This window comes from Pseudonocardia sp. TMWB2A (assembly GCF_017312135.1).
Map to the genome: position 1 here is coordinate 176,386 of NZ_QKQY01000002.1, position 455,086 is coordinate 631,471.

The 455,086-nt window shown below is 75.3% G+C and carries 426 protein-coding genes, 2 tRNA genes, 1 other RNA gene and 2 pseudogenes (2 of these 431 running past the window's edge); 179 read left to right on the forward strand and 252 right to left on the reverse strand.

The genetic code is table 11. The features are described 5' to 3' along the window. Positions 1-441, reverse strand: the 5' portion of a protein-coding gene (locus DMP17_RS15125) for an HhH-GPD-type base excision DNA repair protein (protein ID WP_226356383.1). The gene continues 150 nt to the left of window position 1, outside the view; the window shows 441 of its 591 coding nt (coding positions 1-441); it begins with the start codon at positions 439-441; the stop codon falls past the left edge of the window. A 10-nt stretch (positions 442-451) separates the two neighbouring features. Between DMP17_RS15125 and DMP17_RS15130 the strand changes: the two genes are divergently transcribed. The 3 genes from DMP17_RS15130 to DMP17_RS15140 all read left to right on the forward strand — a co-directional run bounded on the left by DMP17_RS15130 (position 452) and on the right by DMP17_RS15140 (position 2,844). Further along, on the forward strand, positions 452-2,032 hold the full coding sequence (locus tag DMP17_RS15130; RefSeq protein WP_337829867.1) for a DUF7782 domain-containing protein: 1,581 nt from the start codon (positions 452-454) through the stop codon (positions 2,030-2,032). Further along, complete coding sequence (dtd, locus tag DMP17_RS15135) at positions 2,029-2,490, forward strand: D-aminoacyl-tRNA deacylase (protein WP_226356381.1); 462 nt, start codon at positions 2,029-2,031, stop codon at positions 2,488-2,490. The genes DMP17_RS15130 and dtd overlap by 4 nt, the downstream gene beginning before the upstream one ends. A 69-nt stretch (positions 2,491-2,559) precedes the next feature. Further along, positions 2,560-2,844, forward strand: a complete 285-nt coding sequence (locus tag DMP17_RS15140; protein WP_062402520.1) for a YggT family protein — start codon at positions 2,560-2,562, stop codon at positions 2,842-2,844. A 37-nt stretch (positions 2,845-2,881) separates the two neighbouring features. Here the strand turns inward: DMP17_RS15140 and DMP17_RS15145 are convergent, their stop codons facing one another. From DMP17_RS15145 to DMP17_RS15160, 4 genes are all read right to left on the reverse strand, one after another. Beyond that, positions 2,882-4,192 carry a patatin-like phospholipase family protein gene (locus DMP17_RS15145; RefSeq protein ID WP_337829868.1) on the reverse strand — a complete coding sequence of 437 codons (1,311 nt, stop codon included), beginning with the start codon at positions 4,190-4,192 and terminating at the stop codon, positions 2,882-2,884. A gap of 100 nt (positions 4,193-4,292) precedes the next feature. Then, a complete protein-coding gene (locus tag DMP17_RS15150) occupies positions 4,293-4,655 on the reverse strand; it encodes a hypothetical protein (protein ID WP_062402515.1) in 363 nt (120 codons plus the stop codon). A 109-nt stretch (positions 4,656-4,764) separates the two neighbouring features. Further along, positions 4,765-5,262, reverse strand: coding sequence for a helix-turn-helix domain-containing protein (locus tag DMP17_RS15155; protein ID WP_337829869.1), 498 nt, complete (start codon positions 5,260-5,262; stop codon positions 4,765-4,767). 219 nt (positions 5,263-5,481) lie between these two features. After that, positions 5,482-7,272, reverse strand: coding sequence for a PHA/PHB synthase family protein (locus tag DMP17_RS15160; protein ID WP_337829870.1), 1,791 nt, complete (start codon positions 7,270-7,272; stop codon positions 5,482-5,484). A 263-nt stretch (positions 7,273-7,535) separates the two neighbouring features. On the opposite strand from DMP17_RS15160, the gene DMP17_RS15165 reads away from it, so the two are divergent. The 4 genes from DMP17_RS15165 to DMP17_RS15180 all read left to right on the forward strand — a co-directional run bounded on the left by DMP17_RS15165 (position 7,536) and on the right by DMP17_RS15180 (position 11,562). Continuing rightward, complete coding sequence (locus DMP17_RS15165; protein WP_226356377.1) at positions 7,536-8,894, forward strand: alpha/beta fold hydrolase; 1,359 nt, start codon at positions 7,536-7,538, stop codon at positions 8,892-8,894. A gap of 203 nt (positions 8,895-9,097) precedes the next feature. Further along, positions 9,098-10,246, forward strand: coding sequence for a sigma-70 family RNA polymerase sigma factor (locus DMP17_RS15170; protein WP_226356376.1), 1,149 nt, complete (start codon positions 9,098-9,100; stop codon positions 10,244-10,246). Positions 10,247-10,504: 258 nt separating this feature from the next. Next, complete coding sequence (locus DMP17_RS15175; RefSeq protein WP_226356375.1) at positions 10,505-11,020, forward strand: flavin reductase family protein; 516 nt, start codon at positions 10,505-10,507, stop codon at positions 11,018-11,020. Further along, positions 11,017-11,562 carry an NAD(P)H-dependent oxidoreductase gene (locus DMP17_RS15180; protein ID WP_226356374.1) on the forward strand — a complete coding sequence of 182 codons (546 nt, stop codon included), beginning with the start codon at positions 11,017-11,019 and terminating at the stop codon, positions 11,560-11,562. The genes DMP17_RS15175 and DMP17_RS15180 overlap by 4 nt, the downstream gene beginning before the upstream one ends. A 15-nt stretch (positions 11,563-11,577) precedes the next feature. On the opposite strand, the gene DMP17_RS15185 is transcribed toward DMP17_RS15180, so the two are convergent. From DMP17_RS15185 to DMP17_RS15210, 6 genes are all read right to left on the reverse strand, one after another. Then, positions 11,578-12,477 carry a pseudouridine-5'-phosphate glycosidase gene (locus tag DMP17_RS15185; protein WP_337829871.1) on the reverse strand — a complete coding sequence of 300 codons (900 nt, stop codon included), beginning with the start codon at positions 12,475-12,477 and terminating at the stop codon, positions 11,578-11,580. Further along, positions 12,474-12,830: a hypothetical protein gene (locus DMP17_RS15190; RefSeq protein ID WP_226365565.1), complete on the reverse strand. Its 357-nt coding sequence runs from the start codon at positions 12,828-12,830 to the stop codon at positions 12,474-12,476. Before DMP17_RS15190 ends, DMP17_RS15185 begins: the two co-directional genes overlap by 4 nt. A gap of 33 nt (positions 12,831-12,863) precedes the next feature. Continuing rightward, positions 12,864-14,222, reverse strand: coding sequence for an MFS transporter (locus DMP17_RS15195; protein ID WP_226356371.1), 1,359 nt, complete (start codon positions 14,220-14,222; stop codon positions 12,864-12,866). Between the two features lie 63 nt (positions 14,223-14,285). After that, on the reverse strand, positions 14,286-14,960 hold the full coding sequence (locus DMP17_RS15200; RefSeq protein WP_226356370.1) for an HAD family hydrolase: 675 nt from the start codon (positions 14,958-14,960) through the stop codon (positions 14,286-14,288). 95 nt (positions 14,961-15,055) lie between these two features. After that, on the reverse strand, positions 15,056-15,604 hold the full coding sequence (locus DMP17_RS15205; protein ID WP_224402818.1) for a GNAT family N-acetyltransferase: 549 nt from the start codon (positions 15,602-15,604) through the stop codon (positions 15,056-15,058). A 35-nt stretch (positions 15,605-15,639) separates the two neighbouring features. Then, positions 15,640-17,337 carry an L-lactate permease gene (locus DMP17_RS15210; protein WP_226356369.1) on the reverse strand — a complete coding sequence of 566 codons (1,698 nt, stop codon included), beginning with the start codon at positions 17,335-17,337 and terminating at the stop codon, positions 15,640-15,642. A gap of 183 nt (positions 17,338-17,520) precedes the next feature. Here DMP17_RS15210 and DMP17_RS15215 point away from each other — a divergent pair, with 183 nt between their 5' ends. Together DMP17_RS15215 and DMP17_RS15220 are read left to right on the forward strand one after the other, a co-directional pair. Further along, positions 17,521-18,735 (forward strand): cytochrome P450, encoded by a 1,215-nt coding sequence (locus DMP17_RS15215; protein ID WP_337829872.1) that lies wholly within the window; start codon positions 17,521-17,523, stop codon positions 18,733-18,735. A 22-nt stretch (positions 18,736-18,757) separates the two neighbouring features. Beyond that, complete coding sequence (locus DMP17_RS15220) at positions 18,758-19,378, forward strand: TetR/AcrR family transcriptional regulator (RefSeq protein WP_226356367.1); 621 nt, start codon at positions 18,758-18,760, stop codon at positions 19,376-19,378. 120 nt (positions 19,379-19,498) lie between these two features. Here the strand turns inward: DMP17_RS15220 and DMP17_RS15225 are convergent, their stop codons facing one another. Together DMP17_RS15225 and htpG are read right to left on the reverse strand one after the other, a co-directional pair. Continuing rightward, positions 19,499-20,545, reverse strand: coding sequence for an ABC transporter substrate-binding protein (locus tag DMP17_RS15225; RefSeq protein ID WP_337829873.1), 1,047 nt, complete (start codon positions 20,543-20,545; stop codon positions 19,499-19,501). A gap of 81 nt (positions 20,546-20,626) precedes the next feature. Beyond that, positions 20,627-22,567 (reverse strand): molecular chaperone HtpG, encoded by a 1,941-nt coding sequence (gene htpG, locus DMP17_RS15230; RefSeq protein WP_226356365.1) that lies wholly within the window; start codon positions 22,565-22,567, stop codon positions 20,627-20,629. A gap of 158 nt (positions 22,568-22,725) precedes the next feature. Here htpG and DMP17_RS15235 point away from each other — a divergent pair, with 158 nt between their 5' ends. Next, positions 22,726-23,094, forward strand: a complete 369-nt coding sequence (locus DMP17_RS15235) for a hypothetical protein (RefSeq protein ID WP_226356364.1) — start codon at positions 22,726-22,728, stop codon at positions 23,092-23,094. Between the two features lie 95 nt (positions 23,095-23,189). Next, positions 23,190-25,496 carry a protein translocase subunit SecD gene (secD, locus tag DMP17_RS15240; RefSeq protein ID WP_226365572.1) on the forward strand — a complete coding sequence of 769 codons (2,307 nt, stop codon included), beginning with the start codon at positions 23,190-23,192 and terminating at the stop codon, positions 25,494-25,496. Between the two features lie 11 nt (positions 25,497-25,507). Here the strand turns inward: secD and DMP17_RS15245 are convergent, their stop codons facing one another. The 3 genes from DMP17_RS15245 to DMP17_RS15255 form a co-directional block, all read right to left on the reverse strand. Beyond that, positions 25,508-25,984, reverse strand: coding sequence for a hypothetical protein (locus DMP17_RS15245; protein WP_374228623.1), 477 nt, complete (start codon positions 25,982-25,984; stop codon positions 25,508-25,510). A gap of 65 nt (positions 25,985-26,049) precedes the next feature. After that, complete coding sequence (locus DMP17_RS15250) at positions 26,050-26,559, reverse strand: hypothetical protein (protein WP_226356362.1); 510 nt, start codon at positions 26,557-26,559, stop codon at positions 26,050-26,052. Positions 26,560-26,610: 51 nt separating this feature from the next. Beyond that, on the reverse strand, positions 26,611-27,528 hold the full coding sequence (locus DMP17_RS15255) for a LysR family transcriptional regulator (RefSeq protein ID WP_337829874.1): 918 nt from the start codon (positions 27,526-27,528) through the stop codon (positions 26,611-26,613). An 87-nt stretch (positions 27,529-27,615) separates the two neighbouring features. Between DMP17_RS15255 and DMP17_RS15260 the strand changes: the two genes are divergently transcribed. Further along, a complete protein-coding gene (locus DMP17_RS15260) occupies positions 27,616-28,029 on the forward strand; it encodes a VOC family protein (protein WP_226356360.1) in 414 nt (137 codons plus the stop codon). 15 nt (positions 28,030-28,044) lie between these two features. Here the strand turns inward: DMP17_RS15260 and DMP17_RS15265 are convergent, their stop codons facing one another. The 3 genes from DMP17_RS15265 to DMP17_RS15275 form a co-directional block, all read right to left on the reverse strand. Next, the gene (locus tag DMP17_RS15265) at positions 28,045-28,749 is read right to left on the reverse strand and encodes a hypothetical protein (protein ID WP_226356359.1); all 705 of its coding nucleotides are present in this window, start codon (positions 28,747-28,749) and stop codon (positions 28,045-28,047) included. A 63-nt stretch (positions 28,750-28,812) separates the two neighbouring features. After that, on the reverse strand, positions 28,813-29,406 hold the full coding sequence (locus DMP17_RS15270) for a DinB family protein (protein ID WP_226356358.1): 594 nt from the start codon (positions 29,404-29,406) through the stop codon (positions 28,813-28,815). Positions 29,407-29,504: 98 nt separating this feature from the next. After that, on the reverse strand, positions 29,505-30,116 hold the full coding sequence (locus tag DMP17_RS15275) for a GDSL-type esterase/lipase family protein (protein WP_226356357.1): 612 nt from the start codon (positions 30,114-30,116) through the stop codon (positions 29,505-29,507). Between the two features lie 112 nt (positions 30,117-30,228). Here DMP17_RS15275 and DMP17_RS15280 point away from each other — a divergent pair, with 112 nt between their 5' ends. After that, positions 30,229-30,870: a LysE family translocator gene (locus DMP17_RS15280; RefSeq protein ID WP_226356356.1), complete on the forward strand. Its 642-nt coding sequence runs from the start codon at positions 30,229-30,231 to the stop codon at positions 30,868-30,870. 24 nt (positions 30,871-30,894) lie between these two features. On the opposite strand, the gene DMP17_RS15285 is transcribed toward DMP17_RS15280, so the two are convergent. Continuing rightward, on the reverse strand, positions 30,895-31,602 hold the full coding sequence (locus DMP17_RS15285; RefSeq protein WP_226356355.1) for a siderophore-interacting protein: 708 nt from the start codon (positions 31,600-31,602) through the stop codon (positions 30,895-30,897). Between the two features lie 192 nt (positions 31,603-31,794). On the opposite strand from DMP17_RS15285, the gene DMP17_RS15290 reads away from it, so the two are divergent. Continuing rightward, entirely contained in the window at positions 31,795-32,412 is a 618-nt protein-coding gene (locus DMP17_RS15290; RefSeq protein ID WP_226356354.1) for a TetR/AcrR family transcriptional regulator, read from the forward strand. Positions 32,413-32,486: 74 nt separating this feature from the next. Here the strand turns inward: DMP17_RS15290 and rnpB are convergent. The 3 genes from rnpB to DMP17_RS15305 form a co-directional block, all read right to left on the reverse strand. Continuing rightward, positions 32,487-32,889: RNase P RNA component class A (gene rnpB, locus DMP17_RS15295), an RNA gene on the reverse strand. A gap of 19 nt (positions 32,890-32,908) precedes the next feature. After that, the gene (locus DMP17_RS15300) at positions 32,909-34,198 is read right to left on the reverse strand and encodes an NAD(P)/FAD-dependent oxidoreductase (RefSeq protein WP_226365576.1); all 1,290 of its coding nucleotides are present in this window, start codon (positions 34,196-34,198) and stop codon (positions 32,909-32,911) included. Positions 34,199-34,274: 76 nt separating this feature from the next. After that, positions 34,275-35,702 (reverse strand): protein adenylyltransferase SelO, encoded by a 1,428-nt coding sequence (locus tag DMP17_RS15305; protein WP_337829875.1) that lies wholly within the window; start codon positions 35,700-35,702, stop codon positions 34,275-34,277. Positions 35,703-35,776: 74 nt separating this feature from the next. Here DMP17_RS15305 and DMP17_RS15310 point away from each other — a divergent pair, with 74 nt between their 5' ends. Both DMP17_RS15310 and DMP17_RS15315 read left to right on the forward strand, forming a co-directional pair. Then, entirely contained in the window at positions 35,777-36,541 is a 765-nt protein-coding gene (locus DMP17_RS15310) for a sulfite exporter TauE/SafE family protein (protein ID WP_226356351.1), read from the forward strand. Beyond that, positions 36,538-37,794 (forward strand): SLC13 family permease, encoded by a 1,257-nt coding sequence (locus tag DMP17_RS15315; protein WP_226356350.1) that lies wholly within the window; start codon positions 36,538-36,540, stop codon positions 37,792-37,794. Before DMP17_RS15310 ends, DMP17_RS15315 begins: the two co-directional genes overlap by 4 nt. A gap of 70 nt (positions 37,795-37,864) precedes the next feature. Here the strand turns inward: DMP17_RS15315 and DMP17_RS15320 are convergent, their stop codons facing one another. From DMP17_RS15320 to cobC, 5 genes are all read right to left on the reverse strand, one after another. Continuing rightward, positions 37,865-38,032: a hypothetical protein gene (locus tag DMP17_RS15320; RefSeq protein WP_020622575.1), complete on the reverse strand. Its 168-nt coding sequence runs from the start codon at positions 38,030-38,032 to the stop codon at positions 37,865-37,867. Between the two features lie 187 nt (positions 38,033-38,219). Further along, positions 38,220-39,398, reverse strand: a complete 1,179-nt coding sequence (locus tag DMP17_RS15325; protein ID WP_337829876.1) for a bifunctional RNase H/acid phosphatase — start codon at positions 39,396-39,398, stop codon at positions 38,220-38,222. After that, the gene (locus DMP17_RS15330; protein WP_178375155.1) at positions 39,368-40,093 is read right to left on the reverse strand and encodes a zinc ribbon domain-containing protein; all 726 of its coding nucleotides are present in this window, start codon (positions 40,091-40,093) and stop codon (positions 39,368-39,370) included. Before DMP17_RS15330 ends, DMP17_RS15325 begins: the two co-directional genes overlap by 31 nt. Continuing rightward, positions 40,090-41,277 carry a Nif3-like dinuclear metal center hexameric protein gene (locus DMP17_RS15335; protein ID WP_337829877.1) on the reverse strand — a complete coding sequence of 396 codons (1,188 nt, stop codon included), beginning with the start codon at positions 41,275-41,277 and terminating at the stop codon, positions 40,090-40,092. Before DMP17_RS15335 ends, DMP17_RS15330 begins: the two co-directional genes overlap by 4 nt. After that, on the reverse strand, positions 41,274-42,365 hold the full coding sequence (cobC, locus tag DMP17_RS15340; RefSeq protein ID WP_337829878.1) for an Rv2231c family pyridoxal phosphate-dependent protein CobC: 1,092 nt from the start codon (positions 42,363-42,365) through the stop codon (positions 41,274-41,276). The genes DMP17_RS15335 and cobC overlap by 4 nt, the downstream gene beginning before the upstream one ends. Positions 42,366-42,473: 108 nt before the next feature. Here cobC and DMP17_RS15345 point away from each other — a divergent pair, with 108 nt between their 5' ends. Together DMP17_RS15345 and DMP17_RS15350 are read left to right on the forward strand one after the other, a co-directional pair. After that, positions 42,474-42,932, forward strand: a complete 459-nt coding sequence (locus DMP17_RS15345; protein ID WP_337829879.1) for a low molecular weight protein-tyrosine-phosphatase — start codon at positions 42,474-42,476, stop codon at positions 42,930-42,932. Further along, positions 42,929-43,786 (forward strand): fructosamine kinase family protein, encoded by an 858-nt coding sequence (locus DMP17_RS15350; RefSeq protein WP_337829880.1) that lies wholly within the window; start codon positions 42,929-42,931, stop codon positions 43,784-43,786. Before DMP17_RS15345 ends, DMP17_RS15350 begins: the two co-directional genes overlap by 4 nt. 10 nt (positions 43,787-43,796) lie before the next feature. On the opposite strand, the gene DMP17_RS15355 is transcribed toward DMP17_RS15350, so the two are convergent. Continuing rightward, a complete protein-coding gene (locus DMP17_RS15355; RefSeq protein WP_226356345.1) occupies positions 43,797-45,074 on the reverse strand; it encodes an SAM-dependent methyltransferase in 1,278 nt (425 codons plus the stop codon). Between the two features lie 36 nt (positions 45,075-45,110). Then, positions 45,111-46,475 (reverse strand): FAD-binding oxidoreductase, encoded by a 1,365-nt coding sequence (locus tag DMP17_RS15360; RefSeq protein WP_226365582.1) that lies wholly within the window; start codon positions 46,473-46,475, stop codon positions 45,111-45,113. Positions 46,476-46,595: 120 nt separating this feature from the next. Between DMP17_RS15360 and DMP17_RS15365 the strand changes: the two genes are divergently transcribed. Next, positions 46,596-47,300, forward strand: a complete 705-nt coding sequence (locus tag DMP17_RS15365) for a dienelactone hydrolase family protein (RefSeq protein ID WP_337829881.1) — start codon at positions 46,596-46,598, stop codon at positions 47,298-47,300. 4 nt (positions 47,301-47,304) lie between these two features. Here the strand turns inward: DMP17_RS15365 and DMP17_RS15370 are convergent, their stop codons facing one another. From DMP17_RS15370 to DMP17_RS15395, 6 genes are all read right to left on the reverse strand, one after another. Then, entirely contained in the window at positions 47,305-48,291 is a 987-nt protein-coding gene (locus DMP17_RS15370; protein ID WP_337829882.1) for an aldo/keto reductase, read from the reverse strand. 49 nt (positions 48,292-48,340) lie between these two features. Continuing rightward, a complete protein-coding gene (locus DMP17_RS15375) occupies positions 48,341-49,822 on the reverse strand; it encodes an AbgT family transporter (RefSeq protein WP_226356714.1) in 1,482 nt (493 codons plus the stop codon). A gap of 50 nt (positions 49,823-49,872) precedes the next feature. Next, entirely contained in the window at positions 49,873-50,889 is a 1,017-nt protein-coding gene (locus DMP17_RS15380; protein WP_226365585.1) for an alpha/beta hydrolase family esterase, read from the reverse strand. Positions 50,890-51,119: 230 nt separating this feature from the next. Next, a complete protein-coding gene (locus DMP17_RS15385) occupies positions 51,120-51,884 on the reverse strand; it encodes a creatininase family protein (RefSeq protein WP_226356340.1) in 765 nt (254 codons plus the stop codon). Continuing rightward, complete coding sequence (locus DMP17_RS15390) at positions 51,881-52,543, reverse strand: FadR/GntR family transcriptional regulator (RefSeq protein WP_226356339.1); 663 nt, start codon at positions 52,541-52,543, stop codon at positions 51,881-51,883. Before DMP17_RS15390 ends, DMP17_RS15385 begins: the two co-directional genes overlap by 4 nt. 221 nt (positions 52,544-52,764) lie before the next feature. Beyond that, complete coding sequence (locus tag DMP17_RS15395) at positions 52,765-53,871, reverse strand: alpha/beta hydrolase (protein WP_337829883.1); 1,107 nt, start codon at positions 53,869-53,871, stop codon at positions 52,765-52,767. 84 nt (positions 53,872-53,955) lie between these two features. On the opposite strand from DMP17_RS15395, the gene DMP17_RS15400 reads away from it, so the two are divergent. Next, complete coding sequence (locus DMP17_RS15400; protein ID WP_337832690.1) at positions 53,956-55,104, forward strand: acyl-CoA dehydrogenase family protein; 1,149 nt, start codon at positions 53,956-53,958, stop codon at positions 55,102-55,104. Here the strand turns inward: DMP17_RS15400 and DMP17_RS15405 are convergent. The 4 genes from DMP17_RS15405 to DMP17_RS15420 are packed head-to-tail and all read right to left on the reverse strand — an operon-like array spanning position 55,094 to position 59,365. Next, positions 55,094-56,317 (reverse strand): trans-sulfuration enzyme family protein, encoded by a 1,224-nt coding sequence (locus tag DMP17_RS15405; protein WP_226365586.1) that lies wholly within the window; start codon positions 56,315-56,317, stop codon positions 55,094-55,096. The genes DMP17_RS15400 and DMP17_RS15405 overlap by 11 nt on opposite strands. A gap of 8 nt (positions 56,318-56,325) precedes the next feature. Further along, positions 56,326-57,222 (reverse strand): ABC transporter ATP-binding protein, encoded by an 897-nt coding sequence (locus DMP17_RS15410; RefSeq protein WP_226356336.1) that lies wholly within the window; start codon positions 57,220-57,222, stop codon positions 56,326-56,328. Further along, positions 57,219-58,322, reverse strand: coding sequence for a FecCD family ABC transporter permease (locus DMP17_RS15415; RefSeq protein ID WP_226356335.1), 1,104 nt, complete (start codon positions 58,320-58,322; stop codon positions 57,219-57,221). Before DMP17_RS15415 ends, DMP17_RS15410 begins: the two co-directional genes overlap by 4 nt. Beyond that, the gene (locus DMP17_RS15420; RefSeq protein WP_226356712.1) at positions 58,319-59,365 is read right to left on the reverse strand and encodes a FecCD family ABC transporter permease; all 1,047 of its coding nucleotides are present in this window, start codon (positions 59,363-59,365) and stop codon (positions 58,319-58,321) included. The genes DMP17_RS15415 and DMP17_RS15420 overlap by 4 nt, the downstream gene beginning before the upstream one ends. A 139-nt stretch (positions 59,366-59,504) precedes the next feature. Between DMP17_RS15420 and DMP17_RS15425 the strand changes: the two genes are divergently transcribed. The 16 genes from DMP17_RS15425 to ligD (DMP17_RS15500) all read left to right on the forward strand — a co-directional run bounded on the left by DMP17_RS15425 (position 59,505) and on the right by ligD (DMP17_RS15500) (position 71,974). Continuing rightward, positions 59,505-60,227, forward strand: coding sequence for a dihydrofolate reductase family protein (locus DMP17_RS15425; protein ID WP_337829884.1), 723 nt, complete (start codon positions 59,505-59,507; stop codon positions 60,225-60,227). Between the two features lie 98 nt (positions 60,228-60,325). Continuing rightward, entirely contained in the window at positions 60,326-60,820 is a 495-nt protein-coding gene (locus DMP17_RS15430) for an Asp23/Gls24 family envelope stress response protein (RefSeq protein ID WP_226356333.1), read from the forward strand. A 2-nt stretch (positions 60,821-60,822) separates the two neighbouring features. After that, positions 60,823-61,203 carry a hypothetical protein gene (locus DMP17_RS15435; RefSeq protein ID WP_226356332.1) on the forward strand — a complete coding sequence of 127 codons (381 nt, stop codon included), beginning with the start codon at positions 60,823-60,825 and terminating at the stop codon, positions 61,201-61,203. Between the two features lie 18 nt (positions 61,204-61,221). After that, a complete protein-coding gene (locus tag DMP17_RS15440) occupies positions 61,222-61,569 on the forward strand; it encodes a hypothetical protein (RefSeq protein ID WP_226356331.1) in 348 nt (115 codons plus the stop codon). After that, entirely contained in the window at positions 61,566-61,742 is a 177-nt protein-coding gene (locus DMP17_RS15445) for a hypothetical protein (protein WP_168172228.1), read from the forward strand. The genes DMP17_RS15440 and DMP17_RS15445 overlap by 4 nt, the downstream gene beginning before the upstream one ends. After that, the gene (locus DMP17_RS15450) at positions 61,739-62,167 is read left to right on the forward strand and encodes a hypothetical protein (RefSeq protein ID WP_337829885.1); all 429 of its coding nucleotides are present in this window, start codon (positions 61,739-61,741) and stop codon (positions 62,165-62,167) included. Before DMP17_RS15445 ends, DMP17_RS15450 begins: the two co-directional genes overlap by 4 nt. Positions 62,168-62,211: 44 nt before the next feature. Further along, the gene (locus DMP17_RS15455; protein WP_337829886.1) at positions 62,212-62,760 is read left to right on the forward strand and encodes a DUF6286 domain-containing protein; all 549 of its coding nucleotides are present in this window, start codon (positions 62,212-62,214) and stop codon (positions 62,758-62,760) included. Further along, positions 62,760-63,428, forward strand: coding sequence for an alkaline shock response membrane anchor protein AmaP (locus tag DMP17_RS15460; RefSeq protein WP_226365592.1), 669 nt, complete (start codon positions 62,760-62,762; stop codon positions 63,426-63,428). Before DMP17_RS15455 ends, DMP17_RS15460 begins: the two co-directional genes overlap by 1 nt. 67 nt (positions 63,429-63,495) lie before the next feature. Next, complete coding sequence (locus tag DMP17_RS15465) at positions 63,496-64,248, forward strand: 3-hydroxybutyrate dehydrogenase (protein ID WP_226356328.1); 753 nt, start codon at positions 63,496-63,498, stop codon at positions 64,246-64,248. A gap of 53 nt (positions 64,249-64,301) precedes the next feature. Continuing rightward, on the forward strand, positions 64,302-65,882 hold the full coding sequence (locus DMP17_RS15470; RefSeq protein ID WP_337829887.1) for an alpha/beta hydrolase: 1,581 nt from the start codon (positions 64,302-64,304) through the stop codon (positions 65,880-65,882). Between the two features lie 410 nt (positions 65,883-66,292). Beyond that, positions 66,293-66,976 carry an ABC transporter permease gene (locus DMP17_RS15475; RefSeq protein WP_226356326.1) on the forward strand — a complete coding sequence of 228 codons (684 nt, stop codon included), beginning with the start codon at positions 66,293-66,295 and terminating at the stop codon, positions 66,974-66,976. Further along, entirely contained in the window at positions 66,969-68,042 is a 1,074-nt protein-coding gene (locus DMP17_RS15480) for an ABC transporter ATP-binding protein (RefSeq protein ID WP_374228627.1), read from the forward strand. The genes DMP17_RS15475 and DMP17_RS15480 overlap by 8 nt, the downstream gene beginning before the upstream one ends. After that, complete coding sequence (locus tag DMP17_RS15485) at positions 68,039-68,845, forward strand: ABC transporter permease (protein ID WP_337829888.1); 807 nt, start codon at positions 68,039-68,041, stop codon at positions 68,843-68,845. The genes DMP17_RS15480 and DMP17_RS15485 overlap by 4 nt, the downstream gene beginning before the upstream one ends. 54 nt (positions 68,846-68,899) lie before the next feature. Then, positions 68,900-69,871 (forward strand): glycine betaine ABC transporter substrate-binding protein, encoded by a 972-nt coding sequence (locus tag DMP17_RS15490; RefSeq protein ID WP_337829889.1) that lies wholly within the window; start codon positions 68,900-68,902, stop codon positions 69,869-69,871. A 162-nt stretch (positions 69,872-70,033) separates the two neighbouring features. After that, the gene (locus tag DMP17_RS15495) at positions 70,034-71,008 is read left to right on the forward strand and encodes a glycine betaine ABC transporter substrate-binding protein (RefSeq protein ID WP_337829890.1); all 975 of its coding nucleotides are present in this window, start codon (positions 70,034-70,036) and stop codon (positions 71,006-71,008) included. A 3-nt stretch (positions 71,009-71,011) separates the two neighbouring features. Next, entirely contained in the window at positions 71,012-71,974 is a 963-nt protein-coding gene (ligD, locus tag DMP17_RS15500) for a non-homologous end-joining DNA ligase LigD (protein WP_337829891.1), read from the forward strand. Between the two features lie 57 nt (positions 71,975-72,031). On the opposite strand, the gene DMP17_RS15505 is transcribed toward ligD (DMP17_RS15500), so the two are convergent. Together DMP17_RS15505 and DMP17_RS15510 are read right to left on the reverse strand one after the other, a co-directional pair. Then, complete coding sequence (locus DMP17_RS15505) at positions 72,032-72,226, reverse strand: hypothetical protein (RefSeq protein WP_226356320.1); 195 nt, start codon at positions 72,224-72,226, stop codon at positions 72,032-72,034. A gap of 71 nt (positions 72,227-72,297) precedes the next feature. Further along, on the reverse strand, positions 72,298-73,089 hold the full coding sequence (locus DMP17_RS15510; protein WP_337829892.1) for a hypothetical protein: 792 nt from the start codon (positions 73,087-73,089) through the stop codon (positions 72,298-72,300). A gap of 186 nt (positions 73,090-73,275) precedes the next feature. On the opposite strand from DMP17_RS15510, the gene DMP17_RS15515 reads away from it, so the two are divergent. Genes DMP17_RS15515 through DMP17_RS15525 form a run of 3 tightly spaced genes read left to right on the forward strand, consistent with a single transcriptional unit; the run spans position 73,276 to position 75,705 of the window. Continuing rightward, positions 73,276-73,845 carry a hypothetical protein gene (locus DMP17_RS15515; RefSeq protein WP_226356318.1) on the forward strand — a complete coding sequence of 190 codons (570 nt, stop codon included), beginning with the start codon at positions 73,276-73,278 and terminating at the stop codon, positions 73,843-73,845. Positions 73,846-73,852: 7 nt separating this feature from the next. Beyond that, positions 73,853-75,034, forward strand: a complete 1,182-nt coding sequence (locus DMP17_RS15520) for a sensor histidine kinase (RefSeq protein ID WP_337829893.1) — start codon at positions 73,853-73,855, stop codon at positions 75,032-75,034. Beyond that, complete coding sequence (locus DMP17_RS15525; protein ID WP_337829894.1) at positions 75,031-75,705, forward strand: response regulator transcription factor; 675 nt, start codon at positions 75,031-75,033, stop codon at positions 75,703-75,705. The genes DMP17_RS15520 and DMP17_RS15525 overlap by 4 nt, the downstream gene beginning before the upstream one ends. A gap of 6 nt (positions 75,706-75,711) precedes the next feature. Here the strand turns inward: DMP17_RS15525 and ligD (DMP17_RS15530) are convergent, their stop codons facing one another. Further along, positions 75,712-76,719, reverse strand: coding sequence for a non-homologous end-joining DNA ligase (gene ligD / locus DMP17_RS15530; protein ID WP_226356711.1), 1,008 nt, complete (start codon positions 76,717-76,719; stop codon positions 75,712-75,714). A gap of 56 nt (positions 76,720-76,775) precedes the next feature. Here ligD (DMP17_RS15530) and DMP17_RS15535 point away from each other — a divergent pair, with 56 nt between their 5' ends. Then, positions 76,776-77,057, forward strand: coding sequence for a hypothetical protein (locus DMP17_RS15535; protein WP_073577094.1), 282 nt, complete (start codon positions 76,776-76,778; stop codon positions 77,055-77,057). A 42-nt stretch (positions 77,058-77,099) separates the two neighbouring features. Beyond that, a complete protein-coding gene (msrB, locus tag DMP17_RS15540) occupies positions 77,100-77,552 on the forward strand; it encodes a peptide-methionine (R)-S-oxide reductase MsrB (protein WP_083658895.1) in 453 nt (150 codons plus the stop codon). 30 nt (positions 77,553-77,582) lie between these two features. On the opposite strand, the gene hemQ is transcribed toward msrB, so the two are convergent. Genes hemQ through hemE form a run of 3 tightly spaced genes read right to left on the reverse strand, consistent with a single transcriptional unit; the run spans position 77,583 to position 80,917 of the window. Beyond that, positions 77,583-78,278: a hydrogen peroxide-dependent heme synthase gene (gene hemQ, locus DMP17_RS15545; RefSeq protein ID WP_337829895.1), complete on the reverse strand. Its 696-nt coding sequence runs from the start codon at positions 78,276-78,278 to the stop codon at positions 77,583-77,585. 33 nt (positions 78,279-78,311) lie between these two features. After that, positions 78,312-79,826 carry a protoporphyrinogen oxidase gene (gene hemG / locus DMP17_RS15550; RefSeq protein WP_337829896.1) on the reverse strand — a complete coding sequence of 505 codons (1,515 nt, stop codon included), beginning with the start codon at positions 79,824-79,826 and terminating at the stop codon, positions 78,312-78,314. Then, positions 79,823-80,917, reverse strand: a complete 1,095-nt coding sequence (gene hemE, locus DMP17_RS15555; protein WP_337829897.1) for a uroporphyrinogen decarboxylase — start codon at positions 80,915-80,917, stop codon at positions 79,823-79,825. Before hemE ends, hemG begins: the two co-directional genes overlap by 4 nt. Before the next feature lie 95 nt (positions 80,918-81,012). Here hemE and DMP17_RS15560 point away from each other — a divergent pair, with 95 nt between their 5' ends. From DMP17_RS15560 to DMP17_RS15570, 3 genes are all read left to right on the forward strand, one after another. Beyond that, entirely contained in the window at positions 81,013-81,633 is a 621-nt protein-coding gene (locus DMP17_RS15560) for a DUF3000 domain-containing protein (RefSeq protein WP_337829898.1), read from the forward strand. A 310-nt stretch (positions 81,634-81,943) separates the two neighbouring features. Beyond that, positions 81,944-82,612, forward strand: coding sequence for a LuxR C-terminal-related transcriptional regulator (locus tag DMP17_RS15565; RefSeq protein WP_010233729.1), 669 nt, complete (start codon positions 81,944-81,946; stop codon positions 82,610-82,612). A gap of 86 nt (positions 82,613-82,698) precedes the next feature. Further along, positions 82,699-83,880, forward strand: a complete 1,182-nt coding sequence (locus tag DMP17_RS15570) for a ribonuclease D (protein ID WP_337832691.1) — start codon at positions 82,699-82,701, stop codon at positions 83,878-83,880. An 89-nt stretch (positions 83,881-83,969) separates the two neighbouring features. Here DMP17_RS15570 and DMP17_RS15575 read toward each other — a convergent pair whose 3' ends face one another. The 4 genes from DMP17_RS15575 to DMP17_RS15590 form a co-directional block, all read right to left on the reverse strand. Next, positions 83,970-85,136 (reverse strand): sensor histidine kinase, encoded by a 1,167-nt coding sequence (locus tag DMP17_RS15575; protein WP_337829899.1) that lies wholly within the window; start codon positions 85,134-85,136, stop codon positions 83,970-83,972. Positions 85,137-85,140: 4 nt separating this feature from the next. Beyond that, the gene (locus DMP17_RS15580; RefSeq protein WP_062404606.1) at positions 85,141-85,818 is read right to left on the reverse strand and encodes a response regulator transcription factor; all 678 of its coding nucleotides are present in this window, start codon (positions 85,816-85,818) and stop codon (positions 85,141-85,143) included. Beyond that, complete coding sequence (gene dxs, locus DMP17_RS15585; RefSeq protein ID WP_337829900.1) at positions 85,818-87,758, reverse strand: 1-deoxy-D-xylulose-5-phosphate synthase; 1,941 nt, start codon at positions 87,756-87,758, stop codon at positions 85,818-85,820. The genes DMP17_RS15580 and dxs overlap by 1 nt, the downstream gene beginning before the upstream one ends. 354 nt (positions 87,759-88,112) lie before the next feature. Next, positions 88,113-88,277, reverse strand: a complete 165-nt coding sequence (locus DMP17_RS15590) for a hypothetical protein (RefSeq protein WP_226356309.1) — start codon at positions 88,275-88,277, stop codon at positions 88,113-88,115. Positions 88,278-88,427: 150 nt separating this feature from the next. On the opposite strand from DMP17_RS15590, the gene DMP17_RS15595 reads away from it, so the two are divergent. Beyond that, the gene (locus DMP17_RS15595) at positions 88,428-89,807 is read left to right on the forward strand and encodes a GGDEF domain-containing protein (RefSeq protein ID WP_337829901.1); all 1,380 of its coding nucleotides are present in this window, start codon (positions 88,428-88,430) and stop codon (positions 89,805-89,807) included. A 162-nt stretch (positions 89,808-89,969) separates the two neighbouring features. Here DMP17_RS15595 and DMP17_RS15600 read toward each other — a convergent pair whose 3' ends face one another. The 4 genes from DMP17_RS15600 to DMP17_RS15615 form a co-directional block, all read right to left on the reverse strand. After that, on the reverse strand, positions 89,970-91,289 hold the full coding sequence (locus tag DMP17_RS15600) for a GGDEF domain-containing protein (RefSeq protein WP_337829902.1): 1,320 nt from the start codon (positions 91,287-91,289) through the stop codon (positions 89,970-89,972). 199 nt (positions 91,290-91,488) lie between these two features. Further along, positions 91,489-92,814, reverse strand: a complete 1,326-nt coding sequence (locus DMP17_RS15605; RefSeq protein WP_226365604.1) for an MFS transporter — start codon at positions 92,812-92,814, stop codon at positions 91,489-91,491. A 293-nt stretch (positions 92,815-93,107) separates the two neighbouring features. Next, on the reverse strand, positions 93,108-93,704 hold the full coding sequence (locus tag DMP17_RS15610; RefSeq protein ID WP_226356305.1) for a histidine phosphatase family protein: 597 nt from the start codon (positions 93,702-93,704) through the stop codon (positions 93,108-93,110). Between the two features lie 4 nt (positions 93,705-93,708). Beyond that, positions 93,709-94,134, reverse strand: a complete 426-nt coding sequence (locus DMP17_RS15615) for an HIT family protein (RefSeq protein ID WP_062402348.1) — start codon at positions 94,132-94,134, stop codon at positions 93,709-93,711. Between the two features lie 79 nt (positions 94,135-94,213). Between DMP17_RS15615 and DMP17_RS15620 the strand changes: the two genes are divergently transcribed. The 3 genes from DMP17_RS15620 to treY all read left to right on the forward strand — a co-directional run bounded on the left by DMP17_RS15620 (position 94,214) and on the right by treY (position 99,389). Then, positions 94,214-94,681, forward strand: coding sequence for a PPOX class F420-dependent oxidoreductase (locus tag DMP17_RS15620; protein ID WP_226356304.1), 468 nt, complete (start codon positions 94,214-94,216; stop codon positions 94,679-94,681). A 169-nt stretch (positions 94,682-94,850) separates the two neighbouring features. Beyond that, positions 94,851-97,019: a glycogen debranching protein GlgX gene (glgX, locus tag DMP17_RS15625; RefSeq protein ID WP_337829903.1), complete on the forward strand. Its 2,169-nt coding sequence runs from the start codon at positions 94,851-94,853 to the stop codon at positions 97,017-97,019. A gap of 3 nt (positions 97,020-97,022) precedes the next feature. Further along, complete coding sequence (gene treY, locus DMP17_RS15630; RefSeq protein ID WP_226356302.1) at positions 97,023-99,389, forward strand: malto-oligosyltrehalose synthase; 2,367 nt, start codon at positions 97,023-97,025, stop codon at positions 99,387-99,389. A 58-nt stretch (positions 99,390-99,447) separates the two neighbouring features. Here the strand turns inward: treY and DMP17_RS15635 are convergent, their stop codons facing one another. Then, positions 99,448-99,900 (reverse strand): DUF5709 domain-containing protein, encoded by a 453-nt coding sequence (locus DMP17_RS15635; RefSeq protein WP_226356301.1) that lies wholly within the window; start codon positions 99,898-99,900, stop codon positions 99,448-99,450. A gap of 83 nt (positions 99,901-99,983) precedes the next feature. Between DMP17_RS15635 and treZ the strand changes: the two genes are divergently transcribed. From treZ to DMP17_RS15660, 5 genes are all read left to right on the forward strand, one after another. Next, positions 99,984-101,729 carry a malto-oligosyltrehalose trehalohydrolase gene (gene treZ, locus DMP17_RS15640; protein ID WP_226356300.1) on the forward strand — a complete coding sequence of 582 codons (1,746 nt, stop codon included), beginning with the start codon at positions 99,984-99,986 and terminating at the stop codon, positions 101,727-101,729. Positions 101,730-101,876: 147 nt separating this feature from the next. Next, on the forward strand, positions 101,877-102,839 hold the full coding sequence (locus DMP17_RS15645; RefSeq protein WP_337829904.1) for a carbohydrate ABC transporter permease: 963 nt from the start codon (positions 101,877-101,879) through the stop codon (positions 102,837-102,839). Then, on the forward strand, positions 102,836-103,711 hold the full coding sequence (locus DMP17_RS15650) for a carbohydrate ABC transporter permease (protein WP_226356298.1): 876 nt from the start codon (positions 102,836-102,838) through the stop codon (positions 103,709-103,711). The genes DMP17_RS15645 and DMP17_RS15650 overlap by 4 nt, the downstream gene beginning before the upstream one ends. Positions 103,712-103,760: 49 nt before the next feature. After that, on the forward strand, positions 103,761-105,092 hold the full coding sequence (locus tag DMP17_RS15655; protein ID WP_337829905.1) for an ABC transporter substrate-binding protein: 1,332 nt from the start codon (positions 103,761-103,763) through the stop codon (positions 105,090-105,092). Between the two features lie 15 nt (positions 105,093-105,107). Continuing rightward, entirely contained in the window at positions 105,108-106,187 is a 1,080-nt protein-coding gene (locus DMP17_RS15660) for an ABC transporter ATP-binding protein (protein WP_337829906.1), read from the forward strand. A gap of 206 nt (positions 106,188-106,393) precedes the next feature. Here the strand turns inward: DMP17_RS15660 and DMP17_RS15665 are convergent, their stop codons facing one another. Then, positions 106,394-107,380, reverse strand: a complete 987-nt coding sequence (locus DMP17_RS15665) for a malate dehydrogenase (protein WP_226356295.1) — start codon at positions 107,378-107,380, stop codon at positions 106,394-106,396. 99 nt (positions 107,381-107,479) lie between these two features. Here DMP17_RS15665 and DMP17_RS15670 point away from each other — a divergent pair, with 99 nt between their 5' ends. The 3 genes from DMP17_RS15670 (at position 107,480) to DMP17_RS15680 (ending at position 109,758) form a co-directional block, all read left to right on the forward strand. Next, positions 107,480-108,721, forward strand: coding sequence for a DUF418 domain-containing protein (locus DMP17_RS15670; protein WP_337829907.1), 1,242 nt, complete (start codon positions 107,480-107,482; stop codon positions 108,719-108,721). Between the two features lie 112 nt (positions 108,722-108,833). Further along, complete coding sequence (locus tag DMP17_RS15675) at positions 108,834-109,313, forward strand: hypothetical protein (protein ID WP_337829908.1); 480 nt, start codon at positions 108,834-108,836, stop codon at positions 109,311-109,313. Between the two features lie 220 nt (positions 109,314-109,533). Continuing rightward, positions 109,534-109,758 carry a hypothetical protein gene (locus tag DMP17_RS15680; protein ID WP_226356292.1) on the forward strand — a complete coding sequence of 75 codons (225 nt, stop codon included), beginning with the start codon at positions 109,534-109,536 and terminating at the stop codon, positions 109,756-109,758. A gap of 92 nt (positions 109,759-109,850) precedes the next feature. Here DMP17_RS15680 and DMP17_RS15685 read toward each other — a convergent pair whose 3' ends face one another. Genes DMP17_RS15685 through pyk form a run of 5 tightly spaced genes read right to left on the reverse strand, consistent with a single transcriptional unit; the run spans position 109,851 to position 114,734 of the window. After that, positions 109,851-110,330: a CoA-binding protein gene (locus tag DMP17_RS15685; RefSeq protein WP_226356291.1), complete on the reverse strand. Its 480-nt coding sequence runs from the start codon at positions 110,328-110,330 to the stop codon at positions 109,851-109,853. After that, positions 110,327-111,640 (reverse strand): O-acetylhomoserine aminocarboxypropyltransferase/cysteine synthase family protein, encoded by a 1,314-nt coding sequence (locus DMP17_RS15690; protein WP_443217889.1) that lies wholly within the window; start codon positions 111,638-111,640, stop codon positions 110,327-110,329. Before DMP17_RS15690 ends, DMP17_RS15685 begins: the two co-directional genes overlap by 4 nt. A gap of 19 nt (positions 111,641-111,659) precedes the next feature. Next, positions 111,660-112,370: a dienelactone hydrolase family protein gene (locus DMP17_RS15695; protein ID WP_226356289.1), complete on the reverse strand. Its 711-nt coding sequence runs from the start codon at positions 112,368-112,370 to the stop codon at positions 111,660-111,662. Then, positions 112,367-113,284 carry an acyl-CoA thioesterase gene (locus DMP17_RS15700; protein WP_226356288.1) on the reverse strand — a complete coding sequence of 306 codons (918 nt, stop codon included), beginning with the start codon at positions 113,282-113,284 and terminating at the stop codon, positions 112,367-112,369. The genes DMP17_RS15695 and DMP17_RS15700 overlap by 4 nt, the downstream gene beginning before the upstream one ends. 25 nt (positions 113,285-113,309) lie before the next feature. Then, entirely contained in the window at positions 113,310-114,734 is a 1,425-nt protein-coding gene (pyk, locus tag DMP17_RS15705) for a pyruvate kinase (protein ID WP_226356287.1), read from the reverse strand. A gap of 111 nt (positions 114,735-114,845) precedes the next feature. On the opposite strand from pyk, the gene DMP17_RS15710 reads away from it, so the two are divergent. Next, positions 114,846-115,196, forward strand: coding sequence for a VanZ family protein (locus DMP17_RS15710; protein ID WP_226356286.1), 351 nt, complete (start codon positions 114,846-114,848; stop codon positions 115,194-115,196). 34 nt (positions 115,197-115,230) lie between these two features. Here DMP17_RS15710 and DMP17_RS15715 read toward each other — a convergent pair whose 3' ends face one another. The 6 genes from DMP17_RS15715 to DMP17_RS15740 all read right to left on the reverse strand — a co-directional run bounded on the left by DMP17_RS15715 (position 115,231) and on the right by DMP17_RS15740 (position 121,243). Continuing rightward, a complete protein-coding gene (locus DMP17_RS15715; RefSeq protein WP_226356285.1) occupies positions 115,231-116,262 on the reverse strand; it encodes a M28 family peptidase in 1,032 nt (343 codons plus the stop codon). Positions 116,263-116,486: 224 nt separating this feature from the next. Next, complete coding sequence (locus tag DMP17_RS15720) at positions 116,487-117,125, reverse strand: DUF2461 domain-containing protein (RefSeq protein WP_337829910.1); 639 nt, start codon at positions 117,123-117,125, stop codon at positions 116,487-116,489. Then, a complete protein-coding gene (lgt, locus tag DMP17_RS15725) occupies positions 117,122-118,054 on the reverse strand; it encodes a prolipoprotein diacylglyceryl transferase (RefSeq protein WP_226365615.1) in 933 nt (310 codons plus the stop codon). The genes DMP17_RS15720 and lgt overlap by 4 nt, the downstream gene beginning before the upstream one ends. 3 nt (positions 118,055-118,057) lie before the next feature. Continuing rightward, the gene (trpC, locus tag DMP17_RS15730) at positions 118,058-118,927 is read right to left on the reverse strand and encodes an indole-3-glycerol phosphate synthase TrpC (RefSeq protein ID WP_308016717.1); all 870 of its coding nucleotides are present in this window, start codon (positions 118,925-118,927) and stop codon (positions 118,058-118,060) included. A gap of 49 nt (positions 118,928-118,976) precedes the next feature. Continuing rightward, a complete protein-coding gene (locus tag DMP17_RS15735) occupies positions 118,977-119,627 on the reverse strand; it encodes a Trp biosynthesis-associated membrane protein (RefSeq protein WP_226356282.1) in 651 nt (216 codons plus the stop codon). Next, positions 119,624-121,243 (reverse strand): anthranilate synthase component I, encoded by a 1,620-nt coding sequence (locus DMP17_RS15740; protein ID WP_226356281.1) that lies wholly within the window; start codon positions 121,241-121,243, stop codon positions 119,624-119,626. Before DMP17_RS15740 ends, DMP17_RS15735 begins: the two co-directional genes overlap by 4 nt. 57 nt (positions 121,244-121,300) lie before the next feature. Between DMP17_RS15740 and DMP17_RS15745 the strand changes: the two genes are divergently transcribed. Further along, positions 121,301-121,948, forward strand: coding sequence for a TetR/AcrR family transcriptional regulator (locus DMP17_RS15745; protein WP_337829911.1), 648 nt, complete (start codon positions 121,301-121,303; stop codon positions 121,946-121,948). Here the strand turns inward: DMP17_RS15745 and DMP17_RS15750 are convergent. Beyond that, the gene (locus tag DMP17_RS15750; RefSeq protein ID WP_337829912.1) at positions 121,906-122,574 is read right to left on the reverse strand and encodes a response regulator transcription factor; all 669 of its coding nucleotides are present in this window, start codon (positions 122,572-122,574) and stop codon (positions 121,906-121,908) included. The two genes, DMP17_RS15745 and DMP17_RS15750, sit on opposite strands and share 43 nt — an antisense overlap. A 195-nt stretch (positions 122,575-122,769) precedes the next feature. Between DMP17_RS15750 and DMP17_RS15755 the strand changes: the two genes are divergently transcribed. Beyond that, the gene (locus DMP17_RS15755; protein ID WP_226356278.1) at positions 122,770-123,687 is read left to right on the forward strand and encodes an oxygenase MpaB family protein; all 918 of its coding nucleotides are present in this window, start codon (positions 122,770-122,772) and stop codon (positions 123,685-123,687) included. 90 nt (positions 123,688-123,777) lie between these two features. Beyond that, positions 123,778-124,167 carry a hypothetical protein gene (locus DMP17_RS15760; protein WP_226365618.1) on the forward strand — a complete coding sequence of 130 codons (390 nt, stop codon included), beginning with the start codon at positions 123,778-123,780 and terminating at the stop codon, positions 124,165-124,167. Positions 124,168-124,238: 71 nt separating this feature from the next. On the opposite strand, the gene hisI is transcribed toward DMP17_RS15760, so the two are convergent. The 3 genes from hisI to priA are packed head-to-tail and all read right to left on the reverse strand — an operon-like array spanning position 124,239 to position 126,141. Beyond that, positions 124,239-124,622 carry a phosphoribosyl-AMP cyclohydrolase gene (hisI, locus tag DMP17_RS15765; RefSeq protein WP_226356276.1) on the reverse strand — a complete coding sequence of 128 codons (384 nt, stop codon included), beginning with the start codon at positions 124,620-124,622 and terminating at the stop codon, positions 124,239-124,241. Further along, positions 124,619-125,392: an imidazole glycerol phosphate synthase subunit HisF gene (gene hisF / locus DMP17_RS15770; protein WP_226356275.1), complete on the reverse strand. Its 774-nt coding sequence runs from the start codon at positions 125,390-125,392 to the stop codon at positions 124,619-124,621. The genes hisI and hisF overlap by 4 nt, the downstream gene beginning before the upstream one ends. Further along, the gene (gene priA / locus DMP17_RS15775; RefSeq protein ID WP_226356274.1) at positions 125,392-126,141 is read right to left on the reverse strand and encodes a bifunctional 1-(5-phosphoribosyl)-5-((5-phosphoribosylamino)methylideneamino)imidazole-4-carboxamide isomerase/phosphoribosylanthranilate isomerase PriA; all 750 of its coding nucleotides are present in this window, start codon (positions 126,139-126,141) and stop codon (positions 125,392-125,394) included. The genes hisF and priA overlap by 1 nt, the downstream gene beginning before the upstream one ends. Before the next feature lie 37 nt (positions 126,142-126,178). Between priA and DMP17_RS15780 the strand changes: the two genes are divergently transcribed. Genes DMP17_RS15780 through DMP17_RS15790 form a run of 3 tightly spaced genes read left to right on the forward strand, consistent with a single transcriptional unit; the run spans position 126,179 to position 128,445 of the window. Then, entirely contained in the window at positions 126,179-126,961 is a 783-nt protein-coding gene (locus DMP17_RS15780; RefSeq protein WP_226356273.1) for a DNA-formamidopyrimidine glycosylase family protein, read from the forward strand. A 37-nt stretch (positions 126,962-126,998) separates the two neighbouring features. Continuing rightward, on the forward strand, positions 126,999-127,685 hold the full coding sequence (locus tag DMP17_RS15785; protein ID WP_226356272.1) for an SDR family NAD(P)-dependent oxidoreductase: 687 nt from the start codon (positions 126,999-127,001) through the stop codon (positions 127,683-127,685). A gap of 55 nt (positions 127,686-127,740) precedes the next feature. After that, the gene (locus DMP17_RS15790) at positions 127,741-128,445 is read left to right on the forward strand and encodes a hypothetical protein (RefSeq protein WP_337829913.1); all 705 of its coding nucleotides are present in this window, start codon (positions 127,741-127,743) and stop codon (positions 128,443-128,445) included. Here the strand turns inward: DMP17_RS15790 and hisH are convergent. From hisH to hisD, 7 genes are all read right to left on the reverse strand, one after another. Continuing rightward, complete coding sequence (gene hisH, locus DMP17_RS15795; RefSeq protein ID WP_226356270.1) at positions 128,435-129,070, reverse strand: imidazole glycerol phosphate synthase subunit HisH; 636 nt, start codon at positions 129,068-129,070, stop codon at positions 128,435-128,437. The genes DMP17_RS15790 and hisH overlap by 11 nt on opposite strands. A gap of 134 nt (positions 129,071-129,204) precedes the next feature. Next, positions 129,205-129,984 carry an SDR family NAD(P)-dependent oxidoreductase gene (locus tag DMP17_RS15800; RefSeq protein ID WP_337829914.1) on the reverse strand — a complete coding sequence of 260 codons (780 nt, stop codon included), beginning with the start codon at positions 129,982-129,984 and terminating at the stop codon, positions 129,205-129,207. Between the two features lie 188 nt (positions 129,985-130,172). After that, positions 130,173-130,979 carry a helix-turn-helix domain-containing protein gene (locus DMP17_RS15805; protein WP_226356262.1) on the reverse strand — a complete coding sequence of 269 codons (807 nt, stop codon included), beginning with the start codon at positions 130,977-130,979 and terminating at the stop codon, positions 130,173-130,175. Positions 130,980-131,032: 53 nt separating this feature from the next. Beyond that, on the reverse strand, positions 131,033-132,085 hold the full coding sequence (locus tag DMP17_RS15810) for an LLM class flavin-dependent oxidoreductase (protein ID WP_337829915.1): 1,053 nt from the start codon (positions 132,083-132,085) through the stop codon (positions 131,033-131,035). Positions 132,086-132,121: 36 nt separating this feature from the next. Further along, entirely contained in the window at positions 132,122-132,721 is a 600-nt protein-coding gene (gene hisB / locus DMP17_RS15815) for an imidazoleglycerol-phosphate dehydratase HisB (RefSeq protein ID WP_062404576.1), read from the reverse strand. An 11-nt stretch (positions 132,722-132,732) separates the two neighbouring features. Continuing rightward, complete coding sequence (locus DMP17_RS15820) at positions 132,733-133,854, reverse strand: histidinol-phosphate transaminase (RefSeq protein WP_337829916.1); 1,122 nt, start codon at positions 133,852-133,854, stop codon at positions 132,733-132,735. After that, positions 133,851-135,179, reverse strand: coding sequence for a histidinol dehydrogenase (hisD, locus tag DMP17_RS15825; RefSeq protein ID WP_337829917.1), 1,329 nt, complete (start codon positions 135,177-135,179; stop codon positions 133,851-133,853). Before hisD ends, DMP17_RS15820 begins: the two co-directional genes overlap by 4 nt. Before the next feature lie 93 nt (positions 135,180-135,272). On the opposite strand from hisD, the gene DMP17_RS15830 reads away from it, so the two are divergent. Next, complete coding sequence (locus DMP17_RS15830) at positions 135,273-136,463, forward strand: DNA glycosylase AlkZ-like family protein (protein WP_337829918.1); 1,191 nt, start codon at positions 135,273-135,275, stop codon at positions 136,461-136,463. A gap of 32 nt (positions 136,464-136,495) precedes the next feature. Here the strand turns inward: DMP17_RS15830 and nadC are convergent, their stop codons facing one another. The 3 genes from nadC to nadA are packed head-to-tail and all read right to left on the reverse strand — an operon-like array spanning position 136,496 to position 139,976. Next, positions 136,496-137,383 carry a carboxylating nicotinate-nucleotide diphosphorylase gene (gene nadC, locus DMP17_RS15835; RefSeq protein ID WP_226356256.1) on the reverse strand — a complete coding sequence of 296 codons (888 nt, stop codon included), beginning with the start codon at positions 137,381-137,383 and terminating at the stop codon, positions 136,496-136,498. After that, complete coding sequence (locus tag DMP17_RS15840; RefSeq protein WP_226356255.1) at positions 137,380-138,966, reverse strand: L-aspartate oxidase; 1,587 nt, start codon at positions 138,964-138,966, stop codon at positions 137,380-137,382. The genes nadC and DMP17_RS15840 overlap by 4 nt, the downstream gene beginning before the upstream one ends. 11 nt (positions 138,967-138,977) lie before the next feature. After that, a complete protein-coding gene (gene nadA, locus DMP17_RS15845; protein ID WP_226356254.1) occupies positions 138,978-139,976 on the reverse strand; it encodes a quinolinate synthase NadA in 999 nt (332 codons plus the stop codon). A 166-nt stretch (positions 139,977-140,142) separates the two neighbouring features. Here nadA and DMP17_RS15850 point away from each other — a divergent pair, with 166 nt between their 5' ends. Both DMP17_RS15850 and DMP17_RS15855 read left to right on the forward strand, forming a co-directional pair. Further along, positions 140,143-140,853, forward strand: a complete 711-nt coding sequence (locus DMP17_RS15850) for an NUDIX hydrolase (RefSeq protein ID WP_374203846.1) — start codon at positions 140,143-140,145, stop codon at positions 140,851-140,853. A gap of 13 nt (positions 140,854-140,866) precedes the next feature. After that, positions 140,867-141,538, forward strand: coding sequence for an LON peptidase substrate-binding domain-containing protein (locus DMP17_RS15855; RefSeq protein ID WP_226356707.1), 672 nt, complete (start codon positions 140,867-140,869; stop codon positions 141,536-141,538). Positions 141,539-141,540: 2 nt separating this feature from the next. Here the strand turns inward: DMP17_RS15855 and DMP17_RS15860 are convergent, their stop codons facing one another. Further along, complete coding sequence (locus tag DMP17_RS15860; RefSeq protein WP_337829919.1) at positions 141,541-143,169, reverse strand: ABC-F family ATP-binding cassette domain-containing protein; 1,629 nt, start codon at positions 143,167-143,169, stop codon at positions 141,541-141,543. Between the two features lie 128 nt (positions 143,170-143,297). Further along, complete coding sequence (locus DMP17_RS15865; RefSeq protein WP_226356252.1) at positions 143,298-143,858, reverse strand: type II toxin-antitoxin system PemK/MazF family toxin; 561 nt, start codon at positions 143,856-143,858, stop codon at positions 143,298-143,300. Positions 143,859-143,939: 81 nt separating this feature from the next. Between DMP17_RS15865 and DMP17_RS15870 the strand changes: the two genes are divergently transcribed. After that, the gene (locus tag DMP17_RS15870; protein ID WP_226365633.1) at positions 143,940-144,977 is read left to right on the forward strand and encodes a zinc-dependent alcohol dehydrogenase family protein; all 1,038 of its coding nucleotides are present in this window, start codon (positions 143,940-143,942) and stop codon (positions 144,975-144,977) included. Between the two features lie 9 nt (positions 144,978-144,986). Here DMP17_RS15870 and bsaP read toward each other — a convergent pair whose 3' ends face one another. From bsaP to DMP17_RS15905, 7 genes and pseudogenes are all read right to left on the reverse strand, one after another. Beyond that, entirely contained in the window at positions 144,987-145,208 is a 222-nt protein-coding gene (gene bsaP / locus DMP17_RS15875) for a biotin synthase auxiliary protein BsaP (RefSeq protein ID WP_226365634.1), read from the reverse strand. Then, positions 145,205-146,212 (reverse strand): biotin synthase BioB, encoded by a 1,008-nt coding sequence (gene bioB, locus DMP17_RS15880; protein WP_226365635.1) that lies wholly within the window; start codon positions 146,210-146,212, stop codon positions 145,205-145,207. The genes bsaP and bioB overlap by 4 nt, the downstream gene beginning before the upstream one ends. Further along, complete coding sequence (gene bioD, locus DMP17_RS15885) at positions 146,209-146,913, reverse strand: dethiobiotin synthase (RefSeq protein ID WP_226365636.1); 705 nt, start codon at positions 146,911-146,913, stop codon at positions 146,209-146,211. The genes bioB and bioD overlap by 4 nt, the downstream gene beginning before the upstream one ends. Continuing rightward, positions 146,910-148,091, reverse strand: a complete 1,182-nt coding sequence (locus tag DMP17_RS15890) for an 8-amino-7-oxononanoate synthase (RefSeq protein ID WP_226356247.1) — start codon at positions 148,089-148,091, stop codon at positions 146,910-146,912. The genes bioD and DMP17_RS15890 overlap by 4 nt, the downstream gene beginning before the upstream one ends. Positions 148,092-148,166: 75 nt before the next feature. Then, positions 148,167-148,556 carry a thioredoxin family protein gene (locus DMP17_RS15895; protein ID WP_020623876.1) on the reverse strand — a complete coding sequence of 130 codons (390 nt, stop codon included), beginning with the start codon at positions 148,554-148,556 and terminating at the stop codon, positions 148,167-148,169. Positions 148,557-148,605: 49 nt separating this feature from the next. Then, positions 148,606-150,438, reverse strand: coding sequence for a SulP family inorganic anion transporter (locus DMP17_RS15900; protein ID WP_337829920.1), 1,833 nt, complete (start codon positions 150,436-150,438; stop codon positions 148,606-148,608). 100 nt (positions 150,439-150,538) lie between these two features. Then, a pseudogene (locus DMP17_RS15905) lies at positions 150,539-150,739 on the reverse strand (SulP family inorganic anion transporter); the annotation flags it as partial. Here DMP17_RS15905 and DMP17_RS15910 point away from each other — a divergent pair. Beyond that, positions 150,705-150,902, forward strand: a complete 198-nt coding sequence (locus DMP17_RS15910) for a hypothetical protein (protein WP_337832818.1) — start codon at positions 150,705-150,707, stop codon at positions 150,900-150,902. The pseudogene DMP17_RS15905 and the gene DMP17_RS15910 overlap by 35 nt on opposite strands. Positions 150,903-151,195: 293 nt before the next feature. On the opposite strand, the gene DMP17_RS15915 is transcribed toward DMP17_RS15910, so the two are convergent. After that, entirely contained in the window at positions 151,196-152,545 is a 1,350-nt protein-coding gene (locus tag DMP17_RS15915) for an adenosylmethionine--8-amino-7-oxononanoate transaminase (RefSeq protein ID WP_226356245.1), read from the reverse strand. A 41-nt stretch (positions 152,546-152,586) separates the two neighbouring features. Here DMP17_RS15915 and DMP17_RS15920 point away from each other — a divergent pair, with 41 nt between their 5' ends. Next, positions 152,587-153,489, forward strand: a complete 903-nt coding sequence (locus DMP17_RS15920; RefSeq protein ID WP_337829921.1) for a PaaX family transcriptional regulator — start codon at positions 152,587-152,589, stop codon at positions 153,487-153,489. A gap of 97 nt (positions 153,490-153,586) precedes the next feature. Here the strand turns inward: DMP17_RS15920 and dnaE are convergent, their stop codons facing one another. Continuing rightward, positions 153,587-157,135 carry a DNA polymerase III subunit alpha gene (gene dnaE / locus DMP17_RS15925; RefSeq protein ID WP_337829922.1) on the reverse strand — a complete coding sequence of 1,183 codons (3,549 nt, stop codon included), beginning with the start codon at positions 157,133-157,135 and terminating at the stop codon, positions 153,587-153,589. A gap of 345 nt (positions 157,136-157,480) precedes the next feature. Here dnaE and DMP17_RS15930 point away from each other — a divergent pair, with 345 nt between their 5' ends. Beyond that, entirely contained in the window at positions 157,481-158,107 is a 627-nt protein-coding gene (locus DMP17_RS15930) for an HAD-IA family hydrolase (protein WP_226356242.1), read from the forward strand. Between the two features lie 696 nt (positions 158,108-158,803). On the opposite strand, the gene DMP17_RS15935 is transcribed toward DMP17_RS15930, so the two are convergent. The 5 genes from DMP17_RS15935 to DMP17_RS15955 are packed head-to-tail and all read right to left on the reverse strand — an operon-like array spanning position 158,804 to position 163,360. Then, positions 158,804-159,526 (reverse strand): hypothetical protein, encoded by a 723-nt coding sequence (locus DMP17_RS15935; RefSeq protein ID WP_337829923.1) that lies wholly within the window; start codon positions 159,524-159,526, stop codon positions 158,804-158,806. A 3-nt stretch (positions 159,527-159,529) separates the two neighbouring features. Further along, positions 159,530-160,441 carry an RluA family pseudouridine synthase gene (locus DMP17_RS15940; protein ID WP_062404557.1) on the reverse strand — a complete coding sequence of 304 codons (912 nt, stop codon included), beginning with the start codon at positions 160,439-160,441 and terminating at the stop codon, positions 159,530-159,532. Positions 160,442-160,451: 10 nt separating this feature from the next. After that, on the reverse strand, positions 160,452-161,000 hold the full coding sequence (gene lspA / locus DMP17_RS15945) for a signal peptidase II (RefSeq protein ID WP_226356239.1): 549 nt from the start codon (positions 160,998-161,000) through the stop codon (positions 160,452-160,454). 43 nt (positions 161,001-161,043) lie between these two features. Further along, complete coding sequence (locus DMP17_RS15950; protein ID WP_226356238.1) at positions 161,044-162,537, reverse strand: potassium/proton antiporter; 1,494 nt, start codon at positions 162,535-162,537, stop codon at positions 161,044-161,046. Positions 162,538-162,550: 13 nt separating this feature from the next. Next, the gene (locus DMP17_RS15955) at positions 162,551-163,360 is read right to left on the reverse strand and encodes a class I SAM-dependent methyltransferase (RefSeq protein WP_226365642.1); all 810 of its coding nucleotides are present in this window, start codon (positions 163,358-163,360) and stop codon (positions 162,551-162,553) included. Between the two features lie 66 nt (positions 163,361-163,426). Here DMP17_RS15955 and DMP17_RS15960 point away from each other — a divergent pair, with 66 nt between their 5' ends. Continuing rightward, on the forward strand, positions 163,427-164,041 hold the full coding sequence (locus DMP17_RS15960) for a hypothetical protein (protein WP_337829924.1): 615 nt from the start codon (positions 163,427-163,429) through the stop codon (positions 164,039-164,041). Positions 164,042-164,064: 23 nt separating this feature from the next. On the opposite strand, the gene ileS is transcribed toward DMP17_RS15960, so the two are convergent. The 20 genes from ileS to mraZ form a co-directional block, all read right to left on the reverse strand. Continuing rightward, a complete protein-coding gene (ileS, locus tag DMP17_RS15965; RefSeq protein WP_337829925.1) occupies positions 164,065-167,250 on the reverse strand; it encodes an isoleucine--tRNA ligase in 3,186 nt (1,061 codons plus the stop codon). A gap of 266 nt (positions 167,251-167,516) precedes the next feature. Then, positions 167,517-169,100 carry a hypothetical protein gene (locus tag DMP17_RS15970; protein ID WP_337829926.1) on the reverse strand — a complete coding sequence of 528 codons (1,584 nt, stop codon included), beginning with the start codon at positions 169,098-169,100 and terminating at the stop codon, positions 167,517-167,519. Positions 169,101-169,188: 88 nt separating this feature from the next. Then, positions 169,189-170,043 (reverse strand): DivIVA-like cell division protein Wag31, encoded by an 855-nt coding sequence (gene wag31 / locus DMP17_RS15975; protein ID WP_073573917.1) that lies wholly within the window; start codon positions 170,041-170,043, stop codon positions 169,189-169,191. Positions 170,044-170,090: 47 nt separating this feature from the next. Then, a complete protein-coding gene (locus DMP17_RS15980; RefSeq protein WP_374203845.1) occupies positions 170,091-170,387 on the reverse strand; it encodes a YggT family protein in 297 nt (98 codons plus the stop codon). Positions 170,388-170,390: 3 nt separating this feature from the next. Beyond that, positions 170,391-171,140: a cell division protein SepF gene (locus DMP17_RS15985; RefSeq protein WP_226356233.1), complete on the reverse strand. Its 750-nt coding sequence runs from the start codon at positions 171,138-171,140 to the stop codon at positions 170,391-170,393. 128 nt (positions 171,141-171,268) lie between these two features. After that, positions 171,269-172,027 carry a YggS family pyridoxal phosphate-dependent enzyme gene (locus DMP17_RS15990; protein WP_443217890.1) on the reverse strand — a complete coding sequence of 253 codons (759 nt, stop codon included), beginning with the start codon at positions 172,025-172,027 and terminating at the stop codon, positions 171,269-171,271. A 64-nt stretch (positions 172,028-172,091) separates the two neighbouring features. Further along, positions 172,092-172,874, reverse strand: a complete 783-nt coding sequence (pgeF, locus tag DMP17_RS15995; protein WP_337829928.1) for a peptidoglycan editing factor PgeF — start codon at positions 172,872-172,874, stop codon at positions 172,092-172,094. A 5-nt stretch (positions 172,875-172,879) separates the two neighbouring features. Then, positions 172,880-174,274 carry a cell division protein FtsZ gene (gene ftsZ, locus DMP17_RS16000; protein WP_226356230.1) on the reverse strand — a complete coding sequence of 465 codons (1,395 nt, stop codon included), beginning with the start codon at positions 174,272-174,274 and terminating at the stop codon, positions 172,880-172,882. 224 nt (positions 174,275-174,498) lie between these two features. After that, on the reverse strand, positions 174,499-175,521 hold the full coding sequence (locus DMP17_RS16005; protein WP_337829929.1) for a cell division protein FtsQ/DivIB: 1,023 nt from the start codon (positions 175,519-175,521) through the stop codon (positions 174,499-174,501). A gap of 34 nt (positions 175,522-175,555) precedes the next feature. Next, the gene (gene murC, locus DMP17_RS16010) at positions 175,556-176,920 is read right to left on the reverse strand and encodes a UDP-N-acetylmuramate--L-alanine ligase (RefSeq protein ID WP_443217963.1); all 1,365 of its coding nucleotides are present in this window, start codon (positions 176,918-176,920) and stop codon (positions 175,556-175,558) included. A gap of 47 nt (positions 176,921-176,967) precedes the next feature. After that, on the reverse strand, positions 176,968-178,044 hold the full coding sequence (locus tag DMP17_RS16015; protein ID WP_226356706.1) for a UDP-N-acetylglucosamine--N-acetylmuramyl-(pentapeptide) pyrophosphoryl-undecaprenol N-acetylglucosamine transferase: 1,077 nt from the start codon (positions 178,042-178,044) through the stop codon (positions 176,968-176,970). Positions 178,045-180,407: 2,363 nt separating this feature from the next. Further along, positions 180,408-181,688 (reverse strand): putative lipid II flippase FtsW, encoded by a 1,281-nt coding sequence (gene ftsW, locus DMP17_RS16020; RefSeq protein ID WP_226356227.1) that lies wholly within the window; start codon positions 181,686-181,688, stop codon positions 180,408-180,410. Continuing rightward, a complete protein-coding gene (murD, locus tag DMP17_RS16025) occupies positions 181,685-183,127 on the reverse strand; it encodes a UDP-N-acetylmuramoyl-L-alanine--D-glutamate ligase (protein ID WP_337829931.1) in 1,443 nt (480 codons plus the stop codon). Before murD ends, ftsW begins: the two co-directional genes overlap by 4 nt. Beyond that, positions 183,100-184,170 carry a phospho-N-acetylmuramoyl-pentapeptide-transferase gene (mraY, locus tag DMP17_RS16030; protein WP_062404548.1) on the reverse strand — a complete coding sequence of 357 codons (1,071 nt, stop codon included), beginning with the start codon at positions 184,168-184,170 and terminating at the stop codon, positions 183,100-183,102. The genes murD and mraY overlap by 28 nt, the downstream gene beginning before the upstream one ends. Further along, positions 184,167-185,612 carry a UDP-N-acetylmuramoyl-tripeptide--D-alanyl-D-alanine ligase gene (locus DMP17_RS16035; RefSeq protein ID WP_337829932.1) on the reverse strand — a complete coding sequence of 482 codons (1,446 nt, stop codon included), beginning with the start codon at positions 185,610-185,612 and terminating at the stop codon, positions 184,167-184,169. The genes mraY and DMP17_RS16035 overlap by 4 nt, the downstream gene beginning before the upstream one ends. A 94-nt stretch (positions 185,613-185,706) precedes the next feature. Further along, positions 185,707-187,317 (reverse strand): UDP-N-acetylmuramoyl-L-alanyl-D-glutamate--2,6-diaminopimelate ligase, encoded by a 1,611-nt coding sequence (locus tag DMP17_RS16040; RefSeq protein WP_443217964.1) that lies wholly within the window; start codon positions 187,315-187,317, stop codon positions 185,707-185,709. Between the two features lie 368 nt (positions 187,318-187,685). Next, the gene (locus tag DMP17_RS16045; RefSeq protein ID WP_337829933.1) at positions 187,686-189,512 is read right to left on the reverse strand and encodes a peptidoglycan D,D-transpeptidase FtsI family protein; all 1,827 of its coding nucleotides are present in this window, start codon (positions 189,510-189,512) and stop codon (positions 187,686-187,688) included. Continuing rightward, positions 189,512-190,198: a septum formation initiator gene (locus DMP17_RS16050; protein WP_226365654.1), complete on the reverse strand. Its 687-nt coding sequence runs from the start codon at positions 190,196-190,198 to the stop codon at positions 189,512-189,514. The genes DMP17_RS16045 and DMP17_RS16050 overlap by 1 nt, the downstream gene beginning before the upstream one ends. Positions 190,199-190,262: 64 nt before the next feature. Then, positions 190,263-191,261: a 16S rRNA (cytosine(1402)-N(4))-methyltransferase RsmH gene (gene rsmH / locus DMP17_RS16055; RefSeq protein ID WP_337829934.1), complete on the reverse strand. Its 999-nt coding sequence runs from the start codon at positions 191,259-191,261 to the stop codon at positions 190,263-190,265. Positions 191,262-191,653: 392 nt separating this feature from the next. After that, the gene (gene mraZ / locus DMP17_RS16060) at positions 191,654-192,085 is read right to left on the reverse strand and encodes a division/cell wall cluster transcriptional repressor MraZ (RefSeq protein WP_337829935.1); all 432 of its coding nucleotides are present in this window, start codon (positions 192,083-192,085) and stop codon (positions 191,654-191,656) included. 674 nt (positions 192,086-192,759) lie between these two features. On the opposite strand from mraZ, the gene DMP17_RS16065 reads away from it, so the two are divergent. From DMP17_RS16065 to DMP17_RS16075, 3 genes are read left to right on the forward strand one after another with little or no spacing between them, the layout of a single operon-like run. Continuing rightward, the gene (locus DMP17_RS16065) at positions 192,760-193,713 is read left to right on the forward strand and encodes an AAA family ATPase (protein WP_062402153.1); all 954 of its coding nucleotides are present in this window, start codon (positions 192,760-192,762) and stop codon (positions 193,711-193,713) included. A gap of 1 nt (position 193,714) precedes the next feature. Beyond that, positions 193,715-195,067, forward strand: coding sequence for a DUF58 domain-containing protein (locus tag DMP17_RS16070; protein ID WP_226356222.1), 1,353 nt, complete (start codon positions 193,715-193,717; stop codon positions 195,065-195,067). Beyond that, entirely contained in the window at positions 195,064-197,415 is a 2,352-nt protein-coding gene (locus DMP17_RS16075) for a transglutaminase TgpA family protein (RefSeq protein ID WP_337829936.1), read from the forward strand. Before DMP17_RS16070 ends, DMP17_RS16075 begins: the two co-directional genes overlap by 4 nt. Positions 197,416-197,800: 385 nt before the next feature. Here DMP17_RS16075 and DMP17_RS16080 read toward each other — a convergent pair whose 3' ends face one another. Then, on the reverse strand, positions 197,801-198,211 hold the full coding sequence (locus DMP17_RS16080; RefSeq protein ID WP_226365657.1) for a DUF3040 domain-containing protein: 411 nt from the start codon (positions 198,209-198,211) through the stop codon (positions 197,801-197,803). Between the two features lie 314 nt (positions 198,212-198,525). Beyond that, on the reverse strand, positions 198,526-199,284 hold the full coding sequence (locus tag DMP17_RS16085; RefSeq protein ID WP_224402908.1) for a class I SAM-dependent methyltransferase: 759 nt from the start codon (positions 199,282-199,284) through the stop codon (positions 198,526-198,528). Between the two features lie 128 nt (positions 199,285-199,412). On the opposite strand from DMP17_RS16085, the gene DMP17_RS16090 reads away from it, so the two are divergent. Beyond that, on the forward strand, positions 199,413-200,243 hold the full coding sequence (locus DMP17_RS16090) for a ParA family protein (protein WP_073573930.1): 831 nt from the start codon (positions 199,413-199,415) through the stop codon (positions 200,241-200,243). 95 nt (positions 200,244-200,338) lie between these two features. Here the strand turns inward: DMP17_RS16090 and DMP17_RS16095 are convergent, their stop codons facing one another. Both DMP17_RS16095 and DMP17_RS16100 read right to left on the reverse strand, forming a co-directional pair. Beyond that, positions 200,339-201,187 (reverse strand): SAV_6107 family HEPN domain-containing protein, encoded by an 849-nt coding sequence (locus tag DMP17_RS16095; protein ID WP_337829937.1) that lies wholly within the window; start codon positions 201,185-201,187, stop codon positions 200,339-200,341. A gap of 27 nt (positions 201,188-201,214) precedes the next feature. After that, positions 201,215-201,535, reverse strand: a complete 321-nt coding sequence (locus tag DMP17_RS16100) for a hypothetical protein (RefSeq protein ID WP_051050348.1) — start codon at positions 201,533-201,535, stop codon at positions 201,215-201,217. Positions 201,536-201,861: 326 nt separating this feature from the next. Here DMP17_RS16100 and DMP17_RS16105 point away from each other — a divergent pair, with 326 nt between their 5' ends. After that, a complete protein-coding gene (locus tag DMP17_RS16105; protein WP_073574082.1) occupies positions 201,862-202,473 on the forward strand; it encodes a GNAT family N-acetyltransferase in 612 nt (203 codons plus the stop codon). 37 nt (positions 202,474-202,510) lie between these two features. Continuing rightward, the gene (locus DMP17_RS16110) at positions 202,511-203,191 is read left to right on the forward strand and encodes an LppM family (lipo)protein (protein ID WP_226356217.1); all 681 of its coding nucleotides are present in this window, start codon (positions 202,511-202,513) and stop codon (positions 203,189-203,191) included. Between the two features lie 39 nt (positions 203,192-203,230). On the opposite strand, the gene DMP17_RS16115 is transcribed toward DMP17_RS16110, so the two are convergent. The 4 genes from DMP17_RS16115 to DMP17_RS16130 form a co-directional block, all read right to left on the reverse strand. Next, a complete protein-coding gene (locus tag DMP17_RS16115; protein WP_226365659.1) occupies positions 203,231-204,229 on the reverse strand; it encodes an NADPH:quinone reductase in 999 nt (332 codons plus the stop codon). Between the two features lie 47 nt (positions 204,230-204,276). Next, positions 204,277-204,897 carry a DedA family protein gene (locus DMP17_RS16120; RefSeq protein WP_226356215.1) on the reverse strand — a complete coding sequence of 207 codons (621 nt, stop codon included), beginning with the start codon at positions 204,895-204,897 and terminating at the stop codon, positions 204,277-204,279. Positions 204,898-204,975: 78 nt separating this feature from the next. Next, positions 204,976-206,505, reverse strand: coding sequence for an LCP family protein (locus DMP17_RS16125; RefSeq protein WP_337829938.1), 1,530 nt, complete (start codon positions 206,503-206,505; stop codon positions 204,976-204,978). Beyond that, positions 206,502-206,876: an ArsR/SmtB family transcription factor gene (locus tag DMP17_RS16130; RefSeq protein ID WP_337829939.1), complete on the reverse strand. Its 375-nt coding sequence runs from the start codon at positions 206,874-206,876 to the stop codon at positions 206,502-206,504. Before DMP17_RS16130 ends, DMP17_RS16125 begins: the two co-directional genes overlap by 4 nt. 62 nt (positions 206,877-206,938) lie before the next feature. On the opposite strand from DMP17_RS16130, the gene mgtA reads away from it, so the two are divergent. Both mgtA and tatA read left to right on the forward strand, forming a co-directional pair. Next, positions 206,939-209,674 carry a magnesium-translocating P-type ATPase gene (gene mgtA, locus DMP17_RS16135; protein WP_337829940.1) on the forward strand — a complete coding sequence of 912 codons (2,736 nt, stop codon included), beginning with the start codon at positions 206,939-206,941 and terminating at the stop codon, positions 209,672-209,674. Next, positions 209,671-209,919 (forward strand): Sec-independent protein translocase subunit TatA, encoded by a 249-nt coding sequence (gene tatA / locus DMP17_RS16140; RefSeq protein ID WP_226356211.1) that lies wholly within the window; start codon positions 209,671-209,673, stop codon positions 209,917-209,919. Before mgtA ends, tatA begins: the two co-directional genes overlap by 4 nt. 45 nt (positions 209,920-209,964) lie before the next feature. Here the strand turns inward: tatA and DMP17_RS16145 are convergent, their stop codons facing one another. From DMP17_RS16145 to DMP17_RS16155, 3 genes are all read right to left on the reverse strand, one after another. After that, positions 209,965-210,609 carry a vitamin K epoxide reductase family protein gene (locus DMP17_RS16145; protein ID WP_374203843.1) on the reverse strand — a complete coding sequence of 215 codons (645 nt, stop codon included), beginning with the start codon at positions 210,607-210,609 and terminating at the stop codon, positions 209,965-209,967. Next, positions 210,606-211,253: a DsbA family protein gene (locus DMP17_RS16150; protein ID WP_337829941.1), complete on the reverse strand. Its 648-nt coding sequence runs from the start codon at positions 211,251-211,253 to the stop codon at positions 210,606-210,608. Before DMP17_RS16150 ends, DMP17_RS16145 begins: the two co-directional genes overlap by 4 nt. Before the next feature lie 82 nt (positions 211,254-211,335). Further along, positions 211,336-211,674, reverse strand: coding sequence for a hypothetical protein (locus tag DMP17_RS16155; protein WP_337829942.1), 339 nt, complete (start codon positions 211,672-211,674; stop codon positions 211,336-211,338). Positions 211,675-211,831: 157 nt separating this feature from the next. On the opposite strand from DMP17_RS16155, the gene DMP17_RS16160 reads away from it, so the two are divergent. Then, positions 211,832-212,317, forward strand: a complete 486-nt coding sequence (locus tag DMP17_RS16160) for a cupin domain-containing protein (RefSeq protein ID WP_178375298.1) — start codon at positions 211,832-211,834, stop codon at positions 212,315-212,317. On the opposite strand, the gene DMP17_RS16165 is transcribed toward DMP17_RS16160, so the two are convergent. Beyond that, positions 212,289-212,942, reverse strand: a complete 654-nt coding sequence (locus tag DMP17_RS16165; protein ID WP_337829943.1) for a TetR/AcrR family transcriptional regulator C-terminal domain-containing protein — start codon at positions 212,940-212,942, stop codon at positions 212,289-212,291. The two genes, DMP17_RS16160 and DMP17_RS16165, sit on opposite strands and share 29 nt — an antisense overlap. 74 nt (positions 212,943-213,016) lie before the next feature. Between DMP17_RS16165 and DMP17_RS16170 the strand changes: the two genes are divergently transcribed. After that, entirely contained in the window at positions 213,017-214,054 is a 1,038-nt protein-coding gene (locus tag DMP17_RS16170; RefSeq protein ID WP_226356208.1) for an NAD(P)-dependent alcohol dehydrogenase, read from the forward strand. Here DMP17_RS16170 and DMP17_RS16175 read toward each other — a convergent pair. The 4 genes from DMP17_RS16175 to DMP17_RS16190 form a co-directional block, all read right to left on the reverse strand. After that, positions 214,047-214,724, reverse strand: coding sequence for a response regulator transcription factor (locus DMP17_RS16175; protein ID WP_337829944.1), 678 nt, complete (start codon positions 214,722-214,724; stop codon positions 214,047-214,049). The genes DMP17_RS16170 and DMP17_RS16175 overlap by 8 nt on opposite strands. Next, positions 214,721-216,025 (reverse strand): sensor histidine kinase, encoded by a 1,305-nt coding sequence (locus DMP17_RS16180; protein ID WP_337829945.1) that lies wholly within the window; start codon positions 216,023-216,025, stop codon positions 214,721-214,723. The genes DMP17_RS16175 and DMP17_RS16180 overlap by 4 nt, the downstream gene beginning before the upstream one ends. After that, on the reverse strand, positions 216,022-217,434 hold the full coding sequence (locus tag DMP17_RS16185; RefSeq protein ID WP_337829946.1) for a heparan-alpha-glucosaminide N-acetyltransferase domain-containing protein: 1,413 nt from the start codon (positions 217,432-217,434) through the stop codon (positions 216,022-216,024). The genes DMP17_RS16180 and DMP17_RS16185 overlap by 4 nt, the downstream gene beginning before the upstream one ends. A gap of 226 nt (positions 217,435-217,660) precedes the next feature. Then, complete coding sequence (locus DMP17_RS16190) at positions 217,661-219,709, reverse strand: hypothetical protein (protein ID WP_337829947.1); 2,049 nt, start codon at positions 219,707-219,709, stop codon at positions 217,661-217,663. 498 nt (positions 219,710-220,207) lie between these two features. Between DMP17_RS16190 and DMP17_RS16195 the strand changes: the two genes are divergently transcribed. The 12 genes from DMP17_RS16195 (at position 220,208) to DMP17_RS16250 (ending at position 233,108) form a co-directional block, all read left to right on the forward strand. Beyond that, positions 220,208-221,158: a tetratricopeptide repeat protein gene (locus DMP17_RS16195; RefSeq protein WP_337829948.1), complete on the forward strand. Its 951-nt coding sequence runs from the start codon at positions 220,208-220,210 to the stop codon at positions 221,156-221,158. Between the two features lie 118 nt (positions 221,159-221,276). Next, a complete protein-coding gene (locus DMP17_RS16200) occupies positions 221,277-222,014 on the forward strand; it encodes an SDR family NAD(P)-dependent oxidoreductase (RefSeq protein ID WP_337832693.1) in 738 nt (245 codons plus the stop codon). 23 nt (positions 222,015-222,037) lie between these two features. After that, entirely contained in the window at positions 222,038-222,844 is an 807-nt protein-coding gene (locus DMP17_RS16205) for an enoyl-CoA hydratase/isomerase family protein (RefSeq protein ID WP_226356203.1), read from the forward strand. 53 nt (positions 222,845-222,897) lie between these two features. Further along, positions 222,898-225,765 carry an FAD-binding and (Fe-S)-binding domain-containing protein gene (locus tag DMP17_RS16210; RefSeq protein WP_337829949.1) on the forward strand — a complete coding sequence of 956 codons (2,868 nt, stop codon included), beginning with the start codon at positions 222,898-222,900 and terminating at the stop codon, positions 225,763-225,765. Positions 225,766-226,027: 262 nt separating this feature from the next. Beyond that, a complete protein-coding gene (locus tag DMP17_RS16215) occupies positions 226,028-226,432 on the forward strand; it encodes a hypothetical protein (protein WP_337829950.1) in 405 nt (134 codons plus the stop codon). A gap of 180 nt (positions 226,433-226,612) precedes the next feature. Beyond that, positions 226,613-228,115, forward strand: a complete 1,503-nt coding sequence (locus DMP17_RS16220) for an APC family permease (protein ID WP_226356200.1) — start codon at positions 226,613-226,615, stop codon at positions 228,113-228,115. Between the two features lie 47 nt (positions 228,116-228,162). Continuing rightward, on the forward strand, positions 228,163-228,861 hold the full coding sequence (locus DMP17_RS16225; RefSeq protein ID WP_374203842.1) for a response regulator transcription factor: 699 nt from the start codon (positions 228,163-228,165) through the stop codon (positions 228,859-228,861). Further along, entirely contained in the window at positions 228,858-230,153 is a 1,296-nt protein-coding gene (locus tag DMP17_RS16230) for a sensor histidine kinase (protein WP_337829951.1), read from the forward strand. The genes DMP17_RS16225 and DMP17_RS16230 overlap by 4 nt, the downstream gene beginning before the upstream one ends. Positions 230,154-230,237: 84 nt before the next feature. Beyond that, positions 230,238-230,606 (forward strand): hypothetical protein, encoded by a 369-nt coding sequence (locus tag DMP17_RS16235; protein ID WP_337829952.1) that lies wholly within the window; start codon positions 230,238-230,240, stop codon positions 230,604-230,606. Between the two features lie 112 nt (positions 230,607-230,718). Continuing rightward, the gene (locus DMP17_RS16240) at positions 230,719-231,441 is read left to right on the forward strand and encodes a hypothetical protein (RefSeq protein WP_226356196.1); all 723 of its coding nucleotides are present in this window, start codon (positions 230,719-230,721) and stop codon (positions 231,439-231,441) included. A 66-nt stretch (positions 231,442-231,507) separates the two neighbouring features. Further along, complete coding sequence (locus DMP17_RS16245) at positions 231,508-232,383, forward strand: NAD-dependent epimerase/dehydratase family protein (protein WP_178375307.1); 876 nt, start codon at positions 231,508-231,510, stop codon at positions 232,381-232,383. Positions 232,384-232,529: 146 nt separating this feature from the next. After that, positions 232,530-233,108, forward strand: a complete 579-nt coding sequence (locus DMP17_RS16250; RefSeq protein WP_337829953.1) for a C40 family peptidase — start codon at positions 232,530-232,532, stop codon at positions 233,106-233,108. Positions 233,109-233,127: 19 nt separating this feature from the next. On the opposite strand, the gene DMP17_RS16255 is transcribed toward DMP17_RS16250, so the two are convergent. Continuing rightward, on the reverse strand, positions 233,128-233,532 hold the full coding sequence (locus tag DMP17_RS16255) for an STAS domain-containing protein (protein WP_226356195.1): 405 nt from the start codon (positions 233,530-233,532) through the stop codon (positions 233,128-233,130). A 318-nt stretch (positions 233,533-233,850) separates the two neighbouring features. On the opposite strand from DMP17_RS16255, the gene DMP17_RS16260 reads away from it, so the two are divergent. Continuing rightward, positions 233,851-234,540 (forward strand): TVP38/TMEM64 family protein, encoded by a 690-nt coding sequence (locus DMP17_RS16260; protein WP_337829954.1) that lies wholly within the window; start codon positions 233,851-233,853, stop codon positions 234,538-234,540. Between the two features lie 4 nt (positions 234,541-234,544). Here the strand turns inward: DMP17_RS16260 and DMP17_RS16265 are convergent, their stop codons facing one another. Genes DMP17_RS16265 through DMP17_RS16275 form a run of 3 tightly spaced genes read right to left on the reverse strand, consistent with a single transcriptional unit; the run spans position 234,545 to position 237,704 of the window. Further along, positions 234,545-235,336, reverse strand: a complete 792-nt coding sequence (locus DMP17_RS16265) for an endonuclease/exonuclease/phosphatase family protein (protein WP_337829955.1) — start codon at positions 235,334-235,336, stop codon at positions 234,545-234,547. 8 nt (positions 235,337-235,344) lie between these two features. After that, entirely contained in the window at positions 235,345-236,910 is a 1,566-nt protein-coding gene (locus DMP17_RS16270) for an FAD-dependent oxidoreductase (RefSeq protein ID WP_337829956.1), read from the reverse strand. Then, positions 236,907-237,704 carry a carotenoid biosynthesis protein gene (locus DMP17_RS16275; protein ID WP_337829957.1) on the reverse strand — a complete coding sequence of 266 codons (798 nt, stop codon included), beginning with the start codon at positions 237,702-237,704 and terminating at the stop codon, positions 236,907-236,909. The genes DMP17_RS16270 and DMP17_RS16275 overlap by 4 nt, the downstream gene beginning before the upstream one ends. Before the next feature lie 127 nt (positions 237,705-237,831). Here DMP17_RS16275 and DMP17_RS16280 point away from each other — a divergent pair, with 127 nt between their 5' ends. Both DMP17_RS16280 and DMP17_RS16285 read left to right on the forward strand, forming a co-directional pair. After that, on the forward strand, positions 237,832-238,971 hold the full coding sequence (locus tag DMP17_RS16280; protein ID WP_337829958.1) for a glycosyltransferase: 1,140 nt from the start codon (positions 237,832-237,834) through the stop codon (positions 238,969-238,971). Further along, entirely contained in the window at positions 238,968-240,521 is a 1,554-nt protein-coding gene (locus DMP17_RS16285) for a phytoene desaturase family protein (protein WP_337829959.1), read from the forward strand. Before DMP17_RS16280 ends, DMP17_RS16285 begins: the two co-directional genes overlap by 4 nt. Here DMP17_RS16285 and DMP17_RS16290 read toward each other — a convergent pair. Further along, complete coding sequence (locus DMP17_RS16290; RefSeq protein WP_226365680.1) at positions 240,421-241,101, reverse strand: CDP-alcohol phosphatidyltransferase family protein; 681 nt, start codon at positions 241,099-241,101, stop codon at positions 240,421-240,423. The genes DMP17_RS16285 and DMP17_RS16290 overlap by 101 nt on opposite strands. 36 nt (positions 241,102-241,137) lie before the next feature. Between DMP17_RS16290 and DMP17_RS16295 the strand changes: the two genes are divergently transcribed. Further along, positions 241,138-241,950, forward strand: coding sequence for a YhjD/YihY/BrkB family envelope integrity protein (locus tag DMP17_RS16295; protein ID WP_226356188.1), 813 nt, complete (start codon positions 241,138-241,140; stop codon positions 241,948-241,950). A 25-nt stretch (positions 241,951-241,975) separates the two neighbouring features. Here DMP17_RS16295 and DMP17_RS16300 read toward each other — a convergent pair whose 3' ends face one another. Next, positions 241,976-242,770: an SDR family NAD(P)-dependent oxidoreductase gene (locus tag DMP17_RS16300; RefSeq protein ID WP_062402044.1), complete on the reverse strand. Its 795-nt coding sequence runs from the start codon at positions 242,768-242,770 to the stop codon at positions 241,976-241,978. A gap of 154 nt (positions 242,771-242,924) precedes the next feature. Between DMP17_RS16300 and DMP17_RS16305 the strand changes: the two genes are divergently transcribed. Continuing rightward, complete coding sequence (locus tag DMP17_RS16305) at positions 242,925-243,557, forward strand: TetR/AcrR family transcriptional regulator (RefSeq protein WP_226356187.1); 633 nt, start codon at positions 242,925-242,927, stop codon at positions 243,555-243,557. Positions 243,558-243,566: 9 nt separating this feature from the next. Here DMP17_RS16305 and DMP17_RS16310 read toward each other — a convergent pair whose 3' ends face one another. The 5 genes from DMP17_RS16310 to DMP17_RS16330 form a co-directional block, all read right to left on the reverse strand. Then, positions 243,567-244,355: an IclR family transcriptional regulator gene (locus DMP17_RS16310; RefSeq protein ID WP_337829960.1), complete on the reverse strand. Its 789-nt coding sequence runs from the start codon at positions 244,353-244,355 to the stop codon at positions 243,567-243,569. Continuing rightward, the gene (locus DMP17_RS16315; protein ID WP_337829961.1) at positions 244,356-245,561 is read right to left on the reverse strand and encodes a cytochrome P450; all 1,206 of its coding nucleotides are present in this window, start codon (positions 245,559-245,561) and stop codon (positions 244,356-244,358) included. 26 nt (positions 245,562-245,587) lie between these two features. After that, positions 245,588-246,535: a PDR/VanB family oxidoreductase gene (locus tag DMP17_RS16320; RefSeq protein ID WP_337829962.1), complete on the reverse strand. Its 948-nt coding sequence runs from the start codon at positions 246,533-246,535 to the stop codon at positions 245,588-245,590. Between the two features lie 87 nt (positions 246,536-246,622). Next, positions 246,623-248,293 (reverse strand): FAD-binding dehydrogenase, encoded by a 1,671-nt coding sequence (locus DMP17_RS16325; protein WP_337829963.1) that lies wholly within the window; start codon positions 248,291-248,293, stop codon positions 246,623-246,625. 142 nt (positions 248,294-248,435) lie between these two features. Next, positions 248,436-249,884: a hypothetical protein gene (locus tag DMP17_RS16330; RefSeq protein WP_337829964.1), complete on the reverse strand. Its 1,449-nt coding sequence runs from the start codon at positions 249,882-249,884 to the stop codon at positions 248,436-248,438. 363 nt (positions 249,885-250,247) lie between these two features. Here DMP17_RS16330 and DMP17_RS16335 point away from each other — a divergent pair, with 363 nt between their 5' ends. Together DMP17_RS16335 and DMP17_RS16340 are read left to right on the forward strand one after the other, a co-directional pair. Further along, positions 250,248-251,213 (forward strand): trypsin-like serine peptidase, encoded by a 966-nt coding sequence (locus DMP17_RS16335; RefSeq protein WP_337829965.1) that lies wholly within the window; start codon positions 250,248-250,250, stop codon positions 251,211-251,213. Between the two features lie 68 nt (positions 251,214-251,281). Further along, positions 251,282-252,178, forward strand: coding sequence for an arsenic resistance protein (locus DMP17_RS16340; RefSeq protein WP_308016746.1), 897 nt, complete (start codon positions 251,282-251,284; stop codon positions 252,176-252,178). A gap of 13 nt (positions 252,179-252,191) precedes the next feature. Here the strand turns inward: DMP17_RS16340 and DMP17_RS16345 are convergent, their stop codons facing one another. The 4 genes from DMP17_RS16345 to DMP17_RS16360 form a co-directional block, all read right to left on the reverse strand. Next, positions 252,192-253,391, reverse strand: a complete 1,200-nt coding sequence (locus DMP17_RS16345) for a homogentisate 1,2-dioxygenase (RefSeq protein WP_337829966.1) — start codon at positions 253,389-253,391, stop codon at positions 252,192-252,194. Beyond that, entirely contained in the window at positions 253,366-255,090 is a 1,725-nt protein-coding gene (locus DMP17_RS16350; protein ID WP_337829967.1) for an FAD-dependent monooxygenase, read from the reverse strand. The genes DMP17_RS16345 and DMP17_RS16350 overlap by 26 nt, the downstream gene beginning before the upstream one ends. Positions 255,091-255,115: 25 nt before the next feature. Further along, entirely contained in the window at positions 255,116-256,075 is a 960-nt protein-coding gene (locus DMP17_RS16355) for an MBL fold metallo-hydrolase (RefSeq protein ID WP_226356175.1), read from the reverse strand. 171 nt (positions 256,076-256,246) lie between these two features. Beyond that, a complete protein-coding gene (locus DMP17_RS16360) occupies positions 256,247-257,623 on the reverse strand; it encodes a TetR family transcriptional regulator (protein ID WP_337829968.1) in 1,377 nt (458 codons plus the stop codon). Between the two features lie 214 nt (positions 257,624-257,837). Here DMP17_RS16360 and DMP17_RS16365 point away from each other — a divergent pair, with 214 nt between their 5' ends. Beyond that, a complete protein-coding gene (locus DMP17_RS16365; RefSeq protein ID WP_337829969.1) occupies positions 257,838-260,354 on the forward strand; it encodes a hypothetical protein in 2,517 nt (838 codons plus the stop codon). An 86-nt stretch (positions 260,355-260,440) separates the two neighbouring features. Here DMP17_RS16365 and DMP17_RS16370 read toward each other — a convergent pair whose 3' ends face one another. After that, entirely contained in the window at positions 260,441-261,157 is a 717-nt protein-coding gene (locus DMP17_RS16370; RefSeq protein ID WP_226356172.1) for an alpha/beta fold hydrolase, read from the reverse strand. Between the two features lie 166 nt (positions 261,158-261,323). On the opposite strand from DMP17_RS16370, the gene DMP17_RS16375 reads away from it, so the two are divergent. The 6 genes from DMP17_RS16375 (at position 261,324) to DMP17_RS16400 (ending at position 266,549) form a co-directional block, all read left to right on the forward strand. Further along, complete coding sequence (locus DMP17_RS16375) at positions 261,324-262,514, forward strand: FAD-dependent monooxygenase (protein ID WP_337829970.1); 1,191 nt, start codon at positions 261,324-261,326, stop codon at positions 262,512-262,514. A gap of 111 nt (positions 262,515-262,625) precedes the next feature. After that, entirely contained in the window at positions 262,626-263,546 is a 921-nt protein-coding gene (locus DMP17_RS16380) for a LysR family transcriptional regulator (RefSeq protein ID WP_226365692.1), read from the forward strand. Continuing rightward, on the forward strand, positions 263,543-264,646 hold the full coding sequence (locus DMP17_RS16385) for a mandelate racemase/muconate lactonizing enzyme family protein (RefSeq protein WP_226356169.1): 1,104 nt from the start codon (positions 263,543-263,545) through the stop codon (positions 264,644-264,646). The genes DMP17_RS16380 and DMP17_RS16385 overlap by 4 nt, the downstream gene beginning before the upstream one ends. Positions 264,647-264,673: 27 nt before the next feature. After that, entirely contained in the window at positions 264,674-265,513 is an 840-nt protein-coding gene (catA, locus tag DMP17_RS16390) for a catechol 1,2-dioxygenase (protein ID WP_337829971.1), read from the forward strand. After that, positions 265,513-265,797 (forward strand): muconolactone Delta-isomerase family protein, encoded by a 285-nt coding sequence (locus DMP17_RS16395; protein ID WP_337829972.1) that lies wholly within the window; start codon positions 265,513-265,515, stop codon positions 265,795-265,797. Before catA ends, DMP17_RS16395 begins: the two co-directional genes overlap by 1 nt. Positions 265,798-266,114: 317 nt before the next feature. Continuing rightward, positions 266,115-266,549: a hypothetical protein gene (locus tag DMP17_RS16400; protein ID WP_337829973.1), complete on the forward strand. Its 435-nt coding sequence runs from the start codon at positions 266,115-266,117 to the stop codon at positions 266,547-266,549. A 97-nt stretch (positions 266,550-266,646) separates the two neighbouring features. On the opposite strand, the gene DMP17_RS16405 is transcribed toward DMP17_RS16400, so the two are convergent. Then, positions 266,647-267,420: an IclR family transcriptional regulator gene (locus tag DMP17_RS16405; RefSeq protein ID WP_337829974.1), complete on the reverse strand. Its 774-nt coding sequence runs from the start codon at positions 267,418-267,420 to the stop codon at positions 266,647-266,649. Positions 267,421-267,561: 141 nt separating this feature from the next. Between DMP17_RS16405 and DMP17_RS16410 the strand changes: the two genes are divergently transcribed. From DMP17_RS16410 to DMP17_RS16425, 4 genes are read left to right on the forward strand one after another with little or no spacing between them, the layout of a single operon-like run. Continuing rightward, positions 267,562-268,911 (forward strand): DUF1932 domain-containing protein, encoded by a 1,350-nt coding sequence (locus tag DMP17_RS16410; protein ID WP_337829975.1) that lies wholly within the window; start codon positions 267,562-267,564, stop codon positions 268,909-268,911. Further along, positions 268,908-270,329 (forward strand): TRAP transporter large permease subunit, encoded by a 1,422-nt coding sequence (locus DMP17_RS16415; protein WP_337829976.1) that lies wholly within the window; start codon positions 268,908-268,910, stop codon positions 270,327-270,329. The genes DMP17_RS16410 and DMP17_RS16415 overlap by 4 nt, the downstream gene beginning before the upstream one ends. Before the next feature lie 22 nt (positions 270,330-270,351). Continuing rightward, positions 270,352-270,636, forward strand: a complete 285-nt coding sequence (locus tag DMP17_RS16420) for a hypothetical protein (protein ID WP_337829977.1) — start codon at positions 270,352-270,354, stop codon at positions 270,634-270,636. Further along, positions 270,629-271,612, forward strand: a complete 984-nt coding sequence (locus DMP17_RS16425; protein ID WP_337829978.1) for a cyclase family protein — start codon at positions 270,629-270,631, stop codon at positions 271,610-271,612. The genes DMP17_RS16420 and DMP17_RS16425 overlap by 8 nt, the downstream gene beginning before the upstream one ends. A 6-nt stretch (positions 271,613-271,618) precedes the next feature. Here the strand turns inward: DMP17_RS16425 and DMP17_RS16430 are convergent, their stop codons facing one another. From DMP17_RS16430 to DMP17_RS16450, 5 genes are all read right to left on the reverse strand, one after another. Continuing rightward, complete coding sequence (locus tag DMP17_RS16430; RefSeq protein WP_337829979.1) at positions 271,619-272,620, reverse strand: LacI family DNA-binding transcriptional regulator; 1,002 nt, start codon at positions 272,618-272,620, stop codon at positions 271,619-271,621. Positions 272,621-272,653: 33 nt separating this feature from the next. Further along, positions 272,654-274,207: an SLC13 family permease gene (locus DMP17_RS16435; RefSeq protein ID WP_337829980.1), complete on the reverse strand. Its 1,554-nt coding sequence runs from the start codon at positions 274,205-274,207 to the stop codon at positions 272,654-272,656. Further along, entirely contained in the window at positions 274,204-275,607 is a 1,404-nt protein-coding gene (locus DMP17_RS16440; protein ID WP_337829981.1) for a class-II fumarase/aspartase family protein, read from the reverse strand. Before DMP17_RS16440 ends, DMP17_RS16435 begins: the two co-directional genes overlap by 4 nt. A gap of 116 nt (positions 275,608-275,723) precedes the next feature. Next, the gene (locus DMP17_RS16445) at positions 275,724-275,927 is read right to left on the reverse strand and encodes a hypothetical protein (protein WP_062401978.1); all 204 of its coding nucleotides are present in this window, start codon (positions 275,925-275,927) and stop codon (positions 275,724-275,726) included. A 128-nt stretch (positions 275,928-276,055) separates the two neighbouring features. After that, complete coding sequence (locus DMP17_RS16450; protein WP_337829982.1) at positions 276,056-277,489, reverse strand: amidase; 1,434 nt, start codon at positions 277,487-277,489, stop codon at positions 276,056-276,058. Between the two features lie 98 nt (positions 277,490-277,587). On the opposite strand from DMP17_RS16450, the gene DMP17_RS16455 reads away from it, so the two are divergent. Then, positions 277,588-278,535, forward strand: a complete 948-nt coding sequence (locus DMP17_RS16455; RefSeq protein WP_337829983.1) for a helix-turn-helix transcriptional regulator — start codon at positions 277,588-277,590, stop codon at positions 278,533-278,535. Positions 278,536-278,566: 31 nt separating this feature from the next. Here the strand turns inward: DMP17_RS16455 and DMP17_RS16460 are convergent, their stop codons facing one another. The 4 genes from DMP17_RS16460 to DMP17_RS16475 all read right to left on the reverse strand — a co-directional run bounded on the left by DMP17_RS16460 (position 278,567) and on the right by DMP17_RS16475 (position 283,365). Further along, positions 278,567-280,222 carry a DUF6924 domain-containing protein gene (locus tag DMP17_RS16460; protein ID WP_337829984.1) on the reverse strand — a complete coding sequence of 552 codons (1,656 nt, stop codon included), beginning with the start codon at positions 280,220-280,222 and terminating at the stop codon, positions 278,567-278,569. Between the two features lie 38 nt (positions 280,223-280,260). Beyond that, positions 280,261-281,292, reverse strand: a complete 1,032-nt coding sequence (locus tag DMP17_RS16465; protein WP_337829985.1) for a phenylacetaldoxime dehydratase family protein — start codon at positions 281,290-281,292, stop codon at positions 280,261-280,263. Position 281,293: 1 nt separating this feature from the next. After that, on the reverse strand, positions 281,294-282,301 hold the full coding sequence (locus DMP17_RS16470) for a carbon-nitrogen hydrolase family protein (RefSeq protein WP_264198742.1): 1,008 nt from the start codon (positions 282,299-282,301) through the stop codon (positions 281,294-281,296). A 122-nt stretch (positions 282,302-282,423) separates the two neighbouring features. After that, entirely contained in the window at positions 282,424-283,365 is a 942-nt protein-coding gene (locus DMP17_RS16475) for a helix-turn-helix domain-containing protein (protein WP_337829986.1), read from the reverse strand. Positions 283,366-283,490: 125 nt separating this feature from the next. Here DMP17_RS16475 and DMP17_RS16480 point away from each other — a divergent pair, with 125 nt between their 5' ends. Then, entirely contained in the window at positions 283,491-288,512 is a 5,022-nt protein-coding gene (locus DMP17_RS16480; protein ID WP_337829987.1) for a SpoIIE family protein phosphatase, read from the forward strand. On the opposite strand, the gene DMP17_RS16485 is transcribed toward DMP17_RS16480, so the two are convergent. The 7 genes from DMP17_RS16485 to DMP17_RS16515 all read right to left on the reverse strand — a co-directional run bounded on the left by DMP17_RS16485 (position 288,496) and on the right by DMP17_RS16515 (position 294,710). Next, on the reverse strand, positions 288,496-289,152 hold the full coding sequence (locus DMP17_RS16485; protein WP_337829988.1) for a (2Fe-2S) ferredoxin domain-containing protein: 657 nt from the start codon (positions 289,150-289,152) through the stop codon (positions 288,496-288,498). The genes DMP17_RS16480 and DMP17_RS16485 overlap by 17 nt on opposite strands. Further along, a complete protein-coding gene (locus tag DMP17_RS16490) occupies positions 289,149-290,660 on the reverse strand; it encodes an ABC transporter ATP-binding protein (RefSeq protein WP_337829989.1) in 1,512 nt (503 codons plus the stop codon). Before DMP17_RS16490 ends, DMP17_RS16485 begins: the two co-directional genes overlap by 4 nt. Beyond that, on the reverse strand, positions 290,657-290,800 hold the full coding sequence (locus tag DMP17_RS16495; RefSeq protein ID WP_337829990.1) for a hypothetical protein: 144 nt from the start codon (positions 290,798-290,800) through the stop codon (positions 290,657-290,659). Before DMP17_RS16495 ends, DMP17_RS16490 begins: the two co-directional genes overlap by 4 nt. Continuing rightward, a complete protein-coding gene (locus DMP17_RS16500; protein ID WP_337829991.1) occupies positions 290,752-291,537 on the reverse strand; it encodes an ABC transporter permease in 786 nt (261 codons plus the stop codon). Before DMP17_RS16500 ends, DMP17_RS16495 begins: the two co-directional genes overlap by 49 nt. After that, the gene (locus DMP17_RS16505) at positions 291,534-292,466 is read right to left on the reverse strand and encodes an ABC transporter permease (protein ID WP_226356151.1); all 933 of its coding nucleotides are present in this window, start codon (positions 292,464-292,466) and stop codon (positions 291,534-291,536) included. The genes DMP17_RS16500 and DMP17_RS16505 overlap by 4 nt, the downstream gene beginning before the upstream one ends. 4 nt (positions 292,467-292,470) lie before the next feature. Next, positions 292,471-294,021: an ABC transporter substrate-binding protein gene (locus DMP17_RS16510; RefSeq protein WP_337829992.1), complete on the reverse strand. Its 1,551-nt coding sequence runs from the start codon at positions 294,019-294,021 to the stop codon at positions 292,471-292,473. 146 nt (positions 294,022-294,167) lie between these two features. Continuing rightward, positions 294,168-294,710 (reverse strand): histidine phosphatase family protein, encoded by a 543-nt coding sequence (locus DMP17_RS16515; protein WP_337829993.1) that lies wholly within the window; start codon positions 294,708-294,710, stop codon positions 294,168-294,170. A gap of 108 nt (positions 294,711-294,818) precedes the next feature. Here DMP17_RS16515 and DMP17_RS16520 point away from each other — a divergent pair, with 108 nt between their 5' ends. Both DMP17_RS16520 and DMP17_RS16525 read left to right on the forward strand, forming a co-directional pair. After that, the gene (locus DMP17_RS16520; protein ID WP_337829994.1) at positions 294,819-295,034 is read left to right on the forward strand and encodes a CbtB domain-containing protein; all 216 of its coding nucleotides are present in this window, start codon (positions 294,819-294,821) and stop codon (positions 295,032-295,034) included. 13 nt (positions 295,035-295,047) lie between these two features. Next, positions 295,048-295,788: a CbtA family protein gene (locus tag DMP17_RS16525; protein ID WP_337829995.1), complete on the forward strand. Its 741-nt coding sequence runs from the start codon at positions 295,048-295,050 to the stop codon at positions 295,786-295,788. A 15-nt stretch (positions 295,789-295,803) separates the two neighbouring features. Here the strand turns inward: DMP17_RS16525 and DMP17_RS16530 are convergent, their stop codons facing one another. Beyond that, positions 295,804-297,294, reverse strand: a complete 1,491-nt coding sequence (locus tag DMP17_RS16530) for an alpha/beta hydrolase (protein ID WP_226365710.1) — start codon at positions 297,292-297,294, stop codon at positions 295,804-295,806. Positions 297,295-297,488: 194 nt separating this feature from the next. Here DMP17_RS16530 and DMP17_RS16535 point away from each other — a divergent pair, with 194 nt between their 5' ends. The 3 genes from DMP17_RS16535 (at position 297,489) to DMP17_RS16545 (ending at position 299,659) form a co-directional block, all read left to right on the forward strand. Continuing rightward, a complete protein-coding gene (locus DMP17_RS16535; protein ID WP_226356145.1) occupies positions 297,489-297,899 on the forward strand; it encodes a hypothetical protein in 411 nt (136 codons plus the stop codon). Next, positions 297,896-298,882, forward strand: coding sequence for an Acg family FMN-binding oxidoreductase (locus tag DMP17_RS16540; protein ID WP_226356144.1), 987 nt, complete (start codon positions 297,896-297,898; stop codon positions 298,880-298,882). Before DMP17_RS16535 ends, DMP17_RS16540 begins: the two co-directional genes overlap by 4 nt. Before the next feature lie 132 nt (positions 298,883-299,014). Further along, positions 299,015-299,659: a response regulator transcription factor gene (locus tag DMP17_RS16545; RefSeq protein ID WP_337829996.1), complete on the forward strand. Its 645-nt coding sequence runs from the start codon at positions 299,015-299,017 to the stop codon at positions 299,657-299,659. Positions 299,660-299,664: 5 nt separating this feature from the next. On the opposite strand, the gene DMP17_RS16550 is transcribed toward DMP17_RS16545, so the two are convergent. After that, complete coding sequence (locus tag DMP17_RS16550) at positions 299,665-301,380, reverse strand: sensor histidine kinase (RefSeq protein WP_337829997.1); 1,716 nt, start codon at positions 301,378-301,380, stop codon at positions 299,665-299,667. 128 nt (positions 301,381-301,508) lie between these two features. Between DMP17_RS16550 and DMP17_RS16555 the strand changes: the two genes are divergently transcribed. The 3 genes from DMP17_RS16555 to cydB all read left to right on the forward strand — a co-directional run bounded on the left by DMP17_RS16555 (position 301,509) and on the right by cydB (position 305,073). Next, on the forward strand, positions 301,509-302,513 hold the full coding sequence (locus tag DMP17_RS16555) for an Acg family FMN-binding oxidoreductase (RefSeq protein WP_337829998.1): 1,005 nt from the start codon (positions 301,509-301,511) through the stop codon (positions 302,511-302,513). Positions 302,514-302,660: 147 nt separating this feature from the next. Continuing rightward, positions 302,661-304,061, forward strand: coding sequence for a cytochrome ubiquinol oxidase subunit I (locus DMP17_RS16560; RefSeq protein WP_443217891.1), 1,401 nt, complete (start codon positions 302,661-302,663; stop codon positions 304,059-304,061). Between the two features lie 13 nt (positions 304,062-304,074). After that, complete coding sequence (gene cydB / locus DMP17_RS16565; RefSeq protein WP_337830000.1) at positions 304,075-305,073, forward strand: cytochrome d ubiquinol oxidase subunit II; 999 nt, start codon at positions 304,075-304,077, stop codon at positions 305,071-305,073. A gap of 21 nt (positions 305,074-305,094) precedes the next feature. On the opposite strand, the gene DMP17_RS16570 is transcribed toward cydB, so the two are convergent. Further along, positions 305,095-305,910 carry a helix-turn-helix domain-containing protein gene (locus tag DMP17_RS16570; RefSeq protein ID WP_337830001.1) on the reverse strand — a complete coding sequence of 272 codons (816 nt, stop codon included), beginning with the start codon at positions 305,908-305,910 and terminating at the stop codon, positions 305,095-305,097. A 102-nt stretch (positions 305,911-306,012) separates the two neighbouring features. On the opposite strand from DMP17_RS16570, the gene DMP17_RS16575 reads away from it, so the two are divergent. After that, positions 306,013-306,738 (forward strand): SDR family oxidoreductase, encoded by a 726-nt coding sequence (locus DMP17_RS16575; RefSeq protein WP_337830002.1) that lies wholly within the window; start codon positions 306,013-306,015, stop codon positions 306,736-306,738. A 12-nt stretch (positions 306,739-306,750) separates the two neighbouring features. On the opposite strand, the gene DMP17_RS16580 is transcribed toward DMP17_RS16575, so the two are convergent. Further along, positions 306,751-307,791, reverse strand: a complete 1,041-nt coding sequence (locus DMP17_RS16580; RefSeq protein WP_337830003.1) for an NAD(P)-dependent alcohol dehydrogenase — start codon at positions 307,789-307,791, stop codon at positions 306,751-306,753. Between the two features lie 92 nt (positions 307,792-307,883). Here DMP17_RS16580 and DMP17_RS16585 point away from each other — a divergent pair, with 92 nt between their 5' ends. From DMP17_RS16585 to DMP17_RS16595, 3 genes are all read left to right on the forward strand, one after another. Beyond that, the gene (locus DMP17_RS16585) at positions 307,884-308,462 is read left to right on the forward strand and encodes a TetR family transcriptional regulator (protein ID WP_062401936.1); all 579 of its coding nucleotides are present in this window, start codon (positions 307,884-307,886) and stop codon (positions 308,460-308,462) included. 222 nt (positions 308,463-308,684) lie between these two features. Further along, a complete protein-coding gene (locus tag DMP17_RS16590; protein WP_337830004.1) occupies positions 308,685-309,743 on the forward strand; it encodes a fatty acid desaturase family protein in 1,059 nt (352 codons plus the stop codon). A 48-nt stretch (positions 309,744-309,791) separates the two neighbouring features. Then, positions 309,792-309,956 carry an RGCVC family protein gene (locus DMP17_RS16595; RefSeq protein ID WP_337830005.1) on the forward strand — a complete coding sequence of 55 codons (165 nt, stop codon included), beginning with the start codon at positions 309,792-309,794 and terminating at the stop codon, positions 309,954-309,956. A gap of 218 nt (positions 309,957-310,174) precedes the next feature. On the opposite strand, the gene DMP17_RS16600 is transcribed toward DMP17_RS16595, so the two are convergent. The 7 genes from DMP17_RS16600 to DMP17_RS16630 all read right to left on the reverse strand — a co-directional run bounded on the left by DMP17_RS16600 (position 310,175) and on the right by DMP17_RS16630 (position 328,398). Next, a complete protein-coding gene (locus DMP17_RS16600; protein WP_337830006.1) occupies positions 310,175-311,041 on the reverse strand; it encodes a sugar phosphate isomerase/epimerase family protein in 867 nt (288 codons plus the stop codon). A 148-nt stretch (positions 311,042-311,189) separates the two neighbouring features. Continuing rightward, entirely contained in the window at positions 311,190-313,436 is a 2,247-nt protein-coding gene (locus tag DMP17_RS16605; protein ID WP_337830007.1) for a class I SAM-dependent methyltransferase, read from the reverse strand. After that, entirely contained in the window at positions 313,367-315,580 is a 2,214-nt protein-coding gene (locus tag DMP17_RS16610; protein WP_226365724.1) for an ATP-binding cassette domain-containing protein, read from the reverse strand. The genes DMP17_RS16605 and DMP17_RS16610 overlap by 70 nt, the downstream gene beginning before the upstream one ends. A gap of 8 nt (positions 315,581-315,588) precedes the next feature. Continuing rightward, entirely contained in the window at positions 315,589-316,533 is a 945-nt protein-coding gene (locus DMP17_RS16615; protein ID WP_226356131.1) for an ABC transporter permease subunit, read from the reverse strand. Further along, a complete protein-coding gene (locus DMP17_RS16620; RefSeq protein WP_337830008.1) occupies positions 316,530-318,032 on the reverse strand; it encodes an ABC transporter substrate-binding protein in 1,503 nt (500 codons plus the stop codon). Before DMP17_RS16620 ends, DMP17_RS16615 begins: the two co-directional genes overlap by 4 nt. Then, positions 318,029-324,379 (reverse strand): SDR family NAD(P)-dependent oxidoreductase, encoded by a 6,351-nt coding sequence (locus DMP17_RS16625; RefSeq protein WP_337830009.1) that lies wholly within the window; start codon positions 324,377-324,379, stop codon positions 318,029-318,031. Before DMP17_RS16625 ends, DMP17_RS16620 begins: the two co-directional genes overlap by 4 nt. After that, a complete protein-coding gene (locus DMP17_RS16630; RefSeq protein ID WP_337830010.1) occupies positions 324,376-328,398 on the reverse strand; it encodes an amino acid adenylation domain-containing protein in 4,023 nt (1,340 codons plus the stop codon). The genes DMP17_RS16625 and DMP17_RS16630 overlap by 4 nt, the downstream gene beginning before the upstream one ends. A gap of 131 nt (positions 328,399-328,529) precedes the next feature. Here DMP17_RS16630 and DMP17_RS16635 point away from each other — a divergent pair, with 131 nt between their 5' ends. Both DMP17_RS16635 and DMP17_RS16640 read left to right on the forward strand, forming a co-directional pair. After that, positions 328,530-330,482, forward strand: a complete 1,953-nt coding sequence (locus tag DMP17_RS16635) for a phosphopantetheine-binding protein (RefSeq protein WP_226356128.1) — start codon at positions 328,530-328,532, stop codon at positions 330,480-330,482. Next, positions 330,482-331,510 (forward strand): saccharopine dehydrogenase NADP-binding domain-containing protein, encoded by a 1,029-nt coding sequence (locus DMP17_RS16640; RefSeq protein WP_337830011.1) that lies wholly within the window; start codon positions 330,482-330,484, stop codon positions 331,508-331,510. Before DMP17_RS16635 ends, DMP17_RS16640 begins: the two co-directional genes overlap by 1 nt. 41 nt (positions 331,511-331,551) lie before the next feature. Here the strand turns inward: DMP17_RS16640 and DMP17_RS16645 are convergent, their stop codons facing one another. Genes DMP17_RS16645 through DMP17_RS16655 form a run of 3 tightly spaced genes read right to left on the reverse strand, consistent with a single transcriptional unit; the run spans position 331,552 to position 334,410 of the window. Beyond that, positions 331,552-332,490, reverse strand: a complete 939-nt coding sequence (locus tag DMP17_RS16645; RefSeq protein WP_226356126.1) for an NAD(P)/FAD-dependent oxidoreductase — start codon at positions 332,488-332,490, stop codon at positions 331,552-331,554. Next, positions 332,487-333,503, reverse strand: coding sequence for an LLM class flavin-dependent oxidoreductase (locus DMP17_RS16650; RefSeq protein ID WP_226356125.1), 1,017 nt, complete (start codon positions 333,501-333,503; stop codon positions 332,487-332,489). Before DMP17_RS16650 ends, DMP17_RS16645 begins: the two co-directional genes overlap by 4 nt. A 22-nt stretch (positions 333,504-333,525) precedes the next feature. Beyond that, the gene (locus tag DMP17_RS16655; RefSeq protein WP_337830012.1) at positions 333,526-334,410 is read right to left on the reverse strand and encodes a universal stress protein; all 885 of its coding nucleotides are present in this window, start codon (positions 334,408-334,410) and stop codon (positions 333,526-333,528) included. Positions 334,411-334,606: 196 nt separating this feature from the next. On the opposite strand from DMP17_RS16655, the gene DMP17_RS16660 reads away from it, so the two are divergent. The 3 genes from DMP17_RS16660 to DMP17_RS16670 all read left to right on the forward strand — a co-directional run bounded on the left by DMP17_RS16660 (position 334,607) and on the right by DMP17_RS16670 (position 335,554). Next, a complete protein-coding gene (locus DMP17_RS16660) occupies positions 334,607-334,849 on the forward strand; it encodes a CBS domain-containing protein (protein ID WP_226364487.1) in 243 nt (80 codons plus the stop codon). A 39-nt stretch (positions 334,850-334,888) separates the two neighbouring features. Continuing rightward, the gene (locus DMP17_RS16665; RefSeq protein ID WP_337830013.1) at positions 334,889-335,080 is read left to right on the forward strand and encodes a CBS domain-containing protein; all 192 of its coding nucleotides are present in this window, start codon (positions 334,889-334,891) and stop codon (positions 335,078-335,080) included. Between the two features lie 162 nt (positions 335,081-335,242). After that, the gene (locus DMP17_RS16670) at positions 335,243-335,554 is read left to right on the forward strand and encodes a BMC domain-containing protein (RefSeq protein WP_226356122.1); all 312 of its coding nucleotides are present in this window, start codon (positions 335,243-335,245) and stop codon (positions 335,552-335,554) included. 24 nt (positions 335,555-335,578) lie between these two features. Here the strand turns inward: DMP17_RS16670 and DMP17_RS16675 are convergent, their stop codons facing one another. The 8 genes from DMP17_RS16675 to DMP17_RS16710 all read right to left on the reverse strand — a co-directional run bounded on the left by DMP17_RS16675 (position 335,579) and on the right by DMP17_RS16710 (position 343,925). After that, positions 335,579-337,747, reverse strand: coding sequence for a helix-turn-helix domain-containing protein (locus DMP17_RS16675; RefSeq protein WP_337830014.1), 2,169 nt, complete (start codon positions 337,745-337,747; stop codon positions 335,579-335,581). A gap of 14 nt (positions 337,748-337,761) precedes the next feature. Next, positions 337,762-338,793 (reverse strand): alcohol dehydrogenase catalytic domain-containing protein, encoded by a 1,032-nt coding sequence (locus DMP17_RS16680; RefSeq protein ID WP_337830015.1) that lies wholly within the window; start codon positions 338,791-338,793, stop codon positions 337,762-337,764. 4 nt (positions 338,794-338,797) lie between these two features. Continuing rightward, complete coding sequence (locus DMP17_RS16685; protein ID WP_337830016.1) at positions 338,798-340,186, reverse strand: malate dehydrogenase; 1,389 nt, start codon at positions 340,184-340,186, stop codon at positions 338,798-338,800. Continuing rightward, positions 340,183-340,818 carry a BMC domain-containing protein gene (locus DMP17_RS16690; protein WP_226356118.1) on the reverse strand — a complete coding sequence of 212 codons (636 nt, stop codon included), beginning with the start codon at positions 340,816-340,818 and terminating at the stop codon, positions 340,183-340,185. The genes DMP17_RS16685 and DMP17_RS16690 overlap by 4 nt, the downstream gene beginning before the upstream one ends. Further along, positions 340,815-341,744: an ethanolamine utilization protein EutJ gene (eutJ, locus tag DMP17_RS16695; protein ID WP_337830017.1), complete on the reverse strand. Its 930-nt coding sequence runs from the start codon at positions 341,742-341,744 to the stop codon at positions 340,815-340,817. The genes DMP17_RS16690 and eutJ overlap by 4 nt, the downstream gene beginning before the upstream one ends. Positions 341,745-341,746: 2 nt before the next feature. Next, the gene (locus DMP17_RS16700; RefSeq protein WP_226356116.1) at positions 341,747-343,156 is read right to left on the reverse strand and encodes an aldehyde dehydrogenase family protein; all 1,410 of its coding nucleotides are present in this window, start codon (positions 343,154-343,156) and stop codon (positions 341,747-341,749) included. A 98-nt stretch (positions 343,157-343,254) separates the two neighbouring features. Continuing rightward, positions 343,255-343,578 carry a BMC domain-containing protein gene (locus DMP17_RS16705; RefSeq protein ID WP_208825827.1) on the reverse strand — a complete coding sequence of 108 codons (324 nt, stop codon included), beginning with the start codon at positions 343,576-343,578 and terminating at the stop codon, positions 343,255-343,257. 53 nt (positions 343,579-343,631) lie between these two features. Beyond that, positions 343,632-343,925 carry a EutN/CcmL family microcompartment protein gene (locus DMP17_RS16710; protein ID WP_226356115.1) on the reverse strand — a complete coding sequence of 98 codons (294 nt, stop codon included), beginning with the start codon at positions 343,923-343,925 and terminating at the stop codon, positions 343,632-343,634. A gap of 229 nt (positions 343,926-344,154) precedes the next feature. On the opposite strand from DMP17_RS16710, the gene DMP17_RS16715 reads away from it, so the two are divergent. From DMP17_RS16715 to DMP17_RS16725, 3 genes are read left to right on the forward strand one after another with little or no spacing between them, the layout of a single operon-like run. Continuing rightward, a complete protein-coding gene (locus DMP17_RS16715; protein WP_226364483.1) occupies positions 344,155-345,153 on the forward strand; it encodes a DUF7064 domain-containing protein in 999 nt (332 codons plus the stop codon). 10 nt (positions 345,154-345,163) lie between these two features. Then, positions 345,164-346,246, forward strand: coding sequence for an HAD family hydrolase (locus DMP17_RS16720; RefSeq protein WP_337830018.1), 1,083 nt, complete (start codon positions 345,164-345,166; stop codon positions 346,244-346,246). Continuing rightward, positions 346,243-346,980: a tyrosine-protein phosphatase gene (locus DMP17_RS16725; protein WP_337830019.1), complete on the forward strand. Its 738-nt coding sequence runs from the start codon at positions 346,243-346,245 to the stop codon at positions 346,978-346,980. Before DMP17_RS16720 ends, DMP17_RS16725 begins: the two co-directional genes overlap by 4 nt. An 85-nt stretch (positions 346,981-347,065) precedes the next feature. Here the strand turns inward: DMP17_RS16725 and DMP17_RS16730 are convergent, their stop codons facing one another. The 4 genes from DMP17_RS16730 to DMP17_RS16745 form a co-directional block, all read right to left on the reverse strand. After that, positions 347,066-349,585 (reverse strand): pyruvate, phosphate dikinase, encoded by a 2,520-nt coding sequence (locus DMP17_RS16730; RefSeq protein WP_337830020.1) that lies wholly within the window; start codon positions 349,583-349,585, stop codon positions 347,066-347,068. A gap of 2 nt (positions 349,586-349,587) precedes the next feature. Further along, positions 349,588-350,208: a hypothetical protein gene (locus DMP17_RS16735; protein ID WP_337830021.1), complete on the reverse strand. Its 621-nt coding sequence runs from the start codon at positions 350,206-350,208 to the stop codon at positions 349,588-349,590. Positions 350,209-350,312: 104 nt separating this feature from the next. Continuing rightward, positions 350,313-351,743, reverse strand: a complete 1,431-nt coding sequence (locus DMP17_RS16740) for a hypothetical protein (protein WP_226356109.1) — start codon at positions 351,741-351,743, stop codon at positions 350,313-350,315. A gap of 60 nt (positions 351,744-351,803) precedes the next feature. Next, entirely contained in the window at positions 351,804-352,223 is a 420-nt protein-coding gene (locus tag DMP17_RS16745; RefSeq protein WP_178375381.1) for a PEP-utilizing enzyme, read from the reverse strand. 316 nt (positions 352,224-352,539) lie between these two features. On the opposite strand from DMP17_RS16745, the gene DMP17_RS16750 reads away from it, so the two are divergent. From DMP17_RS16750 to DMP17_RS16765, 4 genes are all read left to right on the forward strand, one after another. Next, on the forward strand, positions 352,540-353,160 hold the full coding sequence (locus DMP17_RS16750; protein WP_337830022.1) for a hypothetical protein: 621 nt from the start codon (positions 352,540-352,542) through the stop codon (positions 353,158-353,160). 232 nt (positions 353,161-353,392) lie between these two features. Further along, positions 353,393-353,947, forward strand: a complete 555-nt coding sequence (locus tag DMP17_RS16755) for an RNA polymerase sigma factor (protein WP_337830023.1) — start codon at positions 353,393-353,395, stop codon at positions 353,945-353,947. Continuing rightward, a complete protein-coding gene (locus DMP17_RS16760; protein WP_226356106.1) occupies positions 353,944-354,537 on the forward strand; it encodes an Asp23/Gls24 family envelope stress response protein in 594 nt (197 codons plus the stop codon). The genes DMP17_RS16755 and DMP17_RS16760 overlap by 4 nt, the downstream gene beginning before the upstream one ends. An 8-nt stretch (positions 354,538-354,545) precedes the next feature. Further along, on the forward strand, positions 354,546-355,016 hold the full coding sequence (locus DMP17_RS16765) for an STAS domain-containing protein (protein WP_337830024.1): 471 nt from the start codon (positions 354,546-354,548) through the stop codon (positions 355,014-355,016). Between the two features lie 98 nt (positions 355,017-355,114). Here DMP17_RS16765 and DMP17_RS16770 read toward each other — a convergent pair whose 3' ends face one another. Further along, entirely contained in the window at positions 355,115-355,483 is a 369-nt protein-coding gene (locus tag DMP17_RS16770) for a hypothetical protein (RefSeq protein ID WP_337830025.1), read from the reverse strand. A gap of 420 nt (positions 355,484-355,903) precedes the next feature. Between DMP17_RS16770 and DMP17_RS16775 the strand changes: the two genes are divergently transcribed. From DMP17_RS16775 to DMP17_RS16800, 6 genes are all read left to right on the forward strand, one after another. Further along, positions 355,904-357,475 (forward strand): amidase, encoded by a 1,572-nt coding sequence (locus tag DMP17_RS16775; protein ID WP_337830026.1) that lies wholly within the window; start codon positions 355,904-355,906, stop codon positions 357,473-357,475. A gap of 85 nt (positions 357,476-357,560) precedes the next feature. Beyond that, positions 357,561-358,199: a nitrile hydratase subunit alpha gene (gene nthA, locus DMP17_RS16780; protein ID WP_337830027.1), complete on the forward strand. Its 639-nt coding sequence runs from the start codon at positions 357,561-357,563 to the stop codon at positions 358,197-358,199. A gap of 19 nt (positions 358,200-358,218) precedes the next feature. Further along, entirely contained in the window at positions 358,219-358,692 is a 474-nt protein-coding gene (locus tag DMP17_RS16785) for a hypothetical protein (RefSeq protein ID WP_337830028.1), read from the forward strand. Continuing rightward, a complete protein-coding gene (locus DMP17_RS16790; RefSeq protein ID WP_337830029.1) occupies positions 358,671-358,853 on the forward strand; it encodes an SH3-like domain-containing protein in 183 nt (60 codons plus the stop codon). The genes DMP17_RS16785 and DMP17_RS16790 overlap by 22 nt, the downstream gene beginning before the upstream one ends. A gap of 95 nt (positions 358,854-358,948) precedes the next feature. Then, a complete protein-coding gene (locus DMP17_RS16795; protein WP_337830030.1) occupies positions 358,949-360,178 on the forward strand; it encodes a GTP-binding protein in 1,230 nt (409 codons plus the stop codon). Positions 360,179-360,193: 15 nt separating this feature from the next. Continuing rightward, positions 360,194-360,526, forward strand: coding sequence for an ArsR/SmtB family transcription factor (locus tag DMP17_RS16800; protein ID WP_226356099.1), 333 nt, complete (start codon positions 360,194-360,196; stop codon positions 360,524-360,526). Positions 360,527-360,580: 54 nt separating this feature from the next. Here the strand turns inward: DMP17_RS16800 and DMP17_RS16805 are convergent, their stop codons facing one another. Next, complete coding sequence (locus DMP17_RS16805) at positions 360,581-361,168, reverse strand: TetR/AcrR family transcriptional regulator (RefSeq protein ID WP_337830031.1); 588 nt, start codon at positions 361,166-361,168, stop codon at positions 360,581-360,583. A gap of 105 nt (positions 361,169-361,273) precedes the next feature. Between DMP17_RS16805 and DMP17_RS16810 the strand changes: the two genes are divergently transcribed. The 3 genes from DMP17_RS16810 (at position 361,274) to DMP17_RS16820 (ending at position 364,830) form a co-directional block, all read left to right on the forward strand. Then, positions 361,274-362,284 carry an NADP-dependent oxidoreductase gene (locus DMP17_RS16810; RefSeq protein ID WP_337830032.1) on the forward strand — a complete coding sequence of 337 codons (1,011 nt, stop codon included), beginning with the start codon at positions 361,274-361,276 and terminating at the stop codon, positions 362,282-362,284. Positions 362,285-362,417: 133 nt separating this feature from the next. Further along, complete coding sequence (locus tag DMP17_RS16815) at positions 362,418-363,656, forward strand: acyl-CoA dehydrogenase family protein (RefSeq protein WP_337830033.1); 1,239 nt, start codon at positions 362,418-362,420, stop codon at positions 363,654-363,656. A gap of 94 nt (positions 363,657-363,750) precedes the next feature. Beyond that, positions 363,751-364,830 carry a cupin domain-containing protein gene (locus DMP17_RS16820; RefSeq protein WP_337830034.1) on the forward strand — a complete coding sequence of 360 codons (1,080 nt, stop codon included), beginning with the start codon at positions 363,751-363,753 and terminating at the stop codon, positions 364,828-364,830. On the opposite strand, the gene DMP17_RS16825 is transcribed toward DMP17_RS16820, so the two are convergent. From DMP17_RS16825 to DMP17_RS16850, 6 genes are all read right to left on the reverse strand, one after another. Further along, positions 364,742-365,566, reverse strand: a complete 825-nt coding sequence (locus tag DMP17_RS16825) for a phosphatase PAP2 family protein (RefSeq protein WP_337830035.1) — start codon at positions 365,564-365,566, stop codon at positions 364,742-364,744. The genes DMP17_RS16820 and DMP17_RS16825 overlap by 89 nt on opposite strands. A 137-nt stretch (positions 365,567-365,703) precedes the next feature. Continuing rightward, on the reverse strand, positions 365,704-367,467 hold the full coding sequence (locus DMP17_RS16830) for an FAD-dependent oxidoreductase (RefSeq protein WP_337830036.1): 1,764 nt from the start codon (positions 367,465-367,467) through the stop codon (positions 365,704-365,706). A gap of 26 nt (positions 367,468-367,493) precedes the next feature. Continuing rightward, entirely contained in the window at positions 367,494-368,246 is a 753-nt protein-coding gene (locus DMP17_RS16835; protein ID WP_337830037.1) for an SDR family NAD(P)-dependent oxidoreductase, read from the reverse strand. Beyond that, positions 368,239-368,559, reverse strand: a complete 321-nt coding sequence (locus DMP17_RS16840; RefSeq protein ID WP_337830038.1) for a Dabb family protein — start codon at positions 368,557-368,559, stop codon at positions 368,239-368,241. The genes DMP17_RS16835 and DMP17_RS16840 overlap by 8 nt, the downstream gene beginning before the upstream one ends. Further along, the gene (locus DMP17_RS16845) at positions 368,556-369,767 is read right to left on the reverse strand and encodes a 4-hydroxybenzoate 3-monooxygenase (RefSeq protein WP_337830039.1); all 1,212 of its coding nucleotides are present in this window, start codon (positions 369,765-369,767) and stop codon (positions 368,556-368,558) included. Before DMP17_RS16845 ends, DMP17_RS16840 begins: the two co-directional genes overlap by 4 nt. A gap of 140 nt (positions 369,768-369,907) precedes the next feature. Beyond that, the gene (locus DMP17_RS16850) at positions 369,908-370,690 is read right to left on the reverse strand and encodes an IclR family transcriptional regulator (protein WP_337830040.1); all 783 of its coding nucleotides are present in this window, start codon (positions 370,688-370,690) and stop codon (positions 369,908-369,910) included. A 148-nt stretch (positions 370,691-370,838) separates the two neighbouring features. On the opposite strand from DMP17_RS16850, the gene DMP17_RS16855 reads away from it, so the two are divergent. Then, positions 370,839-372,248 carry an MFS transporter gene (locus DMP17_RS16855; protein ID WP_337830041.1) on the forward strand — a complete coding sequence of 470 codons (1,410 nt, stop codon included), beginning with the start codon at positions 370,839-370,841 and terminating at the stop codon, positions 372,246-372,248. Between the two features lie 114 nt (positions 372,249-372,362). On the opposite strand, the gene DMP17_RS16860 is transcribed toward DMP17_RS16855, so the two are convergent. Continuing rightward, on the reverse strand, positions 372,363-373,529 hold the full coding sequence (locus DMP17_RS16860; RefSeq protein ID WP_337830042.1) for a hypothetical protein: 1,167 nt from the start codon (positions 373,527-373,529) through the stop codon (positions 372,363-372,365). Between the two features lie 207 nt (positions 373,530-373,736). Here DMP17_RS16860 and DMP17_RS16865 point away from each other — a divergent pair, with 207 nt between their 5' ends. Both DMP17_RS16865 and DMP17_RS16870 read left to right on the forward strand, forming a co-directional pair. Continuing rightward, on the forward strand, positions 373,737-374,162 hold the full coding sequence (locus DMP17_RS16865; protein ID WP_337830043.1) for a hypothetical protein: 426 nt from the start codon (positions 373,737-373,739) through the stop codon (positions 374,160-374,162). A 118-nt stretch (positions 374,163-374,280) separates the two neighbouring features. Further along, positions 374,281-374,571, forward strand: a complete 291-nt coding sequence (locus DMP17_RS16870) for a hypothetical protein (protein WP_337830044.1) — start codon at positions 374,281-374,283, stop codon at positions 374,569-374,571. Positions 374,572-374,646: 75 nt separating this feature from the next. Here the strand turns inward: DMP17_RS16870 and DMP17_RS46415 are convergent. After that, positions 374,647-374,841, reverse strand: a pseudogene (locus DMP17_RS46415) (HNH endonuclease); the annotation flags it as partial. A 290-nt stretch (positions 374,842-375,131) separates the two neighbouring features. After that, positions 375,132-375,206: transfer RNA gene (locus DMP17_RS16875), tRNA-Ile, on the reverse strand. Positions 375,207-375,302: 96 nt separating this feature from the next. On the opposite strand from DMP17_RS16875, the gene DMP17_RS16880 reads away from it, so the two are divergent. From DMP17_RS16880 to DMP17_RS16890, 3 genes are all read left to right on the forward strand, one after another. Further along, positions 375,303-376,175, forward strand: coding sequence for an LLM class flavin-dependent oxidoreductase (locus tag DMP17_RS16880; RefSeq protein ID WP_226356093.1), 873 nt, complete (start codon positions 375,303-375,305; stop codon positions 376,173-376,175). A gap of 117 nt (positions 376,176-376,292) precedes the next feature. Continuing rightward, positions 376,293-378,191, forward strand: a complete 1,899-nt coding sequence (locus DMP17_RS16885; RefSeq protein ID WP_337830045.1) for a DUF2075 domain-containing protein — start codon at positions 376,293-376,295, stop codon at positions 378,189-378,191. Positions 378,192-378,261: 70 nt separating this feature from the next. Next, on the forward strand, positions 378,262-379,788 hold the full coding sequence (locus DMP17_RS16890) for an SIR2 family NAD-dependent protein deacylase (protein ID WP_226356091.1): 1,527 nt from the start codon (positions 378,262-378,264) through the stop codon (positions 379,786-379,788). A 36-nt stretch (positions 379,789-379,824) separates the two neighbouring features. Here DMP17_RS16890 and DMP17_RS16895 read toward each other — a convergent pair whose 3' ends face one another. Both DMP17_RS16895 and DMP17_RS16900 read right to left on the reverse strand, forming a co-directional pair. Further along, positions 379,825-380,745 (reverse strand): ADP-ribosylglycohydrolase family protein, encoded by a 921-nt coding sequence (locus DMP17_RS16895; protein ID WP_337830046.1) that lies wholly within the window; start codon positions 380,743-380,745, stop codon positions 379,825-379,827. Further along, the gene (locus DMP17_RS16900; RefSeq protein WP_337830047.1) at positions 380,742-380,927 is read right to left on the reverse strand and encodes a hypothetical protein; all 186 of its coding nucleotides are present in this window, start codon (positions 380,925-380,927) and stop codon (positions 380,742-380,744) included. Before DMP17_RS16900 ends, DMP17_RS16895 begins: the two co-directional genes overlap by 4 nt. A gap of 152 nt (positions 380,928-381,079) precedes the next feature. Between DMP17_RS16900 and DMP17_RS16905 the strand changes: the two genes are divergently transcribed. Beyond that, positions 381,080-381,736, forward strand: coding sequence for an NUDIX hydrolase (locus DMP17_RS16905; protein WP_337830048.1), 657 nt, complete (start codon positions 381,080-381,082; stop codon positions 381,734-381,736). 3 nt (positions 381,737-381,739) lie between these two features. Here the strand turns inward: DMP17_RS16905 and DMP17_RS16910 are convergent, their stop codons facing one another. The 3 genes from DMP17_RS16910 to DMP17_RS16920 form a co-directional block, all read right to left on the reverse strand. Then, positions 381,740-382,441: a TetR/AcrR family transcriptional regulator gene (locus DMP17_RS16910; RefSeq protein ID WP_226365742.1), complete on the reverse strand. Its 702-nt coding sequence runs from the start codon at positions 382,439-382,441 to the stop codon at positions 381,740-381,742. 85 nt (positions 382,442-382,526) lie between these two features. Then, positions 382,527-383,282 (reverse strand): SDR family oxidoreductase, encoded by a 756-nt coding sequence (locus tag DMP17_RS16915; RefSeq protein ID WP_226356086.1) that lies wholly within the window; start codon positions 383,280-383,282, stop codon positions 382,527-382,529. A 68-nt stretch (positions 383,283-383,350) separates the two neighbouring features. Beyond that, positions 383,351-383,890 carry a metal-dependent hydrolase gene (locus tag DMP17_RS16920; RefSeq protein WP_224403033.1) on the reverse strand — a complete coding sequence of 180 codons (540 nt, stop codon included), beginning with the start codon at positions 383,888-383,890 and terminating at the stop codon, positions 383,351-383,353. Positions 383,891-384,007: 117 nt separating this feature from the next. Here DMP17_RS16920 and DMP17_RS16925 point away from each other — a divergent pair, with 117 nt between their 5' ends. After that, positions 384,008-385,318: a D-arabinono-1,4-lactone oxidase gene (locus tag DMP17_RS16925; protein WP_337830049.1), complete on the forward strand. Its 1,311-nt coding sequence runs from the start codon at positions 384,008-384,010 to the stop codon at positions 385,316-385,318. Continuing rightward, entirely contained in the window at positions 385,300-386,310 is a 1,011-nt protein-coding gene (locus DMP17_RS16930) for an alanine racemase (RefSeq protein ID WP_226356083.1), read from the forward strand. Before DMP17_RS16925 ends, DMP17_RS16930 begins: the two co-directional genes overlap by 19 nt. A 2-nt stretch (positions 386,311-386,312) precedes the next feature. Here the strand turns inward: DMP17_RS16930 and DMP17_RS16935 are convergent, their stop codons facing one another. Both DMP17_RS16935 and DMP17_RS16940 read right to left on the reverse strand, forming a co-directional pair. Beyond that, the gene (locus tag DMP17_RS16935; RefSeq protein WP_337830050.1) at positions 386,313-388,031 is read right to left on the reverse strand and encodes an AMP-dependent synthetase/ligase; all 1,719 of its coding nucleotides are present in this window, start codon (positions 388,029-388,031) and stop codon (positions 386,313-386,315) included. Then, positions 388,028-389,437 carry an NAD(P)/FAD-dependent oxidoreductase gene (locus tag DMP17_RS16940; protein WP_337830051.1) on the reverse strand — a complete coding sequence of 470 codons (1,410 nt, stop codon included), beginning with the start codon at positions 389,435-389,437 and terminating at the stop codon, positions 388,028-388,030. Before DMP17_RS16940 ends, DMP17_RS16935 begins: the two co-directional genes overlap by 4 nt. An 89-nt stretch (positions 389,438-389,526) precedes the next feature. Here DMP17_RS16940 and DMP17_RS16945 point away from each other — a divergent pair, with 89 nt between their 5' ends. Beyond that, positions 389,527-390,228 (forward strand): TetR/AcrR family transcriptional regulator, encoded by a 702-nt coding sequence (locus DMP17_RS16945; protein WP_337830052.1) that lies wholly within the window; start codon positions 389,527-389,529, stop codon positions 390,226-390,228. A 21-nt stretch (positions 390,229-390,249) separates the two neighbouring features. Here the strand turns inward: DMP17_RS16945 and DMP17_RS16950 are convergent, their stop codons facing one another. Genes DMP17_RS16950 through DMP17_RS16965 form a run of 4 tightly spaced genes read right to left on the reverse strand, consistent with a single transcriptional unit; the run spans position 390,250 to position 393,485 of the window. Continuing rightward, positions 390,250-390,687: an SRPBCC family protein gene (locus DMP17_RS16950; RefSeq protein ID WP_226356079.1), complete on the reverse strand. Its 438-nt coding sequence runs from the start codon at positions 390,685-390,687 to the stop codon at positions 390,250-390,252. 22 nt (positions 390,688-390,709) lie between these two features. Next, the gene (locus DMP17_RS16955; RefSeq protein ID WP_226356078.1) at positions 390,710-391,465 is read right to left on the reverse strand and encodes a hypothetical protein; all 756 of its coding nucleotides are present in this window, start codon (positions 391,463-391,465) and stop codon (positions 390,710-390,712) included. After that, positions 391,465-392,298 (reverse strand): phosphoenolpyruvate hydrolase family protein, encoded by an 834-nt coding sequence (locus tag DMP17_RS16960; RefSeq protein ID WP_337830053.1) that lies wholly within the window; start codon positions 392,296-392,298, stop codon positions 391,465-391,467. The genes DMP17_RS16955 and DMP17_RS16960 overlap by 1 nt, the downstream gene beginning before the upstream one ends. Beyond that, complete coding sequence (locus tag DMP17_RS16965) at positions 392,295-393,485, reverse strand: Tm-1-like ATP-binding domain-containing protein (protein ID WP_337830054.1); 1,191 nt, start codon at positions 393,483-393,485, stop codon at positions 392,295-392,297. The genes DMP17_RS16960 and DMP17_RS16965 overlap by 4 nt, the downstream gene beginning before the upstream one ends. A 127-nt stretch (positions 393,486-393,612) precedes the next feature. Here DMP17_RS16965 and DMP17_RS16970 point away from each other — a divergent pair, with 127 nt between their 5' ends. After that, positions 393,613-394,809: a hypothetical protein gene (locus tag DMP17_RS16970; protein ID WP_337830055.1), complete on the forward strand. Its 1,197-nt coding sequence runs from the start codon at positions 393,613-393,615 to the stop codon at positions 394,807-394,809. A 73-nt stretch (positions 394,810-394,882) separates the two neighbouring features. On the opposite strand, the gene DMP17_RS16975 is transcribed toward DMP17_RS16970, so the two are convergent. After that, the gene (locus DMP17_RS16975) at positions 394,883-396,004 is read right to left on the reverse strand and encodes a DoxX family protein (protein WP_337830056.1); all 1,122 of its coding nucleotides are present in this window, start codon (positions 396,002-396,004) and stop codon (positions 394,883-394,885) included. A gap of 90 nt (positions 396,005-396,094) precedes the next feature. On the opposite strand from DMP17_RS16975, the gene DMP17_RS16980 reads away from it, so the two are divergent. Together DMP17_RS16980 and DMP17_RS16985 are read left to right on the forward strand one after the other, a co-directional pair. Beyond that, positions 396,095-397,057, forward strand: a complete 963-nt coding sequence (locus DMP17_RS16980; RefSeq protein WP_178375448.1) for an ROK family protein — start codon at positions 396,095-396,097, stop codon at positions 397,055-397,057. A 43-nt stretch (positions 397,058-397,100) separates the two neighbouring features. Then, positions 397,101-398,822 carry an alkaline phosphatase D family protein gene (locus tag DMP17_RS16985; protein ID WP_337830057.1) on the forward strand — a complete coding sequence of 574 codons (1,722 nt, stop codon included), beginning with the start codon at positions 397,101-397,103 and terminating at the stop codon, positions 398,820-398,822. A 23-nt stretch (positions 398,823-398,845) separates the two neighbouring features. Here the strand turns inward: DMP17_RS16985 and DMP17_RS16990 are convergent, their stop codons facing one another. Then, positions 398,846-399,715: a maleylpyruvate isomerase family mycothiol-dependent enzyme gene (locus tag DMP17_RS16990; RefSeq protein WP_226365751.1), complete on the reverse strand. Its 870-nt coding sequence runs from the start codon at positions 399,713-399,715 to the stop codon at positions 398,846-398,848. Here DMP17_RS16990 and DMP17_RS16995 point away from each other — a divergent pair. Together DMP17_RS16995 and icmF are read left to right on the forward strand one after the other, a co-directional pair. Then, the gene (locus DMP17_RS16995; protein WP_226365752.1) at positions 399,714-400,097 is read left to right on the forward strand and encodes a hypothetical protein; all 384 of its coding nucleotides are present in this window, start codon (positions 399,714-399,716) and stop codon (positions 400,095-400,097) included. The genes DMP17_RS16990 and DMP17_RS16995 overlap by 2 nt on opposite strands. Positions 400,098-400,211: 114 nt before the next feature. Continuing rightward, on the forward strand, positions 400,212-403,451 hold the full coding sequence (gene icmF / locus DMP17_RS17000) for a fused isobutyryl-CoA mutase/GTPase IcmF (RefSeq protein WP_226365753.1): 3,240 nt from the start codon (positions 400,212-400,214) through the stop codon (positions 403,449-403,451). 36 nt (positions 403,452-403,487) lie between these two features. Here the strand turns inward: icmF and DMP17_RS17005 are convergent, their stop codons facing one another. Next, on the reverse strand, positions 403,488-404,903 hold the full coding sequence (locus tag DMP17_RS17005; protein WP_337830058.1) for an MFS transporter: 1,416 nt from the start codon (positions 404,901-404,903) through the stop codon (positions 403,488-403,490). A gap of 518 nt (positions 404,904-405,421) precedes the next feature. Between DMP17_RS17005 and DMP17_RS17010 the strand changes: the two genes are divergently transcribed. Together DMP17_RS17010 and DMP17_RS17015 are read left to right on the forward strand one after the other, a co-directional pair. Beyond that, positions 405,422-406,000, forward strand: coding sequence for a hypothetical protein (locus tag DMP17_RS17010; RefSeq protein ID WP_337830059.1), 579 nt, complete (start codon positions 405,422-405,424; stop codon positions 405,998-406,000). Further along, a complete protein-coding gene (locus DMP17_RS17015; protein ID WP_337830060.1) occupies positions 405,997-407,115 on the forward strand; it encodes a serine/threonine-protein kinase in 1,119 nt (372 codons plus the stop codon). Before DMP17_RS17010 ends, DMP17_RS17015 begins: the two co-directional genes overlap by 4 nt. Before the next feature lie 7 nt (positions 407,116-407,122). On the opposite strand, the gene DMP17_RS17020 is transcribed toward DMP17_RS17015, so the two are convergent. Further along, positions 407,123-408,367: an MFS transporter gene (locus DMP17_RS17020; RefSeq protein ID WP_226356067.1), complete on the reverse strand. Its 1,245-nt coding sequence runs from the start codon at positions 408,365-408,367 to the stop codon at positions 407,123-407,125. A 67-nt stretch (positions 408,368-408,434) separates the two neighbouring features. On the opposite strand from DMP17_RS17020, the gene DMP17_RS17025 reads away from it, so the two are divergent. Continuing rightward, a complete protein-coding gene (locus tag DMP17_RS17025; protein ID WP_226356066.1) occupies positions 408,435-409,334 on the forward strand; it encodes a LysR substrate-binding domain-containing protein in 900 nt (299 codons plus the stop codon). A 58-nt stretch (positions 409,335-409,392) separates the two neighbouring features. Here the strand turns inward: DMP17_RS17025 and DMP17_RS17030 are convergent, their stop codons facing one another. Together DMP17_RS17030 and DMP17_RS17035 are read right to left on the reverse strand one after the other, a co-directional pair. Next, positions 409,393-410,523 carry a zinc-binding dehydrogenase gene (locus tag DMP17_RS17030; RefSeq protein WP_226356065.1) on the reverse strand — a complete coding sequence of 377 codons (1,131 nt, stop codon included), beginning with the start codon at positions 410,521-410,523 and terminating at the stop codon, positions 409,393-409,395. Continuing rightward, a complete protein-coding gene (locus tag DMP17_RS17035; protein WP_226356064.1) occupies positions 410,523-411,077 on the reverse strand; it encodes a 2,4'-dihydroxyacetophenone dioxygenase family protein in 555 nt (184 codons plus the stop codon). The genes DMP17_RS17030 and DMP17_RS17035 overlap by 1 nt, the downstream gene beginning before the upstream one ends. Positions 411,078-411,179: 102 nt before the next feature. On the opposite strand from DMP17_RS17035, the gene DMP17_RS17040 reads away from it, so the two are divergent. Next, a complete protein-coding gene (locus tag DMP17_RS17040) occupies positions 411,180-412,244 on the forward strand; it encodes an AraC family transcriptional regulator (RefSeq protein WP_337830061.1) in 1,065 nt (354 codons plus the stop codon). 47 nt (positions 412,245-412,291) lie between these two features. Here the strand turns inward: DMP17_RS17040 and DMP17_RS17045 are convergent, their stop codons facing one another. From DMP17_RS17045 to DMP17_RS17100, 12 genes are all read right to left on the reverse strand, one after another. Then, positions 412,292-413,368 carry a phosphotransferase family protein gene (locus tag DMP17_RS17045; RefSeq protein WP_226365761.1) on the reverse strand — a complete coding sequence of 359 codons (1,077 nt, stop codon included), beginning with the start codon at positions 413,366-413,368 and terminating at the stop codon, positions 412,292-412,294. Then, the gene (locus DMP17_RS17050) at positions 413,365-414,558 is read right to left on the reverse strand and encodes an acyl-CoA dehydrogenase family protein (RefSeq protein WP_337830062.1); all 1,194 of its coding nucleotides are present in this window, start codon (positions 414,556-414,558) and stop codon (positions 413,365-413,367) included. The genes DMP17_RS17045 and DMP17_RS17050 overlap by 4 nt, the downstream gene beginning before the upstream one ends. A 53-nt stretch (positions 414,559-414,611) precedes the next feature. After that, entirely contained in the window at positions 414,612-415,433 is an 822-nt protein-coding gene (locus tag DMP17_RS17055) for an enoyl-CoA hydratase/isomerase family protein (protein ID WP_337830063.1), read from the reverse strand. Between the two features lie 8 nt (positions 415,434-415,441). Next, positions 415,442-416,365: an enoyl-CoA hydratase-related protein gene (locus tag DMP17_RS17060; RefSeq protein ID WP_226356059.1), complete on the reverse strand. Its 924-nt coding sequence runs from the start codon at positions 416,363-416,365 to the stop codon at positions 415,442-415,444. Between the two features lie 11 nt (positions 416,366-416,376). Beyond that, entirely contained in the window at positions 416,377-417,192 is an 816-nt protein-coding gene (locus tag DMP17_RS17065; RefSeq protein WP_226365764.1) for an SDR family oxidoreductase, read from the reverse strand. 85 nt (positions 417,193-417,277) lie between these two features. After that, the gene (locus DMP17_RS17070; protein WP_226365765.1) at positions 417,278-418,525 is read right to left on the reverse strand and encodes an ABC transporter substrate-binding protein; all 1,248 of its coding nucleotides are present in this window, start codon (positions 418,523-418,525) and stop codon (positions 417,278-417,280) included. A gap of 106 nt (positions 418,526-418,631) precedes the next feature. After that, positions 418,632-420,572: an ABC transporter permease gene (locus tag DMP17_RS17075; protein WP_337830064.1), complete on the reverse strand. Its 1,941-nt coding sequence runs from the start codon at positions 420,570-420,572 to the stop codon at positions 418,632-418,634. Then, the gene (locus tag DMP17_RS17080; RefSeq protein WP_337830065.1) at positions 420,569-421,297 is read right to left on the reverse strand and encodes an ABC transporter ATP-binding protein; all 729 of its coding nucleotides are present in this window, start codon (positions 421,295-421,297) and stop codon (positions 420,569-420,571) included. The genes DMP17_RS17075 and DMP17_RS17080 overlap by 4 nt, the downstream gene beginning before the upstream one ends. After that, positions 421,294-422,058, reverse strand: coding sequence for an ABC transporter ATP-binding protein (locus DMP17_RS17085; RefSeq protein ID WP_226356054.1), 765 nt, complete (start codon positions 422,056-422,058; stop codon positions 421,294-421,296). Before DMP17_RS17085 ends, DMP17_RS17080 begins: the two co-directional genes overlap by 4 nt. Before the next feature lie 111 nt (positions 422,059-422,169). Then, on the reverse strand, positions 422,170-422,889 hold the full coding sequence (locus DMP17_RS17090) for an SDR family NAD(P)-dependent oxidoreductase (protein WP_226365767.1): 720 nt from the start codon (positions 422,887-422,889) through the stop codon (positions 422,170-422,172). After that, positions 422,886-423,422, reverse strand: coding sequence for a 2,4'-dihydroxyacetophenone dioxygenase family protein (locus DMP17_RS17095; RefSeq protein WP_226356052.1), 537 nt, complete (start codon positions 423,420-423,422; stop codon positions 422,886-422,888). Before DMP17_RS17095 ends, DMP17_RS17090 begins: the two co-directional genes overlap by 4 nt. 45 nt (positions 423,423-423,467) lie before the next feature. Further along, positions 423,468-424,514, reverse strand: a complete 1,047-nt coding sequence (locus tag DMP17_RS17100) for an alcohol dehydrogenase catalytic domain-containing protein (protein WP_226356051.1) — start codon at positions 424,512-424,514, stop codon at positions 423,468-423,470. A gap of 397 nt (positions 424,515-424,911) precedes the next feature. Between DMP17_RS17100 and DMP17_RS17105 the strand changes: the two genes are divergently transcribed. The 3 genes from DMP17_RS17105 to DMP17_RS17115 are packed head-to-tail and all read left to right on the forward strand — an operon-like array spanning position 424,912 to position 429,062. Next, positions 424,912-425,793, forward strand: a complete 882-nt coding sequence (locus DMP17_RS17105) for a TetR family transcriptional regulator (protein WP_337830066.1) — start codon at positions 424,912-424,914, stop codon at positions 425,791-425,793. 29 nt (positions 425,794-425,822) lie between these two features. After that, positions 425,823-426,593: a helical backbone metal receptor gene (locus DMP17_RS17110; RefSeq protein WP_226365769.1), complete on the forward strand. Its 771-nt coding sequence runs from the start codon at positions 425,823-425,825 to the stop codon at positions 426,591-426,593. Positions 426,594-426,620: 27 nt separating this feature from the next. Then, positions 426,621-429,062: a glycoside hydrolase family 3 C-terminal domain-containing protein gene (locus tag DMP17_RS17115; RefSeq protein WP_337830067.1), complete on the forward strand. Its 2,442-nt coding sequence runs from the start codon at positions 426,621-426,623 to the stop codon at positions 429,060-429,062. Positions 429,063-429,071: 9 nt separating this feature from the next. Here DMP17_RS17115 and DMP17_RS17120 read toward each other — a convergent pair whose 3' ends face one another. Genes DMP17_RS17120 through DMP17_RS17130 form a run of 3 tightly spaced genes read right to left on the reverse strand, consistent with a single transcriptional unit; the run spans position 429,072 to position 433,693 of the window. Continuing rightward, on the reverse strand, positions 429,072-430,628 hold the full coding sequence (locus tag DMP17_RS17120) for a GMC family oxidoreductase (protein WP_337830068.1): 1,557 nt from the start codon (positions 430,626-430,628) through the stop codon (positions 429,072-429,074). Then, positions 430,625-432,181: an APC family permease gene (locus tag DMP17_RS17125; RefSeq protein ID WP_226350874.1), complete on the reverse strand. Its 1,557-nt coding sequence runs from the start codon at positions 432,179-432,181 to the stop codon at positions 430,625-430,627. Before DMP17_RS17125 ends, DMP17_RS17120 begins: the two co-directional genes overlap by 4 nt. A 42-nt stretch (positions 432,182-432,223) precedes the next feature. Next, positions 432,224-433,693, reverse strand: a complete 1,470-nt coding sequence (locus DMP17_RS17130; protein WP_337830069.1) for an aldehyde dehydrogenase family protein — start codon at positions 433,691-433,693, stop codon at positions 432,224-432,226. 127 nt (positions 433,694-433,820) lie between these two features. Here DMP17_RS17130 and DMP17_RS17135 point away from each other — a divergent pair, with 127 nt between their 5' ends. Continuing rightward, complete coding sequence (locus DMP17_RS17135) at positions 433,821-434,582, forward strand: IclR family transcriptional regulator (RefSeq protein ID WP_226356045.1); 762 nt, start codon at positions 433,821-433,823, stop codon at positions 434,580-434,582. A 9-nt stretch (positions 434,583-434,591) separates the two neighbouring features. Here DMP17_RS17135 and DMP17_RS17140 read toward each other — a convergent pair whose 3' ends face one another. Then, positions 434,592-435,056: an SRPBCC family protein gene (locus DMP17_RS17140; RefSeq protein WP_226356044.1), complete on the reverse strand. Its 465-nt coding sequence runs from the start codon at positions 435,054-435,056 to the stop codon at positions 434,592-434,594. An 83-nt stretch (positions 435,057-435,139) separates the two neighbouring features. On the opposite strand from DMP17_RS17140, the gene DMP17_RS17145 reads away from it, so the two are divergent. The 3 genes from DMP17_RS17145 to DMP17_RS17155 all read left to right on the forward strand — a co-directional run bounded on the left by DMP17_RS17145 (position 435,140) and on the right by DMP17_RS17155 (position 438,040). After that, positions 435,140-435,619 (forward strand): hypothetical protein, encoded by a 480-nt coding sequence (locus DMP17_RS17145; protein WP_337830070.1) that lies wholly within the window; start codon positions 435,140-435,142, stop codon positions 435,617-435,619. Continuing rightward, the gene (locus DMP17_RS17150) at positions 435,616-437,232 is read left to right on the forward strand and encodes an alpha/beta hydrolase (protein WP_337830071.1); all 1,617 of its coding nucleotides are present in this window, start codon (positions 435,616-435,618) and stop codon (positions 437,230-437,232) included. The genes DMP17_RS17145 and DMP17_RS17150 overlap by 4 nt, the downstream gene beginning before the upstream one ends. A gap of 160 nt (positions 437,233-437,392) precedes the next feature. Beyond that, positions 437,393-438,040 carry a TetR/AcrR family transcriptional regulator gene (locus tag DMP17_RS17155; RefSeq protein ID WP_226356041.1) on the forward strand — a complete coding sequence of 216 codons (648 nt, stop codon included), beginning with the start codon at positions 437,393-437,395 and terminating at the stop codon, positions 438,038-438,040. Positions 438,041-438,107: 67 nt separating this feature from the next. Here DMP17_RS17155 and DMP17_RS17160 read toward each other — a convergent pair whose 3' ends face one another. The 5 genes from DMP17_RS17160 to DMP17_RS17180 form a co-directional block, all read right to left on the reverse strand. Then, entirely contained in the window at positions 438,108-438,311 is a 204-nt protein-coding gene (locus tag DMP17_RS17160) for a cold-shock protein (protein ID WP_020624259.1), read from the reverse strand. 147 nt (positions 438,312-438,458) lie between these two features. Then, positions 438,459-438,830, reverse strand: coding sequence for a hypothetical protein (locus DMP17_RS17165; protein WP_226356040.1), 372 nt, complete (start codon positions 438,828-438,830; stop codon positions 438,459-438,461). Positions 438,831-438,872: 42 nt separating this feature from the next. Continuing rightward, positions 438,873-439,280: a DoxX family protein gene (locus DMP17_RS17170; RefSeq protein WP_226356039.1), complete on the reverse strand. Its 408-nt coding sequence runs from the start codon at positions 439,278-439,280 to the stop codon at positions 438,873-438,875. A 61-nt stretch (positions 439,281-439,341) separates the two neighbouring features. Continuing rightward, a complete protein-coding gene (locus tag DMP17_RS17175; protein ID WP_337830072.1) occupies positions 439,342-440,598 on the reverse strand; it encodes an alpha-hydroxy-acid oxidizing protein in 1,257 nt (418 codons plus the stop codon). Positions 440,599-440,670: 72 nt separating this feature from the next. Further along, positions 440,671-441,429: an SDR family oxidoreductase gene (locus tag DMP17_RS17180; protein WP_226356037.1), complete on the reverse strand. Its 759-nt coding sequence runs from the start codon at positions 441,427-441,429 to the stop codon at positions 440,671-440,673. A gap of 101 nt (positions 441,430-441,530) precedes the next feature. Between DMP17_RS17180 and DMP17_RS17185 the strand changes: the two genes are divergently transcribed. After that, positions 441,531-442,373 carry a helix-turn-helix transcriptional regulator gene (locus DMP17_RS17185; RefSeq protein ID WP_226356036.1) on the forward strand — a complete coding sequence of 281 codons (843 nt, stop codon included), beginning with the start codon at positions 441,531-441,533 and terminating at the stop codon, positions 442,371-442,373. Between the two features lie 12 nt (positions 442,374-442,385). On the opposite strand, the gene DMP17_RS17190 is transcribed toward DMP17_RS17185, so the two are convergent. Further along, positions 442,386-443,597 (reverse strand): cytochrome P450 family protein, encoded by a 1,212-nt coding sequence (locus tag DMP17_RS17190; protein WP_337830073.1) that lies wholly within the window; start codon positions 443,595-443,597, stop codon positions 442,386-442,388. Positions 443,598-443,668: 71 nt separating this feature from the next. Here DMP17_RS17190 and DMP17_RS17195 point away from each other — a divergent pair, with 71 nt between their 5' ends. Together DMP17_RS17195 and DMP17_RS17200 are read left to right on the forward strand one after the other, a co-directional pair. Beyond that, positions 443,669-444,274, forward strand: coding sequence for a TetR/AcrR family transcriptional regulator (locus DMP17_RS17195; protein ID WP_337832694.1), 606 nt, complete (start codon positions 443,669-443,671; stop codon positions 444,272-444,274). 34 nt (positions 444,275-444,308) lie between these two features. Further along, positions 444,309-444,734 carry a PPOX class F420-dependent oxidoreductase gene (locus DMP17_RS17200; protein WP_226365779.1) on the forward strand — a complete coding sequence of 142 codons (426 nt, stop codon included), beginning with the start codon at positions 444,309-444,311 and terminating at the stop codon, positions 444,732-444,734. Positions 444,735-444,739: 5 nt separating this feature from the next. On the opposite strand, the gene DMP17_RS17205 is transcribed toward DMP17_RS17200, so the two are convergent. The 3 genes from DMP17_RS17205 to DMP17_RS17215 all read right to left on the reverse strand — a co-directional run bounded on the left by DMP17_RS17205 (position 444,740) and on the right by DMP17_RS17215 (position 445,964). Further along, a complete protein-coding gene (locus tag DMP17_RS17205) occupies positions 444,740-445,117 on the reverse strand; it encodes a hypothetical protein (RefSeq protein ID WP_226356032.1) in 378 nt (125 codons plus the stop codon). A 108-nt stretch (positions 445,118-445,225) separates the two neighbouring features. Next, complete coding sequence (locus DMP17_RS17210; protein WP_226365780.1) at positions 445,226-445,717, reverse strand: SRPBCC family protein; 492 nt, start codon at positions 445,715-445,717, stop codon at positions 445,226-445,228. A 175-nt stretch (positions 445,718-445,892) separates the two neighbouring features. Continuing rightward, positions 445,893-445,964 (reverse strand) — tRNA-Asn (locus DMP17_RS17215). A 174-nt stretch (positions 445,965-446,138) separates the two neighbouring features. Between DMP17_RS17215 and DMP17_RS17220 the strand changes: the two genes are divergently transcribed. After that, positions 446,139-446,336 (forward strand): hypothetical protein, encoded by a 198-nt coding sequence (locus tag DMP17_RS17220; protein WP_226365781.1) that lies wholly within the window; start codon positions 446,139-446,141, stop codon positions 446,334-446,336. A gap of 48 nt (positions 446,337-446,384) precedes the next feature. Here DMP17_RS17220 and DMP17_RS17225 read toward each other — a convergent pair whose 3' ends face one another. The 5 genes from DMP17_RS17225 to DMP17_RS17245 all read right to left on the reverse strand — a co-directional run bounded on the left by DMP17_RS17225 (position 446,385) and on the right by DMP17_RS17245 (position 450,979). Further along, complete coding sequence (locus DMP17_RS17225; protein ID WP_337830074.1) at positions 446,385-447,158, reverse strand: trans-aconitate 2-methyltransferase; 774 nt, start codon at positions 447,156-447,158, stop codon at positions 446,385-446,387. After that, entirely contained in the window at positions 447,155-447,667 is a 513-nt protein-coding gene (locus tag DMP17_RS17230) for a hypothetical protein (RefSeq protein WP_337830075.1), read from the reverse strand. Before DMP17_RS17230 ends, DMP17_RS17225 begins: the two co-directional genes overlap by 4 nt. Beyond that, positions 447,664-449,532 carry a DNA primase gene (dnaG, locus tag DMP17_RS17235; RefSeq protein WP_337830076.1) on the reverse strand — a complete coding sequence of 623 codons (1,869 nt, stop codon included), beginning with the start codon at positions 449,530-449,532 and terminating at the stop codon, positions 447,664-447,666. The genes DMP17_RS17230 and dnaG overlap by 4 nt, the downstream gene beginning before the upstream one ends. Positions 449,533-449,542: 10 nt before the next feature. Beyond that, a complete protein-coding gene (locus DMP17_RS17240; RefSeq protein ID WP_337830077.1) occupies positions 449,543-450,526 on the reverse strand; it encodes a DMT family transporter in 984 nt (327 codons plus the stop codon). 69 nt (positions 450,527-450,595) lie between these two features. Beyond that, positions 450,596-450,979, reverse strand: a complete 384-nt coding sequence (locus tag DMP17_RS17245; protein WP_062401545.1) for a hypothetical protein — start codon at positions 450,977-450,979, stop codon at positions 450,596-450,598. A gap of 144 nt (positions 450,980-451,123) precedes the next feature. Here DMP17_RS17245 and DMP17_RS17250 point away from each other — a divergent pair, with 144 nt between their 5' ends. The 3 genes from DMP17_RS17250 (at position 451,124) to DMP17_RS17260 (ending at position 453,114) form a co-directional block, all read left to right on the forward strand. Further along, positions 451,124-451,489 (forward strand): helix-turn-helix domain-containing protein, encoded by a 366-nt coding sequence (locus DMP17_RS17250; protein WP_062401542.1) that lies wholly within the window; start codon positions 451,124-451,126, stop codon positions 451,487-451,489. Positions 451,490-451,617: 128 nt separating this feature from the next. Then, on the forward strand, positions 451,618-452,064 hold the full coding sequence (locus DMP17_RS17255) for an Hsp20/alpha crystallin family protein (protein ID WP_337830078.1): 447 nt from the start codon (positions 451,618-451,620) through the stop codon (positions 452,062-452,064). Positions 452,065-452,331: 267 nt separating this feature from the next. Continuing rightward, entirely contained in the window at positions 452,332-453,114 is a 783-nt protein-coding gene (locus DMP17_RS17260) for an HNH endonuclease family protein (protein ID WP_226365787.1), read from the forward strand. 85 nt (positions 453,115-453,199) lie between these two features. On the opposite strand, the gene DMP17_RS17265 is transcribed toward DMP17_RS17260, so the two are convergent. Next, on the reverse strand, positions 453,200-454,498 hold the full coding sequence (locus tag DMP17_RS17265; protein ID WP_226365788.1) for a deoxyguanosinetriphosphate triphosphohydrolase: 1,299 nt from the start codon (positions 454,496-454,498) through the stop codon (positions 453,200-453,202). Continuing rightward, on the reverse strand, positions 454,495-455,086 hold the 3' portion of the coding sequence (locus DMP17_RS17270; protein WP_062404469.1) for a YdcF family protein. 26 nt of this gene lie beyond the right edge of the window; only the last 592 of its 618 coding nucleotides appear in the window; its start codon lies off the right edge, out of view; it ends in the stop codon at positions 454,495-454,497. Before DMP17_RS17270 ends, DMP17_RS17265 begins: the two co-directional genes overlap by 4 nt.

Below are 455,086 nucleotides of genomic sequence, written 5' to 3' on the forward strand. Positions count from 1 at the left end.
GCCGTCCGGGGTGACCCCGTACTGCTTGCCGAGGATCGCGACGAAGATCTTCGCCTTCTGCTCGCCGTAGCCGGGCAGCGCCTTGAGCCTACGCAGCACCTCGCGCCCGTCGGGGTCGTCGCGGGTCCAGATCGCAGCCGGGTCCCCGTCCCAGTCCTCGACGATCGCGCGGCACATCTCCTGCACCCGCCGGGCCATCGAGCCGCCGTAGCGGTGGATGGCGGGCGGGGTGGTGGCCAGCGTCGCGAACTCCTCGGGGTCGTGGTCGGCGATGACGCGCACGTCGAGCCCGCCGAGGCGCTCGTGCAGCTTCAGCGGGCCGCGGAACGCGACCTCCATCTGGATCTGCTGGTCGAGCAGCATGCCGATCAGCAACGCGAGGGGCTCGCGTTCCAGCAGCGCGTCGGCCTCCGGTTCCTGGGCGATGCAGATCCCGCTCATGCCGCACAGGATGGCACGCGACAATGGCGGGGTGCTCCCCCATCTCGACGCCGGTGACACCGAACGCGTCCGCGGCTGTCTGCTCGACGCCGGCTACACCCCGGACGGCGTGCGCGCCCTGCTGGGCCGCTCCGCGCACGACGCGCTGACCCGCGGCGAGCCGGAGCCCGCCGCCCGTGCCAGCCGCGACGGCGGAGAGCTCGGCACCCTGGTGCGGCTGTTCCTGCTGGAGGACACCGAGCCCGAGCCGGCGGTGACCGCGGCGCTCGGCGACCTGGACCCGCTGCTGGAGGGCCGGATCCTGCGCCGCACCCCGGAGGGCATCCGGGCCGCGCTGGACGTGCGCCCCTACGGCGAGGGCCCCGGCGCGGAGGGCGAGCCGGGCACCGACTGGTGGGTGGTGTCCGACATCGACACCCCGGCCGCGCGGCAGGACCGCGAGCACGTCACCGGCGTCGGCGGGGCGTCGCTGACGCTGGCCGCGGCGACCGTCCGCCGTCCGGTCGGCACCCTGCTCGACCTGGGCACCGGCTGCGGGGTGCAGGCGCTGCACGGCTCCCGGCACGCGCTGCGGGTCACCGCGACCGACGTGCTGCCGCGCGCGCTGGCCCTGGCCCGGCTGTCGCTGGGGCTGTCCGGGGTGGAGGTCGACCTGCGGGAGGGCCCGTGGTTCGCCCCGGTGGCCGGGGAGCGCTTCGACCAGGTGGTGTCCAACCCGCCGTTCGTGCCGGGCCCGCCGCGGGTGGACTACGTCTACCGCGACTCCGGTGCGGCCGGGGACTCCGCGCTGGCCGGGCTGCTGGGTGAGCTGCCGGGCCTGCTCAACCCGGGCGGGGTCGCGCAGCTGCTGGGGTCGTGGCTGCACGTGCGCGGCGAGGACTGGCCGGACCGGGTGCGGTCCTGGCTGCCCGACGGCGTCGACGCCTGGGTCCTGCAGCGCGAGGTCGTCGACCCGGGCCTGCACGTCGGCACCTGGCAGCGCGACGCCGGGCTGGTCCCGACCTCCCGGGCGGCCCGCGAGCAGGCCGGTGCCTGGCTGGACTGGATGGCCGCCGAGCGGGTGGAGGGGGTCGGGTTCGGCTTCCTGATGCTGCGCCGCACCGACAGCGAGCCGACCGTCGTGGTCGAGGACCTGCCCGGCGAGCTGGGCGAGGGCCTGGGCCGGGAGATGACCGGCTGGCTGGACCGGGTGGACTGGCTGCGCGCCCACACCCGCGACGAGGACCTGCTCGGCGCACGGCTGCTGCTCGCCGCGGAGACGGTGCTGGAGTCGGCCTCGTCGGTCGACCCGGACGGCGGCTGGGCCGAGCTGTCGACGACCGTGCGCCGCTGGGGCGGCCCCGGCTGGGAGCACCCCGTCGACGCCCCGGCCGCGGCGCTGCTGGCCGGCTGCCGCGGTGACCTGCCGCTGTCCGAGCTGCTCGCGCTGCTGTCCTACGCCCACGACCTGCCGGTCGACGCGCTGGTCGCGGCGACGCTGCCCGCGGTGCGGGAGTTCGTCCGGCACGGCCTGCTCCAGCCGGTCGACGGCTGGCCGCACCCGGTGCCCGCGCGGACCGCGGCCGCGTCGCCGTCGGGGCCGGTCGGGTGAGGGCCGTCGTCGCCCGCGTACGACGGGCGTCGGTGACGGTCGAGGCACCCGACGGCACACCGCTGCGGGTGTCCGGGGAGATCGGGCCCGGGCTGCTGGTGCTGCTCGGCGTGCACGCCGACGACGTCGGCACCGACCCCGCCGCGACCGCGCGGAAGGTCGACACGATGGCCCGCAAGCTGCACGAGCTGCGCATCCTGCGCGACGAGCTCTCGTGCGCGGACGCCGGCGCCCCGCTGCTCGTGGTCAGCCAGTTCACCCTGTACGGCGAGACCCGCAAGGGCCGGCGGCCGTCCTGGTCGGCGGCGGCCCGCCCGCAGGACGCCGAGCCGGTCGTCGACGCGGTGGTGGCCGCGCTGCGCGGGCGCGGCGCCACCGTCGGGACCGGGGAGTTCGGCGCGCAGATGGCCGTGGAGTCGGTCAACGACGGCCCGTTCACGGTCCTGGTCGAGGTCTGAGCCCGGTACCGGGCCCAGGTCTCAGCCGTCTCTCACCGGACTCTCAGCCGGAAAGGGGACGATGGAGACATGGTCGCCTACCTGCTGTCCTGGCTGTTGGGGCTGTTCCAGCTCGTGCTGGTCGCCCGGGTCGTCGTGGACTGGATCGACGTGCTCGGCTCCGGACGCGGCGGCGCCGTGCTCGACACCGCCCGCCGCATCACCCACGGGCTGACCGAGCCGGTCGTCGCCCCGATCCGCCGTCGCGTCCAGCCGGTCCGGATGGGCGCGGTCGGGCTCGACCTGTCGGTGCTGATCGTGTTCGTGGCTGTGCTGCTGGCCCGGCTGGTCGTGGTGCCGCTGATCCCGTTCTGATCCTCGTCACCCCGGGCCCCGGGCCCCGGGCCCGGGGTCAGGGGCGTGGCCCGAGCCGCAGCGCGGTGACCCGGCCGTCGTCGTCGAGGTCGGCCTCGGCCGACCCGTCGGTGACACCGCCGTCGCGGTGCACCCGCACGGCCCACTCCGCGGTGTCGCGGGCGACCTGCTTGCGGGTCGGGTCGACGGTGAACTCCCCGTCGAGCAGCTCGCCGAGGTGGGCGAGCAGCGGCACCGGGGACGGCCGCTCCCGGAACGGGGCGGTCGAGGTCAGGGTCGCGTCCGGGGTGACGGCGGCCGCGAGCGCGACCGGGTCGCCGTCGCGCACCGCCCGCTCGAAGGCCAGCGCACCGAGGAACCGGTCGGCCGCGGCGGCGCCCCGGCGCTGCAGGTGGTCGAGGAACGCGACGTCGCGGTCGATCTTGGAGGCGGCACCGAGCAGCCGGGACCGCACCGTGCTGGCCGGCATCTCCAGCACCCGGACGGTCACCTGCCGGTAGCCCGAGTCCGGGCCGAGGCTCCCGTCGGCGAGCAGCCGGTCGATCGTCTCGATGAACCCGAGCTCCTGGTTGAGCGACAGGTTGCCGGCCAGTGCGTTGCGCCGGTCGGCGATCTCGATCGGGCTGCGCGGCTCGCCGTCGATCTCCGACGGGTTGATCTGCACGACCCACAGCTCGTCGGGGTCGGTGTCGAGCAGGTCGCGGGTGGGCGGGTTCTGCGAGAACAGCCCGTCCCAGTAGACGCCGCCCGCGGTGTGCACCGCGCGGAACAGGGTGGGGATCGCGGCCGAGGCGAGCACGGTCTCGGCGGTCAGGGTGTCGGTGCGGCTGGAGAACGCCCGGAACTCCCCCGTCAGCACGTCGACGGCGCCGAGCAGCAGCAGCGGCGCGGTGCCCGCAGGGTCCGGACCGATGGCGGCGAAGTCCACGTGCCGCGAGACCAGGTCGAGGAACTGGCGGGTGCCGTCGAACGGGCGCGGCACCAGGTACGGGGTGCCCGCCGGGACGAGCCCGAGCCCCTGCAGCGCGCCCGCCGTCACCACGCCCAGGTTGGTGAGGCGCTCCAGCGGGGTGCGTGCGGCGTTGTCGGCCCAGAACTCCTCCAGCGCCGTCGCCGCGGCCTCGCGCCGGTCGGGGGTCTGGCCCTCGCGCAGCCGGTCCCAGGCGACGAGTGCGCAGATCGCACCGCCGGAGGTGCCCGAGATCGCGACGACCTCGGCCGGGTCCGCGGCGGAGCCGAGCGCGTCCGAGCGCAGCAGCCGGGCCAGGACGCCCGCGGTGAACGCGGTGTGGCTGCCCCCGCCCTGGCAGGCGATCGCGATGCGGCGGGGCCGGGTGCGGGGGCTCATGGGGCCACCCTCGCGCGGACCGGCGGGTAGGGACAGCGCGACCCGGTCACACGACGACGGCCCCCACCCGGAGCCGGGTGGGGGCCGTCGTCGGGCGGGGTCACTTGCCGGCGGCGCTCCGGGTGGCGCGCGCGGTCTTCTCCGCGGCGGCCTCGGTGCTGCGCCCGGCGTGCTCGGTCACGGCCTCGGCGGCCTTGGTCGCCTGCTCGGTGACCTGGTCGAACACCGAGGTCCCCGCGCCGACGACGGTCCGGGCGAACTCGCGCTGGTGGCCGAGCACCTGCTCGTAGAAGTCGAAGACGCGCTCGACGGCGGCGCCCGCGTCGGGCAGCTGCGGGCGGTCACCGGCGCCGAACTGGCGGGCCAGGCCGCTCGCGGCCTCGGTCCACCCGCGGACGGACTCGGTGACCAGGTCCTGGCCGCGCTTGGCGATGTCGACGAACTGCTCGGTGGAGGCGGTCATCGGTGCTTCCCTCCCGGGAGACGTTTCTCGGCGTGGACGGGGCGCTGACGAGCACCCCGGCATGCCAAGAAAACTACGCACGCCCGTTAACTATGTCAAGCATGCCTGCTCAGTCCCGCTGCACGAAGCTCCGGTACACCCCCAGCAGCGCCGCCTTCTGTTCGTCGGACAGCCGCGCGTCGGCCTCGATCGCGGCCTCGACGCCCGGCGGCGGCGCGGCCGCGGGGGCGGCCTCCTCGGCCGGGGCGGCGTCGCCCGCGGTGTCCGGGTCGCCGACCGACCAGCCGGCCCGGCTGAGCATCTGGTCGGTGTTGAGGTGCAGCGCGTCGGCGATCGAGCGCAGCACCTTCAGCGACGGCTGGTGCAGCCCCCGCTCGACCTGGCTGAGGTAGGCGTTGGACACCTTGGTCATCGCCGCCATCTCCCGCAGCGAGAGCTTGGCCATCTGGCGCTGCGCCCGGATGAACCCGCCCAGGGCGTTCACCTGCGCACTCCAGGCGTCCTCGGCGGCCCGGCGGCCGTTCTCGCGCAGCTCGTCGGCGGCGGTCTCCCCGGCGCTCCGCGGCCGGCGCCCGCCGTGCGTGCGGGTCTCCCCCGCGCGGCTCACGGCGTCCCCGCCCGGAGGGGCCCGCGCGGCGGTCGCCGGCGCGCGGGCACAGAACGTACGCGGTCCATGGCGACGCATTCTCCCCGCCGGACGGCGGTTGCGCACGCATCCGATGCAGTGTCGACAGTGGACAGTACGGATCACCGTCCATCGTGGACACGACGCCGCCCCGGTGACCAGCGGTGATCACCGGGGCGGCGGCGGGGTCCGGCCGGCGGCTCAGCCGCGCAGCACGTAACGGCCGGGAGCGGGCTCCAGCGGCGGGTGCGCGTCCGACCCGATCTTCTTCGGCGCCGCGACCTCCTTGCCCGCGCGCTCGGCGATCCACGGCGTCCAGTCCTCCCACCAGGAGGCCTTGCGCTCGGTGGCGTCGTCGCGCCAGTCCTCGGCGCGGGCCGGGAGGTCGTCGCTCTCGCCGAACCAGTGCCGCGACTTCGGCGACGGCGGGTTGACCACGCCGGCGATGTGCCCGGAGTTCGACAACACGAACCGCACCGTGCCGCCCAGCTTCGACGCCCCGGTGTAGACCGACTTCCAGGGCGCGATGTGGTCCGACTCGGCGGTGACGATGTAGCTGTCGGACCGGATGTCGGCCACGTCGAGCCGCTCCCCCGCCAGCTCCAGCTTGCCCTCGGCGAAGCGGTTCTCCATGTACAGCGTGCGCAGGTACTCGGTCTGCATCGCGGCCGGCATGCGGGTGGAGTCGGAGTTCCAGGTCAGCATGTCGAACGGCTTCGGGTCCTCGCCGAGCATCCAGTCGTTGACGACGTAGTTCCAGACCAGGTCGGTGGACCGCAGCAGGTCGAAGGTCGTCTTCATGCTGGTGGCGGGCAGGTACCCGTCCTTGCGCATGCTCCGCTCGAGCCGGTTCACCGTCTTCTCGTCGGTGAACACGCCCAGCTGGCCCGGGCCGGAGTAGTCGAGCAGCGTGTTCATCAGGGTCAGCGAGTTGACGCGCTGGTCGCCCTTGGCCTCCAGCCACGCCGTCATCGCGGCGGACAGCGCGCCGCCCAGGCAGAGCCCGGCGACGTTCACCTTGTCCCGGCCGGTGATCTCGCGGACGACCTCCAGGGCCGTGACCGGGCCCTCCTGCAGGTAGTCGCTCATCGTCACGTCGGCCAGCGACGAGTCCGGGTTGCGGTAGCTGATCATGAAGACGGTGTGGCCGTGCTGCACCGCCCACTCCACCAGCGACTTCTGCGGCGCGAGGTCCATGATGTAGTACTTGTTGATCCACGGCGGGCTCATGAGCAGCGGGACCTCGTGGACCTTGTCGGTCTGCGGCTCGTACTGGATGAGCTCGATCAGCCGGTTGCGGAAGACCACGTGGCCCGGGGTGACCGCGAGGTCCTTGCCCACCTGGAAGGCGCCGGGGGTGACCTGGCGCGGCATCCCCTGGTTCTGCACGGCGTCGCGCAGCATGTTGCGCGCGCCCCGCACGATGTTCAGCCCGCCGGTCTCGACGATCTTCTTCGGCCAGGCCGGGTTCGTGACGACCGTGTTCGGCGGGGCCAGCGCCTCGACGATCTGGCCGACCAGCCAGTCCAGCTTGCGGCGCGCGGTCGGCGAGACGCGGGCGGCCTGCGACAGCTCGGTCAGCCGGTCGGCGAGCAGGGTGTGCTCCTGGCGGGCCAGGTAGTACCAGGCGTTGCCCTCCCAGGCCGGGTCGGCGTAGCGCTTGTCCTTCTCGGGCAGCGACGCCGGACCGGTGGTCGTCCCGCCGACGGCGCGCGCGGCCGCGGCGGACACGGCCTTGGCCGAGTCGACGCCGAAGCCCAGACCGGTGCGCAGCACCGCGCCGGGCCGGGTGACCAGCGAGCGGGCGGCCTCGCCGAGCGCCCCGCCGAAGCCGACCGGGTCGACCTTCGCGGCGAGCCCCTCGGGGCTGGCGAGCTCGCGCAGGTCCCGCACGAGACCCGCCGCCTGCCGTCGCAGCACCTCCGCGGCCTGGTTCGACGCGGCGGCGCTGCCGTTCTCGGACTCGGGCTGGGGTACGGACTGCGTGGTCACTGTTCGTCACTCCTGACGGCCGGTTCGGTCTCCGTGCCTGGGTTCCCGCGCTCCCTCAGGGAACGGGAGGCGCAACGGGATGGACTCATGGTGACCGCGTACTCACCGGTAGGCAGCCCCGGATTGCTGTAAGGCCTCTCACCTGCGCTAAGCGAAGCAAGCACTACTCCGGAGTAGGCCAGCGCTTGCTTGACATACCGATCGCGTTTTACCGTTCGGTAACCCGGATAGCCCCCGGTCATCAGAGTTGATGGGAGAGGCCCATGAGCACGGCGATCACCCGACGGTCCGCACCCTCCAGGGAGCACGGACCGCGTGCCCTTCCCGACACCCCCGTGGCCGCGGCCACCGGGAGCGACGACCGGCCGGACCCCCTCCGGTACCTCGTGTCGTACAACACCCGGAACCTGACCAAGGTGGTGGCCGAGGTCGGCCGGGCCACCGGTGCCTACTGGATCGACGCGGTCCAGCGGATCGCCCGGCCCGGCGACGCCGCCCGCCGCGGGCTGCTGTGGATCTCGGCGATGGCCGACCGGCGCGAGCCGACCTGGCACCTGGCCAACGAGGTCGTGCTGTCGACGCCGTTCGCGTCGCTGCGCGACTTCACCGCCGCCGAGCACCGCGACGACGACGTGGTCCCCACCCTGGTGCTGCCGCCCCAGGCCGGGCACTCCTCGACCGTCGTGGACTACTCGCCGCAGCAGAGCCAGATCGCCATGATCCGCGCCTCGGGCCTGACGAGGGTCTACGCGCTGGACTGGCGGCCCGCCACGACCGCGACGAAGAACGTCACGATCACCGACTACCTCGAGGTGATCGACCGGTCCATCCGGCGGATGGGCGGGAAGGCGAACCTGGTGGGCGACTGCCAGGGCGGCTGGCTGGCGACGATCTACGCCGCGCTGCACCCGGACCGGGTGAACACCCTGACCCTGGCCGGGGCGCCGATCGACTTCCACGCCGGCGAGTCGGTGATCGCCGCCTCGACCCGGCTGATGGCGGGGACGATGGGGATGGCGCCGTACAAGGCGCTGGTCGCCGCGGGCGGCGGCAACATGCCGGGCTCGGCGGTGCTGTCGAACTTCATCTCGATCCAGCCGCAGTCGGAGATCTCGCGGCAGCTGCAGCTGCTGGAGAACATCGACGACCCCACCCACGTCGAGCGCTACCGGGTGTTCGAGGACTGGTTCAAGTACACCCAGGACATCCCCGGCGCGTTCTACCTGTGGCTGGTGGAGAACCTGTTCTGGAAGAACCGGCTGATCAAGGGCACGCTCACCGTCGACGGCCGGACCGTCGACATGGGGGCGATCGACTGCCCGCTGCTGCTGCTGGCGGGCTCCGCGGACCACATCACCCCGGCCCCGCAGCTGTTCGCCGCGGCGGAGAAGGTCGGGACCCCGGCCGCGGACGTCACCTACCGGACGGCGACCGCCGGCCACCTGGGGCTGTTCATGGGCCGCGACGCGCTGCGCCACGACTGGCCGGTGCTGATGGAGACCGTCTACGGCCACTCGGTGCCGTCGAAGAAGGACACCGGGGCCGGCAAGGCGTCGCGGCGGCGCAGCAGCGTCCGCGCCGTGGCCGACCCGCGGGACACCCCGCGGGTGCCCGCACCCTGACCGGCACGCCCGGCCGGGTCGCTCTCTAAGAGGACCCTGAGAGAACCGCAACTGCATGTGACCGACGACACGGCCCCGCAGGCACATTTCCCGGCCTGCGGGGCCGCGTCGTGGGAACGATCCCCGGAACGGATGCGTTGACCCCGTACAGGGCAAGCGGTGAGGCCCATCAATCGCCCGCCGCAGCCCGCGCAGGGGAGGAAATGCACATGACGGTGACCACGACCGCTCCGGCCGTACCCGGCCCGCGCCTCACGACCGAGGCCCCCGCTCGCGCCACCGTGTCGTCGTCCGGCGCGAAGCGGACCGCCCCCAAGGTCGCTCGCAGCTCCCGCCGTCGCACCGACGGCGACGGAGGCACCGCACTGGAAGCCACCGTACCCGGTGCCGCGGCCGCGGTGGCGGAGGATCTCGACGCCCAGAGCCCCGCCGCGGACCTGGTGCGCGTCTACCTCAACGGGATCGGCAAGACCGCACTGCTGACCGCGGCGCAGGAGGTCGAGCTGGCCCGGCGCATCGAGGCCGGCGTGTTCGCCCAGCACCGGCTGGACACCGCCGCCGCCGACGGCACGCTGGACGGGCTGGACCTGCAGTACCGCCGCGACCTGCGCGCGGTCGTCCGCGACGGGCTGCTGGCCAAGAACCACCTGCTGGAGGCGAACCTCCGGCTGGTGGTCTCGCTGGCCAAGCGCTACACCGGGCGCGGGATGCCGCTGCTGGACCTGATCCAGGAGGGCAACCTCGGCCTGATCCGCGCGGTGGAGAAGTTCGACTACACCAAGGGCTTCAAGTTCTCGACCTACGCGACCTGGTGGATCCGGCAGGCCATCACGCGGGGCATGGCCGACCAGGCCCGCACCATCCGGCTGCCCGTGCACCTGGTGGAGCAGGTCAACAAGCTGGCCCGGATCAAGCGGGACATGCACCAGCGTCAGGGCCGCGAGCCCAGCGACGCCGAGCTGTCGGCCGAGTCGGGCATCCCGGAGCACAAGATCCAGGACCTGCTCGACCACGCCCGCGACCCGGTGAGCCTGGACATGCCGGTCGGGTCCGAGGAGGAGGCGCCGCTCGGTGACTTCATCGAGGACGCCGAGGCGACCGACGCCGAGAACACCGTGATCTCGAGCCTGCTGCACGACGACCTCCGCCGGGTGCTGTCGACCCTGGAGGACCGCGAGCAGAAGGTCATCCGGATGCGCTTCGGCCTCGACGACGGCCAGCCGCACACGCTCGACCAGATCGGGCGCGCCTTCAAGCTCTCCCGCGAGCGGGTGCGCCAGATCGAGCGCGAGGTCATGTCGAAGCTGCGGGTCGGCGAGCGCGCCGACAAGCTGCGCGCCTACGCGAGCTGACCCGGGTCCGGCCGGGCGTCCCCCCACCCGGCCCCCGGTGAAGGACGGCCGGCGGAGCGATCGCTCCGCCGGCCGTTGCCGTCTCGGGCACCCCGGGGCTCCCCACGAGTTCGGGGTGCACGGCACGGGGAGTTCTACCGGATCGATTCCGCGACGGATACGGCGACACGGTGGAGGCGGCACCCCGGCCCGGGGTGTTCCCCACCACCCGGGACCGGATCATTGGCCGAGCGCACCTTCCCCGCCTAGGGTCGGGTCATGTCGCGTTCCCTCCCCGGCCCGGTCACCCCCACTGTGACCCCGGAGTCCATGCGCGACGCACTGGGCGCGTTCGCGTCCGGCGTCGTCGTCGTCACCGCGATCGGCCCGGACGGGCCCATCGGGTTCACCTGTCAGTCCTTCGCGTCGCTGTCGCTGGACCCGCCGCTGGTGAGCTTCGCGCCCTCCCGCGGGTCCTCGACCTGGCCGCGCATCCGCGAGGTGGGCCGGTTCTGCGTGAACGTGCTGGCCGCGGACCACGAGCACCACAGCGCCGGGTTCGCCCGCTCCGGGGTCGACAAGTTCGCCGGGGTGACCTGGGCGGCGGCGCCGTCCGGCTCGCCGGTCCTCGAGGGCGTCGGCGCCTGGGTCGACTGCACCCTGTGGAACGAGTACGACGGCGGCGACCACACGATCGTCGTCGCCCGGGTCGACGCGCTCGGCGCGGACCCGGAGCGGCTGCCGCTGCTGTTCCACCGCGGCACCTACGCCCTCACCCCGCGGGCCGGCTCGTGAGCGGCACCGCGGGCCGGATCATCGGGGTCGTCGCGGGCCCGGAGCCGGGCGGGCGCACGGCCGCCGCCGTCGCCGGGATCCTCGCCGGCACCGGGGCCGACACCGCCCTGATCGAGCTGTCGCAGACCCCCGTCGCCGAGGTCACCGCGGCCTTCGCCGACGCCGACGCCGTCGTGTTCGGCAGCCCGGTCTACCGGGCCGGGCACACGGCGTCGCTGCGGGCGCTGCTGGAGGCCACCGAACGCGGGAAGTGGGGCGAGAAGACCGCCCCGCTCCAGGGCAAGGCGGCCGCGGTCGTGCTGACCGGCGCGAGCGGGCACCACTTCCTCGCCGTCGACGGGCTCCGGTCGGTGCTGGCCGGGTTCTTCGCCGTCCAGGTCCTCTCCCCCGGGCTCTACCTCGACCACTCCGGCTACGTGGACCGCAACACCCTCACCGAGCAGTCCGCGGAGCTCGCGGCGGCCCACGGGCGGGCGCTGGCCGACCTGACCACGGCGGTGCGCGGCTCCGAGGCGCTGCGGTCCATCACGCCCGTCGTCTGAGGCGGCACCGGCGCGTCACCGCCCGGCCAGGGCGGTGGCGATCCGGGCGCCCAGCGCCACGTTGTGCCGGTACACCGCGACGTTGACCTCCAGGCTGGCGTCGCCGGTCGCGGCGCGGACCCGCGCCAGCAGGAACGGGGTCGCGTCCTGCCCGCCGATCCCGGCGTCGTCGAGGGCGGCGAGGGCGTCGGCCAGTGCGGCGTCGTGGAGCGCGGGCGGGAGCTGCTCGGCGGCCGGGACCGGGTTCGCCACCAGCAGGGCCCCGGGCAGGCCGAGGTCGCGGGCGGCCCGCCAGGCCGTGGCGACCTGCTCCGGGGAGTCCAGCCGCTGCCCGACCCGGTGCCCGGAGTCGGCCACGTAGAAGCCGGGGAAGGCGTGCGTGCGGTACCCGGCGACGGTCACGCCGAGGGTCTCCAGCCGCTCCAGGGTGGCCGGGACGTCGAGCACCGACTTCACCCCGGCGCTGACCACGACCAGCGGCAGCGCGGCGAGCGCGGGCAGGTCGGCCGACTCGTCGAAGGTGCGCGCGGCACCGCGGTGCACCCCGCCGAGCCCGCCGGTGGCGAACACCCGGATGCCGGCCCGGTGTGCGAGGTGCGCGGTCGCGGCGACCGTCGTGCCCCCGCTCGCGCCGGTGGCGACGGCGACCGGGAGGTCCCGGGCGGACAGCTTCACCACGTCCGGGGCGGTCGCCAGCCAGGCCAGCTCGTCGTCGGTCAGCCCGACGACGACCTCGCCGTCGAGCACCCCGATGGTCGCCGGGACGACCCCGAGCGAGACCACGAGCTCCTCGGCCTCCCGGGCGACGGCGAGGTTGCGCGGCGCGGGCAGGCCGTGGGTGACGATCGTCGACTCGCACGCCAGCACCGGGCGGCCGCCGGCCAGGGCGTCGGCGACCCGCTCCCCCACCCTCACGCGGCGGCCAGCGCGCGCAGGGCGGCCTCGGCGCCGTCGACGGGTGAGGTGCCGAACGCGATCACCGAGCCGGGCGCGTGCCGGTGCACCAGGTTCACCACCCGCTCGAACAGCTCCAGGCACTCCGGGGGCGTGCGGAGCCCACCGCCGACGAGCACGCAGTCGTAGCGGCGGGCGGTCAGCGCCGCGGTGATCCGCGGCAGCTCGCCGTCCGGGCCGACGAGGACCTCGGTCGCCTCGATCCCGGCCGCGCGGTAGCCGTCGCGGCCCCGTTCCAGGGCGGCGAGCACGGGCGCCGGATCGTACCCGGGGATCCGCGCCGGGTCGAAGCCGATCACCAGCAGGGTCGTCACGTCCCCGCACGCTGCTCGCCGCGGCACCGGCCGTCAACCCTGCGGCGCCGGCACCGGGGTGCGGGCGGCCGAGCGGGCACAGGCCAGCGCGACGAGGGCGCCGAGCAGGGTGAACCCGGTCGCGACCAGCACGGCGACGTGCCAGCCCGCCAGCAGCACCGGCACCGGCTCGTCGCCCGCCGGTGAGGTCAGCACCGAGGTCAGCGTGACGCCGACGGCGGCGCCCAGGTAGCGGGTGGTGTTGTTGATGCCGCTGCCGGTGCCCGCCCGGTCCGGTGGCACCGAGGCGACCGCCTCGCGGCCGAGCGTCGCGTTCACGACCCCGGTGCCGACGCCGACGACGACGAGCGCGGCCAGGACCGCCCCGGGGCCGGAGCCGGTCGCGAGCAGCCCGAGCTGGCCGGCCGTCATGACGAGCAGGCCGACGCCGAGGCGGACCCCGCCGGTGACCCGTTCGCTGATCCGGCGGGTGAGCAGCGCGGTCACGATGCTGGTGCCCGACCAGCCGAGCAGCAGCAGCGCCGCCGTCGCGGGGGCGGTGCCGTGCACCGGGGCGAGCAGCGCGGGCAGGTAGGAGCTCAGCGAGATGATGCCGAGCCCGGTGGCCAGGCTCGCGACCGTCGCCGCGACCAGCCCGGGGTGGCGGAACAGCTCCGGCCCCGCCATCGGGTGCGCGACGACGAACTGGACGACGACGAACCCCGCCAGCAGCACCGCCCCGGCGACCAGCAGCACGACGGTCGTGGTGGTGACCGGCAGCCGCCGGGCCTCGGTGAGGCCGGCGAGCAGCACCGCCAGCCCGGCGGCGAGCAGCACCATCCCGGCGACGTCGACCGGGCGCGGGCGCCCGGCGGTGGACTCGGTGAGCAGCGTGCGCCCGGCGACGGCGAGCGCCAGCCCGGCGACCGCGACGGCGAGGTAGAGCACCCGCCACGGCAGCAGGCCCGCGAGCAGCGGGCCCGCCGCGATCCCGGCGGCCAGCGCCGCGCCCCACAGCCCGGTCGCGGCCGAGCGGCGCGGGCCCGGCGGCAGCGCGTGCCCGATCAGCGCGAGGCTGCAGGCGACGACCGCGGCCGCCCCGACGCCCTGCCCGATCCGGCCGGCGACGAACCCGGCGGTGCCGGTGGCCAACGCCCCGCCCGCCGAGGCCAGGGCCAGCACGACCGCGCCGGTCGTGAACACCGCGCGCCGCCCCAGCCGGTCGGCCAGGGTCCCCGCGGTCAGCAGCACCGCGGTGAGCCCCAGGCTCATCGAGCTGAGGATCCAGGAGCGCCCCGACGGCGAGGAGCCCAGGTCGGCCGCGATCGGGGCCAGGGTGGCCAGCGGCGCGGTGTAGCTGACCAGGGCCAGCGTCGTGCCGAGCGACGCCACCGCCACCGTGCGTCGGGCCACGCCGCCACCCCCGTCGTCACCGCGGACCGGTCAAGATCGGGACGGACGCTACGCCGTGCGGGCTCAGCTGGGGAGGCCGAGCAGCGCGGGCAGGTCCGCGACCGAGTCGATGACGGCGTCGGCGCCCGCCGCGCGCAGCCGCGGCTCGCCGTGCGCCCCGCCCCGCACCCCAACGGCGAGCCCCGCCCCCGCCCGGACGGCGGCGTCGATGTCGGCGGTCGCGTCACCGGCCACCGCGACCTGGGAGGGCTCGGTCCCGGCCCGCCGGGCCGCGGCGTGGAGCAGGTCGGGCTCGGGCAGGCCGCGGCCGTCGACGTCGGCGGGCGACAGGACCATGTCCGCCCGCTCGGTGAATCCCAGCGCCGAGACCAGCCGGTCCCGCAGCTCGGGATCGAACCCGCAGGTCAGAGCCACGCTCAGGCCGGCGTCGCGGAGCGCGTCGAGGGTCTGCGCGGCGCCGGGGACCGGGCGTACGCGGCCCGCGTCCAGCGCGGCGTGCAGGTGGTCGGCGAACGCGGAGTGTGCGCGGCGGGCCCGGTACATGTCGCCGTCGAGGAGCTCACCGAGCACCGTCATGACCGGGCGGTCCATCGTCGCGCGGGCCTGCCGGTCCAGCGCCGGGTAGCAGGGTCCGTCGACGCGGACCCCGGCGGCGCGCAGGCCGGCCCGCAGCCCGGCGAGCACGAGCCCGTCGTCGGCCATCGTCGTACCCGCCAGGTCGAGCACCGCCAGTTGCACGGGTGAACTCCACCGGCGCCGGATGACGATCACCCGACTCCTGGTCGACATCCGGGTGAACCGGCCGCGTCACTCCGGGGCGGGCGTCCCGGGCGTCACCACAGCTCGCCGTCGCGCCAGTCGCAGACCAGCGCGCGGGCCGGGTCGAGCGGCGCGTCGACGGGCAGGACGTGCACGGCGCCGCGCTCGTCGGGGGTGTCGACGACGCCGTCCGGGGTGAGCGCGGCGAGCGGGCCGCACCACGGTTCCCAGCCGTGCCTGCGGTAGAGCCGCGCGGCGCGGGCGGCCGCGCCGAGCGCGCCGAGCCGGTACCCGCCGCGCACGATCCGGTCCACCTCGGCCATGAGCAGCCCGCCGAGCCCGCCGCCCTGGCTCCCGGGCCGCACGGCCACGGCCTCGACGTAGCCGGTGCGCAGCGCGACGCCGTCGTGCAGCAGCCGGCGGCCCACGACGGCCGCGTGCCCGACCGGGTCGTGCAGCGGACCGGCGAGCACGTGCACCCCGCCGAGCGCGTGGTCGAACGAGGCGTCGTCGAACCCGCCGGACCCGTCGGCGTCGGCGGGGAACGCGGCGTCGAGCAGGGCGCGCAGGGCCCGGAGCCCGTCGCGCCCGAGATCGGCGGTGGGCAGGACGGTCAGGCGCACCCGGGCGATCCTTCCGCAGCGCCCGGCGGTGTGCGTCAGAAGGTCGGGAGCATCCATCCGAGCACCGGGGTCGACTGCAGGAACACCAGCACGCACAACACCGCGAGCAGCCCGACGCTCCACAGGATCGTCCGCCGGAACAGCTCGGACTCCCGGCCCGCGATGCCCACGGCCGTCGCCGCGATGGTGAGGTTCTGCGGACTGATCATCTTCCCGACGACGCCGCCGGAGGTGTTCGCCGCGACCATCAGGTGCGGGTCCAGGCCCGCCTGCTCGGCCGCGGTCTGCTGCAGCGTCGCGAACAGGGCGTTGGCCGAGGTGTCCGAGCCGGTGACCGCGGTGCCGAGCCAGCCGAGGATCGGCGAGAGGAACGCGAACGCCGCGCCGGTCCCGGCGATCCAGGTGCCGATGGAGATCGTCTGCCCGGACAGGTTCATCACGTAGGCCAGCGCGAGGACGGTGGCCACGGTGAGGAAGGCGAACCGCAGCTTGTACGCGGTGGCGGCGAACTCCCGGACCGCCGTCGCGGGCGTGAGCCGGTACATCACCGCGACGCCGATGCCGCAGATCAGCAGCAGCGAGCCGGGCGAGGACAGCCACTGGAAGCTGTAGGTCGTGGTCGACACCGGGTCCCCGGACGCGCCGAGGACCTGTCCGTCGAGCCCCGGCCAGCCGATCTTGAGGTCGGTGCCGGTCAGGAAGGTCGACACCGGGCCGACCAGCTTCGCCACCGAGAACACCACGATGATCAGCAGGTACGGCGCGAAGGCCATGAACAGCCTGCCGACCGACAGCGCCTGCGAGCGCTCGGCGAGGGTGCGCTGCTCGGTCGCGACGGACCCGCCGCCGTCGCCGCCCGGGTCCTCGACGGGTGCGTCGGCGGTGCGCTCGATGCGCAGCGTCTCCATCGCCTCGGCGCCCCCGCGCGGCTGCCAGAAGCGCAGCAGGACCACGCCGGCCGCCAGCCCGGCCAGCGAGGCGACGATGTCGGTGAGCTCGACCGAGAGGTAGGTCGCGGCCAGCCACTGGGCGACGGCGAACGCGAGACCGATGACGAGCGCGACCGGCCAGACCTGGCGCACCCCGCGCTTCCCGTCGACGAGCAGCACCAGCAGCGTCGGGACGATGAACGCGAGCACCGGGGTCTGGTGTCCGACGACGGCGCCGATCTCGTTGTACGGGATCCCGGTGAGGGTGCCCGCGGTGATGATCGGGGTGCCGACCGCGCCGAACGCGACGGGGGCGGTGTTGGCCAGCAGCACGACGACCGCCGCCCGGACCGGGGAGAACCCGAGCGCCATCAGCATGACGCCGGTGATCGCCACCGGGGCTCCGAACCCGGCCAGCGCCTCGAGCAGCCCGCCGAAGCAGAACGCGATGATGATCGCCTGCACCCGGGGGTCGTCGGAGATCAGCCCGAAGGCGGCGCGCAGGTCCTCGAACCGGCCCGCGGCGACGGTGAGCTGGTAGAGCCAGATCGCGGTGAAGACGATCCACATGATCGGGAAGAGGCCGAACACCGCCCCCTCGGTGGCCGAGAGCAGGGCCAGGTGCACCGGCATCCCGAAGGCCGCCACCGCGACCACGACCGCGACGACGAGCGCGGCCAGCCCGGCCCAGTGCGCCTTCCAGCGCAGGGCACCCAGCGTCACGAAGATCGCCACCAGCGGGAGGAGCGCGACGAGTGCGGACAGCCAGAGACTGCCGAGCGGTTCGGGATCTTGCTGGAACACAGGGCGCCCCCGGGCTGTCGTCGTCGTCGATGACGGTCGCAGCCTGTCACGGTTCGCCCGGTTTCACCGGTTCGGCGGTCATCCGGGGCGTACCGGACAGGCGACGCGAAACGAGAGCACACTGTCGTTTGAGCGGTTACCGTGGACTGCGACGCGCCCGCCGACCCTCCGGAGGCCAGCACCATGACCGACACCGCCACGGACTTCACGCTCCCGCTGCACATGCGCCGCGACCGGTTCCTGCCCGACGCCGAGCTGGAGCGCATCCGCGACTCCGGCGACATCCCACGGGTACGGACCGCCTTCGGCGCCGAGGCCTACCTCGTCACCCGCTACGACGACGTGCGGCACGTGCTCGGCGACGCCGCGACCTACTCCAACGCCGGGAGCGCCGAGCTGACCCGCCCGGACGCACCGCCGCTGTCGGAGCGCGAGCAGGAGCAGATGCGGGCCGGCCAGCTGCTGCTGCAGGACCCGCCGGAGCACACCCGGCTGCGCCGCTTCCTCACCCGCGAGTTCACCCAGCGCCGGATGGCCCGCCTGGAGCCGCGGATCACCGAGATCGTCGACGAGCACCTCGACGCGCTGGAGGCCGCCGGGCCGGGTGCCGACCTGGTCTCCCTGTTCGCCCTGCCGGTGCCGTCGATGGTCATCTGCGAGCTGCTCGGGGTGCCCTACACCGACCGAGACGAGTTCACCGCCCGCTCGACGCGCCTGCTCGACGTCTCCCTGCCCGCCGAGGAGCGGCTGGCCGTGGGCCGGGAGAACCGCGCCTACATGACCCGGCTCGTCGACGCGGCGCTGGCCGACCCGGGCGAGGACATCCTCGGCATGCTGATCCGCGAGCACGGCGAGGAGATCAGCCACGACGAGCTGGTCGGGATCGCGTCGCTGCTGCTGATCGCCGGGCACGAGACGACGTCGAACATGCTGTCGCTGGGCACCCTGGCGCTGCTGGAGGACCCGGAGCAGGCCGCGCTGCTGCGCAGCGACCCCGAGCTGGCCCGGCCCGCCGTGGAGGAGCTGCTCCGGTGGCTGTCGATCGTGCACACCGGGGTGGTCCGGGTGACGACGACCGACACCGTCCTGCGCGACACCCCGATCCCGGCGCGGTCGCTGGTGATGTGCTCCCTGCCCACCGCCAACCGCGACACCGGGTCCGGGTTCGACGACCCCGCCCGGCTCGACCTCACCCGCGGCGCGGCCGGGCACGTCGCGTTCGGGCACGGCGTGCACCACTGCCTGGGCGCCCCGCTGGCCCGGATGGAGATGGCGACGGCGTTCCCCGCCCTGCTCCGCCGCTTCCCCACGCTCGCCCCGGCCGGACCGGTCCCGCCCGAGGCCTTCCGGGCCTACCACTTCGTCTACGGCATGCACACGCTGCCGGTGACCTGGTGAGGCCGGGCGATACCGTGCAGTGATGACCGCTTCGTCGCTCGACGGCTCCCCGGCGGGCCGTCCGCTGCGCGCCGACGCCGCCCGCAACCACCGCCGGATCGTCGACACGGCGGCCGCGGCGTTCGAGTCCGACGGAGCGGACGTCCCGCTGGAGGAGATCGCGCGCCGGGCCGGGGTCGGCGTCGCGACGCTGTACCGCCGGTTCCGGACCCGCGACGTGCTGGTGCGGGCGGTGCTGGACCAGGTGTTCGTCGCGGAGATCGAGCCGACCGCGGCCGCCGGGGACGGCGACCCCTGGGCCGACCTGGCCGGGTCCCTGGGCCGGGCGGTGGAGGCGATCGCCGGACGGCGGACGATCCTGCAGCTGGCCCGCGAGACCGGCGCATTCGACGTCGAGTCCGCCGAGCGCTACGGCCGGACGCTGACCCGGCTGCTGGACCGGGCACGCGACGCGGGCGCGGTGCGCCCGGAGCTCACCCCGCGGGACCTGTCGGCGGTGCTGGTCATGGCGCTGGCCGTCGCCGAGGGGTCGGACGCGGCGGAGACGGCGTCGGGCGAGGACCGCGCCCGCTACCTGGCGCTGCTCCTCGACGGGCTGCGCCCGGGCAACCCGCCGCTGCCCCCGGGCTCGGAGGAGCCCTAACAACGATCGGGGCACGGTCGCTGTCGCGGGCGGCGCGGACCCGCTACGGTTCCGGTCGTCCGCTCGGCAACGGCGCCGGGCGGATCCGCACTCCTCCCCCGACCCGCCCGCCGCCGGGACTCAGCCGCCGAACCGGTCGGGGTGCAGCCGCCGGGCGAGCGTCGCGACCGCGTCGGCGTTGCGGATGCCGGGGCTGATCTCGGCGAAGGTCGTGGTGAACACCTTGCCGTCGCGGACCGCGGGGACCGTCGCGAGCGCCGGGTCGTTACGCAGCCGCTCGGCCAGCGGCTCCGCACCCTCCGGGCCGACGTCGCGCCCGCAGCAGGCCGGGATCACGATCACGTCCGGGCTCGCCGCGACGACGCCCTCCAAGGACACGGTGCGCTGCCGGCCGGCGAGGGTGTCGAACGCCTGCCGCCCGCCCGCGGCCTCGATGATCGTCGTCGCGACGTCGCCGGTGCCGAAGACCCGCAGCTCACCGGTGCTGCCCGGGGAGTTCAGCATCGCCACCCGCGGACGGTCGGTGACGCCGTCGAGCCGGCCGGCGACGTCGGCGAGGGTGCTGCGCATGCCGGCGACGACCTGCGCGGCCCGGTCCTCGGCGCCCAGCAGCCGCCCGAGGTCGGTGAGGTCGTGCTCGACCCCGGTGAAGGACACGTCGTTGTCGCCGATGCTCTGCTGGTTGCCGCCGTCGGCGGTCGGGCAGTAGGCGCTGAACAGGAAGGTCTCCGTGCCGGTGGCGCCGAGCTCGGCGCGGGTGCCGAGGCCCTCCCGGGTGAAGGCGCCGGTGAAGCCGGAGACGACGAGGTCCGGGGCGACCCGCAGCACCTCCTCGCGCGACGGGTACTCCTCGGGCCAGTAGTCCTGCGGCCGGAAGTCCGGGTCGAGCTGCGCCGGCAGCGGGTTGTCCAGGTAGGCCGCGCCGACCAGGCGGTCCCCCGCCCCGAGCGCGAGGACGGCCTCGATGCCGTTCTGGAACATCGCGACGACCCGCTCCGGGCGCTGCACGGGCACGTCGAGGCCGCAGTTGACGACCGCGTCCGCCGCGGGATCCGTGCCGTGGTCGCCGTGCCCGGCCGGTGCCGTGACCGGGTCACCCGCGCCGCACCCCGCGAGGAGCACCAGTCCGGCGAGCAGCGGCGCCCAGCGGCGCGGGTTCCCGATCACCGCGACAGCATAGCCACGACATCTGAGTGGTTCTTCAGATGTGCGGCTCTCGTCACGGCACGGTCCCCGCGCCGCCCCGCGTCAGAGCGCGTGCTGCAGGCGCTCCGCGAGCAGCCCCACGAACCGGGACGGGTCGGCGAGCTCGCCGCCCTCGGCCAGCAGCGCCATGCCGTGCAGCAGCTCGACGGTCCCGCTCTCGTCCTTCCCCGCGGCGCGGGCGTCGCGCAGCCCGGTGACCAGCGGGTGCGACGGGTTGAGCTCGAGGATCCGCTTGACCTTCGGCGGCTCCTGCCCCATCGCCCGGTACATCTTCTCCAGGGTCGGGGTCATGTCGAACTCGTCGCCGACGAGGACGGCCGGGGAGGTGGTGAGCCGGGTGGAGAGCCGCACCTCCTTGACGTCGGAGGTCAGGACCTCGGCCATCCAGGTGCAGAGGTCGGCGAACTCGGTCTGCTTCGCCGCAGCCTCCTCCTTCTCCTCGTCGGTCTGCAGGTCCACCTGGCCCTTGGCGATGGAGCGCAGCGGGGTGCCGTCGAACCCGTCGACGGCGTCGACCCACACCTCGTCGACCGGGTCGGTCAGCAGCAGGACCTCGTAGCCCTTGTCCCGGAACGCCTCCATGTGCGGGGAGGCCTCGATCGCGGTCCGCGAGTCCCCGGTCATGTAGTAGATCGCGTCCTGGCCCTCGCGCATCCGCTCCGTGTAGGCGGCGAGCGAGGTCGGCGCGTCCGCGTCGTGGGTGGTCGCGAACGCCGAGACCCCGAGGATGGTGTCGCGGTTGTCGGCGTCGGACAGCAGGCCCTCCTTGAGCGCCCGGCCGCACTGCTCCCAGAAGGTCGCGTACTTCTCCGGCTCGTTGTCGCGCAGCGAGCCGAGCACCGACAGCACCTTCTTCACCAGGCGCCTGCGGATCGCCGAGATCTGGCGGTCCTGCTGCAGGATCTCCCGCGACACGTTCAGCGAGAGGTCCGCGGCGTCGACGACGCCCTTGACGAACCGCAGGTACTCGGGGACGAGCGCCTCGCAGTCGTCCATGATGAACACGCGCCGGACGTAGAGCTGCACGCCGCGGCGGGCGTCGCGCATGTAGAGGTCCATCGGCGCGACCTTGGGCAGGAACAGCAGCGCCTGGTACTCGAAGGTGCCCTCGGCGGCGAGCCGGATCGTCTCCAGCGGTTCCTGCCAGTCGTGGCTGACGTGCCGGTAGAACTCGGCGTACTCCTCCTCCGTCACGTCCTTCTGCGGGCGGGCCCACAGCGCCTTCATCGAGTTCAGCGTCTCGGGGCCGGTCCCGGATTCCGGCTCCGACCCGGACTCCGGTTCCGCCGCCTCGGCCGCCATGCGGACCGGCCAGGTGATGAAGTCGGAGTAGGTCTTCACGATGCGGCGCAGCACCGCGGGGTCGGCGTAGTCGTGCAGCTGGTCCTCGGCGTCGGACGCCTTGAGGTGCAGGGTGACCGCGGTGCCCTGCGGGGCGTCGGCGACCGGCTCGATCGTGTAGGTGCCCTCGCCGTCGGAGGTCCAGCGCACGCCCTCGCCCGCGCCGGCCTTGCGGGTCACGAGCTCGACGCGGTCGGCGACCATGAACGAGGAGTAGAAGCCGACGCCGAACTGGCCGATCAGCTCCTGGCGGGCGTCGTCGCCGGCCTCCCGGAGCGTCGCGAGGAGCTCCGCGGTGCCCGACCGCGCGATGGTGCCGATCAGGTCGACGACCTCGTCGCGGGTCATGCCGATGCCGTTGTCGCGGACGGTGAGGGTGCGCGCCCCGGCGTCCGGCACGAGCTCGACGTGCAGGTCCTCGGTGTCGGCGCCCAGGTCCTTGTCCTGGTAGGCGGCAAGGCGGAGCTTGTCCAGCGCGTCGGAGGCGTTGGAGATCAGCTCGCGCAGGAAGACGTCCTTGTTCGAGTAGATCGAGTGGATCATCAACCGCAGCAGCTGCCGGGCCTCGGCCTGGAACTCGATCGTCTCCCCGCCCGTCGTCTCGGAGTCGATCTTCTCGCTGGTCGACGGATCCGTGCTCACGTCAGTCGTCCTCTCGGGGTCGTCACGCTGGTGCGGTCGCGATTGTGCCGAACGGCGAACGGCCGCGCGCCCGGTGCCCGACCCCTGCGGCGGCCCGGTGGTCGAGGTGACCGGTACCGTCGCCGCAGGAAACCCCCCGAACCGGACGGATCACCCTCGTGCGCACGACCCGCAGCCCGGCCCGCCGCCTCGTCGCGGTGCTGCTGCTGTCGCTGGTCGCGGCGCTCGCCCCGATCGCCGGGTCGCTGACCGCCGAGGCCGTCCCGGCCACGGCCGCGGCCTCGGTCGGGCAGGACGTCGCGCCCGCCGAGGCACCCCGGCCCGCGCTGCTGGGGCGCTCCGCGCACGACGGTCCGGTCGCCCCGGACGCGACCGGCCACCCCGGGCCCGCCCTGGACGTGCTGGTCCTCGACGCCGCCGGGCTCGGGCACGACGCGCCCGCGCCCGTCGACGACCGGACGACGGCCGCCGCCCCGGAGCCCGGGACCGGCGCGGACATCGGGTCGCGGGGACCGCCGCGGGCCTGACCGGACGACCCCGCCGGTCGCCACCGCCCGCCACTCCCCCGCACCACCCCGCCGTGCCCCGGTCCCGACCGGGGCGCCCGCCGCCGAGGATCCCTGTGAAGCCACGCCCCGTGCTCTGGCGGGCGCTCATCGCGCTCGCCGTGCTCGCCCTGTCCTCCGTCGTCGCGCTCACCACCGCCCCCACGCTGGGGCTGGACCTGCGCGGCGGCACCCAGATCGTCCTGGAGACCCGCGACACCCCCGAGGTCGCCGCCGACGGCGAGGCCACCGACCGCGTGCTGGAGGTGCTGCGCGGGCGCATCGACGGGCTCGGTGTCGCCGAGCCCAGCCTGGCCCGGTCCGGGGAGAACCGGATCATCGTCGAGCTCCCCGGGCTGACCGACCCCGCCGAGGCCGCCGAGACCCTCGGCCGCACCGCGCAGCTCACGATGCACCCGGTGCTCGGGATCGGTGACCCCGCCGCCGGGGGCGCCCCCGGCACCGACGAGCAGGGCCAGCCGCTGCAGCTCGGCCCACCGGCGCTGACCGGCGACATGGTGGGCTCGGCGATGTCCTCGCCCAACCCGCAGGGCGTCGGGCACATCGTGAACATCAGCTTCGACGGCGACGGCCCCGCCCGCTGGCAGGCCCTCACCGGCCAGGCCGCGTGCGCGCCGCCCGGCGACCCGCAGCGCCGGGTCGCGATCGTGCTCGACCAGCAGGTCATCTCCTCCCCGCAGGTCGTCGAGAACATCCCGTGCAACGTCGGCATGCTCGGCGGGCAGACCCAGATCACCGGCAACTTCTCCCCCGAGCAGGCCTCCGAGCTGGCCGTGCTGATCGAGGGCGGCGCCCTCCCGCTGCCGGTCGAGATCATCGAGCAGCGGACCGTCGGCCCGACCCTGGGTGCGGACGCGATCTCCGCGAGCGCCTGGGCCGCGATCATCGGCTCCGCGCTGGCCGGGGCGTTCCTCATCGTGGTGTACCGGCTCGTCGGGCTCGTGGCCGTCGTCGCGCTCGGCGGGTACGCGCTCGTCGCCTACTCGGTGCAGACCGGGCTCGGGGCCACGCTGACGCTGCCCGGCCTGGCCGCGTTCGTCCTGGCGGTCGGCATGGCCGTCGACGCGAACGTGCTGATCGCCGAACGCTCGCGTGAGGAGTACGCGGCGAAGCCACGCCTGGAACGCGCCTCGGAGATGGGCTACGCGAACTCGCTGTCCGCGGTCGGCGACGTCGCCGTGACCTCGCTGCTCGCCGCCGTGCTGCTGTTCGGGCTCGCCTCGGGCCCGGTCCGCGGGTTCGGCGTCACGCTGGTCATCGGTGTGGTCGTGTCGCTGTTCTCCGCGCTGGTGCTGTCCCGGCTGCTCACCCTCGCCGTCCTGAAGATCCCCGCGGTGAAGCGCAGGCCGAGGATCACCGGTATCACCGAGATCGGCCCGGTCCGGCGCAGGCTCGAGGCGAGCGACCCCGGGTTCCTGCGGCGCCCGGCGCGCTACCTCGCCGTCGCCGGGGTCGTCGTGGTCGTGATGGTGTCCGGGCTGTTCGTGCGCGGCCTGGAGCTCGGTGTCGAGTTCACCGGCGGCCGGCTGGTCGAGTTCACGACGTCGAACCCGGTGAGCGTGGAGCAGGTCCGCGACGCTGTCGGCGCCACCGGCATCGGCGGACTCACCGTCACCGAGACCGGCGACGGCGCGGTCGCGCTGCGCTCCGGCGAGCTCACCGACGCCCAGGTCGGACAGCTGCGCGAGGTCGTCGGCGCGGCGGGCGGCGGCGCGGAGGTGCTGCGCGACGAGCTCATCGGCCCCAGCCTCGGTGCCGAGCTGGCCCGCGGCGGCATCATCGCGCTGGGTGTCGCGCTCGCCGCGCAGTTCCTCTACCTGGCGTTCCGGTTCCGCTGGACGCTCGGCGCCGGTGCGGTCGCGGCGCTGCTGACCAACGTGCTCGTGGTGGTCGGGGTGTTCGCCTGGACCGGGCGCACCGCCGACGGCGTGTTCCTCGCGGCGCTGCTCACCGTCATCGGCTACTCGGTCAACGACACCGTGGTCGTGTTCGACCGCGTGCGCGAGCACTGGGCACGCAACGCGAAGGTGCCGTTCCACAAGGTCGTGGGGTCGGCGGTGCTCTCGACGCTGCCGCGGACGGTGAACACCGGCATCTCGACGCTGACGATCCTGGTCATGCTGCTGTTCCTCGGCGGGGCGACCCTCGGGGACTTCGCGCTGGCGCTGATCGTGGGCATCGTGGTCGGGACGGTGTCGACGATCGTCGTCGCCGGGCCGGTGGCGATCCTGCTGCAGCAGCGCTGGACCGGGCCCGCGCCGCGGACGTCCGGAGCGAAGCAGCCGGTCGGCAAGGCAGGACGACGGCACCCGTCGAAGGCCGACCGGGCACGGCGCCGCGCCGGCGACGGCGCGGTCGTCTGAGTGCGGCTCCCTCACGTGCGGTCCCCGAGGTCGAGGCGTTCGCCGCAGCGGTCGATCCCGGCGCGGATCATCGCGCCGTAGCCGTCGTCGGGCAGCGCCCCCACCCGGTCCCGGGCCCGGGTCAGGTGGTGGCGCGCCCGGTCGTCGTCGCCGAGGCGGCGGTGCACGTCGGCGAGGTTCAGGTGCAGCGACGGCAGGAACCCCCCGACGCTCAGCGACGCGTGGTGGCGCTGCGCCCGCTCGTCGGTCAGCTCGTCGGCGGCGGCCAGGGCGCGCTCGTCCCACAGCAGCTCGGCGTGCGGGTCGTCCTGGACGTCGGCGGCGTAGTGGGCCAGCGTGCACCGGTGGAAGGGGTCGCCGTCGGCGGTCACCTGCTCCCACAGGGCGTCGAACCGGGCGCGGGCCCCGGCCCGGTCACCGGCACGGCCCGCCCCGACGGCGGCGCCGACGGCGTCCATGACGGGGTCGGCGGTGACGGGCTGGTCCACGGGGGCCTCCGGGTGCTCGGGGGTGGGTCGGGACGCATGCTGCACCGGACCCCCGACAGTTCCGCTCAGCCGCGGGGCAGCTCCCGCCAGCGCGCCTCGACCGCGCGCCACTCGCGGTCCAGCCGTCCCGCCGCCCGTGCGCGGCCGGCGACGCCGGCGGCCGTGTACACCGCGACCAGGCCGGACCCGCCGACGCCCAGCACCGTCGCCGAGCGCAGGATCCCGGCCGTCCGGACCTCGGTCGGGTGCTCCGGGGCGGCCGGGACACCGTCGGGGCCGATCCACAGCCCGAGCGACCGGCCGGGCGCGACCCGCCCGCCGACGGTCACCGTGGCGGTCCGCACGACGCCGCGGCCGTCGGTCCAGCCGACGTCGACGGGCCCCGGTCCCGCGGTCGTCCCGAGCACGGTCGCGCTCACCCGGGTGGTCCCGGCCGCCTCGGCGGCGGCGGTCTCGGCGGCGTCGCCGACCGCGATCGCCAGCAGCAGGAGCAGCCCGGCCGCGACGGGCACGACGACCCGCCGCAGCCCGGTCAGGGCCCGTTCGACACCGTCGGGCTCGTCGGAGGGGTTCATGGGTCGAGGGTCGGCCCGTCCGGCTCACCGGACAATGCGGAAGTTCCGCTCTCAGCCTTCGGCTGTGACAGAGACAGCGTGGATGTGGTCCGCGAGTGCCAGCACCGCGGGCCATCCCGGCGAGCTCGGCTCCAGGGCCGCGCCCCAGCACAGCGACAGCCCGCGCCGGGCCCACTGCTCCCCCAGCGCGACCACCTGCAGACGCCCGGCACGGGCCGGGACGGCGGCCGCGCGACGGGGCACGACGGCGATCCCGGCCCCCGCCTCGGCCAGCGCGACCACCGTGCCCAGGTCCGCGGCGCGGGTGCGGTACCGCGGCGCGAGCCCGGCGTCGGCCGCCTGCGCGTCGAGCGAGAGCTGCAGCGGCGACGACGCGGCCAGCCCCACCATCGGGTGCTCGGCCGCCTCGGCGAACGCGATCACGTCGCGACCGTCGAGCACACCGTGCCCGGCGCCGACGACGACCAGCGAGTCGTCGCACAGCGGCTCCGCCCGCAGCCCCTGCCCGGCGGCCACGTGGTCGAGCACGATCCCCAGGTCCGCACCGCCGTCGACCAGGGTCCGGGCGGTCTCGACGCTGCGCCGCAGCGTCACGTCGACGTCGGAGTGCGGCCGGGCCAGCAGGAACGCCGTCACCGCCCGCGGCACGAGGTCGTGCATCGCCGAGCTCCCGGCCAGCAGCGACAGCGGCGCGCTCGCCGGCCGGGAGTAGGAGGCGATCGCGCCGTCGAGGCGCGCCGCCCGGTCGAGGACCTCGCGGGCGTGCCGGGCCAGTGCCCGCCCGGCCGGGGTGGTGCGGACCCCGCGCCGCTCCCGGACCAGCAGCTCGACCCCCGCGTGGCGTTCCAGGGCCCGGACCCGTGCGCTCGCCGACGGCAGGCTCAGGTTGGCCCGCGCGGCACCGCCGGTGATGGACCCCTCGGCGACGACGTGCAGGAACAGCCGCAGGTCGGTGAAGTCGTACTGCACCCGCAGAGCCTATGGCAGCTCCGTACCCTGGGTCGACACGTCCGATGCGGACGGGCGCTGTCCGCGTCGGGGGCCAGGATCGTCGCCGTGACCCCGACCCTGCAGATCGCGTTCGACGCCGCCGACCCGCACGCCCTCGCGCGATTCTGGGCGGCCGCCCTCGGCTACGAGGTGGAGGACCACACCGCGGTCGTCGACGGCCTGCTGGCCGCCGGCCACCTCGGCGAGGCCGACGTGCTCGTCGACGGCGACCGCCGCGGGTTCCGCGACGTCGCCACCGCCCGCGGGCCGGGTCCGCGGCTGTTCGTGCAGCGGGTGCCGGAGCCGAAGTCGGCCAAGAACCGGGTGCACCTGGACCTGCAGGTCGGCCCGCAGGAGGCTCCCGCGGAGGTGGAGCGCCTGGTCGCGCTCGGCGCCCGGGTGCTGTGGACGACGGCCGACCGCGGGCCGCTCACCACCACCCTGTGCGACCCCGAGGGCAACGAGTTCTGCGTGACCTGAGTCGCCGCGACCGGCTCAGCCGGGCTCGAAGTCGTAGGTCCGCCCGCCGACCCGGAGCAGGTCGACGGCCGAGACCAGCCCGGCGTCGCCGCCGCCCTGGTTGAACCCGGCGGCGTAGGCGGTCATGTCCGGGTACGCGGCCATGATGTCGGACAGCGTGCGCTGCTCGCCGCCGTCGCGGCACTGCCGGTAGGCGTCGACCCGGCCGATCTGCTGTGTCGTGCAGTAGGTGCCGGACCCGACGTCGTAGCGGGTCCAGGTGCCGGCCGGGGCCCGGTCGGGCAGGTAGGTGAGGACGTACAGGTCGCCCGGCTCCAGGGTGCCGCCGTTCACGTCGACGGCGATCGCGAACGACGGCATCGCCCCGCTCGACGACGCCGGGTCGCGGTACGCCCAGTAGCTCGCGTCGGTGAACCGGGACAACGGGCCGGCGACCTCGTCGGTGACGTACTGGCGCTTGTCCCCGTCGCCCGGGGTGCGCAGCTCGAGGGCGCCGCTGCCGCCGTCGGGCGGGGCGCCGTGGCGGGCGGTGAACTCGCGGCTGCCGGAACCCTCGTCGAGGGTCCCGGCGAACTGGTTCGACGCCGCCGGGGTGACGGTCACCCGCCCCGAGGGGCCGAACGGGCCGATCGCGACGGCGGGCTGCAGCGACGCGAGCCCCACCAGCGCGACGACGGCCGCGGCCGTGGCGATCAGTCCGTTCCGTCGTCCTCGACGCATCCGTCCTCCCCCGAGCCGGTCGTGGAGATCAACGACCGGGGACGCCCGGGGATACCGCCGGGCTCAGGCCAGCAGGGTGCCCGGCGCCGCCTCGTAGGGCTGGAAGAAGTCGTTGGCGGGCGCCCCGGCGAGGGTGAGCACCAGCGCGGGCACCGCGACGCCGTCGATCTGCTCGCGGAGGATGTCGGCGTGCCCCGCGTGCCGGGCGAACTCCTCGACCAGGTGCACCAGGTAGAAGCGGGCGTGGATCGGCCGCGCGTCGTAGATCCCGTCCCAGGGGGTGGGCGGGGCGGTCGAGTCGCCTGCCGGGTCGGTCTTCGCGACGGTGGCGAGCAGCTCGGCCCGGACCCGGTCGAACTCCTCGACGGTCGCGGCGACGGTCTCGTCGTCGCCGACGGTGAAGCTGCCGGTGAACCGGGCGAACGCGGCCGCGTCCAGCGGCTGCTCGGTGACGTCGCCGGTCAGCCGCTCCAGCGCGCCGCGCATGCAGTAGGCGGCGTGCTTGACCAGGCCACCGACGGACAGCGCGCTGCGGCACGGGGTCGCGCGCGCCTGGTCCTCGGTGAGGCCGAGGAGCGCGGAGCGGATCGCCGTGAGCTGCTGGTCGATGTAGTTGAGGAGACCGGTGATCTCGTCGTGGCGGGCGGGTGCGTACATGGGGTCCTCCGGGGTGCTCGGGAGCGGTTCGAGGACGACTGTGCCGCCCCATGCGGTCAGGTCCGGTCCTCGACGGCGGAGGAGCGCCGACGGATCCGTTACCGGGACGGGCCGATCCACGCCAACCACGCCGGCATCGCGAGCCGGGCGAGGCGGTCGTAGCCGTCGGCACCGGGGTGGGCGCCGTCGCCGTCGCGGACCCCGGTCGTCCACACCTCGTCGGCCGACAGCGCGTCGACCACGTCGACGAAGGGCACCCCGGCGGTGTCGCACACCCCGTGGAACCGCGCGGTCAGGTCCCGCACCCGCCGGTTCACCGCGGCGTCGGCGACCGGCGGGGGTCCGACGACGAAGGCCGGCAGGCCCGCAACATCGGCCCCGGCGAGCAACCGGGTCAGGTTCGCGACGGTGACGTCCGGCTCCACCCGGCACCGGCCGTCCTCCTCGACGCCGTCGTTCACGCCGAAGGACAGGACCAGGCGTTCGTCGCACCCGGGGGCACGGCGTGCGCCCGTCTCGCGCTCCCAGCGGGCGAGGACGTCGCTGCTGGTGTCGCGGCGGATCCCCAGGTTGTAGGCGGTCGTCGGGACGCCCTGGCGGCCGACCGCCGCCACGAGGCGGCCGAACCACCCCCGGCAGTCGGGGTCGCCGACACCGGCGACGAAGGAGTCCCCCAGCGCGACGACGCGGAGGTCGCGGGTGCTGCTCACCGGCAGATCGTCACACGAACCCGGAGCGACGCAGCACACGTGGGAATCCACTGGTCCGCGGGCCGTCGCCGTGTTTCGCTCTCGATCACGAGCCATTCGGTGAGGAGCCGCCGTGATCGAACCGTCCGCAGCCCTGGGTGTCGTCGTGATCGCCCTCGGCATGGTCCTCACCCCGGGGCCGAACATGGTGTACCTGACCTCCCGGGCGATCTCGCAGGGCCGGCGCGCCGGACTCGTGTCGCTCGCCGGTACCGCGGTCGGCTTCCTCTGCTACCTCCTCGCCGCGACGGCCGGGCTCTCGGCGCTGTTCGTCGCCGTCCCCGCCGCCTACACCGCGGTCAAGATCGCGGGGGCGCTCTACCTCGCCTGGCTCGCCTGGGGCATGCTGCGCCCCGGCGGACGGTCGCCGTTCGAGGCCCGCGACCTCGCGCCTGAGCGCGACCGGCGCCTGTTCGGCATGGGGCTACTCACGAACCTGCTGAACCCGAAGATCGCGCTGATGTACGCCGCGCTGCTGCCCCAGTTCGTCGACCCCGCCGACGGCGCCACCGGGAGCCAGCTCCTGCAGCTCGGGTCGGTCCAGATCGTCGTCGCGGTGACCGTGAACGCGCTGATCGTCCTCACCGCCGCGTCCGTCTCCGGGTTCCTGGCCGCACGGCCGCGGGCGATGACGGTCCAGCGGTGGGTGGCCGGCACCGTGCTCGGCGGGTTCGCCGTCAGGACCGCGATGAGCCCCGGCCCGGCGACGAGCTGACCCGACCCACGCGGACCACGGGAGTCAGTCCATCCCGGTCCTCCCCGGCGCCCAGAACGGCTTGGTGACGACGTCGCGCCGGTGCCAGCCCCGGTCGCGGACCAGGTGCTCGCGCACCATCTGCACGGTCCCCGCCTCACCCGCCAGGTAGGCCGTCCCCGGTGTCTCCGGCAGGTCGAGGTTCGCCACCGCCGCGACGAGATCGGCGGACTTGACGGCCGATCGGCCGTGGCGGTGGATCCAGGTGACCTCGCCGGGGATCGGCAGCCGGTCCTCCTCGGTGTCGACCTCGATCGCCGCGTGCACCGGGGCGCCGTCGTCCAGCCCGCGGATCATCGCCCCGAACGCGACCGCGGCGGTCTCGTCCCCGGCGAAGAGGTGGTAGTCACTGGGCCGGCTGACGAACGAGCCCTCCGGCCCGAACACGCTGACCTCCTCGCCCGGACGGACCCGCCGGGCCCACTGCGCGCCCGGCCCCTCGCCGTGGTCGAGGATCCGCAGCTCCATGCGGGTCCCGTCGTACTCCCAGATCGAGTAGGTCCGCAGCGCGCCGACGAGCAGGTCGACGACCGGGTTGACCGCCCCGACCTGCACGCGGATCTGCTGACCGGGCTTCACCTCGAGGTCGCAGATCCCGGCGCCGGTCAGGGTGACCGCGCGGAAGCGGCCCGCGAGGGGCTCGACGCGCTCGACCGTCGCCGTCCGGAGCAGGGTGTCGAGGAGCCGTCTCATGCGGGCACCCCGACGTGCGCACGGGCCCGCCCGGCCTGGTGCGGCACCTGTTCGACGACGGCGGCGGGCACACTGGAAACTTCGAGCATGGTGAGCCTTCCCTGTTCTGTATCATCGCAGGTGAAAGCCCTATTCTAAGTAAATGCTCACTTTATGAGCTACTCGCTTTCGACGCGCGCACCCGGGAGGGACATGACCCCGCAGCAGCGCCGGATCGCCCCACGTCGGCGGCCGCGTCAGGTCCGGGCGGAACTCACCCGCGAGCGGATCCTCACCGCGGCTGCTCACGTTTTCGCCACGTACGGCTACGCCGCGGGCACCACGAACCGGATCGCCGACGAGGCCCGGTGCTCGATCGGCTCGCTGTACCAGTACTTCCCGAACAAGGACGCGATCCTGGCCGAGCTCCTGACCCGGCACCTGGACCAGGGCGCCGCGACTCTGCCGCCCGGCGAGGAGGCCGGTGATCAGCCACTGGAGGAGCTCGTGCGGGCGATGGTGCGCACCGCGATCACGAACCACCGCGACGACCCGCGGCTGCTGCGGCTGTTCATGGAGGAGGCGCCCCGCGAGGGCGCCGTCATGACGAAGATCGAGGTGTACCAGCGCGACCGGCTGCGCAGGTTCCGGGACTTCCTGGTCCGGCATCCCGACGCGGGCGTCGAGGACACGGAGGCCGCCGCGCAGATCGTCACGATCACCCTGGAGCTCGTGGTCCACGCGCTGTCGGCGGCGCCGGACCGGGTCCCCGCGCGACGGCTGGAGAACGAGCTGACCGCGATGATCAGCACCTATCTCAAGGGGCGGTAGTCGGCTCGTCGACGGGGGGTGCGGGAGCCCCGGCCGTCCGGCCGGGGCTCGACCGTCAGGTCGGGGAAGAGGTGCGGACGAGTCGGTCTGTAAGCCGGATCCTGTTCCCGGGCACCTCACGGTGCTCCGTTCGGCGACCATCCATCTCGGCCTGCCGTCGCCGGCAGGCTCCAGCGGTCCACCCGCAGGCTCGGGCGGGCAGCCCTCGAACGCCTGCGCAGCCGTACACGTACGGCCTCTCGACCTTGCTCCGGGTGGGGTTTACCGAGCCACCCCGGTCACCCGGGGTGCTGGTGGTCTCTTACACCACCGTTTCACCCTTACCCCGCGGCTCCGGGGAGCCGCGTGGCGGTCTGTTCTCTGTGGCACTGTCCCGCGGGTCGCCCCGGGTTGCCGTTGACAACCACCCTGCCCTGTGGAGTCCGGACTTTCCTCGGCGGAACCCGGAGGTCCCGCCGCGGCCGCCCGACCGACTCGTCCGCACTCACGAGGGTAGTCAGGACGCGGCGGTGCGCTGCAGCAGGGTGGCCAACTCCTCGCGGGTCGGCCCGGCGGCGGGGGCGGGGCGCCAGCCACCGGCGTAGACGGCGTGGGCGAGCGGCTCGACCTCGTCGAGGCTCGCCGGGCCCGCCAGCATCGCGAGGTAGGGCCCGAGCGCGGCCCCGATCCGGCCGTCGACCTCGGCGGCCGCCATGATCAGGGTCGACGGCAACGGGCCGGTGAGGTCCACGTCGCCACCCGCCCAGGCCCGGCGGGCGTGGTCGTCGGACCGCACGTGGTCCTCCACCCAGGGCCGCATCTCGGCGTCGCACCAGGCCCCGAAACCGCCGACCTCGCCGGTGTCGATGCGTCCCAGCAGGTCGCGGCACTGCATCATCGTGGTGGCGAGGCCGCGGCCGAACATCGGCGTCGTGGTGCAGACGGCGTCGCCGACGAGCACCAGCCCGTCGACGTCGGGCTGGGAGCGGTAGTGGTTGTACAGCCGCCCGCCGGGCAGCACCGGGGTGATCGGGGCGGCCCGCCCGGAGTCGGTCCACTCGTGCAGCCCGGGGATCGCCCGGCAGGCCGCGTCGAACACGGCCTCGTGCCGCAGCTCCCGCAGGGTGCCGGCCGGCCGGACCAGCAGCACCGAGAACACACCGGCCTCGTGCCGGAAGACGATGACCTGGTAGCCGTCGAGGTCGGCCTGCCAGGCCAGCGGGCTGGTCATCGGGCCGGGGTCGGCCGGGTCGCGCAGCCGGTACTGGCGGCTGACGTAGGCCGCACCGGTATCGCCCTCCACGGCCGGGCCGCCGGTGAGGTCGCGGGTGGACCGTCCGGACCGTCCGGAGGCGTCGACCACCAGGTCCGCCGGCTCGCCCACCCCGTCGACGACGAGTCCGCGGGCCCGGCCGCCGGAGACGACCACGCCGTCGACGTGTCCGCGGCGGATCTCCAGGCCCGGCTCGCGGGTCGCGACCTCGCGCAGTGCCCGTTCGAACGTCGCGCGGCGCGACCGCATCCCGCCCGCCATCCGCCGGCCGTCCGGGAGGACGAACACGATCGGTTCCGCGCCGGCGGCGACCCATGCCGCGTGGGCCTCGGGCAACTCGGCGAGCAGCCCCTCCCCCACCTGGGGACGGACCCCGTGCGGGTGGTGGAACTGCATCACCCCGCGGCGTGCCCACGTCCCGTCGGGGTCCGGGCCGGTGTCCCGGTCCACGGCGAGGACCGCGTGCCCGCGACGCGCGAGCGTCGCGCCGAGGAACAGCCCGGCCGGGCCCGCGCCGATGATGCCGATCCGCATGGTGGCCTCCGCACGCCGACAGCGCCGCCCAGGGTGCACCCGGAGCCGGGCGGAGTCCATCGCCCGGATGCCGGGGTCACGTCCCGCAGAACGTCGTGAACGGCGGCGATTCCGGCCCCGCGGGCTGGGCGTAGCGCTCGTAGCCCTCGCGCTCGGTGAACGGGTCCGCGAGGACCTGCAGCAGCCACTGCACCGGCTCCAGGTCCCCCTCGACGGCGGCGCCCAGCGCCTCCTCGACCAGGTGATTGCGCGGCACGTAGACCGGGTTGACCCGGTCCATCGCGTCGGCGTCCGGACCGGCGGCCCGCCAGGACTCCAGCCACGGGTCCAGCGCGGCCGGGTCGGAGAGCAGGGCGCGGACCGGCCCGGCGTCGCCCCGGGCGGCCTCGGACAGCCGTCGGAAGAACAGGGTGTGGTCGGGCTTCTGGTCCTCGATCACCGCGAACAGGTCGGCGAGCAGCTCCGGGGTCCCGACGCCGATCTTGGCGAGGTAGCCGCGGTCACGGGCGGCGAGGTAGGCGTCGGCGAAGCCCGCCAGCTCCTCGGTCGCGAGGCGCACCGCCTCCTCCTGGGAGTCGGCGAACAGCCCCAGCAGCGACTCGCCGAGCCTGGCGAGGTTCCACTGGGCGATGCCGGGCTGGTTGCCGTAGGCGTAGCGGCCACCGGAGTCGATCGAGGAGTACCAGGTCGCCGGGTCGTGGGCGTCGAGGAAGGCGCACGGGCCGTAGTCGATGGTCTCGCCGGAGATCGTCATGTTGTCGGTGTTCATGACGCCGTGCACGAACCCGATCTGCATCCAGCGCGCGACGAGCTCGGCCTGGACGGCGATCACCGCGCGGTAGAGCTCCAGCGGCGAGGACGCCTGCGGGTGGTGCCGGGCGATCGCGTACTCCGCGAGCCGGCGCAGCACGTCGGCCTCCCCCGTGGCGGCCGCGAACTGGAAGGTCCCCACCCGCAGGTGGCTGGCCGCGGTGCGGGCGAGCACGGCGCCCGGCTCCGGGCCGCGGTCGCGCAGCACGGGCTCACCGGTGGCGACGACGGCCAGCGACCGCGTGGTGGGCACCCCGAGCGCGTGCATCGCCTCGGAGATCACGTACTCGCGCAGCATCGGGCCGAGCGGCGCCTTCCCGTCGCCGCCGCGGGCGAACGGGGTGCGTCCGGACCCCTTGAGGTGCAGGTCGCGGCGGGCGCCGTCGGGGGTGACGAGCTCACCGACGAGCAGCGCCCGGCCGTCGCCGAGCCGCGGCGAGTAGTTGCCGAACTGGTGCCCGGCATAGGCCTGCGCGACGGTCGTCGCCGAGTCGGGCACGGTCGTGCCGGTGAGCAGCGCGACGCCCTCGGGGGTGCGCAGCTGCGCCGGGTCGAGGCCCAGCTCACCGGCCAGGGACTCGTTGAGCAGCACCAGCCGCGCGTCCGGCGCCGGGGCGGCCTGCCAGGGCAGGTAGAGCCCGTCCAGGTCGCGGACGAAGGTGTTCTCGAACGCGATCTCGGTGGCAGCGGTCATGGGTTCCAGGCTACGGACCCGCACGGTCGACTGCCGGGGAGGACCGCGGCGTTGCACCGGGATACCGTCCGGTGGTGATCGACCTCTCCCAGCCGTGGGCGCTGGTGTTCCTGCTGGTGGCCGGGCTGCTCGCGGGTGCGGTGAACGCCGTCGCGGGCGGCGGGTCGCTGCTGGTGTTCCCGGCGCTGCTCGGGGTGGGGTTCCCGCCGCTGGCGGCGAACGTCACCAACTCGGTCGCCCAGTGGCCGGGCTACGCCGGGCTGGTGCTCGGGGCCCGCCGCGAGCTGCCCGGGCAGGGCAGGCGGATCGCGGTCACCGCGGTCGCCGCGGCGCTGGGCAGCGGGGTCGGCTGCACCCTGCTGCTGGTGCTGCCCAGCAGCGTGTTCGACGCCGTCGTGCCCGTCCTGGTGATCCTGGCCAGCCTGACGATGGCGGTCGGGCCGTGGCTCAAGCGCCGGATCGGCGACCCGGCCGCCCGGGGGCGGGACCGCACCCCGGCGCTGCTGGTCGCGGTGTTCCTCGCCGCGGTCTACGGCGGCTACTTCGGCGGCGCCCTGGGCGTGGTGCTGATCTCGACGCTGTCACTGTTCGCCCACGACGAGCTGCGCAGGCTCAACGCGCTCAAGGGCGTGCTGTCGCTGGTCGTCGCGACGGTGACGGTCGTCGTGTTCGCCCTCGGCGCCCCGGTCGACTGGCTCGCCGTCGCGCTGCTCGCCCCGACCACGCTGGTCGGCGGCTACGTCGGCGCCCTGGTCGCGCGGCGGATGCCGGAGACCCTGCTGCGCTGGGCGGTGGTCCTGCTGGGCCTGGCCGTCGGCGTCGCGCTGCTGTTCACGTGAGCCTCCTGCTGGCGGTCGCACTGCTGGCCGCGGTCCTGGCCGCCGCGACGCTGCGCCCGTTCGGGCTGCCCGAGGCCGTGGTCGCGGTCCCGGCGGCGCTGGTCGCCGTCGTCGCCGGGCTGGTGACCCCGGCGGGGGCGTGGACCGAGATCGGCGAGCTCGCCCCGACCGTCGGGTTCCTCGCCGCGATCCTGCTGCTCGGGCACCTCGCCGACGCCGAGGGCGTGTTCCGCTGGCTGGGCGCGCGGCTGGCGACGGCGTCGGCCGGGTCCCCGCGACGGCTGCTGGTCGCCGTCTTCGCCGCGGCGGCCGGGACGACCGCGGTGCTGAGCCTGGACGCGACGGTGGTCCTGCTGACCCCGGTGGTGCTGGCGACGGCGGCCCGGCTGGGGGTGGCGTCGCGGCCGCACTCGTTCGCCTGCGCGCACCTGTCGAACTCGGCGTCGGGGCTGCTGCCGGTGTCGAACCTGACGAACCTGCTGGCGTTCTCGGCGTCGGGGGTGGGGTTCCTGACCTTCGCCGGGCTGATGGTCGGACCGTGGGTGGCGGTGATCGTCGTCGAGTACCTGGTGCTGCGGTGGGTGTTCCGGCGCGACCTCGCCGCGGCGCCGGAGCCGGCCCCGGCCGATCCCGCGGTGCCCGCTCCGGCGGCGCCGGTCGTCGCGCTGGCGGTGCTCGGGCTGACCCTGGCCGGGTTCGCGGTGGCCTCGCCGCTGGGCGTCGAACCGGGCTGGGTCGCCGCGGCCGGGGCCGCGGTGCTGGCGGTGCGGGCGCTGGTGCGGCGCGAGACCGGGCCGCTGCGCCTGGTCGCCGCGGCCTCCCCCGGGTTCTGCCTGTTCGTGCTGGCCCTGGGCGTGGTCGTCGCCGGGCTCAGTGCGCAGGGGCTGTCCGGCTGGATCGGTGCGCTGCTGCCCGCCACCCCGGACCTGACCGGGCTGCTGGTCACCGCGGCCGTCGCGGCGGTGCTCGCGAACCTGGTGAACAACCTGCCCGCGACGCTGGTGCTGCTCACCGCGCTCGGCCCGGCCGCGCACCCCGGGCTGGTGCTGGCGATGCTGCTGGGCGTCAACATCGGGCCGAACCTGACCTACGCCGGGTCGCTGGCGACGCTGCTGTGGCGGCGCATCGCCACCGGCTACGGCGACCCGCCGCAGCTCGGCACGTTCCTGCGGCTGGGGGCGCTCACCGTCCCGCTGGGCCTGCTCGCCGCGACGACCGCGCTCTGGGCCGCGCTCGCGGTGCTGCCGCAGTAGCGGCACGGCCCGGACAGCACGACGGCCCCGCCCGGAAGGGGCGGGGCCGGTCGCGGACGGTGGGCAGGGATCAGAACTCGTGGGCCATGTCGTGGCCGAGGTCGGTGTCCGGGTCCATCTCGCGGGCCGGGACACCCATCGGGCGTGAGCTGCCGCGCCGCTGCTGCGGCAGCCGCGCGATCACCTTCATCTCGTGTGCCAGGTCGTAGCCGTAGTCGTGCTCGTGGATCTGCGACATCGCTGTCCTCACCGTCTCCCTGTTCCCCGCCGACACCGAGACTGTCGTTCACGCTCCGTAGGTTGACCACCCCGTACGGTGCACGCGAAGCATCGCTCAGGTGAGGAATGGGGACAACTGTCCGGAGTCGACACCGCCCGAACGGGTCAGGACGGTATCGATCCAGCAGGCGGTGACGGCCCGGTGACTACCGGAGGTCGTCCAGGTAGGACGTCTCGTTGACCAGACGCACCGAGGCGCCCCCGTCGGGGTAGAAGTCGGCGATGTTGAGGCAGGCCAGGTCCAGGTGCATGCGGTAGAGCACCTCGTCGCCGGCGCCGAGCGCGGTGCGCAGCAGCATCTTGATCGGCGTGACGTGGCTGACCAGGACCACCGTCCGGCCGGCGAACTCCTCGACGATCCGGGCCCGCTCGGCCTCGACCCGCTCCCCCACCGCGCGGAAGCTCTCCCCGCCCGGCGGTTCGACGTCGGCGGAGCCGATCCAGCGGCCGTGCAGCTCGGGGTCGCGCTCGCGGGCCTCGGTGAAGGTGAGGCCCTCCCAGCCGCCGAAGTCGGTCTCGATCAGGCCGTCGCGGACCTCCAGGTCCGCCCCGGTCGTCTCGGCGACGGCGGCCGCGGTCTGGCGGGCCCGGCGCAGCGGCGAGGACAGCACCACGGCCGGCTCGACGCCCTGGCCCGACAGCCGCGTCGCCAGCGCGCGGGCCGCGGCGGCGGCCTGCTTCTGGCCCAGCTCGGTCAGCTCCGGGTCGCCGTGTCCGGAGTAGCGGCGCTCGACCGACAGCTCGGTCTGGCCGTGGCGCAGCAGGATCAGCCGCGTCGGGGAGCCCGTCTGCCCGGTCCACGCGGCCGCGGCGGCCGCGGAGTCCGTCGACGCGGTCGCGCCCGCGGGCGGCTTCGGCGCCGGTCCCGCCGCCCCGGACGGGTCCAGGGTGGGGTTCGACTCCCCGTCCATCGCGCGGTTGGCGAGCGCGTCGGCGCGGGCGTTGTCCTTGCGCGGGATCCACACGAAGGTGACCGCGTCGAAGTCCGCGGCCAGCTCGCGGGCGGTGTCGGCGAGCTCCTGCAGCGGCGGGTGCTTGATCTTCCAGCGCCCGCTCATCTGCTCGACGACGAGCTTGGAGTCCATCCGCGCCTCGACCTCGGTGGCCCCCAGGTCGCGGGCGGCGGTCAACCCGGCGATCAGGCCGCGGTACTCGGCGACGTTGTTGGTGGTGGTACCGAGGCCGTCGTAGACCTCACCGAGCACCTGGCGGGCGCCGGCGTCGAGTACCACCGCGCCGTAGCCGGCGGGCCCGGGGTTGCCGCGGGAGCCGCCGTCCGCCTCGACGACCAGCTTCACCTGCCACGCACCAGGATCGCGCCGCACTCCTCGCAGTGGACGACCTCGTCGGCGGCCGCCGTGCGGACCTGCCCGAGGAAGGTCCGGTCGAGCTCGAGCCGGCACGCGCCGCAACGGGACTCGCGCAGCTGTCCGGCCGCGACCCGGCCGCCGGCGCGGATGCGCTCGTAGTCGGCGAGCAGGTCCGCGGGCAGCGCGGCGACGACCTCGGTGCGGGCGCGGTCGCGCCCGGCGCGGGTGGCGTCGATGTCGCCCTCGGCGGACTCGCGCTTCGCGGTCACCTCGCCGACCGCGGTCTCGGCCTCGGACAGCTCGCCCCGGGCGTGGTCGAGCTCGATGCCGACGGCCTCGCGCTCCTCCATGATCCCCAGCTGCTCGTCCTCCAGGACGCCCTGGCGGCGGGCGAGGGTGTCGAGCTCGTGCTGCAGCTCGGTGGCCTGCTTCGCGGAGATGCCCGAGCCGGCGAGCAGGGTGTGGTCGCGCTCGGTGCGGGCCCGGACACCGTCGATGTCGCGTTCGAGCCGGGCGATGTCGCGGTCGAGGTCACCGGCGCGGGTCTCGGCGCGGACCAGGGCGTCGCGCGCGGCACGGACCCGCTGCTCGGCCTCGTCCAGCTGCGCGAGCTCGGGCAGCGTCGAGCGCCGGTGGGTGAGCCGGCCGATCTCGGCGTCCACCTCGGCCAGCGTCACCAGCTTCGCCTGCGCGGTGGGATCGGCCTTCATGCACTCGCCTCCGGTTGTCCTGCTGTCGTGTCGGATCCGCTGCTCGGGGCGGCGGTGGTCCAGGGGTCGGTACGGGCCCGTGAGACCGCGACCGAGACGCTACCTGCGAGGGCCTCGGCCACGACCCCGGCCGCCTGCCCACACCACGGCCACTCCGAGGCCCAGTGGGCGACGTCGACCAGCGCGGGGGTCGGGCCGCCGGGGCCGGTCCCGGCGAGCGCGTGCTCGGACGCGGGATGGTGGCGCAGGTCGGCGGTGACGAACGCGTCGACGCCGGCCCGGGCCGCCCAGTCCAGGGCCGAGTCCCCGGCGCCGCCGCAGACCGCGACCCGGCGGATCGGGCGGTCCGGGTCCCCGGCACCGCGCACCCCCCATGCGGTCGCGGGCAGCGCCGCGGCGACCCGGCGGGTGAACGCCGCGAACGGCTCGGCGGCGGTGAGCTCGCCGACCCGGCCCAGCCCCAGCGACGACGGCAGCGGCGCCATCTCCAGCAGGTCGAAGGCCGGTTCCTCGTAGGGGTGCGCGGTCCGCAGCGCGGCGACGACGTCGCGGCGCCGCGACCGGGGCAGCACCATCTCCAGCCGGGTCTCCGCGACGCGCTCCAGGCGCCCGACCGACCCGACGACCGGGGCGGCGCCGTCGAGGGGAAGGAACTGGCCGGTCCCGGCGGTGGCGAACGAACAGTGCGAGTAGTTGCCGATCGCGCCCGCACCGGCGTCGGACAGGGCGGTGTGCACGGCGGCGATCGACGGGCCGACCGGGACGAAGGTGACGATCTTGTCCAGGGCCGGGCCGGGCTCCGGTTCCAGCGGGCCGGACACGGTCAGCCCGAGGGCGGCGGCGAGCGCGTCGGAGACGCCCGGGTCGGCGACGTCGGCGTTGGTGTGCGCGGTGAACAGCGCGACCCCGGCCCGGATCAGCCGGTGCAGCAGGGCGCCCTTGGGGGTGTCGGCGCCGACGCCGTGCACCCCGCGGAGCAGCAGTGGGTGGTGGGTGACCAGCAGCTGGGCGCCAGAGGAGATCGCCTCGTCGACGGTCTCCGGGGTGGGGTCGACGGCGACCAGCACCCGGGAGACGGTGTCGTCGGGGTCGCCGCAGACCAGGCCGACCGCGTCCCAGTCCATGGCGAGCCGGGGCGGGTAGGCCGCGTCGAGGGCGGCGATCACGTCGCGCAGCGTGCTCATGCCGACACCGCCAGCCGGCGGAGTGCGGCGTCGAGGGAGTCGACGAGGCGGCGGGCCGTCTCCGGTGGGCGGACCGCGACGCGCAGGTGGTCGGGTCCGAGACCGGGGAAGGTGTCGCCGCGGCGCACCGCGATCCCGGCCTCGCGCAGCAGGCGCCGCACCGTCTCGCCGGTGCCGTCGGGCAGGTGCAGCAGCAGGTACGGGGCTGGCCCCGCCGACACGCCGACGCCGTCGAGGCCCGACAACGCCGCGGCCATCGAGACGCGGTGTGCGGCGAGCTCGCGGGCCTTCCGGTCCGCGGCGGAGACCGCGTCGGGCTCGCAGCAGGCGATGACCGCCTCCAGCGCGGGGGTGGAGACCGGCCACAGCGGGCGGGACGCGGCGAGCCGGGCCAGCAGATCGGGGGCGCCGAGCGCGTAGCCGGCGCGCAGCCCGGCCAGCGCCCAGGTCTTGGTCAGCGAGCGGAACACCAGCAGGCCCGGCACCCCCGCGTCGCCGGCGAGGGTCTCCGGCTCGCCGGGGACGGCGTCGGCGAACGCCTCGTCGACGAGCAGGGTCCGTCCCGGGCGGGCGAGCGCGCGCAGCGCGGCGGCCGGGTGCAGCACCCCGGTGGGGTTCGTCGGGTTCCCGACGACGACGAGGTCGGCCTCCTCGGGCACCGCGGCCGGGTCGAGCGCGTGCCCGGTCGCGGCGTCGGTCAGCACCCGCACCACGTCCACCCCGCCGCCGCGCAGCGCGGCCTCCGGCTCGGTGAACCCGGGGTGCACGACGGCGGCGAGCCGGGGGCGCAGCGTCGGGAGCAACGCGAAGCCCTCGGCGCTGCCCGCGAGCACCAGCACCTCGTCCGCGTCGCGACCGTGCCGCGCCGCGACGGTGGCGCGGGCGCGGGCGTCGTGGTCGGCGCGCGGGTAGCGGCCGAGTCCGTCCAGGGTCGCGACGAGCCGGTCCCGCAGCCAGGGCGGGGGGCCGTCGCCGATCACGTTGACGGCGAAGTCGACGAGCCCGTCGGCGGCCTCGGCGTCGCCGTGGTGCCGCAGGTCGTGCCCGCCCGCGTGATCCGTCCCGGCCGCATGGTGATCGAACGGCATCGGGCCACCCTACGGCGCGCACCGGTGCGCGGTGGACAATGGCCCGGCCACCCCACCCGAGGCGTCAGGGTCGACGTCGGTACCCCCGCTCCCCGGAGGAACGTCGCAGTGAACGTCGTCTTCGTCTGTACCGGCAACATCTGCCGGTCCCCGATCGCCGAGAAGATCCTGGCCGCCGAGGTCGAGGCCGCCGGGCTGGCCGACCGGGTGCGTGTGACCAGCGCCGGGACCGGTCACTGGCACATCGGGCAGCCGATGGACTCCCGCGCCGCCCAGGTGCTGGCCGAGCACGGCTACGACACCGCCCACAGCGCCCGCCAGGTCGACTCGGAGATCCTCTCCGCGGACCTGCTGGTGGCGCTGGACATGGGGCACCTGCGGACCCTCGAGCAGTCGGTGCCCGATCCCAAGCGGGTCCGGCTGCTGCGCTCGTTCGACCCGGCGGCCCCCGCGGGCGCCGAGGTGCCCGACCCCTACTACGGCGGCCCGGACGGGTTCGCCGAGGTCCACGCCATGATCGTCGCGGCAGTGCCCGGCCTGGTCGAGTACGTCACCCGGAACGCATGAGGGACCGCGTCGCCCGGCTGACCGGCCGTGCGGTGCGGGACGGGCCGGACGGGCACCCGCCGCGCGCGACCCTGGACGACGGCACCGTCGTCGTGGTCAAGGACTCCTCGGCCGACCCCGGTGCGGCCACGGCAGAGGCCGCCGGGCTGCGCTGGATCGCGGTGCCGGGCGGGCCGCCGGTCCCGCGCGTGCTGGGCGCCGACGACGCGCTCCTGGTCACCGGGCTCGTCGCCCCCGGCCGGGCGACGCCGGCCGCCGCGGAGCGGTTCGGCCGGGGGCTGGCGACGCTGCACGCCGCCGGGGCCGACGCGTTCGGTGCCGCGCCGCCGGGCGGGCCGGCGCGGGCGTGGATCGGGCACACGCGGATGGAGAACCGTCCGCACGACGGCCCGTGGAGCGACTGGTTCGCCGCCGACCGCGTGCTGCCCTACCTGCGGGCCGCCCGGGACCGCGGCGCCCTCGACCCGGCCGGGGCCGCCGCCGTCGACGACGTGTGCGGGCGGATCGGCGCCCTGGCCGGTCCGGACGAGCCGCCGGCCCGGCTGCACGGCGACCTGTGGTCGGGCAACGTTCTCTGGTCGGGCGACGGGGACGGCGACGGAGACGGGGCTGCGTGGCTGATCGACCCGGCCGCGCACGGCGGGCACCGCGAGTCCGACCTCGCGATGCTGGACCTGTTCGGGCTGCCGCACCTCGACGTCGTCCTCGCCGCCTACGACGAGCACTCCCCGCTCGCCGACGGGTGGCGCGAGCGGGTCGACCTGCACCAGCTGTTCCCGCTGCTGGTGCACGCCGTGCTGTTCGGGGGCGGGTACGGCGCGCAGGCCGTCGCGGCCGCGCGCCGTCTCCGCTGATCCCCCGGTCTCAGTACGCCCCGTGCTCCCCGCGCAGCGGGAACCCGGCGGCGCCGCCGTCGGCGAGCTTCACGCCCAGCACCTGGTGGAGCTGGATGTTGTTCAGATCGAAGCCCAGCCGGCACGCGGCCATGTAGAGCCGCCACACCCGGGCCCGGCCGACGCCGACCTCGGCGACGGCGTCGGTCCAGTTGCGCTCCAGGTTCGCGCCCCAGTCCCGCAGCGTCATGGCGTAGTGCTCGCGCAGGTTCTCCTCGTGCCGGATCTCGAACCCGGCCTCGTTCATCGCGTCCACCAGCGCCGCGACCGGCTCCAGCTCCCCGTCGGGGAACACGTAGCGGTGGATGAACGGGTCGGTGTGGCGGTGGTCGGGCCGGTGCGGCTGGGTGATGCAGTGGTTCAGCATCCGCCCGCCCGGCCGGAGCTTGGCGTACATCGACGCGAAGTAGGAGTCCAGGTTGGCCTTGCCGATGTGCTCGGTGAGGCCGATGGAGGACACCGCGTCGTAGACGCCGTCGGGGACGTCGCGGTAGTCGAGGTGGCGGACCTCGGCCAGGTCGGACAGCCCCTCGCGGGCGATCGCCTCCTGCGCCCAGGCGGCCTGCTCCTTCGACAGGGTCACCCCGAGCGCGCGGACGCCGTGCTCGCGGGCGGCGTGGCGGACCATGCCGCCCCAGCCGCAGCCGACGTCGAGCAGGCGCATCCCCGGCTTCAGGTCCAGCTTGGCCGCGACCAGTGAGTACTTGGTGGCCTGCGCGGTCTCCAGCGACGCGTCGGCGTCGGGGTAGGCCGCACAGGTGTAGGTCATCGACGGTCCGAGCACGAACTCGTAGAACCGGTTGGACACGTCGTAGTGGTGCGAGATGGCCTGCGAGTCGCGCCGCTTGGAGTGCAGCAGCCCCTTGGGACGGGCCTCCAGGTCGGGCGGCGGCATCCGGTGCTCGCGCCAGTAGGGCAGCAGCCGTCGCGCGAGCCACAGCTGCTCGCGGCGCGGGATCGAGTGCAGCGTGACCTCCGACATCGCGCGCAGCGCGGTGTAGAGGTCCCCGTCGACGTCGATCTCCTCGGTGACGTAGGCCCGGGCCAGCCCGAGCGATCCGGGGGCGCTCACCAGCCGGGCCAGTGCCCGGGGCGAGTTCACCCGCAATGTGACCGGGGCGTCGTCGGGTCCCGTCCGTGACCCGTCGAACGCCTCCACCCGCAGCTCACGCGTGGAGCCCAGGACGTGGGACAGGATCCCCGCCACCGGCTCGATCGTCGTGGTCCGCCGTTCCAGCACTCCTGTCATCGCCGATCCCTCCCCTGTCGATCCCCGCGGTGCCCCTCAGCGGCCGGTGACCTTCCGGAACAGGTCGGCTGCCCGACCGTCCGGGTCGTACCGCTGTTTCACCGCCCGGTAGGCCGCACCGTTGTAGTGCGACCAGAACTCGTCCTCGCCGTAGTGCACGGTCGAGTACAGCGACTTGTGCCCGCCCAGGTCGGCGACGCACTCCTCGATCAGCCGGTTGTGTGCCCACCGGTCACCCGGTTTCTCCGCCACCGACGACCAGAACCCGACGTTGACGTAGAGCCGGCCCGGCTCCATCGGGTACAGCGGCCAGGTCCGCTCGCCCCGCAGCTGCAGCGGGCACAGCCACACCGGCTCGATCGGGATCTCCCGGTGGAAGAACTCCAGGAACTCCGCGAGCCGCTCGACGGGGATCTCGACGTCCTGCACGACCATCTCCTCGGCCGTCCCGCCGAGGGCCTCGCGGACCCGGTTGGACGCGCCGTGGCGCTGGTCGAGGGCGACGAGGCGGCGGTAGACGTCCGAGCGGCGCCAGCGGGCCGGCCAGAACCGGCGCACCACCGGGTGCTGCACGCCGAACGCCCGCGAACACCAGAACCAGTCGGTGTCCCAGCGCCAGATGTAGTCGTGCACGGTGAGGTGGTCGACCGGGCGGCGCTGCAGCGACCGGTAGAAGACCTCCTGGCCGGTGTAGTCGGAGATCCGCGCGCCCGGCATCGGGGCGTCGACGAACTCACCGGTGGTCAGGTACTGCTCGTCGGGTCCGAACACGACGCCGTCGAGGAAGTCGACCTCCCCCGCGGCGACGAACCGCTCGATCGCCGCCGACGCGGCGGACGCGCTCGCGTACCGGTGGTGGGTGAGCTTCACGAACGGCTTCACCGGGGCCAGCTCCACGACCAGGCGGACCGCGTAGCCGAGCGTCCCGTAGGAGTTGGGGAAGGCCGCGAACAGGTCGGCGTGCTCGCCCTCGGGGGTGACGTGCAGCAGCTCCCCGGCCGGGGTGAGCACGTCCATCTCGAGCACCGACTCGTGCGGCAGTCCGGCGCGGAACGACGTCGACTCGACCCCGAGCCCGGTGACCGCTCCCCCGAGGGTGATGGTCTTGAGCTGCGGGACGACCAGCGGCATCAGCCCGTGGACGAGGGTGGCGTCCACGATGGTCTCGTAGGTCGCCATCCCCTGTACCTCGGCGGTCCGCCGGTCCGGGTCCACACCGAGCACACCGTCCAGTGCGGAGGTGTCGAGGCGGCGCGCGGCGGCGCCGGTGTCGCGGTCGCCGAACCGGAACAGGTTCGACGACGGCTTCCCCAGCTGGACGGCGCCGGCTCCGGCGCGCGCCCGGCGCAGGTTCTCCACCGCGGCGTCGTGCGCGGTTCGGGTGGCGGTCCCGGCGAGCATGGCGGTGACGATAGACCCATATCGTTTGCGACGCTCATGATTAACGGAGGGTCCTCCGTCACACGGTGCAACGATCTTCCCGGCGGGCGGCACCGGCACCGTCGTGATGTCATCGCGCGCGTGGCACACACCAACGAGAACCCCGCGCAGAACGTCACCTTCCCCTCCGGCGGCGGCACCGCGCACGGCTACCTGGCCGTCCCCGAGTCCGGGTCCGGGCCCGGCCTGATCGTCATCCAGGAGTGGTGGGGCCTAACCGACCACATCGTGGCGGTCACGAACCGGTTCGCCGCCGAGGGCTTCGTCGCGCTGGCGCCCGACCTCTACGGCGGGCGCACCACCCACGACTCCGCCGAGGCCGGCAAGCTCATGGGCGAGCTGCCCGTGAACGGCGCGGCGACCGACCTGGCCGGGGCCGTGGAGTTCCTGCTCGGGCGCGACGACGTCACCTCCTCCGCCGTCGGCGCGGTCGGCTTCTGCATGGGCGGCGGCTTCGTACTGGTCCTCGCCGCGCAGCAGGGTGACAAGGTCGCGGCCGCGGTGCCGTTCTACGGCGTGCTCAAGGAGGACTACCCGTCGTTCGCGGACCTGACCGCGGCCGTGCAGGGCCACTTCGGGTCCGAGGACACCATGGCCCCGCCGGACGCGGTGGAGGCGCTCGCCGACCGCATCCAGGCCGAGTCCGGAACCCGTCCCGAGTTCCTGCAGTACCCGGCCGGGCACGCCTTCTTCAACGACGAGAACCACATGGGGACCTACGACGCCGAGCAGGCGGAGATCGCGTGGGCCCGCGCGACGCAGTTCCTGCGCGAGCACGTCAAGTAGCGGCTCAGCGGGAGCGCAGCAGCTCCCGGGCCACGGCGGGCAGCGTGGCGGGTCCGGTGCGCAGCCGGACCCGCTGCGCGGCCGCGGTGAGACCGACGTACTCGTCGGAGGTCAGCACGATGTCCGCCGCGGCCACGTTGGACTCCAGTTGCGCCACGCTCGACGCACCGGGGATCGCCACCGTGTTCGGGTGGTACACCACCCACGCCAGCGCGACCTGCGACGGCGTCGCGTCGTGCGCGGAGGCGACGTCGCGCAGGGCGTCGGTGAGCGGGGCCAGCGCGGCCAGGTTCTCCGGCAGCCACTCCGGCTTGCTGCGGCGCACCGCGTTCGTGGGCCGGTGGCCGGCGTCGTAGCGGCCGGTGAGCAGGCCCTGGGCGAGCGGGCTGTAGGCCATCACGATGCGGCCGTGCGCGGCGGCGTGCGGGACGAGGGCCGCGACGGGCCTGCGGCGCAGCAGGCTGAACTCGACCTGGTTGGACAGCACGGGTCCGCCGAGCGCCTCCTCCGCGGCCAGCCAGCGCTCCAGCGTGTACGACGAGACGCCGGCGTCGCGGACCAGCCCGGTCCGCTGCAGCTCGGCCATCCCGCGCATCGCCGAGGAGTCGCCGACCAGCGGGTGCGGCTTGTGCACCTGGTAGAGGTCGATCTCGGTCACCCCGAGCCGGGCGGCGGAGGCGGCCGCGCGGTGCCGCAGCACCGGGCCCAGGGGCAGGACCGGGAAGAACTTCGTCGCGATCACGACGTCGTCGCGCCACCCGGGGCCACCGCAGGCGCGCAGCGCGTCGCCGAGGATCCGTTCGCTGCGCAGCGGGCCGTAGAGCTCCGCGGTGTCGAACACGGTGACGCCCAGCTCGCGGGCGCGGGCGACGATCCGCCCGGCCTCCAGCGCGTCGCCGTAGCCCCACTCGCTCGTGCCGAACTGCCAGGTGCCCAGGCCGATCACCGACCAGCGTCGTAGACCGGGACCGGGGCCGTCGAGGTAGCGCACCTGCGCCAGTGTCCCCGACCGCCCCGGTCCCCGCCCCGCGTCCGTCCCCTCAGCGGACCGGGGCCCCCGGGCCCAGCGGGATCCCCAGTGCCCACCAGGCGAAGAACAGCAGCGTCCAGACCGCCGTCATGGCGACGGCCAGCGGCAGCGTGTACGACGCGAGCGTCCCGATGCCCGCGTCCTTGCGGTAGCGCTGCAGGAACCCCAGCGCCATCACGAAGTACGGACTCATCGGGGTGATCGCCGTCGAGCCGGAGTCGGCGATCCGGAACAGCGCCTGGGTGGTCTCCGGCGGCACCTCGACCAGCATCAGCATCGGCACGATCACCGGCGCCGCGATCGACCACATCGCCGTCCCGCTGGTGACCATCACGTTCACCACGGTGAGCACGGCCAGCACCATCAGGAACACGACCGGGATCGGGACGCCGGTAGTGCGCAGCGCGTCCGCGGCGACGACGGCGAGCACGTCCCCGACGTGGGTCCAGTCGAAGTAGGCCAGGAACTGGGCGATCGCGAAGAACAGCGCCAGCACGGGGGCCATCTGCCGGATCCCGTCGGCCATCAGCTTCGGGACGTCGGCGGCGGTGGTGATCGTCCCGACCGCGCGGCCGAAGACGGTGCCGAGCAGACCGAACAGCAGCGCGATGACCGCGCCGATGCCCTCGACCAGCGGGGACTCGACGACCGAGCCGTTCTCGCCGCGCAGCGGGGACCACTCCGGGGCCATGACCGCGACGAGCAGGACGGCGCAGCCGAGCAGGACCCAGCCGGCACGGCGCAGGCCGGTCCGCTCGGCCGGCGACAGGCTCAGCCCGGCGACGTCGTCGTCCGGGGCGTCGGGGTCGGGGTCCAGGTCGGGCCGCTTGGCCAGGACGACCCGGGTGACCAGCGTGATCACCAGGGCGAGCACGACCGACGAGGCGATGTTGAAGAACCAGTTGCCGACCGGGGTCACCACGACCGCCGGGTCGACGATCCGGGCCGCCGCGGTGGTGATGCCGGCGAAGATCGCGTCGTTCGGGGTGGGGACCGGGCTGGCGTCGTAGCCGGAGGCGATGGCGGTGTAGGCGACGACGATCCCGAGGATCGGCGAGCGCCCGACCGCGCGGAACGCCAGCCCGCCCAGCGGCACCAGGATCACGTACGCCGCGGCCGACGCGACGTGCGCGACGGTCCCGGCGAACGCGACCGCGAACACCACCAGCGACGCGGGCACCCGGGCGACCCCGGCCCGCATGGCCGCGGCGAGCAGCCCGCTGCGCTCGGCGACCGCGACGCCCATGATCACCGTGACGATGGTGGCCATCGGCGGGAACTGCGCGAAGTTGTCGATCATCGACGAGACGGCCATCGCGAGGCCGTCGCCGGAGAGCAGGTTCCGCACCGCGACGGGCTCGCCGTCGGGTGCGACGACCGCGACGCCCGCCGCCGCCAGCCCGGCGCTGACCACGGCGAGGATCGCCGACAGCACCCAGAACAGCCAGAACGGGTGCGGCAGCGCGTTCCCGACCCGTTCGACGACGGCCATCGCCCGCACCAGCCGGGGCAGCTCCCGGTCCTGGGTGGCGGCGGGCGTGCTCACCGCGGTCCCCCGAGGCCGAAGAAGTCCCCGACCAGCGCGGTGGCGCGGACCGTCTGCGTGGTGGCGCCGCCGCCGGAGTAGGCGGTCGCGCCCGGCCAGGTGTGGCCGCCGCCGTCGACGGCGACGTGCTGCACCCGGGCCCCGTCGCGGCAGCCGCGCCAGGTCGCGATGGTCACGTCGGGCTCGATCCGGCGGGTCTGCGGGCGGGCCCGGCAGCCGTCGCGGGCGACCCACTCGGCGACCTTCGCCGGGATCGCGGGCAAGCCCCGGTCGGCGTCGCCGGTGTAGGGGATGGTCGCGTCGCCGGTGCCGTGCACGAACAGCGCCGGGACCGGACGGCCGGGCCGGCACGGCGGTTCGCCGTCGCGGTAGTAGGCGCCCGCGACCGGGGCGATCGCGGCGATCCGGTCGGACATCCGGCAGGCCAGGATCTCGGTGAAGCCGCCGCCGTTGGACTTGCCGGTGGCGAAGACCCGGCCGGGGTCGACGCAGAGGCCGGCCTCGAGGTCGTCGAGGAGGTCACCGGTGAAGGCGACGTCGTCGACGCCCGGCGCCGAGTACGGGGCGCCCTGCCAGGAGCGCTTGCCCTCGCCGCCGGGGACCCCGTCGGGGTAGGCGACGACCGCGGGCAGCCCGGACAGGCCGGAGAAGTCCTCGGTGGTGGCGCCGTCGTTGCCGCGGCCGTGGAAGACCAGGACGACCGGGGTGGGCCGGTCGGGGCGGTAGCCGTCGGGCAGGTGGACGCGCACGGTGCGGGCCAGGCCGCCGCTGTCCACGGTGCGGACGGCGGTGGTGCCCGGTGCCTGCGGCGGGGTGACGCCGCAGCCGGGGCTCCGCGCTCCGGCCGGGCCGCCCGCCGGTCCGGCGGCCGCTTCGGGGCCGGCGGGTGCGACGGAACCGGCGGGTCCGGCCGGCGCCCCGGACGCGGTGGGGACCACGGCGGCGTCGGATGGTGTCGGGGCGACGGCGGCGCCGGTGGTCAGGGCGGCCGCGGCCAGGCAGGCCGCCGCCACGGCACGCAGTCGGCGTCCCCCGGGACGGCGCGTCGGGCCCACGGTCGGGCGTCCCGGAACGGACGGTGTCGCTGCGGACGGTCTCGGTGCGGACATGGGGTTCCCTTCGGACGGCGTCGTCGACGGCCGGTGCTGTGGCCCCGCCCGGGTCGCGGGCAGGGTCGTGCGACGGGGGCACCGGGTGGTGCCACCGCGGGAGTGCTGTGGGTCCGTGCGGGTCGGAGGGGGCGTCAGGCCTTGAGCCAGGCCGTGACGAAGTCGGTGATCCGGTCGGCGATCGCGGCGACGATCGCCTCGCCGTGCTCCGGATCGGCCCGGCGGGGGTCGCCGAGGACCCCGTTGCCGGACAGGCGGTCGTAGGGCGCGGTGAGCGTCGGACCACCGCGCCGCCGGGCCAGTGCGCCGAAGGAGTCGAGCTCGGCGAGCCGGGTGGTCCCGGCCGCGAGCCGGTCGGTGTGCACCAGGTGCGGTGCGACAGCGAGCATCTGCGCCGTCTCGGCCTGCCCGCTGTGCCCGCTGACCTCGGGCGGCCCGGCCGCGGCGACGACGTCGGCGGCCAGCGGGGTGAGCGGGCTCCAGGCGAACTGCAGGTCCGGACGGGCCGCGAGCAGGTCCTGCGCGACCGTCGCGAGGGTGGCGTCGTTCCCGCCGTGCCCCGTGACCACGCAGATCCGGCGCCAGCCGTGCCGGTACAGGCCGTCGACGTACTCGCGCACGAGCGTGGCGAACGTCGTGGTGGTCAGGCTGACCGTGCCGGCGAAGGCCAGGTGGTGCGGCGACACCCCGACCGGCAACGACGGTCCGACGACCGCGGTGCCGCCCAGTGCCTCCGCGACCCGGTCGCAGACCGCCTCGGCGCGGATCAGGTCCGTCGCGAGCGGCAGCCCCGGCCCGTGCTGTTCGAAGGCCCCGGCCGGCAGAAGCACGACCGGGCTGTCGACGACGGCGGCCGCGGCCTCGACCGTCGTCATCTCCCCCAGGCGCCGGGTGCTCACGCGCCCACCGCCGCGGCGATCGAGGCGAGGTGCTCGCGACACAGCCGCTCCGCCAGGTCCGGGTCGCCCCCGCGGACGGCGTCGAGCAGTGCGACGTGCTCGGCGTGGTCGCGCTCGCGGTCGTCGTAGCGGTGCCGGATCTCGACCTGGTCGCGTGCTCGGATGTGCAGCAGCGCCTCCACCGTCTCCCGGAGCAGCGCGTTGCCGCTGGTCGCGGCCAGTGCGACGTGGAAGTGCACCGCCGGACGGAGGTCACCGACCGGCGGGTGCAGGGCGTTGGTGACGCTCTCCGCGAGCATCGCCAGCCCCGCGGTGTCGCGCTCCCGGGCCGCGGCGGCCGCGATCGGCGGCTCCAGGACGAGCCGGGCGCGGATCAGCTCGTGCACGCCGTCGGGGGTCCGGGACGGCCGGTGCGGGTTGGCGAGCAGCCGCCGCCCGACCCCGGCACCGACGTAGGTGCCCGAGCCGTGCCGGAACTCCACCGCGCCGGTGGCCTCCAGGCGTCGCAGCGCCTCGCGGACGGTCGGGGTGGTGACCTCGAACCGTCGCGCCAGGTCGCGGGAGGACGCGAGCTGGTCGCCCGGGCCGAGGTTCCCGGTCCGGATGATGTCCATGATGTCGTCGGCCAGGCGCTCCGACAGCGTCTCCCCTGCGGTCATAAAGTGACTAAATCACTTAGAGACCTGACCGGTCAAGCCTCCCCCGTCGCCCCAGCCCGCCGCCTCCGGACGCTGGTGATCGCGAATCCGCGCGCTGATCCGCTGGACGCGCGCGTCCGGACGCACGCGGACCGCGGATCACCGCGCGAACTCCGGATCTTCGTGCGGGCGGGCCGCGGACGGACCGGGCCGCGCAGGCGGCAGCGGTCGGGGCGGGCCGGTCAGGCCCCGGCGGCGGCGGACGGGCCGTCGGCGTCGTCGGGGGTGTCCGCGGCGGCGTCCCAGTCGGCCAGGGCCCGGTCGAGCTCGGGCCAGGTCGTGTCCCGGGCCCGGCGCCCGGTCAGCACGCCCAGGTGCCCGCCCGGCGAGGTCGTGAACCGCACCTCCGGGCTGCCGGTCAGCAGCGGCACGCCGGCGCGCACCGCCCGCAGCGGGGCGATGACGTCGTCCCGCCCGGCGACGACGAGCACCGGCACCCCGACGTCGGACAGCTCCACGTCGCGCCCGCCCAGGCGCAGTCCGCCGTTGGCGAGGTCGTTGCTGCGCAGCAGCAGGTGGAAGATCTGCCCGAACACCCGGCCCGGGTAGCCGTGCATGTTGCTCATCAGGTGGTCGACGGCCTCGATCTGGGCCAGGCAGTCCCGGTCGTCGATCCGCGACGCGATCGCCAGCGGCTTAGTGACGAGCTTGTCCACCGCGGTCAGCTGGAACGCCCAGCTCACCATCGGCGCCGGGAAGCTGCCGACGCCCCGGTAGATCGAGGAGATCAGCCGGCCACCGGTGATCTGCGCGAGCGGCCGGATCGGCGCCACCAGCGGCACCCGGGAGATGTCGACCGGGGTGCCGATCGCGGCGACCGAGCGCACCGGCAGCGGGTCGCGGGCCTGCACCGCGGCGGCGACGGTGAGCAGGGCGAAGATCCCGCCGAGCGACCAGGCGACGAGGTGCACCTCGTCGTCGGTCTCCTCGGCGACCCGGCGGATCGTGTCGGGCAGCAGCTCGTCGACCCAGCTCTCGATGCCCAGGGTCCGGTCGGAGAACGACTTGGGGCCGTAGTCGATCAGGTAGACGGTCCGGCCCTGCTGCAGCAGGTGCTCCACCAGCGAGCAGCCGCGACGCAGGTCGTAGGCGAAGTCCGGGGCGCCCAGCGGCGGCACGAGCAGCACCGGTGCACCGCCTGCGGGGTCCACACCGGACAGCGGGCGGTACCGGAACAGGATGCCCTGCGGCGAGCCGACCACCGCGTCGCGCGGCATCCGTCGCAGATCGGCGAGGTGACCGACCACGGCCCGGTCCCACACGTTGGCGACGGCGTCCACGAGATCCACGGCCGCACCCTACCGGCACGCGCGGGTCACCGACGGCCCGTGAGGACGACCGGAGTTACCGGCGGGTATGTGAGACTGCCGGACATGCAGCGCGAGATCTTCGACGACGAACACGACGCGTTCCGTGACCTGTGCCGGACCTTCATCGCCAAGGAGGTCACCCCGCACCACGAGCAGTGGGAGGAGGACGGCCAGGTCGACCGGGCGGTATGGACCGCGGCCGGGGCGGCGGGCCTGCTCGGCACCGCGGTCCCCGAGGAGTACGGCGGCGGCGGGGTCGACGACTTCCGCTACAACGCGATCCTGGCCGAGGAGATCGTCGCCGCCGGGGCCAGCGGGATCGGCTTCCCGCTGCACAACGACGTGGTGCAGCCCTATCTGCTGCGGCTGTGCACCGAGGAGCAGAAGAAGCGCTGGCTGCCCGGCTTCTGCAGTGGCGAGCTCATCACCGCGATCGCCATGACCGAGCCCGGCACCGGGTCGGACCTGCAGGGCATCGCCACCAACGCCAAGCAGGACGCGAACGGCGACTGGATCCTCAACGGCTCCAAGACCTTCATCACCAACGGCATCCTCGCCGACCTGGTGGTCGTCGTCGCCAAGACCGACCCCGACGCCAAGCACCTCGGCTTCACCCTGTTCGTGGTGGAGCGCGGGATGGAGGGCTTCGAGCGCGGCCGCCGCCTGAAGAAGGTCGGCATGAAGGCCCAGGACACCGCGGAGCTGAGCTTCACCGACGTCCGGGTGCCCGACGCGAACCGGCTCGGCGAGGTCGGCCAGGGCTTCATCTACCTCATGCAGAACCTCGCCCAGGAGCGGCTGTCGATCGCCGTCGCCTCGGTGGCCGGCGCCGAGGCCGCGGTGCGGATGACGCTGGAGTACACCAAGGAGCGCAAGGCGTTCGGCCGCCCGGTGGCGAACTTCCAGAACACCCGCTTCGAGCTCGCCGAGATGGACACCGAGGTCTCCATCGCGCGGGTCTTCGTGGACCGCTGCATCACCGAGCACAACGGTGAGGGCGAGCTGTCGGTGCCCGACGCGGCCAAGGCCAAGTGGTGGTGCTCGGACCTGCAGAACCGGGTCGTCGACCGCTGCGTGCAGCTGCACGGCGGCTACGGCTACATGCTCGAGTACCCGATCGCCCGCGCGTTCGTGGACTCCCGCGTGCAGGCGATCTACGGCGGCACGAACGAGATCATGAAGGAGATCGTCGGCCGGTCGCTCATCGGCTGACGGGAGCCCCCGCACCGTCCAGGGCCCGCGCGATGTCGGCGACGAGATCGCGCGGGTCCTCCAGCCCCACCGACAGGCGCAGGTGCCCGAGACGGCGGAACTCCGGCGGGAAGTGCGCCGCCCGGCCGTCGCCACCGGCCCCGACGTGCACGATCAGCGACTCGTCGTGGCCCAGCGACACCGCCGAGGTGATCACCCGCAGGCCTGCGACGAAGCGGTTCTGCCGCTCCGGCGGCCCGTCGAGGGCGAAGGCGAGCATGCCGCCGTACCCGCCGTCGAGCGTGCGGGTCGCGAGCGCGTGCTGCGGGTGCGACGCCAGCCCCGGGTAGGCGACGTACGCGACCTCCGGGCGGGACTCCAGGTACTCCGCGACCTGCTGCGCGCCGGCGCAGTGCGCGCGCATCCGCATCGGCAGGGTCACCGCGCCGCGGGCGATCAGCCAGGCGTTGAACGGGCCGATCACTCCCCCGGCGTCGACCATCGCGTCGGCGCGGATCCGCTCGACGAGCTCGCGGCGGCCCAGCACCGCGCCGCCCATGGCGTCGCCGTGGCCGTTGACGTACTTGGTCAGCGAGTGCACGACGAGGTCCGCGCCCCGCTCCAGCGGCCGTTGCAGCACCGGCGTCGCGAAGGTGGCGTCCACGCTGAGCAGGGCGCCCGCGTCGTGCGCGACGGCGGCGACGGCGTCGACGTCGGTGATCCGGGTGGTCGGGTTCGCCGGGGTCTCGACATGTACCAGCCGGGTCTCCGGGCGGATCGCGGCGCGCACCGCGTCCGGATCGGAGGAGTCGACCAGGGTGGCGGTGATCCCCCACCGGTCCGGCAGCAGCTCGGTGAGCAGCCGGTGGGTGGCGACGTAGGTGACGTCGGAGCTGACGACGTGGTCACCGGACCGCAGGAACGTGAAGAACACCGCGTGCAGCGCCGCGACGCCCGAGGCGAGCGCGACCGCGGCGCAGCCGCCCGGCGACACCCCGGAGGGGTCCTCCAGGGCGACGAGCTTGTCCTCCAGCCAGCCCTGGTTCGCCCCGCCGTTGCGGGTGTAGAGCCGGGTCGCGGTGCCCGACCAGTCCAGCTCCGAGGGGTCCTCGGGCAGGGCGTAGGAGTTGGCCGCGACGATCGGGCGGCGGATCGCGCCGGTCCCGGGGTCGACGTCGTTGCCCGCGTGCACCGCGCGGGTGGCGAGGAAGGGCGGTCGGTCGCCGGAGGTCACGCCGGAGATCATGCCTCGGCGATCGGCTCCGGGGCGTGCAGCGACGGGCCCGCGTCCGGCACGACCAGGGGGGTGCCGGTGACCGGGTCGGGCAGCACCCGGGCCCGCAGCCCGAACACGTCGGCCAGCAGCTCCTCGGTGACGACCTCGGACGGCGACCCCGCCGCGACGATCCGTCCGTCCTTCATCGCGACGAGCCGGTCGGCGTAGCGGGCGGCCAGGTTGAGGTCGTGCAGCACCATGACCACGGTGCGCCCGGCCTCGGACTGCAGCCGCCGCACCAGCTCCAGCACGTCGACCTGGTGGGCCAGGTCGAGGAAGGTGGTCGGCTCGTCGAGCAGCAGCAGGTCGGTCTCCTGCGCCAGGGCCATCGAGATCCAGGCCCGCTGGCGCTGGCCGCCGGACAGCTCGTCGACCGGGCGCTCGGCGAGGTCGGACAGGCCCGTCCAGGCCAGCGCCTCGGCGACGGCGCGCTCGTCGTCGGAGGACCACTGCCGGTACCAGGCCTGGTGCGGGTGCCGCCCGCGGGCGACGAGGTCGCCGACGGTCAGGCCCTCGGGCGCCAGCGGCGACTGCGGCAGGATCCCCAGCACCCGCGCGACCTCCTTGGTCGGGGTGCGGTCGATCCGCTTGCCGTCGAGCAGCACCTGACCGGTCCGGGCGGGCAGCAGCCGCCCCAGCGCGCGCAGCACGGTGGACTTGCCGCAGCCGTTCGGGCCGATCACGGTGGTGACCGCGCCGGGCAGCACCTCCAGGTCGAGCCCGTCGACGATGGTGCGGTCGCCGTAGCCGAGGGTGACCTGCTCGGCCGACAACCGGACCACTCCGGGACGGACGGGGTCGCCCGCCGTCGTCGTCCGGGAGGCGGTGGCCTCCGCGACGCTGATGTCCTCGACGGTGCTCATCGACGGGCCTCCTGGCGGGTGCGGGCGAGCAGGTACAGCAGGAACGGGGCGCCGAGCACCGCGGTCACGATGCCGACCGGGAGCTCGACGGACCCCAGTGCGGTGCGGGCGATCAGGTCGGACAGCACGGTCAGCGCCGCGCCCAGCACGAGCGAGACCCCGATCGGCGGGGTCCCGACCCGGCAGAGCCGGCGCGCGATCTGCGGGGTGACCAGTGCGATGAAGGCGATCGGGCCCGCGGCCGCGGTCGCGACCGAGGCGAGCCCGACGGAGACGAGCAGCAGCGCGGTGCGGGCGCCGTTCACCCGCACGCCGAGGCCGCGGGCGGTGTCGTCGTCGAAGCGCAGGGCGCCGAGCAGGTGCACCAGGGCCAGCGCCGCGGGCACGAGAACCAGCATGGAGATCGACAGCGGGACGACCTCGTTCCAGCTGCGCGCGTTCAGGCTGCCGTTGAGCCAGACCTGCGCCTGCGCGGCCTGGTAGATCTGCGCGACGGTCAGCAGCCACTGCACCGCCGCGACGAGCACGGCCTGGATGCCGATGCCGATCAGGACCAGCCGGAAGCCCTGGATGCCCTTGCGCCAGGCCAGGACGTAGACCAGGACCGAGGCCACGAGCCCGCCGATCAGCGCGGCGAGCGGGATGCCGAGCGAGGCGAACGCGCCACCGACGCCGGCCGCGCCACCCCCGAGCACGATGACGAACACCGCCGCGGCGCTGGCGCCCCACTGGACGCCGATGATGTCCGGGCTCGCGAGGGGGTTGCGGGCGACCGACTGCAGGATCGCGCCGGAGACGGCCAGCGCGCCGCCGACCAGGGCGCCGACCAGGGTGCGCGGCAGCCGCAGCTCCAGCACGACGAGCTGCTGGCCCGCGTCGCCGCCGCCGAACAGCGTGGCCAGCACGTCGGTGATCGCGATCGGGTAGTCGCCGCGGCCCATGTTGACCGCGGCCGCGAGCAGCAGCGCGACGGCGCAGGCGAGCAGCACCACCGCGGTGCGGATGCGCAGCACGCCGGAGAAGCGGCCCGCGCGGACGGCGCGGCGGCCGGGGACGGCCACCGTGCCCGGCGTGGGGCCGGGTTCGGTCACGGTGCTCACACGGCCCCCAGCTTGCGACGGCGCACGAGGGCGATGAAGAAGGGCCCGCCGATCAGCGCGACCACGATGCCGACCTGCAGCTCCCCGGGGCGGGCCACCACCCGTCCGACGACGTCGGCGAGCAGCAGCAGCACCGCCCCCGCGAGCCCGGAGGCGGGCAGCAGCCAGCGGTGGTCGGGCCCGGTGAACACCCGCACGACGTGCGGCACGATCAGCCCGAGGAACACGATCGGCCCGCAGGCGGCGGTGGCCGCCCCCGCGAGCAGCGTGATCGCGACGACGCCGACGACCCGGGTCCGGCGGACCGAGTGCCCCAGCGAGGTGGCGACGTCGTCGCCGAGGGAGAGCGCGTTGAGGGCGGGCGCGCTGGCCAGCGCCAGCGCCGTGCCCGCGAGGATGAACCACATGACCTGGCCGCCGACCGCGGCGTCGCGCCCGGCGAGCGAGCCGACCACCCAGAACCGGTAGGCGTCGAGGCTGGTCTCGTCGAGCAGCACCACCGAGGACGTGCCCGCCTGCAGCAGGAAGCTGACCGCCGCGCCGGCCAGGGCCAGCGACACCGGGGTGGCACCGCCGGGTGCCCGGGTGCCGATCACGAACACCACGACGCTGGCGACCAGCGCGCCGGCGAAGGCGAACCAGACGTAGCCGAACAGCGTGCTGACACCGAAGACGTAGATGCCGATGACGACGAAGAACGCCGCGCCCGCGTTGACGCCCAGCAGGCCGGGGTCGCCGAGCGGGTTGCGGGTGAAGCCCTGCACGAGCGCGCCGGCCAGGCCGAGCGCGATCCCGACCAGCACCCCGAGCAGGGTGCGCGGGATCCGCAGGGACCGGATGACCACATCGTTCTCGCTGCCGGTCGGGGCGACCAGCGCGGAGAACACCTCGTTCACCGGGATGACCTTGGTCCCGATCGCGATGCTGGCGAGTACCGCGAGCAGCAGTGCCGCGGTCAGGGCGGCGAGGCCGAGCAGCCGCCTGCGCCGCAGCGACCGCCGTGGGGGCGCCGGTTGTTCCACCGACGGTGGTCGGACGCGGATCGCGTTCACCTTGCTCGTGGCCCCCTGCTCGACCGGATGCCCCACCCGTCCGGTGCGGCTCCGCTCACCATAAGTGAGGCTGCCCTACGACAGAACACCCCCGTGCGTCACGTCGCCCGCACGGCGGGATGCTCGTGAGGTGCCCACCGAGCCCTCCGCGTCCGGTCCCCCGCCCGTCCGGCCGCGGGTCACCGCGGTCATGGTCAGCTCCGCCGACGGGGCCGTGACGGCGGGCGGAGCGGGGTCCGGCGGCCTGTCCACCCCGGCCGACCGGGACCTGTTCCGCGCCCTGCGACGGTCGGCCGACTGCGTCCTCGTCGGGGCGGGCACCGCGCGGGACGAGGACTACCGGGGCGTCCGGCCGCGTCGTCCCGGTCCGGACGGGCGGCCGCCCGGGCCGCCCCCGCCGGTCGTCGTCGTGAGCGGGTCGGCCGGGCTGGACCCGGGTGCGCGGCTGTTCACCGACACCGTCACGGCGCCGGTCGTGCTGACCACGGCCGCCGCCCCCGCGGACCGGCGCGCCGCGCTGGGCGCCGCGGGTGCCGAGGTCGTGGTGCTCGACGACCTCTCCCCCGCCGCGCTGCTCGCCGCGCTCGCCCGCCGCGGCCACGCCTCCGTGCTGTGCGAGGGCGGGCCGACCCTGCTCGGCGCGCTGGTCGGGGCCGACGTCGTCGACGAGCTGCGCCTCACCCTGGTCCCGGTGCTGGTCGGGGGCCCGGAGGGGCGGATCGCGACCGGGCCGCGGCCCCTGCCCGTGCCGCGCGCACTGCGCCTGGCCGGCCACGAGGCGGCCGCCGACGGGACCCTGCTGCTGCACTACGTCCGCACCACCTCCGGGATCCCGGCTGGTCCGAACGAGTGAACCACCGTGAGGGAGGGCCGCGGACGGGCATCCCACGGGGGACAACACACGCACCGCGGCGGGCCCCCACCCGGGGCCGGCCCGTGAGAGGAGCACCGATGACCTCCGGCACCCCGACCACCACCCCCGCCACGACCCCGGCCGCGGCACCCGCGGGACGCCTCGCCGAGGGCACCGGCCACGGCCGCACCACCATCGCCGCGTCCGTCGTCCAGAAGATCGCCGGCATCGCCGCGCGCGAGGTCTCCGGCGTGTACTCCATGGGCTCCGGCGCGTCGCGCGCCTTCGGTGCGCTGCGCGAGCGCATCCCGGGCGGCGGCACCAGCGGCGCCTCCACCGTCGCGGGCGTGGCCGTCGAGGTCGGCGAGAAGCAGGCCGCGGTCGACCTGGACGTCGTCGTCGAGTACGGCGTCGCCATCGCCGACCTGGCCTCCGCGGTCCGCCGCAACGTCGTCGGCGCCGTCGAGCGGATGACCGGGCTGGAGGTCATCGAGGTCAACATCTCGGTGAACGACATCCACCTGGCCGGCGAGGACGACAACCGCGACGAGGTCCCGGTGGCTCCGGCCCCGACCGGCCGCGTCGTGGAGTGACGGTGCCCGAGCCGACCCCGCGGGACGCCCGGTCCCCCGCCGCCGTCGTCACCGGTCCGCCCGGTGCGGCGGAGGTCGCCGCGCAGCGGCGCCGGGAACCGGCACCGGCCGCGCTGGCCGAGCTGGTCGCCGAGGCCGTCGTCGCGCACCCGTCGGTGGTGCGGCTCGACGGCGGCGCCTTCGGGACCGTCGCGACCTGGCTGTCCGGGCGGCGGCTGGTCGGCGTGCTCGTCGGCCGTACCGACGAACCGGTCGAGATCGGGGTGGTGCTGCGTCTGGACCGGCCGATCCCGGCTACCGTCGCGGCGCTGCGGGCATCCCTCGCGCCGTTGGTCGACGGGGTCCCCGTCGACGTGACGGTCGCGGACGTGGAGGTCCCCTGAGGTGGAGGTGGGTACGGGATGGACGAGCCGGATCCCGGCGGGCACGGGGGCCTGACCCCCGCGCAGCGGTCGGCCTACCGCTCGTTCGTCCGTACCCACCACCCCGACCGCGGCGGTGACCCGGAGGTCTTCCGCGCCGGGCTGGCCCGCTTCCGCGCGCTCGCGGCCGACCCGCACGCCGGCCGGACGCCCGACGCGGACGACCGCCGCTACGACGCACCGATCGAGATCGTGCCCGACCTGCCGCTGCCGACCCGGGTCCTGGTGGCCCTGATCCGCACCATCCGACGTCGCACGCACCCCCGGGTCGACCGGCCCGGCCGGCACGCCCACCGCTCCACCCGTCCCGGAGAGGACATTCCATGAACGCCACCCAGACCGGCCTGCTCGCAGGCCTCCTGCTGGGAGTCGCCGGTGCCACCGGCGGCTTCTTCGCCTTCGTCATCACCCTGGTGCTCGGCATCATCGGCCTGGTCGTCGGCCGGCTCCTCGACGGCGAGCTGGACCTGTCCGGCCTCGGCCGGGGCCGCGACCGGTGAGCACCCTCCCCGACCCCGCCGAGCGCGGTGTCCTGGAGATCGACCCGGCGGTGCTGCGCAAGATCGTCGAGTACGCCGCGGACACCGCCTCGGCCACCCGGCACCGCGCCCGTCGGGTCGCCGGGCTCGACGTCGGCGAGTCCGGGCCGACCGCCCGGGTGACCCGGCGGCCCGGCCCGGCACGGGGCACGGTCGGGGCCGCCGTCGGCGCCGCGACCGGCGACGCCGGTGAGGTCGACGTCCGGCTGCGGCTCACCCTGGCCCACCCCGGGTCGGTGCGGGCCGCCGTCGCCGACGTCCGGGAGCGGATCGACGCCGACCTGCGTCGCACCACCGGGCACCGGCTGCGCGGCCTGACCGTCGAGGTCGAGGCCCTCCAGCCGGAGGACGCCCGGCCGCGCCCGGACGCCCCGCGCGTGCAGTAGAACCGTCGGATCCTGAACGAGTCGGAAGAGGGAGGCCGGGCCCCGTGCGTGTCCTGCTCCGCGTTCTCGCGCCGCTGCTGAGCCTGGTGGTGGCCGCGATCGGCGCGCTCGTCGTCATCGAGGTGGTGGCCGCCTGGGTCGGCCGGGTCTCCGGCGCCGGGCTGCTCGTCCCCTGGCGGGACTGGCGCACCACCGTCCAGAACACCCTGTGGACCGCCCAGCCGGTGCTCTGGATCGCCGTGGGGGTGATCGTCGTCGGGGCCGTGCTGCTGCTCGTCGGGCTGCTCGCCCGCCGCCACGACGTCGCCCTCGACGCGCCCTCGCCCGGGCTCACCGTCGCCACCGCGCCGCGGGTGCTGGCCCGGCTGGTCGGCACCCGGGTCCGGGCCGCGGACCCGGTGACCGCGGCGTCGGTGACCGCGTCGGCCCGGTCGGTCGTGGTGAACGCCCGCGGCCGCGGCGACACCGACGCGCTGCGCGAGGCCGCCCGCGGTGCCGCCTCCGGCGTCCTCGACGCGCTGCCCCTCGCGCGGCGCCCGCGCCTGACCGTGCGCGCCACCCCGGAGCAGCCGGGCTCGAAGGGAGTGCAGTGATGACCGACGCCGTGACCTCGACGGGGAGCACCTCCGGCCCGAACCCGCGCCGCGCCGCCCGGACCGCGCGACGCGCCCAGTACCGCTCCGCGGGCGGCGCCCGTGGCGGGCTCGTGCTGCTCGGCGTGGTGCTGCTCGCCGCCGGCGTGCTCACCGTGCTGCTGGTGACCGGGGTCTTCGGGCGGAACCGCCCGCAGCGCCCGCTGCTGGACCCGGAGGTCGAGCAGTTCCTGCTGGCCAACGGCACCGCCGCCCGCCTGGTCGCGATCCTGGCCGGTCTGGTGCTGGTGCTGCTCGGGCTCTGGTGGACCGCGCGGTCGCTGCGCCCGGAGACCCGGCCGGACCTGGTCCTGGACGGCGGCCCGGACACCGAGATCCGGATCGGCGCCTCCGCCGCGGCCGACGCCGTCGCCGACGGGGCCGCCACGCTGCCCGGCGTGACCCGGGCCCGCGCCCGGATGGTCGGCAGCACCTCCGCGCCCGCGGTACGCGCCACCGTGTGGGTCGGCGAGGACGTCGCCGACGGGGAGGTCACCGAGATCTGCCGCCGCCTCGACGCCGAGATCCTGCCCGGGATCCGCGACGCGCTGGGGATGGCGGACCTGCCCGTCGCGGTGCGCCTGGAGCTGGACGCGGCCCACCGCGACGACCGCCCGCGGGTCTCCTGACCCACCGGCCGGGTCCGTGACCCGGCTCACAGGGGCCGGGCCGGTCGGCGACCGTACGGTCGTCGGCATGAGCGCAGTGCTGGACGGCAGGACGGCCCTCGTCACCGGGGCGGGCAGCGGGATCGGGGCCGCCGTGGCCCGCAGGCTCGTCGCCGACGGGGCGAAGGTGTACGCGGTGGACCTCACCGAGGACCGGGTGGCCCCGCTGGCCGCGGAGAGCGACCTGGTCACGCCGCTGGGCTGCGACCTGTCCGACCTCGACGCCGTGGAGCAGCTGCCCACCGACGTCGACATCCTGGTCAACAACGCCGGCCGCCAGCACGTCTCGCGGCTGGAGGAGTTCGACCCGGAGATGTTCTCGAACATCCTGCGCCTGATGCTGGAGTCGCCGTTCCGGCTGATCCGCCGGTCGCTGCCGCACATGTACGCCCGTGGCTGGGGGCGGGTCGTGAACATCTCCTCCGCGCACGGCCTGCGGGCCTCGCCGTTCAAGTCCGCCTACGTGTCGGCCAAGCACGGCCTCGAGGGCCTGTCGAAGGTCACCGCGCTGGAGGGCGCCGAGCACGGCGTGACCAGCAACTGCATCAACCCCGCCTACGTGCGCACGCCGCTGGTCGAGGCCCAGATCGCCGACCAGGCCCGCACGCACGGGATCTCCGAGGACGAGGTCGTCACCAAGATCATGCTCACCCCGGTGGCGGTGAAGCGGCTGATCGAGCCCGCCGAGACCGCGGAGCTGGCCGCGCTGCTGTGGGGGCCGGCGTCGGCGTCGATCACCGGCACGTCGCTGTCCCAGGACGGCGGCTGGACCGCCCGGTAGGGGGTGGGGCCGCTCACCGCGGCCACACCCCGGTACGGGCATGATCGGTGCTCGTGCGGCGGTGGAGTGTGCTCGGGGTCCTGCTGCTCGCCGTACTGCTGCTCGCCGGGTGTGCGGTCGGGCCGTCGCAGCGGCCGCCGGTGGCGGTGCGGGGCGAACAGCTGCCCGCCGCTCCCCCGACGTCGGCCACGGGCCCGCCCGCCGACCCGGACCTGCTGCCCGACTCCGACCCGGTCCGCACCACCGGGTTCACCGACTGCACCGCCGACACGGCCGCGGCGCTGACCACGGCGGGCACCCCGCTGCCCGCCGGGCGCGTGCTGTCCGTCGGCTGCGCCCGGCTCACCGTGCCCGCCGACCGGGACCGTCCCGAGCTTGGCCCGGCCCGGCTCGGCCTGACCCGGGTCACCACACCCGGCGCGCCGGACGGGCGACCGGCGCTGGTCGTGCTCGGAGACACCGGCACCGACGGGTCCGCGCGGGCCGCGGTGAGCCTCGCCGCCCGGCTGCCCGCCGCCGTCCTCGACCGCTACCAGGTGATCGGCATGGACCGCCGCGGCACCGGGGAGGACCTGCTCGACTGCGCCCCGGTCGACGCCCGCGCCGCCCTGCTCGACGCCGGACCGGACCGCCGCGACGAGGCCGCCATGACGGCACTGCTGGAGCGCGCCCGCGAGGTCGTGCAGGACTGCAACCTGCTGCTGTCGGGCACGGTGACCAGCTACCGCGCCGCGAGCGGCGCCGACGACCTGGAGTCGCTGCGGTCCGTGCTGGGCGCGGCCCGGCTGGACCTGCTCGCCGTCGGCGACGGCGCCGACGCCGCGGCCGCCTGGATCGGCGCCCACCCGGGCTCCGCCGGGCGGGTCGTGCTCGACGGGCCCGGTGACCCCACCCTCGACGAGCCGGCCCGGACCGAGGCCACCACCGCGGCCGCGGAGAAGGCCTTCGACGCCTTCGCCGGGGCCTGCACCGCCTCGCCGACCTGCCCGCTGGGCCCCGACCCGCGCGGCTACGTCGACGAGCTCGTGTTCCGCCTGTCCCGCACCGCCCTGCCCGTCGGCGACGGCGACGCGGTCACCGCGGGCGCGACGCTGCGCGCGGTCCGGTCGGTCATGTCCCAGCCCGCGCGCTGGCCGGAGCTCCAGTACGCGCTGGTCGCGGCCGGCGACGGCGACCCGGCGGGCCTGGTCCGCATCCTCGCCCCGCTCGGGGGTCCGCAGGGCCGCTTCGACGCCACGCTGGCCACCCGCTGCAACGACAGTCGGGTGCGGGTCACCCCCGGTGAGGCCGCGGACCTGGCCGGGCAGTGGGCGCAGCGCTTCCCGCTGTTCGGTGTCGCGGCGGCGCAGGAGCTCGTGGCCTGCGGGCCGTGGCCGTCGGGCGGGCCGGTCACCCCGGCGGCGCCGCGGGGCGCTCCCCCGCCCCCGGTCGTCGTGATCGGGACCGCGCAGGACCCGCGGTCGCCGCAGAGCGGTGCCGAGCGGACCGCCCAGCAGCTCGCGACGGGGCGGCTGGTGCGCTGGCAGGGCAGCGGGACCGGGGCCTATCCGCGCACCCCGTGCGTCACCGACGTCGTCGACCGGGCGCTGCTGACCGGCCGGGCACCCTCCCAGCCCGTGGTCTGCCCGCCGTAACCGCGTGCTCCGGGCGGCTCACCCTGGGTAGGGCCGGACCATGGTCGGGATGCGACGAAACCGACGCAGAAGGTCACGATTGCGTCTCCGCCGTTTTCCGGTGCGGTTGCGGGAACACCGTTGTCGCCCATCCCCACCTGCGACAACGGGCGTACGAAACGTTTCCGGAATGGCTACGCCATCGTCGCGGAACGGTACGTTCGACTTACCGGGGCCACCGTTCTGCGGCTAGGCTCCGTCCGGCGAGCGGGAGACCGCAGGTCGTGCCCACCGCACCGGCGGGCGCACGCAAACTCCCGGTCACGTCGTTCGGGTGGGTGTAACGCCGAACGGACCCGACGACGAGTGGTGCGGAAGGACCGTGCTCCTGCCCCGAGCGGCGGGCACGGACCCCGGGCGGAAGGAGCACGGTGGATTTCTTCACCTATGTCGGCACCCAGCTGAACCAGTTGGTGTTCTACGGCCAGCAGCATTTCCTGCTGGTCGCGATCTCGGTCGGAATCGCGGTCGTGATCTCGTTGGTGGCGGGCACCCTGCTGCACACCAATCGTCTGACGCCCGAGTCGTGGAGCCGCCCCGTCCGGGCGGGCTCCCGTGAGGCGCTGCTGATCGTGTTCTCCGCCGCGCTGACGATCCCGTCGCTGGCGCTGTTCGGTCTGCTGCAGCCGATCCTGGGGCTCGGCATCACGCCGTCGCTGACGGCGCTGACGATCTACGCGATCTACCCGGTGCTGCGCAACGTCGTCGCCGGGCTCTCCTCGGTGGACGACGCCGTCCTCGAGTCCGCCCGCGGGATGGGGATGGGCTCGGTCCGGCGGATGTTCACCATCCAGCTGCCGCTGGCCTGGCCGGTGATCCTCTCCGGCATCCGGGTCGCCGTCCTGATCATCATCGGTATCGCGGTCGTCGCCGGCGCCATCAACGGCCCGGGCTTCGGCTCCTCGCTCTTCCTCGGCCTGCAACGGCTGGGATCGGTCAACTCGTTCAACCAGGTTCTGGCGGCCACGCTCGGCTGCCTCGTCGTGGCTGCGGTCTACGAGGTCGTCTTCTGGATCGTGCAGCGCTTCACCACCCCGAGGGGGATCCGTGTCTGATTCCGGCAAGCCGATGATCGCTCTCGAAGGCATCAGCAAGACCTATCCGAAGACCACCACCCCGGCCGTGCAGGAGCTCGACCTGCACGTGCCCGAGGGCACCATCTCGATGTTCATCGGGCCGTCCGGCTGCGGCAAGACGACCACGCTGAAGATGATGAACCGGCTCATCGAGCCCACCACCGGCCGCATCCTGCTCGACGGCGACGACGTCACCGACGTCAACGCCGACGAGCTGCGCCGCCGCATCGGCTACGTCATCCAGCAGGTCGGCCTGTTCCCGCACTTCACGATCGGCGACAACATCGCCGTCGTCCCGCGGATCCTCGGCTGGGACCGCAACCGGATCACCGCCCGGGTCGACGAGCTGCTCCACCTGGTCGGGCTCGAGCCGAAGATGTACCGCGACCGCTACCCCCGCCAGCTCTCCGGCGGCCAGCAGCAGCGCGTCGGCGTCGCCCGCGGGCTCGCCGCGGACCCGTCGGTGATGCTGATGGACGAGCCGTTCGGCGCCATCGACCCGATCACCCGCGAGCGCATCCAGGACGAGTTCCTGGAGCTGCAGCAGCAGATCGCCAAGACCATCTGCTTCGTCACCCACGACCTCACCGAGGCGGTCAAGCTCGGCGACCGGATCGCGGTGTTCGGGCCCGGCGGCACGCTGCAGCAGTACGACACGCCCGACATGATCCTGACCCACCCGGCCAACGAGTTCGTCGCCGAGTTCGTCGGCGCCGGCGCCGCGGTGCGACGGCTGTCGCTGCTGGAGCTGTCCCGCCTGGAGCTGCAGTCGGTCGACCTCGACGGCACCGCCGCCCGCAACGGCTCCCCCACCTACGAGGCTGACGCCGAGGGCCGCCCGGTGCGCTGGGCGTACCTGCCGGGCACCGCCGACCTGCCGAAGCTGGTGACAGTGCCGCGCACCGGCACCGTCTACGACGCCGTCGACGTCATGCTCGACTCCCAGACCGAGCTGGTCGGTGTGGTCGACGAGCAGGAGAAGCTGCAGGGCGCGCTCTGGTGGCGCGACCTGGTCGAGGGCCTCAAGACCAAGGCCGGTTCGTGAGCGCCCCCGCCGCCGAGGAGACCGGCGCGGCCGCGCCGTCCGGGTCGCCCTCGGCCGAGCCGGTCGTCCGCAGGACGCGGCGGCTGGACCGGTCACTCATCGTCAACCCGATCATCGCCGTCGCCGGCGTGGTGCTGGTGGTCCTCTACGCCGCCTCGCAGGGCCTCGACGACGTCGAGGCCTCGGTGATCAACGCGGGGTCGCTCGGGCAGCGGCTCGGCGAGCACCTGGTGCTGACCGGGCTGTCCACCCTCGTCGTGATCATCGTGGCGATCCCGGCCGGCATCGCGATCAGCCGCCCGTCCGCGCGTCGCATCCAGCGCCCGATCCTGGCCTTCACCGGGTTCATGCAGGCACTGCCCGCGTTCGGTGTGATCGTGCTGCTCGCGTTCTCCCCGCTCGGGCTCGGCCTGCCGACGGCCGTCGTCGCGCTCGCCCTGGCCGCGCTGCTGCCGGTGCTCACCAACACCGTCGTCGGGCTCCAGCAGGTCGACAAGGCGCTGATCGAGGCCTCCCGCGGCATCGGGATGTCGGCACGGCAGACGCTGCTGCGCGTCGAGCTGCCGCTGGCGACGCCGGTCATGGTCGCCGGTGTCCGCGTCGCGCTCGTGCTGAACGTCGGCACCGCGGCCCTGGCCACCTACGTCGGCGCCGGCGGTCTCGGCGAGCCGATCAAGGGGATGCTCGAGCTCGGCCGCCCCACCGGCACCCTCGTCGCGGCGACCATCGTCGCCGCGCTGGCCCTGATCGTGGACTGGCTCGCCGGTCTCGCCGAGTACGCCGTCCGCCGCAACGCAGGCTGACGCGGCCCCCGCTCGCCCCCGAATCCCCGCAGTACCGCATTCCCTGGAGGACACGTGAAGTTCGGACGATCCCGGCGTCTCGCCCTGACGGCGATGGCCGCCGCGGCGGCGCTCGCCCTGGCGGGCTGTGGCGGCCTGAGCGGCAGCGGCCCCTCGGCCTCCGGCGGCTCCCTGGCCCAGGCCGGCAACCTGAGCGGACAGAACTACGTCGTCGGCGGCAAGAACTTCGACGAGCAGCTGGTGCTCTGCCAGATCACCGTCGCCGCGCTCGAGTCGGCCGGCGGCAACGTCACCGACCGCTGCAACACCGGTGGCACCGACGTCACCCGCCAGGCGCTGCTGGCCGGGGACATCAACATCTACTGGGAGTACACCGGTACCGCCTGGGCGTCCTTCTTCAAGGAGACCCGCCGGATCACCGACGACAACGAGCTCTACAACCTCGTCGCCCAGCGCGACCTGGAGCAGAACAAGATCCAGTGGCTGGACAAGGCCAACTTCAACAACACCTACGCCTTCGCCATGACCGAGGCGAAGTCGCAGGAGCTCGGCATCACGACGCTGTCGCAGATGGCGGACTACATCAAGGCGGGCAAGGCGCCGGCCGGCTCGGTGTGCGTGGAGACCGAGTACAACTCGCGCGACGACGGCCTGCGCGGCCTGGAGAAGACCTACGGCTTCACCGCCCAGAACCCGCAGGTGCTCGCCACCGGCGTGATCTACCAGGCGACCGCCGACAACAAGTGCCTGTTCGGCGAGGTCTTCACCACCGACGGCCGCATCCCCGGCCTGAAGCTCAAGGTGCTCGACGACGACAAGAAGTACCACGTCACCTACAACGCGGCGCCGACCATGCGGGCCGACGTCTACAACGCCAACCCCGCCGTCCGGCAGGTGCTGGCGCCGATCGCCCAGGCCCTGGACTACAACACCATCCTCGACCTGAACGGCAAGGTGTCCTCCTTCGGCCAGAACGAGCGCGACGTCGCCCGTGAGTGGCTGACCCAGAAGGGCTTCATCGGCTGAGGTGTCCCCGTACGCCCACCGCGGCCCCGCCCCCTGCTCCACCGGGTGCGGGGTCGCGGTGTGTGCCGGGTCGATCACCGTGTGCGCGTGGGCGTTGCGCCGACGGACGGATCGTGGTCGGCTGGCCGGACCACCCCCATCCCAGCGAACCAGGACGATCCCGTGAGCCCCTCCCCCGGCCGCAGGCTGCGGACGCTGGTCCCGGCCCTGCTCGCCGTCGCGCTGCTGGCGGGCGGCTGCACCGGGCTGGCCGGAGGCGGGCCGCGGGCCTCCGCCGGGTCGCTGGCCCCGCGCGTCGACCTGTCCGGGCTGACCTACGTCGTCGGGTCGAAGAACTTCGACGAGCAGCAGATCCTCTGCCAGATCTCGATCGCGGCGCTGGAGTCCGCCGGGGCGTCGGTGACCGACCGGTGCAATGTCGGGGGCTCCGACGTGACCCGGCAGGCGCTGCTGTCCGGGGACATCTCCACCTACTGGGAGTACACAGGCACGGCGTGGGCGTCGTACCTGCGCGAGACCCGCACCCTCCCCGACGACCAGGTCCTCGCCGAGCTGCGCACCCGCGACCGCGCGCAGAACGGCGTGGTGTGGCTGGACCGCGCCGGGTTCGACAACACGTACTCCTTCGTCGTCGACGGGGCGACGGCGGCGCGGCTGAACCTGAACACGCTCAGCGACATGGCCGCCTACGTCCGCTCCGGACAGCCCGGCGACGTCTGCGTCGAGACCGAGTACGCCTCCCGCGCCGACGGCCTCGCCGGGCTCCAGCGCGCCTACGGCTTCGAGCTCCCCCGCGACCGCCGTGAGACCCTCGAACAGGGTCTGATCTTCCAGTCCACCGCCGACGGCGTCTGCCTGTTCGGCGAGGTCGCCGCCACCGACGGCCGCATCCCGGCACTGGGCCTGAAGGTCCTCACCGACGACCGCGGCTACCACATCACCTACAGCGCGGTCCCGGTCTTCCGGGCCGACGTGTTCGACCGCGCCCCGCAGGTCGCCGACCTGTTCACCCCGATCACCGCGGCCCTGGACCAGCAGACCATGCAGCAGCTCAACGGCCGGGTCTCCGCGGGCGGGCAGAGCCCCCGTGACGTCGCGCGGGCCTGGCTGGCCGAGCGCGGGTTCATCGGGAGCTGAGCCGTGGCGCGCCGGCAGGTCGACGAGGTCCGCGACGGCGTGGAGCTCACCAGCCTCGACGCCGAGTCCTTCGACGGCGCCGGCGTCACCAAGCGGGCCCTGCTCGACCACCTCGACGCCGTCGCCGCACTGCTGCTGCCCGCGCTGGCCGACCGGCCCCTGTCGGTGGTGCGGGCCCGCCCCGGCCAGGCGCCGTTCATGCAGAAGAACCTCCCGCGCGGGGCGCCCGACTGGATCCCGACCGTGGACGTGTGGGCGGACTCGTCGCAGCGCACCGTGCACTACCCGCTCTGCCACGACCGCCGCACGCTGCTGTGGTTCGGCAACCAGCGCGCCGTCGAGTTCCACCCGACCCTCGTGCCGCACGGCGCGACGACCACCGGCGAGCTCGTCGTCGACCTCGACCCACCCGACGGCGCCGGCTTCGACCGGGTCGTCGCCGCCGCGCACCCGGTCCGGGCGGCGCTGGCCGAGCTGGGCCTCGCCGCCGCGGTGAAGACCAGCGGCGCGACCGGCCTGCACCTGGTGGTCCCGCTGTCGGAGCCGCTCCCGATCGACGACGCGTTCGCCGCGACCCGCGCGGTGTGCGCCCGCGCCGCGGCGCTGGCCCCCGACGTGGCGACGACCGCGTTCATCCGGGACGACCGCGGCGGCCGGGTCTTCCTCGACCCGACGCGCGTGGGCGGGGCCACCCTCGCCGCGCCCTACAGCCCGCGGGCCCGCCCCGGCCTCCCGGTGTCGTTCCCCCTCACCTGGGACGAGCTGGACCGGGTCACGCCCGCCGACTTCACGGTGGGCACGGTGTCCGGGCTGGTCACGGGCCGTCCGACGTGGGCGGAGCTGCGGCCCGGGCCGGCCCCGCTGCCGGAGGTCCTGCTCACCGAGGGCCGGGCGATCCCGGTGCCGCGGGTCGCGGCCATGCACGAGGGAAAGCGCCGCAAGCGCGCCCGCGAACGCGGTGAGTGATCACCCGTTGTGGAGGATCCGGCCCGCCTCGCGGACGCTGCGCTCCACAACCGGTGATCACTCGTCGACGTCGCCGCGGGCGCGCCGGTAGATCCAGCGGTCGGCGTCGGCGTGCGGGCCGATCAGGACGTAGCCCCTCGGGTCCCCGCCGGGGTCGGACAGCTCGATCGTCCGCGGCGGACGGCCGGTGGCGTCGGGGTCGATGCGCACCTGCTCGCCTGCGTAGGGGCCGTCGTCGAGGACCGCGTACATGGCAGACGATTGTGCCACCCCGGGCGCCCCGCCCGGCCCCGTCGGACGAGGGGGCCGGGCGGGGCGTGGGTTCAGCAGTTGCCGTAGGAGTTGGTGGTGCCCGCGCGGGTCACCACCCCGGTGGCGGTGTCGGCGACGACGACCGGGATCCCCAGTGGACCGTTGCCGTTGCGGTAGACGTCGCGCAGCTTGGTCGACGGGACGACCCCGGCGCCGTCGGCCCGCGCGACACCCGCCCGGATCGTGCCGTACCCGGGGACCCCGACGCTCCAGAACCACTGCTCGGCGCCGGGGGTGGCCCGCCCGTTGCCGTACATGTAGCAGGACAGCTGGTCACGGCTGTTGGTGATCGACACCCGCCCGTACGGGACGCCGGCCGGGTCCGCGAGGTTGAGCACGCCGTTGCCGTTCTCGCTCCGCACCCGGTCCCGGGCCGCGCCGGAGAACGACACGCAGACGTGGTCGGACGGCTGGGCCTCCCGCCACACGAAGCCCGGCTTGCAGGTGTCCGGGCCGTACGGTCCGGACCCGGCGCGGTTCGCGGGGCCCGCCGCCGTCTCGGCGCGGGCGGTGGTGCGCGAGGCGACGCTCACGCAGACCGGGTCGCTCGGCCCGATCTCCCGCCACACGAAGCCGCTCTTGCAGGTGTACGGGCCGTAGGGCAGCGCGGCGGGAACCGGACCGGCCGGGGCGGGCGCCGTCGGCGGGGCGGCGAGCGCGGTACCGGCACCGCCGGCGAGCAGCGCGGCACCGAGCGCCGCGGCCACGCCGAGGCGACGGACGGCACCGAGTGCCGCCCGGGGCCGTCGGGTTCCGGCCGGCCGGCCGGTGGTCGTCGTCGGTGTCGTCGTCGGTGTCGTCATGGGTGTCCCCTCACCCCGGGCGCTCCGCCGGCGGTGTCGCCGTGTCCCGGTGCCGTCCGATCCTGGGCACCGGCGGCGCCCGCGGAATCGGTGCGGCGCCGTATCCCGTCGCTGCCGCAGCGGTTCGACCGCACGTACCGCAGAGAGTTGATGACACCGGTCGGTGGGCCCGCGAGGCTGATCGACATGACCGACTCACTCGTGGCGATCCTCCTGCCGGGCGCCGACGGCCGCCCGGAGCTCGGCGGGACCGGGACGCTGGTGACCCCCACCGCCGTCCTCGTCCACCCACCGCTGTCCCGACGGCTGCGGGCGGGCGGGGGCCCCGCGCCCGTCCGGGTCGCGGTGTGCGGCTGGGACCCGGCCGGGACCGAGGTGCTCGACGTCGCCGGGGTGCAGGTCAGCGGGCGGTCCCCGGCCGGGGCGGACGAGCCGGTCGTCGGGCTGGTGCTGGCGACGCCGTCGGCGCGGGCCGGGACGGACGGCTTCGGGAGCGAGGCGGCGGTCGCGGCTCACCTGCTCGACCCGTACGACGCCGTGTCCCGCCCGGCCGCCGTCGACCCGGTCTCCGGCGACCGGTCCGCCGGTCGCGATGCCCCGGGCGGACGGCCCGCCGAGGCCGGCGACGCGGAGGAGGACGGCACGGGCGTCGGCACCGAGCCGCCGACCGGCCCGGGTGACGGCGAGGGCGGGCGGCGGCCGCCGCCGGAGTCCCCGTCGATCCTGTGCACCTTTCTCGGGATCTTCTGCCGGTAGGGACGTGATGACCACCCGGCGCCGCTCGGTCGGCGAGATCGTCGTCGTCGGGCTGGCGATCGGGGCCGACCTCTACGTGTACGGCGGCGACGGCAGGCTGCGCGGCGGCGGGGAGCTCCCGGCGTGGGTGGTGCCGGTCGTCGAGGTGGTCGTGCTGGCGACCCTCCTGCTCCGGTGGCGGTACCCGTACCGGGTGTTCGCCCTCCAGTGGTGCTGGGCGCTGGCCGGGCTGGTGCTGCCCGGGTTCGCGCCGTTCGCGGGGCTGCTCGTGGCGCTGCACGCCGTCGCCTGCCGGGCCTCGGCCCGGTACTCGCTCGCGGTGCTCGCGGCGGGCCTGGTCCCGCTCGCGGTGAGCAACGCCAACGCCGCCGGCGGGGTGGGGACGCGCTTCTTCGCCGCGCTCTGCCTGGCCTGGGCCGTCGTCCTCGCGGCGGTCTGGGCGGTCGGCCAGCGCACCCACCTCGCCGAGCGGCGGACACGGCTGGTGGAGGAGCTGCGCGAGCGCGACGCCGCCGACGCCGTCCGGGCCGAGCGGCTGCGCCTGGCCCGGGAGCTGCACGACATCGTGGCGCACACGGTCAGCGCGATGGTCCTGCAGACCGCGGGGGCCAGGGCCCGGCTGACCGCGGGCCCCGACGACGACCCGACCCGCGCCGAGGTGGTCGCGGCGCTGGCGGCGGTGGAGGCGAGCGGGGTGACGGCGATGACCGAGATGCACCGGATGCTGGGGCTGCTGCGTGCGCACGCCCCCGACCCGGACCCGGCCGGGGACGGCGTCGTCGCACCGCGGCTGGCCGACGTGCCGCACCTGCTGGAGACCTCCCGGGCGTCCGGGCTCGACGTCGAGCACGTCGTCGACGGCACGCCGGGCCGGGCCGACCCGAGCGTGGAGCTGACCGCCTTCCGGGTCGTGCAGGAAGGGCTCGCCAACGCGATCAAGCACGGCGGCGCCGGGGCGCTGGTCCGGGTGCACGAGCTGTGGGAGCCCGGACGGCTGCGGATCACCGTGCGCAGCACGCCGGGGATCGCCGGCCCGGACCACGGGCTGCCGGTCGGCGGGCACGGGCTGCGGGGGCTCGCCGAACGGGCCGCGCTGGTCGGCGGGCACATCGAGTCCGGCCCGGGCGGCGACGGGTTCGTGCTGCGTGCCGAGCTCCCGCTCGACGGCTCCGGGGCGGGGGCACGGTGACCGTCACCGTGGTCGTCGCCGACGACGACCCGCTCGTGCGCACCGGCGTCGGCATGCTCCTGCGCAGCGCCCCGGACCTGGCCGTGGTCGGTGAGGCCGCCGACGGCGCCGCCGCGGTCGGGCTGGTGCGGCGCGACCGCCCGGACGTCGTCGTGATGGACCTGCGGATGCCGGGCACCGACGGGACCGCCGCGACGCGGGCGATCACCGCGGACCGGGCCGACGACCCGGACCTGCTGACCCGCGTGCTGGTGCTGACCACCTTCCACGACGACGACGCCGTGTACGGCGCCCTGCGCGCGGGTGCCAGCGGCTACCTGCTCAAGCACGCGGCCCCGGCCGACCTGGTCCCGGCGGTGCGTCGGGTCGCGGCGGGCGACGCCTGGCTGGACCCGGCGGTCGCGAGCCGCGTGATCGCCGCGCTGGTGGACACCGACCCCGACCGCGACGACCCGCCCCAGCTCCTGGCCCGGCTCACCGCGCGGGAGCGCGAGGTGCTGACCCTCATGGCACACGGACGGTCCAACGACGAGATCGCCACCGGGCTCGTGCTGTCCGGTGCGACCGTCCGCACCCACGTCAACCGGATCCTGATGAAGACCGGGTCGGGGAACCGGACGAACGCGGTGATCCTCGCCTTCCGCAGCGGGCTGGTGGACCCGCGGCGGTGAGGGCGCTCAGTCCTGCCTGCGCGCCCGGCTCGGCTGCACCCGCAGCGGCTCCCCCGGCATCTTCGGGTACTCCGGCGGGTACGGCAGGTCCCCCAGCCCCCGTTCGGCCTCGTCCTCGGCGTACCACTCCAGCGCGGTCGCGCAGCTCCCCCGCTCCTCGCCCGCGCCGGCGTGCGGGTCGCCGTGGCGCTCCAGCAGCCCGGGCACGGTGCGCAGGGTGAACCCGGCGGGGTCGACCTCGCCGAGGTCGTCCCAGGTGACCGGCATGGAGACGGTCGCGGCGGGCAGCCCGCGCACCGACCAGGCCGAGGCGATGGTGCGGTCGCGGGCGGCCTGGTTGTAGTCGAGGAAGACCCGCTCGCCGCGCTCCTCCTTCCACCAGTCCACGGTGGCCAGCTCCGGGATGCGCCGGCAGACGCGGCGGGCGAGCGCGATCACGGCGTGCCGGACCTCGACGAAGTCCCACTCGGGCCGGATCGGGCAGGCGACGTGCACGCCCCGCCCGCCGGAGGTCTTGGCCCACCCGGTCAGCCCGGCCTCGGTGAGGACCTCGCGCAGGGTCTGCGCGACGACGACGGCGTCGCCGAAGTCGGTGCCCGGCTGCGGGTCGAGGTCGATGCGCAGCTCGTCGGGGTGGTCGGTGTCGGCGCAGCGGACCGGCCACGGGTGGAAGTCGAGGGTGTTGAGGTTGGCCGCCCAGGCGATCGTCGCGGGCTCGGTGACCGACACCGACTCGGCGGTACGGCCGCTGGGGAAGGTCACCGTGCAGGTCCGCACCCAGTCCGGCGCGCCCTTCGGGACGCGTTTGACGAAGAACGGCTCGCCGTCCACCCCGGAGTTGAACCGCTTCAGGTTGGTGGGGCGGTCGCGCAGCGCGGCGGCCATGGGCTCCCCCACCGCGACGTAGTACTCGACGACCTCCCGCTTGGTGATGCCGAGCTCGCCGAACACGACCTTGTCCGGGCTGGTCAGGCGGACGTCACGCGGCCCGTCGGGCCCGTCCACCTGCAGCATCACGACCTCACGGCTCGCCACCCGGCGAACCTACCCCCGGCGACTATCGTGTGCCCATGAGTTCCGACCGGTCCCCCCGGTTCGACGACGACCTGCTGGGCCTCGACCCGGAGGACCCGGAGGCGCGGGCGTTCGCCGCGCACCTGGACCGCATGCAGCGGGTGCCGTCGTGCTCGGTGGAGGGCTACATCCGCGGCGTCGGGGACTTCGCGGAGTCGGCGAACCGGCTCCGGGGCCCGCAGCGCGCCGCCGCCGTCGGGGTGACGGTGCTGCTGCTGCTCGTCGCGGCCTGGGTCATCGCGAACGCGGCCGGGTTCGTCGTCGCCACCTGGGTCTGACGACCGGCGGCACACGACCGATCAACGGGTTACCGTGGATGCATGGGTCTGTTCAGCCGCAACACCACCACCTCCGACGCCGAGCTCCCGGCCGCGCCGGTGCAGAAGACCGACGACGAGTGGCGGGCCCAGCTCAGCCCCGACGAGTACCAGGTGCTCCGCAAGGCCGGGACCGAGCGCCCGTTCACCGGTGAGTACACCGACACGACCACCACCGGCGTCTACCGCTGCCGGGCCTGCGGGGCGGAGCTGTTCCGCAGCGACTCCAAGTTCGAGTCGCACTGCGGGTGGCCGTCGTTCTTCACCCCGCTCGCGGGTGAGGCCGTCATCGAGCGCACCGACTCCAGCCTCGGCATGACGCGCACCGAGGTGCTGTGCGCGACCTGCCACGGCCACCTGGGCCACGTGTTCGCCGGGGAGGGCTACGGCACCCCCACCGACCTGCGCTACTGCATCAACTCGGTGTCGCTGACCCTCGAGCCCGCCGCGGAGTAGGGGCCGCCGGGCGGCGGCCCCCACCGCCGTTCAGGGCAGGGACGCGACGAGGTCGCCGACCTCGACCCGCGGGCCGGTGTAGAACGGGATCTCCTCGCGGACGTGGCGGCGGGCCTCGGTGCCGCGCAGGTGCCGCATGAGGTCGACGATGCGGTACAGCTCGTCGGCCTCGAAGGCGAGGATCCACTCGTAGTCGCCGAGGGCGAACGCCGGGACGGTGTTGGCGCGCACGTCGGCGTAGTCCCGGGCCTCCTTGCCGTGGTCGGCGAGCATCGTGCGCCGGTCCGCGTCGGGCAGCAGGTACCACTCGTAGGACCGGACGAACGGGTAGACGCAGACGTAGCGCTTCGGGTCCTCACCGGCCATGAACGCCGGGACGTGGCTCTTGTTGAACTCCGCCGGGCGGTGCAGCGCGGTCTGGCTCCAGACCGGCACGCTCGCCCGGCCGAGCGCGGTGGTGCGGCGCAGGTCGGAGTAGGCGGCCTGCAGCGACTCGATCTGCGAGGCGTGCCACCAGATCATGTAGTCGGCGTCGTGCCGCACACCGGCGAGGTCGTAGACGCCGCGGACGGTGACGTCCTTGTTGGCGAGCGAGTCGAGGTACTCGGTCGCCTCGCGGGCGGCGGCCGAGCGGTCGTCGCCGAGGCGGCCGGGCTCGACCCGGAAGACCGACCACATGGTGTAGCGGATGGTGTCGTTGATCGCTTTGACGTCCACGCGGGCCATGTCCGGCATGGTACGCGGCCGGTGAGGGTGCCCTCAGCGACCGGTCGGTGCGGCGAGCAGGGCCGGGGCGAGCCGCTCGGCGGCGGCCCGGGCGGTCGCGACACAGGCGGGGACGCCGACCCCGTGCAGCATCGACCCGGCGACCTCCAGGCCCCCGACGGCGGCGACGGCGGACTCCAGCGTGTCGACGACCGCGCCGTGCCCCACGCCGTACTGCGGCAGACCGCCGCCCCAGCGCTGCACGAACGACGCGACCGGGACGGCGTCGACGCCGTCGAGCACGGCCAGGTCGGCACGGACACGGGCGACGAGCTCGGCGTCGTCGACCTGCAGGCTCGCCTCCTCGCCGAACCGGCCGATCGAGGCGCGGAGCCGGACCAGGCCGTCCTCACCGAGGTGGGCCCACTTCGTCGACGCGTGGGTGACGCCCTTGACCGACAGCGGCTCGTCCGCGGCGACCAGACAGCCGGAGGTGCCGGGCATGCCGGCGACGTCGGCCGCCCGGAAGGCGAGCGCGACGACCGCGGAGGAGGCGAGCTCGATCCGCCCGGCCGCGGCGGCCGCGGCCGGTGCGACCGGCTCCAGCAGCCGGCGGGCGGCGGGCGCGGGGACGGCGAGGACGACGGCGTCGACGTCGAGCGCCTCCGGCTGCGGGACCGGTCCGAGGACGAGCCGCCAGCCGTCGGGGCGGCGGTGCAGCTCCCGCACGGTGACGCCGGTGCGCACCCGGGCCCCCGACGCGGCGACGAGTGCGGCGATCACCTCGCGGTAGCCGCCGCGCACGGCACCGAAGACCGGTCCGACGGCCACCGGCTGCGGCACCGCGGACGGCTCGGCCGCGGAGACCCCGTGCCCCGCGACGGACGACCCGGCGACGGACGACCCGGCGGCGGGCGTCCCGGCGGCGAGGGTGCCGGCGCGCTGGCCGGACCCGGCCATCCCCGTGCTGGCGGCCTCGGTCAGCGACCCGGCCCCGGCGTCGAGTGCGGCGGCGAGCGCCGGGACGGTGGCGCGCAGGCCGAGCCGGTCGACCCGCCCGGCGTAGACACCGCCCAGGAGCGGGTCGGCGATCCGGTCGACGACCTCGGGGCCGAACCGGCGGCGCAGCAGCGCCCCGAGCGCGACGTCGGTGCCGGGGTCCCAGTCCAGCGGCGTGGACGGCTCGGCGGCGACCGCCGCCCGTCCGGCGTCGGACAGCACTCCCCCGAGGTCGGCGTCACGGCCGGGCACCCCCATCAGGGTGCCGCGGGGCAGACCCACGGTCCGCCCGCCGGCGCGGATCGTCGCCGTCGCCGCGGTGGGGTGGGTGAGCGCGTCGGCCAGCCCGATCTCGGCGAGCAGCGCGGGGACCTCGGGGCGGCGGACGAGGAAGGCCTCGGCGCCGACGTCGAAGGGCGCCCCCGCGAGGTCGATGGTCCGCAGCACGCCGCCGAGCCGGTCACGCTGCTCGAGCACGACGATCTCGGCGGCCGGGCCGAGCAGCGTGCGCAGCCGGTGCGCGCAGGCCAGACCGGAGACACCGCCGCCGACGACGGCGACGCGGGTCATCGCGACGGACGGTCGCCCGTCGGCCCGGCCACGGGCTGGGCGTGCACCGTCTCGACGGTCCGGGTGATCACGTCCGGGTCGGTGGGCGGCAGGACGCCGTGGCCGAGGTTGAACACGTGCCCGCGGGTGCGGGCGCCCTCGGCGGCGATCCGCACGACCTCGGCGTCGACGGCGTCCTGACCGGCGAACAGCACCGCCGGGTCCAGGTTGCCCTGCACGGGCACCGCGCCACCGGCCCGGCGGGCCGCGACGTCGAGCGGGGTCCGCCAGTCGACGCCGATCACGTCGGCGCCGGCGTCGGTCATCGCGCCCAGGAGCTCGGCCGTGCCGACCCCGAAGTGGATCCGCGGCACGCCGGCCCCGGCGAGCGCTCCGAGCACGGTGGCGGAGTGCGGCAGCACGAACTCGCGGTAGTCGCGCTCGGACAGCGCGCCCGCCCAGGAGTCGAACAGCTGGACCGCGTCCACCCCGGCGGCGACCTGCTGCTGCAGGAACGTGCCGGTGAGCACGGCGAGCTTGCCGAGCAGGGCGTGCCACACGTCGGGGGCGGAGCGCATGAGGGACTTGGTCCGCTCGTGGTTGCGGCTCGGGCCGCCCTCGATGAGGTAGGAGGCGAGGGTGAACGGGGCGCCCGCGAACCCGATCAGCGGGACCCGGCCCAGCTCGGGCAGCAGCAGGCCGATCGCCTCGGTGACGCGCGCCACCTGCTCCGGCGCGAGCTCGGGCAGCGCCGCGACGTCGGCGGCGGTGCGGACCGGCGAGTCCACGACGGGGCCGGTGCCCGGCACGATGTCCACCCCGATGCCCGCCAGGTACAGCGGCACCACGATGTCGGAGAACAGGATGGCCGCGTCCATGTCGTGGCGGCGGACCGGCTGCAGGGTGATCTCGCAGGTCAGGTCCGGGGTGAGACACGCCTCGAGCATCGCGTTGTCCTGGCGCAGGGCCCGGTACTCCGGCAGCGAGCGGCCCGCCTGGCGCATGAACCAGACCGGTAGCCGCGACGGCGTCGCACCGCGCGCTGCGTCGAGGAACGGTGCTCCCGCGAGGTCGCGGCGGGCGGGGGGCGCGGAGACGATGCCTGCAGTCATGACCTCCGGATGATCCCACGCGGACCGGGCCGGTGCTCGGGCGCCCCGGCGCGCCTGCCAGGTACGACGGGTATCGCACCTTAGAGTCCGACGCCGTGCCGGACCCGAACTCACCACCACCAGCAGCGTTCCGCAGCGCGGTCCGCTCGCTCGCGTCGGTCCGACCGCGCCCCGAGCTCGTGGTGCGGCCGCTCGAGGCCCCGCCCCGGCTCGCGCCGTACAGCTGGGCGACCAGCGTCGAGGCCGACATCGGGCACCGCGGCGACGGGACCGACGACCTCGACGAGCCGGACACCTCCGGCCGGCTGATCCTGCTCCACGACCCCGACGGCCAGGAACGCTGGGAGGGCACCTTCCGGCTGGTCTGCTTCGTGCAGGCCCGGCTGGAGCCCGGCCAGCTCGGCGACGACATGCTGCCGCGGATCGGCTGGTCCTGGCTGACCGACGCGCTCGAGCACGCCGGCGCCGGGTTCACCGCGCTCGGCGGGACCGTCACCCAGACCTCGTCGGTCCGCTTCGGCGGGCTCAGCGGCGGCGGTGGCGGCCCCGGCGGGGAGCCGCCGCGGGAGGACGACGTCGAGCTGCGCGCCTCCTGGTCGCCCACGGAGAGCGACGGTGATCTGTCCCGACACGCCGTCGCGTTCGCGTCCCTGGTGTCGACCGCGGCGGGTCTGCCGCCGGTCGGCGCAGTGCCGTTGAGCCGATCACCCGGCTGAACGTCGCAGGTCAACGGCATGCGTCGGAAATCTTTCACCCGGAGGGGTGGGACCGCGCCCACATGCATGTAACTTTTCAGGCCGGAAAGACGAATGCACACCAGACGTTAGGCCGCATGGAGGGATACCATCTCTTCCATGGCACCCGCCCGGGCGGCCGAGCGCCACTCTCCGTCCCTCGGGTTCCGGTGTTGGTCGGGGGCGTACGACCGACTCCAGGAAGGTTGACGACGTGGCTGTACTTGGCCAGCAAGTGCCGGCGCAGAGCTCCGGCAGCACCACCGCAGGTGGCGCTCCGATCGGTGGAGCAGTGCTCTCGCCGGGGATCGTCCCGCAGCCGCGGGAGGAGCTGTTCACGGTTCTCGTCGTGGACGACCACCCGCTGCTCCGGGAGGCGATCGCCGGACGGCTGCGCTCCATGGGAGCGGGCACCGTGCACGAGGCCGCCTCGGTCACCGAGGCGCGGGCTCGCGCCCACGCCGCGGGTCCCTGCGACCTCGCGATCCTCGACCTGACCCTGCCGGACGGCAGCGGGCTGGACCTGGTCAGCGAGCTCCGCTCGCTCGGCTGGAACCGGCTGGTCGTGCTCGCCTCCTCCGACGACCCGTACGCGGTCCGCTCGGCGTTCCAGGCCGGCGCGCAGGCGTACCTGCTCAAGTCGGCGTCGCCCTCGGTCGTGACCGACGGCGTCAAGCGGGTTCTCGACGGCGGCGTCTACGCCGACCCGACGGTCGCCCCGCTGCTCGCCACCGGGTCCCGCGTGCCGGGCACGGACAACACCCCGCGGGAGCTCTCGGCCCGCGAGGTCGAGGTGCTGCAGCTCGTGGCGGACGGCCAGTCCAACAAGGAGATCGGTGAGGCCCTGAACCTCTCCGCCCTCACCGTGAAGAGCCACCTCTCCCGGATCGGCCGCAAGCTCGGCACCGGCGACCGCGCCCAGATGGTCGCGCTCGCCATGCGCGCGGGGGTCATTCGCTGACTCCCGGGACCGGCGCCGCCGGCGGTACGGACACGACCCGGCCGCCGGTCTCGGCGACTCCGGACGGTTCACCCGATCCGGTACCGCTGCTCCGTCCCGCCGACGGCCTCCCCCCGGTCACCGCGACCCCCGACGACCTCGCCCGCGTGGCGGCGGCGATCGCCGGGGGCAGCGGCCCGGTCGCCGTCGACGCGGAGCGTGCCTCCGGCTTCCGGTACTCCCAGCGCGCCTACCTGGTGCAGCTGCGGCGTGCCGGGGCCGGGTCCGCGCTGGTGGACCCGATCCCGCTGCGCGGCGAGCTGGGTCCGCTCGCCGAGGCCCTCGACGGGCCGGAGTGGGTGCTCCACGCGGCCTCGCAGGATCTCCCGTGCCTGGCCGAGCTGGACCTGCGCCCGGCGTCGCTGTTCGACACCGAGCTCGCCGGCCGGCTGGCCGGGCTGCCCCGGGTCGGGCTCGGCCCCATGGTGGAGAACCTGCTCGGCCTCGGGCTGGAGAAGGGCCACGGCGCCGCCGACTGGTCGCGCCGCCCGCTCCCCGAGGACTGGCTGGTCTACGCCGCGCTCGACGTCGAGGTGCTCGTCGACCTGCGTTCGGTCCTGACCGAGATGCTCGACGAGCAGGGCAAGCTCGAGTGGGCCCGCCAGGAGTTCGAGGCGGTCCGCACCGCCCCGCCGTCCCCGCCGCGCGCGGAGCCCTGGCGGCGCACCTCCGGCATCCACAAGGTCCGCCGCCCCCGCCCGCTCGCCGCGGTCCGGGAGCTGTGGCAGGCCCGCGACTCCCTCGCCGCCGAGCGCGACATCGCCCCCGGCCGGGTCCTGCCCGACGCCGCGATCGTCGACGCCGCGGTGCGCAACCCCGACTCCCCGCAGGCACTGGCCGAGCTGCCGGTGTTCCGCGGACGCTCCCAGCGCAGGCTGGCCCGCTACTGGTTCGACGCGCTGCGCCGGGCCGCCGACCTCCCCGAGGCCGAGCTGCCACGCGGCGCCGCCACCACCGACGGCCCGCCGCCGGTGTCGCGCTGGGCCGACCGGGACCCCGACGCCGCGGCCCGGCTCGCCGCCGCCCGCGCGGCACTGACCACGGTCTCCGAGCAGCACGACGTGCCGGTGGAGAACCTGCTGCAGCCCGACCTGCTGCGCCGGGTCTGCTGGACCCCGCCCACCGACGGCGACCTCCCGGCCGCCCTGGTCGCCGGCGGCGCCCGCCCGTGGCAGGTCGAGCTGCTCGCCCCGCTGCTCGAACCGGCCCTGGCCGCCCGCGCCCGCTGAGCCACCCTCCCACGCCGAGCCACGCACGCCGCGCCGCCCGCATCCGCTGAGCCGGCCGGGCCTGCTCGGCCCGCGTCCCCTGTGGAGTGTCAGCGCGCGAGGACCGGCGCCCCACCCGAGGGCGCCGGGGCCGTGCTGTCGTCGGGCAGCGCGACGTGCACCGCCAGTCCCCCACCGGGCACCGCCTCGGCGTGCACGGACCCGCCGTGCGCGGTGGCCACCGACCGCACGATCGACAGCCCCAGCCCGGAGCCGCGGGTGTGGGCGGTGCGGGCCACCGGGCCCCGCCGGAACGGCTCGAACAGCTCGGCCACCCTGTCCGGGGCCAGCTCCGGCCCGGACGACGCGACCCGCAGCACGACTCCCGGCTCGGGTGTGCCGGTCCCGCAGCCGACCTCGATCCAGCCGCCGTCGCGGTTGTGCCGCACCGCGTTCTCCAGCAGGTTCGCCACCATCCGGCGCAGCAGCGGCTCGTTGCCCAGGGTCGTCGCGGGCCGCGGGTCGGTGCGCACGACCAGGCCGCGGGCGGCGACGTCCCCGGTCACGGCCGCGAGCTCCGCGGCGACGAGCGCAGCCAGGTCCACCGGCACCCGGTCGGAGCCCGGCATCGCTCCCCCGGCCTCGGTGCGGGCGAGCAGCAGCAGCCCGCTGACCAGCTCGTCGCAGCGGCGGCCCGCCTCCCGGACGACCCCGGCCATCCGGCGCAGCTCCTCGGCGTCGGCGTCGGGGTCCTGGAGCGTCACGTCGATCTCGGTGCGCAGCACCGCGAGCGGGGTGCGCAGCTCGTGCCCGGCGTTGGCGACGAACCGGGACTGCGCGTCGAACGCGGCCTGCAGCCGGTCGAGCATCGCGTCGACGGCCGCGGCCAGCTCGGCGACCTCGCCACGGGCACCGGCGAGCGCGACCCGCTCGTCGAGCGAGCTCGCCGAGAGCCGCGAGGTGGTCTCGACGACCCGGCGCAGCGGGTACAGCACCCGCCCGACCAGCACCCAGGACGTGACCGCCCCGGCCGCGACGACCAGCGGGAACGCGATCAGCCCGGCCCGCAGCACCTCGGCGCGGGCCGCGGCGGCGACCGCGTCGCGGGCGGTCTCGGCGGGCACGGCGACCCCGCCGACGAACACCGTCCCGGGCAGCGCCGGGGTGCCCGCGACCACCGCGCCGACCAGCATCCAGCCGAGCCAGAGCAGCAGCGCGGCGACCGCGGCGACGAGCGCCGTCGCGAGCAGCGTCAGCCGCGGCCGGAGGGCGCCCACGCCGTCACGCCGTGGGGGTCCCGTCGGCGGGCACCCGGTACCCGGCACCGACGACGGTGTCGATCGGCCCGGGCGCGCCGAGCTTCTTGCGCAGGGTCATGACGGTGACCCGCACCGTGGTGGTGAACGGGTCGGCGTTCTCGTCCCAGACGCGTTCGAGCAGCTCCTCCGACGACACCACGGCCCCGCCCGCGGCGAGCAGGACCTCCAGCACGCCGAACTCCTTGCGGGTCAGCTCGACCGGCCGCCCGGAGCGCAGCACGGTGCGCCGGGCCGGGTCCAGCACGACGTCGCCGGCCCGCAGCGTGGGCGGCACCGCCGGGGTCGCCCGACGACCGAGCGCCCGGACCCGGGCGACCAGCTCGGGGAAGTCGAACGGCTTGGCCAGGTAGTCGTCGGCGCCGCGGGACAGGCCCTCGACCTTGTCGGCCGGGGTGCCCGACGCGGTGAGCATCAGCACCCGGGTCAGGCCGCCCGCGGCGACGAGCTCGTCGCACAGGTCGTCGCCGCTGCGGCCGGGCAGGTCCCGGTCGAGGACGGCGACGTCGTAGCGGGTCACCGACAGCTTCTCCGAGCCCTCGTCGCCGTCGTAGGCCACGTCGACGGCCATCCCGTCCCGGCGCAGGCCGCGCACGACGGCGTCGGCCATCGCCGGCTCGTCCTCGACGACGATGACGCGCATCAGCGGGTGCGCTCCCGCCCGGGAACGGCGCCCTCGGGGGTCGAGGGGACCGCCGCGGCCGCCCACTCGGTGATCCGGCGGGCCATGTCCTGCTCGGTCAGCCCACAGGTGGCGAGGACGTCGTCGCGGCTGCCGTGCTCCAGGTACTCCTGGGGCAGCGCGAGGTCGCGCTGGCGCACGTCGAGCTCGGCGGCGCGCAGCGCGTCGGACAGCGCGGAGCCGAACCCGCCGTGCGTGCCGCAGTCGGAGACGGTGACCACGAGCTGGTGGTCGGCGGCCAGCGTGAGCAGCTCCCGCGGGACCGGCAGCACCCACCGCGGGTCGACGACGGTCACGTCGACGCCCTGGTCGGCGAGCCGCCGGGCGACGGCGACACCGGACTTCGCGAACGCCCCGACGCAGACGAGCAGCACCTGGGAGCGCCCGTCGGACGGCTCGTGCAGCACGTCGACCCCGGCCGGGCCGTCGAGGCGGCGCAGCGCGGGCACCGAGCCGATCACCGAGCCCTTGGGGTAGCGCAGCGCGGTCGGGCCGTCGGTGACCGCGGTGGCCTCCCGGAACTCCTCGCGCAGGGTCTCCTCGTCGCGCGGGGCGGCGACCCGCATGCCGGGCACGATGCCCAGCAGCGACAGGTCCCACATCCCGTTGTGCGACGGGCCGTCGCTGCCGGTGACGCCGGAGCGGTCCAGCACCAGCGTGACGCGCTCGCGGTGCAGGCCCACGTCCATCAGCAGCTGGTCGAAGCCGCGGTTGAGGAACGTCGAGTACAGCGCGACGACGGGGTGCCGCCCGGCCCGGGCCAGCCCGGCGGCGGTGGTCAGCGCGTGCTGCTCGGCGATCCCGACGTCGACGATGCGGTCCGGGTGGGCGGCCGCGAACGGCGCCAGGCCGGTCGGGCCGAGCATCGCCGCGGTGATCGCGACGACGTCGGTGCGCCGCGACCCGAGCGCCACCATCTCCTCGGCGAACACGTCGGTCCAGCCGGTGACCGGGGTGCCGGTGGGCAGACCGGTCTCCGGGTCGAACGCGGCCGGGCTGTGCATCTGCTCGGCCTCGTCGTTCTCCGCGGGCGGGTAGCCGTTGCCCTTGCGGGTGACCGTGTGCACGATGACCGGCCCGCCGAAGCGCTTCGCCCGGCGCAGCGCGGACTCGAGCTGGCCGATGTCGTGGCCGTCGACCGGGCCGAAGTACTTGAGCCCCAGGTCGGAGAACAGCTCCTGCGGGGAGAGCGCGTCCTTCACCCCGGCCTTGAACGCGTGCAGGCCGGCGTAGAGCGCGGGCCCGACGACGGGGGTGCCGCGGACGGTGCGCTTGCCGGCCTCGAGCACCCGCTCGTAGCCGGGCTGCAGCCGCAGCGACGCGAGCCGGTCGGCCAGCCCGCCGATGGTCGGCGAGTAGGAGCGGCCGTTGTCGTTCACGACGACCACGACGTTGCGGTCCTCGCCGGCCGCGATGTTGTTGAGCGCCTCCCAGGCCATGCCGCCGGTCAGCGCCCCGTCGCCGATCACGGCGACGACGTGCCGGTCGACCCCGGTCAGGGCGTGCGCGCGGGCGATCCCGTCAGCCCAGGACAGCGACGACGACGCGTGGCTGGACTCCACGTGGTCGTGCTCGGACTCGGCGCGGCTCGGGTAGCCCGACAGCCCGCCGGTCTTCTTCAGCCGGTCCCAGCCCTCCTGACGGCCGGTCAGCAGCTTGTGCACGTACGCCTGGTGCCCGGTGTCCCAGATCAGGGTGTCCTGCGGGGACTCGAAGACCCGGTGCAGGGCGATGCTCAGCTCCACCACACCCAGGTTGGGCCCCAGGTGACCACCGGTGCGGGACACCGCCTTGATCAGGAACCCACGGATCTCGGCCGCGAGCGAGGTCAGCTCGTCGGGCCCGAGCCCTCGCAGATCGGCCGGGCGCCGGATCGCCGAGAGTCCCCGGTTCGTCGTCACGTACTGCCTCCTCGCCGCCGGCCCTGCTCGGGCGTCCTCCACCACGGAGGACCGGCATCGACTCGTGGTCCCACTCTACGGACCGGTAGCCGAGGCGACCCGATGGCGCTGCCGGGCGCGGCGGGCGTCGTCCGTCACCCGGACGGTGCCCGCCGCGTCCCGTGCTGCGACGCGGTACGTCCACTGTTCTCACCAACCCCAGTTACGCATTGTTGATCTCCTTTCGCACTCGGACCCACAGTTGATCGACACAATGGCCGCGGCACTTACCGCGGACGCGTTCACCAACCCCAGTTGCGCATCGGACACCCCTTTCCTGATCGACATCCCGCACGTCGTGGCGCCGCCGTGACATCACGGGACAGCAATTACCGGCATACCGACATGGTCTCTCACGTATTCACCGGTGCCGCCGCCGAAAAGGGTGACCCGCCGTCGACCGACGAACAAACCAGGGAGCACCATTGCGATATCAACAGTCACCGGGGCGGCCGTACGGCCGACACTCAGCGTGATCACGCCACTCGTCCGAGCAGCTACGACTCGATCACGAAGCCGTATCGATCACTGACGGCGACGAGTGCGGTTAGGATCACGGAGGGGCGGCACGCCGGTCGCTGCTGCGGACGGGCAGGATCGGGTGGGACGACGCCGGCGAGGGAGGGACGTATGGCCCCGGAACCGGTCCGGCTGCACCAGGTCACCCGCTGGCCGATCTGGTCCATCCCGGGACGGCTGCTCGGCCCGGTCCTCGCCGTGGAGCTGCTGGCGGTCTGCCTGGTCCTGGCCGGACTGCTGAACCCGCCCCGGCTCGACCACTCGACGCTGGTGCTGCTCGCCACCCTGACCGTGGCCGGGATCCTGCACACCGAGGTCGTGGCCGGCGTCGAACGCATCCGGCGCTACACCGCCGAGACCCACCACGTGAACCTGACCTCGGTCTGGACCTTCGCCTCGGCCCTGCTGCTGCCACCGGTACTGGGCGCGTTCGTGGTGGTGGTCGTCTACACCCACCTCTACGTCCGGGTGCTGCGGCCGGTGCCGCCCCCGGACCGCAGGCCGGTCTACCGCGAGGTCTACAGCACCGCGACGGTCATCCTGTCCGTGCACGCGGCGGCCGGGGTGCTCGCCGCGACCCGGCCCGGTGAGCTCTACGGCAGCCTGCCCGGCACCGTCGCGCTGCTGCTCGCGCTGCTGACCTACACCGTCGTCAACACCTGCCTGGTGCTCGGCGTGGTCGCGGTGGCCAGCCCGGACACCCGGGTGGTGCGCATCCTGTTCGGCGGCGACGAGCTCACCCTGGAGCTGGCGACCCTCTGCCTGGGGGCGCTGACGGCGGGAGCGCTGGCCGCGAGCGGGCCGTTCGTCGCGCTGCTCGCGGTGCCGCCCATCCTGGCCCTGCACCGCACGATCCTGGTCCGCCAGCTGCGCGAACGGGCCGACACCGACGCCAAGACCGGGCTGCTCAACCACGCGGCCTGGCACCTGCGCGGGACCCACGAGCTGACCCTCGCCGAACGCGAACGGCGGCCCGCGGCGCTGCTGATCCTCGACCTGGACCACTTCAAGGAGATCAACGACACCCACGGCCACCTCTACGGCGACCAGGTCCTCGCCGCCACCGCCCAGGTGCTGCGCGAGGAGCTGCGCGACCACGACCTCATCGGCCGGTTCGGCGGGGAGGAGTTCGTCGTGCTGCTCCCCCGGCTCTCCGGGAACGACGGGCGCGAGGAGGTCCGCCAGATCGCCGAGCGCCTGCGCAGGCGGATCGCGGGCGACTCCGGCCCGGTGGCACCGCCGGACGGGGTCCCGGCCCAGCGGCTGCCCGCACCGTCCCCGGGCGCCGCCGGGACCGACGGCCGTCCGTCGCCCCGGGCCGGCGCCGGGATCACCGTCTCGATCGGCGGGGCGCTGTTCCCCGACGACGGCCACGCCCTGACCGGCCTGCTCGAGGTCGCCGACTCCGCCCTCTACGCGGCCAAGCGGGCCGGGCGCGACGCCGTGCGGATCGGGCGCCACACCTTCCCCGCCGAGTCCGAGCACGCCTGACGCCCCCGGCCGACTCCCGCTGCCGCCGGGACGGCGCCGGTCGGCCGCCACGGCCCCGGCACCCGCCGCGACCCGCCGTGGCCCGGCTCCCGCCGCGACCCGCCACGGCCAGGCGCCGACCGACCGCCGCGGCCCGGCCGTGGCGGAACCGGTCGCCGCGGGTCAGCGGCCGGGGACGCTCCCGTCGCGCCCGGTCCGGACCTGGTCGCGCCCGGCCCGCTTGGCCGCGTAGAGGGCGTGGTCGGCGACCTGCAGCAGCTCGTCGAGGGACTCGCCGTCGCCGCCGGTCACCGCGACCCCGACCGACACCGACAGGTCGCAGATGGTGATGCCGCCGCCCGGGCCGTCGACGTGCACGGCCAGCGACCGGACGGTCCGCCGGATGCGCTCGGCCGCGTTGTGGGCGAGCTCGCGCCCCTCCGGCCCCACCGGCAGCCCGGCCAGGAGGACGACGAACTCCTCCCCGCCGAAGCGCCCGACCGGGTCGACCTCGCGGACCTGGGCCTTCAGCGTCCCGGCGACGGCGGAGAGCACCTCGTCGCCGGCCAGGTGACCGTAGCCGTCGTTGACGGCCTTGAAGTGGTCCAGGTCGAGGATCAGCACCGCGACGGCACCGCGCTGGCGCCGGGCCCGGGCGAGCGCCCGGTGCGCCCGGCCCCGCCACGCGACGGCGGTCAGCAGGTTGGTCTTGGCGTCGGTGTTCGCCCGCTCCTCGAGCTGCCGGATCAGCACCGCCCGGTGCAGCACCAGCAGCGGCGGGAGGACCAGCAGCACGAGCAGCACCTGGCGCTGCACGGCGAGCGCGGCCAGTACCGCCAGGCACAGCGTCGCGGCCTCCAGCACGTGGTCGTCCCCGTCCCCCACCAGACGTCGCCACTCCGGGCGGTGCGGCGAGGACAGCGCCAGCGCGGTCGCGACGAGCAGCTGGTTGACCAGTCCGTAGACCGCCATGGCCAGCAGCAGCGACAGGTAGCCGACCACCCGGCTCCCGCCGCCGACCCCCGCGGCCGCGGTGAGCGACTCGGACGGGACGAGGACCGAGGCGGCCATCGCGGCGAGCACGACGGTCGCGGTCGTGTAGGCGTGCCGGTACAGCTGCGCCCCGGCGGGGCGCCAGACCCGCCACCACAGGTGGCCGTAGACGGCGACGACCACCAGGCCCGCCACCCCCGGCGGCAGCAGCAGGGCGGCCGCGAAGGTCCAGACCGTCGACAGGTCGAAGTAGGAGACGTGTGCGACCCGACGGCGCACCCGCTCGATGCCGGTCGCCATCTCGGTGTGCACCGCGCCGAGCGCCGTGAGGCCGAGTGCGCCGAGTGCCAGCAGGCCGGTGTCGCGGTCCCACGGCAGCCGGGCCACGTCGGTCACGACGAGCACCACGGCGGTGAGCTCGACGAGCACCAGTACGGCGAGCACCCGTGCCGGCAGGCCGCGGAAGGGCCAGCGGGGACGTTCGGGGTCGCCACTCCCGGTCCCGGTCACGAGTACCTACCCGAACGGACGGGACCGATCGGCACATCGCGTTCGTCCGACACCGTCGATGTCACCCGAACGGGTATGATGGTCGTCGATTCGTCACGATGAGTGACAGAAGAGGCGGCGGTGCCGCCATACCGGACGACAGGAGGTGACGTCGTGCGCAACCGAGGCTGGTGAGCACCGGGAACCACGCGTGCCGGGGTCATGCGACCGCCCCCGGACCGGCCGACCGGAGCATCCGGACCGCACCGAGGGCGAGCACGATCCCCACCGCACCGAACACACCGAGCGCCGTCGCGGGAGCGGTCCACTCGGCCAGTATCCCGCCGGCGAAGACCGCGACCCCCTGGGTCGCCACGAGACCCGACGCGGCGACGCCCACGGCGCTCCCGCGGACCGCGCTCGGCGTCGCCCGCGCGAAGCCCGACTGGGCCGCGATCAGGCAGGCCGTGGCGCATGCTCCCGACACCGCCCAGAGTGCGACCGCCTGCCACAGGCCGGCCGCCAGCGGCGTCAGTGCGAGCGGCAGCGCCGCCCCGACGGCCAGCGGCACCAGGCCGCGCTCACGCAGCCGGGCCGGCAGCACGTAGGCGACGACCAGGGCCCCGACCGCGCTGCCCGCCGGGTCGGCCGCCATCAGCAGCCCGGTCGCCGCCGGGCCCGCCCCGATCGCGACGGCGTAGGCCGCCGCCAGCGCCTCGGGCAGCACGAAGATGCCGAGCATCCAGGCCATGAGGGCCAGCGAACGCCGCCGGGGGTGGCCGAACACGACCGGCAGACCGGCCAGCGCCGACCGCCACCAGGCGCCGGACCGGGCCCCCCACCGCGTCGCCGACCCGGGCTCCGACGCGGCCGCGGCCGGCGCGGTCGCCGCCGACGGTCCGGCCGCGACCGCCGCGTGCCGGGACCGGACACCGAGGCCGACGAGAACCGCCGAGCCGACGAACGTCGCGGCGTCGACCAGCAGGGCGCCGCGCGGGGTCAGCGTCGCGACGAGCAGACCGCCCCCCGCGAAGCCCGCCACCTGCGCCACCTGCACCGAGACCTGACGCAGCGCCAGGCCACGGGCGAGCAGGTCCCCGGACAGCAGGTCGGGCAGCAGGGCCGAGCGGGCCGCGGTGTGCGGGCCGCCCAGCAGGACGACCAGCACCAGCAGCGCCCCCAGGACCGGCAGCCCGGGACCGGGCACGGCCATGGCGACGACGAGACCGGCCCGGACCAGGTCGGTCCCGATCAGCAGCCGGCGACGCGGCCACCGGTCGGCGAGGTGGCCGAGCAGCAGCCCACCGAGCAGGGCGGGCAGGAAGGTCAGCGCGTAGACCCCCGCCGACCACGCCACCGAGCCGGTCTCGCTCAGGACCAGGACGGTCAGCGCGACCCGCGCGACCTGGTCGCCGGCGACCGACAGGACCTCCGCGGTCCACAGCGCGCGGAAGTCCGGGACGGAGAAGGGGCCGCGGACGCCGGCGGCGGGATCGGGGTCGCGAGGCTCGTCGTCTCCCGTCCCGGAGCCGCCGCGCTCGACCATCGGCGTGGGGTCCCTTCGGAGTCCGGCGTGGGCGGCCCGCTGCGGACCCGGCACCCGACCTCGGCGCGGGGGCCTACAACCTCGGCGTCGGCGGCGGGCAGGAGTTCCCGTCGAGCCTAGGTACACCCCGCCCGGTCGTCGCCCCGGATGATCCGCGTGAAGCCGGGCGGCGCAACGACGGCGGCGAACGGCGTATGAGCGGCGTCACAGGCCCGTCACGTGCGTCGCCATCGACGGCAAACGGTCGACGGCAAGCGGTCGACGTGACCGTCCCGCAACGGTCCGCTCCGGCATCAGAGCAGGTCCACGACGTGGGCCGTCTCGTTCACCGTCCGGACCTTGCGCATCCCGTCACGGGCGCACACCACCCGCGAGATCCCGACGTAGTCCAGCGGGAACGGCAGGTCCCGGCCGATGCCCAGCACCTCGGCGAGGTAGGCGTTGACCACGCCCGCGTGCGCGACGACGACCACCGTCGCCCGCCCCGGGTGCGCCGCGACGACCTCCTCGATCCCGGCGCACACCCGGGCCCGGAACGCGGCGCCGTCGACGTGCTCGGGCAGGTGCCCGGCCCGCATCCGCTCCCAGGCCGCCGGGTCGGCCTGCGCCATCCGGGCGACCGGGACGTAGAGCGAGCGTTCGGCGTCGTACTCGCGCAGGTCGGCGCGGGTGTGCGGGATGAGACCGCGCTCGCGTGCGAGCGGCTCGGCGGTCTGGACCGCGCGGAGCATCGTGCTGGTGTGCAGCGCGTCGACCGGGGTGCCGGCCAGCGCGTCGACCAGCCGGGCGGCCTGGTCCCGGCCCTGCGGCGCGAGGCCCGGGTCGGCGTGGGTGCCGTCGTCGTGCTCGACGGCCTCGGGCAGCGCGTGCCGGACGAGCAGCAGGTGCACCCGCTCAGCCCGGGACGTGCGCGTCGTGCCCGGCGGCCCGCAGCGCCGTGCGCAGGGCCTCGGCGTGCCCGTCCTGCTCGGCGCCGTCGACGGTGGCGGCCGCGTTCGCGAAGTCGAAGGCCCGCATGTCCCAGGCCGGGAACACGTGGACGTGCAGGTGGGGCACCTCGAACCCGGCGACCAGCAGACCGACCCGGGGCGGCGACCAGATCTCGCGCACCGCGAGCCCGACGGTCCGCGACACCTCGGTGAGGTGGGCGACGAGCCCGGCGTCGGCGTCGACCCACTGGTCGATCTCCGCGCGCGGCACGACGAGGGTGTGCCCCGGGCCGAGCGGATTGATCGACAGGAACCCGACGCACTGCTCGTCGGCCCAGACGAACCGGCCCGGGATCTCGCCGTTGATGATCTTCGTGAAGACGGTGGCCACGGATCCGGACCCTAGTGGCCCGCGGCGCGGGGCGAGGAACGGCGGGCGCGGGGCCCCCGGCCACCCTAGGATTTCGGGCATGCCCCGCACCATCGCCCGCAGTGACCGCGTCGACCGGGACGAGCTGCTCGAGTTCGTCCGTCCCCGGCACCACATGGTGCTGATGACCACCCGTTCCGACGGCGGCGTGCAGGCCTCCCCGGTCACCGGCGGCGTCGACGACGACGGGCGCATCGTGATCGCCACCTACCCCGAGCGCGCCAAGTCGGCCAACGTCGCGAAGGCCGGCCGGGCCGCGGTCGTGGTGCTGAGCGAGGAGTTCGACGGCGCCTGGGTGCAGGTCGAGGGCGACGCCGAGCTCATCACGCTGCCGGACGCGCTCGAGCCGCTGGTCGACTACTTCCGCGCCATCTCAGGCGAGCACCCGGACTGGGACGAGTACCGCCGCGCCATGTCCGACCAGGGGAAGGCCCTGATCCGCATCACCCCGGCCCGGTGGAGCCCGGTCGCCACCGGCGGCTTCCCCGCCCGGCTCGCCGACTCCTGACCGTTCCTGGGACGATCGACCGCCCCCGTCCGCAGCTGCTGCGGACGCGGAGGTGATGTGGCGTGGACCGCCGACGGTCCCGCCCACCATGCGGCAACGGTGCCCGCCCGACACAGTGTGAGCGCGCCCGCGGCCTGCGGCCGGGGCGCGCGACGAGAGGACGCAGACCATGCAGGCCTGGCCCGGGCACGCCTATCCGCTGGGTGCCAGCTACGACGGCACCGGCACCAACTTCGCACTGTTCTCCGAGGTCGCCGAGGGCGTGGAGCTGTGCCTGTTCTCCCCCGACCCCGGCGCCCCCGGCGGTCTCGCCGAGACCCGGGTGCCGCTGACCGAGGTCGACGGCTTCGTCTGGCACGGCTACCTGCCCGGCATCGAGCCCGGCCAGCGCTACGGCTACCGGGTGCACGGACCGTACGACCCGGCCCAGGGTCTGCGCTGCAACCCGAACAAGCTGGTCATCGACCCCTACGCCAAGGCCCTCGACGGCCCGGTCGACTGGGACGAGGCCGTGTTCGGCTACAAGTTCGGGGACCCGGACTCGCGCAACGACACCGACTCCGCGCCGCACGTGCCGAAGTCGGTCGTCGTGAACCCGTACTTCGACTGGGGCTCGGACCGTCCGCCGAAGATCCCCTACAACGAGACCGTCGTCTACGAGGCGCACGTGCGGGGGCTGACCATCCAGCACCCCGACGTCGAGGAGGAGCTGCGTGGCACCTACTCCGGCGTCGCGCACCCGGCGATGATCGAGCACTACAAGCGGCTCGGGATCACCGCCGTCGAGCTGATGCCGGTGCACGAGTTCGTGCAGGACCACCACCTCACCGAGAAGGGCCTGTCGAACTACTGGGGCTACAACACCATCGGCTTCCTGGCCCCGCACCACGCCTACTCGGCCGGTTCCATCCGGTCCGGCACCCAGGTCGCGGAGTTCAAGGCGATGGTGCGCGACCTGCACGACGCGGGCATCGAGGTCATCCTCGACGTGGTCTACAACCACACCGCCGAGGGCTCGGACATGGGCCCGACGCTGTCCATGCGCGGCATCGACAACCACGCCTACTACCGGCTGGTCGACGACGACGCCCGCTACTACATGGACTACACGGGCACCGGGAACTCGCTCAACGTCCGCAACCCGCACACCCTGCAGCTGATCATGGACTCGCTGCGGTACTGGGTCACCGAGATGCACGTCGACGGCTTCCGGTTCGACCTCGCCTCCACCCTGGCGCGGGAGTTCTACGACGTCGACCGGCTCTCGACCTTCTTCGACCTCGTCCAGCAGGACCCGGTGATCTCGCAGGTCAAGCTGATCGCCGAGCCGTGGGACGTCGGCCCCGGCGGCTACCAGGTCGGCAACTTCCCGCCGCTGTGGACCGAGTGGAACGGCAAGTACCGCGACACCGTCCGCGACTTCTGGCGCGGCGAGGCGGGCACCCTCGGCGAGTTCGCGTCCCGGATCACCGGCAGCTCGGACCTCTACCAGGGCGACGGCCGGCGCCCGTACGCCTCGATCAACTTCGTGACCGCGCACGACGGCTTCACCCTGGCCGACCTCGTGTCCTACAACGAGAAGCGCAACGAGGCCAACGGCGAGGACGGCAACGACGGCGAGAGCCACAACCGGTCCTGGAACTGCGGCGTCGAGGGCCCCACCGACGACGAGACGGTGCTGGAGCTGCGGGCCCGCCAGCAGCGCAACTTCCTGGCGACGCTGCTGCTGTCCCAGGGCACCCCGATGCTGCTGCACGGCGACGAGGCCGGACGCACCCAGGGCGGCAACAACAACGTCTACTGCCAGGACAACGAGATCGCCTGGCAGGACTGGGAGCTGGCCGGCAAGCACGACGCGCTGACCACCTTCACCGCGGGCGTCGCCGCGCTGCGGCACGCGCACCCGGTGTTCCGCCGCCGCCGGTTCTTCGCCGGCCGCCCGATCGGCCGGTCCTCCACCAGCGAGGACGTCGCCGACATCGGCTGGTTCACCCCGGCCGGCCGGGAGATGACCGAGGAGGACTGGGACAACGACCTGGGCCGCTCGGTCGTCGTGTTCCTCAACGGCGGCCAGATCGCCGACGTCGACCAGCGCGGGCAGCGGATCGTCGACGACTCGTTCCTGCTCTGCTTCAACTCCTACTGGGAGGACATCGACACCACACTGCCGCCCGCCGAGTTCGGGCAGGCGTGGGAGATCGTCGTCGACACCCACGCCGGCGAGGTGCACCCGCCGAACGCCGCCGGCGTCATCGGGACCGACCTCGACCCGGTGTCCGCGGGCTCGGTGCTGACGCTGCCCGCCCGTTCCCTGCTCGTCCTGCGATCGAAGGGCTGAGGCGTGACGCGCCTTCCGGGATCGACCTACCGGCTGCAGCTGTCGGCGGAGCAGACCTTCGCCGACGCGGCCGCGCTCACCGGCTACCTGGACCGGCTGGGGATCGGGGCGCTCTACGCCTCCCCCCTGCTGGAGTCCACGGCCGGGTCCACCCACGGCTACGACGTGACCGACCCGACCCGGGTGTCGGGTGAGCGCGGTGGTGAGCAGGGGCTGCGGTCGCTGCTCGCGACGCTGCGCGAGCACGGGCTGACGATGCTGATCGACATCGTCCCCAACCACGTCGGCGTCGCGAAGCCCGCGGAGAACCCGTGGTGGTGGGACGTGCTCACGCACGGCGAGGCGTCGCGGTGGGCGGGACACTTCGACGTCGACTGGGGCGCCGGGCCGATCCTGCTGCCGGTGCTCGACGCTGACGAGGAGAAGGCGCTCACCGAGCTGTCGGTGACCGACGGCGAGCTCCGCTACTACGAGCACCGCTTCCCGCTCGCGCCCGGGACCGGCGAGGGCACCGCGCAGGAGGTGCACGACCGCCAGCACTACCGGCTCGTGTCCTGGCGGCGCGGCGCCGCAGAGCTGACCTACCGGCGGTTCTTCGACGTCAGCGACCTCGCCGCGGTCCGGGTCGAGGACCCGGCGGTGTTCGCCGACGCCCACCGCACGGTGCTCGACATCGTGCGCTCCGACGACACCGTCGTCGGGCTGCGGGTGGACCACCCGGACGGCCTGTCCGACCCGGGCGGCTACGCCCGCCGGCTGCGCGCCGAGCTCGGCCCGGGCCGGTGGCTGCTCGTCGAGAAGATCCTCGGGGTCGGCGAGGAGCTCCCGATCTCCTGGCCGGTCGACGGCACCACCGGCTACGAGGCACTGCGCGAGGTCTGCGGGGTGCTCGTCGACCCGGACGGGGCGGGGCTGCTCACCCAGTTCGCCGCCGAGCACACCGGGGAGAAGCGCTCCGCGCACGCCGTCGAGGACGACGGCCGCCACCTCGTCGTCCGGGAGATCCTGGTCGCGGAGGTGCGCCGGATCGCCGACGCCTTCCGCGCGGGACCCGGCGCCGACTCCGGCACCACCGGGCTCGACCTGGCCGACGTCGCCGCCGAGGACCTGCACGACGCGGTCGCCGAGCTACTGTGCGGGTTCCCGGTCTACCGCTCCTACCTCACCCCGGAGATCACGGAGGGCCGGGCGGCCGCCGACACCGCGGTCGCGGTGGCGCGCACCCGCCGCCCCGACCTGGCCGCGGTCCTGGGGGCGCTGCACTCCGGGCTGGTCCGCGAGCCCGGGTCGGACTACGCGACCCGGCTGCAGCAGACCTCCGGGATGGTCACCGCGAAGGGCGTCGAGGACACCGCCTTCTACCGGTACAACCGGCTCGTCGCGCTGAACGAGGTCGGGGGCGACCCGGCCCGGTTCGGGGTGACGCCCGAGGAGTTCCACACCGGGCTCGCCCGCCGGGAGGCCGGGCGGTCGCGCACCATGACCTCGCTGTCCACGCACGACACGAAGCGCTCGGAGGACGTCCGGGCGCGGCTCGCCGTGCTCGCCGAGCGTCCCGCGTCGTGGGCGGCGAAGGTCCGCGAGTGGTCGGTGCGCCACCCGCTGCCGGACCGGTCGCTGGAGCTGCTGGCCTGGCAGTCGCTGGTCGGGGCGTGGCCGATCCCGGCCGACCGGCTCGCGGGCTACCTCGGCAAGGCCTCCAAGGAGGCCAAGCTGGTGACCTCGCACATCGACGCCGTCGCCGAGGTCGACGAGGCGATCGCGGCCTGGCCGGAGCAGGTGCTCGCCGACACCGAGCTCGTCGCCGAGATCGAGACGTTCGTCGCGGAGATCGCCGAGCCCGGCTGGTCGAACTCGCTGGCCCAGAAGCTCCTGCAGATGGCCGGGCCCGGTGTGCCGGACGTGTACCAGGGCACCGAGCTGTTCGAGTACTCGCTGGTCGACCCGGACAACCGGCGCCCGGTCGACTGGGACGCCCGGCGCGCGATCCTGGAGCGTCTCGACGCCGGCGAGCAGCCACCGGTCGACGGAGGCGGTGCGGCGAAGCTGCTGGTCACCTCGGCGACGGCGCGGCTGCGGCGGTTCCGCCCGGAGCTGTTCAGCGGCTACGGCCGGGTCGACGCCCAGGGCACCGCGGCGGAGCACGCCGTCGCGTTCTCCCGCGGCGGGGGCGCGCTCGTCGCCGTCGCGACCCGGCTGCCCGAGGGGCTGGCCCGCCGCGGCGGGTGGGGCGACACCCGGCTGCCGCTGCCCGGCGGCTTCGACGACTGGCACGACATGATCGGGAACCGCCCGGTGGACGGTCCCGCGCCCGCCCTGTCGGACCTGCTCTCGCGCTACCCGGTCGCGCTGCTGGTGCGCCCGGCCTGACCTGCGGTCACCGTGCCCCGGCCGCCGACGGCGACCGGGGCACGCGCGTGTGCGGGGCTCAGGGCTCCTCGACGACGTGCACCGCGGCCTCCTCGGCCGAGGCACCGGCGCCGTCGATGCCGGCGTCGCCCGCGACGAGATCCTTCTCGCCGCCGTCGCTGCCGTCGAAGGACGCGTCGTCGATGGTGAGCCGGCCCGCCCGGGCGTCGCCGACCTCGTCGTCGCGCAGCTCGCCGTCGGTGCCGGGGGCGTCGCCGAGGTACTCCCCCGTCGCGTCGTCGACGTCACGGTCCGGGCGCTCGGGGGCCGCGGGGTCGGTGGTGTTCCACGGGTCGGGGACCTCGTCGGCCAGCCGCTCGTCGAGGCTCTCGTCGTCGCGGGCGTTCCAGGGCCGCTCGGGCGGCGAGTAGCCCTCGTCGAGCACGTCGGCCACGCCGCCGTACTCCAGGGTGTCCTCGGGCTGGAGCTGCGCGTCCTGGTCGAGGTCGTCGCCTGCGTCGGGGTCGCTCATCGGGGCAGCCTAGCGGCGCGTGACCCGGCCCACCCCCCGCCGGGCGCGCGCGGACCCCACCGGGTGCGGAAGGATCGTCGTCCGTGACGGAGTTCGCCGTGTGGGCCCCCGACAGGAACCGCGTCAGCGTGCTGGTGGGTGAGCAGCGGATCGCGCTCGACCCCGCCCCGGGGGGCTGGTGGCACACGGACCAGCCCGACCACGGGCACGGGACCGACTACGCGTTCCTGCTCGACGACGACGCCACGCCGCTGCCCGACCCCCGCTCCCGCTGGCAACCGAAGGGGGTGCACGAGCGCTCCCGCGTCTACGACCACGACGCGTTCTGGTGGACCGACGAGACCTGGACCGGCCGGGCGCTGGCCGGGTCGGTGCTCTACGAGTGCCACATCGGCACCTTCACCGACGGCGGCACGTTCGACACGGCGATCGGCCGGCTCGACCACCTGGTGTCCCTCGGGATCGACCTGGTCGAGGTGCTGCCGGTCAACGCCGTCGACGGCCCGGTGAACTGGGGCTACGACGGCGTCGGCTGGTACGCCGTCACCGAGAACTACGGCGGCCCGGACGCCTTCAAGCGCTTCGTCGACGCCTGCCACGCCCGCGGCCTGGGCGTGGTGCTCGACGTCGTCTACAACCACCTCGGCCCGTCCGGGGCCTACCTCGACCGGTTCGGCCCGTACTTCGCCGGCTCCAACATCTGGGGCCCGTCGCTGAACCTCGACGCCGCGGGCTCCGACGAGGTCCGCCGCTACATGATCGACAACGCGCTGATGTGGCTGCGCGACTTCCACGTCGACGGGCTGCGCATCGACGCCGTCCACGCGCTGCGCGACACCCGGGCCCAGCACGTGCTGGAGCAGCTCGCCGTCGAGGTGACCGCGCTGGAGGCACACGTCGGCCGCCCGCTGTCGCTGATCGCCGAGTCCGACCTCAACGACCCGAGGATGATCACCGCCCGGGAGGGCGGCGGGCACGGCCTCGACGCCCAGTGGGCCGACGACGTCCACCACTGCCTGCACACCGTGCTCACCGGCGAGTCCCAGGGCTACTACGGCGACTTCGCCGAGGCGGGCCTCGACGGGCTCGCGCACGTGCTCACCCGCGGGTTCCTGCACGAGGGCACCTGGTCGTCGTTCCGGCGGCGCAGCCACGGCGCCCCGATCGACACCGCCCGCATCCCCGGCTCGCGGCTGGTCACCTACCTGCAGAACCACGACCAGATCGGCAACCGCGCCACCGGCGACCGGCTGACCCACACGCTGTCCCCCGGCCTGCTGGCCTGCGGCGCGGCGCTGCTGTTCACCTCCGGGTTCACCCCGATGTTGTTCATGGGCGAGGAGTGGGGCGCGCGGACGCCGTGGCAGTTCTTCTCCCGCTTCGGCGACCCGGGCCTGCAGAAGGCCGTCCGCGACGGCCGTCGCGCCGAGTTCGCCGACCACGGCTGGGACGACGCCGCCGAGGTGCCCGACCCGAACGCCGAGTCCACCTTCACCGACTCCCGGCTCGACTGGTCCGAGCCCGAGCAGGAGCCGCACGCGACGCTGCTGCGGATGCACCGCGAGCTCATCGCGCTGCGCCGCGCCTGGCCGGAGCTGTCGGACCCGTGGCTGGACCGGATCGGCGTCGACGTCCACGAGCAGGCGCGCACGCTCGTCGTCGCCCGCGGGCGGATGCGGGTGGTGGTGAACCTCGGCCCGGAGCCGGTGACGCTGTCGCTCGGGTCGGAGATCACCCGGATCCTGCTGGCGTCCGAGCCGACGACGAGTGACGGCTCCTCGTTCACCGTTCCGGCGGAGGCATTCGCCATCTGCCGCGTGGCGGAGTAGCGAGAGCCTCTCGCGTCACCCGTCCGAGTGCCGTCGTTCACCTGTTCGCCGGACACGTGACACGGCCGGGCCACACGAGACTGCGAGGGTCTGCGAGGTCGCGACGGTGCGATCCCGCGTTCGCCCCTGCGACAGACGTGAGGTCACGTGACGTCCACCCCCACCCGGTCCGCCTCGACGCCGACGGCGCCGGGTACGACCTCGCACCCTCCGCCGCGGCGACGGCGACGCTTCACCGCCCGGGACCGGCACGACTTCTGGGTGTTCCTCGCCCTGGTGCTGCCCAACGCCGCGCTGATCGTCGCCTTCGCCTACCGCCCGGTCATCGAGAACGTCCGGTACTCGCTGCTGAACTGGACCCTCGGGTCACCGTCGGCGACGTTCGTGGGGCTCGGGAACTACGTCGCGTTCCTGACCTCGCCGTCGTCGGCGGAGATCGTGTGGACGACGCTGATGTTCACCGTCGTGACCGTCGGTGGGTCGATGGTGCTGGGCCTGCTGATCGCGCTGGCGCTCAACCGGCGGGTGCCGGGGACCGGCGTCGCGCGGGCCGCGGTGTTCTCCCCCTACGTGCTGTCCGGGGTCGGTGTCGGGCTGGTGTGGCTGTTCGTGTTCGACCCGTCGATCGGGGTGCTCGGCGCGGTCGTCCGGGCCTTCGGCGGGACCGCACCGGACTTCTTCAACGACCCGTCGATGTCGCTGGCGATGATCTGCATCGTCTACGTCTGGAAGAACATGGGCTACGCCGCGGTGATCTACCTGGCGGGCCTGCAGTCGATCCCGAAGGACCTGCTGGAGGCCGCAGCCCTGGACGGGGCGTCGTCGACGCGGACGTTCTTCCGGGTGGTGCTGCCGCTGCTCTCGCCGGTCACGTTCTTCCTGGTCGTCACCAGCGCGCTGAACTCGCTGCAGGCCTTCGACCTGATCCGGATCATGACCCCGCTCGGGCAGGGCACGACCACGCTGATCTACGAGGCCTACCTGCAGGCGTTCGGGTCGAGCAACCGGGCCGGCTACTCGGCGGCGGTGTCGACGATCCTGTTCGTGGTGCTGGTGGTCTTCACCCTGGTCCAGCTGCGGTGGATGGAGCGGCGGGTGCACTACGCATGACCACCACCGCTCCGGAGCCCCGGTCGTCCCGCGCGCTGTCGCCGCGGGCCCTGTTCGAGGTCGTGACCAGCGCCTACGTCCCGCTGCTGGTGGCCGTGCTCGTCGTGCTGTTCCCGCTGCTGTGGATGACGCTGTCGTCGTTCAAGCCGCTGACCGAGATCATCACCCAGACCCCGGCGCTGCTGCCCGCCGCGCCGACGACGGAGAACTACTCCACCGTCGCCGAGCGCCTGCCGTTCGCCCGGGTGTTCCTCAACTCGGTGCTGGTCACCGCGGTCGGTGCCGCGCTCAAGGTGGCGCTGGCCGTGTTCACCGCCTACGGGCTGGTGTTCGTCCGTTTCCCGTTCAAGAACTGGATCTTCGCCGGGCTGCTGGTGACGCTGATGGTGCCGCCGCAGGTGGCACTGCTGCCGAACTACACGCTGATCACCGCGCTCGGCGGCGCGGACACCTACTGGGGCATCATCCTGCCCGGTCTCGGGACGGCGTTCGGCACGTTCCTGCTGCGCCAGCACTTCCGCACGCTGCCGCCGAGCCTGCTCGAGGCCGCGGAGCTCGACGGCGCCGGGCACTGGCGCCGGCTCACCCGGGTCGTCCTGCCGGTGTCCGCGCCGACCGTCGCCACCGTCGCGCTGATCACCATCGTCTACGAGTGGAACGACTACCTCTGGCCGCTCGTGATCATCTCGAAGCCGGAGATGATGACGCTGCCGGTCGGGCTCACCCTGCTGGCCAACGTGGACAACCGGGCCGCGGCCTACGGCCAGCTCATGGCCGGGTCGGTCGCCGTCATCGTACCGGTCCTGATCGTCTTCATCGCGCTCCAGCGCCACATCATCGCCGGGCTGACCCAGGGTGCGGTCAAGGACTGAGACCGCTCCCCGCTCCTCCTCCCCTCACCCCGAAAGGACGCCAGCTGCCATGCATCTCGACCGTCGCGGATTCCTGAAGTTCGCCGGCATCACCGGCGCCGCCGCGGCGCTGGCCGCCTGCGGTGGCCCCTCCACCAGCGGCGGCGGGCCCGCCGCCGTCCCGGAGGTCGACTACTCCGGCGTGCAGCCGGCGAAGGAGATCACCTGGTGGACGAACAACCCGGGTAGCTCGGAGAAGGTGTCGCGCCAGATCATCGACGCCTACCAGCGGGCCAACCCGGGCACGAAGGTCAACCTGGTGACCGCGGGCGCGAACTACGAGGAGATCGCGCAGCGCTTCCAGACCGCGCAGGCCGGCGGCGGCTCCCAGCTGCCCGACCTCGTCGTGCTCTCCGACGTCTGGTGGTTCCGCTACTACATGCAGCGCTCCATCGTGCCGATGGACCCGCTGATCGCCGCGACCGGCATCGACACCGCCGACTACCGGCAGCAGCTGATCGAGGACTACCGCTACGACGGCAAGCTCTGGGCGCTGCCCTGGGCCCGTTCGACGCCGATCTTCTACTACAACAAGGCGCACTGGCAGAAGGCCGGTCTGCCCGACCGCGCTCCCGCGACCTGGGCCGAGATGGCCGAGTGGGGGCCGAAGCTGCAGGCCGCGGGGACCGGCGCGCAGAAGGCGTACCAGCTCCCCGCCCTGGCCGACTACGCCGGCTGGTCGTTCCAGAACAACCTCTGGGGCGAGGGCGGTGCCTGGTCGAACGAGTGGGACGTCACCTGCGACTCCCCCGAGGCGGTCCGCGCGGTCTCGGCCCTGCAGAACGCGGTGACCTCGGGCTGGGCCGGCGTCGCCGCCACCGACGGCACCACCGACCTGGGTGCCGGGGCGGTGTCGGCGACGGTCGGCTCCACCGGCTCGCTGGTCACCGTGCTCGACGCGGCCCGGTTCGACGTCGGCGCCGGATTCCTGCCCGCGGGCCCGGTCGCCGGGCCGGTGTGCCCGACCGGCGGCGCGGGGCTCGGGATCCCGGCCGGGGTCCCGCCGGAGCGCCAGCTCGCCGCGGCGGCGTTCGCGAAGTTCCTGACCAGCCCGGAGAACACGGTGCTGTTCTCCCAGGCCACCGGCTACCTCCCGATCCGCACCTCGGCGAACACCGGGCCGCTGCTCGCCCAGACCCCGCTGCGCAAGGTCGCGATCGACCAGCTCGACCGGACCCGCACCCAGGACCGGGCGCGCGCGTTCTTCCCGGGCGCCGACCAGGAGATCGCGCGGACCTGTGCCAACATCCTCAACCAGCGGGCCGACGTGCAGGGCGAGCTCACCACCCTCAAGGGCACGCTGACCCGGATCTTCGACACCGACGTGAAGCCCAACATCTGATGGCGGGACGCTGACATGGCAACGGTCACCTACGACTCGGCGACGCGGATCTACCCCGGGTCGGACACCCCCGCCGTCGACGGGCTGGACCTGGAGATCGCCGACGGCGAGTTCCTCGTGCTCGTCGGGCCGTCCGGCTGCGGGAAGTCGACGTCGCTGCGGATGCTCGCGGGCCTGGAGGACGTCGACGCCGGCGCCATCCGGATCGGCGACCGCGACGTCACCGACGTCCGGCCCAAGGACCGCGACATCGCGATGGTGTTCCAGAACTACGCGCTCTACCCGCACATGACGGTCGCCGCGAACATGGGCTTCGCGCTGACCAACGCGGGCCGCCCGAAGGACGAGATCGCCCGCCGCGTCGCCGAGGCGGCGACGATCCTCGACCTGGAGGGGCTGCTGGACCGCAAGCCGCGTGCCCTGTCGGGCGGGCAGCGTCAGCGGGTCGCGATGGGCCGCGCGATCGTGCGCGAGCCCGCCGTGTTCTGCATGGACGAGCCGCTGTCCAACCTGGACGCGAAGCTGCGGGTGTCCACCCGCACCCAGATCGCGTCGCTGCAGCGGCGCCTGGGTGTCACCACCGTCTACGTCACCCACGACCAGGTGGAGGCGATGACGATGGGCGACCGCGTCGCGGTGCTCTCGGGCGGGGTGCTGCAGCAGTGCGCCACCCCGCGCGAGCTCTACGAGCGGCCGGTGAACGCCTTCGTCGCCGGGTTCGTGGGGTCGCCGGCGATGAACCTGGTGACGGTGCCGGTGGACGGCTCCGGGCAGGTCGCCCTGGGTGGGGCACAGATCGCGGTGCCGGCCTCGTCGTCGGGCACGGTCACGGTCGGGATCCGGCCGGAGGACCTGCGCCCGGCCGGTGCCGGGGACGGGCTGGAGGTGACCGTCGACGTCGTCGAGGAGCTGGGGGCCGACGCCTACGTCTACGGCACCCTCACCGAGGACGCGGGGCACGACGGGGCCGGGACGACGCTGGTCGCCCGGGTCGACGCGCGCACCCCGCCGGAGCGCGGGACCCGGCTGCGGCTGGTCCCCGACCCGGACCGCACCCACCTGTTCGACGGCGGCACCGGCGCCCGCCTGGTGTGACCCGGCCACGGTGCCGCAGCCCGCGCGCTGATCCGCGGCCCGCGCGCTGATCCGCTGTCCGCGCGCAGATCCGCTCGGCGCGCGTGTCCGGACGCGCGCGCGGCGCGGATCAGCGCGCGGATCGGCGATCACCGGGGAGCGGCTCCGGACGCACCGCGGCCCCGCACCCGTGACGGGTGCGGGGCCGCGGTCCGTGTGCGGTCGGCTCAGATGAGGCCGAGCTTGGCGACGGTGTCGCGCTCCTCGACCAGCTCCGCGACGCTCGCGTCGATCTTCCCGCGGGAGAACTCGTCGATCTCCAGGCCCTGGACGATCTTCCACTCGCCGTTCTCGGAGGTGACCGGGAACGAGGAGATGATGCCCTCGGGGACGCCGTAGGAGCCGTCCGACGGGATCGCGGCGGAGGTCCAGTCGCCGGCCGGGGTACCGTTGACCCAGTCGTAGACGTGATCGATGGCGGCGTTCGCGGCCGACGCGGCCGAGGACGCGCCCCGGGCCTCGATGATCGCGGCACCGCGCTTGGCGACGGTCGGGATGAAGTCGTTCTCCAGCCACTCCCGCTCGACCTGCTCGGCGGCGATCTTGCCGCCGACCTCGGCGTGGAAGAGGTCCGGGTACTGGGTGGCCGAGTGGTTGCCCCAGATCGTGAGCTTGCTGATCTCGTCGAGGCCGACGCCGAGCTTCTTCGACAGCTGCGCCAGCGCGCGGTTGTGGTCGAGGCGGGTCATCGCGGTGAACCGCTCGGCCGGGACGTCGGGCGCGGAGGCCTGGGCGATCAGGGCGTTGGTGTTGGCCGGGTTGCCGACGACCAGGACGCGCACGTCGTCCGCGGCACCGGCGTTGATCGCCTTGCCCTGCGGGCCGAAGATGCCGCCGTTGGCCTCGAGCAGGTCGCCCCGCTCCATGCCCTTGCTGCGGGGACGGGCGCCGACGAGCAGCGCGACGTTGGTGCCGGAGAACGCGGCGTTCGCGTCGTCGAAGATGTCGATGCCGCGCAGCAGCGGGAACGCGCAGTCGTCGAGCTCCATCGCGGTGCCCTCGGCGGCCTTCACGGCCTGCGGGATCTCCAGCAGGTTCAGCTTGACCGGGGTGTCGGGCCCCAGCAGCTGCCCGGAGGCGATCCGGAAGAGCAGCGCGTAACCGATCTGGCCAGCGGCTCCGGTGACGGTAACGGTAACGGGGGTAGCAGACACGCCACGGACCCTAGCCCTGATCGCGCCTGCGTACCGCGACGGGGAGCACACCCACCGCCACGCGTGGCGGGAACCACACCGCCGGTAGCGTGGGCCGTGATGCGTGACGTCCCGGTGACCGGTCGTGCACCGGCGCCGGACCTGGCCCGCGGCGCGGCGCTGCTGCTCATCGCCGTCGCGAACGCGCACACCTTCGTCACCCACCGCGGCATCGGCGTGCGCACCTACCCGCTCGACCCGACCGGCGTCGACGCCTGGCTCGCCGCGGCGCAGCTGACCCTGGTCGACGGCCGGGCCTATCCGCTCTTCGCTCTGCTGTTCGGCTACGGCATCGCCGGGCTCGCCCGCCGCGCGACCCGCGCCGGTGCCGGGCCCGACCAGGTCCTGGCCCTGGTGCGACGCCGGGGCGGGGCACTGTTCGCCGTCGGTGCCGCGCACGCGGTGCTGCTGTGGCACGGGGACTTCGTCGCCGCCTACGGGCTGATCGCGGTGGTCCTCGCGCCGGTGCTGGTCCGCGGGTCGACCGCGGTGCTGGTGCTCACCGGGGTGGCCGCGACGACGCTGCTGGCGCTGCTCTACGCCCCCGTCGCGCTGACCCGGTCCGACGCGGCGTCGGCGTCGCCGTCGCTGGTCGCGCCGGACGTGCTGTCGGCGGCGGTGGAGCGGTTCGGCGAGTGGCTGTTCGGCAACCTGCTGATCAGCGCGGTCGGGCTCCTGGGGGCGGCGGTCGCGGGGGTCCTCGTCGCCCGCGCCGGGTGGCTCGACGCCCCGGCCCGGCACCGTCGCGCGCTGCGCCGGGTCGCCGTCGCGGGGATCGGCGCCGGGGTCGTGGGCGGCCTGCCGCTGGGGCTGGTCGCCGCCGGGGTGTGGACGCCGTCGGAGCCGGTGGCGCACGTGGTCGGGGTGCTGCACGCGGTGACCGGCTACGCCGCGGGCGCCGGGTACGCGGCGCTGGCCGGGCTGGTCGTCGCGCGACGGACACGCTCCGCCGGCGCGGCGCCGGACGGTCCGGGGGCCGTGTACCGGTCCCCGGGCGAGGCCGGACCGGTGCCGGGCGGGTGGGCGGCCCGCGCGCTGGTCGCGCTGGGGCGGCGCTCGCTGAGCGGGTACCTGGCGCAGTCAGTCGCGTTCGTGGCCCTGTTCCCGGCCTGGACGCTCGGGCTCGGCGCGGGCCTGCCGCTGTGGGCGGCGACGCTGTGCGGGGCCGGGGTGTGGCTGGTGACCGTCGTCGTCGCCGTGGTGGCCGGGCGCCGAGGCCACCGCGGCCCGGCCGAGGTGCTGCTGCGCCGGCTGACCTACGGCCGCACCCCGGCTCCCGCACACCGCCCCGCCGGACCATGATCGCCGGGAAAGGAGCGCCGGACGCACCCCGCTGCGTTCTGCACTCCACTCCCGGCGATCATCGTGCGGCGCGGCCGGGCCCGCGGGGCGGGCGGCGGTCTAGGCTCCCGGCATGAGCGGCACCGACCCCGCCGACCGGCCCGGACCGGACGAGCCGGCGCGGCCGGACCCGCCCGGCGCGGCCGGGGCGACGCCGTCGTGGCAGGGCGCCCCGGGGTTCTCCGGGATCAACCCCGGCTCCGTCCCGCCCCACGCCCCGCTGCCGGGGGCGCCGCCGTACCCACCGGGCACGGAGCCGGAGCGGGCCGCGGTCGCCGACCGGTCCCCGCAGCTCCCGGGCGTCGCCGCCGTGCTCCCCCGCTGTGTGGCCGCGGCGGCCGGCTGGGTGGCGGTGGCGCTGCTGCTGGCCCTGTTCACCGGGGTCGGGTCGTGGCCGCTGCGTGCGCTCGCGCTGGTCGTGCCGTGGGGGCTCGCGGCTCTGGCGCTGGTGTTCCCGGCCCGGCGCGGGGTCGGCCCCGGTGGGCTGGTGGCGCTGGCGTTCGCCCCGTTCTGGCTGATCCACGCCTTCCTGGTCGGTCTGCTCGGCTGGTGAGACCGGCCCGGTTCCGGCGACGCGTGCCCCCGGCGTCGGGCGTCGCGTTCCGGTGGTCGTGACCACGCGGACGCAACGCCCGGCGCGGCGGCCGGCGTGTGGGAGTGGCCGCAGCTCGTCGCTCCCGGACCGTCGGCCGACGACCCCCTGTCACGAATGGCGCCGGAGTGCTGCGTCGCGCAATGATGCCGCTCACACACTCGCCGCCGAGGAGGTCCTGGTGGACGGTCACGACCCGCAGGTGCTGCAGATGGCCGACGTCGCCGACCGGTGGGTGGTGCGGTGCGACTGCGGGTGCGGGCTCCTCACGCAGTACGCGTCGCGGGACGAGGCCGAGGACGCGGCCGAGCAGGCCCGCGCCGAGGCCGACCCGCCGACCGAACGGGAGCTGGCGATCGACGACGCCGTCGAGGACGACGGCGAGCGGGCCCCCGAGCGGATCTGACCGCGACGGGGGCCGGTCCCGGCCGGTCGGCACAACGGACCGGTCCGAGCGGGCCGATCCCGGCCGGGCCGAGCACGGTCGGCCGCGGCGGGTCAGTCCCGGCGCCGCGAGGTGATCACTCCGGTGTCGAACCCGGCCAGGTGCAGCCCGCCGGCGAAGCGCGCGTGCTCCACCTTGAGGCACCGGTCCATCACCACGGTCAGGCCGGCGGCCTCCGCGCGGCGGGCCAGCTCCTCGTCGAACAGGCCGAACTGGAGCCAGAACGTCGACGGCGCCGGGTCGAGGGCGAGCACCTCGTCGAGCACCCCGTCGAGGTCCTCGGGGCGGCGGAACACGTCGACCAGGTCCGGCACCACCGGCAGCTCCGCGAGCGAGGGGTACACCGGGCGCCCGAGGATCGTGGTCGCGTTCGGGTTGACGAAGTACACCTCGAAACCGGTCGAGGCCAGCAGGTAGGTGGCGACGAAGTTGCTGGCCCGGGCCGGGTTCGGGCTCGCCCCGACGACGGCGACGGTGCGGGTGTCGCGCAGGATCTGCTGCCGCCGCCACGCGGGCGGGTTCTCCCAGGTCACGCGGTCTCCTTCTGCGAGGCGGTGAGGGCCTGGTCGAGGTCCCAGACGATGTCGTCCGGGTCCTCCAGCCCGACCGAGATCCGGATCATGTCCTCGGGGACGCCGGCGTGCTCCAGCTGCTCGGCGGTCAGCTGCTGGTGGGTGGTGGACCCGGGGTGCAGGACGAGGGTGCGGGCGTCGCCGACGTTGGCGAGGTGGCTGCACAGCTGCACCGACTCGATGAACCGCGCCCCGGCGGCCCGGCCACCGCGCACCCCGAACGCGAACACCGCGCCCGGCCCCGCGGGCAGGTACCGGCGAGCCCGCTCGTGGTGGCGGTGCGACGGCAGCCCGGGGTAGGTCACGTACTCCACCCGCGGGTCGGCCTCGAGCCACTCGGCGACCTTCTGCGCGTTGGCGATGTGGGCCTCCATCCGCTGCGGCAGCGTCTCGACGCCCTGCATCAGCAGGAACGCCGAGTGCGCGGACAGCGTGGCGCCGACGTCGCGCAGCTGCTCGGCACGCAGCTTGGTGAGGAACCCGAGCTCCTGGAAGTTGCCCCACCAGGTGAGCCCGCCGTAGGACGGGACCGGCTCGGTCATCCCGGGGAAGCGGCCGTTGCCCCAGTCGAAACGGCCGGACTCGATCACGACGCCGCCGAGGGTGGTGCCGTGCCCGCCGAGGAACTTCGTCACCGAGTGGATCACGATGTCCGCGCCGTGCTCCAGCGGCCGGCACAGGTACGGCGTCGCCAGCGTCGCGTCGATGATCAGCGGGAGCCCGGCCGCGTGCGCGACCTCGGCGAGTCCGGCGATGTCGGCGACCTCGCCGCCCGGGTTGGACACGACCTCGGCGAAGACGAACTTGGTGTTGTCGCGGATCGCGGCGGCGTAGTCGGCCGGGTCGGTGCCCGGCACGAAGGTCGTGTCGACGCCGAAGCGGCGCAGCGTCACGTCGAGCTGGGTGATGGTGCCGCCGTACAGCCCGGCCGCGGCGACGGCGTGGTCCCCCGCCCCGGCGAGCGCGGCGAAGGTGAGGAACTCGGCGGCCTGCCCGCTGGCCGTGCACACCGCGCCGATGCCCCCGTCGAGGCTGGCCAGGCGCTCCTCCAGCGCCGCCACCGTCGGATTGGCGATCCGGGAGTAGATCAGCCCGTACTTCTGCAGCGCGAACAGCGCCGCGGCGTCGTCGGTGTCGCGGAAGACGTAGCTGGTCGTCTGGTGGATCGGCACCGCCCGGGAGCCGGTCGCGGCGTCCGGCACCGTCCCCGCGTGCACGGCCCGGGTGCGGAAGCCCCAGGCCCGGTCCTGCTGATCATCGCGCTCGCTCACACCCCCCATCCTGCCCCGGCTACAGGTGGTCGCGCAGGAAGGCCCGCACCCGCTCCGTCGCGTCCGTCGCCGACGGCTCGTGGTACTCCGCGTGCAGCGGCGTCCGGCGCGCCACCGCACCCTTCACACCCGGCGTGCGCGTCATGAACGAGTGCCCGGCCTCGGGGTAGACGACGACGTCGTGCGGGATCCCCCGCTCGGTCAGGTCGGCCTCCAGGCGCTGCGGGTAGCCGTCGGCGAACTGCGCGTCCCGCCCGCCGAAGCTGGCGACGACCGGACAGACCGGTTCCACCTCGACGCCGGCGCGGCCGTAGAACGGCACCGCGACCCGGTACAGACCGCTCTGGGACAGCAGCATCGCGAACCCGCCGCCCATGCAGAACCCCATGACCCCGATCCGGTCGGCGTCGACGGTGGGCTGGTCGGCCAGCCAGCGACGCGCGGACTCGCAGTCGCCGAGCGCGGCGCCGCGGCCGGTGGCCATCGTCGCCACCGTCGAGGCGATGCACAACGGCTTCACCCGGCCGCGGGCGAACAGGTCCGGGATCAGCACGGTGTAGCCCTCGCGGGCCAGCTCGCGGGCGATCCGGCGCATCTCCGGGGTCATCCCGAAGATCTCGTAGATCATCACGATCGCCGGGCCCGGGGTGGTGGTCTCGGGGCGGGCCAGGAAGCCGGGCAGCCTGCCGCCGTTGACACTGGGCAGTGAGATCTCGGACTCGACGGTCATGGGCGTGCGTCCCTCCCGGCGCGCGGGACCCGGACGAGTCCCTCCTGCATGGTGGTGGCGACCAGGCGGCCGTCGGCGGTGAAGAAGCGGCCGCTCGCGAGGCCGCGCCCGCCGGACGCGGCCGGCGAGAAGCACGAGTAGAGCAGCCACTCGTCGGCCCGGAACGGCGCGTGGAACCACATCGCGTGGTCCAGGCTCGCCATCTGCAGCCCGGTCCGGGGCACGTCGTGGCGGGCGACGACCGACCCCAGCAGGGTCAGGTCGCTGGCGTAGGTGAGCAGGCACACGTGGAGCAGCGGGTCGTCGGGCAGCTCGCCGTCGGCGCGCAGCCACAGCCGCATCGGGTCGTCGGACGGGCCGGGGTGGTCCTGCGACCAGGACGGCTCGTCGATCAGCCGGATGTCCAGCGGGCGCGGCAGCCCGGCCATCCAGCCGCCGTCGCCGCGGGCGGCGCGGGTGCCGAGGTCGTCGACGGCGTCCGGCGCGGGGACGTCCGAGGGCATCGGCTGGGAGTGCTCCAGACCGTTCTGCGGCAGCTGGAACGACGCCGACAGCGAGAAGATCGGCTCGCCGCGCTGGATGGCGAGCACCCGGCGGGTGGTGAACGACCGGCCGTCGCGGACCCGCTCGGTCTCGTAGACGATCGGGATGCTCGGGTCCCCGGGCCGGATGAAGTAGGCGTGCAGCGAGTGCACGCCCCGGTCGGCCGGCACCGTGCGGCCCGCGGCGACCAGCGCCTGGCCCGCGACCTGCCCGCCGAACACGCGGGGCAGCGACACCGGCGGGCTCACCCCGCGGAAGAGGTTGTCCTCCAGCCGCTCCAGGTCCAGCAGCGCGACCAGGTCGTCGAGGACGGCCTGGCCGCGCGGTTCACCGTCGGCTGCGGTCTGCGCGGTTGCGGAATCGGCACTCACGGTCGGTGAGTATGCCCAACCGGCCTCAGGCGTGGTCGTCCTCGCCCAGGCGGTGCACCCGGATCAGGTTGGTCGACCCGACCGTGGAGGGCGGCGACCCGGCGACGACGACCACCAGGTCACCCGGCTTGAACCGGCCGATCGACAGGATCGCGTGGTCGACCTGGCGGATCATCGCGTCGGTCGAGTCGACCTTGTCGACCAGGAACGTCTCGACGCCCCAGGTCATCGCGAGCTGGCTGCGCACCGCGGGCTCCGGGGTGAACGCCAGCAGCGGGAGCCGGGTGTGCAGCCGGGCCAGGCGGCGCACCGTGTCACCGGACTGGGAGAACGCGACCAGCGCCCGCGCCGAGAGCCGCTCGCCGATGTCGCGGGCGGCGTAGGACAGCACGCCACGCTTGGTGCGGGGCACGTGGTTGAGCGGCGGCACGTCGGCCGGGCCCGCCTCGACGGCCTCGACGATCTCGGCCATCGTCCGCACGGTCTTGATCGGGTAGCGGCCGACGCTGGTCTCACCGGACAGCATCACGGCGTCGGTGCCGTCGAGGACGGCGTTCGCGACGTCGGAGGCCTCGGCGCGGGTCGGGCGCGAGCTGGTGATCATCGACTCCAGCATCTGGGTCGCGACGATGACCGGCTTGGCGTTCTCCCGCGCGATCTGCACCGCGCGCTTCTGCACCAGCGGCACGTTCTGCAGCGGCAGCTCCACGCCCAGGTCACCGCGGGCGACCATGATGCCGTCGAAGGCGAGCACGACGGCCTCGAGGTTGTCGACGGCCTCCGGCTTCTCCAGCTTCGCGATCACCGGGACGCGGCCGGCGCCGGTGTTGTCCATGATCTTGTGGACGAGGTCGATGTCGGCGGGGCTGCGCACGAACGACAGCGCGACGACGTCGACCCGCAGCGACATCGCGAACTCCAGGTCCGCGATGTCCTTGTCCGACAGCGCGGGCACCGAGATGTTCATCCCGGGCAGCGACAGGCCCTTGTTGTCCGAGACGGGGCCGCCCTCGGTGACCCGGCAGACCACGTCGTTGCCGTCGACGGCGACGACCCGCAGGCCGACCTTGCCGTCGTCGACGAGCATCCGGTCGTCGACCTGGGCGTCCTGGGCGAGGCCCTTGTAGGTGGTGGAGACCCGGTCGCGGGTGCCGGCCACGTCGTCGACCGTGATCCGCACCTCCTCGCCGGTCGCCCACTCGGTGGGCCCGTCGGTGAAGCGGCCGAGCCGGATCTTCGGGCCCTGCAGGTCGGCGAGGATGCCGACGGCGCGCCCGGTCGAGTCGGCGGCGTCGCGGACCATCTCGTAGACGCGCTTGTGGTCGGCGCGGTCCCCGTGGCTGAAGTTGAGCCGGGCCACGTCCATGCCCGCTTCCACGAGGTCACGGATCCGGTCCGGGGTCGCCGTGGCCGGACCGATGGTGCAGACGATCTTGGTTCGACGTGTCACGGCTATCAGGGTAGCGCTGTCTGGAACGATCAGGACGACGGGAACCCGGCCTGTCGGCGTCCGGTTCGACGGTGTTCATCCCGGCGGTCACCGGTGGAGCAGACTGGGGGCGTGCGCGTCCAGCCGTTCGTCCTGTCGGTCCTGTTGAGCCTGGTGGTCCTGTTCACCCCGGCGTCCGGGGTCCCGACGGCACCTCCGGGCACCGACAAGGTCGTCCACCTGCTGCTGTTCGCGCTGCTGGCGTGGACCGGGCGGGCCGCCGGGATCCGGGTGTGGCCGCTGCTGGGCGGGCTGGTCGTCTACGCCGCGGCGTCGGAGGTCGCGCAGGCGCTGCTGCCGATCGGGCGCAGCGGGGACGTCCTCGACGCGCTCGTCGACGTCGCCGGGGCGGTACTCGGGGTGGGGCTGGCCGCACTGGTGGCGCGGCGGCGCCCGGGGCGGACGTCGTCCTCGCGGCTCTGAGGCCGACCGTCCCCACACCGCCGGGCGGGCCGGCTCAGCCGGAGGGGCGCTGGGTGGCGTCGGCGAAACGGGCCAGGGTCGCCGCGATCGCGCGGGTGTAGCGGTCCAGCTTCACGGTGTCGACGTTGCCGATCCGGTCGCAGGCCGAGTGGTAGCAGCCGTCGTAGGCCCGGCCCGCCTCGCCGCCCCAGAGCTGGGCCTGGGAGCGGGACTTGGTGTCCTCGTCGCCGGTGACCGCGCCCGCGACCGGGATGCCGACCTCGGCGAAGGGGCCGTCGTCGTCGCCGTAGAGGCCGATGGTCTCGGGCTGCGGGGCGCCCGCCGCGGCCAGCTCCTCGGCCAGCACCGAGGCGACGACGCCGGACCCGGACGGGCCCCGCTCCTCGTCGTCCTCGCCGCGGCCGCCCTGCACGAAGTAGCCGCCGTTGGGTGAGCCGAGCATGTCGGCGTTGAGGTAGAGCAGGTGGTGCTCGCGCTCCTCCTCCGACAGGGACCGCACGTAGCCGGTCGAGCCCTGCAGGTCGTCCTCCTCCGAGCCCCAGAAGCCGAAGGAGACGGTGGCGCCGACGCCCGGCTGCGGGCCGAGCGCGGTCGCCGCGGCGAGCAGCCCGGCGATGCCGCTGCCGTCGTCGTTGATGCCGGGGCCGGCCCGCACGGAGTCGAGGTGGGCGCCGGCGAGCACGATCCGGGCGGGGTCGCCGCCGCGGGTGCGGGCGACGACGTTGCGCAGCTCGCGACCGTCCCCGGCGTCGTAGGTGGGGGTGGTGACGTCGAACCCGGCGTCGCGCAGCACGCCGGCGACGTAGTCGACCGTCGCGTCGTAGCCGGGCGTCCCGGCGGCGCGGTTGCCGCCGTTGTCGTCGGCGATGCGCTCCAGGGCCCGCAGGTGCGGCACCGCTGCCTCGCCGGTCGCGGCGCCGGTGACCTGCTGGGACAGCGCCCCGGCGGGCGGCGGCGCGGTGGCGGGCCCGGCGGCGGTGCACCCGGCGACGACGAACGCCGCCGTCACCAGCGCCAGCAGCCCGTCACGGGTGCGCCGGCCCCGCGTCCGCCCCTGCACTCCCATGCCCACTCCCCCGTGCGTCGACCCGGACCGCGTCGGCCCGTCCGCGGTGTTCGTACCCCGGCCGTCGTCCGGATCACCGCGCAGGTTGTCGACCGTGTCACGGAAACCCGCCCGGCGCCGCCCGGACCGTCGGCGCGGCACGGTGACACGACCCGGCGACAGCGCGGCGGCACGGCGGCGGCACGACCGACCCGACGGCGCGGCGGCGGCGCGGCCGCGGCGGGTCAGCGGCGCGGGAGCTCGCTGGGGCCGACGTGGTCGTCGAGCCACTCGGTGACCGGGCGGGAGGCCCGCCACACCGTGCGGACCCGGTCCCGGGCCCGCGGGCCGTGCAGCACGTCGTCCGGCGGCCAGCTCCGCGACACGTAGAGCCCCTTGTGTCGCAGCAGGTCCAGCCGCGGGTGGCCAGGGTCGGTGCCGCGCGGGCGGGTCTTGAGCGTCTGGCCGTCGACGGTGAGCCCGGCAGCGCGGGCGGTGTCGAGCCGGGCCCGCAGGTCCTCGCCGCGGCGCCCGTCGTCGACGCTCTCGCGGTAGCGGGTCAGCTGGTCGGGCGCCATGTAGTAGTAGCCGCCCGCGGCGAGCATCCCGTCCGCGGACACCTCGACGTAGAACGGCTCGGCGAAGCCGCCGCAGTGGGTCTTGTACGGCGTCTTGTCCGCGGCGAAGCGCACGTCGCGGTAGGGCCGGAACACCTTGCCCGCCCCGAACTCCGGTTCGAGGTCGGCGAGCAGCGCCGTCATCGGGCCGCGGACGTCGGTCTCGTAGACCTCGCGCTGGTCGGTCCAGTACGCCCGTGAGTTGTCGGCGAGCAGGCCGTCGTAGAACTCGACGGCGCCGTCGCCGAAGCCCGCGAACGCGCTCACGCGTCCTCGTGCTCCTGGGGCTTGCCCTGCTCCCCGGGCGCGGTGGTGTCCTCCGGCTCGGGCGCGACGTACTCCTCGCGGCCGCGCCGGGCGAACGCGACGTAGAGCACCGCCCCGACGAACACGACGGCCGCGACGACGACGTTGATCCGGACGTCGCCGAACACGCGGGTCGCCGGGTCGGTACGCATGAGCTCGATGAAGAACCGGCCGAGGGTGTAGCCCGCGACGTAGAGCGCGAACACCTTGCCGTGGCCGAGCCGGAACCGGCGGTCGGCCAGCACGATCAGCGCGGCGACGACGAGGTTCCACAGCAGCTCGTAGAGGAACGTGGGGTGCACGACCGCGATCGGTGTCGGGTCGAGCGCGACGCCGCCGAGCGGGTCGTCCAGCCCGGTCGCGGGGTCGACGCGGCGGTAGATCTCCAGGCCCCAGGGCAGGGTGGTCGGGCCGCCGTAGAGCTCCTGGTTGAACCAGTTCCCGAGCCGCCCGATCGCCTGGGCGACGATGATGCCGGGCGCGACCGCGTCGGCGAACAGCGGCAGCGGGACGCCGTGGCGGCGGCAGCCGATCCAGGCCCCGACCCCGCCGAGCGCGATGGCGCCCCAGATCCCGAGCCCGCCGTTCCAGATCTCCAGCGCACCCCACGGGTTGCCGCCGGGGCCGAAGTAGGTCCGCCAGTCGGTGGCGACGTGGTAGAGCCGCCCGCCGAGCAGGCCGAACGGCACCGCCCACACCGCGACGTCGAGCACCGTCCCGGCCCGCCCGCCGCGCGCCTGCAGCCGACGCTCGCCCCACCACAGGGCGACCGCGATGCCGGCGATGATGCACAGCGCGTACGCCCGGATCGGGATCGGGCCGAGGTGCCAGACACCGCGGTCCGGGCTGGGGATGTACGTCGGGAGCGCCGCGGCGAGCGTGACGAGCACGGCTCAGCCGCCGTTGCGGCTGCAGGACGGGTGGAACCCGGCCGCGACCAGCCCGCGGACCGCGGCCGCCGGGTCACCGCTGGTCACCAGGCCCTCGCCGACCAGCACCGCGTCGGCACCCCAGCCCGCGTAGGTGAGCAGGTCACCGGGGCCGCGGACGCCGGACTCGGCGACCTTGAGCACGTGCGACGGCAGCCCGGGCGCGATCTCACCGAAGACCGACCGGTTCACCTCGAGGGTGTGCAGGTTGCGGGCGTTCACGCCGATCAGGGTGGCGCCGGCCTCCAGGGCGCGGTCGCACTCCTCCTCGGTGTGCACCTCGACCAGCGGGGTCATCCCGAGGGACTCGACGCGGTCCAGCAGCGAGGCGAGCACCGGCTGCTCCAGCGCGGCGACGATCAGCAGCACGACGTCCGCGCCGTGCGCACGGGCCTCGTGCACCTGGTACGGCGTGACGACGAAGTCCTTGCGCAGCAGCGGGGTGTCGACCCGGGCGCGGACGGCGTCGAAGTCGGCCAGCGAGCCGCCGAAGCGGCGCTGCTCGGTGAGCACGCTGATCACCCGCGCGCCGTTGGCGGAGTAGGCATCGGCGAGGTCGGCCGGGTCGGGGATGTCGGCGAGCGACCCCTTCGACGGGCTGGCCCGCTTCACCTCGGCGATGACGCCGACACCCGGCTCGCGCAGGGCCGCCATCGCGTCCCGCGGCGGCGGCGCGGCCGCGGCCCGCCGTTTGATCTCGGCGAAGTCGACGACGCTCTCGCGCTCGGCGAGGTCCTCCCGGACCCCGTCCACGATGGACTCGAGGACGCTGGGTACGCGACCCGGTGTCCCGTTCGGGTGTCCGGCAGTACCGGCAGTGCCCGTAGTGCTCACAGGGCCGACTCCTCCTCCGCTCGCGCGTCGCCCGGACGTCGAGGTCATGCTAGTTCTCCCCCTCACGCGGGCCGACGGTCGGGTCGCCGCCGGCGTCGAGCCGTTCCCAGGCCGCCCGGTCGGGGTCGGCCGGTGTCGTGGCCGCCTGCGTCCCCGGTGCGGCGTACCGGGCGCCGAGCCGCGGCAGCCGCGGCTCGCGGACCACCAGCAGCACCGCCGCGGCGAGCGCGACGACCCCGCCGGCGACGGCCAGCCAGGGCCACGGCGTCGCCGAGACCGCGCCGGAGCCCGCGGGGGCGTTCGGGGCGGTCAGCCCGGAACGGGCCGAGGCCAGCTCCACCGCCGACGGCGGCACGGCGACCAGCCGCAGGGTCAGCACCACCGCGGCCGCCCCGGCGAGCCCGACCAGCACGCCCAGCACGCGGCGGGCGATCCCGGACAGCGCGACCAGCGCGGCGACGGCCGCCACCAGCAGCGCCGCGACCGCGGTGACCGCGGGCTGCAGCTGCGCGCCGGTGGCGCCGAGCTCGACGGTGCCGCGGGTCGCGGTGGGCACCTCCAGCACGAACCACTCGGCCGCCCCGGCGCCCCACAGCGCCCCGGCGCCGAGCAGCAGGCCGAGCACGGTCAGGCCGAGTGCCCGCCGGTCGGTGCGGTCCGCCGCGGGCGCGGCGGCCCCGTCGTCGCCGGGCGCCGTCACGCGCTGCCCGGGGCCGGCGGGGGTGACATGGACCCGGCCGCGGCGACGGCCGAGAGCACCGCCCGGGCCTTGTTCAGGCACTCCATGTCCTCCGCGGCCGGGTCGGAGTCGGCGACGATCCCGCCGCCCGCCTGCACGTACGCGGTCCCGTTGCGGATCATCGCGGTGCGGATGGCGATCGCGGTGTCGGCGTTGCCCGCGAAGTCGAGGTAGCCGACGATGCCGCCGTACTGGCCGCGCCGGGTCGGCTCCAGCCGGTCGATGACCTGCATGGCCCGCACCTTCGGCGCCCCGGACAGGGTGCCTGCCGGGAAGCAGGCGACGACGGCGTCGAACGCGGTGCGGTCGCCGCGCAGCAGCCCGGTCACCGTCGACACCAGGTGCATGACGTGGCTGTAGCGCTCGATCTCGAAGAAGTTCCGCACGGTCACCGTGCCGGGCTCGCACACCCGGCCCAGGTCGTTGCGGCCGAGGTCGACGAGCATCAGGTGCTCGGCGCGCTCCTTCTCGTCGCCGCGCAGCTCCTTCTCCAGGAGCTGGTCCTCCTCGTCGGTCGCGCCGCGCCAGCGGGTGCCCGCGATGGGGTGCGTGGTGGCGCGCCCGTCGAGCACGCTGACCAGCGCCTCCGGGCTGGACCCGACGATGGAGAACGGCGGCCCGCCCGCCGCGTCGTCCAGACGCAGCAGGTACATGTACGGGCTCGGGTTCGTGGTGCGCAGGATCCGGTAGACCTCGAGCGGGTCGGCGTCGCACTCCATCTCGAAGCGCTGCGAGAGCACGATCTGGAACGCCTCGCCGGCGCGGATCTGCTCCTTGGCGTCCTCGATCGCGGCGTGGTGCTGCTCGGGGGTGCGCCGGCGGAGGAACTCCGGGCGGGTCGGGGTGTACACCGCGACCGAGCTGGGCGCGGGCACGGCGAGCTCGCCGGTCATCCGGTCCAGCCGGGCGACGGCGTCGTCGTAGGCCTGGTCGACGCGCTCGTCGGTGGCGTCCCAGTTGATCGCGTTCGCGATCAGGGTGACGGTGCCCTCGTGGTGGTCGAGCGCGGCCAGGTCGGTGGCCAGCAGCATGACCAGCTCGGGCAGCGCCAGGTCGTCGACGGCCGGGTCGTCCGGGTCGGCGATGCGCTCGACGCGGCGGACGATGTCGTAGCCGAGGTAGCCGACCATGCCGCCGGTCAGCGGCGGGAGCCCGGGCAGCGGCTCGGAGTGCAGCTCGGTGACCACGGTGCGCAGCGCGTCGAGCGGGTCGCCGGTGGTGGGCAGGCCGTCGGGGACCTCCCCGGTCCAGACCAGCTCGCCGTCGACGGCGGTGAGCGCGGCGGCGCTGCGGGCCCCGACGAACGACCACCGCGACCAGGACCGGCCGTTCTCGGCGGACTCCAGCAGGAACGTGCCCGCGGTCCCGCCCGCGAGCTTGCGGTAGACCCCGACCGGGGTCTCGTCGTCGGCCAGCAGCCGCCGGGTCACCGGGATGACCCGGTGCGCGCGGGCCAGCTCCCGGAACTCCTCACGGGTGGGGCTCACCGCGCCCAGGGCGGCGGCCGCGGGAACCGCGGGGGCGGGGGCCCCGGTCGTCGTCGCGCCACCGGATGCGTTCTGGGTCCGCTGGGTCATGCGACTCATTGTCCCCGAGCAGTGACGGCCGCCCTCGCGCGGGTGAGGATGGGGCGCATGACCGAACCGAGCGCCACCGCACCCCCGGACCCGGGGGCGTCGCCACGGCGTCGTGGCCGCCGGTCCGGCGGCGCGGACACCCGGGCCGGGCTGCTCGCGGCCGCCCGCGCCGAGTTCGCCGACCGCGGCTTCGACGGCGCCACGGTCCGCCGGATCGCCGAGCGCGCCGGGGTGGACCCGGCCATGGTGAACCACTGGTTCGGCGGCAAGGAGAAGCTGTTCCTCGCCGCGCTGGACCTGCCGGTCGACCCCGCACAGATCCGGCGGATGGTGCTGGACGGCCAGGCCGACCGGGTCGGCGAGCGGATCGTGCGGGGGTTCCTGACGGTCTGGGACACCGGCGGCGGCGCCCCGATGGCGGCGGTGCTGCGCAGCGTCGCGGGTCACGACATCGCTGCCCGGATGCTGCGTGAGTTCGTCGGCGGCGCGATCCTGCGCCCGGTCACCCGGGCGCACTCCCCCGACCGGCCCGACGAGCGGGGCGCGCTCGTCGGCTCCCAGCTGATCGGGCTCGGCATGATGCGCTACGTGGTGCGGCTGGAGCCGCTGGCCTCGGCACCGCGCGAGGACGTCGTCGCCGCGGTCGGGCCCACCGTGCAGCGCTACCTGACCGGGAACCTGGGGTCGACGAACCCCGAGGAGTAGGCGGCGACGACGGCCTGGGTCCGGCCCCGCGACCCGGTCTTGGCCAGCACCGCGGCGACGTCGGTCGTCACCGTGCCCACGCCGAGCGCCAGCTCCCCGGCGATCTCGGCGTCGGACAGCCCGCGCGCCATCAGCCGCAGCACCCCGCCCTCCCGCGCGGTCAGCCCGGCGGCGGCGAGCCGGTCGCCGTCGTCGGTGGCGAACCCGGCCACGAGCTCGCGCACCGCCGCCGGGAACAGCAGCGACTCGCCCGCGGCGACGGTGTGCACGGCCCGGACCACGTCGCGCGGCGGGGTCCGCTTCAGCAGGAAGCCACCGGCCCCGGCGCACAGCGCGTCCAGGACGTACCGGTCGTGGCCGAAGGTGGTGAGGACCAGCACCCGGGGCGGGCCGGGGCGGCGCAGCAGCGCCCGGGCCGCGGTGCCGCCGTCGACGGCGGGCATGCGGACGTCGGCCAGCACGACCTCGGGCCGCAGCCGGGTGACCAGGCCGGGGACCGCGTCGCCGTCGGCGGCCTCGCCGAGGACGGTGATGCCGGGGTCGGCGTCGAGCACCGCGCGCAGCCCGGTGCGGACCGGCTCCTCCGGGTCGGCCAGCAGGACCCCGACGCTCACGTCGCTCGTCATCGCTCCCCTCCGTACGCCGGTCACCGTCCTACCGCGCCCGTCGGCGTGTCCCCGCACCGCCTCGCCGAGCGGCCGGTGAGCACGCCACCACGGGAGCAAGACTGTCACCCGGCTGCCGCAGCCGTCCCGCCCTCGGGACCGCCGGAGGCCGCCGACCCGGTGGCCGCGGCCGGGGTGCGACCGCACACTGGGGCCATGGTCGATCTGTCCGCCCGGCTCCCCGACGCCGTCACCGACCGGCTCGCGGCCCTGCGCTCGCGGATCGGCTCGGCGGTGTTCAGCCGGGTCGCCGGGGACGAGGGCTCCGGCCGCCGCGCCCGCGTCCTCGGCGCCGAGGGCCCGCGCTGGTTCGCCGAGGACGCCGCGATCCGCACCGTGCACGGCGACGCGTCGATGTTCGTCGGCGGGCTGCGGGCGCTGCTGCTGCAGTCACTGCACCCGCTGGCCATGGCCGGGGTCGCCGGGCACTCCGGGTTCCGGGGCGACCCGTGGGGACGGCTGCAGCGCACCTCGTACTTCCTGGCCGCGACGACGTTCGGCCCGGCCGAGGAGGCCGAGCGGGTGATCGCCCGGATCAGGCGGGCCCACGTCCACGTCCGCGGGACCGCGCCGGACGGGCGCCCCTACTCGGCGTCGGACCCGCACCTGCTGCGCTGGGTGCACATCGCCGAGATCGACAGCTTCCTCGCCGCGCACGACCGCTACGGCAGCACCCCGCTCGACGCCGCGGGCCGCGACGCCTACGTCGCCGACGCCGCACGCGTCGCCCGTGAGCTGGGCGTGCCCGACCCGCCGGAGTCCACCGCGGAGCTGCGGGCGCAGCTCGACGGGTACCGGCCCGAGCTGGCCGGGACCCCCGCGGCCCGCGACGCCGCCCGGTTCCTGTTGTGGGAGCCGCCGCTACCGCTCGCCGCACGGGTGCCGTACTCGGTGCTGGCCGCCGCGTCGGTGGGGCTGATGCCGCGCTGGACGCGGATGCCGCTGCGGCTGCCGTGGCTGCCCGTCGCCGAGGCGACCGTCGTGCGGGCCGGTGGGCACGCCGTCACCGCCGGGATCCGGTGGGTCACCTCCGCCCCGGCCCAGCCGCCCCCGATGCCGCCGGCGCATCCCTGAGCCCGCGGACCTTGCCGCGGCCGGGCCGGTCCGGCACGGTGCCGGTACAGGCGGCGCGACGGGCGCGGCGTGCCGAGCACCGGAGGTCCGATGACCACGACCGACAGGACGCACGCCGGACGGGTGGTCGCGGCCCTCGACGCCGTCGACCCGGGCGACGGGCTGTTCGCCGCCGGCGCCGTCACCTGGCACTCCTTCGACGAGGTCGAGGCGCCGACGGTGCCGGACACGATGGACAGCGTGCGGGCGATCCGCGCGGCGGTCCCCGACTTCGGGTTCCGTGACGTCCGCGCCCAGCCGGTGACCGGCGGGATCTCGTGGGCGCGCTACGTCGTCGCGGGGACGCTGCCCGACGGCACCGCGTTCCGGGCGCCGGCCGCGCTCGCCGTGCACGTCGGCGACGACGGGCTGGTCACCCGGATCGAGGAGTACGTCGACACCGGCCAGCTCGCCGGGCTGTTCGGCGCACTCGGGAGCTGAGCCGGAGTCGGTCCCCGGCCGGCAGGACGTCGGTGTTCATTCTCCGTCCCTGACCAGCAGGACGTCGGTGTTCATTCTCCGTCCCTGACCAGCAGGACGTCGGTGTCGAAGCAGGTCCGGGTCCCGGTGTGGCAGGCCGGCCCCTCCTGGTCGACGACGACGAGCACCGCGTCGCCGTCGCAGTCCAGCCGGACCTCGTGCACGTGCTGCACGTGCCCCGACGTGCCGCCCTTGACCCAGTACTCCTGCCGCGACCGCGACCAGTAGGTCCCCCGGCCGGTGGTCAGGGTGCGGTGCAGCGCCTCGTCGTCCATCCAGCCGACCATCAGCACCTCACCGGCGCGGGACTGGACGACGGCGCAGACCAGGCCGTCGGCGTCGCGCTTGAGCCGGGCCGCGACCGCCGGGTCCAGCGCGGACTCGGCCGCGGACAGGCGCACGCTCTGTGCGGTCATCGGATCTCGACCCCCTCGCCCCGCAGCGCGTCCTTGACCTCGCCGATCCGGAGCTGTCCGAAGTGGAACACGCTGGCGGCGAGCACCGCGTCCGCCCCGGCGCGCACGGCCGGGCCGAAGTGCTCGACCGCGCCGGCACCGCCGGAGGCGATCACCGGGACGTCGACGACCTTCCGGACCGCGGTCAGCATCTCCAGGTCGAACCCGGCGCGGGTGCCGTCGGCGTCCATCGAGTTGAGCAGGATCTCCCCCACGCCGAGCTCCTGGCCGCGCTGCGCCCACTCGACGGCGTCGATCCCGGCGGAGCGGCGCCCGCCGTGCGTGGTGACCTCCCAGCCCGACGGCTGCGGCTGCTCGCCCTCGGGGACGCGACGGGCGTCGACCGACAGCACGATGCACTGGCTGCCGAAGCGCCGCGACATCTCGTGCAGCAGCGTGGGCCGGGCGATCGCGGCGGTGTTCACCGAGACCTTGTCCGCGCCCGCGCGGAGCATCCGGTCGACGTCGTCGGGGGTGCGGATGCCGCCGCCGACGGTCAGCGGGATGAACACCTGCTCGGCGGTGCGGCGCACCACGTCGATCATGGTGCCGCGCTCCGACGACGACGCGGTGACGTCGAGGAAGGTCAGCTCGTCGGCGCCCTCGGCGTCGTAGACCCGCGCCATCTCGACCGGGTCGCCCGCGTCGCGGAGCTCCTTGAAGTTGACGCCCTTCACCACGCGCCCGGCGTCGACGTCCAGGCAGGGGATGACGCGGACCGCGACGCCCATCAGGCGCTCACCGCGCCGACGGCCTCGATCGCCTCGGGCAGGGTGAACCGGCCCGCGTAGAGCGCTTTGCCGATGATCGACCCCTCGATGTTCACCCCGGTCGCGGCGACCTCGGCCAGCCGCACCAGGTCGGCGACCTCGGAGATCCCGCCGGACGCGATCACCGGGGCGGTGGTGGCCTTCGCGACCTCGGTGAGCAGCTCGACGTTCGGGCCCTGCAGGGTCCCGTCCTTGGAGACGTCGGTGACGATGTAGCGGGTGGCGCCGTCGGCGTCGAGGCGGGCGAGGACCTCCCAGAGGTCGCCGCCGTCGGAGGTCCAGCCGCGCCCGGCGACCCGGCGCCTGCCGTCGATCATCTTGACGTCGAGGCCGATCGCGATCTTCTCGCCGTGCTCGGCGAGGACCTTGCGGCACCACTCGGGCTGCTCGAGCGCGGCGGTGCCCAGGTTGAGCCGGGCCGCGCCGGTCGAGAGCGCACGGTCGAGGGACTCGTCGTCGCGGATCCCGCCGGACAGCTCGACCCGCAGATCGAGCCGGGCGACGACCTCGGCCAGCAGCTCGGCGTTCGAGCCGCGCCCGAACGCGGCGTCGAGGTCCACCAGGTGGACCCACTCGGCGCCGCCGGACTGCCAGTTCAGGGCCGCCTCCAGGGGCGAGCCGTAGCCGGTCTCGGTGCCGGCCTCGCCCTGCACCAGCCGGACGGCCTGCCCGTCGACGACGTCCACCGCGGGAAGCAACGTGAAGCTCACCGCGCCAGCGTATCCGCGCCGCTCGTAGCCTCCGGGGGTGGCCGAGGGGGACAGCATCTTCCGGCTCGCGGCGCGGCTGGACGCGGCCACCGCGGGCGCGGTGGTCGCACGCTCGGACGTGCGCCACCCCCGCTTCGCCGGCGCCGACCTCGCCGGGCAGGAGATCACCGGCTGGGTGCCGCGCGGCAAGCACCTGCTGGCCCGCACCGCGGGCGGCTGGACAGTGCACTCGCACCTGCGGATGTCCGGGCGGTGGTCGGTGCTGCGGCCCGGGAGGCGGCTCCCCCGTGCCGTCGCGGCCGACCTGCGGATCGCGCTGCACCTCGTCGACGGCCGCACCGTGGCCGGGATCGGGCTGCCGGTGCTGGCGGTGCTCCCGACCCGCGACGAGCACACCGTCGTCGGGCACCTGGGCCCGGATCTGCTCGGCGGCACCTTCGACGGCGACGCGGCCCTCGCCCGGCTGCGCGCCGACCCCGGCCGGGCGGTGCTGGCGGCGCTGCTGGACCAGCGCGTCGTCGCCGGGCTGGGGAACATGTGGGCCCAGGAGCTGCTGTTCCTGGAGCGGGTCTCGCCGTGGCGGGCGTGCTCCGCGGTCGACGACCCCGGCGCGCTCCTCGGGCACGGCCGCGCGCTGCTGCGCGACGCCGTCGTGCGCAACCCCGCGCAGAACACCACCGGGCGGGTCCGGCCGCGGCACTTCGTCTACGGCCGCTACCGGCGACCCTGTCTGCGCTGCGGCACCGCGGTGGCGTTCACGCCGCCGGAGCGCACCCCGCACGGCCGCGAGACCTGGTGGTGCCCGCGCTGCCAGCGGTGAGCGCGCGGCCGTCGCCGGTTCGCCCTACCGTCGGATCATGGAACTCTCCGGGGCGCGGACGCTGGTGGTCGGGGCGACGGGTGTGCTGGGCGGCGCGCTCACCGAGGCGCTGCGCGACCAGGGCGCGACACTCGCGCCGGCGGGCCGCACCGAACCCTCCGGGGCCGACGGCGAGCCCACGTTCACCTTCGACGCACTCGACCTGGAGCGCTGCGCCGCCGTCGTCGACGAGGCCGCGGACGCCCTGGGCGGGCTGGACCTGGTGATCGTCGCGATCGGGGTGGCCGGGTTCGGGGAGGAGTCGGAGAACGACGTCGTCACCGAGCACCTGCTGACCGTCAACGCGCAGGCCCCGATGGCGATCGGCCGGGCCGCGCTCCCGCATCTCACCGACTCCGGCGGCACGCTCGCGATGATCTCGGCGATCCTGGCCGACGTGCCGACGCCGGGGATGGCGGCGTACTCGGCGTCGAAGGCGGCGCTGTCGGCGTGGCTGACCGCGACCCGCGGTGGCGTGCGCAAGCAGGGCGTGCGGGTGCTCGACGTGCGGCCGCCGCACATCGAGACCGGGCTCGCCGACCGTGCCGTCGCCGGGACGGTGCCGTCGGGGATCGCCGCGGGCTCCGACGTCGCGACGCTCGTCGGGCAGGTGCTCGAGGCGCTGCGCTCGGACCGGCGGACGGTGACCTTCGACCTGCGCTCCGGGGAGTACGCGCTGGGCTGAGGTGCGTTCCGCGGAACGGCCGTGGCGGCGCGCGAGCACGGCCACACTCCCCGCCATGCCCTTCCCCCGTGCCCGTACGCGCGCCGACCGGACCGCGCCTCGTGTCGGACCGCCGTTCCTGCCGTCGGCCCCGGACCGGCGCGAGATCGCCGAGTACCGGAGGCGACGGTACGGACCGGCCTCGTGGCTCGGCAGGCTGATCTCTCTTGCGGTGATCCTCGTCGTCGGACGGGTCTGGCTGCACGTCCAGGCCCAGCAGATCGACTTCGGGCCGGTCCGCGACCCGGCTCCCGCCGTTTCCGCGCCGGCCACCGACCTCCGCACGGAGGAGGGGCTGACCCGCCTCGTCGACGACGTCCGCCGCGCGACCGGGAGCACGGTCGTCGACCGGGTCGCGGTGTACGGCGCGGACCGGATAACCGTGCAGACGGCCGACCCCGGCCGGCCCACCCGCACCCGCACCTACGTCTGGGACTCCGACGACGGGTTGGGCGTGGTCACGACCGACCGACCGCTCGCCCGGGACCCGGCACAGCGCACCGTCGACCTCAACGACCTCGCGCCGGGACCGGTCGCGGAGGTGGTCGCACGGGCCCCCGGCACCGTCGGTGTGCCCGCAGCGGAGACCACCCGCCTGCTCGTCGCCGACCTCGGCAGCGGTCCCGCCGTCGTGGTGACCTGCATCGGCCGCGACGGCCGCATCGGCGAGCTGGAAGCCCGGCTCGACGGCGGCGGCGTCGTGGTCGGTGTCAGCCCTTGACCGACCGCAGCCAGTTCTCCAGGACCGCGGCGCCGGCGTCGCCGGACTTCTCCGGATGGAACTGGGTCGCCGACAGCGGCCCGTTCTCCACCGCGGCGACGACGTCCTCGCCGTGGTGGGTCCACGTGACCTTCGGCGGGGCGATCGCGTGCGAGGGCTCCAGGGTCCAGCGCCGGACGCCGAACGAGTGCACGAAGTAGAAGCGGGTGTCGGCGTCGAGCCCGGCGAACAGGGTGCTGTCCTGCGGGGTCCGGACGGTGTTCCAGCCCATGTGCGGCAGCACGTCGGCCTGGATCCGCTCGACCGTGCCGGGCCACTCGCCGCAGCCCTCGGTGTCCTCGTCGAACTCGACGCCGCGCTCGAACATGACCTGCATGCCGACGCAGATCCCGAGGACAGGGCGGCCGCCGGCGAGGCGACGCCCGATGATCTGCGGGCCGCGGACGGCGTGCAGGCCCTGCATGCACGCCGCGAAGGCGCCCACCCCGGGGACGACGAGACCGTCGGCCTCGGTCGCCGCGTCGAAGTCGGACGTCACGGTGACGTCCGCGCCGACGCGTTCGAGGGCGCGCTCGGCGGAGCGCAGGTTCCCGGAGCCGTAGTCGAGGACGACGATGCGTGCCACGCGACCAGCGTAGTCGCCACCCTGCGCGGCTCCCCGCGGCCCGGGGGCGGCGCAGTGATCATCAGTACCCGGTCGCTGCTCGGGCCGGCGGTGGCAGCGCCGAGGTACTGATGATCATGCCGACGGGTGCGGGGTCAGACCATGCGGTAGCGCGTCGCCAGTTCCGTGCTCTGTCCGGCGAACGCGGCGAGCCCCGCCTCGGCCGCGGACCGGAGCAGTCCCGCGTCCTCGACACCCGGGGCGCACACCACCTCGCCGAGCTCGAGCCCCCGCAGACCGGCGGTGACGACGTCCTCGGGGCTCATCCGCGGGACGGCGCTCAGGTCCAGGCCCTGACGGGTGTGGAACTCGGTGGCCACCACACCGGGGCACAGGACCTGGAAGCGGACACCGGCGTCGGCGACCTCGGTGGCCAGCAGCTGGGAGAAGGCCACGAGGTGGGCCAGCGCGCCCCCGTAGACCGCGCGCGGCGGCCCGGCCGCGGCGGGCGCGGGACCGCTGAAGGCGATCATGCCGGCGACGTTGACGACGGCGCCGCCCCCGCGGGCGACCATCGGGCCGACCGCGGCGCGGGAGATCATCGTCGGGGCGATCACCTTGACGCCGAGCAGCTCCCGGGCCCGGGCCGCGGGCAGGTCGGCGAGCGGCATGTAGTGGGCGACGCCGGCGTTGTTGACCAGCAGGTCCAGGGGCCGCTCGGCGGCGAGGCCGGCGACCCGGTCGATGCCGGCGTCGGTGGACAGGTCCGCGGTGACGGTCTCGACGTCGTGGCCGGGGTGCCCGGCGGCGAACGTGGCGAGGCGCGCGGTGTCACGTCCGACGACGATCAGGTCGTACCCGTCGGCGGCGAGGCGCTCGGCGAAGGCCCGGCCGATGCCGGAGGTGGCGCCGGTGACGAGGGCGAGGGTGCTCACGGGTGTCGTTCCTCCGGGAGGGTCGGTGCTGACCCCACCAGCCTGGCCCGGCCGGGGCGGGTGCACAGGCCCCGTCGTTCGGGGTCCTCGCAGGGCCCCCCACCCGGTGATCCGCGGTGCGCGTGCAGATCCGCGGTCCGCGTGCGTCCGGACGCGCGCGAGGGACGGATCTTCGCGCGGACCCGCGATCAGCCGGGGGTGAGGTCGGCGAGGCGGTCGGCGTCGTCGCCGCCGGGTGCGGCGAAGTACACGACCAGTACCTGGCCCCGGGTGCCCGGGACCGGGTAGTTGACCCGGCGCAGCGCCAGGGCCCCGGCCCGTGGGTGCTCCCAGCGCACGACGGCGCCGGTGAGCAGGTCGACGTCGTGGCGTCGCCAGACCTCGCGGAACGTCGCGCTCGCCGCCGACAGCTCCTCGACCAGGGCGGCGACGGCGGGGGTCGTCAGGTCGGGACCGAGCGACGCCCGGAACTCGGCCACCATCGTCGCGGCGTCGCGGTCCCAGTCCGGGTGCAGTGCGCGCTCGGCGTCGTCGAGGAACATCGAGCGGAGCCGGTTGGCGCCGGGGCGGATCGCCGGGGAGAGCGCCCCGGCCGCCGCGTTGGCGGCGAGCACGTCGAAGGCGCGGCTCTCGACGAACGCGGGGAGGCCGACGGCGTCGAGCAGCAGCCGGCTGCCCTCGGGAACCTCCTCCCCGGCCGGGCCGGAGGTGTCCGGCTCCCCCGGCCGGACGAGCCCGTGCAGGTGGGCCGTGGCCGCGGCGTCGAGCTGCAGGACGCGGGCGAGCGCGGTGAGGACCTGGGCCGACGGGTTGGTGTCGCGCCCCTTCTCCAGCCGCACGTAGTAGTCGACGCTGATGCCCGCCAGCGTCGCCACCTCCTCGCGGCGGAGCCCCGGGGTGCGCCGGGGGCCGGTGCCGGGCAGCCCGACCTCGGCGGGGGCGACGAGCGCCCGCCGCGCCTGCAGGTAGGTGCTCAGCGCAGTGGGTCCGGCCACGGACCCACCCTAGGACGCCCGCGCCCCCGGCCCGCCCCGGTGCCCGGCCCGCCTCAGCTGCCGGTGACCGCCGCCGCGACCTGGTGACCGGCCGGCGCCCAGCCGATCGCCGGGGCGACCCGCTCGGCGATCGAGCGCAGCAGGTGCGCGTTGTACTCCACACCGAGCTGGTTGGGCACGGTGAACAGCACGTAGTCCGCCTCCCGCACGGCGACGTCCTCGGCGAGCTCGGAGGCGATCCGATCCGGGTCGCCGACGTAGCTGCGGCCGAACCGGGACCGGGCGCCGTCGAGGATCCCGACCTGGTCGTCCTCGCCGCGCTCCCCGAAGTAGCGGCGGTCGAGGTCGGTCGTGACCGGGATGACGCTGCGCGACACCGACACCAGCGGGGTGCGCTCGTGCCCGGCGGCGGCCCAGGCCTCGCGGTAGCGCAGGATCTGCTCGGCCTGCAGCCGGTCGAACGACTCGCCGGTGTCCTCGGTGAGCAGCGTCGAGCTCTGCAGGTTCATGCCCTGGGTCGCGGCCCACTCGGCGGTGGCCCGGGTGCCCGCGCCCCACCAGATGCGGTCGCCGAGGCCCGGGGACTGCGGCTGCACCGGCAGCGCGACGTGCCGCCCGCGGGTGCGGGACGGGTCGGCGGGCGCCACCCCGGCACCGCGGATCGCGGCGAGGAACACCTCGGCCTTGGCGCGGGCGGCGTCGGCGTGGGTCTGCCCGTCGGCGGGCCGGTACCCGAAGGCCTCGGCGCCGTTCAGCGCGATCTCGGGCGACCCCCGGCTCACGCCGAGCTGCAGCCGCCCGCCGGAGAGCAGGTCGGTCGCGGCGGCCTCCTCGGCCATGTAGAGCGGGTTCTCGTAGCGCATGTCGATCACGCCGGTGCCCATCTCGATCCGGCTGGTGGTCGCCGCGATCGCCGCGAGCAGCGGGAACGGGGCGGCCAGCTGGCGCTCGAAGTGGTGCACGCGCACGAAGGCACCGTCGATGCCGATGTCCTCCGCGGCGCGCGCCAGCTCCACGGTCTGGCGCAGCGCGTCGGCGGCGGTGGGGGTCCGGGACCCGGGGACCTCCCCGTGGTGCCCGAACGACAGGAACCCGATCTTCGTCATGCCCTGTCCAACAGAAGTTGAAGGCTCAACATTCCCTCAGAGGGCGCCCTTGGTGGACGGCACCCCGGTCACCCGCGGGTCGGGCTCGGTCGCGGCCCGCAGCGCCCGGGCGACGGCCTTGAACTCGGCCTCGGTGATGTGGTGCGGGTCGCGGCCGTCGAGCACCCGGACGTGCAGGGCGAGGTGCCCGTGGAAGGCCAGGGACTCGAACACGTGCTTGTTCAGCACGGTCGGGTAGTGCCCGCCGACGACGAAGCCGCGCATCATCTCCGGCTCGCCGGTGCACACGGTGTAGGGCCGGCCGGAGACGTCGACGACGGCCTGGGCGAGGGCCTCGTCCATCGGGATCCAGGCGTCGCCGAAGCGGCGGATGCCCTTCTTGTCCCCCAGCGCCTGGCGGATCGCCTGACCCAGCACGATCGCGACGTCCTCCACGGTGTGGTGGGAGTCGATCTCGATGTCGCCCTCGGCGTGCACGGACAGGTCGAAGCTGCCGTGCTTGCCGAACGCGTCGAGCATGTGGTCGAAGAACGGGACCTTGGTGGCGATGTCGGTGCGCCCGGTGCCGTCGAGGTCGATCTCGACGACGATGCGCGTCTCCTTGGTGACGCGTTCGACGCGTCCGATGCGGCTCACCTTGTCGGTCGTCACAGCAGCTCCTTGGTGGCGAGGTCGGTGGCGGCGGCGAGGAAGGCGTCGTTCTCCTCCGGCGTGCCCACGGTGACCCGCAGCCGCTCGGGGATGCCGACGTCGCGGATCAGCACGCCCTGGTCGAGGAACCCCTTCCAGGCGCGGCCGGCGTCGGCGAAGCGTCCGAAGAGGATGAAGTTGGCGTCGGAGGCGACGACGTCGTAGCCGGCGGCGGCGAGCTCGCCGGAGATCCGGTCCCGCTCGGCGGCGAGCAGCGCCACCGAGCCGAGGGTGGCCTCGGCGTGGCGGAGCGCGGCCCGCGCGGCGGCCTGCGAGAGAACCGACAGGTGGTACGGCAGCCGCACGAGCTGCAGTGCGTCGATCACCGCGGGCGCGGCGGCGAGGTAGCCCAGCCGGCCGCCGGCGAAGGCGAACGCCTTGCTCATCGTCCGCGACACCACGAGCTTGTGGCCGTGCGTCGCCAGCAGGGTCGTGGCGCTCGGGCGGCCGGTGGCCTCGGCGAACTCGGCGTAGGCCTCGTCGACGACGACCATGCCGGGGGCGGCGTCGACCAGCCGGGCCAGGTCGGCCGGGGCGACCGACTGCCCCGTCGGGTTGTTCGGGCTGGTCACGAACGTGATGTCCGGGGCCTTCTCACCCAGGACGGCGACGGCCGCGTCGACGTCGAGGGTGAAGTCCTCCCGGCGCGGCACCGGGACGAACTCGGTCTGCGTGCCGGAGGCGAGGATCGGGTGCATCGAGTAGCTGGGCACGAAGCCGAGCACGGTCCGGCCGGGCCCGCCGAAGGTCTGCAGGATCTGCTGGAGGATCTCGTTGGACCCGTTCGCGGCCCACAGGTTCGCCGTGGTCAGCTCGACCCCGGTCTGCCGGGACAGGTAGGCGGCGAGGTCGCCCCGCAGCGCGACGAGGTCGCGGTCGGGGTACCGGTGCAGCTCACGAGCCGCCTCCTCCACCGAGGCGGCGACGTCGGCGACCAGCTCGGGCGGCGGCGGGTACGGGTTCTCGTTGGTGTTGAGCCGCACCGCGACGTCGAGCTGCGGTGCGCCGTACGGGCTCTTGCCGCGCAGGTCCTCGCGCAGCGGCAGGTCCGCGAGCCGGACCGACGAACCGGCGGTCACGCCCCGGCCCCCTCGAACCGGGCGGTCACGGCCTCGCCGTGGGCGGGCAGGTCCTCGGCGTTCGCCAGGGTCACGACCCGGTCGGCGACCTCGGCCAGCGCCGCGCGGCCGTAGTCGACGACGTGGATGCCGCGCAGGAACGTCGCCGTCGACAGCCCGCCGGAGTGCCGCGAGCAGCCACCGGTCGGGAGCACGTGGTTCGACCCGGCGCAGTAGTCGCCCAGCGACACCGGCGACCAGGCCCCGACGAAGATCGCGCCGGCGTTGCGGACCTTCGCCGCGTCGCCCGCGGAGTCGGCGGTCTGGATCTCCAGGTGCTCGGCGGCGTAGGCGTCGACGACGGCGACCCCGTCGGCGGTCGAGGACACCAGGATGACCCCGGACTGCGGCCCGGTCAGCGCGGTGCGCACCCGCTCGGTGTGCTTGGTCGCGCCGACCCGGGTCTCCAGCTCGGCCTCGACCCGCTCCACCAGCGCGTCGGAGGTCGTGACCAGCACCGATGCGGCGTTCGGGTCGTGCTCGGCCTGCGAGATGAGGTCCGCGGCGACGTGCGCGGCGTCCGCGGTGTCGTCGGCGAGGATCGCGATCTCGGTGGTGCCGGCCTCGGCGTCGATCCCGACCAGGCCGCGCAGCATCCGCTTGGCGGCGGTGACGTAGACGTTGCCGGGGCCGGTGACCATGTCGACCGGCTCCAGCTCGGCGCCGTCGGTGTCGGTGCCGCCGTAGGCCAGCAGGGCGACGCACTGGGCGCCGCCGACGGCCCACACCTCGTCGACGCCGAGCAGCGCGGCCGCCGCCAGGATCGTCGGGTGCGGGCGTCCGCCGAACTCCGCCTGCGCCGGGGAGGCGACGACCAACGACTCCACGCCCGCCGCCTGCGCCGGGACCACGTTCATGACCACGCTCGACGGGTAGACCGCCAGCCCGCCCGGGGCGTAGAGCCCGACCCGGCGGACCGGGACGAACCGCTCGGTGACGGTGCCGCCGGGGACGACCTGGGTGACCACGTCGGGCCTGCGCTGCTCGGCGTGCACGATCCGGGCGCGCTCGATCGAGGTCTCCAGGGCCGCGCGCACGTCCGGGTCGAGGTCGCGCAGGGCACCGGAGATCGCCTGGGTCGGGACGCGCACGGTCTCCGGGCGGACCCGGTCGAAGCGCTCGGTGGCGTCCAGCGCGGCGGCGGCGCCGCGGTCGCGCACGTCCTCCACCAGCGGGCGGGCACGCTCCAGAGCGGCGTCGATGTCCAGCTCGGCGCGCGGCATCATGCCGCGCAGGGTGGCCGGACGGGGCAGCGGTTCGGCTCGCAGGTCGAGGCGGCGGAGCATGGCCCCCAGGGTACGGCGGGCGTCCGGCACGGTCCCATCCCGGCGGGGTGAGCCACGTCCTCGCCGTCGGTGGGCCGTGGCAGTCTCCGCGGCGTGACCCGCCACGTGAGCGACGCCGAACGCCGGGCCCGGCTGGTGACCCGGCACCGGCTCGCCCCGCACACCCACACCGACGACGTCGTCGCGATCAGCGACGACCTGGTCGCGCTGCACTCCACCGACCCGGGCACGGTGTACCTGTCGGCGGCCGCGCGGATGGCGGCCCCGTCGCTCGACCCGGTCGACACCGCGCTGCACACCGACCGCACCCTGCTGCGCCACCACGCGATGCGCCGCACGCTCTGGGTGTTCGGCCACGCCCACGCCGCGCTCGCCCACCACGCCGCCACTGTCGACGTCGCCGCCGTCCAGCGCCGTGACCTGCTGCGTCAGGCCGCCGCGGCCGGCCACGCCGACCCCGAGGCCTGGTACGCAGAGGCCGCCGACCGGGTCCTGGAGGTGCTCGCCGAGCGGGGCCCGACCGCCGCCCGCGACGTCGCCCGCGCACTGCCCGACCTCGCCGCGCAGCGGCTCGTCCTGCCCGGCGGGGGCCCGCAGCCCGCCCACACCCGGGTGCTGCTGGTGCTCGGGTTCGAGGGCCGGGTGCTGCGGACCCGGCCGATCGGGACGTGGGTCAACGGTCAGTACCACTGGGCCGCCGCCGACGACTGGGTCCCCGGCGGGATCGGCCCCGCGCCCGGCCCGGACGGCGGCACCCGTCGCGCCGCCGCGGCCGGGCTGGCCCGCGCCCAGCTGCGGGCGTTCGGGCCGGTCCGCCGCGACGACCTGAAGTGGTGGGCGGGCTGGACCGTCACCACCACCACCACGGCGCTGGCCGACGTCGGCGCGGTCGAGGTGACCCTCGACGGCGGGGGCACCGGGTTCCTGCTCCCCGACGACCTCGACCCGGTCCCCGATCCCGGGCCGTCGGTGGCGCTGCTGCCGTGCCTCGACCCGTCGACGATGGGCTGGAAGGCCCGCGACTGGTACCTGCCCGCCGAGGTGGCACCGGAGCTGTTCGACCGCAACGGCAACGGCGGCGCGGCGGTCTGGGTGGACGGTCGCATCGTCGGGATCTGGGCGCAGCGCCCGGACGGCGAGATCGCGACCCTGCTGCTCACGCCGGTCGCGGCCCGGGCGCGGGCGGAGGTGGCGGCCGCCGCGCGACGGCTGCGCGAGCTCCTGGGCGACGCCCGGGTCTCCGCCCGCTTCCCCGCCCCCGCCCAGCCCCGGCTGCTCGCCTGACGGCCCCCTCCCGGGGTGCCGTCCGGCAGGGCTCACTCCAGGTCGAGCCCCAGGTCCAGCGCGGTGACCGAGTGGGTCAGCCCGCCGACGGCGAGGAAGTCGACGCCGGTGGCCGCGTAGTCCCGGGCGCTGCCCAGGGCCAGCCCGCCGGAGGACTCCAGCAGCGTCGCCCGGTCCCCGCGCCGCCGCACCGCCTCGGCCGTCTCCGCGACGGTGAAGTTGTCCAGCAGCACCAGCTCGGCGGCGAGCTCCAGGACCTCGTCGAGCTGGTCGAGCGAGTCGACCTCCACCTCGCACGGCAGGTCCGGGGCGAGCGCGCGGGCCGCGGCCAGCGCCGCGGACACCGACCCGGCCGCCGCGACGTGGTTGTCCTTGATCAGCACCGCGTCGCCGAGCCCGAGCCGGTGGTTCACCCCGCCGCCGCACCGCACGGCGTACTTCTCCAGCAACCGCAGTCCCGGCAGCGTCTTGCGGGTGTCCCGGATCCGGGCCCCGGTGCCGTCGACGGCGTCCACCCAGGCGCGGGTGGCCGTCGCGATCCCGGACAGGTGCGTGAGCAGGTTCAGCGCCGTGCGCTCGGCGGTGAGCAGCCCGCGGACCGGGGCCCGCACCGTGAGCGCCGGGGTCCCGGCGGTGAGCCGGTCACCGTCGGCGGCCCCGGCGAGCACCGTGTAGCCGCCCGCGCCCAGCACCTCGTCGAGCACGGCGCGGGCGGCCGGGAGCCCGGCGAGCACCCCGTCGGCCCGCGGGGTGAACGACGCGGTCGCCACGGCCCCGGCGGGCACGGTCGCCGCCGTCGTCGCGTCCGGGCCGTAGCGCAGGTCCTCCTCCAGCGCGGTGCGCACGACGCGCAGCAGGTCGTCGGGGTCGGGGACACCGACCTCGGTGACCCCGCCGACCCCGGCGGCGACGGCGCTCATGCGACACCCGCCAGCGCCTCGTCGGCCACGACGACCGGCCGTCCCGTGGCGTCGACCCGCACCCGCAGCGACGAGCGCTGGTACGTGTCGTCGCGGTCCGGGAAGTCGGTGCGCACGTGGCAGCCGCGGGTCTCCCGGCGGGTGCCGGCCGCGGCCAGCACGGCCTGGGCGATCAGGGTGAGCGCGGCGTCCTCGACTCCGGCGCGGCCGGCCGGGACCGCGGTGGCGGTGACGGCCTCGATCGCGTCCGACGCCCCGGCGAGCCCGGCGGCGTCGCGGCCGATCCCGGCGCTCACCGACATGGCCCGCTGCACCACGGTGCGGTCGGCCACCGGCAGCGCCGGGACCGTCGCGGCCGGGGTCGGCACCCCGGTCGGACCGGCGTCGGCGAGCACCGCGCGGACCACCCGCTCCCCCACGACCAGCCCCTCCAGCAGCGAGTTCGACGCCAGCCGGTTCGCCCCGTGCAGCCCCGTCCGGGCGACCTCGCCCGCGGCGTAGAGGCCGGGCACCCCGGTCCGGCCGGACGTGTCGGTGACGACGCCGCCGCAGGCGTAGTGCGCGGCGGGGGTCACCGGGATCGGCTCGGTCAGCGGGTCGATCCCGGCGGCCCGGCAGGACGCGTACACGGTCGGGAACCGTGCGGCGAACCCGTCGAGCGCGGTGGCGTCGAGCCAGGCGCACTCGCTGCCGGTCTCGGCCATCCGGCGGGTGATCGCCGCGGCGACGACGTCGCGCGGGGCGAGGTCGGCCCGCGGGTGGACCCCGGCCATGAACGCGGTGCCGGCCCGGTCGCGCAGGACCGCGCCCTCACCGCGGACGGCCTCGGTCACCAGCGGGCGACGCCCGGCGGTGCCGCTGCCGGGGCCGGTCCACAGCACGGTCGGGTGGAACTGCACGAACTCCAGGTCCGCGGCGACCGCACCGGCGCGCAGGGCGAGCGCGACGCCGTCGCCGGTGGAGGTGCCCGGGTTGGTGGTGGAGGCGTAGAGCTGGCCGTAGCCGCCGGTCGCGAGCAGCACCGCGGGCGCGGACAGCACCCCGGCGCGGCCGTGGGCGTCGAGCACCGTGAGGCCGGCGACCCGGCCTGCGTCGCGCAGCACGTCGGCGGCGACGTGCCCGTCGAGCACGGTGAGCTGCGCCGAGCGGGTGGCGGCGACCAGGGCGCGCTCGATCTCCGCGCCGGTCGCGTCGCCCCCGGCGTGGACCACCCGGTACGCCGAGTGGCCGCCCTCGCGCGTGCGGTCCAGCCGGCTGCCGCGGGCGTCGAACAGCGCACCGCGTTCGCGCAGCCTGCGCACCGCGTCCGGCCCGGCGCGCACGATCGTCTCGACCGCGGCGACGTCGTTCAGCCCGCCGCCCGCGGCGACGGTGTCGGCGACGTGGGAGTCGAGCGTGTCCCCGGCGATGTCGCCGAGCACGACGGCCACCCCGCCCTGCGCCCAGCGGGTGGAGCCCTCGCCGATGCCGTCCTTGGTGACGACCACGACGCGCAGCCCGGCCGCGGCCGCGTCGAGCGCGGCGGTCAACCCGGCCACCCCGGACCCGACGACGACCAGGTCGGCGCCGGCCTCCCAGCTCACCCCCCGCGCCGTCACTCCCCGCCTCCGGGCTGACCGATCTCGATCATCCGCTGCACGGCGGCGCGGCCGCGCGCGGCGAGGTCGGGGTCGACGTGGACCTCGTCGGTGCCCTCGCGGACCGACCGCAGCAGCGCCTCGGCGGTGATCATCTTCATGTAGGGGCAGGACGCGTTCTCGTTCACCGCGCGGAACTCGATCTCCGGGGCGGCCAGGCGCAGCTGGTGCAGCATCCCGACCTCGGTCGCGACGAGCACCTCCGTCGCGCCGGTGGCGCGGGCGGCGTCGATCATCCCGCCGGTGGAGAGGATCCTGACCTGCTCGGCGGGCACCGCGCCGGTGCCCGCCAGGTAGAGCGCGGAGGTCGCGCAGCCGCACTCGGGGTGCACGAACAGGTCGGCGCCGGGGTGGGCCGCGGCCCGGTCGGTGAGCTGCTTGCCGTTGATGCCGGCGTGCACGTGGCACTCCCCGGCCCAGACGTGCATGTTCTCCCGCTCCAGGGTGCGCCGGACGTGCGCGCCGAGGAACTGGTCGGGCAGGAACAGCACCTCGCGGTCGCGCGGGATCGAGTCGACGACCTCGACGGCGTTGGAGGAGGTGCAGCAGATGTCGGTCTCCGCCTTCACCGCGGCGGTGGTGTTGACGTAGGAGACGACGACGGCGCCCGGGTGCTCGGCCTTCCACTCCCGCAGCTGGTCGGCGGTGATCGAGTCGGCCAGCGAGCAGCCGGCCCGCGCGTCGGGGATCAGCACGGTCTTGTCCGGGCTGAGGATCTTGGCGGTCTCGGCCATGAAGTGCACGCCGCAGAACACGATCGTCGACGCCTGCGACTCGGCCGCGATCCGGGACAGCGCGAGCGAGTCCCCCACGTGGTCGGCGACGTCCTGGATCTCGGGCAGCTGGTAGTTGTGCGCCAGCAGGACCGCGTCCCGCTCGCGGGCCAGCGCACGCACCTCGTCGGCCCAGCCGGGGTCGGTCCCCGTGCCGCCGGGTGCCGTCAGCGTTCCGGTCATTGCGCCCTCCCGGGCCGTGTCGGGTTTTCGCCTAGCGGGCGGAAACTGGTCGGATAGTAGCACCGGTCGTGCGCCACCGGCACCTCCGTCGTGACCGGGACCTCACCTGACGGACACCCCGCCGTCACGTCCCGGTGCCGCGGCCGGTCCGCCCTAGGCTGGGCCCGTGACACCGCCACCCGCCCTGCACGAGGTCCTCGCCGTCGTGCTCAGGATCCGGGAGGGCCGGGCGGGCGCCCTGCTCTGGCAGCGCGCCCTGGACCCGGACGCCGGACGCTGGGCACTGCCCGGCGGCACCCTGGGCCCCGACGAGGACGTCGAGACCTCCGTGCGCCGCCAGCTGGCCGAGAAGGTCGACGTCCGCGAGGTCGCCCACGTCGAGCAGCTGTCGGTGTTCTCCGACCCGGCCCGTTCACCCGGCAAGCGCCGCATCGCCACCGCGTTCCTCGGCCTGGTCCCCTCCGACGCGGACCCGGAGCTGCCCGAGGACACCGCGTGGCACGAGGTCGAGGACCTGCCCGCGACCGCGTTCGACCACGCCGCGATCGTCGCGGCGGCGCGGGACCGCCTGCGCGCCAAGCTCTCCTACACCAACCTCGGGTTCGCGCTCGCCCCCGCGGAGTTCACGATCTCGGCGCTGCGCGAGCACTACGTCGCCGCGCTGGGCCACGAGGTGTCGGCGACGAACCTGCAACGCGTCCTCACCCGTCGCGGCCTGCTGGAGCCCACCGGGGAGGTCGTCCCGTCGGGCCGTTCCGGCGGCCGCCCGGCCGCGGTGTTCCGGTTCACCGACCGCGGGATGCGGGTCACCGACGCGTTCGCCGTGCTCCGGCCACCTGCGCGACCCGGCGGGCCCCGCGACGGCGTACTACCGTGAGCCGGTGTCCGCCATGCTTCCGCTGTTCCCGTTGGGGACGGTGCTGATGCCGGGTGCGGCGCTTCCCCTCCACATCTTCGAGCCCCGCTACCGCCAGCTCACCGTCGACCTGCTCACCGGTGCCGTCCCCGACCGCGAGTTCGGTGTCGTCGCGGTGCGCGAGGGCCATTCGCCGGACCGCTCCGGGGCCGCCGGGATGCACGCCGTCGGCTGCACGGCGGTACTCATCGACGCCCGCCGGCTGCCCGACGGCCGCTACGACGTCGTCACCCGCGGGGCCCGCCGCTTCCGCCTGCTCGACCTCGACGCGGGCTCGCACTCCTACCTCTGCGGCGAGGTCGAGTTCCTGCCCGACGACACCGGCGACGAGGCAGACCCCCGGCTGGTGGCGATGCTGGAGCGCTCCGCCCGCGCGGCGCACCGCGAGTACTGCGACACCGCGTGGCGGACCGGCGACTGGTCCGAGCCCGCCGACGACACCCCCACCGCCGACCTCGCGCACCTGCTGGCCGGGGACTGCCTGCTGCCCCTGGGCGACCGCCAGCTCCTGCTGGAGCAGACCAGCGCGGTGCAGCGGCTCCGGGAGATCCGCCGGCTGCTCGCCCGCGAGCGCGGCCTGCTGGAGACCCTGCGGGCGGTGCCCGCGCCGCTCGGGTCGTTCCCCGACGAGCACAGCCCGAACTGAGCTCACCCGCCGACGGCGAGGTGCGGCCCGTCCCAGCGCCGGCGCAGCCACCGGTCGTGCGAGGTGACGACGACGGTCCCCGGCGCGGTCCCGAGCGCCGCCTCCAGCTCTCCGGCCAGCCGCAGCGAGACGTGGTTGGTCGGCTCGTCGAGCAGCAGCAGGTCCGGGGCGTCGGCGACGGCGACGGCCAGGGCAAGCCGCCGTCGCTGGCCGAGGCTGAGCTCCCCGACCGCGGTGCCGTGCTCGCGCGGGTGCAGCAGCCCCAGCTCGCGCAGCGGGACGGTCTCGGCCCGCTCCACGCCGACGGCGTCGGCGTAGGCGGCCGCGGCGCTGCGGTCGGGCGGGCCGACGTCGGGGTCCTGGGCCAGCAGTCCGACCCGGCGCGCCCGCACGTCCACGGTGCCCGCGTCCGGTGCGAGGTCGGCGTGCAGGACCGCCAGCAGGGTCGACTTCCCGGCCCCGTTCGGGCCGGTGACCAGAAGCTTCTCCCCCACGGCCAGGTCGAGCAGGTCGAGCCGCAGCCGGCCGTCGACCCGCAGGTCCCGGATGCTCACGGCGAGCCCGCCGGCCGGGGCGTCGCCGGTGAGGTGCCCGGCGAACTCCAGCGGCCGGGGCGGCTTGCGGACCGCCTCGCGCTCGGCGGTCTCCAGGCGGCGCTGCGCGTCGTGGACGCGGCGGGCCCGGGTGCGTTCGACGCCCGCCCCCTTGAAGGCGTGGACGAACTTGTCGTTGTCGCGCGGGCCGCGCCCGGGGGCGATCGTCGACAGCCCGGCCCGCGACTTCTCCCGCAGCGCGGCGATCTCCTCCTGCTCCGCGGCGAAGCGCTCCTCCCAGCGGCGGCGGCTCGCCGCGGCGGCGTCGAGGTACTCGGTGAACGAGCCGCCGAACCGGCGTCCGCCGTACCCGTCGGTGCCGAGCTCGCCGGCGTCGAGGTCGAGCAGCTCGGTGCAGACCCGGTCGAGGAAGGTGCGGTCGTGGCTCGCCGCGACGACGACGCCCGGCAGCTCCACCAGCGAGCGTTCCAGCAGCTCCAGGGCGGCGTCGTCGAGGTGGTTGGTGGGTTCGTCGAGCAGCAGCACCGCGGGGCGGCGGACCAGGGCGGCGGCCATCGCGAGCCGGGTGCGCTCACCCCCGGACAGGGTCGCGACCGGCCGGTCCCGCTCCAGGTCGGCGACGCCGAGCGTGCCCGCGGTGACCTCCGCGCGCCGGTCGGCGTCCCACGCGTCGTGGGCGATCGCCCAGGCCAGCACCCGGTCGTAGGCGGCGGCACCGGTGCCGTCGGCCAGGTCGGCGGCCAGGCGCTCCAGCTCGGCGACGGCGTCGTGCAGCGGGCGCAGCGCGGCGTCGAGCAGGTCGCCGACGGTCCCCCCGTCGCCCAGGTCGGGTTCCTGCGGCAGGTACACCCGGTCCGCGGGCACCGTGAGCGTCCCGCCGTCCGGGGTGTCGACGCCGGCGAGCAGCCGCAGCAGCGTGGACTTGCCCGAGCCGTTCTCCCCGATCAGGCCGACCCGGGTGCCCGGCGCGGCGACGAGGTCGACGCCGTCGAGCACCGGCGGGCGGCCGGCGCGGGTGGTGTGGGACCGGACCAGCCCGCGGGCGGTGACGGCGTGGACCTGCTCGGTCGATGACATGACGACGACTCCGGTGGAGACGGAGGGAGGACCGCAGGGGCGTGTGCCGCGTCCGCGGTCGAGGGGGTCGTCAGTGCCTCATGATGACGGCGACCGTACCGGGTGCGCCCGTGCGGCGCACCCGTGTTTCAGCGCCAGCCGTAGCGCGACCGCAGCTCGGTCGCGACCCGGTCGAACCGCGCCCGGTCCAGCACCGCACCCTCCCGGCGGATGCCGTGCTCCTCGACCTCCAGCACCCGGTCGAGCCGGATGTAGGAGTCGCGGCCCTCGCGGTCCCAGGCGCCGGAGCCGATCCCGACCCAGTCCGGGTCGTGGGCCCGCTTGTCCTGGCTGGACAGCATCAGCCCGAGCAGCTCGTCACCCGAGCGCCCGACGACGAGCAGCGGCCGGTCCTTGCCCTGGCTCGCGTCCTCCTCGTAGGGCACCCAGGTCCAGACGATCTCGCCGGGGTCCGCGGCGCCGTCGGGCTCGGGGGCGTAGGCGACCTCCCGGGCGCGGTCGCCGGTCGGCGCGGTCCGCACCCGCCCGGCCGTCGGCGGCGGACCCGGTCGCGGCCCGCCGTGACCACCCTGCTGGCCCTGCCGCGGGCTCTGCTGCGGGGTCTGCCGCGACTCCTTCTGCGAGTCCTTCAGGAACTGCATCGCCACGTCCGCGGCCCTGCGCAGGACCGAGCCCCAGTTGATCGCCATGCCCGCCAGCCTGCCGCATGTGCGGCGCGTCACCGCGACCGGGCGCGCATGAACGGTTCCGCATGCGGGCATCCGCCAGGCATGAAGGCGACTCTGATCCACGGGAAGCACGACGTCCGGGTGTCGTCGGACGTCCCCGACCCGAGGCTCCGCGACGACACCGACGCGATCGTGCGGGTGCTGCGCTCCTGCATCTGCGGCAGCGACCTGTGGCCGTACAACGCGGCGGAGGACTCCACCGAGGGCAAACGCATCGGCCACGAGTTCCTCGGCGTCGTCGAGGAGGTCGGGTCCGGCGTCCGGAACCGCAGGAAGGGCCAGCTCGTCGTCGCACCGTTCGTGTGGGCCGACAACACCTGCGACTTCTGCGCCCAGGGCCTGCAGACCTCCTGCCGGCACGGCGGCGGCTGGGGCTCCGACGGCACCGACGGCGGGCAGGGCGAGGCCGTCCGCGTCCCGTTCGCCGACGGCACCCTGGTCCCGATGCCCGGCGAGCCGGACGACGCGCTGCTCGCCTCGATGCTGACCCTGTCCGACGTGTTCCCCACCGGCCACCACGCCGCCGTCTCGGCGCGGGTGCGGCGCGGCGACACCGTCGCCGTCATCGGTGACGGCGCGGTCGGGCTGTCCGCGGTGCTGGCCGCCAGGCGCCTCGGCGCCGAGCGCATCATCCTGCTGGGCCGCCACACCGACCGCACCGACCTGGGCCGGGAGTTCGGCGCCACCGACGTCGTCCCCGAGCGCGGCGACGAGGGCATCGAGAAGGTCCGCGAGCTCACCGGCGGCGACGGCGTCGACGCGGCGCTGGAGTGCGTCGGCTACAGCGAGGCCGTCCGCACCGCCATCGAGATCACCAAGGACGGGCGGCTCGTCGGCCGGGTCGGGGTGTCCCAGTACACCGACGTCCCGCTGGGCGTCGGCGCGTTCATGCGCAACGTCGGCGTGCACGGGGGCGTGGCGCCCGCGCGCGCCTACATCGAGGAGCTGCTGCCCGACGTGCTGGAGGGCACCATCCAGCCGGGGAAGGTCTTCGACCGCACGATCGGCCTCGACGAGGTCCCCGACGGCTACCGCGCCATGAACGACCGCGAGGCCCTCAAGGTCCTGATCAAGCCCTGACCGGACCCGCTACCGGCTGGACCGCTCGCCGTGCCTGCTGCACCGGGCGGTCCAGCCCACCGGGTCGACCTGCACGACCATCCGCCGCGCGCAGTCCGGGCAGAACCGCGGGGGCTCCAGCTCCCGCCGCGCGGAGCACCGGTCGTGGCCCGCCGACGCGTCGGGGTGCCCGCACTGGTCGCAGAACGGGCCGCCGTCCTCGCGGGTGGACGCCTGCACCGGCGCCGTCACAGCGTCTCGTTGAGGGCCTTGATCGGCATCTCCAGCTCGCCGAGCAGGTCGATGTCGGACTCGGCCGGGCGCCCCAGCGTCGTCAGGTAGTTCCCGACGATCACCGCGTTGATCCCGCCGAGCAGGCCCTTGCGGGCGCCGAGGTCGCCGAGGGTGATCTCGCGGCCACCGGCGAAGCGCAGGATCGTGCGCGGCAGCGCCAGGCGGAACGCGGCGACGGTGCGCAGCGCGTCCGGCCCGGACATCGGCTCCAGGTCCCCGAACGGGGTGCCCGGGCGCGGGTTCAGGAAGTTCAGCGGCACCTCGTCGGGCTCCAGCTCGGCGAGCTGCCCGGCGAACTCGGCGCGCTGGTCCAGGGTCTCCCCCATCCCGACGATGCCGCCGCAGCACACCTCCATGCCGGCCTCGCGGACCATGCGCAGGGTGTCCCAGCGCTCCTCCCAGGTGTGGGTGGTGACCACGTTCGGGAAGTGGCTGCGGGCGGTCTCGAGGTTGTGGTTGTAGCGGTGCACGCCCATCGCGGCGAGCTCGTCGACCTGCTCGGCCGTGAGCATCCCCAGCGAGCAGGCGATGTTGATGTCGACCTCGTCCCGGATCGCCGCGATGCCGGCGGCGACCTGGGCCATGAGCCGCGCGTCGGGCCCGCGGACGGCGGCGACGATGCAGAACTCGGTGGCCCCGGTCTTCGCGGTCTGCTTGGCGGCCTCGACGAGCATCGGGATGTCCAGCCAGGCCGAGCGCACCGGCGAGGCGAACAGGCCCGACTGGGAGCAGAAGTGACAGTCCTCCGGGCACCCGCCGGTCTTGAGCGAGATGATCCCCTCGACCTCGACGTCCGGCCCGCACCAGCGCATCCGCACCTCGTGGGCGAGCTCGAGCAGGTCGTCGAGACGGTCGTCGGGCAGGTCGAGCACCTCGCGCACCTGGGTGACGGTGAGGCCGCGGCCCTGCTCGAGGACCTGGTCGCGCGCGACGGTGAGGACGTCGGTCCGGGCGGTCGTCATGCCCGTGGATCTTGCCAGTCCCCCAGCTGGATCGGACCCAGTGTGTCCCGGGCCACCGCGGTGAAACGGTCCGGTGTCACCCGTCCGAGCCCCTCGGGCAGCAGGCCGCGGACCAGCACCCGGGTGATCATCGGCAGGTCCTCGAGGTTGCAGCGCTCGGCCAGGTCGGGCGCCGCGGGCCAGGACCCGATCACGATCCCCGCGCAGGTCAGGCCGCGCGCCCGGAGCGCCTCGACGGTGAGGGCGGTGTGGTTGAGCGTGCCGAGCCCGGCCGCCGCGACCACCACGACCGGGGCGTCGAGCAGCCGGGCGACGTCGGCGAGGGTGCCGCCCTCGTCGGTGAACCGGACGAGCAGCCCACCCGCACCCTCGACGAGGACGAGGTCGTGGTGGTCGGCCAGCGTCCGCGCGGTCACCGCGGCCTGCTCCGGGGTCACCGGGCGTGCCCCGCAGCGCCGGGCCGCGGTCGCCGGGGCCAGCGGGTCGGGGTAGCGGGCCAGCTCCCGGGTGGTGACCCCGGGGACGAGGCGGGCGACCTCGTCGACGTCGCCGGGGTCGTCCGGGCCGATCCCGGTCTGGGCGGGCTTGAGCACCGCCACCCGCTCCCCCGCCGCGACCGCGACGGCGGCCAGCGCGGCGGTGGCGACGGTCTTGCCGACACCGGTGCCGGTACCGGTGACGACCACGAACCGCCCGGTCACGCCGGGGCCCCCGTCCGGGCGTCGGCGAGCACCTCGGCGAGCACGCCGGTCGCGAACGACAGCTGCGCCCCGGTCAGCCCGGCGCGGGCGGTGAGCCGCAGCCGGGAGGTGCCCGGCGGGACCGACGGCGGCCGGAAGCAGCCCACCCGCAGCCCGCGCCGCAGGCAGGCGGCGGCCGCGGCGACCGCGGGGCCGGGCTCGCCCAGCACCACCGGGACGACCGCGGACACCGGCACCGCCGCGTCGCAGGCGGCGGCGAGCGCACCGGCGACCCGCAGCACGTCCTCGGCCCGCTCGGGCTCGGAGGCGAGCACCCGCAGCGCGGCCAGCGCCGCACCCGTCGCGGCGGGGGCGAGGCCGGTGTCGAAGATGAACGAGCGCGCGGAGTCGACCAGGTGCGCGGTGACCGCGGCCGGGCCGAGCACCGCACCGCCCTGGCTGCCCAGCGCCTTGGACAGGGTCACGGTGGCGACGACGTCGTCCGCCCCGGCCAGCCCGGTCTCGGCGAGCAGGCCGCGCCCGCCCGGGCCGCGGACCCCGAGACCGTGGGCCTCGTCGGCGAGCAGCACCGCGCCGCGGGCCCGGCAGACCCGGTGCAGCGCGGCGAGCGGGGCGAGGTCGCCGTCGGCGGACCCGACCGAGTCGGTGACGACGAGCGCGCGGGTCTCGGTGCGGGCGGCCAGCGCGGCGTCGACGGCGTCGACGTCGGCGTGCGGCACGACGACCACCCGGGCCCGGGACAGCCGGCAGGCGTCGACCAGGGAGGCGTGCGCGGCGGCGTCGGACACGATCAGCGCGCCGGGGCCGGTGAGCGCGGTGACCACCCCGAGGTTGGCGGTGTAGCCGGAGGAGAACACCAGGGCGTCGTCGTGGCCGCAGAACGCGGCGAGCTCGGCCTCCAGCTCGGCGTGCAGCGCGGTCGAGCCGGTGACCAGCCGCGACCCGGTGGCGCCCGCACCCCAGGTGCGCAGCGCCGCGGTCGCCCCGGCGACGACCCGCGGGTCGGCCGAGAGCCCGAGATAGTCGTTGCCGGCGAGGTCGAGTGCGGGCCCGCCCGCGGGGTCGGCCGGACGCGGGGACAGCCTGCGGCGCAGACCGGCCTCGGTTCGGGCGCGGGCGTGGGTGTCGAGCCAGGCCAGCGGGCGGGGTCCGGGCGGCGTCGGGTCGGGGCCGGTCACGCCCACACCCTAGGCACGACGGAGCCCCGCCCACCCTGAGGTGTACGGGGCTCCGTGGGTTGTGCGGACGCCGGGTCAGGCCTGCGGCGCCTCGCCCTGCTGCTTCTCCTGCTCGGCGACGGCGGCACGGACCTCGTCCATGTCGACCGCCTTCACCTGGCCGATGAGGTCCTCGAGGGCCTCGGCGGGCAGCGCGCCCGGCTCGGAGTAGAGCACCACGCCGTCGCGGACGGCCATCACGGTCGGGATCGAGGAGATCCCGAACGCGCCGGCCAGCGCCTGCTGGGCCTCGGTGTCGACCTTGCCGAAGGTCACGTCCTGGTGCTTCTCGGAGGCGGCGTCGTAGACGGGGGCGAACTGGGTGCACGGCCCGCACCAGGACGCCCAGAAGTCGATGAGCACGGTCGTCCCGGGCGCGCCCACGACGTCGTCGAAGTTGTCGGTGGTCAGTTCCACGGTGGCCATACGGTCCCCAACGACGTCGTGGGTGCGGATTGTTCCCGGATGCGCGGGCTCAGACCTTCAGCAGCCGGCGGGCGGCGGCGGTGGCCCCGTGACCGTGTCCGGCGGCGATCCGGTCGAGGTCCGAGCCCCCGGTGCCGACGTCGGCGCGGGGCTCGACGAACCGGCCCGCGGCCTCGTCGAGGACGAGCACACGGGCGCTGCGGATGTCGTAGAACAGGCCCAGGACTTCGGCGCCGGAGTCCTGCGCCCGCAGCATCTCCAGCTGCATCGTGACGTTCACCATCGCCAGCTGGTCGGCCTCGCCGAACCCGTCCCGTGCGGCGGCGACGGCGACCGGGTGACCGTTCTCGTAGGCGCGCAGCACCGGCCGTGCCTCGCGCAGCCACTGGCCGAGCGCGGAGTCCCCGCTCGCGCCGCCGGCGAGCAGCCCCTGCATCGCGCCGCAGCCGGAGTGGCCGCAGACGGCGACGATCGGGACGTCGAGGGTGCCGGTGGCGAACTCGACGGCGGCCGCGGTGCCGGGCCCGACGACGAGGTTGCCGACGTTCTGCACGGTGAACACGTCGCCCGGGCCGCTGTGGGTGATGACGTGCGGCAGCACCCGGGAGTCCGCGCAGGTGATCATCATCGCGGACGGGGACTGCCCGTCGGCGAGCCCGGTCATGGTCGGGAGGATCGCCTCGGAGGTGTTGTCGTGGTACGCGGCGACGCCGGCCATCAGCGTCCCCGACGCGTGCCCCTCGGTCTCCCTGCCCTGCCACTCGCCCCAGGTCAGGAAGCCGGCGCCGGGCGCGGCGGCGCGGCGGGCCTGCTCGGGCTCGATCACGGTCACGGTGGCGCCGGTGCCCTCGTGGCGGGCCTTCCAGGCGAGCAGGTGGTCGTAGGCGGCGTGGTCGAGGTAGTCGGTGACCAGCCGGACGGTGACGTCGCAGCCGCGCGGGACGGAGTTCAGCTCGCGGGACAGCCGCGGCACGGCCAGGAAGCTCAGCGAGCCCTCGACGACGAGCTCGCAGCTGCCGTCGTCGGCCTGCTCCAGGTGCGGGCGGGACCGGACGGCGCGCCAGAGCAGCATCAGCCCGGCCAGGACCAGCCCGATGACGACGCCCTCGAGCAGGTTCAGGAACACGACGCCGAGCAGGGTGGCGGCGTAGATGGCCAGCTCACCGTGCTGGCGGGCGGTGCGGATCTCGGCCGGCTTGACCAGGCCGACACCCATCATGACCAGCAGACCGGCCAGTGCGGCCATCGGGATGAGCTCGATGACGCCGATCAGGACGATCGCGAACAGCGCGATCCAGACGCCGTGCAGCACCGCCGACGCGCGGGTCTCGGCGCCGGCCTTGACGTTCGCGGCGGACCGGACGATCACCCCGGTGATGGGCAGGCCGCCGATCATGCCGGAGACGGTGTTGGCGGCACCCTGGCCGAGCAGCTCACGGTCGGTGTCGGTGCGGGTGCCGGGCTTCATGCGCTCCACCGCGACGGCGGACAGCAGCGACTCGACGCTCGCGATCAGCGCGATGGTCAGCATGCCGAACAGCACGCCGCCCCAGTTCGACTCCGGCAGCGCGGGCAGCGACAGCGCGTCCAGGAGCGAGCCCCCCAGCTGCACCCGGACGACGTCGGCGAAGGCGAGGGAGACGACGGTGGCCGTGACGATCGCGACCAGCGCGGCCGGGACGACGGTCAGCGTCGCGGGCAGCCGGTTCCAGGTCAGCATGATCGCGATGACGATGCCGCCGAGGAGCAGCGCGGACCAGGACAGGTTCGCGATCGCGCCGGGCAGCGCGGCGATCGAGTTGACGCCGCCGGTCTGCGCCTGGCCACCGAACACGACGTTCAGCTGGCCGAGGGCGATGGTGGCGCCGATGCCCGCGAGCATGCCGTGGACGACGGCGGGCGGGATGGCCTGGGCGAACCGGGGACAGCCGGGTCAGCCCGAAGACGATCTGCAGGACACCGGCGCCCGCGGTGATCAGCGTGGTGACCTGCCAGCCGAAGGTGTTGACCAGCTCGGCGACGATGACGGTCAGACCGGCGGCGGGGCCGGAGACCTGGAGCTTCGAGCCGCCGAGCAGACCGGCGACGACGGCACCGACGACGGCGGCGATGAGGCCGGCCAGGATCGGGGCGCCGGAGGCGACGGCGATGCCCAGCGAGAGGGGCACCGCCACGAGGAACACGACGATCGAGGCGGAGAGGTCCGCCCGGGCGTGCGGGAACGTGCGGCCGAACCAGGAGCCGCCCGGCGGCGAGTGCTCACCGCGGCCGGACTCGGCCGGGGCGTGCTCGTGGTCCTGCACGCGGTGTTCGGTGTTACTGGTGGTGCTGGTGGTGCTGGAGTGACTGTGCGTGGCCACCGGATCCTCCGTATCGGTCCGTGGGGGGCGCCGGACCGCGACGGTGCGGTCGACTGGGGCGGGTCGCGCGGTGCGCGACCGGCGGAGCGGGTGCGGCCGACCGGACGAATGCGATCGGCCGACACCGTTTCACTCCGACCACGGAAACGGATCATGATGAGAGCGCTTCTCATCGTTTCGGACGCCCACGACGAAACGCCCGGTCAGCGCCGTACACCTCTGCGTAACGTGAGGTGGAACACACCGAAGTCCACCGGATCGGTGGCCCGGATCACGGTCTCAGTGCTGATCGCGGTGCGGTTCCCGCTGCCCCGCAAGGGCTGCGGCCCGCATCCCGGCGGTGATCAGCGCGACGTCGTCACGGGTGCTGACGAACGGCGGCATCGCGTAGACGAGGTTGCGGAAGGGCCGCAGCCAGACCCCGGCGAGCACCGCGGCGGCGGTCGCGGCGGCGACGTCGACCTCCTCGGCCATCTCGACGACACCGATCGCGCCCAGGATCCGGACCTCCCGCACCCCCGGCAGCGACCGGGCGGGGGCCAGCCCAGCGCGCAGCCCGGCGGCGACGTCCTTCACCTCGCGCCGCCAGTCGCGTTCGAGCAGCAGCGACACCGAGGCGTGGGCGACGGCGGCGGCGAGCGGGTTGCCCATGAACGTCGGCCCGTGCATGAGCACGCCGGCCTCGCCGTCGGTGATGCCGCGGGCCACCCGGCTGCTGCACAGGGTCGCGGCCATCGTCAGGTAGCCGCCGGTCAGCGCCTTGCCGACGCACATGACGTCCGGGGCGACGGCGGCGTGGTCGGCGGCGAACAGCTCGCCGGTGCGGCCGAAGCCGGTGGCGATCTCGTCGAACACGAGCAGCACGTCGTGGGCGTGGCACAGCTCGCGCAGCACGTGCAGGTAGCGGGGGTCGTGGAAGCGCATCCCCCCGGCGCCCTGCACCACCGGCTCGACGACGACCGCGGCCAGCTCGTCGGCGTGGGTCTCGACGAGCTCGGCGAGGTGGGCGACGTAGTCGTGGGTGAAGTCCTCGGGCGGGGCGTCGGCGAACACCTGCTGCGGGAGGACGTCGGACCAGAGCGAGTGCATGCCGCCGTCGGGGTCGCAGACGCTCATCGCGCCGAAGGTGTCGCCGTGGTAGCCGCGCCGCCACGTCATCAGCCGGTGCTTGCCGGGGCGGCCGCGGGACCGCCAGTACTGCAGGCACATCTTGATGGCGACCTCGACCGACACCGAGCCAGAGTCGGCCAGGAACACGTGCTCCAGCCCCTCCGGGCTGACGTCCACGAGCAGCCGGGCCAGGTCGACGGCCGGGCCGTGGGTCAGGCCGCCGAACATCACGTGGCTCATCCGGCCGAGCTGGTCGCGCACCGCCGCATCGAGCCGCGGGTGGCGGTAGCCGTGGATGGCCGACCACCACGACGACATCCCGTCGACGAGCTCACGGCCGTCGGGCAGCCTCAGCCGCACCCCCTGCGCGGACTCCACGACGATCGGCGCCCGGGTCGCCGGCATCGGCGCGTAGGGGTGCCAGACGTGGTCCCGGTCGGTGGCGAGCAGTGCCCCCGTGTCGAGCGGGGATCCGGAGAGGGTCGGGTCCGGGACACGCCCGGGGCCTGCGGTGGTCACGGACGCCCACGCTAGTGCCGACCCTCTACGCTGGCCCGACCATGGCCACGCCCGACTCCGTGTACGAGCCGGAGGGGCCCGACGGGTCGGCCCTGCGCCGTCGCGAGCTCGGGCAGACCTCCGCCCGATCGTTGCTGCTCACCGTGCTGGGCGAGTTCGTCCTCCCGGCCGGGGAACCGGTCTGGACCCGGGCCCTGCTCGACGTGCTGGGCGCGCTCGGGGTGGAGGCCAAGTCGGCCCGCCAGGCGCTGGCCCGCACCGCGGGCGAGGGCCTGCTGACCTCCGACCGCGACGGCCGCCGGGTCCGCTGGTCACTCACCCCCGCCGGGTCGCAGCTGCTGTCCGACGGCGCCGCCCGGATCTACGGCTTCGGCCGTCCGACGACCGGCTGGGACGGCCGCTGGCTGGTCCTGCTCGCCTCGGTCCCGGAGTCGCGCCGACGCCTGCGCCACCGGCTGCGCACCCGGCTGGCCTGGGCCGGGCTGGGCTCCCCCGCCCCCGGGGTGTGGGTCAGCCCCGACCCCGGCAAGGAGGCCCGGGTCGCGGCGGTGCTCGACGAGCTCGACCTCGCCGGGTCCGGGTACTCCTTCGTCGGGCACTACGGCGGCATCGGCCGCGCCGACGACATCGTCGCCCAGGCCTGGGACCTCGACGTCGTGGAACGGGCCTACTCGGAGTTCCTCGACGAGTTCGGCCCGCACCTCGACCCGGCCTCCGACGCGTCCTCCGCGGCCGCCGCCGACGACGGCTGCGACGTCCTCGCCCGCCAGGTCCGCCTGGTCCACGCCTGGCGACGGTTCCCGTTCCTGGACCCCGAGCTGCCCGCCGAGCTGCTGCCCGAGCAGTGGGCCGGGTCCCGCGCGGCGGAGCTGTTCACCACGCTGCACGAGCGCTGGGACGCCCCCGCCCGCGCCGCCTGGGTCGACCTGGCCCGCCGAGCCTGAGCGCCGCGCCGGACCGGTCGGTGCCACAGCCACACCCCGTCCCGGGCACCCACACCCGTGGCAACGGGTGTGGACACCCGGCGAGGGGTCTGGCTGGTCAGCCGCCGAGGCAGCCGGGGCCGAGCAGAGCCTTCAGGTCCCCCATCAGCGCCGAGGTGTGCATGACCTTGAGCGAGTCGTCCAGCCGCAGGGCCGTCATCTTGGTGCCGTAGACCAGGGTCAGGTGCACCTCGGAGGTACCGGGGTGGTGGGTCAGCACCTCCTTGAGCTTCGCGACGCGCTCGGGGGTGCACTGGTCGGTGCGCAGGCTGACCCGGATCGGCAGCCCGGCCTCGCCGGTGGCCAGCTCGGGCACCGCGAGGTCGTTCGCGATCAGCGAGACGCGGTCGTCGCGCTTGTTGACCCGCGCCTTGACCAGCACGATCGCGTCCTCGGCGACGTCGACGCCGACCACCTGGTACGCCCGCGGGAAGAACAGCACCTCGATGCCGCCGGCGAGGTCCTCGATCTGCGCCGACGCCCACGGCTCGCCGTTCTTGTTCACCCGGCGGTTGACGTTGGCGAGGATGCCGCCGACGGTGACCTGCGCACCCTCGGCGACCGAGCCCTCGACGATGTCGGCGATCGAGGTGTCGGACTTCGCGGCGAGCGCCTGCTCGAGGCCCTGCAACGGGTGCCCGGACACGTAGAGACCGAGCATCTCCCGCTCGACGGCGAGCTTGTGCTTGGTGTCCCACTCCTCGTCGGGCACCTTCACGTCGAAGATGCCGCCGAGGCCGCCGTCGTCGCCCTCGCCCGGGCCGTCCAGCGACCCGAACAGGTCGAACTGGCCCATCGAGGCGGCCTTCTTGGTGCTCATCACCGCGTCGATGGCGTCGGCGTGCACGAGCAGCAGGCCCTTGCGGGAGTGGCCGAGCGAGTCGAACGCGCCCGCCTTGATCAGCGACTCGACGACCTTCTTGTTGCAGACGACCGCGTCGACCTTGCGCAGGAAGTCGGAGAAGTCGACGAAGTTCCCCTTCTCCCGCCGCGCGGCGACGATCGCGTCGACGACGTTGTGCCCGACGTTGCGGATGCCGCCGAGGCCGAAGCGGATGTCGTCGCCGACCGGGGCGAAGTTGCGCACCGAGTCGTTGACGTCGGGCGGGAGGACCGTGATGCCCATCCGGCGGCACTCCGCCAGGTAGACCGCGGCCTTGTCCTTGTCGTCGCGCACCGAGGTGAGCACGCCGGCCATGTACTCGGCCGGGTAGTTCGCCTTGAGGTAGGCCGTCCAGTAGGACACCACGCCGTAGGCGGCGGAGTGGGCGCGGTTGAAGGCGTAGTCGGAGAACGGGAGCAGGATGTCCCAGAGCGTCTTGACCGCGGCCGCGGAGTAGCCGTTGTCCTTCATGCCCTGGGCGAAGCCGGCGTACTCCTTGTCCAGGATCTCCTTCTTCTTCTTGCCCATCGCGCGGCGGAGCAGGTCCGCCTGGCCGAGCGTGTAGCCCGCCAGCACCTGCGCGATGGACATGACCTGTTCCTGGTAGACGATCAGGCCGAAGGTCTCACCGAGGACGTCCTTGAGCGGCTCGGCCAGCTCCGGGTGGATCGGCGTGATCTCCTGCCGGCCGTTCTTGCGGTCGGCGTAGTCGTTGTGCGCGTTCGCCCCCATCGGGCCCGGGCGGTACAGCGCGCCGACCGCGGAGATGTGCTCGAACTCGCTGGGTGCCATGCGGCGCAGCAGGTCCCGCATCGGACCGCCGTCGAGCTGGAACACGCCGAGGGTGTCACCGCGGGAGAGCAGCTCGTAGGTCGGGCGGTCGTCGAGCTCGACCTTGTCCAGGTCGACGGCGGGCTTGCCGTTGAGCTCGATGTTCTCCAGGGCGTCGTCGAGGATGGTGAGGTTCCGCAGCCCCAGGAAGTCCATCTTCAGCAGACCGATGGTCTCGCAGACGCCCATGTCGAACTGCGTGATGATCGCGCCGTCGGACTCGCGGCGCTGGATCGGGATGACGTCGATCAGCGGCGTCGAGGACATGATCACGCCCGCGGCGTGCACGCCCCACTGCCGCTTCAGGCCCTCGAGGCCCCGCGCGGTGTCGACGATCTCCTTGACCTGCGGGTCCGCCTCGTAGAGGGCACGGACCTCGGTCGCCTCGGAGTACCGCTTGTGCGACGGGTCGAAGATGCCCGACAGCGGGATGTCCTTGCCCATCACCGCGGGCGGCATGGCCTTGGAGATGCGGTCGGCGACGGAGTAGCCGGGCTGGCCGAAGAGCACCCGCGCCGAGTCCTTGATCGCGGCCTTCGCCTTGATCGTGGAGTAGGTGATGATCTGCGCGATCCGGTCCTCGCCGTACTTCTCGGTGACGTAGCGGATCATCTCGCCGCGCCGGCGCTCGTCGAAGTCCATGTCGATGTCGGGCATCGACACACGGTCCGGGTTCAGGAACCGCTCGAAGATCAGCTTGTGCCGGATCGGGTCGAGGTCGGTGATGCCCAGGACGTAGGCGACCAGCGAGCCCGCCGCCGAGCCACGGCCGGGGCCGCACCGGATGCCGACCGACTTGGCGTGCTGGATGAGGTCCGCGGTCACCAGGAAGTAGCCGGGGTAGCCCATCTTGATGATGACGCCGACCTCGTAGTTGGCCTGCTGGCGGTACTTCTCGGTGACGCCGTCGGGGAACCGCATGTGCAGTCCCCGCTCGACCTCCTTGATCAGCCAGGACTCCTCGGTCTCCCCCTCGGGGACGGGCGCCTTGGGCTGGAGGTCCTGGCCGGTGGTGAAGTCGATGTTGCAGCGCTCGGCGACGAGCAGCGTGTTGTCGCAGGCCTCGGGGTGGATCGGGTCCCAGAGCTGGCGCATCTCGGCGGCGGACTTCAGGTAGAAGTCCTGCGCGTCGAACTTGAACCGGTTCGGGTCCGCGAGGGTCTTGCCGGTCTGGACGCACAGGAGCACCTCGTGCGCCTTGGTGTCGTCCGGGTAGGTGTAGTGCAGGTCGTTCGTCGCGAGGCCGGGCAGGTCGAGCTTGTCCTTGAGCCGGAACAGGTCCTCCTGGACCCGCTTCTCGATCTCGATGCCGTGGTCCATCAGCTCCAGGAAGAAGTTGTCCTTCCCGAAGATGTCGCGGTAGTCGCTCGCAGCCTGGCAGGCGGCGTCGAAGTCGTGCTGCTGGAGCAGGCGCGCGACCTCGCCGGACGGGCAGCCCGTCGTCGCGATCAGGCCCTTGCCGTACTTCTCCAGCAGCTCGCGGTCCATACGCGGCTTGTAGTAGTACCCCTCGAGGCTGGCCAGCGAGGAGAGCCGGAAGAGGTTGTGCATCCCCTCCGTGTTCTCCGCGAGCAGCGTCATGTGGGTGTACATGAGGTCGGGGTTGTTCTCGCTGCCGTTGCCCAGCGCGGTGCGCTTGCGCTCGTGCCGCGACCCGGGCGCGAGGTAGCCCTCCATGCCGATGATCGGCTTGACGTCGTGCGCCTTCGCCTTGCGCCAGAACTCGAAGGCGCCGTACACGTTGCCGTGGTCGGTCATCGCGATGGCCGGCATCTCGTGCTTGGCGGCCTCGGAGAACAGGTCGTCGAGCCGGGCGGCGCCGTCCAGCATCGAGAACTCGGTGTGCGTGTGCAGATGGACGAAGGAGCGATTCCCGGATCCGGCACTGCCCATGTGTGTCCCGCGCTCCTCTCCCGCGCCGCTGGGACGGCGCGGACCTCCGCTGGTGCGCACGCCCGTCGGGGCGGACGTGCCGACACCGGGCCGGTGGCCCGGACGGGCAGGGACGACGGCGCCGGTGCGCGGACCTGGCGGGGTCCGCTCGCCGGAGCCGGTGGACCCTGCGGGTCCGGACCGACCGGATCGGTGAGGGCCCCAGCGTAACGGTGGGGTCCGACGGTTCCGGCGACGGCGGCCGGGCACGATCGGGGTCCGCGTGTCGGGCCTGCTCACCCCCTGTCCACCCCGGACGACGGCGTGTCGCGGACGGCCCGGACGGCGGGTTAGGGTCGGGCCACGATGCCCACCACCCCCGAGCCGACGACGCCGCCGAGCACGGTGGTGTTCGACCTCGGTGAGGTGCTGGTGCCGTCCGCGGGCCTGGAGCGCCGGCTGGCCGGGGTGTTCGCCGTGCCCGAGCCCGCGCTGCGCGAGGCGTACTGGCGCCATCGCGCCCGGCACGACCTGGGCGACCCGCCGGACCGCTACTGGACCGCCGTCTGCACCGACCTGGGCCTGGCGCCCGGGCGCGCCCGGATCGACGCCGCGGAGAAGGTGGACGTGACGCATCGGTCGACCCTGCCGCCGTCGTCGTCGATGCTGATCGCCGACCTCGCGCGGGCCCGGGTGCGCCTCGCCGTGCTGTCCAACGCGCCGCGCGGGCTGGCCTCCGCGGTGCGCGCCGCGGCCTGGAGCAGCCCGTTCGACCGGTTGCTGTTCTCCGCCGACGTGGGCGCCGCGAAACCGTCGCAGGACATCTTCCGGCGCGCCGACGTCGAGTTCGGCACCGCGCCGGAGCAGGTGCTGTTCTTCGACGACCGCGTCGACAACGTCCGCGCCGCGTCCGCGCACGGCTGGGACGCCCACCGCTGGGAGGGCGCCGCCCGGGCCGTGCGGGTGCTGCGCGAGCGCGGGGTGCTGGGCTGATCGGTCCCCCGGGACCCTCCGCCAGCGACGGTGCGGCCCCGTGGGTCCGTCGACCGCAGGCACCGTCGGCTCATGATCGGCACACATGCAGTGATCGGTGCCGGATGTGGCACCGATCGCTTCCATCACGGCGATCATGGCCGGGCTCGGGGCCGGGCGGCCGGGGCCGGAGCCCCGACCGGGCGACCCCATGATCGACGTCTGTGCAGCGATCGGTGCCACATCCGGCACCGATCGGCTCGGTCGTGGTGATCATGGCCAGGCGGCCGGGAAAACCGGTACCACCGGAGACGCGGTACCCGAGATCGGCGCATGCGCAGCGATCGGTGCCGCATCCGGCACCGATCACATCCGTCGCGGCGATCATGACCGTCGGAACCGGCACGAGGTTCGCGCGCAGCCGGGCCGGACGGGCGCGGGTGGGCCGGCACCGGCCGACCCCCATGATCGACGTCTGTGCAGTGAACGGTGCCGCGGCCGGCACCGATCGCTTCCGTAACGGTGATCATGGCCAGGCTGCCGGGGTGGCCAGGGCCGCGCGGCCGGACGGGGCCGGGCACAGGCGGGCAGAAGCCAGGGTCGGCCAGAGACCGCGAGGCCGGATGAGGTCCGCGGCCGGACAGAGGCCAGGTCGAACGAGGGGCCAGGGCAGGGAACGCGGCTCAGGGACGCGCTCGGCCCGGGGACGAGCGCAGCTCAGGGGACGGGGCCGTCGTCGGGCGGCGGGCTCGCGGTGGTGGTCTGCTCCGGCAGCAGCGGCGACAGCGCCAGCTCCGGTGCGCCTGTCCCGGCCGGCGCGGCCTGCACGCCGCGCACCCCCGGGCGCGCGGCGAGCGCCTCGAGCCCGGCCCGGTCGGCGGTCACGACCAGCGCGATGACGCAGGCGCAGCCCGGGTCGGCGAGCGCGCGTCGCTCGGCGGCGCCGACGGCGGCCCGCCGGGTCAGTGCCGCGCGGGCCTCCGGGGTGGCCGCTCCCCCACCGTCGCGGGCGGCGCGGTCGGCGTCGGCCTCGACGGCGTAGGCGGCCCGCTCCCGGGCGACGCCGAGCGCGGCCGCCGGGTCCCCGGTGCCGGTGACCGGCTCGAACCGCAGCGCGGTCTGCACCCGGTCGAAGGGCACGCGGAACACCGCGGTCGTGGTCTGCGTCCCGGAGCCCGCGGCCGCGGCGTCGGACGGGGTCAGCGGGCGGGTGAACTGCACGAGCGCGGGCACGGACACCCCCGGTGCGGGCAGCGTCGCGGGCAGCCCGGCGAGGTAGCCGGCGACGTCCTGGCCGGGGTCGGGACCCAGCCGCACCGACCCCGTCGCCGCCGGGGGCCCGGCCGACGGCCCGGACCCGGCGGCCCAGACCGCACCGAGGAACACCACCGCCATCGCCGCGGCGATCCACGCCCAGGCCCGGGTGCTCAGACCGGTCACGTGTCAGTCCCGCAGGACGTCCAGCGCCGCGTCGAGGTCGGCCGGGTAGGGGCTGGTGAACTCGACGTGCCGCCCGTCGGCAGGGTGGGCGAACCCGAGTGTGCGGGCGTGCAGCCACTGCCGGGACAGCCCGACCCGCTTGGCCAGCGTCGGGTCGGCGCCGTAGGTGATGTCGCCGACGCAGGGGTGGCGCAGCGCGGAGAAGTGCACCCGGATCTGGTGGGTGCGCCCGGTCTCCAGGTGCACGTCGAGCAGGCTCGCCGAGCGGAACGCCTCGATGGTGTCGTAGTGGGTGACGCTGGGCTTGCCGCTCTGCATCACCGCGAACCGGTAGTCGTGGCGCGGGTGCCGGTCGATCGGGGCGTCGATCGTGCCCGACGACGGGTCCGGGTGCCCCTGCACGACGGCGTGGTAGCGCTTGTCGACGGTGCGTTCCTTGAAGGCCCGCTTGAGCTCGGTGTAGGCGTGCTCGGAGGTGGCGACGACCATCACCCCGGTGGTGCCGACGTCGAGCCGGTGCACGATGCCCTGCCGCTCGGCGGCGCCGGAAGTGGACAGCCGGAACCCGAGCGCGGCGAGCCCGCCGGTCACGGTCGGCCCGGTCCAGCCCGGGGAGGCGTGCGCGGCCACCCCGACCGGCTTGTCGACGACGACGATGTCGTCGTCGGAGTGCAGCACCGTCAGGCCCGCGACGACCTCCGCCGGGCCCTCGATGACCGCCGGCGCGGGGGCGTCGGGCAGCTCGACCTCCAGCCAGGACCCGCCGGGCAGCCGGTCGGACTTGCCGGCCTCGCGGCCGTCGACCGAGATCCGGCCGGACTCGGCCAGGGTGGCGACGACGGTCCGGGACAGGCCCAGCAGCCGGGACAGCCCGGCGTCGATCCGCATGCCGTCCAGCCCGTCGGGCACCGGCATGCTGCGTACCTCACCCACGTTCGCGACTCCCGTCGATCTCGATGCCGCGCACGGCCATCAGCACCAGCAGGATGCCGCCGCACACGATGCCGGTGTCGGCGATGTTGAACACGGGGAAGACGCTCCCGTCCGGGGAGAAGAAGGCCAGCATGTCCACGACGTGCCCGCGCATCGGTCCGGGTGCGCGGAAGAACCGGTCGACCAGGTTGCCCAGCGCACCGCCGAGGACCAGGCCGAGCCCGATCGCCCAGCCGGTCGAGGCGAGCCGCCGCGCGATCCGGATGATCACGCCGACGACGACCACGGCGACGATCGTCAGCACCCAGGTGTAGCCGGTGGCCATGGACCAGGCGGCGCCCGGGTTGCGCAGCAGCGTGAGGTAGAAGAACCCGTCGATCACGGTGACCGGCCGCTGCCCCTCGAGCGTGGCGACGGCGGCGATCTTGGTGACGAGGTCGAGCGCCAGCCACACCGTGGCGATGCCCGCCAGCAGCGCCACACCGCGCCGTCGTACGGCGGGGTCGATCGGCGCGGTGGGGGGTGGGGGGTCGGCACTCACACCCCTGATTATGCGGGTCGCCCCGACACCGCCGACCGGCCGGTCAGCCGCCCCGCCCGCTCGGCCGGCCCCTGCCCTCGTGCCAGCGGACCAGCTTGCCGCCACGGTCGACGTCGCGGATCCGCTGCTCGGTGTCCTCCCGGTTGTCCCGGGTGCTGACGACGAGGAACTGGTCACCCTCGCGCAGCCGGGTGTCCCCGCCCGGGGAGAACGCCTCGGCGTCGCGCACGACCAGGCTGACCGTGGCCCCGCGGGGCAGCCGCAGCTCGCGCAGGTAGACCCCGTGCAGCCGGGACCCGGGGGGCACCTTCACCTGCAGGAGCTCGGCGTCGACCTCGTCGAGCGGTGCGGCGTCGACCTCGACGCCGCGGGTGTCGGTGCGCGAGACCACCCCGAGCAGCCGTGCCACCCACGGCAGGCTGGTGCCCTGGACCAGGGTGAGCAGCACGACCAGCACGAACACGACGTCGACCAGCCGTTCGTTCTGCCCGCCGCCCTCGGTGACCGCGACGAGGGCGAGCACGATCGGCACGGCTCCGCGCAGCCCCGCCCAGGACAGGAACGCCTGCTCGCGCCAGGGCACCCGGAACGGCAGTGCGGCGGCGGCCACCGACAGCGGCCGCGCGGCGAGCAGGACGACCGCGGCGCAGATCAGCGCGGGCACCACGGCCGCGGGCAGCCGCTCGGGCACCGCGTACAGGCCGAGCAGCACGAACAGCCCGATCTGGGCGATCCACCCGGTGCCCTCGGCGAAGGAGACGACGCCGCTGCGGTGCGGCAGGCGGGCGTTGCCCAGCACCAGCGCGGCGCAGTAGGTGGCGAGCAGCCCCGAGGCGTGCACGCCCTGCCCGGCGGCGAAGGCCAGCAGGCAGGACGCGATCGCCGCGAGCGGGTACAGACCGGTCGACGGCAGCGCGGCGCGGCGCAGCGTCCACGCCGAGCCCAGCCCGAGCAGCACGCCGACGACGGCGCCCGCGACGAGCTCGTAGACGATCAGCAGCGGCGTCGTCCAGCTGATGGCCTCGGTCCCCGCCAGGACGACGACGGCGATCACCACCGGCGCGTCGTTCATCCCGGACTCGAGCTCCAGGGTCCCGGCGAGGCGTTGCGGAACGGCGACCCCGCGCAGCACGGAGAACACCGCGGCGGCGTCGGTGGAGGACAGCACCGCGCCCCACAGCAGCGCGGTGCGCCACTCCAGGTCGAGCAGCAGGTGCAGCAGCCCGCCCGCGACGGCGATCGACACCAGCACCGACAGCGTCGACAGCAGCAGCCCGAGCCCGAGCGCAGGCCGCACCGCCGACCAGCGGGTGGTGAGCCCGCCCTCGGTGAGGATCAGCACGAGCGCGGTGAGGCCGAGGGACTCGGTGAGGCCGGTGTCGTCGAACGGGATGCCCAGCACGGACTCGCCGAGCAGCACGCCGATGCCCAGGTAGAGCAGCAGCGACGGCAGGCCGAGCCGCACCGAGACGCGCACCGCGAGCACGCCGAGCAGCAGTACCCCCGCGGAGATGCCGAGCAGCAGTTCCAGACTCACCGGGGCCCCCTGCTCAGGGCGACCAGGTCAGGGTGACGGCGTCGGTGCGCCGCGGCGGGAGGTCCACCAGCGCGGCGGCGACCTCCCCGACGCGGTCGGCGGGCAGGCAGAGCCGGCGGGTGACCCAGGCGGCGTCGTGCGGCAGGCGGGCCGCCCGGGTCCAGGTCAGGACCTCCGGGTCGACGCCCTGCTGTTCGCGCAGCACCGCGACGGCGTCGTCGTGGGTCGCCGACGGCGGCCGGACCACGTCGTGGAAGCGCACCCACAGCGGGTCCAGCCAGGCCAGCGGGTGCTCGGTCAGCATCTCGACCACGACGCCGCCGATCCCGCCCCGGGTGCGGACGGCGCCTGTCAGCGCGGCGAGGAACGGGGGCAGGTCGACGACGTTGTGCAGCACGTGGTGGCAGACGACGACGTCGTGCCGCCCGGCGTCGGCGGCCGCATCGGGCCAGCTGCCGTGCACGGTGCCGTGGGGCAGGTCCCGGGCGCGGGCCGCCGCGGTGAACACCGCCAGCATGTCGGCCTGCCGGTCGACGCCGACCACCCGCGCCACCGGCGACGGCTCGGGCCACGCCGCGCCGAACGCGGCGTCCCCGCCCCCGCAGCCGACGTCGAGCACCGACGCCCCGGCGCAGGTCCACGCGGCGGCACGCTCGGCGATCGCCCGCGCGACCCGGTGCGACGGCGTGACGGCCGGCTCCGCCGGCGGGGTGAAGTCGGCGGGGTCGTGGGTCCACGGGTCGGCGGGGGCGTGGCGGAGGACGCGGTCGGGGATCCCGCGGCCGGTCTGGCGTTCCCACCACCGTTCCGCCGCGTCACCCATGGGGTGAGGATAGGGCCCGGTGGTTCTGCGGAGTCCCGGCCGGTCCCGGTCGGCCAGACTGCCCCCGTGCCCGATCGATCCCGTCCGGCCCGGTGGTGGCTGCCGCTCGTCGTCGCCGTCGCGGTCGTCCCCACCGCGCTGGTGCTGTGGTCGCAGCACGAGCCGCTGCCGTCACCGGCCGAGGGCGCGGCGCTGCTGGTCGAGGCGGCGACGGGCCGGGAGCACTCCGGCGTCACCGCCGACTGCCGGGTCCTGGACGGTGACGACCCGGTCCTCGGCTGCCGGATGCGCGACGACGAGGGCCGCCACGGCTGGGGCACCGTGCGCGTCGACGAGACGTGGGTGGAGGGCTCCCGCGGGCGCACCCCGCAGGACGTCGTGCGGACCCGCTGGGACTTCCCGGTGTCCGCCGACGGCGTCGCGGAGCTGGACGTGGTCGTCCCCGGCGTCGGCCCCGGCCCGACCGGGACCGACACGCTGGCCGGGGTCCTGATGTTCGCCGTGCGCGACCCGCTGCGCGCCGCGGGCCACGACGCGGTGCTCCTGACCCCGCGCTGCCCGCCGGTGCCCGAGGGCGCGACGGTCGCGTGCCGGGTCGACGGGGTCCCGGCGACCGTCGAGGTCACCCGGGTCTCCGGCGCCGACCACCGCGTCCGTCTCACGGTGACACCCCGCCCCTGAGCGGTGGTCGGCGCCGGTACCGGTCAGGCGCGGGCGACCGCGGCCGACAGCGTGACCGACGCGCCGTCGGGGCCGACGACCTGCCCGCTCGACGCGCCGTCCCCGGCGGCGCCGTAGGCGACCGAGGTCGCCAGCACCTCCCCGGCGACGAACGCCTCGTGGGTCCGGACGGCGTCGAGCACCGCGTCGGGCCCGTCGAGGGTCAGCGCGATCCGGTCGGACACGTCCAGGCCCGCGTCGCGGCGGGCCTGCTGCACGACGCGCACGACGTCGCGGGCGGCGCCCTCCGCGGCCAGCTCCGGCGTCACCGTGGTGTCGAGGACGACGAGCCCCGCGTTCCCGGGCAGGGCCTGGGTCCGCTCCGGGTCGGCGGCGACGAGCTTCTCGGTGAACTCGCCCGGCTGCAGCGCGATCCCCGCGGCGACGACGGTGTCGCCCTCCTGGGTCCACTCCCCCGCCTTGACCGCGCGGATACAGGTCTGGACGTCCTTGCCCAGGCGCGGTCCGGCGACCCGGGCGTTGACGGCGATCTCGAACCGGCCGTGCGTGGCGACGTCGTCGGTCAGCTCGACCGAGCGGACGTTGACCTCGTCGGCGAGCAGCCCGGTGAAGTCCTCCAGCGCCTTGGCGTCGGTCGCGGCGACGGTGAGCGCGGGCAGCGGCTGGCGCACCCGCACCTTCGCGGACTTGCGCAGCGACAGCGCCGCGCTCGCGACCTGCCGGATCCGGTCCATCCCGGCGACGAGGTCGGCGTCGTGGGGCAGCCCGGCTCCGGCCTCGCGGTGCGAGACCGACGGGTCGGACCCGGCGGGCCAGTCGGTGAGGTGCACCGACCGCTCCCCCGTGAGACCGCGCCAGATGGCCTCGGTGGTCAGCGGCAGCAGCGGCGCCGCGACCCGGCAGGTCACCTCCAGAACGGTGTGCAGGGTGTCGACGGCGTCGCGGCGCACCGCGTCGTCGCTCGACCAGAACCGCTCGCGGGACCGGCGCACGTACCAGTTGGTGAGGGTCTCGGCGTGGTCGCGGATCCGGTCGCAGGCCCCGGCGATGTCGTAGGCGTCCATGGCCGCGGTGACGCCGTCGACGAGGTCGGCGGTCTTGGCCAGCACGTACCGGTCGAGCACGTGCGGGCTGTCGGTGCGGAACGTGCCGCGCTCCCCGCCGGCGTAGAGCGACAGGAAGTACCAGGTGTTCCACAGCGGCAGGATCGCCTGGCGGACGCCCTCGCGGATGCCCTGCTCGGTGACGACGAGGTTGCCGCCGCGCAGGATCGGGCTCGCCATGAGGAACCACCGCATGGCGTCGCTGCCGTCGCGGTCGAAGACCTCGTTGACGTCGGGGTAGTTCTTGCGCGACTTGGACATCTTCGCGCCGTCGTCGCCCAGGACGATGCCGTGCGCGACGCAGTTGCGGAACGCGGGCCGGTCGAACAGGGCGGTGGCCAGCACGTGCAGCGTGTAGAACCAGCCGCGGGTCTGGCCGTTGTACTCGACGATGAAGTCGCCCGGGTAGTGGTGCTCGAACCAGTCGCGGTTCTCGAACGGGTAGTGGACCTGCGCGAACGGCATCGAGCCGGACTCGAACCAGCAGTCGAGCACCTCCGGCACCCGGCGCATGGTCGAGCTGCCGGTGGGGTCGTCCGGGTTGGGCCGGGTCAGCTGGTCGACGTAGGGCCGGTGCAGGTCGGTCGGGCGCACGCCGAAGTCGCGCTCGATCTCGTCGAGCGAGCCGTAGACGTCGGTGCGCGGGTAGCGCGGATCGTCGGACTGCCACACCGGGATCGGGCTGCCCCAGTAGCGGTTGCGGGAGATGCCCCAGTCGCGGGCGCCCTCCAGCCACTTGCCGAACTGGCCGTCGCGCACGTGCGCGGGCGTCCAGTCGATCTCCTGGTTGAGCTCGACCATCCGGTCCCGGAACCGGGTGACGCGCACGAACCAGGAGTCGACGGCGCGCTGGATCAGCGCGTTGCCGCAGCGCCAGCAGTGCGGGTACGGGTGGTCGTAGGTCTCGTGGCGCAGCAGGACGCCCTGCGCGTGCGCGTTGCCGTCCTTGAGGTCGCGGATGACCTGCGGGTTCGCGTCGAACACCTGCATGCCGGCGTAGGGCGGGACCTCGGTGGTGAACTCGCCGCGGGAGTCGACCGGGTTGACGACCTCGATGCCGGCCGCGTCGGTGACCTCCTTGTCCTCCTCACCGAAGGCGGGGGCGATGTGGACCAGCCCGGTGCCGTCCTCGGTGGTGACGTAGTCCGCGGCCAGCACGCGGTGGGCGTTCTCGCGGCCGGTGAAGAAGTCGAACGGCGGGGTGTAGCCCGCGCCGAGCAGGTCGGACCCCTTCACCCGCGCCAGGACCGGCGGCTCCTCCCCCAGCTCGCGGGCGTACGCGGCGACCCGGGCCTCCGCGAGCAGCCAGCGCTCGGAGTTCGCCTCCACCACCACGTAGTCAACGTCGGGGTGCACGGCCATGGCGAGGTTCGACGGCAGGGTCCACGGGGTCGTCGTCCAGACCAGGGCGAGGACGCCGTCGGTCTCCGGGCGGTCCGGCGTCGACAGGCGCAGCCCGACGGTGACGGCCGGGTCCTGCCGGTCCAGGTAGACGTCGTCCATCTTGGTCTCGGTGGCGCTCAGCGGCGTCTCGCAGCGCCAGCAGTACCAGAGCACCCGGAAGCCGGAGTAGACGAGCCCCTTGTCCCACAACGACTTGAACGCCCAGAGGACGGACTCCATGTAGTCCAGGTCCAGGGTCTTGTAGTCGTTGTCGAAGTCGACCCAGCGGGCCTGGCGGGTCACGTAGTCGCGCCACTCGCCGGTGTAGCGCAGCACGGAGGTGCGGCACGCCTCGTTGAACGCGGCGACGCCCATCTCATCGATCTCGGACTTGTGCTTGATGCCGAGCTGGTTCTCGGTCTCGACCTCGGCGGGCAGGCCGTGGGTGTCCCAGCCGAAGCGGCGCTCGACCCGGTGGCCGCGCATGGTGCGGTACCGCGGGACGACGTCCTTGACGTAGCCGGTCAGCAGGTGGCCGTAGTGCGGCAGACCGTTGGCGAAGGGCGGGCCGTCGTAGAAGACGTACTCGTCGGCCCCGTTCTCGCCGGCGGGGCGCCGGTCGACGGAGGCGCGGAAGGTGTCGTCGGTGTCCCACGACGCGAGCACGTCCTGCTCGAGCGTCGGGAACGACGGGTGCGCCGGGACGTCGGGATAGCCGCTCACGTGTGTCGCTCCTCGTGCGTGCTCTCGCTTCGCACGGGGACGACGACGGCTCTGGAGAGCCGTGCCGCGGTACCACCCCGCTTGCCCGTGCACGGGTGCACGGGCCTCTCGTTCGACGGCGATGACGGGCCGCACCCGTCCGGTTCTACTCCGGCCGGGGGCCGTTTCTTCCGGAGGCTCCCCGGTGATGGCCGGATCGGTGCCTGTGGAACCAGGGTAGCGCGCAGCCGCGCCCCGTTATTCCGTGGGGCGCGCCGCGCCGCTGGTCAGCGGGCCTGGGCGGGGTGGCGCTCGCCGAGGGTCCGGTTCGGTGCGCACCAGCCGCACGGGGTGAACCCGAGCTCGACGGCCTCGCTGACGGGCAGCGGGATCACCGGGCGTCCGGTGAGCGCGCGGCAGGTCTGCACGTGGTAGCGGGGGTGTTCGTCGATGACGAGCACCTCGTCGGGCAGGCGCGCGGCGAGTGCAGCGAGGGTCGGGTCGCGCGGCTCCTCCGGGGAGTCGCCGTCCGTCCCGGTGGGCGCGTCGGCCCCGGCGGTGTCGGCCGGGGTGCCGTTCGTGTCCGCGCCGGATCCGGCGGGCGTGCCCGCGGGTGTCCCGGCCCGGGTGTCGTCGGCCGGGGCCCCGGAGCCCGCGGCCGCGGCGCCCGCGGGCACGGCGGCGTCGGGAAGGCCCGCACCGGACGGGCTGCCCCCGCCCGGACCACCGGGTGCGCCCGCGGCGCGGGTCGCCGTGGTGGCGTCGGCCGCTCCGGGGGTGCGGGTCGCCGTGGTGGCGTCCGCCGCTCCGGGCGTGCGGGTCGCGGTGGTCGCGTCCGCCGCTCCCGGGACGTGGTCCGCCGTGGTCGCGTCCGCCGCTCCCGGAGCGCCGTTCGCGGTGGTCGCGTCCGCCGCTCCCGGGGTACGGGTCGCGGTGGTCGTGTCGGAGGGGCCGGACCGGCCCTCCGGGATGTCCGGCCGGTCGGATTCGGCGGCGGGCGGGGTGCCCGTGCCGGTGCCTCCCGTGCCGTCGGCGCCCGAGCCGGTACCCGACCCCGAGCCGAAGCCCGGGTCGTCGGCACCGGAGCGTGCTGCCGGGTCGGCGCCCGACCCGCCGTCGCGTCCGGCTGCCACGGCACCGGCCGCCCCGGCGGCGACCGCGCCTGCGGCTGCCGCCGTCACGGCCGACGTCGTGCCGGCGGCGCCGGTTCCGGTCGGCCGCGAGTCGGTCGCCCGCGTCGTCGCCTCGGCGAGCGGCTCCGCGGTGCCGGGTTCGGCGGGGCCGGACCGTGCCGGGTCGCCGCCACGACCCGCACCGCCCTCCCCGTCCGGTCCCGCCGACGCGTCCGGTCCCGCCGGGGCGCCCGCGTGCGACGCGGCCACCCCACTCGGGTCGGCCGCGTCCTCGGCCTCGGAATCGGTCACCGTGCGTGACGAAAGTCCACCCGATCGAGATGCGCCGGGCGGTCCCTCCGCAGAGCCGGACGGCCTGACGACCGGCATCTGGATGGTCTGGTCGGTCGCGTTCTGCGCCGCCTCGGGCGTACCCGAGGCCGCGCCGCTGTCCGGCCGGACGACCGGCAGGACCTGCGTCGCGGGCTCCATGTCGGCGCCGTAGCGCGCCTCCATGTCGGCCCGGTCGGCCCGGTCCGGCGCCGCGGGGGCACCGGTGCCACGACCGGAGGCGTCGGCCTCCGCCCGGTCACCGGCCTTCACCGCGGCACGGGTCTGCCACCAGTCGTAGGCGAGCACCAGGCCCGCGATCAGGCTGATGACCACCGATGTCCACGCCAGTGCCACCACGTGCAGGAACCATCCTGCGAGCAGCAGCACCAGCGCGATGACCACGAGGATCAGGACCAGCACCAGCATCGGCGAACTCCGTCGGTCGGCAGCGGCACCTGTCCGCTACCCGGTCGTCGTCGGTCGTCCCCGGCGCCTCGGCGGCGCCGTGGGGCGGTCAGCTCCCGGTGTCGGCCCGCTGGCCGTACCCGGAGGCGGCGTACCCGCCGTTCGAGCCCGACCTGGTGGCACCGGTGCCGTCCGACGGGGCAGCGGAACCGCGACCCTCCAGGTCACGCAGCTGCGACTCCAGGTAGGTCTTCAGGCGGGTGCGGTACTCCCGCTCGAAGGTCCGGAGCTCGTCGATCTTCTTCTCCAGAACGGACTTGTCGCGCTGGATGGCGCCCATGATCTCGTTCTGCTTGCGCTCGGCCTCACTGACCAGGCCGGACGCCTTCTCGCGCGACTGGCGCTCGAGCGTCTCGGCCCGCGTGCGGGCGTCGTTGAGCATGGTCTCGGCACGCGAGCGCGCGTCGTTGACCAGGCCGTCGGCCTTCGTCCGGGCGTCCGACAGGAGCTGCTCGGACTTGTTCCGGGCGTCCGACAGCATCGTGTCGGCCTCGTTCTTGGCCTCCGCGGTCAGGCGGTCCGCCATCTCCTGGGCGAGGCCCAGGACCTTGGCGGCCTGCACGTGGTGGTCACCGCCGTCGGCATCGGCGGGGCCGGCACCGGCCAGCTGCGGAGCGGGAGCACCCGCACCACGGCCCATCGGCGACGGGGAGGCGGCCAGGGCCTGGGTCTGCGCCGGAGCCGGCTGGCTCCGTGCCTCCTCCAGGTCGGCCTCGGCATCGCCGAGACGCTGCTCCAGCTGCGCGACCTGGTCGCGCAGGTCGTCGTTCTCCCCGATCAGCCGGGCCAGTTCGGCCTCGACCAGATCGAGGAAGGCGTCGACCTCGTCCTCGTTGTAACCCCGCTTCCCGATCGGGGGTTTGCTGAACGCGACGTTATGAACGTCGGCGGGCGTCAGCGGCATCGGATCACCTCATGCGGTCCTCGGCGGCACTCCCGGGTGACTGGGGCTCATCCCAGGAGCTGTGATCTGACGGCGCTCATCGAGATGAACACCACCAGCAACAGAACCATAATCGACAGGTCCAGTCCTACGCCTCCGATACGGACCACGGGGATCACTCTCCGCAGCAACTTGACCGGAGGGTCGGTCACGGTGAAGACGACCTCGAGCGCCACGGCGGGCGCTCCGGCGGGTCGCCACTGGCGCGCGAACGACCGGACCATCTCGACGACGATGCGGGCCGCGAGCAGCAGCCAGAAGAAGAACAGGATGTAGTAGATCAGCGTCAGGATCGGGTCGGCCACGACTCAATCCTGTCGGAAAGCTCCGCGCTCGGCGAGCCTCCGCGCGTCGTCCGCGGAGACCTCGACGTCGGCCGGGGTGAGAAGGAACACCCGGTCGGTGACCTTGTCGATGCTCCCACGCAGGGCGAACGCCAGGCCCGCGGCGAAGTCCACCAGGCGTTTCGCGGCGGCGCCGTCCAGATCCGTGAGGTTCATGATGACGGGCACACCGTCGCGGTAGCGCTCGCCGATGGTGCGGGCCTCGTTGTAGCTGCGGGGGTGCAGCGTCGTGATCGACGCCGGTCCCGCGGCGGCCCGGTCGCGCTGCTCCGGCACCGGCGCAGGGGCCACGACGGGCTCGCTCCGCTCCTCGCGTGCCGGGCCCCGGAGGGTCTCCGGGTCCATCGCCAGCGCCCCGCGGACGGCCGCTCCGGCGCCCCCTCCGAGGGGGGTGGGAAGGCTCCCGCGCTCCGGGACCAGCCCGAGCGTCTCCCGCTCGCCGCGTGGATCCTGCCGCACGGCGCGCGCCGGACGGAGGGTCTCCCGCGCCGGGCGGGCGCCCCAGCCGTCCTCGTAGCGGACCGCGGTCTCGTAGCGGTCGTCGTCGTAGGACGCCTGGTCGGCGAACCGACCGGCCCCGGCGGACCAACGGTCACCGCGCGGGCCGGCGTGGTGCTCGTGGCCGCCCCGGTAGTGATCCGGTTCGTCCACATAGTCCATCTCGTCGGCCGGGACCATGCCGAAGTACGCCTTCAGCCGGTACATCGCGCTCATCCGCTGTCCCCTCGCAGTACTGCTCGACTCCGTACGCGTCCCAACCGCACGCGCACCCCGCGTTCTGGCGACGGTCTCGCCGGCGGTGCGGTGTCCGCCACCTGCTCAGTACCCACACCCACCAGCGATTACTCGGAGGCTATCCGCCGATCCCCCACAAGGGCCGTACCGACACGCACCACCGTCGATCCGTGACCGATCGCCGACTCCAGGTCCCCGCTCATCCCGGCCGACAGGACCGTCGCCCCGGGGTGCCGCCCGACGGTCTCCCGGTGCGCCTCGGCGATCCGCTCGAACGCCGCATCGGGCTCCCAGCCCAGCGGCGCGACGGCCATCAGCCCGGCCAGTTCCAGCCCCGGCAGCTCCGTGACCAGGTCCGTCAGCTCGACGAGCCCCTCCGGGGCGACGCCACCGCGGTCGGCGTCGCCGTCGACGCTGTACTGCACGAGCACCGGCAGCGGGGCGCAGCGCTCCCCCGCGTCGCGGGCCTTCGCGACCTCCTTGTCGATCGCGCGGGCCAGCCGGGGCGAGTCGACGGAGTCGATCCGTGTCACCCACGGGAGCACCGTCCGTACCTTGTTCCGCTGCAGCCCGCCGACGAAGAACCAGTCCGACACGGCGTCCGGGCGCAGCGCCCGGACCTCGTCCACCTTGGACGCCGCCTCCTGCGCGCGGTTCTCGGCGAAGGCGTCCAGCCCGAGGTCGACCAGCGCGGCCACGTCGGCGGCCGGGATCGTCTTGGTGACGGCGAGCAGCCCGACCTCGGAGGGGTCGCGGCCGGCGGCGCGGCAGGCGTCGGCCACCCGCTCGCGGACGGCGGCCAGTCGGTCGGTCAGTTCGCCGACACGGTCGGCGGTGGGGGTGCGGGGATCGGACACGGCGTCCATCGTTCCCGCCCGCGGGGGCGCCCGCGAGCCCCGCGTGGCGTGGATCGCCGGACCGGGGTGCCGGTCAGCGCGGGTCGAGCCAGGTGAGGGCGGCCTGGCGGCCGCAGCGGCCGTCGCGCCGGTGGCTGAACAGGTCCGGGTCCTCGACGGTGCAGCGCGGGTCGGTCGCGACCTTCGTGACGCCGAGGTCGGCGAGGCGGCGGGTGAGCCCGGCGCGCAGGTCCAGGCCGGCGGTGCCGGTGCGGGTGGTGGACGCGCTGCCCGGCAGAGCGGCGTCGACCTCGGCGCGCATGGACGGGGGGACCTCGTAGCAGCGGCCGCAGACCGACGGCCCGAGCAGGACCTCCAGCCGTGCGGGCTGCGCGCCCAGTGCGGTCATCTCGGTCACGACGGCGTCGACGACGCCCGCCGCCGCGCCGACGCGGCCCGCGTGGGCCGCCCCGACGACGCCGGCGACCGGGTCGCCGAGCAGCACCGGCACGCAGTCGGCCGCGAGCACCGCGACACCGAGCAGCGGCACGTCGGTGACGACGGCGTCGACGTCGGCGATGTCCGGGGCGACGCCACCGGTGCCGGGGCGGGCCCGCGGGGGCTCGCGCAGCACGGCGACGTCGCGGCCGTGGACCTGGTTCAGGAACACCAGCCCGGACAGGCCGAGCTCACGCACGACGCGGGCCCGGTTCCCGGTCACCGCGGCCGGGTCGTCCCCGACCCCGGACGACAGGTTGAACGAGGTGAACGGGCCCTCGGACCGGCCACCGGCCCGGGCGGTGGTGACCCGGCGGATCCGCGCGCGACGGGTGCCGCCCGCGCGGGCCGCCGTGGCCGGTGTCGGTGAGTCCGGCACGCGGGTCAGCGCCGCATGAACGGCGGGACGTCCACCTCGTCCTCGACCGGCTCGGCCGGACGCGCCGCGGGGTTCCCGCCGACGGTCCCGTGCTGGGCCGGGGCCGACGTCGGCGAGGCCGGCGCGGACATCGGACCGCTCGGGACGGACGCGCCGTCGCCGCCGTGGTGCTGGGTGTCGCCCTGGCGCGGTGCCGGGGCGGTGGGCTGCGCGGGCGGCAGCGTCCCGGTGCGCTCCGGGGCGTGCGCCGTGGCGGGCAGGTGCGGCGTCGACGGCGTGGTGGCCGTGGTCGCCGCCCAGCGGGCCTGCCCCTGCGGGGCCTGCCCACCGGCCTGCTGCTGGTGCGGCTGGGTCTGCTCGACCTGCTGCGGCGGCGCGGCCTGCGGTGCGGGCTCGGCGGCCTTCTGGGTGGGGCGGTTGAACACCGACGGCTCGAGCTTCTTGTGGGTCGGCGTGCCGCCCTCGAAACCGGCCGCTATCACGGTGACCCGCACCTCGTCGCCGAGCGAGTCGTCGATCACGGTGCCGAAGATGATGTTCGCCTCGGGGTGCGCGGCCTCCTGGACCAGCGACGCCGCCTCGTGGATCTCGAACAGGCCGAGGTCCGAGCCGCCCGCGATCGACAGCAGCACGCCCTGCGCGCCGTCCATCGACGCCTCGAGCAGCGGCGAGTTGATCGCCTTCTCGGCGGCCTGCACGGCGCGGCCCTCGCCGCGTGCGGACCCTATTCCCATCAGCGCCGACCCGGCCCCGGACATGACCGACTTGACGTCGGCGAAGTCGAGGTTGATCAGGCCGGGCGTGGTGATCAGGTTGGTGATGCCCTGGACACCGGAGAGGAGCACCTCGTCGGCGGAGCGGAAGGCGTCCATCAGCGAGACGCCGACGTCGCCGAGCTGCAGCAGCCGGTCGTTCGGGATGACGATGAGGGTGTCGCACTCGTTGCGGAGCGCCTGGATGCCCTCCTCGGCCTGCCCGGCGCGACGGCGCCCCTCGAAGGTGAACGGGCGGGTGACGACACCGATGGTCAGCGCGCCGAGCTTGCGGGCGATCGACGCGACGACGGGTGCGCCGCCGGTGCCGGTGCCGCCGCCCTCGCCCGCGGTGACGAAGACCATGTCGGCCCCCTTGAGGACCTCCTCGATCTCCTCGGCGTGGTCCTCGGCGGCCTTGCCCCCGACCTCGGGGTTGGCGCCGGCACCGAGGCCGCGGGTCAGCTCACGACCGATGTCGAGCTTCACGTCGGCGTCGGACATGAGGAGGGCCTGGGCGTCGGTGTTCACCGCGATGAACTCGACGCCCTTGAGGCCGACCTCGATCATCCGGTTGACGGCGTTGACGCCGCCGCCACCGATGCCGACCACCTTGATCACTGCCAGGTAGTTGTGCGGGGGCGTCATGCGCGGCACCTTCCAGTCGCTCGGGGTCCGGGGTTCGGGTGGGTCAAGCTCCGGGTGCCCCGGGCCTTCGGGTGCGCACGCTAAGTGGATTGCGGTGCCCGGGTCCAGCAGGCGCGCCGCACGACGACAACACCCCGCCCGGGTGGTTCGACCTCGCCGCCGGTGGAAACCCGCACGGTCGTCGGACGGTCACCCCCCGCAACCATCGGGCCGGGTGCGGCGGGTCAGCGCTGCCGGACGGTGACCAGCGACGGGCTGGAGACGTCGTAGACGGCGCCCTCGCGCTGCAGCACCGGCCCGAGGACCCGGGCCCGGGCGGCGGCCTGGTCGGTGTCCGACCACGGGCCCCACAGGACGCGCCGGTCCTCGGTGAGCCCCAGCTCGAAGGTGGATCCGCCCCCGCCGAGCGACAGGGTCTGCACCTGGTCGCGGACCGGGACCGGCAGTGCCTGCAGGACGCCGACCGCGGCGAGGGTGGCGGGGTCGTCCGGGGCGACGCGCGGCAGCTGGAGCCGGGGCAGCCGGACGTCGGGCGGGGCGTCGCGGTAGACGAACCCGGTGACGTCGACGAGCTTCGGTCCGTCCGGGGTGTCGAGCAGCGCGGCCGGGGTGCGTTCGGTCACGGCCACCACCAGGGTGTCCGGCCAGGACCGGTCGACCTCCACCGCGGCGACGCCCGGGATGGCCGACACGCGGGCGGCGACGCCGTCGGTGTCGACCGCGGCGAGCGGCACACCGGTCTGGTCGCCCGCGGCGTCCTCGACGTCGCGGACGGGGATCTGGCGGGTGCCGTCGACCCGCACGGTGGCCACCGGGGGGCCGTACCGGCCCAGCGCCCACCAGCCGGCCGCGGACACCCCGAGGAGCACGACGGCGGCGGTGGCCAGCAGGGCGACGAGGCGACGGCGCCGGTAGCGCGGGTCGCGGCTGCGGGACCGTTCGGCCGCGCGGGTCGCCGTGCGCTCCCGGACCGCGGCGGCCGCGCCGCGTCCGCTCCCCCGGCCCGCCGGTTCGGCCGCCTCGCCGGTGTCGGCGGCCCGGTCGTCGGCGTCCTCGGGGTCGTCGGGCTCGTCGTGGCCGTCGGCGGCGGGGGTCCCGGCGGCGGCACGGCGTTCGGCGGCGCGGCGCTCCCGGATGCGACGGGCGCGCTCGGCGGCGCGCCGCTCCTGCTCGGGGTCACGGCGGCCCGGCGAACGGGCACCGTCCCGGGCCCGGTCGTCGCCGGTGTCCTGCTCGTCGCTGCTCATCGTGCCCCCGCTGTGCCGCCGCCGTGTCGCGCGCTCACCCCTCGCCGGCGAGCTCCCGCAGGATCTCCGGCCCGAGCGCGGTGACGTCACCGGCGCCCATGGTGATCACGACGTCGCCGTCGGTCGCGAGCGCGGCGATCGCCGCGGGTGTCCGCTCCCACGAGGGGGCTCGGTGCACCCGCCCGGCCGGCAACGTCACCGCGTCGGTGATGAGCGCCGGACCGACGCCGGGTTCGGGATCCTCCCGGGCACCGTAGACGTCGAGCACCATCACCTCGTCCGCCAGCGACAGCGACGCGCCGAACTCGGCGGCGAACAGCCGGGTGCGCGAGTACAGGTGCGGCTGGAACGCGACCAGGACGCGGCCGCGTCGCCCGTCGCGGACCGGCGCGGCCTCGCGGGCGGCGCGCAGGGTGGCGGCGACCTCGGTGGGGTGGTGGGCGTAGTCGTCGTAGACCGACACGCCGCGGACGCGGCCCTTGAACTCGAACCGGCGCTGCACCCCGCCGAACCCGGCGAGACCCTCCAGCAGCACGGCCGGGTCGGTCCCGACGGCGACGCCGGCGAGGAACGCGCCGAGCGCGTTGAGGACCATGTGCTCGCCCGGGACACCGAGGGTGAGCACGTGCTCGGCGTCGCCGGTGCGGAACCGTGCGCGGCAGCCGGTGCCGTCCGGGGTGAACTCGAGCAGCCGGGCGTCGTGCGGGCCGGTCGCGGTGCGGCCGTAGCGCAGCACGGTGACGCCCGACTCCTCCGCCCGTACCGCGACCTCGGCGGACCCCGGGTCGTCGGCGCAGGCGACGAGGGTGGCGCCGGGGACGAGCCGTTCCAGGAACCGCTCGAACACCGCCCGGTAGGCGGCCTCGTCGCCGTGGTGGTCGAGGTGGTCGGGCTCGACGTTGGTGACGATCGCGACCGACGGGGCGAACGCGGTGAACGAGCCGTCGCTCTCGTCGGCCTCGACGACGAACACGTCGCCGCTGCCGTGGTGGGCGCCCGACCCGGACACCGACAGGTCGCCGCCGATGGCGAACGACGGGTCGGCCCCGGCGTGCTGCAGGGCGACGGTGACCATCGACGTCGTCGAGGTCTTGCCGTGCGTCCCGGCGACGGCGACCAGCCGCCGTCCCTCGGTGAGCGCGGCCAGTGCGACCGCCCGGTGGACGACGTCGTAGCCGCGCTCGCGGGCGGCGGCCAGCTCCGGGTTGGTCTCCCGGATCGCGGTCGAGACGACCACGGTCGGCGGGGTCTCGCCGTCGTGGCGCAGGTGGCCGGCGTCGTGCCCGGTCTCGACGCGGGCGCCGAGCGCGCGCAGCGCGGTGACCGTGCGGGAGTCCCGCGCGTCGGACCCGGAGACGGTGGCCCCGCGGGCGAGCAGGATCCGCGCGATCCCGCTCATCCCGGCGCCGCCGATCCCGATGAGGTGGACGTGGTCGGAGAGCACGCTCACCGGCCCGCCACCTCCATGACGATGCGGGCGATCTTCTCGTCGGCCTCGCCGTGCCCGGCGGCGCGGGCGCGGCGGCCCATCGCGAGGGCCAGGTCGGGGTCGGTGAGCATCGGCATCAGTTCGTCGATCGCGCGTTCGCCGTTCATGTCCTCGTCCTGCACGAGCTTGCCGCCCCCGGCCTCGACGACCGGGCGGGCGTTGAGCGCCTGCTCACCGTTGCCGTGCGGCAGCGGCACGTACACCGCGGGCAGCCCGACGGCGGTGAGCTCCGCGACGGTGGTCATGCCCGACCGGCCGAGGACGACGTCCGCGGCGGCGTAGGCGAGGTCCATCCGCTCGATGTAGGGCACCGGCACGTAGCCGGGCCGCGGATCGGCGGGGGTGCCGTTCTTCCCGTACGCGTGCAGGACCGAGATGCCCCGCTCGGTGAAGGCGGGCAGGGACTCGGCGACCGCGTCGTTCAGGGTCCGGGCGCCCTGGGAGCCGCCGAAGACCAGCAGCACCGGGCCGTGCGGCGGCAGGTTGAAGTACGTCCGGGCCTCCGGCCGCAGCGACGCCCGGTCCAGGGTGGTGATCGAGCGGCGCAGCGGCATCCCGACCACCTCCTCGTTCGCGAGCCCGGTGCCGGGCACCGCGACGCAGACGGCGGAGGCGAACCGCGCACCGACCTTGTTCGCGAGCCCGGCGCGGGCGTTGGCCTCGTGCACGACGATCGGCACCCGGCCGCGGGCGCCGAGGTAGGCGGGCAGCGAGACGAACCCGCCGAACCCGACGACGACGTCGGCCTCGGCCGCCTCGAGCACCTCCCGGACCCGCTTCACCGCGCCCCGGACGTTGCCGGGGAGCTTGAACAGGTCGGCGGTGGGCTTGCGGGGCAGCGGCACCGGCGGGATCAGCTCGAGCGGGTAGCCGCGCGCCGGGATCAGCTGGGTGTCGAGGCCCTTCTCGGTACCGAGCGCGGTGACCCGGGCGCCCGGGACGAGCCGCCGGATCGCGTCGGCGACGGCCAGCGCGGGCTCGATGTGCCCGGCCGACCCACCACCGGCGACGACGACCGACAGGCCGCCCCGCACCGGCGCCGGCGCCTGTTCCCCCGCGGGTCGCGTGGTGGCGGGGCCGAAGGTGCGGGTCGCGTCGGGGCCCGTGGGTCCGGGCACGCCGGGTCCGGGCACGCCGTCGCCCTGCGGGTTCTGCTGCGGGCCGTTCGGCTGGGGGCCGGGTCCCTGAGGGCCGGGTCCCTGGGGGCCGTGGGGCTGCGGGCCGCCGGGGCCCTGGGGGTCACCCGGGCCCTGCGGTCCGGGTGCGACCGGGCCACCGGGGCCCTGCCGGCCGGGTGCACCGGGGCCGCCGGGGCCGTACGGCCCGGGGGTGCCGGGGGCCGCCGGACCGAACCCGCCCGGGCCGACCGGGCGGAACGGGCCGGTTCCCGCGGGACCCGGGCGGCCGGGGCCCGCGTACCCGGGCCCCTGACGTGCGGGGCCCTGCTGACCCGGCGCCTGCGGACCGGGACCCTGAGGACCGGGCCCCTGAGGACCGGGACCCTGCGGACCCGGGCCGGCGGTGCCGGGGCCCTGCGCTCCGGGGCCCTGCTGTCCGGGGGCCTGCTGCCCGGGGGCGGCGGGGTGGTGCGGGCCGGTGCCGGTCAGCGCGTTCGGGCCCGCCGGGCCGGGACGCCCGAACTGCTGCGGGCCGGGACCGCCGGGGAGCGGGCCGGGGCCGGGGGGACCGGCGCCGGGACGTCCGGGCGCGTACGGACCGGGGGCGAACCGGCCGTGCGGCGGGACCGGGCCACGGGGGCCGGTCGCCGACAGCGCGCCCGGCTCGGGCCCGCTCTGCGGACCGGTGGCGGTGACGCCGGCGTGCTCACGCTCGCCGGGCTGCGACGGGCGCTGCTGCGGGGCCGACGGGGGCCGGGCCTGCTGCCACCCGGTGCCCGACGGCCCGTCCGCCGAGGCGGCGGCCGGGAGCCCGGCGGCGTCGCCCGCGGGGTGCGCGACGGTCGGCGGCTCGCCGGCCGCCTGCTCGCGGCGGGCCGGGGTGGATCCGGTGGACTCCGGACCCAGGGTCGCCGGGCCGGGCCGCCGGGGCTCCTGCGGGCCGGGCTGCTGCGGGGTGGCCCGACCGGGGTCGGTCGCCGTGGGGTCCTCGGCCGCTGCGGTGCCCCGGCCGTCGGCGACGGGCTGCGGGCCGGTCCCGGCGTCCGGTCCGGTCGTGTCGACCGGGTCCGGGCCGGTGGCGGCGTCGCTGCGGCCGCCGGGGGCCCGGGTGCCGTCGGTACCGGCGCCGGAGGGCGCAGCACCGTTCACGCCGGCGCCGTGCGGGGCCGCCGCGTGCGGTCCGGTGGTGTGCGGCGTGGCGACGGTGGGTCCGGTGTCCGTCGTCGGCGCGCCGGGGACGTGCGGCCCCGGACCGGCGGGTGCGGGGCCGTCCTCCCCCGGGCCGGTGCGCGGCACGCCGTTCATCGGGGCGCCGGTCGAGCCGTGGTCCGCGGGCGCCGGGCCGCTGCGTGCGGCGCTCCCGCGGGGGGTGAACAGGTCGTCGGCCGCGCCGGGACGCGACGGCATCGCTCCGGGCGGCACCGGTCCCCCGGGCCGGCGGCGCGGCAGGCCGCCCGGCTGCTGTCCGGCGTCGTCGGCGGAGCGCGGTGCGCCGTTCAGGCCGCGCGGCCCACCGTCGGGGACGACGCCGTCCGGGCCGTGGGACACGCCGTTCGGGCCCTGCGGAACGCCCTGGTCCCCGCCCTCGGCGGCGCCGCGCGGGACACCGTTGTGCGGGACACCGTTGTGCGGGGCGCCGTTCTGGGGGGCGCCGTTCTGCGGGGTCCCGTTGCGCGGGACACCGTTGTGCGGGGCGTCGTGGCGGTCGGCACCGTTGCGTGCGGCGCCGTTCCGCGGGACGTCGGTGCGCGGGCCGTCGTGGCGGTCGGCGCCGTCGGGCCCGAGGTCCTCGTGCGCGGCGCCGTTCGCCGGCCGGGCCGCGCCGCGGTCGCCGTGCGCGACGCCGTTCGTCCCCTGCGTCCCGTCCCCGCTGCGCGGGGCGGCGTCCGGGCGGCGGGACTGCGCGTGCGGGTCCCACCCGGTACCGGGCAGCCGCTGCGGACCACGCGGCCCCGGCTCCGCGGACGGCTGCGCCGCGGGGACCTGCGCCGACGGGGACTCCGGAGCAGCGGAGGCACCGAACAGGTCGGCACCCGACGGGGACTCCGTGGGCCAGGCCGGGCGACCGCCCGTGCCACCCGCCCCGTCCGGGCCGCCGAAGACCACACCGTCCGGCCGGACCTCGTGGGGCCCGGGAGCACGGCCGCCCATGGTCGGACGCCGGCCGGGCTCCCGGCCCGAGCCGGTGCCGTCGTTCCCGCCGGTCTGATCCGTACCCGTCACGCTCTCGTGCCCCTTGCGTCGTCCGTCGTGTCCGCTCCCACTCCGGTGGGAGCGCCCTAACGCGCCGCCCACCGCGACACCGGTGCCGGTGCGCGGTAGGGCTGCGGCAACGGCAGGCGCAGCAGCTTCGCCAGCCGCCCCTGCCCGTCCTTCCGGAGCGCGGCGACCGCCTCCGGCTCGTGCCGGGCCGCGTTCGTGAGCAGCCCGAACAGGAACATGGTCACCACCAGCGAGGTACCGCCGGAGGAGATCAGCGGGAGCTGCAGCCCGGTCACCGGCAGCAGTCCCACGACGTACCCGATGTTGATCGACGCCTGCACGACCAGGCCCGCCGTCGACGTCGCGACGACGATCCGCAGCCACGGGTCGGTGTTGCGGGCGGCGATCCGCATGCCGGTGTAGGCCAGCGTCGCGAAGAGCGCGAGTACCGCACCCGCCCCGACCAGGCCCAGCTCCTCGCCGATGATCGCGAAGATGAAGTCGTTGTGGGCGTTGGGCAGGTAGTCCCACTTCGCCCGGCCCTGGCCGAGGCCGACGCCGAACAGGCCGCCGTCGGCGAGCGCGTAGAGCGCCTGCGTCGCCTGGTAGGCGGGGCCCAGCGGGTCCGCCGACGACGACAGGAACGCCGTGATCCGGCTGGCCCGGTACCCGGCGGTCAGCCCGAGGATCACCGCGCCGGCCAGGCCGCCGCCCGCGATCAGCGCGAGCAGCTTCACCGGGGCGCCGCCGAAGTACAGCAGCGCGAACATGATGATCCCGACCGAGATCGTCATGCCGAGGTCGGGCTCCAGCACGAGCAGCGTGAAGATCACCAGCGTCACCGGGACGACCGGGTTGAGGGCGTGCTTCCAGCGGTGCATCACCGCGCGGCGGGCGGCGAGCACGTGGGCGCCCCACAACGTCAGCGCGATCTTCACGCCCTCCGACGGCTGCAGCGAGACCGGGCCGAACGCGAACCAGGACCGGGCGCCGCCGCGCAGCGCGCCGATCCCCGGGATCAGCACCAGGACCAGCGCGACCAGGCCGATGATCAGCAGCACCGGTGCCGCGGCGCGCAGGCGGCGCGGGGGGACCCGCAGGCCCACGTAGAACAGCACCAGCCCGACCGCGCAGAACATCAGCTGGCGGGTGAACACCGAGTACGACGAGCCGTCGCCGACCGACGACGCGGACAGCACCATCACCAGCCCGAACAGGGTCAGCAGCCCGAAGACGCCGAGGATCAGGTGCAGCGAGGTCAGCGGGCGGCGCAGCCAGCGCCGCAGCCGCCGCACGGCCCCGCGGGTGCCGGTGACGGCGGCCTGGCCGAGCGTGCGGTCCGGCGCGGCCGGGCTCACCGGGACACCCCGGCGGCGGCCAGGCCGGCGACGGCGGCGGCGAACGCGTCGCCGCGGTGGGCGTAGTCGCGGAACTGGTCCATCGAGGCGGCGGCCGGGGCGAGCAGCACGACGTCGCCGGGGCGGGCCAGGCCGGACGCGCGGCGGACCGCGGCCGGCATCGGGTCCTGCAGGTCGGAGGGCGCCATCGGACCATCGTGTCCCGGCGCGACCTCCTCGACCGGGAGGCCGGGCGCGTGTCGCGTCAGCGCCTCGACGATCGGTGTCCGGTCCGTCCCGATCACGACGATCCCCGCCAGCCGGTCGGCGTGCGCGGCGGCGAGCAGGCCGAGCTCGGCCGGGTCGACGCCCTTGAGCAGCCCGCCGACCACCCAGACGGCGCGGGCACCGGGCCGCCGGGCGGCGACGGCGGCCAGCGCGGCCCCGGCGGCGTGCGGGTTGGTCGCCTTGGAGTCGTCGAGGTAGGTGACACCGGCGTGCTCGCCGGCCGGGGCGCTGCGGTGCGGGCCGGGGGTGAACGCCGCCAGGGCGGCGCCGATGTGCTCCGGGTCGACACCGTGCGCGCGGGCCAGCGCGGCCGCGGCGAGCGCGTCGGTGACCCCGGGCGGCCCCGGGGGGACGACGGCGTCGGCGTCGAGCAGTGCCCCGCCGCCGAACGCGCGGTCGGTCAGCACCCCGTCGGCGACGCCGAGCTGGTCCGGTCCGGGCGGGCCGAGGGTGACCCCCACGCGTCGCGGCGCCGGGGACTCCCCGAGCAGCCGTGCGGCCACCGGGTCGTCGATCCCGCCGACCGCGACGTCGCCCAGCAGCGCGCGCGCCTTGGCCGCGGCGTAGGCGTCCATCCCGCCGTGCCAGTCCAGGTGGTCCTCGGCGACGTTGAGCACCACGCCCGCGGCCGGGCGCACCGACGGCGACCAGTGCAGCTGGAAGCTCGACAGCTCGACCGCGAGCACCGCGTGGCCCGCCGCGACCGCGGTGACCACCGGGTGGCCGATGTTGCCGCAGGCGACGGCGTCGACCCCGGCGCGCGCGAGGACGGCGGCGAGCATCTCGGTGGTGGTGGTCTTGCCGTTGGTGCCGGTCACGACCAGCCACGACGGCGGTGTGTCGCGCAGCGCGCCGAGCCGCCAGGCGAGCTCGGGCTCCCCGATGACCTCGACGCCGAGCCCGGCGGCCTCGGCGACCAGCGGGTGGTCCGGCCGGCGCCCGGGCGAGGTGACGACGGTGCGGACCCCCTCGGGGATCCCGCCGCCGCGCCACGGCTCGACGCCGTCGGGCAGCGCGGACAGCGCGTCGGCGCGGTCGTCGGACAGGAGCACCCGGGCCCCCGCGTCCACCAGGGCCGTCGCGGCCGCGAGGCCGGAGACGCCGGCCCCCGCGACCAGGACGGGGTCCCCGCCGAACGGGCCGCTCACCCGGAACCCGACATGGACAGCCACTCGGAGTAGAAGATGCCCAGCCCCATCGCCGCGCAGATCGCGGCGAGCAGCCAGAACCGGATGATGACGGTCGTCTCGGCCCATCCGGCGAGCTCGAAGTGGTGGTGGAACGGCGCCATCCGGAACAGCCGGCGTCGCGAGGTGCGGAACACGATGATCTGCAGCGACACCGACAGCGCCTCGACGACGAACACGCCGCCGATGACGACGAGCAGCAGCTCGGTGCGGGTCACCATGGACAGCCCGGCGAGCAGGCCGCCCAGCGCGAGCGACCCGGTGTCGCCCATGAAGATGCGGGCCGGGGCGGCGTTCCACCAGAGGAACCCGATGCAGCCGCCCATCGCGGCGGCCGCGACCAGGCCGACGTCGAGCGGGTCGCGGACCTCGTAGCAGCCCGCGGTCGCGGCGATCGCGCAGTTGTTGCGGAACTGCCAGAACGCGATGATCACGTAGGTGCCGAGCACCATCGCGGCGGTACCGGCGGCCAGGCCGTCGAGGCCGTCGGTGAGGTTCACCGCGTTCGACCAGGCGGCGACGATCAGGTTGCACAGCAGCACGAACCCGACGACGCCGAAGCTCAGCACCGTGATGTCGCGGACGAACGACAGGCTCTCCGAGGCGGGGGCGAGGTTGCGCTCGTTCACGAAGCGCACCGCGAGCACACCGAAGATCGTCGCGGTCAGGACCTGGCCGACGATCTTGGAGGTCTTGTTCAGGCCGAGGTTGCGCTGGCGGCGGATCTTGAGGAAGTCGTCGAGGAACCCGACGACGCCCAGCGCGGTGGTCAGGAACAGCACCAGCAGCGCCGAGGCCGTGATCGGCTCCCGGGTGAACGCGTGCGAGCCCAGGTAGCCCACCCAGATGGCGAGCAGGATCGCGACGCCGCCCATCGTCGGCGTACCGCGCTTGGACTGGTGGCTCTGCGGGCCCTCCTCGCGGATCTCCTGCCCGAAGCCCTGCCGCGCGAAGAAGCGGATCAGGTACGGGGTGAGCAGGATCGACACCGCGAGCGCGAGACCCGCGGCCAGGAACAGGCCCCTCACCGGCACACCAGTCCTTCGGTCGTCAGCAGGCCGGCGGCGAGCCGCTCCAGCCCGGCGCTGCGGGAGGCCTTGACCAGCACGACGTCGCCGGGCCGGGTCCGCTCCCGCAGCAGGGTCAGGGCGGCGGGCACGTCGGCGACGTGCTCGGCGCCGGGCCCGTAGTCGGGTGCGCCGACGGCGACCACCCGGGCCCCGGCGGCGCGGGCGTTCTCCGCGGCCGCGGCGTGCTCGGCGGCCGCGCCGTCCCCGATCTCGGCCATCGGGCCGAGCACCGCCCAGGCCCGGCGGTCCGGACCGGCGATCTGCCCGAGTGCGGCGATCGCGGCGCGGACGGACTCGGGGTTGGCGTTGTAGGCGTCGTTGACGACGGTCACCCCGTCGGCGCGGTCGGTGACCTCCATCCGCCAGCGCGACGCCGGCGTCGCGGCGGACAGCGCCGCCGCGATCCCGTCGGGGGTGCCGCCCAGCTCGAGGGCGACCGCGGCGGCGGCGAGGGCGTTGGAGACCTGGTGCTCCCCCACCAGCCGCAGCGCGACGTCGGCCGACCCGGCCGGGGTGACCAGCCGGAACGACGCGCGGCCCGCGGTCAGGGCGACGTCGGTGGCCCGCACGTGCGCGTCCGCGGCGCGGCCGAAGGTGACGACCCGGGCGGTGGTGCGGGTCGCCATGGCGGCGACCAGCTCGTCGTCGGCGTTGAGGACGGCGACGCCGCCCCGGCCGCCGGGCAGGTCACCCGGCGGCAGCGCCTCGACGAGCTCGCCCTTGGCCGTGGCGATCGCGGCGCGGGACCCGAACTCGCCGAGGTGGGCGGAGCCGACGTTGAGCACGACCCCGATCCGCGGTGGCGCGACCGCGCACAGCGCGGCGATGTGGCCGATCCCGCGGGCGGAGAACTCCAGCACGAGGTTGCGGGTGCCGGCGTCGGCGCGCAGCGCGGTGTACGGCGTGCCGAGCTCGTTGTTGAACGACTCCGGCGGCGCGACGGTCGGCCCCAGCGGGGACAGCACCGCGGCCAGGAGGTCCTTGGTGGAGGTCTTGCCCGCCGACCCGGTCACGCCGACGACGGCGAGCCCCGGCAGGGCGCCCAGCACGTGCCGGGCGAGGCGGCCCAGCCCGGCCAGGACGGCGGCGCCGGTCCCGTCGGGGTCGACCGCGCCGAGGTAGGTGTGGCTGTCGCGGACCTCGACCGGCGGCACGACGACCGCGGGGGCGTCGACCTCGCGGCCCGCCAGCACCGCGGTCGCACCGCGGGTGACGGCCTGCGCGGCGAAGTCGTGGCCGTCGGCCCGCTCCCCCGGCAGCGCCAGGAACAGCCCACCCGGCCCGATCCTCCGGGAGTCGAACTCGACGGCGGTGACCGGCGCGGCGGCGGCCTCCTCGTCGATGCGGTGCAAGCGGCCGCCGGTCACGGCCGCGATCTCCGCCGGCGTCATCTCGATCATCGCCCGCTCGCCTCCACCGGTCCGATCCGTCCTCCTGCCCGTGCGCGGTCCGTGCCGGGTGCCGGCACGCCCTGCCCCGTCGCCCCGCGGCGCGTCACCTCGCCGCCCGGATCGCCGCCACCAGCTCGTCGGTGTCGTCGAACGGGTACTTGACGCCGTTGATCTCCTGGCCGGCCTCGTGGCCCTTGCCGGCGACCACCACCGCGTCGCCCGGGCGGGCCGAGCGGACCGCGTAGACGATCGCGCTGCGCCGGTCGCCGATCTCGATGACGTCACCGCGGGCGGGCTCGCCGAACGCGCCGTCGAGCATCGCCCGGCGGATCGCGCCGGGCTCCTCGCTGCGGGGGTTGTCGTCGGTCACGACGAGCACGTCGGACCGGATCGCGGCGGCGGCGCCCATCAGCGGACGCTTGCCGGTGTCGCGGTCCCCGCCGCAGCCGAGCACGGTGATCACCCGTGCATGCGGGCGGACCTGGCGGCGCAGTGCGTCCAGCAGCGCGGCGACGGCAGCGGGCTTGTGCGCGTAGTCGACCACGCCCAGCCAGGGCTGACCGGCGTCGACGCGCTGCATCCGGCCCGGCACCGACGCCCGGGCGAACCCGTCCGCGGCCACCTCGGGGTCGATCCCGTCGGCGTCGAGCACGGCCAGCGCGACGAGCGCGTTCGCGACGTTGTAGCGGCCGGGCAGGCTCAGCGTGACCGGCACCGCGAGCCCGCCGGGACCGACCGCGGTGAAGGTCTGGGTGCCGTCGGGGTGCGCGACGAGGTCGCGGACCGTCCAGGTGGCGTGCGCGCCGCGCGGGTCGGAGGAGACGGTGACCGCGTCCCGGTGGCGGGCCGCCAGCCGGCGGCCCCACTCGTCGTCGACGCAGACCACGCCGTGCCGCGCGGCCTCCACGCCCGCCCCGCCGCCGCCGAACAGCCGGGCCTTGGCCTCGAAGTAGTCGGTCATCGTAGGGTGGAAGTCCAGGTGGTCCTGGGACAGGTTGGTGAAGGCACCGGCGGTGAACCGGGACCCGCCGACCCGGCCGAGCGCGAGCGCGTGGCTGGAGACCTCCATGGCCACGTCGGTCACGCCGGCCTCGACCATGACTGCGAACAGCGCCTGCAGGTCCGGTGCCTCGGGGGTGGTGAACGCGCTGGGCAGCGCCCGGGCCGGGTGGCCGGGGACCTGGACCCGGGTCCGCACGGTGCCGAGCAGACCGGTGGCCCGCCCGGCGGCGGTCAGGCCCGCCTCCAGCAGGTGCGCGACGGTGGTCTTGCCCGAGGTGCCGGTCACCCCGAGCACCCGCAGGCGGGCGGTGGGCTCGCCGTAGACGGCGGCCGAGACCGGGCCGAGGACCTCGCGCGGGTTCGGGTGCACCAGCACCGGGAGCCGGGAGTGCCGGATCTCCGCGCGGTCCGCGCCGGCTGCGTCGGTGAGGATCGCGCCGGCGCCGGCGGCGATGGCCTGCGCGGCGAAGTCGGCGCCGTGGGCGCGGGCGCCGGGCAGCGCCGCGAACAGGTCGCCGGGGCGCACCGATCCCGCCCGCAGGGTGGCGCCGGTGACGGTGTGCGGTCCGGCCGCGGGGTCGAGCAGCGGGCCGGGCCCGCTGCCCGCGGTGCGCGGGTTCAGCTCGGCGCCGGCGAGCCGCCCGAGCAGGGCGACGTCGACCGGGCGCACCTGCGACGGGCGGTCCGGCAGCGACTCGAGGGATCCCGCCACGTCACCCGTCCCCGTCCGGTCGCCCTGCACACCACCCGGCCCGCCGCCGAGCGCGGACCCGCCGGTGCTCCGGGAGCGGGCGGTGGCTGCGGTGTGGAGGTCGGGCACAGGGCCGGAGGTTACCGACCGGCGCGGGCCGCCCCTCGTCCCGGTCAGGCGCCCGCGACCGCTCGCGGAGGCGGTCGCGGCGGGCGGCGGAACGTCGACCGGCACACGGCCGTCCGACGAGCCGGATACGGCCATCCGGCGCAGGTTCCGGGCCGGTGGGCGGCTCGTCGGGCGGGGTGCACGGCGGCCCGGCCGGCACCCGTACGGGTGAGCGGCGGCCGGGACCGTCCGACGCAGCCGGACCGCACCCGGCCGCGCCGTCACCTGATCTGCAGGGTCTGCACCGGCTGCGGCACGGTCTGGACCGGCACGGCGTCGCGCTGGGCCAGGTAGGAGGCGATGTCGTGGAACAGCGGTGCCGCGCTCGTCCCGCCCTTCGGGGCGTCGAGCATGATCCCGATCACGAACCGCGGGTCCTGGGCCGGGAGCATCCCGGCGAAGGTGATCCAGTACTGGGAGCGCGAGTAGGCCCCGGTCGCCGGGTCCACCTGCTGGGCGGTGCCGGTCTTGCCCGCCACCTCGTAGCCGGGCACCGCGGCGGCGGGCCCGGTGCCGGACTGGCCGTGCGCCTTCTGGGTGACGGCGGTGAGCATCGTCCGCAGCGTCTGTGCGGTCTGCGGCGACATCACCTGCACCGGCTCGGGGGCCTCGGTCGGCACCCGGACGCCGTCCGGGCCGGTCGTCGCGGCGATGATCCGCGGCGGGACGCGGACGCCGTCGTTGGCGATGGCCTGGTACATCCCGGCCATCTGCAGCACGGTCATCGACAGGCCCTGCCCGATCGGCAGGTTGCCGAAGGTGGAGCCGGACCAGGTCGCGCGGGCCGGGACCCGTCCGCCGCTCTCGCCGGGCAGCCCGACACCGGTCTTCTGCCCGATGCCCATCTTCGCGAGCATGTCCGAGAAGCGGTCCTCGCCGACCTTCTGCGCGGTCATCAGGGTGCCGACGTTGGAGGACTTCGCCAGCACACCGGTCAGCGTGTAGTGGTCGACGCCGTGCTCCCAGGCGTCCTTGATCGTGCGGTCGGCGACCTCGATGCTGCCGGGCACGTCCAGCACGTCGTCGGGCTTGGCGACGCCGGCCTCCAGCGCGGCCGCCATGGTGACGACCTTGTTGACCGAGCCGGGCTCGAACGGCGTGGTGACGCCCTTGTTGCCCAGCGAGTTCGGGTCCGCGGACAGCAGCTGGGCCGGGTCGAACGAGGTGTTGTCGGCGAGCGCGAGCACCTGCCCGGTGGCCCGGTCGAGGACGACGGCCGAGCCGCTGCGCGCGCCGGAGCGTCCCGCGTAGTCGGCCAGCATTCGCTGCACCTGGAACTGCAGGTCGGAGTCGATCGTCAACTGCACGTCGGAGCCGGACACCGCGGCCTGCTCGGAGCGCACGCTGCCGGGGATGACGGTGCCGCTGCCCTCGGCGGTGTCGGCGATCTGGAAGCCGTCGCGACCGGCGAGCAGCCCGTCGTCGGAGGACTCCAGGCCGATCCGGCCGATCAGCTTCTGCGCGTCGGCGCTCCAGGTCGCGGCGCCGATGATGTTCGAGGCCAGCGTCCCGTTGGGGTACTGGCGCGCCTCGCGGCTCTCCTCGGCGATCTCCGGGAACTGCGTGCGCAGGTCACGGGCGGGCCCGGGGTCGACCGCGGTGGCCATCACGACGTAGCCGCGGTCGCTGTTCAGCGCCCGCTTCAGCTCCTCGGGGTCGCCGTGGGTCACCGCGGCGACGGCGTCGGCCATCCGGTTCTTGTAGGCGACCGCGTCCGCGCCCTTGGTGGAGTTGATCAGGCGCGGGTTGGTGACGAGCGCCTTGGACTCGGTGGAGAACGCCAGCACCGCGCCGTTGCGGTCACTGATCGCGCCGCGCTCGGCCGGGATGACGATCCGGCTGGCGCGCTGCTTCTCCGCGTCCGCGGTCAGCGTGCCCGCCTGCACCGTCTGGACGACCACGAGCTTCGCCCCGGACACCAGCAGCAGGGCGGCCAGTGCCACCCAGGCCAGGCGCAGCCGGAACCGCGGGTCGTCGGCCGGGGACCGGCGCCGACCGCCCCGCGGACCCTGCCCCCGCGGCCGGGGGCGCGGCGGCGCGTAGACCATCAGTTCCCGCCCGCCGCCCGGGTGTCGGCCGGGACCTCGTGCTCGGTGCCCTCACCGGCACCGGCGGCGCCACCCGCGGCGGCGCCCGGAGCGGCGTCACCGCCCTCGGCGGCCGGGTCGGTGGTGGCCGCGCCCGGCTGCTGCGCCTGCGGCGCGGGCGGGGCCTGCGGGGCCGGTGTGTCGGCGGCGGGCGGGGCGGGCGGCGCCGCGGCGACGGCGGCACTCGGCTCCCCGACGACGTCGACGCGTCCGTCCGGTGCGACGACCAGGCGTGCCGGGTCGGTCACCCGGACCATGCCCTGGGCCGCGGCGCGGTCGGCGAGCGAGCCGGGGCTCTGCAGCACCGTGACCTCCTTGCGGAGCGCCTCGGACTGCTCGGTGAGCGACGCGGTCCGCTCCCGGGCCGCCTGCAGCGAGTAGGAGTCGGCCGCCGCGGCGGTCGACAGCCACAGCGTCGCGATCAGGCCCGAGACCAGCAGGACCATCACGACCAGCACGAACTTCGCGCGGCCGGTGTTCTCCCTGGCCGCGCTGCGGCGGCGCTGGTCGGCCACCCGTCGGGCGTCGCCGGGGCCGCGCTGGGCCGGGATCCGCGGGGGTGCCGCGGTACGACGGCTCTGGCGGGTGTCGGGCCGCGCCCGGCCACCGCCCGGGGTGCCCGGGCGCTCGATGACGGGTGTGCTCATCGGGGGTTCCTGCCTCTCCGCCGTGCCGGTACTGCCTGCGTGCTCGGGTCCGTGCCACGGGTGCTCACGGCCCGTCCTCCACGCGTTCCGCCGCGCGCAGCCGCACCGGGGCGGCCCGCGGGTTGCGGGCCATCTCGGTGTCGGACGCCTGCTCGGAGCCCCGGCTGAGCAGCCGGAACTCCGGTCCGTGTCCGGGGAGCTCCACCGGCAGGTCCACCGGGGTCCGCGAGCGGACGCGCTCGGCGAGCACGCGCTTGGTGATCCGGTCCTCCAGCGAGTGGTAGGACAGGACGACGATCCGCCCACCCGGGGCGAGCGCGTCCAGCGCCGCGGGCAGCGCGTCGCGCAGCACCTCGAGCTCGCGGTTCACCTCGATGCGCAGGGCCTGGAAGGTCCGCTTCGCCGGGTGCCCACCGGTGCGCCGCGACGCGGCCGGGACCACGCCGTAGAGCAGCTCGACGAGCTCGGTGCTGCGGGTGAACGGGCGCTTCTCCCGGGTCCGGACGATCGCGTTGGCGATCGGGCCGGCGAACCGCTCCTCGCCGTACTCCCGCAGGATCCGGCGCAGCTCGCCGGCGGTGTAGGAGTTCAGGACGTCGGCGGCGGTCGGCCCGGTGGTCGGGTCCATCCGCATGTCGAGGTCGGCGTCGCGGGAGTAGGAGAAGCCACGGGCGTCCTCGTCGAGCTGGAGCGAGGACACGCCCAGGTCGAACAGGATGCCGTCGGCGGCGGGCACGCCCGCCTGCTCCAGCGCGCCGGCGACGTCGTCGTAGACGGTGTGCACCCGGTGCAGCCGGTCGGCGTAGGCGGTGAGCCTGCGGCCCGCGAGCTCGAGGGCCTGCGGGTCGCGGTCCATGCCGACGACAGTCAGCCGGGGGTGCGCGGCCAGCAGCGCCGCCGCGTGGCCGCCCATGCCGAGGGTGGCGTCCACGTAGACGGCGTCGCGGTCGCGCAGGACGGGGTCGAGCAGCTCGGAGACGCGCTCCAGCAGGACCGGGGTGTGCCGGTCACCGGGCGCGCGCTCGTCGCGCGGGGTGGCGCCGTCGCCGGAAGTACCGTCCACGTCCCACCCCCCGGTGCGCCGTCCGTCCCCGTGTGGTGCGTGCGTGTCGTGCGGGCCGCCCGTCCGGCGGCCGTCCCCGGTCCCGGCCACGGGGGCCGGGACCGGGAGGGTCGATGTCCGTGGGTGTGGCGTGCCGGCTCCCACAACCGGTCCGCTCCACGCCCGAAGACGCGCGGGCTCCACCTCGCCACCCGAACTCCCCAGTCGGGGTGAGCGCCGGCGCCGTCCCCACCCGGGGGCCGTGCCGACCGGACCTGGCACCGGGGAAGGTGTGCCAGGGCCGGGCGATCACGGCACCCGGGTCGGGGCGGCGACGGTGGTGTCGTCCGCTGTCGGTCGTGCTGTCCTGCTCAGGTACTGCCGCCGTCCGTCGTCCCGCCCGCCAGCGGAACTCAGAACAGCCCGGGCAGAACCTCCTCCTGGGCCTTGGCGAAATCGTCCTCGTGCCGCTCCTGGTACTCCTGCCAGGCCTGCGCGTCCCAGATCTCGGCGCGCGTGAACGCGCCGATCACCACGCAGTCCTTGGACAGTCCGGCGTACCGGCGCAGCTCGGGCTGGATCGCGATCCGGCCCTGGCCGTCGGGGTTCTGCTCGTCGGTGCCCGAGAAGAGGTTCCGCTGGAACACCCGCGCCGACTCGTTCGTCAGCGGGGCCGCGGCGATCTTGCGCGCCATCTCGGTGAAGGCGTCACGGGTGAACACGTAGAGGCAGTGGTCCTGCCCTTTCGTGATCATGCAGCCGCCTCGCAACTCGTCGCGGAATTTTGCGGGCAGCGTGAGCCGCCCCTTGTCGTCCAGCTTCGGGGTGTAGGTGCCGAGGAACACCGACCCCACCTCCACCTGGGACCCCTGTTCGCCCCAGCGATCACCACACTACCCCACACTCACCCACCGTCAACCCGAGACGGGTGGATCTTCGACCGTTCATCCGATGTTTTCGCAGGTCAGAGACGGTGGGGGACGGTGGGGGCGCGCGACGCGCCACCCGGTCGCGCGACGCCCGGAGGCCGTTTCCGGCCGCTCCGGCCGCACCTGCGCCCCACCGCTCCCCCACCGGCGTCGTCCCTGGTCAGGGACGGTTCCCGGGCCGATCGAGTCGTCCGGGGTGGGGACGGGTGGGGAGCCGGTGGGGGGACCGTGGGGAGCCCGGGTGGGGGGCGGTGGGGGGACCGGCGGACGCGCGGTGGGGCGGCGTGGGGAACCACCGTGGGGCGCCGCGGGGAGGCGGCGTGGGGGACGCCCCGCCGGGGCAGCCGGGCGGGCCCCCGGAGCGCGTCGCGTTCGGCCGTACGGAGCAGCGGCGGGAGGCGGGTGGCGGCGCCCGGTCCCGATCGGGGGACGTTTGACAGACTGGGGTCACCCGAGCCGTCTCCTGAGGAGGCCCGTTGTCGTCGAGCGCGCCGTCCGCGCCCTCCGTGCCACCCGTCCCGTCGCCGTCCGGTGGTCCCCTCCGCCGGGCCGAGGCCAGCGGTGCGCACCCCGGTTACGCGCCCGAGCCGATGGACGCCGTCGCCGTCGCCGACGCGGCGGGCCGGATCGCCGCCGCGATGGCCCGGATCATCGTCGGCAAGCCCGACACCATCCGGCTGGCCCTGGTCGCGATGCTCGCCGAGGGGCACCTGCTCGTCGAGGACGTGCCGGGCGTCGGCAAGACCACGCTGGCCAAGGCACTCGCCCGGGCCGTCGACGGGGCGGTGAGCCGGGTGCAGTTCACCCCGGACCTGCTGCCCGGCGACATCACCGGCTCGTCGGTCTACAACCGGCAGACCTCGGAGTTCGAGTTCCGGCCCGGCCCGGTGTTCGCCAACGTCGTGATCGCCGACGAGATCAACCGGGCCTCGCCCAAGACGCAGTCGGCGCTGCTGGAGTGCATGGCCGAGCACCAGGTCACCGTCGACGGCGGCACCTACCCGCTGGGTGACCCGTTCATGGTCGTCGCCACCCAGAACCCGGTGGAGATGGACGGCACCTACCCGCTCCCCGAGGCCCAGCAGGACCGGTTCACGATCCGCGTCTCGGTCGGCTACCCCGACCCGGCGGCCGAGCTGGCGATGCTCGAGGAGCACGGCTCGACCGACCCGCTGGAGCGGCTGCGGCCGGTGACCGACCTGCGCACGCTGCGGTCGATGATCGCCGGGGTCCGCGGCCTGCACACCGCGGCGGAGGTGCGCCGCTACTGCGTCGAGGTCGTCGGCGCGACGCGACGGCTGCCCGAGGTCCGCCTCGGTGCGTCGCCGCGCGCGACCCTGCACCTGCTGCGGGCCGCCCGCGCCTGGGCGGCGACCGCCGGGCGCGGCTACGTCGTGCCCGACGACGTCCAGGCCGTCGCCGTCCCCGTCCTCGCGCACCGGCTGGTGCTGGGCCCCGAGGGGGTCGCGGCCCGCCGGACACCGGCGGACCTGGTGCGGGCCGCCGTCGCGCGGGTCGCGGTGCCGTCCCCGCCGCGGGGCTGAGATGGCGCCGACCGCGCCGCCGTCCGGGACACCGGCTCCCACCGAGCCCGGTGCCCCGGCGGCACCCGGGTCGTCGGCGCCGCTCGCGGCGGGCGGCGCGCCACGCCGGGAACGGCGGGCCGGGCTGACCGTGCGCGGGCGCTGCCTGCTCGCCGGCGGCGCCGCGATGGTCGTCTCGGCGATCGTGCTCGACGAGCGCGACCTCGTCCGGATCGGGGCGTTCGTGCTGCTCCTGCCGCTGCTGGCACTCCTCGTCGCGCTGCGGTCGCGCCGCTCGCTGCAGGTCGGGCGCACCCTGGAGCCGGCGCGGCTGGAGGCGGGCAGCGGCGGCACGGTCCTGCTGCGGATCGCCGGCGGCGCCCTGCTGGGCGCGCTGCGGATCGCCGACCACGTGCCCGATGCCGCCGGTCCCGCCGACCGCTACCCGCCGCGGTTCACCGTGCACCGGCTCGGCCGGCGCGGCGCCCGGGTCGGCTACCCGGTGCGACCCGCGGTCCGCGGCGCGTACCGGATCGGTCCGCTGCGCGGTCGCGGCACCGACGCGCTCGGCCTCGCCGAGTTCCGCCACGACCTGCTCCCCGCCGACCGGCTGCTGGTCCTCCCCCGGGTCACCCCGCTGACCGGGCGCCCGGCCCTGACCTCCACCGCCGCCGGGCGCGGCGCCGAGGGCGGCAGCCGTCCCGGCCCCGGCACCCCGGACGTGCTGATCCGCCCCTACCGCCAGGGCGACGAGCTGCGCCGCGTGCACTGGCGCTCCAGCGCCCGGCGCGACGAGCTGATGGTCCGCCTCGACGACCGTCCCGACCCGTCCGGCGTGACCCTGCTGATCGACCGGCGCGACAGCGCCCACCGCGGACACGGGCCCGCCTCCAGCCTGGAGTGGGCGGTGGCGTTCACCGCCAGCGTCGCGGTGCACCTGCTGCAGCGCGGCGAGGCCGTCGCGCTCGTCGACGAGTCCGGCGAGGCCGTCGGCGACGTGCCGCCCGGCGTGACCGGTGCGGACGCCGTCCCCCCGCGGCTGGAGTCGCTCGCGGTGCTGCGGCCCTCGGCGAGCACCGGGTTCACCGCGCCCGGGCCGGGACCCGGGCACCCGGAGGGTGTGCTCGCGGTGCTCGGCGGGACCGCGCCGCAGGACGTCACCGCGCTGGTCTCGGCCTGGCCGCGCGGCGGGCACGCCGTCGTCCTCGACGTCGACACCTGGTCGGCCGCGACGCGGTCCCGCCCGGCGTCGGTCGCGGCGGCCGCGCTGCGCCGCGCCGGGTGGCACGCCACCGTCGTCACCTCCGACATGACCGTCCAGCGGGCCTGGGCGGACGCCTGCGGTTCGCCCGGCATCGCGGGGGCGACCGGATGAGCGCGCCGACCCGGCCCCCCGTCCGGCCCGCGCCGCCGCCCGCCGCGCCCGTCGCCGAGGCCGCACCCGCGGGCCGGACGCCGGGTGCCCCGGCGTGGACGGTCGTGCTGGGACCGGTCGCGACGGTCGTCGCGGTGCTGCTCGCCGGGACGGCGATGAGCTCGGTCGTGCAGGGTGCGGCCTGGTTCGTCCACGCCGCCGTCGCGGTCGTGCTGGTCGCGCTGGTCGGCGGCCTGCTGCTGCCGCTGCGGGCCTGGCTGGTCGCGCCCGGGCAGCTGCTGGCCCTGGTCCTGCTGGTGACCGCGTGGTTCACCGGCAGCGGCATGCTCGGGGTGCTCCCCGGGCCGTCGGCGTTCGGCGAGCTGTCGGGCCTGCTCGGCGGGGCCGGGCAGCAGATCGACAGCGGCCTGCCGCCGGTCGCGGCGAGCCCGGAGATCCTGCTGCTGGTCACCCTCGGGTTCGGCACGATCGCGATCGCGGTGTTCGGGCTCGCGGTGACCGTGGCCGCCCCGGCCGCGGCCGGGGTGCCGCTGCTGGTGGTGTTCGCGGTGCCGACGGCGCTGCAGCCGGACCTCCTGCCCTGGTGGACCGTGGTCGCGGCGACGCTCGGCTACGGCGTGCTGCTGCTCCTGCGCCCGGACCGGCTGCGGCAGATCCCGGCCGGGGCCGCGGTCGTCGCGGTCGCCGTCGTGGGCTCGCTGCTGGCGGGGCTGCTGGCGTCGTCGGTGGGGACCTCGGGTCGCTTCGACGCCACCGGCGGGACCGGGGGCGACGCCGACGGCTCGATCGGGCTGAACCCGTTCACCTCGTTGCGCGGGCAGCTGACCCGCAGCGAGCCGCGGCCGCTGTTCAGCGTCCGGGGTCTGCAGACCCCGACCTACCTGCGTGCGCTCACCCTGCAGACCTACGTGCCGCAGGAGGGCTGGACGGCGGGGCGCCCGCTGCCGGGTGTGCCGCTGACCGGGCCGCTGCCCCCGTCGACGTCCGGGCCGGCCGCGTCGCAGGACGTGCAGGTCGAGAACCTGGGCTTCCGCGACTACTGGCTGCCGGTGTTCGGCGACCCGACCCGGATCGCGGTGAACTCACCGAGCTGGGCCTACGACGCCGACGGCGGCATCGTCTACAGCGAGCGCGCGCAGTCCGAGGACGGCTGGACCCAGTCGATGCGGCTGCCGGAGCCGTCGGCCGACCAGCTGCGCGCGGCGTCCGGGCCGACCACGGTCGACCGGGCCTATCTCGACACCGACGGCGTCGACCCGCGGGTCACCGCGATCGCCCGGGAGGTGACCGCCGGGGCCACGACGCCGTTCGACCGGGCGATGGCGCTGGAGGACCACTTCACCGGGCCCGGCTCCCCGTTCACCTACAGCCTGGCGACCGCGCCGGGCGGCAACGGCGACGCCCTGGTCGACTTCCTGACCCGCGGCCGGACCGGCTACTGCGAGCAGTACGCCTCGGCGATGGCGGTCATGCTGCGCGCCGTCGACGTCCCGGCCCGGGTGGCGGTCGGTTTCACCGCGGGCGACGCCGACGGCTCCGGGGCCCGCACGATCACCACCGAGGACGCGCACGCCTGGGTCGAGGCGTGGTTCCCCGGCTACGGCTGGATGACCTTCGACCCGACCCCGCTCGCCGACGGCCGCACCATCGACCCGGCCTACGTCCAGCAGGCCCGGGAGCAGGACGGTGGCACGCCCGCCGCCGAGCAGACCCCGCAGCCCGAGCCGTCCGCGACGCCGCCGCCCCCCGAGGCCGGTGGCCCCACCCCGGAGCCCCCGCCCACCGAGGAGCAGGCGGCCGACCAGCCGCTGGCCGCGACCGGGTCCTGGTGGCCGCTGGTGGTGGCGCTGCTGCTGGCGGCCGCGGTGCTCGCGGTCGTGCTCACCCCGGGCCTGTGGCGCCGGCACCAGTACTCCCGCCGGGCCGGGCTGGCCCGGGCGGGCGGCGACGGCGCTGCCGCGGCGGCGTGGGACGAGGTCCTGGCCGCCTCCCGCGACCACGGGGTCCCGGTGCCGCCCGGGGACACCGTCCGCGCGGCCGCCGACCGCATCACCGAGCGGCACGGCCTGTCCGGGCGCCCCGCCGAGGCGCTGCGGGAGCTGGCGGGCCGGGTCGAGGCGAGCTGGTACGGCGGGATGCTGCCCGAGCCCGGCACGCTCGACGGTCTGGTGGACGAGGTGCGGACGGCGATCGCGGCCGGTGGGACGTCGTTGCGGGCCCGGGTGCTGCCGGCCTCGGTGGTGCCGGAGGCGGTCCGGCGCGGGCGCCGCCCGTCCGACGACGACCCGACGGCCGACGACGGCGCCGCCGACACCGACACGGCCGGGGAGCCCGCCGAGCGCGGCTGACCCGCCCGGAGAGCACGGCTGACCCACCCACCGTCCGCGCGATGATCCGCTCCGCGCGTGCGTCCGGACGCGCGCGGGCCGCGGATCTCCGCGCGGGCGCGGGGTTCGCGGCCCGCAGCGCCCCGGAGCAGCGCCCGGCGTCCGGTCGGCGGCGTCATCCGGTCGGCAGCGGTATCCGGTCGGCAGCGGTATCCGGTCGGAGGCGGCGGCGGTCGGACGGCGCCGGTCCGTCCCGATCGGCGGCTCCCGTCCACCGGGGCACCGCTGGTGCCGACGGCCGGCACACCGGGCGGCCGGTGCCGGACACACGACGGCGGGGCGGGTCACCGAGTCGGTGTCCCGCCCCGCCGGGCGTCGTACGGGCGGCCGCGTGGGCCGCCCGGTGTCACTCCTGCTCGAAGCGGCGCCGGAAGCGCTCCTCCATACGGCCGGTGAAGCCACCGCCGCTCTCGCCGGACTGCCTGTCCTTCGGGGCGGACCCGCCCTGACCGGTCGTCTCCTCGCCGCCGCGACGGGCGCCGATCGAGGTGACCGCCAGCAGCGCGCCGCCGAGCATGGCGAGGAAGCCGACGATGCTCAGGATCGGCAGGTCGCCGAGCCAGAGAGCCCGGAAGGGGATCCCGGCGACGAGCAGCACGAGGCCCACCACGAACAGGACGGCGCCCTGGATGCGGCGGCGCCGGGCGGGCTTGCTCCGCCGGCTACCGCTGACCGAGGACGCGAACTTGGGGTCCTCCTGGTAGAGGGCGCGTTCGATCTGTTCGAGCAGGCGCTGCTCGTGCTCGGAGAGCGGCATGCCTTCACCTCCGGCACACGTAATCGGACGGTAGGCCGCATTCGGCCCGGGCCTCCTCGCCCCGGCCGGTACGACGGGCGCCCCAACCTGGGCGTCTGATGTCCAGAGTACGAGGCGAATCGTGCCGCGACCACCCGGACCGTCCAACCCGCTCGGCTGATCGTCGAGCGGACGGCGTGGCGCGGCGTGTCGTCGCTCACCCGGACTGTCGCAGACCCACCCGGACGGGGGTGGGCAGCCGGGTGAACGCCGGACGACCGGTCACCGACGGCAGCCGGACGGCGACCGTCGGACACCTGCGGCGGGGACGGGTGTCAGTACCGCCGGGCGAGCAGATGCAACCGCGGGGCGACCTCGGCGAGGGCGCCGACCTGCGACGCGAGCGCGTCCAGCTCGTCACGCTCGTCGCGGCCCGCCGCCTCGCCCTCCTGGCCGGGACCGGGCAGCCACGCCTCGAGGGTGCCGTCACCCTGCAGGATCTCGGTCCGCAGCCGTCCGGTCTCGGCGGTGAGCTCCTGCAGCCGGTGCGCGTCGAACCGGCGCAGCAGCCGGTCGTCGGTACCGGTGCGGCCCTCGGGGTCGGTGAGCAGGGCACGGGCCTCGGCGAGCCGGCCGGTGGCCAGTCGCCCGATGAACGCGCCGTAGCGCCCCACCGTCAGCACCGACACCGCCCCGCCCGGGGCGGCGGCCGCGGCGAGCGCGGCGAGCACCCGGCCCGGGCCGTCGACGACCTCGAGCAGCCCGTGGCCCAGCACGAGGTCGGCGCCGTCGGCCGGGGCGACCTCGGCGAGGGTGTCGACGTCGCCGTTCACCGGGGTGATCCGGTCGGTCACGCCGGCCTCACCGGCGCGCCGGGCCAGCGTCGCCAGCGCGTTGGGACTGGTGTCGACGACGGTCACCGCACAGCCGGCGATCGCCAGCGGCACCGCCCAGGTGCCGCTGCCCCCGCCGACGTCGAGCACCCGGGGCGCGGCCCCGGTGTCCCGGCGGACACGGTCGATCTCCCTGTCCAGCACCCGGAACACGGCGGCCCCGCGCGCTGCTCCGGCCTGCTCGCGTGTCGGCGATCCCACGGCACCGAGACTAGTGGCCCCTGCCGGTGCCCGGCCCGCCCGCCCGCCGGGACGCCCACGACCGGGCGCCCGACGATCACCTGCACTCCGCTCGGCGACCGTGCCGGACCGCACGGTAGGTTGGGTGGGTGCAGGTCGTCGCCACGCTCAGTCTCAAGGGTGGCGTCGGCAAGACCACGGTCGCACTGGGTCTGGCCGGCGCGGCGCAGCGGCACGGCGTCTCCACCCTCGTGGTGGATCTCGACCCGCAGGCCAACGCCACCACCGCGCTCGACCCGGAGCCCACCACGGCGACCGTCGCCGACGTGCTGGACGAGCCGCGCCGCGCGGTCGTCGAGCGGGCCATCGCACCGTCGGCGTGGGGCGAGGGCCTCGACGTGCTGGTCGGCGCGGAGCAGACCGAGCGGCACAACCACCCCGACCCGGGGGCGGCGCAGCTGTACCGGCTGGACCGCGCCCTGCAGCGGCTGGCCGGCGAGCTGATCACCGACGACTCCGGCGGCTCCGAGCACGCCGAGGAGCGCTACCGGCTGGTGATCGTGGACTGCCCGCCGTCGCTGGGGCAGCTGACCCGCAGCGCACTGTCCGCCGCGGACCGGGCGATCCTGGTGACCGACCCGACGATGTTCTCGGTGTCCGGCGTACAGCGCGCGTTCGACGCGGTCCAGACCGAGCGCGAGCGGTCCAACGACCGCCTGCAGCCGCTGGGCGTGCTGGTCAACCGGGTGCGCCCGCGCAACACCGAGCACGAGTTCCGGATCTCGGAGCTGCGCGAGCTGTTCGGCCCCCTGGTGTTCAACAGCGTCCTGCCCGACCGCTCGGCGGTCCAGCAGGCCCAGGGCGCCTGCCTGCCGATCCAGGCCTGGGACACCCCGGGCGCCCGGGAGATCTCCGCGGTGTTCACCGCGCTGCTGGGCCGGGTGCTGCGCAGCGCCTCGCGCCCCGCCGCCTCGGCCTGACCAAGCCCCCTCCCGGTCCGTTCCCCGGCCCCGCCCGGTCTCCTCCCTCCGCTGATCCGCTCCCCCGGTGCGGCGCGCCGCCCGGCGGACGGACCTCACCGGGGCAGCAGCAGCTGCACCCGGGTCACGAACTGCTCGGCCTGGCGCAGCAGGTCGTCGGCGGCGCGCCGGTCGACGTGCCGGTCGATCCCGGCCTCGGCCTCGATCCGCAGCCGCGAGCACCCGGCGAAGAACGCCGCCCACTCCTCCAGCTCCGGAGCGACCTCGGCGAGGAGCCGCCAGACGTCGCGCGGGGCGCCCCGGCGGGTCCGGGGCCGGGCCCGCATCGCCAGCACCGCCGCCCCGGCACGCAGCGCGGCGAGGTAGGCGGCCGGGTAGCGACGCAGCGGCTCGGTCTCCCGGTGCGCCTCGGCGAGCTGCTCGGCGGCCTGGCGCAGCAGCCCGAGCGCGTCCCGCGACGGCGGGGCGGGCGCGGGCGACCGGAGGGGCGCCGGCCCGGCAGGCCGTGCGGTCTCCGCGGCCGGCCGGGCAGCACCCCCGTCCGACCGGACCGCGCCCCCGGACGGCCGAGCCGCGCCCCCGCCCGCCGGCACGGATGCGCCCGGCAGGGGGATCACCTGCCCCGACCGGCCGGCGGCACCGGTCTCCCCGGCCCGACCCGGCCGGCCGGTGCACCCGGTCCCGGCCGGGTCCGCACCGGTCCGGCCGCTCCCCCGCCGGGACGGCGCCGACCCGGCGGCGGACCCCGTACGGTCGGCGGCGCCCCGTCCCGCGCCCCGGGCCGCGCCGCAGTCCAGCGGCCACAACCCGTCGGCGACGGGCCGCACCCGTCCGGACGGCCGCTCCGGCCGCGCGGCGCCCACCGGGGCGTCGCCCGGCCGTCGCGCCCCGGCGGACCGCGGCGACGGCAGCGCCAGGTCCAGTTCCATCGTCCTGCTCCGCACGCGCACCTCCCGCATCTCCCGCACCTCTCAGTCGACCTTCACCAGGTCCCACACGCCCGGACCGGACCGCATCCGCAGCACCACCTCACGCGGCGGCTCCTGCGGGTCCTGCACCGACCGGGCGAGCACCCGCCAGCAGCTCAGCCGGTCCCCGCCCACCGGCATCGGCGACGGGAACGGCCACGGGGACTCCTCGATCCACTGGTCTCGAACCCCGGTGACCAGGAAATGTTCTCCGCGGCGCGACGGACGCCGCGAGAACTCGACCGGCTCACCGTTCTGCCAGCGCACGTCGATCGCCGCCGGCTGGCGGGACCGGAACAAACGCGAGAAGCCGCCCACTGGCATCACCACGCCCTCCACCCGGTGGCCGGGCCTCGGTTCCCACCACCGGAATCGGTCTCCGGGACGCCCGGCGACGGGGTGCTTCCCCCACTCCGCCCACCGGACGCCCCGGCGTCGAACGCGCGTTCGACATACGCCAGTAGAACGCGTGTTCGATCGCCGCGTCAAGTCGGGTGGCCGGGTGGCACCACTCACCCACCGGCACCGTGGCGGGGTGCCCGGTCCGGACCCGCCGGGACCGGCCGGGCGTGGTGTGATGGGGACATGTACCCGGATACCGACCCCGCCCCGGCGCGGGCGTGCGGTCCCCACCGGGGCCGGTGCTCGCGGTGACCGCCGCACCGTCGCGTGCACGCCTGGTCGGCCTCGGCCGCAGCGAGTTCGCCGACCGGCTGGGCGAGGCGATCGACGTCTACGTCACCGCGATGGGCTACCCGCGGTCGACCGCACGCCAGCGCCGCTCGCTGTGGCTCGAGCACTCCTACCGGCCGGGCTGGCGCTCGGTCGGCTGGCTCGACGAGCAGGACCGGCTCACCGGCATCGGCTACGGCTACTGGGGCGGCCCCGGGCAGTGGTGGTTCGAGGAGGTCCGCCGCGGGCTGCGCGCCCGCCGCGGGGAGCCCGGCGCCGTGAGCGCCGACTGGCTGACCGACTACTTCGAGCTGACCGAGCTGCACGTCCACCCACAGGCCCAGGGCTCGGGCATCGGCGAGTCGCTGCTGCGGGCGCTGGCCCGCGACGCCGCCCGGGCCCGGATGCTGCTGTCCACCCCCGAGTACGGCCGCGCCACGCCCGGCCGGGCGTGGCGGCTCTACCGTCGTGCCGGGTTCGTCGACGTGCTGCGCGAGCACCTGTTCACCGGGGACCCGCGCCCGTTCGCCGTGCTCGGGCGCGAGCTGCCGCTGCTTCCCACGGATCACCCGACACACGCCCCCGAGTGACGCCGGGACCGTCGTACCCGGGTGGCACGATGACGCCATGCCGCCGCACCGCACCGCGCCACCCGCACGCCGTCGATCCCGGACGCGTGCGCTCGTGCTGCTCGCGGTGCTGGCCCTCCTCGCGCTGACCGGCTGCACCCGGGTCCAGGTGGCCCTCGCCGTGCAGCCGGACGACACCGTCGACGGCACGATCGTCGTCGCGACGCCCGAGGGCGCACCGGACGGCCGCGGCCCGCAGCTGGAGGTCCCGGCCGACCTCGCGGGCGAGGTCGAGCTGTCGCCGTACGACCAGGACGGCTTCGTCGGCACCCGTGCGGCCTTCGAGAACCTGACCTTCGCCCAGATCTCGCAGCTGAACCTGCTCGGCGGGAACGCGTCGGGACGGGCGAACCTGGAGCTGCGCCGGGTCGGGGAGCGGATCGCCGTGCAGGGCCGGGCCGACCTGACCACGATGCCGGTGGACCGGGCCGACGTGCGGCTCGCGATGAGCTTCCCCGGCGAGGTCGTCGAGTCCGACGGCGAGACCGACGGCGGCACCGTCACCTGGGAGTTCGTCCCCGGCGAGGTCTCGCAGATCAACGCCTCGGTGATCTCGACCGATCCGAACGCGCCGTCGATCCTGGGCTGGTCGCTGCTACTGGCCGGGCTCGTCGTCGTCGCGGCGGGGGCCGCCGTGCTGCTGGCCCGGCGCGACCGGAACCCGCCGATCCGGCGCTGAGGGCGCGCCGGACCGGCGGGGGTGGCCGACCGGAACCGGTCAGAGGTCGACCACGACCTTGCCCGTCGTCCCCGCCTCGACGGCCTCGTGTGCGGCGACGACGTCGTCGATCCCGAACCGGGTGACCGGCAGCGGGGTCAGCGCTCCGTGCGCGGCCGCGACGCCCAGCCCGCGGGCCGCGTCGGCCAGCACCGGGCGGGGCACGGTGTAGAGCAGCGCGAACCGCAGAACCGCGTTCGCCCCCATCAGCGCGCGGACCGGGATCGACGGGTCCTGCGGGGTGGCCGCGTAGGAGACGACCGCGCCCCCGTTGCGCAGCACCGCGAGGTCCTGGGCCAGGTTCTGGGCGAGCGAGACCTCGACGATCCGGTCGACCGGTCCGGCGGCGTCGAGGATCGCGGCGCCGGGGTCGTCGTCGCGGTAGTTCACGACGTGGTGCGCGCCGGCGGCCCGGGCCAGCTCGGCCTTCTCCGGACCGGACACGGTGGTCACCACGGTTGCCCCGGCCCAGCGGGCGAGCTGGATGCCGTAGTGCCCGACCGCGCCCGCACCGCCGGTGACCAGCACCGTCCGTCCGGCGACGGGGCCGTCGGCGAACAGGCAGTGGTAGGCGGTCATCGCCGGGACGCCCAGGCAGGCGCCGAGGTCGTCCGGGGCGCCGTCGGGCAGCACGGTGGCCTGCTCGGCCGGCAGCACCGTGTACTGCGCGCAGGTGCCCCACTCGGCGAGCGCGGCGCCGCCGTCGCCGCCCGGCGACGCGAGCCAGGTCCAGACCCGCTGCCCGACCCGCGACGGGTCGACCCCCTCCCCCACGGCGTCGATCTCGCCGACGCCGTCCTGGTGCGGGACGCGGACGCCGTCGAAGGGCCGTGACGTGGTGCCGTCGCGGGTCTTGGTGTCGGTCGGGTTGACCGCCGAGGTGCGGACACGGACCCGGACCTGGCCCGGACCGGGCTCGGGGGTGTCGATCTCACCGACGGTCAGGACGTCGCGGGCGGCGCCCTCACGGGAGTAGCTCACTGCCTTCACCCCGGCCATCCTGCCGTCGCCGGTCCGGGCCCGCACCCGGTGCGGGACGACCGGAATCAGGCGGCGTCGCGGCGCTCCTCGGGCAGGGCGGCGACGGTCTCGCGGGCGGCGGCCCGGCGGGCCTCGGCGCGACGACGCCGCACCCGCCACCCGACGACGCCGGCGACGACCACGACCGCCAGGACCACCCAGCCGGCGATCCCGAAGGCCTTCTCGAACTGCTCGGCGGCCTCGCGCAGCAGGAACCCGGCGGTCACGTGCACGGCCGACCAGACCGTCGCCCCGACGACGACGGCGGGCAGGAACCGCCGCAGCGGCAGCCCGGACGCCCCCGCCGCGGCCGGGGTCATCGTGCGCACCACCGGCAGGAACCGGGCGCCGAGCACCGCCCACGGACCCCAGCGGCGCAGGGTGCGGGCGGCGTCGTCCCAGGCGTCGCGGCCCATCCGGCCGATGATCCGCGACTCGCGCAGCCGCGGGCCGAAACGGCGGCCGATCGCGTAGCCGATCGAGTCGCCGCAGGCGGCGGCGACCGCGACCACCCCGGTGACCAGCACCGCGGCCGGGACGTCCGGGACGGCCATCGCGGCGGCGATGAGCACGGTCTCACCGGGCAGGACCAACCCGACGCCGATCGTGGTCTCGCCGAGGGTGACCAGCCCCGCGACGAGCACCACCACCCACAACGGGACGGAGGTCAGGAAGTCGATGATCTCGGTGATGGGAGGCTCCTCGGCCGGGGTGACGGGGCCGCGTCAGTCGACGCAGGGCACCCCGTCGGCGGTCAGCTCGGGCTGGGGGTCGGCATCCGGGGTCGGGTCACCCCGGGGCGCCGCGGCCCGTCCGGTCCCGCTGTCCGTCGTGGCCGGGGCCGGTGTCGCCGGCGCGGCGGAGCCCGCGTCGTCGCCGTCCCCGGGATCGGCCGGCGCCCCGGGCGCGGTCAGCCCGGCGAAGAACGCCGTGACCTGCGCCGGGTCGACCTTCACCGCCACGCCCTCGCTGCCGGTCCGGTAGTCGGCCCGGCCGGTGGGGATGGTGCGGAAGGTGACCCGGTCACCGCGCAGCTGCGCGGCGTGGGCGAGCAGCGAGGTGAGGTCCCAGCCCTGGTCGAGCACGACCGCACCGTTGACCGCCTGCATCAGGTCGGCGACGGCCGTCGGGTCGGTGAGGGTGCCCGCCGAGAGGAGCCGGTGGGTCAGCCCCGCGAGGAACGCCTGCTGGCGGCGGACCCGGTCGAGGTCCCCCTCGGGCAGGCCGTGCCGCTGACGGACGAACTGCAGGGCCTGGGCGCCCTGCACGGTCTGCGGGCCCGCGGCGAAGTCGGCGCCGGAGTAGCTGTCGCGCACCGGGGCCTTGAGGCACACCGGGACGCCCCCGAGCGCGCGGGTGATCTCGGCGAACCCGGCCAGGTTGACCTGGGCGTAGTGGTCGATCGAGACGCCGGTGAGCTCCTCGACGGTGCGCACGAGCAGCCTGCTGCCCGCGGCGTTGGCCTCCCGCTCCAGGTCCGGCCCGCTCAGCCCCTGCCGGATCAGGTCCGGCCGGGCGATCGCCGCACCGCGCGCCAGCGCAGAGTTGATCTTGTGTTTGCCGAGGCCGGGGACGTCGACCCAGGAGTCGCGCGGGATCGACACCGCGGACGCGCCGAGGTCGGGGTCATCCGGGATGCGGACCAGCATCAGGGTGTCGGTGTTGCCCTGGCCGTCGGCGTCGCCCGCGTCCAGGGCGTCGAGGACCTCGCGGGGCAGCGGGTTGCCGCGGGCGTCGACCCGGGAGTCGCTGCCGACCAGCAGGATGTCGGTCGCGCCGTCGGCGACGTGCGGTCCGGTGACGTCCGCGGTGGTCAGACCACTGGTGCCGCCGACCATCGCCCAGCCGGCGCCGGTGGCGAGGAAGACCGCGACCGACAGTGCCGCGACGAGGCCGCGGACGCGGTGCCGCCGCGGGGCGGGGGCGCGCTGCTCGGCGCGCGGCCAGGGGGCGACCGGGCGCATCGGGGTGGTGGGGCGGGCGCCGGGGTCGGCGGGCCGGGACCGCGGGCCGGCCGACGCGGGGCGGTCGGCGGGCCGGCCCGACGGAGCACCGGGGACCGCGCGCGGGGGACGGGGACCGGCGGGGGCGCCGGAGCGGGGCCAGGCGCCCGGCGACCGGGTGTCCCGCGGCGCGGCACCCCGGGTCCCGGTCCGCGGCGCGCCCGGAGCCGGCGGGACGCCGGGGACGCGGGGTGCGCCGGTCCGGCCGGGACGCGGACGGTCGGGGGGCACCGGACCCGGCGGCGGCGTCACGCGATCCCCCGCCCGCGGACGGCGTCCGGCTCACGCCTGCGGTCCTGCGCGGCCACGACGGTCCGGACCACCTCGACCATGCCGGCGTCGGCGATGACGTAGATCTGGTGGCGGCCCTCGCGGCGGGCGCGGACCAGCCCGGCGAGCTTGAGCTTCGCCAGGTGCTGGCTCACCGTCGCCACCGGCTGGCCGAGGGTCGTCGCGAGGGTGCCGACGTCGCGCGGGCCGTCGGCGAGCAGCCAGACGATCTGCAGCCGCGAGGTCGCGGCGAGCATCCCGAACGCCGCGGCCGCGTCGGCCAGCAGCTCGGGGTCGAGGGGCTGCGGGCCCTCGGGGGCGGTCTCCACCGGGCCTCCAGACAGTTGCGTCACTTACGCAACTGTTACCGTACCGGGCGGCGCCGGACGCGGTGCCGGGGACCGGAGGGGCACCGTTGGACCGGACGATCGGGCGCGACGGTGCCGCGGCGCGACCGCCGCCCCCGCCCGCCGGTCCGCCCGCCACGCCCGGCGAGCCCGCACTGCGGCACTGGGCGGGCGCCGACGCGTTCGCGCTGCTCCGGGGCCTGGAGTCCTCGCGCCGCGGACTGTGCGAGGACACCGCCGCACTGCGCCTGCACGCCCACGGCGACAACGCCACCGACGCCGTCCGGCGCCCGGGCGCGGCCGTGTGGGACCGCCGCGCGCTCGCCGGCCCGTTCTCCGGCCTGATGACCGTGCTCGGGGTGCTGCTCGCCGTCGCGGGCAGTCCCGGCAGCGCGACGCTGGTGCTCGTCGTCGCCGCGCTCGGCGTGGGGCTGCGCCTGTGGCACGCCGCCCGCAGCGACCGGCTGTCGCGGGAGCTGCGCGCGCACGCCGCGACCACCGTGACGGTCCGCCGCCGCCCGGCCCCCGGGACCGCACCGCGGGACAGCGAGGTGCCGCCGGAGGACCTGGTGCCCGGCGACGTCGTGCTGCTCGGCGCGGGCGACCCCGTCCCGGCCGACGCGCGGCTGCTGCACGCCCGGGACCTGCTGGTCGACCAGTCGTCGCTGTCCGGGGAGCTGCTGCCGGTGGCGAAGGCGCCGCCGTCGTCGCGGGAGCCGCGCCCGGCGCCGCGGCGACGGCCGTCGCGGGCCGGGACCGACGACGGCCCGGTCACCGCACACCCGGCGCTGCTGTTCGCCGGGAGCACCGTGGTGCGCGGCACCGCGACGGCGGTCGTGCTGGCCACCGGGGCGCACACCCACACCGAGGAGCTGGCCGGGCGCGGCCGCCGTCCCCGTCCGGAGTCCGAGGTGGACCGGGGACTGCGGTCGGTGCGCCGGGCGCTGGTGCGCTGCATGCTGCTCGCTGCGCCGCTGGTGCTGCTGGTGAACGTCGAGGTGTCCGGCGACGTGCGGCAGGCGCTGCTGTTCGCCGTCGTCGTGACGGTCGGGCTGGCCCCGGAGCTGCTGCCGCTGATCGTCGGGACCACGCTGCTGCGCGGCACGGCCCGGCTGCGCGAGTCCGGGGTGCTGGTGACCCGCCCGGAGGCCATCCACGACCTCGGCTCGATCGACGTCGCCTGCCTGGACAAGACCGGCACGCTTACCGAGGACCGGGTGGTGTTCACCCACTCCGTCGACGTCGACGGCCGTCCCGACCCCGCCCCGGCCGACGCGGCCGCGGTCGCGGTGCGCTTCCAGACCACCCCGCGCGACGGCCTCGACGACGCCGTGTCCGCCGCCGACCGGGACGGGTCGGCGCTGCTGGCCCACGGCCTGCTCACCCGGGTCGAGGAGCTGCCGTTCGACCACACCCGGCGGCGCTCGGCGATGGTGCTGCGCGACGCCCACGACCCCGGTGAGCTGGTGATCGTGCGGGGCGACCCGGACACCGTGCTCCCCCGCTGCACCCGGGTGGCCCGCGACGGCGGGCCCGTGGAGCTGACCGCGTCGCTGCGGGCCGCGGTCGCCGACGCCGCGGCCGGGCACCGCGCCACCGGGCTGCGGGTCGTCGCCGTCGCCACCCGCCGGACACCGCTGCTGCGCCCGCTCGGCGCCGGTGACGACGACGACCCCGAGCGCGACCTGCTGCTGCTGGGCTTCGTCGGGATGGTCGACCCGGTGCGGGAGTCCGCGGCCCGCGCGGTGGAGCGCTTCGCCGAGCAGGGCGTCGCGGTGAAGGTCCTGACCGGCGACGACACCGCCGTCGCCGAGCAGGTGTGCGCGCGGGCCGGGATCGCCGTCACCGGGGTGCTCGACGGCGCCGCGCTCGACGCGCTCAACGACGTCGCGCTGGCCCGCGCGGTGCAGCGCACCACCCTGTTCACCCGGCTCGGGCCGCTGCAGAAGGAGCGGGTCGTCGCCGCGCTGCAGGCCCGCGGGCACACCGTCGGGTTCCTCGGCGACGGCCTCAACGACGTCGGCGCGCTGCGGATCGCCGACGTCGGGATCGGCGTCGACGGGGCGGTGCCCGCCGCCCGGGCGGCCGCGGACATCGTGCTGGCCGACCGCAGCCCCGACGTCGTCGTCTCCGCGGTCGAGGAGGGCAGGCGGACCCTGGGCCGCGCCACCCGCTACCTGACCGTGACCGCGGCGCTGAACGTCGGCAACGCCCTGTCGGTGCTGGTCGCCTCGGCGGTGCTGCCGTTCCTGCCGCTGCTGCCCGCGCAGCTGCTGCTGCAGGGCGTGCTGTTCGGGGTGGCCGCGCTGTCGCTGTCGTTCGACCGGGTCGAGCCGGGCTGGACGGCGCGGCCCCGGCGCTGGGACACCCGCGGGATGCTGTGGTTCATGGCGGTCCTCGGGCCGCTGGCCTCGGCGTTCGACCTGGTCACGTTCTGGGCGGTGTGGCGCTTCCTGGGCCTGGACACCCCGCAGGAGCAGGCGGTGTTCCAGGCCGTCTGGTTCATGGAGGGGGTGCTGTCCCAGGTCCTGGTGCTGCTCCTGCTGCGGACCCGGGCCGGGCGCGCCGCGCGGCCGGTGGTGGCGACGGTGACGGCCGTGGTCCTGGCCGGGCTGGCGGTGCCGTTCACCCCGCTCGCCCCCCTGTTCGGGATGGCGGCGCCACCGCCCGCGGTGTGGCCGCTGCTGGCGGCCGTCGTGCTGCCGTTCCTGTTGTGTGTGGCCGCGACGCGGCCGCTGTACCTGCGTCACGTGCTGGGGATCCGCGCCGCGGACCCCCGGCAGGAGAAGGAGAGGATCCGATGACCCCACCCGGACCGACCCAGCTGCTCGTCGTCCTGCTGGTCGTCGTGCTGCTGTTCGGCGCGAAGAAGCTGCCCGACCTGGCCCGCTCGGTGGGCCGGTCCACCCGCATCCTGAAGTCCGAGCTGAGCGAGACCCGCGACGACGGCGCGGCCCGCTCCGAGGACCGGGCCCTCGAGGAGCGGCCCGCCGGGGAGCCGGCGGCCCGGGAGCGGGTCGCGGAGGAACGGACCACCGGCGAGCGCTGACCGTCGCGGGGCCGGGGACGCACGTCCCCGGCCCCGCGGGCCGGTTCAGAGCAGCGAGGACCAGTAGGTCCAGAAACGCTGCAGGATCAGCCCGACGACCACCAGGAACCACAGCACCACCGGCACCGCGTGGTAGCCGGCGATCCGGGCGTACAGCGCACGCGCGCCGCCGCCGAGGGCGTCCAGGGTCGCGAGCAGCGTGTACCAGAAGATCGGGATCGTCACGGCCCACACGACCATGCAGTACGGGCAGAGCGCGCCGATCCGGTACAGGCTCTGGACGATCAGGTAGTGCACGAAGACGACGCCGAGCGCGGACCCGGCCGTCAGCCCCACCCACCACCAGCGCGGGAAGCGGGCCCCGGCCAGCAGGGCCGCACCCGTCGTCACCACGACGGCGAACGCGCCGATCCCGAGCAGCGGGTTCGGGAAACCGAAGAACGCCGCCTGCGGGGTCGTCATGACCGACCCGCAGGACAGCACCGGGTTGATGCTGCACGACGGCGTGTAGGCCGGGTCGATCAGCAGCTCGATGCGCTCGACGGTCAGCGTGAACGCCGAGACCAGCCCCAGCACGCCGCCGACGACGAGCAGCCACGGCAGGAACCGCGGCACCGGCCCCGGCACGGCCGGGGCGCCGGTGGTGACGCGGGAGAACTCCTCGGTCCGCGCCGCGGAGGGGACGCTCACCGGTTCACCGCGGCGTCGAGGGCGTCGGTGATGTCCTGCACCGAGCGGAGCTGCACCTTCTCACCGTTGACGAAGATCGTCGGGGTGCCCTCGACGCCGGCGGCGAGCCCGGCGTCCTTGTCGGCCTGGATCTTCGCGGCGGTCGCCGGGTCGGCGACCGCGGCGTCGTAGGCGTTAAGGTCGAGGCCGAGGTCCTGGGCGTAGCCGCGGAACACCGTCGCCGCGTCCGGGGACTCGGACCAGTCGCGCTGGGTCTGGAACAGGCGCTCGTACATCGGGTGGAACGCGCCCTGGGCGCGGGCGGCCTCACCGGCGAGCGCGGCGGCCTCGGCGTTCTGGTGCATCGGCAGCGGGAAGTTGCGGAACACGAACTGCACGCGGTCGCCGTACTTCTGCACCAGCTGGTCCATGATCGGCTGGACCTGCCCGCAGGCGGGGCACTGGAAGTCGGCGAACTCGACCAGGGTGGCCGAGGCGTTCGGGGCGTCGTTGAGGCGGGCGGCGTCGGCAGTGACGAGGCTGTCGGGCGCACCGGCGGCGGCGCCGGTCTCCGGGGTGCCGGGTCGCGTCGCGAACAGCAGCGCGGCCACGATCAGCGCGAACGCGCCGACGACGGCCAGGGAGATCTTGACGTTGCGGGTCATCGGGAGTCTTCCTCCACGGGGCCCGGCGCGGTGGCCGGGTCGGAACGGGTGCGGGGACGCGGTGGCGGGGTGACCGCACGCCTCAGTTGCGGTCCACGCAGAGGTGCTCCACCGGCGACGGCGCGCACAGCGTCCGTTCCGGTGCGGCGGGCGGCGCGGTGCCGGTGTGCCCGGCCGCCAGGACGGCGACCACGGCGACCGGCAGCAGCGACGGGACGGGCACGTCGTCGTCGCGGCGGGGGGCCTGCTCGCAGTCCCCCGCGTGCATCAGCGTGAGCGGGTGCTGCGAGCAGTCCGAGCCGACGACGACCGCCGGGGTGGCGCCGTGGGCGCCCGGGGCGGTCGCGACGGCGGGGCCCGCGCAGAGCACCAGGGCCAGGACCAGCAACGTCAGCGGGGCGAGGATGCGCACGTGCCTCACCCCACCTCTCCGCTCCGACCACAGCCGGACGCCTCCGGCAGTGCCCACGACGATACCGAGGGGCCCTCGCCGGCCCGGTGCTCCCCCACGGCCCCGCGCGGGTGGTGACCGGCCGCCGCGCCGGGACACCCGGTCGCCGGGCCGCTACGTTCGGTGCGTGAGCTTCCCCGAGCCCGGCGCGGTGTGGCGCCCCGCCGCGACCACCGAACGCGCCGTGACCTCCCCGACCGGCTCGTGGACCCGGTTCGCCGCACCCGGCGCGGAGGTCGGTGGCGGGTTCGGGCTGTTCGAGTCGTGGATCCCGGCGGACTCCCCCGGCGCGCTGCCGCACCTGCACACCGGGTTCACCGAGAGCTTCTACGTCCTCGACGGCGCGCTGCGGGTCATGACCGGCGACACCTGGACCGAGGCCGGACCGGGCGACCTGGTGCACGTCCCGCACCGGGGGGTGCACGCGTTCCGCACCGGCCCGGACAGCGACGCGCGGTTCCTCATCCTGTTCGTGCCCGGCGCACCGCGGGAGCGCTACTTCCGGGGGCTGGCGGAGTTCGCGGCGCGGGCGACGCCGCCGTCGGCGGAGGAGGTCGACGCGTTCGCGCTGACCTGCGACCAGGTCAACCTGCGCGACCACCCCGGCTTCTGAGGGTGCCGACGGCGTCGAGCACCAGGTCCAGGCCGACGTCGAACTCGTCGCCGAAGTCGTAGTCCGGTCCGATCCGCTCCGCGGCGAACCGCGCGAGGTGCGGGTAGGCGCCCTCGGCGACCCTGTCGAGGATCTGCCGGGCGCCGTCGGCCAGGGCGTCGCCGGCGAACGGGATCGCGGCCTCTTGCAGGGCGAACCCGTACACGAACGCGTCGACCAGCGCGAACGCGTGCCCTGCGGCACGGGTGTCGTAGCCGTCGCGCAACAGCGTGCCGAGCACGGCGTCGTGATGTGCGAGCGTCGCCGGGCCGGGGCGGCGACGGCTGTCCAGCAGGGGCGTGGCCCAGGGGTGGCGGGCCAGCGCCGTCCGCGCCGATCGGCAGCGGCGGGTCAGCTCGGGCCGCCACGGCCGACCCGGCACCGGCGGGTCGATCTCGCCGAAGACCGTGTCGACGAGCCCGTCGAGGATCTCGTCCTTGTTCGCCACGTGGTGGTAGACGGCCATCGGTGCGCTGCCCAGCCGCCCGGCTACGGCGCGGATGGTGAGCGCCGCGATGCCGTCGGCGTCGGCGACCTCGGCCGCGGCGGCGAGCACCCGTTCCCTGCTGAGCTGTCGCCGCGTCACGTCGACTCCTTGTGCGTCTGTCCCGGTCTCCGTACCGTACAACGTACGTTTCGTACTAAGTACAGGAGTGCGCGATGCGGGCTGTGGTGCAGGAGCGGTACGGCACGGGCGGGGTCTGGCGCGTCGGGGAGCTGCCCGTGCCGGAGCCGGGGCCGGGGGAGGTTCTGGTGCGGGTCGCCGCGGCGGCACTGGACCGCGGCACGTGGCACCTCATGGCTGGGCTGCCGCTCGCGGTGCGCCCGGCCGTCGGCCTGCGGGCACCCCGGGTCCGGGTCCCCGGCCGCGACCTGGCGGGTGACGTCGTGGCGGTCGGTCCCGGCGTCGACGGGTTCGGCCCCGGTGACCGCGTGTTCGGGACCACCCCCAGCGGCAGCCTCGCCGAGTACGCCGTCGCCCCGGCCGACCGGCTCGCGCACGCCCCGGACGGGTGCGGCCCGGAGCTCGCCGCGGCCGTGCCGGTGTCGGGGCAGACCGCCTGGCAGGCGGTGCATCGGGTCGGCCGGGTCACGCAGGCCTCGTCGGTGCTGGTGCTGGGCGCGTCCGGCGGAGTGGGGACGTTCGCCGTGCAGATCGCCCGGGCCGCCGGCGCGACGGTGACCGCGGTGTGTCGCACCGGGTCGGTCGGACTCGTCCGGTCCCTGGGTGCAACCGACGTCGTCGACCGGACCACGACCGACGTGTTCGGCCTGGGCCGCCGGTTCGACGTCGTCCTCGACATCGGCGGCACCCCGTCCGCGGCCCGGCTGTGCTCGGTGCTGGCGCCCGGCGGGACGGCGGTACTCGTCGGCGGCGAGCGCCCGGACGCACGGCTGACCGGCGGCTACGGCCGGCTGCTGCGCGCGGCCGCGCTCTCCCCGTTCCTGCGCGGGCGGCGGCTCGCCGTGCTGGTGGCCGACGAGAACGCCGCCGACCTCGCCGCCCTGCGCGGGCTCGTCGAGGCCGGGGAGCTGACGCCGGTGGTCGACCGGACCGTCGGCCTCGACGACGCGGACGCGGCGATCGAACGGCTGGCCGCGGGCCGGGTGCGGGGCAAGATCGTGGTGCGGGTGGCCGGGCCGTCCGCCCCGGACACAGCGGGCACCGGGGCGTCAGGGCGGCCCGGGGTCAGCTGACCAGGCCCGCCCGGAACGCCAGCGCGACGAGCTGCACCCGGTCACGCGACTGCGTCTTGGCGAGCAGGTGCCCGATGTGGGTCTTCACCGTCGCCTCGGAGACGACGAGGTCGGCCCGGATCTCGGCGTTGGACCGGCCGTTGCCGACGAGGAGGAGCACCTCCCGCTCGCGCGGGGTCAGGTCGGCGAGCGCGGCGACGGCGTCCACCGACGGCTCCACGGCGGCCGGCTCGGGCGCGGTGAGCAGCGGCCGGGTGGCGCGCAGCAGCCGCCGGGTGGAGACGGGGTCGACGACCGAGTCGCCGCGGTGCACGGTGCGGACGGCCTCGATGAGGTCCTGCGGGGACACGTCCTTGAGCAGGAAGCCGCTGGCACCGGCGGCGATGGCCTCGGTGACGGACTCGTCGAGGTCGAAGGTGGTGAGCACCAGGACCCGCACCCCCGGGTGCTCGGCGACGACCCGGCGGGTGGCGGCGATGCCGTCGAGGCGGGGCATCCGCACGTCCATCAGCACGACGTCGACCTCGGTGCGGTCCAGCTCGGCCAGCGCGGCCTCGCCGTCACCGGCCTGGGCGACGACGGCGAGGTCGTCGCAGGAGTCGAGCACCATCGCGAAGCCGGTGCGGACCAGCTCCTGGTCGTCGACGAGCATCAGTCGTACGGGGTTCACCGTTCTCCTCGGGCCGGGGGTGTGAGGGGCAGGCGCAGCCGGACCGTCCAGCCGCCGTCGGCGTGCGGGCCGGCCTCGACCGAGCCGCCGTGCAGGGCGGCGCGCTCCCGCATGCCGGTCAGGCCGTGACCGCCGCGCGGTGGGGTGGGGACGGGGCCGCGGGCGCCCTCGTCGTGGACGCGCACGGTCAGCTCGTCGGTGGTCCACCGCAGGTCGACGTGGGTCGGCACGCCGGGCCCGGCGTGCTTGATGACGTTGGTCAGCGACTCCTGCACGATCCGGTAGACGGTCAGGCCGGGGCCGGTCGGGAGCTCCCGCGGGGTGCCGATGGTCCGCAGGTCGACCGGCAGCCCGCCGGTGCGGACCTGCTCGACGAGTGCGGGGACGTCGCCGGCGCCGGGCTGCGGACGCGCCGGGTCGGTGTCGCTGTCGTCGTCCGGACCGGTGCCGCGCAGCATCGACAGCAGGCCGCGGACGTCGGACAGCGCGGAGCGGCCGGTGGTCGCGATGCCGGAGAGCACCTCGACGGCCTTCGCCGGGTCGCGCTGCGCGGCGAACTGGCCGCCGTCGGCCTGGGCGATGATCCCGGACAACGAGTGGGCGACGACGTCGTGCACCTCGCGGGAGATCCGCGACCGCTCGGCCAGCAGCTCGAGGCGGACCTCCTGGCGGCGGCTCTCCTCCAGCAGCCGGTTGCGTTCGCGCAGGTCCAGGGTGCGGCGGTGCGCGGCGCGGCGCAGCGACCCCAGCAGCCACACCAGCACGGGGACCATCGCCATCACCCCGGCCAGTGCCAGCACGGTGAGCGGAGTGGCCCCGGGGAGCTGCAGTATCGACATCGGCGGACGCAACAGGAACGGCCCGAACATCCCCAGAGTCAGCACGACCAGCGCCAGCCACCCGGCCCAGCGGGGCCCGTAGGCGACGGCCGAGTAGCCCATGACCAGCGACGGCAGCAGGTACGCGGGGTGGACGGCCGGCTCGACGACGGTGCAGACGAGGGCGACCGCGGCCGTGGCGAACGCGGCCGGCATCGGGACGACCCGGCGCAGCGGGACGGGCAGGGCCGCGAGCACGGCCACGACGAGGGCCAGGATCCGCACGTCCGACCGGACCTTGCCGTCGAGGGTCCAGCTGACCGCGACCCAGATGAGCAGGGCGGCCAGCACGGCGTCGACGACGACCGGGTTGCGGCGGCCGAGCGCCACCGCGCGTTCGACGAGGGTCGGGGCCTCCGACGGGGTGGAGCGCAGGGCGGGCAGGCTGCGCAGGGAGTCCCGCACCCGTGTCGTGATGCTCATCGCGCCTCCCCCCGCTCCGGCCCCGATGATCCCCGGTACCCGATCGTGTCGGCCGCCCGGCCCGTCGTCGTGCTGTCCATGTCCCCAGCCTCGCGCGGGGTGGCCCCGCCGGGCATCGGAGCGGGGTCCGATCCCCGGTCTCCGACCGTGGGCGGAGAACCGGCCGCGCGCACGGAGACGCTGTGCACCAGCGCTTCCAGCGGACCGCGCCCGACGAGCCCGCGCCAGGCCCACGCGCAGGCCACGGCCAGGCCCGCGACCAGCGCCGTCGCCGCCCACGGCGCGGTCTGCGGCCACTCGCCGAGCGCGGCGAGCAGCGCGATGTGCCCGGCGTAGAGGGTCAGCGCGAGCGCGCCGGTCGCGGTGAGCGGGGCGAGCAGCCGACCCCCGTACCGGGCGGCGAGCAGGCACAGGCCGAGCACGGCGACGGCGACCCCGGCCGCCCCGACGACGTCGAACGGGCTGCCGCTGTGCGGGGTCGCGGCGAGCAGCCAGGCGGGTGTGGTGGTGGCGACCGTGCCCAGGGCGCTGCCGCCGAGCAGCTGCAGCGCGAGCTCGGCGGGGACGCCGAGCCGGTCGGCGACGGGCGCGACCGACGCGAGGAGCGCGTCGCGGCCGCCCAGGACGTCCAGCGCCAGCCAGGACCCGCCGTAGCCGAGCACCGCACCGGCGGCCCCGCCGGCGACCAGCCGGGTGCCCGCCGTACGCAGGTCGAGCCGGCCGACCGCCATCCCGAGCAGCAGGAACGGCATCCAGGTCAGGACCGGGTAGGCGCCGCTGAGCAGCACCGTGTCGAGCGCGTGTGCGAGCCCGGCGGGCGAGGTGAGGTCGGACAGGTGCACGGTCGCGCCGAGCACCGTCTGCCCGTCGGCGTCGGTGGTGGACCCGAACCGGGCGCGCAGCACCCAGGACAGCAGCGGCCCGGCGACCGCCCAGACCGCGGCGGCGGCCGCGAGCGCCCGGGCCGGGGCGAACAGCACCGGCAGGAGCAGCCAGAACAGCACCCCGTAGACGACGAGGATGACCATCGGCCCGCTGCTGATCTCGGCCAGGAGCAGCCCGAGGACCACCAGCAGCAGCCCCCGGACCGCGATCCGGCGGCGCAGCCACACCCGGTTCCGCGCGGTCGGCGCGGCGAGGACGGGCGCGGCCATCAGGGCCAGCGACACCCCGCCGAGCACCGCGAACAGCACCGCCGCGCGCCCGTTCACCGCCTGGACCAGCCAGGACGACCCCGCGGCGACGGCGACGTGCGCGACGATCATGCCGAGCACGGCGAGGCCGCGGGCGGCGTCGATACCGGCCACCCGGGCGCGCCCGGGACGGTGCCGGCCGCGCGGCCACGACCCGCTGTCCGGTCCGGCGGGTGGCGCCGACGATGGGCCGGGGGCCCGGTCTGTCGTAGTCATGCCGCAACGGTGCGGGCCGGGGCGGCCCGGGCGCGTCGGAGCGGGGAACGATCTGCGCCGTCCGACCACGGTCGTAGGGCCGCCGTCGTGGGCGTCGCGTCCTCCGTGACGGTCGACGACGAGTGCGCCCGGCCGACCGCGATCGTCGAGAGGTACCGGACGTCGGTCGCCGGCGTCCTCGACGGGCCGGGTCGCCCGCCGCCGCACGTCCGCCGGTCCTCCGGGGTCAGGACCCGGATCCGGATGGGGTCGTGGTGCCGCGGCCGCCGGTGCTGCGGCTGTCGGCGCCGCCGCCGGTTCCGGTGTCGCCGTCCCTGCTGCCGCCGTCCCTGCCGCGGCTGTCGGCGCTGCCCGCCTGCGGGGTGCCGGTCGACGGGCCGCCGGTGCCCGCGCCGCCGTCCGGTCCGGTGCCGGTCGCGTCCGGGGCACCGTTCCCGGTGCCCGTGCCGGATCCCGACCCGGATCCCGGTGCGGTGCCCGGTCCGGTGCCCGGTCCCGAGGTGGGGCCGGATCCCGCCGTGGGCTCGGGATCCGGCGCGGTGCCGGGTCCGGCGCCGCCGTCGGAGGGCTGACCCGCGCCGGAACCGCCGGGGTCCGACGGGGTCGTGCCCGCACCGGGTGTGCCGGGCCCGGCCGGGCCCGTGCCGCCCGGTGGGGTGCCGGGCGTCCCCGGGGTCGTGCCCCCGGCCGGGGCGCCGGGCGCTGCCGGGACCGTCCCGGAACCGCCGGGCGCCGGAGCGGCGGGGCTGCCCGGACCGCCCGGGGCGCCCGGGGCGGGTGCACCCGGTGCCGGCGGAGCGGCGGGTGCCGCCGGGGCACGGCCGGCGCCGGGCGCCGGGCGCGGTGCCGGGGGATCGGCCCGCCGCTCCCCCGGGCCCGCGGACGGGTCCGGGCGGGACGCGCGGTCGGTGTCCGGGTCGGTCCGGTGCCGCTCCGGCGACACGGCCCGGTCGCGCTCCCCGGCTCCGGAGGAGCCGTCGGGCACGGGGACGAGAGGAGCCGGGGCCCCCGGGAGGCCGGCGGTCACCCCGTCCGGGCGGGTCACCGCCGTCGGGTCGGTCGCGCCGGGCCAGCCCGCGCCGTCGCTCTGCTGGGAGGCCAGCGCGACCGCGCCCGCGGCCGCACCGGCGGCCGCGAGCAGCGACCCGACCAGCACCACGGCCGTGAGCCGGGGGATCGGGCGCGGCGTGACCGCGGGGACACCGTGCAGGGTCGGGTCGGGGCCGGTCGTGGGTGGCCGGGGCGGGACCGCGTCGGGGGCTGGGACGGCCGTGGCTCCGGTCGCGCCCGTCCCGGTGCTGCCCGGCGCGGCGGCCGCGGGTGCCTCGCTCCCGGTCGACGGGATCAGGTCCGGGTCGGAGGGCACCGTCGTCCCGCTGTCCGGTCCCGCAGAACCGCTATCCGGTCCCGCAGAACCGCTGTCCGGTCCCGCGGAACCGCTGTCCGATCCGGTGGAACCGCTGTCCGGCACCGGGAGTTCCGGCCTCGCGACGCCCGGGGGCGCACCGTCCGGCACGACGGCGCCGGACGGTGGGGCACCCGGGTGCTCCGCGCCCGGATCCGGCGCCTGCGGGTCCGGGTCGGCGGACCCCGGCGCGACAGCCGGGTGGGCCGGCGCCGGCACGGCGGACATCGGGGCGGCGGGCATCTGGACGGCGGGCATCTGGACGGCGGACATCTGGACGGCGGGCGCCGGACGCGCGGTCGCCGGGTCGGCGGCGTCGGATGCGGCGACGTCCGATGCGGCGACGTCCGATGCGGCGACGTCCGATGCGGCGACGTCCGATGCGGCGACGTCCGATGCGAGGGCGTCCGGCGATGCGGCGTCCGGCGCTGCGGGATGCGGCGCCGCGCGGTGCGGCGGGCCGGCGTGCGGCGGGACCGCGCCCAGAGCTGCGGCGCCCGACGAGGCGACCTCCGGTGCGGTGCCCCCCTGATCTGCGGCGGCCGAGGCCGCGACCCCCGGCGCAGCGGCGTCCGACGTCGCGGCGTCCGACGCCGCGGCGTCCGACGCCGCGGACCCCGGTCCCTCGGAGCCCAGGGTTGCCCGGACCGGAGTTGCCCGAGCCGGGCTTGCCGGGGCGAAGGTGTCCGGGGCCGGAGGTACCGGGGCCGGGGTTGCGGCGCCCGGGACAGCGGACACCGGGTCGGCAGGGGTCGGACCGCCGGACATCGGAGCCCCGGGCACCGCCCGGCGCAGCGTCCCTCCCGCCCCGAAGGCCTCGATGCCCGGAGGACCGGGCTCGTCCGCGGGCGATGCGACGGGTGGGGCCACCCCCAGGAACGGCGACGTCGGCCGCAGCGGGGGCCGCGGAGGCGGCGGCCGGGACGGTCGGCGCGCCGGCCGTCCCACTCGGTCACCGGTGGCGGGGTCGGCGCCGGTGTCTGGACGCCTCACCGCCCCTGCGTCGTCCGCGACCTCACCATCGGTGTGGTCGGCGTCCCCCTGCCTCGACACGAGGCCCCCTCTCCGCACGGCGTGCGCGCGATTGTCGAGCCCCCGGACACCGCACTCCAGGCACCGCGACGGACGTGCACCCGTCCGAGGGCGTGGACCGCACGGCCGGGTGACTCCGTCTGGACGGGCCCGCCGGCCTCGGACCGTCGGTGCACCTCCTGCGACGCACGGTGATCGGCAAGGGTGGCCTTCGCCTCGGATGCTCGTCCGGGGCGCGCGATACCGCCGGTTACAGGTACGTTCGGTCACGATTCAGTGGGCCGTCCGGGTGAGTCCGGGCTGTTCGTCGCGGTGAGGAGGGGAGGTCGGGTGTCCGTGGCCGACCGGAGAGTGACCGTCCCGCACCACGGTGCGGAGCGGTCGACGACGACCGCCGACCCCCTGCGCGAGGCCCTGCGCTCCCGTCACGACCGCGCCGCGACCGACGTGCGCGCCGCGGGACGCAGCGGCGACATGCCCGCGCTGCTGGACGCGACCCGTCGCGTCCAGCAGGTCCTCACCACCGCCCGTCGCGACCTCGGCCCGGACGACGCCGACACGCTCGTCGCCGAGGGGAGCCTCGCCGTCGCGCTGCTGCTGGGCTACGACCGCACCGGCGGGCTGGAGATCGCCACCCGCAACCTCGCCGCCCGCGAGACGCTGCTGGGCCCGGACCACCCGGCGTCGCTCGCGGCCGCCGACGCCCTGGCCGCGGCCCACCGGGTGACCGGCGACGCCGAGGAGGCGGTCCGCCGGCACGAGGACGTGATCACCCGGCGTGCGCGGGTGCTCGGCGGGACCCATCCCTGCACGATCGCGTCCCGGGCCGCGCTGGCGCTCGCCCGTGCCGACACCGGCGACCTGCGCGGCGCGGCCGGGCTGCTCGCCGCGACGCTCGAGGTCGCCGAGCGGGTGCTCGGCACCGGGCACGCGGTGACCGACGACGTGCGGGAGCTGCTCACCGACTGCCGCGCCGCCGCCGACGCCACAGCCGACGCCACGGCGCCCACCGATGAGCCCGGCGTGCGACCGGACGCGGAGCCCATCGCCGGGCGGCCCGACGGGGAACCCGCCGACGGGCCCGAGCCGCCCACGGGCGTCCTGCCGCGGATGCGCCCGCCGTCCGGGGAGCCCGAGCCCCCGACCGGCGTCCTCCCGCAGATGCGCCGCCCGCCCCGGGACGCCGAGCCCGCGACCGGGGTCCTCCCCCGGACCCCCGACCCCCGCGAGGAGACCCTCCCGCTGTTCTTCGACCGGCCCTCCGGCCCGCTGCCCGTGGTGCGCTGACCCGGCCCGGCGCCACGGACCCGCCGGCGGAGATTGACCATGGGGGCCGGTGTCGTCATCGTGGGCGGGGTCCGACACCGGTGTCGGCGACCAGGAGGTGGACCGGCCCGTGGGCAGGATGGACGACCGGACGGTGCTCGTCACCGGGGCCGGGCGCGGCATCGGCCGTGCCACCGCGCTGCGGCTCGCCGGGGAGGGCGCCCGGGTCGCGGTGACCGACCTCGACGGCGACACCGCCGCCGCGACCGCCGCGGAGCTGGGCGGGGCCGGGACCGCGTACGCCCTCGACGTCGCCGACCCCGACGCCGTGCACGACACCGTCGAGCGGGTCCGCGGCGACCTCGGCCGGATCGATGTGTTGATCAACAACGCCGGCTGGGACAAGGTCGGCGCGTTCGTCGACTCCGACCCGGCCGACTGGGACCGGATCGTGCGGATCAACCTGTTCGGGGTGCTGCACACCGCGCACGCCGTCGTCCCGCACCTGATCGCGCAGGGCTCCGGGACGGTGGTGAACCTCGCCTCCGAGGCGGGCCGCGTCGGGTCCAGCGGCGAGGCGGTCTACTCCGCCGCCAAGGGCGGGGTCATCGCGTTCACCAAGACCCTCGCCCGCGAGGTCGCCCGGCACGGCGTCAACGTCAACTGCGTGTGCCCCGGGCCCACCGACACCGCGCTGTTCGCCGACGTCGTCGAGGGGAACGACCGGCTGCGCGCCGCCCTGGTGAAGGCGATCCCGTTCCGCCGCCTGGCCCGCCCCGAGGACGTCGCCGCCACCGTCGCCTTCCTCGCCTCCCCCGACGCCGACTACCTCACCGGGCAGACCGTCAGCGTCAGCGGCGGCCTGTCCATGCTCTGACCGCAGCCCCCGGGAGGACCCCCATGACCCTCGACCCGAGCACCTACACCCAGCTGCGGTTCGAGCGCCGCGACGACGGCGTCCTGCTCATCACCATCGACAACCCGGCGAAGTACAACGCCGCCGACGAGGTCCTGCACGGCGAGCTCGCGCGGGTCTGGCGGGACGTGTCGTCCGACGCCGCCACCCGGGTCGCAGTGATCACCGGGGCCGGGCGTGCGTTCTCCGCGGGCGGGGACCTCGGCATGGTCGAGCGGATGGCCGGCGACCACGAGCGCGTCGCACACATGCTCCGGGAGATGTCCGAGCTGGTCTGGAACATCATCGACTGCGAGAAGCCGGTCGTGTCGGCGATCAACGGGGTCGCCGTGGGGGCCGGGGTGGTCGTCGCGCTGCTCGCCGACATCGCGATCGCCGCCGAGGACGCGAAGCTGGGCGACGGCCACGTGAAGCTCGGCGTCGCCGCCGGGGACCACGCCGCGATCATCTGGCCGCTGCTGGCCGGGATGGCGAAGGCCCGCTACTACCTGCTGACCGGCGAGATGGTCACCGGCGCCGAGGCCGAGCGGCTCGGGATGGTCGCCAAGGCGGTGCCGCGCGAGCAGGTCCTCGACGAGGCGCTGCGGGTCGCGCACGCCCTGGGCACCGGCTCCCAGCAGGCCATCCGGCTCACCAAGCGGGCGCTGAACTCGTGGCTGCGCAGCGCCGGACCGGCCTTCGAGCAGTCCGCCGCCTACGAGATGTTGACCTTCATGGGCCCCGACGTGGTGGAGGGCGCCGCCGCGCTGCGCGAGAAGCGTCCCCCGAACTTCCCCTCGGCACGGGGCTGAGCCTGGGGCAGGGTGGGTGCACGCGCGTCCCACCACACGCCAGGAGCACCACCGTGACCCTCACCGGATCGCCCGCGGAGACACCGCCCACCGACCCGGCAGGCCGCCCGGCCCTGCACGCCCTGCACGACCGGCTCGCCGCCGCGGTCCGGCCCGCCGCCGTCGCCACCCGGGCGATCGACCGGCTCCGGATGGCGCACGACGCGTCGCACTTCGCCCGCACCCCGGCCGCGGTGGTGACTGCGTCGGGTGCCGCCGAGGTCGCCGCGCTGTTCCGCGCCGCGGGCGGGGTGCCGGTGACCTTCCGCTCCGGCGGGACGAGCCTGTCCGGCCAGGCCGTCACCGACGGCATCCTCGTCGACGTCCGCCGCCACTTCCGCGGCATCGAGATCGAGGGCGACGGCGCCCGGGTGCGGGTCGGGCCGGGCGCGACGGTGCGCTCGGTCAACACCCGCCTGGCCCGGTACGGCCGGATGCTCGGCCCGGACCCGGCCAGCGAGGTCGCCTGCACCCTCGGCGGGGTCGTCGCGAACAACTCCTCGGGCATGGCCTGCGGCACCGCCGCGAACAGCTACGCGCTGCTGGACTCCGTCGAGCTCGTCCTGCCCTCGGGCACCACGCTGGACACCGGTTCCCCCGGGGCCGACGACGAGCTGCGCGCCCGCGAGCCCCGCCTCTGGGCGGGTCTGGCGCGGCTGCGCGACCGGCTCCGCGGCGACGCGGCGCTGCGCACCGAGATCGAGCGTCAGTTCTCGCTGAAGAACACCATGGGCTACGGCCTGAACTCCTTCCTCGACCACCACGACCCGGTGCAGATCCTGGCCCGGCTGCTCGTCGGCTCGGAGGGGACGCTGGCGTTCCTCGCCTCGATCACCATGCGCACCGTGCCGGTGCTCGCCCACACCCGCACCGGGCTGCTGGTGTTCGACGACCTCGCCGCCGCCAACCGCGCACTGCCCGGCCTGGTGGACTCGGGCGCGGCGACGATCGAGCTGCTGGACGCGACGTCGCTGCGGGTCGGACAGGGCGATGCCGACGCCGACCCGCGGCTGCGGGCGCTGACCGTCGACGAGCACGCCGCGTTCCTCGTGGAGTACCGCGGGCACACCGTCGACGAGGTCACCCAGCTCGCCGGGGACGCCTCCGGGCTGATCTCGGGGCTGCCGCTGCGGGGCCCGCGGGAGCTGTCCGCGGACCCGGTCGCGAAGGCCGGGCTGTGGAAGCTGCGCAAGGCGCTCTACGCCAAGGTCGCGGGCGCCCGCCCGCCGGGCACCGCGGCGCTGCTGGAGGACGTCGCCGTCCCCGTCCCGGACCTGCTCGCGACCTGCGAGGGCCTGATCGCGCTGTTCGCGAAGCACGACTACGACCACGCCGTGATCTTCGGGCACGCCAAGGACGGCAACGTCCACTTCATGCTCACCGAGGACCTCGACGACTCGGGCACGGCGGGCGGCCGGGACCGCTTCGGCCGGTTCACCGACGACATGGTCGACCTCGTGCTGGCCCACGGCGGGACGCTCAAGGCCGAGCACGGCACCGGCCGGATGATGTCGCCGTTCGTCCGCCGCCAGTACGGCGACGAGCTCTACGAGGTCATGCAGGAGATCAAGCGGCTCTGCGACCCGCAGGGGATCCTCTCCCCCGGCGTCGTCCTCGACGACGACCCGACCGCGCACCTGGCCGGCCTCAAGTCCGCCCCGGCCGTCGAGTCCGAGGTGGACCGCTGCGTGGAGTGCGGGTTCTGCGAGCCGGTCTGCCCCAGCCGCGACCTGACCACCACCCCGCGCCAGCGGATCGTGCTGCGCCGCGAGATGGCCGCCGCCCGGGCCGCGGGCGACGAGGCCCTGCTCGCCGAGCTGGAGGCCGACTACGCCTACGACGGCGTCGACACCTGCGCCGTCGACGGCATGTGCGGCACCGCCTGCCCGGTCCTGATCAACACCGGTGACCTGGTGCGACGGCTGCGCGGCGAACGCGACCACGGCGCCGCGGGCGCGGGCTGGACCCTCGCGGCCAAGCACTGGGGCGCCACCACCCGGGCCGCCGGGCTGGCCCTCACCCTCGCGCGGGCCGTGCCCGGCGCCGCACCCGTCTCGGCGGCGCTGCGCCGGGTCGCCGACCCCGAGCAGGTCCCGCAGTGGAGCCCCGACCTGCCCCGCGGCGGCGGGAACCGGGTCCCCGGCGGGCTCGTGTGCACCGACGCCGACCTCGTCCTGTTCTCCTCCTGCACCGGCGCCATGTTCGGCTCGGCGGGCACCGGCGCGGGCGAGGCGTTCGCCCGGCTCTGCGCACGGGCGGGGCTGCGGGCGAGCGCGCCCGCCGGCCTGGGGTCGCTGTGCTGCGGCACGCCGTGGAAGTCCAAGGGGCTCGCCGACGGCGCCGCCGCGATGGCCGAGCGGGTCCTGCCCGCACTGTGGACGACGACCCGCGCCGGGGCGGTCCCGGTGGTGTCCGACGCGTCGTCGTGCACCGAGGGGCTGCGGGTGATGGTCGCGTCCGGCCCCGAGCGCTACCGCGGCCTGCGGGTCCTCGACGCCGTCGAGTTCACCGCCGACCGGATCCTGCCCGCGCTCACCGTGCCCGCCCGGCTGGCCCGGCTCGTGCTGCACCCGACCTGCTCGGCCACCCAGCTGGGCCTGCTCGACCCGCTGCGACGCCTGGCCGGGGCCGTCGCCGACGACGTCGTCGTCCCCGACTCGTGGAGCTGCTGCGGGTTCGCCGGGGACCGCGGGATGCTGCACCCGGAGCTGACCGCGGCGGCCACCGCCCCGCAGGCGTGGGAGCTCGCCGGGGTCGAGGCCGACGCCCACGCCTCCTGCAACCGGACCTGCGAGCTCGGCATGAGCCGGGCCACCGGCCGTGACTACGAGCACGTCCTGGAGGTGCTCGAACGCCTCACCCGGGTCCCGGGTCCCGCCTGACCGGTTGGCACGGCGTCCGGGGACCGGCCCGACGACGGTGGACGGGCTCGTCGCGCCGTGCCGGGCCGCCGTGCAGGGCCGGCGCGACCGACAGTGACGAGGATGGCGCGGTGCAACGTCACGTACGGGTGACGAAGATGAGCGATTTTCGTGATCCTGACGCGTCTTTTTCGGTCAAGTCCTTGTTTAGACCCCCCGGGACCGGGGATGAATGTCCGTGATGCGCGTTCCGTCGGGGGTGGCGCGCACCCGGAAGGAGTCCATGACCGTGACCGTGGTGACAGGTGGGTCCACGGCGAACGCCGTGATGGCGATCGTCCGGGTCGAGGCGCCCGCGGGCGTCGAGGCGGACGTCGTGGAGGCCGAGCTGACCCGTGCCCTGTACACGCACCGCAAGCGTCCGATGACCGTCGAGCTGTCCCTGGCCGACGGCACCGGCCCCTGGCCGCGGCGCGGACCCGCCCGGTACGCCTTCGTCGCCGTGCTGACCATGTCCGGGTGCTCCGAGCCGGAGCGGCTCGCCGCCCGCATCGAGAAGACGGCCCGCAAGGCGATCCGGCGCCGTTTCGGCCGTCCGGCCACCGCCGAGGTCCGCACCGGGATCTCCGGCGCCGAGGCGGGCGCCTACTGGTTCAGCGTGCGGGGCACGCCGCACCGGCAGGTCTGACGCCGCGGCGGGGTCGCGGCGTGAGACGCGACACCGCTGTTTCCGTTCGGGCGCGTCCGTGCCGCATCCTGTGTGCCGCCGCCGGCCCGGGCGGGAGCCGACGAGACGGGGAACGACCACCGTGCTGACCATCCTCACCGCCGAGAACGGCGGTTGACCGCCGCCGCACCGCCTCCCCTCGTGGAGGCCGGCCCGAAGGGGCTCCGCACCGGAGCGCTGGGCCTGTGGGGCAACACCGTCATCGGGCTCGGCGCCACCGCGCCCGCCTACAGCCTGGCCGCGACGCTCGGCTACGTCGTCCTCGCCGTCGGGGAGAAGGCGCCCGCGATGTTCCTCGTCGCGTTCGTGCCGATGCTGTTCGTCGCCGTCGCCTACCGCGAGCTGAACCGCGCGGTGCCCGACTGCGGGACGACGTTCACCTGGGGCACCAAGGCCTTCGGGCCGTGGGTCGGGTGGATGGGTGGCTGGGGCGTCGCGGTGTCGGCGATCATCGTGCTGGCCAACGTCGCCGAGATCGCCGCCGTGTACACCCTGCGCGCGCTCGGGTTCGTCACCGCCGCGGAGAACACGCTGGTCAAGGTCGGCGTCGGGGTGCTGTTCATCCTGGTCATGACCTGGGTCAGCCACCGCGGGATCGTGCTGTCCGAGCGGTTCCAGAACGCGCTGATCGTCTTCCAGATCGTGGTGCTCGCCGTGCTGGCCGCCGGGGCGCTGTGGCTCGTGTACTCCGGCGACGCCGGCCCGCAGGCCGTGCTGCCGAGCTGGAGCTGGTTCGACCCGACCGGGATCTCCGGCTCCGCCGCCGCGCAGGCGCTGATCCTCTGCATCTTCGTCTACTGGGGCTGGGACGCCTGCCTGGCCGTCGGCGAGGAGACCCGCGGCTCGACGAGCACCCCCGGCCGGGCCGCGCTGCTGGCCACGGTGATCCTGCTGGCGATCTACGTCGTCGTCGCCGTCGCGCTGCAGTCCTACGCCGGGTTCGGCGCGACCGGGATCGGGCTGGCGAACCCCGAGCACTCCGAGGACGTGCTCACCCTGCTCGGCGCCCCGATGGGCGGCACGGCGCTCACCGCGGTGCTGCTGCTGACCGTCGCGGTGTCGGCGGCGTCGTCGACCCAGACCACGATCCTGCCCACCGCGCGCGGCGCGCTGGCGATGGCCGTCTACGGGGCGGTCCCGCGCCGCTTCGGCAGCGTCCACCCCCGCTACGCGACGCCCGGGTTCGCCACCGTCGTCATGGGGCTGTCCGCGGTGGTGTTCTACCTGGTGCTGGGGCTGGTCAGCTCCGACGCGCTGCTCGACACCGTCGCCTCGCTCGGCCTGGCGGTGGCGTTCTACTACGGCATCACCGCCTTCGCCTGCGTCTGGTACTTCCGGCGCACCCTGCTCCGCTCGCCGCGTGACCTGCTGCTGCGCGGTCTGCTGCCGCTGCTCGGCGGGGTGGTGATGGTGTGGGCGTTCGTGCAGAGCTCGGTCGACATGCTCGACCCCGCCTACGGCGAGACCTCCTTCGGTCCGGTCGGCGGGGTGTTCGTGATCGGCGTCGGCATGATCGCGCTCGGGGTGCCGCTGATGCTGGCCTGCGCGGTGCGGCTGCGGCCGTTCTTCCGCGGCGAGACCCTCGACGAGGACACCCCGGTGCTCGTCCCGGAGACGGGTGAGCCGCCCTACGGCGGTTCCTAGGCCGCACGGGGTGCGGCGGCCCGGCCGGAGGGACGATGATCGGGCCGGTGAACGCCCGCATCCTGCTCGTCGAGGACGACCGCACGATCGGTGACGTCCTGCGCGGCAGCCTGACCGGGCACGGCTACGACGTCCGGTGGGAGCAGGCGGGCGGCCCGGCGCTCGCCGCGGCCGGGCACACCCCGTTCGACCTGGTCCTGCTCGACCTCGGGCTGCCCGACCTCGACGGCGTCGAGGTGTGCCGGCGGCTGCGCACGCTGCGCCCCGACGCGGTGCTGGTCGTGCTGACCGCCCGGACCGCGGAGATGGACGTGGTGCTGGGCCTGGAGGCCGGCGCCGACGACTACCTGACCAAGCCGGTGCGCCTGGCCGAGCTGCTCGCCCGGATCCGGGCGCACCTGCGGCGCGCCGGCGGCGACCGCACCGAGGACGTGCTGGAGGTCGGGGACCTGCGCGTCGACACCGGGGCGCGCCGCGCCACCGTCGCCGGGCGGGAGCTGGGCCTGCGCACCCGCGAGTTCGACCTGCTCGCCCGGCTCGCGACCGACCCGGGCTCCGCACTGAGCCGCGAGGTGCTGATGACCGACGTGTGGGACGCGCACTGGTTCGGCTCCACCAAGACCCTCGACGTGCACGTGGCCGCGGTGCGCCGCCACCTCGCCGCGCACGACGGCCCCCGGGTCCCGGTGATCACCACGCTGCGCGGGCACGGGTACCGCCTGGAGCTGCCCGGGGACGTCCGGTGAGACGCCGCATCGTGCGCCTCACCCTCGTCGCGGTCGGGGTGACGCTGGTGCTGTTCGGGGTCCCGCTGGCCGCCGGGCTGGAGCGCTACACCGTCACCCAGCAGCGCGAGTCGCTGCAGCGCATCGCGGACTTCGCCGCCCGCTCGGTCTACGACGACGTCGTCCACGACCGGGTCCCGGCCCGGCTGCCCGACGGCCGCGACGACGACACCGCCGTCGCGCTCTACGACGAGGACGGCGACCTCACCACCGGCGACGGCCCGCCGGAGGGCGACGAGGGCGTCGACCGGGTCCTGGACCGGGGACTGTCCTCCTCCCCGCCGGGGCAGCTCGTCGCGGTGTCCCCGGTGACCGACGGCGACGACGTCATCGGGGTGGTGCGCGCGGCCCGCCCGACCTCGGCGGTGTGGTCCTCGCTCGTGCCCCTGTACCTCGGCATGGTCGCGCTGGCCGGGCTGGTGCTGGTCGCGGTGTGGGCGCTCGCGATGCGCCTGGCCGCGCACCTGTCGGCGCCGCTGGAGTCGATGGCCCGCGACGCGGCCCGGCTCGGCGAGGGCGACTTCGGGGTCCGGCCCGCGCCCACCGGCATCGGGGAGCTCGACCGCGTCGGGTCCGCGCTCGGCCACACCGCGGGCCGGCTCGACGACCTGCTGGCCCGCGAGCGGGCGTTCTCCGCGGAGGCCTCGCACCAGCTGCGGACGCCGCTGACCGGGCTGCGGCTGCGGCTGGAGTCCGCGCTCGACGACCCGGCGCTGCTGCGGCCCGCGACCGTCGAGGACGGGCTGGCCTCGGTCGACCGGCTGGAACGCACCATCGACGAGCTGCTGCTGCTCGCCCGCGAACGCAGCCGTGACGCCGTACCGGTCGACCTCGCCCGGCTGTTCGACGAGGCGCAGGCCGAGTGGGGCGACCGGCTGTCCCGCGCCGGGCGGTCGTTCTCGGTGTCCCGCGACGGCGCCCTGCCCGACCCGCCCGCCTCCGCCGCGGCGGTCCGCCAGATCGTCGCCGCGCTGCTCGACAACGCCGTCCAGCACGGGGCCGGCGCGGTCACGCTGACCGCCCGGGAGTCCGGGCCGGACGCCGTGGCCGTCGACGTCGCCGACGAGGGGCCCGGGGTGGCCGAGGAGGACCTGTCGGGCAGCGACGGCCGGCGCGGCCTCGGGGTCGCGCTCGCCCGGCGCCTCGCCGAGGCCGAGGGAGGACGGCTCACCGCACGCCGGTCGCCGTCGGTGGTCACCCTGCTGCTGCCGCTGGAACCGGTCCGGAAGGGCCGATCGATTACCTCCTCCTAACCTCCACCTCATCCCCCGTGACACACGGGCTCCCTACCGTCGGTACCGGACGTGATCGACGACGGCCGGTACCGGGAGGCCCGCATGACCACGACGCCCGACCAGCAGATCCGCGACGCGCTCACCGCCGACCCGGTCCTGCGGACCCTCGGGTTCGACCACCGAAGCGTCGGGTCCGCGCCCCCACCCGCCGGGCCGGGCATCGTGCTCGGCTGGTCGGGGCAGTGGGCGGCGTCGGGTTCGGCGGCGCTCGGCACGGTGGTCGTCGACGTCGTCGGCGTCGACGGACGCTCCCGCACGGCGGTGCTGGCCCGGGTCGAGGTCGTGCTGTCCGGGCTGCGCGACGGCCCCGTGCGACGGGTCGGGGCCGGGTCCCCCGCGGACGGTGTCACCGTGCTCGCCGGCACCGGCGAGCCCGCCGGCCGGACCGCGGCCGGCGCGACCGTCGGGTAGCGACCGGTCACCGCCCCCATCCGGTGACGGGCCCGGCGGAACGGACACGACGGCGTATCCGCCCTGGTGGGGGGCCGTCACGGCGATCTTGACCTCGCGTACGGTGCGGCCCATGGCTTCCGACACGAGCAGGCCCACGGACGGCAGCACGGCGACCGGTACCCCGGAGACCGACGACGCGGCTGGCTCCGTCGCGACGGACCGGGCGACCACGACCGGCTCCACCGGAACCGACTCCGCCACCACCGACACCCCTGACACCCCCGCCGCCGACACCACCGCGACCCCGGCCGACAGCGCGACGACCGGCACCGCGACGACCGGCACCGGCACGACCACGGGCGGCGCCGCGGCCGCCCCCGTACGGACCGGGTCCGGCACCGCGGCCGACACGACCTCCACCCCGGCCTCCGCCACGACCTCCGGCGGCGGCCTCGCCGGAGCGGGCGCCGTCGTCGCCGCGGGGCTCGGTCTCGCCTCGCTGACCGGCACCTCGGTCGGCGACATGCTGCGCGAGCGCGAGTCGCTCGTCGGGCAGATCCAGGCCGCGACCGGCAGCCCGGGCGACACCATCGAGTCCTTCTACGGCGCGCCCTGGGACGTCGCCGCCGTGGTCAACGGCGTCGTCGCGCTGGTCGCGGTCCTCGTCGGGCTCGTCCTGGTCCTCGGCCCGGCCGCCCGGCCCGCCGCGGGCGCCTGGGTCCGGCCGGTCGCCCTCGGCGGCCTGGTGCTCGGCGTCCTGGGGCTGCTGGTCTCCGGCGGCATGTACCTCGACCTGTTCGCCTCGACGCCGGTGCTCCCGCAGATGCCGGGCATCCCGGGCCTGGGCGGCTGACCCACCCGGTCCCCCGGCCGTGATCGGCGGCGGTTTCCCGCGCTCCCCCGCGGGAAGTCGCCGATCATGAGGATTCTCGTCACCGGAGCACTCGGAAAGGTCGGCGCGGCGACCGTCGCCGCCGCGAGAGCGGCGGGCCACGAGGTCACCGCGTCGGACCAGGCGCCGCCGTCCTACGGCCCCACGGACCCGGACGCGGCGCCCTACGTGCGCGCCGACCTGACCGACCTCGGACGGACGGTCGACCTGGTCGGCCGGGTCCGGCCCGACGCGGTCGTACACACCGCGGGCATCCCGGAACCGTTCCAGGACACCGAGGTCGCGGTGTTCGAGACCAACGTCGGGGCCCTGTTCCACGTCATCGAGGCCGTCCGCACGGTCGGTGTGCCGCGGCTGGTCGTGATGTCGAGCGAGACGGCACCGGGCTACATGACCGGTGACCCGGTGCAGCTGCCCGACCGCCTGCCCGTCGACGAGGAGCACCCCCTGCGCCCGCGGGAGGCGTACGCCCTGACCAAGGTGCTCGGCGAGCAGATGGTCGACGCGCTGGTACGGCGCACCGACAACGCGACGCCGGTGACCGCGGTGTCGATCCGGCCGTCGCTGGTCACCACCCCCGAGGTCTACGAGGGCTACGTCCGCCGCCTGCGCGAGGGCCCGGTCGAGCCCTCGTTCAACCAGTGGACCTTCGTCGACGCCGACGACCTCGGCGATCTCGTGGTGCGCGCCGCCACCGCCGACACCCCGGGCCACGAGGTCGTGTACGCCGCCCAGCCGGACAACGTCCTCGGCGAGCCCCTCGCCGACCTGGTGGCCGCGGCCTACGGCGACGACGCACCCCCGATCGGTGAGCTGGAGCGCCCCGACGCCGGAGCGCTGAGCATCGCGAAGGCCCGGCGGCTGTTCGGCTGGGAACCGCGCGCCGGTCTCGCCGCCCGCTGACCGCGGCGGTACCGACCGGGTCGCCCCGTTCACCCGCTCGATCGCTTCCGCTTCCGGTCGCCGCGGTCGGATCCCTAGGTTCGGCGCAGGTCACCGCCCGGTGGCCCCGTCGCACCCGCCGACCGCGGACGACCGGGAGGGACGCCGTGCCGCTTCGGTCCCCGTTCGTGACGACACTCGTCGCCGTGGTCCTGCTGCTCGTCACCGGCGGCGAGGCCGCGGCCGGGCCGGTGACGACGCCCGAGCAGCGGGCGGCCACCGCGGTCGAGGTCGCACTGCGCCAGATCGGGCTGCCGTTCGTGTGGGGCGGCAACGGGCCGGAGAACGGCGACCGCGGCTTCGACTGCTCCGGGCTGACCGCCTTCGCCTACGGCAAGGCCGGCGTCGTCCTGCCGCGGACCGCGCACGCCCAGTACCGCCGCGGCCCGCGGGTCCCCGCCGGGTCCGCGCTGCGCCCGGGTGACCTGGTGTTCTACGGCACCGTCGACAAGGTCCACCACGTCGGCCTGTTCGTCGGACAGGACCGGATGGTGAACGCCCCGACGTTCGGGCTGCCGGTGCAGACCTCCTGGTACCGGTGGCGCGGCGACGACTACCTCGGCGCGACCCGACCGTCGCAGGTCACCGACGGTGTCCCGGACCCGGCGGTCCGGGAGACGCCGGACCCGTCGATCCCGGACGAGCCCTGGTTCGACGCGCCCGCCGCGCCGCCGCTGCCCCGCTGAGTGCCCGGCCGGGGGCGGGTCAGGACGCGTCGGCGACCGGCGCGTCGACCGCGACCACCGTGAGGCCGGGCCCCCGGACCAGCCGCAGCGCGCGTGCCGCCGGCGCGGTCGGGTCCAGCACCACCACCAGGGAGGCGCCGGTGGCCCGGGCGCGGTCCGCGGCCGCGCGCAGCATCGCCACGCCGCGCAGCCCCAGGAAGCCCACCGCGTTCAGGTCCAGGACGACGCGGCCACCGGCGGCGGTGTCGACCGCGGCGAGGACCCGTGCCTCGACCGAGGGGCCGGTCGCGAGGTCGAGCTCGCCGGACACGCCGATGACGACGGTCGCGGCGCTGCCGTGTCCGACGTGGACCTGCGGCTCGGCGACGGCGGTGTCGGCGGCCGGGACGGGACGGGGACGAGGGGATGGCGAGGGCGCGGTCATGGGTCCGCCAGAGGAGAGGGTGGGGCCGGTCCCGGCCGGGGACGATCGGCCCGTGGCGCCGTCGGAGCACTGAGCTGTACCGGACGGCCGAACGGTGACGGCCCTGCGGCGCGCCACCCGTGAAGACGAGTGTCGATGGACCGGGAGCGCCTGCGTCGGCAGGACCCGGGTCCGTCACCGTAGCCGCCACCGGCGCCGGGTGTCCAGGGCGCGGCCCGCTCCCCGGCGGGCCGGCGTCCCGGCGGGGATACTCGCGACGATGCCGACAGCACCGGAGTTCCCCCGGGCCTCCGGGCCCCGACCGCCCGCCGGAGCCCGGTGACCGGGCCCGTCGTCGCCCGCCTCTGGCGTCCCGTCCTGCTCGTGGCGCTGGTGGGCGTCGCGGTCGTCGTCGCGATCGCCGTCGGGGTGCCCTCGGTGGAACAGCTCCGCGACGGCCTGGCCGGGACCGGGTGGGCGGGACCGCTGCTGTGGGCGGCGCTGTACGCCGGGCTGTCGCTCACCCCGGTGCCGGTCAGCCTGCTCGCCGTGCTCGGCGGGGTGCTGTTCGGGTTCGGCGAGGGGCTGCCCGCGACGCTGGCCGGGAAGTTCGTCGGCGCGGCGGTCGGGTTCGCCCTGGCGCGGCGGCTGGGCCGGGACACGGTGCTGCGGCTGGTCGACCGCTCGGGCCGGGGCGCGGAGCGGATGGCGGTGGTCGACGACCTGGTGCGCCGGCGCGGCCTCCTGGCCGTGGTGGGGGTCCGGCTCGCGCCGGTCCTGCCGTACTCGGTGCTGAACCTGCTGTGGGGGCTGACCGCGGTCCGGTTCCGGCACTACCTCCTCGGCACCGTCCTGGGGGTCACCCCGGGCACGACGGCGCTGGTCGCGGTCGGCGCGTTCGGCACCGACCCCGGGTCGCTGCCGTTCCTGGTGTCGGTCGCCGGGCTCGCGGTCGTCGTGCTGACCGGGCTCGTCCTGGCCCGGCGCCGGCTGGCCCGCTCGCGCGCCGACCCGCCCGCGGACGGCTGAGGGCTCAGCCGGGCTCGACCGTCGCGGCGACGGCGCGGTGGTCACCGACGTCGATCTGCAGCACGGCCGGGTCCCGCCCGGTCAGAGCGCCGAGCGCGATCAGGTGGTCGAGCTGGGCGCGCGGCGTCGCCGCCGGGAACGTCTGCCCGTCGACGAGCCGACGGCCGCCGGTCACCATCGCGGGGAGCGAGCCGGGCAGGTTCAGGTCCCCCGCGACGAGCACCGGGCCGGGCAGGCGCTCGGCCCACCGGCGCAGCGCCCGGAGCTGGCGGACCGCCGTCGGCGGGGCGAAGGACAGGTGGGTCGCCACCACCGTCAGCGTCCCCAGCTCCGCGGCGACGGCGGCGCGCGGCTCGTCGGGGAACCAGGCGAGCCGGGTCCCCCCGCCGGGGGCGGGCACCGGCACCGGCAGCCGGGCCCGTCCGGCCCCGAAGCCCAGCACGTGCCAGCGGCGCACCGGCAGCCGGGAGAACAGCGCGACGCCGTAGCGCGGCCCGGGCGCGGGGTCGCCGGGACCGCGCAGGACCGGGGGGTCGAGCGGGATCCACGACGGCAGCGGGTCCGGGCGCGGCTCGCCGTGCATGGTCGCGGCGGAGCGCCAGTCCACGGCACCGAGCCCGGCCGCGAGCAGCGACGGCTGGTCGTCGCCCGCCGAGCGGGACTGGCCGGTGTCGACCTCCTGCACCGCGACGACGTCGGCGCCCACCCCGGCGACGGCCGCCCCGAGCGCGGGGCCGGTCAGGTACCGCCCGCCCGCCCCACGTCCGGAGGCGAGGTTCAGCGACGCGACCCGCACGGCGGCGGTCAGCGGGCCGCGGCGTGGCGTCCGCGGGCCCCGCGCAGCGCCGGGACACCGGCGAGCAGCCCGCGCTGCGGGATCCCGTCGACCGGTTCGGCGGCCGCGCCCAGCTCGGCGAGCACGTCGTTCGCGGCGAGCACCCCCGACATCGACGAGCGCTCCATCAGCCCGGCGAGGTACGGCGTCTCCACGAAGTCACCGGCCACCCGCAGGCCGCGCGCGTCGGTCCGCACCCCCGGCCGGGTGCCCGCCGTCCCGGGCGGGAACGCGGGCGCGGTGGCCTCCAGCCGGTCGTGCCGGTCGAGGACGGTCGCGTCCGCGGTCTCGGGCCACAGCACGGCCAGCTCGGCGCGCAGCGCGGCCGCGGCGGACGCCGCGTCGGGCTCGGCGCAGGAGTAGGAGTGCAGCTCCACCACCGATCCGCCGGTCGCGGCGGCCCACCGGGCCGAGGGCTCCTCCAGCCGGGAGTAGACGGTGACCGAGTCCAGGGTCGGCTGCCCGCTGACGGCGCTGAACACCGCCCGGCCCGGGTCGACGTCGCGGTCCAGCCACAGCCTGCTGACCGCGAACGGGGGCGCGACGTGCAGGGCCGCGCACTGCGCGTGCAGCCGCGGCGCCGTCGTCGCCAGCCCGGGTGAGCCGGTGACCACCGCGCGCAGCGCACCCGGGTCGAGGGCGAGCACGAGGTGCCGGGTGGTGGTCGCCCCGGGGCCCTCGACCCGCCAGCCGGCGCCGTCGGGGTGCACCGCGGTGACCCGCGCCCCGGTGCGGACCTCCGCCCCGAGGGAGGTCAGGTACCGCCACAGCGGCTGCCACACGGCGGTGGCGTGGTCGGTGCGCGGGGCGTCGAACGCGATGCCCTCGGGGTTGCCGAGGAAGTAGTAGTGGAACATCGCGACGAGCTCGGCGGCGGACAGGTCGCCCTGGTTGCAGAAGAACGACCGGGCGAACGCCTCGAACAGCATGCTGCGGGTGCGCTCGGTCATCCCGAGCCGGTCGAGGAAGGACGCGGCGTCGACGCCGTCGAGCTCGGCGGTGGTGGTGGCCCGGTCGTAGGCGAGCAGGGCGCGTCCGGCGTCGGGGTCGGCGGAGGTGAGCTCGCGGCGCGACAGGCTCCTGCTGCGCAGCGCCAGCGCGAGCAGGTTGAACGGCGGCGCGGCGGGCAGCCCCGACAGGTCCTCGTCGGGCCACCGCGCGGAGATCACCGGGTAGTGCCCGACCGGGCGCAGGAACGACAGCTGCGGGTCGGCGCGGCGCAGGATCGACCGCCAGGTGTAGTACTGCCGGAAGAAGGCGTGGAAGCCGTGCTCGACCTGCTGGACGGTGCCGTCGGGCAGGGTGCGCGGCCAGGCCCCGAGCCGTCCGCCGAGGTGGTCGGCCGCCTCGAGCAGGGTGACCCGCACCCCGCGTTCGGCCAGCACCACCGCCGCGGACACCCCGGCGATCCCGCCCCCGACGACGACCGCCTCCGACCCGGCGGGCACCTCGCGGGGCAGCAGCGGGTCGGGGGTCACGAGTCGCCGCCGGCGCATGCGCAGGGGCGCGGCGCGGTGGCGCAGCGGATCGGTCACGGGGTCCCTCCGGGACGGTGGGCGGCGCGGTCGCGGCGCAGGACGAGCGCGTACGGGACCGCGACCAGCCCCATCAGCACCCCGCCGACCAGGGCCGAGCCGGGCAGGCCGAAGAACACCAGGTGGGCGAGCACCGAGGAGGCGTAGACCCACAGGTACAGCGCGGCCGCGGGCCCCGAGCGCCGTGGGCCGTCGGGCAGCGCACGGTGCAGCGTCCCGACGATCAGCAGCGAGACGACCAGCCAGCCGGCGTAGTTGGTCAGCGGGATGCCGGGCACCAGCGGGAGGCCCGGGTCGGGGTGCGCCCAGACCCAGTGGCCCGCGTCGACCATCTGCGGGTCGAGGAACACGTCCCAGGCGGCCAGGGCGAACGCACCGACGGCGACGGTCCCCGCCCCGCGCCGGGCCAGCGCCCTGCCCACGACGAGCGCGGGCCACGCCATCATCGCCCAGGCCATCGGCACGACCAGCGGGACACCGGCCACCTCGGCGCCGAGGGTCCCGGTGTAGGCGTAGGCGCCGAACGGCCACCCCGTGGCCAGCCCGACGGACTCCGCGACCAGTCCCCCGCCGCCCGCGACGCCGAGCAGCACCAAACCGCCCCGGGTGCCGTGCACCCGGACGACGTCGGCGACCGCGGCCAGGAAGAACACCGCCACGCTCAGCACCGTCACCGACGTCCGCAGCGGGGCGGGGGTGAGCGGGTAGAGGATCTGCACGGTCACCGCTCCGGCGACCAGCACCCAGGCGGGCAGGGTCGTGCGCAGTGCCCGGGGGGCAGCGGCCAACGCCACGCGGGAACCTCCACACGATCCGGTCGGGGGATGGTCCCACGGTGCCACCACCCGGGCACGCCCGCGCGTCGTCCGCGGCCGCGGCGACGTCGCGCGGCCGGGCCGCCCCCTCCGTAGGGTCGCCTGCGTGCTCCTCCGCCGGCCGCTGCGCGCCGTCCGTCCGCTCGTGGCCGCCGGGTCCGTCCTCGCCGCGGCCGGGACGGTGCAGGCCTGGGTGAACCGGGCCGGGCTGCGCCGCCCGCCCGCCGCGCCGCCGACGGTGGCCGTGCCGGTGTCGGTGCTGGTCCCGGCCCGCGACGAGGCACACCGGATCGCGCCGACGATGCGGGCGCTGACCGGGCAGCGCGGGCTGGCCGACGTCGAGATCCTCGTCCTCGACGACGGCTCCACCGACGGGACCGCCGACGTCGTCCGTGCCGCGGCCGGCGGCGACCCCCGGCTGCGGGTGCTCACCGGCACCCCGCCCCCGCCGGGGGTGCTGGGCAAGCCGCACGCCTGTGCCGCGCTGGCCGCGGCCGCCCGCGGCGAGATCCTCGTGTTCGTCGACGCCGACGTCGTCCTCGTCCCGCACGCCGTCGCCGCCGCGGTGGCGCTGCTGCGCGACCGGGACCGGCCGCTGGACCTGCTGTGCCCGTGGCCGCGGCAGGTCGCCTCCGGCCCGCTCGGCCGGCTGGTGCAGCCGCTGCTGGCCTGGTCCTGGCTGACGACGCTGCCGCTGGCCGTCGCGGAACGGTCCGGACGGGGGTCGATGGCCGTCGCGAACGGACAATTCCTGCTGGTCGAGGCGTCCGTGCTGGCCCGGGCGGGCGGCTGGGACGCGGTGTCGGGCGCCGTGCTCGACGACATCGGGCTGGCCCGGGCGGTCCGCGCCGCCGGGGGCCGGACCGGCATCGCCGACGGGTCGCAGGTCGCGTCCTGCCGGATGTACGCGACCGGCGCGGAGCTGCGGGCGGGCTACCGCAAATCGCTGTGGGCGGCGTTCGGCTCGCCCGCCGGGGCGGTCGCGGTCGGCGCCGGGCTGGTGCTGGTCTACGTGCTGCCCGCGCTCGCCGCGCTGACCGGGTCACGGGCCGGGCTGCTCGGGTACGCCGCCGCCGTCGCCGGGCGGGTGCCCGCCGCGCGGTGGGTCGTCGGGCCCTCGGGCGGCGGCGGCACGGTCGACGCGCTCGCCCACCCGGTGTCGGTGCTGGCCCTGCTCGGGCTGCTCGCGTCGTCGTGGGCGGGCCGGCTGCGCGGCACGCTGAGCTGGAAGGGGCGTGCGCTGTGAGCCGGGTCGTGGTGGCCGGCGCCGGGCTGGGCGGGCTCGCGGCGGCGGCGCGGCTGGCCGCCGCCGGGCACACGGTCACCGTGTTCGAGCGGGCCGACACCCCGGGCGGGAAGCTCGGCGTCGTCACCCGGGACGGGTTCACCTTCGACACCGGCCCGTCGCTGCTCACGATGCCGGACCTGCTCGCCGACCTGTTCGCCGCGACCGGCGGCCCCGCGGACCTGCCGGTCACGCCGGTCGACCCGGCCTGCGGCTACGTCTTCGCCGACGGCACCCGGCTGGACCTCCCGCACGCCGCGGCCGCGGTCCCGGCCGCCCTCGACGCCGCCCTGGGCGACGGCGCCGGCGCCTCCTGGACGGCGCTGCACGAGCACTCGCGACGGCTGTGGGACCTCGTCGGGGAGCCCGTCCTGCGCCGCCCGCTCACCACGGCCGCGCTCGCCCGGATGAGCGCGCGGCCGGCCGACCTGCGCGCGGTCGCACCGTGGCGGACCCTCGACGGGCTGGGCGGGCGGCTGCTGCCCGACCCGCGGCTGCGGACCTGGCTGAACCGCTACGCCACCTACTCCGGTTCCGACCCGCGTCGCACACCGGCGGTGCTGGCGGTGACCGCCTTCGTCGAGCAGGAGTTCGGCGCGTGGTGGGTGCCGGGCGGGCTGCGCCGCATCGTCGACGCGGTCGTGGACCGCTGCGTCGCCCTCGGCGTCACGCTGCACCCGGGCACGGCCGTCGACGAGGTCCTCGTGGAGCGCGGCCGGGCCGCCGGGGTCCGGGCCGGGGGCCGCAAGGTGCGCGCCGACGTCGTCGTCTCCGGGGTCGACGCGCACGTGCTGCACGAGCGGCTGCTCCCCCGCGACGTCGCGCGCCGGGCCCGCAGGCGGCTGCGCCGCATCCCCCGGTCGACGGCCGGGTTCGTGCTGCTGCTCGGGCTGTCCGGCCGGGAGCCCGGGCCGGCGCACCGGGTCTGGTTCCCGCGCGACCAGCACGCCGAGTTCGACGCGATCTTCGGGCGCGAGCCGCGCCCGGTGCCCGACCCGACGGTGTACGTGCACGCCCCCGACGACCCCGCGCTGCGCCCCGACGACGCCTCCGAGGGCTGGTTCGTGCTGGTCAACGCGCCCCTGCACGACCCGGGGCGCGGTGTCGACTGGGACGCTCCGGGGCTCGCGGAGCGCTACCGGGACCGGGTGCTCGGCGTGCTCGCCGCCCGCGGCGCCGACGTGCGCGACCGCCTGCGGTTCGCCGAGGTCCTGACCCCGGCCGAGCTGGAGCGGCGCACCGGCTCGCCGGGCGGCGCGATCTACGGCACCGCCTCGCACGGCCCCCGGGCCGCGCTGCGCCGGCCCGCCAACCGCGGCCCGGTGCCGGGCCTCTACCTGGTCGGCGGGTCCGCGCACCCGGGCGGCGGCATCCCGCTGGTGCTGATGTCGGCCGAGATCGTCGCCGGGCTCATCGGCCCGGCGGGGACTCCGGGAACCGCGGCGGCGTCGTCCGGACCACGCCCACCGCGAGCTGCACCAGCCCGATCGCACCCAGGACCGTCCAGGTGAGGGCGAAGACGGTCCCCCACGACACCCCGACCAGCGGCGGGCCGGCCGGGAGCACCGCCGCACCGAGTGCGGGCAGGGCGACCACGACCAGCCGGGTCGGCCGCTCGGCGACGGTCACCGCCCCCACCCCCGGCATGCCGACCGACTGCGCGCGGGCCCGCAGGAACTCGTGCACGAACACCAGCGCGAGCGCCGCGAGGACCCAGCCGGGCGGGGCGCCGAGCGCGACCAGCACCGCCCCGAGCAGCAGGTCCCCGAGGCGGTCGGCGACGGCGTCGACCACCGCGCCCAGCGGCCGGGCCCGCCCGGTGCGCAGCGCGACGGCGCCGTCGAGGCCGTCGAGCACTCCCGCCGCGACGACGAGCAGGGCCGTCACCGCCGTCCACGGCGCCCCGGCGAGCGCGACCGCCCACGCCCCGGCCAGCACGACCACACCGGACAGCGACAACACGTCCGGCGGGACCCGGGCCACCGGACCCGCGGAGAGGACCCGCACCATCCGGAGCCAGCCGCGTACCACCGGGGAGGGCCGGATGCCGCCGTGCAGGGCCGACCAGCCGTCGTCGTCCCCGGTCGTCATCGGACCAGCGTGCCAGCGCCGCACCGGGGGCGCGCCGTGAACCGGGCGCGCGCGATCGCGCGTCGGCTCGGGAGCACCTTCCCCGGCAGCGACATCGCGCTGTGGGCCGCCGGTGCGACCTACTTCGGGGTGATCGGGCTGGTGCCGCTGGCGATGGTCGCGCTGTGGGGCGTCGGCGCGCTGGCCGGGCCGGAGACGGTGACCACGGCGATGGAGGCGGCGATCGGCGGGCTCCCCGGCGGCCACGGCACGCCGGAGGCGCTGCGCACGCTGGCCGCGGTGTCGCTGTCGATGGCCTGGTGGCAGGCGCTGGTCGTGCTGTTCCCGGCCAGCCTCTACGGCGAGGGGCTGCGCCGCGCGTTCGTCCAGATGTCCGCGACGCGGGACCGGCTCACCGGCTGGCGTGGCCGCGCCGGGCTGCTCGGGGTCGCGGCGGTCGCGCCGTTCCTCGTGCTGGTCGTGCTGGGCGCGGCGCCCTACGTCGGGCCGCTCTACGCCGCGGGTGGCTGGTCGCTGGTGTGGGGCGTCGTCGTGGCGTTCCACGTGGTCTGGGTGACGCTGTCGACCGCGCTGCTCGCGGTGTTCGGCCTGGTCGGGCCCGGGCACCTGCGGCGGCGCGCGCTGGTGCTCGGCGCGTTCGGCACCGGGTCGGTGCTCGCCGGGTTCCTGCAGGGGTTCCTGCTGTTCCTGGCCATCCCGATCGAGTGGTCGGCGCCGTTCGCCGGGCTGCCCGTGGTCGGGACGGTGTCGGCGCTGGCGCTGTGGCTCTACCTGCTGCACATCCTGGTGCTGTGCGGGTTCCGCGCCACCGTGGTGCTCGACGAGGTCCTCGCCGCCCGGGACCGGTGATCCCGGGCGGCGGGGACCCGGCGGGTCACATGCCCATGCCGCCGTCGACCGGCAGGCCGGCGCCGTTGACGAACCGGGCGGCGTCGGAGGCCAGGAAGGCGACCGCGTCGGCGATGTCGGCGACCTCGCCGAGCCGGCCCGACGGGGTCAGCTCGACCACCGCGCCGACCGCGGCCTCCGGGCTCTCGAACAGCCCGAGCCCGGCGGTCTCGACGGCGAGCTTCTGCCCCATCGCGGTCGGGACGAGCCCGGGGTAGACGCAGTTGACCCGCACCCCGTAGCCGAGCTTGCCCGACTCCATCGCCGCGACCCGGGTGAGCCGGTCGACGCCGGACTTGGTCGCGGAGTAGCCGCCGATGGAGGGGAACGCGATGGTCGCGGCGACCGAGGCCACGTTGATCACGGCCCCGCCGCGGCCCGCCGCGCCTCCCGGGCGCATGGCGCGGAAGGCGTGCTTGATGCCGAGCATCGTGCCGAGCAGGTTGACCTCGAGCATCCGGCGGACGTCGTCGGGCTCGGTGTCGACGAGCAGCTGGGTGACCTCGACGCCCGCGTTGTTGACGACGACGTCGAGGCCGCCGAACCGCTCCACGGTCTCGGCGACGGCGGCGGTCCACGAGGCGTCGTCGGTGACGTCCAGGTGCACGAACCCGTGCTGCTCCCCCAGCGACTTCGCGAGCGTGCCGCCCGCCTCGTCCTGCAGGTCGGCGACGACGACCCGGCCGCCCGAGTCGGCCAGCGCGCGGGCCATCCCCTCGCCCAGTCCCTGCGCGCCCCCGGTCACGAGCACGGTGCGTCCGGTCAGGTCGATCTGCGTCACGGCGACTCCAGTGTCGATCGGTGATGTGGGCCACACCCTGCCGCGATCTCTGACCAGTTGTCAAGATATCGTCGGGCGAGCGTCCAGAACAACGGCGTCGGGGGCGCAACGGTCGGTTACAGTGGCTCCCGGGCGGACGACGGAAGGGGGCCGCGTGGCACGGGCGAACCCGGTCGACAAGCACGACGCGCGCCGCCGCGCGCTGGCGGACTCGGCCCTGCAGACCCTCGGCGAGCTCGGCTACGCCCGGGCGTCGCTGCGCGAGATCGCACAGAACTCCCCGTACAGCCACGGCGTCGTGCACTACTACTTCGCCGACAAGCTGGAGCTGATCGTCTACTGCGTGCGGCAGTACAAGGCGGTCTGCGTGACCCGCTACGACGGCGCCGTCGCCGACGCGACGACGGCCGACGGCCTGGTCACCGCGTTCGCGGACAAGCTGTGCGAGACGATCGTCGACGAGGCCCCGATGCACCGCCTCTGGTACGACCTGCGCGCCCAGAGCATGTTCGAGCCGAACCTGCGCGAGGCCGTCGGGCAGATCGACCGCACCCTGGAGGACATGGTGTGGCGGGTCGTCACCCGCTACGCCGACCTCACCGGCACCGCGGTCGCGCTGAGCCCGCACGCCGCCTACGGGATGGTCGACGGCGTGTTCCAGCAGGCCCTGCTGGGGTTCCTCACCGGCGACGACCCGCACGCGCTGGACACCCTGCGCGCCGAGGTCCGCGACCTGCTGCCGCTGACCCTGCGCCCAGTGCCGGTCGGGGCGGGCACCGGGGCCTGAGGCCGGCGCTCAGCCCGGCGCGGCGTCTTCCGCGCCGTGGGCCCGGGCGATGCCGTGGGCGCGGGCGATGCCGTGGGCCGCGGCGCGCAGCGCCGGGACGAGGGTGCGGGCCCGGCCGTCGTGCGGCTGCACCGTCGACAGCGCCGCGACGACGGCCCCGTCCCGGCCGCGCACCGGGACCGCGACGCCGGTCGCGTCGGGGTGCACGTGGCCGTCGGTGACGACGTGGCCGTCGCGCCGGACGCGGGCGAGCAGGACCCGCAGCCGGGCCGGGTCGGTCACCGTGGCGGGGGTCCGTCGTTCCAGGGGCGCCGCGAGCACGCGTTCCTGCTGCTCGGGCGACGCGTGGGCGAGCAGCACCAGCCCTGAGGACGAGACGTGCAGCGGCAGCCGCCCGGCGATCCGGGTCAGGTTGACCACCGCCCCGGGTGCGGAGAGGCGTTCGAGGAAGATGACCTCGTCGCCGTCGAGGACACCCAGCTGCACGTGGTGCCCGACGACGGCGTGCAGGTCCCCGAGGAACGGCAGCGCCGCGGCCCGCAGGGTCAGCGTCGGCGACGCCCGCTGCCCCAGCTCCCACAGCCGCATCCCGATCCGCAGCCGCCCGGAGCCGGTGCGGGTGAGTAGCCCCTGCTCGACGAGCTGCCCGACCAGTCGCGACGCGGTCGCGACGTGCAGCCCCGAGGCGCGGGCGATCTCGGCGACGCCCAGCTCGGCCCGCCCGGGCTCGAACACCGACAGGATCCGCACCGCCCGGGCCAGTACCGGTTCGCCCGCGACCACGGGTGGAGTCTGCACCTAGGCGGGCGTGACCCGCAGCGGCATCGACGCCCAGGCCCGCATGGTGTTGTTCGGCCGCCGGCGCGGCGGACCGGCGGGCTCGATCGTCGCGACCCGCGCGGCGAGCGCCCGCAGCACCGACTCGGCCTCCAGCCGGGCGACGTGCTGGCCGACGCACTGGTGCAGGCCCATCCCGAACCCGACGTGCCCGGACGGGTCGCGGTCCAGGTCGAACGCGCCCGCGCCGGGCCCCCAGTGCCGCGGGTCCCGGTTCGCCGACCCCAGGAACAGCAGCACCTTGCGCCCGGCCGGGACGCGGACGCCGGCGAGCTCGGTGTCGGTCGCCGTCGTGCGGAAGAAGGTCTGCACCGGTGACTCCCAGCGCACGGCCTCGTCGAACGCGACGCGGGCGAGCCCCGGGTCGGCGCGCAGCCGCGCCCACTGCTCCGGGTGCGTGGCGACGGCGTGCAGCACCGCCGCGAGCCCGGTGACGGTGGTGTCGACCCCGGCCGACAGCAGCGACCGCACGACGAGCGGGGCCTGCTCGGGGGTGATGTCACCGCGGTCGGCGGCGGCCCAGATGTCGGCGCCGAAGCCGTCGGCGGCCAGTGCCTCGCGGGCGCACTGCGCGTTCACCCAGGCCGAGAGCTCCCCGAGGCGCGGCAGCTTCTCCTCCAGCAGCGCGTTGCGCGGACCGAACGCGTTGAACAGCAGGTCGCCGTAGGGCAGGAGGTTCTCCCGGCCCGCCTCGGGCAGCCCGACGGCGTCGGGGAACACCCGCAGCGGGAACGCCTCGGCGATCGCGGGGACGGCGTCGAACTCGTGACCGCCCGCCAGCACCTCGTCGACGAGGGCCTCGGCGTCGGCGGCCCAGCGGTCCCGCAGCGTGCGCAGCGCACGGGGGCCGAGGACCGTCCCGAGCACCCGGCGGGGCGCGTCGTGGTGCGGCGGGTCGGCCTCCAGCAGCAGCGACGGCGGCCGCCACGGCGCCTCGGTGTGGAAGTTCGCGAGCCCCACCCCGGCACCGGACCGGAAGGACTGCCAGTCGACGAGTGCGGCCCGGACGTCGGCGTAGCGGCCGAGGGCGAGCACGTCGTGGCGGGTGAGCCGGACCAGCGGGCCGGCCGCGCGCAGCTGCTCGTGGAACCCGATCGGGTCGGTGAGGACCCCGGGGTCGAACGGGTCGACGTCGGTGGTGGGCACGTGGTCGAGCGCGGCCGTCATGGGCGCTGCCTTCCGGTCGGGTCGGGTCAGAGATCGAGGACCAGACGCGGTCCGCGCGAGCGCGAGACGCAGACCAGCATGCGGTCGGCTGCGGCGCGCTCGTCGTCGTCGAGGACGGAGTCGCGGTGGTCCGGGTCGCCCGCCAGCACGGTCGTCTCGCAGGTCCCGCAGGTGCCCTGCCGGCACGAGGACAGGACGTCGACGCCGGCGTCGGCGACCGCGTCGAGGACGCTGCGCCCGGGTGGCACGGTCACGTCGGTCCCGCGGCGGGCGAGGTGGACCGCGAACGCGGTGTCGCGGACCGGGCCGGTCGCACGCGGGACGAAGCGCTCGGTCCGCACCGTGTGCGACGGCCACCCGGCCGTGGCCTCGGCCAGCGCCGCGAGCAGCGGGGCGGGACCGCAGCCGTACACCCGGGTGCCCGGTGCGGGCCGTCCCAGGAACCCGGGGAGGTCGAGCAGTCCCTCCTCGTCCTGCGCGACGGTGCGGACCCGATCCCCGTGGGCCGCGAGCTCCGCGGTGAACGCCATCGACGCCCGGGTCCGGCCGCCGTACAGCAGCGCCCAGTCCGCGCCGAGCAGGTCCGCCGTGGTGATCATCGGCAGGATCGGGGTGATCCCGATGCCGCCCGCGACGAACAGGTAGCGCGGGGCCGGGACCAGCGGGAAGTTGTTGCGCGGCCCGCCGAGCCCGATCTCGTCGCCGACCGCGAGGCGATCGTGGACCCAGGCCGAGCCACCGCGGCCGGCGGGCTCGCGCAGCACGGCGACGCGGTAGCGGTGGGCGTCCCACCGGTCCCCGCACAGCGAGTACTGCCGGGTGTGCCCGCCGGGCAGCACGAGGTCGACGTGCGCGCCGGGGGTCCAGTCCGGCAGCCGCCCGCCGTCGGCGGCGACCAGCTCCAGCGACACCACGCCGTCGGACTCCCGGTGGCGGCTCGCCACCCGGACCGTGCGGTTCCCGGCACCGGTCACCGTCGCTCCCCTCGTCGTCGAGGAGCCGAGCATCCGCCGCGCGGCCACCGCCCCGGAAGGCGACTCTCGCTCAGTGAGAGACCGGGTTCAGACGGTTCCCGCGAGGCTCCGCCCGGCGGCCCGGCCGGAGAAGATGCAGCCACCGAGGAACGTGCCCTCCAGCGCGTTGTACCCGTGCACCCCGCCCCCGCCGAACCCGGCGGCCTCCCCCGCCGCGTAGAGCCCGGGGATCGGCTCGCCGTGGGCGTCGAGGGCGCGGGAGCCGAGGTCGGTCTGGATCCCGCCGAGGGTCTTGCGGGTCAGCACGTGCAGCTTCACCCCGATCAGCGGACCGGCGGCGGGGTCGAGGATCCGGTGCGGCGCCGCGACCCGCCCGATCCGGTCACCGAGCGAGCGGCGGGCGTTGTGGATGCCCTGGACCTGGGCGTCCTTGCTGTAGGGGTTGGCCAGCTGCCGGTCGCGGGCCTCGATCTGGCCGCGGATCAGGGCCGGGTCGAGCGGCGGGGCGTCGGTGAGGGCGTTCATCCCCGCGACGAGCTCGTCGAGGGTGTCGGCGACGACGAAGTCCTCCCCGTGGGTCGTGAACGCCTCGACCGGGCCGGGCGCACCCCGGCTGAGCAGCCGTTCGCGGAGGAAGGCGCTGCGGCGCCCGGAGGTGATGTCGGGGTTCTGCTCGGAGCCCGACAGCGCGAACTCCTTCTCGACGATCTTCTGGGTGAGCACGAACCAGGAGTGGTCGTAGGGCGCGATGTCCAGGCTGGTGCGCAGGTGGCGCAGGGTGCCGAGGGTGTCGTAGCCGGGCAGGTACGGCGCGGGCAGCCGCCGCCCGAGCGCGTCGAACCACATCGAGGACGGCCCGGGCAGGATGCGGATGGCGTGGCCGGGCCAGACCGGGTCCCAGTTCACGACGCCCTCGGTGTAGTGCCACATGCGGTCGCGGTTGACCAGCCGCACACCCGCGTCGGCGGCGATGTCGAGCATCCGCCCGTCCACGTAGGCCGGCACCCCGGTGATCATCGACGACGGCGGGGTGCCCATCCGCTCGGGCCAGTACCGGCGGATCATCTCGTGGTTCGCGCCGATCCCGCCGGTGGCCAGGACGACCGCGGTCGCGGAGAGGGTGAACTCCCCGGTCACGTCGCGGTTGCTGGGGGCGCCGCGCGGTGAGTCGTCCGGGGCGAGGACGACGCCGCGGACACCGGTGACGGCGCCGTCGGTGCGGACCAGCCCGTCGACGCGGTGCCGGTGGTGGAAGGTCACGAGCCCGGCCTCCGCGGCGCGCAACGCGGAGTCGACGAACGGGCGCACGACGCCGGTGCCGGTCCCCCAGCTCACGTGGAAGCGGGGCACGGAGTTCCCGTGGCCGGTCGCGGTGAGGTCGCCGCGCTCGGCCCAGCCGACCGTGGGGAGGAAGGAGATGCCCAGCTCCGTGAGGTAGGAGCGCTTCTCCCCGGCGGCGAACTCGACGTAGGCGCGGGCCCAGCGCGCGGCGTGGACGTCCTCGTCGTCGAGGCGGTCGAACCCGGCGCTGCCCTGCCAGTCGCTCCAGGCCAGCTCGACCGAGTCGTGCACCCGCATGCGGCGCTGCTCGGGGCTGTCGACGAGGAAGATGCCGCCGAAGGACCACCACGCCTGCCCGCCGAGGTCGACCGGCCCCTCCTGGTCGACGACGGCGACCCGGCGGCCCCGCCGGGTCAGCTCGTGGGTCGCGACCAGACCGGCCAGCCCGGCCCCGACGACGATCACGTCCGCGTCCATGCCACTCCCGTTCGTCGCCGGCCCACCGCACCCCGGCAGGGGCGGCCGGTACGCACAGACGTATCAGATCCGGGCCCGGGAACGGGTGACGGGCAGGCCGCGGCGCTCCTGCGCCGCGACCCGCCCGCCGGGGACCCCGGGGTCAGCGCACGACCGTCGTGGTCACCCGGGTCGCGTTGTTCGTGAGCTTCGGGTCACGGACCTGGGAGGGGGCGACGGCTCCCTCGACGGTCCGCGGCCCGGTCACCGTGCGGTCGGCGGTCACGGTGATCGTGAAGGTCGACGCGGTGCCCGCGGCGATGTTCGGGACCAGGTAGGCGACCGAGCGGCCGTTGCCGCCGACGATCCCGCCCGGGGCGGCGGTGACCTTGAGGCCCTGCGGCAGGGTGACGGCACCGGTGACCCGGGTCGCCGCGGCCGGGCCGGCGTTGCGGAGGGTCACGGTGACGGGGGCGGTGGTGCCCGCCTTCAGCGTGGCGGGCACACCGAGCGCGACCGACAGGTCGGCCTCGCGCGGGATCACCGGCGCGGGGGTCACGGTGAGGGCGAACGTGGTGCTCAGCGTGCCGGCGGTGGCGGTGACCGTCACCGGGCCCGCGGTGTCACCGGCGGTCAGCGCCGGGCTGGTGGCGCCGCCGTCGGCGCCGGTGGTGGCCGTGGCGGTGGCCCCGCCGGGGAAGGCGGCGCTGCCGCCGGTCACGGTGAAGGTGACGTCCTGGCCCGCCACCGGGGCGTTGCCCGCTCCGGTGAGGGTGACCGACAGCGGCTGGGCGAAGGCGGTGCGGACCTGGGCGCTCTGCCCGTTGCCGCCGGTCGCGGCGAGCGCGGTCGGGACGACCGGGTTGTCGAAGTCGACCGTGGTGCCGTTGATCCGCAGGTTGTCGACGCCCGAGCGCAGCCCCGGGTTGCCGCTGCCCTGGTTGACCGCGATCCCGCCGACGATGACGGCGTCGGGCAGCGCAGCCTTCACCGCGGCGAAGTCGGCGGTGTAGGTGTCGAAGCCGTACCGGTTGGGCGTGCCGGTGCTGGTGATGGTGCCGCTGGCCCACCAGCCGCCGCTGCCCGCGGGGGTGCTCGACGCGGGCCACGTCTGCCACGCCCCGGTCTGCACCGGGTTGGTTCCGGTGTAGACCGGCTCGAACACCAGGGTCGTGAAGGTCGAGCCGTCCTTCATCGGGTTGACCGGGATGTTCAGGGCGGGTGCCTGCTGCGGGCCGCCCACCTGCTCGACGAGGGTCTGGTACTCGAGGTCGGTGATCTCCGAGAGCTTGCGCCCGTTGAAGGCCTGGGCGTACACGGTGACCTTGTCGTTGCCGCCGGGGGTGTCCAGGCGCAGGTAGCCGCGTCCGGTGCGGGCCCGGGCGTCGTCGACGACGGCGGCGGTGCCGGCGTTGCGGACCGCCGTGCAGTACCCGGTCGGGCTCACCGTCGCGCCACACGCCGGGATCTGGTCGTTGCCGACCCGGACCCCGTCGGCGGCGGTGGCGGTCCCGGCGACGAGCGGGACGCACCCGACCGCCGCCACCAGCGCGGCCGCCAGCAGGCGTCGTCCGCCCACCCGTGCTCCGTGCTCCCCGACCCGACGCGCCATGACTGCCTCCACCGCTCCGCCCGTCCCCGGGCCGTCGTCGCCGGGGCCTCTGTGCTCCCGACGGCCCGTGTGTCGTGGCGGCGGTCACGGTCGCTACACGACCTCATCAGAGCTGATGAGCCGCTCGGAGCATCACCAGGTGAGCCGGTCGGTGCACGGTCGGCTCCCACCGTCGACGCCACGACGACACGCCGTCGGACACGCCGGACCGGTCGTCGGGCACCGGCCACCGGTCCGCCCGCGGGCGGGGCCGACCACCGACCGGACCGGGATTCACAGCGCGTCCACAGCGGTCCGTCCGACGGATCACAGGAGTGCCCTCTACCGTTGATCCGGTCAGTGGGACGAGCGTGGGAGGTGGACGTGCGGACCGACACCCGGCCCGGCAACGGCCCCTCCCGCCCGCGGTGGCACGTCCCCGGGCTGCTGGGCGCCGCGCTCGCGGCGTCCGTCGCCGTCGCGCTCGCGGTTCCGTCGTGGACGCCCACGACACCACCGCAGGTGACGACCGCGGCGGCGGCCACGGCGGCTGGCGCCGCTCCGGCCCCGGCATCGGCCACGGCCCCGGCATCGGCCACGGCCACGACCGGCGCCGCCGACCCGGCCGACCCGGCGGCGGTCGTCCCCGTCGCCACAGGACTGTCCCTCCCGGCCGTCACGGCCCCCGAGGGCACGCCGGTCGCGCGCCCCGCGACCGGCGCCCTGTTCGACGGACCGGCCGAGGCCCCCGGTGACCACTTCTGCTCCGCCTCGGTGGTCGAGTCCGCCACCGGCGACCTCGTCGTGACCGCCGCGCACTGCGTCTCCGACGGCGACGGCACCCCGGCCCGGACGGGCATGAGCTTCGCCCCCGGCTACGACGACGGCACCGCCCCCTTCGGCTACTGGACCGTCACCGCTGCCGCGGTCCCCCCGGGCTGGCTGGAGAGCGGCGACCCCGACTCCGACGTCGCGTTCCTGACCGTCTCCCGGCCCGACGCCCCGCCGATCCAGCAGGTCACCGGCGCCTACCGGCTCGCCTTCGGCACGTCCGGCGCCGGCGGCGACGACACCCCGGTGACCGCGGTCGGCTACAACGACGGCGACGCGGACGCGACGACGGTGTCCGGCACCGCCGGGACGCTCGACGAGGACCAGCGGCAGCTCGACCAGCCCGGCCTCGACCAGGGTTCCAGCGGCGGCCCGTGGCTGACCGGCCCGGACGACTCGGAGATCCTGGCCGTCACCGGTGGCTACCAGCAGGGCGGGGACTCCCCCGACGTCTCCTACGGCGCCGACCTCGGCCCGGCCGCGCAGTCGGCGTACCGCTCGGCCGGGGGCACCGACTGAGCCGGCTCGTCGCCTGGTGGGACCGCCACCAGGTCCCGCTGTACCTGGCCGCGATCCTCGCCGGGGCGCTGCTCGGTCTCCTCGCCCCGCGGGTCGCTCCCGCGCTCGCCGCGTCGGTCACCCCGCTGCTCGCGCTGCTGCTGTTCGCGACCTTCCTCGCGGTCCCGCTCGTCGACGTCGCGCGGGCCCTGACCGGCACCCGTTTCCCGGTCGTCGTGCTGGTGGCGAACGCCGTGGTGGTCCCGCCGGTCGCGATCGGACTGTCGCGATGGGTCGCCGACGACCGCGGCCTGCTCGTGGGCGTCCTGCTGGTGCTGCTGACGCCGTGCATCGACTACGTCGTCGTGTTCACCGGGCTCGCCGGCGGCGCCCGCGCGCAGATGCTCGCGGCGACGCCGCTGCTGATGGTCGCGCAGATGCTCCTGCTGCCCGGCTACCTGTGGCTCGCGGCCGGACCGGAGGTCCTCGCCGTGGTCGAGGCCGGGCCGTTCCTGCACGCGTTCCTGGTGCTGGTCCTGGCCCCGCTGGCCGCGGCGGCCCTGGTCCAGGGCCTGCGACGACGGCGCCCGGCCGGCCGCGCGGCCCGTGTCGAGGGCGCCGTCGCCGGGGCGATGGTGCCGCTGATGGTCGCGACCCTGGCCGCGGTCGTGGGCTCGCAGATCGCCGCCGTCGGGGCGCAGGCGCTCACCCTGGTGCGGCTGGTGCCGCTCTACGCGGCGTTCGTCGTCGCGGCGGTGGTGATCGGTCTGCTCACCGCCCGGGTGGCCCGCCTGGACGTGCCGGCCACCCGGGCGGTGGTGTTCTCGGTGACGACCCGCAACTCGCTGGTGGTGCTGCCGCTCGCGCTGGCGCTGCCCGGCGCGCTCGCCCTCGCCCCGCTCGCCGTCGTCACCCAGACCCTGGTCGAGCTCGTCGCCCTGGTCGTGCTGGTGCGGCTGGTGCCGGTGCTCGTCCCCGCCCGGTGAGCGGGCGGCCCGGTCACCGGGCCGGGCCGCGCCCCGCCCAGCTCCACGCGTACGACGGGTCCTCACACGCCCGTCCGCCCTCACCGAGGGCCAGCGGCCGGAACGTGTCGACCATGACCGCGAGCTCGTCGAAGGACTCCGCGCCGAGCGCCCGCTCGACCGCGCCGGGCTGCGGGCCGTGGCTGTGCCCGCCCGGGTGCAGCGAGATCGACCCCTGCCCGATCCCGGAGCCCTTGCGGGCCTCGTAGTCGCCGCCGCAGTAGAACATGACCTCGTCGGAGTCCACATTGGCGTGGTAGTAGGGCACCGGCACGGCGAGCGGGTGGTAGTCGACCTTGCGCGGCACGAAGTTGCAGATCACGAAGCCGGAGCCCTCGAAGACCTGGTGCACCGGCGGCGGCTGGTGCACGCGGCCGGTGATCGGCTCGAAGTCGGCGACGTTGAACGTGTACGGGTACAGGCAGCCGTCCCAGCCGACGACGTCGAACGGGTGCGTGGGCACCACGTAGCGGGTGCCGGTGATCCCGTCGGGCCCGCCGCGGTGCTTCACCAGCACCTCGACGTCGGTCTGCTCGACGAGCAGCGGCGCCCCCGGTCCGTGCAGGTCGCGCTCGCAGTACGGGGCGTGCTCGAGCAGCTGGCCGTAGCGCGACAGGTACCGCTTGGGCGGGGCGATGTGCGACGACGCCTCGATCGCGTAGGCGCGCAGCGGCTCGGACCCGGTGGGGACCCAGCGGTGGGTCGTCGCCCGCGGGAGGACGACGTAGTCGCCCTGGACCACGTCCAGCGCACCGAACACGGTCTCGACGATCGCCGACCCGGACTCCAGGTAGACGACCTCGTCGCCGACGGCGTTGCGGTAGAGCGGGCTGGCCTCCCCCGCGACGACGTAGGAGATCCGCACATCGGCGTTGCCCAGCACCAGCCGGCGCCCGGTCACGACGTCGACCGACTTCCAGTCCGGGGTGCCGAGCTCGTGCAGCCGCAGGTGGCGCGGGAGCAGCGGCCGATTGTCGGTCAGCGACTGGTCGCCCGGGTCCCAGGGGGTGGCGTCGACGATCGCCGACGGCACGCCCGCGTGGTAGAGCAGCGAGGAGTCCGAGGAGAAGCCCTCCTCCCCCATCAGCTCCTCGTAGTAGAGCGTCCCGTCGGGGCGTCGGTGCTGGGTGTGCCGCTTCGGCGGGACGTCACCGGCTCGCCTGTAGTACGCCATCGTGGCCCTCCTCCGGTCTGTTCTGTGCCTGTGCCTGTGTCCGTGGCGGTGGCGCCGTCGTGCCGCGGGCGGTCGCGCGGGCAAGAGCGGCCGCGACGTCGTCGCGGGACGGGGCGGCGAGCACGGCGGCGACGTGGGCGTCCGGGCGGAGCAGCCACACCTCGTCGGGCCGGGCGGCCAGGGTGGCCGTCACCGTCTCCCCGTCTCCGGCTCCGCCGAGGGCTCCGGCTCCGGTGCCCGTGCGGCCGTCCAGTTCCGCGAGGGCGAGCACCCGGACCGGGCCGGGCGCACCGGCCGCCGATGCGACGACCGCGTCCGCGTCGACCAGCGGGCCGGTGAGCAGCAGGAACCCGTCGCGGGCCAGCGCGCGCAGCCGTCCCGGACCGGCCGGGGTGCGCACCGGGGCGTCCGGGACGAGCACCCCCGGTCCCGCGGGCGGGACCTCGCCGCGGGCGGGACGCCCGGCGAACGGGCGACGCGCGTCGGCGGTGGTCAGGGCGGAGTCGACGTACCAGAACGGCTCGGCCAGCCGGCCCGAGTCGACCCGCGCCCGGGCCGCGGGATCGGTCGCCGCCGCGGCGAGGACCTCGGCGCGGGCCCGCACCCGCTCCGCGTCGCGCGGGACCAGGAAGTCCATCGTCGCGGTGGTGACGGCGACGTTCTCCCGGGCGGCCGCGTGCCGCTCGGCGTGGTAGCTCTCCAGGAGCTCCTCCGGTGCCCAGCCGCGGCCGACCCAGGCGATCTTCCAGGCGGCGTTCTCCGCGTCGGCGACGCCGGAGTTCAGCCCGCGGGCCCCGAACGGGGACACCAGGTGCGCCGCGTCGCCCGCCAGCAGGACCCGGCCGCACCGCATCCGGTCCACCACGCGCGAGTGGAACCGGTAGACCGAGGACCAGACCACCTCGCGGTCGACGTCGCCGATGACCGCGCGGATCCGGGCGTCCAGCGCGCCGGACGCGGTCTCGGCGTCGAGGTCGTACCCGGCCGGGACCTGCCAGTCGATCCGGAACGTCGAGTCCGGGCAGGGGTGGACCAGCACCTGGCGGCCCGGGTTCGCGGCCGGGTCGAAGTGGAAGCGGCGCTCGGTGGCCCACCCCGGGAGGTCGGCGCGGACGTCGCAGATCAGGAAGCGGTCGTCGAAGCTGGTGCCCTCGAAGGTGACCCCGAGCAACTCACGCAGCGCGTCGCCGCGGGCACCGGCACAGACGACCAGGAAGCTCCCCGCGATCCGCCCACCGCCGTCGACGGTCACCGTGACGCCGTCGGCGGTCTGCTCGACGCCGACGACGTCGTGCCCCCAGCGCAGGTCCACCAGGGCCTCGTCGGCGATCCGCTCGTCGAGGATCTGCTCGGTCCTGGCCTGCGAGAGGTTCACGAACGGCGGGAACGCGGGCCGCCCCGGCTCGGCGAAGGTGTGGGCGAACAGCTCGGTGTCGCGGTGGAAGGTGCGCGCGGTGGTCCAGGTGACGCCCTCGTCGGCGATCCGGCGCCCGGCACCGACGGACTCCCAGACGTCGAGGACGTCGCGCTGCTGGCAGATCGCCTTCGACCCGACCCGGTCCCGCTCCGGGCGGCGGTCCAGCACGACCGTCGGGACGCCGTGGCGGGCCAGCAGCAGCGCGGTGGTCTGCCCGACCGGCCCGGCGCCGAGCACCAGGACGGGCGGCGACGGCCAGGCCGGCGCGGCGGACGTCGACATGGGTTCCCCTCCCCTCGCCGGTGCCTCAGCCCTGCAGCCGGGCCCAGACCTCCTGGTCGCGTTCCGCGGTCCAGATCACCGGACGCTCCACGCCGGACAGCTCGTCCCACAGCCGTGAGACGTCGAACGGCAGGCAGTGCTCGAAGATCGGCCAGTGTCCGTAGTCGTCGACGAGTGCGGCGTGGGTCGCCTCGAACGCCTCCTTCAGCGTGCCGCCGCGCTCCTGCACCGCGCCGACCTCCCGGATCATGACCTGCAGGAACCCGCGGGTCTGGGCGATCGCCGCGTCGACCTCGGCGCGGCCGCGGCTGACCGCGCCGCGCCCGCCGACGAGCTGCTCGGCGCCGAGCGCGGCGAGCCGGTCGAGGGTGTCGCCCGCCCAGTCGCGGTGGAACGCGTCGCCGGTGTAGAGCGCGGCCCGGGCCTCGACGAGGTCACCGGCGAACAGGATCCGGTGCCGCGGCAGCCAGGCGGTGATGTCGCCCTCGGTGTGGCCGCGGCCGTGGAACTGCAGCACCAGCTCGCCGCGGTCACCGCCCAGGTCGAGGGTGAGGCGGTCGGCGAAGGTGAGCGTCGGCCAGGTGAGTCCGGGCACCGAGTCGGCGGCCTCGGCCAGCCGTGGCATCCGCGCGAACTCCGAGGCCCAGTCCTCCATGCCGCGCTCGGCGATCAGGGCCGCGGTCGTCTCGTGCGCGACGACGGTCTGCGCGTCGAACGCGCTCGCGCCCAGCACCCGGACCGCGTGGTAGTGCGACAGCACGAGGTACCGGACCGGCTTGTCGGTGTGCTCGCGCAGCATCGCGAGCCACTTGCGCGCGGCGACCGGGGTGGCGAGGGCCTCGAAGCAGACGACGAAGTCCTCCCCCTCGATCGCGCCGATGTTCGGGTCGCCCTCGGCGGTGAGGGCGTAGACGCCGTCCGCGAGCACCTCGAGGGTCTGCTCCTTGGCGGCGGTGTCGGCGGAGGAGGCGAAGGGCTTGGCCACGGCGGGTGTCCTCTCGGAGCCGGGAGACGGGCGGCGACCGCGGCGACCCGTCGTCGGGACCTCCGACCGGCCGGGCACGCCCGACGATCAAAGGTTGAATCACTTGTGCAGGACCGTAGAGGGCCGCGCCGCCCGGCGCCAGGGCCGATCCGGCGGCGCGCGCCGAGCGGTTCAGGTCCGCCGGTTGATCCAGTCCGCCCGGTGCGCCGCCCGGGCGAGGCGGACGAGCAGGGTGTTCAGGGCGGCGAGGTCGTCGGCGCCGAGCAGCGCCGCCCACTCCGACTCGCGACGGTTGTGGGTGCCGAACGCGGCGACCAGCCGGTCGGTCCCGGCGTCGGTCAGCGACAGGTGCACGGTCCGCCGGTCCCCGGCGGCGGGCGTGCGCCGGACCAGCTCACCGGCGGCGAGGGTGTTGGCCAGGCTGGACACCGCGGCCCGGCTCATCCCGCACAGCTCCGCCGCCCGGCCCGCCTCCTGCCCGCCCGCGACCCACAGCGTGAACAGCAGCCGGAACGCCGACCAGCTCCATCCGGCGGGGCGGTGCACGGTCGACTCGAGGTCGTAGATCAGCGAGCTGGCGATCCGGTGCAGGTTCAGCACCAGCGCCATGGCCGCGCGGTCGGTGCCGGGGAGCCGCTCGCCGGTGCGGGCGAGCGCGACGTCGGTGAAGGCGAGGAAGCCGTCCGCCTCTCCCCGCGGGGCACCGGTCGCACGCCCCGACGCGGCGCCGCCCGCACGGCACGCCGCGGAGCCGTCCTCCGTCGGGCCGTCCTCCGTCGGGCCGTCACCGGCGGAGCCGTCCGCGCCTCCTGCAACGAGGCCCGCACCGCGCCCGACGGTCCGAGGCGGGGTCCAGCCCACGACTCCGGCGTCGGCCGGGCCGCCGCCGAGCCCCGCGAGGAACGCGGCGACCACCTCGCCCGGCGCCGCCCCCACCCCGGTCGACCCCGGCGCCGCCCCCGCTCCGGCCGACTCCGGTGACGTCCCCGTTCCGCCGGACCCCGGCGCCGCCCCCGCTCCGCCCGGCTCCGGCGACGTCCCCGCTCCGCCGGACCCCGGCCCGGCCAGTGCCTGCACCCCGTGGAGCAGGGCCAGCAGCTGCTCTACGAGCACCCCGTCCGGAGCCGGGGCGACGATCCCGCCCGCCCGCCGGCCCTCCTCGAACCGGGCCGCCAGCCGGGTCCGCCACCGCGCGGTCACCCCGGCGAGGACCGCGGCCGGCCCGGGCCCGGACGCCGCGACCCGGGCGAAGGGCGTCCCGGTGTGCGCGGTGACCTCCTCGCAGAACACGTGCAGCGCCGCCACCCCGGACAGCCCGGCTGCGCGCCGCGCCACCCGGGCGTCGAGGTCGTCGAGGGCCCGCCGGAACGCGCACTCCACGATCGCGGCGCGGCCGGCGAAGTAGTGCGCCGGCGCCCCGTGCGCGACCCCCAGTGCCGCGCTGACGTCCCGCAGCGTGACCGCGTCCGGACCGTGCTCGGCGATCAGCCGCCAGGCGGCGTCGGCGATCTCGCCCCGGCGCTGCTCGTGGTCCACCCGCTTCGGCACGACCGCTCCTCGTGGTTGCTCCCGGTTTTTCTACACCAGGAGAACCATGGTGGCCGCATCCAGATCCGGGCGGTCCTAGTCCATTCGGGCTAACGATAAGTCGTCGTCGCACGTCACCGGGGTCGTGGTGGATCAGTTGAGGCGGGCAACGGGGCCGCTCGCACCCCGTCGCGCAGTGAGGCGCGACCGGGCGGCGCCGGTGGAAGGCTCCCCGATGAAGAAGACGAAGCGAGCCGGTGTGGCGCTCGTCGTCGCCGGCCTGCTCGCCGGTGCGGCGGTCGGCGCCGGGTCGGCGCTCGCGGCGCCCGACGGGCGGGCGGACACGGCGGGTCCCGACCTGCTGCGTGCCCCCGCCGTCGACGCGCCCCAGCTGCAGAACACCGGCATCTGGTCCGCCGACCCGATCGGCGTCTGTATGACCAGCGCCTACCGGCACGGCGAGTACGTGCACCAGGGCTGCGTCTACGACGACGAGGGCGGCGGCAACCAGTACCGCTGGCCCAACGACACCCTGCTGCGCAACTACACCTACCCCGAGGACGCCGCCTACCGGCGCAACGCCGCGGACATCCTCGAGGTCCGCGCGAAGCCCCAGGACGACGCGACCGCGTTCCGGGTCACGATGAACACGATGACCGACCCCGGGCTGCTCGGCCTGACCCTCGCGCTCGGCGGCTCGGACACCCCGCGCGCGGCCCCGCACGGCGCGAACACCGTCATGCCGGCCCAGCTGTTCGTGACGGTGCACGGCAGCGGGGGCGACATCGTCGACGCGGCCACCGGGCGGACCCTGCCGGACGCACCGCAGGTGCACGTCGACGTCGAGCGGCGCCAGGTCGAGATCCGCGTGCCGCACTCCGCGTGGGACCCCGCCGACGGGACGCAGCGCCTCGCCGCCGCGGCCGGGCTGTGGGACCGCGACGCCGACGCCTACCTCGTCCCGCAGGTCACCGCGGACGCGACGCACCCCGGCGGCGCCGTCGTCGGCGACCCGACGCCGTCGGCGTTCTTCGACGCGGCCTTCCGGTTCCACGAGCCCTTCGAGGCGCCCTACCGGAACAACGACCAGAAGCGCGCGATCGCGGACGGCGACCTCTCCGGGTTCTTCGCCGACGTCGACTTCGGGAAGCTCCGCGCCGGCACCGACGACGAGTCCGGTGTCCCCACCTCCGGCTACGTGACCCGGGTCTTCGCCTCGCACTCGGAGAAGGCGCAGGGCCGGCGGCTCCCGTCGGACCCGGGCGGTCCCGCACCGGGCACCGGCCTGCAGCAGGGCGGCATCGCCACCGGCTCCGGCGAGGGCTCGGGCGACCAGCGGCCGAGCCTGTCGTTCGGCTACCCCTGCCGCGACGACTGCGTCCCCGACCTGCCGGGCCGGATGCAGCGCTACACGGTCTACGTCCCCGAGGCCCCCGCGCCGTCGCACGGCTACGCCTCGATGGTCTGGACCCAGGGCTACGCGCTGCGTCCCGGCGACGACGTCGCCGGCGACCGTGACCTCTACCGGCAGTTCGCCGACCGGCCGGGCGACCCCACGATGGTGATCGACGTCGACTTCCGCGGCGCCGACAACTGGGGCTACGGCGAGGGCGGCGCGATCGTCTTCGAGGCGCTGGCCGACGCCCGTCGCCACTACGACCTCGACCGCGAGCGCACCGCGATGGGCGGGTTCTCCTCCGGCGCCTACACCGCGAACAAGCTGTCGCTGACCTTCCCCGACGTGTTCAGCAGGGCGTTCATCTGCGACGGGCTGAACGTGGCGCCGTCGCTGCCGGGGGTGAACGGGGTGGCCGACGAGGTCGCCGAGACCGCCGGGGTCGACACCGTCACCAAGCACGAGCCCGGATCGAAGATCTCCGAGCTGCTGCCCAGCCGTCGCAACCAGCCGGTGATGGAGTGGGCGGGGGTCAACGACGACTTCATCCCCTACCCGATCACCCGCGAGCGCGCCGACCTCTACCGCGCCGGGGACTACGACTACGAGTTCGTCAGCCACGTCGGCCTCGCCGCCGAGCACCTGGTGATGTGCAAGAACGGCATGTGGGACCTGGCCGCCCGCTGGATGGGCGACGAGCCGCGCGCGGTCGACCCGCCGCACGTCACCTACGTGCGCAACCCGCTGATGGACGACCCGGAGGCCGGTCTCGTCGGTGACCACGCCTACTGGCTGTCGGGCATCCAGAGCCGCGACCCGCACGAGCTGGGCGCGATCGACGTGGTCACCCGGGGGCAGGGCCGCGCCGACGCGCCGGTCCCGGCGGCCGGGCAGGAGGTCGGTCAGGTCGAGGGGACGTTCTCGCCGGTCAACCCGTACCTGCGGGAGTTCCGCCACCTCGACGCGCCGGTCGACGCCGACGCCGAGGACGTGCTGGAGATCCGCTCGGCCGGGGTCGGCACCGTGACCGTCGACCCGGAGCGCGCCGGCGTCGGCTGCGACGCCCGCCTCGACGTGCACACCGACGGCCCGCTGACCGTCATGCTCGACGGCTGCGGCCGGACCGAGTCCTTCGACGGCAGCGACTCCGGTGGCCTGGCGAAGCCGGCGACGTTCGCACCGGCCGACCCGCTGGCGCCGCTCGGCAACCCGGCGCAGGGCACGCCGCTCCCGCCGGAGGTGGGCAACGCCCCGCAGGCGCCGCTGCAGGAGCTCCCGCCCCTGCGGTTCCCGCCGAACCAGCTCGGCCAGGACCCGGCGCCCGGTGACGGCGCGCAGGAGTCCCCGACCGGCTGACCGGACCCGCTGAGCACCGTCCGCACGAACACGGGAGCGGGCCCCCGGGACACCCGGGGGCCCGCTCCGGCGGGTCACGGCGCGGCTCAGGCCTTCAGCAGGGCCTCGGCCAGGGCGTCGGGGCGGGTGAAGCAGCCCTCGTGGCTGCCCGGCACGGTGACCGGGGTGACCCCGAGCCGCTGCGGGAAGCGGTCCCAGCCGTACTCGCCGGGCGGCAGCGCGACGTCCTCGGTCGAGAGCACGTAGGCCACCGGCACCCCGAGCGTCGCCGGGTCGATCGGCTCCACGGTCTCGGTGAAGTACTGCAGCGGCTGCGGCACAAGGAGCTCGTGCACCAGGCGCTGGACCGGCTCGTCGGCGTCGTTCATGAACGCGCCCTGCCACACCTCGAACGGCAGCGCCACGGAGTTGTTGCCCGAGGCGGCGGCCTGGCCCTCGAACAGCTCCCGGTACTGCGGGGGCACCTCGTCGTTGAGCGAGCGGCCCGCGGCGGGCACGAACGCGCTCCAGTAGACGAGCTTGCGCAGCCGGGAGGAGACCCGGTGCGCGGCACCGGTGATCACGTAGCCGCCCCAGCTGTGCCCGACGAGCGTCACGTCGGTCAGGTCGTGCGACTCGATCAGGTCGACGACCGCGTCCACGGTGTCGGACAGCCGGTAGCGGGTCGGGTCGTCACCGTCGTGCAGCCCCGGCAGGGTGGGGGTCAGCACGCGGTGTCCCGCCGCACGCAGCCGCTCGGCGACCGGGCGCCAGGCCCAGCCCCCGTGCCAGGCACCGGTCACCAGCACGAACGTCTCGGACATCGCTCACTCCTCGTCGAGGTCGGAACGGGGCAACGGCCCCCGGCGGGTGAGCCTGGCGGACCGGCGGGTCCCGGAGAAGGGGCCGTGCGGGTCGTGCCGAAAGCGGTCCCGACTGAGACGATCCGTGGAGGAATACCCCCTCGGTATCCGTGTCAGGATCAGAGTCATGGACGAATCAGTGGTGATCGTCGGTGCCGGGATCGGGGGCCTCTCGCTGGCCCTCTCGCTGCACGCCCGCGGCGTCCGGGTCACCGTGCTCGAGCGGGCGGCCGAGCTGCGCGAGGTCGGCGCGGCCGTCGCGCTGTCGGCGAACGGGCTGCGCCCGCTGGACGAGCTCGGCCTGCTGGGCGAGCTGGAGAAGGTGTCCGCCCAGCCGACCGAGCTCATCCACCGCGGCTGGCGCGACGACGAGCGGGTGACCGCCTTCCCGGTCGGCTCCGACGGCAGCTACCGGCGCCGCTTCGGCGCCCCCTACCTGGGCATCCACCGCGCCGAGTTCCAGCGGGTCCTCGCCGGCGCCTGCCCCGGCGGGATGGTGCGGCTCGGCTGCGAGGTGACCGCGGTCGACCCGGACGGGACGGTCACGCTCGCCTCCGGGGAGCGCGTCCGGGGCTCGGTCGTCGTCGGTGCGGACGGGGTGCACTCCCGGGTGCGCTCGGTCGTCGACCCCGCGGCCCGCCCCCGCTACACCGGGACGTCGGCCTTCCGCGGGATCGTCGACGTCGCCGACGCCCCACTGCTGCCCGACCCCGGCGCGATCCAGTTCTGGATGGGCCCGGACGCGCACGTGCTGCACTACGCGATCGGCCCCCACGCCGAGCAGATCAACTTCTTCGCGGTGCTGGAGGGCCCCGACCCCTGGACCGGCGAGACCGGGCCGACCGACACCGACCCCGGCACCCTGGCGCGGGCCTTCGACGGCTGGTCCCCGGGCGTCGTGCAGATGCTGACGGCGGTGCCGCAGTCCCCGCGCTGGCCGCTGTACACGCTGCCCCCGATGACGCGGTGGTCCCGCGGCCGCATCGTCCTGCTCGGCGACGCCGTGCACACGATGCTGCCGCACCACGGACAGGGCGCGAACCAGTCCATCGAGGACGCGGCGGTGCTCGCCGACCTGCTCGCCGCCCCCGGTGCGCTCGACGGCGGCCACACCGCGGTGTTCGACCGCTACCAGCGGCTGCGCCGGGCACGGACCCGGTCGATCCAGCGCAGCTCGCTGGTCACCAGCGGGCTGCTGCACCTGCCCGACGGCCCGGCGGCCGAGGCCCGCAACGCGGGGCTGACCGGGCTGGACCCGTGGCTCACCTGGATCCACGGCGTCGACGCGCGGGCCGACACCCGGCCCGTACCGGCCTGACCCTGCGATTCAGCTACTCCACCTCTGGATCGGGCCTTTTCCGGTCTTTGTGTCTACAGAGTCGCAGGCCTACCGTCAGGTGACGCGCCGGGTGCGAGGGAGGTGACGGGAATGGATCTGCGGCAGCTCCGCTACTTCGTGGCGGTCGCGGAGACGCGGCACTTCGGCCGCGCCGCCGAGCGGCTGCACATGGCCCAGTCCCCGCTCTCCCAGGCCATCCGCCAGCTGGAGAGCCAGGTCGGCGCCACCCTGTTCGAGCGCACCACGCGCCGGGTCGACCTGACCCCGGCGGGGGCGTCGCTGCTGGAGGACGCGCGGCGGATCCTGGCCGGCGTCGAGGACGCGCGGCGCCGCGTCGAGCAGGTCGCCGCGGGCACCGAGGGCGTGGTGACCGTCGGTGCGACCGACCTCGCCGCCTACCGGCTGCTGCCGCGGCTGGCCCGGGTCGCCGCCCGCCGGATGCCCGGTGTGGCGCTGCGGTTCCTGCCCGGGCTGCTCACCGCGGCCCAGGAGGACGCGCTCGACGAGCGCCGCATCGACCTCGCCGTGCTGCGCCCGCCGGTGGTGCGCCCGGAGATGTCGGTCCGCCCGATCGCCCAGGAACGGCTGATCGCGGCGCTGCCGGCCACGCACCGGCTCGCCGGGGCCGGGACGGTCGCGCTGGCCGAGCTGCGCGGCGACGACTTCGTCGCCTACGGCGCCCCCGGGTCGGTGGTCGACTCGGTCGCCACCCAGGGCTGCCTGGACTCCGGGTTCCTCCCGCGGCGCCGCACCGAGGCCCGCGACACCCCCATCCTGCTCACCCACGTCGCCGCCGGTGCCGGGGTCGCGTTGCTGCCCGAGTCGGTGCGCGCCCTGGGCACCGAGGGCGTCGTCTACGCCGACCTGGACCGCGAGCTGCGCGTCGACCTGGCCCTGGCCTGGCGCACCGACGACGACTCCCCCGCCCTCGTCCGGCTGCTCGACGTGCTCGCCGAGCGCGCCCACGAGCTGGACCCCCGCCCCGCCACCGTCCCCGGAGGACCGCAGTGAAGATCGTGGCCGTCGAGGCGATCCCGTTCGCCGTGCCCTACCGCAAACCGCTGCGGTTCGCCTCCGGCGAGGTGCACACCGCCGACCACGTGCTGGTGCGGGTGCACGCCGAGGACGGCGTCGTCGGCGTCGCCGAGGCCCCGCCCCGCCCCTACACCTACGGCGAGACCCAGGCCTCCATCCGCGCGGTGGTCGACACCGTGTTCGCCCCGGAGATCGTGGGCCTGAGCGTGTTCGAGCGGGAGCGGATCCACGCCGTCCTGGACCGCACGATCGGCAACCCCACCGCGAAGGCCGCGATCGACATGGCCGTCTGGGACGTCATCGGGCGCCGGCTCGGCGTCGGCGTCTCCGAGCTGCTCGGCGGGTACACCGACCGGATGCGGGTCTCGCACATGGTCGGCTTCGCCCCCGACGACGTGATGGTCGCCGAGGCGCGGCGGATGCGCGACGAGCACGGCGTCACCACCTTCAAGGTCAAGGTCGGCCGCCGCCCCGTCGCGCTGGACACCGGCGCCTGCCGGGCGCTGCGCGAGGCGCTGGGCCCCGACGTGGAGCTCTACGTCGACGGCAACCGCGGCTGGACCGCGTCGGAGGCCGCGCGGGCCCTGGACGAGATGGCCGACCTCGGCCTGACCCTGTCCGAGGAGCTCATGCCCGCCGACCAGGTGCTCGGACGACGCTGGCTCACCGCCCGCACCACCGTCCCGACCGTCGCCGACGAGTCCGCCACCCGCCCCGGCGAGGTGACCCGCGAGCTGCTCGACGGCGCCGCCACCATGATCAGCATCAAGACGGCGCGGACCGGGTTCACCGGCTCGCAGCGGGTGCTGCACCTGTGCGAGGGACTCGGCACCGAGGTGGTCATGGGCAACCAGATCGACGGTCAGCTCGGCACCGCCTGCACGGTCGCCTTCGGCGCGGCGCACCGCCACACCAGCGCCCGCGCCGGGGAGCTGTCGAACTACCTCGACATGAGCGACGACCTGCTCACCGAGCCGCTGCGGATCAGCGGCGGCGAGCTGCGCGTCCCCTCCGGGCCCGGCCTCGGGATCGAGATCGACCCGGACAAGCTCGCCCACTACCGCACCGACACCTGAGCACCGACCCACCACCAGGAGTAGGACATGTCCGAGACCGCCACCGCCGCCGGCTCCGGCGCGAACGCCACCGCCACCTTCGCGAAGAAGGAGCGCAGCGGCGCCGCCGCCGACCCGGCCCGGGTGTCCGCCATCGCCACCGACACCCTGCACGCCCTGCACGAGGTCATCCGCAAGCACCAGGTGACCTACGCCGAGTACGACGCGCTCAAGGCGTGGCTGATCCAGGTCGGCGCCGACGGCGAGTGGCCGCTGTTCCTCGACGTGTTCGTCGAGCACGTCGTGGAGGAGGTCGCCAACGCGGACCGCCGCGGCGCCGTCGGCACCATCGAGGGCCCCTACTACGTGCCCGGCGCCCCCGAGTTCGAGTCCGAGGCCACCATGCCGATGCGGGCCGGGGAAAAGGGCACCCCGCTGCTGTTCCAGGGCACCGTCACCGACCTCGACGGCGCCCCGGTCGCCGGCGCGACGGTCGACCTCTGGCACGCCGACGACGAGGGCTACTACTCCCAGTTCGCCCCCGGCATCCCCGAGTGGAACCTGCGCGCGGTCATCCACACCGGCGCCGACGGGCACTTCGCGTTCCACACCATGCAGCCCGCGCCGTACCAGATCCCGACCGACGGCTCGACCGGCGCGTTCGTCGACGCGGCGGGCTGGCACCCGTGGCGGCCCGCGCACCTGCACCTCAAGGTGTCCGCGCCCGGCAAGCAGCTCGTCACCACCCAGCTGTACTTCGACGGCGGCGACTACGTCACCGACGACGTCGCCCAGGCCGTCAAGCCGGAGCTGATCCTGCGCCCCGGCCCGGCCACCGACGGCACCGGCAACGAGGTCACCTACGACTTCGCCCTGGACCCCGCCTGATGGCCCGGTTCGCCGTCCGGATGGAGGTCGACCTCCCCGCCGACATGGACACCGACGTCCGGGCCGACCTGCTGGCGCGGGAGAAGGCCTGGTCGCAGCAGTGGCAGCGCTCGGGTGAGTGGGTGAGCATCTGGCGCTGCGTCGGCGAGTACGCCAACCTGTCGATCTTCGAGGTGCGCGACAACGAGCAGCTCCACGAGATCCTGTGGGGCCTGCCGCTGTTCCCGTACATGACGATGCAGGTGACCCCGCTGGCCACGCACCCGTCGGACATCCACGCCTGAGCCCCCGCCGGGGCGTCCGGACCTGGTGACGGGCGCCCCGGCGGTCCTACGCTGACCCCGCTCGACGCGAGGACGCGATCGGACGGGGGCGGGCCGGTGCCGCAGGCACGAGCTGTGCCCGACCTCCCCGGCGGACCCGGGCACCACCGGGGCCTGGGAGCGGGGGCCTCCGGGCACCCGGCCCGGGACTGGTTCGGCGGGCACCTGCTCGGCTGAGCCCGCCCGGTTTTTGCCGTCGGCTGTCCCAGGGCTGTCCGCGGGCTGAGGTGGGGCGTCCTAGCGTCGGGGACACAGCGACGACCGTCCCCGGAGGCCCGATGATCCCGCCGGATCTGCAGCTCGTCGGACCCGCCGAGTCCGCCCGCGACCAGACCCTGCTGCTGCTCGCCGGCGACCCGGCCCTCACCCGGCTCGGTGTCACCTTCGCGACCGTCGTCGCGCTGCCGGGGATCGGCGGGTCGCACGCCGTGCCCGCCCGCGTGACCGAGGACGTGCTGGCCCTCACCTGGTCGCCGCCGCACGCCGCGGCCGACGGAACGGTGTGCCAGCGCGTGTGCCTGTCGGTGGTCCCGCCCCGCGACGGGCTCCGGCGCCGGGGCGCGGCGGTCCTGCGGGCCGCCGGGCGGGCCCTGCTCGGCGCGGGCGGCTCGGTGCCCGGGGTCGTCGCGATCGGCGTCGCGCGGCCGCACATCCAGCGCTGCGTCGGCGACGGCGTGGTCACGACCGGGTTCGACGTCCTCAGCCGGGGCTGACCCCGGCGCCGCAGGCTCGCCGCGAAGGACCGGCACGACCTCGCCACGATGGCGCTGTTCCTGGTCGCGACGCCGGACGGCCGGTGAGCTCGGCGGCTCAGGGCTCGGGCAGCGACCGTCCGATCGCCAGGGCCGCCCGCCGGACCTCCAGTCCCAGCGCCGCGGTGCGGTCCTCCGGGATGTCGTCGATGTAGCCGGCGACCTGCACCGCGGCGCGCACGTCCCCGCCCAGGGGCACCGCCGCCGCGACGCTGGCGACGCCGGGCTCACGCTCGCCGCGGGCCACCGAGTAGCCGCGTTCGCGGATGCCGGCGAGGTCGGCGGCCAGGGCCGCGTCGTCGACGTGCTCCCCCGCCTCCGTCGCCCGGGCCAGTACGGCCGTCACGTCCTCGGCGCAGCGCTGGGCGAGCAGCACCTTCCCGGCGCCGACGTGCAGCGGCAGCCGGGCACCGATCGGGAGCTCGTAGCGCAGCCGCCGGGCCCCGTGGGCGCGGGTGAGCACCACCCGGGCGTCGCGGTACTCGCGGAACAGCGACGCCGTCAGCCCGGTCTCGCCCGCCAGGTCGATCAGCACCGGGCTCGCCGCCCGCAGCAGCGGGTTCGTCGCCAGATAGGCGTGCGCACCGAAGGTCAGCGCGACGCCGGGCCGGTAGCCGGCGCTGTCGCGCTCGACCCGGTCCCGGGCCTCCAGGACGGTGAGGATCCGCTGCGCGGTCGCCACCGGCAGCCCGGCTCGCCGGGCGATCTCGGTGAGCCGCAACGGCTGCCGGGCGTCGTCGAGGACCTCCAGCACGTCGATCGCCCGTTCCAGCGACCGCATCGTCGATGCGGACCGCTCGCCCGGCGCCTGGTCCCTGCTCTCCGTCGGCACGGGCTGATTCTCACACAGTGAGAGACAACAGTCGCCGACCGGTACGGCCGACCCGTTGACACGTTTACCGCTCCGTGCGCACACTACCCGCAGAACGATAGCTCTTATCACTGTATGGAATACCAGCTGCAAGGAGGCAGAGTGCGTACGACAGTGCTGGGACTCGGCGAGGCCGGGGCCCTCTACGCGGCGGGGCTCGTCGCCCGCGGCGGCGACGTGACCGGGTACGACCCCGCGGACACGGCGACCCCCGACGGGGTGCGGCGCGTGGACACACCGGCCGAGGCGGTCCGCGACGCGGAGCTCGTCCTGAGCCTGGTCGGCGGGAAGGTCGCGCGGGCCGCGGCGGAGTCGGTCGCCGCGCACCTCGCCCCCGGCGCGGTGTTCGTCGACATGAACTCGATGGCCCCCGACGCCAAGCGCGACACCGCCGCGCTCGTCGGCGCCGACCGCTTCGCCGACGTCTCGGTGGTCGGGTCGGTGCCCGAGCACGGGGCCGCGACCGGCGTGGTGATCAGCGGCGCGGCGTCGGCCCGGGCGGCCGAGGTGTTCCGCGCGCTGGGCGCCCCGGTCGAGGACATCGCCGGCGAGCCGGGTGACGCGTCGGTCCGCAAGCTACTGCGGAGCAGCTTCATGAAGGGTCTCGGTGCGCTGGTCGTCGAGTCGATGGCCGCCGGTGCGGCCGCGGGCGCCGAGGACTGGGTGCGCGGGCAGATCGCGTCCGCGCTCGCCGGCGGCACCGCGTCGATGGACCGCCTGCACGACGGCACGCTCAAGCACGCCGACCGCCGCGCCGGCGAGGCCGGGTCGTCCGCGGAGCTGCTGGACTCCCTCGGTGTCCGTCCGGTGATGACCGCGGCCGCCGCCGAGCTGCACCGGGACCGCGCCGACGCCGCCCTGGCGCCCGCCGACGACCTCCTGGCCGCCTACTCCGGGCTGGCTGTGGCCAACATCGGTGACGCCCGCGACCGCATGGGCATGATGGACGGCGGCATCCGTGCTCTCTGGCGCGGCGCGCGGGTCGTCGGCCGGGCCCGCACGGTGTGGGTCCGCGCGGGCGACAACCAGGCGCTGCACCGGGCGATCGCCCGCTCCCGGGCCGGGGACGTGCTCGTCGTGAACGGACACGGGGACACCACCCGCGCCCTGCTCGGTGAGCTGATGGCCGAGCGCGCGACGAAGCGCGGTGTCGGCGGCATCGTCGTCGACGGCGCCCTGCGCGACGTCGTCGAGCTGGAGAAGATCGGCTTCGCCGCCTGGGCCCGCGCGGTGACCCCGGCCGGCCCGTACAAGAACGGCCCCGGCCAGGTCGACGTGCCGGTCGCCGTCGGCGGTGTCGTGGTGCGCCCCGGCGACCTGGTCGTCGGCGACGACGACGGCGTCATCGTCGTCCCCGCCGCCGAGGCCGCCACGTCCCTGCTGGGCGGACGTGCGGTCGAGGCCGACGAGGCCGCCCGCCGGGCCGCGATCCTCTCCGAGCCGGTCCGATGATCGCCGTGTGGGCGCTGGTCGCGTTCGTCGGCGTCATCATCGTCTGGAACGCGGTGTTCAAGCGCAACATCGGTGAGGCGATGATCCTCGGGTTCGTCGCCGTCTGTGCGTTCGTACTGCTCGGCGGCACCGTCGACGGCGGGTCCGCCTGGTCGGCCATCGGGGAGTCGGTGCTCGACGCGCTGCAGGAGGAGGTCACCTTCGCCGGGCTGGCCTTCGTGTTCATGTCCTACCTGCTCACCCGGACGCCGGTCCTGGACAAGCTGATCGACCTGCTGAACTCGGTGCTCGGCCGGCTGCGCGGCGGCCCCGTCTACACCGCCACCGCGGCCGGCGGCATCTTCGGCGCCATCGCCCACGTCGGCGCCGCGGTCACCGCGGCGGTCGGCTCGGTGACGGTGCCGTGGATGAAGCGCTCGGGCGTGAAGCCGGAGCTGGCCGCGACCGTCGTCGCCGGGGGCGCCGGGATGGGCGTCACCTTCCCGTTCTCGGCCACCATGTTCATCCTGGTCGGCGGACTGGCCGCACAGGGCGTCATGCAGCCGGACGAGATCGTGAAGCCGCTCGCGATCGCCGGGCTCTGGTGCCTCGGCTACCGCTTCGTCCTGTCCTGGTTCCTGGTGCGCCGCAACGGTATCCAACCGATCGCCGCGGAGGACCGCATCCCGTTCGGGCGCAGCCTGCGGTCGGGGTGGACCTCGCTGCTGCTGTTCGGCCCGATCCTGGTGCCGCTGCTGCTCACCCGGGGACCGGTCGCCGACGCGCTCGGCTCCTGGAGCGGTGTCTCCGACGCGATGAAGAAGCCGGTCGAGCTGGCCGACGGCACCGCGCTGGCCGCCCAGCCGTACACGATGCCGGACGTGATCAGCCTGATCACCTGGATCCCGGTGCTGATGATCGTGCTGGTCCTCGTGCTCGGCCGCCGTCACCTGCCCCGAACCACCTCGGGCTGGTGGGCCGCGATCGGGAAGGCGGCGCCGTCGTTCGGCGTCATCGGCATCACCATCGTCGCGGCGTTCTCCGCGGCGAACCTGCTGGGCGACCTCGGCCTCGCCGAGCAGCTGGAGTCGGTCCTCGCCGGGCTCGACGCACCGGGCTGGGTCATGGCCATCGCGATCGGCGTCATCATCGTCGCCATCGCGATCCCGCTGACCGCCAGCGCCACCATGGCCGCGGTCGGGCCGGTCGCCGTCATCGCGCTGGCCGGAGCGGGCATCCCCGCCCCGGTCGCCGCCGCCGCGGTGCTGGTGTTCGCCTCCACCGAGGGCGCGTCGCCGCCGTCCGGAGCGCCGATCTACGTCGCCTCCGGCATCGCCCGCGTCGACCCGGTCAAGACGTTCATCCCGCTGCTGACGTACTACTGCCTGCCGATCCTCGGCATCGGCGTCCTCATCGCGACCGGCCTGCTCCCGGTCTGACCCACCCGCATCGGAGACACCCATGAGTTCGACGACGATCTCTCCCGACCCCGCCACCGGTACCGCCGCGCGGATCACGACCGCCCTGTTCGCCGTGACCGTGGTGTTCTTCCTGCTCGCCGGCCTGGTCATCGTGGTGGGCCAGACCGCGCTGCTCGGCCTCGGTGACGCGACCGCCGCCCGGGGCTGGGCCTCGACGATGGCGCCCTACGCCTTCGGCGGCGCGTCGGCGGCGGGCCTGCTGTCGTTCGTCCTGTCCTACTGGCAGGGCCCCGGCCACGGCGACGACGCGGCCGACGATGACTGACCCGGCCCGGCGGGAGGTGCCCACCCACGCCGAGCTGGCCGGGCACCACCCGCCCGGGTCGAGCTGGGGCGTCTTCGCCACCGACCCCGAGCGCGGCACCGCGAACTTCGCGGGCGCCGACGAGGTGCGCGACGGCGCCGCGGCGGTCACCCGCGGCGCCGTGTTCGGTCTCGACCACGCCCTGGACGCGTTCGACCCGCCGATGGCGCGGGCGCGGTCCGCACCCCGCCACGAGATCCTCTCCGCCCATCCCGAGGCCCGCGACGACGTGCTTCACGGCTTCTACCTGCAGGCGACGTCGCAGGTCGACGGGCTGCGCCACCGCAGGGCGTCCGGGTACGGCTTCTACGACGGCGTCCCCGACGAGGCGATCGTCGCGGGCGGCCCGGCCCTGGGCGTGCAGCGCTGGGCGGAGAAGCCGATCGTCGGGCGTGGGCTGCTGGTCGACGTCGAGGGTCTGCTCGCCGAGGAGGACACCCCGCTGGACCACCGCGCCGGGCCCGCGCTCGACGCCGACGTCCTCGACCGTGCGGTGGCCCGGCAGGGCGAGCGGGTGCGGCCGGGCGACATCGTCATGGTCCACACCGGCTGGGCCCGCTGGTTCCTCGACGCCGGCCACGGACTGCGCGACGAGGTCCGCGCGGCGCGACGCGCCACCGGGTTCCGGCAGTCCCACGACCTGCCGCGCTGGATCTGGGACCACCGGGTCGCGGTGTTCGCGACCGACACCTTCGCCGTCGAGGTCCTGCCGGTGGACCCGACGAGCCCGTTCGCCGACAGCGCGCCGGAGGACGACGGGATGATGCACCAGGAGCTGATCGCGAAGCTGGGTGTGCCGCTGGGCGAGCTGTGGAACCTCGACGCACTGGTCGCCGACAGCCGCGCGGGTGGCGGGTGGACGTCGTTGACCGTGGTCAAGCCGCTGCACCTCGTCGGGGGCGTGGGCTCGCCGCCGAACGCGACCGCGATCCGCTGACCGGCGTCACAGTCGCCAGCGGGTGCTGACCGACCCGCGGGTCCGCACCTCGCCGGCCAGCCGCAGGATGCCGGTCTCCGGCGCCTCGCCGGCCATCGCGGCGATCAGCCGTCGCGCGGCGTGCCGGCCCATGTCGGCCAGCGGTGGTGCGAACGTGGTGATCGCCGGGCGCCAGATCGCGAACCACTCCGGGTCGCCGAGACCCGCCAGCGACATGTCCTCCGGGATCCGCACACCGCCCTCCCCCGCCCAGCGCAGCACGCCCATGACCAGCCGGCTGCTGAGGGCGACGACGGCGGAGGGCAGGTCGTCACCGAGACGCCGCATCGCGACGGCGCCCCCGTCGGCACTGAACTCGGTGACCAGCACGCGAAAGCGGGGACCGTCGGTGCCGTTCTCGACGAGGCCCGCGTCCTCCGCGGCGCGGCGGAACCCGGCGAGACGTTCGGCGCTGGTGGAGAGCTGCGTCGCCCCCACGATCGCGACGACGTCGGTGTGCCCGGCTTCGAGGACGCCGCGGGTCAGGTCGGCGACGCCCGCGACGTCGTCGCTGACGACGGCGCTCGCGGTCGTGTCGCGGGTGTGACGGTTCAGCTGGACCACGGGGAGACCGGGCGGCGCGGTCCCGTAGGGGTCGACGGGGACGTGGACGACCCCGTCGACCTGTCGGTCGAGCAAGGTCTCCCAGGCCGCCCGCTCGCCGGAGGGGTCGTTGCCGGTCGCCAGGACAAGCAGCTGGTAGCCGGCGGCGTGCAGGTCGGCCTGCAGGACGGCGGCACTGGCGGTGTAGAACTCGTTGTGCAGGTCGGGCAGCACCAGGCCGACGACCCGGCTGCGCCGCTCGCGCAGGGCCCGGGCGGCGGCGTTGCGGCGGTAGCCGAGCTCGGCGGCGGCGTCGAGGACCTTCCTGCGGGTGTCCGGGTCGACGTAGCCGTTCCCGCTGATCGCGCGGGACGCCGTGCCGGTGCCGACCCCGGCGAGCCGGGCGACGTCCGCGAGGGTGCTCACGGGAGTCGAACCTACCCACCGGGATCGGCGGACTCAGGGCAGGGCGAGCCCCATCATCGAGCCGATCCCGACGGTGGCGAGCAGGATCAGCGGGACGGTGGCGAGGTCCGCGACGACCCCGGTGCGGATCATGCGGATCATCGGGACGTAGCCGGAGCCGTAGACGATCGCGTTCGGCGGGGTGGAGACCGGCAGCATCGCGCCCGCGTTGCCGCCGAAGATCGCGGCCATCGCCGGGATCAGCGGGTCGACGCCGATGGCCACCGCGATCGGGATGACGATGGGCACGACGATGCCGACCGAGGCGGTGTTCGACGTGGTCTCGGAGATGGCCATGCCGAGCACGACCGCGACCAGGCAGAGCAGCAGCAGCGAGTCGACCCCGGTGACCGCGGCGACGGCGGTACCGACGGTGTCGGCGAGCCCGGTCTGGCTCATCATCCGGCCGATGGTGAGCCCGACCCCGACCAGCACCACGGTGCCCCAGTCGATCCGGGAGGCGTCCGGCCAGGACAGGGTGCGCTCACCGCCGCCTGCGGGCAGGAAGAACAGCAGCCCGGCCGTCGCGACGACGACGGCGCCCTCGTTGAACCGGTCGAGCACGGTCGCGAGCAGGGTGTCCGGGGTGACCAGGCCGAGGGTCTCCAGCAGCGACGGCACCACCCACAGCGTGACGGTGACGAGGAAGATCCACAGCACGTTCCGCTCGCCGCGACTCATCGCGCCGAGCGCACCGTGCGCGGCCCGGAAGTGCTCCTGGCCGCCCGGGATCCGCCGGGTCTCGGGACGGTTGAGCAGCAGCAGCGTGGTGAACATGACCACGCCGAGCGTCAGCACGTAGGGCGCCGACATGGTCAGCCAGTCGAACAGCGGGATCTGGTAGCCGGTCATCTCCTCGACCGCGCCGCGGCCGATCACGTTGGCGATGCCGGTGATCGGTGTAAGGACCGACCCGACGCCCGCCCCGTAGGCGATGGCGAGCATGAGCATGCAGGAGAAGCGCGTGCGGTGGTCGCTGACCTGCGGGTTCCGCTCCTGGATGAGGTCTCCGACCGTCCGCACGACTCCGACGCCGATCGGCAGCAGCATGGCCGCGGTGGCCGAGGACGACACGAGGGTGGCGAGCAGCATCGCGACGACGCCGAACGCGAGTGCGGTGCGGTGGGTGCTGTTCCCGATGCCGGGCAGCGACAGCACCCGCAGCGCGAAGCGCCGGTCGAGCCCGTGCACGGTCATGGCCCGGGCCAGCAGGAACGCACCGATGACGAGGAAGACGGTCGGCGACCCGAAGGCCCCGAACACCTCGGCCGGGGTGCCGACGCCGAGCAGCACCAGCAGCGCGATGCCGATCAGTGCGGTGGCCGCGATCGGGATGGTCTCGCAGATCCAGAGCAGGACGACGAACCCGAGCACGGCGAGCATCCCGCGCTGCTCGACCGGCAGGTCGGGCAGCAGCAGGGCGGCCAGCATGATCGGGACGACGGCCCAGGCGCCGACCCGGCTGCGGACGCGGTCGAAGCGGTTCTCGGGCCCCTCGGCGTCGCCCTCGGTGGCTGCGACGGCGGGCCCGGCCGTCGGGGCGCTCACGACGCCAGCTCCGACAGCGGTGTGGTGACCAGCTGCGGGCCCGCGGTGGACTTCCAGCTGGCGACGGCGGCCTCGGCGATCGCGGCGGCCTCGCCCACGTAGTCGTCCGCGGTGACCAGCGGGTCGGGCAGCAGGTCGGACCGTCCCTGCTCGGCGGCGACCTCGGGCAGCACGGATGCGAGGGTCCGGCCGTCGCGGCGGGCCCGGGTCGCGGCCTCGTAGACGAGGTCGTGGGCGTGTTCACGCCCCATCGCCGCGGCGAGGGAGATCATCTGGGCCTCGGCCATGACCAGTCCGCCATCCTGCTCCAGGTTGGCGCGCATCCGCGCGGCGTCCACCCGCATCCCCTGCACCACGACGAGTGTCTCGCTCAGGGCGGTGCCGGCCAGCACGGCGAGCTGCGGGATCACCTGCCACTCGATCTGCCACTCCCCCGCGGCCCGCTCGTGACCGGACTCCTGCAGGCGTGGCAGCGACGAGGCGAGGGCTCCGGTGGTCCCGGTCAGCCCGATCACGATCTCCGAGGAGATCGGGTTGACCTTCTGCGGCATGGTCGAGGACGCGCCGCGGTGGCTCTCGAACGGCTCGAAGACCTCACCGATCTCGGTGCGGGACAGGTCCACGACGTTGCGGGCGAGCTTGGCGCAGGTCGCGGAGACGGTGGCGCAGAGCCAGCCGAACTCGGCGACGCCGTCGCGGTCGACGTGCCAGGGCACGTCGGTGTGGTGCAGGCCCAGTTTCGCGGCCACGGCGGCCCTCGTCTCCGCGGAGCGCGGTCCGAACGCGGCCGAGGTCCCGCCGGCGCCGAACAGCGAGACCAGGGCGATCCGCGGCGCGGCCTGCGCGAGGCGTTCGCGCTGGCGGGCGAACTGGGCCAGCAGCGTGCCGAGGGTCGCGCCGAAGGTGGTGGGGACGGCCTGCTGCGCGTGGGTCCGGGCGGCCATGACGGTGGTGGCATGCTCGGCGACCCGCTCCGCGAGGGCGTCACCGACCTGGGCGAGCCGCCGGTCGAGCGCCGCGAGCGAGCGCGCGAGCTGCAGCGCCTGGCCGGTGTCCATGATGTCCTGGGTGGTGGCGCCGTAGTGGACTCGCCCGTCCGGGCCGGGCGGCAGCGTGCCACAGACCTCACGGACCAGCCCGAGGATCGGGTAGCCGACGTTGCGGGCGGTCCTCCACAGCGTCTCGCGGTCGATGTTCGCCGCCCGCGCCGCGGAGACGATGGCCGCCGCGTCGTCCGCGGTGATGACGCCGAGCTCGGCCTGCGCCGCCGCGAGCGCGCGCTCGGTCGCGAGCCAGCTCTCGACGGCCGAGTCCTCCGAGAAGATCGCGAGCTGTTCCTCGTCACCGGCCAGGTGGGTGAGCAGGGAGAACGGGGACCGTCCGGCGATCGGGGTCGTCATCGAACCTCCAGGGCGCTGCGTCGCGCCACCTCACGGCGGCGTGTGGAATGCATTCCACTATGGGATCGATTCCATGTCGCGTCAAGAGGACGTACCGACCCGCGACGGCGGAGCGGTCAGATCGCGCCGGTCAGCTCCCCGGTGACCACGCGGCGCTCGTTCTCCGCCCGCCAGGCGCGGTAGTCCGCGTCGTCGGCGGCGGTACCGATCCGGGCGATGCAGTCGGCGCAGAGGTCCGCGACCTGCAGCAGGCAGTCCTGGCCGCAGTCCCGGCACGCGATGAGCTCGGCGATGGGGTCGTTCACGGTCGCTCCGGACATGACCGCGAGCCTACCGACGCGCCGGGCCGCCCGCCGGGACCGGTCCGACACGCGGGACCGGCCCCGGCGACGGCCCACGAGCCGGTCCGGCAGCGGCCCGGCGAGCGCCGGAGCCGCACCCGCCCCGGTCAGCCGACGACGGTCCCGGGGCGGCGGTCCGCCCAGGGCAGCGCCCGCTCCAGGTCGGCGGCCAGCGCGAGCAGCGTCGCCTCGCCCGTGTAGGGCGCGACGAGCTGGACGCCGACCGGCCAGCCCTCCGCCGAGGTCCCCAGCGGCAGCGAGATCGCCGGGTTCCCCGTCATGTTCGACAGGGCGGTGAACCCGGCGGTGCTGAAGATCCGGTCGTACCAGCCGCGGGCACCGAGGGACGCGTCGTCGGCGTCGAGGTACCCGGCCGCGGTGTTGGGGACGTTCATGGTCGGCGTCAGGATCAGGTCGTAGGTGCGGTGGAACTCGGCGACGGTCCGGCGGGTGGCGTTGAAGACCCGGTCGGCGGCGAAGAGGTCCGCGGCGCGCAGCGTGCGGCCGTGCTCGACGCAGGCGAGCGTCGTGGCCTCCAGGTGCTCCGGGCCGGGCGTGAGGCCGAGCGCCTCGGCGAGACCGTCGACGCCGTCGGCGAGGAACGCGGTCCAGGCGATGAAGTTGGCGTCGTCGAACACCGCACCGTCGAGCTGCGGCGCCGCCCGTTCGACGTGGTGGCCCAGCTCCTCCAGCACCCGGCCGGCGGCCTCGGTCGCCTCGACGCAGCTCGCGTCCACCGGCCCGTCGCCGGAGAAGGGCGCGGTGTGCAGTGCGATCCGCAGCGGGCGGCTGCCGGCGCGGACCTCGTCGGCGTAGGGGCGGACGGGGTCGGGCAACGCGTAACGGTCGCCCGGCTCGTGGCCGTGGACGGCGTCGAGCACGGCGGCGCAGTCGCGCACGGTCCGGGTCAGGACGAACTCGACCCCCATTCCGAGGAGCGGGTCGGCGTAGTCCGGGCCGGGTGACGTGCGGCCCTGGCTGGGCTTGAGCCCGACCAGTCCGCACGCGGCGGCGGGGATCCGGATCGAGCCACCACCGTCGTTGGCGTGCGCGACCGGCAGGGCGCGGGCGGCGACGAGTGCCGCCGAACCGCCGCTCGACCCGCCGGGACTGCGGGACAGGTCCCACGGGTTGCGGACCGAGCCGGTGGCGACGGCCTCGGTGTTGGCGTTGAAGCCGAGCTCCGGGGTCGCGGTGAGCCCGAGCGTGGCGAACCCGGCGCGGCGGAAGCGCGCCATGAGGTGGGTGTCGGTCGGCATCGGGACGCCGTCGCCGAGCAACCGGGTGCCGGACCGGGTCGGGACGCCGGCCGCGTGCGCGATCAGGTCCTTCAGGCCGAAGGGGACGCCGGCAAACGGCCCGTCCGCGGCGTGGTCGAGCGGGCTGTCGAACGGCCCCTCGACGAGCCCGTTCACCGCAGGCTGGACCGCGGCGAGTGCCTCGGTCGCGGTCCGTGCGACCTCCTCGGCGGTCACCTCGCCGTCGCGGATCAGCGCTGCGAGGGCGGTGACGTCGAGGTCGGCGTACTCGCGGGGTTCCATGGTTCCTCCTGCCGTGGGGTGGGCGAACCGTAGGCGGGCGACCGGCTGCGGGAATCGGTCGATTGACGGATCCCGCGTGCCCGTTAGCGTGCTGGGGCATGACCGCGCTGGCCACGGCACGCGAGCTGGGCGCCTTCCTCCGCCGCAACGGTGGCCGGACCCCGGGCTCGGCCGCGTTCGTGCTCGAGGGGCTGGCGACGGTGGTGTCGTCGGACTGCGCCGCGCTGTCGGTGTGGGACCCGGTGCTGGGACGCCACCGTGCCCTGGCCTCGACCTACCCGTCCGCTCTGACCGGCTTTCTCGACCACGCCATGCACACCGACCCGCTGTTCGTGACGGTCCGTCGCGACCGGGTCCCGGTCCGGGTCCGCGACCTGCCCGTGGCCCGACGGCGTGGACGGATCTTCGACACGGTCATCAGCCCGAGCGGGTTCCGCGACGGCATCACGCAGTGCCTGTTCGCCGCGGACGGCCGCTACGTGGGAATGGTGAACGCCAGCACGCTCGGCACCCGCCACCTCGACGACGACGCCGTCGCCCTGCTCACGCTGCTCGGCTCCGACCTCGCCGCCTCCCTGGACCCAGTGCCGCGGCTGCTGCCCTCCACCGCGGGTCTCGGCGACGACGACCGGGAGGGCCTGCTGCTCCGACCCGACGGTCGCGTCGTCGCGCTGACCTCGCGGGCCCGGGTGGGTCTCCTGGAGCCGCCGGCACCGCTGCACGGGGCCGCCCGGAACCTGCACGGCGGACCGGCCCACCACCTGGTGGTGCACGGCGGCACCGTGCACGACGTCGGTCTCCACCGCGCCGAGACCGGTGTGGTGGTCGTCCACCGCGAGGTCGCGGCGCCCGCCGGGCTGACGGTGCGGGAGCTGGAGGTGCTCGCCCGGGTGGCCGAGGGACTGAGCAACGGCGAGATCGGGACGGTGCTGGGCATCGGGCCGCGGACCGTCGCGACGCACGTCGAGCACGTGCTCGCGAAGACCGGATGCCGCAACCGGGCCGCCGCGGCGGCGACGGCGGCGGGGTGGGGGCTGCTCGTCTGAGGGCGGGACCGTCCACTCCTCCCGACGCTCCTCAGAACCCCCGGAACACCCCGTCCTCGGCCGCACCGGCGAACTCGTGGAAGTCCATGTTCGCCAGCGACAGGTTGTTCTCGACGCTCCACAGCTCCTCGGCCACGACCCGGAAGGTGCGACCGCGGTCCTCCCCCGACAGCCCCACGACCAGCACCGGAAGCTCCTCCGAGGCCGACGTCGTGGCGTCGACGACGAACAGGCACTGCCGGTGCCGCGACCACGCCGGCGTCGCGAGGACGAGCAGGTCCTCCACCGTTGCGGAGTCGTGGGCGGTGTCCTCGACGACACCGAGCGCCGCGGCGAACCCCGAGCTGTTGGGCGTCGTCATGCGCAGCAGCGCCGCGGCCCAGGCCGCGTCGTCGCGGAAGTCGGTACGGATCAACGGGGTCCCGGACACCGCGGGCAGCGACCGTGACACCGGGTCGTCGCGCAGGACGACGTCGGGCGCGGGCGGCGCCTCCCAGAGTCGTACGACGTACTGCTCCTCCCCTCCGCTGCCGCGGCCGGAGGCGTGCACCCGGGCGCGGACCGACGTCGTCCAGGGGAAGGCGAGGTCGTGCTGGTCCGGCCAGACCGTGTGGGGCCGGCCGATGATCCGGCACAGGCCGGTGTTGTCGTAGCCGACCTCGACGATCTGCTCCCAGTGGTCGCCGTGGATCGACGGCTCGGTGTCGAGCTCGGGCCCGTGGGCGGTGGACTCCACGATCACCTGCACCGGGCCCGCACCGGCGCCGACATGCACCACGATGCCCCCGGGCACCGGCGACACCAGCCCGTTCGCGGGGACCTCCACCACGGGCCACGCGGTCTCCTCGGCCGGGAGCAGGGCGAACCGGCCGTCCTGCGGGTACACGGTGGCCGAGGACGCCCGTGGCAGCAGGAACTGCGCGCGCTGTTCCGCGGCCAGCGCGGCGGGCCACGCCGTCGGCATCGGTACCTCGGGCAGGAGCTCGGCGACCGCGTCGAGCGCCCAGCCGACGACCAGGGCCGAGTCGTCGGCGGAGGGCCAGGCCCGGGTGGATCGCGTGGCCCGGGCGACGACGGCCGCGGTGACCACCCCGAGGGCGAACCATCGGCGGCCGTGCTCGGCCGCGACCGCCGAGGCGGGCTCCGTCGCGGCGACGACGAGCGAGCCCGCGACCGGCGCCCGCCCGGACAGCTCACGCAGCAGGTCCGTGGTCAGCGGCCGTGCGTTCGGCGACAGCATGCGGGCCGTCGGGAGCGGCCGCGCGAACGCGTCGTGGCCGTCCAGGAACCCGACGGTCGCGACGACACCGCCCGGCGCCCCGTCGGCGGTGGCGAGCCGCAACAGCTCGCCGGCCACCGGGTCGGCGAACGCGACGTCGGGCAGCACCGTCTCCACGGCACCGAGCAGGCGGTGTGCCAGGGTCGATGCGACGCCTCCGGGAACGGACGGGCCCGCCGCCTGCGGCGCGGGTGTTATCCGCATCGGTCCGCCGGCGGGGCCCGGGTCGGTCACCGGCGCGTCGTCGTGCTGCCGGCCACGGCGGGCACCGAGCCGGCCGAGGGGCTCCGCCGCGCCGTCGGGCACCCGGTCAGCCAGCGCCACGGCGGCCCGGGCCGCCTGCTCGGCGACGGCCGTCGCGACCTCGGCCAGCGTGTCCTCGTACCCGGGCCCGTCGTCCACCACCACGTCACGGACCCTTCCACATCGGACGGTGTGTCCACGGCCTACGCCCCCACCGCCCGCAACAACCCCGTCCGGTCGTGACACCCGACGTAGACGAACTCGGTGTCGTCCCCCTCCGCCACGGTCACCTCGTGGTGGAGCCGCAGGTTGGCGGCCGGCCCCATCGTCGACAGGTACCGCATCGCCGCCCGGAAGATCGCCAGATGGGTCGGGTGCGACTCGGCCCAGGTGTCCAGCTCGGCCATGCTGCGCCACCAGCTCAGGCCGAAGGTGCGGTCGGTCGGGGCGCCGTCGTCGTCGAGGACGGTCATGTACCGGTTGACGTGGCAGCCCACGGCGAGCCCCTCGTCGCGCAGGTACTCCATGCCCGCGCGCAGGTGCGGTTCGACGTCCTCGAGGTACATCCGCCGTTCCTCGCCCGCGGTCTCGGTCCACTCCTGCCCGGAGCGGATCAGGCAGACGTTGCGGCCCGGCCGCACCGTCCGGACCGGCCCGTCCACGGTGACCCGCACCCGTCCCTCGGGGGCGATCTCGCCGTCCTGGGCGATCGGGAGGCGGTCGCGGGCGCCGCCCCAGTAGGCGTGCTCGCGGATCTCGCCGCTGAGCCCGTCGGCGAGCCGGGCGACCCCGTCGAGCCGGTCGCTCGAGAACAGGGTCTCGAACCGGTCGACCGTCGGGACGACGACCTCGCGGAACCGACCGAGCCCCGCTCCGGCGTGCTCGGGGGCGGTCCAGTCGTCGGCGGCCCGCCAGCGCCGGTACGCGTCCGGGTCGGTCCAGTAGGCGATGACGACGCGAGTGCGGAAACCGGCCTCGTCGACGTACTCGGCGAGGTCGACGTGCCCGGCGCCGCCCGCGACGAGGGAGGCCCGCAGTGCGGCGACCGCCTCGGTGACCGCGGTCGGGACGCCGTCGCGGTCGGGCCACTGCACGCCCAGGTAGGCCATGACGACCTCCCGGGTGTGCTGCGGGAACCGGGCGCTTAACGACGGGTAGGGCGGCCGGAAGTCCGGCCCCGTGCGGGTCGGGACCGTGCGCGGGCGCCGCAGGTGGGGCGCGATCGAGGACTCCACGTCAGCCCCGGTCGGCCGCGGCGACGGGCTCGTCGGCGTCGGCGAAGGCGGGTGCCGGTACCGCACGCTCGACCGTCGCCGGGTGCGGCGACCGGTCGACCAGCAGGCGCAGGACGTCCGGGCGGGAGTAGTGCCCGACCGGGTCGGCCGCGGACTTGGCGATCGCGATGAGCGAGAAGTCGAGGTCGGCGACGACGAGCCCCTCGACGTCCTCGGGCAGGTCCTCACCGAGCGGGGACCCCTCCGGGCCGAAGATCCGGGCGAACCCGCCCCCCTGCAGCAGCAGCTGCTTCTTGACCTCGGTGTCGCAGAACAGGTCGTGCGCAGCCTGCCCGACCGTGGCGCACGGCGAGACGACGAACGTCTGCCCCTCGACGGCGTAGATCATGCTGGCGGCGACGTTCACCTCCGGGCCCAGCGCCCGCGCGCCGCCGCGGTAGACCGAGAAGCTCGGCCACGCCCCCACGTGGATCTGCTCGTCCTGGCTGTACATCGCGTACTTGGTGAGCGGCTGGATGTGCTCCCAGCAGTTGAGGGCGCCGACCCGGCCGATCGGGGTCGGGTGGACCTGCAGGTCGCTGCCGTCGCCCTCGCCGAAGACCGACCGCTCGACGTGGGTCGGCTTGAGCTTGCGCCGCACGCCGAGGATCTCGCCGGTGTCGGACAGGAACCCCTGCGCCATGTACAGCGAGCCGCGCGAGATCTCGCTGAAGCCGAACACCACGTGGATCCGGTTCCGCCCGGCGGCCGCGGCGAGCCGGTGGATGTGCTCGCCGTCGCGGGTCATGGAGTTCTCGGCGTAGCGCGGGACGAACGCCATCCCGGCCGCGGGGGCGTCGAGCCAGATCCACCACGGGTAGCCGGGCAGGAAGGTCTCCGGGAAGCCGACCAGCTGCGCCCCGCGGGCCGCCGCGTCCTCGATGATCCCGATCATCTGCTCGACGCCCGCGTCGAGGTCCAGCCAGCGGGGCTCGGCCTGGACGGCTGCCACCCGGACGGTCTGCGCCATGGTCATCTCCTGGTCGACGGCTCGACGGTCGCTCGTCGACCGCCGCTGCCCGACGAGACTGGCGTCACTCCCGGCGCCGCCCGTGACGGTCCGTGCCACGGCACATGACGGTCCGGGCCCGGTCAGACCGTCCGGCGGAACGCCCCCGGCGTCGTGTCCAGCTCCCGGCGGAACGCCCGGTGCAGCTGGGCCTCCCCCGGGAATCCGCTGCGCGCCGCGACCACCGGCAGGCACAGGTCCGGCCGGGCCCGCAGCAGCTCCGACGCCCGTCGCACCCGTTCCGCGCGGAGCAGGGCGGTGAACGTCGTGCCGTCCTCGGCGAGCGCCCGGAACAGGGTGCGCCGGGAGACGCCGCAGGCCGCGGCGACGCCGTCGGCGTCGAGCTGCGGGTCGGCCGCACCGCCCGCGACGGCGCGCCGCACCCGCTGCAGCACCGCGGCCGACCGGCCGCCGGCGGGCACCGAGTCCGCCGCGAGACCGAGCGCGAAGTCCAGCAGCCCGAGCGCGTGCGGGACCAGGGTGCGGCCCTGCTCCGCGGTCGCCGGCTCCCGCGCGAGCCCCAGGAAGAACTCCGACACCAGCCGCCCCGGCCCGTGGGCGGGCAGCGGCACCGCCGTCGCGTACCGGGCGGTCGCCCCGGCCAGCGAGGCCTTGGGCACCTGGATCACGAGCTGCCGGAACGGCCGGTCGAAGCTCAACGTGTACGGCCGGGTGCTGTCGTAGAAGGCCATCGCACCGGGGGCGAGCCGGGCCTCGCGGCCGTCCTGGCGCACCGCACCGGCACCGGTGAGCTGGATGCTCGCCAGGACGCACTCCTCCCCCGAGCGGGCGATGAGCGAGCGGGTGCGGTCGACGTCCTGCGGGCCGGCGTCGACCAGCGACATGTCCAGCCCGGTCAGCTCCCGCCTGCGGATGCTGCCGCCGAACGGCTCCGCGGACCTCGGCCGGGCCGCGAGCTGCACGAAGGTGTCGCAGATGATGTCGCGCCAGTAGTCGAACGCGTCCTCGGTCCCGACCGTCGCCGTCGACCACTCCGCGTCCGTCCCCGGAGCGAATGTCCCCATACCCGAGGAGTGAACCCCGCCACTCCGGGGCCTGTCCAGCGCCGCCCGCGGAGATGAGTGGCGCACGTCCGGACGGGGTCGGCTAGATTTTCCACGGCCGTCCGACGGGGCCGAGGAGGTGGTTCATGCGCGGCGACGACGACGCGGTCGAGAGCACGCAGTCCGACCTCGTCCACGCCGCGATGGCGGCCCACGACTGGTCTTCCCACCCGCTCGGACCGCCCGAGCGCTGGTCACCGGACCTGCGCAGCGTCGTCCGGATGCTGCTCGACTCCCGGTTCTCGATGTGGATGGCGTGGGGCCCGGACCTCACGATGTTCTACAACGACGCCTACCGGCGCGACACGCTGCGCGACAAGCACCCGTGGGCGCTGGGCCGCTCGGCGCGCGAGGTGTGGGCCGAGGTCTGGGACGACGTCAGCCCGCTGATCGGCTCGGTGCTCGCCGGCGGTGGGGCCACCTGGGACGAGGACCTGCTGCTGTTCCTCGAACGCAGCGGCTACCCCGAGGAGACCTACCACACCTTCTCCTACAGCCCGCTGCACGAGGACGGCGCCGTCGCCGGGATGCTGTGCGTGGTCACCGAGAACACCGACCGCGTGCTCAGCGAACGCCGCATGCAGACGCTGCGCGACCTCGCCGCCGACCTGGGGCCGACCCGCACCGGGGCGCAGGTGTACGCCGCCGTCGGGCGCGCGCTGGCCGGCAACCCGCAGGACGTCCCGTTCGGGCTGGTCTACGAGTTCACCGAGGACGGCGGGACCCGGCTCGCCGGCTCCGCGGGCATCGCGCCCGACGCGCCCGGTGCCGACCCGGCCGGCTGGCCGCTCGACCCGGTGCGCGAGGGCGGCACGGCGGTCGTCGACGACCTCGCCGCCCGCCTGCCGGGGCTGCCCCACAGCGCCTGGGACCGGCCGCCGTCGCACGCCGTGCTGGTCCCGCTCGCCGGGGCGCAGGGCGAGACCCGGATCCGGGGGGCGCTGGTCGTCGGGCTGAACCCGTTCCGGACCTTCGACGAGCGCTACCGGGCCTTCGTCGACCTCCTGGCGGGCCAGGTCGGGGCCGCGCTGGTCGCCGCGGGCGCCTACGAGGCCGAGCGGGAGCGGGCCGAGGCGCTCGCCGAGCTCGACCGCGCCAAGACCGACTTCTTCTCCAACGTCAGCCACGAGTTCCGCACGCCCCTGACGCTGATCATGGGACCGGTCGAGCAGCTGCGCGACGACCCGCCGGGGCCCGACCGGCTCGCCGCGGAGCTCGACGTCGTGCACCGCAACGCGCTGCGCCTCGGGCGGCTGGTCACCACGCTGCTCGACTTCTCCCGGCTGCAGGCCGGACGGCTGCGCGCGACGTTCGAGCCGACCGACCTCGCCGCCTTCACCACCGAGCTGACCAGCCTGTTCCGGTCGGCGATGGAGCGCGCCGGGCTGGACTACACGGTGGACTGCCCGCCGCTGCCCGGGCCTGTCCACGTGGATCGGGAGTCCTGGGAGAAGGTCGTCCTCAACCTGCTGTCCAACGCGCTGAAGTTCACCCTGGACGGCCGCGTCGCGGTCGCCCTGCGCGCCGACGGCGACGACGCGGTCGAGCTGACCGTCGCCGACACCGGGGCCGGGATCCCCGCCGAGGAGCTGCCCCGGCTGTTCGAGCGGTTCCATCGCATCGCCGGTGCCCGCGCCCGCTCGACCGAGGGGTCGGGCATCGGGCTCGCCATGACCCGCGAGCTGGTCACCCTGCACGGGGGGACGATCACCGCGGCGAGCACCGCGGGCGCGGGCACCACGTTCACCGTCCGGATCCCGACCGGCACCGCCCACCTCGACCCGGACCGCGTCGCCGACACGGCGTCGGGCGGCGCACCGACCGCGACCTCGGAGGCGTTCGTCGGCGAGGCGCTGCGCTGGCTGCCCGGTCCGGCACCGGCGCCCGTCGTCGGGGACGGGGCGGGGCCGGGTGCGCCGGCCTCCGCGGGCCGGATCCTCGTCGCCGACGACAACGCCGACATGCGCGAGTACCTGCAGCGGCTGCTGGCCGACCGCTACGAGGTCCAGCTCGTCGAGGACGGGAAGTCCGCGCTGACCGCGGCCCGGGAGCGCCCGCCGGACCTGGTCGTCACCGACATCATGATGCCGGTGCTCGACGGCATGGAGCTGCTCGCGGCGCTGCGCGGCGACCGTCGTACCGCCGGGGTGCCCGTCCTGCTGCTCTCCGCCCGGGCCGGTGAGGAGGCCGCGATCGAGGGCCTCGGCGCCGGCGCGGACGACTACCTGGTCAAGCCCTTCTCCGCGGCCGAGCTCGTCGCCCGGGTGAACGCCCACCTGAAGCTGGGGCGGGGCCGTCGCGACGCCGAGGCCCGGTTCACCGCCATGGCCGACCTGGCCCCGGCCCTGATCTGGGTCGCGGACCCGGACGGCGCGCGGACCTACGTCAACTCCGGCTGGCAGGAGTTCACCGGCCGGGAGGTCCCCGCGGACCTCGGCGACGGCTGGACCGACGGGCTGCACCCCCAGGACCGGCAGCGCTACCGCGACCGCGTGGCCCCGGCGCTCGCGTCCGGGACGGGCTGGCAGATCGAGTACCGGCTCCGCCGCGCCGACGGCGCCTTCCGCTGGATCCTCGAGCACGCCGTCCCGCTCCACACCGGCACCGACGGGACGGTCACCGGCTGGGTGGGCAGCGGCACCGACATCAACGTCCGCTACCGCGAGTCCGAACGCCAGACGCTGCTCGCCCGGCTCAGCCGGGAGCTGGACAGCTCCGACGGCGTCGACAACCGGCTGCGGCGGCTGACCGCGCTGCTCGTCGAGACCCGGCTGGCCGACGTGTGCACGGTCCGCCGCGTCGACGACGCCGGGCAGCTCGTCCGGGTCGCCCGGTGCGGTCCGGACGCCGTGACCGAGGAGGTGCTCGACGAGCGCCCCGCCGAGACCTCGTTCGGCCTCCAGGTCCTCGACGCCGGCGCCGCCGTCCTGTGGGACGACACCGCGCCCGGCGCGATGGTCCCCGGCTCCCCGATCCCCGCGCGCTCCGCGGTCGGGGTGCCGCTGTCCGCGCGCGGCCGGGCGCTGGCCGTCCTGGTGCTGGTCCGGGGCCCGCGGACGACGCCGTACGCCCCCGACGACATCGAGCTCGTCACCGAGCTGGCCGACCGCGCCGCGCTCGCGCTCGACAACGCGCTTCTGCTCGCCGACGAGCGGGCCAACGCCGACCGGCTGGCGCTGCTGCAGCGGGCCACCGCGCAGCTGTCCGCCGCCGCCGACCCGACCGAGGTGGCCCGGACCGTCGTCACCCACCTGAGGGCGCTGCTCGGCACCTGCCGGATCGCGGTCTACGAGCTCGACCCGGCCGGGCAGCAGCTGCGGGCGCTGGCCCTGCACGACGTCGCCGACCCGCAGGCGTGGCGCGAGGTGCCGCTGAGCTCGCCGGCCCCGGCGGCGGTGACCGCCCGCCAGGCCCGCGCGCTGTGGCTGGAACCGGGCACCGACTGGCGTGAGCGCCACCCGGAGCTGGCCACCCTGCTCGACGGCCTCGGCCACGCGACCGTCTTCACCCTCCCGCTGGTCACCGCCGCGCGCACCGTCGGCGTCATCGCGGTCGCGTTCGGGACGCCGCGCCCGCTCACCCCGAGCGAGCGCGCCACCCTGCTCGCCCTGACCGACCCGGCCGCGCAGGCGCTCGAACGCGCCCGGCTCTACCGCGCCGAGCGGGAGGTCGCCCACACCCTGCAGCGCACGCTGCTGCCCACCCGCCTGCCCGACCTCGACACCGTGGAGATCGCGGTGCGCTACCAGGCCGGCGCCGCGGGCACCGAGGCCGGCGGCGACTGGTACGACGTCGTCGACCTCGGCGGCGGGCGGGTCGGGCTGTCGGTGGGCGACGTCGTCGGGCAGGGCGTCGCGGCGGCCGCGGTGATGGCCCAGCTGCGCACTGTGCTCTCCGGGGCCGTCCGGCAGGGCCGCGACCCCGCGTCCGCGCTGGAGCTGCTCGACGAGTTCGCGACCTGGATCCCCGGCGCCCGCTACTCGACGGCGGCCTGCGTGGTCGTCGACCCCGGCCGCGGGGAGCTGCGCTGGGCGCGGGCCGGGCACCTGCCCGTGCTGGTCGTCGACGAGAACGGCAGCCGCTACCTCGCGGGCGGCCACAACCCCGTCCTGGGGATCCGCGGCCGGCCGCCCTTCGGCGAGGGCGTCGCCCCGATCGCGGCCGGGCAGACGCTGGTGCTCTACACCGACGGGCTCGTCGAGCGCCGGGGCGAGGTCGTCGACGAGGGGCTGGACCGGCTGGCCCGGATCGCCGCCGAGGTGGCGGGGCTGCCGCCCGAGCAGTTCGCCGACCAGATCGTCGACCGGGCCCTGGCCGGGGCCGCCCACACCGACGACGCCGCGCTGGTCTGCGTCCGCGTCCTCCCGCCCGACATCGACCTCACCGTCCCCGGGTCCGCCCGGGAGCTGCCGGGGATGCGCCGCCGGGTCCGGCGCTGGGCCGGCCACGTGGGTCTGGGCGAGGACCTCGGCGACGACCTGGTCCGCGCGATCGACGAGGCCGCCGCCAACAGCGTCGAGCACGGCTACGCCGAGTTCGACCCGCCCGGTGAGGTGCGCCTGCGTCTCGGGTACACCCCGCACGACGGCGTCCGGGCCCAGGTCGCCGACACCGGCCGCTGGCGGCCGCCGCCGCCCGACCCCGGCTACCGCGGGCGCGGCCTGCAGATGATCCGCGCCATCGCCACCACCGCCGAGATCGACACGGCGGGCCGGGGTACCGTGGTGCGCATGCGGATCACCCCGGACCCGCACACGCCCGCCGTGGCGCAGCAGCCCGCGCCGCCCGTACGGCCCTCCCCCGGGCGCCGGCGCACCGAGCTGCACGACGACGGCCGCAGCGGCGACGCCCGCCGCCTCACCCTGGCCGGCGACCTCGACCTCGCCGGGGCCGCCGAGATCCGCGACCGGCTCCTGGAGCTGGTCGCCGCCGGGCCGGTGCTCCTCGTCCTCGACGGGCCGACCTACGTCGCGAGCAACGGCTCCGCCCTGCTCGCCGAGGCTGCCGACCGGGCGGGCGCCCGCGGGCAGCGGCTGCGGGTCGAGGTGCCGCCGGGCCCGGCGCGGCACGCGCTGGAGCTCTCCGGGCTGCTCACGCTCCTGGGGTGAGGGCCACCAGGGCGGCCGCGTCGTCCGCGGTGACGGCCCGGTGCCAGGTGGGACCGTCGACGACGAGCGGCCCGAGGTTGCACGGCCCCAGGCAGCCGCACGGGGTCACCTGGGTCGTGGTGCCCCGCGCGGCCGCGGCGAGGGCACGGTGGGTCTCCCCCGCCCCGTACACCAGGCACCGCGGGCCGCGGCAGACGAACAGGTGCCGGTCCGGGACCTCCAGCTCGGAGAACGCCGGGCTCGCGAACCCGCCCGGAGACGCGGTGACCGGCTCGCCCTCGGACGCGGCCAGCGCGACGACGGCGTCCGCGACGACCTCGGTCAGCCCCGGCGCGATCCGCACCTGCGGCCCGTCGCCCGACGCCGCGCCGCGGTGCGCGACCGCGCGGGCGATCCAGGTCGTCAGGTAGCGGTCGGCCGGGACCGCGAGCGGCACGACGAGGACCGAGGCGACCCCGTCCGCGGCCAGCGCGTCGAGGGCGGCGGGGACCGACGGGGTCTCCTGGTCGAGGTGGGCGTGGCGGACGGGGCCGGGGACGCGTTCCGCGACCGCCCGGACCAGCCCGGCGAGCGAGCGGGCGTCCACCCCGGCCGGGGTGGGGCGCGCGACCAGCAGGAGTGCGCGGTCGGTCGTCGTCATCGGTGTGCTCCCTGCGTCCGGGGTGAGGGGTCGAGGCGACCGGACCGCATCGTCACGATGCGGTCGGCCCAGGTTGCCAGCCGGTCCCGGTCGTGGCTGACGACCAGGACCGCGGTCCCGGCCCGGGCCACCCCGGCGAGCAGCGCGGTGACCTCGGCGGCGGTCGCGACGTCGAGGCTCGCGGTCGGCTCGTCGGCGACGAGCAGCGCGGGCTCCGCGGCCAGCGCCCGCGCGATCGCCACCCGCTGGGCCTGCCCGACCGACAGCGTCGCGGGTCTGCGGTCGGGGTCGACCTCGCCCAGGCCGACCCGGTCCAGCATCGACGCCGCCCGCCGGCGCGCCGCGGCCCGGGACAGCCGGCCGTCGCGGGCCCGGACGGGTTCGACCAGGGTGCGCCACAGCGGCCAGCGCCGGTCGAGCGAGGCGACCGGGTCCTGGAACACCGGCATCACCCAGCCGGGACGGGCGGACCCGGCCCCGTGGACGACCGTGCCGGCGTCGGGCCGTTCCAGGCCCGCGACGAGGCGGGCCAGCGTGGACTTCCCCGAGCCGGACCGCCCGACCAGACCGAGCACCTCACCGGCCCGCAGCGTCAGCGAGACCTCGTCCACCGCGGTGACGGTGCCGTAGCGGCGGCGGACCCGGTCCGCGCGGACCACGACGTCGGAGCCGCCACGGCCGGATCCGACACCGCCGGATCCGCCGTCGTCGGGGCCACCGTCGTCGGGGTCGCCGGGACCCGCGGGCGGCGCGGGCCGGGTGGCGGGCACCGCGGCGGCGACCAGCGTGCGGGTCGCGGGCGCCGCGGGGGCCGCGAGCAGCCGGGCCGCCGGGCCGCGCTCGACGACCCGGCCCCCGTCGAGCACCACGACCTGCTGCGCGTGCCGGGCGACCAGCGCCAGGTCGTGGCTGACCATCAGCAGTGCGCCGCTGCGCTCCCGGACCAGCGCCAGCACCTCGTCGGCGAGCTCCGCGTCGAGCGCGCTGGTCGGTTCGTCGGCCAGGGTCAGCGGCGGCGAGTGCGCGGCGCCCGCCACGATCGTCGCCCGCTGCAGCATGCCGCCGGACCAGGTGTGCGGGTGCCGCGCGGCGCTGCCGGCCGGGTCCTCGATGCCGACCGCGGCGAGGTCGGCGTCGACCCGGCCCGCCGGCGGGGCCGCGCAGTGCGCCCGCCACGCCGAGGCGACGTGGTGCCCGACGGTGCGCAGCGGGTCGCAGGCCGCGAACGGGTCCTGCGGCACGTACCCGACCACCGGGCCGCGCAGCGCGCGCAGCGCGGCCTCGGGCAGACCGAGGACCTCGCGACCGGACACCCGGACGCTGCCGGTCACCGTCGTCCCGGCCGGGAGCAGGCCCAGCACGGTGCGGACCAGGGTGGACTTCCCGCTGCCGGAGCGGCCGACGACGGCCCAGCGCTCGCCGTCGTCGATGCGCAGGTCGACGTCGTCGAGGGCCCGGTGGCCGTCCGGGTAGGTGACGGTCAGGCCGCGGACCTCCAGCACGCTCACCGGTGCCCCCGCGGGTCGGTCACGTCGCGCAGCGCGTCGCTCACCAGGGTCGCCGCGGCGACGGCGAGGACCAGCCCGGCCCCGGGCCCGATCAGCTGCCACGGCGCGAAGTCGAAGGTCTCCCGCCCGGCCGCGAGCATGGTGCCCCACTCGGCGGTGGGCGGCTGGGCGCCCAGCCCGAGGAAGGACAGCCCGGCCAGGAGCAGCACGGCGTCGCCGAGCCCCAGGTCGCCGCCACCGACACCTGGGCGGTGACCCCGGGGACGACGTGGGTCAGGACCGCGCGCACCGGTCCGACCCCCGCCATCCGCGCCGCGACGACGTCCGGCCGGTGCCGGGCGCCCTGCGCGACGCTGCGGGCGAGCCGGGCGAGCGAGGCCCAGCTCGTCACCACCATCGCCAGCACCAGGTTGAGGTGCCCGGGTCCGAGCACACCGACCACGGCGAGGGTCAGCACGAGCGTCGGCAGCCCGAGCATGACGTCGGTGGCGCGGGTGAGCACCGTGTCGAGGGCGCCGCCCACCGCACCGGCCAGCGTCCCGACGACGATCCCCACGACCGCGGACAGGACCATCACCGCCACCGCGGCACCCAGCGAGCTGCGGGCCCCGGCGACGCTGCGGGCCAGCAGGTCCCGCCCGGCGTGGTCGGTGCCGAGCAGGTTGCCCGGCGACGGCGGCGCGAGCTGGCGGGTGTAGTCGGGCAGGTCGGGGTCCGGGAGCACCCACGGCCCGACGACCGCCGCGACCAGCAGGACCGCCGCCATGGCGAGCCCGGCGCGGGCCGCCGGGCTCGCGAGCAGGGCGCGACCGGTCCGCCCGTCGAGACCGCGCGGGACGGGCGGTGCCGCGGGGATGAGGATCCCGGCCCCGGTCACCGCGCACCGCGCAGACGGGGGTCGATCACGGCGCAGACGAGGTCGAGGACCAGGCTCGCCACCACGTAGGCGACGACGGCCAGCAGGGTGAACCCGACGATCACCGGCATGTCCCGGGCCGTGATCGCCTCGACGGTGAACCGCCCGACGCCCGGCCAGGTGAACACGCTCTCGACGATCGAGGCGCCGCCGATCAGCGCCGCCGTGCCCAGCCCGACCATGGTCAGGAACGGGGCGAGCGCGTGCGGCAGCCGGTGCACCAGCAGGACGCGCAGCGGACCGGCGCCGCGGGCCCGCGCGACCGTCACGTGCCCGGCACCGCCTGCCTCCACCAGGCTCGTGCGCAGCACCCGCGACCACACGGGCACCGACCCGGCGGCGAGGACGAGCGCGGGCAGCAGCACCGTGCCCCAGCCGCCGTCGGCGATGACCCGGCCGAGCCCGGCCCGGACCACGACCAGGTCGAGCAGCACCACCCCGAGGACGAACCCGGGGACCACCAGCAGGACGAGCGCCACGACCCGCGACACCGTGTCCGGCCAGCGCCCGGCACCCAGTGCCGCCGTCGTCCCGAGCGCCAGCGCGGCGACGACGGCGATCCCGAGCGCGGCGACGGTCAGCCGCAGCGTCGCGGGCAGCCGCTGCGCGAACTCGGCGGCCACCGGCCGTCCGGTCCGCCAGGAGACACCGAGGTCGCCGCGCACGGCGTCGCCGGCCCACCGTCCGAACCGGACCGGCAGCGGGTCGTCGAGCCGCAGCTCGGCGCGGACCGCGGCCACCGCGGCCGGGGCGGGTTCCAGGACCCCGCGCGCCTGCAGGACCCGTTGGGCCGGGTCGCCCGGGGTGACCGCGAGCATCCCGAAGACGAGCACGGCCGCACCGGCCAGGGTGAGCAGGGCCTGACCGAGCCGCCGGAGGACGGTGCGCACCTGCTCAGCCCGTCGGCGCCGTGTCGTGGGCGACCCACAGGTTGGAACCCTCGATCGCGTAGCCGCTCCACGCGGGCGAGGTGACGACGGCGGGCCTGCGCAGCCCGACGTAGGCGAGGTGCCCGCGCTCGGCGATGCGCTGCTGGACCCGGCGGAGCAGGTCGTCGCGGGCGGCCGGGTCGAGCTCGACGCCCACCCGGTCGACGAGCGCGTCCAGCTCCGGGTCGGCGATGCCGCTGAAGTTGGCCTCCCCGTCGCTGCGGACCGTGGTCTGCAGCGGCAGGACGTAGTCCCCGCCGAAGGAGATGAAGCCGCGGGAGCTGATCCCGGAGTTCCAGCCGGTGCCGGTCTTGAGGACGGAGTCGATGTCGGGCACCTGGCGGATGTCGACGCCGACGCCCAGCTCCGCGAGCTGGGCCTGCAGCGCGAGGGCGACGGCGTCGGAGTCGGGCTGCTCGGGGTAGGTCAGCATCGAGAAGCGCAGCGGGCGGCCGTCGCGGGTGCGGGGACCGTCGCCGGTCCGCACCCAGCCCGCCTCGTCGAGCAGCCGCTCCGCGGCCGCCACGTCGGTGCGCTGGGTCGTCTCCGCCCACGGCCGGCTCGGCACGTACAGGCCGGTGGCCGGCAGGAACTGGCCCTGCATGACCTCGTTCGCGATCGCGTCGTAGTCGACCGCGGCGTAGACGGCCCGGCGGACGCGGTCGTCGTCGAAGGGGGCCTCGCGCTGGTTGAGGAACAGCGGCAGCGACGGGCCGGTGGGCTCGTCGGTCACCACCGCGACGTCGTCGCGGCCCGCCAGCGTGGGCAGCGTCGCGCGCGAGGGGTAGAGCGCGATGTCGGCCTCCCCGGCCTGGACGGCCTGGATCCGTGCCGCCGCCTCGGGGACGAAGCGCACGGTCACTGCCTCCAGCGCGGGCGGACCGTCCCAGTGGTCGGCCCGCGGGGCCAGCCGGGCGGCCGAGGAGTCCAGGGACTCCACCACGTAGGGGCCGGTGTAGATGCCGGCGTCGACCAGGGCGGACGCGGGCGCGCCGGAGTCGCGGTGCGCGCGGTACGCGGCGCTGTCGTAGACGGGCAGGATCGACTCGTCGGCGAGCAGCGCGGGCACGTTCGGCGCCGGGCGCCCGGTGGTGAGCACGACCTCGTGCGGTCCGGTCGCCGCCGCCGTGGCCCCCGGGAGGGCCGCGGCGAACGAGGCGTTGTCGGCCAGCTGGAAGGTGATCAGCTCGGCGAGCGCGGCGGCGTCGAGCGGGCGGCCGTTCACGAACGAGGCGTCGGGCGGCAGGGTCATCCGCCAGGTCAGCGGGCCGGTCGAGGTCAGCTCCTCGAGCACCCACGGGGTCGGGTCGCCGGCGCGGTCCGGGCGCATGAGCAGCTCCGCGTAGCCGAACTCGACGCCCCAGATCGCGTTCTCGGCCGGGTCCAGGTCGTCGATCGCGAAGCTCGTGGCGAAGGTCAGGGTGCGGTCGTCCGCGCCTCCGCCGGCGCCGCCGGTGGTCTGCACGCACCCGGCGGTGAGCAGCAGGACGGCCGTCGCCGCCGCAATGGCACTCATGATCCGTCTCGCAGGCATGGGTGTCCCTCCCCCGACGGCGGACCCCGCGGCCACGACGCCGACACGACAATTCGGATGATCGTCACGATCGGCTTACTCATACGTGAACACCTGAACCGATGTACAGACGTAGTGACGATGGTCGCTCAGCCCCGGGTCTGCGGCGCGCCCGTGGCGCGCACCGTCCACCGGTCCGGCCCGCCGCGCAGGTCGGTGCCGGTCAGCGGGCCCGTGTCGACCCGCCAGAACGCCGTGGCGGGCGCCCCCAGGACCAGCACGACGGCGGCCCGGACCACGGCCGGCCCGCACACCGCGACCGTGTGCCCGCCCTCGACGCCGGCCAGCACGCCCCGGACCCGGTCGAGCAGGTCGTGCAGCGACTCCCCGCCGTGCGGCGCCGCCGCCGGGTCGGCGAGCCAGGCCGCCACCCCCTCCGGGTCCTCGGCGGCGACGACGTCGAGCGGGCGGCCCGCCCAGGCGCCCGCGTCCCAGGACCGCAGTGCCGGATCGGCCTCCCCCGGACCGCCCAGTGCGGCGCACGTCGCCGCCGACGCGGGGTCCGGCGCGTGCCGGAACCGGTCGGCCCGGAGCCGGGTCAGGGCGCGCAGGTGGGCCTCCGCACCCGGCGCGACGGGCTCGTCGGCCGGGAAGTGTGCGCCCCGCGTCCCGTTCGTGGCGGCATGCGTCACCAGTGTGAGCCGAGAGGTCCCCGTGGTCACTTGACGACCCCTGACGCCACGCGCACCATTTCTCCGTGCATTTGTTCAGATGTACACCCCCGGACCCCGGAGCGACCGATGACCCACGCCGTCCCCGCACCGACCACCGGAGCCGTGCCGGCTCCCATCCCGCTGCGCGAGATCGCACCGTGGGCGATCTTCGCCGGCGTCGTCATGCTCGTGCTGCTGTACCTGGTCGGCATCGACCAGGGCGTCACCTCGCTGGTGCCCGGCGCGATGATCCACGAGTTCGTCCACGACGGCCGGCACCTGCTCGGCTTCCCCTGCCACTGACGCGGAGCCGGACGTGATCGTGAGAGCTCTCCTGGTCCGCGGCATGATCGCGGGCCTGGCCGCGGGTGTCGTGGCCTACCTGTTCGCCCGGTTCTTCGGCGAGCCCCCGCTGGACGGCGGGATCGCCTTCGAGGACGCCATGGCCGCGGCCTCCGACGAGCACGCCCACGAGGAGCTGGTCAGCCGCGCCGTCCAGGCGAACGTCGGGCTCGGTGTCGCCTACGTCGTCTACGGCGTCGCGATCGGCGGCATCCTCGCCCTCGTGTTCGCCGTCGCGCGCGGACGGCTGGCGCCGCTGGGCTCGCGGTCGACCGCGGTGGTCGTCACGCTGCTCGGGTTCGTCTCGGCGGTGCTGGTGCCGCTGGTGAAGTACCCGGCGAACCCGCCCGCCTCCACCGCCGACGACACCATCGGCTCGCGCACCGGGCTGTTCCTGCTCATGGTGGTCGTCTCGATCGCGCTGATGGTCGTCGCCGTGGTCGCGTCCGAGCGGCTGACGCCGCGGCTGGGCCGGTGGAACGCCGTCGTCGCCGCCGGGGTCGGCTACCTCGTGGTGACCCTCGTCGTCGGGTCGCTGCTGCCCGCCGTCGCCGAGACGCCTGCCGACTTCCCGGCGACGGTGCTCTACGACTTCCGTGCCGCCGCACTGGGCGCGCAGGTCGTCGTCTGGGGCGTGTTCGCGCTCGTGTTCGGCGCACTCGTGCACGAGCGCAGCCCGGCCGAGGGGACGGCCCGGCGCGCCGCCGTCGGCTGAGCCGCCGCGGACGGGTCAGCGGCAGATCACGTCGTCGGGCGGGAGCGTCCCGTCCACCAGGTACGACGTCGTGACCCCCAGCGCGCACGGGGTGTCCCCGACGCCCGCGTAGACGCCGTGGCCGCTCCCGTTCTCGACGACGAGCCGGGCCCGGTCGCCGAACTTCTCCCGGAGGAGCTCACCGCCGCGCAGCGGGGTGACCGGGTCGTGGCGGTTCTGCACGATCAGCACGTTCGCCGGGCCCTCGTCGAGCACCCGGACCGGCGGCTCGGCCGGCTCGTACGGCCAGAAGGCGCAGGGCAGCACGTTCGCGCTCGCCGCGCCGTACACCGGGAAGCGCTCGCGGTCCTGCGCCACCGCCCGCTGGTAGACCGCGACGTCCCGCGGCCAGGCGACGTCGTTGCAGGTGGTGGCCAGGAACGCCGTGTACCCGTTGTCCTGCGGCGACGGGCCCGGGGGCGGCGCGGGGGCGGGCGGCGCCGGGGCGGCCGGGGCGTCGCCGGACAGCAGCGACTGCCAGGCCGCGGCGGTGCTGCCGTAGAGGGTCGGGCCGTACAGGCCGACGAAGGTGGCCGCCCGGAACACCCGCCCGTCGACCCCGCCCGACGGCCGGTCGTCGAGCCGCGCGGCGAGCCGGAGGTAGGTCTGCCGCACCTCCTCCGGTGTGGCGCCCAGCCCGTAGGTGCCGTGCCGGTCGGCGGCCCAGCGGGCGAAGTCCCCGAAGGTCTCCTCGGCGCCGAGTGCGTAGCGGCGGATGCCGTCGGGGTCGAGGTGGGTGTCACCGACGTTGCTGTCGAGCACGACGCGGTCGGAGCGGTCGGGGAACAGGGAGGCGTAGGCCGCCCCGAGCGCCGAGCCGTAGGAGAAGCCGAGGAAGCTGGCCTTCTCCTCGCCGAGCGCGGCCCGGATGCGGTCCATGTCCCGGGCGACGTTGGCGGTCGTGACGTGCCGCAGGTGCCCGTTGCGGTCGTTCGCCGCGCACCGCTGCGCCACCTCCCGCGCGACCTCGGCCGTCCGCAGGACCGCCGCGTCGTCGGCGGCGTACGGCGGGATGTTGCCGATGTAGTCCTGGTCGGTGGTGAACCCGCAGCTCACCGGGTCCGAGTGGCCGACCCCGCGGGTGTCGAACCCGATGATGTCGTAGCTCTCCTGCACGCTCGCGGGCAGACCGCGCTTCACCAGGTCGTTCGCGAACGCCAGCCCGGACCCGCCCGGACCCCCGGGGTTCAGGATCAGGATCCCGCGGCGCTTCTCCGGCTTCGTGCTCGCCAGCCGCGACACCGTGATCGTGATCTGTTCGCCGTCGGGGCTGCCGTGGTCCAGCGGCACCGGGATCTGCGTGCACTGCAGCGCCACCAGCGGCGCCACCACGTCCGCGGGGCAGGGGCCCCACTCCGGCCCTGCTGCGGGTTCCGCCGCCCCCGCGGGAGCCGCGACCGCCGCACCGGTCAGCCCGGCCAGCAGCGCCAGCACCGTCGCCCGTATCAGGTTCCGTCGTCCTCGCATCGTTCCCGTCCCCTCGTCGCGGTCGGGGCGGACGCTAGGAACGCCGCCCGGCTCCGCACATCGATCGAACGGCGACGGCCTCCGACCGAAGTCGTAGTGCGGGACCTTCGGCCCGGGCCGGGCGTGCCGCCCGGCCCTGCCCCGACCGTCGTTCCCGGAGGAGCATCGGTACCGGGACGACGGAGGAGGTCACCATGGTCGAGGTGCGCGGGGAGCTCACGGTGATGGTCGCGCTGGCCGGTGCCGACCGGCGGTCGCTGGACACCGCGGCCGCGATCGGGGCCGAGCTGGCCGGGCAGGGGCTGCGCCCGCTCGTCGTCCGGGCGGGCGACGCCCGCACGCTCGCCGGGGTCGCCGGCGTCGTGCTCGTCGGGGCGTGGGGCAGGCCGTGGGCCCGCGTCGCCGCGAGCCGGTTCCTGCACCGGCACGCGGCGGTGCTGCGGGTCCGACCGCTGTGGATGGTCGACGCCGCGCCCGCCGGGGACGGCCGTCCGCACCCGGTGCCGGCGCCGGACCTGGAGCTCCCGGTGCGGCTGCACACGGCCGGGACACCCGGCGGGCGGGAGTGGACGGCCGGGCTCGCCGCCGCGGCGGTGTCGCGGTGACGGCGGCGTCGCCGTCCGGGCCGGAGGTGCTGCGCCGCGCGCTCACGGCGGCGGTGCGCGCCCCCTCGGTGCACAACACCCAGCCGTGGCGCTGGCGGGTCGCGACCGACCGGCTGGAGCTGCACGCCGACCCCGACCGGCGGCTGCCCTTCACCGACCCCGACCGGCGCGACCAGCTGGTCAGCTGCGGGTCCGCGCTGGGCTTCCTGCACGTCGCGCTCGCCGCGCTCGGGGCGGGCCACGAGGTCACCCGGCTCCCGACCGGGGACCGGAACCACCTGGCGACGGTCCGGCTCACCGGGGCTCCCCCGGACCCCGCCGACCACACCGTGGCGGCGCTGGCCCGGGCGATCCCGCGCCGGCGCACCGACCGGCGGCCCTTCCGCGAGGGTGTGGACTCGCGGCACGCACGCGCGGTCCTCGGCGAGCACGCGGCGCGGTACGGCGCCACCCTGCACACCGTGACCGACGCAGTCGCCCGCGAGCACCTCGCGGCGCTGGAGGACACGGCGGCGCGGGAGGCCCGCGCCCGGCCCGGCCAGGCCGCCGAGCTGCTGGTCTGGACCCACCGCTACCCGGGCTCGCACGACGGGGTCCCGGCCGGGTCGCTCCCCCGCGGCGCACCGTGGCGGCCGGGCCCCGACCTGGGCGTGCGCTTCCCGGGCGGCTCGCTGCCGGCCCGGGCCGCCGTCCGCGACGAGGCCACGATCATGGTGCTGACCACCCGCGCCGACGACGACCCGGCCCGGCTCGCCGCCGGGGAGGCGGCCGGGGTCGTGCTGCTCGCCGCCACCGCGCTCGGTCTCGCGACCTGCCCGCTCTCGCGGGTGCTGGAGGCGTCCCGGACCCGGGCGGACCTGGCCCGGCAGGTCCTGCGCACCGCCGACCACCCGCAGCTGCTGCTGCGCGTCGGCCGCCCCCAGGACGACGCCGAGCTCCCGGAGACACCGCGCCGCAGGCCCGCCGACGTCCTGCTGCACTGACCGCCGCACCGGCTGCCGCACCGATGTCCCCGTGACCGGGAGCACCCGGGCGCCGGGACCTTCGGCCCGCCCGGTGTGCCCGGAACGCCCGTTAGCCTCGGCCCGACGACGACCCGGCCCCGGAGGACGACGATGACGATCTCGGTGTTCCTGCTCGACGACCACGAGATCGTGCGCCGCGGGCTGGCCCAGCTGCTCGGCATGGAGGACGACATCGAGATCGTCGGCGAGGCCGGGACCGCGGCGCAGGCCCTCGCCCGCATCCCCGCCCTGCGCCCGGACGTCGCGCTGCTCGACGTCCGGCTGCCCGACGGCGACGGCGTCTCGGTGTGCCGCGACCTGCGCTCGGCGGTCGTCCCGCCGCCGGCCTGCCTGATGCTGACCTCGTACTCCGACGACGAGGCGCTGTTCGGCGCGATCATGGCCGGGGCCGCGGGGTACCTGCTCAAGCAGGTCGCGGGCGTCGACCTGGTCGGTGCCGTGCGCACGGTCGCCGCCGGCGGCTCGCTGCTCGACCCGCGGGCGACCGCCGCGGTGCTGGCGCGGCTGCGCACCGGCGGGTCCGACCCCGACCCCCGCTACGACACCCTCAGCCCGCAGGAGCAGCGGATCCTCGGACTCGTCGCCGACGGGCTCACCAACCGCCAGATCGGCGCCACGCTGCACCTCGCCGAGAAGACCGTGAAGAACTACGTGTCCTCGATCCTGCACAAGCTCGGGTTCTCCCGGCGCACCGAGGCCGCCGTCTACGCCGTCGAGCGCCGCCACGGGCGCTGACCCGCTCAGCCCAGCGGGACCGTCCACCGCAGCCGGGTGCCCCCGGTCGCGACGCGCTCGACGACCGAGGTGCCGCCGAGCTCGGCGGCGCGGTCGGCGATGTTGCGCAGCCCGCTGCGCCGGCCGGTGGGGCCGATGCCGCAGCCGTCGTCGACGACCTCCGCGGACAGCTCCTCCCCGGCGTCGACCCGCACGTGCAGCCGGGCCGCACCGGAGTGGCGGACCGCGTTCGACGTGGCCTCGCGCACCACGGCCAGCAGGTGTACGGCGACGTGCGCGGGCACGACGGTGTCGACCGGTCCCGCGGTGTCGACGGTCGCGTCGATCCCGGACGCGGCCGTCACCTGCGCGACGGTGTCGAGCAGCCGCCGTCGCAGACCGCCGCCGCCCTGGTCCGCGGTGTGCAGGTCGAAGATCGAGGTGCGGATCTCGCGGACCGTGCGGTCCAGCTCGTCGACGGCCTGCCCGACCTGCTCGCGTACGGCGGCGCCCGCGGCGTCGTCGCCGGCGCGGCGCAACGTGCCCTGCAGGGTGAGGCCGACCGCGAACAGCCGCTGGATGACGTGGTCGTGCAGGTCGCGGGCGATGCGGTCGCGGTCGGCGAGCACCGCGAGCTCGCGCTGGGTGCGCTGCTTCTCCCCCAGCTCCAGGGCCAGCGCCGCCTGGTCGGCGAACGACACCAGCAGCGGCACCTCCGACGGCCGGAACGGCGGGTCGCCGGGGGCGCGGCGGGCGACCAGGACCCCGCTCACCCGGGTCACGGCCCGCATCGGCACCGCGACGACCGGTCCGCGGGCGCCGTCGACGCTGACCGCGGCCTCGGTGACGTCGGCCAGGACCGGCTGGCGGAGCTCGACCGCCCGGCGCAGGAGCGCGTCGTCGGGGCCGCCTGCCAGTGGCGGACGGCCCGCGGTCGCGCCCTCCCGGAAGCCGCCGTCGTCGTCGGGGCCCAGGGCGATCAGGGTCCCGTCGGCCCGGGACAGCTCCAGGCTGCGCCGGGCGACGAGCGCGAGCGTGTCGGCCTCGCCGGTGCCGGCCAGCACCTCGCCGCGGATCTCGGCCAGCGCCTCCAGCCACTGCTGACGGAGCAGGCCCTGCTCGAACAGGTCGGCGTTCTGCACGGCGATCCCGGCCGCGGCGGCGAGCGCCATGAGGATCAGCTCGTCGTCGGCGGTGAACTCGGTGCCGGTGCGCTTCTCGGTGAGGTAGAGGTTGCCGTAGACGGCGTCGCTGACCCGTACGGGGACGCCGATGAAGCTGCGCATCGGCGGGTGGTGGGGCGGGAAGCCGACCGAGGACGGGTGCGTCGACAGGTCGTGCAGGCGCAGCGGACGCGGGTCGGCGATCAGCTGGCCGAGCAGGCCACGGCCCTCGGGCGGGCGTCCCAGCGCGGTGCGGGTCGCCTCGTCCAGGCCGACGTCGACGAAGCGGGCGATGCTGCCGTCCGGGGCGAGCACGCCCAGCGCGCCGTAGCGGGCGTCGACCAGGTCCACCGCGGACTGCACGATCCGCTGCAATGTGGTGTCCAGCTCCAGACCGGCCGCGACCCCGAGCACCGCGTCGAGCAGCCGCTGCGTCCGCCGCCGGGTGGACGCGATCTCGGCGAGGCGGTCCTGCACCTCGCCGATCAACTGGTCCAGGCGCAGGCCCGCCAGCAGACCGGAGATCTCGCCCTGCCCGTCACCGTCCCCGCGACCGTGTCCCTCGTCCGTCGTCGTCACCGGGCCGACGATACGGCCGGCGTCCGGCACGGGCCGGGACCTTCGTACCTGTCCCACCGGCACCGGCGGCGCCCACCATCGCCACGGAGGCACCGGTGAACGCCCGGTCGCCGGGAGGGACGCACATCATGGACACCGTCGGCACGGCCGCGCCGGTCACCCCGATCCTCGGACTCGACGCCGCGGCGACCGCCCGGGTGCTGGCGACGGCGGGCCTGGCGCCGTCGCTGCACAACGCCCAGCCGTGGCGGTTCCGGGTCGGAGCCGACCACCTCGAGCTGCGGGCCGACCCCGCGCGACGGCTGCCGGTCGCCGACCCGACCGACCGCGAGCTGCGGATCGGCTGCGGAGCGGCGCTCTACGCGCTGCGTCTCGCGCTGGCCGGGGCCGGCATCCGCCCGCTCGTCACCCGCCTCCCCGACCCGTCGGACCCGGGACTGCTCGCGGTGGTCCGGCGCGGCGCGGCGATGCCGGCCACCCCCGAACAGCGACGGCTGCTGGAGGCGGTGCCCCGCCGGCACACGAACCGGCGACCGTTCTCCGACGTCCCCGTGCCGAACCCGACCCGCTTCGCGCTCACCCGCGCCGCGTTCGAGGAGGGCGCCTGGCTCCAGCTGGTGACCGACCCGGGGGACCTCGCGGTGCTGGGCGGCCTCGCCCGCGAGGCGCACGCCCGCCAGTCCGCCGACCCCGCGTTCGTCGCGGAGATGGCGGCCTGGACCGGCCGGCACAGCGGTCTCGACGACGGCGTACCCGCGTCGGCGGGCGGGCCGCTGCCGGCCCCGAACCAGCCGTGGGTGACGCGGGACTTCGGCGGGTCCGCCCACCCGCGGCCCGCGCCGGCCGCCTTCGAGTCGGCCCCGCTGATCGCGGTGCTGACCTCGCACCTCGACGGTCCCCGCGACGACCTGCGCGCCGGCGAGGCCCTGGCGCGGGTGCTGCTGACCGCCACCGCCGAGGGCCTGTCGGCGTCGCCGGTGTCCCAGCTGGTGGAGGTCCCCGACGTGCGGGAGCGGGTGCGCCGCTCGCTCGCCCGGGACCGGCCCCCGCAGGTCGTCCTGCGCCTGGGCCACGGGGTCCCCGTCCCGGCGACGCCGCGACGCCCGGCCGCCGACCTGGTCGACCCGGCCTGACCCGGCCCGGCCCGGGACCTTCGTCCCGGAGCGGGCGGGCCGTCCGGTACACCGCGGACCGACCTTCGCCCGGAGCCCCGACCACCCGGTCCGGACGACGATCGGGTGACGGGTCCACACGGGACCCGCCGGCTCCGGAGGGGCGTGATGAACCTCGACCTCGCGCGGTGGCAGTTCGCGATCACCACCGTCTACCACTTCCTGTTCGTCCCGCTGACGATCGGCCTGTCCCTGCTCGTCGCGGGCCTGCAGACCACCTGGTTCGTCACCGCCGACGACCGCTGGCTGCGCGCGACGCAGTTCTGGGGAAAGCTCTTCCTGATCAACTTCGCGATGGGCGTCGTCACCGGCATCGTGCAGGAGTTCCAGTTCGGGATGAACTGGAGCGACTACAGCCGCTTCGTCGGCGACATCTTCGGCGCCCCGCTGGCGATCGAGGGCCTGCTCGCCTTCTTCCTGGAGTCGACCTTCCTCGGTCTGTGGATCTTCGGCTGGGACCGGCTGTCGAAGGGCGTGCACCTCGCCTGCATCTGGCTGGCCGCGATCGGGACGGTGCTGAGCGCCTACTTCATCCTCGCCGCGAACTCCTGGATGCAGCACCCGGTCGGCTCCACCGTGAACGCCGCGACCGGCCGGGCGGAGCTGACCGACTTCGGTGCGCTGCTGACCAACTCCACCGCGGTCGGGGCGTTCTCCCACACCCTGACCGCCTGCCTGGTGACGGCCGGGATGTTCCTGGTCGCGATCAGCGCCTGGAACCTGGTGCGGGGCCGCCACCCCGAGGTGTTCCACCCGTCGATCAGGGTCGGGCTGTGGACGACGCTCGCCGGGAGCCTCGGCGTCGTGCTCACCGGGGACCTGCAGGCCCGGCTGATGACCCAGCAGCAGCCGATGAAGATGGCCGCGGCGGAGGCGCTCTACGACACCGTCGCGCCGGCGTCGTTCTCGGTGTTCACCATCGGCTCGCTCGACGGCACCCGCGAGCTGTGGAGCCTGCGGGTGCCGCGGCTGCTGTCGTTCCTGGCCACCGGCACCTGGGACGGCGAGGTGGAGGGCATCCACCAGCTGCAGGACAGGGCCGTCGCCGCGTTCGGGCCGGGTCTGTACACACCGGACATCCCGCTCAGCTACTGGATGTTCCGGCTGATGATCGGCTTCGGGCTGCTGGCGGCGCTGCTCGCCGTCGTCGGGCTGTGGCTGACCCGGCGTTCCCGGGCGACGCGGCGGCCGCCGCGCTGGTTCGGCCCGGCCGCCGTCCTGGGTCTGGCCGCGCCGCTGCTCGCGAACTCCGCGGGCTGGATCTTCACCGAGGCGGGCCGCCAGCCCTGGGTCGTCTACGGCGTGCTGCGCACCGCCGACGGCGTCTCGCCGAGCGTCGGCTGGGCGTCGGTGCTCACCTCGCTGGTCGTGTTCACGCTGCTCTACGGCGCGCTGGCCGTCGTCGAGGTCGTCCTGCTCGTCCGGGCCGTGCGCGCCGGTCCGCCGCCGCCCGCGGGCGTCGCCGACCCGGAGCCGGCCGGGACCACCGCCCCCGTACCGACCTACTGAGGAGGGGACCGACATGGCACTCGTCGACGTCTGGTTCGTCCTGATCGCGGTCCTGTGGACCGGTTACCTCTGCCTGGAGGGCTTCGACTTCGGGGTGGGGATGCTGCTGCCCGTCGTCGCCCGTGACGAGCCCGACCGCCGCGTCGCGCTCGGCACGATCGGCCCGGTGTGGGACGGCAACGAGGTGTGGCTGATCGTCGCGGGCGGCGCGACCTTCGCCGCGTTCCCCGAGTGGTACGCGAGCCTGTTCTCCGGCTTCTACCTGGCGTTCCTGCTGCTGCTGGTCGCGCTGATCCTGCGCGGGATCGCGCTGGAGTACCGGGGCAGGGAGCCGCGCTGGGCCCCGGTGCTGGACCGCGTGCTGACCGGCTCGTCGCTCGCCGCGGCGCTGCTGCTCGGGGTGGCGCTGGCGAACATCGTGCACGGTGTCCCGCTCGACGCCGACCACGAGTTCACCGGCACGCTGCTCACCCTGCTCCACCCCTACGCGCTGCTCGGCGGCGTCACCACGGTGCTGGTCTTCGCGCTGCACGGGGCGGCCTTCCTCGCGCTGAAGACCGACGGCCCGGTGCGCGAGCGCTCCACCACCGTCGCGGTGACGGCCGGGCTGTGCGCGATCCCGGCGGGTGCGGCGTTCCTGGTCTGGACGCTGCTCGACGGCGCCCCGGTGTGGATCGTCGCCCCGGTCCTGGTCGCGGCCCTCGGGCTGGCCGGCGGGACCCTCGCCGCCGTCCGGGGCCGGTCGGGCTGGTCGTTCACCGCGACCACGGTCGCGATCGTCGCCGTCGCGGTGACGCTGTTCGGGTCGCTGTACCCGGACGTGCTGCCGTCGACGACCGACCCGGCCTTCTCGTTGACCGTGGTGAACGCGGCGTCGACGCCGTACACCCTGACGATCATGACCTGGGTGGCCGCGGTCGTCACGCCGGTCGTGCTCGCCTACCAGGCCTGGACGTTCTGGGTGTTCCGGCGGCGGCTGACCCGCGAGGACGTGGTGGACGCGGCGCACTGAGACCCCGGGCCGAGGACGGTGTCAGGCGCGGGACGCGGCGGCGATCCCCAGCAGCTCCAGCCGGTCCGCCGTCTCCGACCCCGGCTCGCACCCGTAGACGACGAGCTGCTGTCCCGGCGCCGACCGGACGTCGAACGACTGCAGGTGCAGGTCCAGCGCGCCGACGTCGGGGTGCACCAGCCGCTTGTGCTCGGCACCCTTGCCCCGCGCGTCGTGCCGGGCCCAGTGCTCGGCGAACTCGGGGCTGCGGTCCAGCATCGCCGTGAGGACCTGCCGGACACGGGGGTCGTCGGGGGCCTGGCCGTGCAGCACCCGGAACCCGGCGACGGTGTTCGCCGCCGCGGCGGTCCAGTCGGCGTAGAAGGTGCGGGAGGCCGGGTCCTCGAAGACCTTCTCGACGAGGTTGGTCCCGGGGGCGAACCCGAGCGCCGCCCCGAGCCGGTTGGCGCCCAGCACGTCGTAGCCGCGGCCGAGGACGATCGCGGGCCGGCCCGGCCAGCTGTCCAGCAGGGCCGCCAGCTGCGGGTCGAGCCGCTCGTCCGCGATCGGGGCCCGGGGCCGCGGCGCCGCCCCCGCCAGCCGGAACAGGTGCATCCGGGCGTCGTCGTCGAGCCGCAGGACGGCCGCGAGCGCCTCCAGCACCTGCGCCGACGGGTTCCGCTCGCGGCCCTGCTCCAGCCGCACGTAGTAGTCGGCGCTCATCCCGACCAGCAGCGCGACCTCCTCACGACGCAGCCCCGGGACACGACGGACCCCCGCCGAGACCAGGCCGACGGCGTCCGGGGTCACCAGTGCGCGCCGGGTCCGCAGGTACTCGCCGAGCGGTGTGGCCACCATGGACGCGACCCTAGGCGACCCCGCGCCGGCCCGGGTGGGTGTGGCACTCCCACGACCGTCGCGCCCTGCCGCGCCGTCGCCGCGGCTCGTAGGAAGGAGGACATGAACGACACGAACCCCACCCCCGTGGCCCTGGTGACCGGCGCGAGCAGTGGCATCGGCCGCGCGATCGCCGCCCGGCTCGCCCACGACGGCCACCACGTGATCGCCACCGCCCGGCGGGCCGACCGGCTCGCCGACCTCGCCGCGCAGGTGCCCGGCATCGAGCCGCACCCGGTCGACGTCGTGGACCGCGACGCCCTCGTCGCGCTCGTCGACGACGTCGTCGCCCGGCACGGGCGGATCGACGTCGCCGTCGCCAACGCCGGGGTGATGCCGCTGTCGCGCCTCGACGCCGGCCTGGTGCAGGAGTGGGACCGCATGGTCGACGTGAACGTCCGGGGGCTCCTCCACACGATCCACGCCGTCCTGGGGCACTTCACCTCCGCGGACCGGGGCCACTTCGTGACGACGGCCTCGGTCGGCGCGCACGAGGTGGACGCGACGGCGGCGGTCTACGCCGGCACCAAGCACGCGGCGTGGGCGATCACCGAGGGCCTGCGTCTGGAGTCGTCGCCGGGCATCCGGGTCACCACGGTGTCCCCCGGTGTCGTGACCTCCGAGCTCGCCGACAGCATCACCGACCCGACCGCCCGCGACGCCATGGCCGTCTACCGCAGGCACGCGATCGCACCGGAGGCCGTCGCCGACGCCGTCGCCTACGCGGTCGGCACCTCCCCCGAGGTCGACGTCAACGAGATCCTCGTCCGGCCGGTCCGGCAGCGCTGAGCGCCGGGCCGGTCAGAGCCCGGTGACGTCGACGACGAAGCGGAACCGCACGTCCCCGCGGGCGAGCCGGTCCAGCGCCTCGGTGAACCGGTCCGGGCCGACCACCTCGACGTCGGCGACGATGCCGTGCTCGGCGGAGAAGTCGAGCATCTCGCGGGTGACCGGCACCCCGCCCGACCCGGTGCCGGCGATCCGCTTCTCCCCCACCACGAGGCTCAGCGGGTCGACCGTGAGCGGCTCCGGCGGGATGCCGACCAGCACGTAGGTGCCGTCGACGGTCAGCGTCCGCAGGTAGGGGTCCAGGTCGAGGGCGACGCCGGTGGTGTCCAGCAGCAGGTCGACGGTGCGGAACGCGGCCGCCATCGCATCGGGGTCGCGGGTGAGCACGACGTCGTCGGCGCCGAGGGCCAGGGCGGCGTCGCGCTTTCCGGCACTGGTCGTGAAGGCGACGACCCGCGCGCCGAGGGCGGTGGCGTACTTCACCGCCAGGTGGCCGAGCCCGCCGATGCCGACGACCCCGACCGTCGTCCCGGGGCCGGCGCCGAAGCGGCGCAGCGGCGCGAACGTGGTGACCCCCGCGCACAGCAGCGGCGCGGCGGCGGCCGGGTCGAGCCCGTCGGGCAGGGCGTGAACGAAGTGCCGGTCGACGACGATGTGCGAGGAGAACCCGCCGCGGGTGGTGCCGCCGAGGTGCGGGTCGGGACCGCCGTAGGTGAGCGTCGGGAACTCCGCGCAGTCGTTCTCCCGGCCCGCGCGGCAGGCGGGACACCGTCCGCAGGACCCGACGATGTTGCCGACGGCGACCCGGTCCCCCGGCGCGAGGTCGGTCACCGCCGTCCCGACGGCGTCGACGACTCCGGTCATCTCGTGTCCCGCCACCAGCGGGAACGCCGACGGGTCGGCGCCCCGCAGGGCGTGCAGGTCGGTGGCGCAGACGCCACAGTGGGTCACCCGCACCACGACGTCGCCGGGCAGCGGGTCGCGCCGCTCGAAGGTCCAGCGCTCCGGGGCACTCCCGGGGCGGTGCACGGCGATTCCGGTGGTCTCGATCATGACGACGCCTTTCGTGACAAACCAGTTGGTTACGAACGACGCTACGACCCCGCCGGCTGGATCGCAACTGAACGGTTGGTTATGGTGGCGACGTGCCCCGGGACGGATCCGCCACCCGCCGCCGCCTGCTCGACGCCGCGGCCGCCGAGTTCTCCACCCACGGCATCGCCGGGGCGCGGGTGGACCGGATCGCGACCGCCGCCGGGGCGAACAAGGCCCAGATCTACGCCTGGTTCTCCTCCAAGGACGGGTTGTTCGACGCGGTGTTCGCCGAGCACCTCGCGCTGATCCTGGAGATGGTCCCGTTCGAGCCCCGCGACCTGCCGGGGTACGTCGCCCGCCTCTACGACGCCTACGTCCGGCGCCCGGAGGTCGTGCGGCTGGCGATCTGGGCACGCCTGGAACGCACCCCCACCGGTGACCTGATGACGGTGGTCGCCGACGACGTCGAGGCCAAGATCGACGCGGTGCGCGCGGCCCAGGCCGACGGCCTGGTCGACCCCGATCTCGACGCGCGGGACGTCTACCCCCTGGTCATCGGCCTGTCGCTGGCCTGGTCCCCCGCCTCCCCGACGATCACCGCCGACCCGGCCGACGCCGCCGCGGTGCACGAGCGCCGCAGGGCGGCCCTGTCGGCGGCGGCCCGCCGCGCCTTCCGACCCGGCTCCTGAGGAAGCTCCCGCCCGGGCCGCGACCGAGCGCGGGTGTGCAGCCCGGCGACCCGTGTGCCACATTACGGAGGCGTGACCGTGCCGTCCCGTGGTGCGGTTCCGACCGTTCCCGCACAGGCCCGGGTCGCGTGTCGCTGTCCCCGGCGGCTCGTTCCGACGCGTGAGCCGTGCGGTCGTGAGGACCGCTCGTCCCGTGTCCCGAGGGTCGACCGGAGAGCACGCATGACGACGCCCCCACCCACCGTCCCGTCCACCCGCGGTACCCGTCCGACGACGGCGGGCGGGTTCGGCGAGCTGGCCGCCCTGGTGTCCGGGGCGGGTCTGCTGCAGCAGGCCCGCCGGGCCTACCTGCTCCTGTTCGCGGCGAACGGGGTCCTGCTCGCCGGCGGCCTCACCGTGTTCGTGTGGCTCGGCCCGTCCTGGTGGCAGCTGCTGCTCGCAGTGTTCTTCGCGGTCGTGACCACGCAGCTGGCCTTCATCGGCCACGACGCGGGCCACCGTCAGATCTTCGCCGGCCGGCGCGCCAACGACGTCGTCGGCTACCTGCACGGCGGGCTGGTCGGGCTGAGCTACGGCACCTGGGTCACCCAGCACACCGCCCACCACGCCCACCCCAACCACGCCGACGACGACCCGGACATCGACATCCCGGTGCTCGCCTTCAGCCCCGAGCAGGCCGCCGCCGCTCGCGGACCGGTCCGGTGGATGATCGGCCACCAGGCGTACCTGTTCCTGCCGCTGCTGTTCCTGGAGGGGTGGAGCCTGCACGTCACCGCCGTCCGGAGCGTGCTGCGCCGCGAGGTCCCGCGCCCGTGGCTGGAGGGGGCGCTGCTCGTCGCCCATGCCGTCGGCTACCTCGGTGCGGTGTTCTGGGTGCTCTCGCCGCTCCAGGCGGTCGCGTTCGTCGTGGTGCACCAGGGACTGTGGGGGGTGTACATGGGACTGGCGTTCGCCCCGAACCACAAGGGCATGCCGATCATCCCCGCCGGGCAGCGGATGGACCACCTGCACAAGCAGGTGCTGACCTCCCGCAACGTGCTCGGCGGCCGGGTGCTCGACGTCGCACTGGGCGGCCTGAACTACCAGATCGAGCACCACCTGTTCCCGCGGATGCCGCGCCCGCACCTGCGTCGCGCCCAACCGGTGGTGCAGGCGTTCTGCACCGCCCACGGCCTGCCCTACACCCGGACCGGGCCCCTGCGTTCCTACGCCGAGGTCCTGCGTCACCTGCACGCGGTCGGCGCCCCGCTACGCCGCCCCACCGGGCCACCGGCCCCCTGACCCGTCCCCGGGTCCGCTCGGGGCGACCCCCGAAGGAGCACCACCACCATGAACGACCGGCAGCCCGCACCCGACACCGACGACACCGACCCGGACGACCTCTGCCCGGTCTGCCCGCACCGCTGGGCGGACCACGACGCCATCGACCGGAGGTTCTGCTCGGCGAAGATCGCGGGCGGGTCCTCGCAGGGGTGCGTCTGCGCCAAGAGCTGACGGCCCGCCGGATCCACGTCGTCGCGCTGCTCGCGCGCAGCGGGGTGGGCCGCCCCCGGCCGGACGCGCGGTGATCCGCTCGGCGCGTGTGTCCGGACGCGCGCGCCGGGCGGATCAGCGCGCGCCGGGCGGACCAGCGCGCGCCGGGTGGATCACCGCGTGTCAGGCGGACCAGCGCGCGCCGAGCGGATCACCGCGCGCCGGGGCGCCGCCCGGGGTCAGCCCGCCGCCGCGGTCAGGACCGCGTCGGCGGTGTCGAACGCCCTCCGGCAGGCCGTCGCGACGTCGAGGGCACGGTGCTCGTCGGAGAGGATCTCCACGCCCCACGGTCCCCGCCACCCGGCCCGGCGCAGCGACGCGATCGCACCGGTGAGGTCGAAGTCGCCGTCGCCGCAGTACCGCCGGCGGTGCACGGTGTCCTCGAACAGCGTGCCGACCACCGTGCGGTCGGCGTCGTTCAGCTCGACCCCGATGATCCGCTCGACCGGCACGGCGGCGAGGTCGGCGACCGGTGTCCCGCCGCGCTCGGTGTGCCAGACGTCGATGATCACCCCGGCGTTGTCGTGGCCGGCCGCCTCGACCAGGCGGAGGCCGTCGGCCAGCGTCGCGATGTTCGACCAGGGGAAGAACTCGATGCCCAGCCGGACACCGCTGTCCGCGGCCCGGGCCGCGAGGTCACCGAACCGCGCCGCCCACCGCGCCGGGTCCCAGGGTGCGCCCGTCCCGTCCGGGGTGACCTTGATGTGGCGGGCTCCGAGCGCCGGCGCGGCGGCCAGCAGCAGGTCGCGGACCGCGTCCGCGGTCTCCCGCTCCGGCCCGTCGTCGGACCACCAGGCCGGGACGTCCTCCAGCTCAACGTGGGTGATGCCGTTCTCCTCGAACAGCGCGCGGACCCCGTCGAACCCGCCGTGGGCGCGCATCGCCGCCGGCAGGTCGGCCGACAGCAGGCCGAACCCGCGGAACCCCGCCGCGGCGGCGGCCTCGACCCGGGTCCGCAGGGGCACCGGGCTGCGCAGGTCCGCCCGGTCGGACGCGGCGTCGCCCGCCGAGGTCCAGCACGTCGCCATCAGGGGTTCGCCGAACACGGGCCCACCTTCCCCGGTACCCGTGCCGGCGCGCGGGCGTGCGCCGGAGGACGACCGTGCCCCAGGCAACGCGCCGTCGGACCCGATGTCCAGCCCCCGTCCCGCTCCGCGTCGTCCGCCGCCCGGCACGCCGGGCCGGGCGGCGGGCTCACGGCGTCGCCAGGAGCAGCTGCTGCCCCAGCACCCGCAGGTCGTCCGTGCCGTGGGGCAGCGCCGCGACCGGCCGCAGACCGGCGGCGGCGAGCTCGGCCCACCACTGCCGCTCGGTCAGGAAGATCCGGTCGGTGCCGGCGCGCAGGTCCCCGCTGCCGGCGGCGGCCGCGCCCGGACGCGCGGACATGAGGAACTGCATCGACACCAGCGCCGGGAGGTGCTCGCGGGTCGACTCGACCAGGGCGAGCACCCCGCCGGGGGCCAGCACCCCGCGGACGGCGGCGAGCGTCGCGCGGACGTCGACGGCGTTGTGCAGGACGTTCGCCGCGACGACGAGGTCGTGGCGGCCGTCGTGGGCGGCCAGGTCGGTGGTGACGTCGAGCAGCGCGGTCCGCACCCCGGGGAACCGGGTCGCGGCCAGGTCGAGGAAGAACCGGGAGACATCGGTGAACAGGTAGTCGACCGGCGCCTCCCCCAGGCCGTCGAGGACGGCGCGGGTGCTGCCGCCGACGCCGCCGCCCAGCTCCAGGACGCGCAGCGGCTCCGCCCGGGTCCGTGCGGTGCTCGCGGCGAGGTGGGCCAGCGCCCCGTTGAGGTAGGTGTTGATCGTGTTGTCCTGGTAGCTCGCCAGGGCGGTGGCGATCTCGCCGTCGGGGAACAGCAGCGCCTGCAGCGGCACCTCGTCGCGCAGCAGCTCGGGCAGGTGGGCCATGGCGGCGGCGAAGAACTCGACCATCGCGGGCGGGTAGCCCAGGTCGGCGCAGGCCGCGTGCAGCGCGCCGTCCGGCTGCGGTCCGGGGTCGCCGTGCGCGGCGAGCTCGGCCCGCCACCGCCGCACCAGCCACGCGTGCCGCGGGGCGACCTCCGGGTCCCCCGCGTCGAGCACCGAGGCCATGGCACGCAGCGCGACGGCGTCGAGCCGGGCGACCGCGTCGGCGGGGCCCGCGTCGCCGGCCGGTGCGCCGCCGGGCAGCGCGGCCCGGCCCGCGGCGTCGGCCGCGGCGATGTCGTCCGACCCGACGACGGGCAGCAGGGCCGTCGCGTCGGTACCGGTGAGACGCCGCGCGAGCGGCCCGACCCGGCTCCGCACGAACGCGGGGAACGGCTCGTGGGCCCGGCCCGGGCCGGCCAGCCCGGCGGCGGGTCGGGCGGCCGCGGCGGCGGGCCGGGCGACCGCCAGCAGCTCGGGGTCGTCCGGGTCGAGCAGGACGGCGGCGTCGTGACCGGCGAGGTCGGTGCGCAGCCGGGCCGCGGTGACCGCGTGCGGGCCGGGACGCAGCAGCGCGTTGGGGATGCCGCGGATCACGACCGGCTCCGTCCCGGCCAGCGGGTCGCCGGTCCAGTCCAGGACCTCCGGGACCGGATCGGGGCCCGCGTCGACGTGCAGGACGGCGTCGAACCGGTGGCGCGACAGCTCGGTGTCGTCGGTGAGGGTCTTGGCGTACACGGCGACGGCGATGCGGCGCCCGCCCGCGAGGGCCGCGGTGGCGAGGGCGGCCGGGTCGACCAGCAGCTCGCGGTCCGCCGCGGCGCGGTCGGCGACGGTGCGCGCCAGGGTGTCGTCGTCGAGGTCGGGCTCGGTGGCGGTGACGGTCTCCCGCCAGTGCCGCAGGTGCAGGCCCGCGTGCCGCACGTCGCCGACGACGACCGTCCCCCCGGCCGCGACGACCGCGGTCGCGGTGCGGAGCACCTCGGTCAGGTAGGCGAGGTCGGGGAAGCACTGCGTCACCGAGTTGATCACCACGCAGTCCGGTGCCCGCCCGCCGAGCGCCTCCCGCACGGCGGCCGAGCGGGCCTCGTGCGCGGCGGCCCGCACGACCCTCACCCCGGGCGCGGCGGTGGCGCGGTGCCGGTCGACGACGTCGCCCGCGATGTCGGTGCCGACGTAGGCGTCGACGTGCGGGGCGATCCGCTCCAGCAGCATCCCCGTGCCGCAGCCCAGCTCCAGCACCCGGCGCGGGCGCGCGGCGAGCACGAGCTCGGCCGTGCGGTCGGCCCACTCCCCCATGTGCGCGGCGGGCAGCGGCGCGCCGGTCCCCGAGGCCCGCCAGCCGGCCAGCGGCGACGGGTCGGAGTAGGTCCAGTCGTAGACCTCGGTCCAGTGCTCGCGGTGCTCGACGACGAGGGCGCCGTCCGGCGGGACGAGCGCGGCCGGGTCGACGACGACCCGGGTCAGGTCCTCGCCCCGGGTGATGCGCGCGATCCAGGGGTGGGTCGGGTCGGCGGTGGGTTCGGTGCGCACCGGGCGGTTCCTCTCGGTCCTGTGGCGGGGTCGGGGTGGGTGGGGGTGAGGTCGACGACGTGGTCGGCGCGCTCGGCGAGCGCGCGGTCGTGGGTGGTGGCGAGCACGGCGAGGCCGTCGGCGCGGGCGGCGTCGAGCAGGTCCAGGACGGCGGCCGTGGTCGCCGCGTCCAGTGCGGAGGTGGGCTCGTCGGCGAGCAGTACCGCGGGGCGCACGGCCAGCGCCCGGGCCAGCGCGACCCGTTGCCGCTGCCCGCCCGACAGTGCCGCGGGCCGCCGTCCGGCGACCTCGGGCGGCAGGCCGAGGTCGCCCAGCAGCCGGACCGCCTCGGCGCGGGCGCCGGCGGCGGACAGGCCGTGGAGCCGGCGCAGCGGGCGGGCGACGGCGGCCCCCGCGGTGCGGGCCGGGTTGAGCTCGTGGACGGGGTGCTGCCCGACCAGCGCGACGACGCCCGGGGTGCGGCCGCGTACCGGCCACGGTGTGGCGGCACCGGCCAGTGCGAGGGTGCCCCCGGTGACCGGCCGCACCCCGGCCAGTGCCCGGAGCAGGGTGGTCTTGCCGCAGCCGGACGGCCCGGTGACCACGGTCAGCCCGCCGGGCCGCACGGGCACGTCCACGTCCGCGGCGGCGCCGGGGACGGCCGTGGTGACGTGCCGCGCGTCGAGGACCGGCGCCGCGGTGGGAGACGGCGGTGTTCCGGCCCCGGACGGCGGCGGACCGGCCGGGGACGACGGCGGCGCGGGGGCGCCCACCCGCACGACCCGGTCGGCGACCGTGGCGACGGCCGGGTCGTGGGTGACGACGAGGGTGACGCCGCCGCGGGCGCGCAGCAGCGCGACGACGACGGCGGTCGCGGCGGGGTCGAGGCCCGCGGTGGGCTCGTCGAGCACGAGCAGGGCGGGGTCGCCGGCCAGCGCCCTGGCGAGCGCGACCCGGCGGGCCTGGCCCCCGGAGAGCCGATCGGGCCGCAGCCCCCCGACGGCCGCCGGGTCGAGGCCGACCGCACGCAGCGCCGCGTCCGGGTCGGGGACGGGCAGCTGGGCCCGGGCGTCGCGCAGCGGGTGCAGCGCCGGGTCCTGCCCCAGCAGCCCGAGTGTGCGTCGTCGCCAGGCGCGCCTCCGGGGCAGCGCAACGCCGTCCCAGCCGACACCGCCCGAGACGGCGCGCAGTCCCCCCGGCAGGGTGCCCAGGACCGCGTGCAGCAGCGTGGTCTTGCCGCTCCCCGACGAGCCGACGACGGCAACGACCTCCCCGGGGTGCGCGTCGAGGTCGGGGCCGTCGAGGACGACGCGCCCGTCGGGGTCGAGGACGCGCAGCCCGCGCACGGTGAGCCCGGGGCCGGGCGGCACCGGGCCGCCGGGGACCCGCGTCGTACCGGCGTGTGCGGGCACGAGCCGCAGCGACACCACGGCCAGCACCGTCGCGACGGCACCGAGCGCGACGGCCGGGGCGAGCACCGCGGCCGGGTTCACCGTCAGCCCGGGCAGGTTCTCCCGCAGCATCACCGCCCAGTCCGGGGCCGGCGGCGGCGGGCCGAACCCGAGCACCGAGGTGGCCGCGGCCAGCTGCAGCGCGAGCACGGCGCGGCCGGCGAGGTCGGCGGCCACCAGGGGTGCGTGCGCGGGCAGCACCTCGCGGACCAGCACCGCGACCGGGCGTTCGCCGTGGACGAGTGCGGCCTCGACGTGGCCCGCGGTGCGGGCCCGGGCGGTGGCGTCGGCGACGACCCGGACGGTGAGCGGCGCGCCGCCGACGACGGTGCCGACGACCACCGCGGCCGGCCCGGGCAGCGTCACCGCGGCGACCAGGACGAGCAGCAGCAGCGGCACCGCGACCAGCAGGTCGCTCAGCGCGGTGACGGCGCGCGCGCGGCGCCCGCCGGTCCACCCCACCCACAGCCCTCCCGCGGTGCCGATCGCCGTGGCGAGCAGGGCGGCGGCCACCGCCGTCGTGACCGGTCCGGTGCCGCCGTCGAGCACCCGGGCGAGCACGTCGCGGCCCAGGACGTCGGCGCCCCACGGCAGGCCGGGCCGCGGCGGGGACCACGGCGCGGCGACGACCCGCAGCGGGTCGCCACCGGCGAGCGGACCCGCGACGGGCAGCGCGACCAGCAGGCCGAGCAGCAACCCTCCGGGCAGGAGCACGGCGCGCCTCACGGGCGGCCCACCGCGGCGGCGACGAGGTCGGCGACCAGCATCCCCGCGACCACCACGGACGCGGCGAGCAGCGCCACCGCCGAGACCACCGGCAGGTCACGGGTGGCGACGGCGCCCACGAGCAGCTCCCCGAGCCCGGCGACCCCGAACAGCGTCTCGACGACGGTGCTGCCCGCGACCAGCGAGCCCGCGGTCACCGCGAGCACGCGCAGGGCGGGGGCCGCGACGAAGGGGCCCGCGTAGCGCAGGGCCACGACCGGCGCGGGGACCCCGCGCAGCACGGCGTCGCGCACGAACGGCCGGGCTGCGACGTCCTCGACGACCCCGCGCAGCTGGCCCGCGGCGAACGCGCCCGACGGCAGCGCGAGCGCGAGGACGGGCAGGACGAGCAGGTCGGGCCGGGCCCATGCGGGCTCACCGGGCGGCAGCAGCGACACCGGCGGGACCCAGCCCAGGACGCCGGACAGCAGCGTCGCGAGCCCGACCGCGACCACGACCGGGGGCACCGCGGAGCCGACCGCGGCGACGGCGGCGCCGCGCCGGCGGGCGAGCAGCGCGGCGAGCGGCACGGCCACGACCAGGGCCGCGACCACCAGCACGGCGGTGGTCCCGGCCCGTCCGGCGACGAGGTCGGCGACCGGACGGCCGCTGACCAGCGACCGTCCGGGGTCCCCGGTGAGCAGGCCGGCGCCCCAGGTCAGGAACCGGGCGGGCCACGGCCGGTCCAGGCCCGCCGCGGCGCGCAGCTCCGCGAGCGCGGCCGGGTCGACCCGGCCGCCCGCCCGGACCGTCACGGCGTCGGCGGGCAGGACCGCGGTGGCGGCGGAGACCACCACCGCGGACCCGGCGAGCAGCCCGGCAGCCCGAAGGACGGCGCGGGCCGCCGCACGGGTCACCGCCCGCCTGCGGTCCGGCGCCCGGCCGGGTCGGACGTCGGTCATCGGTCGCGGTGCACCCGGTCGAGGAAACCGGCGCCGAACCCGATCGCCGGGGACACCCCGGTCACCCCGGGCGCGGCGAGGTCGAGCCGGTCACCGACGCCCCACACGAGGTAGCCGCCCTCGTCGCGCAGGCGGGTCTGCAGGGCACCGAGCCCGGCGCGGCGCCGCTCGGTGTCCGGCTCGGCCAGCGCGGTGGCGAGCTGGGCGTTCCACGACGGGTCCGCCCAGGCGGTCTCGTTGGTCGGCGAGCCGGGGGTCAGCGCCACCCGCACGACGTCGAGGAAGGGGATGCCGCCGAGGAAGCTGACGTAGAACGGCTCGGCGCCGTAGACGGTGCTGAAGTAGGTGTCCGGCGGGCCGACCTCGATGCGGGCCCGCACCCCGATCTCGGCGAGCTGCTGGGACAGCAGGGTCGCCGCGGTGTCCATGCCCGGGTAGGCGGTGGTGGTGTGCAGCGTGACGTCGACGCCGCCGGCCAGCCCGGCCTGCGCCATCAGCGCGCGGGCGCGGGGCACGTCGCGCTCGATCTGCGGGAGGTCGCGCGGGCTGCTCGGGTCGGTGGGGGTGATCAGGTCGTTGCCCAGCTGGCCCTTGCCGCCGAACACGGCGTCGAGCAGCTGGCGCCGGTCGACGCCGAGCCGGATCGCCTCGCGGACCCGGGGGTCGGAGAAGGGCGCGGTGTCGGTGCGCATGACCAGCGGGTACATCGTCGCGCCGGGCTTGCGGACGACCGTCAGCCCGGCGGCGGCCCCCTGGTCGGCGGCCGTGGGCGGGACGCTGCCGGCGAGGTCGGCCTCTCCGGACAGCACGGCCTGGGCGCGGGCCTGCGGGTCGGCCAGCGCCCGGACCTCGATCACCCGGCTCGGCGGGCGCGGCCCCCACCAGGCGTCGTTGCGTTCGAACACGGTGGTCTGGGCGTCGGAGCGGACCGGCCGGAACGGTCCGGAGCCCGGGACGAGGCCGGAGGTGAAGTCGGTGCTGCCCTCGGGCACCACGAAGGTGGCGCCCATCAACGCGGTCCCGACCTCGGCGTAGGGCGCGCGGGTGACCAGCGTGAGGGTGGTGTCGTCGGTGGCGCGCGACGCGGCGAGGTCGAACATCGCCGTCCGGCCGAAGTTCTCCGCCGACTTCGACGCCATCCGCCGCAGCGAGAACAGCGCGTCCGCGGCCCGGACCTTCGCGCCGGTCGTGAACACGGCGTCGTCGCGCAGGCGGACGGTCCAGCGGGTCAGGGTGGGGTCCGGGGTCCACGACGTCGCCAGCCGGGGCTGCGGGGAGCCGTCGTCGCCGGGGACGGTGAGCACGTCGTAGGTCAGTGCCATCCGCACGATGTCGCTCTCGGCGGGCAGCATCCCGTGCGGGTCGTCCACGGCCGCCCCGCCGGAGCCGGGTGCCACGTAGCGGATCGTGTCCGCCGGACCGGCGGGGGTGGGTGCCGGGGCCGCGCAGCCGGCGAGGACGGCGCAGGCCAGCAGGCCCGCGGTGAGCAGTCGTCTCATGCGATCCGTTCCAGGAGTGCGAGCAGCGCCGCGTCGATCGCGGCGCCGACGTCGGGGAGGGCGGGCCGGTGCAGCACGCCGTAGTGGTGGGCGTCGACGCCGACGGTGTGCAGCGGGCCGGCGAGGTGCGCCGACCAGCCGAGGTCGGGCCCGGCGGCGGGTGGGGTGTCGTCGACGCCCATGCCGATGCCGGAGTTGCGGGGCGCCCGCCGGTCGGCGCGGACCAGGACGGTCGCGGTGCCGGTGGCGTCGAGTCGCTGCGCCCGGTGGGCGGCCAGCGCCCGCAGGTGCCGGGCCGTCACCGCGAGCCGCCCGACGACGGCCGCGTCCGGTTCGGCCCGGCCCAGCAGGCCGTGGTCGCGCAGCCGGTCCGCGACGGCCGCGACGAGGTCGGGCGGGGCGCCGGGGCCGGTGAGGCCGTCGGCGTCGAGGTCCGCCCCGAGGAAGGCCTCCAGCGCCCGCAGGTGCCGGACGGCGACGGCGCGGTCGAGCTCGGCCCCGGTGCCGGGGACCGGCCGGATGTGCGCCGGGTCGTTGGAGTCGACCATGACCAGGAGCGGGACGGACTCCCCCGCCGCCGTCAGCTGGACGGCCATCTCCTGGGCGAGCGTGCCGCCCATCGACCAGCCGCCCAGCAGCCACGGCCCGCGCCGTCCGGCGGCGCGCAGCGCGGCCAGGTGGGCGGCCGCGAGGGCGGGCACCGTCTCCGGCGCGTCGGCGTGCGGCGCCGGGAGCGACAGGTGCGGGTCGGCGACGGCGAGCACGTCGAACCGGCGGTCGATCATCCGGGACAGCTCGACGTAGCAGAGCACGTCCCCGCCGGAGGGGTGGACGAGCACGAGCGCGGGCCGGTCCGGGGCGTCCCCGCCGCGCAGCGGGATCACCGCGTCCGCCACGTCCGCACGCACCGTCGCCGGAGCCACCGGAGCCTGGGAAGGGGCCGGGGCCGCCGGGTCGGGGTCGGCGGCCGGTCCCCAGGCCGCCGGGTCGGTGGCCAGCAGGCGTACCCGCTCGGCGTGCCGGGCGGTGACGGCGTCCAGCTCGTCGTCGGGCAGGACGCCCTCGGGGCCGTCCCACTGCAGCCGCAGCTCGCCCGCGACCTCGACGACCTGGTGGTCCAGCCACACCTGCGGGGTGGAGGACAGCGCGGCGACCTGCTCGCCGATCCACTCCAGGGACCGGTCGTCGTCGAGGCCGAGCGCGCTGGTGAACACCACGGGCACCCGGTGCACCGCGCCGGTGCGGGCGGAGCGTTCGGCCAGCACGTCGAGCGCGGAGGCCGCGCGGTGGTCGAGCTCGTCGAACAGCCGGGCCTGGGTGGCGGCGGCGCGCTCGGCGAACACCGGGTGCGGGGTCTCCGGCGTGCTGTGCAGGACCAGCGAGGTGAAGTCCCCGACGACGCCCGCGGTGCCCGGCGGGCGGTCGAAGAGCGTGAGGAGCACGCCGAACCCGCCCGCACCCGCCCACTCGGCGAGCACGTCGGTGAACGCGGTGAGCAGCACCGCGGTCGGGGTGACGCGGTGGCGGGCGGCCTGCGCGCGCAGCGCCGCATGGTCCGCCGGGGCGATCCGGTGGACCCGGCGGCGGAACCGCGGCGGCCGTCCGCCCGGTGACGCCGGTGTCCGGACCGGGAGCGCGGGCGGGCCGGGGACCGGCCGTCCACGCCACCAGTCCGCGGCGGCACGGCCCTCCGGCCCGGCGGTGCGCGCGGCCAGCGCGGCGGTGCACGCCGCCGGGTGGGTACCCGGCGGCGGGGGCAGCGACGGCGGCGCCTGCGGGTCGGCGGCGTCGGCGTAGGCGGCCCGCCACTCGTCCTCCACGATCCACCAGGACGCGGCGTCGCACACCAGCACGTCGACGCCGATCAGGACCCGTACCCGGCCCGCGGGGAGCAGGGCCGCCTGGATCGTCACCAGGGGCCAGCGGTCCGGCGGGCCGGGCCGGGTCGAGATCCGCTCGCGCAGCGACGCGAGCCGCGACTCCCGCCGCTCGGGGTCGGCGCCGGTGAGGTCGTGCACGCGGATCCGGTAGTGCGGGACGTCGTCGAGGACGCGGAAGCGGCCGTCGGCGGTGGCGACCGCGCGCAGCATGGGGTGCCGGGCGACGACGACGTTCCAGGCGGCCTCCAGCCGGGGCAGGTCGAGCCCGTCCGCGTCGTACTCCAGGTAGAAGTAGCAGGGCACGCCGCCGTCGTCGTAGCCGCCGTCGCGGCCGACCCGGTAGGCGTGCTGGACCCGGGTCATCGGGAACGTCCCGTCGGCGGCGACACCGTCCGGCTCCGCCGCGACCGGGCCGGGGGCCGCGGGGGCGGCCGCTCCCCCGGTCAGCAGGGCCGCCAGCCCGGCGACGGTGGGGGCGGCGAGCAGGTCGCGCAGGGCGAGCGCGACGCCGTGGCGGTCGTGCAGGGCCGCGAGCATCCGCGTCGCGAGCAGCGAGTGCCCGCCGAGGGCGAAGAAGTCGTCCTGTGGGTCGGTGACCGGGGTGCCGAACAGCTCGCCCCACAGGGCCGCGACCTCCCCCTCGACCCCGTCGAGGGCGGGGCCCGTGGGTGCGGACGCGGCCCGGGGCCGACCGGCCGCGGCGATCCGGGGCGCCAGGGGCGAGGCGGAGACCGCCAGCTCGTCGACGGCGGGCAGGGCGAGCACCCGGTCGAGCGCGTCGCCGCCGGTGGTCGCGTCGAGCGCGGCCGAGGCGGTCGCGCCCGTCCCGACGCTCCAGCCGTCCCAGTGCACGGCCTGCCATCCCGGCCCGGCGACGGCGGCCAGCGCGGCGTTGGCCGCGGCGTAGGCCCCGGTGCCGACGCCGCCGAGCAGCGTCGCGACCGAGGACATCAGCAGCACGCGGGACGGGCGCCGATCGGCGGGCAGCGCCGTGACCGCCCGGTGCAGGGCCAGTGCCCCGCCGAGCTTGGCGTCGAGGTGGGCGCGGACCCGGCCGGCGTCGAGCTCGCGGAGCGGGTCCAGCTCGGCACCGGCGAGCACCCCGGCCGCGTGGACGACGACCGACAGCGGCCCGTCGCCGGCCAGCTCGGTGAGCAGGGCCGTCGTCGCGGCGGGGTCGGTGGCGTCGACCGCGCGGGTGCCGTCCCGCCCGGTGCGGGAGGTGACGACCACGCGGTGCCCGGCCGCGGCGAGGCGGCGGGCGACGACCTGCCCGACCGCGCCCGCGCCACCGAGGACGACCGCCGTCCCCGGTGCGGGGGCGGCCGTGGGGTCCGGTTCGGCGTCCCAGCCGCGCAGGGCGAGCCGCCAGCGGGTGCCGCCGCGCCAGGCGGTCACCGCACCGGTGCCACCGGCGGCCAGGGCGGCGGCCTCGGCCAGGACGAGCCCGGCCTCCCGGTCGGTCCCGGACCCCGGTCCGGTGTCGGGGTCGGGCTGCGCGCCGAGGTCGGTGGTGGCCCAGACCAGGCCGGGCCGTTCCTGCCCGAGCACCCGCGGCAGCGCGCGCAGTGCGGCCGCGGCGGGGTCGGCCGGGCCGTCGGCGGCGATCCGGGCGCCGCCGCGGGTCACCAGCAGCAGCCGCGGCGCGTCGTCGTCGGACAGGTCGGCGGCGCGGGCCCCGAACCCGGCCACGGCCGTCGCGGGATCGGCGCCCGGGTCCGGGCCGACGACGATGACGTCCGGGCCGGGGATGAGCCGCTCCCGCAGGGTGTCGGCGAGCGGGCCGTCCCCGAGCACGGTCCATCCGCCGTCCGGCCGGCCGGTCACCGGGGCGACCGGCTCCCAGGTGAGGATCTGCAGCGGTTCGTCGGGGGCGGTGCCGGTGGCCGGCTCGGGCGGGTCGATCCAGTGCCGGGACCGGGTGAAGGCGTAGCCGGGCAACACGACGCGGTGGCGTCCGGACCCGGCCGGGGCGCCCGGGTCGACCGGGACGCCGTGTGCCCACAGCCGTCCCAGCGCGGCGCGGGCCGCGGCGGTGTCGTCCGGCCCGGTGTCGCCCGGCCCGGCGTCGAGCAGCGGCACGGTCGCGACGACCCCCGCCGCCCCGGCGGCGAGCCGGGACAGCGCGGTGCCCGGCCCCACCTCGACGACGACGGCGGGCCCCTCCCCGACGGCGGCCGCCAGGGCGTCGGCGAACCGCACCGGGCGGCGCAGCTGCTCGGCCCAGTGCCGTGCGGTGCCCAGCTCGGCACCCGCGAGCCGGCCGGTGACGGTGCTCGCGACCGGGATCCGCGGCGCGGTGCCGGCCAGTCCGGCGAGCGCGACCTCCAGTCCGGCCTGCTCGGCGTCCATCGCCCGGGAGTGCATGGCGGCGGCCACGGCGAGCGGGGCGTGGGCGACGCCGTCGGCGGCGAGGGCGGCGGCGAACGCGGCCACGTCCGCGGCGGGGCCGGACACCACGCACGCCGACGGGCCGTTGACCACGGCGAGGTCCAGTGCACGGGGCAGCCGGGCCACGAGCGCGTCCTCGGACAGGCCGACCGCGAGCATCGCTCCGCCGCCCGCGGCGCGGGACGCGGCGAGGCAGCGGGCCGCGACGAGCCGGGCGGCGTCGGGCAGCGCGAGCGCGCCGCCGACGGTGGCGGCGACGCACTCGCCGAGGCTGTGCCCGACCAGCGCGTCCGGGTGGGCACCCCAGCTCTGCAGCAGCCGGGCCGCACCGACCGACACCGCGAACAGCGCGGGCAGCCCGAACGCGGGGTCGGCGACCCGGTCGGCGGGCCCGTCCGGGTCCAGCGCGTCGGTGACGTCGGCACCCAGGTGCGGGGCGAGCAGCACGGCGACCTCGTCGAACGCGGCGGCGAAGACCGGTTCGTCGCGGTGCAGCCCGGCCGCCATCCCCGGCCGGGGGCTGCCGGCGCCGGGGAGGGCGAACACCAGGCGGGGGGTGCCGGCGTGGACCGGTGCGGCCGCGGCCAGCGCGGCGGGCCCGACGGCGGTGACCCGGTGGGGCAGCGCGAGCCGCCCGCGGGCGAGGGTGTGCGCGGCGTCGGCGGCCCCCACCCCGGACGTGCCCGGGGTCAGGACGGCGGCCACCCGCGCGGCGGTCGCCCGGGCGGCCTCGGCGGTTGCGGCGGACACGCACAGCAGCTGCGGCCGGGAGTCGTCGGCGGCCGAGGCCCGCTGCGGGGCCGGACCGAGGACGACGTGGGCGTTGGTGCCGCCGATGCCGAACGAGCTGACACCGGCGTGCACGGGTCCGGTCCACGGCGCGGAGACCGCGGGGAGCCGGAACCGGGACCCGTCCAGGCGCAGCGCCGGGTTCGCCGGTTCCGCGTGCAGCGTGGCGGGGACCCTCCGGTGCGCCACCGCCAGCACGGCCTTGATCAGCGACGCGACGCCCGCCGCGGAGTTGGTGTGGCCGATGTTGCCCTTCACCGAGCCGAGCGCGCACGGCTCACCGGCGTCGCCGAGCACCCGGCGCAGCGCGGTGACCTCGACCGGGTCGCCGAGCGGTGTCGCGGTGCCGTGCGCCTCGACCAGTCCGATGTCGGCGGGGCCGAGCCCGGCGACGGCGAGCGCCTCGGCGACGACCCGGGCCTGGCCGCGTACCGACGGCGCGGTGAACCCGGCCTTGTCGGCGCCGTCGTTGTTGACCGCGGTGCCGTGCACGACGGCGTGGACCACGTCGCCGGAGGCGAGCGCGTCGGACAGCCTGCGCAGCACCACGACGCCGACGCCCTGGGTGTAGACGATCCCGCTGCCCGCGGCGCCGAAGGGCCGCACGTGCCCGTCGGCGGAGAAGATCCCGCCGGGCACGTGCACGTAGCCGCGGCCCTGCGGCACGATCAGCGACACCCCACCGGCGAGCGCGGTGTCGGACTCCCCGCTCAGCAGCGACTGCACGGCCAGGTGCACCGCGACCAGCGAGGTCGAGCAGCTCGTCGACACCGCCACGGCCGGCCCGGACAGACCGAGCCGGAAGGCCGTCTGCAACGGCAGGTAGTCCGGCTGGGTCGCCATCGCGGTGGCGAGGCTCCCGAGCGGGTCCGGGCCCGCGCCGGTGGGGTCCCACCGGTCGGCGAGGTTGGAGGCCAGGTAGCTCGACTGCATCGACCCGGCGAACACCCCGACCGCTCCGGCGTCCCGGGCGCCGCCGTGCCCGGCGTGGTCCAGGGCGTGCCAGGCGGTCTGGAGGAACAGGCGCTGCTGGGGGTCGAGCAGGTCGGCCTCGGCACCGGTCAGCCCGAACGGGGCCGGGTCGAAGCGGTCCTGGTCGGTGAGGATCCCGGCGACGGGGACGTAGCCGGGCCGCTCGCGCAGGGCGCGCGGCACCCCGCCCGGGTCGACCCGGGTGAGGCCCTCGCGGCCGTCGACGAGCAGCTGCCAGAAGGCGTCGAGGTCGTCGGCCCCGGGGAACCGGCACGCCATGCCGACGACGGCGACGGGCTCGTGCGTGTCGCTCATCCGGCCACCGCCACGGCGCGGGCGCGGGCGGCGCGGCGTCCGGCGGCGCGGCCGCCGCCGGGCTCCGGGGCCGGTGGGTCCGGCACCGGTGGGGCTGCGCCGGCCCCGGTCGGCGCCGTCGGGGTCGGGGTCGCGGTGAGGTGCCGGGCGAGGTCGCGGACGGTGGGGTGGGCGAACAGGTCGACGACGGTGAGCTGCGGGTCCAGCTCGACCAGCCTCCGGTGGGCCAGGACCAGGGTCAGCGAGGACGCACCGAGCTGGAAGAACGGGGTGCCCACCTCGACCGGTCCGCCGAGCAGGTCGCTGAACACCCGCGCGACGGTCCGCTCGACGAGCGGGTCCGGGGCTCCCGTGGCCGCGGGCGGGGAGGCCGGTGCGGGAGGCGCGGCCGGGGTCGCCGGCGTCGGGGTCGGGGTCGCCGGGGTCGGGGCGGTGGACAGGGCCGGGGCCGTCACCACGAGCTCGACGAGCCCCTCGGCGGGTGTCCGTTCGGCGACGGTCGCGCCGTGGGTGTGGAGCTCGGCGCGCAGCCACTGGACCCACGGCGCGGCGACGGCGAGCGCGTCGACGGGACCGATGCCGTCGCACCCGACGGTCAGCCGCAGCTCGATGCCCTGCGGCGGGATCGCGGGCCATCCGGGGGCCGCGTGCGCCCGACCGCCCGCCGCGGTGACCACGGCCGGTTCCGCCCCGGTCGACGCGACCGCGGGCGCGGGGGCCGGCACCCCGGTGACGGGGGTGGCGGGGGTGGCCGCCGCGGCCGGGGGCACCGGAGCGGCCGGGAGCACCGGGGCGGCCGGCCCGGACCGGGCCGCGAACGGGTTCGGCAGGGCCCCGTGGTCGACCTTGCCGTTGGCGGTGATCGGCAGCTCCGCCAGCACGACGAAGCGGTTGGGCACCATGTACGGCGGCAGCGCCGCGCGCAGCGCGGCGGCCAGCTCGCCGTCGCCGGGCGGGGTCGCCGGGTCCGCGGGCACCACGAACGCGACGAGGCGGGGCCGGTCGTCCGGGCCGCGGACCGCCTGGGCGACGGCGTGGCGGACCGCGGGCAGCCGGTCCAGGGTCGCCTCCAGCTCCCCCAGCTCGATCCGGTGACCGCGGATCTTCACCTGCCGGTCGGTGCGGCCGAGGAACTCGATGGTGCCGTCCGGGCGCCACCGTCCGAGGTCACCGGTCCGGTAGACGCGGGTGCCGGTGGTCGGGTGCACGGCGAAGCGGGCCGCGGTCTGGTCGGGGTCGCCGACGTAGCCCTCGGCGAGCCCGTCGCCGCCGATGAACAGCTCCCCGGGCCGGCCCACCGGGCAGGGCCTGCCGTCGTCGGGGTCGAGGACGTGGAAGCTCTGGCCGCCCAGTGCGCGGCCGTAGGGGATGCTCGGCCAGGCCGGGTCGACCTCGTCGACCGGGTAGGAGATCGACCAGATCGACGCCTCGGTGGCGCCGCCGAGACCGACCACCCGTGCCTGCGGGGCGAGTGCGCGCAGCCGGTCGGGCAGGGTCACCGGGATCCAGTCGGCGGACAGGAAGACCTGGCGCAGCGACGCCAGCGCGCGCCGCGTCGCGTCGGGCTCGATCTCGGCGTACTCGACGAGCATCTCCAACAGCGCGGGCGCGGTGTTCCACACGGTCACGCGGTGGGCCGCCATGAGGTCCAGCCAGTGGCCGGGGTCCCGCTGCCGGTCGGCGTCGGGCAGCACGACCCCGCCGCCGGCGCCGAGCACCGAGAACACGTCGTAGACCGACAGGTCGAAGCTGTACGCCGACAGCGCGAGCACCCGGTCGTCCGCGCGCAGCGGGTAGCGGGCCTCGAGGTCGTCGAGGGTGGTGCGGGCCGCGCGGTGGGCGATCCCGACGCCCTTCGGGGTGCCGGTCGACCCGGAGGTGAAGATCGCGTAGGCGAGGTCGCCCGGGTCGGGACGGCGCGGGGTCGCGGCGTCGCCGTCGAGGACCCCGTCGGCGTCGAGGACGTGGGTGCGCACCCCGTCGGGCCATGCGGTGGTGTCCCCCGGCGCGACGAGTGCGTGCCGCAGGCCGGAGCGGGCGCAGACCGAGGCGATCCGTGCGGCGGGCCACGACGGCTCGACCGGGACGTAGCCCGCGCCGCTCGCGAGGACCCCGAGCAGGGCGGTGACCTGCGCGGTCCCCTTGTCCACACAGACCGCGACCAGCTCGCCCGGCCCGGCACCGAGGCCGGCGAGCGCGGCGCCGGTGCGGTCCGCGCGGGCGGCGAGCACGTCGGCGGCGACGCAGCCGCGGGCGTCGAGCAGCGCGGGGCGGCCCGGCCGGACCGCGGCGCGCCAGGGGTCGTCGAGGAGCGGGCCGTACGCGGTGAACGGGTTCGGTCCGACCGGCCCGGCCGCGGCCGTCGACGGGTCGTGCCCCAGGGTGGGGTCGGTCCAGGCGCCGGGCTCGTCGGCGAGCCGGCGCAGCAGCGTGCGGTGGGCGTCGCGCAGCCCGGGCACGAACCCGGCGGGCAGGGTGTCCGCCCGCAGGTCCCAGTGCACCCGGAGCACGCCGCCCGCGTCGTGGACGATGTGGTCGAGCAGCACCTGCGGGGTCTGGGAGATCCCGAAGACCTCCTCCCCCAGCCAGTCCGTGGCCGCCGGGCCGTCCCCGGTGAGCCCCAGTCCGCTGGTGAACACCACCGGGTGCGCGGGGGCGGGCAGCCCGGTGCGCGGGTCGCGCGGCCCGGCGGTGCCCGCGGTGACCTCGACCCCGGGCACCGAGCGGTGCTCCAGGTCGGCCCAGAACCGCCGGTTGACGCGCTCGGCGAACCCGGCGAAGCCGTCCCAGGCGCGCAGGTCCGGCGGCTCGACGGCGACCAGCACGGTGCTGGTGAAGTCGCCGACCACCCGGTCCAGGCCCGGGGTGTCGTCACCGGCGGCGACGTCGTCGCGGTCGAACAGGGTGGTGTTGAGAGCGAAGGGCTCCTCGGCGCCGAAGCGGTGGAGCACGAACGCGAACGCGGCGAGCAGCGCGCCGGTCGGGCTGAGCCCGTGCCGGGCCGCGGCGGCGCGCAGCCGGCTCCACGCGTCGGTGTCGAGGACGACGGTGTGCCGGGTCATCCGGGGTGCCGGGTCGCCGGGCGGGTCGGTCCACGGCAGCCCCGTCCACGGCAGGGCGGGTCCGGCGGGCAGCGGTGCGCGGTCCGCCCAGTAGGCGCGGTCGCGGTCGCGGCGCGCCCGCTCGGCGGGATCGGTTGTCGTCCGCACGGTGAGGGCCGCGAAGGTCGTCGGCAGCGGCGGAAGCGCGACGTCCGGGTCGGCGACGACCTCGCCCCACTCCCGCATCAGCACCATCCAGCTCGTGAGGTCGAGCGCGAGCACGTCGATGCCGATGTGCAGGCGGGTGCGCCCGTCCGGGAGCAGCGCGGCCCGCAGGTCGTGCAGCGGCCACGTCCCCGGCTCGCGCACCTGGTGCGAGCACTCCTCGCGCAGCGCGCCCAGCCGGGCGTCGGGGTCGGGGTCGGTGCGCAGGTCGGCCGTGACGATCCGCGTCGCGGGGACCTCGGGGAGCACGCGCTGGCGGCCGTCGTCGCCGACGACCATCCGCAGCATCGGGTGCCGGCGCACGAGGACGTCCCAGGCGGCCGCGAGGCGGTCGAGGTCGGCGTGCGGGTCGCCGTCGGGAACCCGGTCGAACTCCTGGTACCAGAACGTCGCGACCCCGCCGAGCGGGAACGCCGGGTCCCGGCCGACCAGGTAGGCGCTCTGCACGGCGGTCAGCGGGAACGGGGTGCCGTCCGGCGGCGACGCCGGTGCGGCGGTCCCGGCGGTCGGCGGGTCCGCCGCGGGAGCGGGCTCGCCGGCGGCCGTCCCGGCCACCGTGCGTGCGGTCGCGCCACCGAGGAAGTCCGGCAGCGGCAGGCTGAGCCCGGTCTCCTCGCGCAGCCGCCGGCGCAGCCGTACGGCGGTGAAGGAGTCGAGGCCCAGCTCGGTCAGCGGCACGTCCGGTGGGAGCTGGTCGGGCCGGTCCAGCACCTCCGCGAGGCAGGCGAGGACGTCGTCGAGCCGGACCGTCATGCGGTTGTCCCTTCCGGGTACGGGAGTTCGGGGCGGTGGCGCATGCGTGACACGGGTGGGTGACGAGCTCGGCGCCGCAGCGACTCTCGCCTTATTGAGTCTGATTGTCAATATCGTCTACGGTCTCCGGTATGACCGCCCCACCGACCGCCGACCACACCGCCGAGATCACGACCGTCTGGTCCGAACTGCTCGACCTGCCACCCGCCGAGATCCCCGACGACGTGGGCTTCCTCGTCCTGGGCGGTGACTCGGTGCTGGCGGTGCGCATGTCGGCGCTGATCCGGCAGCGCCTCGGCGTCGCGCTCGGCCTGGCCGAGGTCCGGGTGGACACGACCGTCGGCGAGATCGCCGCACTCGTCGCCGATCGGGTGAGCGATCCGTCGGCCGGGTCACTGCCCGCGATCACCCGCCGTCGCGCCGACCCGCACGCCCCGTTCGCGCTGCTGCCGCTGCAGCAGGGCTACTTCGTCGGCCAGCAGGACGGCTGGGAGCTGTCCTACGCCTCGGCGCACTACTACGTCGACTACCCCCTCGACGGCATCGACGGCGACGAGGCGGCGGAGGCCCTCACCGACGCCCTGGAGCGGCTGGCCCGGCGCCAGCCCGGCCTGCGCGCCCGGGTCGACGCCGACGGCCGCCAGTACGTGCTGCCCACCGGCGCGCCGGGGGCGCTGCCGGCCCCGACCGTGCTGGACCTGCGCGACGCCGCACCGGAGGAGATCGACGCCCGGCTCGCCGCGCTGCGGGACCTGATGAACGTCAGCGGGCCCGACCCGGTGTCCGGCCCCGGCCTGGACATCCGGCTGACGCTGCTGCCCGGCGACGCCGGTCTGCTGCACGGCGCGTTCAGCCTGCTGCTCTTCGACGGCTGGTCGGCCGGCGTGCTCACCCGCGAGCTGCTGGCACTCGCCCAGGACTGGAACGCGGTGCTCGACCCCCTGGAGATCGACCCCGGCGACTACGTCGAGGCGGTCGGGGCGCTGCGCGGCACCCGCGGCCGGACCGCCGACCGCGACTGGTGGTGGGAGCGGATCGACGCGCTGCCCGCCCCGCCCGCGCTGCCGCTGGTCGTCGACCCGCAGGAGGTCACCCCGACCGTCATGCAGCACCGCGAGTTCCGGCTCGACCCGGCCCGCTGGGCGGCGCTGCGCGCGGCCTGCCGCGACCAGCGGGTCACCCCGGCGACGGCGCTGCTCACGGCGTTCTCCGTCGTGCTGGCCCGCTGGTCGGGACACCGGCGGATGCTGCTCAACTCGCTGCAGACCGGACGCCTGCCGCTGCACCCCGACGTGCACCGCATGATCGGCGGCTTCGCCACCACCATGCTGCTGCCGGTCGTCCCGGAGACCGGGGCGTCGTTCGCCGAGCTGGCCCGGTCCGTGCAGCGGACCTTCGCCGAGCACGCCGCGCACACGCTCGTCCCGGGCGTCGAGGTGGCCCGGGAGGTCGGGCGCCGGCGCGGCACCCACCGCCCGGTGGCACCGGTGGTGTTCCAGTCCACGATCGGGATGGACGCCGCGATGGGCAGCCCGCTGCCGAGCGAGGCCGGGCCGCTGGGCCGGGTGCGCGCCGGGGACTACACCCACCACCTGCGCACCCCGCAGGTGGCGCTGGAGACCCGCTGCTTCGAGATCGACGAGCAGCTCGTCCTGGTGTTCTCCCTGGTCGCGGAGCTGTTCGTCGACGACGAGGTGACGGCCGCGTTCGCCGAGCTGGTCGAGCTCGCGACGGCGCTGGCCGACGGACCCGGCTGGGACGCCGTGCCGGAGCTGCCCGAGGCCCTCGACCCCGTCCCCGGGGAGGGGCTGCGCATCGGCGCGCTGCCCGGGACCGGTCGCACGCACGCTCCCGGCCCGCCCGCGGACGGCGCGGAGCAGGCGGTGGCCGAGGTGTTCGAGGACTTCCTGGAGATCCCGGTGCTGGACCGCACCGTGCACTTCTTCACCGCGGGCGGCGACTCGCTGCTCGCGATCCGGGTGCTGGCCCGCCTCGCCGCCGAGCTGGACCACCCGGTGCCGGTACGGGCCTTCCTCGCCGACCCGACGGTCGCCGGGGTCGCGGCGGCCGGACGGGCGTCCTGATGGCCGGGGCTCCCCGTCCGCTGGTCGCCGTGCTGGGCGCCTCGGGGGCGACCGGGCGGGCCGCGGCGCGACGGCTGGCCGCGACGGGCCGGGTGCGGCTGCGGCTCGGGGCCCGCGACGCGGCCGCGCTCGCCGCACCGGCGGCCGAGCTCGGGGCCGAGGCCGTGCGCGTCGACGCGGGCGACGCCGACGCCCTGGCCGGGTTCTGCGCCGGCGCGGCCGTCGTCGTGCAGTGCGCGGGACCGTCGCTGCGGCTCACCCCGGCCGTGCTGGCGGCGGCGCTCGCCGCGGGGGCCCACCTCGTCGACCCGGCCGGCGACCTGGACCCGTTCCCGACCGGCGACCGCTCGGTCGTGCTGGGTACGGGGGTGGTGCCCGGACTGTCGGGGCTCCTGCCGCGTCTGCTCCCGCCGGGGGCCCGGCGGCTGGACCTCTACGCCGGTGGCGCCGACCGGCTGACCCCGGCCGCGGCGGCGGACGTGCTCCTGTCGGTCCCGCCCCGTTACGGGCTGCCCCGGGCGCTGTGGCGCGACGGCGGACCCGTCGAGGCCGCGCTGGCGGTGCAGCCCGCGGTGTCGCTGCCGGGCTTCGACGGTCCGGTGCACGCCGTGCCGCTGCTCACCGCCGAGGCGCAGCGCCTGGCCGCGGACACCGGTGCGGCGCAGCTGCGGGCCTACTCGGTGTTCCCGGGGCCGGGGCTGCCGGACACCCTCGCGTCGGCCTGGGCGTCGGGCGACCCGCTGGCGCACGTCGACGCCGTCATCGCCGCCGCCGACGCCGACGTGGCCGCGCACGGCGTCGCCATCACGCTGCTCGCCTCGGCGCGCTACGCCGACGGCGCCCGCCGCGTGCTGCTGCGGTCCACCGACTCGCTCGCCCTGACCGGCGCGTTCACCGCGCTCGCCGTCACCGACGTGCTGGCGGGCCGGGTCCCGCCCGGGGTCGGCCGGGCCGCCGAGGTGCTCGACCCGGTGACGACGGCCGCCCGGCTGTCCGCCGACCCCTCGGTGGACGAGCTGCGGTACTGACCCGGGTGCCCCGGGCCGGCGCCCGGGGCACCCGGCGGGGCTCACCCCTGGCCGGGGGCGACCGGCAGACCGGTCCGGAACAGCTCCTGCTCCAGCCACACCGCCGCGGCGACGCCGTTCCCGGCGCCCACGCTCACCAGCGTCACGCCGTCGGGCAGCCCGGGCTGCCGGGCCGCGTCGCCGGCGGCGGAGACCCCCGGGACCGAGGTCCGGCCGCACTCGTCGACGGCGATCGCGCCGTCGTCGAGCACGGTCGCGCCGAGGCTCCCGGCCAGCACGGTGCCGGGACGGGTCGGGGCGCGGTGGTAGATGCCGTCGCGGGCGAGGGTGGTGCCGTCGGCGAAGCGCAGCTCGAGCGCGCCCAGGTCTCCCTCGATCGCCGTGATCGGGGACTCCACGACCCGCACCCCGCGCGCCTCCAGGTTCGCCGCGACCCAGCCGGGCAGCTCGGCGGGGCCGTGGGTGGCGAGGACGACGTCGTCGCTGAACCGGTCCCGCACGTAGGCGGCGAGCATCCCGGCCAGGCCGTTGCCGATCACCACGAGCGCCATGCCGGTGGTCTCGTAGCCGTGGCAGAACGGGCAGTGGAACACCGAGCCGCCCCACCGCTGCGCCAGCCCGGGCACGTCGAGCGGCTCGTCGACCTGGCCGCCGGCCAGCAGCAGCCGCCGCGCCCGTACGACGGTGCCGTCGTCGAGGTCGAGGGTGAAGTCGTCGAGGGCGCCGCGGACGCCGGTGACCCGGCCCGCCCGGCGGGTCACCGTCGGGTAGGCGTCGACCTCGGCGCGGCCGTCGGCGAGCAGCTGCGCCGGGTCCGCGCCGTCGCGGCCGAGGTACATGTGCATCTCGGCGGCCGGGGCGTTGCGCGGCTCGCCGGCGTCGACGAGCAGGACGCGACGCCGCTGGCGGCCGAGCACGAGGGTCGCCGACAGGCCCGCGGGCCCACCGCCGACGACCACCACGTCGTAGGTGTCGTTCACGGGTTCTCCAGTTCCTTCCGGACGGCGGGCAGCACCTCGGTCGCGAGGCGTTCCACGTTGGCGAGCACCGCGTCGCGCTCACCGGAGGACTCGACGTGCAGCAGCACCCGTCCGGCCCCGCTCCCCCGGACCAGGTCGACGAGCCGGCGGACACACAGCTCGGGCGGACCGATCGGCTGGCGGGCGAGGATGCCCGCGGCCAGCTCGTCGGGGGTGGGCCGCGGGCCGCCGTACTCCTCGACCATCACGTACTCGGCGTAGCCGGAGGCGAACACCGGCGCCAGCCGCTCGTGGACGACCCGTTCGGCCTCGGCGACCGAGTCGGTGACATGGGCCAGGGCCGCGGTGCCGTGCACCGGCCGCGCCGCGGTGAGCTGCTCGTAGTCGGCGACCAGCCGGGCCTGCTCGTCGGCGGTCTGGGAGAAGAAGAACAGCATCGGCAGGCCGTGCCGGGCGGCGAGCTCCACCCCGGTGGCCGAGGTCGCGGCCACGTGCACCGGCGGGTGCGGACGCGTGTACGGCTCCGGGCCGGGTGCGACCTCGCGGAACCGGTAGTGCTCGGAGTCGGCGGACACCCGCCCGGTGAAGGAGTCGAGGACGAGGCCGAGCGCCTCGGGCAGCCCGGTGCGCCACCGCTCGATGCCGGTGCCGAGGACCTCGTGGTCCACCACCGGCCCGGCCCGGCCGACGCCGAGGTCGAACCGGCCGCCGGAGAGCTGGTCGAGCAGCGCCGCCTGCTCCGCGACGTGCACCGGCGGGTGCGTCGGCAGGATCGTCACGGCCGTGCCGACCCGCACCCGCCGGGTGCGGCCGAGCAGGAACGCGGCCAGCGTCGTCGCGGAGGGGTTGATCCCGTAGCCGGTCAGGAAGTGGTGCTCGGTGGTCCACACCGACGCGAACCCGTGCGCCTCGGCCGCCTGCGCGACGTCCGCGGCCAGCGCGAACACCTCGGTCGCGCTCTGCCCGGGGAAGCGGTGGGTGAACAGCATGACGCCGAACGAGGGAGGGGCCACGCCCTGACAGTACCGGATGTCATTATCGATTAGGCGGTGCACCGTCCCGCACGACGGCCACGGGCGCCCCGGCGTGGTGCAGCACCGCCTGCGCGACCGAGCCGAGGACCAGGCCCGACAGCGGCCCCCGCCCGCGCGTCCCCACGACGACCAGCCCGGCGCCGTCGGACGCACCGGTCAGCACCGCCGAGGGCGACCCGTGCACGACCCGGGTCCGGACCTCCACGGTGGGGAACTCCTCGGACAGCGGGGCGACGGCACGCTCCAGTTCCTCGGCCTCCTCCCGTTCCACCGCCTCCGGGTCCAGCAGCAGCGCCACCGCGGGGTCCGTCGCCGGGTCGCACCAGGCACGCACCGCGACCAGCGGCACCTCGCGGCGCGCCGCGACGTCGGCCGCGAAGTCCAGGGCCGCGGCCGCGTCCCCCGAGCCGTCGACGCCCACCACGACCGGACCGGTCGCCGGTGCGCTCCCCCGCACCACGACCAGCGGGCAGCCGGCGGTCGCGGCCAGCGAGACCCCGGTCGACCCCAGCAGCAGGCCCCGGAACCCGCCCCGCCCGCGGTGCCCGACGACGACGGTCGCCGCCCGCTGCGACTCCTCGGCCAGCACCTGCGCGGGGGTCCGCTCGCGCAGCGCGGTCCCGACCGCCCCCAGGGGCAGCGTGTCGGTCGCGACGGCCGCGGCGACCCGCAGGTTCTCCTCCGCGGCGGCTACGGCGGCCTTGCGCCGGTCGTCCCAGGCCCGCGCCCGGGCGCCGGTCGTCACGGGGGTGCCGGGCACCGCCGCGACCAGGCGCAGCGGCCGTCCCCGGCCCGCGACGCCGCGGACCGCCCAGCGGACCGCGTCCAGCGCGGACTCCGAGCCGTCGACGCCCACGACGTCGGGCAGGTCCCTCGATGTGGTCATGGTGTGCCCCTCTCCTCCGGGGTCCCCACGCTGCCCGGCGCCGGTGCCGGTGGCGTGGGGCGGAGGTCCCGCCGCGCCGGGGCCGGAGGTCACCGGGATCCGGGTCCGGGCCGGTGGTCGCGGCGGGACCTCCGGCCCGTCCCCGCCGGGTCCCTCGCGGCGCAGGCTGACGGCGCCGGTCGACGGAGGGATGACCATGAGCCAGCAGGACAGCCGCGCGGGGTTCCGGCCCGACGCCCCGCCCGAGACCCTCGACGACGACCCGCCGCTGCGGACGGTCGTGTCGCCGCGCCTGGTCGCGGTCACCCCGCAGACACCGGTCCGGACCGCGCTCGACCTGATGCTCGCCCACGACGTCCACCACCTCCCGGTCTTCGCGGGCCCGCGGTGCACCGGCCTGGTGACCGAGTCCGACCTGCTCCGCGGCGTCGCCGCGTAGTGGGGGCCGCTGGGCCGGTCCGTCCTCACCGTCGCCGAGGTGCACGGCCCGGTCACGGTGCTGCCGTCGTCGGCGCCGCTGTCGGCGGCCGCCGCGGCGATGGCGGCGGACGGGCGGGACGCCGTCCTCGTCGCCGACGGGGACCGGATCGACGGCATCGTCACCGCCTCCGACGTCGTCGGGGTGGTCGCGCGCCGGGCGGGCCCGGCGACGCCCCGACCGGCCGGCTGACCCACCTGGGTCCCTTCCCGGAGCGGCCGCGCGGCCGCTCCGCCGGGGACAACCCCCGACGGTCCCGTTGTCCGGGCGGGACAGCGTGCCCCCTGCCTCACGGACCTACCGTGGGTCGGGCCGACGCAGGCGTCGGTGTCCCGCTCGAGAGGAGACGGCTCCATGTCGGACGCACGACGGGCCGGTGGCGCCCTCGGGATGGTCGAGACCAGGGGCCTGGTCGGGGCGATCGAGGCGGCGGACGCGATGGTGAAGGCCGCCAACGTGGAGGTCGAGGGGTACCGCACCCTGCGCAACGGCCAGGTCTCGGTGCTGGTCCGGGGCGACGTCGGCGCCGTGAACGCCGCGGTCGCGGCCGGGACGGCCGCGGCGGCCCGGGTCGGCGAGCTGTACAGCAGCCACGTCATCCCGCGCCCGCACGAGGAGACCGAGGGCGTCATCGGCGAGGCCGTGCAGCCCACCCGCACCACCTGAGCGGGCGGGCCCCGGCGGCCCGGGTCAGCGGCCCGGGTCGGTGTCCTCCGGGTCGTCGTGCCGGGTGACCTGCAGCAGCCGCAAGGCGAAGTCCGCGCGCATCCGGTCCTCATGGCGACCCAGGTCCAGGCCGGTCAGCTTCCGGATCCGCTCCAGCCGGTAGCGCAGGGTCTTGTGGTGGACGAACAGCCGGTCCGCGGCCAGCTTCTGGGAGCAGTCGGCGTCGAAGAACGCGCGCAGCGTGCGGATCAGCGAGCCGTCGTTGTCGCGGTCGTAGTCCAGCAGCGGGCCCGTCACCTCGTCGACGAAGGTCTGCAGGTCGGGGTCGTCGCCCGAGCCGAGCAGCAGCCGCACGATGCCCAGCTCCTCGTAGAGGAACACGTCCTGCCCGCCGAAGCGCTTGGCGGCCGACAGCGCGGTGCGGGCCTCGTTCAGCGCGCTCGGCAGGTCGACGGCCTCGTGGTACTCACGGCTGATCCCCCACCGCAGGCGCAGCTCCGGGAGCTCGGAGTGCACGGCCCCGGAGAACGCGTTCACCAGGTTCTTCGCGCCGATGCGGTCCAGGTCGGCGGCGACGGCCACGAGCAGGTCGCCCCGCAGGCTGGCCAGGGACAGGCCGCGGCCGTGCAGGGTGCGGACGATCCGCAGCACCCGGCGCCGGACCCGGTCGACCTGCGAGGTGTCCCAGCCGTGCTGGGCGGTGAGGACCTCGACGTTCTCGATCCGGCCGTGCAGCACCCGCAGCCCGCCGGTCAGGGCGATGCCGAGGTGCTGGGCGCGGGTGCGCGCGGCGAGGCGGTGCTCGACCGAGCCCTGCAGCAGGTCCCAGAGCACCTGCTCGGCGGCCTCGGCCCGGGCCCGGCCCACCGCCCGTTCGCGCATCAGCGCCAGCGAGCAGGCCATCGCCACCTGCCCGGCGACGGCCGCCAGGAGGTCCTGCGACGGTCCGCACCGGGCGAACAGCACCTGGCCGACCTGGTCGCCGTCGGCGTAGACGGGGTGCGCCAGCGAGGCCCGGTCCTCCGGCGTCGGCACGATCTCCCCGCCGCGGGTCGGCACCGACGCGGGCAGCCGGGAGACCAGGTCCCGGGCCCGGTGGCCCGCCACCCGCGCACCGTCGGGACCGTAGACCGCGACCTCGCAGCCCAGCTCGGTCGCGACGGTACGGGTGACCGCGGGCAGACCGCCACCGCCGACGACGATGCGCAGCAGCTCCTGCTGCAGCCGCGACGCCCGGTCGAGCAGCGTGTGCTGGTTCTGCAGCGCGTCGTGGGCCCGGCTCAGCTCGGCCGCGGCGGCCACCTGCTCGTCGTGCAGGCGGGCGTTGTCGATGGCGATCGTCGCGAAGTCGGCGAGGGTGACCATCCGGCGCATGTCGCGGTCGGTGAACACCGAGTGCCGGCGCCGCCACACCTCCAGGACGCCGAGGAACTCCCCCTGCAGCTGCAGCGGGACGGCGAGTGCCGACCGGGTCTCCTCCCGTTCGGCGAGGGAGTTGAAGTCGTCGCTGATCGTCTCGTCGTCGAGGTAGGAGTCGATCCTGGCGGGTTCCCCGGTGAGGAACACCAGCCCGGCGACGCCCTGACCGCGGCGCATCGTCAGCCGCGCGGTCTGCGTCGCCCGGTTGCCGACGCAGGCGCGCATGCGCACGACGTCGCCCTCGCGGAGCATCACCCCGCAGATGTCGGACTCGAGCAGGCGCAGTGTCTGCTCGGAGACCGTGAGCAGGACCTGGTCGAGGTCGCGGACCGACAGCAGCCGCCGCGACACCTCGCGGACCGCGTCGGCCTCGACCGTCGCCGCGTACTCCTCGTCGTCGGCGCGCGCCCCGGCCAGCTGCAACGACATCCAGACCCGGGCCTGCCGGAGGAGCCCGACGGGCTCCGGGGCGAGCCGGACCTCGGGGTCCCAGCACAGCGCGGCGGCGCCGTCCGGCCCGACGATCCGGCCGGACCGGGCCTCGGCCGCCGACGGGCCGCCCGGCGGGAGACCCGCCATCCCGACCCCGGAGCCGGCGAGCACCTGCCACCGGCCGTCCCGCCAGGCCGCGACGGTCATCGAGGTGCCCGCCAGCAGGGTCGCCGCGCCGACGAGCAGCTCGGCGGCGGCGTCCGGGGACGGCGGGACGGTGCCCAGGAGCCTGCCGAGGGCGTCGACGCCCGTCGTCGCTCCGACCCGGTCGAGTGTCGTCATCCCACCCCCAGCCGTCAGAACACGATCAGCGACTTCAGCGTACGTCGCTGTGACATCCGCTGATAGGCGTCCGGTGCGTCGGTCAGCGACACCCGGTCCTCCACGAGGACCGTCGGATCGACTGCGCCGCAACGGACGAGGGCGAGGAGCCGGTCGCCGTCGCGCATCAGGTCGCCGATCGCGAACCGGAGCGTGAGCTCGTCGGCGAAGGCCCGTCCGGCGGGCAGGTCCCAGGTGCCGTCGTGCACGCCGACCGACACGACGGTGCCTCGGCGGCGCACCAGCTCGAACGCCGCGCCGAGCCCGCGCGGGCCACCGATCGCGTCGACGACGACGTCGGCGCCCCGCCCGTCGGTCAGCCCGTGTGCCGCCGTGACCGCCTCCTCCGGGGCGACGGCGACCGAGCCCTCCCGGCCCGCGACCGCACGGCGGGACCCGACCGGCTCGACGAGCAGCACCGCACCGGCGCCGCAGGCCTGCGCGGCCAGCGCCGTCAGCTGGCCGACCGGGCCACCGCCGACCACCGCGACGGTGTCGCCGGGCTGCAGGTCGGCGCGGCGCACCGCCGCGTAGCCGGTCGCAAGGGTGTCGCCGAGGAAGACGGCCGCGTCGAGGGACACCCCGTCGGGGACGGTCCGGAGCACGGTGTCGGCGTGCGGCACCCGGACCAGCTCCGCCTGCGTGCCGGCCAGCGGCGGGCCGAACGCGGTCCCGGTGCCGAAGAACCGCCGCTCCGCGCACTCCCAGTGGTCACCCCGCCGGCACCACCAGCAGGTGCCGCAGGCGACGAAGTCGGCGCCGACGACGAGGTCGCCGACGCGGTGCCCGCGCACCGCGGTGCCGGTCTCCACGACCTGCCCGACGAACTCGTGGCCGAGCACCGTGCCGGCGGGCAGCCCCTCGTCGTGCGCGAGGAGGTGCAGGTCCGTCCCGCAGACCGCCGATCTGCGGACCTCGACGACCGCGTCGGTCGGGTGCTCGATCCGGGGGTCGGGCACCGGGGCGACGCGCACCGCGCCGTCCCCGGCGTAGGTCACCGCGCGCACGACGTCAGGCCGCCTCGGCCAGGTCGGCGAGCCGCTCGCGGATCCGGGCCGCGGCCTCGGCCAGCGCCTCCAGCTCGTCGGGCCGCAGGTCGATCGTCACGATCCCGGTCAGGCCGCCGCGGCCCAGCCGGGCGGGGAGCCCGACGTAGACGCCACGGATGCCGTAGCTGCCGTCGGCGAGCACCGCGGCGGGCATGACCTCGCCGGAGTCGGCGGCCATCGCCAGCACCATGCGGGCCGCCGACAGCCCGGGCGCCAGGAAGGCGCTGCCCTTCCGCAGCAGCCCGACCACCTCGCCGCCCGACCCGCGGGCCCGCGTGACGATCGCGTCGAGCTCGGCCGCGGGGACCGCCGCGGCGAGCGGCCGCCCGTCGGCGGAGGCCCGCGACAGCGGGATGACCATCTCCTCGCCGTGGCTGCCCAGCGCCCAGGCCTCGATCCGGTCGGCCCGGGCGACGCCGGTCAGCGCGGTGAGCGCCTGGAACCGGGCGGTGTCGAGCACCCCGGCCATGCCGAGGACCCGCTCCGAGGGGAACCCGGAGGCCTTCCAGGCGTGCTGGGTCATCTCGTCGAGCGGATTGGTGACGACGACGATCACCGCTCCCGGCGAGGTCACCGCCACCCGCGCCGCGACGTCACCGACGATGGCGGCGTTCGTGCTGATCAGGTCCGACCGGCTCATCCCGGGGGTGCGCGGCCGGCCCGCGGTGATGACCACGTAGTCGGCCGGGCCGGCCTCCTCGACCGTGCCGACCCCGCGGACCCGGGTGTCGAACCCGGACAGCGCGGCGGTGTGGGTGAGGTCCAGCGCGACGCCCGCGGCCCGGCCGGCGTCGATGTCGACGAGCACGACCTCGGCGAAGACGTCGGCGTCGGCCAGCCGCATCGCGGCGATCATGCCGACGTTGCCCGCGCCGACGACGACCACCCGGCCGGAGCGGCCCGCGCCCGGACGCGACCCGGCACCGCCCGGCCGTACGACGTCCGGCAGCGGCGCACCACGCCGGTACAGCGCACCCGAGGGAGGACGCACCGGGGGCGGCGCCGCCCCCGTGAGGTGCGCGACGGCCGCGGCGGACGGGACCGGCCCGACCGGCGACGGCGGCGGCGTGACCGGGCGGCCGGCCGGCTGCGGTACCGAGGCGACCGGGCGGGGCGGCGGGGGCGCGCCCCCCGGTGGTGCGGCCGGCCGGCCCGCCGCGGCGACCGGGGGTCGTGCCGGTTGCGTGGCGGACGTGCCCGCCGTCCCGGCGGAGGCCGGGCCGGTCACGATCTCCACGCCCAGCTCACGGGCCCGTTCGCGGGCGAGCGGGGTGACGACGTCGCGGGCGGTGACCCGCAGGACCTTCGCCGCGGCGGCGTCGTCGACCTGCGCCGCTCCGATGACGCTCATCGCGCGAGCTCCCGGCCGTGGACGCCCTCCAGCGCGGCGACCGCCGCGTCGCGGGCCGACTGCACCTCGCTCTCGGTCCCGGACAGGAACATCCGGCCGAACCGGCCCACCGCGCGCAGCTCGATGACGGTGATGTTCGCGGCCTTCTCCGCCTCGTTGGCGGCGACCGCGATGTAGGCGGCGGGCGCGACCTCCATGACGAACAGGCTCTGGCCCGGCATCAGCATGGAGCCCTTGCGCCACTTGTTGAGCAGCTGCGCCTGGTAGGGGTGCACGTTGGTGATGAACTGGGTGGAGGCGATCGTCGGCCGGATCCGGTCGGCCTCGGTCATCCCGAGCTCGTCCAGGATCGCCTGGCCGGAGGCGAGCACCTCGGCCTGCTGCTCGGAGTGGATCTCCAGCAGCCCGAACTCGCGCTCGATGATCTGCAGGGCCGGGCGCACACCGGCCGCCTTGAGCGCGATGTCGGCGGCCCGGAACACCTCGTTGCCGGGGGCCATCTCGATGTAGAGCTCGGCCATCCCCGCGAGCGGGACGTCGCCGGGGCTGGTCGCGGCGATGTGCGCCGCGCACTGGGGCTGCATCCGGTCGACGAAGGCATAGGTGCGCAGGGTCGGGGTCCCGTTGCTCATGCGGGCACCTCCGCACGGGCGATACCGATCGGGGTGATGAGCAGGGCGTGCGGATGGGTCACGACGGTTCGCTCCAGGTACGTGGCCAGTACGCGCTGCGCACCGGCGATCATCAGGGCGCCGCCCGCGATGTGCAGCGGCAGGTCCTCGGCGCCCACGGTCAGCGCGCGCACGTTCTCCGCGATGCGCTGCACCCCGGGGACCAGGAGGGGGAACACCTCGTCCGGGTGGGCCCGCTTGTACGGCTCGGCCTCCTCGACGGCGATGCCCAGGCCCCCGGCCAGCATCAGGTCGAGGTGGCGGCCGCCGCCGGCGCGGTCGTCGAGCGCGACCAGTGCGCCGTCGCGGTAGACCCCGACCCCGGTCGAGCCGCCCCCGACGTCGACGACGACGCCGTCGCGGATCCCGAGCGTGCGCTGCGCCGCCGCGACCTCGTCGACGAGCGCGACCCGGTCGAACCCGGCGGTCTCGCAGACGTAGCTGCAGGCCTTCGCGTCGGCGGCCGGGATGCACGGCGGGTGGGCCGTCGCGACCGGTACGCCGGCGCCCAGCCCGACGCCGAGCCCGGCCTCGGCCCGTTCCCGCAGGCGGCGGACGGTCGCGGTTGCGCGGGCGAAGTCGACGACGACGCCGTCGGCCAGCGCACCCGACGGGGACGCGTCGATCCACACGGGGTGCTCGGTGCCGTCCGGGGCGACCGCGAGGACGACGAGCACGCAGCTGGCCGTCCCGAGGTCGACCCCGGCCCGCAGCGAGGCCGCGGCGGCCAGCGCGGCGGCCGCGGGCCCGTCGGGGGCGCCGTCGCGGGCCACCGACCCGGCGGTGGCGGCCGCCGCGGTGAGCAGCTGGTCCGGCGTCCGGCGCGTCTCGGCGGCGCGCGCCGGACGCCGGCGTCCCGGGCGGCGACCCGCGGTCGCGGTCGCCACGGCTACAGCTCCACCGGGTCGTAGACGGTGCGCCACGGACGCACCTCGTGCGCGATCCGCTTGATGTTGATCAGGTGCAGGGGGGTCACGTTGTCCGAGCAGATCGACCCGCTCCAGCTGCCGGTGCCGAGCTGGAAGGAGGGGTCGACGTCGGTGGAGTAGCCCATCCCGCCGAACAGCGCCGGTGTGTTGATCACGATCCGGCCCGCGGGCAGCGCACCGAACGGGGCGATCTCCTCCGGGTCCGAGGCGTGCACGGCGGCCGTGTGCCCCTCGCCGTCGAGCGCCAGGATCTCCCGGCAGCGGCGCCACCCGGCGTCGCGGTCGGCGGCGCGGTAGACCGACAGGACCGGGCCGAGGATCTCCCGCGAGAGCGGGGTGTCCACGCCGACCGTGTCGAGCTCGCAGGCGAGCACCCGGGTCGACGACGGCACGGCGAACCCCGCCGTCTCGGCGAGGCGGATCGCGGTCTGCCCGACCGAGGCCGGGCGCATCGCGCCGCGCTCGTCGAACAGCACCCGGGCCAGCGCGGCCTGCTGGGGGGCGTTCATCCAGTAGGCGCCACGCTGCTCGAACGCGGCCAGGAAGGCCGGCGCCACCGCCTCGACGACGACGACGGACTGCTCGGCGACGCACGCCGTGCCGTTGTCGAACGACTTCGAGGTGATGATCATCTCGGCGGCCTCGGCCGGGTCGGCGACGCTCGCCCCGACGTAGGCGGGGACGTTGCCCGCCCCGACGGCGATCGTCGGCTTGCCGCTGGAGTAGGCCGCGCGCACCATGCCCGGCCCGCCGGTGGCCATGACGAGCGCGATCTCCTCGCGCCGCATGAGCTCCGCGGTGGCCGCCAGGGTGGGGTGCTCCAGGCAGGAGACCAGGCCCTCCGGGGCGCCGGCCGCGACGGCGGCCTCGGCCATGATCTCGACCGCGCGCAGGGTGCAGCGGGCGGCACGGGGGTGCGGGGCGTGCACGATCGCGTTGCCCGACTTCACCGCGGCCAGGCACTTGAACAGGGCGGTCGAGGTGGGATTGGTGACCGGGATGATCCCGGCGATGACGCCCATCGGGGAGCCGACCGCGGTCACCCGGGCCTCGTCGTCGACCCAGAGCACGCCGACGGCGCGGCGCTCCAGCATCCACCGGGCGACGAAGCCGGTGTTGTAGCGGTTCTTGTAGATCTTGTGCTCGTAGACGCCGTAGCCGGTCTCGTCGACGGCGAGCCGGGCCAGCTCCTCGGCGGCCTGCGTGCCCGCCCGTGCCATCGCCCGGACGTAGCGGTCGAGGGTCTCCTGGTCGGTCCCCTCCATCGCGTCGAAGGCCGCCCTCGCCGCGCGGGCCTTGGCGCGGACGTCGGCGAGTCCGGCCAGGTCGGCGTCGAGCCCGCGCGGGTCGGCGGGCGCTGTCGCGGTCATCCCCACACCTCCGTCTCTGTCGTGGGCGGGCACGCCCGGTCACCGCTGCACGTCGGGCGTGCACCGGTGCGGGTCGGGCCCGGCCGGGGTGGGGCCGGTCAGCCCTTGGGCCGGGTGAGGACGGCGAGGATGCTCTCGGTCTCGTCGTGCGGCCGCGGGATCACGTGCACCGAGACGACCTCGCCCGCCTTGCCCGCGGCCACGGCGCCCGCGTCGGTGGCGGCCTTCACCGCGCCGACGTCGCCCCGGACCATGATCGTCACGAGGCCGCCGCCGATCTCGCGGTGGCCGAGCACCTGCACGTTGGCGGCCTTCACCATCGCGTCGGCCGCCTCGATCGCACCGACCAGCCCCTTGGTCTCGATGAGTCCCAGCGCGCCGCGCAGGGCCGGGACGGCCGGGGTTCCAGTCGTCGGAGCCATGTCTTCCTCCTGATGCCGGTGTGGTGCCGACGGTGCCGGATCGGCGACCGTCGTCATGTCTTCTGGTAGGTCACGCTGCCGACCCGCACGACGGTGTCGGCGATGCCGACGACCGCGCGGTCGGTGGGGACGTCGGGGCCGGCCGCCACCCGGGCGGCTCCGCCCGCGCAGACCAGCACGATCTCGCCGACCCCGGCACCGACGGTGTCCACCGCGACGAACACGGCTCCGCCGTCGCGCTCCGGGTCGTCGGAGTCGGCCTCCTGCACCAGCAGGAGGGTGAACCGCTCGAGTCCGGGGCCCTTGATCGTCGAGACGACCTGGCCGAGCACCTTGGCCAGCTGCATGCCCGGACCACCTCCGTCGGTAGAAGCCGGGTGGCCTCGGCGCGAGCCGGACCACCGTTGCCGGGACAGTAGGACCGGCACGATCCCCGCAGCCTTATCCGTTCCGGACAACGTGACCGGCGGCCGTTGTCCTTCGGCGCGGTGGCCGGACCGGGAGCACCGCGGGAGCGTGCAGGACGTAGACCACGGCCCGGCCGCACCGGGCCCCCGCGCGCCAGGAGGTTCATCGGTGATCCGCCCCGAGGACGCACAGTTCCACCCGCCGACCAGCGACGACCCGCTCTGGGCGGAGACCAACTACTTCGGCCTCTACGCGGGCCAGGACACCGACCGGCCGATGAACATCGGCCTCTACGGGCTGTTCCGCGAGCCGCTGGGGGTGGTGGGCTCCACCGTCTCGGTGAACAGCCGCCGCGTGCGGGCCCCCTGGGAGGCCGACTACTGGGACGCCTGGGAGCACCTGGTCGTGCCGCAGCCGTCGAACCTGCTGGACTACGAGCTGGCCAACGGCCTGAAGGTCGTCGCGACCGACCCGCACCGGATCTGGGACGTCTCCTACTCCGACCCGGCCGCGGACCTGGAGATCCGGTTCCGCTACACCGCCCTGCACGAGCCCTACGACATCAACGACCCGGACATGGACCCGCTGGCCGCGGGCAAGGACATGGCCAAGACCTGGGGCCACGCCTACGCCGGCCACTTCGACCAGTCCGGGCACTACGAGGGCGAGATCCGGCTCCGCGGGGTCACGACCCCGATCGACTGCGTGTCGACGATGGACCACAGCTGGGGGGTGCGCGCCGAGCGGCAGACCTCGCGGCTGAGCTGGATGCACGCCCACGCCGGGACCGACCTCGTGCTGCACGGCCTGTTCGACTTCTCCACCGACAACGGCCCGGACGGCGAGTCGCCGCTGCGCCTGACCCACGGCTACGTCGTCGAGAACGGCGAGCTGCGCGGGCTCAAGGCCGGCGGCGGCGTCACGAAGCGCTCGCACCTCTACCCGGAACGGATCTCGATCAGCGTCACCGACTCCGCCGACCGGGTCTGGAACGCCGAGGGCCAGGCCCTGACCACCTTCCCGTGGCAGTCCCAGCCCGGCGTCGTCGGGCACAACGCGCTGCTGCGCTGGGACCTCGACGGCCGCACCGCCTACGGCGAGTGCATGGACTTCGTCGGCATGGGCGAGCTCGGCGCGGTCTACGACAGGGCCCACGGCCGGAGATGAGGCCACGGACGTGACCCCCACTCCCCCGCCGCCCGTCGAGGCCGTGCTGTTCGACCTCGACGGGACGCTGGTGCAGACCCGCATCGCCTCCTGGACGGTGTTCTCGACGATCAACGACCGGTTCGGGCTGGGGGTGGACGGACCCGAGCAGTACTTCGACCTCTTCCGCGGCAACGTCTACGACTCGATCGCGAAGCTCTGCCGGGACGAGGCCCACGCGGCGGAGGTGAAGAACGCCTTCCTCACCCTGCTGCGCGAGGAGTACGACCCGCCGCTGGTCCCGGGGGTCGCCGACGTCGTCCGGCGGCTCGCCGGGCACTGCACGCTCGCGGTGATGTCGTCCAACGCGATGCAGGTCATGCGACGGGTGCTCACCGGCAACGACCTGGCGTACTGCTTCGCGCACGTGTTCGGCGGCGACGTCGCCCCCGACAAGCGCACCGCCATGCGCACCTTCCTCGCCGACGCCGCGAACTCCTACGGGCGCCGCTGCTCCGCCGACTACGACGAGGGCGGCCGCCTGCAGACCCCCGACCTCACCAGCACGGTGCTGGTCACCGACACCGCGGGCGACGTCCGCGACGCCGTCGAGGTCGGCATCCGCGCGGTCGGGGTGGCGTGGGGGATGCACTCCCCCGACGAGCTGCTCGCCGCCGGGGCGGAGTTCGTCGCGCTGTGGCCGCAGGAGATCACCGCGCACCTGCTGGGCGACGCCGCCGCACTCCCCCCGGGTGGTGCCTGCGCGGTCCCGGCCGGCGGCACGGCCCCCGCCTGCGCGACCCCTCCGCGCACCGGCTCCGCCCAGGAGCCGTCCGACGACCCCGGCGCGCCGGGGCGGGACGCGGCGGCCGGGGACGGGGACTGCGGGTGCGGCTGCGGCGGCGACCCGCTCCGGGTGCCGCTGCACGGCGCGGCCCGGGTGCGCCGGGACCGGCGCCGGACCGCCGCGGCCGGCCTCACTCCCGCGGCCGGTGTCGCGGGGACCGCCCCTGGCTCGGGTTCCGTTCCCCTGGCTGAGGCGTCTCCCGGGCCGCCGGGCCCGGCCGCCGGGCAGGAGCTGCTCGACGCCGTGCGGCGGGTGGTGCGCGGATGACGACCCCGCCCCGCGGGATGGACGGCGTCTACAACTTCCGCGACCTCGGTGGGCTGCGTGCCGGTCCGGACCTGCGGGTCCGGCCCGGTGCCCTGTTCCGCAGCGACACCCTGCAGGCGCTCTCCCCCGCCGACGTCGACCACCTGGTGTCCGGCCTCGGACTGGAGCTGGTCGTCGACCTGCGGAGCGGGACCGAGGCCGTCGAGGAGGGCCGCGGGCCGCTCGCCCTGCGGCCGGTCGGCTACCTCAACGCGCCCCTGCTCGACCTCCCGGTCTCGGACCTGCCCGCGCACGAGCAGTCGCTGTCGTTCTCCCTGGAGCACCTGTCGTCACCGGCGTCGCCGCTGGCGACGGTGGTGCGGGTGGTCGCGGCGCTGGCCGGGCGCCCGACGCTGCTGCACTGCGCGGCGGGCAAGGACCGGACGGGGCTGGTCACCGCGCTCCTGCTGCGGCTGCTGGGCGTCGACGACGACGAGATCGTCGCCGACTACCTGCGCTCGGGGCCCAACATGGTCCGGATCGTCGAGCGCTTCCGCACCTGGCCGCGCTACCGCGACCACATCGACGTCGTCCCGCCCGCGGTCTACGAGGCACGCGAGTACACGATCCGCGGGTTCCTGGCCGCGCTCGACCGTGACCACGGCGGCGCCCACGGCTGGGCGCGGCGACGCGGGATCGCCGAGTCCGTGCCGCGGCAGCTCCGCGACGGACTCCTGGTGCCCGCCGGCCGCTGACCGGGCCACGGACAGCGCGGCGGCCCTCCCCGGCCCGGGGAGGGCCGCCGCGCTGCTCCGGCCCCGGGCGAGGGGCCGCCGGGCCTCAGTCGCCCAGGGCCGCCTTCCCCAGTGCCAGCACCAGCGGCCGGGCCCCGTCGACGTCGACGGCGAACCGGCGGAACCCGAGCCCGTACAGCTGGGCGGCCGCCTCCTCCGGGACCTCCCCCGACAGCCGCATGCCGACCGGCAGGTCCGCCCGCTGCGCCGCCGCGACGGTGCCGAGCAGCGACCGCACGACCGGGTCGAGCGCGGTGCGCGGGTCCACCGACAGCAGCCCCCGCCGCAGGTAGTCGTCCAGCGGGTCGGAGGTCAGCAGCTGGCTCGCCGGGATCCCGAACACCGCGGACTGCAGCGCCCGGACCTCGACCCAGAGGACGTCGACGCACGCCGCGATGGCCGGCGCACCGGCGGCCGCCCGCGGGCTGGTCAGGTACGCGCCGACGGCGACCGCGCCCGGCACCTCCGTCGCCAGCGCACGCAGCGCCGCCGCCTCGGCCGGGTCGGACAGGTGCCGCACCGCGAGGTGGACCCCACCCGTGCGGCCCGCGGCGGCGGCCGCCCGGGTCAGGCCGCGCAGCTGGGCCTCGACCAGCGCGGGGCGGCCGAGGGGCAGGGCGAGCTCCGGGTGCCGGGTGGTGACCGCCGTCTGCTGGAGCAGCTCCCGCGCCTCGTCGGCGACGAGGTCCACGGCGCGGACCCCCACGGGCAGGTCCCCCGCCGCGTCCAGCAGCGGCGTGAGCTCCTGCTCCACCAGGTCCGCGACGCGGTCGAAGCGCTCCTGCACCCCGGCGTCGGACAGCAGCTCCTCGACGAGACCGTCCAGGTGGCCGGTGGCGGCCAGGACGTCGTCGACGGCGGTGACCAGCCCGCTCGCGCCGGCCTCGCGGGCGCGGGCGACGTCGGCGGGCAGCGTCACCCGCACCAGCACCTCGCAGCACGAGGCCCCGGCCGCGGCGGCGAGCACCGAGCCCAGCGCCCCGGTCGCGGCCGCGGGCGTCGCGGTGCTGATCCGGCCGAGGAACAGCTCTCCGCCGGCGCCGTCGAGGGAGACCTCGTCGCCCTCGGCGACGGTCCGGCCGCCGACGACCAGGGTGCGGGCCGCCTCGTCGACGGTGATCGCCGACGCGCCCACCACACACGACGTGCCGAGCGCCCGCGCGACGACCGCCGCGTGGCTGGTGGAGCCGCCGGTGGCGGTCACGATGCCGTTCGCCGCGATCATCCCGTGCAGGTCGGCCGGGCTGGTCACGGCGCGGGCCAGGATGACGTCCTCGCCGGCGTCGGCACGCTCCCTCGCCCGGTCCGGGTCCAGCACGAGGACCCCGCTGACCTGGCCGGGACAGGCCCCGATGCCGGTGGTCAGCAGCCGGTCCCCGGCGCGGGCACGGGCGACCTCGTCGTCGTCGAAGCCGGGGCGCTGGACCTGGCGGACCTGCTCGGGGCTGAGGTTGCGCAGGGCCACGGCGGGGGCGACGTGTGCCTCGGCGAGGAAGTCCGCGGCGATCCGCACCGCCGCCTCGGGGGTGCGCTTGGCGCTGCGGACCTGCAGGAAGTAGAGGGTGGACCGCTCGACGGTGAACTCGATGTCGAGCACGTCGCCCCGGTCGCGCTCCAGGTCGGCGCAGGTGCGCCGCAGCTCGTCGAGCAGGGCGGGGGCGAGTGCCCGGTCGACCGGGTCCGGAGTCCTCGTCCCGGCGACGACGTCCTCGCCCTGGGCGTGCGCGAGGTACTCGCCGAACAGGCCGGGCTCGCCGGAGGCGGGGTTGCGGGTGAAGACCACGCCGGAGCCGGAGTCGTCGGAGAGGTTGCCGAACACCATCGACTGCACGACGACGGCGGTGCCCAGGTCGTGCGGGATGGCGTGGAACTCCCGGTAGGTCCGGGCCCGGCGGGTGTTCCAGGACCGGAAGACCGCCTCGACGGCGCCGAACAGCTGGGCCGTGGGGTCGGCCGGGACGGACTCGCCGTCGGACTCCTCCAGCGCGGCCTCGCAGGCCGACCAGATGCGGTCGTACACCGCACCCGCGTCCTCGGCCGGGTCGACGGTGGCGACGAGCGCGTCGCTCCCCTCGCCCGGGTCGAGCGCGCCGAGCACGGTCTCGGCGTACATCGCGTGGAACCGGGCGGTCAGGTCGGCGACGAACCGGGCGTCCCCGGTGACGGCGCCCAGCGCGACGGCCGCCTCCCGCCCGATGCCGAGGTTCAGGACGGTGTCCATCATCCCGGGCATCGAGACCGGCGCCCCGGACCGCACGGACAGCAGCAGGGGGGTCGGACCGGCGCCGAAGGTCTTCCCCGAGTCCCGCTCGAGCTCGGCGAGCCGGGCCGCGACCTCGTCGGCCAGCCCGGCCGGGAGCGTCCCCTCGGCGAGGTAGCGACGGCACGCGTCGGTGCCGATGACGTACCCCGGCGGGACGCGGAGCCCCTGCTGGCTCATCCGGGCCAGACCGCTCCCCTTGCCGCCGAGCCGGTCGACGTCGGCGGGGTCGGCCTCGGCGAACGTGCGGGTGAAGCCCGGTGCGGCCGGTGCGCCCGGGCGTCCGGCGCTCTGCGGTTCGGCCACGGTCACTCCGTCCGCTCCCGGCCGAGGGTGCGCAGCAGGTCCTCGTGGAACTCGAACCAGATGTTGTGCACCGAGTCGATGGTGGGCGAGGAGACGAACTCGTGACGTCCCTCGTCGACGGACCCGATCGCGGCCTCGAACCGCCGCCCGTACAGCGCGAAGCGGGCGTCGAAGCCGGCCAGCGCCTCCAGGAGCGGGGTGAGGCGGGCGACCAGCTTCTCGAGCCGGGCGATGACCTTGTCGTCGTAGTCGGGGTCGGTGTGGTCGTTGGTGACCTTCCGTCCCCCGACGTCGATCTGCTGCCAGGACGACATCGTCGTGAGGAACTGGGCGTTGGTGGTCTCGAACCGGTCGACGAGCGCGAGGACGTCGTCGTCGGTGCGCACCGGCGCGTAGTGCTCCGCGGCGGCGGCCCGCAGCGCCGGCTCCGCCTCGTCGGTCGGCAGCGCCGCACCCCCGGCCACCACGACGAGGCCCCGCCCGGCCAGGTCCTCCAGCACCGCGTCGACACGGTCGGCGGCGACGCCGGAGGCCGCCGCGACGACCTGGGCGGTCGCCATCTTCTTCAGGGCGACGACGTCGAGGACGTCGTAGTCCGTCTTGTCCAGCACGGCTGCGGACATGGGTGTCCCTTCACGTGGCAGGGCGGCGTGGCGGGGAGCGCCACGCCGCCCGGTCCGGTCGGCTCGTCGGTGGGCCGGCCCGCGGGCGGGCCGGCGCGGCGGGTCTAGAGCCAGCGTCCCTTCGAGCTGCGCAGGTCGGCCTTGTCGGAGAACGGCAGGTAGCCGGCGCCGGAGAAGATCTTGCTGGGCACCGTCTCCTGGGCGAAGCCGCGCTTGGTGATCTCGTAGTAGTAGTTCGAGACCCGCTGGTCGATCTCCCACAGGTCGTAGTCGCGGCAGGCCTTCTCGTAGGTCCCCGCCTTGCGCAGGTGCGGGAGGATCATGTCGATGTAGTAGACGTACTGCCCGTTCCAGATGAGGTCGCGGCGGCACATCTTCGACGTCTTGGTGTACAGCTTCAGGGTCGCCTGCTGGACCCGGCCCAGGTGGTCGGGCAGGTCGTCGACGGCGATCGGGTAGACCTCGCCCATCGGGGTGTCCCACTTCTCGCGGGCGAAGACCGCCCCACCGATGATGGCCTCGATGTAGTTCTTCGGGCGGGTGAAGGTCGTGGAGATGTCGTTGACCCGGATCTCCTCCAGGCCCATCTTCTCCGGGTCGATGATCATGGCCAGGGTGTACGCGTGCGGGAGCTTCGCGTCCTCGCTCACGTCCGACCAGTGGTAGATCTCCTCGTTCACGAACAGGTCGCGCAGGATCAGCAGCGTGCCGTCCGGGAGCTCGTAGGGCCCGGTGTCGCCCAGGCCGAGCCGGTTGTCGTAGTGGTGCAGGAAGGCCAGCAGCTCGGTGGCGGCGTTGAACTGGGTGAACGCCGCGTGCTTCGGGCTGCCGTGGTCGAGGGGCTCGATCTGCGAGGTGAGCTGCTGCAGGAAGTCCTCCTCGTGGATCCGGCAGCGATAGCGGTCCTGGGAGTTGAGGATGTAGCCGTCCTGGCGCTTGCCCCACAGCACGCGCTGCATGAACTTGAGGATCTCGTTGGACTCGGCGACGTAGTCGTCCGGGCCGATGGCCTCCAGGGCGAGCAGGCCGCACCGGCCCATGCCGAACCCGACGGCGCCGATGCACCAGTCGTGCACGGAGTTGACCTTGGTGCCGATCTCGCGCCGCGCACTGGCCCCGATGTCCATGACCCCCTGCGCGCCCACCTCGGTGGTGGTCATGCGCAGGATCTCCGGCCAGCGGTAGAACTCGTGCATGAAGGCCAGGATCTCGTACTCCTGGCGGGGGATCATGCCGCTGACGCCCTCGGTGGCGCGCATGACCAGCACGTCCCAGATGTTCCAGGCCAGGTAGTTGTTGAGGTCGTTCAGCTCGTCGATGCTGAACCGGTCCTTGAGGACGTCCTCCTTGGACACCTTCTCCAGCACGCCGGACTTCGCGCGCTCCTTCAGCATCTTGTCGCCCTTGATGCCGTCGGTGACGGGCTCGAGGCCGACGAAGTTGCCGGTGTAGGTCAGGTCCTGGAACCGGAGGCCGTCGTCGCCCTCCTCGTATCGCTGCTTGTAGGTCGCCTTCTTGCCCTCGGTTGCGGTCACTGCGCTGTGCTCCTGTCCCGGATCGTCGGCGTCGTGGAAGGGGGTCGTGTCGGGACCGGGTCAGTCGTCGGCGACGACGCGGCCGACCTCCCCGTCGGTGCAGTCCAGGCGGACCTTGCGGCCGTCGAGGGCCGTCGCGATCTCGTCGAAGTGCGACGGGTCGGTGCTGCCGACGACGTAGCGCGAGTCGCTGCTGGTGAGGTGGGCGGTCATCACGCAGGGCGTCTGGAACTCGCGCGACAGGATCCCCAGGTGGGACTCCGGGGCACCGGACATCGTGATCACACCGATGGCGCCCATGCTGAGCGCGGGAGCCAGGAAGGTGGTCGTGCCGCCCTGCACCAGGAGGATGTGCTCCTGCAGCTTCCCCGACTGGATCAGCGAGATGACGTCGGCCGGGGACGACAGGTACTTGATGGTTCCGCTGGGGGACTTGCCGGTGTCGAAGACGTTGTAGCCCTCGGCCAGTACCTCGGCCATGGAAGTTCCTCCTTGAACTCGGGTGGACCGGCGTCGTCCCGTGGGGCCGGCCGGTCACGGCACCTCGACGTCGTGTGGGTCACAGTGCCGCCAATCACTACGTGCTCCGATGGAACCGACGGACAAAACTGGACGGGGAGCTTGTCCTGCGGGGACAGACCCAGATCAGCAGCGACGGGACGTCGTGCGCTACCTCCGCCCGAGTGGCGTGCCGGCGCCGCCCGCGCACCGGTCCGGCCGCGCACCGGGCTCTGTTAGCGTCCGGCCGGATGGCGCAGCGCGACCGGAACCGGCGACGACGGAGCCGCGCGATCCCGTGATCGTCGACGGGATGGCGGCACTCGCGGGCGGCCTCGGGGCGGGCCTGCTCCTCGTCGCCGCCGTGGCCCTGGTCGCGGAGTCGGGTCTGCTGGTCGGCGTCGTGCTGCCCGGCATCAGCGTGACCGTCGGGCTGGGTGTCTTGGCCGGGACCGGCGCGGTGCCCGGCGTCGCCGCGGGGGCCACCGCCGTCGTCGCCGGCGCCGCCGGACCGAGCCTGGGCTACTGGCGGGCACGACGGGGTGGCCCGGCGGCGCTGCGGGGCGGGCGCGGCATGCCGGCTGCGGCGGCCCGGGTCCTCCGGCTGGCCGAGCGACGCCCCGTGCTCGGCCAGTGGTTCGCGGTGGTCCGCACCCTGGTCCCCCGCGTCACGAGCCGCGTCCTGCCGTACCACCGGTTCGCGGCGGTCAGCATCCCGGTGGCCGCCACCTGGGGGCTCGTCACGTTCACCCTGGGATGCCTGCTCGCCCGGGGCTCGACGACCGCGGCCCGGGTCGTCGCGGCGCAGCAGGTGACGGCGGACGTCCTGCTCGCGGCCCTGCTGCTCGCGGTCGCGGGGGCGGCGGTCCACACGGTCGTGCGCCGCCGCGCGCGGGACCGCGACCTTCGCACCCCGTGAGCGGACCCACCGGTCGGGTCCGGACACCGACACGATAGTGGCGGAGGTCACCGAACCGATCCGTGACGATGTACGAAGTCGCGTGTCCGACAGATGTCGAGGGGCGGGGGCCGATGTCGCGTGACGTACCCGGGGAGGACGTCACGCACCTCGACGGTCGGGGCCCGCGGGGGCGGGCCCCGACCCGGCACAGTCGGAGGGGGCGGTCGGACGTGCAGGACGGGGAAGGTCGGTGAACGGCGGCCGCGCGGGGCTGGATGCGGCCGCCGACGCCTGGCTGGTCGCCAAGGCGAAACAGGGGACGCCCGACGCCTACGAGGAGCTGGTGCGACGGCACCGCGACCGGATCTACCGCATCGCCCTGCGCATGGTCGGCAACCCCCACGACGCCGAGGACGTCGCCCAGGACGTCGTCCTGACCCTCTGGACCGCGTTGACCGGGTTCAGCGGGGACAGCCTGTTCACCACCTGGCTGTACCGGATCGTGGTCAACCGCTGTCTCAACCTGGTCGCCCGCCGCAAGCAGCACGAGCCCCTCGAGGACCCCTCGGTGGTCACCTCCCCGGGCGCGGACACCCAGGCGGTGGCCCGCGGTCGCGCCCGCGCCGCGCTCGACGCGGTGACCGCGCTGCCTCCGGACCTGCGTGCCGCGGTCGTCCTCGTCGACGTCGAGCAGATGCGCTATGCGGAGGTGGCCGCCATCCTGAACGTCTCGGAGTCCACCGTCCGGGGACGGTTGTCCCGCGGGCGCCGCGTCCTCCTCGACACCCTGCGGGAGTGGGCATGAGCATCCACGACGAGCCGGGTGAGCGCGAGCACCTGCTGCGCTGCGGCCGGTCCGCCGACGAGCTCCTCGACCAGGTCGCGGGCGGACGCGGGCACCTGCGGGACGACCACCAGCGGGACTGCGTGCACTGCGAGGCCGCCCTGGGCGAGTACGGCCGGCTGTGGATGCCGATGGCCGATCTCGTGGCGGAGGAGGTGATCGCTCCGGAGGGGCGCTTCGACCGGCTCGTGCGCCGGCTCCGTGGCGTGCTGTCCGACCCGGACCACGCGGTGCTGCCCGGCCCGGACGGGGTCACCCGGATCGCCGCGCGGGTCGTCGTGGTGACCGCGCGGCGGTCGGCGCAGTCGGTGCCCGGGGTGCGGGTCGCGCTGAGCCGCACGCTCACCGACGCGGCGGACTCCGGCGACGACGTCGTCGTGGGGGTGGCGGGCGCCAGCACCGCGGTCGAGATCGTGCTGGCCGCGGACTACGGCGAGGACCTCAACGCACTGGCCGACCGCGTCCGGGCCACCGTGGCCGAGCGGATCCGTGCGCTCACCGACCTGACCGCGACCCGGATCACGGTCGTCATCGACGACGTGCTGACCTAGGAGACCGGATGTCCTCCCTGCCCTTCCCGAGAGCGGACGACGACCGGTCGCCGGGGCCGCCCCTCCCCCGCAGGCCCGCCGCGCGGCGGGGCCGCGACCACCCGGCTCCGGGCTGGTCCGGTACCGGCCCGCCACTGAGGACCGACACCCTGGGGGTGACGGCGGTGCTGCGGCCCGGCCCGCGGGTGCAGCTGCACCTGCTCGGCGAGGTCGACCGCGCGTCGAGCCCGGCCCTGTCCCGCTACCTGCAGCACTGGGTGGCGGTGTCGGACTGCGTCACCCTCGACCTGTCCTGTGTGGACTTCATCGATGCCTCGGGGCTCACCGCCCTGCTCATCGGACTCCACCACGCCGGGCGGACCGGGACCCATCTGCGACTGGCCCACCGCCCCTCGCACGCGGCGGAGCGGACCCTCGCCGTCTCCGGGGTCCGGACGCTGTTCGACGACGCCGGACACCGGTGTCCGCACCGGCACTGAGGACCGCCCTCACCGGTGGAGGCGGCCCCGCGGAGCACCGTGACGGCTCCGGGGACACAGGAGGGTCCCCGGAGCCGTCACGACGGGTCCGTCGTGGCTCAGCCGACGCTGTCCCCGGCACCGGCGCTCTGGGCGCAGTTGTCGGGCTGGGCGGTGACCGAGTCGCCGGACTTCGCCTTGCCCGCACCCAGGACGCCCAGGGCGCCGGTGAGACCGTTGCCGCCGGCCACGTCCTCGACCGGGACCTGCACACCCAGCACGTTCACCGGGACGTTGTTGTTGCAGGCCTGGACCGGGACGTCGACGTTGTTGCCGTTCAGCCCCGCGATCAGCCCGTCGGCGCTCTTGTCGATGCCGTCGGCGTGGTGGTGGCCGTCGTGGTGGCCCTCGGAGGCGAACGCCATCGGCGAGACAGCCAGCAACGACGCCGCGGACGCGGCCACGATGAGTCCAGCCTTCTTCAGCACGTGTGATCTCCTGGTGGGTTCGGGCCGCACACCCGATACGGGCGGGCGACCTGTCCGTGCCGGTACCTGGAACGGGTGGGAGCCCGTACCGGCTACCGACGACGGTCGACCCGGGCGGAGATCTTTTCAATTCCCACAACACCATTGTGTCGCGCAATTACTGCGGGTGTGGATACTCCCCTGATCAGTGGAATGAATACATATTCCCCATTGCGGGTGATTCGACGTATTCGGGATCCCGCGGCACGCGCCGACCGGTACCGGTCACCTCCACCACGCGACCCCACGGCGGCGACCCTCGCCCCGCCGGGCGCGACCGCGCCGGGCGCCCCCCGTCACGTCAATTCGTCAAAACTTGTTGACATGTACGGCTGGCGCACATAACTTCTCGTCATCCCCGGATGTGAGGAGCACCGCTCGATGGCGATTCCACCTCCCGACGCCGCCCGTCTGGCGGCCCTGAACGAGCACTACGCGTTCGGCCTGTCGGAGGCCGAGCTGGCCGAGTTCGGCCCGGCGGTGACCGCGACCCTCGCGTCCTCGGAGCGGGTCGAGGAGCTCTACCGCGCCACCGCGCCGCAGGCACCGCAGCGGGAGTGGTCCGAGCCCGCGGACAACCCGCTGGGTGGCTGGTACGTCACGACCTCGGTGCCCGGCGCCGCGCAGGGCCCGCTGGCCGGGCGGACCGTGGCACTCAAGGACAACATCTCCCTCGCCGGGGTGCCGATGACCAACGGGTCGGCCACCGTCGAGGGGTTCGTGCCCTCCCGTGACGCCACGGTCGCGACCCGGCTGCTCGCGGCCGGGGCGACGATCACCGGCAAGGCGATGTGTGAGGACCTGTGCTTCTCCGGGGCCAGCTTCACCTCCCGGCCGTGGCCGGTGCGCAACCCCTGGGACCCGACCCGGGCCTCGGGCGGATCCTCGAGCGGGAGCGCGGCGCTGGTCGGGTCCGGCGCGGTCGACATGGCCGTGGGCGGTGACCAGGGCGGCTCGATCCGTATCCCGTCGGCGTTCTCGGGGACCGTGGGGCACAAGCCCACCCACGGGCTGGTCCCCTACACCGGGGCGTTCCCCATCGAGGCCACGATCGACCACCTGGGCCCGATCACCCGCACCGTGTCCGACGCCGCGCTGATGCTCGGGGTCCTGGCCGGGGTCGACGGGCTCGACGCCCGCCAGCCCACCACGCTGGACCCGGTCGACTACCTCGCCGCGCTCGAGCAGTCCGCGGCCGGGTTGCGGGTCGGGATCGTCACCGAGGGCTTCGGCCGTCCGGAGAGCGACCCGGGTGTCGACGAGGCCGTGCGCGCCGCGATCACCACCCTGACCGACGCCGGGCTGGTCGCCGAGGAGATCTCGATCCCCTGGCATCTGGACGGCATGGCGGTCTGGAACGTCATCGCCACCGAGGGCGCCGCGCACCAGATGGTCGACGGCAACGCCTACGGCATGAACTACCCCGGCCTCTACGACCCCGAGCTGATCGGCCACTACCACCGCCAGCGCCACGCCCGCGGGTCGGAGCTGTCCAAGACCGTCAAACTCGTCGGACTGTCGGGTGGCTACACCTTCGGCCACGGCGGCGGCGCCTACTACGGGATGGCCCGCAACCTGGCCCTGGAACTGCGCGCGGCCTACGACCAGGCGTTGACCGGCTACGACGTGCTGGTCATGCCGACCCTGCCCTACACCGCACCCGAGCTGCTCGGCCTCGACGCCGACCTGGGCACCTACCTGCCCACCGCGCTGGGGATGGTCGGCAACTGTGCCCCGTTCGACGTGTCCGGGCACCCCGCCGCGAGTGTCCCCGCCGGGCTGGTCGAGGGCCTCCCGGCCGGGCTGATGATCGTCGGCCGGCGTTTCGACGACGCGACCGTGTTGCGGGTCGCGCACACCTTCGAGCAGGCCGTCGGCGGCTTCCCCGCTCCGCCGGCCCTCACCGCCTCGGTCGGGGCCGCCCGACCGCCGCTCTCCGGCGTCGGGGGGTGAGGCCGGACCCGTCGATCCCCGCGCAGTCCTCGCGCACCACCTCCCCACCCGACCGAGCACCGACGACGATCCCGAAGGAGCATCCGTGACGCTCGCCGCCCACCAGAACCGCACCGGCCTGCCCGAGCAGGCCCCCGCCGACGACCGAGCCTGGGCACTGAAGAACGCGCTGGAGGCCAAGGGGCTCATCCCCGCAGGCTTCAACGAGGGCTGGAAGAAGACCTTCGAGGAGGAGTACACCCCGCGCCGGGGAGCCGAGCTCGTCGCCCGGGCGTGGACCGACCCCGAGTTCCGCGAGCTGCTGCTCTCCGACGGGACCGCGGCCGTCGCCCAGTACGGCTACCTCGGCGCCCAGGGCGAGTACATCCGTGCCCTGGCCGACACGCCCACGGTCAAGAACGTCATCGTGTGTTCGCTGCGCTCGTGCACCGCCTGGCCGATCCTGGGTCTGCCGCCCACCTGGTACAAGGGCTTCGAGTACCGCGCCCGGGTGGTGCGGGAGCCCCGCAGGGTGCTGGCGGAGCTGGGGACGACGATCCCCGAGGACGTCGAGATCAAGGTCTACGACACCACCGCCGAGACCCGCTACATGGTCCTGCCGATGCGCCCCGCGGGGACCGAGGGCTGGGACGCCGAACGCCTGGCGGGCATCGTCACCAAGGACTGCCTGATCGGCGTCGCGCTGCCCTCGGCCGACGTGGTCGTCGAGCACCCCAACACCTGAGCGAACGGAGGACACCCCCATGGACGGCGTTCACGACCTCGCGGGCAAGCAGGGCTTCGGTCCGGTTCCGCACACCGCCAACGGCCCGATCGGCGACACCTTCAAGTACGACTGGGAGCACCTGGGCTACAGCCTGCTGTTTTTCGGCGTGACCAACGGCTGGTTCACCCTCGACGAGGTGCGCCACGCGGTCGAGCGGATCGAGCCGAAGCACTACCTGACCACCCCGTACTACGAGCGCTACATCATCGGTGCGGCGACGCTCGTGGTCGAGAAGGGCGTGCTCACCCACGACGAGCTGGAGGCCGCGACCGGCGGTCCCTTCCCGCTCGCGCTGCCCGCGACCTCACCCGGCCGTCCGGCCCGGGAGGGCCGCGAGACGTTCGAGATCGGCGACAAGGTCCGGGTGACCGACGACCACTTCGCCGGGCACGTCCGCTACCCCGCCTTCTGCCGGGCAAGGTCGGCACGGTGCAGCACCGCACCGGGATGACCTGGCCGTTCCCCGACGCCGCCGGTCACGGTCGCAGTGACGGCGGCTCGGAGCCGAGCTACCACGTCGAGTTCGACGGCGCGGAGCTCTTCGGCGACGACACCGATGCCGGTGCGGTGGTCGTCGACCTGTTCGAGGGCTACCTCGAGCGCGTCGCCTGATCCACCGCTCCCCTCCGGGCGGGCCCGCACCGACGGGCCCGCCCGGCCGTCCGACCCACCACCACGGTCGCCGGCCGGCGACGAGAGGACCGACGATGACCGACACCCGCCTTCCCGTCACCGTCCTGTCAGGCTTCCTCGGAGCGGGCAAGACGACCCTGCTCAACCACGTGCTGAACAACCGCGACGGCCGCCGGGTCGCGGTCATCGTCAACGACATGAGCGAGATCAACATCGACGGCTCGGAGATCGCCCGCGAGGTCGAGCTCAGCCGTTCCGAGGAACGCCTGGTCGAGATGACCAACGGGTGCATCTGCTGCACCCTGCGCGACGACCTGCTCGGCGAGATCACCCGTCTCGCGCGGGAGGGGCGGTTCGACTACCTGCTGATCGAGTCCTCCGGCATCTCCGAGCCCCTCCCGGTCGCGGAGACGTTCACCTTCGTCGACCCCGCCGGTGGCGCGCTCGACGACATCGCCCGGCTCGACACCATGGTCACCGTCGTCGACGGCGTGAACTTCCTGCGGGACTTCCGGGCCGGCCGCCGGGTGGACGCCGACTCCCCCGACGACCGTCGTGACCTCTCCGACCTGCTGGTCGACCAGGTCGAGTTCGCCGACGTCATCCTGATCAGCAAGACCGACCTGATGCTCGACGGGCAGGTCGCCGAGCTCACCGAGATCCTGCGCCGGCTCAACGCCGTCGCCGAGATCATCCCCATGTCCGAGGGCCGTGCGCCGCTGGACCGCATCCTGGACACGGGGCTGTTCTCCCTCGAACGCGCCGCCACCGCACCCGGCTGGCTGCAGGAGATCAACGGCGAGCACGTCCCGGAGACCGAGGAGTACGGCGTCGCCTCGCACCTGTACCGGGCCCGCGCGCCGTTCCACCCGGAACGCCTGTACGACGTCCTCACCCGGAAATGGACCAACGGACGGCTGCTCCGGGCGAAGGGCTACTTCTGGAACGCCGCCCGGATCACCGACATCGGCAGCATCTCCCAGGCCGGTCACCTCATCCGGCACGGCTACATCGGCCACTGGTGGCGGTTCCTGCCCGCCGAGGTCTGGCCGGAGGACTACCGCCGCGAGGCGATCACCGCGAACTGGGACGACACCGTCGGCGACTGCCGCCAGGAGCTGGTCTTCATCGGCCAGGGGATCGACCGCGACACCCTGTTCGCCGAGCTGGACGCGTGCCTGCTGACCGACGCCGAGATCGGTCTCGGGCCCGACGGCTGGGACGCGCTGCCCGACCCGCTCGGCACCGGCGAGATCGACGTCGCCGCCGCGGCGGGAGCCGGACGACTCCCCGCCGGGCTCTGACGTGGGGCCGGCCCGATGACCTCGACCGACGACCGGGCGGTGGACGTGGCCTTCGACGCGCTCGCCGACCCCACGCGCCGAAGCATCCTCGAGATCCTGGCCGACGACGCGGAGTGCTCCGCGGGCGAGATCGCGACCAGGGCGACGAGCGTGGCCCGCACCACCGTGTCCACCCACCTGCGGATCCTGCGCGCCGCCGGGCTCGTCACCGAACGACGGATCGGCCGGAACCGCTACTACTCGATCGACGCCGACGGTCCGGCCGGCGGCGTCCTGAGCACTCTCGGGCAGATCTTCGGCCCCGCCGCACCCGCACCGGACCCGGCGGGCCGGCGTCTCCCGGGCTGACGGACCGTCCCACCCTCCCGGCCGGCCGGGCGTTCGCGTCGGAGCCCACCGGCCTCAGCCGCCGTCCCCCGCCCCGCCCGACGGCGACACCACAGGCTCGGCCACGAGAGCCGGGCGGGCGACCACGTCGAAGAGGTGCCCGGCACGTGCGGCGAGGGCGGGCTGGTCACCCAGCCACGCGAGACCCGCGATGAGCGCGAAGAGGTCGGTCCCGTCGAGCCCCGCGCGGGCCTCACCGGCCCCCTGGGCCCGGTCGAGCAGTCGCGCACCCGACGCCCGCAGCGCCACGCAGGACTCGTGCAGGGCCGACTCGGGTTCCTCGATCGCCGACACCATGGCCTCGGTGACGCCGCGGTAGACCGTGCTGAAGTGGACGCACTCGCGCACCCAGGACAGCAGTGCGTCCTGCGGCCTGCCGGAGGCCTCCAGCTCCGCCGCGCGGGCGACGAGCTCGTCGAACCCCGTGCGCAGCAACGCCGCGAGCAGCGCCTCCCGGGTGGGGAAGTGCCGGTACAGCGTCCCGAGACCGACCCCGGCCCGCCGGGCGACGTCGCGCAGGGACGCCTCCGCGCCCTGCTCGGCCACGACCGCTCCCGCCGCGCCCAGCAGGAGGTCGTAGTTCTTCTTCGCGTCCGCCCGCACCGCACCCCTCCTTGACAACCGGAGCACTGCCCCGCTTATATTCGGGGCAGTGCTCCGCTTACCGTAGCGGACGACGACACCACGGAGCGGACGATGCCGGAGACCATGCGAGCGCTCCGACAGCACGGGTTCGGGGGTCCCGGGGTACTGGTCGAGGAACAGGTGCCCGTGCCCTCGCCCGGCCCCGGGGAGGTGCTGGTGCGGGTGCACGCGGCGGGTCTGAACCCGCCGGACTGGTACCTGCGCGAGGGGATGCCCGACGTCCCGGAGGAACTCCGCCCCCCGATGACCCTGCCGATCGTCCTGGGCACCGACGTCTCGGGCACGGTGACCGCCCTCGGCGAGGGCGTCGGCGACGTCGCGGTCGGCGACGAGGTCTTCGGGATGCTGCGCTTCCCGGAGCCGATGACGGCCGGGACCTACGCCGAGTACGTCGTGGCGCCGGTGACCGACATCGCCCGCAAGCCGGCGGCGGTCGACCACGTACGGGCCGCCGCCGTGCCCATGGCCGCGCTGACCGCCTGGCAGTTCCTCGTCGACCTCGGGCACGACCACCCCTCCCCCTTCCAGTCCGCCCGGCACCGGCCGGTGCCCCTCGGACCCGGCACCAGGATCATGATCAACGGCGCCGCCGGCGGCGTCGGACACGTCGCTGTGCAGCTCGCCGCCTGGAAGGGCGCCCACGTCATCGCCGTCGCCTCGGGCCGCCACCGGTCTTTCCTGCTCGACCTCGGCGCCGACGAGGTCGTCGACTACACGCGCGAGCGCCCCGAGGACGCCGCGACCGACCTCGACCTCGTGCTCGATGTCGTCGGCGGACCCGACAGCGGGCGGTTCCTGCGCACACTGCGCCGGGGCGGTTCGCTGTTCCCGGTGTACCTCGCCCGGTACGACCCCGACGAGCTCGCCGCCCGTGACGTCACCGCGACCGCGACCCAGGTCCGGGCCGACGGCGCGCAGATGGCCGAGCTCGCGGCGCTGGTCGACAGCGGAGTGCTGCGTCCGGCGGTCGACAGCATCTTCGAGCTCGCCGACGCCGCGAAGGCCCACGCCCGGGCGGCGGAGGGCCACATGCAGGGCAAGATCGTGCTCACGGTCGCAGGCCGGGACGCCTGACGCGCCCGGCGGAGTCGTCCCCGACGTACCAGGGTTGCGCTGTCGTCCAGTCCGCGGCGCAGCGACGTCCAAGCCTCCCGACGGACACGTCGCAAGACTCGGCGCACCAGGTCGTTCCACGAAGGGAAGTCCCGTGGCCGTGTCGTTCGTTCTCAGTCCCGAGCAGGAGAAGCTCAAGGTCACGATGAGCGAGTTCGCCCACGTGCACCTCGCACCCCTGGCGGAGCGGGTCCGGGCCACCCCGGATCCCCGCGAGGCGTCGGCCCTGATGCGCGAGGTCCACGAGAAGGACGTCGAGGCCGGCGTGCTCAGGACGATGATCCCGGCCGAGCTGGGCGGAACCGCTGCCGGCGGCATCGAGGCCGCGATCATGTGGGAAGAGCTCTGCACCGTGATGCCCGACATCATGGACACCTTCGGCGGCGCCATGCTGGCCCTCGGACCGGTCATGACCGCCGGGACGCCCGAGCAGATCGAGCGTCTCATCGAGCCGTTCCTCGCCGACTCCGGAGCGCCCACCGCTGCCCTCGCGTTCAGCGAGCCCGGCGGGTCCGCCAACTACGACGCCCCGCCCCCCGCGCCCGGCCTGCAGACCCGTGCCGAGCTCGACGGTGACGAATGGGTGATCACCGGGGAGAAGGAGTGGGCCGCGCACCTCGGCGGCTGGGACGGCATCGGCCCCGACCTCATGGTCGTCGTCTGCCGCACGCCCGGCGGCATCTCCATGATCGCGGTCGAGCGCGCGCACTTCGAGGCGGGCGGGCTGACCGTCCTGGAGTACGACGACACCATCGGCTTCCGCGGGACGCCCACGTGCCGGGTGCGACTGGACGGCGTCCGTGTGCCCCGCGCGAACCTGATCGGCCACGAAGGGGGCGGGGTCGAGCTGACCACGCAGGCGTTCACCGTCAGCGCCGGGGCGGTGGCCGTCCTCGCGACGTCGTCGATGCGGGCCGCCTTCGACGACGCCTTCGACTTCGCCACCCGCGAGCACCGCGGCGGGCCGGTCCCGGTCATCGAGCACCGGGTGGTCGCCGACGTGCTGTCCGATGCGAAGGGCAGGATCGAGGCCACCCGGCTGCTCGCATGGCGCGCGCTGGACGCCGCCATGGGCGGAAGCCCCTCCGCGCTGGAGTGGTGTCTGCACGCCAAGGTCCTCGGGTCCGAGACCGCCGTCGACGTCATCAACCAGCTGGTCCGCGTCGTCGGTATCCAGGCCTACAACCGGAGCAACCCGATCATGCACCGGCTGTTCGACGCGCTCGCCTACCCCATCTTCGAGGGCGGCAACATCAGCATGCGGCGCCGGCAGCTCCAGGGCGTGATGACGGCCGAGGGCTGGGACCCGCTGCAGGCGTCCGGCATGGCCTGAGCGCAGGGCGAAACACCACGTTGACGCGGGGCGAACGCGGTCTACACGCCGGGTACGGATTCTGGGACTCTGGATGCGACTCCGGAGGCCGAGCGTGCAGACCTGGACCACGACCCACCACCCGGCTGGGGAGCAGTTCTCCTACTGGCGGGAGGTGCTCTGTGCCGCGTTCGCCCCGCTCCGTCCCGAGCGCGGGCGCAGCCACGGGGTGCGGCCGGACGGCGGGATCACGAGCGTCGTCCGGTCCGCCCCGCTCGGCACGACGGTCTGCGCCGACGTCCGTTCCACCACGCAGCGCATCGTCCACGGCCCCGCCGAGATCCGGGCCACGCAGGAGGACGTCGTCTTCGTCAACCTGCAGCTGAGCGGACGATGTCTCGCCGAGCAGGACGGGCGCACGGCCGCCCTGACCCCCGGTCGGCTCGCGGTGTTCGATACCAGCAGCGAGTACCGCTTCGAGTACCTCGGCGACCACGCGTCCGACGAGTGGCGGGTGCTCTGCTTCCGTGTCCCGCGGACCCAGCTCGAACCGCTCGTACCGGACCTGCACGATGTCACCTGCGTCGGGATCGACACGACACGGGGAACCGGCGCCATCGTCGGCTCGTCCATGACCGCCGCGTGGCAGCACATCGACACCCTCGACGACGGCGGCGCGGTGCAGAACGCCTTCGTCACCGTTCTCGCCGCCCGGCTCGGCGCCGGACAGGACGTCCCGAACCGGCCGAGGCAGGTCCGTGAGGCCACGCGCGCCGCCGTGAACCGCTTCGTCGACGCCAACCTGTGCGGCGCCGACCTGCGGCCGTCCAGCGTCGCCGCCCGTTTCGCCATCTCGGTCCGTACCCCTGCACAACCTCTACCGCGACAGCGGCAGGACCTACGGACGTACGGTCATGGCCCTGCGCCTGGCCCACTGCGCCCGTGCGCTGGCCGACCCCGACGACCGCCGTTCCCTCACCCGGCTCGCGACCGACCTCGGGTTCGCCGACCTCTCCCATCTCGACAGGTCGTTCCGTCGGGAGTTCGGGACACGCCCGCGGGACCTGCGCGACCTCCGCGGCCGGGGACCGGTCGCGTCGAGCTGATCATCCCGCGACAGGCGGTGCGGGCCTCACCGGCCGACCGTGTGCGCCGGACCCCGGGCCCCGGCCGGTCACCCACACCAGGCCCGTGACGACGACCGCGAGCCAGGCCCCGCCGAGCGTCCAGCTGGTCGCGACGTCGGTGACCCAGTGCACCCCGAGGTAGAGCCGGCTGACGCTGATCGTGAGGACCGCGGCGGCGGCGACGGCGCCGACCACGACCCGCCACCCGGTGGACCGCACCGCGCGCCCCAGGACCACGGCGACGATCCCGATGACCACGGTCGCCCCGAGGGCGTGGCCGGAGGGCAGCGAGAGGTCCGGCTCGACGACCAGCTGGGTCGCCACCGGCGGGCGGGTGCGGCCGTAGAGGTCCTTGAAGGACGGCACCAGCACGGCCACACCGCCGGTCGCGACGGCGACGGCCAGCGCGTCCCACCAGCAACGGGTCACCAGCAGGACGGCGACGGCCGCCGCCGCGAGCAGCAGCGTCCCGTTGGTACCGCCGTAGCGGCTGACGGCCTCCATCAGCGCCGTCAGGTCCGGGGTGCGGTGGGCGATCATCCAGTCCAGCACCGGCCGGTCGGCCCCGGCGACGATGCGGTTCGGGGCGTCCTCCACCGCGTCGACGACGACGGCCTGCCCGGTGTAGAACGCCACCGCCGCACCCGATCCCCACAGCAACGGTCCGGGGACGCGGAAGTCGCGACCGATCAGCGGGCCCGACGTCACCAGGCCCGCTCGGTGGGCGAACAGGACGGCGGCGACGAGCAGCCACCCGAGCGTCAGGACGAGTCCCGCGACCTGCTGTGCATCGGCGGTGTTCACCACGCAACTGTCCCGCGGCGGTGCTGTGGCGCCGCTGAGAGCGCCCGCGCAGGACGTACGGGGACCCCGACGCGCGGCCGTCGGCCGGACCCGGCCGGGCCCGGCGCGCGGCCGCCGGACCGGCCGGACGGCCGTCGTCAGCGGCGTCCGCGGACGGCGAGGTCCTCGGACCCGCCGGACACCGCGGCGGCAGGGGGCTGTGACCGCTTCACACGCTCCCCCGCGCGGGCACCGAGGTCCCGCCCGACCCGGTAGCCGAACACCATGGCGGGACCGATGTTGGCTCCGTACCCGGGGTATCCGCCGCCGAACACGGACACGGCGGCGGTGCCGACGGCGTAGAGGCCCGCAACGGGCTGCGCATCCTCGTCCAGCACCTCGTTGCGGGGGCCGACGGCGAGACCGGCGTACGTCCCGAGATCACCCATCTCGATCTTGACTGCGTGGAACGGACCCTTCTCGATGGGAGCGAGGTTGGGGTTCGGCCGGTGCTCCATGTCGCCCTTGAAGTGGTGGAACCAGTTCGATCCTCGTCCGAAGCGGGGATCCTCTCCGCAGGCTGCGCCGGAGTTGAAGTCCTCGACGGTCCGCTGCAGGGCCGCGGCGGGCACACCGATCTTCGCGGCGAGCTCGGGGACGCTCGGGGCGCTGTGCAGGTACCCGGCTCGGCGGAACACCGTCTGAGGGAACGGCCAGGGCTTGGCCCAGCCGATGCCGTAGCGCCGCATGGCGGTGTCGTCGGCGACGATCCAGCCGAAGGTCCCCTCCCGGTCGGCGTCGTTGCGGATCATCTCGACACCGAAGTCGTGGTAGGAGCTGGACTCGTTGGCGAACCGCTCGCCGTCGCGGTCGACCGCGATGAGTCCGGGCAGCCCGAACGCGCGCAGGTGCGGGAACCACCGCTTCTGGCCGCGGAGACCACGGAATACCGTGACGGGTCCCCAGGACGCCGGCTGGTGGGGGCGGTCGTCGACGTGCCCACCGAGCGGACCGGTCAGCCGGACGGCGTCGCCGTCGTGGCCGAGGGTGGGCGTGGTGTGGTCGTCACCGTGCGGGTCGTGCAGGAAGTAGCGGCGGCGCAGCTCGGGGTTGCCGGAGAACCCGCCGGAGGCGATGACGACACCGAGCCGCGCACGGACCTCACCGGCGTGCGCGCCGGACAACCGCGCCCCGGTCACCACGCCGTCGGGGCCACGGAGGATCTCCTCGGCCGCCGTGGAGGTCCACATCCGGATGCCGGCCTCACGGGCGGCCGCCACCATCCGCGTCATCAGGGCGTTCCCGTTGGTCCGCAGGTGCGCGCGGCGGTACAGCAGCGTCTGCACCCAGGTCGCGGTGATCTTGCGTGCCGCGTGCCGGAAGGCGGCCGGATCCCGGTTGGCCTTGAGGAACTGCGCGATGTCGGGGCCGACCTCGGGCATGTACCCGAAGACCGTGTAGGACTGCAGGTAGGGCTGCATCCGCAGGCGGTCCTCGCCGAGGATGCGGGCGTCGGTGGCGCCGACCGTCACCGCTCGGCCCGAGACCTTCGCGCCGGGGGCGTCCATCTGGTAGTCCGGCGCCTTCTCCGGGTAGTGGAAGGCGATCCCGGCCTCGTCGGTGAAGAAGCGCATGGCCTCCGGGACCGTGTCGAGGAAGGCACCGACGGCGGTGGCGTCGTAGGAGTTCCCGGCCAGGTGCCGGAGGTAGGTCTCGGCCTCCTCGCGGGTGTCGCCCTCCCGGACCCCGTGCTCGTTGCCGGGCACCCAGAGCCAACCGCCGGAGATGGCGGTCGTGCCGCCCAGGTAGCGGTCCTTCTCCACGACGATCACGCTGCTGCCGTCGTGCGCGGCGCGCAGAGCGGCGGCGATCCCGCCGGCGCCGGAGCCGATCACGAGCACGTCACAGGTCCAGGTCTTCATGGTGGTCTCCTTCGGTGGGGTGCGGCTCAGACCGCGGTGTAGCCGCCGTCGACGACGAGTTCGGCTCCGGTGGTGAAGCCGGACTCGTCGGAGGCGAGGTAGAGGACGGCGTGGGCGATCTCCTCGGGCCGTCCCTGGCGGGGCAACGGGTTGCCGGCGACGAGCTGGCGGTAGTAGGCCTCCGGGCCGATCGCCGAGCGTTCCGCCGACGCCCGGCTCATCGCCGTGTCCATCGAGCCCGGGTGCAGGGAGTTCACGCGGACGCCGTGTGGCCCGTAGGTCGCGGCGTCGGCCTTGCTGAGCAGCCGGACCGCGCCCTTGGTCGCGTGGTAGAGCGGCACGTTGCTGCCGCCGGTGAGGCCGTGGATGGAGGAGAAGTTGACGATGCTCCCCCGGCCGGCCGCGACCATGTGCGGCACCACGGCGCGGGTGGTGAGCCAGACGCCCTTGACGTTGACGTCGAAGATCCGGTCGAACTCCTCGACCGTCGACTCGTGCGACGGGGCCGGGCGGCCGATGATCCCGGCCGCGTTGACCAGCACGTGCGGTGGTCCGTGCTCGGCGACGATCCCCGCGACGGCGTCGCCGACCTCGGTCTCGGAGGTGACGTCGCAGACGACGTCGGTGACGGACAGCCCGTCCCATCCGCCGTCGTTGCCCCGGCTGTCCAGGTTCACGACGACCGCGCCGTGCTCGGCCAGCAGCCGCGCGGTGGCCCGTCCCAGGTCTCCGGTACCACCGGTCAGCACGACGGTCTTCCCGCTCATGCGCTCACTCATGGACGTCCCTCCCCGGGGCCGGTCCCTCGTCCGGGACCTCGAAGTCGACGGTGGCGATCTGCTCGGCACCCGCGCCGGAGATCGCGATCAGCGGCCGGTGGGCCGGATGGTCGGTGTAGACGGCCACGTCGTCGATCCGGTCGAAGTCGGCGACGACTGCGGCGTCCCACGACCGGTCGAGGCCCAGGACGTCCGGCCCCGCGGACAGGTTCCGCAGCTGCGGGATCAGACCCGGCAGCTCCCGGACCCGGTCGAGCCACTCGGCGGGGTCGAACCCGGCGCGCCAGCGGAACAGCACGACATGGCGGATCACCGGGTGTCCTCGGAGTTCCCGCCGGCCGGCAGCGGCCACCCGACGTAGGCCTCGGCCAGCTCGGCCGCGGCCCGCTGCGAGGACACGAGGTGCCCGACCTCGGCGCGACGGCGCTGCTCGTCGAACGGGTCGGCGCCCGGCTGCGGGTGCAGCATCGTGGTCATCCGGCAGGAGAACTGCTGGGTCCGCCAGACCCGTCGGGCCGCGTCGGTGGCGTACCGGTCGGCGGCCCCGCCGCGGCGGTGCACCAGCAGGTCGGTCAGCGCCCGGGCCAGCAGGACGACGTCGGCGACCGCCAGGTTCAGCCCCTTCGCCCCCGTCGGCGGCACGGTGTGCGCGGCGTCCCCGGCGAGGAACACCCGGCGGTGCCGCATCGGCTCGCAGACGTAGGACCGCATCGGGATGACGTCGCGGGCGACGACCGGGCCCTCGACGAGGCCGAATCCGTCGACCCCGGCGACCCGGGCCTGCAGCTCGTCGAGGACGCGGGCGTCGGACCAGTCCGACGTGGACTCGGCCGGGTCGCACTGGAAGTACATGCGCTGCAGGGTCGGCGTGCGAGAGCTGATCAGCGCGAACCCACGCTCGGAGGAGGCGTAGACCAGCTCCTTCGCGCTCGGTGGCGCCTCGACCAGCACGCCGAACCAGGCGAACGGCAGGGCACGGAAGTGGTCGGTGCGCACCCGGTCCGGGATCGCGCCGCGGACCACGCTCCGGGACCCGTCGCAGCCGGCCAGCGCCTCGCAGCCCAGCTCGACGGCCACGCCGTCGGCCCCGGTGAAGGTGAGGACCGCCCCGTCGTCGCCGGTGTCGGCGACCGCCACCCCGGAGACGCCCAGCCGGAGGTCGGTGTGGTGGTCGCGGTGCCAGGCGAACAGGTCCCGCAGGACCTCGTGCTGCGGGTACAACCACACCGACCGTCCGGTGTGGGCCCGCAGGTCCACCCGGTGGGTCGTGCCGTCGACGCGGATGCCGATCCCGTCGTGCCGGACCCCGTCGACGCCGATCCGCTCACCCGCACCACAGGCGTCGAGCAGCTCGACGGTCCCCTGTTCCAGGATCCCTGCCCGGACGGTGCCCTCGATCTCCTCGCGGGTGCGATGGTCGACGACCACGGCGTCGACCCCTTCTCGCGCCAGCAGCATCGCCAGCACCAGGCCTGCGGGCCCGGCGCCGACGACGGCGACCCGGGTTCGCTCCTGCCTCATGAACAACTCCGTCCCTCGGCTCCTCCGCGACGCCGGCCGGTGCCGGTCGTCCGTACGGGTCGAGGTTCACCGCCGGAGACGGCAACCGGGAACGCGGACTCCGTTGAATGGGAGGTCCCCGTGGGGATCGGGGCGGAGGGTCAGAGCGAGGTGAGGTCGGCGTCGAGCCGGGGGTGGGCGCCGAGCGCCCTGGAGATCGCGCGGGCCGCGGCGAGCAGCGCGGAGATCTGGGCGGGGGCGTTGCCCGACCCCGAGGGGACGACGATGCTCAGCGCGGCCACGACGGCGTCGCCCGGACCCCGGATCGGCACGGCGACGCCGGTGGCGCCCTCGGTGATGAACGCATCGGCCAGCACGAACCCCTGGCGACGGGTGTCGGCGAGCAGCCGGCGCAGCGCGGTCGGGGTGGCGGGGGTGCGCGCGGTGTAGCGGGCCATCGTGCCGGCGAGGACCTCCTCCTGCTCCTCGACGGGGGCGTGGGCGAGCAGCACGATCCCCGAGGAGCACGCGTGCACGGGCAACCGCCCGGCGACCTGGATGATGTTGCGTGAGCCGCCTCTGGTGGAGAGCCGCTCCAGGTAGAGCACCTCCGCGCCGTCGCGGACGGCGAGCTGGGTGTGGTGACCGATCACGGCGTGCACGTCCTCCATCACCGGCATCGCCGCCTCGCGCAGACCGAGCGCCCGCGATCCGCGGGAGGCCAGCTCCCACAGCCGGACGCCCAGCCGCACCCTGCGCGTCGCGGTGCGTTCGAGGTAGCCGAGCTCGACCAGCTCGTGCACCAGGCGGTGTGCCGTCGCGACGGGCAGCTCCGCCGTGCGGGCGATGTCGGCGACGGTGCGGACGGGGTTGTCCGGGCCGAAGCTCGCGAGGATGCGGTCCACACGGGTCAGCAGTGACTCGCCGGACGGTGACCGGGCCATCGGGACATGCTGTCCGGCTCCGGGCCGCCGCTCAACCCGCTCCTCCCATTGAACGGAGTCACCGTTCAGCGCGGGACGTCCCCTCCCGCACCCTCCTCGCAACCACCGCCGGGACCAGGCCGGGCGGTCGATGATCGAGGGAGATCACATGGCCACGACCGAACCGGGGCGAGTGCAGCCACCGGCGACCGCGGGGACCGTCACCGACGGGGCGGTGAACGCGGCCGGAGCGCGCCCCCGGGAGGCCCGCCGGGCCTCCGTCGCGGCGTTCCTCGGGTGCCTCCTGGAGTACTACGACTTCTTCATCTACGGCTCGGCAGCCGCGCTGGTGTTCAACGTCGTGTTCTTCCCCGCGGGCGACCCGGCGACCGCGACCGTCCTGTCCCTGGCCACCTTCGGTGTCGCCTACGTGGCCCGCCCGCTCGGCGCGGTCGTGTTCGGGCACTTCGGGGACCGGGTGGGGCGGCGCGGCGTCCTGATCGCCACGCTGCTGCTGATGGGGTTCAGCAGCGTGGCGATCGGGCTGCTCCCCTCCTACGAGACCGTGGGCATGCTCGCGCCGGTGCTGCTGGTCGTCTGCCGGCTGCTCCAGGGGCTGTCCGCGGGCGGTGAGGCGGCAGGGGCGAGCACGCTCACGATGGAGTACGCCCCCGAGGGCCGCCGGGCGTTCTACACCAGCTTCACGATGTCCGGGTTCGCGGCCGGGATGGTGCTCGCGACGCTGGTGTTCGTGCCCATCGCGGCGATGCCGCGCGAGCAGATGCTGTCGTGGGGCTGGCGGATCCCCTTCCTGCTCAGCGTGGTCGTCGTCGCGGTGACCTACGTGATCCGGCGCCGGCTCGACGAGTCGCCCGTCTTCACCGGGACGGTCGCCGGGGACGCCGCCGACCGCGGCGCGGGAGCGCACGGGAACGACGACGGGCACCCCGAGCAGATGCCGCTGCTCGGTCTGGTCAGGACCCGGGGCCGGGATCTCCTGCGCGTGGTCGGCTGCTCGCTGTTCGCGGTGTTCCAGACCCTGTTCGCGGTGTTCGGGCTCGCCTACGCGACCTCCGACGCCGTCGGGATGGACCGCGCGTCCGTGCTCTGGGTGACGGTGGCCGCCAACGGCGTCGCGATCGTCGCGATCCCCGCCTGGGCGCTGTTGTCGGACCGGATCGGCCGCAGGCCGGTCTGGGTGTTCGGTGCGCTCGGCTCGGCGCTCACCACCGGGCTGTACCTCTGGGCCGTCTCGACCGGCGACCTGTCGCTGGTGTTCGTCGCCGGCATCCTGCAGGGCGGGCTCGTCTACAGCGCGGTCAACGGCCTGTGGCCGGCGTTCTTCACCGAGATGTTCGACGCGCGCGTGCGCTTCACGGGTTTCGCCGTCGGCACCCAGATCGGGTTCCTCATCGCCGGGTTCGCGCCGTCGATCGCCTTCGCGATCCTCGGCGAGGGGCCGACCGCGTGGGTTCCGGTCGCGCTGTTCGCGCTCGGCTGCGGAGTCGTCTCGGCGGTCGCCGCCCTGACCGCGCGGGAGACCCACCGGACGCCGGTGCTGGAACTGGGACGGCGCTGAGCCACGACCTGGTCCGGTGCGCGGGGCGGGCTGTCGGACGGCGGTCCGGCCGTCGCCGACGGGGCCGAGAACGGGTCGAGGCGGACGGATCGCGGTCGACGTACCGGTCCGCGGTCAGTCCGCCGTCTCCGGCGGAGGCCATTCGCTCCGCCGCGTCACGACCCGCACCGGCCCGTCCGCCGAACCGCCGGCGAGGACGCGGGCGGTCAGGCAGAACTGGGTCCACATGTACAGCTGGATCTCCTTGCCGATCCCGAGCGTGTCGAAGACGACCGCAGCGGCCCGGTCACCCGGGCGCGACCAGCTCTCGATGGCGAACTCCAGCACGTCTCCGGCATCGCGGGCACCGAACTCGATCTGCCCCGCCTCGAGATGCCCGGCCAGCGTCGCGAACCGGAACGACGTCGGCCCGCGGGAGAGCACCCGCACCGGACCCGACCACGGCGCCGGCATCCGGACGACGTACTCGTCGCCGGGCACGACGTCACCGAGGCCGCCCCGCAGCTTGCGGAACGAGACCACCTCCGACGGCGCGGCACGGTCCAGGTCGGTAGAGATCCGGTCCATCAGCTGCGCGGCGTCCAGGTCGGCGTTGCGGATCCGGATCCGGAACGTGCGGTGCAGCAGCGGGCCGGCGCCCTCGTCGATCGTCTTCAGGTGGGCGTCGAGGGCACCGTCGGGCAGCGCGGGCGGCAGGTCACCCGCGTCGCCCGCGGTCTCCGTGCGCTGCACCCCGGGCAGGGAACGCAGGTAACGCAGACTGCTCGTCGCCAGGCCCACCGGATACCGGAGAACCGCACCGGCCCGGCGGACCGGACCGGGCTGCGGGGTCGGCTCCGCCCGCCGGTGCGTCGAGACCCGGGTCGCCGCGGCGATCCGTTCGACGGCGGCGGCCAGCCCCTCCGGATCCCGGACGGTCGCGGTCACCCCCGGGTGCCGGAGGATCCCGAGCGGGTCGAGACCGGCCACCGGGCGGTGGAACCGGACGCACACCCCGCGCTCGGTGTTGGTACCGAACATCGCACCGCGGTCGGCGAGGGACAGGTGCGGACCGATCACCTTCGGCGCGCTGAACGGTCCGGTGAGCTGCGCGCCGGCCAGGTTGCGCACCGGCGTCGTCAGCGTCCACGGGCCGAAACGGACCCGGAACAGCTCCCGGTCCAGCTCGACGAGCGCCCCCGAGTCGACCGTGACGCCGAACGGCCGGAGGACCGGGAGGAAGCGCGCGTCCACCGCGAAGGGGTGGACCGACGCGAGGTCGGGCTCCTGTCGTGCCGTCATCTCGCTGCTCGACGGTTCGGAACCAGACGTGGGGCGGCCCGGGGGGCGCGACGGCGTGCGGGGGTCGGTCATGGGGGCCGGGCTACCCGCGCTGGGGCGGAGCATGCCGGCACGGCGACGATCCCGACCGGCGGTTCCGTCACACGGGGTCGTGGCCGGTTCGCCCGGCTGCCGAGACACGTCGCGGGGTCGGCGGAGACCTCATCGATGATCTCGCCCATCGGCTCCGACTCGTGGTGGGCGCTGAACGCATCCAGTACCTGCACCCGCGTCAGCCCCGTGCCCCCGATGGTCGATGCGCCGGGCGACGCGATCAGCTGGGACGACTACTCGGAGAACCTCGTCGCCGTCGATGTCGGCGATCACTCGTTCACCCTTCACCGTCATCCCGACCAGGCAGAGTATCTGCGTGACATCGTCGACGCCGCCGTAGCGGGGCGGATCGTCGAACTGCACGGGCTCGGTCGCACCCGATTGGTCATCCCCCGTCGCGACGGCACGACGGTCCACGAGACGGGTCACCGATTTCCGCTCGGTCTGGTGCCGCTCCCGGGCTGGCCGAAACGTGCTTCCAGCACGACCTTCGCCCCGTACCCCCCGGTGCAGGACCCGACGAGGACCATCGAGGGTTGAAGCGGGCGTCGGGTGCGCTCCCCCATCGGCACCGTTCGCCCTGCCGGTCGGCACGACCAGCGACCGCCCCGCACCGGGACGTCGACAAATCGCCCGGAGAGCGTGGTGCGGGAATCGGGTGGAACTGCGATCGCGCCACTGCAACGAAAGCCGGCATGTCCTCGAACACCCACTCCGGGACTCGCTGGCCCAGCGCGATGTGCTGCTGCAGGTGGTCGGTCAATCCGTCCAGATCACAGCGGAAGGCGACATCATCGCCGTCGACCATCGGGCACCTCGCACAGACCATCCCGAGCGCATGGTGCCGGTAGACCGTGACTGCGGACCCGTCGATGCTCTTGGTGACGACGTTCCGGGACCGGTCTGCCATCCGGAAAGCCTCGACACCGGCGAGCAACGCCCAGCGTAGCTCACGCGGTGCGGCCGCTTCCTCCTCGGCGAGGGAGATCAGGTGGTCCCATGTCTGATCGGCCTTGTCTTCCTGACAGTCCTCACACAGGATCGTCGCGTTCGCCAGTGTCAGGGCCCGTCCTCTGCACTTCGGCACCAGGTGGTCGAAGGTCAACCAGTTGCGGGGATGATCCGGCCGCCCGCATTCCCGGCAGTGCTCCAGCCCGTCGAGGATGCGCTGGTGGTAGACCTTCCACCAGCGACGATGCGTGTGGTCACCGCCCGCCACGGCCCTCGCCCTGCCTCATCCGGAGCCCCGTCTCTCGCGGACGGCGTCATGCCGTCGTGTACTGGGGGGTCTACCGGAGACCACCGACAACGTCGGCGCCCTGCCGCGGTGCGGGAGCGTCCCGGGCAGAGCCCGCGACGCCGAGCCGTGGGTGTCCATCGACAGGGGCGTCGGCCACGGAGCGCGCCCGCGACCGAACGAATCCGCCGGGTTCTCGCCGGATTCGTCCTCGTGTCGATCGACGCTGGTCGCACCAGAGCACGATCAGGAGCTCCTGAGCTGCCGTTACGTGCGGCGGGCCGGGCTCGAACCGGCAACCTGACGGGTTATGAGTCCGCTGCTCTGACCAATTGAGCTACCGCCGCGGCGAGCCGGAGAGTACCGGAGCCGGGACACCCCGCACCCGCATCACCCCGGTCCTCCGCCAGGGCCGGAGGGGACCCGGCCTAGGCTGCGTCGCCATGCGGCTCGGTTACCTCACGCACGTCACCGGTGACGATCCGTCACGCGCCTACCGCGAGACGATCCGGTTGGCGGAGCGGGCCGAGGAGCTCGGGTACGACTCGTTCTGGGTGGCCCAGCACCACGACGGGCATCTCGGTGGGCGGCTGCCGTCGCCGCTGGTCCTGCTGGCCGCGGTCGCCGAACGCACGCGGCTGATCCGGCTGGGGACGGCCGTCGTCGCGCTGCCGCTGGAGGACCCGCGCCGGCTCGCCGAGGACGCCGGTGTGCTGGACGCACTCTCCGGCGGACGCCTGGAGCTCGGCATCGGCGCGGGTGCCGACCCCGACGCGGCGCGACGCTTCGGGCGTCACCACGACGACCGGCACCGCGACACCGTCGCCGCGCTGGACGTCCTGCTGGAGATGCTGCCGCCCGCGCTCGCCGCGCAGCGGGTGTGGTGGGCGACGGCGACGCCGTCGTCGGTGGACGCCGCCGCGGCCCGTGGGGTGGGGGTGCTGTCGGGCAGGCCTCCGTCGTCGGACGGCGACGTCGTCTCGGAGCTGGCCCGGTACTGGACCTACGCCCGCGGGGTCCCGCGCGTCGCGCTGTCCCGGCCGCTGCCGGCGGGCCACTCGACCGGCCGGATCATCGACGAGCTGCTGGCCGACCCCGCCCTGCCGTGGGCGGGCGAGATCATCGTGCAGGCCCAGCCGTCGACCGTGCGCGCCGACGTGCACGACGAGGTGATGGAGCGGACCGCGCGGTTCGTGCGGCCGTTCCTCGGAGTGGCGGGGCCGGCGCACGGGCCCGCGGTCGTCGAGGAGGTCGACACCGACGACGATCTCACGCCCGCGATGCGGCCGCGGCCGGTGGTGCGGCCGCACCGGTAGGTCGTTGCGACCGGTCGGTCACGTAGGGTCGCCACCGCGGACCGCCAGGCACCGGGGCCTCCCGACGCTGCCTCCACACCCGCACGCCGATGACGCGTGCCCTGTGGAGGTTCCCCCGTGGCCCTGGTCCGTCACAACGCGGCCACCCTGCGCTCCCGGGCCGAGGCCCGGGAGCTGGACGATCTCCTGGTGCGACAGGCCCGCATCGTGTTCGACAGCGCCGTCGGCGCGAGTGAGGTCAGGTCCTGGCGCGAGAGCCTTCCGGCGCTGCTCGCCGACGTCCACGATGCCGGTCTGGACCACGTCGAGGTGCTCCTCGAGCACAAGCTGCCGTTCTCGCCCAAGCGCGTCGACGCGATCCTCTGCGGGGTCCATCCGACGACCCGTCGGCCGAGCTATGTGGTCGTCGAGCTCAAGCAGTGGACGAACGCGGTCCAACGTGAGGACGGCCTGGTCGACGTTCCGCAGTACGGCCGCCCGGTCCTGCACCCGGTCGACCAGGTCCGTGGCTACTGCGACTACCTCGTCGACTTCGTCCCCGCTCTCGGGTCGGAGCACAGCGACGTGCACGGCATCGCCTATCTCCACAACGCCTCCGCCTCCGGGTGGAACCTGAGCCACTTCGAGGTGGACGCCCACGGACGTCTGTTCCGAGGCGACCAGCGTGGCGGACTCGTCGACGAGCTGCGCCGACTGCTCGACACCGATCCCACCACCGCCGACGACGCGCGCCGTGTCGCCGACGACCTGCTGAACGCCGCTCCCCGCCCTTCGAAGCCGCTGCTCAGCGTGGCCGCGGAGGAGGTACGCAAGCGGGAGCAGTTCGTCCTGGTCGACGAGCAGAAGGTCGCCTACACGCTCGTGGAGCACGCCGTCGACCTCGCGCACCGCCAGAACACCAAGACCGCCGTGATCGTCCTCGGCGGTCCCGGGTCGGGCAAGAGCGTGCTGGCGCTCAGCCTCCTCGGCGATCTGTCGCGCAAGGGACGCGAGGTCATGCACGCGACCGGCTCCAGTGCATTCACCCAGACACTGCGCAAGATCGTCGTCGGCTCACGCTCGACGCGGTCGCAGAAGGTCTTCCAGTACTTCAACAGCTTCATCGGGCTGGAGCCGAACACTCTCGACGTCGTCATCTGCGACGAGGCGCACCGGATCCGCGAGACGAGCGTGAACCGCTTCACCAAGGCCGCCGCGCGAGCGAGGGCGCGCCCCCAGGTCGACGAGCTGATCGCCATCGCGCGCGTCCCGGTGTTCCTGCTCGACGAGCACCAGGTCGTGCGCCCGGGCGAGATGGGCACCGAAGCGGAGATCACCGCCGCTGCCGAACGCGCCGGCTGCCGCGTCGAGGTGGTGCGGCTCGGCGGTCAGTACCGCTGCGGTGGGTCGGAGTTCTACGAGCAGTGGGTCCGTCGCCTGCTGGGCCTGGACCCCCGGCCACCGATCCGATGGTCGGAGCTGGTCGCCGCCGACCCCGACGAGAGCTACAGCGTCGCCGCGCTCCCGTCCCCGGCCGCTCTCGAGGGCTGGCTGCTCGGCCGTTCCTCGGGGACCGCCGACACCGCGCGGCTCGCCGCCGGCTACTGCTGGCGGTGGAGTGACCCCGTCACCGGCGACGACGGCGCCCGGCGCCTCGTCGACGACGTCGTCATCGGCGGTTGGTCCCGTCCGTGGAACGCCAAGCCCGAGAAGGCGGTCCGGGATGCGCCGCCCTCGCACTTCTGGGCCAGCGACAGCCGCGGATTCGGCCAGGTCGGCTGCATCTACACCGCCCAGGGGTTCGAGTACGACTGGTCCGGCGTCGTCATGGGGCCCGACCTGGTCCGCCGGAACGGTGTCTGGGTCGCCGACCGGACCTCCTCCTACGACGGTCCGGTCAAGAAGGCCGGGGACGACGAGTTCCCGGCGCTGGTGCGGAACACCTACAAGGTGCTTCTCACGCGGGGGATGAAGGGGACGGCGGTGTTCTCGACCGATCCGGAGACCCAGCAGTTCCTCGAGGACATGTGCCGCTGACCGCCGACACGACCGGCCCCTCGGTTCTCGATGAGGGCCGGCGGACGCAACTCTGCGACAGACTGTCGGAATGGGTCACGTCTTCGTCGTCCCCGGCGACATCACCCGCTTCGCCTGCGACGCCTGGCTCCTCCCCACCGACTGCACCCTGCACCTGACGCGGGGCTGGCTGCGCACCGTCGACGGTCTCGGCCCCGCTCGCGACGCGCTGGGCGCCGAGGCCGATGACCTGCGTACTGAGCGGACCGTCGCGCTGGCACTGCCACGGTGGGAGGGACCTCGCCCGGTCCTGACGGCGGTGCCGATCCACGGAGTCCGCGACGCCCGCGACGTCGCGGAACGCGTCGAGGCCGGGCTTCGCGAGGCGTCGCGGGTCGCCCGGGACACGCGCTCGGCGCGGGGCAGGCCGCTGGTCGCGATGCCTCTGTTCGGCGGTGCGGGCGGGGGCGGTGACGCGTTCCGCGGAACGCTCGTCCGGGCCGCGCTGGAGACCGCGCGGGCCACCGACGCCGAGGTCGACGTCGCGCTGGTCCTGCGCGAGGAACGCGACCTCGCCCAGGCCCAGAGGCTGCGACGCCAGGAGGAGGACCGGTGGTGGCCCGGGCTCGACGACGCTCTGCGCGAGCACTCCGCGACGCTCGCCGGGCACGCCGGCCGCGGACGGCTGGTCCCGTTCATCGGGGCCGGGGTCTCGATCTCCGCTGGACTGCCGACCTGGGCGGGCCTGGTCGAGCGGCTGACGACCGAGCGGCTCTCCGCGGCCGACCGGGCCGAGTTCCGGCAGCTGGACATCCTCGACCAGGCCGAGATCCTCGAGCGCGGCTACGCCGACCGGGCCGCGTTCGCCGCCGCCGTCGTCGGCCACACCTCGGCCGATCGGTACGGCATCGCACCGGCACTGCTGTCCGGACTCCCGTGCCGTGAGGCGGTCACCCTGAACTACGACCAGCTCTACGAGCTCGCCGGAGAGGCGCTCGGGAAGCGGACCGCCGTGCTCCCCGAGGACTCGGCGGCGCTCGGCGAGCGGTGGCTGCTCAAGCTGCACGGGACCGTGACGAGGCCGGAGTCCATCGTCCTGACACGCCGCGACTACCTGGCCTTCCGCTCCGGCCGTGAGGCGCTGTCGGCGCTCGCGAAGGCGCTGCTGCTGACCCGGCACCTGCTCTTCGTCGGCTTCGGTCTCACCGACGACCACTTCCACGAGGTCGTCCACGACGTCCGGGCCGTACGTCCGCGCCGCCCTGGCGACCCGAAGCTGGGGACGGCGCTGATGCTGTCGTCGTCGACGCTGCGACGGCGGCTGTGGGGCGACGACCTCGACCTCGTCGCCCTCGACGACGGCGGTGCGCTCACCGACGTCGCCGACCAGGCCCGGCAGATGGAGATCTTCCTCGACCACCTGCTCGCCCACACCGACGCCGGACCCGGGCACCTCCTCGACGACCGTTTCGCGATGCTGCTGACCCCGCCGGAGCGACGGCTGGCCGACCGGCTCCGCCGTGTGGCCGCGGAGATGGGCGACGACGAGCTGTCGACCATCGCCGGACGGGCCGTGCGCGACTTCCTGGACCGGCTCGGCGACTCCGCACGTCGCTGACGCCCACCACGGGGTCCGCACCGGCGGCGAGGCCCGCTACGACCCCGACACGATCCGCCCGGCGAGCGCGACGAGGTCCTCCCCGCCCAGCCCCGGCCATCCGTGCACCTCATGCCGCCACCGCTCGGGCACCGCCGCACCACCGAACCGCCCACCCAGCAACGCCCCCGCGATCGCGGCGACGGTGTCGGTGTCCCCTCCCCCACCCACCGCCGCGACCAGGCCGTCGGGGAGCGTCACCGCCCCCTCCACCGCCGACCGGGCGCCGAGCAGCGCGGCGACCACCCAGCCGTTCCCGACGGCCCAGGCGCCCGGCCGCAGTCCCGCGGCCCGGTCCAGCCAGACCGTCCACTGCGGATCGACCCGGGACAGCCCGGAGCCCACGTCGAGCTCCCCGGTGCGCACGGCACGGTCGATCGCGAGACACCACAGGACGCACGCCTCGCCGGCGACCGGGTCGTGGTGGGTCAGCGCGCTGACCGCGTGCGCGGCCTCGACGATCGCGTCCGCGTCACCGAGATGGGCGAGCGCGACCGGCGCGGTGCGCATCAGGGAGCCGTTGCCCGCGGTGCGCCCGGTCTCGGCGTGCACCCGCTCGGCGGCCGAACGCATCCGGGCCGCCGATCCCGGGCCGGGAGCGAGGCCGGTGAGCACCCGCCGGGTCTGGATCCCGACGTCGGCCGGACCGGTCGCGAACCAGGCGAGAAAGCCGTCGGCGATCGCGTCGAGCGCGTCCGGGGTCCGCAGGTCGGCGCCGGTGGCGGCGACCCGGGCGATCACGCAGCCCATCTCGGTGTCGTCGCTCCACTGGCCCGGCGCGTAGCCGCCGAGGCCGCCGCCGAGCATCGCGGGCTCACCGACGAGCGGGCGGGAGCCGTACTCGTAGGGGACGCCGAGGGCGTCGCCCGCCGCCGCGCCCAGCAGCACCCCGGCGGCCCGGTCCGCGACGGCGCTCATGCCGTCACCACCAGCGGGTGGGCCGGGTTCGTCGCGACGGTGACGACCGCCCGCCCCCGCCAGGACGGGCGGCTCGGCCGGGCCGCCGCCGTCGCGCCGGCGGACGCCGTCCTCTCCCCGCCGCCGGACAGCGGCGCGGGCTGCGCGACGGACCGGCCGGCCCGGTGGTCCGGCGTCACCACCGGGTCGGCGCCGACGGCTTGTCGACCACGGGCGGGATCAGGGTCAGCGGCCCGCGCACCACCGGGTTGTCCACGTGCAGGTCCATGACGTCCTCCTATTAGCTCAATCTTGCGCTAACCAATAAGAGCACAGCCGCGCTAATCTGTCCAGCATGGGATGGACCGACGAGCACGGCAGGCGCCTCACCGACTACGACCGGCCGTCCGTGGCCGTGGACGTCGCCCTGCTGACCCTCGACGCCGGGGGGCGGCTCGCCGTCGTCGTCCACGAGCGCACGGGGGCGCACGCCCGCGGGCTGCCGGCCCTGCCCGGGACGTTCCTGCACGTCGACGGCGCGGAGACGCTGCGCGACGCGGCGCTGCGCGCGCTGCGCGACAAGGTGGGCGTGACCGGCCGGGAGCCCGAGCAGCTGCGGGTCTTCGACGACCCCGCCCGCGACCCGCGCGGCCGGGTGCTGTCGGTGGCGCACGTCGACCTGGTCGGCCACGACCGGATCGAGGACACGACCGGCGTCCTCGCCCCCGTCGAGGGCGGGACACTGCCGTACCCGCTGGCCTACGACCACGACCTCGTCGTCGCGCACGCGTTGCACTGGGCCCGGGACCGCTACGCCGCGGCCCCCGACCCGGCCGGGCTGGCGGGCGAGGAGTTCACGCTTCTGGAGCTGCAGGGCGTGCACGAGGCCGTCGAGGGGCGACGCCTGCAGAAGGACACCTTCCGCCGCCGGGTCGCCGACGGTCTCGTCGAGACGGGGCACGTCCGCGCCGGGACGGTCGGGAAGCCGGCCCGGACGTTCCGGCGGCCATGACGGTCATCCCCGTCGCGCGAGCTCGGCCAGCCACTTCTTGAGCAGGACCGTCTCCGGCGCCCCGAGGACGTCGTTGTCGTCGGGCAGCGCGAGCAGGGCCGCCGCGGCGTCGCCGACCCCCGACCCGCCGGGTGCGCGCTCCGCATGCCCACCGGTGATCGCGGCGAGGGTGGCCTCGCGCACGTCGGCCGACAGCCCGGGGTCCGGGCGCGCGGTGATGATCTGCCGCAGGGTGACGCCGACGTTGGCGGCGAGGACGTGGGCCGCGGCGCGTTCCGGGCTCACGGTGAGCCGGCCCCGGCGGTCGGCCTCCCGGGTCAGGCCGAGCAGGGCGGTGGCCGGTCCGTCCTGGGCGGACGGCCGTCGTCCGGGCGTGACCTGCCCGTACATCAGGGCGTAGAAGCCCGGGTTGGCGATGCCGAACGCGACGTGGGCGTCCCACCCGTCGCGGATGTCCTGGATCGGGTCCCCGCTGGACTCCTGGGCCCGCTTCGCGGACAGGTACTGCTCGAACCCGTGCTCCACCACCGCGTCGAGCAGGCCCTCCTTGCTGCCGAAGAAGTGGTACAGCGTGGGGAGGCGGACACCGGCGGCGTCGCAGATGGCCCGCAGCGGGACGGTCTCCCCCGGCGACGCCGCGATGAGGTCGGCGGCCGCACGCAGGAGCCGGTCCCGGGTCCCGACCTCGGCCGGTTGATCTGCCACGGCCCCACTGTAGGACGCCCGTCCGGGGCCGGGGCGCGGACCGCGGGCCGGTCGCCGCCCTGCCCCGGCACCCACCGGACCACCCTCAGCGCGTGGTGTAGCCGCCGTTGGCGAAGATCGTCTGGCCGGTGATCCAGTGCCCCTCGGTCGCGAGGAAGCGCACGATCGGCGCGATGTCCTCGATCTCGGTGAGCCGCCCGCCCATGGCCATCGACCTGTGGAACTCGACCCGCTCCGGGGTCTCCTGCGGGTAGAAGAACGGCGTGTCCATCGGGCCGGGCGCGATGCCGTTCACCGAGATGCCGCGGCCGGCGAACTCCTTGGCCGCCGCACGGGTGAAGTGCTCGACCGGGGACTTCGCGCCGGCATAGGTGGAGTAGCCGTCGGTGAAGGCCGCCAGCAGCGACGTGACGACGGTGATGATCGCGCCGTTGTCGGCGAGGCTGCGGCCCGCCTCCTTGATGAAGAAGTACGCGGCCTTGGAGTTGATGTCGAACATCGCGTCGTACTCGGCCTCCGTGGTGTCCACGATCGGCTTGCGGAGCACCTTGCCGACGGCGTTGACGGCGACGTCGATCGGTCCGAGCGACCCCGTCGCGTCGGCGAAGAGCTGCTCGACCTGCGCCGGGACGGTCAGGTCCCCCTGCAGGAGCACCGCTTCGCGACCCGCCGCCTCGACCGCCTTCAGCGTCTCCTCGGCCTCGGCGCGCGAGGACGCGGAGTTGTAGTGGATCGCGACGTTCGCCCCCGCCTCGGCGACCTGACGGCTGATCAGCCCGCCGAGGTTCTTGCCTCCCGCGGCGACGAGCACGGTCCGGCCCTGCAACGACTGCACGCTCATGCGTTCCTCCTGTATCGACTGTATAGCTAAATGTATCAGCTATACAGTCGATGTCGAACGCGGTCGCGTCAGAAGGCCCAGGTCCCGGTCAGCAGCGCCACGCCGGTGACGGCCAGCAGCCCGACGACGACGTGCTCCCCCGTCCCGCCCGTGCGGAACCGCAGCGCCCGCGGCCAGCGGATCCCCTCCAGCGGCCAGAACGCGAACCGGTTGCCGTTCGAGGTCAGCTCGTCGCCGATCGCCCCGACCCAGCAGCCCGCGCCGGCCGCGACACCGGTCCAGACCGCCGTCTCCCCGGGCAGCAGGAACCCGGTCCCCCACCACGCCAGCAGCCCGACCGCGGCCGCGAAGACCGGCGAGTGCGACAGGCCGCGGTGCGAGACCCCGGTCGTCACCCGGGACAGCCACCGGATCGCCCGGCACAGGAGCCAGGTGACCGGCGGCAGCGACCGCGCGGCGACGCTCGACGGATGGTCGAGGTCGGGAGCGAAGGCCGCCAGCGCGCACACCACCACGACCACCGGCACCAGCACCGGTGGCGGCGGGACCGCCGAGCAGACCGCGAGCCCCAGCACCGCGCCCGACAACGCGTGCGTACGCCCCATCATCGTGACCCCAACCCCTTCCGAACGGACACGGAGGGTAACCGCGCGACACCGTGACGCCGGGGCGCCGACACGCGTGCCGGTCTTGACCGTGCCCGCCGGGCCGCGCAGGCTCGCAGCGTGACGGACCGGTGGCGCAACTGGGCGGGCAACCAGCGCACCCGTCCGATCAGGACGGTCCACGCCCGCGACGCCGACGACGTCGTCCGGGCGGTGCGCGACGCCGCCGGGAGGGACCTGCGGGTCCGCCCGCTCGGCAGCGGCCACTCCTTCACCGGCATCGGCGTGCCCGACGGCGTCGCCCTCACCGTCCCCGCCGACCCCGCCGCGATCCGGCTCGACGGAGAGCTCGTCACCGTCCCGGCCGGGGTCACCCTGCACACGCTGAACCGGTGGCTGTGGGCCCACGGCCGCGCCCTGCCCAACCTCGGCGACATCGAGGCCCAGACCGTCGCCGGCGCGATCTCCACCGGCACCCACGGCACCGGCGCCGGGTACCGCGGCATCGCCGACGGGGTGCGCGGGCTGCGCCTGGTCGACGGGCTCGGGGAGCTCCACGAGCTGGGCCCGGCCGCCGACCCCGACCTGTTCGACCTGGCGCGGGTGGGGCTCGGGGCGCTCGGTGTCCTGGTCGAGGTGACGCTGGCGACCGTGCCCGCGTTCCACCTGCACGCCCGCGAGTCCGCGCGCCCGCTCGCCGAGGTCCTCGACGGCCTCGACGACCTCGCCGCCGGTCACGACCACGTCGAGTTCTACTGGTTCCCGCACACCACGACCGCGGTGCTCAAGACGAACGACCGGACGGAACGGCGCTCGCCCGGGCGCGGCCGGGTCGCCGCGCTGGTCGGCGACGAGGTGCTCGGCAACGGCGCGTTCGGGCTCGTCCAGCGCGTCGCCGCGCTCGCCCCGCCGCTGGTCCCGCGGCTCAACCGCGTCATGGCCGGGCAGATGGCCGCCGGGGAGTACGTCGCCCCGTCGTACGCGGTGTTCTGCAGCCCGCGCCGTGTCCGGTTCCTGGAGATGGAGTACGCCGTACCGCGGGCCGCGCTGCCCGAGGCGTTCGCCGGGCTGCGGGCCGCCGCCGCGCGACACGCCCACGACGTCGCGTTCCCGGTCGAGGTACGGATCCTGCGCGGCGACGACATCGCGCTGTCCACCGCGTACGCACGGGACACCGCCTACCTCGCCGTGCACGTCCACTCGGGACGCCCGCACGAGGCGTACTTCGGGGCCGTCGAGTCGGTGCTGTCCGCACTGGACGGACGGCCGCACTGGGGCAAGCTGCACACCCGCACCGCGGAGCAGCTGCGCCCCCGCTACCCGCGGTTCGACGCGTTCGTCGCCGCACGTGACCGGCTCGACCCGGCGGGCCGGTTCCGCAACCCCTACCTCGACCGGGTCCTGGGAGTGCCGTGCACGTCGACGACCTGACCACGCCCGCGCTGCTCGTCGACGCCGGCGCGCTGGAGGCGAACCTCGCCGACATGGCCGCGCTGCTGCCCGGCCCGCGGCTGCGCCCGCACGTGAAGGCGCACAAGACGACCGAGCTGGCCCGGCGGCAGGCCGCCCACGGCCACACCGGGTTCACCTGCGCCACCGTGCGGGAGGTGGAGGGCATGGCGGCGGCCGGGCTGGGCGCGGACCTGCTGCTGGCCAACGAGGTGCTCGACGCCCGCCGGCTCGGCGCCGTCGTCGGGTCGGGCGCGCGGGTCACCGTCGCGATCGACTCGGAGCAGACGCTGCGGGCCGCCGTCGACGGCGGGGTGCGCGAGGTGCTGGTCGACGTCAACATCGGCCTCCCGCGCTGCGGGATCGCCCCCGCGAAGGCCGGGGCGCTCGCCGACGCCGCCCGCGCCGCCGGGCTCGTCGTGCGCGGCGTGATGGGCTACGAGGGCCACCTGCAGATGCTCGACGACGCGGCCGAACGTGCCCGGCTCACCACCGAGTGCACCGACCGGCTGCTGGCCGCACACGCCGACGTCGGCGGCGAGGTCGTCTCCGGCGGCGGCACCGGCACGCACGCGATGAACACCGCCTGCACCGAGATCCAGGCCGGGTCCTACGCGCTGATGGACACCGCCTACACCGCCGCCGGGCTGGGGTTCCGTCAGGCGCTGACGGTGCTGTCCACCGTGGTCTCGACGACCGCCCCGGCCGGGGACATGCCCGGCTGGGCGGTCGCCGACGCCGGCCTGAAGGCGTTCGGCATGGACCACGGCAACCCGGCGGTGCCCGGCGGGAACGTGTGGTTCTGCGCCGACGAGCACCTGGTGTTCGCCGCCGACGCCCCGCCGCGCACCGGCGACCGGGTGCGGGTCGTGCCCGCACACGTCGACCCCACCGTCGCCCTCCACGAGCGGATGCACGTCGTGGAGGGCGACCGGGTCGTCGACACCTGGGCGGTCGACCTGCGCGGCTGGTGAGGTCAGCCGGCGTCGATGCCGCCGCCGTCGTACAGCGACTCGATCGTCTCGGCGAACTTCTCGGTGATCGGGCGGCGCTTGAGCTTCATGGTCGGGGTGAGCTCGTCGCCGCCGGGGATCCACGGGTCGGGCACGATCGCGTACCGGCGGACGGTCTCGACCCGGGACAGGCGCGCGTTGCCCTCCGTCACCGCGCGGGCGATCTCCTCCCGCACCGTCGGGTCGTCGTGGGAACGGCCGGCCGCGACGTCCGGGTCCAGCACGACCAGCGCGACGTTGTACGGCCGCGCGTCACCGATCACGCAGAGCTGACCGATCAGCGGGGACCGGGACTTGATCGCCGACTCCACCGCCGACGGGGAGATGTTCTTCCCCGACGCGTTGATGATCAGCTCCTTCTTCCGGTCCACGATCCGCAGGTAGCCGTCCTCGAGGACACCGATGTCACCGGTGCGCAGGTACCCGTCCTCGGTGAACACCGCCGCGGTCTCCTCCGGCTTGCCGCGGTAGCCCCGCATCACGGCCTCGGACCGCATCAGCACCTCGCCGTCGGAGTCCAGGCGCAGCTCGGTCCCGGGCAGCGCGGGACCCGCGGTGCCGACCCGGATCGCGTCGGACGGGTTGCAGGTGCACGCCGCACAGTTCTCCGACATGCCGTAGATCTCGCCGAGCGGCACGCCGATGGCGTGGAAGAACAGTGTCAGCTCCGGTGCGCTCGGGGCGGCACCGATGTTGGCCGAGCGCGCCTCGTCCAGGCCCAGCGCGGCCCGCAGCGACGCCAGGACCGACGCGGCGTCCGCCACCCGGGCCGCGAGGTCGGCGGGCACCGGTTCCCCGGCCTGGACGAGCCGGGCCGCCTCGGTCCCGTCGGCGATCGCCGCCTCCACGACCGCGCGCTCCCGCGGCTCCCGGGCCGCGACCGCCGCCTCCACCCCGGCCTTGAGCTTCTCCCAGATCCGGGGCACCGCGAAGAACGAGTGCGGACGCACCTCGCGCAGCGCCGCGCCGATCTCGCGCGGGTTCGCGCACGTCGTGACGTCGAGACCGAACAGGATCGCCATGTAGTACGACGCGTCCCGCTCGGCGATGTGGGCCAGTGGCAGCCAGCACACCACGCGGTCCCCGGGCCGCAGACCGAACACCGTACCGACGGTGCGGTTCGCGCTCACCAGGTTGCGGTGGGTCAACTCGACGCCCTTGGGGGGACCGGTCGTGCCCGAGGTGTAGATGATCGTCAGCAGGTCGTCCGGTGTCACCTCGGCCGGCGCGGCGAGCGGCTCGGCCGCCAGCAGCACCTCCCATCCGGTGGCGCCCTCCGGTCCGGGCCCGTCGAGGACGACGACCCGGCAGCCGGTCGCCGCGGCCGGCCCCGCCGCGACGGCGACGAAGCTCTCCTGCACGACCAGCACCGTGGCGCCGGAGTCGCGCAGCACGTACTCGATCTGTTCGGCCGAGGAGGTGTTGTAGACCGACACCGTGGCCGCGCCGAGCAGCACCGCGCCGAGGTCGGCCACGTGGAACTCGGGCCGGTTCACCAGCATCAGCGCGACGACCGAGCCGTGCCCGACGCCGAGCCCGGCCAGCCCGGACGCGGCACGGCGGGCCAGCGCGTCGTACTCCGACCAGGTCCAGCGGATCGCGTCGTCCCGGGTGCGCAGCGCGATCTCGTCGCCCCGGGCGGCGACGGTGTCGCGCAGGGCCTCCAGCAGTGTTCCGGTCATCCTCGGGCCTCCGCAGCGGTCGGGACCGGGGCGCGGTCCGGGGACGCGGGCTCCGGGGTGAGACCGCGCCGTGCGGACTCCTCGCGATTCTGCACGAACCTGCGTGCCTCCCGGACCCGGGCGACCTCCCGACCGACGTCGCGCCGCAGCACCCGCCAGAGCTCGGCACGGTCCACCGACGGATCGCGCAGGCAGTCGCGGACCCATCCCAGGAGCCGGGACGCACGGAAGACCTCGCCCGGTGGCCGACGACGGGAGAACACGTCCCACAGCTCGGTGGCGCGGTCCTCGCTCGCGGCGAACCACCGGTAGGACGCGCGCTCCAGCGGGGAGACGTCGTCGTCGCGGCCCAGACCGTTGGCCCACTGGTACATCGGCAGGCACTGCTCGTCGCGATCGGCCTCCCAGCGCGCGAGCGCGGCGTCGAGGTCGGTCGGGTCGTCCAGATACGGGGCGACAGCCTCGCCGAGCAGGCGGCCGAAGCGCAGTGCGTCGCGGATGCCCTGGGCGGTCACCGGGTCCTTGAAGTGCCCGGCGTCGCCGGCGAGCGCCCAGCCCGGGCCCTGCGAGTGCCGGAAGTACGACGGGTGACTCCGCGAGGTACGGACCTTCGACGCCATCGTGCAGCCACGCAGCCGCTCGGCCAGCGGTGCGATCCGGGCCACGGTCGCCTCGAACGTCCCGACGGCGTCGCGCCGGAATTCCTCGGCGCGCTCCGCCGGCGGCATGAGCAGGACGACGGACTTCCCGCCGTCGCAGGGGAAGACCGTGGCGAGCTCGCGCCCCTCACGCCACTGGGCGGCGACACCGCGCAGCTCCTTGCGGGGGTCGTCGTAGTAGGCGAAGGCCATCATGCGCTGGTTCTGCCAGCGGTGGTGCTCACGGGTGCCGACCAGGCGGGCGACGGTGGAGCGACGCCCGTCGGCCCCGACCACCAGCTTCGCCCGGATCTCCCCGGTGCGGTCCTCACGGTCCTGCCAGCGGACCCCGACGACACGTCCGCCGTCGTCGTGGAGCAGCCCGGTCACCCGGGTCGCCTCGCGGACCTCGGCGCCGGCCTCGCGAGCGGTCTGCACCAGCGCGAGGTCGAGCCCGGGGCGGCGCACGCAGGACCCGGTGGCGATGCCCTCGTAGGCGCCGTAACGGCCGGTGATCTCGACCTCCGGCGTGCCGAGTGCGGCCCGCGGATGCAGCGGCGGGTCCAGCGCCAGCACCCGGTCCCTGACCCCCAGCCGCTCCAGCTCCGCCCAGTGGTGCGGAAAGAACAGGTGGGTCGACAGTGTGTCCGAGGGGAAGGTCGCGCCGTCGAGGGCGACGACAGCACGGCCGCGGCGGGCCAGCGCGATGGCGGCGGCGGAGCCCGCACAGCGGGCCCCGACGACGAGCACGTCGGTGTGGGTCTCCATGAGCAGCGACGATGGCAGCTCGACGAGTGTTTTACAAGTCCACTCATTTTATGAATGTACTTCCAGAACACTCGGGCTATCCTCTTCCGGTGACGACGAGCGCAGGCACGACGGCAGCAGCCCGGGGCGAGCGCCGGCGCGCCCGGACCCGGGCCGCGATCCTCGACGCGGCCGAGGAGGTATTCCGCCGCGAGGGGCACGAGGCCGCGCGGATCGAGGAGATCGCCGACCTCGCCGACGTGTCGGTGGGCTCGATCTACACGCACTTCAACGGCAAGCTCGGCCTCTACCTGACCCTGGTCGAGCGGTCGCTGGACCTGTTCGCCTCGTACATGGCGCGGATCGACTCACCCGAGCTGACCCCGCTCGGCCGGGTCCTCGCGGGGGGCGACGCCTATCTGCGCTTCCACCTGGAGCACCCGGGTGCCTTCCAGTTCCTGGCCCATCCCCGGCCCGCCGGCGCGGCACACTCCGGCGAGGGCGACATCGAGACGCGGATCCGGGAACGCGTCGGCGGCCTGCTCGACGACTTCACCGACCGGATCGAGGCGGCCGTCGCCGCCGGAGAGGCCCGACCGGTCGACGCCGGCCGGCTCACCCGCTACCTGTGGGGAGCCTGGAACGGCGTGATCGGGCTGAGCCTGCAGCCCGACGGGCTGCGGCTCTCGCCCGACGAGGTCGCCGAGACCCTCGAGCTGGGCCGCTGGCTGCTGCGCGAGGGGCTGGCCACGGCGTCCCTGCGCGGGTCGGACGGCACCGTCGGCGACCGGGTGGCCCTCCCCCGCGTCTGACGGCGGGTCGGGCCCGCACGATCACTCCCAGCGCTGCCCCAGTGCGGCCAGCCCGGCCGCGAACACGCCGTTCGCGAACAGGCCCGCGAGGTCGCCCTCGTCGGCGCCGTCGGCGTCGAACTCGGTCCACCACTCGCCGAAGGTGTGCCCGACCGCGGTGACCGGGGCCAGCCGCACGGTGGAGACGTAGCGGCGCACCGGGAACGGCGACTCGAGGATCTCGTAGGTGAGGGCGTGGCCGCGCTCGTCGAGTGCGGTCAGCTCCTCGACGACGGTGCCGCCGCCCTCGGCGAGGGTCAGGCGCCGCTGCGCGCCGATCTCGCTGCCGGAGGCACCGCGGATCAGCTCGCAGGTCGCGATCGCCGGGTGCCAGCGGTGCAGACCACCGAAGTCGCGGACGTGCGGCCACACCTCGGCCAGCGGTGCCGTGATCACGGCGCTGGAGTAGGGACGGGGCATCGGGGACTCCTCCTCGGGAGTGTCAGGACTGCCGGCGCAGGTGGGGGGCCTGCGCCGCGAGCTGGTCGAGCTGGCTGCGGACGTCGTCGAAGCCGCTGTCGACCCGCAGGTCCAGCGCGATCGACGCGGCCAGCTCCGCGGTGTCATGGAAGGCGGTGCGGGCCACCTCGAGGCGCGCGCCCACGGTGCGGGCCACCTCGCTGCCCTGGCCCGCGCTCTCCAGGCTCTCCCCCATCCGCGCGGTGCGCAGGGCCTCGGCGAGCTCGGCGTCGAGGTTGCGGCCGATGTCGTGCAGCCAGTCCTTGGCCGCGCCGTCGGGCACCGTGCGCACGACGCCGTGGAAGGCGGTCACCGAGCCGACGCAGCCGGAGTAGGCGCGGGCCCAGCGCGACCCCGCGACGAGGCCGTCGGGCAGGGAGGCGGGGGCGTTCTCGGTGGCCCGGCGCATGGCCTCCTGCTCGGCGGGGCTCGCGGAGCGCAGGTAGGCGCGGGCCAGGGCCTGGGACGGCAGACCGAGGAACAGGACCGCCGGGATCGAGCAGAACAGCACGCCGGCGATCGTGCCGCCGATGCTGCGCCCGATGACCTCCGCCGCCGGGTAGCTCCCGGCCTCGGCGATGCCCATGGCCACCCCGATGCCGATCCCGCAGGCCGCTCCGAGCAGCAGGGCCACCAGCCAGCCGTGCGCGGCGAGGGTGTGCGACACCCGGCCCCCGCGCACCGCCATCCGTCGCCGCCAGTCCCCGCCGGGCGGCGGAGCGGGCATCCCGCGCGCCATCACCGCTCCAGCACGTTCTTGAAGGCGCGCGTCTGCTCGGTCAGCGCGGTCTCGGTCGGCAGCCGCTCCATCGACGAGGCCCCGTAGAAGCCGTGGCAGACCTTCGCCGAGCTGAGCACGTGCGCGGCGTCCTCGGGCATCGCGACCGGCCCGCCGTGGACGAGGACGAGCACGTCGTCGCGGACCTCCAGCGCCGCCTGCGCCCACTCGTCGACGAGCGCGACGCAGTCGTCGAGGGTCTTCGCGGTGCCCGCCCCGATCGCGCCGCCGGTGGTGAGCCCCATGTGGCACACCACGATGTCGGCACCGGCCCGGGCCATGGCGCGGGCGTCGTCGGCGGAGAAGACGTACGGCGTGGTCAGCATGTCCTTGGCCCGCGCCGCGGCGACGAGGTCGACCTCCAGCGCGTAGCCCATCCCGGTCTCCTCCAGGTTGGCCCGGAAGGTGCCGTCGATCAGCCCGACGGTCGGGAAGTTCTGGATGCCGGCGAACCCGAGCGAGGACAGCTCGTCGAGGAAGCGGTCGGTGAACAGGAACGGGTCGGTGCCGTTGACCCCGGCCAGCACCGGGGTGCGGCGGACCACCGGCAGCACCTCGGCCGCCATCTCGACGACGATGTCGTTGGCGTTGCCGTAGGCCAGCAGCCCGGCGAGCGAGCCGCGGCCCGCCATCCGGTAGCGCCCCGAGTTGTAGATGACGATGAGGTCGATCCCGCCCGCCTCCTCGCACTTGGCCGACAACCCGGTGCCCGCGCCGCCGCCGACGATCGGCTCGCCGCGGGCGGCCATCTCGCCGAACCGCTCCATCAGCTCCGCGCGGCCGAACCGCCTCATCGCCGTACCTCCTGCCAGGCCGAGAGCACCGCGTCGGCGAACTCCGGGTCGTTGACGTGGTGCGCGACCCGCCGGACACCGTCCGGAGAGTCCACACCGGACTCGATCGCGGCGAACAGTGCCGCATCGGCCTCGGGATCGTGGAACGCCGCGCCCGGCGCGTCCAGTGCGGACACCCCGCCCAGCGGGAGCAGGAACCGCCACGGCCCGGTCAGCGCGTTCAGCTTCGCCGCCAGCCAGGCCCCGATCTCCCGGTTCTCGTCGACGGTGGTGCGCATCAGGGTGACGTTCGCGTTGTGCTCGTACAACAGGCGGCCGGCGAAGCGTTCCGGGACGGTCGCCCGTGCGCCGAAGTTGACCATGTCCAGCGCCCCGCAGGACCCGACCCACGGCACCGCGGTGCGGGCGATCGCGTCGAGCCGGTCGGGGCCGCAGGCCATCACCCCGCCGACGAGCAGGTCCGCGACCTCGGTGGTGGTCAGGTCCAGCACCGAGTCGACCAGGCCCGAGTCGACGAGCTTCTCCATCGACGGCCCGCCCGAGCCGGTGGCGTGGAAGACCAGGGCGTCGACGCCGTCGCCGAGCCGTTCGCGGACCGCGGTGACCAGCGGCGTGGTCACCCCGAACATCGTCAGCCCGACGGCGGGCAGGTCGGCACCGGTCTCCGGCGGCGGGGCGGTGACGGCGGCGGCCAGCATGTGCGCGGCGTTGCCCAGCACCCGCCGCGAGATGCGGTTGAGGCCCGCGACGTCGGTGACGGCATACAGCATCGCGACGTCGCTCGCCCCCACGTAGGGCGCGGTGTCGCCGGAGGCCACCGTGGAGACCATCAGCTTGGGCACCCCGACCGGGAGGTCGCGCATCGCCGGGGTGACCAGCGCGGTCCCGCCCGAGCCGCCGAGCCCGAGGACGCCGCCGACGTCGTCGCGGCCGGCGAGGAAGGCCCGCAGCGCCTGCGCCATCGCCCCCACCGCGCTGCCGCGGTCGCCGGTGAACACCGCGTCGGCGCCCCCGGGGTGGCAGGCGGCGACCTCGGCCGCGGTGACGTCCGGACCGGGGCCCGCCGCACCGGAGGTGGACACGTCCACCCGGAGCACGTCGGCGCCGTCGGCGACCATCAGCTCGGCCACCCAGGCCAGCTCGGCGCCCTTGGTGTCGAACGTGCCGATCACGTATGCGGTCCCCACACAGGAGTTCTACCCGGACCCGGGCACTCGGGGCGAGAGCCGGAGCCCGGACGGCGCAGGGCACCATGGACACGCCCCCCTTCCGCCGGGCTCGTGACCTCGGGGCCCGTGACGTCGTTGGAGAGACATGCTCGGTCAACCGGACGACCCGCGAGGCATCGTGCTCCCGCTCGACGGGCGGCCCGGCGGAACGGAGACCGGCGCCCCCGAACGCAACGGTGGCCCGCGTCCCCTCCGCAACGGGACCCCTCCCCCCGGCCCGGCACTGCTGCTGAGCTGGACCCCCACCCCGGCCGTCGACGACGACCGCACCTGGGCGACGCTGTCGGCCTCGAGCGAGCTGGCGCGGCGGCTCGCGCCCGACGCCGGCCGCGCACCCGCCGCCGGGCTCACCTTCCGGCTCGCGCTGCCCGAGGCGTTCGGCGCCGAGCCGCTGCTGCGCCTGGCCGGCGGCGAGACGGCCGCGGCGGCCCCCGGGTCGTCGGCGCTGGTGCCGGTCGCACCCACCGCACCCGGTGACCGGCACGGCGCCGGGCTGGGTCTGCTCACCCTGACCACCGCGGCCGAGATCGCCGCGACCGGCACCCAGACCCGGGTGCTCGACGAGCTGACCGCCGCGGTCGACCAGCTGGCCCCGTCGTGCGTGATGCGGCTGGACTCGCGGCTCCGCGCGGCCGAGGAGTCGCTGCGCGAGGCCCAGACCGAGCTGCTCGAACGCGGCTCGCTCGTCGTCGACGGCGACGCGACCGACAGCGGCTCCCCGTCGCGCGGGCTCGAGACGGCCGTCGCGAACCTGTCGGTCCTGCGCCACCAGACGCACGCCTGGATCGCGGGCTGGGAGCGGGTCGTCGCCGGGGCGGACCCGTCGGGCACGCCCGGCCTGGCGCTGCGCGACGCGCTCGGTGAGGTCGGCAAGCTCGGCTGGACCGGGTTCCCGGCCGCGGTGCACGGCGCCTACCAGGCACTCGTCCTGGACGCCCGGCGCATCCTGCTCACCGCGGCCGACCACCTGCTGCGCGCACCGAACCGGCCGCTGACCGCGCTGCGGCCCTTGATCGAGAGCGACCTCGCGGGCCGGGCCGCCGACGTCGCGCGGCTGCACCGGCTGCTGACCACGCTGTCGACGCTCCCGCAGACCGTGCGCAAGCGTTCCGGCGGGATGATGCCGAACCTGATCGCCGACCAGGCGGCGGCCAACGCGCGCAGCCAGGCGCTGTTCACGCGGATGGCGAACGCGCTGCGGTCCCCGGTGTGGGACGGCCGGGTCGTCGTCGAGGTGCGGTCGCTCGACTCGGGCGGGCTGCAGGTGCTGCGCCCGGTCTGACCCCGGACACGCCACGGCCCTCCCGTCCGGCGCGGAGCCGGTCGGGAGGGCCGTGGACGGGTGTCGCGATGGGTCAGCGGGCGACGGCCTCGGCGCGCTTGCGCGCGTCCTTCGCCGACGCCTTGGCCTGCTTGGCGGCCTCGGCACCGGCCACCGACGCGCGGTCGGCCAGGTCCGAGCCGAGCTTCGCGGCCTGCGACTGGGCCTGGGTGACCAGGGTGGAGAAGCGGTCGGCGTACTCGGGGGCACGCTTCTCCGCGCGGGCGGCGGCCTTGCGGGCCTGCTTCTCCCAGCGGACGCGGCGCTTCTCGGCCTCGCGCACCCACCTGTCACCGGTGCGCCCGGCGGCCTTGCGGTACTGGGCGCCCTTCTTGTCCACGACCTTCTCGAGCTGGGCGCCGCGCTTCTCGGCCGCCTTCGCCAGCTTGGCGCCGCGCTTCTCGGCGACCTTGGCCTGCTTCTGGGCGGCCTTGGAGGTGCGCTCGGCGGCGGCCGAGAGCTGCTCGGACCAGGTGGACGCCTTGTCCGAGGCGACCTCGGACAGGTGCGCGGCCTGCTCGGAGGCCTTGCCGCCCCACTCGGTGGCGCGCTCACGCACGACCGGGCCGTACTCCTCGACGGCCTCGGCCAGCTTCTCCCGGCTACCCGCGGCGGCCGCGGCGATCGAGGTGCCCGCGCCGGCCAGTCCCGCGGCGAGCTGGGCACCGGTGTCGGAACCGGAGCCGGAGAGCCGGGCCTGGGCCCGCTCGGCGGCCTGGCGCGTCCGGTAGGCGTGCGACGGCTTGCCGTGGGTGTCGGCGGCCGCGATGAGCAGCCCGCCGAGCAGGCCGACGTTCTTCAGGAAATGGATCTGCTCGTTGGCGCGCTTCTGCTGGTCGGTCTCCTCCCAGAAGCGGTGCCCGGCCAGGGTGGTCGGGACGAGCGAGGCGGCCAGCGCGGTGGCCGACAGGCGGGGGAACTTGCCCAGGGCGAGCAGCGATCCCGCCACGATCTTCACCCCGGCGTCGACCTTGACCAGGGTCTCGTTGTCCGGGCGCCGGTCCAGCGGGGCGTTCTCCACGACCTTGTCGATGGCCGGGGCGGCCTGGTCGAGAACGGGCTGTGCGGCGGAAGTCAACGCGTCGGCGTTCCGCAGCTCGTTGATTCCGCCGTAGATGAACACGGCCGCGAGGGCGGGTCGGGCTACACGTCGCAAGACTGGCATGGGGCACCTTTCCCCGGCTCGTCCGTCCGCAAACCCGGGGTGGGTGTGGCGTCACCGCCGTGGGATGGCAATCATGCCCGGGTGACGAACGGACGGCGGGCCATCGGGCTCGACATCGGAGGAACGAAGGTCGCCGGAGCGATCGTGGGCGAGGATGGCACGGTCCACGCCGAGCTGCGGCGCAACACCCCGGACACGTCCGATGCGGACACGATGACCACCCTGTTGCGGGAGATGGTCGAGGAGCTGCGCGGCGACGCCGAGGGGGCGGACGTGTCCGCGATCGGCGTCGGTGCCGCGGGGACCGTGGAGTGGCCGGTCGGCCGGATCCGCTGGGCGCCCAACAACAACTACGAGAACTGGGACGTCCGCGGCCTGCTGGAGTCCGCGTGCGGGCTGCCGGTGGTCGTCGACAACGACGGCAACGTCGCCGGTCTGGCCGAGGCCCGGCTCGGCGAGACCCGCAACGACGACATGGTGCTGCTGACCGTCGGCACCGGCGTCGGGGCGGGGATCGTGCTCGACGGGAAGATCTACCGCGGCCCGCACGGGCTCGGTGCCGAGGTCGGGCACATGAACGTCAACCCGGACGGCCCGCAGTGCGGCTGCGGCAACTACGGCTGTCTGGAGGCGGTCGCGTCGGGGACCGCGCTGACCCGGATGGGCCGCAGCGCCGCCCTGCACGACCCGCGGGGCATGATCGCGACCCTGGCCGCGGAGGCCGGGGGCGAGGTCACCGGCCAGCACGTGACGATGGCCGCGATGGCGGGCGACAGCACGGCGGCGTCGCTGTTCCAGCGGCTCGGGCGGTCGCTGGGGATCGGCATCGCCAGCATCAACGCGATCTTCGAGTTCGAGGTCGTACTGATCGGCGGCGGCCTGGTCGACGCGGGCGAGCTGCTGCTCGAGCCGGCCCGCCGGGCGGCCCGGGAGTTCCACTACGGCCCGCCCGAGGTCCGCCCGATCCCGCCGGTGCTGCCCGCCACCTACAAGGGCGACGCCGGGAAGATCGGTGCGGGACTGCTGGCGCTGGAGGAGACCTGATCTCGTCCCGCAACCGGGCCGGGGCACGACTACGCTCGGACGGGTGACACTCCTGCTCGGACCGGTGCTGCGGCACGTCGACGAGACCAGCGCGCTGGTCTGGGTGCAGACCTCCGGCCCGTGCCGCGTCTCGGTGCTCGGCTGCGACGCCGCGACCTTCGAGGTGTCGGGCCACCACTTCGCCCTGGTCCAGGTGACCGGGCTGACGCCGGGCACCCGCACCGCCTACGAGGTCCACCTCGACGGCGAGCAGGTCTGGCCGCTGCCGCACTCGCCGTTCCCGCCGAGCCTGATCGCGACGCGCGGCGCGGACACCGGGGCCCACCAGCGGATCGTCTTCGGCTCCTGCCGCTACGTGAAGCTGGCCGACCCGAAGCTGGCCCGGCAGTACGGCCTCGACGCGCTCGACGTCTACGCCGGCCGGATGGCCGGGCTGCCCCCGGAGACCTGGCCGACCACGCTGCTGCTGCTCGGCGACCAGGTCTACGCCGACGAGCTCACCCCGCAGACCCGGCGGCGGATCGCCGGGCGGCGGGAGCGGCACCCGGACTGGCCCGACGACGAGATCGTCGGCTTCGACGAGTACTCGGGCCTCTACCGCGACACCTGGTCGGACCCCGAGGTGCGGTGGATGCTCTCCACCGTCCCCACCGCGATGATCTTCGACGACCACGACGTCCGCGACGACTGGAACACCTCCGGCGCCTGGCGCGAGCAGATCGCCCGCAAGCCCTGGTGGTCCGAGCGAATCCGCTCCGGCCTGGCCTCCTACTGGGTCCACCAGCACCTGGGCAACCTCTCCCCCGCCGAGCTCGCCGCCGACCGGACCTGGCAGGAGGTGCAGGCCGCCGAGGGCGACGTCTGGCCGCTGCTGTCCGAGCGGGCCGCCCTCTGGGACGTCGAGACCGGCGACGGCGACGACCGCGGCAAGGACGAGCGCTTCTCCTTCTGCTGGGAGCTGGGCCGCACCCGGCTGATCGTCATCGACTCCCGCAACGGGCGGATCGTCGAGACCACGCCGCGGCGGATGGTGTCCGACGCCGAGTTCGACTGGATCTCCGCGAAGGCGCTCGCCCCCGGCGACGTGGACCACCTCGTCCTGGGCACCTCGGTGCCCTGGCTGATGCCCCAGGTCATCTCCGACCTGGAGGCCGCGACCGAGAAGGGCGCGAACGGCTCCGGCCGGGTCGCCGCCGTCGCCGAGTGGGCCCGTCAGGAGGCCGACCTGGAGCACTGGCCCGCGTTCGGGCACTCCTTCGCCCGGCTCGCCGAGCTGATCCGCGAGGCGTGCCGCCCGCGCGCCGGGGACGCCCCGCCCGCCACGGTGTCGGTGCTGTCCGGCGACGTCCACCACTCCTACGCCGCCGTCGCCGACGTGCACACCCACGCCCCCGGGGACCGGCCCGGCCGCGGCCCGGAGGGCACCCGGGTCCACCAGCTGACCTGCTCACCGGTGCACAACGTGGTCCCCGCGGTGATGCGGGTGATGTTCCGGATCACCTGGTCGCGGCTGCTGGGCAGGATGACGACCCGCTGGACCCGCCGGACCGGGGCCGGCAGCGCGGGCGTGGCCTGGGAGCGGACGACCGGTCCGCTGTTCGGCAACCTCGTCGCGACCCTGGAGACCGACGGGCGACGGGCGTCGTGCCGGTTCGAGCGGCCGCGCTCGGCCGCGGCGCTCGACACCGCGGCCGAGGTCGTGCTGACCCCGCAGGCCCCGCCCATGGCGGCCCGGCAGCGGAGGGGGACCGCCCCGGCGGTCTGACCGGGGGCCGCGGTGACGGCCCGTCAGTATCCGGTACGGGCCAGCCAGCCCGTCCAGACCTCGGCGTCGCCGAGGACCTGGAGACGGTCGTCGTCGGCGGGGATGCGGCGGGTGACGCCCCGGAGCAGGTCGGCGGCGGTGCCGCGGACGGCGGCGTCGCCCTTGCCGTGCCCGTGCTCCCAGACGACCCGCCCGCCCGCGCCGCGCACCATCCACTCCCCCGCCGCGTCCGGCACGTCGTCGGTGGCGTGCAGGTGCAGCGTGGCGCCGTCGGCCAGCGGCGGCTCGTCGGCGGCGGGGCGGGCGGCGAGCAGGCCCAGCCACTCCGAGACGCCGTCGGCGGCCACCTGCGGGTCGATCGGGAACGGCGCCCCGAGCGCGACGGCGGCGTCGGCGCGGTGCACCGTCGCCTCGTGCAGCCGCCGCCGCACCCACCACGCCGAGGGCTGCGGACCGGTGAAGGTCCACACCGGCGCGGTCGGCCCGGCCGCGACGACGGCGTCGAGCAGCTCGGTCGCGCCGTCGCGCAGCCACTGCGCCGCGACCTCGGGGCCGCCCTCGGGCGGCTTCCCACCGGGCACCTCGCGCGGGTCGAGGGCCTCGGTGGCGCCGGTGGCGACCATCCGGGCCGCCCACCGGTGCCCGCGCCCGACGTGGCGGAGCAGCTGCAGCAGCGACCAGCCCGGACAGGTCGGGACCGGGGTGGCCGGATCGGCCGTCGTCAGGAGCGTGGCCAGCCGGTCGTTCTCCGAGAGGAGGACGGCGGCGTACGGGTCGACCGCGGTGCGGTCCGGTGTCGTGGTCATGAATTCGTACCCCCGGTCGCGGAACATGTGGGCGGGTTGCGGCGAGTCGTGCATGACGATCGCGGAGTTCGGGTAGGCAGGGATCATGCCGCCTCATCGCGACTGGACGCGACGGGGCGCGGGGCGGGCACTGCTGTACTGGCCGTTGACGGCCTTCCTGTTGGTGGCCGCATTCCCCGCGTACTCCGTGGTGCTGGTCATCGCCTCCGGGATCCTGCTGCCCACCCTCGGCCTCGTCGCCGGACTGGCCGGGAAGCGCTGGCGGGCGCGCAAGCTCGCCCGGGCGCGTCGCGTGCTGTCCGACGTCGTGGACCCCGGCCCACCCGCCGACGACGACCTCGTCGCGCACGAGGACGAGCCCGACGCGACAGGTCCGGGGACGTCCTGGCCGACCGGCCGGCACGCCCGCCGGGGCCGCGAGCAAGCCGCTCCGGCCACCGGGGAGCCCGCGGCACGCGACGCGGCCTGACCCGCACCGTACGACCCCTGTGACGCTCGCCGGGTTCCTTGTACGTCCGATACTAGGATGTCAAACTAAACCGGCCGGGACACCGCCGTCCGCCCGGCGGGAGGAACGTCCCCGATGAGCACGGACACGAACGCACAGGCCGAGCTGCACGTCCCCACGCACCCGGTCCGTTTCGTGACCGCGGCCAGCCTGTTCGACGGGCACGACGCCGCCATCAACATCATGCGCCGGATCCTGCAGCGCCAGGGCGCCGAGGTGATCCACCTCGGCCACAACCGCTCGGTCGACGAGGTCGTGACCGCCGCGATCCAGGAGGACGTGCAGGGCGTCGCCATCTCGTCCTACCAGGGCGGGCACGTCGAGTACTTCTCCTACCTGGTCGAGCTGCTGCGCGAGCGCGGCGCCGGCCACATCAGGGTCTACGGCGGGGGCGGCGGCGTGATCGTCCCCGAGGAGATCGAGCTGCTGCACTCCCGCGGCGTCGCGCGCATCTTCTCCCCCGAGGACGGCCAGCACCTGGGCCTCCCCGGGATGATCAACATCATGATCCGGGAGTGCGACACCGACCTCTCGGCCGAGCCGCCGTCGTCGTACGACGGGGTGTTCTCCGGCGAGACCGCGACGCTGGCCCGCGCACTGACCATGGCCGAGACCGGGACGCTGCCCGACGAGGTCCGCGAGCGCATCGCCGCCTCCGAGCGCCCGGTGCCGGTCCTCGGCATCACCGGCACCGGCGGCTCCGGCAAGTCCTCGCTGACCGACGAGCTGGTCCGCAGGTTCCGGCTCGACCAGGAGGACAAGCTCCGCATCGCGGTGCTCGCGGTGGACCCGACCCGGCGCAAGGGCGGCGGTGCGCTGCTCGGCGACCGCATCCGGATGAACGCGCTGTCCGGTGACCGGGTGTTCTTCCGCAGCCTCGCCACCCGCGGCAACGACGGCGGCTCGCTGCCCGAGCGGCTCGGCGACACCATCGCGGTGCTCCGCTCCGCCGGGTTCGACCTGGTGGTCGTCGAGACGCCCGGCATCGGCCAGGGCGACGCGGGCATCGTCCCGTTCGTCGACCACTCGCTGTACGTGATGACGCCGGAGTTCGGCGCCGCGTCCCAGCTCGAGAAGATCGACATGCTGGACTTCGCCGACGTCGTCGCGATCAACAAGTTCGAGCGCCGCGGCGCCGAGGACGCCCGCCGCGACGTCGGCCGCCAGCTCGTCCGCAACCGCGAGGAGTTCGGCGCGACCTGGGAGGACATGCCGGTCTACGGCACCTCGGCCGCCACCTTCAACGACGACGGCGTCACCGCGCTCTACCAGCACCTGCGCGACCTGCTCGCCGAGGGCGGGCTGACCGTCGGCGAGGGGCGGCTCCCCCGCGTCGACACCAAGACCTCCAGCGACTACGCGGCCGTCATCCCGCCGGAGCGGGTCCGCTACCTCGCCGACATCGCCGGCGCGGTGCGGGACTACCACGCCGACACCGAGACCCACGCCCAGGCCGCCCGCACCGCGCAGCACCTGCGCACCGCCGCCGAGCTGGTCGGCGGCGACGACCTCGACGAGGCGCTGCGCACCGCGGAGAAGAAGGTCCCCGCCGAGTCCGCCGAGCTGCTGGAGTCCTGGCCGTCGCGGGTCGAGGACTACTCCGGCGACGAGTACGTCTACACCGTGCGGGACAAGGAGTTCCGCACGAAGCTGACCCGCGAGACGCTGTCCGGGAACCCGGTGCGCCGGGTCGCGCTGCCGAAGTTCGACGACGACGCCGCGCTGCTGCGCTTCCTGCGCCGGGAGAACCTGCCCGGCTTCTACCCCTTCACCGCCGGGGTGTTCCCGTTCAAGCGGGAGGGTGAGGACCCGGCCCGCATGTTCGCCGGCGAGGGCGACCCGTTCCGCACCAACCGGCGGTTCAAGTACCTGTCGGAGAGCTCGGACGCCAAGCGCCTGTCGACCGCGTTCGACTCGGTCACCCTCTACGGCCACGACCCGGACACCCGCCCCGACATCTACGGCAAGGTCGGCACCTCGGGCGTCTCGATCGCGACCCTGGACGACCTCAAGGCGCTCTACGACGGTTTCGACCTGTGCTCGCCGACGACCTCGGTGTCGATGACGATCAACGGCCCGGCGCCGACGATCCTCGCCTACTTCCTCAACGCCGCGATCGACCAGCAGGTCGACCGGTTCCGCGACGAGCAGGGCCGCGAGCCCGACGACGGCGAGCGCGAGGAGCTCGTCGCCTACGCGCTGGCGAACGTCCGGGGCACGGTGCAGGCCGACATCCTCAAGGAGGACCAGGGCCAGAACACCTGCATCTTCTCCACCGAGTTCTCGCTGCGGATGATGGCCGACATCCAGGAGTGGTTCATCGCGCACAAGGTGCGCAACTTCTACTCCGTCTCGATCTCCGGCTACCACATCGCCGAGGCCGGGGCGAACCCCATCAGCCAGCTCGCCTTCACCCTCGCGAACGGGTTCACCTTCGTCGAGAGCTACCTGGCGCGTGGGATGGACGTCGACGACTTCGCGCCGAACCTGTCGTTCTTCTTCTCCAACGGCATGGACGCCGAGTACACGGTGATCGGCCGGGTCGCCCGCCGCATCTGGGCGGTCGCGATGAAGGAGCGCTACGGGGCCAACGAGCGCTCTCAGAAGCTGAAGTACCACGTCCAGACCTCGGGACGGTCCCTGCACGCGCAGGAGATGAACTTCAACGACATCCGCACCACGCTGCAGGCGCTCTGCGCGCTCTACGACAACGCGAACTCCCTGCACACCAACGCCTACGACGAGGCGGTCACCACGCCCACGCAGGAGTCGGTGCGCCGCGCGATGGCCATCCAGATGATCATCAACAAGGAGTGGGGCCTGTCGCTGAACGAGAACCCGCTGCAGGGCTCGTTCGTCGTCGACGAGCTCACCGACCTCGTGGAGGAGGCGGTGCTGCGCGAGTTCGAGTCGATCGCGGAGCGCGGCGGCGTGCTCGGGGCGATGGAGACCGGCTACCAGCGCGGCCGGATCCAGGACGAGTCGATGCTCTACGAGCACCGCAAGCACACCGGTGAGCTGCCGATCGTCGGCGTCAACACCTTCCTCAAGCCGGCCGACCCGGACGAGGCGCACCAGGAGATCGAGCTGGCCCGCGCCACCGAGGCCGAGAAGCAGTCCCAGCTCGACCGGCTCGCGGACTTCCAGTCCCGCCACCGCACGGAGGCGGAGCAGGCGCTGCGCCGCCTGCAGGACGTCGCGACCGGCGACGGCAACGTGTTCGACGAGCTGATGTCGGCCGCGCGGGTGTGCTCGCTGGGTCAGCTGACGACGGCGTTCTTCGAGGTCGGCGGACAGTACCGGCGCAACATGTGACGGCGGGCGGGGCCGGTCCACCCGGCCCCGCCTCCCTCACCAGCGTCCGCGCCGGTTCGGGATCCGTGCGGCCGCCAGGCCGACCGCCGCGAGCGCCACCGCCAGCACCCCGTAGGCGATCCCGGCGGCGACGCCCGGATCGTCGGCGGCGGTGACGGCGGCGGTCAGCACCGACACCGCGGCGATCCCGCCCATCTGCCGGAACATGATGCGCAGCCCGGACACCGCGGCGACCTCGTCGGGCACCAGGTGCATGCCGGCGTTGTTGGCGGCCGGCCCGGACAGGCCCGTGCCCAGCCCGAGCAGGGTGGAGCCGGCGAGCAGCCACACCGTGGGCCCGCCGAACGGGGGCGCCACCGCGGTGACCACCAGCCCGGCGACGACGGCGACCAGCCCGCCGAGCAGCAGCGGCCGGAAGCCCAGCCGGCGCAGCAGCGCGACCGCGGCCGCCGAGGTGACGATGGTGCCGATCGCGCGGCCGGTCAGCAGCGCCCCGGCGACGAACGCGGGCAGGTCGTAGCGGACCTGGGCGTAGAGCGGCAGGGTCGCCGAGAACCCGATCACCACGGCGCCGAAGACGACGTTGGTGACGTTCATGATGCCCAGGCCGCGCCCGGCGAGCAGGTGCATCGGGACGACCGCGTCGGGCCGGCGCCGGGCGTGCCGGACGAACACCGCACCCGCCGTCAGCGCGACCACACCGGCCAGGACGGTCCAGCCGGGCCCCGACCCCGGCGAGCCGAGCCGGGTGATGGTGAGCATCGTGGCCAGCAGGGTCAGGACGAGCAGCGCGATCCCGACGGCGTCGATCCGCGCGGTCCGCCGGTGCGGCGGGTCGTCGACAAGGGCGAGCCCGACGGCGACGAGCAGGATCCCGATCGGCACGTTCACCAGGAAGATGCCGTGCCAGGTCCAGGTGGTGAGCACCAGTCCGCCGACCAGCGGCCCGAGGATCGCGCCGATCGGGAAGACGCTGGTGAACAGGGCGAGCGCCCGGTCCCGGTCACGGCCGAACTGGTGGGCGACGATCCCGTTGGCGGCCGGCAGCATCACGCCGCCGGCGAGGCCCTGCACCAGCCGGCAGGCGATGAGCACGCCGATCGAGGGGCTGAGCGCGCTCAGCCCGGACATCACCGTGAACACGGCGACCCCGGCCAGGAACATCCGCCGGCCGCCGAAGCGGTCGGACAGCCAGCCGCCCAGTGGCAGCGCGAGGATCTGCCCGACGGCGGCGACGCTCACGACCCAGCCGGTCCAGGCCAGGTCGGCGCCGAGGTCGCCGCTGATCGTCGTCAGCGCGGTGGCGACCGACGTCCCGTCGAGGGAGAACATCAGCAGCGCCAGACCGACGACGGCGAAGACCGGCACGCGTCGGGGCAGCGGGTCGTCGCCGGGCGGCCCGGCGGAGCCGTCCCCGGGCAGGCGGTGGGTGTCGTGGGCGGCGTCGGTCACGTGGTGGGCACACCTGTCTTCCCGGAGGAACCGGACAAGATGTGCTTACCACAAGCTAAACAGTCGGGCGGTGGCAGCGCCCACCCACGTCAGCGGCGGGACCGGCTCCGGCGACGCCCGCGGTTCCACCCGCCGAGGATGCCGATGGCCTCGACGAACGACTCGGCGGCCTTGGAGAGCTTGCGACCGGCCTTCTTCATCGGGGGTCCTCCCGGGGTGCTGCTGGGGTGCTGGGGGCTTCTCCACCGTGGCAGACGGCGGAGCGTGCCGGACGGCGGGGGTGTGCTCCACACGGGTGACGAAACGGACACACGTCCTACCGTTCCGGAGACGATTCCACCTGCCCGGAGCACCCTCCCCCGGCGTGTCGCCCGCCTGTCTGCGCGGACGGAGCAGCGCGTCCCGCGTTCCGGAGCGTCACTCCTCCATGCGGAGGGACCTGGCCGTGATCACCGCGTGTGATCGCCGGCGAGGCGGGATGCTGACCGGACGGGTCGCGTCCCGGAGGGGGAACACCGATGTCACCGGACGTCATGTTGTGGGTCGTCGTCGCCGTCGTGGTGCTGGTCGTGCTGGGTCTGGCCCTCGTGGTCGGGTCCCGGGTGCGCGGCCGCCGGCGGACCGCCGCCCTGCGCCGGCACTTCGGGCAGGAGTACGACCACGTCGTCGAGCAGTCCGGCGGGAAGGACCGCGGCGAGACCGAGCTGCGCCGCCGGCTGAGCCGGCGCCGCGAGCTGGACGTGCGCGACCTCGACGCCGACGAGCGCGAGCGGTTCGCCGGGGACTTCGCCGGGGCGCAGAACGCCTTCGTCCGCACCCCGCGGGCCGGGCTGCGCGACACCGACCTGCTGCTGCAGCAGGTGATGCGCACCCGCGGCTACCCGGTCGAGCACTTCTCCGAGCGCGAGGAGATGATCTCGGTCGACCACCCCGACCTGGTCGGGCACTACCGCGCGGCGCACGCCGTCGCCGTCGCCGAGGACGACGCCGACACGGAGTCGCTGCGGAAGGCGATGCTGGACCACGGCTACCTGTTCGACGAGCTGATCGGCGCCGGGCACCCGGAGAGCACACAGCGGACACTGCCGGCGTCGTGAGCGGGACGGCCGAGCTGCCGGGCGCGGCCGGACCGGAGCACACCGACGAGATCCCGGCCGGCCTGCCGGGCGCGGGTGACGTGGTGGGCGGTCGCTACGAGCTGCGTCACGTGCTCGGCCGGGGCGGGATGTCGACGGTGCACCTGGCCCACGACCGGGAGCTGGACCGCCCGGTCGCGGTGAAGCTGCTGCTGCGCGCGGGCGACCCCGGCGACGTCGCCCGGCTGCGCGACGAGGCCCGCGCCGCCGCCGCGATCGACCACCCCGGCGTCGTCACCGTGCACGACACCGGCACGACCGGGCACACGGCCTGGGTCGTCATGTCCTACGTCGAGGGCGAGACCCTCGCGCGGCGGATCGGGCGGACCGGCCCGCTGGAGCCGCGGGAGGTGACCCGGATCGGGGCGGCCGTGTCCGAGGCGCTCGCCGCCGCGCACCGGGCCGGGGTGGTGCACCGCGACGTCACCCCCGGCAACATCATCCTGCGTCCGGACGGCACCGTCGTCGTGACCGACTTCGGCATCGCGCGCCTCGGCGACGGCGCCGGGCGCACCCGGACCGGGCACGTGATCGGCACCCCGCTCTACCTGGCCCCCGAGCAGGGCCGCGGCGCCGCGCACCTCGACGGCCGGGCGGACCTGTACGCGCTGGCCTGCTGCCTGTTCACCGCGCTCACCGGGCGGCCGCCGTTCACCGACGCCGACCCGCTCGCGGTGGTCGTGGCGCACCTGCGGGAGACGCCGCCGCGGCCGTCGTCGCTGCGCCCGGGCATCCCACCCGCGCTGGAGGAGGTGCTCCTGCAGACCCTGGCCAAGGACCCGGACCGGCGCCCGCGCGACGCCGCGGCACTCGCCGCCCGGCTGCGCGCGGTGCACGGCGACCCGGCTCCCCCGCCGGTCGGTACCCGGGAGCTGCCCGCCGGTGACGAGACCGTCCCGGCCGCGCCGTCCGCACCCGGGGACGGGGCGGGGACGCACGCGCTGGACAGCACGCTGGCCGAGGTCGAGAACGACGACGGTGCCGCCGCCGACCGCCGTCGCGGGGCCGGGGCGCTGCTGCTGGTGCTGGCCGCGCTGCTGCTGCTCGGCGCGGTCGTGGCCCTCCTGCTGTTCTGAGCCGGGCTCAGGCCGGGGCCGGGGTGCGCCGCAGGACCAGGGCGAGCCCCAGCGCCCCGGCCAGCAGGGCGCTGACGTAGCCGACGACGCCCGCCCAGCCGGCGTGGTCGTAGGCGACCCCGCCCAGGGCACCGCCGACGCTGGACCCGGCGTAGTAGCCGACCAGGTAGAGCGACGACGCCTGGGCCGGCACCGCGCCGGGCAGCATCGCCGAGCGCCGCCCCACCCAGGAGCTGGCGACCGAGTGGGCGCCGAAGAAGCCGACGGTCACCAGCAGCAGCCCGGCCAGGGTGGTGAGGAGCAGGTCGGGCAGGGTCACCCAGATCCCGCCGAGCGCGACCAGCGTCGCCACCCACAGCACCGGGCGGCGCCCGAACCGGTCCCCCAGCCTGCCCGCGCCGGTGGAGGCCCAGCTGCCGGCGAGGTAGCCGAGGAACACCAGCCCCACCAGGGTGCCGGGCAGCGAGAACGGCGGGGCCAGCAGCCGGAACCCGAGGTAGTTGTAGACGGTCACGAACGCGCCCATCAGCAGGAACGCCATCCCGAACAGGCAGAGCAGGCCCCGGTCGGTGAGGTGGCGGCGCAGCGGTCCGCCGAGGTCGCGCAGCCGGGTGCGGGCCGGGGCGGGCGCCGTCGCGGGCGGCAGGAGCAGCCGGAACGCGACGGTCGCGAGCACCGAGACCGCACCGACGGCGGCGAGCCCGGCCCGCCAGCCGCCGAGCTCGGCGACCCAGGACGCGACGAGCCGCCCGGACAGCCCGCCGAGGGTGTTGCCGGCGATGAGCAGCCCGACCGCCCCGCCGAGGTGCCGCGGCGCGACCTCGTGGGTGAGGTGGGCCATCGACAGGGCAGGCAGCGCCGCGAGGGCGATGCCCTGCAGCCCGCGGACGACGACAAGGGTCTCGAAGGTGGGCGCCAGCGGGGCGAGCAGTGCGAGGACCGCCGACGCCGCGAGCGCCCAGGTCATGACGCGCGCGCGGCCCCAGGACTCGGTGAGCGCGGACAGCGGCAGCACGGCGAGGGCGAGGGTGCCGGTCGTCGCCGACAGGACCAGGCTGGCCGTCGACGAGGACACGCCGAACTCCGCCGACAGCGTCGGCAGCAGCCCCTGCACGCTGTAGACCAGCACGAACGTCGCCAGACCGGAGAGCCACAGGGCGATGCCGAGCCGCCGGTAGCCGGGGGTACCGCGCTCGTGGGGCGGGGCGGGCCGGGTGGCGGTCGGAGCCGGGGGACGCTCGGTCGTTGTCATCGCACACGACCGTAGGTGCCGGCGTCGGATGCGTCCAATGCATGCTTCGTCGAAGTACCATGCATCGATGCATGAGTCGTTGGCGCCGGCGCTGCACCGCTTCGTCGCGGTCGCGCGCGACGGTCACCTCACCCGCGCCGCCGAGCGGATCGGGGTCCCGCAGCCCACGCTGTCGCGGGCGATCGCCCGGCTGGAGGGCGAGTTGGGCGTCGCGCTGTTCCGGCGGTCCGGGCGCGGGCTGGCGCTGACCGCCGCCGGGCGGACGCTGCTGCCGCGGGCCGAGGCCGCGCTGGCCGAGCTCGGTGCGGGTGTCGCCGAGCTGGCGGGCGACGCCGACCCGGTCACCGGCCGGGTCGCGCTGGGCTTCCTCGGGACGATGGGCACCACCGCGGTGCCGGGGATCCTGCGGGAGTTCCGCGTGCACCACCCTCGGGTGCGGATCGAGCTGGTGCAGGTGCCGCACGCCGCACTGCTGGAGCGGGTCCGCGACGGCCGGGTCGACCTGGCCCTCACCTCCCCGATGCCCGACGAGCCGGGCCTGGTCGCGACCCCGCTGGCCGAGGAGGAGCTGCGCCTCGCGGTGCCGTCCGGGCACCGGCTGGCGGGCGCGGCTGCCGCGGACCTCGCCGAGGTCGCCGACGACCCGTTCCTGCTGTTCGCCCGCGGCTACGGGCTGCAGGGGGTGGTGGAGTCGTGGTGCGCGCAGGCCGGGTTCCGCCCGCGCCGGGCGTTCGAGGGCGGGGAGACGGCGACGCTGCGCGGCCTGGTCGGGGCCGGGCTGGGCGTCGCGCTGCTCCCCGCCGGGCCGGACGTGCCGGGGGTGGTGCAGGTGCCGGTGCGCAGCCCGCACACCGCGCGGACGCTGGGGATGGTGCACGCGGCCGACCCGCGGCCGACGGCGCCGGTGCGGGACCTGCGGGCGTTCGTCGTCCGGCACGGGCCTCGGTGGCTGGCCGACCACGGGTGACCCGGGGGCGGCGGCACGGCGGGCCGGGGCGAGGGGGGCGTCCCGGCCCGCCGGCCTGTCAGACGGCCGCGGTGGCCGCGGCGGCGGCCTCCGGGCGGCGGCCGGCGATCTTCGCCGGGTCGATCAGGATCTTCGTGTCGACCGGGTCGGAGGACAGGCGCGCGAACACCTCCGGCACCTCGTCCAGACCGACGGTCCCGCTCAGCATCGGTGCGACGTCGAGCGAGCCGTCGCACACGTCGGAGAAGGTCTGCGCGAACTGCTCCGGCGAGTACATGAGGCTGAACCGGATGTCGATCTCCTTCAGCACCGCGGTGGTGGGCTGGAAGGAGTCCGGCCCGGCACAGAGCCCGGCGACGACGATCCGCGACGCCGCCGGTGCCGACGCCACGACCTGGTCGATCACCCCGGGCACCCCCACGCACTCGAACGCCACGGTCGGACGCAGCGGCAGCGCGCCGAGGATCGCCGTCGGCGGGGCGGCCCGCGTCGGGTCGTCGGTGGCGGCGGCCTGCGCCCAGGCCGTGTAGGGCGAGGTCACGGCCGGGTCGACCACGACGTCGGCGCCGAGACGCCCGGCCAGCTCGCGCCGGCTCGCGGAGTAGTCGGCGGCGACGATCGGCCCGGCACCCGCCCGGCGCAGCGTCGCGATCACGCCGAGCCCGATCGGCCCGCAGCCGACGACCAGGGGCACGTCGTCGGGGCCGAGCTGCGCCCGGGCGACCGCCCGGTGTGCGACGGCGAGTGGCTCGGTCAGCGCCGCGACCGCGGTGTCGACGTGGTCGGGCACCGGCATCAGCAGCGCCTCGGTGAGCAGCATCCGCTCGGCGTAGCCGCCGGGCAGCTCCGGACCGCAGAACCCGAGGAAGGCGGGCGTCTCGCGGACCAGGGCCGGGACCGACACCACGCGGGTGCCGACCGGCAGCGCACCGGTGGTGCCGGGGCCGTGCCCGGCGATCGCGCCGACGAACTCGTGCCCGAACGACACCGGACGCGACAGGTCCATCAGCTCGACGCCGAGCGCGTCGCGGGTGGCGACGTTGAACTCCGCGGCGTGCGTGGCGCTGTGCAGGTCGGACCCGCAGATCCCGCAGGCCAGGACGTCGACGAGCACCTCGCCGGCGCCGGGGACCGGGTCGGGCACCTCGCCGACCGACAGGGCCCGGTCCTGCATGAGGACGGCGCGCATCAGGAGCGCTTCGGGGACTCGGTGAGACCGGCCTCGCCGCCCTCGATGTAGTTCGGGGGCTCCTTGGCCAGGGTGTCGGTCAGGTGGCGCAGCAGCAGGGTGTCGAGGATGGAGTGGAACGAGCCGTCCTCGTTGAAGTTGACGTTGGAGCCGGAGACCCGGACGAACATCAGGGTGTCCTCGGTGTTGGTCTCCGGGCAGACGAGGGTGTGCACCGACCCGCCGGGCTCGTACAGGTAGGAGCCCGCGGTCTGCGGCTGGTCCGGGTACTCCAGGTAGTGCCAGCTCCCGGCCATCGTCAGCAGGTCGACGGGGCCGGTGTGGTAGTGCACGGGCAACCGGGTGCCGGGCGCCATCTGCGCGATGACGACCCACTCGTTGCGCTCGAGGTCCAGGCGCAGCGGCTTGAAGCTGATGCCCTCGCCGAGCGCGTCGCGGACGAGCTCGATGTCGGCCTCGTTGACCGAGAGCAGCTCGGTCTGCGGCAGCGACACGATCGGGATCTCGGCGCCCGAGCTCGTGCGGACGGGGGCGGGACCGGTGGACTGAGGCATCGTCGGCTCCATCGCTGGTCGTGGTGGGAACGGCTCCGACGCTACGACTGTCGTGCGGATCACCTCTTGACATCGGACGACAGTGATTTGACAGTTGGCGACATGGACGGGCTGATCCGTGCGAGCTCGCTGCAGGGGTTCGACGGGCTGGTCGGCGACCTCGGCGGCGACCCCGCACCGCTGCACCGCCGGGTCGGTCTGCGCCCGGGCCTCGTCGACGAGCCGCAGGCGCTGCTGCCCTACCGGGCGCTGGCCGAGCTGGTCGAGGAGGCCGCCGCCGCGCTGGGGCGACCGGACTTCGGGCTGCTGCTGTCGCAGCGCCAGGGCATCGAGATCCTCGGGACGGTCGCGCTGATCGCCCGGCACTCGACGACGGCCCGCGAGGCGATGGCCGGTCTGCGCCGGTACCTGCACTCCTACAGCACGGCGTTCGAGGTGGACGTCGCGCCGCTGACCGGGGACGTGGCCCGCTACACGTTCACCGTCGTGCTGCCCCGGGTCCCCCGCCAGGTCCAGATCCTGGAGCTGAGCCTGGGGGTGTCGATGGACCTGTTCCGGATCCTGTTCGGGCGGGACTTCCGGCCGCGCCGGGCGCTGCTGCCGCACTCCCCCGCCGGGCCGCCGGAGGCCTACCGGGAGATCTTCGGCTGCCCGGTGGAGTTCGAGGCGCCGGTGTGCGGCCTCGACGTCGACGCGGCCGGGCTGGACCGGCGTCGCGCCGGGGAGGACCGTGCGGTCCGCGACCTGGCCGAGCAGTACCTGCACGACCTCGTCGGTCCCGAGGACGGCGACCCGACCGTGCGGGTCCGGGAGCTGCTGCGACGGCTGCTGCCCACCGGGCAGGCCGGGCTCGTCGTGACCGCGGGGCACCTCGGGATGCACCCGCGCACCCTGCAGCGGCGGCTGCGGGAGGACGGCACGTCGTTCGAGCGGCTGCTCGACGAGCTGAGGCGCGAGCTGGCCGGGCAGTACCTGTGTCACTCCGACCGGCCGCTGCCGCAGGTGTCGAGCCTGCTCGGCTACTCCGAGCAGAGCTGCCTGACCCGCTCGTGCCGGCGCTGGTTCGGGATGCCACCGCTGCGGGTGCGCGGCGGGGCGGCCCGGTGCGGTGCCGGGCCGCCACCCGGTCCGGCGACGACCGGGCCGCCGCCGCTCAGCCCGGTGTGAGGGCCGGGCCGCCGCTCGGCCCGGTCCGAGGGCCGGGCCGTCGCCGCTCAGCCCGCTGCGAGGGCGCTCGGGCGGGCCGCCGCGACCCCGGCCGCGGCCAGCGGTGCGGTCGCCTCGCCGACGAGCCCGAACCCCTCGCCACGGGTGTCGCCACGGACGTGCCGGGCGTGGATGCCCTCGGCGATCACGGCGGACTTGAAGTAGGCGAGGCCACGGTGGAACGCCCAGTGCCGCGGGCTCCGTCCGGAGGCGGTGACGTAGCGGTCGACCAGCTCCTCGGCGGTCGGCATGCGCGGGCTGGTGGAGGCCGCGGACCCGCCGAGCACCGGCGCGAAGGCCGGGTCGCCGTAGACGGTGTGCAGGGCCAGGTCGGCCAGCGGGTCGCCGAGGGTGGCCATCTCCCAGTCGACCAGCGCCCGGACCACGGTGGGGTCGTCGCGGTCGAGGATGGCGTTGTCGATGCGGAAGTCCCCGTGCACGACGGCGTGGTCGCTCTCGGCCGGGCAGGTCGCGTCGAGCAGGCCGTGCAGGGTGTCGACGTCGGGCAGCTCGCGGGTGGCGACCCGCTGCCACTGGCCGTACCAGCGTTCGACCTGGCGGCGCAGGTATCCGGCGGGGCGGCCCAGCTCGGCCAGCGGGCCGGTGGTGACGTCGACGGCGTGCAGCGCGGCGAGGGTGTCGACCAGGGAGAACGCGGTCGCCCGCACGGTCGGGTCGTCGAGGGCGGCGAGGTCGTCCTCGCTGCGCACCACGATCCCGTCGACGAACCCGGTGAGCGCGAACGGCACCCCGAGTACCGCGTCGTCGGCCAGCGCGACCGCCGGTGCGACCGGGACCCCGCTGCCCGCGAGGGCGGCGACGACCCGGTACTCGCGGCCCATGTCGTGCGCGGAGGGGGTCAGTGTGCCGAGCGGGGGGCGGCGCAGGATCCAGACGTGCTCGCCGTCGGTGACCCGGTAGGTCAGGTTCGACCGCCCGCCGGAGACCAGCTCGGCGGTGACCCCGCCGCGGTAGCCGTCGACGTGCTGGTGCAGGAAGACGTCCAGCGCGGCCAGGTCCAGGCCGTCGGTCGTGCCGACGGCGTCGGTCGTGCCGGGCGTCTCGGTCGTATCGGTGACGCTCATCGGGCCTGCTCCGCGCGGTAGCGGCCGACGGTGCGCTTCGCGATGGACCAGCGGTGGGTCTCCGACGGCCCGTCGTAGATCCGGAACGGACGCACCTCCCGCAGGAACCGGCCCAGCAGGACGTCCCCGGACACCCCGCGCCCGCCGTTGAGCTGCAACGAGCGGTCCACCACCCGCCACACCGCCTCCGCCGTGAACGTCTTCGCGATCGAGACCTCCATCCCGGCGGGGCGGCCCTGGTCGAGCTCCCAGCAGGCGCGCAGGATCAGCCCGCGCGCGGCCGCGATGTCGATCTCGTTGTCGGCGATCATCGCCTGCGCCATCCCCAGATCCGCCAGCCGCGACCCGAACACCCGCCGCTCCGCCGCCCACGCCACCGCGATGTCCTGCGCACGGCGCGCGATGCCCAGCCACCGCATGCAGTGGGTCAACCGCGCCGGGCCGAGACGCACCTGGGCGTAGCGGTAGCCCTCGTCGACCTCACCCAGCACGGCGTCGTCGCCGATGCGGCAGTCGGAGAACTCGACCTCCAGGTGCCCGCCGTAGAGCGACTCGTCCAGCGTCGGGATGTGCCGTCCGATCTTCATGCCGGGATTGTCGGCGTCGACCAGGAACATCGTCGCCCCGCCGCGGTCACCGGGGGCACCGGTGGTGCGGGCCATGACGATCGCGAACGCCGCGCCGTCGCCGCCGGTCACGAACCACTTCCGGCCGTCGATCCGCCAGCCGCCGTCCACCCGGACCGCGGTCGTGGACAACGCGTCCGGGTCCGACCCGGCACCCGGCGCGGGCTCGGTCATCGCGAAGCACGAGCGCACCTCCCCCGCCGCGAGCGGGACCAGGTACCGGGCCTTCTGCTCCTCGGTCGCGACCCGCTCCAGCAGGTGCACGTTGCCCTCGTCCGGGGCAGCGATGTTCAGCGCGAGCGGACCGAGCAACGAGTACCCGGCCTCCTCGAACACCGGCGCCCGGCCGCACATGTCCAGGCCGTGCCCGCCGAGCTCCGGGGCGGCGTGCGGCACGAACACCCCGGCCTCCCGGGCGGCGGCCTGCAGCGCGCGGCGCTCCGGCTCGGGGGGCGCGACGCCGTCGTGGGCGTTCTCGACCGGGATCACCGTGGTCCGGACGAACTCCGCGGTGCGTCGGGCCAGCTCGGTGATGGCCGGGTCGTGGGTGAGGTCGACCGTCACAGTCTCTCCAGGTGGGTGTGACGACGGCGGGGACCGTCGTCGGTGGACGGCGCTCAGCGGCGCCGGTAGGTCGGGGGGCGTTTGTCGAGGAAGGCCCGGGTCGCCTCGCGGGCGTCGTCGGTGAGCGCGGTGAGGACCTGCTGGCGGTTCTCGAACTCGACCGCCGCGGCGAAGCCCGGGTTCTCGACCCCGGCCCACATCCCCTGCTTGGTCAGCTCGACCGAGAACGGGGGGCTCGCGAGGATCGCCCGCGCGGTGGCCGCGGCCGTGTCCGTCAGCTCCTCCGGTGCGACGACGTCGGTGACCAGCCCGATCCGGAGCGCCTCGGCGGCGTCGGCACGGCGCCCGGTGAGCATCAGCTCGTGGGCACGACCCGTGCCGACGATCCGCGGCAGCAGCCACGAGATCCCGATGTCGCAGGCCGAGTAGCCGGCGCGCAGGAACCCGACGGCGAACACGGCCGAGGTCGACGCCACCCGGATGTCGCTCGCCAGGGCGAGGGCCAGTCCCCCGCCCGCGGCGGGCCCGTTGACCGCGGCGACCACCGGCGGGCGGAGCTCGTGGATGCGCACGGCGAGCCGGGCGATGTCGCGCTGGCGGGCCAGCCGTTCGATCGGGCCCTCGCCCGGTGCGGTGTCCCCGCCGCCGGGCGTCTCGAAGCCGTCCAGGTCGAGGCCGGCGCAGAAGCCGCGGCCCGCGCCGGTGAGGATCACGACCCGGCAGGCCGGGTCGGCGTCGGCGGCGGTCAGCGCGGTGTCGAGCTCGGTGACCAGCCGCCGGTCCAGTGCGTTGAGCCGGTCGGGCCGGGACAGGGTGATCCGGACGACGCCCGGCTCGGGGCGCTCGACCTCCACCACGGGCGGGTCGGGGTGCACGGTGCTCCTCATGCGGGGCCGTCGGGGTGCGGACGTGCCCCCGGCGGGGGTGCGTAGGCGGGCGCGGCGGGCAGCACGTCGGGGGCGTCGGACACCCGGTCGGTGAACCGGGGTGGCCGGCGTTCGAGGAAGGCCCGCACCCCCTCACGGGCGTCCGCGCTGGTCCCGCGCCGGTTCAGCGCGAGCGTCTCGGTCTGGTGGGCCTGCACCGGGTGGGTCGCGCCGAGCCCGGCCAGCAGCATCCGCCGGGCCAGCGACACCGAGGTCGGCGAGCACTCCGTGAGCTCGACGGCCAGTGCCCGGACGGCGTCGGCCAGCTCGGCGGCGGGGTGGACCGACCGGAGCAGGCCGCCGCGCAGGGCCTCCCCGGCGTCGAACCGGCGGCCGGTCAGTACCCACTCGAACGCCTGCTGCACCGGTACGAGCCGCGGGAGCAGCCAGCTGGAGCAGGACTCCGGCACCACGCCGAGCCGGGTGAAGGGGAACGCGAAGCGGGCGGTGTCGGCGGCCAGGCGCAGGTCCGCCGCGAGGGTCAGGCCCGCGCCGACACCGATCGCGGGCCCGTTCACCGCGGCGATGATCGGCGTACGCGACTCCAGCATGCGCAGCACGACCCGGCCGCCGCCGTCGCGACGCAGGGGCAGGTCCTCGCCGGGCAGGTCGAACCGGGTACCGGGCGGCGCGGTGTCGCTGCTGCGCCAGTGGGCGAAGGTGGCGTCCGGGTCGGCCTCGGCGAGGTCCATGCCGGCGCAGAACGCCCGGCCGGCACCGGTGAGGACGACGACGCGGACCTCATCGTCGGTGTCGGCGCGGTCGAACGCCGCGACCAGCTCGGCCTCCATCCGGTCGGTGAAGGCGTTGAGCCGGTCCGGCCGGTCGAGGGTGACGGTGAGGACGTGGGCGTCGAGGGACAGGGTGACGTGCGACGGCATCGGGCCGGCTCTCAGACTCGGGGGGCGGGGGCGAGGACGGTCCGGTTGACCAGCGCGGGACCGGACAGCGCGAGCCCGCCGTCGATGTGGACGACGGTGCCGGTGACGTAGGCGGCCAGCGGCGACAGCAGCACCGCGGCCATCCGGCCGACCTCCTCGGCGTCGGCGAAGCGGCCGAGCGGCACCGAGTCCGTCCACGGTGCGCTGCCGCCCTCGGCGAGGCGGCGCATCCCCTCGGTGTCGTGGACCGGGCCCGGCAGCAGCGAGTTCGACCGGATCCCGTGCGGCCCCCACTCGACGGCGAGGGTGCGCATCAGCTGGTCGACGCCGGCCTTGGCGGCACCCACGTGGGCCTGGTGGGCGAAGGCGCCCGCGGACTGGGCACCGGTCACGAACAGGACGCTGCCGCGGGTGCGGGTCAGCTGGTCGAACGCGGCGTGGGCGCAGTGGAAGCTGCCGAGCAGGTCGATGTCGACGACCGCCCGGAACCCGTTGGAGCTGATCGACTCGGCGGGGGCGACGAAGTTCCCGGCGGCCCCGCACACGACGCCGTCGACCGGGCCGAGCCCGGCCTCGGTGCGCTCGAACGCGTGCGCGACCTGCTCCGCGGAACGCACGTCGCCCGCCGTGGTGACGACGCGGGCACCGCGGCCGCGCAGCTCCTCGGCGGCCTCGTCGAGGCGGGAGGCGGTGCGCCCGTAGAGGGACAGGTCGGCGCCGAGGTCGGCGAGGACCCGGGCGATGCCGAGGTTCACGCCGCTGCCGCCGCCGCTGAGGAACACGACCCGGCCGTCGAGGAGGTCGTCGGGGAGCTGGTGTGCCGGCACGGTGGCCTTCCGGGTGGGGGTGGTCGGGTGGGACCGGGCCGGCCGGGCGGGACGCGCCCGGCCGGCCCGGTGGTCGGGTGCCGGGTCAGCCGGCCCGGTTCATGAAGTCGTACGGGTTGAACCAGGGCTGGACGGTCTCGAGCTTGCCGCCCTTGTACTGGAGCACCTGGATCTGCGGGCGCAGGTTCGCCGGGGCGTCGGGGGTCGCGTACTTGCGGCTCAGCGGCTGCGCCATGAACATCGGGAAGTTGTCGACGGTGGTCAGGAACGCCTTGAGCGAGGCGGCGTCGAACTTCTCCGGGCCGATCTTCTTCGCGATCTCGGCGAGGGTCATGACGTTGGCGAAGCCCCACTGGGAGAACTCGGACTTGCCGTCGCGGCCCGCGTACTGCTGCATCGCGTCGCGGTAGAGCTTCACCTGCGGGTCGGACAGGTCGTCGGGGTTCTGGTAGGCGTAGCTGAAGATCGTGCCGTCGGCGATCTCGGGCGAGACCTTGGTGAAGAAGCTGTCGAAGTCGGCCGCGCCGCCCTGGTTGAGGATCCGGTCGGTCGGGAAGCCCTGCTGGTGGAAGGCGGTGTAGGCGGACACGGCCTGCGCGCCGCTCTGGTTGGTGAACACGACGTCGGGCTTGCCGGAGACGGCCTTGGCCACGAACGGCGTCGGGTCGGCGGTGCCCGAGGGCAGGTAGACCGGGGTGACGGTCATGTCGAAGCCGTAGCGCTGCACCGCCTTGGTCACCCGGGCGACCTGGTCCTGGCCGGAGGGGTTCTCGTCGGTGAACACGACCGCGCTCTTCGCGGCGAGGGTCTTGCCGGCGTAGTAGACCTGGGCCTCGTACTCCGAGGAGCCGCCGGTGACGTAGGAGTTCCCGGCCTCCTGCAGGTCCTGCGGGTTGACCGGCGGGTTCAGGCTGGGGACACCGGCCCGGGCCAGCACCGGGAACCCGTTCTCGCCCCAGGCGACCGACAGCCCGAGCTTGGCGACGGCCTTGTTCTGCACGGCCTCCTGGGCGCACGCGGTGGTGGCGGCCGGGTCGGCCTTGCTGTCGCACTTGACGATCTTGATCGGCCGTCCGCCGACCCCGCCCTGGGCGTTGATGTGGTCCTGTGCGGCGAGCTCGCCGGTGGTGAACTGGGAGATCGCGGCGCTGACCGCGCCGAGGCCGGTGGCGTCGGTGATGTCGTAGAAGACGATCGGGTCGCCCGCGGGGCCGGCCACCGATCCGGGTTCCTTGGCCGTGCTCGACGACGTGGCCGCCGAGGAGCAGGCGGCCAGGCCGACGGCGAGGGCGGACGCGGCGGCGATCACCGCGACGCGCGTGCTGAACTTCATCGTTCGCTCCAGATCAGGGGGTGGCGGCGCGAGCCGCCGGAGGAGGGCGTGCGGGGGCCTGCCCACCCGGTGGGGCGGGTCGGGCGGGTCCGGGGTCGCCGGAGGGTCAGTCGGACCGGACGGCGGCGGCGACGGCCGGTTCCGGGGCGTCGCCGGTGCGGTCCACCGGCTCGGGCGCCCGTGTCCCCGGCCGGCCGAGCCGGTCGCGGACGAAGCGGTACTGGTCGCGGAGTGCCACCGCGATGCCGTCCGGCTGCAGCACCGCGTTGACGATCAGCAGCGCGCCGGACAGGACGATCCACCAGGCGGAGATGCCGGGGACGGAGTTGAGCAGGACGTAGAGGATCCCGCCGTTGACGATGACGCCGGCGGCCACGGCCCCGTACACGGTGGCGACGCCGCCGATGTAGACCACGGCCAGCACACTGATCGAGGCCAGCGGGACGAAGCGGGTGAACGCGACGGCACCGAGCTGGTAGCCGAGCACGCTGCCGCCGACCGCGGCGATGAACGCCGACAGCGCGAAGGCCTGCAGCTTGGTGCGGGCGACGTCGATGCCGACCGCGGCCGCCGCGCGCTCGTTGGCGCGCACGGCCAGCATCCGGCGGCCGATGGCGCTGCGGCGCACGTTCATCACCCCGGCCAGCAGGGCGAGTGTGACCACGGTGGCGAACAGGCCGAACCGCACCGGGTGGACGACCGGGTCGAGCGAGAGGCCGAACAGGTCCGGCGAGGGGACCGGGCTGCCGTCGGCGCCGCCGGTCCAGTCGACGTTGCCGAACACGAAGCTCGACACGGCGACGGCGGCGCCGAGGGTGACCACGGCCAGGTTGATGCCGCGGACCCGGATGGCGGGCAGACCGAGCAGCACGCCGACCGGCACCACCACGAGCACCGCGAGCAGCATCGGCAGCGGGAACGGCAGCCCGAGCTCGACCGCGCCGCGGGAGACCATGAACGCCGCGATCCCGGCGAAGGCCATCTGCATCAGCGAGATCTGCCCGGTGAACCCGGTGACGACCACGACCGAGAGCGCGATCATGACGGTGACCAGCGAGGTCGTGATGCCGCCGCGCAGGGTGTCGGGCAGCACGGCCAGCCCCAGCACCGCCAGCCCGCCGACGACGAGCAGCGGCCGCAGCCTGCTGTGCACCGCCGGGGCCAGCGGCAGCCGGGCGACGGCGCGGGCGCCACGACCTGGGATCAGCCGCCCGGACACGATCATGACCAGCACGATGATCACGAACGGCAGTGCGTCGTTGATGCCGGGCTGGGTGACGAACCGGGTGAGGATCGACTGCAGCATCCCGATGCCCACGGCGACGCCGACGGTCACCCCGAACGAGGTGAACCGGCCGACGAGCGCCGCGGCCAGCGCGGGCACCACGAGCAGGCTCAGGGTGGCGATGTTGAGCGCGGTGATCGGCGCGAACAGCACCCCGGCGAGCGCGGCGAGCATCGAGCCCAGCGCCCAGTTCGCCGCCCCGATGACGTCCGGGGAGTACCCGAGCAGCGCCGCGCCGCGCTCGTTCTCGGCGGCGGCGCGGGTGGCGGTGCCGAACCGGGTGAACCGGTAGAGCGCCCACAGCCCGGTCGCCAGCAGCACCGCGGTGGCGAGCAGCAGCAGCCGGTCGATCCCGAAGCTGATGCCCGAGATCTGCACGGTGTCGGTCAGGAAGATCGCCGGGGCGATGACCGTCGGGACGTTCCAGACCTGGGTCGCCAGCCCCTGCAGGACCAGCATCAGACCGAGCGTGGTGACGATCTTGGCCAGCAGCGGGGCGTGCCGCAGCGGACGCATCACCAGCAGGTGGAACAGCAGCCCACCGACCCCGGCGGCGACGACGGCGGTGACGGCCGCGACCGCGGGGGCGGTGCCCTCGCTGGTCGAGACCCCGAAGTAGATGGCCGCGACGCCGGCGATCGCCCCGTGGGCGAAGCTGACGGCGCCGGTGGCCTTCTGGATCACCACGATGCCCAGGGCGATCAGCGCGTAGACGGCGCCGGCGCCGGTCCCGAGGATCGCGAACAGCAGGATGTCGCTCATGCGATGGCCTCCGTGGCCAGGTAGCTCGCGCGCAGCCGGTCGCGGTCGGACCGGAGCTCGGCGGACGTGCCCTCGAGCACCACCCGCCCGCGGTTGAGGACGTAGACGCGGTCGGAGTGGGCGAGGACGAGGTCGACGTGCTGCTCGACGAGCAGGACGCCGACGCCGGCCTCCGCGGCGATCCGCCGGATCGTCGGGAGCATGTCGCGCACGACCAGCGGGGCCAGGCCGAGGCTGAGCTCGTCGATCATGAGCACCCGGGGGTCGGTGAGCAGCGCCCGCCCGACGGCGAGCATCTGCTGCTCGCCGCCCGAGAGCAGCCCGGCCCGCACCCCGAGCTTGGGCCGCAGCGCCGGGAACCGCTCCAGCAGCGCGTCCTCGGTCTCCCGGCGGGAGCGCCGCACGCGCGGCCGGACGAGGTGCAGGTTCTCCCGCGTGGTGAGGTCGGCGAAGACCGAGCGGTCGTCCGGGACGAGCATGACGCCGTTGCGGGCCTGGCGGTGCGGGCGCCCGGCCTGCACCGGCCCGCCCGCGGCGAGCACCTGGCCCGACTCCGGGACGAGGACCCCGCTCAGCGCGAGCAGGGTGGTGGTCTTCCCGGCGCCGTTGCCGCCCAGCAGCGCGACGACCTCGCCGGGCTGCACGTGCAGGTCGACCCCGCGCAGGACCGGGACGCCGGCGTACCCGGCGACGAGCGAGCGGCACTCGATGGCGGGGGCGGTCATGCGATCGCCTCGGCGTCGTCGGCGTGGCCCAGGTACGCGGCGACGACGGCGGGGTCCTCGCGGACCTGCGCGGTCGGTCCGGACGCGATCAGCTTTCCGAAGTCCAGCACGTTGATCCGTTCGCAGGTGCGCAGCACTAGGTCCATGTCGTGGTCGACCAGCAGCACCGAGACCCCGCTCGCGGCGACCCGCCGCAGCTGCTCCCCCAGCGCGAGGCTCGCGTCGGAGTCGAGGCCCGCGGCGGGCTCGTCGAGCAGCAGCACCGACGGGCGGCCCGCCAGGGCACGGGCGACGCTGACCAGCTTGCGGGCCGACAGCGAGAGGTCCGGCGGGTAGGCGTCGACGTGCGCGGCGAGCCCGACGAGGTCGAGCACCTCCTCGACGACCTCCGACAGCCGCGACGACACCGGCCGCACGAACTCGGCGACCGGTGACCACCAGTGCGACCGCTCGGTCGCGACGAGGACGTTCTCGCGGACGGTGAGGTCCTCGAACAGCTCCAGGTTCTGGAAGGTGCGGCTGAGCCCGGCGCCGACCCGGCGGTGCGCCGGGAGCGGCAGCATCGCGACGTCGCCGAGGGTGACCCGGCCGGTGGCCGGGGTGAAGCCGGTGACGGCGTCGATGAACGTCGTCTTGCCGGCGCCGTTGGGGCCGATCAGCCCGGCGAACTCGCCGGGCTCGACCGTGATCGAGACGCCGTGCAGTGCGGTGAGGCCGCCGTAGCGCACGGTCAGGTCCTCGGTCACGAAGGTTCTGGTCATGGGTGGGTTTCTCCGCATCGGGGCAGCCCGGGGCGGCGCGCGCACCCGGGGTGGGTGCGCGCGCTGCGGGAGGAGGGGGTCGACCGGCGCGGGCGTGCCGCGGGCGGTCGGTCAGACGGTGAGGTAGCCGCCGTCGACCGGGAGCACGGCGCCGGTCACGAACGACGCCCGGTCCGAGCAGAGGAAGGCGACGACCTCGGCGACCTCGGCGGGGTGCCCGGTACGGGCCAGCGGGGTGCGCTCGGCCAGCGCCGCGATCACCGCGGGGGCGACCTCACGGGCCTGTTCGAGCAGGGGGGTCTCGATCCAGCCGGGTGCGACGGCGTTCACCCGCACCCCGTGCGGGGCGTAGACCTGGCACAGCGACCTCGCCAGGGCGACGATCCCGCCCTTGCTGGCGGCGTAGGCGGGGCTGGCGGCGGACCCGAAGTAGCTGTACATCGACGCGATCAGCACGACGGCGCCGCCGCCCGCGAACAGCAGCGGCTCGGCGGCGCGGCAGCAGGCGTGCACGCCGCGCAGGTTGACCTCCAGCACGGTGGCGAACCCGGCGGGGTCGTGCTCCGCCTCGCCGAGCGACATCCCGGCGGCGGGGACGAGCAGGTCCAGCGCGGGCAGGCCGTCGAAGAACGCCGACACCGCCGCGTGGTCGGTGACGTCGAGCTCGGTCAGCTCCACGCCGGGCGGGGCGTCGGTGACGGCGCCGGCACCGAGGCCGACGCCGTGCACCCGGGCGCCGCGCTCGGCGAGCAGCCGGGCGATCGCCAGGCCGATGCCCGACGTCGCCCCGGTCACCACCGCGGTGCGGCCGGCGAGGTCTCCGGTGGTCACCGGCGGAACAGGGCCGGGTTGACCTCGATGCCCTTCGTCCGGCAGTACTGCTCGTAGCGGTTGATGTTGTAGAAGACGTCCTCGGTCAGCACCACGTTGTCGTTCTCGTCGAACCACTCGATGGAGGCGTTGATGACGAAGAACGCGAGGAAGCCGTCGGGGTTGACGCTGCGCAGGGTGTGGATGACGCCCGGGCTCTCCTGGACGACGTCGCCGGGGCCGGCCTCCCAGTCGTACTCCTCGTAGCCCCAGCTGCCGCTGACGGTGTAGGCCATCACGCCGGAGCGGTGCCGGTGGCGGCCGAGCACGCCCGGGCCGTCGGAGCGGACCATCGCGGCCCACTGCCCGAGGCGGACGTCGAACCACAGGTAGCGGGCCCACATGCCCTCGGAGCCCTCGATGAACATCCAGGGCGAGTAGCTCTCGTCGGCCGGGGCGTAGATGTCGTCGACCTGGTAGCGGGTCGCGACGTCGTCGAGCTGCTGGGCGTCGTTGAGGGTGATGTCCTCGGTCTTGATGGTCAGGTCCGTCATCGTGACTCCTCGTCGAGTACGGGTGGTGGTGTCGGGTCGGTCAGGTCAGGTCAGGTCGAGCAGGATCTTGGTGGCGGTCCCGGCGCGCAGGTCCGCGAACGCGGTGAGCACCTCGTCCACCGGGCGGACCTCGGTCCAGTCGCCGGTCGGGTAGGTGCCGTCGGCCAGCCGGTCGACGACGGCGCGGAAGTCGTCGTCGGTGTAGGTCGAGGAACCGCTCATGGTCACCTCGCGGTAGAGCATCGAGGTGGGGTCGAACGACATCGGCGCCTCGTGCAGGCCGAGCAGCACCAGCCGGCCGCGCGGGCCGAGGTTCGCGACGGCCTCGGCGACGACGTCGCCACGCCCGGCCGCCTCGACCGCCGCGTCGAGCACCCGGCCGGCGAGGACGTCGGCGAGGTCGCGGTCGGCCGGGTCGTAGACGTCGGTGGCGCCCATCTTCGCGGCGAGGTCGCGGCGCACCGGTGACGGCTCGGCGACCACGACGGTCCCGACCCCGCCGGCCCGCAGGGCGGCGACCGCCCCGAGCCCGATGGGCCCGGCGCCGCCGACGAAGGCGACGGCCGGTGCGGCGTCGAGGAGCATGGCCACGCCGTGGTGGGACACGGCCAGCGGCTCGACGAGCGCTCCCTCGCGCAGTCCGACCGCGCCGGGCAGCGCGAACAGCATGGAGTCGGTGACGGTGGTGTAGGTCGACAGGCCGCCGCCGTGCGCGCTGAGGCCGTGGAAGGCGAGGTCGGTGCAGGAGTTGGGGTGCCCGCGCCGGCAGGCCGGGCAGTGCCCGCAGCTGTAGGTGGGGCGCACCGCGACCCGGTCACCCACCGCGACGGCGGTGACGTCCGGCCCGGTCTCGACGACGGTGCCGGCGAACTCGTGCCCGAGCACGACCGGCAGTCGCGCGCCGGTCAGCGGGTGCGGGTCGACGGGCGTGACCGTCTGCGCCGCGTAGTACTCGTGGAGGTCCGACCCGCAGATGCCGGCGTAGGCCACCTGCACCGTGACCTCGTGGGACACCGGCGACGGGACGACGACGTCCTCGATCCGCAGATCGCCGACGCCGTGGTAGCGCACCGCCCGGGCCTGCCGGTCCATCCTCATCACCTCTGATGCATTCAACCTACGGAACACTCGCTCGGTCCGTTGGACGTCGCATACCGTAGGAGCGACCTGGGTCACCCGTCAAGAGCTGTCCACACCGAACTTCGCCGGCCGTCCACGCCGGCCCGAGACCGGCCGGCGCATCACTCTGACCTGCTGAATCGTGCAGAACGGCCAGAGCGACGACCACGAAACGCGCCCGTCCGGCCGTCGCCGCGGGTCGCTGCGCGCCGGAGTCCGGGTCGTGCAAAAGGTGCCGGATCGGCGTGCATGTGGTGGGCTCGCCCCGGTCGATCACCGCGCGTCGCGGGACCGACGCTTGACGTGGCCGGTGACCGGGTCCACTCTCGTGTTGTGTTCAACCGACGGAGCGCTCGCACTGTTGCGTGCAGTGCCTGACGCCGTGGCCCTCGAGAGCCTCGGCGGCACCCTGCGCCGGGCGCGCAAGAGTGCCGGGCTCACCCTGACCGACCTCGCGACTGAGGTCGGCGTCAGTGCCGCGACGCTGAGCCGCGCCGAGACCGGCCGCGGAAAGCTGACCGCCGACCGGTTGCGGCGCTGCGTCGCCGTGCTCGGCCTGGAGCTCTCGGACCTGGAGCACTCCGCGGCGGGCGAGGAGGTGGCCAGCGTCCTCGACGGCGGCGGCCCCGCCGGCCTGTTCGACCCCACCCGTCCCGGCGGCTGGCGCGAGTTCCCGCCGCTGCGCCTCCCCCCGGCACTCGACGCCGCCCAACGCTGCTTCCTCGCGCTCGGGTACCACGGCACGACGGTCCGCGACATCGCCGACCTGGCCGGGCTCTCGGTGCCGGGGCTCTACCACCACCACCCGAGCAAGCAGTCGCTGCTGGTCGCGCTGATGTCGATGCTCATGGAGGACTTCCACGCCCGCTGCGAGGCCTCCCTGCGCGACGGCGAGACCCCCGAGGAACGCTTCGACCTGCTGATCGACTGCTTCACGCTGTTCCACACCTACCGGCGGGACTGGGCGTTCATTGGCGCGAGCGAGATGCGCAGTCTCGACGACGCCGACCGCCGCCGGATCGCCGGCATCCGCAACGCCTGCCAGTCCCTCGTCGACGACGCCGTGACGCGCCTGGCGGCCTCCGGCCGGATCCGGGTGACCGACCCGTCGGACATCTCGCGGGCCGTCGTCACGATGCTCGTCGGCATCGCGAGCTGGTACCGCTCCGACGGCCCCATGACGCCCGAGCAGATCTCGGTCCGCTACCTCGCCTACAGCCGGACCCTGGTCGGTCTGCCCGACCACGGCTGACCGGCGGGCGCCGGGTTACGGTCGGCCCCATGACTGCGCGGACTGCGGCACCGGTCGACGACGAGGGCCGCGAGGTCCCGATCACGGGCACCGTGCGGCGGGTCGTGTCGATCGTGCCGTCGCTGACCGAGGCGCTGGAGGCGACCGCGCCCGGCATCGTGGTCGGCGCGACGGACTGGTGCACCCACCCCGGCGACCTCGGCGCGGACCGGATCCGGGGGACGAAGAACCCCGACGTCGAGCGGATCGTCGCGCTGGCACCGGACCTGGTCGTCGCCAACCAGGAGGAGAACCGGCTGCCCGACCTCGACGCGCTGCGCGCCGCGGGTCTGCCGGTGTACGTGACCGACATCCGCGACGTCGACGGCGGGCTCGCCTCGCTGGGCCGGATGCTCGCCGCGTGCGGGCTGGACGAGCCGGACTGGCTGCGCGAGGCCCGTGCGCTGTGGGCCGCGGTCGAGCCCGCCCGCGACCGTCGCCGGGCCGTGGTCCCGATCTGGCGCAGGCCCTGGATGGCGGTCGGCTCGGACACCTTCACCGGCGCCGTGCTGGACCGGCTCGGCGTGGTCAACGTCCTGGACGGCTCCCCGGAGCGCTACCCCCGCTTCGACCCCGCCGACCTGCCCGACCACGACCTCGTCGTGCTGCCCGACGAGCCGTACCTGTTCACCGCCGAGGACGGCCCCGAGGCGTTCGACGCGCCGTCGGTGCTGGTCAGCGGGCGGCTGCTGACCTGGTACGGCCCGAGCCTGCTGGAGGCGGCGCGCGAGCTTCCCGCGGCGCTGACCCACCCCGGCTGAGCCCCGGCCCTCGGTACGGTCGGGGTCATGGCAGCCGACGACGAGGACCTGATCGACACGCTCATCCCCCGGCTCGACCTGGACGCGAAGGTCCGGCTCCTCACCGGCGCCGACTTCTGGTCCACCCCGGCCGAACCCGCGATCGGGCTGCGCCGGATGGTGCTGTCCGACGGCCCGTCGGGGGTGCGCGGGGAGAGCTTTGACGAGCGGACCCCGTCGCTGTCGCTGCCGTCGTCGACGGCGCTGGGCGCGACCTGGGACCCGGCAGCGGCCCGCCGCTACGGCTCGGCACTGGGCGCGGAGGCCCGCCGCCAGGGCGCCGACGTCGTCCTCGGCCCGACGATCAACCTGCACCGCAGCCCCTTCGGCGGCCGGCACTTCGAGTCGCTGTCGGAGGACCCGCTGCTGACCGGCGAGCTCGCCGCGGCCTACGTGGCGGGGCTGCAGTCCCACGGCGTCGCCGCGACCCCGAAGCACTACGTCGCCAACGACGCCGAGACCGAGCGCTTCACCGTCGACAACCGGGTCGACGAGCGCACCCTGCACGAGCTGTACCTCGCGGCGTTCGAGCCGGTCGTCACCCGGGCCGGGGCCTGGGCGCTCATGTCCGCCTACAACGCCGTCAACGGGCCGACGATGAGCGAGAACCCGCTGCTCGCCGAGCCACTGACCGGTGAGTGGGGCTTCGACGGGCTGGTCGTGTCCGACTGGGGCGCGGTCCGGACCACCGAGGCCTCGGCGAACGCCGAGCAGCACCTGGTCATGCCCGGGCCGGTGGGCGTCTGGGGCGAGCGGCTCGTCGCCGCCGTCCGCGACGGCCGGGTCGCCGAGGCCACGGTGGACGAGAAGGTGCGCCGGCTGCTGCGCCTGGCCGCCCGGGTCGGCGCGCTGGACGGGGCGGGCGCCCCGCCCGTCGCCGCCCCGGCCGCCGAGGACGGGCCCACCGTCGCCCGGGAGCTCGCCGCCGCGGGCAGCGTCCTGGTCCGCAACACCGGAGAGCTGCCGTGGGACGCCGCCACCCTCGGCACGGTCGCGGTGCTCGGCCACAACGCGGCGCTCGCCCGCATCCAGGGCGGCGGCAGCGCCACCGTGCGACCGGCCGCCGTCGTCTCCCCGCTGGAGGGGCTGCGTGCCGTGCTCGGCGGGGACCGCGTCCGGTACCGGCTGGGCGCGCAGGTCGCCGAGGGTGTCCAGCCCTTCGACCCCGGCCGCATCACCAACCCGGTCACCGGCGGTCCCGGGCTGCGCGCGGTGTTCCGCGACGCCGACGGCGCCGAGCTGCGCGCCGAGGACCGCCTCGGCGCCTCGCTGATCTGGATGGGCCCCGAGATCCCCGAGGGCGCCGACCACGTCGAGATCTCCCTGCGCTGGGACGCCCCGGCCGGGGAGCACCGGGTCGGCGCGGCCGCCGTCGGGCACCTGACGCTCGACGCGGGCGGCACCACCGTGCTCGACACCGAGGGCGTCCTGACCGGCGACGAGGGGCCCGGCGCGGCGATCTTCGAGGCTCCGTCGGTGACCGCCGGGGTCACCACCGACGGGCCGGTCGACCTGGTGCTGCGGTTCCGCCCGTCCGGGCAGGAGGCCGGGATGGCGCTGGTCGCCGTCACCGTCGGGACCGAGACCGTGGTCGCCGACCCGGACGCCGAGATCGCCGCCGCGGCCGCGCTGGCCGGGGAGTCCGACGTCGCCGTCGTCGTGGTGGGCACGAACGACCGGATCGAGAGCGAGGGCTTCGACCGGTCCACCCTGGCGCTGCCCGGGCACCAGGACGCCCTGGTGCGGGCGGTCGCCGCGGCGAACCCGCGCACGGTGGTCGTCGTGAACTCCGGCTCGCCGGTGCTGCTGCCCTGGCGCGACGAGGTCGCCGCGGTCCTGCTCGGCTGGTTCGGCGGGGAGCGGTTCGGCGAGGCCCTCGCCGACGTGCTGCTGGGCGCGGCGGAGCCGGGCGGGCGGCTGCCCACAACCTGGCCGGCGACCGGCGAGGAGCGCTCGGTGCTCTCCGGCGTCCCGGCCGGCGGGGTCCTGCGCTACGACGAGGGCGTCCACATCGGGCACCGCAACTGGCTGCGGCACGGCGAGACGCCGGCGTACCCGTTCGGCCACGGTCTCGGGTACACGACCTGGACCCTCGACGACGCGACGACCGACCCCTGGTCACCGGACGGCGTCGAGGTCACCGTGACGCTGACCAACACCGGCACCCGGACCGGGCGCCAGGTCGTGCAGGCCTACCTCTCGCGACGTGGGGGCGACGTCGAGCGCCCGGCCCGGTGGCTGGCCGGCTGGGCCGTCGTCGACGCCGCCCCGGGCACGACGACGGTCACCGTCCCGGTGTCCCGGCGCGCGTTCCGGCACCGGGCCGGGGCCACCTGGGCCACCGAGCCCGGCACCTGGACCCTGCACCTCGGGTTCTCGGTCACCGACACCCCGCTGCACGCCGACGTCGAGGTCGCCGCGCAGGGGTGAGGCGCCCGGTCAGGCGTGCGCGGCCCGCACCAGGTCCGAGCACTTCTCCCCGATCATCATCGTGGTGATGTTCGGGTTGATCGCCGGCAGGAACGGCATCGCCGACGCGTCGGCGACCCGCAGGCCCTGCACCCCGCGGACCCGCAGCTGCGGGTCCAGGACCGCGCCCGGGTCGTCGTCGGTGCCCATCCGCGCCGTGCACGCCGGGTGGTAGACGGTGTTGTGGGTCTTGACGATGTAGTCGGCGAGCTCGTCGTCGGTGACGGCGTCCGGGCCCGGCGCCAGCTCGGCGGCGATCCACTCCTTCAGCTCCGGCTGCTCGGCGATGCGGCGGGCCAGCCGGATGCCCGCGGTCATCACCCGCATGTCGTGGCCCTCGGGGTCGGTGAAGTAGCGCGGGTCGACCCGGGCCCGGTCCCGGAAGTCGCGGGTGCGCAGCCGCACGGTCCCCCGGGACCGGCCACGGGTGACGTTCGGGGTGAGGCAGAACCCGTTGTCGGTGGTCGGGTAGCCCCAGCGCAGCGTGTTCATGTCGAACGGCACCGAGCCGTAGTGCATCATCAGGTCCGGCCGGTCCAGGGCCGGGTCGGTGCGGTGGAACAGCCCGATCTCCCACCACTGGGTCGACTCGGTGACCATCGGCTTCGCCGCGTCCCAGAAGACCAGGCCCTCGACGTGGTCGTCGAGGTCCGAGCCGACGCCGGGCAGGTCCGAACGGACCTCGATGCCGAACTCGCGCAGGTGCTCCCCCGGGCCGATGCCCGAGAGCATCAGCAGCTTCGGGGTGTCGATCGCCCCCGCGGAGAGGATCACCTCGCGCTCGGCGTGCGCGGTCTCGCGGCCCGGGCCGATCCCCCGCTGGTACTCGACGCCGGTGGCGCGGGTGCCGTCGAACAGCACCTGCGAGGCCCAGCAGTCGGTGCGCACCTCCAGGTTCGGGCGCGAGCCCAGGATCGGGTGCAGGTAGGACACCGACGCCGAAGCGCGGGTGCCGTCGGGGAAGGAGTTGATCTGGAAGTACCCGGCGCCGTCGGTGACGGTGTGGCCCTCGTTGAACCGCACCGTCGGCATGCCGACCTGCGCGGCGGCGGCCAGCACGGCGTCGCCGCAGGGGTCCTTCGCGGGGATCTGCATGAGGTTGACCGGGCCGGAGCGGCCGTGGCCGTCCCAGTCGCCGTCGTTGGTCTCCAGGCGCCGGATCAGCGGCCAGCACTCGTCGGCGGACCAGCCGGTCAGGCCGGACGCGGCCCACTCGTCGAGGTCCTCGCGCGGGGTCCAGAAGGCGATGCAGGAGTTGTGCGAGCCGCAGCCGCCGAGCACCTTCGCCCGGGCGTGGCGCATGTGGGAGTTGCCGCGCTCCTGCGGCTCGACCGGGTAGTCCCAGTCGTAGCCGGAGTCGAGCAGCGCCATCCAGTCGGTGAGCCGCAGGATGTTCGGGTCGCCGACGTCGGACGGGCCGGCCTCCAGCAGCAGCACCCGCGCCGCGGGGTCCTCCGAGAGCCGCGCGGCGAGCGCGCAGCCCGCCGAGCCGCCCCCCACCACGATGTAGTCGAACCGGTCGGTCACGCCGTCTCCCCCATGCCCTGCTCGATCTCCTTCGCCCGGTGCTCGGGCAGACAGCCCAGCCCGTGGCGCCCGCGCAGCCGGAACCACGCCAGCCCGGCCAGCGCCACGACCCCGATGAACAGGAACGCGATGAACCGCAGCCACCCGGTGCCGTAGACCTCCTCGCGCGGCCAGGCCAGGTTGATCGCCATCGCCGCGCCCCACAGCACCGCCAGCACGTTCACCGGCAGGCCGAGACGCCCCAGCGAGAAGTACCCCTTCTGGCCCTCGTCCGGCCACTGCCCGCGCAGCCGCCGCACCAGCATCGGCACCGTGACCAGCAGGTACGCGATGTAGATCATGATGATCGCGACGCTGGTGACCGCGGTGAAGACCTCGGGCACGCCGACGTTCGCGACCAGGATCAGGATCGCGACCACCCCGACGACGATCGCCGGCACCACCGGCGTCTTGTGCTTCGGGTCGATCCGCGCCAGCACGGAGCCGGCGGGCAGTGCGTTGTCGCGGGCCATCGCGAACATCAGCCGGATCGCCGCGGTGTGCACCGCGAGCAGGCAGACGATCACCGCGATGCTGATGGTGATCAGGAAGACCCGGCCGATCGTGCCGCCGGCGACCTCCAGCAGCACGAGCTGCCCGCCGCCGTCCTTGCTGCCCAGGCGCGGGTCGGCCAGGTCCGGTGCGGCCAGGATGATGCCGAGCAGGATCAGCCCGCCGAGCACGAACGACGCGACGACCGCGCGCAGGATCGCCGCCGGTGCGGTGCGCCGCGGGTCGACCGTCTCCTCGCCGAGCGAGCTGGCGGTGTCGAAGCCGTACATCACGTAGGCCGAGGCGAGCGCCGCGACGAGGAACGTGCCGAAGTACCCGCCGCCGCCCGCCGCCGGGGCCGGGGTCTCGAACAGCACCGAGACGGGGTTGCGGATGCTCAGCAGCAACGCCACGACGATGACGACGGCGGCGATCAGCTCGATGAACACCCCGGTCGAGTTGATCCGCGCCATCAGCTTCACCCCGACCGCGTTGATCACCGTGGTGAGCACGATCAGGATCGCGCCGAGCAGCACGCCGTTGACGGCGGCGTCGCCCGCGTCGGAGGCGTCGCCGACGAGCTGGAAGCCCGACCAGATCTGCGGGAACGTCAGCTGCGCGGCCAGCGCGACCGCCGACAGCGACACCACCGAGGCGGTGAACATCATCCAGCCGGCCAGCCAGGACACGGTCGGCCCGGCCAGCTGCTTGGACCAGTTGTAGACCGACCCGGCGACCGGGTAGCGCCCGGCCAGCTCGGCGAACGACAGCGCCACCATGAACTGGCCGGCGAACACCATCGGCCAGGACCACCAGTACGCCGCGCCGCCGGTGCCGAAGCCGAAGTAGAACAGCTGGAACGTGCCGGTCAGGATCGAGATGTAGCTGATCCCGGCCGCGAAGCTGGCGAACTTGCCGATGCTGCGGTCGAGGGTCTGGCTGTAGCCGAACTCGGCGAGCCCTCCCCCGTCGCCGTCGGCGTCCGGGGAGCGGTCCCGCCGGGCCGGTCCGGGAACGGTCATCGTCGACCTCCTGTGCCGTTGCGTCGCGTCATCATGGAGGCCTCAGCGGCCCGAGAACCACCCCTGCGGTACCGGGGCGGTGTTGGTCCAGACGTGCTTGATCTCCTGGTACTCCGCCAGCCCGGTCGGGCCCAGCTCGCGGCCGTTGCCGGACCGGCCCATGCCGCCCCACTCCGCGCCCGGGAAGTACGGGTGGAAGTCGTTGATCCAGACGGTGCCGTGGCGCAGCGCGGAGGCGACCCGGTGGGCGCGGCCCATGTCGGCGGTGAACACCGCTCCGGCCAGGCCGTAGGCGGTGTCGTTGCCGAGCCGCACGGCCTCCTCCTCGGTGGTGAACCGCTCGACGGTCAGCAGCGGGCCGAAGGTCTCCTCGCGGATCAGCCGCGAGTCCGGGGCGAGGTCGGTGATGACCGTCGGCAGGTAGAAGTAGCCCTTCGCCAGCTCGGGGTCGTCCGGCCGGGCGCCGCCGCAGCGGATCGTGGCGCCCTCGGCGCGGGCGGCCGCGACGAAGTCCTCGATCTTGGCCAGGTGCGTGGCGGAGACCAGCGGGCCGACCTCGACGCCGTCGGTGAGGCCGTTGCCGAGCCGGATCAGCTGCGCGCGGCGCACCACCTCGTCGACGACGGCGTCGGCGACCGAGTCCTCGATGATCAGCCGGGCGCCCGCGGAGCAGACCTGACCGGAGTGCAGGAACACCGCGAGCATCACGTAGTCGACGGCGAGCTCGAAGTCGGTGTCGGCGAAGACGATGTTCGGGTTCTTCCCGCCCAGCTCGACGGCGGTGCGCTTCACCGTCTCGGCCGAGGCGCGGATGATCTTCTGCCCGGTCGCCAGGCCACCGGTGAAGCTGACCATGTCGACGTCCGCGTGCTCGGAGAGCGGGCCGCCGACCGAGGGGCCGTCGCCGAGGACGATGTTGACCACCCCGGCCGGGATCCCGACCTCCTCGCACAGCTCGACGAGCGCGATCGAGGTCAGCGGGGTGACCTCGCTGGGCTTGACCACCATCGTGTTGCCGGCGGCGATCGCCGGGGCGACCTTCCAGGACAGCTGCAGCAGCGGGTAGTTCCACGGGGTGATCAGCGCGCAGACACCGACCGGCTCGTGCACGATCCGCGAGACGACGGCCGGGTTGCCGGTGTCGACGATCCGCCCGGCGTCCTTGTCGGCCAGCCCGGCGTAGTAGCGGAAGACGGCGGTGACGTCGTCGACGTCCTGGCGGCCCTCCGCGATCGTCTTGCCGGTGTCGAGGGTCTCCAGCCGGGCGATCTTCTCCCGGTCGCGGACCAGCAGGTCGGCGATCCGCCCGAGCAGGGTGGCGCGCTCACCGGTCGTGGTCCGTCGCCACGGCCCGTCGTCGAAGGCGCGGCGGGCGGCGGCGACGGCACGGTCGACGTCGTCGGGCCCGGCCTGGTCGACCTCGGTGACCGTCGAGGCGTCGTAGGGGTTGACCACCGGGGCGGTCCCGGCGGACCCGGTGGTCCAGCTTCCGTCGATGTAGAGGCTCGGCACGGCGCGAGCTTTCACCGGGAACCGGTCGGTGTGCAAACGCGGGCCCGGCGTCCTTGCGTGGGGAGACGGTCACGCTTTCCGGCCGCCCCGCGTGGCAACGTGCCGAATGCCGGGTTAGGGTTGCGCGATGAGCAACACGGTGCGCGGACGGGAGCCCGGGGTGCAGTCGGTCGACCGGGCCATCACCCTGCTGACCCTGCTGGCCGACCGCAGCGAGGCGGGGGTCAGCGAGCTCGCGGCCTCGCTCGACGTCCACAAGTCGACCGCCTTCCGGCTGCTCGGGGCGTTGGAGGAGCGCGGGCTGGTCGAGCAGATCGCCGACCGCGGCAAGTACCGCCTCGGGTTCGGGCTGATCCCGCTCGCCGGCCGGGTCGCCGAGCGCCTGGAGGTCACCACCCAGGGCCACCCGGTCTGCGAGACGCTCGCGGAGCGGCTCGGCGAGACCGTCAACATCGCCATCCCCGACCGCGGGTGGGCGGTCAACGTCGACCAGGCCCGTGGCCCGTCGATGGTCACCACGTTCAACTGGCTCGGCCGGATCACCCCGATGCACAACACCTCCAGCGGCAAGGTGCTGCTCGCCTCGGTCGTCCTCGACGACCCGGCGACGATGCCGGACACGGTGCCGGAGCAGGGCCGCGACACGCTCGTCGAGGAGCTGCACCGGGTCCGCCGGCACGGGTACGCGTGGTCGCTGGAGGAGCTGGAGACCGGCCTGAACGCCGTCGCCGCGCCGGTGCTGGACCACGGCGGTGCGGTGGTGGCCGCCCTCTCGGTGTCCGGGCCCGCCTACCGGCTCTCGGCCGAGCGGATCGAGCGGATCACCCCGGAGGTCGTCGCCGCGGGGCGCGAGATCAGCCGTCGCATGGGGTTCTGGCGCGACCGCTGAGCCGCGGGCCTACGGCGGTGGGGCCGGCGCGGGCCCCTGCAGGCGTTCCAGTACCGGCGGCAGGGTGCGCTCCAGCTCGTCGCCGTGCCGCTCGAACTCGCGCCGCAGGAACGGCGCCGCCAGCTTCAGCAGACCCTTGAGCCGCACCCGGGCGTGGAAGCTCACGACGCTCCCCCCGTCCTCGGCCGGCTCGACGACGATCTCCTCGGTCGCGGTGACCGTCGGGTTCTCCCCGACGAACACGACCCGGCCCGCCGACAGCTCCCGCAGCGTGTGGTCGAGCTCGCTCTCCCGCCCGCCCCACACCGACACCGTGTGCCAGGCGGCGCCGACCGCGACCGGGCCACCGCCGTCGGAGCGGGTGCTGGAGCGCACGGTGGGGTCCCAGATCTCGCTGTGCCCGTGGTCGGCCAGGTAGCCGAGCACCGTCTCGGCAGGGGTGGACACCGTCATCACCCGCTGGACGCCGACCACGACGCTCCTCTCCCCGGCCGGGCGCCGCTCGGGACCCGGCCCGCTGCTCCCGACCGGCGCAGATGGTCTCACGGCGACCGGCCATGATCGAGAGCACCCGCGCCGGATTCCCCGGAACGCCCGTGCCGGGGCCGCGCGGCACGCACACTCCTCCCGACGCGGGCGGGCCGGGCGGGCCCGCCACCGACGACGGAGGTGCCGCGGTGCACGACCGAGACCGACCGGGGACGCCGTGGACGAGCGGACGGCCCCTTCCCGGGCCGCACCCGTCGTCGGGCGGGGTGGCGTGCTCCGACCCGGACGGGCTCGACGCCGCCGCCGCGGCGCTCGACCGCGTCGCCGAGGGCCTCACCGGCGACGCGGCGCTCGTCGGCCCCGCCGTGCCGGTACCCGGCTTCGCGGCCGGCACGGCCGCCGCGGCCTGGGAGGACGCGTTGGTGCGGGCCGTCCGGGGGCACGCGGGGCACACCGCGTCGACGGCGTCGGCCCTGCGCGCGGCCGCCGCGGCCTGGCGCGCCGCCGACGACGACGCCGCGGTGGCGTTCGCCGGGCGCGCCTCGTGAGCGCCGGGCCCGCGCTGGGCGACCTCGTGGCCGCCGACCCCGGCGCGTGGCTGCGCCGCGCCGGCACCTGGGACGGGATGTCCCGGGCCCTGTCCGACCGCGCGGCCGAGCTGGAACGCTCCGCACCGGAGTCGTGGAGCGGGGCCGACGCCGACGCGGCCGCACTCGCCCGCGCCGAGCAGGTCCGCAGGCTGCGTGCCGACGCGGGCACCGCGTCCCGGGCCGCGCAGGTGCTGGGCACCCACGCCGGTGAGGTGCTCGACGCCCAGCGCCGGCTCGTCGTCGCCGCGCTGGCGGTGCACCCGCAGTTCGTCGTCGACCTCGAGCGCGGCACGCTGTCGGCCGGCGTCGGCGCGCACCCGCCGGGTGTGTGGCGGCTGCCCGCGATGGTCGCGCGTTTCGGGGCGGACCTGGTCCGGCTGTCCACCGCGGTGGCCGACGCCGTCGGCGCCGCCGCCCGGTCCGACCGCGCCACGGCCGCCGCGCTCGACGCGCTCCGCCCCGCCCCCGCGGCGGTGCCCCGCCCGGTCGCGCCCGCCGCGGCGCCGCCCGCCGGTGCGGACGCCGGCGCCGTGCGGTCCTGGTGGACCGGGCTGCCCGGGGCCGACCGGGAGCAGCTGCTGCACACCCGGCCCGGGCTCGTCGGCGGGCTGGACGGAGTCCCGGTCGCCGACCGGGACCGGGCGAACCGGGTCCTCCTCGACGCCGAGCTGTCCCGGCTGCGGGCCCGGGCGGCGCTGCTGGACCGGGCCGGGGACACCGCGGGCGCGGACCGCGCCCGGCGGGCCTCGGCCGGACTGGAGGCCACCCGTCGACGCCTGGACGCCGGAGACGCGTACCTGCTCCGCCTGGAGCGCGGGAGCACCGGCGGGCGGCTCGTGCTCGCCGTCGGCGACCCGGGACACGCCGCGCACGTGCTCACCCACGTCCCGGGGACGACCGCGGGCTGGGACACGGTGCCCGGCGACCTGGCCCGGGTCGAGGCGACCCGCGCGGCCGCCCGGGCGGCCGCGCCGGACGGCGCCGTGGCCGCGGTGCTGTGGACCGGCTACGACGCTCCCCCGGACCTGCTCGCGGCGGCGGACCCCGCGGCCGCCCGCGCCGCCGCCGGGGACCTGCGGTCCTTCCAGGACGGCCTGCGGGCCGGGCACGCCGGACCGGTCCACCTGACCGTCGTCGGGCACTCCTACGGCTCGACGGTGCTCGGGAACGCCGCGCGGGGCGGCGGCCTCGCCGCCGACGACGTCGTGTTCGTCGGCAGCCCCGGGACCGGCACGGGGCACGCCTCCGAGCTCGGCACCGCACCCGGGCACGTCTGGGCGACGACCGCGCGGCACGACCCGATCGGCCGGGTGCCCGGGGTCGAGGTCTTCGCGACCTCGCGCGGTCTCGCCCCGACCGGGCTCCTGCACGGCCCGGACCCGGCGGCACCGGGGTTCGGTGCCCGGGTGTTCGACTCGGCCCCCGGGTCGGTGCTCCCGCGCCCGGACGACCCGGCCACCCCGAACGACGAGTCCGCGTTCGCCGCCGCGCACGGCGGCTACTGGGACCCCGGCTCGCCGAGCCTGCGCACCCTCGGCCGGATCGTCGCCGGAGCACCCGTTCCGTCGTGACGCTCCGTCATGATCGATCCGCTTTGCGAGACCACCGCACGTCCGTCCGGCCGAACGAACGACCGCTCAACGAACCAGAGATGGGCCAGGTCACAGGTAGTCGTCAGACCAACCGCGACTAGCCTGTCCCGGACGTGGGCACGGGCAGTAGCATGCGGGCGTGACCGAGACCGAGAGCAGACCGGCACGGCGCACCGGCCGTCCGCCACTGACCGACCGCGCGACACTGCTGGCCGCTGCGCGCGAGCTCGGCTTCTCCGACCTGACGGTCGGTGCGGTGACCGCCCGGGTCGGCGTGAAGTACTCCACGTTCTACCGCCACTTCCCCAGCCTGGAGGCGCTCGTCGCCGCGCTGGTGGACGACGTGGTGACCGACGACGTCTTCCCCGCGACCGACGAGGGCCGGTGGCAGGAGCAGATGCTGGCGTTCGCGGCGGCGACGTTCGACGTGATGGCCGAGCACCCGGGGCTCGCCCCCGCGATGGTGCGGCTGCCGGAGTCCCCCGAGGCGGTGCTGTCGGCGTTCCGGCGGCTGACCGACCGGCTGCTGGAGGCGGGCTTCACCGCCGAGGACGCGGTGCTGGGCGCCTCGACCGCCATCCACATGGGAATGCAGCCGTGGCTGACGGCCAACTCCCTCGGCATCGGGGACGCGCGCCGGCGCGACCAGGTGCTGGAGTCGGCCGAGCCGTTCGACGCGCAGATCCGCTCGGTGTTCCGCGACCGGATCGACGACCCGCCGCGCAGCTGGACCCTGAGCCGCGTCGAGCTCGTCGTCGCCGGGCTGGAGACCCGCCTGGCGTCCTGACCCCCGACACGACGACGCCCGGGGTGCTTCGCGTGAGCACCCCGGGCGTCGGCGTCGGATCAGGCGGTCAGGTGGGAACGACCTGGTCCGCCTGCGGACCCTTCTGACCCTGGGTGACCTCGAAGGTCACGGTCTGCCCCTCGTCGAGGCTGCGGTATCCGGAGGACTGGATCGCGCTGAAGTGGACGAACAGGTCCTGCCCGCCTCCGTCCGGCGTGATGAACCCGTACCCCTTCTCCGCGTTGAACCACTTGACGGTTCCCTGTGGCATCCGGATGTCTCCTCGCGTCTTGCCGGTTCCTACGGGGTGGACATTAGCCGTACCGGACCCCGCCGTGCTACAGGCGACGTGCGATCGGGTACCGGCGCGTCGCGTCGAGCGTCCCTTTCGACCGCTTTTGCGGGGTCCCCGGGGCGGTCAGGCGAGGATCGCGGCCAGTACCAGCCCGCCGCTGGTCGCGACGAAGGACAGTCCGCTGACGACCCGGAAGACCGGGTGCCGGACGACGTCCGGTCCCCAGGCCATCGGCAGGAACAGCGCCGGGTTGACCCAGGTGCCGAACACCAGCACGGCCACGAGCCAGCCCGGCAGGTCCGGCGCGGCCAGCCCGACGGCGACCAGGATCAGCCCCATCAGCACGAAGTCGAGGTGCGCCTGCAGCAGCCGGCGCGGTTCCACGATCCCGATCCGCCGCCACGCGTCGGGGCGGGTCACCGACACGACCACCGCCCAGCCCAGCATCGCACCGAGGGCGAGCTCGACGAGCCCGATCCGCACCATCGCGTCCATCCGGTGATCATGACGGTGGGCCGGCGACGGACCGGCACCGGCTCACCGGCGCGGGATCAGCCCGCCCGCGTAGAGCGCCCACGCCACCAGCAGCGGCTGCCCGGCCAGCCGCGCGGCGCGCTTCGTGTCGGTGTCGAGGCCGAACCCGTCGACGCGGTTGCGGTACTGGGAGACGTTGCCCGGGAAGATCGCGGTGAAGAACGCCGCGGCCAGGCCGCCGACCCGGCGGCGCTCCTTCGGGAGGCCGGCCAGCGCGGCGCCGAGCGCGATCTCGGCGGCCCCGGAGAGCAGCACGACGTCGTCGGTGTCCATCGGGACCCACGGCGGCACCTGGGCGCGGAACTCGCGGCGGGCGAAGGTGAGGTGCGAGGTCCCGGCGAACACCAGCATCGCGCCGAGCGCGAGGCGGGCGACGTCCTGCCGGGTACGGGTGGCCGTCGTGCGCGTCATGATCCGACCGTGCCACGGCCCGGGCGGGCGGGCGCGCCGGACCGCACCGCCGGGTGACCCGTCAGGGACGCTCGCGCAGCTCGATCCCGGCCGGAGTGGTGGCCCCCGCCAGCCCGCAGACCAGGTCGAGCTCGGCGACGACGTTCTGCAGCACCTGCGCGACGCCGCGGGCCCCGTCCAGGGCGAGCCCGTGCACGAACGGGCGCCCCAGCAGCACGGCGCGGGCGCCGAGCCGGACCGCGGTCGCGACGTCGGCGCCGGTGCGCACCCCGGAGTCGAGCAGCACCGGCAGCGCGTCGCCGACGGCGTCGACGACACCGGGCAGCGCGTCCAGCGAGGCGACCGCGTGGTCGATCTGGCGGCCCCCGTGGTTGGACACGACGACGCCGTCCACCCCGGCGTCGGCGGCGCGGCGGGCGTCGTCGGGGTGCAGGACCCCCTTGAGCAGGATCGGCAGCCGGGTCCGCGAGCGCAGGGTCGCCAGGTCCTCCCAGGACAGTCGCGGTCGCGAGTAGACCCGCAGGAAGGTCTCCACGGCCGCCCGCGGGACGGGCGAGCGCAGGTTGTCCCGGAACCGTCCGGGGGCGTTGCGGGTGATCTCGAGCAGGGTGCGCACGGCCTGCGGGGTGACCTTCGGCGGCGCCCCGGCCGACGGCGCGGCGAGGGTCTGTTCCACCAGGCCGCGGAACACCGGGTCGGAGGTGTACTGGGCGATCCCGATGCCGCGGGCGAAGGGCAGGTGGCCCAGGTCGAGGTCGCGGGGGCGCCAGCCGAGCATCGTCGTGTCGAGGGTGACGACGACGGCGTCGCAGCCGGAGGCCTCGGCGCGGCGCAGGAAGCTGTCGACGAGCTCGTCGGAGGTGGACCAGTACAGCTGGAACCAGGTGGGGCCGCCGACGGCGGCGATGTCCTCCATCGGCGTCCCGGCCTGGTTGGAGATCACCATCGGGACCCCGGCGGCCGCGGCCCCGCGGGCGACGGCGAGGTCGGCGCCGCGCCGGACCAGGTCCAGCGCGCCGATCGGGGCGAGGAGCAGCGGGGCGGGCAGCGTGCGGCCGAACAGCTCGACGCTCAGGTCGCGCTCGCCGACGTCGCGCAGCACCCGCGGCACGATCTCCCGGCGCGCGAACGCCGCTCGGTTGGCGCGCATCGTGGTCTCGGCGCCCGCGCCACCGGTGACGTAGGCGTCGGCGCGCCGGCTCATGGCCCGCCGCGCGCGACGCTCCAGCTCGTCGGGACCGGTCGGGACCCGGGGACGGGCGCCGGAGACGCCGTCGCGGTAGATCCGATCCTGCCGAGCCCGGCCCGGTGCCGTCATGGCGCCCTCCCCCGTCGTCGCGCGGTCAGCCTACGGACCGCGCCGCCGGTCCCGGGCCGGTGCGGTGCCGGGTCAGTGCGGGTCGGCCGCGTTCAGCCGGGCGACGACGTCGGCGTACTCGCCGCGGGCCTCCGCGCGGCGCAGCGGCAGCACCCGCTCGACGAGGACCTCCCCGCCCGGTGTCCCGGCCTCGAGCAGCGCGAGGACCTCGGCGACGAAGTCGTCGAGCGGCATCGCGATCGGGCTGTCCTGATGGCCGGGCAGCAGGTCGGTCGCCACCGACGGCGGCACGATCTCGACGAGCTCGACGGTCGTGTCGGCGAGCTGCAGGCGCAGCGACTCGGTGAGCATGTGCACCGCGGCCTTGGTGGCGTTGTAGCTGGGCGTCGCGGCGAGCGGGACGAACGCCAGCCCCGACGACACCGTGACGACCGACGCGACCGGCCGTCCCCGCAGGTGCTCCACGAGCGCGCCGATCAGCCGGATCGGGCCGAGCAGGTTGGTGGCGACGACCTGCTCGGCCGAGGCCAGGAAGCCCTCGGGGCCGTGCCAGTCCTCGACCCGCATGATCCCGGCCATCGCGACGAGCACGTCGAGGTCGGGGTGCCGGTCGAGGACCTCGGTGACGGCCTTCGTGATGCTCGCCGGGTCGACCGTGTCGATCTCGACGGCGTCGAGACCGGGGTGGGCGGCGACGAGCTCGTCGAGCAGGTCGCGGCGCCGGCCGCCGAGGACCACGGTGTTGCCCCGCTCGTGCAGGGCCAGGGCCAGTGCGAGTCCGATGCCACTCGTCGAGCCGGGGATGAAGACGGTGCGTCCGGTGATCTGCATGTCCCCACCGTCGCCGCGCGGCGGACGGGACGGCAGAGACCGGTCATCGGGGGATCACCGGTCCCTGGTTGCCCGGCGGGTCCCCGCGGATACTCGGCGGCGTGGACCGTGCAGCCCTGGCCGACTTCCTGCGCCGGCACCGCGCCGGCCTCCGCCCCGGCGACGTCGGGCTCCCCGACGGCGCGCGCCGGCGCACGGCGGGGCTGCGCCGCGAGGAGGTCGCGACGCTCGCGGTCATGTCGGCCGACTACTACACGCGGCTGGAGCAGCAGCGCGGACCGCAGCCGAGCGAGCAGATGCTGGCGTCGCTGGCCCGGGCGCTGCGGCTCGGCACCGAGGAGCGCGACTACCTGTTCCGGTGCGCGGGCCGGAACGCGCCGGCGTCGGGCCCGGTGTCCGATCACGTGGCCCCGGCACTGCTGCGGGTGCTGGACCGGCTGCACGACAGCCCGGCCCTGATCCTGACCGTGCTCGGCGAGACGCTCGTGCAGAACGACATGGCCCGGGCGCTGTTCGGGGACCACACCCACCACACCGGGCTCGCCCGCAGCGAGGTCTTCCGCTGGTTCACCGACCCGGACGCCCAGCGCCTGTACCCGCCCGCCGACCGGCCCCGCCAGAGCCGCGCGCAGGTCGCGACGCTGCGGGCGGCACTGGCGATGCTCGGGCCCCGGTCGCGGGCCGGGGAGCTGGTGGGGGTGCTGTCGGAGCGCAGCCCCGAGTTCGCCGCCCTGTGGGAGCTGCACGAGGTCGGGCGCCGGTTCGCCGACCACAAGACGCTGCTCCACCCGGAGCTCGGCGAGCTGGAGGTGGACTGCCAGGCGCTGTTCACCGAGGACCGGTCCCAGGCGCTGCTCGTGCTCACCGCGGCGCCGCGCAGCGAGACCGAACGGCGCCTGGAGCTGCTCCGGGTGATCGGCAGCGAGCAGTTCAGCGCGGGCTGAACCGGGTACCGGTCATGCGTGCAGGCGCACCGGGAGTGCCGTGAGCGCGTGGATCAGCGTGCTCTCCCGGTGCTGCCCGGGGGCGCCGGCGAGCGCCATGTCCGGGAACCGCGTGAGCAGCGTCCGGAACGCGACGTCGGCCTCGAGGCGGGCCAGCGGGGCACCGAGGCAGTGGTGGATGCCGTAGCCGAACGCGAGGTGCCCGGAGGTGTCGCGATCGGGGTCGAACCGCTGCGGGTCCGGGTAGCGCCCGGGGTCGCGGTTGGCCCCGATCAGCGAGACGAGCACGACCTCGCCGGCCGGGATCGTCACGCCGGAGTACTCGACGGGCTCGTCGGTGAAGCGGATCGTGGCGAGGTTGACCGGTCCGTCGTAGCGCAGGAACTCCTCGACCGCCTGCGGCACCCGGTCGGGGTCGGCGCGCAGCCGGGCGTGCTGGTCGGGGTCGCGCAGCAGCGCCAGCACGCCGTTGCCGATGAGGTTGACCGTGGTCTCGTGCCCGGCGACCAGCAGCAGGAACGCCATCGCGGTGACCTCGGTGGGGCTGAGCGAGTCGCCGTCCTCCGAGGCGCGGACGATCTCGGACAGCATGTCGTCGCCGGGGTGGGCGGACTTGTCGGCGACGAGCTCGGACAGGAACTGCGCCATCGACGCGGCGGCCGTGGCGCGCTCCTCGTCGGGTCCGCTGGAGAGCAGCAGGTTCGACCAGTGCCGGAAGTCCTCGCGCCGCTCCCCCGGGACACCGAGGATCTCGGAGATGACCGTCATCGGCAGTGGGAACGCGAAGTGGTCCAGCAGGTCCAGCTCGGGGCCCGCCTGCTCGGCGGCGTCGGCGAGCTCGGTGGCGATCTGCTCGATCCGCGGCCGCAGCCGGGCGATCGCGCGGACGGTGAACGCCCGTCCGACCAGCTTGCGCAGCCGGGTGTGGTCCGGCGGGTCGGCGTTGAGCATGTGCCCGACGAGCGAGTCGGCGAACTGGCGGATCGAGGTCGCACCGTGCCGCTGCAGCACCTCGGGCAGCCGCCGGGAGTCCTTCCGCAGCCGCGGGTCGTTCAGCGCGGCGCGGGCGTCGTCGTAGCGGGTGATCATCCAGAACGTCAGCCCGTTCGGGCCGGTCGCACGGGTGACCGGACGCGCGTCGCGCAGCTCGCGGTAGAGCGCGTCGGGGTCGTCGAAGAAGTCCTGGTCCAGCCGTACCGGCCGGGTGTCGTGGTCGATCGTCATCGTCCGCTCCTCGTCCTGGGTGACCTCGGCTCTCGCCAGGATTGCACTCCTCGTGCAAAAATGCACTCGTGATGAAAGGGACGGAGCGGCGGCCGTCGGCCCGGGAGCGGAACCGGCGGTCCATCCTGGACGCCGCGCAGGCCGTGCTGCGCGAGGATCCGGACGCCTCGCTCGACGAGGTCGCAACCCGCGCCGGCGTCGTGCGGCGCACCGTCTACGGCCACTTCACCAGCCGTCACGACCTGGTGGTCGCGCTCGTCCGGGCGGCGTCGGCGGACTTCGCCGAGCAGGTCGGCGAGGTCGACCCCGACGCAGCCGACCCGACCGGCGAGCTCGCAGCCACCCTCCTGCGCACCTGGAGCACGTCGCGGCGCTACGGCCCGGTCATCGCGCTGGCCCGCCGGACCGCCGACGACGAGATCCGCGCCGCGATGGCGCCGTTCCACACGATCATGATCCGGCTGCTGGAGAACGGGCAGCGGGCCGGTGTGTTCTCCCGGCACGTCGCGGCCCCGGTGCTGGCCGAGGTGCTGCAGGCGGGCTCGATGGCCTACCAGCACGCCGCGCAGGACGGACGGTGGGACGGCGACGAGGCCGACGTCGCCCTCGGGCACCTGCTGACCCTCGGGGTGCCGGAGGCCGAGGCGCGGGCCGCGGTCGCGCGGGCCACTACTTGACCTGAAGTTTCGTTCAGGTCCTAGGTTCAGCGGCATGTTCACCGACGAGGAGATCGCCTACCTGCGCAGCCGGCGGATCGGGCGGCTCGCCACCGCCCAGCCGGACGGGACGCTGCAGGCCAGCCCGGTGGGGTTCGGCGTCAACACGAGGCTGGGGACCATCGACATCGGCGGCTTCCGCATGGACCGCAGCCGCAAGTTCCGTAACGTCGCCGCGAACGGGCAGGTCGCCTTCGTCGTCGACGACGTGCTGTCGACCGACCCGTGGCGGGTGCGGTTCGTCGAGATCCGGGGACGGGGCGAGGCGCTGACGGAGCCGACGGACTCCGCGGGGCAGTCGGCGGGGTCGGGACCGATCATCCGGATCCACCCGACGCGGATCCTCACCCTCGCGCTGTCACCCGAGGATCAGCAGGTGGATCCGCACGAGGTGGGGATCCGGGCGCGCGACGTGGGGTGAGACCGCTACAGCAGCGCGTCGATCTCACCGCGGTGGAACGCGAGCGGTGTGGTGGGGAATCCGTACCGGTCCTGGTGCCGCGTCCCCGAGCCGCACCACCCGCAGCGGCCCACCGCGTCGTAGACCGCCCGGCCCTCCAGCTCGGCCCGGCGGGCCGTGACCGCACGGTCGGCGCGGGTGGGCCGCGGGGCCGACCGCCGCGCGGGGCTCGCCGACGAGCGGCCGGACAGACGCGAGTACAGCCAGATGCCCGCCACCGGCAGCGCGACCAGACCGGCGGCGACGACGACCCACTGCAGGATGCCGATCACCGTGCCGACGACGAGGACGGCGAGCACGACGATCCCGATCGCCTGGGCGAGCTTCAGCACGACGTTCGACATCGCGGGTCCTCCACGTCCGGTGTGGGTGGTTGCGGTCCCGATGTCGGATCGCCGCGATGCCGCGTTACACCGCCCCGGCGGGCCCGTGCACCGTCGCGCGCGGCGCGGTCAACCCTCCGCGTCACGGACGTCGGCACCCCGCTCGGCGAATGCCACGAAGTCCTGCATGTGCAGTCGTGACTGCCGGCGGAAGACGCCGCGCAGGAGTGGCGCCGCCAGTCGCATGGACAGGCTGCTGAACCGGTACTCGTTCTCGCTCGTCCAGAGCGTCGTCCCCGGACCGGCCTCGGTGAACCGTTCCCGAGCGGCACTCCACATACCGTCGGCGACGATCTCACGTTCGAAGTGGACGACCCTGTCCGCCGGGATCCCGTTCAGGTCCGACGGTTCCCGGCGCGTGATGGTCTCGACGGCCTCCATCTCCTGCCCTCCCGTCCGCAGCACGACGCGCGACCGGGTACCGACCTCCCCGTGCAGTCCGTCGATGGGCTCGTGCAGCACCAGGCCGCGCAGCCATCTCGGCAGGTGGACGGGGTCGGCGAGCAGCTGGACCACGCTCTCCCGCGGCAGGGCGATCTCGGTCGAGACGGTGTACCTCACGGCGGGTGCTCCAGGGGCTCCGGACGAAGGGTGCACACGCTAGTGACCGTGACCACGGGCGTCCACGACCGTCGGATCGTCCCCGGAGACGGAGCGACCCCCGGAACCATCGGTGATGGTCTCGGGGGTCGATCGTGAGTGGCTGCCCGGGTCACCTGACTGACCTCGGGAAATGCTCCTCCGATTGGACTCGAACCAATAACCGCCCGATTAACAGTCGGGTGCTCTGCCATTGAGCTACGGAGGACCGTTCATGCCGTTCCGGGTGGTGTTCCCGGCGACGAGAAGAACTCTACAACACCCCGTACAGCCCTCTCGCAACCCCCCGTTCGGCCGCTGTTCCCGCAGGTCGGAGCCCCATCCGGGTGGCGGTCGGACAGCGGCCGCGGTCCGGGTACGGTCGCGGTCGGAGGTGAGGGGAATGGTCAAATTCCTCGTGGGTGTCGCCGTCGGGTACGTCCTCGGCACCAGAGCCGGTCACGAGCGCTACGAACAGCTCGTCCGTGCCTATCACCGGGCGGCGGACCATCCCGCGGTGCAGGGCGCCGCGGGCGTCGCGCGGGCGGGTGTCGAGGGTGCGCTCGACAAGGTGCGCGGCGGCCAGAACACCGGGCGCTGAGGGCTCGCCCCGTCCCGTGACCCGTCCCCGGGTCACGGGACGGGCGGGTCAGCGTGTGCGGGCGACCGCGAAGACGCGGCGGAACGGGAACCAGGTGCCGCCGTCGGCGCTCGGCGGGTAGGCCGCCCGCAGCCGGGGCGCGAGCTCGCGGACGAACGCGTCGTAGGCGTCGTCGTCGAGGGCGTCGCGGACCGGGCGCAGGGCGGTGCCGGAGATCCAGCGCAGGACCGGGTCGTCGCCGTCGAGCCGCTGCAGGTAGGTCGTCTCCCAGGCGTCGACGTCGGCGCCCGCGGCGGCCAGGATGTCGGCGTAGCCGAGCGGGTCGAGCACGGTCTCGTTGCCGCGCAGCAGAATCCGGTCCCGCCACTGCGGGAGCGTCGCGACCTCGCGGGTCAGCACGTGGGAGGGGGCGTCGAAGTTGCCGGGGACCTGCACCGCGATCCACGCCCCGGGCGCGAGCGAGGCCACCCAGCGGCGCAGCACGTCGGGGTGCTCCGGCACCCACTGCAGCACCGCGTTGGTCACGAGCACCCCGGTGTCGCGGGGCGGGGTCCAGTCGCGCACGTCGACCCGCGTGGCGTCGACGCCGGCGGCGCGGGCCGCGGCGACCATGTCCGGGGAGGAGTCGAACGCCTCGACCGTCGCCGTCGGCCACCGCCGGGCGAGCAGCCCGGTCAGGTGGCCGGGGCCGCAGCCGGCGTCGACGACCCGGGTCAGCGCGGGGTCGGTCTCCCCGACCCGGGCCAGCAGGTCCAGGAACGGGCGCGAGCGGTGGTCGTCGAAGGCGCGGTAGAGCTCCGGGTCCCAGCTGGTCGTGGTCACGGTTCCTCCGGGAGTCGTGCGGCGATGCCCTCCGCCAGCCTCCGGGCGGCGACCGGGTCGGTCCCCGGGTCGGGCCGGACCTGCAGCACCAGCCCGTCGCGGCCGGGGACCCGGCGCTGCAGCACCCAGACCCCTCCCCCGGGCAGCTCACGGCGGTTGCGGGTGCGGATGGACTGGGTGACGCGCTCCTGCACGGCCTGCGGCACCTTCCCCGGTTCGACGAGGCGGAACCGCAGCGGGCGCCCGTCGGCGAGCAGCTCGGTGCCGGGGGCGATCTGCTCGGCCGAGGTCGGCGTCACGACCAGGCTGACCTTGTCCCAGGTGGCCTTCGCGATCTCGTGCCAGCCCAGCCGCTCCCCACCGGGCGGCCAGATCCCCCACGAGGTGACCACGAGCATCCCGCCCGGGGCCTGCGCGGTGGCGACGACGGCCTCGGAGTCGGCGAGGGCGGCGGCGACCGCGTCGGGCACCGGCTCGCGGCCGAGCAGCCGCGACCAGAAGCCCGTCACGACGCGACCCCGGACGCCTGCTCGCGCAGCTGGATCTTGTACTGCTCCAGCGGGACGAGCACGCCGAACAGGTCCATGTACTCGTCGTGGTCGGTCTCGGCGTTGGTGCGCTGCAGCTGCGACTTGAGGTCGGCGATCTCGCGCTCGACCAGGCCGAGCCGGACCCCGGCGAGGACGCCGTTGACGTAGCGGACCTCGTCGGTGTTGCGTTTGGGGAGCTCGAGGTTCTCCACGGCCAGCTCGCTGACCAGGCGCTTCACGTCGTCGCCCGCACCCTCGGCGACGACGGCGTCGAGCCAGTCCGACCCCTCCAGCCCGGCGCACACCCCGCCCGCGGCCATGATCGCCCGGTGCACCGCGGCCAGCTGCGGGTGGGTGAAACCGGCCTCGGGCAGCTCGTCGAAGCCGGGGCCGACGACGCCGGGGATCTGCAGCGCCGCCTTGAGCGCCTCGCGCTGCAGGTGCAGCTGGGTGTCGTCGCGCTTCGGGGCGGGCAGCGGGGCGCGACGCCGGGAGCGGCCCCCCTCGGACGACACCCCGGCGCTCTCGCGCACCCGTCGCACGACGACGGCGATGTCGTCCCAGCCGACCCAGCCGGCCAGCCGTCGCGCGTACTCGTCGCGCAGGTCCTCCCGCTTGATCTGCGCGACCAGCGGGACGGTCCGCTGCAGCGCCGCGACCCGGCCCTCGGCGCTGGCGAGGTCGTGGCTGCGCAGCTCGGTGCGGATGGCGAACTCGAACAGCGGCTCGCGCCGGGCGACGAGGTCCTTCACGGCGGCGTCGCCGTGGTTGTTGCGCAGGTCGCAGGGGTCCTGGCCGTCCGGGGCGACGGCGACGAAGGTCTGCGCGGCGAAGTTCTGGTCGCCCTCGAACGCCTTCATCGCGGCGCTCTGGCCGGCCGCGTCGCCGTCGAAGGTGTAGATGACCTCCCCGCGGTCGAAGGAGTCGTCGCCGATCAGCCGGCGGATGACCGAGACGTGCTCGGTGCCGAATGCCGTGCCACAGGACGCGACCGCCGTGGTCACCCCGGCCAGGTGCATCGCCATGACGTCGGTGTAGCCCTCGACGACCACGACCTGCCGGGTCTTCGCGATCTCCCGCTTGGCCTGGTCCAGGCCGAACAGCACGTGGGTCTTGCGGTAGACGGGCGTCTCGGAGGTGTTGAGGTACTTGGCCTCGATGCCGTCGTCGTCGAACAGCCGGCGCGCGCCGAAGCCGACGACGTCGCCGCCCAGGTCGCGGATCGGCCACAGCAGACGCCGGTGGAACCGGTCGATCGCGCCGCGCCTGCCCTCCTTGGAGATGCCGGCCTTGATCAGCTCGTCCAGCTGGTAGCCCTGCGCCAGCAGGTGCTTGGTGACGGTGTCCCAGCCGGCCGGGGCGTACCCGCAGCCGAACTTCTCCGCGGCCGCGGCGTCGAAGCCGCGGTCGGCGAGGAACTGCATGCCCGCGCGGCCCGCGGGGGTGGCGAGCTGTTCGGCGTAGAACGCCTGGGCCTTCTTGTTGATCTCCAGCAGGCGGCTGCGGGTGCCGCGGTCGCGCTGCACCGAGGACCCGCCGCCCTCGTAGGTCAGCCGGACCCCGCACCGCTCGGCGAGCCGCTCGACGGCCTCGGGGAACCCGATGACCTCCATCTTCATGACGAAGTCGATGACGCTGCCGTGCTCGCCGCAGCCGAAGCAGTGGAACGTGCCGTGCGAGGGGCGGACGGTGAACGACGGGGACTTCTCGTCGTGGAACGGGCACAGGCCCTTCAGCGAGCCCGCCCCGGCGCGGCGGAGGGCCACGTACTCCTCGACGATCTCCTCGACCCGCGTGCGGTTGCGGACCTCGGTGATGTCGGCGTCCCGGATCCGTCCTGCCACGCCGGCCAGTCTAGGCGCCTCCGGCCCGGCGCCCCGGTCCGCCCGCTGCCGGTGCGACGGCGTGTCCATCCGGCTGCTCGGACGGGGCGGCGACGGCCGCGTCGGCGACCACCCGGCGGCCGCGCAGGCCGGGCACCCGGCCCAGCCCGACGAACATGCCGACCAGGGCGATGCCCAGGCCCAGCACGGCCTGCACGGTGAGCGGCTCCCCGAGCACGGGCACGGCGACCAGCGCCGTCGTCGCCGGGACCAGGTTGAGCAGCGACGACACGAACACCGTGGACCGCAGCCGCAGCAGCACGAGCATCAGCACGAAGGCGCCCGCCGAGTTCACGACCCCCAGGAAGGCCACGGCCGCCCAGCCCGACGGCGCGCGGGGCAGCCAGTCCGCGCCGAGGAACGGCCAGGCGGCCAGGGTCGCGACCAGCGAGGTCGCCATCTGGACCACGACGCTGGTCACCACGGGGGTGCTGTCGTTGAACCGCTTCTGGTAGAGCGTGCCGGCCGCCAGCGACAGCATGCCCAGCACCGGGAAGACGAGGTTGCTGCCGAGACCGGCACCGAGGTCGTCGGCCAGCACGACGTAGACGCCGGTGGCGCCGATCAGCAGGCCCAGCACCGGTCCGACGCCCAGGCGGGTGGCCAGCAGCAACGGGGTCAGCAGCCCGACCAGCAGCGGCGCCATCCCGAGGATGAGGCTCGACAGTCCGGCGGGGACGCCCGAGGCAAGCCCGCTGTAGACGAAGGTGAACTGCCCGACCTGCAGCAGCAGCGCCGTGACCGCAAGGTGCAGCCAGGCCCGGCCGCGCGGCAGGTCCGGCCGGAGCACCGCGACGGCGGCGAGCATCACGACCAGCGCGATCACGAACCGCCAGAGCAGGACCGCGGGGACGTCGGTGGACCCGGTCGCGATCTTGCCCGCGATGAAGCCGGACGCCCACAGCGGGACGAAGAGCACGGCCAGCACCGGGACGAGCCAACGCGAGGAGGTCACGCCGCCACTCCATCGCAGTGCTAACGACCGGGGCAAGCCGGGGTGGCGGGAGCCTCACCCACGGTCCGGTCAGGCCGCGACGACGGCCGGCGGCTCCAGCTCGGCGAGCGCCGAGGCCAGGTCCGGGTGGTTGCGCATCCCGTGCAGGACCGCCCGGGCGCCCGGCACCATGCGCGGCGCGACGCGTGCGGCGCCGATCAGCCGGACGTCCAGGCCGCGGTTCCGCGCCATGTGCCGCAGGTGGTGCAGCGCCCGCGCCCCGCGCGCGGTGACCCCGGTGCCCAGGTCGACGAGGACGTGCCGCACCGGCACCCAGCCCGCTCCGGCGGCGGCGAGGCGCGCGTCGACCTGGCGCAACAGCGACGCGCCCGCCGCCGCGTCCAGCTCGCCCTCCACGCGGATGCGGAGGACGTCCTCCCGGGGACGGTCGGTGCGGACCCTGCTCTCGTTCATCACGCTCTCCTCCCGGATCGTCGTCTCTCTCATATCTGTAGCGCACAGGTCAGATTTTCGCCACTGAGCGGCTACACTCGGGTTCGACGGAGGACCGGCCCGGGTGCCCAGGAGTGCGCCGCGGACCGCGAGGGAGGACCGACCATGGCACTGGACCGACTCGACGACCCCGACTACCCGACCGTCGCGATGGGCCAGGCCGCGCACCTGCTGGAGGTCGAGCCCGCCTTCCTGCGCAGCCTGGACAGCGCGGGCGTGGTGAATCCGCACCGCTCCGCGGGCGGGCACCGCCGCTACTCGCGCAACCAGCTGGAGCAGGCCGCCCGCCTGCGCACCCTGCTGGACGAGGGACACCCGCTGGGGTCGGCGTCGTGGATCGACCGGCTGCGCGGGGAGCTCGCCGACAGCGAGGACCGCCTCGGCGCCGCGCACCGCGAGATCGAGCGCCTGCGCACGGAGCTCGCGCAGCTGCAGACCGAGCTCGGCAACACCGACCGCCCGAGCCCTTGACAGCAGAAAATCTCTAGCTATAACTAGAGATATCCGGAGCTCGTCTCCGGAGTACCGACCCGACGAAGGACGACGAGGAGTCAGCCGGCCGGTCGCGAACCGGCACGGCTGGAAGGGAGTGGTTCACGATGCTGCTGCGTACCGACCCGTTCCGGGCCCTGGACCGGCTCGCCACGCAGGCGTTCGAGTCCGGCGGCACCTGGTCGCGCCCCGCGGCGATGCCGATGGACGCCTGGCGTCACGGTGACGAGTTCGTCGTGGAGTTCGACCTGCCCGGCATCGACCCGGACGCCGTCGAACTCTCCGTCGAGCGCAGCACCCTGACGGTCAAGGCGGAACGCCGGCCCACCCACACCGGGACCACCGACCAGGTCGAGTGGGTCGCCTCCGAGCGGGCCTACGGCGTGTTCGCCCGTCAGCTGCTCCTCGGCGACAACCTCGACACGTCCGCCATCCACGCGTCGTACGACGCCGGGGTGCTGCGCATCCGCATCCCCGTCGCCGAGGCGGCCAAGCCGCGGACGATCGCCGTGCAGTCCGGGCACGACTCCGACCGGCCGGCGATCAACGCCTGACCTCCGCCGCCGGGCCCGGCCGCGTGCCGGGCCCGGCGGCGGGCCGGTCGGCCGGCGACGCCGTCGCGACGAGCACGGGTAGCCCGGGCGTGCCCCCTTCCACCCCGGCAGTGGTGGACCGCAGGTCGGTGAGCGTGATCACGGATCCACCGACGGCCCGACCCTGTGCACGGACCGGCCCCTTCCTGGCAAGTCTCTTCACCCTGAGTGACGAACACGCGGCGTGTTGACGTGGTTCCGGCGTTCGCATTCGCGAACATCTCCGGTGTGCGTGTTCGAGGTGTGCGGGTCGCCGGGTTGCTCGCGACGATGCTGGTGATGGCCGGGTGCGGATCCCCCGGGTCGTTCGTGGACGTGCTGGACGCGGCGCTCGACACCGGCGTCGTCGACGTCGGTGTCGCGGCGCCGGCGACGCCCGGCACCGTGGAGGGCGCGGCCGCGGGCAGCGCGTCGACGACGCTGAAGACGCTGGCGGTGAAGGGCCGGGCACCGAAGACCGGCTACACCCGCGAGCAGTTCGGACGCCGCTGGGCCGACATCGACCGCGACGGCTGCGACCAGCGCAACCAGGTCCTCGCCCGGGACATGGACCGCGAGACGTTCAAGGCGGGCACCCACGACTGCGTGGTGCTCACCGGGTCGCTGCGCGACTCCTACACCGGCACCACCATCTCCTTCACCCGCGGTCAGGGCACCAGCGAGAAGGTGCAGATCGACCACGTCGTCGCGCTGTCCGACGCCTGGCAGAAGGGCGCCCAGCAGCTGGACGAGGCCACTAGGGAGAAGATCGGGAACGACCCGCTGAACCTGATCGCCGTCGACGGCCCGACCAACGCCCGCAAGGGCGACGGCGACGCCGCGACCTGGCTCCCGCCGGACAACCGCTACCGCTGCGCCTACGTCGCGCGGCAGGTCGCGGTGAAGAAGAAGTACAAGCTGTGGGTGACCAGCGCCGAGCGCGACGCGATCGACCGGGTCCTCGGGACCTGCCCGACCCGCGCCGTGACCAGCGAGGCCGACGCGGCGAAGCCCGCGATCACCCTGCGCTGACGACTCCGGCCCCGACTCCGACCCGGCCCCGCCGTCCCACCGGACGGCGGGGCCGTCGGCGTCCCGGGGCCGGCAGGGTCCGGTCTCAGGGCCGGCAGAGCGTGCGGTGCCAGGCGTGCGCCTGCGGGTCGGTCAGCGTCGCGACCTGGTCGATCACCACGCGCAGCCGCGCGCGGTCGTCGGGGGCGGCCGTCCAGTCCTCCGCGCGGGCGGGGTCCAGGACGTCCGGCCCCCGGGCGCACAGCGCGGCGACGAGGTCGTGCAGCAGGTCGCGCTGGCGGGACTGCATCTCCAGCCGCCGCGGGTCGCTCATCACGTAGCGGGTGGCCAGCGCCTTGAGCACCACGACCTCCGCCGCCGCGACGACCGGGACCACCAGGTCGGCGCGGTGCCGGGCCAGGGGGGCGTCGCCGTAGGTGTCCAGGGTCGCGTCGGTGGCGGCCAGCGCGAACCGGCCCACCAGCTCGGAGGTCATCCGCTTCATCGCGACCAGGTCGTCGCCCGCGGCGGTGGCGGCGTCGAAGCCGCGGACCGCGCGGACCACCGGCAGCGCGTCGAGCCGGGCGGCGGCCTCGGCGCAGGCCCCCTCGTCCTCGCCGAAGCGCAGCGACGCCTCCACCGCGAGCGCCGCGCGCTCGGCGGGTGAGGACAGCACCGCCAGGTCCATGCGGCCGGCGTGCACCGCGTCCTCGACGTCGTGCACCGAGTAGGCGACGTCGTCGGCCCAGTCCATGACCTGGGCCTCCATGCTCCGCACCCCCGGCCGGTCCCCGGCGCGCAGCCACTCCAGGGCGGGCAGGTCGTCGGTGTAGGCACCGAACTTGCGCTCCGCTCCGCGCCGCGCCCACGGGTACTTGGTGGCGGCGTCCAGCGTCGCCCGGGTCAGGTTGAGCCCACCGGGGACGAGGCCGTCGCCGGAGCGGGCCTTCGGCTCCAGGCGGGTCAGGATGCGCAGGGTCTGGGCGTTGCCCTCGAACCCGCCGCACTCCGCACCCGCGACGTCGAGCGCCCGCTCGCCGTTGTGCCCGAACGGCGGGTGGCCGATGTCGTGGGCGAGCCCGGCGGCGTCGACGACGTCCGGGTCGAGCCCCAGCTCCTCGGCGACACCGCGGCCGATCTGGGCGACCTCCAACGAGTGCGTCAGCCGGGTCCGCGGGATGCCGCTGACCTCGGCGCCCTCCCCCGGCCCGACCACCTGGGTCTTGCCCGCGAGCCGGCGCAGCGCCGCGCAGTGCAGCACCCGGGCCCGGTCCCGGGAGTAGGGGCTGCGCCGCTCGACGCGGCCGCGCTCCCCCAGCCCGGACCCCTTCGGGGCCTCGGGGTGGCGGCGCTCGGCGTCGGCTGCGGTGTATCCCGGATCGGCCGGGGCGTGCTGGACGGTCATCCCAGCCCGCTGCTCGCGGTGTCGACCGAGGCGTGGGTCAGCTCGTAGAACAACAACGCGCCGGTCTCGCGGTAGATGTAGCGCAGCTGCGTCTCGCGGGTCTGCACGATCGGGCCGCTGCGGGTCGGAGAGGTGTAGGCCTTCAGCCCGGCGTCGCGGGCCATGGTGCGGGCCCGCAGGCTGTGCCACGGGTCGGACACCAGCAGCGCCGAGGACCAGCCCTGCTGCCGCGCGGTCGCCGCGACCGCCTGCAGGCTGCCGAGCGTGTCCGCGCCCTCGGGCACGGCCTCGACCGCCGAGGACGGCACGCCCTGCTCGATCAGCCAGTCCCGGCTGGCCTCGGCCTCGGTGTAGCGGTCCCCCGTCCGCCCGCCGCCGACGGTGACGATCCGCGGGGCCACGCCGTCGCGCCACAGCTGCTCGGCGTGCTTGAGACGGTTGGCCAGCACCGCGCTGGGCTCGCCGTTGTACTGGGCGGCGCCGAGCACGACGACCGCGTCACTGGGGCGCTGGTCGTCCACCCGGGCGACCTGCCACACCCGCAGCGCGGTCACCCCGACCACCGCGACGAGCATGACCAGCCCGCCG

What these genes read in the sequence shown, in the direction of transcription:
- DMP17_RS16640 (WP_337830011.1), top strand. Translation starts at nt 330,482, where the DNA reads ATGGCCGGGGCTCCCCGTCCGCTGGTCGCCGTGCTGGGCGCCTCGGGG.
- DMP17_RS15605 (WP_226365604.1), bottom strand. Translation starts at nt 92,814, where the DNA reads ATGGTCGAGCGCGGCGGCTCCGGGACGGGAGACGACGAGCCTCGCGAC.
- DMP17_RS16575 (WP_337830002.1), top strand. Translation starts at nt 306,013, where the DNA reads ATGAACGACACGAACCCCACCCCCGTGGCCCTGGTGACCGGCGCGAGC.
- DMP17_RS17265 (WP_226365788.1), bottom strand. Translation starts at nt 454,498, where the DNA reads ATGACCGTCCAGCACGCCCCGGCCGATCCGGGATACACCGCAGCCGAC.
- DMP17_RS16970 (WP_337830055.1), top strand. Translation starts at nt 393,613, where the DNA reads ATGCTCGGTCAACCGGACGACCCGCGAGGCATCGTGCTCCCGCTCGAC.
- DMP17_RS15535 (WP_073577094.1), top strand. Translation starts at nt 76,776, where the DNA reads ATGAGTTCCGACCGGTCCCCCCGGTTCGACGACGACCTGCTGGGCCTC.
- DMP17_RS16625 (WP_337830009.1), bottom strand. Translation starts at nt 324,379, where the DNA reads ATGAGCGACACGCACGAGCCCGTCGCCGTCGTCGGCATGGCGTGCCGG.
- murC (WP_443217963.1), bottom strand. Translation starts at nt 176,920, where the DNA reads ATGAGCGGGATCGCGCGGATCCTGCTCGCCCGCGGGGCCACCGTCTCC.
- DMP17_RS15755 (WP_226356278.1), top strand. Translation starts at nt 122,770, where the DNA reads ATGGTCGATCTGTCCGCCCGGCTCCCCGACGCCGTCACCGACCGGCTC.
- DMP17_RS17075 (WP_337830064.1), bottom strand. Translation starts at nt 420,572, where the DNA reads ATGAGCGACATCCTGCTGTTCGCGATCCTCGGGACCGGCGCCGGCGCC.
- DMP17_RS16615 (WP_226356131.1), bottom strand. Translation starts at nt 316,533, where the DNA reads ATGACCGACGTCCGACCCGGCCGGGCGCCGGACCGCAGGCGGGCGGTG.
- DMP17_RS16735 (WP_337830021.1), bottom strand. Translation starts at nt 350,208, where the DNA reads ATGTCCGCAGCCGTGCTGGACAAGACGGACTACGACGTCCTCGACGTC.
- DMP17_RS16375 (WP_337829970.1), top strand. Translation starts at nt 261,324, where the DNA reads ATGGACGAATCAGTGGTGATCGTCGGTGCCGGGATCGGGGGCCTCTCG.
- DMP17_RS15635 (WP_226356301.1), bottom strand. Translation starts at nt 99,900, where the DNA reads ATGAGCGACCCCGACGCAGGCGACGACCTCGACCAGGACGCGCAGCTC.
- ligD (WP_226356711.1), bottom strand. Translation starts at nt 76,719, where the DNA reads ATGCTGCAGGTGGACGGGCCCGACGGGCCGCGTGACGTCCGCCTGACC.
- DMP17_RS17245 (WP_062401545.1), bottom strand. Translation starts at nt 450,979, where the DNA reads ATGAACGAGAGCAGGGTCCGCACCGACCGTCCCCGGGAGGACGTCCTC.
- DMP17_RS15670 (WP_337829907.1), top strand. Translation starts at nt 107,480, where the DNA reads ATGCGTGACGTCCCGGTGACCGGTCGTGCACCGGCGCCGGACCTGGCC.
- DMP17_RS17205 (WP_226356032.1), bottom strand. Translation starts at nt 445,117, where the DNA reads ATGTCGAACGTCGTGCTGAAGCTCGCCCAGGCGATCGGGATCGTCGTG.
- wag31 (WP_073573917.1), bottom strand. Translation starts at nt 170,043, where the DNA reads ATGCCGCTGACGCCCGCCGACGTTCATAACGTCGCGTTCAGCAAACCC.
- DMP17_RS16535 (WP_226356145.1), top strand. Translation starts at nt 297,489, where the DNA reads ATGGTCGAGGTGCGCGGGGAGCTCACGGTGATGGTCGCGCTGGCCGGT.
- bioB (WP_226365635.1), bottom strand. Translation starts at nt 146,212, where the DNA reads ATGACGACCGCCCGGACCGACGTCCTCACCGTCGCGCGCGACCAGGTC.
- DMP17_RS16185 (WP_337829946.1), bottom strand. Translation starts at nt 217,434, where the DNA reads ATGACTACGACAGACCGGGCCCCCGGCCCATCGTCGGCGCCACCCGCC.
- DMP17_RS15655 (WP_337829905.1), top strand. Translation starts at nt 103,761, where the DNA reads ATGCATCTCGACCGTCGCGGATTCCTGAAGTTCGCCGGCATCACCGGC.
- DMP17_RS16855 (WP_337830041.1), top strand. Translation starts at nt 370,839, where the DNA reads ATGGCCACGACCGAACCGGGGCGAGTGCAGCCACCGGCGACCGCGGGG.
- DMP17_RS17025 (WP_226356066.1), top strand. Translation starts at nt 408,435, where the DNA reads ATGCATGAGTCGTTGGCGCCGGCGCTGCACCGCTTCGTCGCGGTCGCG.
- DMP17_RS16800 (WP_226356099.1), top strand. Translation starts at nt 360,194, where the DNA reads ATGACCTCGACCGACGACCGGGCGGTGGACGTGGCCTTCGACGCGCTC.
- DMP17_RS15300 (WP_226365576.1), bottom strand. Translation starts at nt 34,198, where the DNA reads ATGCGGATCGGCATCATCGGCGCGGGCCCGGCCGGGCTGTTCCTCGGC.
- hisF (WP_226356275.1), bottom strand. Translation starts at nt 125,392, where the DNA reads ATGGGCGTCGCGGTCCGCGTCATCCCCTGCCTGGACGTCGACGCCGGG.
- DMP17_RS16555 (WP_337829998.1), top strand. Translation starts at nt 301,509, where the DNA reads ATGGACACCGTCGGCACGGCCGCGCCGGTCACCCCGATCCTCGGACTC.
- DMP17_RS16860 (WP_337830042.1), bottom strand. Translation starts at nt 373,529, where the DNA reads ATGACGGCACGACAGGAGCCCGACCTCGCGTCGGTCCACCCCTTCGCG.
- DMP17_RS16395 (WP_337829972.1), top strand. Translation starts at nt 265,513, where the DNA reads ATGGCCCGGTTCGCCGTCCGGATGGAGGTCGACCTCCCCGCCGACATG.
- DMP17_RS17125 (WP_226350874.1), bottom strand. Translation starts at nt 432,181, where the DNA reads ATGACCGTTCCCGGACCGGCCCGGCGGGACCGCTCCCCGGACGCCGAC.
- DMP17_RS17070 (WP_226365765.1), bottom strand. Translation starts at nt 418,525, where the DNA reads ATGAAGTTCAGCACGCGCGTCGCGGTGATCGCCGCCGCGTCCGCCCTC.
- DMP17_RS16315 (WP_337829961.1), bottom strand. Translation starts at nt 245,561, where the DNA reads ATGACGGCCGCGCTCGACCACGTGCCCACCACCGACGTCGACCCGTTC.
- DMP17_RS16775 (WP_337830026.1), top strand. Translation starts at nt 355,904, where the DNA reads ATGGCGATTCCACCTCCCGACGCCGCCCGTCTGGCGGCCCTGAACGAG.
- DMP17_RS15895 (WP_020623876.1), bottom strand. Translation starts at nt 148,556, where the DNA reads ATGGCCACCGTGGAACTGACCACCGACAACTTCGACGACGTCGTGGGC.
- DMP17_RS17145 (WP_337830070.1), top strand. Translation starts at nt 435,140, where the DNA reads ATGATCGAGAGCACCCGCGCCGGATTCCCCGGAACGCCCGTGCCGGGG.
- DMP17_RS15270 (WP_226356358.1), bottom strand. Translation starts at nt 29,406, where the DNA reads ATGTACGCACCCGCCCGCCACGACGAGATCACCGGTCTCCTCAACTAC.
- DMP17_RS15130 (WP_337829867.1), top strand. Translation starts at nt 452, where the DNA reads ATGGCACGCGACAATGGCGGGGTGCTCCCCCATCTCGACGCCGGTGAC.
- DMP17_RS15390 (WP_226356339.1), bottom strand. Translation starts at nt 52,543, where the DNA reads ATGACCGCAGGGGAGACGCTGTCGGAGCGCCTGGCCGACGACATCATG.
- DMP17_RS15360 (WP_226365582.1), bottom strand. Translation starts at nt 46,475, where the DNA reads ATGCTCGCCGGGACCGCCACCCGAACCGCGCACGACGCCGCGGTGGAG.
- DMP17_RS16590 (WP_337830004.1), top strand. Translation starts at nt 308,685, where the DNA reads ATGACGACGCCCCCACCCACCGTCCCGTCCACCCGCGGTACCCGTCCG.
- DMP17_RS15675 (WP_337829908.1), top strand. Translation starts at nt 108,834, where the DNA reads ATGAGCGGCACCGACCCCGCCGACCGGCCCGGACCGGACGAGCCGGCG.
- DMP17_RS16765 (WP_337830024.1), top strand. Translation starts at nt 354,546, where the DNA reads ATGTCCTCCCTGCCCTTCCCGAGAGCGGACGACGACCGGTCGCCGGGG.
- DMP17_RS16960 (WP_337830053.1), bottom strand. Translation starts at nt 392,298, where the DNA reads ATGAGGCGGTTCGGCCGCGCGGAGCTGATGGAGCGGTTCGGCGAGATG.
- DMP17_RS17020 (WP_226356067.1), bottom strand. Translation starts at nt 408,367, where the DNA reads ATGACAACGACCGAGCGTCCCCCGGCTCCGACCGCCACCCGGCCCGCC.
- DMP17_RS15695 (WP_226356289.1), bottom strand. Translation starts at nt 112,370, where the DNA reads ATGACCGTCGAGTCCGAGATCTCACTGCCCAGTGTCAACGGCGGCAGG.
- DMP17_RS17040 (WP_337830061.1), top strand. Translation starts at nt 411,180, where the DNA reads ATGGACGGGCTGATCCGTGCGAGCTCGCTGCAGGGGTTCGACGGGCTG.
- DMP17_RS16075 (WP_337829936.1), top strand. Translation starts at nt 195,064, where the DNA reads ATGAGCGCGCCGACCCGGCCCCCCGTCCGGCCCGCGCCGCCGCCCGCC.
- DMP17_RS16845 (WP_337830039.1), bottom strand. Translation starts at nt 369,767, where the DNA reads ATGAGGCAGGAGCGAACCCGGGTCGCCGTCGTCGGCGCCGGGCCCGCA.
- DMP17_RS15745 (WP_337829911.1), top strand. Translation starts at nt 121,301, where the DNA reads ATGACCGAACCGAGCGCCACCGCACCCCCGGACCCGGGGGCGTCGCCA.
- DMP17_RS15990 (WP_443217890.1), bottom strand. Translation starts at nt 172,027, where the DNA reads ATGGACGCCGTGTCCGATCCCCGCACCCCCACCGCCGACCGTGTCGGC.
- hemE (WP_337829897.1), bottom strand. Translation starts at nt 80,917, where the DNA reads ATGACTGCAGGCATCGTCTCCGCGCCCCCCGCCCGCCGCGACCTCGCG.
- DMP17_RS16850 (WP_337830040.1), bottom strand. Translation starts at nt 370,690, where the DNA reads ATGGCCCGGTCACCGTCCGGCGAGTCACTGCTGACCCGTGTGGACCGC.
- DMP17_RS17060 (WP_226356059.1), bottom strand. Translation starts at nt 416,365, where the DNA reads ATGCCGTCGCACGTCACCCTGTCCCTCGACGCCCACGTCCTCACCGTC.
- DMP17_RS15580 (WP_062404606.1), bottom strand. Translation starts at nt 85,818, where the DNA reads ATGCGCGTCATCGTCGTCGAGGACGAGCCGGCGATGGCCGACGCCGTC.
- dnaE (WP_337829922.1), bottom strand. Translation starts at nt 157,135, where the DNA reads ATGGGCAGTGCCGGATCCGGGAATCGCTCCTTCGTCCATCTGCACACG.
- DMP17_RS16620 (WP_337830008.1), bottom strand. Translation starts at nt 318,032, where the DNA reads ATGAGACGACTGCTCACCGCGGGCCTGCTGGCCTGCGCCGTCCTCGCC.
- DMP17_RS16835 (WP_337830037.1), bottom strand. Translation starts at nt 368,246, where the DNA reads ATGAGTGAGCGCATGAGCGGGAAGACCGTCGTGCTGACCGGTGGTACC.
- DMP17_RS16675 (WP_337830014.1), bottom strand. Translation starts at nt 337,747, where the DNA reads ATGACGACACTCGACCGGGTCGGAGCGACGACGGGCGTCGACGCCCTC.
- DMP17_RS15740 (WP_226356281.1), bottom strand. Translation starts at nt 121,243, where the DNA reads ATGACCCAGCGGACCCAGAACGCATCCGGTGGCGCGACGACGACCGGG.
- DMP17_RS16510 (WP_337829992.1), bottom strand. Translation starts at nt 294,021, where the DNA reads ATGAGTGCCATTGCGGCGGCGACGGCCGTCCTGCTGCTCACCGCCGGG.
- DMP17_RS16670 (WP_226356122.1), top strand. Translation starts at nt 335,243, where the DNA reads ATGTCGGACGCACGACGGGCCGGTGGCGCCCTCGGGATGGTCGAGACC.
- DMP17_RS15445 (WP_168172228.1), top strand. Translation starts at nt 61,566, where the DNA reads ATGAACGCCACCCAGACCGGCCTGCTCGCAGGCCTCCTGCTGGGAGTC.
- DMP17_RS16005 (WP_337829929.1), bottom strand. Translation starts at nt 175,521, where the DNA reads ATGAGCAGCGACGAGCAGGACACCGGCGACGACCGGGCCCGGGACGGT.
- DMP17_RS15165 (WP_226356377.1), top strand. Translation starts at nt 7,536, where the DNA reads ATGAGCACGGCGATCACCCGACGGTCCGCACCCTCCAGGGAGCACGGA.
- DMP17_RS15865 (WP_226356252.1), bottom strand. Translation starts at nt 143,858, where the DNA reads ATGGCGATCAACTGGGGCTCGGTCCTGCGCAGGGCCGCGGACGTGGCG.
- DMP17_RS16445 (WP_062401978.1), bottom strand. Translation starts at nt 275,927, where the DNA reads ATGTCCGGAGCGACCGTGAACGACCCCATCGCCGAGCTCATCGCGTGC.
- DMP17_RS16475 (WP_337829986.1), bottom strand. Translation starts at nt 283,365, where the DNA reads ATGGGGACATTCGCTCCGGGGACGGACGCGGAGTGGTCGACGGCGACG.
- DMP17_RS15410 (WP_226356336.1), bottom strand. Translation starts at nt 57,222, where the DNA reads ATGAGCACCGTCGAGGACATCAGCGTCGCGGAGGCCACCGCCTCCCGG.
- DMP17_RS15785 (WP_226356272.1), top strand. Translation starts at nt 126,999, where the DNA reads ATGGAACTCTCCGGGGCGCGGACGCTGGTGGTCGGGGCGACGGGTGTG.
- hisD (WP_337829917.1), bottom strand. Translation starts at nt 135,179, where the DNA reads ATGCTCCGCCGCCTCGACCTGCGAGCCGAACCGCTGCCCCGTCCGGCC.
- DMP17_RS16050 (WP_226365654.1), bottom strand. Translation starts at nt 190,198, where the DNA reads ATGAGCACACCCGTCATCGAGCGCCCGGGCACCCCGGGCGGTGGCCGG.
- DMP17_RS15400 (WP_337832690.1), top strand. Translation starts at nt 53,956, where the DNA reads ATGCAGCGCGAGATCTTCGACGACGAACACGACGCGTTCCGTGACCTG.
- DMP17_RS16760 (WP_226356106.1), top strand. Translation starts at nt 353,944, where the DNA reads ATGAGCATCCACGACGAGCCGGGTGAGCGCGAGCACCTGCTGCGCTGC.
- DMP17_RS15620 (WP_226356304.1), top strand. Translation starts at nt 94,214, where the DNA reads ATGCCCCGCACCATCGCCCGCAGTGACCGCGTCGACCGGGACGAGCTG.
- DMP17_RS16380 (WP_226365692.1), top strand. Translation starts at nt 262,626, where the DNA reads ATGGATCTGCGGCAGCTCCGCTACTTCGTGGCGGTCGCGGAGACGCGG.
- DMP17_RS15355 (WP_226356345.1), bottom strand. Translation starts at nt 45,074, where the DNA reads ATGACAGGAGTGCTGGAACGGCGGACCACGACGATCGAGCCGGTGGCG.
- DMP17_RS16935 (WP_337830050.1), bottom strand. Translation starts at nt 388,031, where the DNA reads ATGACCGGAACACTGCTGGAGGCCCTGCGCGACACCGTCGCCGCCCGG.
- DMP17_RS15520 (WP_337829893.1), top strand. Translation starts at nt 73,853, where the DNA reads ATGACCACCCGGCGCCGCTCGGTCGGCGAGATCGTCGTCGTCGGGCTG.
- DMP17_RS17190 (WP_337830073.1), bottom strand. Translation starts at nt 443,597, where the DNA reads ATGACGATCGACCACGACACCCGGCCGGTACGGCTGGACCAGGACTTC.
- DMP17_RS16495 (WP_337829990.1), bottom strand. Translation starts at nt 290,800, where the DNA reads ATGCTCGCGGCCGGGCGGGAGACCTTCGACTTCGCGCCGTGGCAGCTG.
- DMP17_RS15170 (WP_226356376.1), top strand. Translation starts at nt 9,098, where the DNA reads ATGCACATGACGGTGACCACGACCGCTCCGGCCGTACCCGGCCCGCGC.
- DMP17_RS16205 (WP_226356203.1), top strand. Translation starts at nt 222,038, where the DNA reads ATGACCCTCGACCCGAGCACCTACACCCAGCTGCGGTTCGAGCGCCGC.
- DMP17_RS16370 (WP_226356172.1), bottom strand. Translation starts at nt 261,157, where the DNA reads ATGTCCGAGACGTTCGTGCTGGTGACCGGTGCCTGGCACGGGGGCTGG.
- DMP17_RS15375 (WP_226356714.1), bottom strand. Translation starts at nt 49,822, where the DNA reads ATGGCCGTCGTCGAACGGGTCGGGAACGCGCTGCCGCACCCGTTCTGG.
- DMP17_RS17175 (WP_337830072.1), bottom strand. Translation starts at nt 440,598, where the DNA reads ATGACGGCACCGGGCCGGGCTCGGCAGGATCGGATCTACCGCGACGGC.
- DMP17_RS16450 (WP_337829982.1), bottom strand. Translation starts at nt 277,489, where the DNA reads ATGGAACCCCGCGAGTACGCCGACCTCGACGTCACCGCCCTCGCAGCG.
- DMP17_RS15290 (WP_226356354.1), top strand. Translation starts at nt 31,795, where the DNA reads ATGACCCCGCAGCAGCGCCGGATCGCCCCACGTCGGCGGCCGCGTCAG.
- DMP17_RS16690 (WP_226356118.1), bottom strand. Translation starts at nt 340,818, where the DNA reads ATGAGCAACGGGACCCCGACCCTGCGCACCTATGCCTTCGTCGACCGG.
- DMP17_RS15650 (WP_226356298.1), top strand. Translation starts at nt 102,836, where the DNA reads ATGACCACCACCGCTCCGGAGCCCCGGTCGTCCCGCGCGCTGTCGCCG.
- DMP17_RS15220 (WP_226356367.1), top strand. Translation starts at nt 18,758, where the DNA reads ATGACCGCTTCGTCGCTCGACGGCTCCCCGGCGGGCCGTCCGCTGCGC.
- DMP17_RS15460 (WP_226365592.1), top strand. Translation starts at nt 62,760, where the DNA reads ATGACCGACGCCGTGACCTCGACGGGGAGCACCTCCGGCCCGAACCCG.
- DMP17_RS17195 (WP_337832694.1), top strand. Translation starts at nt 443,669, where the DNA reads ATGAAAGGGACGGAGCGGCGGCCGTCGGCCCGGGAGCGGAACCGGCGG.
- DMP17_RS15215 (WP_337829872.1), top strand. Translation starts at nt 17,521, where the DNA reads ATGACCGACACCGCCACGGACTTCACGCTCCCGCTGCACATGCGCCGC.
- DMP17_RS16990 (WP_226365751.1), bottom strand. Translation starts at nt 399,715, where the DNA reads ATGATCCCTGCCTACCCGAACTCCGCGATCGTCATGCACGACTCGCCG.
- DMP17_RS16700 (WP_226356116.1), bottom strand. Translation starts at nt 343,156, where the DNA reads ATGACCGCGACAGCGCCCGCCGACCCGCGCGGGCTCGACGCCGACCTG.
- DMP17_RS15910 (WP_337832818.1), top strand. Translation starts at nt 150,705, where the DNA reads ATGCCCAGCGAGAGGGGCACCGCCACGAGGAACACGACGATCGAGGCG.
- DMP17_RS15265 (WP_226356359.1), bottom strand. Translation starts at nt 28,749, where the DNA reads ATGCGTCGAGGACGACGGAACGGACTGATCGCCACGGCCGCGGCCGTC.
- tatA (WP_226356211.1), top strand. Translation starts at nt 209,671, where the DNA reads ATGACCCCACCCGGACCGACCCAGCTGCTCGTCGTCCTGCTGGTCGTC.
- DMP17_RS17080 (WP_337830065.1), bottom strand. Translation starts at nt 421,297, where the DNA reads ATGACCGCCCCCGCCATCGAGTGCCGCTCGCTCGTCGCCGGGTACGCC.
- DMP17_RS15985 (WP_226356233.1), bottom strand. Translation starts at nt 171,140, where the DNA reads ATGAGCGCGATGTACCGGCTGAAGGCGTACTTCGGCATGGTCCCGGCC.
- hisI (WP_226356276.1), bottom strand. Translation starts at nt 124,622, where the DNA reads ATGACCGCACAGAGCGTGCGCCTGTCCGCGGCCGAGTCCGCGCTGGAC.
- DMP17_RS16635 (WP_226356128.1), top strand. Translation starts at nt 328,530, where the DNA reads ATGACCGCCCCACCGACCGCCGACCACACCGCCGAGATCACGACCGTC.
- DMP17_RS16570 (WP_337830001.1), bottom strand. Translation starts at nt 305,910, where the DNA reads ATGGTGGCCACACCGCTCGGCGAGTACCTGCGGACCCGGCGCGCACTG.
- glgX (WP_337829903.1), top strand. Translation starts at nt 94,851, where the DNA reads ATGCAGGCCTGGCCCGGGCACGCCTATCCGCTGGGTGCCAGCTACGAC.
- DMP17_RS17200 (WP_226365779.1), top strand. Translation starts at nt 444,309, where the DNA reads ATGTTCACCGACGAGGAGATCGCCTACCTGCGCAGCCGGCGGATCGGG.
- DMP17_RS15810 (WP_337829915.1), bottom strand. Translation starts at nt 132,085, where the DNA reads ATGACGAAGATCGGGTTCCTGTCGTTCGGGCACCACGGGGAGGTCCCC.
- DMP17_RS15510 (WP_337829892.1), bottom strand. Translation starts at nt 73,089, where the DNA reads ATGACGACACCGACGACGACACCGACGACGACCACCGGCCGGCCGGCC.
- DMP17_RS15920 (WP_337829921.1), top strand. Translation starts at nt 152,587, where the DNA reads ATGGCCACGCCCGACTCCGTGTACGAGCCGGAGGGGCCCGACGGGTCG.
- DMP17_RS15515 (WP_226356318.1), top strand. Translation starts at nt 73,276, where the DNA reads ATGACCGACTCACTCGTGGCGATCCTCCTGCCGGGCGCCGACGGCCGC.
- DMP17_RS16200 (WP_337832693.1), top strand. Translation starts at nt 221,277, where the DNA reads ATGGACGACCGGACGGTGCTCGTCACCGGGGCCGGGCGCGGCATCGGC.
- DMP17_RS16255 (WP_226356195.1), bottom strand. Translation starts at nt 233,532, where the DNA reads ATGACCGCGCCCTCGCCATCCCCTCGTCCCCGTCCCGTCCCGGCCGCC.
- DMP17_RS17180 (WP_226356037.1), bottom strand. Translation starts at nt 441,429, where the DNA reads ATGCAGATCACCGGACGCACCGTCTTCATCCCCGGCTCGACGAGTGGC.
- DMP17_RS16170 (WP_226356208.1), top strand. Translation starts at nt 213,017, where the DNA reads ATGCGGGCTGTGGTGCAGGAGCGGTACGGCACGGGCGGGGTCTGGCGC.
- DMP17_RS16915 (WP_226356086.1), bottom strand. Translation starts at nt 383,282, where the DNA reads ATGAGCGTGCAGTCGTTGCAGGGCCGGACCGTGCTCGTCGCCGCGGGA.
- DMP17_RS17010 (WP_337830059.1), top strand. Translation starts at nt 405,422, where the DNA reads ATGTCACCGGACGTCATGTTGTGGGTCGTCGTCGCCGTCGTGGTGCTG.
- DMP17_RS16560 (WP_443217891.1), top strand. Translation starts at nt 302,661, where the DNA reads ATGAACCTCGACCTCGCGCGGTGGCAGTTCGCGATCACCACCGTCTAC.
- DMP17_RS16480 (WP_337829987.1), top strand. Translation starts at nt 283,491, where the DNA reads ATGCGCGGCGACGACGACGCGGTCGAGAGCACGCAGTCCGACCTCGTC.
- DMP17_RS17250 (WP_062401542.1), top strand. Translation starts at nt 451,124, where the DNA reads ATGGCACTGGACCGACTCGACGACCCCGACTACCCGACCGTCGCGATG.
- DMP17_RS16630 (WP_337830010.1), bottom strand. Translation starts at nt 328,398, where the DNA reads ATGACGGTCCGGCTCGACGACGTCCTCGCCTGCCTCGCGGAGGTGCTG.
- DMP17_RS16995 (WP_226365752.1), top strand. Translation starts at nt 399,714, where the DNA reads ATGCCGCCTCATCGCGACTGGACGCGACGGGGCGCGGGGCGGGCACTG.
- DMP17_RS17030 (WP_226356065.1), bottom strand. Translation starts at nt 410,523, where the DNA reads ATGCGCGCCGTCCTCATGCAGGACCGGGCCCTGTCGGTCGGCGAGGTG.
- DMP17_RS16420 (WP_337829977.1), top strand. Translation starts at nt 270,352, where the DNA reads ATGAGTTCGACGACGATCTCTCCCGACCCCGCCACCGGTACCGCCGCG.
- DMP17_RS15305 (WP_337829875.1), bottom strand. Translation starts at nt 35,702, where the DNA reads ATGACCGCTGCCACCGAGATCGCGTTCGAGAACACCTTCGTCCGCGAC.
- DMP17_RS16545 (WP_337829996.1), top strand. Translation starts at nt 299,015, where the DNA reads ATGACGATCTCGGTGTTCCTGCTCGACGACCACGAGATCGTGCGCCGC.
- DMP17_RS17035 (WP_226356064.1), bottom strand. Translation starts at nt 411,077, where the DNA reads ATGCCTCAGTCCACCGGTCCCGCCCCCGTCCGCACGAGCTCGGGCGCC.
- DMP17_RS16895 (WP_337830046.1), bottom strand. Translation starts at nt 380,745, where the DNA reads ATGAGCGCCGTCGCGGACCGGGCCGCCGGGGTGCTGCTGGGCGCGGCG.
- DMP17_RS15335 (WP_337829877.1), bottom strand. Translation starts at nt 41,277, where the DNA reads ATGAGCACGCTGCGCGACGTGATCGCCGCCCTCGACGCGGCCTACCCG.
- DMP17_RS16865 (WP_337830043.1), top strand. Translation starts at nt 373,737, where the DNA reads ATGATCTCGCCCATCGGCTCCGACTCGTGGTGGGCGCTGAACGCATCC.
- DMP17_RS16810 (WP_337830032.1), top strand. Translation starts at nt 361,274, where the DNA reads ATGCGAGCGCTCCGACAGCACGGGTTCGGGGGTCCCGGGGTACTGGTC.
- DMP17_RS16425 (WP_337829978.1), top strand. Translation starts at nt 270,629, where the DNA reads ATGACTGACCCGGCCCGGCGGGAGGTGCCCACCCACGCCGAGCTGGCC.
- DMP17_RS16795 (WP_337830030.1), top strand. Translation starts at nt 358,949, where the DNA reads ATGACCGACACCCGCCTTCCCGTCACCGTCCTGTCAGGCTTCCTCGGA.
- DMP17_RS16330 (WP_337829964.1), bottom strand. Translation starts at nt 249,884, where the DNA reads ATGGCGCGTCGGGTCGGGGAGCACGGAGCACGGGTGGGCGGACGACGC.
- nadA (WP_226356254.1), bottom strand. Translation starts at nt 139,976, where the DNA reads ATGACCGGAACGCTGACGGCACCCGGCGGCACGGGGACCGACCCCGGC.
- DMP17_RS15465 (WP_226356328.1), top strand. Translation starts at nt 63,496, where the DNA reads ATGAGCGCAGTGCTGGACGGCAGGACGGCCCTCGTCACCGGGGCGGGC.
- DMP17_RS16235 (WP_337829952.1), top strand. Translation starts at nt 230,238, where the DNA reads ATGACCACGACGCCCGACCAGCAGATCCGCGACGCGCTCACCGCCGAC.
- DMP17_RS16045 (WP_337829933.1), bottom strand. Translation starts at nt 189,512, where the DNA reads ATGGTCTACGCGCCGCCGCGCCCCCGGCCGCGGGGGCAGGGTCCGCGG.
- DMP17_RS15430 (WP_226356333.1), top strand. Translation starts at nt 60,326, where the DNA reads ATGACCTCCGGCACCCCGACCACCACCCCCGCCACGACCCCGGCCGCG.
- DMP17_RS15900 (WP_337829920.1), bottom strand. Translation starts at nt 150,438, where the DNA reads ATGCTCGCGGGCATCGGCGCCACCATCGCCCTCGGCCAGCTGAACGTC.
- DMP17_RS15440 (WP_226356331.1), top strand. Translation starts at nt 61,222, where the DNA reads ATGGACGAGCCGGATCCCGGCGGGCACGGGGGCCTGACCCCCGCGCAG.
- DMP17_RS16415 (WP_337829976.1), top strand. Translation starts at nt 268,908, where the DNA reads ATGATCGCCGTGTGGGCGCTGGTCGCGTTCGTCGGCGTCATCATCGTC.
- DMP17_RS16520 (WP_337829994.1), top strand. Translation starts at nt 294,819, where the DNA reads ATGACCCACGCCGTCCCCGCACCGACCACCGGAGCCGTGCCGGCTCCC.
- DMP17_RS16710 (WP_226356115.1), bottom strand. Translation starts at nt 343,925, where the DNA reads ATGCAGCTGGCCAAGGTGCTCGGCCAGGTCGTCTCGACGATCAAGGGC.
- DMP17_RS16785 (WP_337830028.1), top strand. Translation starts at nt 358,219, where the DNA reads ATGGACGGCGTTCACGACCTCGCGGGCAAGCAGGGCTTCGGTCCGGTT.
- catA (WP_337829971.1), top strand. Translation starts at nt 264,674, where the DNA reads ATGTCCGAGACCGCCACCGCCGCCGGCTCCGGCGCGAACGCCACCGCC.
- DMP17_RS16150 (WP_337829941.1), bottom strand. Translation starts at nt 211,253, where the DNA reads ATGACCCGCAACGTCAAGATCTCCCTGGCCGTCGTCGGCGCGTTCGCG.
- DMP17_RS16685 (WP_337830016.1), bottom strand. Translation starts at nt 340,186, where the DNA reads ATGAGCGTCATCGGAGCGGCGCAGGTCGACGACGCCGCCGCGGCGAAG.
- DMP17_RS17220 (WP_226365781.1), top strand. Translation starts at nt 446,139, where the DNA reads ATGGTCAAATTCCTCGTGGGTGTCGCCGTCGGGTACGTCCTCGGCACC.
- DMP17_RS17165 (WP_226356040.1), bottom strand. Translation starts at nt 438,830, where the DNA reads ATGGACGCGATGGTGCGGATCGGGCTCGTCGAGCTCGCCCTCGGTGCG.
- DMP17_RS16110 (WP_226356217.1), top strand. Translation starts at nt 202,511, where the DNA reads ATGCCGCCGCACCGCACCGCGCCACCCGCACGCCGTCGATCCCGGACG.
- DMP17_RS16660 (WP_226364487.1), top strand. Translation starts at nt 334,607, where the DNA reads ATGAGCCAGCAGGACAGCCGCGCGGGGTTCCGGCCCGACGCCCCGCCC.
- DMP17_RS16950 (WP_226356079.1), bottom strand. Translation starts at nt 390,687, where the DNA reads ATGCCCCGTCCCTACTCCAGCGCCGTGATCACGGCACCGCTGGCCGAG.
- DMP17_RS16580 (WP_337830003.1), bottom strand. Translation starts at nt 307,791, where the DNA reads ATGATCGAGACCACCGGAATCGCCGTGCACCGCCCCGGGAGTGCCCCG.
- DMP17_RS16955 (WP_226356078.1), bottom strand. Translation starts at nt 391,465, where the DNA reads ATGGCGCGCGGGATGCCCGCTCCGCCGCCCGGCGGGGACTGGCGGCGA.
- DMP17_RS16290 (WP_226365680.1), bottom strand. Translation starts at nt 241,101, where the DNA reads ATGACGACCGGGGACGACGACGGCTGGTCGGCCCTGCACGGCGGCATC.
- DMP17_RS15320 (WP_020622575.1), bottom strand. Translation starts at nt 38,032, where the DNA reads ATGTCGCAGATCCACGAGCACGACTACGGCTACGACCTGGCACACGAG.
- DMP17_RS16905 (WP_337830048.1), top strand. Translation starts at nt 381,080, where the DNA reads ATGGGATGGACCGACGAGCACGGCAGGCGCCTCACCGACTACGACCGG.
- DMP17_RS15595 (WP_337829901.1), top strand. Translation starts at nt 88,428, where the DNA reads ATGGCCCCGGAACCGGTCCGGCTGCACCAGGTCACCCGCTGGCCGATC.
- DMP17_RS15150 (WP_062402515.1), bottom strand. Translation starts at nt 4,655, where the DNA reads ATGACCGCCTCCACCGAGCAGTTCGTCGACATCGCCAAGCGCGGCCAG.
- DMP17_RS15760 (WP_226365618.1), top strand. Translation starts at nt 123,778, where the DNA reads ATGACCACGACCGACAGGACGCACGCCGGACGGGTGGTCGCGGCCCTC.
- DMP17_RS17160 (WP_020624259.1), bottom strand. Translation starts at nt 438,311, where the DNA reads ATGCCACAGGGAACCGTCAAGTGGTTCAACGCGGAGAAGGGGTACGGG.
- DMP17_RS16725 (WP_337830019.1), top strand. Translation starts at nt 346,243, where the DNA reads ATGACGACCCCGCCCCGCGGGATGGACGGCGTCTACAACTTCCGCGAC.
- DMP17_RS16215 (WP_337829950.1), top strand. Translation starts at nt 226,028, where the DNA reads ATGACCGTGACCGTGGTGACAGGTGGGTCCACGGCGAACGCCGTGATG.
- DMP17_RS15750 (WP_337829912.1), bottom strand. Translation starts at nt 122,574, where the DNA reads ATGACGAGCGACGTGAGCGTCGGGGTCCTGCTGGCCGACCCGGAGGAG.
- DMP17_RS17045 (WP_226365761.1), bottom strand. Translation starts at nt 413,368, where the DNA reads ATGAGCGTCACCGATACGACCGAGACGCCCGGCACGACCGACGCCGTC.
- DMP17_RS17115 (WP_337830067.1), top strand. Translation starts at nt 426,621, where the DNA reads ATGGCAGCCGACGACGAGGACCTGATCGACACGCTCATCCCCCGGCTC.
- DMP17_RS16470 (WP_264198742.1), bottom strand. Translation starts at nt 282,301, where the DNA reads ATGGCGCAGACCGTCCGGGTGGCAGCCGTCCAGGCCGAGCCCCGCTGG.
- DMP17_RS16440 (WP_337829981.1), bottom strand. Translation starts at nt 275,607, where the DNA reads ATGACGACCCCGATCGCCGGACGGTCCCCGTTCTCCCTGCTCACCCAC.
- hemG (WP_337829896.1), bottom strand. Translation starts at nt 79,826, where the DNA reads ATGACCCGCGTCGCCGTCGTCGGCGGCGGTGTCTCCGGTCTGGCCTGC.
- DMP17_RS16065 (WP_062402153.1), top strand. Translation starts at nt 192,760, where the DNA reads ATGGACGCCGTCGCCGTCGCCGACGCGGCGGGCCGGATCGCCGCCGCG.
- DMP17_RS16115 (WP_226365659.1), bottom strand. Translation starts at nt 204,229, where the DNA reads ATGGCCGGGGTGAAGGCAGTGAGCTACTCCCGTGAGGGCGCCGCCCGC.
- icmF (WP_226365753.1), top strand. Translation starts at nt 400,212, where the DNA reads ATGAGCACGGACACGAACGCACAGGCCGAGCTGCACGTCCCCACGCAC.
- DMP17_RS15505 (WP_226356320.1), bottom strand. Translation starts at nt 72,226, where the DNA reads ATGTACGCGGTCCTCGACGACGGCCCCTACGCAGGCGAGCAGGTGCGC.
- DMP17_RS15285 (WP_226356355.1), bottom strand. Translation starts at nt 31,602, where the DNA reads ATGAGACGGCTCCTCGACACCCTGCTCCGGACGGCGACGGTCGAGCGC.
- DMP17_RS16455 (WP_337829983.1), top strand. Translation starts at nt 277,588, where the DNA reads ATGACCGCGCTGGCCACGGCACGCGAGCTGGGCGCCTTCCTCCGCCGC.
- DMP17_RS16100 (WP_051050348.1), bottom strand. Translation starts at nt 201,535, where the DNA reads ATGCCAGTGGGCGGCTTCTCGCGTTTGTTCCGGTCCCGCCAGCCGGCG.
- DMP17_RS15955 (WP_226365642.1), bottom strand. Translation starts at nt 163,360, where the DNA reads ATGGGTGACGCGGCGGAACGGTGGTGGGAACGCCAGACCGGCCGCGGG.
- cobC (WP_337829878.1), bottom strand. Translation starts at nt 42,365, where the DNA reads ATGCCGTTCGATCACCATGCGGCCGGGACGGATCACGCGGGCGGGCAC.
- DMP17_RS16245 (WP_178375307.1), top strand. Translation starts at nt 231,508, where the DNA reads ATGAGGATTCTCGTCACCGGAGCACTCGGAAAGGTCGGCGCGGCGACC.
- DMP17_RS17170 (WP_226356039.1), bottom strand. Translation starts at nt 439,280, where the DNA reads ATGACGCGCACGACGGCCACCCGTACCCGGCAGGACGTCGCCCGCCTC.
- cydB (WP_337830000.1), top strand. Translation starts at nt 304,075, where the DNA reads ATGGCACTCGTCGACGTCTGGTTCGTCCTGATCGCGGTCCTGTGGACC.
- DMP17_RS15330 (WP_178375155.1), bottom strand. Translation starts at nt 40,093, where the DNA reads ATGAAGGCCGATCCCACCGCGCAGGCGAAGCTGGTGACGCTGGCCGAG.
- DMP17_RS16240 (WP_226356196.1), top strand. Translation starts at nt 230,719, where the DNA reads ATGGCTTCCGACACGAGCAGGCCCACGGACGGCAGCACGGCGACCGGT.
- DMP17_RS15145 (WP_337829868.1), bottom strand. Translation starts at nt 4,192, where the DNA reads ATGAGCCCCCGCACCCGGCCCCGCCGCATCGCGATCGCCTGCCAGGGC.
- DMP17_RS16530 (WP_226365710.1), bottom strand. Translation starts at nt 297,294, where the DNA reads ATGCGAGGACGACGGAACCTGATACGGGCGACGGTGCTGGCGCTGCTG.
- DMP17_RS15855 (WP_226356707.1), top strand. Translation starts at nt 140,867, where the DNA reads ATGCTTCCGCTGTTCCCGTTGGGGACGGTGCTGATGCCGGGTGCGGCG.
- DMP17_RS17085 (WP_226356054.1), bottom strand. Translation starts at nt 422,058, where the DNA reads ATGACCAGAACCTTCGTGACCGAGGACCTGACCGTGCGCTACGGCGGC.
- DMP17_RS15250 (WP_226356362.1), bottom strand. Translation starts at nt 26,559, where the DNA reads ATGAACCCCTCCGACGAGCCCGACGGTGTCGAACGGGCCCTGACCGGG.
- DMP17_RS16345 (WP_337829966.1), bottom strand. Translation starts at nt 253,391, where the DNA reads ATGGCGTACTACAGGCGAGCCGGTGACGTCCCGCCGAAGCGGCACACC.
- DMP17_RS16880 (WP_226356093.1), top strand. Translation starts at nt 375,303, where the DNA reads ATGCGGCTCGGTTACCTCACGCACGTCACCGGTGACGATCCGTCACGC.
- DMP17_RS16920 (WP_224403033.1), bottom strand. Translation starts at nt 383,890, where the DNA reads ATGATGGGGCGTACGCACGCGTTGTCGGGCGCGGTGCTGGGGCTCGCG.
- DMP17_RS15175 (WP_226356375.1), top strand. Translation starts at nt 10,505, where the DNA reads ATGTCGCGTTCCCTCCCCGGCCCGGTCACCCCCACTGTGACCCCGGAG.
- DMP17_RS16350 (WP_337829967.1), bottom strand. Translation starts at nt 255,090, where the DNA reads ATGTCGACGTCCGCCGCGCCGGCCTGGCCGTCGCCGCCCGTCCTGGTG.
- DMP17_RS16830 (WP_337830036.1), bottom strand. Translation starts at nt 367,467, where the DNA reads ATGAAGACCTGGACCTGTGACGTGCTCGTGATCGGCTCCGGCGCCGGC.
- DMP17_RS17110 (WP_226365769.1), top strand. Translation starts at nt 425,823, where the DNA reads ATGACTGCGCGGACTGCGGCACCGGTCGACGACGAGGGCCGCGAGGTC.
- DMP17_RS15715 (WP_226356285.1), bottom strand. Translation starts at nt 116,262, where the DNA reads ATGGGAGTGCAGGGGCGGACGCGGGGCCGGCGCACCCGTGACGGGCTG.
- DMP17_RS17255 (WP_337830078.1), top strand. Translation starts at nt 451,618, where the DNA reads ATGCTGCTGCGTACCGACCCGTTCCGGGCCCTGGACCGGCTCGCCACG.
- DMP17_RS17135 (WP_226356045.1), top strand. Translation starts at nt 433,821, where the DNA reads ATGAGCAACACGGTGCGCGGACGGGAGCCCGGGGTGCAGTCGGTCGAC.
- DMP17_RS16070 (WP_226356222.1), top strand. Translation starts at nt 193,715, where the DNA reads ATGGCGCCGACCGCGCCGCCGTCCGGGACACCGGCTCCCACCGAGCCC.
- DMP17_RS16595 (WP_337830005.1), top strand. Translation starts at nt 309,792, where the DNA reads ATGAACGACCGGCAGCCCGCACCCGACACCGACGACACCGACCCGGAC.
- DMP17_RS15790 (WP_337829913.1), top strand. Translation starts at nt 127,741, where the DNA reads ATGCCCTTCCCCCGTGCCCGTACGCGCGCCGACCGGACCGCGCCTCGT.
- nadC (WP_226356256.1), bottom strand. Translation starts at nt 137,383, where the DNA reads ATGAGCGCCGTCGCCGCCGGGGTCGGCGGGGTCACCGAGGTCGGTGTC.
- ftsZ (WP_226356230.1), bottom strand. Translation starts at nt 174,274, where the DNA reads ATGACGCCCCCGCACAACTACCTGGCAGTGATCAAGGTGGTCGGCATC.
- DMP17_RS15350 (WP_337829880.1), top strand. Translation starts at nt 42,929, where the DNA reads ATGAGGGACCGCGTCGCCCGGCTGACCGGCCGTGCGGTGCGGGACGGG.
- DMP17_RS16080 (WP_226365657.1), bottom strand. Translation starts at nt 198,211, where the DNA reads ATGCCGCTCTCCGAGCACGAGCAGCGCCTGCTCGAACAGATCGAACGC.
- DMP17_RS15940 (WP_062404557.1), bottom strand. Translation starts at nt 160,441, where the DNA reads ATGCCGGTGCCCGACGGGCTGGACGGCATGCGGATCGACGCCGGGCTG.
- DMP17_RS16180 (WP_337829945.1), bottom strand. Translation starts at nt 216,025, where the DNA reads ATGAGCATCACGACACGGGTGCGGGACTCCCTGCGCAGCCTGCCCGCC.
- DMP17_RS17100 (WP_226356051.1), bottom strand. Translation starts at nt 424,514, where the DNA reads ATGGACCGGCAGGCCCGGGCGGTGCGCTACCACGGCGTCGGCGATCTG.
- DMP17_RS15660 (WP_337829906.1), top strand. Translation starts at nt 105,108, where the DNA reads ATGGCAACGGTCACCTACGACTCGGCGACGCGGATCTACCCCGGGTCG.
- DMP17_RS16940 (WP_337830051.1), bottom strand. Translation starts at nt 389,437, where the DNA reads ATGGAGACCCACACCGACGTGCTCGTCGTCGGGGCCCGCTGTGCGGGC.
- DMP17_RS15970 (WP_337829926.1), bottom strand. Translation starts at nt 169,100, where the DNA reads ATGCTGGTGCTGGTCCTGATCCTCGTGGTCATCGCGCTGGTGCTGCTG.
- DMP17_RS16035 (WP_337829932.1), bottom strand. Translation starts at nt 185,612, where the DNA reads ATGATCGAGATGACGCCGGCGGAGATCGCGGCCGTGACCGGCGGCCGC.
- DMP17_RS16655 (WP_337830012.1), bottom strand. Translation starts at nt 334,410, where the DNA reads ATGACCACATCGAGGGACCTGCCCGACGTCGTGGGCGTCGACGGCTCG.
- DMP17_RS16400 (WP_337829973.1), top strand. Translation starts at nt 266,115, where the DNA reads ATGATCCCGCCGGATCTGCAGCTCGTCGGACCCGCCGAGTCCGCCCGC.
- DMP17_RS17095 (WP_226356052.1), bottom strand. Translation starts at nt 423,422, where the DNA reads ATGACGGACCTGACCATCAAGACCGAGGACATCACCCTCAACGACGCC.
- DMP17_RS15860 (WP_337829919.1), bottom strand. Translation starts at nt 143,169, where the DNA reads ATGTCATCGACCGAGCAGGTCCACGCCGTCACCGCCCGCGGGCTGGTC.
- msrB (WP_083658895.1), top strand. Translation starts at nt 77,100, where the DNA reads ATGGGTCTGTTCAGCCGCAACACCACCACCTCCGACGCCGAGCTCCCG.
- DMP17_RS16705 (WP_208825827.1), bottom strand. Translation starts at nt 343,578, where the DNA reads ATGGCTCCGACGACTGGAACCCCGGCCGTCCCGGCCCTGCGCGGCGCG.
- DMP17_RS15930 (WP_226356242.1), top strand. Translation starts at nt 157,481, where the DNA reads ATGCCCACCACCCCCGAGCCGACGACGCCGCCGAGCACGGTGGTGTTC.
- DMP17_RS15870 (WP_226365633.1), top strand. Translation starts at nt 143,940, where the DNA reads ATGAAGGCGACTCTGATCCACGGGAAGCACGACGTCCGGGTGTCGTCG.
- hemQ (WP_337829895.1), bottom strand. Translation starts at nt 78,278, where the DNA reads ATGGCCCGCGTGGACGTCAAAGCGATCAACGACACCATCCGCTACACC.
- DMP17_RS15140 (WP_062402520.1), top strand. Translation starts at nt 2,560, where the DNA reads ATGGTCGCCTACCTGCTGTCCTGGCTGTTGGGGCTGTTCCAGCTCGTG.
- DMP17_RS16365 (WP_337829969.1), top strand. Translation starts at nt 257,838, where the DNA reads ATGAAGAAGACGAAGCGAGCCGGTGTGGCGCTCGTCGTCGCCGGCCTG.
- DMP17_RS16325 (WP_337829963.1), bottom strand. Translation starts at nt 248,293, where the DNA reads ATGGACGCGGACGTGATCGTCGTCGGGGCCGGGCTGGCCGGTCTGGTC.
- DMP17_RS16745 (WP_178375381.1), bottom strand. Translation starts at nt 352,223, where the DNA reads ATGGCCGAGGTACTGGCCGAGGGCTACAACGTCTTCGACACCGGCAAG.
- DMP17_RS16890 (WP_226356091.1), top strand. Translation starts at nt 378,262, where the DNA reads ATGGGTCACGTCTTCGTCGTCCCCGGCGACATCACCCGCTTCGCCTGC.
- DMP17_RS16485 (WP_337829988.1), bottom strand. Translation starts at nt 289,152, where the DNA reads ATGACGACGACCGACCGCGCACTCCTGCTGGTCGCGCGCCCCACCCCG.